Here is a 447,809-nt window from a genome sequence, read left to right on the forward strand (position 1 = left end):
AGGACCTCCTCGAGCTCGCCCGCCTCGACGAGACCAAGCCGCTCGCGCTCTCCCCCGTCGACCTGATGCCGCTCGCCCGCGACGCGGCGATGGACGCGATGGCCTCCTGGCCGGACCGCGACTTCGGCGTCGAGACCCGCGACGACACCCCCGTCGAGACCCCCGCGCTCGAGATGGACGAGCCGTCCGGCACGGCGACGCAGACCATGGAGGTCCCCGCCGCCGGCCTCACCGGACCGATCGCCGCGGCCGGTGCGCGTCTGGCGCGCTTCCGCCGCCGCCCGCGCCGTGTGCCGGCCGAGGATCTCGCCGCCGGCACCGCGCCCGCGCCCGAGCAGGTCGGCGTCCCGGCGCTCGTGATGGCGGAGGAGAACAAGATCCGCCAGGTGCTCACCAACCTGATCGGCAACGCCGTCCGCTACACGCCCGAGGACACTCCGATCGAGGTCGGCGTCGCCGTCGACCGCGCCCGGCGCCTCGCGTTCCTCGAGGTCATCGACCACGGCGAGGGGATCCCGCCGCAGATCCGGGAGAAGATCTTCCAGCGCTTCTGGCGCGCCGACACCTCGCGCACCCGCGAGACCGGCGGCAGCGGCCTGGGGCTGGCGATCGTCTCCTCCATCGTCGCCGCGCACAAGGGCCGCGTCGACGTCGTCGAGACCCCGGGCGGCGGGGCCACCTTCCGCGTCGCGCTGCCTCTCCTCACCGTCGACCCGAACGGCGAATCCTCCCCAGCTTCGGTCTGACGGCCCACGCGGCCGCCGCAACGGGCCGTAGGTTCTCTCGCACGCGCCGACCGGCGCGGACGAAGCGAGAGGACCTGCAGTGACCCACTTCCAGACCGACATCGACGCGATCAGCACCGCGAGCGGATCGATGCACGGCTACGCGGACCGCATCCGCGCCGAGGTCGCCGGCCTCCTCGGCCTGCTGACCAGCCTCGAGGGCTCGTGGACGGGACAGGCGTCGACCGCCTTCCAGGGGGTGGTCGGCCTCTGGCGGACCACCCAGGGACAGGTCGACGAGGGCCTGGAGTCGATCGCGCTCGCGCTCGGCACCGCGGGCCAGCAGTACGCCGAGACCGAGGAGGCCAACGCGCGGCTGTTCGCCTTCTGACCCGGCCGGCGACGATCCCGGCCCGCCGGCGGGCCACGGCCGGGATCGTCCTCAGGTCGCCTGCGAGAGGCTCGCCGATGCCACCGGTGCCACGTCGTCGCCGGCATCGCCCCGGAAACGCCGAAGGCGGCTCCCCCGGAGGGGAACCGCCTTCTGCGTCGTGCGGGTCGGACTAGAAGTCCATGCCACCCGTGGGGTCTCCGCCTGCGGCGACGGGGTTCCGCTCGGGCTTGTCGGCGACGACGGCCTCCGTGGTGAGGAACAGACCGGCGATCGAGGCGGCGTTCTGCAGAGCGGAGCGCGTGACCTTGACCGGGTCGATGATGCCGGCGGCGATCAGGTCGACGTACTCGCCGGTTGCGGCGTTGAGGCCCCAACCGGTCTGCAGCTCGCGGACCTTGGCGGCGACGACACCGGGCTCGAGGCCCGCGTTCAGCGCGATCTGCTTGAGCGGGGCGTCGATGGCGACGCGGACGATGTTCGCTCCGGTCGCCTCGTCTCCGACGAGCTCGAGCTTCTCGAAGGCCAGCTTGCCGGCCTGGATGAGGGCGACGCCACCACCGGCGACGATGCCCTCCTCGACGGCGGCCTTCGCGTTGCGAACGGCGTCCTCGATGCGGTGCTTGCGCTCCTTGAGCTCGACCTCGGTCGCGGCTCCGGCCTTGATGACCGCGACACCACCGGCGAGCTTCGCGAGGCGCTCCTGGAGCTTCTCGCGGTCGTAGTCGCTGTCGGTGTTCTCGATCTCGCCGCGGATCTGCGCGACGCGGCCGGCGATGGCCTCGGCGTCGCCGGCACCCTCGACGATCGTGGTCTCGTCCTTGGTGATGACGACCTTGCGGGCCGAGCCGAGCAGGTCGAGGGTGACGTTCTCGAGCTTGAGGCCGACCTCCTCGGAGATGACCTGGCCGCCGGTGAGGATCGCGATGTCCTGGAGCTGCGCCTTGCGACGGTCGCCGAAGCCGGGGGCCTTGACGGCGACCGACTTGAAGATGCCGCGGATCTTGTTGACGACCAGGGTCGCCAGCGCCTCGCCGTCGACGTCCTCGGCGATGATCAGCAGCTGCTTGCCCGCCTGGATCACCTTGTCGACGACGGGGAGGAGGTCCTTGATGTTCGAGACCTTGGAGTTGACGATCAGGATGTACGGGTCCTCGAACACGGCCTCCTGGCGGTCGGGGTCCGTGACGAAGTACTGCGACAGGTAGCCCTTGTCGAAGCGCATGCCCTCGGTCAGCTCGAGCTCGGTGCCGAAGGTGTTCGACTCCTCGACGGTGACGACGCCCTCCTTGCCGACCTTGTCGATCGCCTCGGCGATGATCGCGCCGATCTCGGGGTCCGCGGCGGAGATGGAGGCCGTGGCCGCGATCTCCTCCTTGGTCTCGATCGCCTTCGCGCCGGCGACGAGCTCGGCGGTGACGGCCTTGACGGCCTTCTCGATGCCCTTCTTCAGGCTGATCGGGTCGGCGCCGGCTGCGACGTTGCGCAGGCCCTCGCGGACGAGCGCCTGGGCGAGGACGGTCGCGGTGGTGGTTCCGTCGCCGGCGACGTCGTCGGTCTTCTTGGCGACCTCCTTGACGAGCTCGGCGCCGATCTTCTCGTACGGCTCGTCGAGCTCGATCTCCTTGGCGATCGAGACGCCGTCGTTCGTGATGGTGGGGGCGCCCCACTTCTTCTCGAGCACGACGTTGCGGCCGCGCGGGCCGAGGGTCACCTTGACCGCATCGGCCAGGGTGTTGAGTCCACGCTCGAGGCCGCGGCGGGCTTCTTCGTCAAAAGCAATGATCTTGGCCATGTGTGTTCTTCGTCCCTCCCGGACGTCAGGGGAATTCCGTCGTTGGCACTCGACTGGAGCGAGTGCCAACAGCGATTCTGGCACTCACCCGGGAGGAGTGCAAGTGACGCCGGCGCCTGGCGCAACGCGAGGAGCCGCCGCCCGCACGAGGCGGACGACGGCTCCAGGCAGGGCGGGGGCCTCAGACCACGCGCACCGATTCGGCCTGCGGGCCCTTGGACCCGGTGCCGACCTCGAACGCGACGTGCTGGCCCTCTTCGAGGACCTTGTATCCCGACATGTCGATGGCGGAGTAGTGGACGAACACGTCCTGTCCGCCGCCGTCGACCGTGATGAAGCCGTAGCCCTTCTCAGAGTTGAACCACTTGACGGTTCCGTTCGCCATCTCTCACTCCCAAAGTGCTGTGCTGCCTGCGACACGAGCGATGCGCAGGTGCCTGATTCGGAAGCATAAGCCAGCGTTTCGGCCCGGAATGGGGCGGAAAGCGCCCGTGGGAAAGAGTTGTCCGGGATTCAACATGAATTAAACGTGCCGGAAACAGAACACCCCCGGCGGGCGGCTCGGCGGCCGCGTTCCGGGGGTGCTCGCGAGGCTGCGGCTACGGCGCCGGGTAGTCCGAGCCGAGCACGACGACGACCGCGCCCGTCTCGACGAAGTCGGCGGTCAGGACGGTCGTCCCGACCCCGAGCGACTGGACGACGCCGAGCGCCGCACCCTCGAGAGCCGCGTCGGTGTAGTAGACGGTGGTGGCCGTCTCGTCCTCGGTGTTCGCGTTCGCGACCGTGGGCACGCTCCAGCCCGCTGCGGCCAGCGCGTCCCCGGCGTTCGCGGCGAGACCCTCCGTCGCCGTCCCGTTCAGGACCGCGAGCGCGAGGCTCGGGTCGACCGTCGGCGTCACCGCCGGAGTCGCCTCCGTCTCGGCGATCCCGGTGGGAGCGGTGAAGACGTCGTTGAACTGCACCCGGTTGTCGATCACGAGCAGTCCGATGAAGCCGAGCAGCACGATCACTCCGGTGGCGAGCGCCGCCCAGGCCAGGGAGACGGCCCGGGCGTGCGGAGCGGGCGGCCGACGGTGGGCGCCGACGCGTCCCTCGGTGGCCGGGATCTCGTCGAAGCGGTCCTTCGGAGCGGTGGTGGTCATCGTCGGTACGGCCGGCCTTCCGTTCGTGGGCCCGAGCAGCTCGTCTACTCGGGGCGCCCGAGGCGGCGCGCGGCGCGAGCGCCGGCGCGCCCGTCGCGGATGCGCTGCAGCCGCTTGACGAGCATCGGGTCGTGCGCGAGGGCGGCCGGTGAGGCCAGCACCGCGCTGAGCACCTGATAGTAGCGGGCGACCGAGAGGCCGAACCGCTCGCGGATCGCGTCGTCCTTGTCCCCGGAGCGGGCCGTCCACTCGCCCTCGAACTCGAGGACGCGGCGGTCCCGCTCGGACAGGCCGGCGCCCGTCGTGCGCTCGAAGTCCGTGGTGCCGCTCATCCCTCCACAGTAGGCAGGGCCGCGCCCGGGGCCCGTGAGGCGCTCCGGTGCATGCCGATGTGGGCGATGCCCGCCTCGTCGAACTCGTCGCCGAACGCCTCGAAGCCCGACCGCGCGTACAGACCGGCGACGTACGTCTGCGCGTGGAGGAGGAGCGGCTCGTCCCCGTGCCGGTCGACCACGGCGCGGACGAGGCGATGGGCGAGCCCCTCGCCCCGGCGGTCGGCGCGGGTCACCACCCGCCCGACGACCCGATGGGCGTCGCGGTGCTCGGGCTGCTGGTCCCAGAGCGTGCGGAGATAGGCGGCGACGCCGCGCTCGTCCGCGATCCACCAGTGCCGCGTCGTCGGCTCCAGGTCGCGGCCGTCGAGCTCCTCGTCGTCGACCCGCTGCTCGCGGAGGAAGACGTCGGTCCGCAGCCGCGCGACGCCGTAGACCTCCTCGGTCGTGAGTTCGCTCCACGCCTTCGAGATCACGGAATTCAGCTGCACGGCGGAGAGTTTACGAGAGCAGAGGGGAGGATCCTCCCCCGTACACTGACCAGGATTCCTAGGGAGACCCATGTCGTCGTATTCCGTCAACAAGACCGACGCCGAGTGGCGCGAGGAGCTCGACCGCGAGCAGTACTCCGTGCTGCGGCAGGCCGCCACCGAGCGCCCGTGGACCGGCGAGCTGCTCGACGAGCACCGCGAGGGGCTCTACACCTGTGCGGCGTGCCACGCCGAGCTGTTCAAGAGCGGCACCAAGTTCGACTCCGGCTGCGGCTGGCCGAGCTTCTACGAGTCCATCCGCCCCGACGCGGTGGAGCTCATCGAGGACAGCACCCTCGGCATGGTCCGCACCGAGGTCCGCTGCGCCAACTGCGGCTCGCACCTGGGCCACGTCTTCCCCGACGGCTTCGGCACGCCGACCGGAGACCGGTACTGCATGAACTCGATCGCGATGAACTTCACGACCGAGGGCGAGTGACCGTGTCCGCGACTCCCGTGCTCGAGGCCGTCCTGGCCCGACGCTCCCGCTCGAAGGTGACCGCGGAGGCGCCGGGGCACGAGGAGATCGCGGCGTACGTCTCGGCCGCCTCGCGGCTCGCGGACCACAGCTCGCTCCGGCCCTGGCGGGTCATCGAGATCCGCGGGGCGGCGCGCGACCGCGTCGGGCGCAGCTTCGCGGCCGCGTCCGGAGAGAAGAAGGACGCGCGCAAGCACGTCGAGAAGACGCACCGCGCCTCCCTCCTCCTCGCGGTCGTCGTCAGCGTGAAGAAGTCCAAGGTGCCGGCCTGGGAGCAGGAGGCCGTCGCCTCGGGCGTCGCGCACCTGCTCAGCCTGCTGCTCGACGAGGCGGGCTGGGGCGTCTTCTGGCGCACCGGCTCGTACACGCGGGCGAAGGCGGTGCGGAAGGCGCACCGCCTCGAGAAGGGCGAGGAGCTCCTCGGCTGGCTCTACGTCGGCCGGCCCGACGGCAAGATCGGCGGGCCGAAGCGGCCGACGCCGGCCGAGCGGCATCTGAGCATCCTCGAGCCGTGATCCCCCTGCGCGGGCCGGAGCCGGAGCGGCTCCCGGCCCCGCGATAGGGTGGCCCGGTGCGGCGACGCACCTGCCGACGTGGCGCAATTGGTAGCGCACCCGACTTGTAATCGGGCGGTTACGGGTTCAAGTCCCGTCGTCGGCTCAAATTGCCCGATCAGACGGCCTTTTTGAGGACTGACTCTTCACTGACCGGCTCTCCAGTCACGAATAAGTCAGTTACATCCTGAGACAGTGCGTTGCTCAGTGCAGCTTCCATTGCCTTCGCGACCTCATCGAGCCGGTCCGGGAACAGGTGGGCGTACGTACTCAGCGTCTCCTTGACGTCGGCGTGACCGAGCATCCGCGCGACCACCAGCACGTCGGCTCCTGACTGGATCGCCAGGGACGCGCACGTGTGTCGGAGGGAGTGAGGGGTCAGCCCCTTCCCATCGAGTCCAGCGACGACGACGGCCTTGGAGAACACCCGGGGTCGCCAGTTGTGAGGGTCGAGTCGAGAGCCGCCCTTGGAGAGGAAGACGAACTCCTCCGACCCCCTCCCCTTCGTCAGTGCCTCTAGCTGACTCACCAGCGAGGAGGTGAGCGGTACCTCTCTTACGGACCCGTGCTTCGCCTCACCGATGATCCGGGTCCCGTCCCGGTCGATGGTGACCGTCGTCGCCAGCCGCGCCCTCTTCTTCGTATAGAGCAGATCACCGACCCGGAGTGCAGACGCCTCACCGATGCGGGCGCCGGTGAAAGCCAGGAAGTTGATGAGAACCCGGTCGTCAGGGTGACCGGCGACCTCCTCGGCGGCGTCGGCCAGACGCGCAACCTCCGAAAAGGTCAGCAGCTTCCCAAGGTGATCAGTCTTAGTCGCCCTCGGTAGCTCGACGCCTTCGGTAAGGAGGACCGCAATCCACCCCGACGTCTTCGCATAGCGCATCGTCGCCCGGAAGGGGTTCCAGACGGCGGCCACGGTGGACGGTGCCAGCGGCATCGGCTTCATGTTCTCCACGACCGGCGCCGTACCCGCACGGAGTGCGCTGACCCAGCCACGAGCTGACTCGAAACCCTTTGGTGTTCACGTACACACCCGCATGGCGTCCACGGTGGGTGACAGCTTCGTCCTAATGTCGCTTGCTGACTTCTCAAAGATCGCAGCGATTGTAGAAGGTGTTGGAAAGTGATAGCGCGTCTGCCCGGTGGAGCCCGCTCCTGGACCGTGCCTGAGGGCTCACAGGAGTACTACGACGAGGAGCGGGCCCGCCTCTATGTGTTGGAGCCGGATCAGACGGTGAGAAGTTTCTCTTCTAGGGTCGAGTTCGCCGTACCGGCTGAGGTAGCTGATGATATTCGACAACAGCACTTTGGTTTCGTGGCACTTGCCGCGGAGACGGTACAGCCGGTGACACCCGCAGCAGCGCCGTTAGCAGCGCCGTACGAAATATTGAGCAAACCCGAGTATTTTAGGAAGCATCATCTAAGAGTATTGTTCTTCGGCAGCTACGAAAGAGCGATCCCATCCGGGAGCCGGTTTAAGATCACCCCTCGGGGCGTGGCCGTCGTGACGCCTCTCAACAGGGTTGGTCTGTACGGTCCTCAGGGCAGGGTGCCGCTCACTGTGGGAGAGGAAGCTCTCCTGAAAGCTTCGGTGCCGCAGAGGATCAGGAGCCTATAGCCGGTGCTGCCGTGTGCTCCGCCCTACCCATTTTATTGTGGGCTAATGGCCTCTAACCTCAGGGCGGAGCACTCGGGGGTACCGGACCCTAGGCGGTCCAGTCCGTTTTGGCCTTCGGGCAGGACCGCCACCCCTGTTCTCAGAAACCATGGTTTCGTGAAAAGTTTTTGACGGAGCCGCCGACGACCTCGGACACCCCCGACAGGGTTCTCAGAACTCGATTCCGAAACCTCGCGTCGGGTGCGGGTCAAAGCTTGTTCTGAGAGACGGGTTTTGATAATCTGAGGCCATGGGATCAGTCATCGGGTACGCAAGAGTCAGCACATCGGACCAGAACGCGCAGATGCAGGTTGACGCGCTCGAAGCAGCGGGAGCGACGCGCATTTATGTCGATCAGGGCGTCAGCGGCATGAAGGCCAGCCGACCTGAGCTTGACCTCGCACTGGACCGATTGAAGAAGGGTGACGTACTCCTCGTATGGCGGCTGGACCGTCTCGGGCGCGGCACTGTGAACACCCTGACCCTGATCGATTCACTCATCGCAAAGGGGGTGGGGTTCCGCTCGATCACTGAGGGACTCGACTCGACTACGCCGACAGGGAAGGCAATGCTCGGCATGGTCAGCATCTTCGCTGAGTTGGAGCGAGAGACGATCCGTGAGCGGACCTCGGCAGGACTGGCGGCAGCGAAGGCGCAGGGTCGCACCGGTGGCCGTCCTCGCGCACTCGATAACAAGAAGATCAAGCTTGCTCAGCACATGTACGACAGCGGCGAACACACGAAATCTGAGATTGCGTCCACTCTGGGCGTCGGCGTAGCCACCGTCTACCGCTACTTGGGAGCCGCTAAGAAGTAGCTGCATCCCGGGGTGTCGCACCAGTGGTCCGACTAAAAGCCCCGGTCAGAGCCCATTTACACCTCCGTCTCAGTTCCAGCCCAATAAATAGGTGACATAGGCGACGAACAAGGCACCGACGATGCCCGCGGCCCATCCAAGTGAACCCTTCCACCAGACCTTTTTCTCCGTAACTAGGGTTTGAGGAGTACTAGGAGCGGTTTCAGGTGCGGCTTGTATCGGACCGATAACCGCTGGCGTTGCCAGTCCGGTATCTAGATTAGCTCGACCGGTTTTAATTTTCTCCACTAGTGAGCGAACTATCTCAGCAGCGCCTTGTACCTGAATCCTATTAGTGCCAGAAATATTTACGTCGAAGTTTGATACTGTTTTCACCGTTGGCCAATAGTTTATCGAGGCGTAAAGGTCGAACTTGTCTTTCGGTGCAAAGACACTTACGGAATAGTTGGAGGGTTCAAGATCGTGCTCGTGAACGGCGTCTCTAATCTCGGAAAGTGTCTTCCTTGTTAGATTGGCAGAGTCTCCGGAAAGCTTAATTCCATTATCTTTACTTGATCCGACAAGGCTCTCGAATTCCTTGGTTAATCTGTTTCTCAGATATTCGAGAGCAGCCAATCCGTCAATCTGCGGATCGAGGGACTCTTCAACTTTGGCACCGAAGCGGTCGTCACTCACGGGTTGGGCTCCACTCTCGATCCGGGCTCACCTTTGAAAGTTACAGCACCACGGTCCCGCCTCCAACTTGGGGAACGTCCCCGCCGCTCGTCATCCCCGCCCGATGCTAGTGCTGCCCTGCCGGACGGCTGCGGACGACAATGGCTACGACGACTTCGATGCGGTCGCCGGATAGGGAAACCAGCTTCGCGTCACGCTCAAAGCGTGCGATCCAGCCGCCGTCCGGCCTTCGGTTCAGGTAGCCAACTCGGTTCATGAGTGGAAAGCGGGCTCCGTCTTGCTCTGCTACGCCGTCAGTGTCAGGAGCAGTGTTGTGCATGACCCACTGGAAAGTTGAGAGCCTCTCAACGTAGACGAAGCGGTCGCCCGCAAGTTCAAGCACGAAGGCGGGCAGGGCGTGAAGGTCGTCCGGTGCATCTACGAAGCCGTCGTCGGCGTTGAGCTTGACCCTCACGCGACACCATCTAGCACCCGGATTGCTTCATCAAAGGTACGCACCTGGCGACCGAGCCCCCTACCCACCGTGACAGGCGAAAAGCTGTAAAAGGTGCTCGCGTCGGCCGCGTCGATGAGCCCCATTGACCGCATCGGGCCACCCCCCTGCACTGAAACGTCGTAGTACCGGCCGCGAGCGATCCGGCGCCCCTCGTAAGTTGAGTCGGCGTAGGCGCTCACGTACACGATGCTGCCGCCCACGTCGAGCGTAACGGTGCCCTGCCGGTCTACCTCGCGTGGAGACATACCCTCATTCTGCCCTACACATCCGACAGCGAGAAGGCAGCTCGTCGCAGCCCTTTGCTGGAACCGTTTTGAATAACTAATACATGGGGTTGGCATTCAAGTCCGACTGTCGGACCTCAATATCCGGATAGTATATAGAAGTCACATCTCTAATGACTTTCGCCTCCCACTCCGGGGCGTCAGGCGATACGAAGACTGCTTCAATGAGTTCGAGTACGTCGACCGGCTCTCGCAGGCTCGCGGGCGGATTGTCGATATTGACTATTTGCCCGGTCACTGGGTCCAATTCTTGTTCCGCACCGGGAAACCAAGCAGCAATGAGCCGATATTCACGTTCGTATGAAAAGCTTTCACGCTTGTACACCAGGGGAATAAATATAATATCGCCAGGTATATGCAACGCTGAGTAGTCGGCGTATTGCACTACTGCGGCAGCGAGTACGGCGGACGGTTCCCCGCGCAGGGCCGATTTGAGCCTTCCAGCCGTAGTGCGGATTGCCACGCCCTTACCTGCGGCGCCGTAGAGTCTCCACATCGCATACGACTCACCCAAACCCCTGTACCAACAGTTTAGGTAGAAATGCTCTCGAACGAATCTCGCCCACCGCTCTGCTGATGAGCCTAGAGGAACATTATGCTCTGCAAAAAGTTCTGCACGCAAGCTTATATTAATAGCGCCATTTGAGCCTTCCCAGGGGTCTTCCATCTTGTCGGCCCTTGCAAAATACAATTCGCCCGTCTGCAGCAGGTCCAGATAACGGAATAGATCAACATATCGCCAGAGAACTACGTCGTCCTCTAGGTCATCAATGTCAGGTCGGTTCTCGAACCTCACGCCAGTCGTCCCGGCGTCACTCCAGCAAGACGGTTGTTAATGCTTAAGTTGTCAACTTCACTCATGCGCTAATCTTAGCGGGCTTAAAACCCCAGATCAGCCTATTTTTCGCTTTTGTGAGTTTAGAGCATTCTTCGGTTCGGCCGTTCCGCAACGCAGTCAAGTGTCATTGAGAGAATCACATCTTGTCAGCGGCTTCGTCGACCTGCTGTCACCGCGAATCGAGAAGGAGCCGCTGTCACCGCGAATCGAGAAGGAGCCGCTGCGCCCGCGATCGCCAGTAAGTAACCTTGGTGGGTAGTGCCTCCGCTTGAAGTCCGCCTACTCTGACAGAAAGCTTTCTCTCGCCAAAGGTTAGTACGTCCACAGCGCTTCCGGTTACCACCACTTCCGTCGACAGGTCGACGTCGGCGTCGTTGGGCCCAACGTAGCTGAAAACAATTCTTGCGGACTGCTCAGAGACGCCAGCCTCTCTTAATTCCATCCATTCTGCCACCGAGTGCACAATGAGCACGCTCACCTTCTTCTCGCCGAGAGCGGGCAAACTTAGATGTTTCGGCATCCAGTTACTGAGCGGACCAAAATCGTCTGAGAGGTTTGCATGACCTTCATTGACTGCGTGGGAACAGCGAAGTGTGACCGCAGGACCGTAGTTGGTGAGGGTCAGGCAGACAACCTTTGCAAGTAGGAAATGGTTATCCTGCGGCGACTCAATGGGGAAAAAATCAGCTATCGCCCACGCCTGAGGCGCGAAGGGCTGTGAGGTTCGAATCTTTGCAAGAGGCACTCCCCCGGTGTCGATGAGAGTACGCATATCAACACCAGCGACCACAACCTCGTAACGAGGAGCGCGGGCGTCGAGCCGTACCCTCACACTCTCGTCTAGAGCCCTCTGAGCCACCGTGACGGCTGCTAACGATGCTCTCGCGGAGTCCTTCGTGTGCTTTGACTGGATGGCGATGATGACCGCGCTCGCAGCCGTCACGGCGGCGACCAAGAGAGTCGCCCCGAACGTCCAGTAGTCGAGCCAGTCGTTCACTACGTCTACGTCGAGAGCCATGCGGCAACTGTAGAAGACACCTGCGGTCCGCCTGCGGCGAGCGCCGCCTCAGTCACGATTCAGTCAGTTGCACTCTGAAACGGAGTGACCTCCTCCGTGGTCGAGGCATGGCCAACGGCGGCCTGAAACCGAGTCTGATCTGCCTATTTCTTGTTTCGAGGATCACACAACGTTTCGCGAAACGACGGTCTGCAGAACGGGCGGTTACGGGTTCAAGTCCCGTCGTCGGCTCCGAGGCGGCCTCGCGAGTGATCGATCCGCCGTTCACTCGGCGGCGGCACTGCTGCGCCGAGGCGGCAGTCCGGCGTACGGAAGGCCGCGCAGCCTCCGCGTGATCGGCCGCTCGACGAAGCGGTGGATCAGGATCGCGGCGACGAGCGCGACGGCGATGGTGCCCGCGACGGAGAGCACTTCCGAGCGCAGGCCCACGACCGCCAGGGCGGCGGGCACGGCCGGCCCGACCAGGGGGTGGAAGAGGTACAGGCTGTAGGAGGCCTCACCCAGGGCGAGCAGCGGACGCCGGACGACGCGATCCGCGCCACGTCGCAGCGCCAGTCGCCGGACGAGCGGCTCGGCGAGGACCACCGCGACGAACGCGGCGGTGACGACCCCCTTCCGGAAGAGCGCGTCGCGCTGCCAGGAGATCCCCTCCGGGGTGAGGGCCGCGACGACGGTCACGGCGGCGGCGAGAGCCAGCGCGACGAGAAGGCCGCGACGCGCACGCGGGAGCCCGGTGATCCTCCCGACAGCCATGCCGATCGCGAAGTACAGGACGATCGGGTCGAAGTAGACCGCCCAGGTCGGCCAGTCCTCGCCGGGGCGGAGGACATGGCCCGACGCGACGACGAGCACGACCGCCGACGCGAACACGAGGACGTTCCGCCGCAGGAGCAGCCCGAGGGCGAAGACCGCGTAGAAGGCCGCCTCGAAGGTGAGGGTCCACCCGACGCCGAGGAGCGGCTCCACCGCGCCGTCGGGGTTCCGGGTGGGCAGGAAGAGGTACGACGCGACTCCTGACCACGGGGTGAGGGCGGCGTGCAGCACGGCGCCGGGCAGCAGGAGGATCGACGCGATCTTGAGGGTGGTGGCGATCCAGTACAGCGGGACGATCCGGACCACGCGGCGGACGGCGAAGTACCGCCAGCCGCCCTTCACCTCGAAGGGACCGGCGGTGACCGTCGTGACGAAGCCGGAGACGACGAAGAAGACGTCGACCCCCGCGCCGCCCCCGTCCCAGACGGCGATCGAGTCGTCGAGCCGCTCCTGCGCGTAGAAGGTGGCGTGCGTGACGACGACGAGGACGGCCGCGACGAAGCGCAGGGCCTGGACGCTCTCGAAGATCGGCGTCCGGGCGATCGTCGGCGCGACGATCGGTGGCGTGGTCATGGAGGCCCCCCGGTGAGATCGGGTGAGCCTACCCAGGACCGCGGAGGGCCGATGCGGAGGCGCGGAATCGCCTGTCGCGCGATCGCCCGAGGTCCTCGGCGGCGCTCCCTCCGGCGGCGACGGTGATCCGGTCGCCGGCTCCGCACGACGAAGGGCCCCGGTCTCCCGGGGCCCTTCGCGTGTTCCGTCCCGTCTCAGCAGGCTCGCGGTCTAGCCCGCGGCGGGCGTCGGGGTCGGCGTGGCCGACGAGTAGGTGTCGGCGGCGGCCGAGAGCACGAACGAGCTGAAGGCGTCGGCGTCGGTGAGCGAGCCGGTGTAGGCCTCGCCGTTGACGAGGACCGTCGGGGTGCCGGAGACCGAGGCGACCTCGGTGCCGGGCAGCGGGCCGGAGGTCGCGCGCTCGGTGGCCGCCCGCACCCAGCTCACGAAGGACTGGTCGTCGATGCAGGTGTTCACGGCGGCGGTGTCCTCGACGCCCGCGTCCGCGGCGGCCTGCTTGAGCTCGTCGTCCGAGAGTCCGTCGGTGCCCTCGGCCGGCTGCTCGGCGAAGAGAGCGGCGTTGAAGTCGAAGAAGGAGTCCGGCGACCGGTCGGCGACGCACGCTGCGGCGTTGGCCGCGCGCTCCGAGTACTTGGTGCCGTTGGAGCGGGTGGTGAGGATCGCGATCGGGTGGATCTCGACGGTCGCGGCGCCGCTGGTGACCCACTCCTTGATCTGGTCGCCGTTGGTCTGCTCGAACTGGCCGCAGTAGGGGCAGAGGTAGTCGAGGTAGACGCGGATGTCGACGGTGCCCGTGGAGGTGTCGAGCACGCTCGGGGTGGGGCTGCCGTCCGCCGGGATCGCCGGGGTGGTCGAGGCGACCAGGCCCTCGGTGACGAGGACGCCGTCGCTCGCCATGTTGGCGGGACCGGGGCCGGCCGGGCGGATGCTCGAGGTGACGGCGAAGACGACGACCGCGACGATGGCGATCACCACGATCGCGAGACCGCCCTGCAGGGCGAAGCGGCTGACGCGATCGCGGCGCTTCTGCTGCTCGCGGAGTCGGCGGGCCTTCTCTCGCGCGGCCTCTCGACGCTGGTTCTTCGAGAGACGGTCGTTGGCTCCGCCGATGGTCATGACAAGAACGCTCCGAATGAGAGAGGAAGAAGTGCCGCCGGGCTGCGACTCGCCGGAATCCTACGCGCGAGCCCTGGGAAACCTCCAAACGACGGATACCGGGGGTCCCGCCGGGCGCGATCGGGCATCGACTCCCCTCCCTCGCGCCGCGTGGCATACTGTGACGGTTGGTCGGAGTCGCCCACGCGACGACGACCGTCACTTCCATTCACTCGGATCGTCCGGCACGTACCTGCCGGTGAAGGAGCAAGAACAATGGCGTCCGTAACCTATGACAACGCGTCCCGCGTCTACCCCGGGGCCACGCGTGCCTCGGTCGACAAGCTGAACCTCGAGGTCGGAGACGGCGAGTTCCTCGTCCTCGTCGGCCCCTCGGGCTGCGGCAAGTCCACCTCCCTGCGCATGCTCGCCGGCCTCGAAGAGGTCAACGAGGGCCGCATCCTGATCGGCGACCGCAACGTCACGGACGTTCCGCCGAAGGACCGCGACATCGCGATGGTGTTCCAGAACTACGCGCTCTACCCGCACATGTCGGTCGCCGAGAACATGGGCTTCGCGCTCAAGATCGCCGGCATCAACAAGGACGAGCGCGCCGCGCGGGTCCTCGAGGCCGCGAAGATGCTCGACCTCGAGCCCTACCTCAACCGCAAGCCGAAGGCCCTCTCGGGTGGCCAGCGTCAGCGCGTCGCGATGGGTCGCGCCATCGTCCGCAAGCCGCAGGTGTTCCTCATGGACGAGCCGCTGTCGAACCTCGACGCCAAGCTCCGCGTCCAGACCCGCACGCAGATCGGCACGCTGCAGCGCCGCCTGGGCATCACCACGGTCTACGTCACGCACGACCAGACCGAGGCGCTCACCATGGGCGACCGCATCGCGGTCCTCAAGGACGGACTGCTCCAGCAGGTCGGCACGCCCCGCGACCTCTACGAGAACCCGAACAACGTCTTCGTGGCCGGCTTCATCGGCTCGCCCGCGATGAACCTGTTCCACGCGGACGTCACCGACGGCGGCGTCAAGTTCGGCGACACGGTCCTCCCGATCGCCCGCGAGGCGCTCGCGAAGACCACCCAGAAGGTCGTCACGCTCGGCGTGCGCCCCGAGGACGTCACCGTCTCGACCCAGCCCGGCGGCCTGCCCATCGAGGTCGACCTGATCGAGGAGCTCGGCTCGGACGGCTACCTCTACGGCCACACCGAGGTCGAGGGTCGCCGCACCGACATCGTCGCGCGCGTCGACGGCCGCGTGCACCCGACCGCGGGCGACCGCGTCTACGTGACCGCGAACCACCGCGTGCACATCTTCGACGGCGAGTCGGGACTGCGCCTCTCCTAGGCTCCGCCCCCGCGCACACGCTGCCGCCGTCTCCTCCGAGGCGGCGGCAGCGTTCGTCCGGGCCCCTCCACCGTCCGATCCACGACACGAACGGCGCGCCATGTCCGGCTCCCTGAACATCACCTCGGCCACGGTCGATCCGGCCCTCCTCGATCTGCCGTGGAACCTGCGGCTTAACGACTGGCCCGACGAGTACATCGCCGCGCTGCCCAAGGGCATCTCGCGGCACACGGTCCGCTTCGCCCACCTCTCCGGCCACGTCGTCGCGGTCAAAGAGACGACCGCGGAGATGTCGCGCCGCGAGTACGAGATGCTCAAGACGCTGCAGCGCCTCGACGTCCCCTGCGTCGTGCCGGGCGCCGTCATCACGAACCGCAGCGACGACGAGGGCGACGAGCTGCCGGCCGTGCTGGTCACCCGGCACCTCAAGTTCTCGCTCCCCTACCGCGCGCTGTTCTCGCAGACGCTGCGCCCCGACACCGCCACGCGGCTCGTCGACGCGCTCGCGCTGCTGCTGGTGCGCCTGCACGTGATCGGCTTCTTCTGGGGCGACGTCTCGCTCTCGAACACGCTGTTCCGGCGCGATGCCGGGGCGTTCGCGGCGTACCTCGTCGACGCCGAGACGGGGCAGCTCTACTCGGGCGGGCTCTCGAACGGCCAGCGCGAGAACGACCTCGAGATCGCCCGCGTCAACATCGCCGGTGAGCTGCTCGACCTCGAGGCGGGCGGACGCGTCGACGACGACCTCGATCCGATCACGGTCTCGGACGGCATCGTCGCCGCCTACCGCAGCCTCTGGAAGGAGCTGACCGGAGCGGAGTCGTTCTCGACCTCCGAGCGCTGGCGGATCAACGACCGGGTGAACCGGCTCAACGAGCTCGGCTTCGACATCGAGGAGCTCGCGATCAAGACCGACGAGTCGGGCTCGACCGTGCGGATCCAGCCCAAGGTCGTCGACGCGGGTCACCACCAGCGCCGGCTGCTGCGGCTCACCGGACTGGACGCGCAGGAGAACCAGGCGCGCCGACTGCTGAACGACCTCGACTCCTACACGGCCACCTACGACAAGCAGGGGCTCGACGAGGAGATGGTCGCGCACGAGTGGCTCGCGCAGGTGTTCGAGCCGGTCATCCGGTCGATCCCGCGCGATCTGAAGGGGCGCCTGGAGCCGGCGGAGATGTTCCACCAGCTGCTCGAGCACCGCTGGTTCATGTCGCAGCAGCAGGCGCGCGACGTGCCGCTGGCGGAGGCCGTCACCGCCTACGTGAACGACATCCTGCGGCACCGCCGCGACGAGGCGACGGTCATCGCCCCGCCGACCGAGGCGATCACCCTGCCGAACCTCGTGATCGACGGCGCCGGCGACGCCGAGCTGACCGACGAGGACGCCGACGTCGACTGGACGAAGAACGTCTGACCCCGGCACCCCGAAGGGCTCGTGCGGATCCCGGATCCGGCACGAGCCCTTCGTCGTCCGCGGCGCGTGCCGACGCGGATCTCGATACGCCCGCTCCGCGGCCTACTCGATCAGCATGCTCACCCGCCCGCCGCAGGCGGCGCCCGCACACTCGCGAGCTCGCCGCAGGCGGCGCCCCCTCTGCTGCCGCTCGCCGCAGGCGGCCCCCCTTCATGCTGGTCGAGTAGCCGCGCAGCGGCGTATCGAGACCCACCATCACCAGCAGCCCAGCCCGCAGACCACACTCCGTGCGCCGTCGGATCTCGATACGCCCGCTCCGCGGCCTACTCGATCAACATGAAGCGCCTCGGGCCGGCGGTGGCCGATCAGCATGCGCCCCCGCTCGCCGTAGGCGGCGCCCCCTCCGCCGTCGCTCGCCGAAGGCGGCGCCCCCCGCCCCTCCCCCGGCGTCAGCGCGGGTGCCGGCGCGGTGAGCTGCAAGGCGGAGGAGGAAGCGATACCGGCGGTATCGCGCCCGACGACAACGCCGCAGATCGCCGTGCCGGCGCCCGCGCCGCTCGTGCTACTCGGAGGCGGCGCGGAGTTTGGAGATCTCGTAGAGCGCGACCGACGCCGCGATCCCCGCGTTGAGCGACTCGGTCGCCGCGCTGATCGGGATCGAGACGACGGCGTCGCACTGCTCGGTGACGAGGCGGGACAGGCCCTTGCCCTCGCTGCCGACGACGACGAGGAGCGGCCGGTCGGCGAGCTCGAGGCCCGGCAGCATGGTGTCGCCGTCGCCGTCGAGGCCGATGACGAAGACGCCGTCGCGCTTGTAGTCCTTGATCATCGCGGTGAGGTTGGACGCCATCGCGACCGGCACGCGCGCGGCGGCGCCGGCCGAGGTCTTCCAGGCCGCCGAGTTCAGGCCGACCGAGCGGCGCTGCGGGACGATGACGCCCTGCCCGCCGAAGGCCGCCACGGAGCGGATGATCGCACCGAGGTTGCGCGGGTCGGTGATGCCGTCGAGCGCGACGAACAGCGGGACGACCCCGCGGGAGACGCTGCGCTCGAGCAGGTCGCTCGGGTGCGCGTACTCGTACGGCGGCACCTTGAGCACGAGGCCCTGGTGCACCGAGTCCGGGCCGGCGAGCCGGTCGAGCTCGGGGCGCATGACCTCGAGCACCGGGAGGCCGCGCGCGGTGGCGAGCTTGAGCGCCTCCTTGACCCGGTCGTCCATCTCGATGCGGGTCGCGAGGTAGAGGGTGGTCGCGGGGATCTTGGCGCGGAGCACCTCGAGGACCGAGTTGCGGCCGGTGACCATCTCGGACTCGTCGCCGCTCTTGGGCTTCCGCGCCGGAGCCGGACGGCCCTGACCGCGGGCCGCGCCGGTCAGCGCCGCTCCGGGCCGGCCCTTGCCACCAGCGGCGACGAAGCGCTCGCGCGCCGCCTTCGCCTTGCCTGCGGGGTGGTACGGCCGGTCCTCGGCCTTGGGCGTGGGCTTCTTGCCCTCGAGGGCCTGACGGCCCTGACCGCCGGAACCGACGGCCTTGCCCCTGCTCTTCTTTCGGACCGCTCCTGGGCGGCCGGCTTTATTCGCCATCGAGACTCCAATGCGCACCCGTCTGGGTGTCTTCGATCGTGATTCCCGCAGCAGCGAGATCGGTTCGGATGCGGTCGGCGGCCGCCCAGTCGCGCTGCTCGCGCGCGGTCTGGCGCTCGGCGACCAAGCGGTCGACGAGCACGGTGAGGGCCCGGTAGGTGGGCTCGTCGTCGGAGCGCGCCCACTCGGGGGCCTCCGGGTCGATGCCGAGGACCGACGCCATGGCGAGCACCTGCGTGCGCAGCGCGGACACCGTGCCGAGGTCCTCCGCGTCGAGCGCGGCGTTGCCGGCCCGCACGGTCTCGTGCAGGACGCCGATGGCCTGCGGGACCGAGAGGTCGTCGTCCATCGCCTCGGCGAACTCGTCCGGCACGACCGGCGTGCCCACCGCGGCGAAGCGGGTGCCCTCGAGGCGCCGGCGCGAGCGGTCGAGGAAGCCCTCGATCCGCTCGAGCGCCGCCTCGGCCTCCTCGAGCGCGCCGTCGTGGAACTCGAGCGTCGAGCGGTAGTGCGCCGAGCCGAGGTAGTAGCGGACGACCAGCGGGCGGGCGGAGTCGAGGAGCTCGGAGGCGAAGACGGAGTTGCCGAGCGACTTGCTCATCTTCTGACCGGTCACCGACACGAGGCCGTTGTGCAACCAGTAGCTGGCGAAGGCGTGGCCCGCGGCGCTCGACTGGGCGAGCTCGTTCTCGTGGTGCGGGAAGCGCAGGTCGAGCCCGCCGCCGTGGATGTCGAACTGCGTGCCGAGGTACTTCGTCGACATGGCGGAGCACTCGATGTGCCAGCCGGGCCGGCCCCTCCCCCAGGGCGAGGCCCAGGAGGCCGATTCGGGCTCCTCCGGCTTCATGCCCTTCCACAGGGCGAAGTCGTGCGGGTCGCGCTTGCCGCGCGGGTCGGCGTCGGTCGCCGCCTCCATGCTCTCGAGGCGCTGGTGGGTGAGCGCGCCGTAGTCGGGCCAGGAGCGGGTGTCGAAGTAGACGTCGCCGGAGTCGTCGGGAGCGGGGTAGGCGTGACCCAGCTCGATCAGGCGCTGCACGAGCGCGACCATCTCGGCGATGCTCGCCGTGGCGCGCGGCTCGTAGGTGGGGGCGAGGATGCCGAGCGCGGAGTACGCGGCCGTGAACTCGAGCTCGACGCGGTAGGCGAGGGCCCACCACTGCTCGGAGGGCTCGCCCTCGCCGGCGGCGCGACGCGCCTGCTCGGCGATCGCCAGGATCTTGTCGTCGATGTCGGTGACGTTGCGCACGAGGGTCACCCGGTAGCCGCGGTAGGCGAGCCAGCGGCGCAGCTGGTCGTAGACCAGGGCGGAGCGCAGGTGCCCGATGTGCGGCGACGACTGCACCGTGGGTCCGCAGACGTACATCCCGACCTCGTTCTCGCGGAGGGGGACGAAATCGACGAGGGCCTGGGCCTTCGAGTCATGCAGTCGCAGAGTCACGCCGCGAGTTTACCGGGCGGGGCGGTCGCGGCCGGGCGGCGGGCCAGCGCGGTGGATCAGCGCCGGGATCCGGGGGTGGGGAGGACGAGTGCAGTGGCGGTCGCCGCGACCCCCTCGCCGCGGCCGGTGAAGCCGAGCGCGTCGGAGGTGGTGGCCGCGACGCTGACCGGGGCGCCGAGGAGGGCGGAGAGCAGCTGCTGCGCCTCCTCCCGCCGCGGGGAGAACTTCGGGCGGTTGCCGATCAGCTGGACCGAGACGTTGCCGATGGTGAAGCCGGCCGCCTCGACGAGCTCGCGGGTCGCCCGGAGGAAGACCTCGCCGTGCGCGTCCTGGAAGCGAGGGTCGTCGGTGCCGAAGCGGGAGCCGATGTCGCCGAGGTTCGCCGCGGCGAGCAGGGCGTCGCAGATCGCGTGCGCGACCGGGTCGCCGTCGCTGTGCCCGGACAGCCCGCGCTCCCCGGGCCAGTGCAGACCGGCGACCCAGAGCGGCGAGGCGTCGTCGAAGGCGTGCACGTCGGTGCCGATGCCGACCCGCGGCACCGCGGCCGACGGCGCCGGCGCGAGCAGCTGCTCCGCCCGGGCGAGGTCCCAGGGCGTGGTGATCTTGAAGGCGAGCGGGTCGCCGGGGACGACGACGGAGCCGCGGCCGTGCGCGGCGAGCAGGGCCGCATCGTCGGTGAACTCCCGGCCGGCGGCGGCGTAGGCCTCGTCGAGAAGGTGCCGGGGGAAGCCCTGCGGCGTCTGCACGGCGGCGAGCTGCGAGCGGTCGACGGTGTCGAGGATCGCCGCGTCGGCGTCGATGAGCTTGATGGTGTCGGTGACTGGCAGGCCGGGGATGGCGCCGCCGCCGGTGGAGCGGACGGCGGCGAGCACGCGCTCGAACTGCGCGACGGGCGTGAGGGCCCGCGCGGCGTCGTGCACGAGGACGGTCTCGACGCCGGGGAGCAGGAGCGCCAGGCCGCGGGCGACGGAGTCCTGCCGGGTGGCTCCGCCGGCGGTGACGAGGACTTCGACGGCGGGCCCTGAGGCGCGGCGGCAGAGCTCGACGGTCGCGTCGACGAGCGGCTCCGGTGCGACGACGACGACCTGCACCGGCTCGGCGAGAGTGAGGACGGTGCGGAGGCTGCGCTCGAGGATGGTGACACCCGCGCACTCGACGTAGGCCTTCGGGAGCTCGCGCCCAAGGCGGGTGCCGCTGCCGGCGGCGACGATGACCACGGCCGCGCTCGGCGTCGATCCGGTGACGGTGTTCAACGGGACGTCCTTTCGCCGCCGGTCACAGTAGCAGCGGCGGGGCGGAGGGGGCAGCCCGGCCGGGACGCGAGCGCGGCTGCGCTATTCTGTGTGCGGCTCCTGCACCTCGAATCCGCCCTGCCCGGGGTGGGCGGAGCCGATGATCTGGAGGAACCCGTGAAGGCGCGTCTCGCTGCATCCGTCGTTCTCGCGGTCGGCGTCGCGTTCGCCACCGCAGGCTGCAACCTCGTCGCCCCGCAGGCGACCCGGGCGATCTACGACCCGAGCGACGGCGTGGGTGCGACGGTCGGCGACGTGTCGATCCGCAACGCGATGATCATCTCCGAGGACGGCGAGGTCGGCACGCTCGTCGTCTCGCTGGTCAACGACACCGACGAGACGGTCAGCGTCGAGGTGCAGTACGAGGCGAGCACCGGCCGGACGAGCGACACGGTGGACGCGGTCCCCGGTCGCACGGAGGTCCGCCCGGACAGCACCGAGTCGGTGACGATGGAGGGTCTCGACACCCTTCCCGGCAGCCTGTTCCCCGTCTACTTCCAGTACGGCTCGGAGGAGGGCAAGGAGCTCCTCGTCCCGATCCTGACGAACGCCCTCGAGGCCTACGCGACGCTGACCCCGGTCCCGTCGGCCACCCCGACCCTCACGCCCACGCCGGACCCGGCGCAGACCGCGCTGCCGACCCCGACCGTGCAGCCCGGCGTCGACGCCCCGGCGGAGTAGCACCCGTTCCTCACGAAGGGCCGTCCACCTCGGTGGGCGGCCCTTCGTCGTTCAGTCGGTCGGGTCTCGATACGCCCCTGCGGGGCTACTCGACCAGCATGTGCCGCCGAACCCGCTCGTCGCGCAGCGACGGCTCTGTCGCAGACCGCTCGTCGCGCAGCGACGGCCCCACCGACCGCTCGTCGCACAGCGACGGCCCCACCGACTGCTCGTCGCACAGCGAAAGCCCGACCAGCACCTGCACGTCTGCAGACGGCGGCTCGCTGCCCCCTCCTTCAGAAGTGGATCGCGGGGCCTGGTGGGGGTGGCTGCAAGGCGGAGGAGGGCGCGATACCGGCGGTATCGCAACCGACGACAACGCCGCAGACGCCCCCGCCAGGCCCCGCGATCAGGCGTCGAAGCGGTAGCCGAGGCCGCGGACGGTCACCAGGAGCACCGGCTCCTTCGGCGTCTTCTCGATCTTGGAGCGGATGCGCTTGACGTGGACGTCGAGGGTCTTGGTGTCGCCGAAGTAGTCGCTGCCCCAGACGCGGTCGATCAGCTGGCCGCGGGTGAGGACGCGGCCGGCGTTGCGGAGGAGCATCTCGAGCAGCTCGAATTCCTTGAGCGGCATCGGGGTCTCGACGCCGTCGACCTCGACGGTGTGGCGCTCGATGTCCATGCGGACGGGGCCGGCGACGACGATGCGCTCCTCCCCCGGGTCCTCGGTGCGGCGGCGGAGGACGGCGCGGATGCGTGCGAGCAGCTCGCGGGTCGAGTACGGCTTGGTGACGTAGTCGTCGGCGCCGAGCTCGAGCCCGACGACGATGTCCACCTCGGAGTCCTTCGCGGTGACCATGATGATGGGGATCGCGGAGCGGGTGCGGATCTCGCGGCACACCTCGGTGCCGGGCATGCCGGGGAGCATCAGGTCGAGCAGGATCAGGTCGTACTCGCCGTCGTCGAAGGCGGAGACGGCGCGCAGGCCGTCCTCGGCGACGGTGACGTCGTAGCCCTCTCGTTCGAGCAGGTAGCTGAGCGGCTCGCTGAGGGCGCTCTCGTCCTCGACGAGCAGGATGCTGGTCACGCGGTGTCTCCTATCGGGGCGGCGGACGCGAAGGGCGTCCTGGCCGGGTCTACTTCGGGGAGTCGGATGGTGAAGGTGCTGCCGCGGCCGGGCTTGGACCAGACGCGGACGTCGCCGCCGTGGTTCTGCACGGCGTGCTTGACGATGCTGAGGCCGAGCCCGGTGCCGCCGGTGTGGCGGGAGCGGGCCTGGTCGACGCGGTAGAAGCGCTCGAACACGCGGTCGAGGTCCTCCTCCGGGATGCCGATGCCCTGGTCGGTGACGGCGATCTCGACGACGCCGCCGGTGGAGCGGACGCCGATGCCGACGCGGGAGCCGGGCGGCGAGTACTGGATGGCGTTGGCGAGCAGGTTGTGCAGCGCCGAGACCAGCATCTTCTCCTGGCCGGCGACGTACGCCTTCTTCATCCCGCCCTTGACGAGGGTCACGTCGTGCGACTCCGCCATCACGTGGGTGGTCTCGAGCGCCGCGACCACGATGTCGTCGACGCGGACGACCTCGGCGGAGCCGGCGACGTCGGCCGACTGCAGGCGGGAGAGCTCGATGATCTCGCGGGTGATCTTCGCGAGGCGGTGCGACTCCTGGGTGAGGCGGTGCGCGAAGCGGCGCACCTGCTTCGGGTCGTCGGCGGCGGAGTCGAGGGCCTCGGCGAGGAGGCCGACCGCGCCGATCGGGGTCTTCAGCTCGTGCGAGATGTTGGCGACGAAGTCGCGGCGGACGGCCTCGAGGCGGCGAGCCTCGGTGTGATCCTCGGCGAGGACGAGCACGAAGCGGGAGCCCAGGCGCGTGGCGTGCACGACCAGGGTGACCGCCGCATCCGAGAGCGGACTCGTCGCGAGCTCCAGGTCCTGCTCGATGTCGTCGCCGAAGCGGCGCACCCGGTCGACGATCGCGACCAGGTCGGGGTGGAGCAGGGTGTCCTGCGAGACGAGGCCGAGCGAGATCGCGCGGGCGGAGGCCTTGAGCACGTTGTGGGAGGGGTCCGTCACGAAGGCGGGCGCTCCGACGGCGTCGATGATCGCGCCGATCCCCTCGGGCAGGCCGACGGCGACGACCTCGGCGGCGATCCGCCCCTGGCGTGCGGCGAGCGTCACGACGCTCGTCAGGACGACGCCGATGGAGATGCCGAGAACGAGCGACAGCACGACGATCAGGCCCGTTTCCACGCTCCCAGGCTATCCATCCACCGCCCGTCTCCCTACCGGATGCCCGGCGACGGGGTGCGGGTCGAGTACTGTTCAAACGCTCGGCACCGTTCGTTAACCTGCCGTGGTCATCATGGCTGCGCCTGCGCCGACCTGGTGCAGTCGCAGCGTCGTGCGCGGCGTGGAACGGCACCGTCCTCCGTGCGTGCCGCAGAGAGGGACGAGAAGAAGATGCGCGAAGTTTTCCAGCAGGAGCTGGCCGAAGTCCAGGACCGGCTCGTCGAGATCTCCGGACTCGTCGAGATCGCGATCGAGAAGGCGACCCAGGCGTTCAACCACTCCGACGTCTCCCTCGCCGAGGAGGTCATCGCCAGCGACGCCCGCATCGACGAGCTGGCCATCAGCCTCGACGAGCTGGCGATCGACATCCTCGCCCGCCAGGGCCCCGTCGCCCGCGACCTACGGACCGTCGTGTCCGCACTGCGGATCAGCGCCTCGCTCGAGCGGATGGGCGACATCGCCGAGCACATCGCCCAGCTCTCCCGCTACCGCTTCCCTGACAAGGTCGTGCCGAAGACGCTCCGCCCGACGTTCGTCGAGATGGGCCGCCTCGACGTGGTCGTCGCGCACAAGCTCACCGAGCTGCTGCGCACGCAGGACCCCCGCCTCGCCGAGGAGATCCGCGACGAGGACGACAAGATCGACGAGCTGCACGTCAGCGTCTTCGACAAGGTCCTCAGCGAGGCGTGGAAGGGCCAGGCCGCCGACACCGTCGACGCCACCCTCGCCAGCCGCTACCACGAGCGGTTCGCCGACCACGCGGTGTCCATCGCGAAGAAGGTCCAGTACCTCATCTCAGGCGACTGGGGCTGAGCTTGTTTGTCGATGTCGCGCGGAGCGCGATATCGACCGCGGTCGGCAGACCGCGTGGGCGCGTTCCGCGGAGCGGGGTGCGAACGGTCAGGGCGAATCGCTGGCACGCGATTCGCCCGTTCGCCTTGCGAGGGGCGGGTGGTCTCGACTCTCAGCGCCCGGGCGTCGGTGAGCGAGTGCCTCCGTTCATGCTGATCGAGTCGCGCCGGCGTGCGAGGGGCGCGTTCCGCGACCTGGCTCGTCCATGCTTATCGAGTAGCGCGCGCAGCGTGCGTATCGAGATCCGCCGTCGTACGGACGCGGGGTCTCGATACGCCGCGTGCCGCGGCTACTCGACCAGCAGGGAAGGGGCGCGGTCCGCGGCCTTGTTCTGCACAACATGGGGGGCGCGTTACGCGACCTCGCTCTCGCGTCCACGCTGATCGAGTCGTGCCGCCATGCAACGGGCGCGTTCCGCGACCTGGCTCATTCATGGTGATCGAGTAGCGCGCGCAGCGTGCGTATCGAGATCCGCCGTCGTAGGGGGGGCGGGTGCGGACGCGGACGGCCCGCGGGAGTGGGGACTCCGGCGGGCCGTGCGGGGGTGCGCGGGGCGGGCTACTTCTTGGCGCCCTGGGCGGCGACGGCGGCGGCGCCGGCGGCGGCGGCCTCGGGGTCGAGGTAGCGGGCCTCGCCGATCGGCTCGAAGTTCTCGTCGAGGGTGTAGACGAGGGGGATGCCGGTCGGGATGTTGAGCTCGGCGATGTCGGAGTCCGAGATGCCGTCGAGGGTCTTCACCAGCGCCCGCAGCGAGTTGCCGTGCGCGGTGATCATGACGGTCTTGCCCGAGGCGAGATCCGGCTTGATGTCCGACTCCCAGTACGGGAGCATCCGCTCGATGACCAGCTTGAGCGACTCGGTGCGGGGCAGGTCGTCGCCGAGGTCGGCGTAGCGCTCGTCGTGCGCCTGCGAGTACTGGTCCTCGTCGTCGATGGGGGGCGGCGGCACGTCGAACGAGCGGCGCCAGGTCATGAACTGCTCGGGACCGTACTCGGCGAGGGTCTGCGCCTTGTCCTTGCCCTGCAGCGCGCCGTAGTGGCGCTCGTTCAGGCGCCAGGAGCGCTTCACGTCGATCCACAGGCGGTCGGCCTTCTCGAGCGCGATGTTCGCGGTCTGGATCGCGCGGGTCTGGCGCGAGGTGTAGACGACGTCGGGGTGCAGCCCCGCCTCGGTCAGCAGCTCGCCGGCGCGGGTCGCCTCCGCGACGCCCTGCTCGGTGAGCCGCACGTCGACCCAGCCGGTGAACAGATTCTTCTGGTTCCACTCGCTGTTGCCGTGGCGCACGAGGATGAGGGTGTAGGTCTCGGACATGCGTCCAGTTTAGAGGCGGCCCCTCCGCCCCCGGATACGCTGGAGACCATGCCGATCGGAGCCGTCACCCGCGGCACGACGGGCACGAACCGCCTCCGCCGGGTCGACCGCCGGCTGGCCGAGCTGCCGGTGCTGCGCACGACCGCGGAGCCGATCGTGGTCGACCTCGGCTTCGGTGCGAGCGCCGTCACGACCCTCGAGCTGCACCGCCGCCTGGTCCGCACGGTACCCGGCGTCGACGTGGTCGGCTTCGAGATCGAGCCGGCCCGCGTCGAGACGGCGCAACGGCAGCTCGATCGCGTCCGCGAGGGCGGGACCGCCTTCCCCGCCGACGCCCGGGTGCGCTTCGAGCGCGGCGGCTTCGAGGTCCCCCTGCCCGGGCGGCAGCGGGCGAGCGTGATCCGCGCCTTCAACGTCCTCCGGCAGTACGACGAGTCGGCGGTCGCGGAGGCGTGGCGGACGATGACCGACCGGCTGACCCCGGGCGGCGTCCTGGTGGAGGGGACCTGCGACGAGATCGGCCGGATCTGCACCTGGATCGAGATCGGACGCGAGGGTCCCCGCTCCCTCACCCTGTCGCTCCGGCTCGGCGCCGTGCCCTCGCCGATGATCGCGGCCGAGCGGCTGCCGAAGGCGCTGATCCACCGCAACGTCGCGGGCGAGCCGGTGCACGCGTTCCTGCTGGCGCTCGAGCGCGCCTGGCTGCACGCCGCCCCGCTCGCCGTCTACGGGCCGACGCAGCGCTGGATCGCCGCCGCCGAGTCGCTGCGGGGCGAGTGGCCGATCCTCGGCGGACCGCGACGGTGGCGGCTGGGCGAGGTGACCGTCGCCTGGGACGCGGTGGCCCCGCTCGACGCGACCCCGTCACTGTGAGCATTCTCATATTCAGGACCGCTACCCTCGTGCCCCATGGACGACCCTCCCCCTGAACCCTCGGGCACTGCACCCTCGGGCACTGACCCTTCGCCCGCCGCACCGACCTCGACCCTGATCGGCGGTGCTGCGGGTGCCTGAATGGCTCGGCATCGTCATCGGCCTCCTCCTCACCGTCGGCACCGGTCTCTTCGTCGCCTCCGAGTTCGCGCTGGTCAACCTCGACCGCAACGAGCTCGAGGAGCGCCGCGCCCGCGGTGAGAAGCGCCTCGATCCGACGATCTCCGCCCTGCGGATCACCTCCACCCACCTCTCCGGCGCGCAGCTGGGCATCACGCTCACCACGCTGCTCACCGGCTACACCTTCGAGCCCGCGATCAGCTCGCTGCTGGACGGCCCGCTGCGCTCCGTCGGCGTCCCGGCCGAGATCGTGCCGGGCATCGGCACGGTCGTCGGCGTCGTGCTGGCGACCGTCTTCTCGATGGTGATCGGCGAGCTGGTCCCCAAGAACTTCGCGCTGGCGCTGCCGCTGAAGACCGCGCAGGTCGTCGTGCCGTTCCAGATCCTCTTCACCACGGTCTTCAAGCCGGTGATCCTGCTCTTCAACAACACGGCCAACGCCCTGATCCGCGCGATGGGCATCGAGCCCAAGGAGGAGCTCTCGGGCGCCCGCAGCGCCGACGAGCTCGGCTCGCTCGTGCGCCGCTCGGTGCTCGAGGGCACCCTCGACCGCGACCACGCCGACCTGCTGCACCGCACGCTCCGCTTCTCGAGCCGCAGCGTCGCCGACGTGATGACGCCGCGGGTCCGGATGGCCTCCGTCACGCTGCAGAGCACCGCGGAGGACGTCGTCCGGCTGGCGAACCGCACCGGCTTCTCGCGCTTCCCCGTGCTCGGCCGCGACTCCGACGACGTCCGCGGCGTCCTGCACGTGAAGCACGCCTTCGCGCTCGAACCGGAGCGCCGTGCATCCGTGACCGCCGAGTCGCTGATGATCGCGCCGATGCGCGTCCCCGAGACCGCCCGCGCCGACGCCCTGCTCGCTCCCCTGCGCGGCAGCGGCCTCGCGATCGCGGTCGTCGTCGACGAGTACGGCGGGACCGCGGGCGTCGTCACGCTCGAGGACCTGGTCGAGGAGATCGTCGGCGAGCTGGAGGACGAGCACGACCGCACCCGCGCGGGCGTCATCCGCTCGGGTCGCTCGGCGACCTTCGGCGGCGAGCTGCGCCCGGACGAGGTCGCGGAGCGCCTCGGTGCCGTCGTGCCCGAGGGCGAGGACTACGACACGGTCGCGGGGTTCCTCGCCTCGACCCTGGGACGGGTGCCCGAGCTCGGCGACGAGGTCGCCGTGGCCGGCGGCGTGCTGCGGGTCGACCGCGTCGCCGCCCACCGCGTCGACCGCGTCCGCTTCACCCCGGCCGCCGGCGCAGACGCTGCTGACGGGGGCGATGCCCCCGGCGTCGCCGCACTCCGAGCCGAGGGAGCCGTCCATGAGTGAGTACCTGCCCGGGATCGCCTGGCTGGTGGTCCTGCTGGTGGTCAATGCCTTCTTCGTCGGCGCCGAGTTCGCCGTGATCTCGGCCCGCCGCTCGCAGATCGAGCCGAGAGCCGACGCGGGCAGCCGCGCGGCGAAGACCACGCTCTGGGCGATGGAGCACGCCACGCTGATGCTCGCGACGAGCCAGCTGGGCATCACCGTCTGCTCGCTGGTGATCCTCAACGTCTCCGAACCGGCGATCCACCACCTGCTCGAGATCCCGCTGGGCTTCACGGCGCTGTCCGCGGAGGCGATCGGCGTGATCGCGTTCGTCGCCGCGCTGCTCCTGGTGACCTTCCTGCACGTCGTGTTCGGCGAGATGGTGCCGAAGAACCTCGCGTTCTCGGTGCCGACGCGCGCCGCGCTGCTGCTCGCTCCGCCGCTCGTGCTCGTCTCGCGCCTGGTGAAGCCGCTGATCTGGTCGCTGAACGCGGTCGCGAACGGCATCCTCCGCCTGGTGCGGGTGGAGCCGAAGGACGAGGCGACGAGCGCCTTCACGCTCGACGAGGTCGCGGCGATCGTCCGCCAGTCGACCCGCGAGGGCGTGCTGGTCGACGCCTCCGGCACCGTCACCGCGGCCTTCGAGTTCACGACCAAGCGGGTCGTCGACGTCGCGGTCCCGCTCGAGCGGATCGTGCTTCTGCCCGCGGCGGCGACACCCGCGGACGTGCGCCGCGCGGTCGCCGAGCACGGCTACTCCCGCTACCTGCTGGCGGACGCCGAGGGCCTGCCCGGCGGCTACCTGCACCTCAAGGACGTCTCCGACCTCGACGCGACGGACGCTCCGGTGCCCGCCAAGCGGATCCGCCGCCTCGCCGCGGTCTCGGCCGGCGACGAGCTGGAGGACGCGCTCGCCGCGCTCCGCCGCACCGGCGCGCACCTCGCGCGCGTAGTCGACCCGGAGGGCGCCACCACCGGCGTCCTCTTCCTCGAGGACATCATCGAGGAGCTCGTCGGCGAGGTGCAGGACGCGACCAACGCGTGACCGTCGGCGGAGTGGCCGGTCAGGCGAGCTCGGGCAGCGCGGCTCTCGCCTCGGCCGAGCTCGCCCCGGTCGCCGTCAGCAGGTCGACGACCAGCGGCCGGAGGATGACCAGGAGCGTCTTCTCGGCCAGCCGCGCCTCGGGGAGAAGCATCTGCGGGTCGAGGGTCGTCGCGAGCAGCACGAGGTCCTGACGGGCGAGCGCGAGCACCGCGGGCTCGGTGACGGCCCGGCCGAGCAGGGCGACGCCCGTCCCGAAGCGCAGCACGACATCGGCGAGGTCGGGCCGCGGGACGGCGTCGCCGACCAGGAAGTCGGTGCGGCGCGCGACGATCCGGAGGTTGCGGGTCGCGAGGTCGAGCGCGGCGAGCATGGTGCGCTGCCGCTCCAGCTCGGCGCGGTGACGCCGGACGAACGGCGAGATCCGCGCGACGCCGATCGCCGAGTCGAGCGCGGCCGTCCAGCCGTCGATCACGGGCTGCGTTCCGCGGACGCGCTCGAGCGCCCTCGCGGAGGCGGTGGGGTCGCCCCGGCGGAGCGCGTCGGCGAGCGCGTCGATCGTCTCGGCGAGCGCCGCCACCAGCCGCCGCGCCTCGGCCCGCGCCGCCCGCAGCGGGTTGCGCGGCACGATCGCCGTGCAGAGCAGCGCGGCGAGACCGCCGACGAGACCGTCGAGGCTCCGCGTGAAGACGCCGCCGTCGGGCGCGGGCAGGATCATCACCAGCATCGCCTGGGTGCCGGCCGCGACCGCGAAGCCGGGCGACGGCGAGAGCGCCCGCCCCAGCGTGAAGACGATCGCGAGCACCACGGCGAGCTGCCAGACGCCGGTGCCCCAGAGCAGCAGCAGCAGCTCGCTCGCGGTGATGCCGATCAGCATGCCGATCGCGGTCTCGGCGACCTGCTTCGGCCGGGTGTCGCGCGCGATGCCGAGGCTCGAGATGGTCGCCGTCAGCGACAGCACCGGGGCCGGGTGGCCGAAGGCGAAGCGCGAGACGGAGTACGCGAGGATCGCCGCGAGGACGATCTGCAGCACCGCGGGCAGCGACGCCGCCGCGCGCGCGACGCCCCGGCCGGGCCGGAGGTCGTCGAGGCGGACGAGAGCGCGGATCCGCTCGGCCGCCCGATCCCGCCGAGCGGGTCCTGCGGCCACCACGGCGTGGCCTACCTGGTCGCTGCCCCGAGCCGGGGCAGGCGGGGCACGCCCGCCTCCGCACCGGCACCGGGCGGGACGACGACCTCCTGCGCGGCCGAGACGAGGATCTCGCCGGCGAGCACGGTGAGCTCGAGGTCGACCGGGACCGAGCGCTTCACCACGGCGAGGGCGATGGGGCCCTCCTCGTAGTGCCAGGCGCTCGCGGTGACGGTGCCGACCTCGACCGGCTCGCCGCCCTTGAGCGCGGTGACGACGTCGCCGTGCCCGGGCAGGGCGGAGTCCGAGCCGTCGAGCTGCAGCAGCACGAGGCGGCGCGGCGGGTGGCCGAGGTTGTGCACCTTCGCGACCGTCTCCTGCCCGCGGTAGCAGCCCTTGGCCAGGTGCACGGAGGAGCGGAGCAGGTCGAGCTCGTGCGGGATCGACCGGTCGTCGACCTCGGTCGCGTGCCGCGGGCGCCAGGCGGCGATGCGGAGCGCCTCGAGGGCGTCGGAGCCGGCCAGGGTGACGCCGGCGACGCGCGCCCGGGCGGCGAGCTGCTCGAGCGCCGCGCGCGGGACCAGGGTCTCGCGGGCGGTCCAGCCGGCCGCCGGGTGGACCGGGGCGAGGGCGTACTGCCAGCCGCCGGGCTGCACCTGCGCCCACGGGTCGAGCCAGCTGATGCCGGACTCCCCCGCGAGCTCGAGGGCCAGCGCGGTGGCGGGGCCGTCGCCGAGGGTCGCGAGCGTCGCGAACTCGACGGTGCGGTCGGCGATCTCGACGCGGAGCATGAAGCGCATCCGGTCGAGCCAGGCCGCGAGCCCCGGCGTCTCGTCGCGGTCGAGGAGGAGCCAGGCGGTCTCGCCGTCGTCGACGACGCGGATGAGGTGCTCGATCCGGCCGGACGGATCCAGCAGCAGGGTCTCGGCCGAGTCGCCGGGGGCGAGGCGGGCGAGCGCCTGGCTGGTCAGCGAGTCGAGCCAGGTGAGGCGGTCGGGGCCGGTGACGGTGACGACGCCGCGACCCGAGAGGTCGACGATCGCGGTGCCCGCGGCGAGCGCCCGCTGCTCGCGGAACGGCTCGCCGTAGTGCGCGGCGACGCCGGGCTCGGCCGCACTCGTGCCGACGACGGCGCCGGAGACCGAGAGGAGCGGGGAGATCGGAACGGGCACGGAGGACGCGGCCTCAGTCGACACGGGCGAGCCTTCCGGAGGAGTGGGTGCGGAGCCCCTGGCCGAGCGCGGCGATGTCCCACGCCCAGAGCAGGTGGTCGTCGACGAGGCCGTAGAGGCGGGTGGCGGCCGCGTAGTCCTTCGCGGCGGCGGTGCGCATGACCGCGTCGGTCGCGAGGTCGATCCGCGGGCCCTTGACCTGGCCGAGGTAGAGCTCGCTGACGCCGTCGGGGTGCACGAGAGCGACCTCGATGTCGAAGCCGCCCGCGCCGTTGCGCAGCGTCTCGACCGACTCGGCGTCGGGGAAGGCGGGGGCACCGCGACCCGGCAGCATCGCGGGGCCCGCGTCGGCGTCGGTGAGCGGGCGGCTGAGCCGCCAGTAGCCCATCTCGCTCACGAGGGGCCGGTGGCCGACCTCGCTGTCGTCCTCGAGCAGCCAGGTGTACGAGCTGTAGTTGAGGTAGGGCAGGCCGTCGTAGCTGAAGCTCACGCGGTGGCCGAACTCGGCCTGCACGGAGTCGTCGCCGACGGCGTAGTCGATGACACCCGATCCCTCCCAGACGCCGAGCAGCCAGGAGAGCGGGACGAGTTCGGGAGGGAGGCCCGAGGGGAGGGAGATCAAACCTGCTCCGGCGGCGGCTAGCGCTGGCCGCGGTAGAGCTTGTAGACGACCACGCCGGAGACCCACGCGATCGCGAGGGAGGCGAGCCCGAGCAGTCCGAGGTAGAAGAGTTCGAGGGCGAGAAGCATGGCTCCATCCTATCCGGCGGCACCGACGCGGAGGAGGGCTGTCAGAGCGAGGTGAGGGCGGCGATCCCGCTGGCGACGGCGACGACGACCATCGCGCCGACCACGCTCGTCATCGTCCGCACCAGGTAGCCGCTCGCCTTCGCGACGGCGAGCTGCACGGCGAAGGTCGCGAGGACGCAGCCGCCGAAGGTCAGCGCCAGCCAGAGCTGCTGCGAGGCGGACGGGGCGAGCACGAGGGTGACGACGGAGCCGGCCAGCGCGAGCGCCCAGACCACTCCCACTCCCGCGCGATCCCTGCCCATCCCCCAATTGTGCCCCAGGGAATCGGGCTTCCCGACCCGCCGCTAGTATTGCCGGAGACCATTACTGGAGGATCCGTGGCGCAGTTGTTGATACTGACCTCAGCCGGTGGCTCCGAGGTCCTCCCCGCGCTGGGTCTGCTCAGCCACAAGACCCGGCAGATCCCTGCGGAGCCGGCGCACCTCGTGAACGCACCGAGCTGCGATCTCATCTTCGTCGACGCCCGGCAGGACCTGGCGAGTGCGAAGTCGCTCTGCAAGATCCTGACCACCACCGGCATCAACGTCCCGCTGATCCTGATCCTCACCGAGGGCGGGCTCACCGCCGTCTCGGCCGACTGGGGCGTGAACGACGTCATCCTCGACTCCGCCGGCCCCGCCGAGGTCGACGCGCGCATCCGCCTGGTGATCGGCCGGCTCGCGCAGGAGCAGTCGACGTCGCGGATCCAGGCGTCCGGCGTCGTGATCGACGAGGCGAGCTACTCGGCGAAGGTGCACGGGCGTCCGCTCGACCTCACCTTCAAGGAGTTCGAGCTGCTGCGCTTCTTCGCGACCCACCCGTCGCGCGTCTTCACCCGCGAGCAGCTGCTCAGCGAGGTCTGGGGCTACGACTACTTCGGCGGCACCCGCACGGTCGACGTGCACGTGCGGCGCCTGCGCGCCAAGCTCGGCGATCTCGAATCGCTCATCGGCACGGTGCGCAACGTCGGCTACCGCTTCAACGTGTACGAAGAGGACAATGAACGAGTCGCTCAATCTCTCGGTTGAGAACCTGGCCGATCCCGCCGTCGCCGCGGGGCTCGAGCACCTGATCGGCCGGGCCGCCTGGTTCGACGGCCGGCCCCCGTTCAGCGATCAGACCCTGATCGACGCGCGGGCCGGCTCGCGCACACTCCTCGTCGGCCTGCGCGCCGACGTCGTGGTCGCGGCCGCGGTGCTCGGTCAGGGCGAGCTCGAGTTCGTCGTCGATCCGGAGTGGCGCGGCGTCGGCTTCGGCCGCGCCGTCCTCGACCAGGTGCTCGCCAGCGGGCGCACCGGACTGCTCGCCTGGGCGCACGGCGACCACCCGGCGGCCCGGGCCCTCGCCGCGTCCCACGACTTCGCGCCGGTGCGCACGCTGCTGCACCTCGCGCTGGATCCGCTCGTCGCCCCGCCCGTGCGCGTCGCCGACGGCTTCTCGCTGTCGGACGCGCGCGACCTCGATCCGGCCGAGTGGGTCGCCCTCAACGCCCGCGTCTTCGCCGCGCATCCCGAGCAGGGGCGGATCACCGAGGACGACCTGGCCGCGCGCCGGGCCGAGCCCTGGTACCAGGACGAGGACTTCCTGCTGCTCCGCGACGCCCAGGGCGCGCTGGTCGGCTACGACTGGCTGAAGATCGAGCCGGAGTCGACCACGGGCGAGATCTACGTGCTCGGCGTGGCCCCCGAGACGGCCGGCCACGGCCTCGGCCGCACGCTCCTCGGCGCGGGACTCGCCCGGATGCTCGAGCGCGGCTGCACCGTCGCCGATCTCTACGTCGAGGCCGAGAACCGCTCCGCCGTGGCGCTGTACCGCTCGCTCGGTTTCACCGACGCCGCCGTCGACGTGCAGTACCTGCACCGCCGCCCCGCGGTGCGCTGAGCGGCGCGCCGACTCCGAGGCTCCTCCCCAGGCCGGCTTCACCCGGCATTCACCACGGGCGGCGCGGGCGCGTCCGGCGCGGTGCCAGGATGGTCGCATGGACGGCGACAACCTGATTCTCGAAGACGGCCTGAGCGACGAGCTCGACGACGACTTCGACGAGGAGGAGGAGGGTCACTCCGACCCCCTGCTCCCGGACGACCGCTATCTCGACCGCGAGCTGAGCTGGCTGGCGTTCAACCAGCGCGTGCTCGAGCTGGCCGAGGACCCGCTGGTGCCCGCCCTCGAGCGGGCCAACTTCCTCGCGATCTTCTCGTCCAACCTCGACGAGTTCTTCATGGTCCGCGTCGCCGGGCTGAAGCGCCGCATCCTCACCGGTCTCGCGCTGCCCACCAACATCGGCCGCGTGCCGGTCGACGTGCTGACCGACATCTCCGAGAAGGCGCACCTGCTGCAGCAGCGGCACTCGCGCGCCTTCAAGGAGCTCGTCGAGCCGGCCCTGCGGGACGCCGGCATCGACATCGTCCGCTGGAGCGAGCTCAGCGACGCCGAGCGCGAGGTGCTCGACGACTACTTCTCGGCGCAGGTCTTCCCCGTGCTGATGCCGCTCGCCGTCGACCCGGCGCACCCCTTCCCCTACATCTCCGGGCTCTCGCTCAACCTGTCCGTCCGGGTGCGGAACCCGAAGACCCAGAAGACCGAGTTCGCCCGACTCAAGGTGCCGCAGATGCTGCCGCGGTTCGTGCGGATCGCCGGTGTCGCCGCTCCGGGCGAGCCGATGCGCTTCATCTCGCTCGAGGACCTGATCGCGAACCAACTCGACGACCTCTTCCCGGGCATGGAGATCCTCGACCACCACGTCTTCCGGGTCACCCGCAACGAGGACGTCGAGGTCGACGAGGACGAGACCGAGAACCTGATCAAGGCGCTCGAGAAGGAGCTGCTCCGCCGTCGGTTCGGCCCGCCCATCCGCCTCGAGGTGACCGACGACATGGACGACGAGACCCTCGGGCTCCTCGTCCGCGAGCTCGACATCACCACGCAGGAGGTCTACAAGCTCCCCGCTCCGCTCGACCTCGGCGGCCTGTTCAGCCTGCAGAAGATCGACCGGCCGGACCTCAAGTACCCCAACCACGTCCCGACGACGGCCGTGCAGCTCTCGCCGAGCGAGCCGAACCAGCGCCAGGACATCTTCAAGGCGGTCTCCCGCGGCGACGTGCTGCTGCACCACCCCTACGAGTCCTTCGCGACGAGCGTCCAGGCGTTCCTCGAGCAGGCGGCGGCCGACCCGGACGTGCTGGCGATCAAGCAGACGCTGTACCGCACCTCGGGCGACTCCCCCATCGTCGAGGCCCTCATCGACGCGGCGGAGTCCGGCAAGCAGGTCCTCGCGCTCGTCGAGATCAAGGCGCGCTTCGACGAGAAGGCCAACATCTCCTGGGCCCGCAAGCTCGAGAAGGCCGGCGTGCACGTGGTCTACGGCCTGGTCGGGCTGAAGACCCACTGCAAGCTCGCGCTGGTCATCCGCCAGGAGAAGGGCGGGGTGCTGCGGCACTACTCCCACATCGGCACCGGCAACTACAACCCGAAGACCTCGCGCATCTACGAGGACCTCGGCCTGCTGACCGCCGACCCCGAGGTCGGCAAGGACCTGACCCGCCTCTTCAACGAGCTCTCGGGCTACGCGATCGAGAAGAAGTTCAAGCGCCTGCTGGTCGCGCCGCGCCACCTCCGCAAGGGCCTGCTCAAGCGCATCGCCGCCGAGACCGAGAACGCCCGCGCCGGCCGCCCCTCGGGCATCCGCATCAAGATGAACTCGATCGTGGACGAGTCCGTGATCGACGCGCTCTACCGCGCGAGCCAGGCCGGCGTGCCCGTCGACGTCTGGGTCCGCGGCATCTGCGGGCTGAAGCCCGGGCAGGAGGGACTCTCGGAGAACATCCGCGTCCGCTCCGTCCTCGGCCGCTACCTCGAGCACTCGCGCATCTTCAGCTTCGTCAACGGCGGCGAGCCCGAGGTCTTCATCGGCAGCGCGGACATGATGCACCGCAACCTCGACCGCCGCGTCGAGGCCCTCGTGCGCATCGTCGAGCCGGCGCACCTCAGCGAGATCGCCGACATGTTCGACCGCGCGATGGACGAGAAGACCGCGTCCTGGTGGCTCGGCCCGGACGGGATCTGGACGCGGCACCACATCGACGAGGACGGCGCTCCCCTCTCCGATCTGCAGAACCGGCTGATGGCGCACATCACGCATCGCAAGCGCACGGCGACGCGGACCGGCTCCCGAGCCTCCACCCGCTGACGCCGTGACGGGGACCGTCTACGCCGCCGGCGCCGTCTGCTGGCGGATCATCGAGGGGCGACTGCACGTCCTGGTGATCCACCGGCCGCACCGCAAGGACGTCAGCCTGCCCAAGGGCAAGGTCGATCCCGGCGAGTCGCTGCCCGAGACCGCGGTGCGCGAGATCCGAGAGGAGACCGGCTTCGCGGTCGCCCTCGGGGTGCCGCTCGGCACGGTGCAGTACGCGCTCCCGAACGGCCGCCCGAAGACCGTGCACTACTGGGCGGCCCGGGTGACCGAGAAGGCGGTGCTCGCCTCCGACTTCGTGCCGAACCGCGAGGTCGAGGCGCTCGAGTGGGTCACGATCAAGCGCGCCCGCAGCTACCTGACCTACCCGCACGACATCGAGATCGTCGACGAGTTCGCCCGGATCGTCGCGCGCGGCACCCACGACACCTTCGCCGTCGTGGTGCTGCGGCACGCCAAGGCGGTGCCCGCGTCCTCCTGGGACGGGCGCGACTCCACCCGGCGTCTCAACCGCCGCGGCGACGAGGAGGCGGCCGCCGCGAGCCGCGCCGTCGCCGCCTGGCGGCCCCGTCGGCTCGTGACGAGCACGGCGAAGCGCTGCCGTGCCACGATCGCTCCGCTCTCCACGCTGCTGAAGCGGCCCGTCCGCCTTTCGGAGGACCTCAGCCAGGACGCGCACGAGCACGGCAGCGCCGATGTCCGCGCCGTCGTCGGCAAGCGGGTCCGCGCGCGCAAGAGCGCGGTGCTCTGCAGCCACGGTCCGGTGATCCCCGAGATCCTGCGCGAGCTGGCTCTGGCCACCGCGACCCCGATCGGCCCGTACCTCGACGAGGCCTCGGACCTTCCGACGGGCGGCTTCGCCGTGGTGCACCTCTCGGTCGAGCACCCGGGCTCCGGGATCGTCGCCATCGAGACGCACGCACCGCTCGAGTGAGACCTCGCGCGAGACTCGACTGACCCCGCGCGCGGGACGCGGACCTGCCGCGCGAATACTGCTCCTCCGCGCTCCGCGGCGCCCGGGGCCGGCCCGTCGTTCACCGCGCGTTCACCGAGCGGACGGGGCCAGGACACGACCCCTCCGTACTCTCGCTGGCGGGCCGCACCAAGCCCGTCCATCCCCCCTGCTTTCCTACCCGAAAGGGATACTTGTGCGTTTCTCGCGTCTCGGCCAGGCGGCCGTCATCGCCGCCGTCGCAGCCATCACGCTGACCTCCTGTGCTGCCAACGAAGGAGGCGCCGCCGCGGGCGAGTCCTCCGGCTCGGCCAGCACCCTCGAGGGCACCCTCAACGGCATCGGCGCCTCCTCGCAGGGCTCCGCCCAGGAGGCCTGGGTCTCCGCCTTCCAGCAGGCGAACACCGGCGTCACCGTGAACTACTCCCCCGACGGCTCCGGCGCGGGCCGTGAGGCCTTCATCGCCGGCGGCGCCGACTTCGCCGGCTCCGACCGCGCGCTCAAGCTCGAGGAGCTCGACGGCTCCTTCGGCAAGTGCGTCGAGGGCACCTCCGCCATCGACGTGCCGGCCTACATCTCGCCGATCGCGATCGTCTTCAACGTGGAGGGTGTCGACGAGCTCAACCTCGACGCCGCCACCATCGCGGGCATCTTCAAGGGCACCATCACCACCTGGAACGCCCCCGAGATCGCCGCGCTGAACCCCGACGCGACGCTCCCGTCCTCGAACATCACCGCCGTGCACCGCTCGGACGACTCGGGCACCACCGAGAACTTCGCCGCGTACCTCAACGCGACCGCGCCCACCGTGTGGGACGCCGAGCCCGACGGAGTCTGGCCCTACCAGGGCGGCGAGGCGGCCCAGGGCACCTCGGGCGTCATCGACACCGTCACCAACGGCCAGAACACCATCGGCTACGCCGACGCCTCGCGCGCCGGTGACCTCGGCACCGCCAAGGTCAAGGTCGGCGACGACTTCGTCGAGTACTCGCCCGAGGCCGCTGCCGCGATCGTCGACGCGTCGCCCGAGGCGACCGACCGTCCCGAGAACGACATCGTCTACGAGATCGACTACGCCTCCGAGGAGGCCGGCGTCTACCCGGTCGTCCTGGTGAGCTACCTCATCGCCTGCCAGGAGTACCAGGACGCGGCGACGGGCGAGCTCGTCAAGGCGTACCTCGGCTACGTGACCAGCGAGGCCGGACAGGAGGAGGCCGCCACCTCCGCCGGCGCCGCACCGCTCTCGTCCGAGCTGTCGGCCCAGGTCGCCACCGCGATCGAGTCGATCAAGTAATCTCCCCCTCGTGACGCGGCCCCGGACCTCCACCGGTCCGGGGCCGCGTCACGGCTCGGCCTCCTCCCCCACACCGAACGCAGGGACACCCACATGACCACCGCAGAGCGGCCCGTCGGCGCCATCAAGGCGAAGCAGCGGCCCGCAGACCGGATCTTCTCCGGAACGGCAGTCGCCTCCGGCGCGCTGATCCTCGTCATCCTCGCCGCCGTCGCCCTCTTCCTGGTCGTCCAGTCGATCCCGGCCCTCACGGCCTCCCCGGACACGATCTCCGGCGGCGCGGGCTTCTGGTCCTACGTCGGCCCGCTGGTGTTCGGCACCGTCTACGCCGCCGGACTCGCGATGGTGATCGCCGTCCCCATCGCGATCGGGATCGCCCTCTTCATCTCGCACTACGCCCCGCGCAAGCTCGCGCAGGGCCTCGGCTACGTGATCGACCTGCTGGCCGCCGTGCCGTCGGTCGTCTTCGGCCTCTGGGGCATCACCGTCCTGGCCCCCTTCGTCCAGCCGTTCTACGCGTTCCTCACGGACGCCTTCGGCTGGTTCCCGCTCTTCAACGGCCCCGTCTCCGGCACCGGCCGCACGATCCTCACCGTCGCCCTCGTGCTCGCGGTCATGATCCTGCCGATCGTCACCGCCATCTCGCGCGAGGTCTTCCTGCAGACGCCGACGCTGCACGAGGAGGCGGCGCTCGCCCTGGGTGCGACCCGCTGGGAGATGGTCCGCGTCGCGGTCCTGCCCTTCGGCCGCCCCGGCATCATCTCCGCGTCGATGCTCGGCCTCGGCCGCGCGCTCGGCGAGACGATGGCGGTCGCCATCGTGCTCTCGCCCTCGTTCGTCGTGAACTTCGCGCTGCTGCAGTCGACGAACTCGAACACCGTCGCCGCGAACATCGCGCTGAGCTTCCCCGAGGCCTACGGCCTCAAGATCAACGAGCTCGTCGCCTCCGGCCTGATGCTCTTCGTCATCACGCTGCTGGTCAACATGCTCGCCCGCTACATCATCAACCGCCGCAAGGCCTTCTCGGGAGCGAACTGATGGTCACGATGACTCCGCCCCGCCAGCGCCGCGTCGAGGACGCGGTCCCTGCGCCGGTCAACACGCTCACCAGCGGCCAGCTGCCCAAGTGGGCGCCCGTCGCCCTCCTGGTCGGCAGCCTCGCCGTGATGGCGCTCGTCTACGCCCTCCTCGCCGTCACCGGCACCACCCAGGGCTTCGACGTCGTCGGCACCGTCTTCTTCGGCGCCGTGCTCTACACGGTCGCCGTCTTCGTCCTCGCCCGCCTCGTCGAGGGCCCCCGCCGTGCCACGGACCGGGTCGTCACCACCCTGGTCACCGCCGCGTTCGTCGTGGCGCTGATCCCGCTGATCTCGCTGATGTACACGGCGGTCACCGCCGGCGCCGCACGCTTCGATCTCACCTTCTTCACCTCGTCGATGCGCAACGTCGTCGGCGAGGGCGGCGGCGCCCTGCACGCCATCATGGGCACGCTGATCATCACGGCACTGGCCGCGGTCATCTCGATCCCGATCGGTCTGATGACGGCGATCTACCTGGTCGAGTACGGCCGGGGCGCTCTCGCCCGCGGCATCACCTTCTTCGTCGACGTGATGACCGGCATCCCCTCGATCGTCGCCGGCCTCTTCGCCTACGCCCTGCTGGTGCTGCTCTTCGGCGACGGCATCCGGATGGGCTTCGGCGGCGCGATCGCGCTGTCGGTGCTGATGATCCCGGTCGTCGTGCGCTCCACCGAGGAGATGCTGCGCCTGGTCCCGAACGAGCTGCGCGAGGCGTCCTTCGCCCTCGGCGTGCCCAAGTGGCTCACCGTCGTGAAGATCGTCCTGCCGACCTCGATCGCCGGCATCGTCACGGGCGTCATGCTCTCGATCGCCCGCGTCATCGGCGAGACCGCTCCGCTGCTCATCGTCGCCGGGTTCACCCAGTCGATGAACTACAACCCCTTCGACGACCGGATGATGACCCTCCCGGTCTACGTGTTCCGCCAGTACGCCGACCAGGGTGCGGACGCCGCCGCCTACATCGATCGGGCCTGGACCGGCGCGCTGGTCCTCATCCTGATCGTCATGCTCCTCAATCTGCTCGCTCGCCTGGTCGCGCGCATCTTCGCCCCCAAGCTCGGCCGCTAACCCTAAGGATCTCCGTTGTCCAAGCGCATCGAAGTCAACGACCTCAACGTCTACTACAGCAAGTTCCTCGCGGTCGAGGGAGTCGGTCTCACCATCGAGCCCCGCACGGTCACGGCGTTCATCGGGCCCTCCGGCTGCGGCAAGTCGACCTTCCTCCGCACGCTCAACCGCATGCACGAGGTCATCCCCGGCGCGTACGTGGACGGCGAGGTGCTGATCGACGGCAACAACCTCTACGGCCCGGGTGTCGACCCGGTGCTCGTCCGCCGCCAGGTGGGCATGGTCTTCCAGCGCCCCAACCCGTTCCCGACGATGTCCATCCGCGACAACGTCCTGGCCGGGGTGAAGCTCAACAACCGCCGCATCTCGAAGTCCGACGCGGACGACCTCGTCGAGAAGTCGCTCCAGGGCGCGAACCTCTGGAACGAGGTCAAGGACCGGCTCGAGAAGCCCGGCTCCGGCCTCTCCGGCGGCCAGCAGCAGCGCCTGTGCATCGCCCGCGCCATCGCCGTCTCCCCCGACGTGCTGCTGATGGACGAGCCCTGCTCGGCCCTCGACCCGATCTCGACCCTCGCGATCGAGGACCTGATCGAGGAGCTCAAGAACGAGTACACGATCGTGATCGTGACCCACAACATGCAGCAGGCCTCGCGCGTGTCGGACCGCACCGCGTTCTTCAACATCGCGGGCACCGGCAAGCCCGGCAAGCTCATCGAGTACGACGACACCGCCACGATCTTCTCGCGGCCGTCCGTCCAGGCGACCGAGGACTACGTCTCGGGCCGCTTCGGTTGAGCCGCCGGCCGCACACGGAAGAGCCGCACTCCCTCGGGGGTGCGGCTCTTCCGCTGTCCGGGGCCAGTGCGGTCCGCCGGCAGCGGCCGACTCCGTGCCGGGAATGCAGAAGAGCCGCACCCCTTCGCGGGGTGCGGCTCTCGTGCGCTCGGTGCTGTCGCGGCGTCAGGCGGTCGCGATGGCGAGGATCGGGTCCGTGGTCGGCGCCTCGGAGCCGCCCGCGTCCTCGACGGTCACGGCGACGACGGCGCCCTCGGCGAGCGTCCCCTCGAGCGGAGCGACCGTGCGGCCGTCACCGCCGTCGAAGGTGCCGGCCGAGACCGGTCCGGACGAGCCGATGTACCAGAGCTCGTAGGTCTTGTCGTCGGGCAGGGGGGCGAGGTCGTCGACGACGAGCGCCGAGCGGCCGAGCGAGGCCGACCAGACGAGCGTCGCGGTCTCGCCGGTGGCGACGGCGCCGGCCGTCTCCTGCACGTCGGGAGCGCTGCGGATCTGCTCGAGGGCGGTCAGCTGCTGGCTCTGGCTCGTGTCGGGGGTGAGCAGGGGCGGGAGGGCCACTCCCCCGACGACGATGACGGCCGCAGCGGCGGCCGCGGAGAGATACACGGCGGGGCGGGTGAACCAGCGGCCGCGGGCCCGGGCCTCGGCGCCGTGGCGGCCGGAGGACGTCGTGGCGGCGGACGGTCCGGCGGCGGTCGGCGATGGCTCGACGGCGTGCAGGGTCGGCGCGGCCGCACGGTCGTCGGCGGCCTCCTCGGCCGGAGCATCGGCGGCGTCATCCCGCGGGAGCTGAGGGGTGCTGGCGATCAGCGCCATCAGGTCGGCCTTCAGGGCCGGCGAGGGCGCGACCTGCGGCGCCTCGGCGGCGAGCGCCTCGGCCACGGCGGAGAAGGCGTCGGCCTCGCCGCGTGCCTCCGGATTCTCGTCCAGGAATCTCTCGTACCGGGCGCTCTCGTCCGGGGTGAGGATGCCGAGTGCGTGTCCTGCTGCGAGTTCGCGCGGGTCTTCGGGGAGTTGCACGTCGTTCACAGGGCCACCCCCATCTCTTCTCTCAGTCGTATCATCCCGTCGCGCAGGCGCGTTTTTATGGTACCGACGGGGCAGTTCAGGATCCCGGCGATCTCGCTGTGCGAGTAGCCGCCGTAGTACGCGAGCTGCAGCGCTTGCCGCTGGAGCTCGGTCAGGCGCCCCAGTGCGGCGGTGACCTTCTCGTGCTCGAGGGACACCTCCGCCTGCTCGGCGACCTGGTCGTAGTCGCGACCGAGGTCGCGGATTCCTATGCGGACGTCCCGATCACGGCCCGCTTGGGCCGCGCGAACCCGATCGATGGCCCTGCGGTGTGCCATCGTGAGGATCCAGGTCGTCGCACTTCCCTTATTCGGAGCGAACCGTCCAGCGGTTTGCCAGATCTCGAGGAAGACCTCCTGGGCCACCTCCTCGGACTGCGCCCGGTCGACGAGCACCCGCGTGATCAGGCCGAGGACGCGCGAGGCGACGAGGTCGTAGAGCTGCGAGAACGCGGCCTGCTCACCCGCGGCGATGCGCTCGAGGAGTGCGCCGAGGTCGGGTGCGGTGCCCTCGGCGGTGGTGTCGTCGCTCATGCGCCCTGCCCTGCTCGCGCCCGGGACTTCAGATTCCGGGTCATCCAGAAGGCTGTCACGGCGAGTCCCGCGATCAGGACCGACACTTCGAGCGGAAGCGTGAGGAATCGGACGTCGATCGCGAGTCCGCCGACCTCGATCAGCGCCGGCGCGGCCATCCGCGGGGCCAGCCAGAGGGCGATGACCGCCATCAGCGCGGCGGTCAGGCCGGCATAGCTGCGCGGGCGGATCAGGACCCAGAGGCCGGCGGCGATGTCGAGGACGGCGAGCGTGCGCATCAGCGCCCCCTGCGAGAAGACGACGCCGTTGCCGAGGAGGGCCCCGACCTCGTCGTCGACGCTCGCGGCGGAGAGGAGGAGGAGAGCGGCGATGACGAGGAGGGCGAGACCGGCCCACCACCGCGCGCCGATCCGGAGCGCCCTGCGGTTCTTCATTCCGGATGTCGCCTGTCTGTCGGGGACTCTGCCGGGAGGGGAGGACTGGAGCCTCCGACCGCCCGCCACTGGGCCCTCGCCCGACCCTTCGGGATCCGCTGCCGGATGCTGTCGAGTGGAGAAGGGGCCGGACCGCAGAAACGCCTCTCGGCGCGAGGCCGCTCGAAGCGGCTATAAGTGGAGCCCGGGGTTACTGCGATCCGGCCACGACCAGTGTACCGGCTGTCCCCCGGGGGCCCGCGAGGGCCGTTCGCGGAGCGAGAACGCGGGGTGCCGCTGCGCGGAGGGATCGGGTAGCGGTCCCGGTCCTACTCCAGCGAGTCGCTCCGCCAGAGGCGCGCGCAGCTCACCAGTTCGGCCGCGGTGGTCGAGAGCCGCAGGGCGCGGGTGGTCAGCTGGCTCGCGCGCGGTCCGTCGATGAGCTCGACGTCGTCGGCCACCGAGGCGGCACCGGAGGCGCTCACGCGGCAGAAGGCGGCGGCCCGGTCGAGGGCGACGGCGAAGTCGCCGTCGAACACGCCGCGGAGGATGCGGTCGGCCAGCTCGGTGATCTCGGCCGGTCCGGTCGGCGTGACCGCGCCGGCGACGACCGGGTCGATGGTCGCCGAGAGCTCGACGCCGCGCTGGTAGAGGTAGCTCGTGCTCTCCGGGTCCTGCCGGATCACGAGCCGCAGCAGGTAGATGCGCCAGAGGGCGCCGGGCAGGCTGGACGGGCTCGATCGGGCCCAGAGCTCGGCGAGCGCGTCGATGCCGTTGTGGTCGGTGTACTCGACCAGCCGGTCGATGACCACCGGGTCCGGGTCCTCGCGCACGCGGCTGAGCAGCGCGATCGCCGTCTCGTGCGCGACCCGGCTGATCTGCGCCGGGTCCTCCCCGCCCTGGAACGCCTCGAAGACGCGGGAGGGGAACTTGGTCGGCTTGTGGAAGCCGTCTGTCATGGGGCCGCCTTCCGCGGTCGGGCGGGGCGCGCGGACGCGTCCTGCTTCGTGGGGGTTCGAGGAGGGTAACGCCTGCGCCTGTGCGGGTATGCCCGACGCCGGTCCGGGCGCGCGGGAGCGCTACCCTGGATGCCGCGGGCCTCTAGCTCAGTTGGCAGAGCAGCGGACTTTTAATCCGCGGGTCGTCGGTTCGAGCCCGACGGGGCCCACTTCTCCGCTTCCTCCCTACGTCGTCCACGCCGCGCAGCCGTTCGCCGGACAGCACTCGGTGGCGATGGTCGGGGTCGGATCCGCGGTGGGGATCCGCGTGGCGGTCACGACGGCCGGCCGAGTTCCCGTCGTCCTGCGTCAGAGCTTCGTCATGAGAACCGACAGAAGTGCCGATCCGATCAGCCGTGAACGAGCGCGCCACCGCGATATGCCGCGGCGACGACCTTGTAGTCGCTTCGCACTGAAGCGGCGGTGACAGCGCCGAGGCCCGTCAGGTAGCGGACATGGACACTCGCCATGTGCAGGCGGCGATACTGAGCCGCGACGCCGGGGTACAGCAGGGCGACGATGTCGTTCACGCCCAACGCGCGATCACCGCCGCCGATGTAGCCCTTGTGCCGGATCGCGAAGCGGTCCTCCATGACGAGGCGAGGGCTCACCGCCGCCACCTTCGAAGCGGAGTCGAAGACCGGATCGGCGATCAGCGCCCCCTTCACGAGGTGGTAAGCGGAGTAGAAGTAAGCGACCGCGAATCACTCATCGTGCAGTGCGTCGAAAGTCTCGGCCGAATTCTTGAAGTCGGCAGCCCGGGCGGCGCACGCACTGACGTCCTTCAGCGCCGGAGTTCCACTCACGCGTAGCTGAACTGTCGTTGAAGACCGTGCGCAACGCTCGCATCGTCGATGTCGACGAACGAGAAGGACATGACCACGTCGTCCAGGAACACCTGCTCGACCTCCAGCATCGAGCGGATGATCTCGAGCTGGGACTCGCCGGAGTCGTCGACCAGCGTGATGCTCACTTCACAGGTCTGGTCGACCGGATTGACGACGACACTGAGACGACGGAGGTTCTCCTTGCCCAGAGAACTGAGCGTGAACTGGCCGATCGACTCGGTGAGAGTCTCCAGATCGTCGATGCTCGCCACGATCACCTTTCGGATACGGCAGGACCCTGGGGCCGGTGGCCTCCGAGGCGGTGCCGGGGTGGTGAGGATCGATTATCCCCAGGCCCCGTTCGGAGTGCAATCGCGGGGCTGTCGTTGGCGGGGGACGCGGCAGCCTCGACTCGGCGCGTCGCCGGCGGATCGGCCCGTCGGTTATCCACCGTCGGCGCGTTCGACAGCGTGATGCCTCGTACACCGAGGTGCAGGAAGAGAGGTCTGCGCGTCCCCTCCGACCGGGACGGTCCCGGGGCGTCACTCATGCCGACTCGAGCTGCGCGATGAAGGCGGCGTGGTGGTGCGCGGAGCCTGCGTCCACCTCGGCTCGTCCATCGCTCACTCGTGGCAGAGGGACCAGGCGGAATCGGGGTACTCGCGCTCCTCGCCGTCCTCGAAGGAGACCAGGCGCCAGACGCCGTCGTGGTGCTCGAGGAGGCGGCCGCGGACGATCTCGGACTGCCAGCCGTCCACGGTGCGGAACCAGCGGACCAGGCGGACGGTGGTGCTCTGGTGGGGCTGGAGGCGGTGGGTCATCGGGTGTGTCCTGTCGGGGCGGGGTGGTGGGATGCGTCGGGTGGCGCTGCTCGGGCGGTGGGGGTCTCGATACGCCGCCGCGGGCGGCTACTCGACCAGCATGCAGAGGGCGGTGGATGCAGCTGCTCGGCGGGCGGTGGGTCTCGATACGCCGCCGGAGGCGGCTACTCGACCAGCATGGAGAGGGAGCCGGCGCCGAGTGCTCAGGCCGCAGGGGCGGGGCGACCGGCGGAAGGGGACACCGCCGGCCGCCCCTGCGGGTCAGCGGGTCGGGTCGTCGGCCCAGAAGCAGACCATCGTCATGGTCGAACGGTAGAACAGCGTCTTCGCGTCGACCTTGTCGACCGCGCGACCGGGATCGTCGAGGTACTCCTCTCCGGCCGAATCGACGCCCGGCGGCAGACAGGCGTCCTGGGCCACATAGCGGGTCGGCTTCTTCGGGGCGTACCAGTCCCCGCCGTCGCCCTGCTCGGTGCCGGGGATGAACGACGGGATCCTCGTGTAGGAGCAGACCAGCGTCAGCGAGGCGCCGGTGCGGACGAAGCGGTAGCTGGTCGTCGAGAGGCTGATGTCGGGCGAGCCCGCGAGGAGGGCGCCGTAGTAGCAGGAGCCGTTCGACGAGACGTCGGTCGAGGCGTAGCCGTCGAGGTTGGCCCCGGCGTTGTGGTCGGCGAGGGCGGGGGTGGCGGCGGCGCCCACGAGGGCGACGGAGGCGGCGAGCGCGAGCAGAGTGGAGCGGAAGGACGGCATGACGGTCTCCTCATCGAGACGGCGTCGGCGCTGAGCGTCGGCAGGGAACGGTCGCTCGTCGTGCGAGCGGACGGCGGGGCCTGGTCGGCGGGGCGACGATGCTGTCGCGCGCGCGGCTCCGCGGGCGTCCGGCGGACCGGATGACCCGAACTCTAGACCGCTGCGAGCGCGCTGTCTGCCCCCTGCGAGGTCACGCAGAGCGCGGAGCCGACTCCGTCAGCAGAGACGCCCGGCGCGGAGCCTGCGGGACCGGCGGCGCAGCGTGCGATCACTCGGCCCGAAGCTGTCGGATTCGAGCAGGAGCCTCAGCGAGAGCGAGACCTGGCGGGCGAGACGCGGGTCGATCCCCTCGGGGATGCGCACCGCGTCGATGAGATCGAGAGCCGTCTGCGTGGTCCGGGAGATCGCCATGCCCGCGACCCTAGAGACAGTGCCCGGTGCGGCACGGCCCCGACACGGGGGCGCCCGACGAAAGAGTTGCTCAGCCGTCGTGCGCCCGGGTGCCGGTGGTGCGGGAGGCTACTTGCTGCCGTCGCCGCGGCCGGTCGCGGACTGCAGGCGGTCGATGTGCTCGGACGCCTCCGCCTTCGTGATGTCGGCCGGGAGGGTCTCGCCCGCCTCGCGGGCGAGGGTGTCGAGGTAGCTGCGCTGCGGGCCGGTCATCGGCTCGTCGCCGGTGACCCAGTCGGACGGGTCCTTGCTGGCGCTGGTGTCGCTGCCGTCATCGGCACGGGCGCCGAGGACGTCGCCCTCGGTCTTGACGTCGGGATCGGTGGTGTTGGGGATGTCGTCGCTCATGCTGCGACCGTACGCCCGACCACCGACACCGGCGAGGGCTTGCGGAGCGGGCCGGAGCGACCCGTTCCGTCCGCGCCGCGCCGGCCGGGCCCGGGCGTCAGGAGCCGAGGAGCGCGTGCGCGACCGTGAAGATGACGAGTCCGGCGAGCGAGCCGACGACGGTGCCGTTGATCCGGATGAACTGCAGGTCCTTGCCGACCTGCAGCTCGAGCTTCTCGGAGGTCTCCTGCGGGTCCCAGCGGCCGATCGTCTCGCCGATGATGCTGGCGATGTCGCCCCGGTAGCGGTCGACGAGGTTCGCCGCGACGGTGCCGATCCAGGTGTCGACGGTCGAGGCGAGCGCCTGATCGGTCGAGAGCCGGCGGCCGAGGTCGACGACGATCGACTCGATGCTCGCGCGGAGCGGGCTCGCCGGGTCGTCCATCGCGCCGAGCAGGGAGGCCTTCGTGGTCTCCCAGGCGTCGCCGGCCAGCTCGCGCACCCGCGGGCTGTCGAAGGCGCGGTTCTTGATCTCCTCGACCCGCGCGATGAGGTCCGGGTCGCTGCCGAGGTCCTTCGCGAGCGTGGCCAGGTAGCCGTCCACCGCGATCCGGAACGGGTGGCCCTGGTCGTCGCGGACGGTCTGCACGAGGACGAGCGCCTCGCGGTAGAGCCGCTCGTCGACCGCACGGCTGACCGCTGAGGGCAGCCAGCTGGGGAGCCGGCCGCTGACCATCCGGGTGAAGCTCTCGGGGTTCGCGATCAGCCAGGCCTCGGCCTGCTCGACCAGCGTGTCGACGAGCCGGCGGTGGTGCCCCGCCTCGACGACGCTGCCGACGAGCGAGCCGAGCGGCGGGCCCCACTGCGGGTCGAGCAGGTGGCGCCGGGCGAGCGCCTCGATCACGCGCTGCACGTCGGAGTCGTCGAGCAGTGCGATCGCGGAGCGGACCGCCGCGGCGCTCTCGCCGCCGACCCGGTGCGCGTTCTCGGGCTCGGCGAGCCAGAGCCCGGCGCGGCGGGCGATGCCGAAGGAGTCGAGCTTCTCGCGGACGATCGCGCCCCGGAGGAAGTTCTCCTCGACGAACTGGGCGAGGCTCGCGCCGATCTCGTCCTTCTTGGTCGGGATGATCGCCGTGTGCGGGATCGGCAGCCCCAGCGGTCGCCGGAACAGCGCCGTCACCGCGAACCAGTCGGCGAGGGCGCCGACCATGCCGCCCTCGCTCGCGGCGCGCACCCACTGCAGCCACGGGTAGCGGTCCTGGAGCGCGAACGAGACGGCGAACACGATCGCCATCAGCACCAGCAGACCGGTGGCGAGCCGCTTCATCGCGACGAGTGCCGCGCGCTTCGCCTCGTCGTCGCGGCCCGCGGAGGTTCCGGCCATGGCGGCGCTGACGGCGCTCGTGCTGCTCGTCGTCATGACGAGGCGGGGAATCCCTCGTGGCGGATGCCCCAGGCGACGCTCCACTCCTCGCCCGGCTCGAGCCAGCGCAGGCCCTGACCGGAGTTGAGCGCCTCGGCGGGCGCGGTCATCGGCTCGACCGCGATGGCGGTCTTGACGTCGTCGCCGTCCGGGAAGATCCGCGTGATGAAGACCTGGATGAAGTTGTGCGAGGCGTCGGCCCAGAGGAGCACACGGCGGCCGTCGGCGGCGCGGAGGCCGTGGACGCTCTCGCCGTCGACGATCGTGACGTCGGCCCAGGCGTCGTCGAGCTCGAGCTCGCCGATCCGGCGGCCGCGGCGGAGGTCCCAGTCGGTGCCGTCGACCGGGCTCTGACCGGTGGGGTTCAGCCGCTCGTCGACCTCGATGTGCACGGCCGCGTCGACCGTGATCTCGAGCTCGTCGGTCGGGACGTCGCCGATGGCGAGGAAGGGGTGCGTGCCGATCGCGACCGGCGCCTCGTCGGCGCCGACGTTGACGACGCGGTGCACGACCTTCAGGCCGTCGGCCTGCAGCTCGTAGCGGACCGTGGTCTCGAGGTGGAACGGCCAGCCGCTCTGCGGGACGACGGGGGCGGCGAGCTCCACGAAGGACGGGCCCTGCTCGACGACGCGGTAGGAGGCGCTGCGCAGCAGGCCGTGGATCGCGTTGTGGTACTTGGGCTCGGTGATGTCGAGCTGCTGGGTCCGGCCGGCGTGGTGCCAGCGGCCGTCCTTGACCCGGTTGGGCCAGGGCATCAGGACGATGCCCGAGCCGAACGGCGGGACGACGGTCTCGGGGTATCCGGCGGTGATCTCGACGCCGTCGACGGAGAGGTGTCGCAGCCCTGCGGCCACCTCCGTGACGACGGCGTGCAGGGTGCGTCCCTCGGCGGTGAGGTCGAGGGCGAACTGGCGCCCGGTTGCGGGGGCGGGAGTGAAGTCGGCCATTCCTGAATCCTACGGACCGGCACCGTCGCCGGCGCGCGGACCGGGCTGCGCCGGGCCGCAGCGGGTCACGGCGAGGCCGGCCGTCTCCAACCGCTCGACGGCGGCGCCGCCCGCGGCGGCGCCCGTGAGCAGGCGATCGAACTCCTCGGTGCCGGCGACCCGGCCCAGATCGACGACGCCGAGCTTGCTCGAGTCGGCGACCACCACGCGGCGGGCGGCGGCGTGCAGCATCCGTCGCTTGAGCGTCGCCTCGGGGAGGTTGACGTTGGTCACGCCCGCCTCGGGATGCACTCCGGTGCAGCCGATGAAGACGACGTCGGCGCGGAGCCGCTCGAGCACCTCGGAGGCCAGCGGCTCGACGAGCGAGTGCTGCAGCGGGCGCAGGGTGCCGCCGGTGACGACGACGGTGAAGCGCGGGATGGCGGGCTCGAGCGCGAGGGCGAGGGTGAGGCCGTTGGTGATGACGGTGACGTCGCGGAGGTCGTCCCGCGCGACGAGCGCGTGGGCGATCGCGAGCGTCGTGGTGCCGACGTCGAGGATCACGCTCTCCCCCGAGGCGACGGAGGCGGCGGCCTCGCGGCCGATCGCGGCCTTCTCGTCGGAGGCGGACGCCAGGCCCTCCTCGAAGGAGCGCTCCCCCGAGCGCTCGCCGGTCGGCACGGCTCCCCCTCTGACGCGCTGCACGGCGCCCTCGCCGGCGAGACGGTCGAGGTCCGAGCGGACGGTGACGACGGAGACGCCGAGGCGGCCTGAGAGGTCGGCGACCGAGACGAAGCCGAGCCGGTCGGCGAGCAGCCGCATCTCGAGGCGGCGCTCGAGCGCCGAGCGGCTCTCCTGCTCCCCGTCCGCTCTCATCGCCCCATCGTGTCTCGCGCGCCAGGGACTTGTCAAAGAGAAACCGATCTTTCCTTTCCGAAGGCCGCGGTCTATCGTGGACGCTGCCATGAACGAAGCGATCCCCCTCTCCGCCGGCGTCGTCAAGCGCCCGCACGTCCTCGCCGACGGCCGCGACCTCATCTACTTCGATGACGCGGACACGTCCCTTCCTCCCGAGCGCTCGGCCGATGCCCGCGAGCTCGATCCCCGTCCCGCGACCGCGCGCATGCGCCAGGACGTCCTCACCGGCGAGTGGGTGTCGATCGCCGCCTCCCGGCAGAACCGCGTCTTCCTGCCGCCGGCCGAGCTCGATCCGCTGGCCCCGGCCTCGCCGACCAACCCGTCGGAGGTGCCGAGCGTCTACGACGTCGCCGTCTTCGAGAACCGGTCGCCGTCGTTCGGGCCGCTGCTCGAGGACGAGGAGGCGCCCGCCTCGCTCGAGGACCTGCGCACCCTCGGCCTCGGCCGGACGCTGACGAGCGTCGGCCGCTGCGAGGTCGTCTGCTTCAGCCCCGAGCACGAGGGCTCGTTCGCGACCCTCTCCGCCTCGCGGGCCCGCACGGTCGTGGAGGCGTGGGCCGACCGCGTCGCCGCGCTGTCGGCGCTGCCCGGCGTGCAGCAGGTCTTCCCGTTCGAGAACCGCGGAGAGGCCATCGGCGTCACCCTGCACCACCCGCACGGCCAGATCTACTCCTACCCGTACGTCACCCCGCGCACGACGCGGCTGCTCGCCTCGCTCGACGCCTACGGCCCCGGGATGTTCGCCGACATCCTCGCCTTCGAGCAGGCCGGCGAGCGCGTGCTCGTCCGCGGCGAGCACTGGACCGCCTTCGTGCCGTTCGCCGCGCGCTGGCCCATCGAGGTGCACGTGCTGCCGCACCGCCACGTCGCCGACATCAGCGAGACGACGCCCGAGGAGCGCGACGAGCTCGCCGTGGTCTACCAGCGGCTCCTGCGCGGGATCGACGCGCTCTACGACTCGCCCACCCCCTACATCTCCGCCTGGCACCAGGCACCGGTGCACGAGCGACGCGACGAGGTGCGGCTCATGCTGCAGATCACCTCGCCGCGCCGCGCCGCCACCAAGCTCAAGTACCTGGCCGGCAGCGAGGCGGCGATGGGCGCCTGGATCGGCGACATCGCTCCCGAGACGAGCGCGGCCGCCCTGCGCGAGGCGATCGCGCGCGCCGACGCCGCGACCCTGGCCGCCGAGACGGCCGCGAACCCCGACGCGTCGCTCCCCGCCGCCGACACCACCCCCGAGGAGAACCCCCGATGACCACCTCCGCCTCCCTCGCCGCCGTCGCCGAGCGCGCCGCGCAGGACTTCGAGCGGGCCTACGGCCACCCGGCCGCCGGCGTCTGGGCCGGACCCGGCCGGGTCAACCTGATCGGCGAGCACACCGACTACAACGACGGCTTCGTGTTCCCGTTCGCGATCGACCGCGCCACCGCGATGGCGGTCGCGCCGCGGCAGGACCGGATCGTCCGGATCTCGAGCGCCTTCTCGCCCGAGCACGTCGAGATCTCGCTGGACGACCTCGGGCCGGACGCGCTCGACGGCTGGTCCGCCTATCCGCTCGGCGTCGTCTGGGCGCTCACCGAGTACGGCGTCGACCTCGACACGCGCTCGGGCTTCGACGCCTTCGTCGACTCCGACGTGCCGGTGGGCGCCGGGCTCTCCAGCTCGGCCGCGCTGATGTGCGCGATGGCCGTCGCGCTGAACGAGCTCTGGGAGCTCGGCCTCGACCGGGCGACGCTCGCCCGCGTGGGCCGCCGCGCCGAGAACGTGGCCGTCGGCGCTCCGACCGGGATCATGGACGAGTCCGCCTCGCTGTTCGGCGAGCGCGACGCGGCCGTCTTCCTCGACTGCCGGAGCCTGGACACCGAGGTCGTGCCCCTCGGCTTCGAGGAGGCCGGGCTGGTGCTCCTCGTCATCGACACCCGGGTCGAGCACGCGCACGCCACCGGCGGCTACGCCGAGCGCCGCGCGTCCTGCGAGCTCGGCGCGTCGACGCTGGGCGTGGAGTCGCTGCGCGAGCTGTCGGTCGACGATCTGCCCCGCGCCCAGGAGCTCCTCGACGACGTGACCTACCGCCGCGTGAAGCACGTGGTGACGGAGGACGCCCGCGTCCTCACCACCGTCCGCACCCTCCGCGAGCAGGGGCCGCGCGCGATCGGCGAGCTCCTCGACGCCGGCCACGTCTCGCTCCGCGACGACTTCGAGATCTCGATCCCCGAGCTCGACACCGCGGTCGAGGCCTCCCGGGGCGCCGGCGCGATCGGCGCGCGGATGACGGGCGGCGGCTTCGGCGGCTCCGCCATCGCGCTCACCCCCGTCGAGAAGGAGGAGGAGGTCCGCGCGGCGGTCCTCGCCGCCTTCGCCGAGAAGGGCTTCCGCACGCCCGAGCTCTTCCTCGTGACGGCGGCCGACGGAGCGGGCCGCGCCCGCTGACCCTCGGATCGCCTTGGAAGAGACGCCCGCAGACATGCTGATCGAGTAGCCCGCGCAGCGGGCGTATCGAGATCCACCACCCTCAGAACGCGAGTCTGCAGACCCGCCCTGCTGAGGACGGTGGGTCTCGATACGCCCCTGCGGGGCTACTCGACCAGCATGAAAGGGGCGCGGCGCGTCCTTTCCCTCACCACCGAGACGCGAAGCGGCTTCGCCGCTCGATCCGCGGGGCCGGAGGGCTACGCGGGCGGGACGACCGGGCGCAGCGCGCCTCCGGTGACGCGGACGAGCTCGGCGGCGGTCGTCGGGTAGACGGTGTGCGCATGGCCGGCGGCCGCCCACACGGTGTCGTACTCGGCCAGGGCGGTGTCGACGACGGTGCGCAGCGAGGCGGGGTGACCGACCGGCGCGACTCCCCCGATGGTCTGGCCCGTCGCCGCCTTGACGGCCGAGGCCGAGGCGCGGGTGATCGTCCCGCCGAGCTCGGCGCCCAGCCACTCGGTGTCGACGCGGTGCGCGCCGCTGGTGAGCACCAGCAGCGGCGACCCGTCGAGGAGGAAGATCAGCGAGTTCGCGATCTGTCCGACCTCGATGCCGAGGGCGGCCGCGGCGAGCGCCGCCGTCGACGCCGCCTCGTCGAGCCAGCGGACCGGCGGCCGCACTCCGTGCACCTCGAGATCGGCCAGGACGCGGTCGACCGCGGGGTGGCTGCGCTCGCTCATGCGAACGACCGTAGCCGACCCCGCGGCCGGTGGAACCTCTACTTCGTGAGCGTCGCGATGTCGATGACGAAGCGGTAGCGCACGTCCGAGGCGAGCACGCGCTCGTAGGCCTCGTTGATCTGCGACGCCGAGACGACCTCGACCTCGCTCGCGATGCCCTTCTCAGCGCAGAAGTCGAGCATCTCCTGGGTCTCGCGGATGCCGCCGATACCCGAGCCCGCGAAGGAGCGGCGGGCGCCGAACAGCGTGAACACGTGCAGCGGCAGGGCCTCGGCCGGAGCGCCGACGTTCACCATCGTGCCGTTGCGGCGCAGGAGGCCGAGGTAGGCGTCCAGGTCGAGCGGTGCGCTGACCGTGTTGATGATGATGTCGAAGGTGTTCGCGAGCGTCGAGAACGTCTCCTCGTCCTTCGTCGCGTAGTAGTGGTCGGCGCCGAGACGCAGGCCGTCCTCCTTCTTGCTCAGCGACTGCGAGAGCACCGTGACCTCGGCGCCCATCGCGTGCGCGAACTTGACGGCCATGTGGCCGAGTCCGCCGAGGCCGACGACGGCGACCCGCTTGCCGGGGCCCGCCTCCCAGTGCGAGAGGGGCGAGTAGGTCGTGATGCCGGCGCAGAGCAGCGGCGCGGCGGCCTCGTAGGGGATCGACTCCGGGACGCGGAGCACGAAGTCCTCGACGACCACGACGTGGGTGGAGTAGCCGCCCTGGGTCACGGTGCCGTCGCGGTCGACGGAGGCGTAGGTGCCGGTGTTGCCCTTCAGGCAGTACTGCTCCTCGCCGGCGAGGCAGTTCTCGCACTCGCGGCAGGAGTTGACCATGCAGCCGACGCCGACGCGGTCGCCGACCTTGTGCTTGGACACCTCGGAGCCGACCTCGGCGACGACGCCGACGATCTCGTGGCCGACGGTGAGCGGGTACTGGACGGGTCCCCACTCGCCGCGGACGGTGTGGATGTCGGAGTGGCAGATGCCCGAGTAGGCGATCTCGATGAGGACGTCGTGCGCTCCGACGTCGCGGCGCTCGATCGTGGTGGGGACGAGCGGCTCGGTGGCGGAGGGTGCGGCGTAGGCGTTGACGGTCAGCATGGGTTCTCCTTCGTGGGGGCGCGCTCGAGCGGTGGTCCGGAGGGGGTGGGAACGCGAGCGCGTCTGCCTACGCTAGCGAGCCCCGGCTGGACGCCGCCCGTAGGCTCGGAGGATGCGGAGGACGATCGACCTGAACGCCGACCTCGGTGAGGGCTTCGGCGTGTGGTCGCTCGGCGACGACGACGCGATGCTCCGGATCGTCACGAGCGCCAACGTCGCCTGCGGTTTCCACGCCGGTGACCCCTCGATCATGCTCGCCACCTGCCGCACCGCCGCCGAGCGCGGCGTGGCGATCGGCGCCCACGTCGCCTACCGCGACCTCGCCGGCTTCGGCCGCCGCGACCTGCCCGTCGACCCGGCCGAGCTGCACGCCGACGTCGTCTACCAGCTCGGCGCCCTGCAGGCGGTCGCGCGGGCCGCCGGCACGGAGGTGCGCTACGTGAAGCCGCACGGCGCCCTCTACAACCGCATCGTCCACGACGAGCAGCAGGCGGAGGCGGTGGTCGGCGCGATCCGAGATGCGGCCCCCGGACTCCCCCTCCTCGGGCTCGCCTCCTCCGCCGTCGAGCGCGCCGCGGCGAGCGCCGGCCTGCCGTTCCTGCGCGAGGCCTTCGTCGACCGCGGCTACCGCGCCGACGGCTCACTGGTGCCCCGCGGCGAACCGGGGGATCTCCTGACAGACCCGGCGGCCGTCGCCGCCCGCGCCGTCCGCATGGTCCTCGAGGGGAGAGTGACCGCGGCCTCCGGCGAGGACCTGCGCCTCGCCGTCGACTCCCTCTGCGTGCACGGCGACACCCCGGGCGCCGTCGCGATGGCGGAGGCCGTGCGCGCCGCACTCGCGGAGGCGGGCGTCGCCCTGGCGAGCGCCGCGCCGTGATCCCGGTGCGCCTGCTGCCCTCGGGCGACCGTGCCGTCCTGGCCGAGGTCGACGGCCTCGACGAGGCGCTCGCGCTGGCAGCGGCGCTCGACCGATTCCGCCCCGCCGGCGTCCTCGACCTGGTCCCCGCCGCGCAGACCGTCCTCGTCGTGCTGGACAGCGCACTGCCGGTTGCCGAGGCGTCCCGCTGGATCACGCGGACGGCGTCCGCCACGGACCCCGCCGGCCCGGCCGCGATCGGCCGACGGCACGAGATCACCGTCCGCTACGACGGCGCCGACCTCGCCGAGACGGCGAGCGCCCTCGGCTGGAGTACCGCCGAGCTGATCCACCGCCACACGACGACCCCGTGGCGCGCGGCCTTCGGCGGCTTCGCCCCCGGCTTCGCCTATCTCGTCGCGCTCGCCCCCTGGCCGGAGGTGGCCCGCCGTGCCGAGCCGCGCACCGGCGTCCCCGCCGGAGCGGTCGCTCTCGCAGCCGGCTACTCCGGCGTCTACCCGCGCGCCTCCCCCGGCGGCTGGCAGCTGATCGGCTCGACCGACACCGTCCTCTGGGACACCGAGCGCCTGCCGCCCGCCCTGCTCGCCCCCGGCGACGAAGTCCGCTTCCTGGCGCTGCCGTGAGCCTACGCATCCTCGACCCCGGCCCGCTCGCCCTCGTCGAGGACGAAGGCCGCCCCGGCCACGCCGCCGTCGGCGTCGGCCCCTCCGGCGCGATGGACCGCGGCGCCCTCCGCCTCGCGAACCGCCTGCTCGGCAACGCCCGGGACGCGGCCGCCCTCGAACTGCTCGGCGCCGGCTTCACCGCCCGCTTCGAGACCGCCGCCTGGATCAGCCTCACCGGCGCCGCCGGAGCCGCGACCCTCGACGGCGCAGCCCTCGCCCGAGTCCTGCCGACACTCGCGCCCGCGGGTTCGATCCTGCGACTCGGCCCCCTGACGGCGGGCCTGCGCCGCACCCTCGGCATCCGCGGCGGCATCGACGCGCCACCCGTCCTCGGCTCCCGCTCCCGCGACACCCTCTCCGCCCTCGGTCCGGCCCCCCTCCGCCCCGGCGACCTGCTCGCCGTCGGCTCCCCCGCCGGCGAGGTCCTCCACCCCGACTGGTGGCCCTTCGACCCACCGCAGGACCCGGTCCTGCGCATCCACCCCGGCCCCCGCCTCGACCTCCTGCCCCCCGGCACGTGGCAGCGCCTCCTCACCGGCCCCTGGCACCTGAGCCCCTCCGCCGACCGCATCGGCCTCCGCCTCGCCGGCACCCCCCTCCCCACAGGCGACACCCCCGAGCTCCCCAGCGAGGGCCTCGTCCACGGCTCGATCCAGCTCCCGCCCTCAGGCCTCCCCGTCCTCTTCGGCCCCGACCATCCCACAACGGGCGGCTACCCCGTCCTCGCCGTCGTCACTTCGCCCTCCCTCGACACCCTGGCCCACCTGACCCCCGGCGACGAGGTCCACTTCCACTCCTGACCCCCGAGGTCCGCCCACACCTCTGGTCCCTTCAACCCGGACTCCGCACCGCGCCGCCCGCAGGGCGCGCCCCCTCTGCCGTCCGTCGCCCCTCCCACCGTCAGAACGCCAGCAGCAAGGAGCCCCGACGACTCACGAGCGAAGAGCCCGCTCCGCCGCCCCCACCACGTTGTGGATCAGCATCGCCCGCGTCATCGGCCCGACTCCGCCCGGCACCGGCGACAGCCACCCCGCGACCTCGGCCACCCCGGGAGCGACGTCGCCCGTCAGCTTCGCCTTCCCCGTCTCCGGATTCTCGACCCGCGTGATCCCCACATCGAGCACCGCCGCCCCCGGCTTCACCCAGTCCGCCGCGATCAGCCCCGGAACGCCCACGGCCGCGACCACGATGTCCGCCCGCCGCACCTCCGCAGCGAGATCCGTGGTCCGCGAGTGCGTCAGCGTCACCGTCGCATCGAGCCCCTTGCGCGTCAGCAGCAGCCCGAGCGGCCGCCCGACCGTGAGACCGCGCCCGACGACGACGACGTGCTTCCCCGAGATCGGGATCTCGTAGCGCTTCAGCATCTCGACGATGCCGTTCGGCGTGCAGGGCAGCGGGCTGTCGAGCTCGCCCTCGACCCCCAGCACCAGTCGGCCGAGATTCGTCGGGTGCAGCCCGTCGGCGTCCTTGTCCGGATCCATCAGCTCGAGCATCGCGTTCTCGTCGATGCCCTTCGGCAGCGGCAGCTGGATGATGTAGCCGGTCACCGAGTCCGACTCGTTGAGCTGCCGGATCGCCGCGCGGATGTCCTCGGCCGACGCCGTGGCCGGCAGATCGACGCGGATCGACTCGATCCCCACCTCCGCGCAGTCGCGGTGCTTGCCCGCGACGTAGGAGCGCGAGGCCGGGTCGTCGCCGACCAGCAGCGTGCCGAGCCCGGGCACGACGCCCTTCTCGCGCAGCACCGCCACGCGCTCGGCGATCTCCGCCTTGACCGTCGCGGCGGTCGCGACGCCGTCGAGTACCTGTGCCGTCATCGTGGAACTCCTCGTTCGTCGGCGCTCCCGCGCCTGTCGTGCAGTAGCGCTCGGCCGGGTCCGGAGGCGCGCTCGGCGCTCCCGACCCCGCCGAGCGCGGTGACGCCCGGAAGGGGCGGTGCGGCCTACAGCCCCGGGTAGAGCGGGAAGTCGTCCGTGAGCCCCTTGACCCGGGCGCGCAGCGCCTCGAGGTCGGCCGAGGGCTTGAGCGCCTCCGCGATCACGTCGGCCACGACAGTGAACTCGGCGTCGCCGAAGCCGCGGGTCGCGAGCGCCGGCGTGCCGATCCGCAGGCCCGAGGTGACCATCGGCGGGCGCGGGTCGAACGGCACCGCGTTGCGGTTGACCGTGATGCCGACCTCGTGCAGGCGGTCCTCCGCCTGCTTGCCGTCGAGCGGGGAGTTCCGGAGGTCGGCGAGCACGAGGTGCACGTCGGTGCCGCCGGTGAGCACGTCGATGCCCTCCGCCTTCGAGTCGGCGGCCGTCAGGCGCTCGGCGAGGATCTGCGCGCCGCGGATGGTCCGCGCCTGGCGGTCGGCGAACTCCTGCTCCCCAGCGAGCTTGAACGCGGTGGCCTTGGCGGCGATGACGTGCATGAGCGGCCCGCCCTGCTGGCCCGGGAAGACGGCGGAGTTGAGCTTCTTGGCGTACTCCTGCTTCGCGAGGATGAGACCGGAGCGCGGGCCCGCGAGAGTCTTGTGCACGGTCGTGGTCACCACGTCGGCGTGCGGGACGGGCGAGGGGTGCAGGCCCGCGGCGACGAGTCCGGCGAAGTGGGCCATGTCGACCCAGAGCTTGGCGCCGACCTCGTCGGCGATCGCGCGGAACGCCTCGAAGTCGAGGTGGCGCGGGTAGGCCGACCAGCCGGCGATGAGGACCTGCGGGCGGACCTCGAGGGCCTTCTCGCGGACCGCGTCCATGTCGATGCGGAAGGTCTGCGGGTCGACTCCGTACGCCGTGGCGTTGTAGAGCTTGCCCGAGAAGTTGAGCTTCATCCCGTGGGTGAGGTGACCGCCGTGCGCGAGCTCGAGGCCGAGGATGGTGTCGCCGGGCTGGACGAGGGCGGCGAGCGCCGCCGCGTTGGCCGTTGCGCCGGAGTGCGGCTGCACGTTCGCGAACTCGGCGCCGAAGAGGGCCTTCGCGCGGTCGATCGCGAGCTGCTCGGCGACGTCGACGTACTCGCAGCCGCCGTAGTAGCGGCGGCCGGGGTAGCCCTCGGCGTACTTGTTGGTGAGGACCGAGCCCTGCGACTCGAGGATCGCGCGCGGCACGAAGTTCTCGCTCGCGATCATCTCGAGGTAGCCGCGCTGGCGGTCGAGCTCCTGCTGCAGGACGGCGGCGATCTCGGGATCGACGACGGAGACGGGCTCGTTGAACGAGGCCGAGACACCGGTGCTGGCGGTGCTCGAGGCGGGAGAAGAGGACACGGGCGCTCCTTGGCTGCGAAACGGATGGCGTCCGCGAGGCGACGAGGCACGCTCGGGCACGCAGAACAACGGTATCCGTTCCGGCCCAGGCGAGCGGCAGGAAAAGTGTCCGGAAGAGGTCTCCGGAGAGGGTGCCGCTCCCTGATGGTCACCCATCCGAACGCCAGTCGCGACGCGGCCAGTGTAGCAACGGACGGCCGATATCCTGAGCGGATGCAGACCGACTCCGCCGCGCCCGCTTCCGACCGCACCGCCGCCGCTGCGGCGATCGGCGGCTCCGACGGCGGTCCGGGCAACCACTGGACGCTCACCTTCGCCTGCCCCGACCTGCCCGGCATCGTGCACGCGGTCTCGGGAGCGGTGGTCCAGGCCCGCGGCAACATCACCGAGAGCCAGCAGTTCTCCAGCGCCGACACCGGGCGGTTCTTCATGCGCCTGCAGGTGCAGTCGCCCGTCACCCGCGACGAGTTCGAGCGGGCGCTGCTCCCGGTCACCGAGCACTACGGCATGACCTGGCGGCTCGACGTCGTCGGCCGCCCGCTGCGCACGCTCCTGCTCGCCTCGACCGCGGGGCACTGCGTGAACGACCTGCTCTTCCGCCAGCGCGCCGGGCAGCTCGCCATCGACGTCCCGCTGATCCTGTCCAACCACGGCACACTCGAGGACCTGGCCGGCTTCTACGGGGTGCCGTTCGAGTCGCGCGCCGTCACCTCGCCCGAGACCAAGCGCGCCTTCGAGGAGCGCGTCGTCGAGGTCGTCGAGGAGCACGACGTCGAGCTCGTCGTCCTCGCTCGCTACATGCAGATCCTCTCCCCCGAGCTCTGCGCGCGCCTGGCCGGCCGCGCGATCAACATCCACCACTCCTTCCTGCCCGGCTTCAAGGGCGCGAACCCCTACAAGCAGGCGCACGCCCGCGGGGTGAAGCTGATCGGCGCGACCGCGCACTTCGTGACGAGCGACCTCGACGAGGGCCCGATCATCGAGCAGAACGTGGTGCGGGTGGATCACTCGCACTCCCCCGCGCAGCTGGTGGCGATCGGGCAGGACGAGGAGAGCCGAACGCTCACCCAGGCCGTGAAGTGGTTCGCGGAGGACCGCGTGCTCCTGGACGGCGCCCGCACCATCATCTTCCACTGACCCCGCGCCGCTCCCGCCCGCGGCGTCGAGTCGCCCGGAACGGCTGCTCGGCGGGCGGGAGAACGAGCCCTCTCGGGCGAGTCACCGCGGGCGGATACGATGGTCCGCGTGAATCGAGCGACAGCGGGCAGAGCACGGACCGATCCGAAGGTCGGGCCGAACGACGTGCTGCGCCTCGTCCTCGAGCTGTTCGCGTTCGTCAGCCTCGGGCTGTGGGGCTTCCTGTCCTTCGACCTGCCGTGGAGCATCGTCTTCGGCGTCGGCGCCCCGGTGCTGGCGATCCTGCTCTGGGCGCTGTTCCTCTCGCCCCGCGCGGTGCTCGCGATCGACGTCTACGGCCGCTCGCTGATCGAGCTGCTGATCATGGGCGCCGCCGCCCTCGCCTGGCTCGACCTCGGCCAGCCGATCGTCGCGATCGTCTTCGGCGTCGTCGCCGTGGTGTCCGGCGTGATCTCCGGACGCCGCTCGCTGAGCTGACGGCGCGGAGCGAGCCGGCCCTGCTGATCGAGCGGCCCGCGCAGCGGGCGCCCCTTGCTGATCGCGGAGCCCGCGGAGCGGGCACCTCATGCTGATCGAGTAGCCCGCGCAGCGGGCGTATCGAGATCCACCACCGTCAGAACCCGAGCCTGCAGACCACCCTGCTGGCAACGGAGGGTCTCGATACGCCCCTCCGGGGCTACTCGACCAGCATGCAGGGGCGCTGCGGCTCAGCAGACGACGGCGTCCCACCCTGCTGATCGAGTAGCCCGCGCAGCGGGCGTATCGAGATCCCGGTGCGACGAGCGACGGCCGCCCCGCCGCCCCCGGAGGGGCGAGCGGGACGGCCGTGGCGACGGGTGGCGGAGGCTACTCCGCCGCGCCCGCCTCACGCTGCGCGAGCGCGCGGCGACGCAGACCCGTCAGCACGGCTCCGGCGCCGATCAGCGCCAGGGCGCCGGCTCCCAGCAGTCCGCCGCCGAAACCGGTGGACGGCAGGCCGCCCGAGCCGTGGCCGGGCGCGCCCGGTCCGGCGGTGGGCGTCGAGGTCGGCGCGGGAGGCGCGGTCGGTCCGGCAGTCGGCGTTCCGGTCGGAGCCGGCGTCGCCGTCGGTCCCGCCGTCGGCGTCGCGGTCGGCTCGGCCGTCGGTCCGGCGGTCGGCGTCCCGGTCGGAGCCGGCGTCGCCGCCTCCGTCACGTCCACGCTGACCAGGGTCGCGAGACCCGAGTCGGCGTAGGCGATGCTGCCGAGGTACTGCGCCGGGCCGGCGAGGCCGGTCCACGAGACGGAGTAGCTCGTCGGCTGGCCCAGGACGGCGTCGACGGTCTCGGGCGCGGTGCTCAGCGAGCCCACGCCACCCTCCGCCGCGATGAGGAAGGTCCGGAGGTCGAAGGTCGCCTCCGGCTCCGCGCCCACCGCGTAGATGTCCGCCGAGAGCAGGTAGCTGCCGGCCTCGGGGGCGGCCAGGTCGACCCGCTCGTCGGCCGAGCCCGTCGCGCTGGCCGCCACGGCGACCGGCTTCCCGTCGACGATCCGCGAGACCGTCAGGTCGAGGTCGGCGGTGTCGTCGAGCGAGTCGAGGTCGAACCGGGCGAACTCGGTGCCCTCGGGGACGGTGACGGTCGTCTCGAACGTCTCGCCCTCGGGCAACGTGCCGGTGTGGCCGTCGGCCGCGGTCGCGTCCTCGGCGAGCACGCCCACCGCGAGACCGCTCGGCGTCAGCGGCAGGGCGCCGTCGATGCCGGGGACGATCTCGACGCTCGTCGAGCCGGTCGAACCGGAGCCCGACACCTCGTACGGCGCGTCGAGCAGGACGGGGCGCACGGCCACGGGGCTGCGCACCTCGTGCTCGGCGCTCGACCAGGTGAGGTAGCCGGTCGCGAACTCGGCGAGCTCGGCGTCCGTCCTCGTGAAGGTCACCGTGTACTCGGCGGTCTGGCCCGCCCCCGTGAAGGAGAGCGTCGACGGCGAGACGACGGCGTCGACTCCCGGGATGTCGAGGGCGGCGGTGTAGCTGCCGGCCTCGGTCGAGGTCACCGTGCGGGTGACCGTCTGGGTCCCGGCCAGGGCGCCGATCGCGATCGAGGCCTGGTTGAGGTCGGACGGGTCGATCGCCTCGACCGCCTCGAGCTCGGGGTCGGCGAAGACGTAGCCGGCGCCCTTGAGGAACGCGATCCAGTCGCTCGTGCCGCTCTCGTAGAGCAGTCCGGGGTCGAGGAACGCGGTCGGGTCGACGTGCCCGGCGCCCTGCGCGAAGACGTCCTCGGACGCGGCGCCCGACTGGTCGACGCTGTCGTAGGAGGTCGTCATCATCGCCGACTTGACCGCGGACGGCGAGGCGTTCGGGGTCGTGCCGAGGATGAGGGCGGCGAGGCCCGCGATGTGCGGGGAGGACATCGACGTGCCGGACTCGAACGCGAAGGCGGGGTCGTCGCCCTCGGCGTTGAAGCTGTCGGCGAGGATCGCGACGCCGGGCGCCGTGAGGTCGGGCTTGAGCACGTCCGTGCCGTCCGCCTCGGCGGGACCGCGCGAGGAGAAGCCCGCGACCTGCGGCACCGGGATGTCGGTGCCGGTCGAGTTGCCCTCGGTCAGCGTGGCCGTCGCACCGGCGGTGCCGGCGTACGCGGTGATCGCGTCGTAGGCCTGCGAGTCGATCTGGATGCTCGGGACCGAGTGGTCGTCCACGTGCAGCGCGTTCGGGAACGGGTTCAGCAGCAGCATGCCGATGCCCCCGGCCCGCTCGACCTCGGCCGACTTGGAGACGCGCGCGGTGACGCCCGCGGTGCAGGCGACGATCGTCCCGGCGACCTTCGCCGCGTCGAGCGAGCCCGGCGCGCAGATGTCGGGGTCCTCGGTCCCGGCGACGACCACGTCGGCGCTGTTCACGAGCGGACCGGTGACGTCGTCGTGCACGCTGATCGATCCGCCCACGAAGGCCTGGCCGTCACCGAGGGTGGCGGTGGCGGTGTAGGTCGGGATCGAGGAGGCGGCGACCGTGGTGTACCAGGGCGAGGCGTGGTCGAGGGTCGAGACGCCGGGGCCGGAGTTGCCGGCCGAGGCGGCCACGAAGACACCCGCGGCCGCGGCGTTCAGGAACGCCTCGTCGTAGGGGGTCAGCGTCGAGACGGCGGAACCGCCGCCGATCGAGAAGTTGATCACGTCGACGCCGTCGGCGACCGCCGCGTTGATCGCGGCCAGAATGCCGCTGCCGGAGCAGTAGTCGTCGTCGTCGGTGCCGTTCACGTCGCCGTTCCAGCAGACCTTGTAGGCGGCGACCTTCGCGGCGGGCGCGACACCCGAGATGGTGCCGTAGTCGTAGCCGTCCACCGACGCCTCGACGCCGGCGTTGCCGGCCGCCGTGCTCGCGGTGTGCGAGCCGTGGCCGTCCGCGTCGCGCGGGGAGCGGTACTCGGGGTTGTCCGTCGAGCCGGCCTTCTCGTTCGCGCCGAGGAACCAGCGCGCGCCGATCAGCTTCTGGTTGCACTCGCCGCCGTCCCACTGCTCGGACGCGGCGAGGCCGGGCGAGCAGGAGCCGACGAAGGTGGTGCCGTCGGACTTGGCGTAGCTGACGGTCGTGCCGTCGGTGTAGGGAGCGGCACCCGCGGAGGTCGCGAGCGGAGCACCCGCGAACGACGGGTTCTCGGGCGCGATGCCGGAGTCGATGACTCCGACGACGATGCCCTCGCCCGCCTTCTCGACACCGCCGACGGTGTCCCAGACTCCGCCGTCGCCGTCCAGGCCGAGGAAGCTCGTGGACGACTCCTGACCGGTGTCGGGGACGGGGATGCCCGCGGCGGGGGCAGCGGCAGTGGGGGCCGGAGCGGTCGATGCGGCGGCCCGGTCGAGCTTCAGATCCTCGACCTCGCGCACCTGCGCGACGTCCTTGCGGCCGGCGAGCGTGCTCGCCTGCGCGCCCGTGAGCGAGGCGGAGAAGCCGTTCAGGGCGACCGTGTAGTGGTAGCCGATTGCGGCGTCGACGGCGGCGGCGACATCGTCCTGCCGCTGCTCGAGGTGCGCGGAGTAGTCCTCGACCGGAGCCGAGCGGGCCTGCAGCTGAGCGCCGGCGTCCGGAGCGGTCCGGGCGAAGCGGGCGTCGGTGCCCTCGTAGGTCGCGGCGGACGGCTCGACGAGCGTGACGACGTACTCGCCGTCGTCGAAGGTCTGGAGCGAGGAGAGTCCGCCGACGAGGGCGGCCCCGCCGACGAGAGGGGCGGCCGAGGCACCCGAGACGGCGAAGGCGCCGGAGGCGGCGATGCCGAGGGCGGCGAGGCCGGCGAGGATGCGCTTCTCAGCGCGGCGGACGGGTGGACGGTGGGACAAGTGGAGCGGCAAACGATGTCCTTTACTCACAGTTGCTGAGAACCGGATCGGTTCTCGCACAGAGTCGACCCTACGAACTGGATCGCCCGGCTCTGTTACGAACAGGTAACGAAGTCCTCTTTCGGGGGACAGCGGCGTCCGATTCGCGGGGATCCGCCTGCCCCCATTTCGGGGACGCGAGCCCAGCGGTCCTACGCTGGCGGGATGCGCACTCCGAACCCCGACGCCGCCGTCGGCGTCCTGCTCCCCCGCGATCTCCCCGCCGCCCAGGTCCTGCCCTACGCCCGGCGCGCCGAGGAGCTCGGCTTCGACGAGCTGTGGGTCGTGGAGGACCTCGGCTTCCGCGGCGGGATCGCCCAGGCCGCGGCCGTGCTCGCCGCGACCGAGCGGATCGTCGTCGGCATCGGCATCCTGCCGGCCGCCGTCCGCACCGCCGCCTTCACCGCGATGGAGCTCGGCACCCTCGCCGAGCTCTTCCCCGACCGTGTCCACGCGGGCATCGGTCACGGCATGCCGGTCTGGATGCGCGGACTCGGGGTCTGGCCGAAGAGCCCGCTGACCCTCCTCTCCGAGCAGTTCGACGCGATCCGCGCACTGCTCGCCGGCGAGGAGGTGACCCGCGACGGGCGCTACGTGCACGTCGACGGCCTGCGGCTCGAATCGCCGCCGCAGAGCGTGCCGCCGCTGCTGGCCGGGGTGCGCGGGCCGCGCTCGCTCGAGCTGGCCGGGCGCATCGCCGACGGCGCGATCCTCGCCGAGCCGGTCGCTCCGGAGTACCTCGCCCGCGCCCGCGAGCAGATGGGCACACCCGGTCGCGTCGTGGCGTACAACGTGGCCGCCGTCTCGGACGACGCCGCAGAGGTCCGCGCCGCCGTGCGCCCCGGACTGGAGTGGATCGGCGAGCCGGACTGGGCGCCGCACATCGAGCCGCTGCCCTTCGCCGAGGAGTTCGCGCAGCTGCGCGCCCGGAGCGCCGACCGCGCCGCCTTCGTCCGCGATCTGCCGGACGGGTGGGTCGACCGCCTCGCCGTGGTGGGGACGCCGGAGACCGCCCGCGCCCGGATCGACGAGCTGCACGCGGCCGGAGCGGCCAGCACGGTGCTCATGCCGGTCGGCGACGACCCCCGGGCGGCGATGGAGCAGCTGGCGCGAATGCTCTGACGGCGGTACCGACCGCCACCGCGGCTCCGGCACGCGGAAACGGCTCCGGCTCGCGGAATCCGAGGATTCCCGCGAGCCGGAGCCGTTCGTGCGAGCCCGAGGTCGGGCCGAAGGGCGGAGGTCAGCCCGCCATGCGCGCCTTGAGGTTCTCGTCGAGCGTCGCGAGGAACTCCTCGGTCGTCTGCCAGGCCTGGTCGGGGCCGACGAGGAGCGCGAGGTCCTTCGTCATGCTGCCGGACTCGACCGTCTTGATGACGACGTCCTCGAGGGTCAGCGAGAAGTCGATGAGCTCCTGGTTGCCGTCGAGCTTGCCGCGGTGCGCGAGGCCGCGCGTCCAGGCGTAGATCGAGGCGATCGGGTTCGTCGAGGTGGGCTTGCCGGCCTGGTGCTGGCGGTAGTGGCGCGTGACGGTGCCGTGCGCCGCCTCCGCCTCGACGACGCTGCCGTCGGGGGTGGAGAGGACCGAGGTCATCAGGCCGAGCGAGCCGAAGCCCTGCGCGACGGTGTCGGACTGGACGTCGCCGTCGTAGTTCTTGCAGGCCCAGACGTAGCCGCCCTCCCACTTCATGGCCGAGGCGACCATGTCGTCGATGAGGCGGTGCTCGTAGGTGAGGCCGGCGGCCTCGAAGCGCTCCTTGAACTCGGTCTCGAAGATCTCCTCGAAGATGTCCTTGAACCGGCCGTCGTAGGCCTTGAGGATCGTGTTCTTCGTGGAGAGGTAGACCGGGTAGTTGCGGGTCAGGCCGTAGTTGAGCGAGGAGCGCGCGAAGTCGCGGATCGACGAGTCCTGGTTGTACTGGACCTGCGCGATGCCGTCGTCGGGGGCCTTGTAGACCTCGAACTTCATCGGCTCGGAGCCGTCGTCGGGCGTGAACTCGACGGTGAGCGTGCCCTTGCCCTTGAAGACGAAGTCGGTGGCGCGGTACTGGTCGCCGAAGGCGTGGCGGCCGATGATGATCGGCTTGTTCCAGCCGGGCACCAGGCGCGGGATGTTCGAGATGATGATCGGCTCGCGGAAGATGACGCCGCCGAGGATGTTGCGGATGGTGCCGTTGGGCGACTTCCACATCTTCTTCAGGCCGAACTCCTCGACGCGCGCCTCGTCGGGCGTGATGGTCGCGCACTTGACGCCGACGCCGTGCTTCTGGATGGCGTGGGCGGCGTCGATCGTGACCTGGTCGTCGGTCTGGTCGCGGTACTCCATGCCGAGGTCGTAGTACTCGAGGTTCACGTCGAGGTACGGGTGGATCAGGGTGTTTTTGATCTTCTGCCAGATGATCCGCGTCATCTCGTCGCCGTCGAGCTCGACGACCGTTCCTTCAACCTTGATCTTCGACATTGCACTCCCAGGGTCTCGTTGCACCGCCCCGCTGCTGCGAGGGACGGGTGGCTCCGCGGCCGCTCCAGACGGCCTCGACCAGCCTACCCGAGGCCCGAAGTATCTCGATGTCGAGACAGTTCTGCGCAGGGCCGACTCTCGCACCCTGCGGAACGCGTCGGTCGTCCGAGAGGAGGATGACCGCCGTCCGGCCGGGCCGCTAGATTGGGCGGCATGAGTGACCTCCGCCTGGAAGAGCTGTCGGCCGCGAACATCTCCGCCGTGAACGGGCTGAGCCTCAAACCGGGTCAGGAGCAGTTCGTCGCTCCCGAGTCCTACTCCGCGGCCGCCGCCGTGATCGACCCCGGCGCCGCCTGGCAGCGGGCGATCCTCGACGGCGACGAGCTGGTCGGCTTCATCCACGCGCACTTCGACCCGCAGGCGCCCGAGGAGTTCCGCAGCTGCATCTGGCGGATCAACATCGACGCGGCCAAGCAGGGCCGCGGCGTCGGCACCTTCGCCGTTCGCGCCGCCGCCGAGGAGGCGCGTGCCCGCGGCTTCGACACCCTCACCGTGATCTGGGAGTCGGGCGCCGACGGTCCCGAGCAGTTCTTCCGCTGGATCGGCTTCGAGGTCATCGGCGAGACGCCGTACGGCGAGAACATCGGGGCGCTGAAGCTCTGAGCGCACGTCCCGAGGACGGACCGGCGGACCCCGCCGACTTCGTCTCCGCGGTCCTCGCCGTCGTCGACGCGATCCCGCCGGGCCGCGTGATGGCCTACGGCGAGATCGCCGCGGTGCTCGGCACCCGCGCCGCGCGCGCCGTCGGCACCGTGCTCGCGCGCTACGGCTCCGACGTCGCCTGGTGGCGGGTCGTCCGCTCCGGCGGCGCTCCCGCTGCGGGACACGAGGAGCGCGCCCGCGAGCACTACGCGCGCGAGGGCACCCCGCTCGTCACGACGCCGAGCGGCTACCGGGTGGACGTCGGCGCCGCGCGCTGGACGCCCTGACCGCGGCGGCGGGCCCTCCGGCTCAGACCAGGGAGTCCCGCCAGGCCGCGTGCAGCGTCGCGAAGCGGCCGTCGCCCGCGATCAGCGCCTCCGGCGTCCCGTCCTCGACGATGCGGCCGTGCTCCATCACGAGCACCCGGTCGGCGATCGCGACCGTCGACAGCCGGTGCGCGATGATCACCGCGGTCCGGTCGGCGAGCAGCGTCTGCAGACCGAGCTGCACCAACCGCTCGCTCGGGATGTCGAGCGAGGAGGTCGCCTCGTCGAGGATCAGCACCGCCGGGTCCGCCAGGAAGGCGCGCGCGAACGAGATCAGCTGGCGCTGCCCCGCCGAGACGCGCCCGCCGCGCTTGTTCACGTCCGTGTCGTAGCCGTCCGGCAGCGCCTGGATGAACGCGTGCGCGCCGACCGCCTTCGCCGCGTCGACGATCTCGTCGTAGGAGGCCGAGGGCCGGCCGATCGCGATGTTGTCGGCGACCGAGCCGGAGAAGAGGTACGCCTCCTGGGTCACCATCACGATCGCGCGGCGCAGGTCCTTCGGGTGCAGCTGCCGGAGGTCGACGCCGTCCAGCGTCACCACGCCGTCGGTCGGGTCGTAGAACCGCGAGATGAGCTTCGCCAGCGTCGACTTGCCCGCGCCGGTCGAGCCGACCAGCGCGATGGTCTGACCGGCGGGGATCCGCAGGTCGAAGCGCGGCAGGACCTCGCGGTCGGTCGTGTAGGCGAAGCGGACGCCCTCGAAGCCGAGGGCTCCGCGCGCCTCGCGCAGATCGACGGGGTGCGCCGGGTCGGGCACGCTCTGCTCCTCCGCCAGGACGCCCGAGATCTTCTCGAGCGCGGCCGCGGCGGACTGGTAGGAGTTGTAGAACATCGCCATCTCCTGCACCGGCGCGAAGAACCGCCGGGTGTAGAGCAGCACGCCGAGCAGGGCGCCGATCTCGAGACCGCCGTCGAGCACCCGCATCCCGCCGAAGAAGAGCACGGCCGCCATCGTGACGTTGCCGATCAGCACCAGGCCGGGGTCGAAGGTGCCGAAGACGCCGAAGACCTTCTTGTAGGCGACGCGGTAGCGCTCGACGACGACGCCGAACGCCGACTCGTTGCGCTCCTGGGTGCGGAACGTCTGCACGGCGCGGATGCCCGTCATCGTCTCGACGAACTGCACGATCAGGCGGGACGACGCGACTCGGGTGCCGCGGAAGAGCGACTGCGAGCGCTTCTGGAACCAGCGGGTCAGGATCGCGAGCGGCACGAGGGCGCAGGCGAGCACGAGGCCGCTGACGCCGTCGAGCGAGACCAGCGCGATGGCGACGAAGCCCATGTAGAGGGCGCCCTGCACCAGCTGGTTGATGCCGGAGTCGAGCAGCTCGCGGATCGAGTCGAGGTCGCTGGTCTGCCGCGAGATGATCCGGCCGGAGGTGTAGTTCTCGTGGAACTCGAGGCTCAGCTTCTGGGTGTGCAGGAAGACGCGCTTGCGCAGGTCGATCAGGATCGCCTGGCTCACCCGCGCCGAGAGCACGGTGTACCAGGCGACCAGCACGGCGCCGACAACGCCCGTCAGGACGTAGGCGATGACGGTGAGGACGAGCGGGGTCCCGTCGCCGTCGAGGATCGCCGGCAGTCCGTTGTCGATGCCCAGCGCGATCAGCGCCGGCCCGGCGACCTGCGCGGCGGTCGAGATCACCACGACGACGGCCGTCAGCACCAGCCGCAGCCGCAGCGGGCGCAGCAGCGACCCCAGCAGTGCGAGCGAGCGCCGACGCAGGGCGGCGGACTCCGCGCGGGTGAGGTCGTCGCGCTCCTCGGTGGATCCGAGAGTGCTCATGATCGGGTCTCCAGCTCGGTGGTGTCGGTGTCGATGCCGGTGTCGGTGCGCGGGCGGGAGCCGACGCGCTCGGTGCCGCGCGGGCGGGCGAGCTCGTCCTCCTCGAGGCTCGAGATGACGAAGCGGTAGTGCGGGCTGCGGGCGAGCAGCTCGGTGTGGGTGCCGACCGCTGTGACGCGGCCCTCCTCGAGGAGGGCGACGCGGTCGGCGAGCGCGACCGTCGACGGGCGGTGGGCGACGATGAGCGCGGTGGTGTCGCCGAGCACGCGGCGCAGGCCCTTCTCGACCCGGGCCTCGGTGTCGACGTCGAGGGCCGACAGCGGGTCGTCGAGGACGAGGACGGCGGGCCGTGCGGCGATCGCGCGGGCGAGCGCGAGCCGCTGGCGCTGGCCGCCGGAGAGGCTCATCCCCTCCTCGCCGACGGTGGTGTCGAGGCCGTTGGGCAGGGAATGCACGAAGTCGGCCTGCGCGATCTCGAGCGCCTCGAGCAGCTCCGCCTCGGAGGCGTCCGGGCGGCCGAGGAGCACGTTCTCGCGCACCGAGGTGGAGAAGAGCGTCGCGTCCTCGAAGGCCATGCCGACGTGCGAGCGCAGCTCGTCGCGGCGGAGGTGCCGCACGTCGACGCCGTCGATCTCGATCGCGCCGCCGGTCACGTCGTAGAGGCGCGGCAGCAGCGCGGTGAGCGTCGTCTTGCCGGAGCCGGTCAGGCCGACGAGCGCCATCGTCTCGCCGGGCTCGACCTCGAGGTCGACGCCGTCGAGGAGGTCGGCGAAGCGCTCGGGCGCGTCCTGGTAGCGGAAGTGCACGTCGCGGAACCGCACGCGGCCGAGCGGCCGGGCGATCGTCTCGGGCGACTCCGGATCGGTGATCGTGTTGCGGCTGTCCATCACCTCGAAGTAGCGGTCGACGGCGGTGCGGGCGTCGAACGTCATCGAGAGCAGGAAGCCGATCGACTCCACCGGCCAGCGCAGCACGGTCGCGGTGGCGAAGAAGGCGAACAGCTCGCCGACGCTGAGCTGCCCGTCGGCGGCCAGCCAGACGCCGGCGAGGAGGCAGAGCGCGAAGGCGATATCGGGGATGAGCAGCAGGACCACCCAGATTCCCGCGATGGCCTTCGCCTTCTCCACCTCGGTGCCGCGCAGCTTCTCCGCCTGATCGGCGAAGCCCGCGAGCGCGTGCTGGTGGCGGCCGAAGGCCTTGAGGACGCGGATGCCGTGCACCGACTGCTCGACCGTGGTGGCGAGGTCGCCCGCCTGGTCCTGGCTGCGGCGCGCGATGCTGGAGTAGCGCTTCTCGAAGGCGAAGCCGTAGATCCAGACCGGGATCGAGCAGGCCACGAACAGCGCGCCGAGGATCGGGTTCCAGTAGACGAGCACGCCGAAGCCGACGACGATCGTCAGCGCGTTGACCACCAGCAGCACGAAGCCGAAGGCGATCCAGCGGCGGATGAGGCTGAGGTCGCTCATGGCGCGCGAGAGCAGCTGCCCGCTCTGCCAGCGGTCGTGGAACGAGACGGGCAGGTCCTGGAGCTGGCGGTAGAGCGCGGTGCGCATCCGCGCCTCGACCCGCGTGCTCGGGGTGAGCACCATCCGGCGGCGCAGGGCGATCGCGGCGGCCTCGAGCACGCCGAGCAGGAGCACGACGACGACCGGGCCGATCAGCGGGCCGAGGTCGCCGGAGCCGGCGGCGGTCGCCCCGTCGCCGAGCGGACCGTCGACCAGCTGCTGCAGCACGATCGGGATCGCGAGCGAGACGAGGCTCGCCACGAGCGCGATCGCGATGCCGCCGACCAGGCGCGGGAGCGCGTCGCCGACGAACGGGACCAGGCGCAGCAGGGTCCGGAGCGTGTTCGGGCGCTTCGGAGCGGCAGGCGGAGTGGGGTGTGCGAGCACGGTGCGGAGCTTTCGCGACGGAGGACGGAGCCCTCCGGGTGCGGGAGCACTCGTGGGGCGGGGACGCCGTCGGCCCGGTGCGGGCTCTGGGCAGCCTTGAAGGCTATACCCGGTCGGGCGACGGCGTCCACCGCTCGGAGCTCGCGGTGGCGGATCGTCGGGATAGCCCTGTTCTCCGCGCGGACCCGTACGGGAAGTCTCCGGCGAGCGGCCCCCGCGCGGCTCAGCGCACCCGCACCGACAGGCAGGTGACGCAGCCCTCGAGCTTCTCGAACTCCGAGATGTCGACGGTGACGACGCGGTAGCCGAGGTCGCGGAGCAGGGCCGCACTCCGGGGCGCCGAGGCCGCCATCAGCAGCGTGTCCGGGGCGAGCACGACCACGTGCGCGCCGCCCTCCTCCGGCATCGGCAGGAAGGAGGGGAAGAGCCGCGGCTCGTCGACGACGCTCTCCCAGCCGATCACGGTGCCGTCGGGCAGGGCGGTGACGGCGCTCTTCAGGTGCAGCGCACGGGTGAGCGGGACCGCGACGACCGACAGGCCGAGCGGGCGGAGCAGGGCCCGCAGCTGCGCGACGCCCTCGGCGTTGGTGCGGCCGCCGCGGCCGACGTAGACCGTGGAGCCGACGCGGAGCACGTCGCCGCCCTCCAGGGTGCCGGGCGCCTCGATCCGGTGCACGACCAGGTCGAGGGCGCGGGCCGCCTCCTCCGCCCCGTCGACCTCGCCGCGGCGCGACTCGGCGCCCGGGCGGGTGAGGACGGCGTGCCCGTCGACGACGAGCAGCGCGTCCTCGAGGAAGACCGAGTCGGGCAGCTCGGGCGCCGTCGCGACCTGGACGGTCTCCCAGCCGGCCTCCTCGAGTGCGTCGACGTACTCCTCCCACTGCTGCAGCGCCTTCACCCGGTCGACGGGGACGCGCTCGAGGTGGGTGAGCTCGCCGGCGTCGAGGTCGTCCGCGGGCTGCCGGATGAGGGCGATGCGGCGCTCCGGGCGGGCGGTGGCGGCTGTCGTGGCGCGGGCGGCCGCCGAGGCGATGGCGATGCGGTGGCCGAGGGTCGCGGCGGCGGTCACGAAGGCGAGCAGGAAGACGAGGTTCAGCCCGCCGAAGGTCTGCACGATGGAGAACCAGACCGCGCCGGTGATCGGGTCGCCCGTCGCGCTGGCCTGCACGAGGGTGCCGAAGACGGCGCCGACGAGTCCTGCGACGAGTCCGGCGATCGCGGCCGTCCACGCGCGGGCGAGCAGCCCGGCCGCGGCGAGCACGAGCACCACCACGAAGGCGAGCACGCTCGAGAGCAGGAAGTAGGCGTTGACCTGCGGGATCGACGTCGGCGCCAACTGGTTGCCGATGAAGAAGGCGAGGAGGTTGGCGAGGTGGGCCGCGATCGCCGTGGCCGCCGCGGCGGCGAGCGCCGTCAGCAGGCGCCGCCCCACGGTCGGGGCGTTCGCGGTGGTCGGGGCGGTGGGCGCGCGGAGCGTCGAGTCGGAGGGCACGCGCAGACCTTACGCGCCCGCACCCCTGCCGCCCCTGGCCGGACCCTCGCAGCCGTCTGAGAGCCGGGCCCCCGGCCGCGCCGCGCCCGCTCCCCCGCCACTCCCCCCGCCACTCCCCCACCACCGCCCGCCACTCCTCAAAAGTTGCGGTACTCGCGCGCCACTACCGCAACTTCCCGCGAGTGGAGCACCCGGCCCGCGCTCGCCGCCCGCCGACTCCGCACAAGTTGCGGTACTCGCGCCCCACTACCGCAACTTCTGAAGAATGGCGGCGCGGCGCCGGGCTCGCTCCACGAGTACGCAGAAGTCGAGAGCGGAGCGGGCCCACCACACCCGGAGCCCACCGACTCCGCAAATGTTGCGGTAGTCGCGCGCCACTACCGCAACTTTTGGAGAGCGAAGCGGGCCCACCGCACCCGGAGCCCACCGACTCCTCAGATGTTGCGGTAGTCGCGTGCCACTACCGCAACTTTTGAAGCGTGGCGGCGCGCCGCCGGGCTCGCTCCACGAGTACGCAGAAGTCGAGAGCGGAGCGGGCCCACCACACCCGGAGCCCACCGACTCCGCAAATGTTGCGGTAGTCGCGCGCCACTACCGCAACTCTTGGAGAGCGAAGCGGGCCCACCGCACCCGGAGCCCACCGACTCCGCGAATGTTGCGGTAGTCGCGTGCCACTACCGCAACTTCTGAGGAGTGGAGTGAGCAGACCCCGACTCCCGAAAGGGAGAGGCCGCGTGCGGGGATCGCGTGCCAAGCGATTCCCGCGGCGGCCGACGCGACCCGCTCTGCGGAACGCACCACCCCAGGAGGCCGACCGCGCCACGCCGCGCGAGGAGCGGCGTGGAAGACAGCGCCGGGAGAGGCCGCGTGCGGGGATCGCGTGCCAAGCGATTCCCGCGGCGGCCGACGCGACCCGCCCTGCGGAACGCACCACCCCGAGAAGCCGACCGCGCCACGCCGCGCAGGGAGCGGCGTGGAAAAGAGCGCCCACTGAGCGCCTGCGGCGCTCAGTGGAAGAAGTGCCGCTCCCCCGTCGTGTACATGGTGACGCCGGCGCGCTTCGCGGCCTCGATGACCTCGGGGTCGCGGACCGAGCCGCCGGGCTGGACGACGGCCTTCACGCCGGCGGTGAGGAGCACCTCCAGGCCGTCGGCGAAGGGGAAGAACGCGTCGGAGGCGGCGACGGAGCCGGGGGCGCGGTCGCCGGCGCGGGAGACGGCGAGGTGGCAGGAGTCGACGCGGTTGACCTGGCCCATGCCGACGCCGACGGAGGCGCCACCCTTGGCGAGCAGGATCGCGTTCGACTTGACGGCGCGGCAGGCCTTCCAGGCGAACTCGAGGTCGAGCAGGGTGTCGGCGTCGGCGGGCTCGCCGGCGACCAGCTCCCAGCCGGAGCTGACCTCGCCGGGGCCGCCGATGAAGCGGTCGGGCTGCTGCAGGAGGATGCCGCCGGAGATCTGCTTGAACTCGGTCTCGACGGGGGCGTAGAAGTCGGGCAGCTGCAGCAGGCGCAGGTTCTTCTTGGTCTTCAGCACCTCGAGCGCCTCCGGCTCGAAGCCGGGGGCGACGAGGACCTCGGTGAAGATCTCCTTCACCGTCTCGGCCATCGCGAGGGTGACGGTCCGGTTCGCCGCGATGACGCCGCCGAAGGCCGACACCGGGTCGCACTCGTGGGCGCGGCGGTGCGCGGACGCGATCGGGTCGATCGCCTTCGCGCCGGCGATGGCGATGCCGCACGGGTTGGCGTGCTTGATGATCGCGACGGCCGGGAGGACGAAGTCGTACGCCGCGCGGACGGCCGCGTCGGCGTCGACGAAGTTGTTGTACGACATCTCCTTGCCGTGCAGCTGGCGCGCCTGGGCGATGCCGGTGCCGTCGGGCGAGACGTAGAGCGCGGCCTTCTGGTGCGAGTTCTCGCCGTAGCGGAGCACCTGCTGCCGGGTGCCGCGGATCTCGACCGAGCCGGGGAACTCGGACTCGCCGCCCGCCTCCTGCCCGGCGAACCAGGCGGCGACGGCGGAGTCGTACGAGGCGGTGTGCGCGAAGGCGCGCGCGGCGAGCGTGCGGCGGGCGGCGAGGGTCGTGCCGCCGGTGCCGAGCGCGGCGACGATGCCGGAGTAGTCGGCCGGGTCGACGACGATCGCCACGTTCGCGTGGTTCTTCGCCGAGGCGCGGACGAGGGCGGGACCGCCGATGTCGATGTTCTCGACCACGGTCGCCGCGTCGGCGCCGCCGGCGACGGTCTCGCGGAACGGGTAGAGGTTCACCACGACGAGCTCGAACGGCGCGATCTCGAGCTGCTCGAGCTGCTCGCGGTGCGAGGCGAGGCGGACGTCGGCGAGGATGCCCGCGTGCACGCCGGGGTGCAGGGTCTTCACCCGGCCGTCGAGCGACTCCGGAAAGCCGGTCACCGCCGAGACGTCGGTCACGGCGTGGCCCGCGTCGCGGATGGTCGCGGCGGTCGAGCCGGTGGAGACCAGCTCGACGCCGGCGCCGGCCAGCGCTGCGGCGAGCTCGAGCAGCCCGGTCTTGTCGCTGACCGAGATCAGCGCCCGGCGGACGGGGACGACGTCGCGGTCGTCGTAGCTGCTGGGGTCGTGTGCGGTGATGCTCATGCGCGGGCGAGCTCCTCGAGATCGACGGTTCCGTTTGCGATGTCGAGCACCGTCTGCACCAGCAGGCGACGCTCGATGGTCTTGATGCGCTCGTGCAGCGCGTGCTCGCTCTCGCCGGGGAGCACAGCGAGGCTCTCCTGGGCGATGACCGGGCCGGTGTCGACGCCGGTATCGATGACGTGCACCGTCACTCCCGTCTCGGTGGCGCCGGCGGCGAGGGCGTCGCGGACGGCGTGCGCGCCGGGGAAGAGCGGCAGCAGCGCGGGATGCGTGTTGATCATCCGCGGGCTGAGCGCGTCCACGACGACGGGCGGGAGGATCCGCATGAAGCCGGCGCAGACGACGAGGTCGGGCTGCCAGCCCTGGATCTGCTCGAGCAGCTCCGCGCCCCAGGCGTCGCGGGAGGCGAAGGCGCCCGGCGTGACGGTGAAGGAGGGGACGTCGTGCGCCTCGGCGTGCCGGAGGCCGTCGGCGTCGGTGTCGCTGCCGACCGCCACGACGCGGGCGGGGAAGCGGTCGTCGCGCGTCGCCTCGAGCAGCGCGCGGAGATTGGAGCCACCGCCGGAGATGAGGACGACCAACTTCAGCACTGCGCAAGTCTAGGGGGACGCCTCCGCGGCGACCACCGGCGATCGGGCCCGGCGCTCAGCCGCGGCGGATGCGGCCGGCCGCCAGCCCGAGCCCCGCGGCGAGCGCCAGCTCCAGCGCCGCGAACGCGCCGACGAGCAGCGGGTCCGGACCGACCTGCACGAGGCGACCCGGCCCGGCCGCCCCCGCCGAGAACCAGGCGAGCAGCCCGAGCAGCAGACCGCCGACCACGCCGATGCCGCCCGCCGCGGCCGCACCCCACCGCAACAGCGACCGGCCGTCGAGACCGTCGACCACCTCCGCGCGCAGCCGCCAGCCGGCGAGGAAGCCCGCCAGGAGCGGCACGAGCAGACCGAGGAAGGCGAAGGCGAGCTCGCCCTGCGGCAGCGCGGCGAGCACCGGGATCGAGGGGATCGGGCCGAGGAGGGTCCCGGCCGGTGCGACGGACGAGCCGGCGCCGAGGGCGAAGCCCGGCCCGATCAGCCAGCTCGCCGCCCAGATCACCAGGTTCGGGAGGATCGCCAGCTGCCCGAGCGTCAGGGCGAGGCCGCCGAGCGCCTCGCCGCCGAGTCCCTCGTAGAGCGCGACGACGGCGGCGTAGTCGGCGACCAGCAGCACCGCGACGAGCACGCCGGCGACGCCGATCACGCCGGCCGCCGCGAGGGTCCCGCCGCGCAGCGAAGCGAGGACGAGCGGCGCGGCCGGCTCGGGGAGGCGGTGCAGCGTCCGGTCGGCGAAGTCGCCGATCGGGTCGCGCTCCCCGCTCCTGGCCGAGTGGGTCGCCGCTCCGATCACCACGCCGAGCGCGAAGACGAGCGGCGGGAGCAGCGTGCCCTGCACGACGTCGATCCGTGCGACGTCGGTGGTCGCGCCGAGGGTCACCAGCAGCGCGACGAGGAGGTAGGTGGCGATCGCCGAGCCGATCCCGAGCAGCCGGTAGGGCGACTCCTGCGCGCGGCGGCCCGTGCGGGCGCCGAGCAGGATCGCGAGGAGCGCGAACGCGAGCGGGGCGAGGGTGATCGCGAACGGCTGCCCGCCGTCCGGCAGCCCGAGCGCCAGCGGGGAGTCCGGGGCGAAGGCGGCCTGCAGATCCGCGCCGTGTCCGAGCAGCCAGGCGTCGGCGGCGACGCGCCAGAAGACGCTCCAGTCGACCGCCGTGTCGTACTGGACGGCCCAGAGGATCGTCAGCGGCACGAGCGGGATCGCGAGGCCGATCAGCGCCGAGAGCGCGGCGTCGAAGGCGGCGAGGAGTGCGACGGTGATCCGGTTCATGAGCCTGTCGAGCCTATCGGCGGCCCGGCCCGCGACCACTCAGCGACGCCCCGGACGAGCGGCGCCCGACCCCGGTCGGAAGCACTGCGGATGACGTCGGGTCTCGATACGCCCCGTTGGGGCTACTCGACCAGCATGCACACCGCCGGACCATGCTGATCGGCGAGCACGAGGGGGCCGATCATGCTCATCGACCGACGCGAGGCGGCTCGGTCGAGCTGATCGATCAGCATGGGACGGGCCGATCATGCTGATCGAGTAGCCCGCGAGCGGGCGTATCGAGATCCACCAGCGTCAGACGAGAAGTCTGCAGACCCGCCGTGCCGAGGACGGCGGGTCTCGATACGCCCCTCCGGGGCTACTCGACCAGCATGGGAAGAGCCCCGTCGCGTAGATCGATCAGCACGGGCAGGGCCCGATCATGCCGAACGACCGGCATGCATGCACGCCGCCGGATCATGCTGATCGAGTAGCCCGCGCAGCGGGCGTATCGAGATCCACTGGCGTGACAAGCGGAGCCGTCCCCTAGGGTCGAGCCGTGACGACGACCGGCCCCCGCAGCGAGCGCGGACTCGACCGACTGGTGAACTTCACCGACGCGACGGTCGCCATCGCGATCACGTTCCTCGTGCTCCCCCTCGTCGACGTCGTCGAGGAGGGCGGCGCGACCGATCTCGGCGCGCTGCTCGCCGGCCACTACGGCACGCTGTCGGCGTTCTTCATCACCTTCGCCGTGATCGGGCGGCTGTGGCTGGTGCACCACGCGGTCTTCGAGGGCGTGGCCCGCAACTCCCCCGCCCTGGTCGCCGTGAACTTCGTCTGGCTCGCGGCGATCGTGCTGCTGCCGTTCGCGGCGAATCTGCTGTCCAACGTCTTCACCACCGACCCGACCGTGTTCGCGCTCTACATCGGCACCATGATCGTCGCGAGCACCACGACCCTGGCGATGCAGCTGATCCTGCGCCGCGACCCCACCCTCCTCGTACCCGGCACGGACCCGCTCCGCTCGCTCTCCCGCTCGCTGATCGTGATCGCCCTGCTGGCCGTCGCGCTCGTGCTCGCCGTCACCGTCCCGAGCGTCAACATGTTCGCGCTCCTGCTGCTGCTGCTCTCCGGCCCGATCGAGCGCCTGGCGCACCGCGGTCACCCGCCGGAGCGGCACCGCCCCACCCGCACGGAGCGGGGCCTCGACCGCCTGGTGAACTTCTCCGATGCGACCGTGGCCATCGCGATCACGATCCTGGTGCTGCCACTGGTCGAGCTCGCCCCCGAGATCGGTCGAGACGGCGGCGGCGTGGGCGAGGTCCTCGGCCGGCACCTCGACTCGGTGCTCGCCTTCGCGCTCTCCTTCACGCTGATCGCGGTGTTCTGGATGCCGCACCACCGGGTCTTCGAGCTGGCCGGCGACTACGACGCGGGGCTGGTCTGGCTCGATCTGCTCTGGCTGGTCGCGATCGCGTTCTTCCCGTTCTCGACGAGTGCCATCGCCCTGCTGCCCGACTCCCGCGCGACGATCGGCCTCTACATCGGCACCATGGTCGTGGTCAGCGGCGCGCTGCTGCTGATCGAGCTGCGGCTGCGGCGCCGGCCGCACCTGCTGAGAGAGGGCGCCGGGCCGGTGCGGCTGGCCCCCGCCGTCATCCCGTTCGCGCTGCTCGTCCTGGCCCTCGCGCTCGCGCTGCTCGTGCCCTCCGTCGGGCTCTGGTGGCTGCTGCTGCTGATCGCGCAGCGCCCGCTCTCGCTGCTCCTGCTCCGTCGGGCCTAGGCGGCGGGCGTCCAGCCCAGCCGCGGCGCGATCTCCGCGGCGACCGTCTGCAGGATCCGCCGGTGAGACGCGACCCCGCCGACCGCGGGCAGCGTGATCGTGAGCGAGTCCGCCTCCGCCAGCGCGGGATCGGCCGCGAGCGACGCGACGATCTCGTCGACCGTGCCGAGGTGCAGCGGGCTGAACCGCATGGGTGCCGCGATGATCGAGCGGTCGGCGGTGCGCGGCCGGCCGTCGTCGTCCATCCGCGCGAGGTAGCCCTCGACGAAGGGGCGGTGCGCCTCCTCGTCGGCGGGGCCGGTGAGCGGCACCACGATGCGCCCGGCCGTGACCCGCGAGGTGCGTCCGGGGTGGGCCGCGGCGAAGGCCTCGCGGTAGGCGCGGATCTGCGCGGCCTGCTGCTCGGCGAACGGCAGCCCGGTCTCCTCCGTGTTCAGCGTCGAGACCTGGAGGTGCATGCCCTGCTCGCCGGCGCGCACGGCGGAGGACGTCGTACCGGCGCCGTACCAGAGCCGGTCGGCGAGCCCGGGCGCGTGCGGCTGCTGCACGAGCGGATCGCCGACCGGCACCGACATCAGCGCGGACTCCGCGATGCCGAGCACCGAGCCCGAGAGCGCGTCGCGCAGGCGCTCGATCCGCTCCTGCGCCTCGGCGCGGAACTCGCGGTCGGCCTGGCCGAAGACGCCGTCGAAGACCGAGGCGAGGTGCGCGAAGCCGCTGCTCACGCCGAGGTCGAGCCGGCCGCCGGAGAGCAGGTCGACGGTCGCCGCGTCCTCCGCGAGCCGGACGGGCGACTCGTAGCGCGCGCCGATCACGGCGCTGCCCAGGCGCAGGCGCCGGGTGCGCTGCGAGGCGGCGGCGAAGAAGGTCATCGGCGAGGCGAGGAAGCGCTCGAAGTGCCGCACGCGTACCCAGCCGGTGTCGTAGCCGAGCTCCTCCGCGAGCTCGAACAGGGCGAGGCCGTCCTCGAGGCTGCGCGCCGCGTCGCCCGCCTGCTCGGGACCCTCCGGGTACGGCACGAAGGTGAGGAAGTCGAGTCCGAGGCGGCGGGTCACGGCACGACGCTACCGCGCCGGAGACGGCGGAACGGACGGGGCCGACCGCGCGAGGCGGCCGATCCCGTCCGTCCAGGACGTGCGGTGCGCTACAGCGCCGCGTAGACCTCGCGGAGCAGGTCGGCCGTCTCGGAGGGCGTCTTGCCCACGCGGACACCGGCGGCCTCGAGTGCCTCCTTCTTCGCCTGCGCGGTGCCCGCGGAGCCGGAGACGATGGCGCCGGCGTGGCCCATGGTCTTGCCCTCGGGAGCCGTGAAGCCCGCGACGTAGCCGACGACCGGCTTCGTGACGTTCGCCTTGATGAAGTCGGCCGCGCGCTCCTCGGCGTCGCCGCCGATCTCGCCGATCATCACGATCGCCTTGGTCTCGGGGTCGGCCTCGAACGCCGCGAGGGCGTCGATGTGCGTGGTGCCGATGATCGGGTCGCCGCCGATGCCGATGGCGGTCGAGAAGCCCAGATCGCGCAGCTCGTACATCATCTGGTAGGTCAGCGTGCCCGACTTCGAGACGAGGCCGATCGGGCCCTTGCCGGTGATCGTCGCGGGGGTGATGCCCACGAGCGACTCGCCCGGCGTGATGATGCCGGGGCAGTTCGGTCCGATGATCCGGGTCTTGTTGCCCTTCTCCTGCGCGTAGGCCCAGAACTCGGCCGAGTCCTGCACCGGGATGCCCTCGGTGATGACGACGAGGAGGCCGATCTCGGCGTCGATCGCCTCGATGACGGCGTCCTTCGAGAAGGCGGGCGGGACGAACGCGATCGAGACGTCGGCGCCGGTGGCCTCGATGGCCTCCTTGACGGTGCCGAAGACGGGCAGCTCGACGTCGCCGTGGGTGACGGTCGTGCCGGCCTTGCGGGCGTTGACACCGCCGACGACGTTCGTGCCGGCCTTGAGCATCAGCGCGGTGTGCTTGGTGCCCTCGCCGCCGGTGATGCCCTGGACGATGACCTTGGAGTCCTTGTTGAGGAAGATCGACATGCTTGTTCTCTGATTCCTTGAGTCGAGGGGGTCGTTACGCGGCGGCGAGTGCGGCGGCCTTGTCGGCGCCCTCGTCCATCGTCGCGGCCAGGGTGATGAGCGGGTTGGCGGCGGCCTCGAGGATCGCGCGGCCCTCCTCCACCTTGTTGCCGTCGAGGCGCACGACGAGCGGCTTGGTCGCCGAGTCGCCGAGGATCTCGAGGGCCTGCAGGATGCCGTTCGCGACCGCGTCGCAGGCGGTGATGCCGCCGAAGACGTTGACGAAGACGCTCTTGACCTGCTCGTCGCCGAGGATCACGTCGAGGCCGTTCGCCATCACCTGGGCGGAGGCTCCGCCGCCGATGTCGAGGAAGTTGGCCGGCTTCACGCCGTTGTGCTTCTCGCCGGCGTAGGCGACGACGTCGAGCGTGGACATGACCAGCCCCGCGCCGTTGCCGATGATGCCGACCTCGCCGTCGAGCTTCACGTAGTTGAGGTCGTTCTCCTTGGCCTTGGCCTCGAGCGGGTCGGCCGCGTCCTTGTCCTCGAGCGCGGCGTGCTCGGGGTGGCGGAAGCCGGCGTTCTCGTCGAGCGAGACCTTGCCGTCGAGCGCGACGATGTCGCCCTCCTCGGTGAGCACGAGCGGGTTGACCTCGACGAGCGTCGCGTCCTCGCCGGTGTAGACGTCGTAGAGCTTCACGAGCACGGGGGCGACCTTGGCGATCAGCTCCTCCGGGAACTTCGCCGCGCGGGCGATCTCCTCGGCCTTGGCCCGGTCGATGCCCTGGCCGGGGACGACCTCGACGCGCGCGAGCGCCTCGGGGCGCTCGACGGCGAGCTGCTCGATCTCCATGCCGCCCTCGTAGGAGGTGAGCGAGAGGTAGGAGCGGTTGGCCCGGTCGAGCAGCACCGAGAAGTAGAACTCGCGGTCGATGCGGGCACCGCCGGCGACCATGACGCGCTTGACGACGTGGCCCTTGATGTCCAGGCCGAGGATCGACTTCGCCGCCTCGAACGCGTCGTCCGCGGTCTTCGCGACCTTCACGCCGCCCGCCTTGCCGCGGCCGCCGATCTTGACCTGCGCCTTAACGACGGTGACGCCGCCCAGCTTCTCCGCCGCGGCGCGCACCTCCTCCGGCGTGTCGGCGACGATGCCGGGGAGCACGGGCACGCCGTACTTCTCGAACAGATCACGGGCCTGGTATTCGAAGAGATCCACGCTGCATTCCCATTCCGCGCCGAGCGCGCTTGCGTTCCGAGTCCGAGGTCGGCCCACGGCGCCGTCGCGATCCGTGCTGTCCGGATCCGCGCTGCTCGTCCGCTGCGCGCTGTCCGGAGTCTCGGCACGGTTCTGTGTCGGCACTCTTCCTGGGCCGCGCCAACTCTACTCCGGACCCCGCGAGGCGTTCCTGTGCCGCCGGGCGCGCAGCGGCGGAGTGTGGAGAGCCGCCCGGATCGCGGAGTGTGGAGGAACGCCCGCGCCGCGTACCGTGGAGGGATGCCCCTGCGCGCGCCCGTCCACCGCGACGTCTTCCGCGAGGGCGTCTTCCTCGTCGCGGGAGCGAGGGCCATCCTCCTGCAGATCGCGCACCCCGCGGTCGGCGCCGGCGTCGCCGAGCACTCCGATTTCGTGCACCGCGCCCTCGGCCGGCTCTTCGGCACCCTCTCCTACCTCTACGCGCTGCAGTTCGGCTCCGAGGACGACGTCCGCACCGTCCAGCGCCGGGTCAATCGCGCGCACGCTCCGGTCCGCGGTCCCGGCTACACCGCGTTCGATCCGGAGCTGCAGCGCTGGGTCGCCGCCACCATCACCCAGTCGATGCTGCAGCTCCACGAGGGCGCCTGGGGCCCGCTCGGCCGCGCGGAGGCGGACGAGATCGTGCACCGCTCCCGTGTGGTCGGCACCGCGCTGCAGATGCCCGAGGAGCTCTGGCCCGACTCCCGCGCGGCGTTCGACGCCTACTGGGAGCGGGAGCTCGCGCGGCTCGAGGTCACGCCCGCCGCGCGCCGGGTCGCCCACGACCTGCTCGACGGCGGCATCGCGGCCTGGTGGCTGCGCCCGGTCGGCCCCTACCTCCGGCTGATGACGGCGGGACTGCTGCCGCCGGAGCTCCGCGCGCCGTTCGGCTTCCGCTGGAGCGCCCGGCAGCAGAGGCGGTTCGACCGGGCGCTCGCCTGCACCTTCGCCGTCTACCGCGTCCTGCCGACCGCGGTGCGCACGGCGCCGAGCCGGTTCTTCCTGGCCCGGGTGCGCGCGGAGTCCGACCGGCGGCTCAGAAGCCGGGCGTGATCGTCCAGCCGGCGTAGGCGGCCAGCTCGAGACCGAGCGCCTGCGCCGCGGCGCGCGCCTCGTCCTGCCCGCGCTCGTCGCGGACGTCGACGCTGATCGGCACGCTGTCGCCGAAGCCCGCGACCGAGACCCGCGCGCTGGTCGGCCCGCTGTAGAGCGGGACGTGCGCGTCCGCCGTGCGCGCGCCGACCACCCGCGAGCCGGTCGCCTCGGCGATGACCGCCAGCGCGAACGGCGCCGTCGCGATCGTCTCGGTGTAGAGCGTCGCCTCGCCGCGCATGAGCGCCTCCTCCGTCGTCGCCTCGACTGTACGGGCGGCCGTTCCGCACCGCAGGCCCTTGCCCCCCGCCGCCGTCCGCCCCCGGCCGCACGCTGAGCATCCGGTGCGCAGTGCTTGAACGGCGCCTCCGCCGGATCTACCGTGAAGCACCCGGCGAACGCGCCGTGGCGGTCAACGACGACTGGAGCCCCGATGAGCATCACCGAACCGCGCACGACCGAGGCACCCGCCGCACCCCCGCCCCCGGCCGGGTTCGGCAGCGTCTCGGTCGCGGCGATCCTGGCGGAGGCGGCCCGCCGCACGCCGACGACGATCGCGGTCCGGGTCGGCCCGCAGGCGATCGACTACGGCACCCTCTGGGAGCAGACCCGGGCCTACGCCGGCGCTCTCCGCGCGCAGGGGATCGGGCCCGGCGACCGGGTCGCGCTGCTGATCCCGAACGTCCCCGACTTCCCGCGCGGCTACTTCGCCGTCCTCGCCCTCGGGGCCGTCGTGGTGCCGGTCCACGCGCTGCTCAAGCACGACGAGATCGCCTACGTGCTGCGCGACTCCGGAGCGACCGCGCTGATCTGCGCCGCCCCGCTGCTGGCCGAGGGCGCGGCAGGAGCCGCCCTGGCCGACGTCCCCGTGCTGAGCGTGCTGGTGCCCGACGGCACCGAGAGCCCCTTCCCCCGCCTCGAGGACCTGGCCGCCGAGGCGATCCCGATCGACACCTACGTGCCGCGCTCGCCGTTCGACACCGCGACGATCCTCTACACCAGCGGCACCACCGGCCGGCCCAAGGGCGCCGAGGGCACGCACTTCGCGATCGTCTCGCAGTCCGACGTGCTGCTGATGAACACCTTCGACCTGCACCAGGGCGACGTCGTGCTCGGCGCGCTGCCGCTCTTCCACACCTTCGGCCAGGTCTGCGCGATGAACACGGCGTTCCGCACCGCGGCGACCGTGGTGCTCGTGCCGAAGTTCGACGGCGACGCGGCGCTCGAGGCGATGATCGCGCACGAGTGCACCGTGTTCGAGGGCGTCCCGACGATGTACGTCGCGCTGCTCGACGCCGCCACCCGCCGCGAGGACCGCCCGCCGCTGCGCTACGCCGTCTCCGGCGGAGCGGCCCTGCCCGTCGCCGTGATCGAGCGCTTCCGCGAGGTGTTCGGCGTCGAGATCTACGAGGGCTACGGCCTGACCGAGACCTCGCCCGTCGCCACCTTCAACCACGTCGGCGTCCCGCCGCGGGCCGGCACCGTCGGCACGCCGATCTGGGGCGTGGACGTCGAGGTCGCCCGCGCCGAGGTCGTCGACCGGATCGAGCTGCTCCCCCGGGGCGAGCTGGGCGAGATCGTGGTCCGCGGCCACAACCTGATGAAGGGCTACCTCGGCAACCCCGAGGCCTCCGCCGCGGCGGTCGTCGACGGCTGGTTCCGCACCGGCGACCTCGGCACGAAGGACGACGAGGACTACATCCGCATCCTCGACCGCACCAAGGACATGATCATCCGCAACGGCTACAACGTGTACCCGCGCGAGGTCGAGGAGGTCCTGATCGGGCACTCCGCCGTGGCCAACGCCGCCGTCTTCGGTGTCCCCGACGAGAAGCACGGCCAGGAGATCATGGCCGCCGTCGTGCTGCTGCCCTCGGCGACCGCGACCGCGGAGGAGCTGATCGCCTACGCGAACGAGCACCTCGCCGCCTTCAAGTTCCCCCGCCGCATCGAGCTCGTCGACGCTCTCCCCCTCGGCCCGAGCGGCAAGATCCTGAAGCGCGAGCTCGTCGCCCAGTACTCCTGACCCCTGCCCGAGTCCCACCTCTCTCCGCGAGATGCCACTTGTGCACGCCTTTCACGGCGTGTCGCGTACACAAGTGGCATCTCGCGGGGGCGGGCATCCTTCGGATGCCGCCTTATTCGGGGGACACGGAGGAAGGGTCACGTGGGGCATGCTGAGGCGTCCCGCCGCGCCACCAGGAAGAACCGCCATGAGCCCCCGCCACCCGCACCTCCCGCCCGACCTGCCGGGTCGCGCCCGCCGCAACGCCCTGTCCGCCGATCGGCGGTCCCCCGTCCGCCGGCGGACGGCCGCTCTGCCCGCCCTCCTCCGGTCCGCGGGTCGCCCGCAGGACAGCGTTCCCGCCGGCCCCGTCTCCGCGGACCACAGCGCCTCCGGGCGCCGCCCGTTGCGGGCGGGATCGCTGCGGCTCACCCGCCTCCGCCTCACGCCACTGCAGTGGGTGGTCGGTGGCATCACCGCCTTCCTCGCCCTCGTCGCCTGGCTGACGGGCGGGCCCTGGTCGGCGCTGATCATGGTCGCTCTCGTCGTGCTGATCACGGCCGCCTACGGCGTGCTCCTACGCAGGCCGACCTGGCTCGGACTGGCGCGCCGCCGCCGCGCCTCGGCGATGACGGGGGCCGCCGCGATGCTCGTGCTCGTTCTGAGCACGTCGGCGTTCGGAGCCACGTCCGCGCCGGCACCGGCCGACGAGCAGGCCGTCGCGTCCGGAACCGGGAGCCCGGCGTCCTTCGCCGCCGCTCCGACCCGCCCCGCCGCCCCGACTCCCACTCGGACGGCGACCCCGACTCCCACCCCGACCCCGACCCCGACCGTCGTGACCACGACCGAGACGATCACCGAGACGGTCCCGATCGCCCGCTCCTCGCGCACCGAGGACGACCCGAGCGCCGCCCAGGGCACGAGCACCGTCGTCGCCGGCGTCGACGGCGTGCTCACCCGCACCTTCGAGATCGTGAAGCACGACGGCGCCGAGGTCTCCCGCGCACAGCTGTCCGAGGCGGTCACCACGCCCGCCGTCGACGACGTGACCCGCGTCGGCACGCTGGTCCCGGCTCCGGCCCCCGCTCCCGAGCCGGCCGACGCCGGCTGCCACCCCAGCTACGCCGGCGAGTGCGTCCCCATCGCCTCCGACGGCGACTGCGCCGCGGGCTCCGGCAACGGCCCGGTCTACATCCAGGGCCCGGTCACGGTCGTCGGCCCCGACGAGTACGACCTCGACCGCGACGGCGACGGCATCGCCTGCGACGCGTAACCCCCTCCCCCGCCGCGAGATGCCACTTGTGCACGCGACACGCCGTGAAAGGCGTGCACAAGTGGGATCTCGCGGCAGGGGTCAGCTCAGGAGGGTCCAGACGAGCGAGGCGAGCACGGCGCCGACCCCGGCGCCCGCGATCACCTGGGCCGGAGTGTGCGCGCCGAGGCGCACGCGCGACCAGCCGGTCCAGAGCGCGATCGGCACGGTGACGAGCAGCGACCACGGGCCGTAGGCGATCAGCACCACCACCGCACAGGTCGCGACGACCGCGGCGTGCCCCGACAGCTTCCAGCCGAGGTTGACGATCCCGATCACTGCGAGCACCGCCACCGTGACGACGCCGAAGGTCGTCACCGCGGCGGGCGCGCCGAGCGCCGCCAGCAGCACGAGCCCGATCACGATCGAGACCAGCGCGAGCCCGATCGGCAGGGCCCGCTCGCGGCGGTCCGGCACGTGGTGATCCCCGCGGATCCGCCCCGCGCGCATCAGCAGCCGCACGACGAGGTACGGCAGCACGCCCACGAACAGCGCGGCGAGCGCTCCCCACGCCACCCCGAGCAGCGGCGGATCCGCCACCCGCGCGCCCACGATCAGCGGCACGACCATCGCGAGCACCGGCGGCGCGAACGCCTCCGTCGCCACCCGCGCCGCGAGCGGCCCGCGCCCGTTCACGGCGCCGGCCGCCGCGCTCCTCAACAGCTCAGATCTTCTCGATCGGCGCGACCTTGATCAGCAGCTTCTTGGCGCCGACCTGGTCGAAGAGCACGTGCGCGACCCGCTTGCTGCCCTCGCCGGTGACCGCGTTCACGCGGCCCTCGCCGAAGTCGGTGTGCCGGATGCGGTCGCCCGCGATCAGCTCGAGGTCGCCGTTGTCGCGCACCATCCCGGTGATCCGGTTGGGGAACTCGCCCTTCGCCTTCGGCGCTGCGGCGAGCGCCTGGCGGAACTCGGTGTTCGACTTCGAGCGGCCGAACCCGGGCCGCTGCGCGTTGAGCGCCCGCGGCTGGGTGCCGCCTCGGGAGGTCGCCGCCCCCGGCGACTGGCGCCACTCGATCAGCTCGGCCGGGATCTCCTGGAGGAACCTGCTGGGCATCGCGACCGAGGTCTCGCCGTACTGCGCGCGGGTCATCGCCAGCGAGAGGTAGAGCCGCTTCCGCGCGCGGGTGATGCCCACGTAGAACAGGCGCCGCTCCTCCGCCGGGCCGCCCGGCTCGTTCGCCGAGATGCGGTGCGGGAGCAGGTCCTCCTCGATCCCGGTGAGGAACACCGCGTCGTACTCGAGCCCCTTCGCGGTGTGCAGGGTCATCAGCGACACGGTCCCGGAGTCGTCGTCCAGATCGTCGGCCGCGGCGACCAGCGACACCTCGGTGAGGAAGTCGACCAGACCGCCGTCGGGGTTGTTGCGGGCGAACTCCTTCGTCACGGCGATCAGCTCGTCGACGTTCTCGGCGCGCGCCTCGTCCTGCGGGTCGCGGCTGGCGCGGAGCATGTCGATGTACCCGCTGCGGGAGAGCAGCGCCGACAGCACCTCGTGCACCTTCGCCTCGCCCTCGGGCCGCGCCGGGTCGAGCATCAGGGCGCACTCGTCGAGCAGCGTCGCGAGATCGACGATCGCCTTCGTCACCTTCGGGCCCATGCCGAGCGACCCGGCGTTCCGCATCGCCTCGCGCAGCGTCACCGCGTTGGTGTCCGCGAAGGACTGCAGCTGCGCCTCGGTCGCCGGGCCGATGCCGCGCTTGGGCGTGTTCATGATCCGGCGCAGCGCCAGCACGTCCGCCGGGTTCGCGACCGTGATCAGGTAGGCGAGCGCGTCCTTGATCTCGGCGCGCTCGTAGAACTTGGTGCCGCCGAGGATCCGGTAGGGCAGCGCCGAGCGGATGAAGATCTCCTCCAGCGCGCGGGTCTGCGCGTTGGTCCGGTAGAACACGGCGATCTCGTCGTAGCCGGTTCCCGCCGCGTGGATCCGGGCGATCTCGTCGACGACGAACTGCGCCTCGTCGTGGCCGGAGTACCCGGTGTAGCCGATGATCTTCTCGCCCTCGCCGCTGGCCGACCAGAGGTTCTTCGCGCGGCGGTCGAAGTTGTTCGAGATCACCGCGTTCGCGGCCGAGAGGATGTTCTGGGTCGAGCGGTAGTTCTGCTCGAGCAGGATCACCCGGCAGCCGGGGAAGTCGCGCTCGAACTCGACGATGTTGCGGATGTCCGCCCCGCGGAACGCGTAGATCGACTGGTCGGAGTCGCCCACGACGGTGAGCGAGGCGCCGGGGATCGAGCCGTCGGCCGTCACCGGGCCGCGGTAGGGGCGGTCGAAGGCGGCCGCCGCGATCGTCGCGGGCGGCACGGCCCGGGTCAGCTCGTGGATCAGCGAGTACTGCGCGTGGTTCGTGTCCTGGTATTCGTCGACCATCACGTGCCGGAAGCGGCGCTGGTACTTCGCCGCGACATGCGGGAACGCGCGGAAGAGGTAGACCGTCTGCGCGATCAGGTCGTCGAAGTCGAAGGCGTTCGCGCTCTCGAGCGCGCGCGAGTAGGCGCGGAAGACCTGGAGGAACATCTCCTCGTTCGGATCGCTCATGTTCGCGGTCCGCGCGTAGGAGTCGACGTCGGCGAGCTCGTTCTTGAGCTTCGAGATCTTCGCCGAGGCGCTCGCGACCGTGATGCCGAGCGAGTCGGCCTCGAGGTCCTTCACGATCCGCTTGAGCAGCGCGCGCTGGTCGCCCGAGTCGTAGATGGTGAACGACGAGGTCATCCCGAAGTTCTCGGCCTCGCGGCGCAGGATCCGCACGCAGGCGGAGTGGAACGTCGAGATCCACATCCCCTCGGCGGCCTGGCCGACGATCTTCTCGACGCGCTCGCGCATCTCGGCGGCGGCCTTGTTGGTGAAGGTGATCGCGAGGATCTGGCTGGGCCAGGCCTCCCCGCTGCCGAGCAGGCTCGCGATGCGCCGCGTCAGCACGCTGGTCTTGCCCGAGCCGGCACCCGCGACGATGAGCAGCGCGTCGCCGCGGTACTCGACCGCCTCGCGCTGCTGCGGGTTGAGTCCCGCCACGAGGCGCTCGTGCTCGGGGTCGGTGCGCGCGGAGTCGCCGGAGGGCCCGCCGGGCGCGCCGACGATGACCGGGGTGGCGCGGGAATCGCTCGGATCGAAGAGGAGGCTCATGTCCCTCCGAGTGTAGATCGCGCCTCCGACACCCGCCGCGGGACGCCGCGCGGTCGGGTCCCGATCAGGCCGCGCGCTGACGCCGCACGGGCGCGGTGAGCGGCCCGCCGATGTCCAGCCCGCGCCACGCCAGCGCGAAGCCGACCACCGCGACCGTGGAGGTCGCCACCGCGAGCACCTGCAGCAGCGCGAACGCGGTGAGGTCCTTCGTGTCGTCCGGGTAGTACTGGATGCCCTGCACGGCGAGCGCCCCGAGCGTCAGCACGAGCACGACCGAGCAGACCAGCAGCACCCGCAGCACCGCCCGGCGCGGCGGCTTCCGCGGCGCCCGGCCCACCTGCGCGCGCGTCGACAGCCAGGCGCAGGCGAGAGACGCGGAGGCGAGCCCGACCAGATCGGCGCCCAGCACGTCGCTCGCGCGGTGCCAGGAGGCGGCCATCGTCAGATTCCCGACCAGCACCACCACGGCGCCGCCGACCACGAGCACGACCGTGCGCCCGCGCCTCGGGACGACCATCGCCAGCGCGAAGACCACCGACACCGCCGCCGCCGTGTGGCCGCTCGGGAAGCTGCCGCCGGTGTACCAGGAGTCGGTCTCGACGAGCAGCGGCCGCTCCAGCACGACGTTCTTCAGCAGCTGCGTCAGCCCCGCCGTGACCACGATCGAGCCGACGGAGGCGAGCGCCAGCGCCGGGCGCCGGCGGATCAGCGCGATCGCCGCGACCAGCAGCGCGCCGCCGATCATCGACACCGGGGTGACGTCGGCGAGCGCTCCTGCCGCCGTGCCGGTGGCGCGGCCGAAGACGAGGTCGGCGCCGCGCAGCCCGGAGTTCTCGGCCGCCTGGCCCTGCGGAGTCAGCACGGCCAGCCCGTAGACGACGGCGACGCCGAGAGCGGCGAGCACGGCGAACACGATCCACCGGCGGGTGATGCGGGCGCGGGTCTTCACGGTCGGGCTCCTCTCGGCGCAGGCGGGGTCGGGAACGGGCGGACGGCGGTGCCGGGAGTCGGGCACGTGGGCCCGATGATGCCAGCGGAGGCTCCCCGTTCCCTCCGCACGCGCCGGAGCACGCGCCGGGCACGCGCCGGAGTGCCCGCCGGCGGGTCAGCCGGCGCGGCCCCTCGCCTCGTCCTCGGCGGCGCGCGCCTCGATCGCCAGGTCCGGCTGGTCCGCGAAGACCCCGTCGATCCCGGTGCGCAGGATCGCGCGGAACTCGTCCTGCCAGGCGCCGTACGCCTCCGGCTCCTTGCCGATCCGGTGCACCTTCTCGAGGAAGCGGTTCTCGGCGCGCAGCGTCCAGGTGTACACCTGCAGGCCGACGGCGTGCGCCTCGGCCACCAGAGCGTTCGTCCCGGTGGCGCGCCCCGCGCCGTCCCGCGAGAACAGCATGCTCTTGTCGACGCTGATGCCGTCGACCGTCCCCGCGAGCCCGCGCAGGCCCGCAGGAGTGACGAAGTCGGCGTAGGGAGTGGCCCGCGAGCCGTGCGCGGCGACGAGATCCGGCGGAGTCCCGCGCGACTCGATCAGATAGATCCGCTTCGCCCCCACCCCGCGGACCGCGAGGCGCTCCAGGACGGTCTTCTCGAAGCTCTCGATCGTCAGCCTCGGATCGGTCCGCGCCCAGCCCGCCGCGGCCAGCTCCTGCTCGAGCAGCACGTCCAGCGGCAGGCCGAGGGCGTCGAAAGACGTCGCGTGCTTGATCTCGGCCACGAGCCCCGGCGGTGCTTGCGGCGCGTCCTCCGCCGCCCGGTCGAGCAGCGCGAGCAGCTCGCTGAAACGGAGGATCGGGAACTGGCCGTCGAAGGTGGCACTGGAGGCGCGGACGGCCGGCAGCCGCTCCCGCGCCCGCAGGGTCGACAGCTCGGCCCAGGTGAAGTCCTCGATGAACCAGCCGGTGATGTCCTTGCCGTCGACGCGCTTCGTCGTGCGACGCTGCGCGAACTCGGGGCGACGTTCCACGTCAGTGGTGCCGGAAATCTCGTTCTCGTGCCGGAGCACGAGCACGCCGTCGCGCGAGGCGACGAGATCCGGCTCGACGGCGTCGGCGCCGAGTGCGATCGCCAGCTCGTAGGCTGATCTGGTGTGCTCCGGGCGGTAGCCGCTGGCCCCGCGGTGACCGATGACGAGCGGGACGGGGCGGGTCGGCATGCGGCGATCCTACGGGCGACGGCAGGCGACTCCGGGCGGAACCGGGGCTCCCGCGAAGGGAATAGCCAGACTCTGAGAGATGTTCTCAGATACTGTGGGCGTACCGCTGGTGGTCCCGAGAGGGCAGCCGGTGGATCCCGCATTCACAGCGACTCAGCTCCGCGAGTCCCGACGGGCCTTTCCGTCACCGTCGAGCGCACCTGAGAGAAGAGGAACCATGGCAAGCAACAACCCGGCGTTCGGTCGTCCGGAGTTCAGCAACCGGGGCTACGCCGGCCGCGTGCAGGACGTCCCGGACGTGTCGCCCGGCACGCTCGACCAGATGTACAACCGTCCGGCCGCGGGCTCGGCCGACACCAACCGGATGACCGTCGAGGACACCCTCGCGAAGACGGCTCTCGCCTTCGTCGTGCTCCTCGCGGGTGCCGCGGTGGGCTGGTTCGTCCCCGGCCTGATGCTGCCGGCCGTGCTCGTCGCACTGGTCCTCGGCATCGTCAACGCCTTCAAGAAGGTGCCGTCGCCCGGCCTCATCCTCGGCTACGCCGCCTTCCAGGGCATCGCGGTCGGCGGGATCTCCAAGTTCTTCGAGAGCGCCTACGAGGGCGCGGTCGTCCAGGCCCTGCTCGCGACCGTCGTCGTGATCGGCGTCACCCTGGCGCTGTTCATGAACGGCAAGATCCGCACCTCGCCGAAGCTGAACAAGATCTTCTTCATCGGCATGATCAGCTACGCGGTCTTCTCGCTCGTCAACCTCGGCCTCGGCTTGTTCGGCGTCGGCGGCGGCTTCGGTCTCCGCACCGGCTTCATCGGCATCGTGATCGGCCTCATCGCCATCGCGCTCGCCACCTACTCCCTCGTGATGGACTTCGAGTTCATCCAGCAGGGCGTCCGCAACGGCGCCCCGCGCATCTACGGCTGGACGGGCGCCTACGGCATCCTCGTCACCGTCGTCTGGATGTACCTCGAGCTGCTGCGACTGATCTCGATCTTCCGCCAGTAGTCCTCTCCACCCCGCTCCGGAGCGATCCGGAGCGGCCCGACGGGCGCTCGACCACTCCGGTCGGGCGCCCGTCGTCGTTCCGCGGCTGAGCCGACGCCCCTGCTCGCCCGCTCCTGACACGATGGAGGAATGATGGCCGCCCCTTCGTCCCGCATCGTCGGACTCGACGTCGCCCGCGGTCTCGCCGTGCTCGGGATGTTCGCCGCGCACCTCGCCCCCGTCGAGCGCGAGGCGGCCTGGGACGGCCGCAGCGCCGTCCTCTTCGCGGTGCTCGCCGGCGTCTCGATCGGCCTGATGTCCGGCGGCGCCCGGCGCTCGACCCGCCCGTTCCTCGACACCGCGTCGATCCTCCTGCGCGGCCTCTACCTCCTGGTGATCGGGGTGGGACTCAACCTGCTCGGCACCCCGATCGCGGTGATCCTGCCGCACTACGGCCTGATGTTCGTCGTCGCGGCCCTGCTGATGTTCCTGCCGCGAGCGGTGCTCGCCGTCCTCGCCGCCGTCTTCGCCGTCGGCGGCCCCCTGCTCGTCGACCGGATCGTCACCGCCGGGAACGACTGGATCGCGACGCTCTCCCCCGAGGACGCCCTGCTCGCGCGCATGCCGCTGACCTGGCTGACGCAGTACTACCCCGTGCCCTCCTGGCTCGCCTACGTGATGCTGGGCCTGCTGATCGCCCGCTGCGACATCCGCTCGGCCACGACGCAGCGCTGGCTCGTGATCGGCGGCGCGGTCGCCGCGGTGCTCGGCTACGGCCTCGGCCTCGCCCTCGGCGGGCCGGAGAGCGTCGAGGCGCACTCGAGCACGACCGCGGAGATCCTCGGCGCCGGCGGCATCGCGGCCGTCGCGATCGGGTCGCTCACCGCGCTCGCCGCGCGCCTCGCCGTCGTCCGCGCGGTCACCGCGCCGCTCGCCGCGGTGGGGGCGATGCCGCTGACGGTCTACTCCGTGCAGCTCGTCGCGCTGGCGGTCTACCTGATCCCCTACGAGCCCTTCGACTTCGCCGCGTGGCAGAGCTGGACGCTGCTCGCGTCCTTCACCGTCGTCGCGGTGTTCGGCGCCCTGCTCTGGCGCCGCTTCGTCGGCCAAGGGCCGCTGGAGTGGCTGGTCGCGCGGGCCTCGCTCCGGCCGCGCACCCGGGCCGCCCGGCCGGTGCTCGGCTAGGGTGATCCGATGATCACGCGACGCGAAGCCGCTCAGCGCCTCGACATCTCCGTCGAGATGGCGACGCGGCACGGGCTGCCCACCCGCCTCTCCGAGGAGGAGCTCGTCGCCCTGGAGCAGGATCCGCCGGCCTGGCTCGCCCAGTCGCGCGAGAACCGCACGGGCAAGCGCCCGGTCTGGGTGACCCTGGACTGCGCGATCTGCGGCCGCTCCGAGTCGGCCCGCCCGAAGAAGTGGTGGCCCGAGTTCAGCTTCCTCGTCTGCGAGGACCACTCCCCCGACGAGTGGCCGCACCACCCCGAGGGCCACCGCCGCGACGAGTACGACGGCATCGGCACCCGCTTCGTCGGCGTCCTCGACACCCCCGTCTGACCCGCCCCGGAAACGCGGAACGGGCCCCCCGGAGGAGGCCCGTTCACCTGAACGACGCGGGTGTCCGCGCGGTCAGCTGCAAGGCGGAGAAGGAAGCGATACCAGCGGTATCGCGCCCGACGACAACGCCGCAGATGGCCGTGCGGACGCCCGCGTCACTCCCATTCGATAGTGCCCGGCGGCTTCGAGGTCACGTCGAGCACCACGCGGTTCACGCCGCTCACCTCGTTGGTGATGCGGTTGGAGATGCGGGCGAGAAGGTCGTACGGAAGCCGCGTCCAGTCGGCCGTCATCGCGTCCTCGGAGGAGACGGGGCGCAGCACGATCGGGTGGCCGTAGGTGCGGCCGTCACCCTGCACGCCGACCGAGCGGACGTCGGCGAGCAACACGACCGGGCACTGCCAGATCTCGCTGTCGAGGCCCGCCGCGGTGAGCTCGGCTCGGACGATGGCGTCCGCCTCCTGGAGCAGGTCGAGCCGCTCCTGGGTGACCTCGCCGACAATGCGGATGCCGAGGCCGGGGCCGGGGAACGGCTGACGGCCGACGATGACCTCGGGCAGCCCGAGCTCGCGGCCGATCGCGCGGACCTCGTCCTTGAAGAGGGTGCGCAGCGGCTCGACGAGCGCGAACTGCAGGTCCTCGGGGAGGCCGCCGACGTTGTGGTGCGACTTGATGTTCGCGGTGCCGGTGCCGCCGCCCGACTCGACGACGTCGGGGTAGAGCGTGCCCTGCACGAGGAAGTCGATCGACGTGCCCTCGCCCTGCGCCTCGAGCACGAGCGCCTCGGCGGCGCCCTCGAAGGTGCGGATGAACTCGCGGCCGATGATCTTGCGCTTCTGCTCGGGGTCGCTGACGCCGGCGAGCGCGTCGAGGAACTGCTCGCGCGCGTCGACCGTCACCAGGCGCACACCCGTGGCGGCGACGTAGTCCTCCTCGACCTGGCGGCGCTCGTCCTTGCGCAGCAGGCCGTGGTCGACGAAGACGCAGACCAGCTGGTCGCCGACGGCGCGGTGCACGATCGCCGCGGCGACGGCGGAGTCGACGCCGCCGGACAGGCCGCAGATGACGCGACCGGTGCCGACCTGCTCGCGGATCAGCGCGACCTGGTCGTCGATGACGTTGGAGGAGTTCCAGTCGGCGGGGATGCCGGCGGCGCGGTGCAGGAAGTTCTCGATGACGGCCTGGCCGTGCGCGGAGTGCTTGACCTCGGGGTGCCACTGCACGCCGTAGAGGCGGCGCGCGTCGCTGCCGAACGCGGCGACGGCGGTCGAGCCGGTCGAGGCGAGGACGTCGAAGCCCTCGGGAGCCTTCGAGACCTGGTCGCCGTGGCTCATCCAGACCGTCTGGTCGACGGGCTGGTCGCCGAGGAGCACGCCGCCCTCGGCGGAGACGGACGCGTCGGTCGCGCCGTACTCGCGCAGGCCCGTGTTCGCGACCTCGCCGCCGAGCGTCTTCGCCATCACCTGGAAGCCGTAGCAGATGCCCAGCACGGGGATGCCGAGATCGAAGATGGCGGGGTCGAGCTGCGGCGCCCCCTCCTCGTAGACGCTGGAGGGACCACCGGAGAGGATGATGCCGACGGGCGACTTGGCGGCGATCTCGGCGGCCGTCGTGTTCGACGGGACGATCTCGGAGTACACGTTCGCCTCGCGGACGCGCCGCGCGATCAGCTGGGCGTACTGGGCGCCGAAGTCGACGACGAGCACGGGCTGGGCGGCGAGGTGCGGCTGCGTGCCGGACTGCTCACTGATGGGGGGCCTCCACGGAGTCGGACGGGGTCTTCGGATCGAGACCGGCGGTGCGCCGCTCGAGGTACTGCTCGACCTCACGGGCGATGCGGGTCTCGACGAAGAAGGACAGGGTGGGCACGACTCCGCCGAGCGCGATGAGGATGAACCGCGAGAACGGCCAGCGCATCAGGCTCCACAGGCGGAAGTCGGCGAAGAGGTAGACGACGTAGAACCAGCCGTGCGCGATCAGGATGCCGGTCGACAGGTTCGCGCCCGTCCCGCTCGACTTCCACTCACCGCCCGGCACCTCGTACATCGGGGCGAAGTGCGCGATCCCCTGCTGCCCGAAGACGAACAGCTCGAGGTGGAACACGTACTTCAGCAGCATCTCGGCGCAGAGCAGCAGGAGCATCACACCGGTGATGATCGAGGTCACCCGGTAGAAGCGCAGCGCGCTCCGGATCGCAGGGAACTGCGCGGGCTTGGGCTCGAGGGGCATGGGGTCCAGTTTACGGGGCGGAGGCGGGGACCGGGCTCTGCGCGAGCTCCGCGGCCTCGAGGGCCTCCTCGGTCTCGCGCTCCCAGGCGTCGCGGACGAGGCGGAACCACAGGTAGAGCGCGAAGCCGGCGAAGACGACCCACTCGATCGCGTAGAAGACGTTGAGCCAGTTCAGCGAGACGTCGGTGACGCGAGCGGGCGAGTCGATCGCCTCGAGCCCCGCCACGGGCTGATCGAGGACGACGTAGCCCTGGTAGACGTCCAGCGGTGGGTCGGTCCAGCGGTTGATCAGCGCGGGGATCGACAGCGCGGTGAGGGTCATCGGATCGGTGCCCTCGGCGGGCACCTCGGCCGCCTCGTTCGCGACCAGGCGGCCCGTGAAGCCGGTCGGAGCCGCCTCCGCGCCGTCGTTCAGGCGCTCGGCGACGCTCCGCGCCTGCTCCTCATCCGCGGTCCAGCCGTAGGCGACCACGAGGTCGGCGTCCGCGGTGCGGGTGCGCGCGATGACCCACCAGCCGGGCTGCTCGCCGTTCAGGCGCCCGCCCAGGATCTCGGCGCCGCCCGGGACGAGCTCGGAGGTCTCCTCCACGCGCTGGCCGTCGGCGGTCGCCGTGATCGGGCGCGAGGGGGCGGCCACCTCGTCGAGCGGCAGCACGGTCTCGGAGATCCCGGAGTCGGGGGCCGCGGCCTCGACCGCGCGACCGACCTGCCACTGGCCGAGGGCCGCGAAGAGCCCGGCGATGACCAGGGCCAGGACCAGGGCCGCGAGCCAGCGCGGGCGCCGCGCGACCTGCCAGACCGTGCTCTGCGGCGGGGCGCTCTGCGTCATGCGTTCCTCGTTCGGGGGGCGGATCCGCTCGGCGGCGGCGGACCGACGAATCCTAACGAACCAGGGTGGGAGGACCCTCGGATCGCTCCCTGACCGACGTCGTGCGGGTCGAGCACCGCCGAAGCGGCGGCGGCCCTCTCCATGCTGGTCGACCAGCCCCGCAGGGGCGTCTCTCATGCTGGTCGAGCAGCCCCGCAGGGGCGTCTTCCATGCTGGTCGAGTAGCCCCGCAGGGGCGTATCGAGACCCGCCGTCACCAGCAGGGCGGGTCTGCAGACTCGTCCTTCTGACTGCGTGGATCTCGATACGCCCGCTCCGCGGGCTACTCGATCAGCATGGGACATCCCCTCGTTCACGGTGACTCCGCGAAGGAGACCGAAGCCGGCGGATCAGTAGTCGGGCTCGCGCGGGCGCCGCGGACGGTCGGAGTCGATCCCGTCGGACTGCTGCATCGCCTGGTCGATCAGGGCCTGCCGCATCGGATCCGGGAACTCGTCGTCCAGTTCGTCGGGCTCGACCGGGCGGCGCGGACGCGGTGCCGGCTCGACGACAGGCGCCTCCGGGACATCGCCCTGCGGGCGCTCGTCGGACGCCTCCTCCGCCATCGCCGCCTCGACGAGGGCGAAGTCCTCCTCCGCCATCGCGCTGCGGGTGGCCGCCTTCGGCCGGTGCCGCCGGCGCGAGAGAAACAGCCCGATGCTCTCCGACCGCGACGCCAGGATCGGGCCGACGATCGCCATGATCAGGACGTAGAGGCCGGCGAACGGCTGGATCCGCTCGTCGAGCCCCGCCGAGAGCGAGAGCGTCGCGAGGATCAGCGCGAACTCGCCGCGGTTGTGCAGGATGAACGCCGCATTCAGCCCGGCGCGCGGTCCGAGCTTGTTCAGCCAGGCGACGAACTGCCCGGCGCCGAGGTTGAGCACGATCGTCATCACGGCGGCGGCGATCACCGGCAGCACCACGTCGGGGAACGCACCGGGGTCGAGGCCGAGGCCGAAGTTGACGAAGAAGAAGGCGCCGAACACGTCGCGCAGCGGGATCGCGATCCGCTCGACCCGCGCGCGGAACCGGGTGGCACCGATCACCAGACCGATCAGGAACGCGCCGATCGCGTCGGTCACGCCGAGCACCTCGCCGATCCCGCCGAAGAGGATCGCGAGACCGAAGAAGAGGATCGTGAACAGCTCGTCGTCCCGGGTGCGGAAGAACCGCGAGACCACCCGGCCACCCCAGCGCGCGATCGCGAACATCACCACCAGGAACGCGAACGCGATGACCAGCTTGAGCACGACCGGCCACGGCTCCGTCTCGCCGGAGAGCACGACCGACACGATCGCCAGGTAGACCGCGATGAAGATGTCCTCGACCACTGTCACGCCGAGGATCATCGGCGTCTCCGGGTTGGCGAGGCGCTTGAGCTCGATCAGCAGCTTCGTCACGATCGCGCTCGAGCTCGTCGCCGTGATGCCCGCGATGATCAGCGCCTCGCGGCTGCCCCAGCCCAGCACGAAGCCGAAGGCGAGCCCGGCCGCCATGTTGACGGCGATGTAGGAGCCGCCGGAGAGGATCAGCCGCCCCGCGTTGCCGTAGAACTCGTCCTGGTCGAACTCCAGGCCGAGGTTGAACAGCAGCAGGATCAGCCCGAAGACCGCCGTCAGCTCGATGTAGGACGACTCGAAGTCGAGCGGGAAGAGGTGGAAGTTCGGGCTCGCGAGCAAACCGACGACCATGTAGATCGGGATGGCCGGGAGGCCGATCGTGCGCCCCAGCCGCCCGAGGACGTAGGCGACGACGAACAGGATGCCGAGGACGATGAGGTCTTCGCCGTGGTGCATCCTCAGACTCCGGGCGGCGTCTCGGGAGCCTTGGCGAAGACGCCGGAGCGGAAGAAGGCGAAGGCCTTGGCGACCTTCTCGGGGCTGCCGGCGACGACGAGAGTGTCGCCCGGGAACACCCGGAAGTCGGGGGCGGGCGCGGGGTTGGCCGCATCGCCGCGGACGACGGCCACGACCGTCAGGCCGACGATGCCGCGGTCGGCGGGCTTGCCGAGCTGCTGGCCCGCGATGTGGTCGTCGTAGTCGACGGTGAACCAGTCGATCGAGAGCCCGGGGATCTGATCGAGCGCGGTGAGCGACTCGGTGATCTGGGTGCCGCCGAGCAGCTCGGCGAGGGTGTGCGCCTCGTCGTCGCTGAGGCGGAGCGAGACCTTCGCGCCGTCCTGGTCGCCCTCGGCGAAGGTGATCAGGTCGCTGTGACCCGAGCGGTGCGCGATGACGCCGACCTTGCCGCCGTCGGCGGTCAGGAAGGTGTGCAGGACACCGACTCCGGGCAGCTTGACCCTGCGGACCTCGACCATGCGTGCTCCATCCGCGCCTCGCAGCGCTCCGACCTCGGGATTCCTCCCAGTTTAGGCGGCCCCCGCCCACCCCCGTCCGCCGTTCGCCCACGGAGGACCCGGCGGCCGGTCACCGCCGCCGAGGCGTCCTCCAACGGTCGAGACGTCCAGCCACAGCAGGACGCCTCGACCGCAGCGGGACGCCTCGCTGTCCACAGGGCGTCGCGCGCCGTCCACAGGTCGGGGGAGGGGTCGGCCGACGAGAGCCCTCGAGGTGGGAGGGTTCCGGGATGACACGGGTGGAGCTGTTCCGGGGCGGGGCCTGCGGGAGGTCGGCGGAGTTCGTCCGCCTCCGTCGCGGGGTGCACGTGCGCGCGGCGGAGTGGGCGAGCGCCTCCGTCGACGCGCGCCACCGCGCCCGCATCGACGCGGTCGCCGCGACGTGGGGCCGTCCCGTCTTCGTCCGTGAGTCCGCCGCCGCTGTCTGGGGCCTCCCCCTGGTCGAGCCGCTCGACGAGACCGTGCACGTCGCCGCGTCGCCGGCGGTCGGCGGCCGATCGCGCAACCGCGTCGCGGAGCACCGAGGCGCGGCCTCCGATTCAGCGCTGGTCGTCGACGGGCTGACGGTCTCCGATCTCGCGCAGACCGTGCTCGACCTCTGCCGCTTCTCGTCCTTCCGGCGCGCCGTCACCGCGGCGGACCACGCCCTACGGATGCGCGGCAGCCACGGCGAGCACCTTCTCGAGCTGGAGGAGCTGAGGGAGCGCCTCGCCGTCCTTCCCGGTGGGGCCCGCGGCCGTGCGGCGGCGGCGCGGGTGATCGACTTCGCCGACGAGCGCGCCGAGTCGCCGCTGGAATCGATCAGCCGGGTCGCGATGCATCAGGCGGGGCTCCCCCGCCCTGTCCTCCAGCGGCCCTTCCACGACGACGAGGGCCTGATCGGCCCGGTCGACTTCTTCTTCGAGGACGCCGACGTCATCGGCGAGGCCGATGGGGCACACAAGTACACGGACCCGCGGTTCCTCCGCGGGCGCAGCCCCGAGCAGGCGCTGCTGGACGAGAAGCGACGGGAGGACCGCCTCCGCGCTCTCGTCAGCGGCGTCGTCCGCTGGCGCTGGCAGGACGCTTACGCCGCGCGCCCGATGCTCGCCGCCCTTGCGCACGCCGGAGTCCGCCCCACCGAGACGGCCTCGAACGGTCGAAGCGTCCAGCTGCTGCAGGACGTCTCGACCGTTCGGGGACGCCTCGGACGGTCGGACGGCTAGCTGGGCTGGTACGGGGCGACGACGACCTCGACGCGCTGGAACTCCTTGAGGTCGGAGTAGCCGGTGGTCGCCATCGAGCGGCGCAGGGCGCCGATCAGGTTGGCGGTGCCGTTCGCGTCGGTCGCCGGGCCGTAGAGGACCTGCTCGAGCGTGCCGACGGTGCCGACCTGGACGCGGCGGCCGCGCGGGAGCTGCTGGTGGTGCGCCTCGGCGCCCCAGTGCCAGCCGCCGCCGGGAGCGTCGGTCGCGCGGGCGAGCGCGGAGCCGAGCATCACGGCGTCCGCGCCGACCGCGACGGCCTTCACGATGTCGCCGGAGGTGCCGAGGCCGCCGTCCGCGATCACGTGCACGTAGCGTCCGCCGGACTCGTCGAGGTAGTCGCGGCGAGCGCCGGCGACGTCGGCGACCGCGGTGGCCATCGGCGCCTGGATGCCCAGCGTCGCGCGGGTGGTCGAGGCGGCGCCGCCGCCGAAGCCGACGAGGACGCCCGCGGCGCCCGTGCGCATCAGGTGCAGGGCGGCCGTGTACGTCGAGGCCCCGCCGACGATGACCGGCACGTCGAGCTCGTAGATGAACTTCTTCAGGTTGAGCGGCTCGGTGTCCCGCGAGACGTGCTCCGCGGACACCGTCGTCCCGCGGATGACGAAGACGTCGACCCCCGCGTCGACGACCGTCTGGTACAGCTCGGCGGTGCGCTGCGGCGACAGCGCGCCCGCGACCGTGACGCCGGCCGCGCGGATCTCCGCGAGCCGCGCCGTCACCAGCTCCGGCTTCACCGGCTCCGAGTAGATCTCCTGCATGCGCTGCGTCGCGCGCTCCGCCGGCAGCTCCCGGATCTCCGCGAGCAGCGGCTCCGGGTCCTCGTAGCGCGTCCACAGCCCCTCGAGGTCGAGGACGCCCAGCGCCCCCAGCCGGCCCAGCGTGATCGCCGTCGCCGGCGAGACCACCGAGTCCATCGGCGCCGCGAGGATCGGAGTCGCGAACTGGTACGCGTCGATCGACCACTTCACCGACACCACCTCCGGATCGCGGGTCCGGCGGCTCGGGACCACCGCGATGTCGTCGAAGGCGTACGCGCGGCGAGCGCGCTTGGCGCGCCCGATCTCGATCTCCATATGGCCGAGTTTACTGTGGCTCCATCCTCGCTCCGCGCCTCGCTCCGCTCAGCACTCCGCTCGTCTATCGCCCGCAGTCGGCTCGAGCAGGTGGTCGCGTCCCACAGAGCGTCCTCCGTCCGCGCACGCCGATCCGCTGGCACGCGGATCGCCGGATAGCGCTCCCTCCCTGCTGCCGCACGTGCCTGGCTGGGCAGTCGCGGCGGGCGCAGCCCGCTCGCGCTGCCGCCAGCAGGCGCAGTCGCGGCGGCGCGCCAGCGCCGCTCGCGCTGCGACTCTCGGTCTCCCCCAGGTCCGCGTGCCCCGAGTGGGAGGCGTCGGGTCGTGAGGGCGGCCCCTCCGGCGTGGTGGGCGTATGGGCCGAAGGCCCATCGGGCAGAGGGGCCGCCCTCACGACCCGACGCCGACCCCCACCCAGAGACGCAGCAGAATCAACGCCGGTAGTTCGGTGCCTCCACCACCATCTGCACATCATGCGGATGCGACTCCTTCAGCCCCGCCGCCGTGATCCGCACGAACTTCCCCCGCTGCTTCAGCTCCGCGATCGTCCGCGCCCCCACGTAGAACATCGACTGCCGCAGCCCGCCCGCCAGCTGGTACGCCACGTTCGCGAGTGGCCCGCGGTACGGCACCTGGCCCTCGATCCCCTCGGCGATCAGCTTGTCGTCGGTGGGCACGTCGGACTGGAAGTAGCGGTCCTTCGAGTAGGAGGTGCGCTCGCCGCGGGTCTGCAGCGCGCCGAGCGAGCCCATGCCGCGGTAGGTCTTGAACTGCTTGCCGTTCTGGAAGACGAGGTCTCCCGGGCTCTCCTCGCAGCCGGCGAGGAGCGAGCCGAGCATGACGGTGTCGGCGCCGGCGACGAGGGCCTTGGCGATGTCGCCGGAGTACTGCAGGCCGCCGTCGGCGATCACGGGGACGCCCGACTCGCGGGCGGCGAGGGACGCCTCGTAGACGGCGGTCACCTGCGGCACGCCGACGCCGGCGACGACGCGGGTGGTGCAGATGGAGCCGGGGCCGACTCCGACCTTGATGGCGTCGGCACCGGCGTCCACGAGCGCCTGCGCGCCGGAGCGGGTGGCGACGTTGCCGCCGATGACGTCGACGCCGGCGAACGCGGGGTCGGACTTCAGGCGGCGGATGATCTCGAGCACCCCGGCGGAGTCGCCGTTCGCGGTGTCGACGACGAGCACGTCGACGCCGGCGTCCAGGAGTGCGGTCGCGCGCTGCCAGGCGTCGCCGAAGAAGCCGATGGCGGCGCCGACGCGCAGGCGTCCCTCCTCGTCCTTCGTCGCGTTGGGGTACTGCTCGGACTTGTCGAAGTCCTTGACGGTGATGAGCCCGGCGAGCTTGCCCTGCGCATCGACGAGGGGCAGCTTCTCGATCTTGTGCTGCGCGAAGAGCGCGATGACCTCGCTGTCGGGAATGCCGACGCGACCGGTGATGAGGCCGGTGCTGGTCATCACGTCGCGGACGAGGGTGGACGCCTTCTCGAACGGCGAGACGAAGCGCATGTCGCGGTTCGTGATGATGCCGACGAGGACACCGCTCCCGTCGACGACCGGCAGGCCGCTGATCCGGTACTGGCCGCAGAGCTCGTCGACCTGGGCGACGGTCGCGTCCGGTGTCGTGGTCACGGGGTTGGACACCATGCCCGACTCGCTGCGCTTGACGCGGTCGACCTGATCGGCCTGATCCGCGATGGAGAGGTTGCGGTGCAGCACGCCGAGCCCGCCCTGGCGGGCCATGGCGATGGCCATCCGCGACTCGGTGACGGTGTCCATCGCCGCGGAGAGCAGCGGCGTCGCGACCGTGATGCGCTTGGTGAGCCGGGAGGCCGTGTCGGCCTCGCTCGGGATGACGTCGGTGTGCCCGGGAAGGAGCATGACGTCGTCGTAGGTGAGTCCGAGGAATCCGAAGGGATCCGGCTGGTCCATCAATGCCCCTTATGAGGTCGAGCGGGTGGCCCGGAGGTGGAGGTGGCGCATCCGGTCACGGGTGTCCCGGATGCTCAATCTTAAGCGCGCGGACGCGCCCGGTATTCCTGCCCGGCCGCCCCTCGGATCTGCACCGGATGTGCATCGGACGCGCTCGCGACCCTTGCGGGGGACACGGGAGCGCTCTCCGCCCCGCATAATGTCGTCACGCAGTAGTGCAGGTGGGGAAACACCGCCGACACATGCGGAACGTATGGTCAACCAACGTTGTTTGACGACGGCGATCCGGGCGTGCCCGAGGACCCCATCCGTCTGTGCACCCTGACGAGAGGTAGACGTCTTGCTCACAGCCAGCCGTTCGACGCGCCACAAGCGCGCGACGACCCTGCATCCGACGGACCGGGAGGCCCCCCGTGCCTAGGAGGCTCCCCACACTGCGCACGCTCCGCGACGGCATCGTCGCGCTCGGTCTGCTCGCCGCGACCCTGACCGGGGTCGCCGCCGCCGCGCCCGCCGCGACGGCCGAGACCACGGCCGACCAGTCGATCATCGCCTGGGTCCGCGTGCAGGGCACGAACGAGAACCTCGTGGGCGTGACCGTCGAGCTCGGCGGCGACGCCACCGCGACCCTCACCACGGGCGACGACGGCCGCGCCGTCTTCCCGCTCGAGGAGGCCGGCACGTTCAGCGTGACGGTCGACGAGGAGACGCTGCCCGCCGACAAGGGCTACCCCGCAGCGGGGCAGAACCCGAAGCAGGTGACGATCGTCTCCTCGCAGAACCAGATCGTGAACTTCATCGTCTCGACCGCGAACCCGATCGGCACGGGCGCGAGCGCTCCGGTGCCGACCGACTCCGCCGCCCCGACGAGCCCCGCCACCGAGGGCACCACGGGCAACGACGCGACGAACCCCGACGGGACCTCGAACGCGGTGAACCAGCCGGTCTCCGCCGACACCTTCTGGATCATCTTCTGGCCCAAGGTCGTCACCGGCCTGATCTTCGGACTGCTGATCGCCCTCGCGGCGATCGGCGCCTCGCTGATCTACGGCGTCACCGGGCTGAACAACTTCGCCCACGGCGAGCTGGTGACCTTCGGCGCGCTGATGGCCTACCTCTTCTCCGGCGTCTTCGGTCTGCCGGCGCTGCTCGCCATCCCCATCGCGGTGGTCCTCGGCGGGGCGTTCGGCTTCGCGCAGGACGGTCTGCTCTGGAAGCCGCTGCGCAAGAAGAACATCCAGCTGATCCCGCTGATGATCGTGACCATCGGCCTGTCGCTCGCGCTGCGCTACACGTTCGTCTTCTTCTTCGGCGCGGACCGCCTTTCGCTGCCCAACAGCACGGCGCCGTTCTTCACGGTCCCGGCGCTCGGCATCAGCCTGAAGTTCACCGACCTGGTCGGCGCGGCCGTCGGCATCGTCTGCATCGTCGGCGTGGCCCTGCTGCTCACGAAGACCAAGATCGGCAAGGCGATGCGCGCGGTGTCCGACAACCGGGCCCTCGCCTCCGCCTCCGGCATCAACGTCGAGCGCGTCATCCGCGTGGTCTGGGTGCTTTCCGGAGCCCTCGCCGCGCTGGCCGGCGTCTACATCGGCTACTACCAGTCGCTGCGCTGGGACACCGGAGCGTCGATCCTGCTGCTCATCTTCGCGGCGATCACGCTCGGCGGACTCGGCTCCGCCTACGGAGCGCTGGTCGGCTCGCTCATCATCGGCCTGATGATGAACATCTCGACGATCTGGATCCCGGAGAACCTCAAGTACGTGGCTCCGCTGGTCCTGATGATCGTCATCCTGCTGGTCAGACCGCAGGGCATCCTCGGTCGCAAGGAACGGATCGGCTGACACCATGAACCTCAACTTCATCTGGCTGGCGATCGGGCAGATCGTCGATCCCACCGTCGCCGCCTACGCGCTCGCGACGATCGGCCTGGTCATCCACTTCGGATTCACCGGCCTCCTCAACTTCGGCCAGGCCGGCTTCATGGCGGTGGGCGGCTACGCCTTCGCCATCACCTCGGTCAAGTTCGAATGGCCCGTCTGGGGCTCCCTGCTCGCGACGATCGTCGCGGCGACCCTCTTCGCCCTCATCCTCGGCATCCCGACGCTGAGACTGCGGGCGGACTACCTCTCGATCGTCACCATCGCGGCGGCCGAGATCGTCCGGCTCTCGGTCAAGACACCCGAGTTCTCGGCGGTCACCGGCGGCTCCGAGGGCATCAACGGCGCGGCGAAGGCGTTCAACGACCTCAATCCGCTCCCGGAGGGGCGCTGGGGCATCGGCATCCTCACCTACACCCAGGACCAGTGGTGGGTCCGCATCGTCGGCTGGAGCCTCGTGCTCCTGGCCTGCCTGCTGGTCTTCCTGCTGATGCGCAGCCCCTGGGGCCGCGTCATCAAGGGCATCCGCGAGGACGAGGACGCCGTGCGCTCGCTCGGCAAGAACGTCTTCTCCTACAAGATCCAGGCGCTGATCCTCGGTGGCGTGCTGGGCGGCCTGGCCGGAGCGCTGTTCATCCTGCCGCGCTCGCTGCAGCCCGACAACTACGGCACCCAGCTGACGTTCTTCCTCTACACGATCATGCTGCTGGGCGGCGCCGCGACGGTCTTCGGACCGGTCGTCGGCTCGATCATCTTCTGGGTCGTGCTCGGTCTGACCGACGGTCTGCTCACGCTCGGGATCGACACCGGGGTCCTCAACAACGACCTCATCAAGCTCACCACCGTGCAGACCGGACCGATCCGGTTCATCGTGGTGGGTGTGGCCCTCATGCTCCTGGTGATCTTCAGACCCCAGGGCATCTTCGGCAAGAAGAAGGATCTGCACTTTGCCTAAAACGCCGGTCTCGGACATCACCGAGCAGGAAATCGTCCCCGGGGTCGTCAAGAAGGACCCCATCCTCGTCGCCGACGGCGTCAGCCGCCGCTTCGGCGGCCTGACCGCGGTCGACGTCGCCCACGTCGAGATCCCGCGCGGCTCGATCACGGCCCTGATCGGCCCGAACGGCGCCGGCAAGACCACGTTCTTCAACCTGCTGACGGGCTTCGACAAGCCCAACACCGGGCGCTGGAACTTCAAGGGCAAGAACCTCGCGAACGTCCCCGCCTACAAGGTGTCGCGGATGGGCATGGTGCGCACGTTCCAGCTCACCAAGGCCCTCGGCGGCATGACGGTGCTCGAGAACATGCTCCTCGGCGCCAAGGGCCAGAAGGGCGAGAACATCCTCACCTCGCTCATCCGGCCGCTGTGGTCGAAGGAGGAGGAGACGATCGAGACCCGGGCCATCCGGCTGCTCGAGAAGTTCAAGCTCGACACCAAGAAGGACGACTACGCGTCGAGCCTCTCGGGCGGTCAGAAGAAGCTGCTCGAGATGGCGCGCGCCCTGATGTCGGAGCCCGAGCTGGTCATGCTCGACGAGCCGATGGCGGGCGTGAACCCGGCACTGACGCAGTCGCTGCTGGGCCACATCGTCAACCTGAAGGACGAGGGCATGACCGTCCTCTTCGTCGAGCACGACATGCACATGGTCAACACGATCGCCGACTGGGTGATCGTGATGGCCGAGGGCAAGGTCGTCGCCGAGGGCCCGCCCTCGACCGTGATGAACGACCCCGCGGTCATCGACGCCTACCTCGGCGCGCACCACGACACCGACCTCGGCACGATCGAGGGCCAGCTCGAGGTCGCGGAGGAGATGGACTCGGACCTGGTCCGCGAGGACGTCGAGAAGCGGGCGGAGGCGGCCGGCGTGGACGTGCACCACGCGCACGCCGACCACGTCGCCGAGCCGACCACCGCCGAGTCGACCGCCGACGCACCCGCCTCCTCCCCCGCGACGGCCGCCCCCGCGGACGGCGCCCCGACGAGCATCGCGCCGACCACGGACGCGCCCGCCGTCGACTTCGGAAAGGACGAGAAGTGACCCAGAACACGCTCGAGACGCACGACCTCCACGCGGGGTACGTGCCGGGAGTCAACATCCTGAACGGGTCGAACGTCTATGTGAAGAAGGGCGAGCTCGTCGGCATCATCGGCCCCAACGGCGCGGGGAAGTCCACGCTGCTGAAGGCGATGTTCGGGCTGGTGAACATCCGCCAGGGCACCGTCCTGCTCAACGGCGAGGACATCACCGGCTTCAAGGCCGACAAGCTGGTCTCGAAGGGCGTGGGATTCGTCCCGCAGAACAACAACGTCTTCCCGTCGCTCACCATCGAGGAGAACCTCGAGATGGGCATGTACCAGAAGCCGAAGCGGTTCAAGGAGCGCCTCGAGTTCGTCACGGAGCTCTTCCCCGAGCTGACGAAGCGCCTCAAGCAGCGCTCCGGCTCGCTCTCGGGCGGCGAGCGCCAGATGGTCGCGATGTCGCGGGCCTTGATGATGGACCCGTCGATGCTGCTGCTGGACGAGCCGAGCGCCGGCCTCTCGCCGATGCGCCAGGACGAGACGTTCGTGAACGTCCAGCGGATCAACCGTGCCGGTGTCTCGATCATGATCGTCGAGCAGAACGCCCGTCGCGCCCTGCAGATCTGCGACCGCGGCTACGTGCTCGACCAGGGCCGCGACGCCTACGAGGGCCCCGGCCGCGAGCTGATGAACGACCCGAAGGTGATCGAGCTCTACCTCGGCACGCTCGCGACGACCAACGAGGTCACCACGAGCACGCCCACCGTCGGCGGCTGAGTCCGCCGCACCCTCCGGGGCCCGTCGTCCGCCGCTCCGGTGGCGGCGGGCCCCGTCGTCGTCCAGGAGGAGGACCGGATGCGCCGCACCGCCGCCCTGCTCGTCGTCGCGGTCGCGGCGGGGCTCCTCGCCGGCTGCGCGCCCGGCCCCGTCTCCGAGCTGCCGGAGGGCGTCTCCGTGGGAGTGCAGCAGAACCGCGACGACTACGGGCCTCGCCGGATCGAGGTCCTGGTGACGAACTCCTCAGCCGAGCCGTTGGACGTCTGGGAGGCGCGGCTCGACTCCCCCGCCTTCACCGAGGCCGCCGCGACCGACGGCCCGACCACGGTGCGACCGGGGACGACGACCGCGCTCCGGCTGCTGCTCGCCCCGCCCGACTGCACAGACGCCGGCTCCGACGCCCACGTGCGCCTCGCCTTCACGCAGGGCGAGGTCTCCGGGACCGCGGTGATCGCGCCGGACGATCCGCTCGGCAGCCTGCCGCGCATCCACGCCGAGGACTGCCTCGCGCAGCGGGTGGCGGAGGTCGTCTCGATCGTGCCCGGAGACGCCGTTACGGTCGCTCAGGAGGGCGGGAGACCCGTCGCGCACCTCGGACTGACCCTGACGCCCACGGGGGCGGACGGCGGCGTCTCGATCGCGTCCGTCGGGCGCACGATCCTGCTCCGGCCGGCCTCCGGTGAGGACAGCTGGCCCGTCGCCGTGCGCGTCGACTCCGGTGCCGCGGCGACCCGCGTCGACCTCGCGATCGTGCCGAACAACTGCAACACCCACACCGTGTCGGAGGACAAGCGCGGGACGTTCTTCCCGGTCGCGGTGACCCTCGACGACGGCACGTCGGGCGTCGTCGCGGTGGGTGTCTCCGATGCCGTCCGCGGCGCGATCTACCGCTTCATCGCCGAGGACTCCTGCCACTGGGAGTGACCGGGGAGACGACGGGGACACCGAGTCTCTCTCTCCGACTGCGTCCCCCTTCCAAGGGCCAGGGCAGCGGGAGTCTTGCCGTAATTTTGGTGACAAGAAACGTCGGCGCCAACGGCCCGGCCGCCGTCCTCCCCACCTGATCAGGGGCGGATCCGGCCCCCTCGGCACCGACTCCTTCCCCCTTCCGCGGCCCCCTCCGGCGCCGCGGTCCTCGCCTTCGAAGGAGCCGACCATGAAGAGCTACACCCCCGCGCCCGTCGCCCTCGGCGCGACCTTCGGCACCGGCGCGATCGGCGACTACGAGCGCTGGTCCGTCGTCGGCGTCTACGCGCAGGTCGTGATCGCCGAGACCACCGGCGGCAAGCGCCGCAACTACAGCCGCTCGTTCGTCACCTACCGCCTGGCCCAGGAGGCCGAGCTGCTGCGCGCCTCCTAGGCCGCCCCGAGCACTCGTCGAGCGCGCGTCCCCTCGGGGGCGCGCGCTCGACGCGTCGTACGGCGATTCCTCCTCGACCGACGCCCCTCCGGCCATGCTGGTCGAGTAGCCGCGCAGCGGCGTATCGAGACCCACCGTCCCCAGCACGGCAGGTCTGCCGATCCGACTTCTGACGGTGGTGGATCTCGATACGCCCTCTGCGAGGGCTACTCGATCAGCATGAGTCGAGCGGCCCCATCATGCTGGTCGAGTAGCCGCGCAGCGGCGTATCGAGACCCACCCGTCGGTCCTGCAGCACCGAGCGCCGCGTCCATGCCGGTCAGCAGCCGCGCAACGGCCTCCCGGGCACGACGAAGGGGCCCGGTCGGATGACCGGGCCCCTTCGCGCGTCACGGCCGGAGCCGCGAGCGGAGTGCTAGTTCAGCGAGCCGTCGACGGTCTCCTCGAACGAGGTGACGTTGCCGGGGCCGTACTTGTAGATCGAGACGGACGCCTCGGTCGGGTCGCCGTTCTCGTCCCACGAGATCGGGCCGGAGAGGCCGTCGTAGTCGATGTCCTCGCCGTCGGCGAGCATCGTGGCGCAGTCGGCGAACGTGGTGCACTTCGTGCCGTCGGTCGAGACCGCCTGCAGGTTGTCGCGGATGGTCGCACCGTCGGTCGCGCCGCCCGCGAGCGCTGCGAGAGCAGCGAGCACCGTGGCGTCGTACGACTCGGGGGCGTAGCTGAACACCGTCAGCGCGTCGTTCCCCTGCTCCTCGACGAGAGCCTGGAGGTTCGACTGGAACTCGTCGGACGCCTGGACACCGGGGTTGGTGAACTGCGCGCCGTCGATGTCGACGTTCGTGTCCGCATCGGTGATGACGCCGTAGTTGCCGTCCGTGCCGTAGAGGTTCGCGAAGTCGAAGCCCTTGGCCGCGAGCTGCTCCGCGATCGTGGTGATCTCGTCGAACGAGATGACGACGAGCGCGTCCGGGTTCGGGGCGAGCAGCGAGGTCAGCGCCGAGTTGAAGTCGGTCGAGGCCGGCTCGAAGATCTCCTCGGCCGCGACGGTCGCGCCGCCCGCCTCCAGGGTCTCCTTGATGTTCGACTCGAGGCCGGTGCCGTAGGCGTCGTTCAGGTACAGGATCGAGACGTTGGTCTTGCCGTCGCCGAGGATCTTGTTGCCGAGGATGCGGCCCTGGAGCACGTCCGAGGGAGCGGTGCGCCAGTAGTAGCCGTCGTCGTCGTAGGTCGTGAAGTCCGGCGAGGTGTTGGCCGGCGAGATCTGGACGACGCCCGCCTGGGTCACCTGGTCGATGAACGTCTTCGAGACGCCCGAGGAGGCCGCACCGATGATGACGCTCGCGCCGTCGGCGATGAGCGAGGTCGCGGACTGCGTCGCGATGTCCGTCGTGGTGTCGCCGGAGTCCTTCTGCTCGACATCGATGGTGAGGCCGGCAGCGGCGTCGTTGATGTCCTTGACCGCGAGGTCGACGCCCGCGATCTCGGGCGGGCCGAGGACGGCCAGGGTGCCCGTCTGCGGGAGGATCGTGCCGATCTTGAGGGACAGGCCGCCGGACTCGCCGCCGTCGGTGCCCGCGTCTCCGCCGCCGCCGCTGGCGCAACCGGCGAGGACGAGAGCGCTGGCGCCCAGGAAGGCGACGCCGCCGAGGGTCGCCCGGAGGGATCGCGTACGGGCCGTCCCGGCCTTCGCGTGAACGCGCATGTTTCTCCTTGAGAGGTTCTGTCGTGGGAGCGGCGCCGGTGGCAACCGCTCGGCCAACCTAACCTTCGGAGAAGCCGTGAACAATACGGGGGTGTTTCAGATGCGTTTCGCGACCTGATCGTTACTTTTCGTCGTGGGAGCGCTCTGCGGCGACGCGATCCGCAGGTCGGGCCGGCGCGCGACGCCTGCGGCGCTCGGCCGAGACGAGGTCGACTGAGAAGATCGCCAGGGCCGCCCAGACGAGTGCGAACCCGATCCAGCGCTCCGGCGGCATGTCCTCGCGCAGGACGAACGCACCGACGACGAACTGCAGCACCGGCGTCAGGTACTGGATGAAGCCGACGATCGAGAGCGGGAGGCGCCGCGCCGCACCCGCGAAGAGCAGCAGCGGGACCGCGGTGACGATGCCGGCCGAGGCGAGGATGAGCGCGTGCCCCGTCCCCTCCGTGCCGAGGGTCAGCCCAACCAGCGAGCCGACCACGGTCAGCTGGACGATCGCGAGCGGGGCGAGCCAGAGCGTCTCGAGCGTGAGGCCGCTCACCGCGTCCATCCGGCCGCCGACGCGGCTCTTCACCAGGCCGTAGAGGCCGAAGGAGAAGGCGAGCGCCAGCGAGACCCAGGGGAACGACCCGTAGCCGACGGCGATGACGAGGACGGCGACGGCGCTGATCCCCATCGCGACCCACTGCGCGGGACGCAGCCGCTCCCGCAGCACGATCACGCCGAGCAGCACCGTGACGAGCGGGTTCATGAAGTAGCCGAGGGCCGCCTCGATCACGTGGCCCGTGGTCGTCGCGATGACGTAGACCTGCCAGTTGATGTAGATCAGCACGCCGGCGATCGCCATCACACCGAGCAGCCTCGGCTCGCGGAACAGGCCGGCGAAGCCGCGCCAGCTGCGGGTCACCGTCAGCAGGAGCAGGCAGAAGACGAGCGAGAACAGCACCCGCAGCGCGACGATCTCGAACGGGGAGGCGGGCGCCATCGCGAGGAAGTAGAGCGGCATCGCGCCCCAGAGCAGGTACGCCGAGAAGCCGAACCACAGGCCGGTCGACGACAGCGCGCCACCGGCGCCCTTCACCGGGAGCGCCTCGACGCCCTCGCCGGCCGCGGCGTCGCTCGTCGTGGGCGACGCGGAGTCGGCGGGGAGGCGGGAGGCGGGCACCCGACCGATGCTACGCAGGACGCGGACCCGCCGACCGCCCGGAACGGTCACCGGACGTCAGGATCAGGCCACCGGTCGCGAAGAGGACCGGGCGCACGACGAAGGGCCGGCGACTCCCACCGCCGGGCCCACCGCGCTGGACGACGAAGGGCCCGGCGACTCGCGTCGCCGGGCCCTTCAGGATCCGTCTCTAGCGGACGACGACCGCGAGGACGTCGCGAGCGGAGAGGACCAGGAGGTCGTCTCCACCGAACTTGACCTCGGTTCCGCCGTACTTGGAGTAGATGACCTTGTCACCGACGGCCACGTCGAGCGGGACGCGGTTGCCGTTGTCGTCGATGCGGCCGGGGCCGACGGCGACGACTTCGCCCTCCTGGGGCTTCTCCTTGGCGGTGTCGGGGATGACGAGACCGGAAGCAGTGACCTGCTCGGCCTCGACCTGCTTGATGACGATGCGATCTTCGAGCGGCTTGATGGACACCGACACGGTTGACCTCTTTCTTGACGACGACGGGGGCGGAGCGCCGCCGTTGGCAGACACGCTCCGAGAGTGCTAGCTCCACTGTAGAGGCTCCGCTGGCACTCGTGCAATCAGAGTGCCAGGCAGGCGCGCCGTGACGGTCGGAGGCGGTGGCCTAGCATGGCCGGATGCAACGCGCCGAGCTGGTCGAGCTCCTCTCCCCCGAGGGCCTCCGGCTCCTCGACTCGCTCGACGGCTACCGGGCGGACGACCTGGTGCGCGCCGTCGCGACGCTCCGCTCCGCCGGCCACTCCCCCGGCCTGGTGTCCGCCGTGCTGACCCAGGCGCGGCTGCGGGCGAAGGCGACCGGGAAGTTCGGCGAGTTCGCCCGGTCGATGCTCTTCACCGACGCCGGGCTCGAGCAGGCCACCCGGCTCCGGGTCGCGGCACTGCACGCCGGCCGCTACTCCTCGGCCGGCCTGACCCGCATCGCCGACCTCGGCAGCGGCATCGGCGGCGACGCTCTGGCGATGGCGGCCATCGACCTCGAGGTCACGGCCGTCGACGCGGACGAGATCACTGCCACCCTCGCCAGCTTCAACCTCGCCCCGTTCCCCTCGGCGCAGGCCGTGCACGGCGACGCCGAGGCGTTCGACCTGGACGGCTTCGACGCCGTCTACCTCGATCCGGCCCGCCGCACCGCCGGCCACCGCGAGACCCGCCGCCTCGACGACCCCGACGACTACTCGCCGTCGCTCGACTTCGCCTTCGGGCTGGGGGAGGAGCGGCCCGTCGGCGTGAAGCTCGGGCCGGGCTTCGACCGCGAGCGGATCCCCGCCGACGCGGAGGCGCAGTGGGTCTCCGTCGACGGCGAGCTCGTCGAGATGGGGCTCTGGTTCGGTGCGCTGGCGCGGCCGGGTGTCCGGCGCTCCGCGCTCCTGCTCGGGGCGACGGGCGCCGTCGAACTCACCGCGCCGGCCGACAGCGAGGACGAGGAGGTGGGCGACCTCGGCGCCTTCGTCCACGAGCCGGACGGGTCGGCCATCCGCGCGCGCCTGCTCGGCGAGCTGGCCCGCACCAGCGGGTCGCGCATGCTGTCGCCGGGCATCGCCTACCTCACGGGCGACGAGCCGGCCGTCTCGCCGTTCCTGCGCAGCTTCCGCGTGCTCGCGGAGCTGCCGCTGGACGAGCGCACCCTCGCTCGCGAGCTGCGCGCTCGCGGCATCGGAGTGCTGGAGATCAAGAAGCGCGGCGTCGACGTCGATCCCGCGCGCTTCCGCAAGAAGCTCGGCCTCGCGGGGCGGGGCAGCGCCGTCCTGATCCTCACGAGGATCCAGGGGCGCCACCGGGCCCTGCTGTCCGAGCGCGTCTCCTGAGACCGACCGCCTGCGCCTAGAGGCCGCCGGGGGAGCTCGCCGCGTTCAGCGCGAGAACGAGGAGCACGATGGTGACGGCCAAGTAGATCAGCGAGATCACGACGCCGGCGATGCCGGTGATGATCGCGGTCAGCGCGAGTCCGCGGGCACCCGGCTCGCGGCGGCGCCCGAGGAAGCCGAGCACGATCGCGGGCGCCGACAGGATGAAGCCGAAGCCCCAGCCGAAGATCGAGATCACCAGGCCCACGATGCCGAGGATCATGCCGGTGAGGCTCAGCGTCTTGGGCACCGTCGTGGGCGCCGGGACGTAGGCGTACTGCGGCGGCGCGGCGGTCGGGGCCGACGGGAGCGGTGTCCCGTAGGCGGGCGGCGCAGAGTCGCGAGCGCCCTGGCCGGGGGCCGCCGGGGTGCCACCGGTGTACGCGGGCGGGGCCGGGGGCGCCGGAGTTCCGCCGAAGTAGACGGGCGGGGCCGGGGGCGTCGGCGGCACGGGAGGAGCAGGGGGGACGGGAGGGCCCTGTCGGTCGTCGGACCCGGGCCGGCTGCTGTCGCTCATGCCTCGAAGTCTAGAACGCGGCCGCCGACCGGCTCAGGCCGGGAGGTAGCCGTCCGTCCTGAGTCCTGTGACGAAGGCCGAGTAGACCAGGGCGCCGACGAGCAGCAGCACGAGCGCGAGGTAGCCGAGGAGGAAGCCGGCGATCGCGAGGCCGCGGCCGCGCTGCCCCGAGCGTCGCGCCTGCGCGAAGCCGACGTGCCCGAGGACGATCGCGGCGGGAGCGAGACCGAGGATGCCGCAGATCAGGGCGGCGACGGCGAGGCCGTTCAGTGGCGGGCGCGGCGCGGGGGCGCCGGGGCGGCCATCACCGTCTGCGTAGCCGTCCGGCGGGACGGCGGAGCCGGATTCCCCGGTTCCCGCCGCCTCCGGCCGCTCCGTCGGGGGCGCGGACTCCGGCGACGGCGGGACGGAGGGCGGCGCGTACCGCGGCGGCGGTGCCGCCGATCCCGCTGCCGGATCGCCGGTGGTGTCGTCGTTCACGTCGCCCTCCTCGAGCACGTCACGTCCCGCCCTGTGGGGCGCGGGACGCTGTCGATCAGTAGTCCGTCGTCGTGCTCGCCAGGCCCGCGATCGAGAACAGGGCGACGACGGAGATGATGGTGACGATGATGGCGACGAAGCCGATCACGACGGCGGCGATGGCGAGGCCGCGACCGCGCTCGCCGGTCCGCTTGATCTGCGACAGAGCGATGAAGCCGAGGACGATGCCGACGATCGAGACGAAGAACGAGGCGATGAAGCCGATGATCGCCAGGATGTTGTAGCGGTCGGACGCGGGCGTGTACGGAGTGGTCATGGCGGATCCCCCTTGATCAGGAACGAGTGAGTGCGCTCAGCGTGGCAGCGCCGTCGGTGGGCTGTCAAAACCCTGGGCGGCGCTTGTGACCCGGTGCGACGCTGCAGTAAGACGCCTATCGGACCTGGATCTCGGTGACGGGCAGGGTGGAGTCGGCGCCGAAGGAGAGGCTCGACGGAGCGTGCCCGGCCTCGATCAGCTGGGCGCCGAGGGCCGCGATCATCGCGCCGTTGTCGGTGCAGAGCGAGAGTGCAGGGATCCGCAGCGTGACGCCCGCGGCCGCGCAGCGCTCCTCGGCCAGCTCGCGGACACGGGCGTTGGCGACCACTCCCCCGCCCAGCAGCAGCCGCGGCACCCCGCGGTCGACGCAGGCCGCGATCGCCTTGGTCAGCAGGACGTCGGCGACGGCCTCGCGGAAGCTCGCGGCGACGTCGGCGACCGGCACCTCCTCGCCCGCGTCCTGGCGCTTCTCGACCCAGCGGGCGACCGCGGTCTTCAGCCCCGAGAACGAGAAGTCGTAGCGGTGCTTCTCCTTGTCCTTCGGCAGCGTGAGGCCGCGGGGGAAGCGGATCGCCCGTGGATCGCCGTCGGCCGCGACCCGGTCGATCTGCGGGCCGCCGGGATAGGGCAGGCCGAGCACGCGGGCGACCTTGTCGAACGCCTCGCCGGCCGCGTCGTCGATCGTCTCGCCGAGCAGCTCGACGTCCGAGACGAGATCGCGCACGTGCAGGAGCGAGGTGTGCCCGCCCGAGACGAGCAGCGCGATGGTGGGCACCTCGACCGGGCTGCCGGCGCCGCCGTCGGCGCGCAGGACGTCGGCGCCGACGTGCCCGACGAGGTGGTTCACCGCGTAGAGCGGCTTCCCCAGCGAGACCGCGAGCGCCTTCGCCGCGCCGACGCCGACCATCAGCGCGCCCGAGAGCCCGGGGCCGCTGGTGACCGCGATCGCGTCCAGCTCCTGCAGCGAGACGCCGGCCTCGGCGAGCGCCGTGCGCAGCGTCGGCTCGAGCGCCTCGAGGTGCGCGCGGGCGGCGACCTCGGGCACGACGCCGCCGTAGCGGGCGTGCTCCTCCATCGACGAGGCGATGGTGTTGGCGAGCAGCGTCGTGCCGCGGACGATGCCGATCCCGGTCTCGTCGCAGCTGGTCTCGATGCCGAGGACGAGCGGACCGGCGGTCATGACGACTCCTGTCGAGGGGCGGGGACCGGCACGCGCATCACGAGCGCGTCGACGTCGTCCGGCTGGTAGTAGGCGGGGCGGACCCCGATCTCCTCGAAGCCCTCCGAGCGGTAGAGCGACTGGGCGGCCGGATTGTCGGCGCGGACCTCGAGGAAGACCTCGCGGGCGCCGCGCTCGGCGGCGGTGGCGACGAGAGCGCGCAGGAGGCTCCGGCCGAGCCCCGTGCGGCGGGCGGAGGCGAGCACCGCGAGGGTCTGCACGTCGCCCTCGTGCGCGCCGACCGGGCAGAGCAGCCCGGCGTAGCCGACCAGCTCGCCCGCGTCCTCGGCGACGAGGTAGCGGGTGTGCCGGCTGCGGATCTCCTCGAGCATCATGGTGCGCGACCACGCGTCGCTGGTGAACTCCGACTCCTCGATCGCCATGATCGCGTCCAGGTCGTCGACGGTGGCGTCGCGCAGCTCGGCGCTCACGCCGTGACCCGCTTCGGACCGGCCGAGAGCGTGACGTCGGGCGAGCGGAGGTAGAGCGGCTCGTCCGCGGCGGGAGCGCGGCCGGCGGCGCGGGTCAGCGCGGCCACGACGCCGAGCTCCGCCGCGGACACCGTCTCGGCCTCGAGGCGGGGCAGTTCGGGGAAGGGCAGCGCGGGCGGCTTGTCGAGGCCGGGCCCGCCGGTACGGACGGGGAGGCCCTGCTCGTCCAGGCCGGCGTAGGCGCTCCAGTAGAGCTCGCGGCGGCGCGCGTCAGTGACGACGAGGAACCCGTCGGCGCGGCCGTGGCGCAGCGCGCCGAGCGCGACCGCGTCGTGCGAGACGACCGGGAGGGTGGGCACGTCGCGGCCGAACGCGAAGGCGCGGGCCGCGGCGATGCCGACCCGGAGGCCGGTGAAGGGGCCGGGGCCCATGCCGACGGCGACGGCCTCGATCGCGTCGGGGCCGATGCCTGCCGCCTCGAGGGACTCCTGGATCAGCCGGCCGACGACCTCGGCGTGCCGCATGGTGTCGGTCTCGGTGCGCTCGGCGCGGACCTCGCCGTCGATGCCGACGACGGCGACGGAGGTACCGGAGGAGGTGTCGATCGCGAGCAGCACCCTGACAGGGTACCCGCGGCCGGCGGGGCACCGGCCGCGGAGCCTGCGGCGCCACTCGCCTGCTGGTCGAGCAGCCGTGCACCACCCTGCTGACACGGGGGATCTCGATACGCCCTCTCCGAGGGCTACTCGATCAGCATGCGGACCATGCTGGTCGAGTAGCCGCGCAGCGGCGTATCGAGACCCACCCACCGGACGACGGTGGATCTCGATACGCCCTCTCCGAGGGCTGCTCGATCAGCAGGCGGACCATGCTGGTCGAGTAGCCGCGCAGCGGCGTATCGAGACCCGCCGCGAGCAGAGCGCTCAGCGCCAGCCCGTGCCGCGGAAGCGCACGGTGCGCGGCTCGATCGGCTCCTCGCCGTCCTCGGCGTCGGAGCCGCCGGTCGGGCGTTCGAGGACGACGTCGAGCCACGACTCCGCGACGCCGTCGAGCAGCCCGGCGCCCCACTCCACCACGACGACCGAGTGCTCGAGATCGAGGTCGAGGTCGTCCAGCTCCACGGCCGAGCCGACGCGGTAGGCGTCCACGTGCACCAGCGGCGGCCCGCCGTGCAGCGGAGGATGCGTCCGCGCGATCACGAAGGTGGGGCTGGTCACCGGCCCGCGCACCCCCAGCCCGTCGCCCAGGCCGCGGGTGAAGGTCGTCTTGCCCGCGCCGAGCGGCCCGGTCAGCACCAGCAGGTCGCCGGCGCGCAGCACCCGGCCGAGGGAGCGGCCGAGCTCCTCCATCGCCTCCGGGTCGTCGATCTCGACCGTGCGGTCGGCGAACCAGCCGCGCTCAGGCACGGGCGCCTCCCGCAGGGCCGCCGACCGTCCTGCGCGGGACGCGGTGCCCGATCCGGGTGACCAGCTCGTAGTTGATCGTCCCGCACCAGCGCGCCCACTCGTCGACCGAGGGGACGCCGGTGGTCGGATCGCCCCAGAGCGTCACCGGGTCGCCGACCGCGACGGGAGCGTCCCCGACGTCGACGACGAACTGGTCCATCGCCACCCGCCCCGCGATGCGGTGGCGGCGCCCGCCGATCGACACCTCGGCGACACCGGAGGCGGCACGCGGGATCCCGTCGGCGTAGCCGAACGGCACCAGCGCGAGAGTCGTCTCCCCGGCGGCACGGTAGGCGTAGTCGTAGCTGACCCCGGTCCCCGCGGACACCCGGCGCACTCCGGCCACCCGCCCCTGCACAGTCATCGCCGGCACCAGGCCGAGCCCGAGGGAGGTCTCGTCGTCGAACGGCGACAGCCCGTAGACGCCGATGCCGGTGCGCACCTGGTCCAGGCGCGCCTCCGGCAGGCGGAGCGCGGCGGCCGTCGCGGCGAGGTGCACCAGCGGCGCGGGCGTCCCGTGCGTGCGCAGCACCTCCTCGGCACGGCGCAGGAGGGCGAGCTGCGCGAGGTCCTCCTCGCGCGAGGTGTTCGAGAGGTGCGAGAACAGACCGGTGAGCTGCAGCGAGCCGCGCGCCGCGTGGCGGACGAGGGACTGCGCGAGCGGCACCCACTCCGCCTCCGCGGCGCCGTTCCGGCTGAGACCGGTGTCGACCTTGAGCTGCACCGCCCCGCGCACCCCGCGGTCCTCGGCGGCCTGCGCCAGCCGGTCGAGCTGCGCCACCGAGGAGACGGCCACCTCGATCCCGTGCTCGAGGGCGGTGTCGAAGTCCTGCTCGGGGTCGTGCAGCCAGCAGAGCACCGGCGCCAGGATCCCCGCCTCGCGGAGCGCGACCGCCTCCTCGAGGTCGGCGGTCCCGAGCGCGTCCGCCCCGCCGGCGAGCGCCGCCTGCGCGACCGGGAGTGCGCCGTGCCCGTAGGCGTTCGCCTTGACGACCGCCATCAGCCGGGGTGCGGCCGTCAGCTCCCGGAGCCGCGCCGTGTTCGCCGCGACGGCGTCGAGATCGATCAGCGCCTCGCGGAAGGCGACCGGCGCGATCACGACTCGGCCACCACGAACGCGCAGGCCACGCCGGCGTCATGGCTCATCGAGAGGTGCACGCGGGCGATCCCGCGCGACTCGGCCGCCGCGAGGGCCGCGCCGTGCAGGGCGAAGGAGGGGTTCCCGTGCTCGTCGCGCTCGACGACCATGTCGTGCCAGCGGGCACCGGCCGAGTCGCCGAGCGCCTTGATCAGCGCCTCCTTCGCCGCGAACCGGCCGGCCAGCGAGGCGATCGGCAGGTCGCGTTCGCTCTCGGCGAACAGCCGGTCGCGGAGCCGGGGCGTGCGGGAGATCGCCCGCTCGAAGCGCGCGAGATCCACCACGTCCACGCCGATCCCGACGATCACGGCAGGGTCACTCGACCGTGACCGACTTGGCGAGGTTCCGCGGCTGGTCGACGTCGAGGCCCTTCGCCGAGGCGAGCTCCATCGCGAACATCTGCAGCGGCGTCACGGCGAGCAGCGGCTCGAACAGCGGGTCGGCCAGCGGGATCGGCACGACCTCGTCGGCGATCTGGATCGCGGCCGCGTCGCCCTGCTCGGCGATCGCGATCACCCGGGCGCCGCGCGCCTTGATCTCCTGGATGTTCGAGATCACCTTGCGCTGCAGCTCGTAGGACTCGCTCGGGCTCGGCACGATCACGAAGACGACCTGACCCGGCTCGATCAGCGCGATCGGCCCGTGCTTCAGCTCGCCCGCGGCGAAGCCCTCGGCGTGGATGTAGGCGAGCTCCTTGAGCTTGAGCGCGCCCTCGAGCGCCACCGGGTAGCCGACGTGGCGGCCCAGGAAGAGCACCGCGCGGGTGTCCGCCATCCAGCCGGCGAGCTGGGCGATCGCCTCCGAGGCGTCGAGCACGCGCGAGAGCTTCTCGGGGATCGCCGCGAGCTGCGCGGCCTGCGAGGCGATCAGCTCGGGCGTGGCTGCGCCGCGCACCGCGGCCAGGTGCAGGCCGAAGAGGTAGAGCGCCGCGATCTGCGCGACGAACGCCTTGGTCGAGGCGACCGCGACCTCCGGGCCGGCGTGGGTGTAGAGCACGGCGTCGGACTCGCGCGGGATCGTCGCGCCCTGGGTGTTGCAGACGGAGAGCGTCTTGGCGCCCTTCTCCCGGGCGTACTTCACGGCCATCAGCGTGTCCATGGTCTCGCCGGACTGGCTGATCGAGACGACCAGGGTGCGCGGGGTCAGCACCGGGTCGCGGTAGCGGAACTCGTGACTCAGCTCGACCTCGACGGGCACGCGCGCCCACTTCTCGATCGCGTACTTGGCGACCATGCCGGAGTAGGCGGCGGTGCCGCAGGCGATCACGGTGATCCGGTCGATGTCGGTGAGGGTCGCGTCGAGAGAGGCGAGCTCGGGCAGCACGACCACGCCGTCCTGGATGCGGCCGAGCAGCGTCTTGGCGACGGCCTCCGGGCCCTCGCTGATCTCCTTGGCCATGAAGCTCGACCAGCCGCCCTTCTCGGAGGCGGAGGCGTCCCAGGCGATCTCGAACGGCTCGGTCTCGACGGCGTTGCCGAAGAAGTCGGTGACGGTGACCGCGTCGGGCGTGATCGTGACGATCTGGTCCTGGCCGATCGCGACCGCGCGGCGGGTGAACTCGACGAAGGCGGCGACATCGGAGCCGAGGAAGTTCTCGCCGTCGCCGAGGCCGATCACGAGCGGCGAGTTGCGGCGCGCGCCGACGACGACACCGGGCTGGTCCTGGTGCAGGGCGAGCAGCGTGAAGGCGCCCTCGAGGCGCGCGACGACGGCCTGGAACGCGAGCACCAGATCGCCGGTGCGGCGGTGCTCCCGCGCGATCAGGTGCGCGGCGACCTCGGTGTCGGTCTCGCTCTCGAAGACCGCGCCCTCGGCGAGCAGCTCCTCCTTGAGGGGCTGGAAGTTCTCGATGATGCCGTTGTGGATGACGGCGAGGCGCCCGTCGTCCGCGAGGTGCGGGTGCGCGTTGCGGTCGGTCGGGCCGCCGTGTGTCGCCCAGCGGGTGTGCCCGATGCCGGTGGTGCCCTGCGCGATCGGGTGCGCCTCGAGGTCGTCGACGAGGACGCTGAGCTTGCCCGAGCGCTTGCGGCTGTCGATCCGGCCGTCCGCGTCGATCACGGCCACACCGGCGGAGTCGTACCCGCGGTACTCCAGTCGCTTCAGTCCCCCGAGCAGCACGGCCAGGCTGTCGCGCGCGCCGACGTATCCAACGATTCCACACATGCGCTCGATCCTAATCGCGCGCGGGGGCGCTCCCGCGGCGACGGGGCCGGACCGCGGCGGCCGCTAGGATCGTGCAGATGTCCTCGTCAGCTCGCGAACCCGGGCGCGAGGCGCACCCCTCCCCGTTCGTCGAGATCGTCCGCTCCGACTGGGCCGAGCTCGCCCGCAGCACCGAGCTGCCGCTGAGCGAGACCGAGGTCGTGCAGCTGCGGGGGCTGGGCGACCGGCTGAGCCTCACCGAGGTCGCCGAGGTCTACCTGCCGCTGTCGCGGCTGCTCACCCTCTACGCCGGCGGCGCGCGCCAGCTGCACCGCGCGACGAGCACCTTCCTCGGCGAGCGCGCGCAGCCCACCCCGTTCGTGATCGGCGTGGCCGGCTCGGTCGCGGTCGGCAAGTCGACCATCGCCCGCCTGCTCCGCGAGCTCCTCGCCCGCTGGGACGACACCCCCCGCGTCGAGCTGGTGACGACCGACGGCTTCCTCCTGCCCAACCGCGAGCTGGAGCGGCGCGGGCTGATGAGCCGCAAGGGCTTCCCGGAGTCGTACGACCGCCGGGCGCTGCTGCGCTTCGTCTCGGAGGTGAAGGGCGGCGCCGCCGAGGTGCGCGCGCCGTTCTACTCGCACCTCTCCTACGACATCGTGCACGACGCGGAGATCGTGGTCCGCCGACCCGACGTGCTGATCGTCGAGGGCCTGAACGTGCTGCAGCCGCCCGCGCCCGGGCACGGTCTCGCCGTCAGCGACCTGTTCGACTTCACGGTCTACGTCGACGCCCGCACGAGCGACATCGCGCGCTGGTACGAGGAGCGCTTCCTCGCCCTGCAGCAGGGCGCCTTCGCCAGCCCGACCTCGTACTTCCACCGCTACGCCTCGCTGACTCCCGACGAGGCGCGCGCGCAGGCCCGCAGCATCTGGTCCTCGATCAACGAGCCGAACCTGCTGCAGAACGTGCGGCCGACCCGCTCCCGCGCGAGCCTCGTCCTGCGCAAGCAGGCCGACCACACCGTCTCCTCGGTGCTCCTCCGCAAGATCTGAGCGCGCGATCGCCGACGGCTCACGTACTGACGACGGCGGGTCTCGATACGCGCCTCCGGCGCTACTCGACCAGCATGGAAGGCGCAGACCTGCACCCGGTGCGCGGCGCAAGCATGTTGATCGAGTAGCCCGCACAGCGGGCGTATCGAGATCCGCCGTCCTGACGACGGCGGGTCTCGAGACGCGCCTCCGGCGCTACTCGACCAGCATGGGGCGGGCAGGCTGCGCCATGCCGTGCCTCCGGCCCCGGTCGACTCGCGCACAGCGCGCGGCGGAAGCATGCTGATCGAGTAGCCCGCGCAGCGGGCGTATCGAGATCCCCGAGCCGGCGGCTCGGCCCGCTAGGACGCGACGCGAAGCTGCTCGAGCACGACCGCGGCGAGGGACTCCGCCAGCCGGTCGGCGGTCTCCTTCGTGGAGGCCTCGACCATGACGCGGACCATCGGCTCGGTGCCGGAGGGCCGCAGCAGGACGCGCCCGCCGGTGCCCAGCTCGGCCTCGGCCTCGGCGATGGCCGCCGCGATCACGGTGTCGTCGTGCACGCCCTCGCGGTCGACCCCGCGCACGTTGACGAGCGTCTGCGGGAACACCCGCATCACCGAGGCCAGCTCGGCGAGGGTCTTCCCCGTGCGCGCCATCTCGGCCGCGAGCTGCAGACCCGTGAGGACGCCGTCGCCGGTCGTCGCGAAGCGGCTCATGATGACGTGGCCGGACTGCTCGCCGCCGAGCGAGTAGCCGCCGTCGTTCATCGCCTCGAGCACGTAGCGGTCGCCCACACCGGTCTCGATCACGCGGATGCCGGCGTCGGCCATCGCGGTCTTGAGGCCGAGGTTGCTCATCACCGTGGCGACGAGCACGTTGTCGCGCAGGACGCCGCGTCGCGCCATGGAGGTCGCGAGGATCGCCATGATCTGGTCGCCGTCGACGACGCGCCCCTCGGCGTCGACCGCGAGGCAGCGGTCCGCATCGCCGTCGTGCGCGATGCCGATGTCGGCGCCCGCCTCGCGGACGGCCTCGGCGACGTGGTCGAGGTGGGTCGAGCCCACGCCGTCGTTGATGTTGATGCCGTCCGGATCGTTGCCGATCACCGTGACGGTCGCGCCGGCGTCGGTGAACACCTCGGGCGAGATCCCTGCGGCGGCGCCGTGCGCGCAGTCGATGACCACGTGCAGTCCGTCCAGGCGGGTGCTGTCGAGCGAGCCGAGCAGGTGGAGGACGTAGCGGTCCTCGGCGTCGGCGAAGCGGCGGATCCGGCCCACGTCGGGGCCGAGCGGCGTGAGCGGCGGGACGCCGAGAGCCGCCTCGATGCGGTTCTCGAGCTCGTCCGGGAGCTTGCGGCCACCGGCCGCGAAGAACTTGATGCCGTTGTCGGCGGCGGGGTTGTGCGACGCCGAGATCATCACGCCGAAGTCGGCGCTCTCGTCGGCGATGAGGTAGGCGGCGGCGGGCGTCGGGATCACTCCCGCGTCGAGCACGTCGACGCCGGCGCTCGCGAGGCCGGCCGCGACGGCGGCACCGATGAACTGTCCCGAGATCCGAGGATCGCGGGCCAGGACGGCGAGGGGCCGACGGCCTTCCGCCCGGGCGGCCGCACCGAGTACACGGGCGGCCGCCTGAGCGAGGCCGAGGGCCAGGTCGGCCGTGACATCGCGATTCGCGAGGCCACGGACGCCATCTGTTCCGAACAGGCGCGGCATGGTGCCAGTCCCCTTCTGAAGCTGCTGATCGACGGCCGCAGGGGCCGCAGCGACTAGCGCTTCGAGAACTGGGACGCCTTGCGGGCCTTCTTGAGACCGGCCTTCTTGCGCTCGATGACGCGAGCGTCGCGGGTGAGGAAGCCGGCCTTCTTGAGGATGGCGCGGTTGTTCTCGCGGTCGATCTCGTTCAGCGCACGGGCGATCGCGAGGCGGAGCGCACCGGCCTGGCCGGAGGGGCCGCCGCCGGTGATCTTCGCGACGACGTCGTACGAGCCGAGGAGGTCGAGGACCTTGAACGGGTCGTTGATCAGCTGCTGGTGCAGCTTGTTCGGGAAGTACTCCGCGAACTCGCGAGCGTTCACGGTCAGGCTTCCGGAGCCCGGGACCAGGCGCACGCGGGCGATGGCCTGCTTGCGACGGCCCACGGCTGCGCCGGAGACGTTGAGGACGGCGCGGGGCGTCGTGGACGCCTCGGTGGCCGGGCTTTCGGTGGAGTAGCTCTCGGGAGCCACGTCGATCTGGTCTGCGATCTTCGCCACGGTGTAGGTGATCCTTTGTCTTCGAAGTCTGGGGTGTCGGGGAGGGCCGGAGCCTACTGGGCGACCTGGGTGAAGGCGTACGCCTTGGGCTGCTGAGCCGCGTGAGGGTGCTCGGTGCCCGTGTAGACCTTCAGCTTGCGCAGCTGCGCACGACCGAGGGAGTTCTTGGGGAGCATTCCGCGGATGGCCTTCTCGACGGCGCGGATCGGGTTCTTCTCGAGGAGCTCGGCGTACGTGGTGGCCGTGAGGCCGCCCGGGTAGCCGGAGTGGCGGTACGCCTTCTTCTGGAGGAGCTTCTGGCCGGTGAGGGCCACCTTCTCGGCGTTGACGATGATGACGAAGTCGCCCATGTCCATGTGCGGCGCGAACGTCGGCTTGTGCTTGCCGCGCAGGAGCGCAGCGGCGTGGGTGGCCAGACGGCCGAGCACGACGTCGGACGCGTCGATGACGATCCAGTCGTGCTGGACGTCAGCCGGCTTCGGAGAAAAAGTGCGAGTCACGTGAGTGCTGCTTTCTGATCGGAGTGAGGAGTTCGTGAATCCCGCTCCGTGGCCGTTCGACCCGCGAGGGGGCCGAACCGATCCGGTGGAGGGCTCAACTTCGGGTGCCGGCACGCGGCCGAGAACACCAAGGGACGACGCTACAGCAATCCGACCCGGAGCGGAAGCTCGCCGGTCGCCGCTCCCGTCCTCCGGAGGGTGGCGGGGCTCAGGAGGGCTCCTGCCCCAGCGCGGTGAGGACGTCGGTCGCCAGCTCCTCGAGCGGCCCCTGTGCACCGACGTACGAGCGGAGGGAGAGCAGCCGGTCCCCCGCCAGCACCACGACCGTCGCGGCCGGGTCGGCCGCCGGATCGCCGGCGCGGAAGAAGGCGGCGTCGCCGAGTCCGCTCGGTTGCACGGGTGCTGCCGACTCCTGGGCGGTGAACTCGGCGGTCCCCGCGCCGGTCGCCGACTGCAGCACCAGCGCCGCCGGGTTCCCCGCCATCGCCCAGGTGCAGCCGGAGCCCTGCTCGGAGGGCGTCACGAAGCCCTCGGGCAGCTCGAGGACGGCCTCGATCGTCTCGACCGGCAGCACCGCCGCGCAGTCGAGGACCTCGATGCTCGAGGCGGCGGACGGCGACGGAGCGGTCGCGGTCGGCTCCGCGGTGGGCGCGGTGCTCGGCGCGGCCGACTCGACGGCGGCCTGCGGCGCCTCGTCCGGCACATCGATCGTGGACGACGACGAGCAGCTCGCGAGCAGCAGTGCCGCCGGCAGGACGAGCGCGGTGGCGAGAGCGGCCGTGCGACGGTCCCTGCGCATCATGCGTCGTCCTCCCCCTCGCCGACCCCCGCCGGCAGTGTCCGCTTCACCCGGGTCAGCACGGCCCGCTCGGCCAGTTCGGAGTCCTCAGGGTAATCGACCTCGCGCAGGACGAGACCGCGGGCCGGCATGACCGCGAAGGCGTTGGTGCGCCGCGCCGCGTCGCGCAGCAGCGGGAGCTCGCCCGCGTCGAGCTTGCCGATCCCCACGGCCACGCAGGAGCCGACGAGCGCCCGCACCATGCTGTGGCAGAAGGCGTCGGCGCGCAGGTGGGCGTGCAGCACGCCGTCCTCGTCCCGCTCCCAGGTGAAGTCGAGCAGGCTCCGGATGGTGGTGGCCCCGACGCGCGCCCGGCAGAACGACGCGTAGTCGTGCAGGCCGAGCAGCGACTCCGCGGCACCCGCCATCAGGCTCTCGTCGACCGCCTCGTTGATCCAGGTGGTGTAGGCGCGGTCGAGAGGGCGGCGGAGCGAGGACCGGTCGGCGAGCCGGTACTCGTAGCGCCGCCAGCGGGCCGAGAAGCGCGCGTCGAAGCCCTCGGGCGCCCGCGACACCCGGTGCACCGACAGGTCGGAGTACTGGCCCAGGATCCCCTGCAGCTTGCGCTGGAGCACGACCTCGGGCTCGACCTTCTCGGTGCCGGCCCGCGGGCGGCCGTTCAGGCGCGACCACTGCTCGGGAGTGAGGTCCAGGTGCGCCACCTGCGCGCTCGCGTGCACTCCGGCGTCGGTCCGGCCCGCGACGGTGACGACCGTGCGCTCCTCGGACCGCAGCAGGAGCCCGAGCGCGTCCTCGAGGACCCCCTGGACCGTGCGGAGACCGGGCTGCAGGGCCCAGCCGGCGAAGTGGGTGCCGTCGTAGGCCAGATCGAGGCGGACACGGCGGAGCACTCGACGAGTCTAGATCGTCCGCCGCGGCCGCCCGGAGCGGTCGGACGAGCCGGATCAGCCCGCCGAGAGCCGCACGCCGAGCGAGTCGAGGACGGCGACCGCCCAGTCCGCGAGCGCGTCCTGGTCCCCGACGAACGACTCGACGTGGAGCTCGTAGCCGCCCGCCAGCACCGCGAGCTCGGACGGCGTCGTCGGCGAGCCCTCGAGCCGGTAGGCCGCCTCCCCCAGCGGAGCGGGGACCGCGCCGACGGCCTCGCCCGCGCCCGTGAAGGTCTCGGCCAGGCGAGCGGGACCGACGGTGACGAGGACCGCGGACGGGTTGCCGGCGATCGCGTACGAGCAGGCGTCCTCCGTCTGCAGCAGCACGGCCGTCCCCGCGGGCAGCCCCACGGCGCTCTCCACGGCAGCGGCCGGGAGCGCGGCCGAGCAGTCCAGCTCGGGCGCCGCCGGGGTGTCGGTCGCGGCGGTCGCCGTCGGCACCGCCTCGGGCGCCGCGACCGAGGTCGGAGCGGCGGTGCCCGCCGACTCCGGCACGTCGAGGACCGCGGGCGAGGAGCAACCGGCCAGCAGGACCGTCGCGGCGATCAGGAGCAGCGGGTGGTGCGGACGCACGGGGCACCTCCTGCCGGGCGGCGGCGAGGCGGACGCCGGGAGCCGGTCGCGCCCCGCCCTGCCGCTGAGACGATTCCGCCATCGTAAGCGACGTTCCGCGCCACCGAGCACGACGCGAACCGCCGCCGGGGACGACGAGAGCCCCCCGTCCCCGAAGGGGCGGAGGGCTCTCGAGACGTGCGCGGGACTACTTGGTCTCGGCGGTCGTCTCGACCGGGGCGTCCTCGACGGGCGCGTCCTGGACGGTCGCGTCGGCCTCGGTCGTCTCGGCGACGGGCGCCTCCTCGACGGTGGCGTCCTCGACGACGGTCTCGTCCTCGACCGGAGCCGAGACGGGAGCGGCGCCGGTGCGCGACTTCTTGACCTTCGGCGTCACGGGCTCGAGGACGAGCTCGATGACGGCCATGGGCGCGTTGTCGCCCTTGCGGGGACCGATCTTCGTGATGCGGGTGTAGCCGCCCTCACGCTCGGCGACGAGCGGCGCGATCTCGGTGAAGAGCTCGTGCACGACGCTCTTGTCGCCGATGGTCGCGAGGACGCGGCGGCGAGCGTGCAGGTCGCCGCGCTTCGCGAACGTCACCAGACGCTCGGCGAGGGGACGCAGGCGCTTGGCCTTGGTCTCGGTCGTCTTGATGCTCTTGTGCGTGAACAGGGCCGCGGCCAGGTTCGCGAGCAGCAGACGCTCGTGTGCGGGACCGCCTCCGAGGCGGGGGCCCTTCGTGGGCTTGGGCATGTCTTTACTCCAGTACTAAAGGGGTGTCAGAAGGTCGAACGCCGGAGCGGGAGACCTAGATGCTCTCGTCGTCGTAGCTGTAGAAGTGGGCGCCGTCGAACCCGGGGACCGAGTCCTTCAGCGACAGGCCCAGCTCCGTCAGCTTCTCCTTGACCTCATCCACCGACTTCTGACCGAAGTTGCGGATGTTCATGAGCTGCGTCTCCGAGAGGGCGACGAGCTCGTTGACGTTGTTGATGCCCTCGCGCTTGAGGCAGTTGTAGCTGCGCACCGAGAGGTCGAGGTCCTCGATGGGCATGGACAGCTCGGTCGAGAGGACGGCGTCGACCGGCGCGGGGCCGATCTCGATGCCCTCGGCCGCGTTGTTCAGCTCGCGGGCGAGTCCGAACAGCTCGGTCAGCGTGCGACCGGCCGACGCGATGGCGTCGCGCGGCGTGATGGCCGGCTTCGACTCGACGTCGACGACCAGGCGGTCGAAGTCGGTGCGCTCGCCGGCACGGGTGGCCTCGACGCGATAGGTGACCTTGAGCACGGGCGAGTAGATCGAGTCGACCGGGATCTGGCCGGCCTCGGAGAACTCGCTGCGGTTCTGGGTCGCCGAGACGTAGCCGCGGCCGCGCTCGATGGTGAGCTCGAGCTCGAACTTCGCCTTGTCGTTCAGGGTCGCGATGACGAGGTCCGGGTTGTGGATCTCGACACCGGCCGGAGCCGAGATGTCGGCGGCGGTGACCTGGCCGGCGCCCTGCTTGCGCAGGTAGGCGGTGATCGGCTCGTCGTGCTCGGAGGAGACGACGAGTCCCTTGATGTTCAGGATGATCTCGGTGACGTCCTCGCGGACGCCCGGGACGGTCGTGAACTCGTGCAGGACTCCGTCGATCCGGATGCTGGTGACAGCGGCGCCGGGGATGGAGGACAGCAGGGTGCGACGCAGCGAGTTGCCGAGCGTGTAGCCGAAGCCGGGCTCGAGGGGCTCGATGACGAAGCGGGAACGGAACTCCGAGATGTTCTCCTCGGTGAGCGTCGGACGCTGTGCGATAAGCACTGTTGATTCCTTTCGATCACGTGTCCGCTATATGACACGTGCGTTTGCGAGTCTGAAGTTGTGAAAGAAATGCGCGATCCGCCGGCCGGCCTCACGCCGCGCTGAAGAGCGCTTCGCTCGGCCGGCCGACGGCTGCGAGTGCTGCGTTAGACGCGACGGCGCTTCGGCGGGCGGCAGCCGTTGTGCGCCTGCGGGGTGACGTCGTTGATCGAGCCGACCTCGAGGCCTGCGGCCTGGAGCGAGCGGATCGCGGTCTCGCGACCCGAGCCCGGGCCCTTCACGAAGACGTCGACCTTCTTCATGCCGTGCTCCTGCGCCTGACGCGCGGCCGACTCGGCAGCGAGCTGGGCGGCGAACGGCGTCGACTTGCGCGAGCCCTTGAAGCCGACTCCACCGGACGAGGCCCAGCTGATGACGGCCCCGGCGGGGTCGGTGATCGACACGATGGTGTTGTTGAACGTCGACTTGATGTGGGCCTGGCCCACAGCGATGTTCTTCTTCTCCTTGCGGCGCGGCTTGCGCGCGGCCGACTTGGGGGTAGCCACTTGTTATCTCCTCTAGGTCCGTGTCGCCCGCGTTACTTGCGGCCGGCCTTCTTCTTGCCGGCGACGGTGCGCTTCGGGCCCTTGCGGGTGCGAGCGTTCGTCTTGGTGCGCTGTCCACGGACCGGGAGGCCGCGACGGTGGCGGATGCCCTCGTAGGACCCGATCTCGACCTTGCGGCGGATGTCGGCGGCGACCTCGCGGCGGAGGTCTCCCTCCACCTTGTAGTTGCCCTCGATGTAGTCGCGGAGCGCGACGAGCTGGTCGTCGGTGAGGTCCTTGACGCGGATGTTGCCGTCGATCCCCGTGTCGCTCAGCGTCTTCAGCGCGCTGGTGCGGCCGACTCCGTAGATGTAGGTCAGTGCGACCTCCACGCGCTTCTCGCGCGGGATGTCTACTCCTGCCAGACGTGCCATGGTGGCTTCTCCTGTGAGTGAGTGGAGGTGTGAAGCAACGTCGGTGCCTCGGCCTCCGACCGAAGGTGTCCTCGCCGTTCACCCCGGGAGACCCGGGGCGCTGCGCGATTTCTGACGTTGCGGGGTGGTGTGTTGCCGTGCTGCTGGGCGGTTTCCCGCCCGCGCTCCTCGCAGGAGCGCCGGGAGTCCCGGAGGACTAGCCCTGGCGCTGCTTGTGGCGGGGGTTGCTGCTGCAGATGACCATCACGTTGCCGTGGCGGCGGATGATCTTGCAGTGGTCGCAGATGCGCTTGACGCTGGGGTTGACCTTCATTGTTCTGTTCCTTGTTTTCGCTGGCGTCGTGCTCCCGGCGGATGCCGGGGCCGTTCCTTACAGGACACGCACGTCGCGAACTGAGCGGAGCGAACGTCTACTTGTAGCGGTAGACGATCCGGCCGCGGGTCAGGTCGTAGGGGCTGAGCTCCACGATCACGCGGTCCTCGGGGAGGATGCGGATGTAGTGCTGACGCATCTTGCCCGAGATGTGGGCGAGAACCTTGTGTCCGTTGGTGAGCTCCACGCGGAACATCGCGTTGGGGAGCGCCTCGACAACCGCACCTTCGATTTCGATGACACCGTCTTTTTTGGCCATAGCCTCACTGTCGTTCGGAAGTAGTGTGTGTACTGGTCGTGCGAATGCTTCCGCGACGATCCTCCCCCGGGCGGAGCCCGGAAGGCGGTGCGCGGGCGTGCCGGAGCACGCGCAAACACCAAGGGTCGATACTACGCGAATCCCCGCCTCTCCGCCAGCCCGGGCGTGTCGCCACCGGCCGGGGCGCTGCGCGCCGCGGGCGGCGGGCACGACGGCCTCCGCCTAGGCTCTCCCACGTCGAAGGGACCGCGGATGGCGCGCACGGAGAAGACGACGGACGGCACCACGGCGAGGGGCCGGCGGAGCTGGTACTCGCATCCGCTGGTGACCGTGCTCGTCGCGATCGTCGTCATCGCCCTCGTGCAGACCTTCTTCGTGAAGGTGTACACCGTGCCGACCGGCTCGATGGAGAACACCCTGCAGGGCGGCGGCTTCTTCGGCGACCGCATCCTGGTCGACCGCACCGCGGCACTGTCGGGCGAGCCCGAGTCGGAGCAGATCGTCGTCTTCTCCCGAGACGCCCGCTGGGGCGCGACCGACGCGGTGGGGAACCCGCTCTCCGAGGCGGTGAAGTACTTCGGCGACGTCACGAGCATCGGCCCGTCGCACGAGGAGTTCCTCGTGAAGCGCGTGATCGCCACCGGCGGCCAGACGGTCTCCTGCTGCGACGCCGAGGGGCACGTGCTCGTCGACGGGCAGCCGCTCGAGGGCGACTACGTCTTCGAGGACTTCCCGTTCACCCCCGGCACGCAGGACTGCGACTCGCAGCCCGCCTCGACCCGCTGCTTCCAGGAGTACACGGTGCCGGAGGACACGCTCTTCGTCCTCGGCGACCACCGCTCGAACTCCAACGACTCGCTCGGCGACTGCCGCGGCGCGCCGGGCCCGATCGACTCCTGCGTGAAGACGGTGCCGATCGAGCGGGTGGTCGGGCGCGTCTTCGCCGTGGCCTGGCCGCTGACCCGCTGGCGCCTGTTCTAGCCCGACCCGCTCCGGCCCGATCCGCACCGGGAACGGCGGAGGGGCGGGGCCGGATGCCGGAGCACCCGATCCCGCCCCTTCGGACGGAGACTCGCGAGGGTCAGCCGCGGACGACCCCGACCACCTGCGCGTACAGCGGGTGGTCCGAGCCGAGTCCGGTCACCTCGGTGACGAACTCCTCCGGCGACAGCGCCGCCAGCTTCTCCTTCAGCTCGACGCTCTGCGGGTCCTCCGGCACGTCGAAGCGGAGGGCCGCTCCGATCGCCGTGAGCAGACCGCTCGGCACGTGGCCGAGCTCGGCGAGCTCCGCCGCCGGGCCGATGAAGCGCTCGTGGCGCGAGAGCTTGCGCAGCGGCTGGCGCCCGACCCGATCGACCGTGTCGGTCAGGAACGGGTTGCCGAAGCGCTTCAGCGTCTTCTGGAGGTAGGCCTCCTGCTCCTCGTCGCTGAAGCCGTGCTTCTCGACGATGAGCGTCTTGGTGTCCTCGAGCGCGGCCTTCACCGCGTCGTGCACCTCGGGCAGCGCGAGCGCGTCCGACAGCTTGTGCGCGCCGGCCGCGAAGCCGACGTACGCCGCCGTCGCGTGACCGGTGTTCACCGTGAAGAGCTTGCGCTCGATGAACGGCTCGAGGTCGTCGACCCAGGTCGCACCGGGGATCTCGGGCTCGGAGCCCTCGAACGGCGTGCGGTCGACGACCCACTCGAAGAAGCTCTCGACCGTGACGTCGAGGCCCTGGCCGGCGTCCTGGTTCGGCACGATCCGGTCGACCGCCGTGTCGGCGAAGACCGCGCGGGTGCGCAGGCGCTCCCACTCGTCCGCGCCGAGGCTCGCGGCGACCTCGGTCTGCAGCAGCCGGGTCGCGTTGATCGCGTTCTCGCAGGCCATCACGGCCAGGCGGGGCGCCGACTCCGCTCGGGCCGCGAGGCCCTTCGCGATGACCGGGGCGACGAAGCGCAGGATGTTCGGGCCCACCGCGGTGGTGACGACGTCGGCGGCGGCGATCTCGCGGACGAGGGCCTCCTCGTCGCTCGCCGAGTTGATCGCGCGGAAGCCGTCGACGACGTGGGTGGCGGACGACTCCCCCACCTCGTGCACCTCGTAGCTGTCGGCGGCGGCGAGCTGGTCGATCAGCGCCGCGTTGACGTCGGCGAAGACGAGCTCGTAGCCGGCACCGTGCAGGATCAGCCCGACGAAGCCGCGGCCGATGTTGCCGGCGCCGAAGTGGACGGCGGTGGGCATCAGGAGTTGACCTCGCCCAGCAGCGCGTAGAGCGCCTGCGCGTCGGGGGCGTCGAGGAGCTTCTGCACCTCGTCCTCCTCGGAGAAGATGATCGCGATCTTGGAGAGGATCTCGAGGTGCTCGTTGTTCACTCCGGCGATGCCGACGACGAAGCGGACCTCGTTGCCGTCCCAGTCGATCGGCTGCGCGTAGCGGACGAAGGACAGCGCCGACGATCGGATCTCGTCCTTCGCGTCGTTCGTGCCGTGCGGGATGGCGAGCAGGTTGCCCATGTAGGTGGAGACGGTCGCCTCGCGGGCGAGCATCGCCTCGTGGTAGGCGGGCGTGACGGCGCCGACGCCGACCAGCATGTCGGCGGCCTCCTTGATGGCGGTCTCCTTCGACGTGGCGGTGCCGGAGGCGTTGATCTGTCCGATGGTGAGCACATCGCTCATGGCGTGCGTCCTTTCCGTGGGTGGTGAACGAATGAGGGAACCCGCAGGGGCGAGCGGAGCGTCTCCGCCACGTCGCACCCTACGGGTTCCCTCAGGGGTGTTCCCGACTACTTGCCGTGCTGCTCCGCGACGAGCGAGACGACCTCGTCGTACTTGGGGCTGTTCATGAAGTTGTCGACGGAGACGTGGATCGCGCCCGGCGTGCGCTGGCGCGCCCGCTCGGTCAGCTCGGCCTGGGTGATGACCAGGTCGACGTCGTCCTCGAGGGCCGCGATCGCCTTGTTGGTGACCGTGACGTCCTCGAAGCCCGCCTTCTTCATCTTGTTGCGCAGGACGGAGGCGCCCATGGCGGACGATCCCATTCCGGCGTCGCAGGCGAAGACGATGTTGCGCACCTGCGTGGCGGTGGCGGTCGCCGAGGCGCCGTCCTGGTTCGACGCGCCGCTCGCGTTGAGGAGCGAGCCGACGGCGCTCTCCTTGCCCTTGTTCGACGAGTTGGCGGCGACGGCGGCGGCGAGCTTGTCGTCACCGGCCTCCATGGCGTCGAGGTCGCGCTTGCGGCTGCCGCGGATGATGAACGACGCGACGACGAACGACACGGCCATCGAGAGCAGGACCGAGAGGATCACGCCGAGGTAGCTGTCGCGCGAGGTCTGCAGGAGCACCGCGATGATCGATCCCGGGGACGCCGGGGCGACGAGACCGGAGTCGAACGCGACGTTGGTCGCGACGCCGGTCATGCCGCCGAGGATGACGGCCGCGACGAGCGCGGGCTTCATCAGCACGTAGGGGAAGTAGATCTCGTGGATGCCGCCGACGAAGTGGATCAGCGCGGCGCCGGGAGCGGAGCCGCGGGCGATGCCCACACCGAAGATCGCGAAGGCGAGCAGCACGCCCATGCCGGGGCCGGGGTTGGCCTCGAGCAGGAACAGGTACGACTTGCCCTGCTCCTGCGCCATGACGGTGCCGAGCGGGGTGAGGACGCCCTGGTTGATGGCGTTGTTGAGGAACAGGATCTTCGCCGGCTCGATGAAGATCGAGGTCAGCGGCAGCAGGCCCGCGTTCACCAGGAGGTCGACGCCGTCGCCGAGGATCTTGGTGAGGAACGAGATGATCGGGGCGATTCCGAAGAACGCGCCGAGCGAGAGCAGCATGCCGAGGATTCCGGCGGAGAAGTTGTTGACCAGCATCTCGAAGCCGGGCTTGATCTTGCCGTCCCAGATCGAGTCGACCTTCTTCATCAGCCACGCGGCCAGCGGGCCGATGATCATGGCGCCGAGGAACATCGGGATGGTGGCGCCGACGATGACGCCCATGGTGGCGATCGAGGCGACCACGCCACCGCGCTGGCCGTAGACCATGCGGCCACCGGTGTTCGCGATGAGCAGCGGCAGCAGGTAGGTGATCATCGGGGCGACGAGACCGACGTACTGCTGGAAGGTCGCGCCGTCCTCACCGGCGGCGAGCTGGGTGCGGGCACCCTCCCAGCCGATCTGGGCCGCGTCGCCGAAGCCGCCGAGGATGCCGTTGGGCAGCCAGCCCGCGGCGATGAAGAGCGAGGTGATGAGACCCCACGCGATGAAGGCCGCGATGTTCGGCATGACCATCCCCGAGAGGAAGGTGCCGAATCGCTGGACGTGGACGCGCGTACCTCCGCGCGTCGACGTCGCTGACGTCGTTGTCATGTGGTGTGTTCTCCGATTCTGAGGGTGGGAGATCCGGTCGCTCCTGAGGCGGGCCGGGCTCCCGCGGGGCGGGACGAGACGGGGTGGTGCAGGGGTGGTGCGGGGTGGTGCTGCGGAGGATCGTGCGCATGCGGGCCGCGCGATCCCCGGGATCAGGAGGCGGCGATCGCCTCGGTGACGGCGGACCGGGCGTCCGCCGCGCTGTCGGCCGCGAGGGCGAGCTCGGCGTAGCGCTTCGCGTCCTCGAGGGTGTGCTCGGCCAGCTCGGCGCGGACGTCGGCCAGAGCCGACGGCGACATCGAGAGGGTCGTCGCGCCGAGGCCCACGAGGACCACGGCGAGCAGCGGATCCGCGGCGGCCTCGCCGCAGATGCCGACGGGCTTGCCCAGTGCGGCGCCCGCGCGGCCTACCTCGCCGACGAGGCGGAGGACGGCGGGGTGCCACGGGTCCTGGAACGCCGACACGGTGCCGAGCATCCGGTCGGCGGCGAGGGTGTACTGGGTCAGGTCGTTGGTGCCGATGGAGGCGAAGTCGGCGACTCCGAGGATCCGGTCGGCGAGCAGGGCGGAGGAGGGGACCTCCACCATCACGCCGGCGGTGCGGATCCCGAGCTCCTTGGCCATGGAGGTGAAGTAGCGGGTCTCGTCGACCGTCGCGACCATCGGCGCCATGACCCAGAGGTCGGCATCGGTCGCGGAGTCGGCCTGGGCGAGCGCGGTGAGCTGGTCGCGGAGGATCTGCTCGCTCGCGCGCAGGGCGCGGAGACCGCGGAGGCCGAGCGCCGGGTTCTCCTCGTGGTTGTCGTTCAGGAAGGCGAGCGGCTTGTCGGCGCCGGCGTCGAGCGCCCGCACCACGACCTTGCGGCCGGGGAAGGCGGCGAGGAGACGGGTGTACTGCTCGGCCTGCTCGGCGACCGAGGGCGCCTCCTTCGCGTCGAGGAAGAGGAACTCGGTGCGGAACAGGCCCACGCCCTCCGCGCCGAGCTCGACGGCGTTCGCGGCGCCGTCGGCGGAGCCGAGGTTCGCCAGCAGCGGCACGGCGTGACCGTCGGCGAGGGCGCCGGGAACGACGGGGGCGGCGAGCATCTCGGCGCGCTCCGCGATCGAGGACTTCGCGTCGCCGATCTCGACGTCGGACGGGTTCACCGTCACGACGCCGGAGGAGGCGTCGAGGATGACGAGCTGGCCGTCGCGCAGGTCGAGCGCGCCGGTGGTGCCGACGATGGCGGTGATCGACTTCTCGCGGGCGAGGATCGCCGTGTGCGAGGTCGGGCCGCCGTCGCTCGTGATCAGGCCGAGGACCTTCTCGAGGTCGAGCAGCGCGGTGTCGGCCGGGGCGAGGTCGCGGGCGACGAGCACGAAGGGCTCGTCCGACTCCGGGACGCCGGGCGCCGGGACGCCGCGCAGGTGCGCCACGACCCGCTGCGAGACGTCGTCCAGGTCGGTCGCCCGCTCGGCCATGTAGCCGCCCATCGCGACCAGCAGGTCGCGGAAGCCGGCGAACGCCTCGTGCACCGCGCGCTCAGCGGTCTTGCCGGTCGCGAGCCGCGCCTTCACGTCGTCCGCGAGCGAGGGGTCCTCCGCCATCAGCGCCTGCGCGTCGAGCACGTCCTTCGCCGAGCCGCCGGCGCGCTCACCGCGGTGGCGGATGGTCGCGGCGGTCGCCGACAGCGAGGCGACGGCGCGCTCCTCCTCCTGGGCGACGGAGCGGGTGCTGGCGGTGTCCTCGGGCTCGGGGAGCGGATCGGGCATGCGCAGGACCGGCCCGAGGGCCAGGCCGCGGCCGACACCGGTGCCCTGGAGCTTCGCGGAGGCGTAGGCGGTCGAAGGAGTGGACAGCGTCATGAGATCTCGGTTCCTGTGTGCGTCTCGGCGGTGAGAGGGCGGTGGGGGCGAGGGGTCTTAGGCGTCGTGGTCGGTGCTGAGGAACTCCGCGAGCTCGTCGAGGATCGCCTGCTCGTTGTCGCCCTCGACCGAGAGGGTCAGCGAGTCGCCGTGCTCGATGCCGAGCGAAATGATCCCGAGGATCGAGGCCGCGTTCACTGCGGTGCCCTCGCCCTTCTTCACGAGGACCTTCTGACCCGACTTCGCCGCGGCCTGGCTGAAGAGCGAGGCGGGGCGGGCGTGGAGGCCCTTCGACGATGCAACCTGCACGGTGCGCTCGACCATGAACGTTTCTCCTTGATCCTGCAGTCGGAACTGCGTCAGTGGTTCCCGGCGCCGGGCGCGAGGCCCGGGGCGGGAGGTGGGGCGTCCCCGTCCGATCCTGCGACGACCGCGCGAGCGGCGAAGAGGACGGGCAGGGTGTCGAGCACGGCATCGGCACCGTGCGCCCCGAAGACGTCGTGCGGGAGGAGGGCTGCCGCGGCGCCGACGTGCACCGCGCGCTGGCGGAGCTCGTCGAACTGCGGCTCGAGGTGCGGCCCGACCAGGAGGACGTCCGCCTGGGGCAGAGCGTCCGCGAGACCGGGAAGGGTCTCGGATCGGAACACGGCATCGATGCCGCGCTGCTTCGCGCCCGCTCGCAGCCGGTGGGCCAGGAACGTGCTCGACGCGCCTGCACCGCAGACGATCAGGATCGTGCGCACCTCGTTCGCCTCCTCGCGTCCGGGTCTTGCCTCATCCAAGCATCTCGGCGGCTGTGCGTCCGCCCCCCGCAGACAATCTTCCGCGGGGGCGGAAGAGCGCTCCCGGCGGCTTCGGCGCGGGTCCGACCCCGCCGACCCGGAGATGGTTGACTGGAAGACCGATGCCTGACAACCGCGAACGACTGCTGGAGTACCTCTCCCGCGCAGACGGCTGGGTGACCGCGCACGAGCTGGCCGACCGGCTCGGGGTCACCACCCGGAGCGTCCGCAGCTACGTGACGGCGGTGAAGGCCCAGGCGGCTCCGCTCGAGCCCGTGGAGTCGTCGGCCAACGGCTACCGGCTCGCCCGCGACGCGTACACGGCGTTCCTCGAGACCCGGCTGCTCCGCGACGTCGAGCCGGACACCCCGCGCGACCGGCTGTACAGCATCGTCCGGCGCCTCGTCGACTCCGACGACGGGCTCGACGTCGCCGCGCTCGCCGAGACGCTCTCCGTCAGCGAGTCGACGATCGACGCCGATCTGCGCCGGGTGAAGGCGCTGGCGGACGAGGCCGGCCTGGCGCTCGTGCGCCGCGGCCCGGCGGTGCGGCTCGAGGGCAGCGAGGAGGCGCGGCGCCGGCTGATCTCGCGGATGTTCCGCGACGAGAGCGCGCAGGGCGTCTTCACGCTCGACGACGTGCAGCGCGAGTTCGCCTCCCCCGGCCTCGGCGCGTTCAAGACCGAGCTGCTCGCCGAGCTCGAGACCCGCGGCTACTACATCAACGACTACGGCGTGAACAGCGTGCTGCTGCACATCGCGATCGCCGTAGACCGCGTCTCGCGGGGCATCGGCGACCCGTCCGGCTCGCGCCCCTCCCCCGCCGTCCACGGCGAGCTCGCCGCGCTGCTCGCCGAGCTCGTCGAGCGCCACTTCGCCACGCGCCTCACCGACGCGGAGCTGGCTCAGCTGGCGATCCTGATGACCACGCGGGTGGCGACGCCGGGGCAGAACGAGCCGGTCGCGACCGTCGTCGAGAACTACCTCGACCCCGAGGACGTCGCGGTGGTCCGCGAGCTCGTCGCCGACGTGAACGACGCCTACCTGGTCGATCTGGACGACGAGGGCTTCATCGTCCGCCTCGCGCTGCACGTGCGGAACCTCGTCGCGCGGGCGGCGGAGGGCGGCTACTCGCGGAACCCGCTCACGCGCTCGATCAAGACCAGCTTCCCGATGACCTACGAGATCGCGGTGTTCCTCGCGAGCGGGCTGCAGCGGCTCCGCGGCATCACGGTCAACGAGGACGAGATCGCGTACATCGCCCTGCACGTCGGCTCGTTCCTCGAGCGGGTGTCCCGGCGCGAGGAGCGGCTCTCCTGCGTCATCGTCTGCCCGAACTACTACGACCTCGCGCACATGCTGCGGCTCCGGGTCGAGCGCTCGCTCGGCACCGAGGTGGAGGTCCGCTCGCTGATCACGCGGAGCGACGTCGACTGGGACCGCCTCACTGCGGACCTGGTGATCACGACGATCGACGAGCGGCCCGCGTCCGAGGACGTCGTCGTGGTGCAGCCGTTCCTCACCGACCACGACGTGGACGCCGTTCGCCGCGCGATCGCGCGCGTGCGCCGGCACCGCCGCCGCGCGCGGATCAAGGACGAGCTGCTGCAGTTCTTCGACGAGTCGCTCTTCTTCCGCAACGTGCACGCCCGGGACGAACCGGCGATGATCCGGCTTCTCGGCGAGCGGATGATCGCCGGCGGCATCATCGACGACGACTACGTCGACGGGGCGATCGAGCGCGAGCGGATGAGCTCCACCGCGTTCACCGACAACCTCGCCGTCCCGCACGCCATGGCGATGAGCGCGCGCCGGACCGCGATCGCCATCGTCGTCAACGACGTGCCGATGGCCTGGGGCGAGCAGCGCGTGAACGTGATCGCGATGATCGCCTTCGCCTCGGCCGGGCGCAGCAGCTTCCAGTCCGTCTTTGACCAGTTCGTCGAGGTCTTCGCGGACCGCGCCGAGGTGCAGCGCCTGATCCGCCGCTCCACGGACTTCGGCGGCTTCATCGAGGAGCTCGTCCGCGTCATCGACAGCTGACGCGGGTCTCGATACGCCGCTCCGCGGCTACTCGACCAGCATGGAGCGGCCGCGCTGCCCGTGAGCAGCGCACTCCCGCGCCCATGCTGACCAGCCCGCGCGCCCATGCTGATCGAGTAGCCCGCGCAGCGGGCGTATCGAGATCCCGCACCGTCAGACGTCGAGTCTGCAGTCCCGCCCTGCTGACGACGGCGGGTCTCGATACGCCCCTGCGGGGCTACTCGACCAGCATGGAGCGGCCGCGCCGCCCGTGAGCAGCGCACTCCCGCGCCCATGCTGATCAGCCCGCGCGCCCATGTTGATCGAGTAGCCCGCGCAGCGGGCGTATCGAGATCCGCCACCGCCAGAACGCCGGGTCTCGATGCGCCCCTGCACGGTGTGCAGCGCCCGATCCGCCGCTCCACGGAACCCGATCTGCGCGTGCCCCTGTCCCTGGCCCAGGTGGGCGGTCAGACTCGGCAGGGGGCGCCCCCGATCGCTGCGACGAAGGAGCATCCCATGTCTGTCGATCCCGAGCTCTACCGTTCGGCGCTGGACCGATCGTCCGCCGCCGCGATGCGCTGGATCGAGTCCCTTCCTGGTCGGCCGATACCGCCGTCCAGGACCGTCGACCAGATGGCGGAGACGTTCGGCGGGCCGTGGCAGGAGAGCCCGCTCGAGCCCGCCGCCGTGGTGGAGGAGCTCGCGACGCTCGCCGAGCCCGGACTGATGGCGATGCCCTCCGGGCGCTTCTTCGGCTGGGTGATCGGCGGCACCCTGCCCGCCGCGCTCGGCGCGGACTGGCTGGTCAGCGCCTGGGATCAGAACGCTGCCATGCGCTACGCCTCACCGGCGACGGCCGCCGTCGAGCAGGTCGCCGGCGAGTGGCTGCTCACGGCGCTCGGGCTTCCGGTGAAGGCGGACGTCGGCTTCACCACCGGGGCGACGACGGCGAACTTCGTCGGGCTGGCCGCCGCCCGTGCCTTCGCACTGGATCGGGTCGGCTGGGACGTGAACGCCCACGGCCTGCAGGGAGCACCGCGGCTCACCGTGCTCGCCGGAGCGGAGCGGCACACCTCCGTCGATCTCGCCCTGCGCTACCTGGGGCTCGGGGCACCCGCTGTCGTCGACACCGACGACCAGGGCCGCCTCCTCGTCGACGCCCTCCACCTCGCGCTGGAGCGCGCGGACGGCCCCGTGATCGTCTGCCTCCAGGCGGGGAACCTGCACTCCGGCGCCTTCGATCCGATGGCCGACGCGATCGCGGTCGCGCACGAGCACGGCGCATGGGTGCACGTCGACGGCGCCTTCGGTCTGTGGGCGGGAGCCAGCCCCGCGCTCCGCCCGCTCCTGCGCGGGATCGAGACGGCGGACTCCTGGGCGACGGACGCGCACAAGACGCTCAACGTCCCGTACGACTGCGGAGTCGCCGTCGTGGCGCGGAGCGGGGCCGCCGGCGCGGCACTGGGGACCCGGACGGCCTACCTGATCCGCGCCGACGGCGACGAGCCCGACCCCATGGACCTGACACCGGAGATGTCCCGCCGAGCACGCGGCGTCCCGGTGTGGGCGGCTCTGCGCCAGCTGGGCCGGACCGGCCTCGTCTCCCTGGTCGACGGACTGGCCGCCACAGCGCGGGATCTGGCGGATCGGCTCTCGGAGATCCCGGGTGTCACCGTGCTGAACGAGGTCGTCTTCACCCAGGTCTGCCTGGCCTTCGAGTCCGACGAACGGACCCGGGAGGTGACCCGCCGGCTCATCGAGGACGGGACCGTCTGGATGTCGGGCTCCCACTGGCGGGGGCGGGACGTGCTGCGGATCTCGGTGAGCAACTGGTCGACCGATGCCGCCGACGTCGCCACGAGCGTCGCCGCCGTCCGCGCGGCGGCGGGCGCTCCCCCGGTGTGACCTCGCCGAGGCGCGGCGGGACACCGGAGCGTCTCAGGCGATCGGGGTCGGCACGATCCCGTACTGCGCCAGGCCCGCGGCCCCGCCGTCGGCGAGCGTCGTCACCCAGATGCCGTCGCGGTGCACCGCGACGGAGTGCTCCCAGTGCGCGGACATGCTGCCGTCGACGGTGGCGACCGTCCAGTCGTCCTCGCGCACGACGGTCTCGGCGCTGCCGGCCGTGACCATGGGCTCGATGGCGACGACGAGGCCGGGCTTCACCTCCGGGCCGCGCTGGCGCACCCGGTAGTTGAAGACCGGCGGCGCCTCGTGCATCGTGCGGCCGATGCCGTGGCCGATGTAGTCGGTGAGGATGCCGTAGACGCGGCCCGACGCCTCGGCCTCGTCCTCGATGTACTCCTCGATCGCCGCGCCCACCTCGTTGAGGTGCCGGGCCGACGCGAGAGCCGCGATGCCGCGCCAGAGCGAGCCCTCGGTGACGCGGGACAGCGCCTCGCGGCGCACGACCTCGTCGGGTCGCTCGTCGTCGGGCAGCACGAGCGTCATCGCGGAGTCGCCGTTCCAGCCGTCGATCTCGGCGCCGCTGTCGATCGAGACGATGTCTCCGGGCTCGAGCACGCGCCCGCCGGGGATGCCGTGCACGACCTCCTCGTTCACCGAGGCGCAGATCGTGTGCCGGTAGCCCGGCACGAGCTGGAAGTTCGAGTGCCCGCCGAGCGCGACGATCGCGGCCTCCGCGATCGCGTCGAGCTCGAGCGTGCTGATACCGGGGCGGATGGCAGCGCGCACGGCGTCGAGGGAGGCGGCGGTCGCCAGCCCCGGCGCGATCATTGATCGCAGCTGGGCCGGCGTCTTGTAGAGGGAGGAGCGCAGCGCCACGGGTCAGGCGGCCGGCGAATCGCCCACGAGGCGACCGACGCGGTGGCCCTCGAGCGCGACGACGATGCGCTCGGTGACCTCGTCGACCGGGCCGAGTCCGTCGACCACGATCACGAGACCGCGGGCGGCGTAGATGTCGATCAGCGGCGCGGTCTGCTCCTCGTAGAGAGCGAGCCGGTGCCGGATGACCTCCTCGGTGTCGTCGCTGCGACCCTGCTCCGCGGAGCGCTTGAGCAGGCGGGCGACGACCTCGTCGGGGTCGGCCGTCAGCTGCACGACCGCGTCGAGCCGGTTGCCGTCGGCCGCGACGATGCGGTCGAGCTCGTCGACCTGCTCCGTGGTGCGCGGGTAGCCGTCGAGGAGGAAGCCGGTGGAGACGTCCGCCTCCTGCAGCCGGTCGTGCACGATCGCGTTGGTCAGCTCGTCGGGCACGTAACGGCCGGCGTCGAGGTAGGACTTGGCCTGGAGGCCGAGCTCGGTCTCGTTGGCGACATTCGCGCGGAAGATGTCTCCGGTCGAGATCGCGGGGACCTTCAGGACCTCGCTGAGCCGAGCGGCCTGAGTCCCCTTGCCGGCGCCCGGAGGGCCGATCAGCAGCAGACGGAAGCCGACCGGGGTCGAGGTCATCGGAGGAGCCCTTCGTAGTGGCGCTGCTGCAGCTGGGAGTCGATCTGCTTCACCGTCTCGAGTCCGACTCCGACGATGATCAGGATGGACGTGCCGCCGAACGGGAAGTTCTGGTTCGCGCCGACGAGCGCCAGCGCCACGAGGGGCACGAGCGCGATCAGACCGAGGTAGACCGAGCCGGGCAGCGTCACGCGGGTCAGGACGTAGTTCAGGTACTCGGCGGTCGGGCGACCGGCGCGGATGCCGGGGATGAAGCCGCCGTAGCGCTTCATGTTGTCGGCGACCTCGTCCGGGTTGAAGGTGATCGCCACGTAGAAGTAGGTGAAGCCGACGATCAGCAGGAAGTACAGCGCCATGTAGAGCGGGTGATCGCCCTTGGTGAGGTAGTTCGTGATCCAGGTCACCCAGAAGGGCGCCTCCTGGCCGGCTGCGGGCTGGTTGAACTGCGCGATGAGCGCGGGCAGGTACAACAGCGACGAGGCGAAGATGACGGGCACGACGCCGGCCATGTTGACCTTGATCGGGATGTAGGTGTTGTTGCCGCCGTACGTTCTGCGCCCGACCATCCGCTTGGCGTACTGCACCGGGATCCGCCGCTGCGACTGCTCGACGAAGACGACCGCGACGACGAGCACGAGCCCGACCGCGAGGACGAGGAGGAAGGTCTCGAAGCCGCGCGACTGCGCGATCGACCAGAGCGAGGTGGGGAACTGGGCGGCGATCGAGGTGAAGATCAGGAGCGACATGCCGTTGCCGATGCCGCGCTCGGTGATGAGCTCGCCCATCCACATGATGATGCCGGTGCCCGCGGTCATGGTGATGACCATGAGCAGGATGGAGTACCACTCGTCGGTGATGATGAGCGCCGAGCACTCCGGGACACCGGAGTTGCCGAACAGCGCGCCCGAGCGGGCGACGGTGATGAGGGTGGTCGACTGCAGGACGCCCAGCGCGATCGTGAGATAGCGGGTGTACTGCGTCAGACGGCCCTGGCCCGACTGGCCCTCCTTGTAGAGGGTCTCGAAGTGCGGGATGACCACGCGCAGCAGCTGCACGATGATCGACGCCGTGATGTACGGCATGATGCCGAGCGCGAAGATCGACAGCTGGAGCAGGGCTCCACCGCTGAAGAGGTTCACGAGCTCGTACAGACCGGAGGTGCCCTGGTTGCCGGCGAGGCAGGCCTGGACGGCCTCGAAGTCGACGAACGGAGCAGGGATGAAGGATCCCAGCCGGAAGATCGCCACGATCGCGAGGGTGAAGCCGATCTTGCGGCGGAGGTCGGGGGTGCGGAAGATCCGCGCTACGGCGCCAAACATCTACCTAGGGTCTCCTGCTCAGTTCTGGGTGCGGGATACAGGTCGAGCTTGCCGCGCGCTCCCCGTGGGGAGTCGACGCGACAAGCTCGACCGACAAGCTGCTGGTGCTACTTGATGGATCCGCCCGCGGCGACGATCTTCTGCTCGGCAGAGCTGGAGACCTTGTCGACCGCGACGTTCAGCGTAACCGCAATGTCCCCGTCGCCGAGAACCTTCACCTTCTCGTTCTTGCGAACGGCACCCTTCGCGACCAGGTCGCTGATGGTGACGTCGCCGCCCTGAGGGTAGAGCTCCGCGAGAGCGGACAGGTTCACGACCTGGTACTCGACGCGGAACGGGTTCTTGAAGCCGCGGAGCTTCGGGGTGCGCATGTGCAGCGGCATCTGCCCACCCTCGAAGCCGACGCGCACCTGGTAGCGGGCCTTGGTGCCCTTGGTGCCGCGACCGGCGGTCTTTCCCTTGGATCCCTCACCGCGACCGACGCGAGTCTTCGCCTTCTTGGCGCCGACTGCGGGACGGAGGTGGTGGACCTTGAGCACGCGCTCCTTGGTCGAGGCCTGCTCGGGAGTCGTGGACTCCGCGACGGCCTGGTTCTTCTCAGCCATTAGTCAATCTCCTCGACCTTCACCAGGTGGGCGACGGTCTTCACGTATCCGCGGTTCTGAGAGTTGTCCTCGCGGACGACGCTCTGACCGATCTTCCTGAGGCCGAGCGAGCGCAGCGTGTCGCGCTGGTACTGCTTCTCGCTGACCTTCGACTTGATCTGGGTCACCTTGAGCTGGGCCATCAGGCACCTGCCTTCGACTTGGACGCGGCGGCGAGAGCGTCGGCCTCGGCACGGACGAGCCGGGGCGGCGCGACCTGGTCGAAGTCGAGCCCGCGACGAGCGGCGACGGCGCGCGGCTCCTCGAGCTGCTGCAGGGCCGTCACCGTCGCGTGGACGATGTTGATGGTGTTCGACGAGCCGAGCGACTTGCTCAGGACGTCGTGGATGCCGGCGCACTCGAGCACGGCGCGGACGGGACCGCCGGCGATGACACCGGTACCCGACGACGCGGGACGCAGGAGGACGACTCCGGCAGCGGCCTCACCCTGGACGGGGTGCGGGATGGTCGAGCCGACGCGCGGGACGCGGAAGAAGTTCTTCTTCGCCTCCTCGACGCCCTTGGAGATGGCGGTGGGGACCTCGCGGGCCTTGCCGTAGCCGACTCCGACGAGTCCGTTGCCGTCGCCGACGACGACGAGCGCGGTGAAGCTGAAGCGACGACCGCCCTTGACGACCTTCGACACGCGGTTGATGGTCACGACGCGCTCGAGGAACTGGCTCTTCTCGGAGTCGCGGCCACCGCGGTCGCGGCCACCCTGGTTGCGGTCACGGCCGCCACGACGGGGCTCGCGGGCCTCCTGCTGGGGCTGCGTGGACGCAGCGGTCTCGACGGGGGCCTCCGACACGGCGGCGACCTCGGGTTCCTTGCTCTCTGCGGCGGTCACAGGTTGAGCCCTGCCTCTCGTGCTCCATCGGCGATCGCGGCGACGCGACCGGCGTACTTGTTGCCTCCGCGGTCGAAGACGACCGCCTCGACTCCTGCGGTCTTCGCGCGCTCGGCGAGAAGCTCGCCGACCCGGCGGGCCTTGGCGGTCTTGTCACCGTCGAACACGCGGAGGTCGGCCTCGAGGGTCGACGCGGACACAAGGGTGCGGCCCTGCGCGTCGTCGACGATCTGCACGAAGACGTGACGGGCCGATCGGTTGACGACGAGACGGGGACGCTCGGCGGTGCCGACGACCTTCTTGCGCAGACGGTCGTGGCGACGACCGCGCGCAGCGGACTTGCTCTTTCCTCTGGTTCCGAGTCCCATGATCACTTACCGCTCTTTCCGGCCTTGCGGCGAACGACCTCGCCGGCGTAGCGCACGCCCTTGCCCTTGTAGGGCTCAGGCTTGCGGATCTTACGAATGTTGGCGGCCACTTCACCGACGGCCTGCTTGGAGATGCCGTGCACGGTGACCTTGTTGTTGCCCTCGACCGTGAACGAGATGCCCGCGGGAGGGGTGACGACGACCGGGTGCGAGAAGCCGAGGGCGAACTCGATGTCCGAGCCCTTCACCAGCACGCGGTAACCGGTTCCGACGACCTCGAGGCCCTTGGAGTAGCCCTGCGTGACACCGATGATGTCGTTCGCGATGAGCGTCCGGGTGAGGCCGTGCAGCGAGCGCGACTCGCGCTCGTCGTCGGGGCGGGAGACCAGGACCTGGCCGCCTTCGACGGCGACCTGGATGGGGCTGGCGACCGGGACGGTCAGCTCGCCCTTGGGGCCCTTGACGGTGACGAGGGATCCGGCGACGGAGACGTCGACGCCCGCCGGGATCTCGATGGGGAGTCTTCCGATTCGCGACATGGGGTTACCACACGTAGGCGAGGATCTCCCCACCCACGCCCTTCTTCTCGGCCTGACGGTCGGTCAGCAGACCGCTCGACGTGGACAGGATGGCGACGCCGAGGCCACCGAGAACGGTGGGGATCTCGGTCGACTTCGCGTAGACGCGCAGGCCCGGCTTCGAGACTCGCTTGATGCCGGCGATGGAGCGCTCGCGGTTCGGTCCGTACTTGAGGGAGATGGAGAGCGTCGTGCCGACGCGCGCCTCCTCGACCTTCCAGTCGGAGATGTAGCCCTCGCGCTTGAGGATCTCGGCGATGTTCGCCTTGAGCTTCGAGCCGGGGAGGGCGATGGAGTCGTGGTGCGCGGAGTTCGCGTTGCGGATTCTGGTCAGCAGATCTGCGACCGGATCAGTCATGGTCATGGCTGATGGTGCCTTTCTCGCCTGGTTTCGGCACCCTTTACAAGAGTGACGACCTGTGGTGTGGGACGGCGCCGACGACGTCGACGCCCATGCGGCCGCGCGAGCGCAGGCCAACGAGCCATGGTACACGGCTGGAGGCCGGCGGTCGAGGGCCGACGGCCGATCCTTCCGGAGGAGGACCGGAGCTCTTGGTGCGCACCCGGACGGCGGAACGGCCGGGTGCACAGCGAGGCCGGAGAGCGGGTGATCCGCCCTCCGGCCTCGGGGGTCGTGCTACGCGTTGTCCGCCGACTTGAACGGGAAGCCGAGCTGCTTGAGCAGCGCGCGACCCTCGTCGTCGGTCTTCGCGGTGGTGACCACGGTCACGTCGAAGCCGCGGACGCGGTCGATGCGGTCCTGGTCGATCTCGTGGAAGATCGACTGCTCCGTGATGCCGAAGGTGTAGTTGCCGTTGCCGTCGAACTGGCGGTCCGAGAGACCGCGGAAGTCGCGGATGCGCGGCAGCGCCACCGAGAGCAGGCGGTCCAGGAACTCCCACGCGCGGTCACCGCGGAGGGTGACGTGCGCGCCGATGGCCTGGCCCTCGCGCAGCTTGAACTGCGCGATGGACTTGCGGGCCTTCGTGACCTGGGGCTTCTGGCCCGTGATCGCCGTGAGGTCCTTGATGGCGCCGTCGATGATCTTGCCGTCGCGGGCAGCCTCGCCGACTCCGGTGTTCACGACGACCTTGACCAGTCCGGGGACCTGGTGGACGTTCGAGAAGCCGAACTGCTCCTTGAGAGCGGGGATGATGTCGGCCTGGTACTTGGCCTTGAGCCGCGGCTGAACCTTCGCAGCCACTGCGGTGGTGTCAGTCATTACAGTTCCTCACCCGACGCCTTCGCGTAGCGCACGCGAACCGTCTTGGTCACGCCGTCCTTGGTGACGGCCACGTTGCGGTGGCCGACCCGGGTCGGCTTCTTGGTCTTCGGGTCGACGACCGCGACGTTCGAGATGTGGAGGGGGGCCTCGATGGTCTCGATGCCGCCCTCCTTCGAGCCGCGCTGCGACTGGCCGACGCGGTTGTGCTTCTTGACGAAGTTCACACCCTCGACGACGACGCGGTTCTTCTCGACCAGGACCTCGAGAACCTTGCCCTGCTTGCCGCGGTCTCCGCCGCGGGCCTGGGTCGCGCCCGAGATGACCTGCACGAGGTCACCCTTCTTGATCTTGGCCATGACTAGATAACCTCCGGTGCCAGCGAGACGATCTTCATGAACTTCTTGTCGCGGAGCTCGCGACCGACCGGACCGAAGATGCGGGTGCCGCGGGGGTCCCCGTCGTTCTTCAGGATCACGGCGGCGTTCTCGTCGAACTTGATGTACGAGCCGTCGGGACGACGGGTCTGCTTGATGGTGCGGACGATGACGGCCTTGACCACATCGCCCTTCTTGACGTTTCCGCCGGGGATCGCGTCCTTGACGGTCGCGACGATGACGTCACCGAGGCCGGCGTAGCGGCGGCCGGAGCCACCGAGCACGCGGATGGTGAGGAGCATCTTGGCGCCGGTGTTGTCGGCGACCTTGACTCGGGATTCTTGCTGAAGCATGTGTCTCTCCTGCTAACTCAAGCGGGCCGAGGCCTACTTGGCCTTCTCGAGGATCTCGACCAGGCGCCAGCGCTTGGTGGCGCTGAGGGGACGGGTCTCGCTGATGACGACGGAGTCGCCGATGCCGGCGGAGTTCAGCTCGTCGTGGACCTTGACCTTGGACGTGCGGCGGATGACCTTGCCGTACAGCGGGTGCTTCACCCGGTCCTCGACCTCGACGACGATGGTCTTGTCCATCTTGTCGCTGGTCACGTAGCCGCGACGGGTCTTGCGGTAACCGCGAGCGCCCGCCTCCTTGATGTCGTGGGCGGCCGACTCGTGGCCGGCGCTGTCAGTGACGGTTGCCATTACTTGGCCTCCTCGTTCGACTCGGTCGCCTCGACCTCGGCCTTGGCGGCCTTCTTGGTCTTCGGCTTCTTCTCCGCCTTGGCCGGGGCCTCGACGGGTGCGGGGGTGGCGCGGATGCCCAGCTCGCGCTCACGGATGACCGTGTAGATGCGGGCGATGTCGCGCTTGACGGCACGCAGGCGGCCGTTGGTGTCCAGCTGGCCGGTGGCCGACTGGAAGCGGAGGTTGAACAGCTCCTCCTTGGCCTTCTTCAGCTCCGTGACGAGACGCTCGTCCTCGAAGGTGTCGAGCTCGGTGGGAACGAGCTCCTTGGATCCGATCGCCATTATGCGTCTCCCTCCTCGCGCTTGATGATGCGTGCCTTGAGGGGCAGCTTGTGGATGGCACGGGTCATGGCCTCACGAGCGAGCTGCTCGTCGACGCCGGCGACCTCGAAGAGGACGCGACCCGGCTTGACGTTCGCGACCCACCACTCCGGCGAGCCCTTTCCGGAACCCATGCGGGTCTCGGCGGGCTTCTTGGTCAGCGGGCGGTCGGGGTAGATGTTGATCCACACCTTTCCGCCGCGCTTGATGTGGCGCGTCATGGCGATACGAGCGGACTCGATCTGACGGTTGGTCACGTAGGCCGGGGTGAGGGCCTGGATGCCGTACTCACCGAACGACACCTTGGTGCCACCGGTGGCCTGGCCGGAACGGCCCGGGTGGTGCTGCTTGCGGTGCTTGACTCGACGCGGAATCAACATGGTTATGCCTCAACTCCTGCTGCGACGGGCGCCTCGCTCTGCTGGCGGGGGGCGCGACGCGGACGGTCGCTGCGCTCGGGGCGCGACGACTTGTTGTTCGCCTGCTCCCGTGCGAGCTCCTTGTTGGTGATGTCGCCCTTGTAGATCCAGACCTTCACGCCGATGCGGCCGAAGGTGGTCTTCGCCTCGTAGAAGCCGTAGTCGATGTTCGCGCGGAGGGTGTGCAGCGGCACGCGTCCCTCGCGGTAGAACTCCGAGCGGCTCATCTCGGCGCCGCCGAGGCGGCCGGAGACCTGGATGCGGACGCCCTTGGCGCCGGCGCGCTGCGCGCCCTGCAGACCCTTGCGCATGGCGCGGCGGAAGGCCACGCGGGCGGAGAGCTGCTCGGCGATGCCCTGCGCGACCAGCTGAGCCTCGGCCTCGGGGTTCTTCACCTCGAGGATGTTCAGCTGGATCTGCTTGGCGGTGAGCTTCTCGAGGTCGGCGCGGATGCGCTCGGCCTCGGCGCCGCGGCGACCGATCACGATGCCCGGGCGGGCGGTGTGGATGTCGACGCGGACGCGGTCACGGGTGCGCTCGATCTCGATGCGGGCGACGCCCGCACGGTCGAGCTGCGTGGCGAGGAGCCGGCGGATCTTGACGTCCTCAGCGAGGAAGTCGCTGTACCGCTGGCCCTTCTTGGTGCTGTCGGAGAACCAGCGCGACACGTGGTCGGTGGTGATTCCCAGACGGAAACCGTAGGGGTTTACTTTCTGACCCATTACTTGGTCCCCTCCTCAGGAGTGGCCAGCACGACGGTGATGTGGCTGGTGCGCTTGTTGATGCGGAAGGCACGACCCTGAGCACGGGGCTGGAATCGCTTGAGGGTGGTTCCCTCATCGACGAAGGCGCGGGACACGAACAGGTCCTGGTCGTCGAGGTACTCGTTCGAGGCATCGGCCTTGACGCGAGCGTTGGCCATCGCCGAGGCGACGAGCTTGTAGACGGGCTCGGACGCACCCTGCGGGGCGAACTTGAGGATGGCCAGGGCCTCCTCCGCCTGCTTCCCGCGGATCAGGTTCACGACACGGCGAGCCTTCTGGGGGGTGACGCGGATGTGTCGCACGCGTGCGATCGACTCCACCATTTCTCTCCTCCTTCTCGTCGCCGCGTCAGCGGCGACGGCCCTTCTTGTCGTCCTTCTCGTGACCGCGGAAGGTCCGAGTGGGGGCGAACTCGCCGAGCTTGTGGCCGACCATGGTCTCGGTCACGAACACGGGGATGTGCTTGCGTCCGTCGTGGACCGCGATGGTGTGACCCAGCATCGCCGGGATGATCATCGAACGGCGCGACCAGGTCTTGATGACGTTCTTGTTGCCGGCTTCGTTGGCCGTGAACACCTTGCGGAGCAGGTGGTCGTCAACGAAGGGGCCCTTCTTGAGACTGCGAGGCATCTTCTACAACTCCTACTTGCGCTTCTTACCGGCGGTGCGGCGGCGAACGATGAGCTTGTCGCTCTCCTTGTTGGGGCGACGGGTGCGTCCCTCGGACTGGCCCCAGGGGCTGACCGGGTGGCGTCCACCGGAGGTCTTGCCCTCTCCACCACCGTGGGGGTGGTCGACCGGGTTCATCGCGACACCGCGGACGGTCGGGCGGACGCCCTTCCAGCGCATGCGGCCGGCCTTGCCCCAGTTGATGTTCGACTGCTCGGCGTTGCCGACCTCGCCGATCGTGGCGCGGCAGCGCGCGTCGACGTTGCGGATCTCGCCCGACGGCAGACGGAGCTGCGCGTAGGGGCCGTCCTTGGCGACGAGGCGGACCGAGGTGCCGGCCGAGCGGGCGAGCTTGGCGCCGCCGCCCGGCTTGATCTCGATGGCGTGGATGACCGTACCGGTCGGGATGTTGCGCAGCGGCAGGTTGTTGCCGGGCTTGATGTCGGCACCCGAGCCCGACTCCACGACGTCGCCCTGCGAGAGCTTGTTCGGAGCCAGGATGTAGCGCTTGGTGCCGTCCACGAAGTGGAGCAGCGCGATGCGCGCCGTGCGGTTGGGGTCGTACTCGATGTGAGCGACCTTGGCGTTGATGCCGTCCTTGTCGTTGCGACGGAAGTCGATCAGACGGTACTGGCGCTTGTGGCCACCACCGATGTGACGCGTCGTGATGCGGCCGGAGTTGTTGCGGCCACCGGTCTTGGACAGCGGGCGAAGGAGCGACTTCTCGGGCGTCGATCGGGTGATCTCGGCGAAGTCGGCAACGCTGGAGCCGCGGCGACCGGGGGTCGTGGGCTTGTACTTACGAATAGCCATTGTCTGTTTCCTCTACGCTTCTTCGGCTCAGCCGACGCTCGTGAAGATGTCGATGGTGCCGGACTTCAGCGTGACGATCGCGCGCTTCGTGTCCTTGCGCTTGCCGGCTCCGAACTTCGTGCGGCGGGTCTTGCCCTGACGGTTCAGCGTGTTGATGGACGCGACCTGGACACCGAAGATCTTCTCGATCGCGAGCTTGATCTCGGTCTTGTTGGAGCGCGGGTCGACGACGAAGGTGTACTTGCCCTCGTCGATCAGGCCGTAGGACTTCTCGGACACCACCGGGGAGATGATGACGTCGCGGGGGTCCTTGTTGAACGCGGCGGACTGGCTCATGCGTTCACCTCTTCCTTCTTGGCGCCGGACTTCGAGGCGACGAACGCGTCGAGTGCGGCCTTCGTGAAGACGATGTCGTCGGAGACGAGCACGTCGTACGCGTTGAGCTGGTCGGACGGCAGGATGTGCACGAAGGGCACGTTGCGCAGCGAGAGCTCGGCGACGAAGTCGTCGCGCTCGAGGACCACGAGGACGTTGCGCGACACCGAGAGGGCGTCGAGCAGGACGAGGACGTCCTTCGTCTTCGGGGTGTCGCCGAGGGCGAGGGACTCGACCACGTGGATGCGGGCACCGCGAGCGCGGTCCGAGAGAGCGCCGAGCAGGGCCGCGGCGATCATCTTCTTGGGGGTGCGCTGCGCGTAGCTGCGGGGGGTGGGCCCGTGGACCACGCCACCACCGGTCATGTGCGGGGCGCGGATCGAGCCCTGACGAGCGCGACCGGTTCCCTTCTGCTTGAACGGCTTGCGGCCGGCTCCCGAGACCTCGCCACGGTTCTTCGTGGAGTGGGTGCCCTGGCGCGCCGCGGCGAGCTGCGCCACGACGACCTGGTGGATCAGGGGGATGTTGGTCTGGACGTCGAAGAGCTCGGCGGGGAGCTCGAACGCGCCCGACTTGTTGCCCTGGACGTCGATGATGTCGACAGAGGTAGCCATGGAACTACGCTCCCTTCACGGCGTTGCGAACGAACACGAGGCGACCGCGCGCACCGGGGACGGCGCCCTTGACGAGCAGCAGACCCTTCTCGGCGTCGACGGAGTGCACCTTGAGGTTGAGCACGGTGACGCGCTCGCCACCCATGCGACCGGCCATGCGCATGCCCTTGAAGACACGGCTGGGGGTCGAGGAGGCGCCGATGGAGCCGGGCTTGCGGTGGTTGCGGTGCGAACCGTGCGAAGCCGAGACGCCCTTGAAGTTGTGACGCTTCATGACACCGGCGAAGCCCTTGCCCTTGGAGGTGCCGACGACGTCGACCTTGGTGCCGGCTTCGAAGACGGCGTCCACGGTCAGCTCCTGGCCGGCCGAGTAGTCGGCGGCGTCGGAGGTGCGGACCTCGGTGAGGTGGCGGCGGGGGGTGACGCCCGCGGCGTCGAAGTGACCGGCAGCGGGCTTGTTCACCTTGCGCGGGTCGATCGCACCGGCGGCGAGCTGGACGGCGGTGTAGCCGTCCTTCTCCTCCGTGCGGACCTGGGTCACGACGTTGGGGCTGATCTCGATGACCGTGACGGGGACGAGCTTGTTGTTCTCGTCCCAGACCTGGGTCATTCCGAGCTTGGTGCCGAGGAGGCCCTTGCTGGTCTTCAGCGTGGGGGAAACAGTGACAGACATGGTGGCACTCCTCCTTAGAGCTTGATCTCGATGTTGACGTCGGCCGGGAGGTCGAGGCGCATCAGCGAGTCGACGGCCTTGGGCGTCGGGTCGATGATGTCGATGAGGCGCTTGTGGGTGCGCATCTCGAAGTGCTCGCGGCTGTCCTTGTACTTGTGGGGAGAACGGATCACGCAGACCACGTTCTTCTCGGTCGGAAGCGGCACGGGGCCGACGACCGTTGCACCGGCACGGGTCACCGTGTCGACGATCTTGCGCGCCGACGTGTCGATGACCTCGTGGTCGTACGACTTCAGTCGGATGCGGATCTTCTGTCCCGCCATGTGTGATCTCTCACTCTCTTGTTGTTGCGTCGTACGCCACTCCCCCGGCCGGAGCCGGACTCGTGTCGCATAGGACGCGCTCGCGAAGGAACATCCGGAGAACCGGAGGAGTCCACCAGTGTTCTTCTGTCAAAAGCACCGCGCTCCAGGCGCTCTGAGAGCCGTGCAGAACGCACGACGCACGGAGAGCCCGTTGAGTTGTCGGTTGTTGTCGTTCTGCTACCCGCCGCCTCGACGCCGCACTCGCGGGGCCGCCCTCTCGGGTCGAGCCGCTGGGGCGCCGTCTCGGCACTGCCTGGCAGTGTTCCATCCCCTCGCAGCACGCTGCGCGGACGGAAATTTTGAACTAGAAGAGTCTCTCACGGATCCCGCACCCGTGCAACCCGGGCGTGTCGCGCTTCCGGGCTCCACGGGCGGCGGCGTCCACCCGCGGAATCCCGGGCGTCGAGGAGCCCGGGCGACGCCCGCGGCTCACTCGAAGAGCAGGGCGCGCAGCGTCGTCTCGGCGGACTCCGGACGGGCCGGATCGATCGTCTCGCCCGCCCGGAAGTGGTCGAGCACCCGGGGGTCGACGTAGCTCGCGCGGGCGACGGTCGGCGTGTTCCCGAGGACCTCCGACGCGTCCTTCATCGCCTGCGAGATCGCTTTCGTGCGCAGGCGCTGGGTCGGCTGCGGCCCCGTCCTCGCCAGGCTCAGCGCCGCGGCGACGGTGCCGTGCAGGGTGCGGAAGTCCTTCGCCGTGAAGTCGTCCCCGGCGCGCTCGCGCACGTAGTCGTTGATGTCGCCGGCCGAGACGGGGCGCCACTGCCGGCCGTCCTTCCACGCGAGGAGCCGCGCGTTCGGACCGCGGCGCTTCAGCGCCCGGACCACGCGGGCGAGATCGTGGTCGAGGATCTCGCTCGTCCAGGCCTGGTGGCTCTTGCCGGGGAAGGCGAGCGCCACGCGGTCGCCGTGCGTCGTGGCGTGCGAGCAGAGCAGCGTGGTCAGGCCGATGCTGCCGTGCTCCTTCGCGTACTGCTCGCTGCCGACCCGGAGCGAGCCGGTGTCGAGCATCCGGAACCCGGTCGCGAGGGCGCGCTCGCGGGTCGGCCCGTCCTCGCGGAGGGCGACGGTGACCCGCCGTCGTGCGGCGGGCAGCGCCTCCGCGAGCCGGAGCGCGCGATCGAACTTGATCCGGTCCTTCTGCTCGCGCCAGGTGGGGTGGTAGATGTACTGCCGTCGGCCCGCGCCGTCGACGCCCGTCGCCTGGATGTGCCCGTTGGGATACGGAGCGATCCAGACCTCCTGCCACGCCGGCGGGATGCCGAGGTGGTCGAAGCGGTCGCGCAGCTCGGGGTCGGTGACCGTCGCGCCTCGGGGGTCGCGGTAGCTGAAGCCGGTGCCGGAACGGACCCGGGTGTAGCCGCGTCCGCTCGAATCGGTCCTGCGGAGTCGTTGCGTGAGCGAATCAGCCATCGACCCGACGATAGGGCGGGGGCTCCGGCACCGTCAGCGGGTTGACGGACGCCCCCGGCCCTGCGCTACTCGTTGCCGAGGCGCTTGTCGGCCTGGCGCTTGAGGTCCTCGATGCGGTCGTCGTACTTGCCCTTGGTGAGGCGGCTGGCGATGTCGCCGGTCTTCTCCAGAACCTGGTCGGAGACTCCCTCCGCCTTCTCGCTGCGGAGCGTGTCCTGGACCTTCTTGCTGTTGAACAGCTCGCCGGCCTGTCGTCCGAGCTTGCCGAGATCCACCATGGTTCCTCCTTCATCGGTGCGGGCGAGGGCCGCGCGCGCCCCAGTGTGGCGACACCGCCTGGATGATCGGTGCAGGACCCGCCGGGCGATCAGCGCACGAGCGCGAGGACGCGGGCCGCCGCCTCGGCGAGGGCGCGTCCGTAGGAGGGACCGTGGCCGGCGGCGTGCACCGCGAGCGGGTGGAGCTGGTGCAGCGGCACGCGCGTCGCCGCTCCCACGCGCAGCGCATGGATCTCCTCGTAGCCCGCGAGCACGTCGTCGAGATGCGGGAGCCCGAACAGCGCGAGCATGGCGAGGTCGGTCTCGCGGTGGCCGCCGTGCGCGGCCGGGTCGATGAGGACCGCGCCCTCGTCCGACCACAGCACGTTGCCGTTCCAGAGGTCGCCGTGCAGGCGAGCGGGGGTGTCGTCGTCATCGAACGCGCCCGCCGCGACGAGCTCGAGCGCGCTCTCGACGGTGCGGGCGTCGGCGGAGGTCAGGTTCCCCGCCTCGACGGCCGGGCGGAGGAAGGGCCGCACGCGCTGCTCGGCGTAGAACCGGCCCCAGGACTCCTCCGGGGCGCACGGCATCGACCGGCGTCCGATGTAGGCGAAACCGGACCAGCCGGCCGGCGCCGCACCGAAGGCCGCGGCCCCGGTGTCGTGCGTGCACGCGAGGGCGCTCCCGAACCGGCGGGCGGCATCGCGGGTCGGGCGGGCGGGACGGATCTCCTCGAGTTCGATCCGGCCGGGCTCGACCGTCCGCACCTCGACGCAGCGCGCTCCCCCGGCCCGCTCCGCCTCGCCCAGCCAGCGCAGTCCCGCCGCCTCCCACTCGAAGAACTGCGCGGGGGCGGAGGGGTTCGACTTGACGAAGGGCATGCCCTCCACGCTAGTCAGCTCCCGGCACTGCGCTCAGGAGGACCGGACCGCGGCGGGAACGACGAGAGGGGCCGCCCGCCGAAGCGGACGACCCCTCTCGAGAGATCAGTAGGAGAACCTACTTGACGATCTTGGTGACCGTTCCGGCACCCACGGTGCGGCCACCCTCACGGATGGCGAAGCCGAGGCCCTCCTCCATGGCGATCGGCTGGATCAGCGCGACCGTCATGTCGGTGGTGTCGCCGGGCATGACCATCTCGGTGCCCTCGGGCAGCGTGATGACGCCGGTGACGTCGGTGGTGCGGAAGTAGAACTGCGGGCGGTAGTTCCCGTAGAACGGGTTGTGACGCCCACCCTCGTCCTTGGACAGGATGTACGCGGTGCCCTCGAAGTCGGTGTGCGGCGTGACCGAACCCGGCTTGACGACGACCTGGCCGCGCTCGACGTCCTCGCGCTTGGTGCCGCGGAGGAGCAGACCGCAGTTCTCGCCGGCCCAGGCCTCGTCGAGCTGCTTGTGGAACATCTCGATGCCGGTGACCGTGGTCTTCTGCGTCGGGCGGATGCCGACGATCTCGACCTCGGAGTTCAGCGAGAGGGTGCCGCGCTCGGCGCGACCGGTGACGACGGTTCCACGACCGGTGATCGTGAAGACGTCCTCGATCGGCATGAGGAACGGCTTGTCCTTGTCGCGGATCGGGTCCGGGACGGAGGCGTCGACGGCGTCCATGAGGTCGAGGATGGACTGGGTCCACGCCTCGTCGCCCTCGAGGGCCTTGAGGCCGGAGACGCGGACCACGGGGGCGTCGTCGCCGGGGAAGCCCTGCGAGGACAGCAGCTCGCGGACCTCGAGCTCGACGAGCTCGAGGATCTCCTCGTCGTCCACCATGTCGGCCTTGTTCAGGGCGACGAGGAGGTACGGCACGCCGACCTGCTTGGCGAGGAGGACGTGCTCACGGGTCTGAGCCATCGGGCCGTCGGTGGCGGCGACCACGAGGATCGCGCCGTCCATCTGAGCCGCGCCGGTGATCATGTTCTTGATGTAGTCGGCGTGACCGGGGGCGTCGACGTGCGCGTAGTGGCGCTTCGGCGTCTCGTACTCGACGTGCGAGATGTTGATCGTGATGCCGCGCTGGCGCTCCTCGGGAGCGGAGTCGATCGACGCGAAGTCACGCTGGACGTTGGTCGCGGACGGGTACTTGTCCGCCAGAACCTTCGAGATCGCCGCGGTGAGCGTGGTCTTTCCGTGGTCGACGTGACCGATGGTTCCGATGTTGACGTGCGGCTTGGTCCGCTCGAACTTGGCCTTAGCCACTGTGGGTCCTCCTCAGGACTTAGGTGCAAGCATCCGCATCCGACGCCGCACGGGGCGGCACGAGGACAGGAGGACTTGCGGGGGTTTTGTGTACATATGTTACCGGCAGTGGTCGCGCGGGCCATCCGATGAGGATCCGAGGCGCGCAGAACGCGACAGCAAACCCGCACGACACTACCAGGCCCGCCGCGGTTCCGCAGAACCGCGGCGGGGTGGGGACGGTGCTACTCGCCCTTGTTCTTCTGGACGATCTCCTCGGCCACGGCCTTGGGGACCTCGGCGTAGGTCTCGAACGTCATCGAGTAGACCGCGCGGCCCGAGGTCTTCGAGCGCAGGTCGCCGATGTAGCCGAACATCTCGGACAGCGGGACGTTGGCCTTGATGACCTTGACGCCCGCGGCGTCCTCCATCGACTGGATCATCCCGCGACGCGAGTTGAGGTCGCCGATGACGTCGCCCATGTACTCCTCGGGCGTGCGGACCTCGACGGCCATCAGCGGCTCGAGGAGGACCGGCTGCGCCTTGCGCGAGGCCTCCTTGAACGCGATGGAGCCGGCGATCTTGAACGCCATCTCCGAGGAGTCGACGTCGTGCGCCGCGCCGTCAGTCAGGGTCGCCTTGATGCCCACCATGGGGTAGCCGGCGAGGACGCCGACCAGCATGGCGTCGCGGATGCCCGCGTCGACCGAGGGGATGTACTCGCGGGGGACGCGACCACCGGTCACGCCGTTGACGAACTCGTAGGTCTTGTCGGCCTCGACCTCCATCGGCTCGATCGAGATCTGGACCTTCGCGAACTGACCCGAGCCACCGGTCTGCTTCTTGTGGGTGTAGTCGTACTTCTCGACCGTGCGGCGGATCGTCTCGCGGTAGGCCACCTGCGGCTTGCCGACGTTGGCCTCGACGTTGAACTCGCGCTTCATGCGGTCCACCAGGATGTCGAGGTGCAGCTCGCCCATTCCCTTGATGACCGTCTGACCGGTCTCCTGGTTCTGCTCGGTGCGGAAGGTGGGGTCCTCCTCCGCGAGCTTCTGGATCGCGGTGCCGAGCTTCTCCTGGTCGGCCTTCGTCTTGGGCTCGATGGCGACCTCGATGACGGGCTCCGGGAAGGTCATCGACTCGAGCACGACCTGCGCGGTCGGGTCGCTCAGGGTGTCACCGGTGGTGGTGTCCTTGAGGCCGATGACGGCGTAGATGTGGCCGGCGGTGACCGAGTCGACCGGGTTCTCCTTGTTGGAGTGCATCTGGAAGATCTTGCCGATGCGCTCCTTCTTGCCCTTGGTCGAGTTGATGACCTGGGCGCCGGAGTCGAGCTTGCCCGAGTAGACGCGGACGTAGGTGAGGCGACCGAAGAACGGGTGCACCGCGACCTTGAACGCGAGCGCCGAGAAGGGCTCGGTCGAGTCCGCGTGGCGCATGATGACCTTCTCCTCGTCGCGGACGTCGTGCGCCTCGATGGCGGGGACGTCGAGCGGGGAGGGGAGGTAGTCGACGACCGCGTCGAGCATCGGCTGCACGCCGCGGTTCTTGAACGCGGAGCCGCAGAGCACGGGGTAGATGTCCGAGTTCACGGTCAGCTTGCGGATGGCGCCCTTGATCTCGGCGACCGTGAGCTCCTCACCGCCGAAGTACTTCTCGAGCAGCTCGTCGGAGGTCTCCGCGACGGTCTCGAGCAGCTTCTCGCGGTACTCGGCGGCCTTGTCGGCCAGGTCCGCGGGGATCTCCTCGATCTCATACTTCGCGCCCAGCGCGACGTCACCCTTCGAGTCGCCGCGCCACGTGAGCGCGCGCATCTCGACCAGGTCGACGACGCCCTCGAAGCTGGACTCCGCGCCGATGGGCAGCTGGATGACCAGCGGCTTGGCGCCGAGGCGGTTGATGATCGTGTCGACGGTGAAGTAGAAGTCGGCGCCGAGCTTGTCCATCTTGTTGACGAAGCAGATGCGCGGGACGTCGTACTTGTCGGCCTGACGCCAGACGGTCTCGGACTGGGGCTCGACGCCCTCCTTGCCGTCGAAGACGGCGACGGCGCCGTCGAGGACGCGCAGCGAGCGCTCGACCTCGACCGTGAAGTCGACGTGACCGGGGGTGTCGATGATGTTGATCTGGTTCTTGTTCCAGAAGCACGTGGTCGCGGCCGACGTGATCGTGATGCCGCGCTCCTGCTCCTGCGCCATCCAGTCCATCGTGGCGGCGCCGTCGTGGACCTCACCGATCTTGTGCGTGATACCCGTGTAGAACAGGATGCGCTCGGTGGTGGTGGTCTTGCCGGCATCGATGTGGGCCATGATGCCGATGTTGCGAACCTTGTTCAGGTCGGTGAGCACATCTTGTGCCACGGAGTTCCTCCGATAGGTGATGGAGCCAGCGCAACGGGTTCATGGCCGATCGGCTGGGATCGTGATGGTGGCGGTCGCCCGTCCACGCCGGATCCGAGGATCCGCCGCCGGGTCCGGGACCGCGGCGCACGCGCTGAGGCGCGCGCCGCGGGACCGGGGGTCGCGCTCGCCGAGGGCGGGCGCGGGGTGCGCTACCAGCGGTAGTGCGCGAAGGCCTTGTTCGACTCGGCCATCTTGTGGGTGTCCTCGCGACGCTTGACAGCGGCGCCCAGACCGTTCGACGCGTCGAGGATCTCGTTCATGAGACGCTCGGTCATCGTCTTCTCGCGACGGGCCTTCGCGTAGCTGGTGAGCCAGCGGAGGGCGAGGGTGTTGGCGCGGTGCGGCTTGACCTCGACGGGGACCTGGTAGGTCGAGCCGCCGACGCGGCGGCTGCGGACCTCGAGGGTCGGACGGACGTTGTCGAGCGCCTTCTTGAGCGTGACGACGGCGTCCTGGCCGTTCTTGGTCGAGACCCCCTCGAGCGCGCCGTAGACGATGCGCTCGGCGAGGCCCTTCTTGCCGTCCAGGAGGATCTTGTTCACGAGCTGGCTGACGACCGGGGCGCCGTAGACGGGGTCTGCGACGACGGGGCGCTTAGGAGCGGGTCCCTTACGAGGCATTACTTCTTCTCCATCTTCGCGCCGTAACGGCTGCGAGCCTGCTTGCGGTTCTTGACGGCCTGGGTGTCCAGGGCGCCGCGAACGATCTTGTAGCGGACACCGGGGAGGTCCTTCACACGACCGCCGCGGACGAGCACCATCGAGTGCTCCTGGAGGTTGTGGCCCTCACCGGGGATGTAGGCCGTGACCTCGGTGCCGTTGGAGAGCTTCACGCGGGCCACCTTGCGGAGGGCCGAGTTCGGCTTCTTGGGCGTGGTCGTGTAGACGCGCGTGCAGACGCCGCGCTGCTGGGGGTTGGCCTTCAGGGCGGGCGCCTTGGTCTTGGTGACCTTCGGCGTGCGTCCCTTTCGGACCAACTGCTGAATCGTTGGCACTGATTTGCTCCTTGAATGCTGCACGGTGACAGCGGATCGATGGTCGACATTCGGCCTGCCCGTCTCCGAGACGGCCGAGTTCATCTGGACCCGACTCCCTCTGGGCACCGGCGAGCGGGACCTGGAGGAGGAGGGGTATGCCGTGGGGGCCGCCCGATCGGACGAACCCGCGGGTCCTCGCGGACCCGGTGGAGCGAAGCGCGGCACTGCGCCGACCCGGAGGCACGACACGAGCGCACGACAAAGCGCACACCCGAAGAATATTACGGGGAGTGACGGGGCCGGTCAACCGAACGCCGTTCGCCCTGGGAGAGAACGGCGCCTCGGAGCCTCACTCGCGCTCGTCGCCCTCCCAGCCCCAGTGCGGGGTGCCCCCGCCGGCGTCGCGGCGGGCGAGCATCGCGAGGAAGAGGATCTGCACCCCGGCCGCGAGCACGCCGGCGGCGATCGCGAAGGGCGTGCCCGCGTGGTCGAGGACGAAGCGGAGGATCGCGCCCGGCTCCCCCAGCCCGAGGCCGTAGATCGCGCCGCCGACCAGCAGGAAGAGCGCGTAGACGACGACGCCGGTCAGCAGCGACGGGGCGAGGAGGCGGGTGACGCCGGGCCGGGCGGCGAGCGTGATCATCGAGACGAGGACGGCGACGACGCACACCGCGACGACGACCGGGCCCAGGATCGGGCCGGCGTCGCGCTCGGGGACGACGTCCTGGTCCAGGAGCAGGCTGAGCACGCCGAAGGCGCAGACCACGAGGGCGAGGTAGAGGAAGGACGCGAAGGCGGCGAGGGCGATGCCGTAGCCGAGCCCGGCGCCGCGGCCCTGCTCCCCCGGGCCGGCGGCCGTCACGACTGCGCGGCGGCGTCGCGCTCGGCGTTGCGGCGCTTCACTCCGCGGGCCCGGCCGGCGATGAGGCTCCCGCCCCAGACGCTGACCTCGCGGGCCAGCACGGCGGCCGCGGCGACGGCGATCAGCGTCGCGGGGTCGCGGAGGAAGTCGACCACGGCGGCGCGGTCCTGCGGCACGGCGAAGCCGCCGACTGCGGACCAGGCGCCGACCACGGCCGCCGCACCGGCGAGCAGGGCGACGAAGAAGCCGCCGAGGACGTAGGCCCACCAGCCGGCGCGGTTGACCGCGAGGACGATCAGGGCGAGGCCGACGAAGAAGGCGACGACCGGCAGGAGGAACACGGCGGTCGGTCCCTGCTCGAGCGCGACGGTCACGGGGTCGCCCTCGACGGCGTCGATCAGCAGGCGGGTCGCGGTGAGGGCGACGAGGTACAGGGCGGCGAAGACCGCGGTGGTGAGCAGGGCGATCGCGAGGCCGGCGAGGCGGTTGCCCTTCCGGCGGGCGGGCTCGGGCTCCGGCTCGACCGAGCCGAGCGGGGACGTGGACGCGGAGGCGGGCTGCTGCTCCTGCACCGCGGTCGCTCCGGTCGCGGGGCGTCGGCCGCCCGGCTCCGGCTCGGGCCAGACGTACTCCCGGGTCGGCTCGGTGCCGTCGCCGGTCGTCGGCATCCGCGTGGTCTCGGCTTCGCTGTTCCCCGTCACTCCGACAGCTTAGGCACGGGTCCGCGCGGGATGAGCGACCGCCGCGCCCTCCCCGGGACGGGGGACGCCTCCGCCCGACGGCGCGCTACTCGAGCGGGTGCAGCAGGCGGTGCAGGAACTGCTGCGTGCGCGGCTCCTGCGGGTCGCGGAGGATCCGCGCGGGGGCGCCGCGCTCGACGACGACGCCGTCGGCCATGAAGACGACCTCGGAGGCCACCTGCCGGGCGAACTCGAGTTCGTGCGTGACGACGAGCATCGTCCAGCCCTCGCTCGCCAGCTCGCGCATCAGCGAGAGGACGTCGCCGACCAGCTCGGGGTCGAGCGCCGAGGTCGGCTCGTCGAAGAGCAGGAGGTCGGGGCGGAGCGCCAGCGCCCGGACGATGCCGACGCGCTGCTGCTGCCCGCCGGACAGCTCGAAGGGATAGGCGCCGCCGCGGCCGCCGAGACCGACGCGCTCGAGCAGCGCCTCCGCCTCCGGGACCACCTCGGACGCCGGGCGGCGCTGGACGCGCAACGGGCCCTCCGTCACGTTCTGCAGGACCGTGAGGTGCGGGAAGAGGTTGAAGTGCTGGAACACCATTGCGGAGCGGTCGCGCAGCGCCGTGAGGGCCCGCTTGCCGACCGTGCCGCCGAAGTCGAGCACGGAGCCGTCGGCGAGCTCGAGGACTCCGCCGTCGGGCACCTCGAGGCTGTTCAGCGAGCGCAGCACGGTGGTCTTGCCCGAGCCGGACGGGCCGATCAGCGCGATGACCTCGCCGCGCCGGATCTCGAGGTCGATGCCGCGCAGGACCTCGACGCCGCCGAAGGACTTCCGCAGCCCGGTCGCGCGCAGGACGGGCCGGGCGTCGTCGGTGGGCCGGGCATCGGAGGAGGCGTCAACGGGCGACATAGCGGTCCAATCGCTTCTCGAGGAGGCTCTGGCCGCTGGAGAGGACGAGGCAGATGAGCCAGTAGATGAGGGCGGCCTCGAGATAGAGCAGCATGAACTCGCTCGAGGCGGTGGCGATCTTCTGCGCCTGGCGGAAGAGCTCGGTCACCAGGATCAGCGAGGCGAGCGAGGTGTCCTTGACCAGCGAGATGAAGGTGTTGGAGAGCGGCGGCACCGAGACGCGGGCGGCCTGCGGCAGGATGATCCGCCGCAGCGCGAGTCCGCGGCCCATGCCGATGGTGTGCGCCGCCTCCCACTGGCCCTTCGGCACGCTGAGGATCGCGGCACGGATGACCTCGGCAGCGTAGCCGCCGACGTTCAGGGCGAAGGCGATGATCGCGCTCGGCCACGGGTCGATCTTCACGCCCAGGCTCGGCAGGCCGTAGAAGATCACGAACAGCTGCACCAGGAGCGGCGTGCCCCGGATGACGGAGATGTACGCGCGCGCGATCCAGGACAGGATCTTCACCCGCGACAGGCGCATCAGCGCGACGGCCAGCGCGAGCGCCAGACCGAGCACGAAGCTCGACAGCGCGAGCGGGATGGTGCCGACGATGCCGCCCGACAGGATCGGCCAGAACGACCTGACGAAGAGTTCCATTGTCTTCTCCCGCCTGGGCGGGAGAAGACCGCGGTCGGCTTGTCGAGGTGGATGCGTGGGTGGAGCGTGTCCAGTCCGCTTCCGAGAAATGCTGGCACGCATGCGGTGCTGCTGTGTCTTCTTCCGCTGATGCGGAAAAAGACCGCGGTCGGCTTTTCGAGGTGGATGCGCGGGTGGAGCGTGTCGCGTCCGCTTCCGAGAAATGCTGGCACGCATTTCTCGGGACCGCTCGGCCTTGCGAAGCGGGGGTGTCGGCCGAATCATGCTGGTCGAGTAGCCCCGCAGGGGCGTATCGAGACCCGACGTGGCCGAGGGGGTGGTCTGCGGACTCGCGTCTCGGTGACGGTGGATCTCGATACGCCCGCTGCGCGGGCTACTCGATCAGCATGCTGCAGGCGGCCGCCGTGAGCGGAGCCGCGGGCGTCCTTCGTGCTGGTCGAGCAGCAACCCACGGGCGTAGCGAGACCCGCCGCCGGAGCTGCTCCTACTGGGAGACGTCGGCTCCGAAGTAGCGCTCGGAGATGGACGCGAGGGTGCCGTCGGCGCGCAGCTCGTCGAGGGCGCCGTCGACCGCGGCGACGAGGTCGTCCGAGCCCTTCGGGAAGGTGAAGGCGCTCGAGGAGCTGTCGTCGGTCGTGACGGCGACCTTGAGGCCCGCGGCCTGGTCGGGGTAGGTCGTCGACCAGTCCAGCCAGGTGAGGCGGTCGTTGATGGTCGCGTCCACACGGCCCTGCTCGACGAGGGCGACGGCCTGGGCCCAGCCCTCGACGCCCTCGACGGTCGCGCCGCTGTCCTGCGCGAGGGTGTACCAGTTGCTCGAGAGCGACTGCGCGGTGGTCTTGCCCGAGAGCGAGTCGAGCGAGGTGATGGCGGTGTCCGCGGTCGGCACGACGACGACGCCGGGGCTCACCGAGTACGGCTCGGAGAAGTCGTACTTCGCGCTGCGCTCGTCGTTGATCGAGACCTGGTTGGCGATGACGTCGAAGCGGCCGCCGTCGAGACCCGCGAACATCGCGTCCCACTGGGTCTCCTCGAACTCCGGCTCGACGCCCAGCTTCTCGGCGACGGCGGTGATGACCTCGACGTCGTAGCCGGTGAGGTCGCCGGTGCCGCCGTCGGCGTGGAACGAGAAGGGCGAGTAGGTGCCCTCGGTGCCGATGGTCAGCTTCCCGGACTCCTCGACCTCGGCGAGCGTGAGCCCGGACGCGGTGGAGGCGGTGCTGTCGTCGCTGGAGCCGGAGACCACGTCGTCGGTGGAGGCGGGGGCGCAGCCGGCGAGGACGAGGGCGGCGGCCGCCGCGGTCGTGCCGAGCAGGACGCGCAGCGAGGTGCGGGCGGGGAGGAGCGTCACGGTGTCTTTCCTTCGGTGCATCGCGGAGTCTCACGACCGGATCGCGGCCGGAGCCGCGCACGGTTCGGTGGGGTGGGGAGGAGCGGACGGCGATCGATCGCACGCGTCCGACCCTCCACCCAACCAGGGAGAGGGGGACCGCTATTCCCGGATGTCCCCGTGTGACGCCGGACGGACGCTGAGAGACGCGAGGAACGACTCCGCTCCGGCGACCTCGTCGGCCGTCAGACCGGCCGCCGCCTCGGGCACGATCAGGTGGAAGGGCGTCTCCTGCTCGCGCGCCCAGTCGACGGCGTCGCCGCGGAGGTTGTCGTCGATCCAGACGACCGCGTCGATCGCCACCCGCTCCCGGGCCTGCTCGAGCCAGACCGCGACGGGCTGCAGCTTGCCGGTCTGCCCGGGGAAGCGCGGATCGCGCGGGAGTCCGCCGCCGAAGACGATCGCCTCGGTCCCGGCCGGCAGCCCGAGGTCGTCGGCGAGGACGGAGGTCAGCTTCGGCGGCCAGGTGGTCGCCCAGACGATCGTGCCGACGGCGGCGAGCCGGCGGACGAGCTCCTCGCGCTCGGGCTCGAGCATCAGCCGGTGACTTCCCGCTGCGCGATCGCTCGAGACGGACGGATTCAGGACGCCGTCGACGTCGAGCAGGATGAGGGCGGCCATGGCTGCAACCGTAGCCGCGGCCGGGGCCCGGCGCGAGGCTCGGCCGCGCGCTAGCGTGAGCGGATGCCGCCCTCGGTCCACCTCCCCGACGGCGCACGGGTCTCGCTCGAGCCCGACGCGATCCGCGAGGGATCGCTCGTCCTCCACATCAACGGCTCCGAGCAGTCGCTGATCGATCTCCGCGCTCCCGAGGAGCTCGGCCTGGAGTACCTCGCCCGGCTCGGCGGCGTCGTCGACGCACTCGGACCGGCCGGAGCCCCCGTCGCGGTCCTCCACCTCGGCGCGGGGGCGCTGGCGCTCGCGCGCCACGTCGCCGCCACCCGGCCGGGCTCCGAGCAGACGGTCGTCGAGCGGTCGGCGGGTCTGGTCGAGTTCATCGTCCGGCACGCGCCGCTGCCCCCAGGGACCCGGCTGCGCAGCATCACCGCGGACGCCGCCGGCCCCCTCGCCGTGCCGCCGGCCGACCTCGTCGTGCTCGACGTCTACGACGGCGACGAGATCCCCGAGCCCTTCTACCGGGCCGAGGTGCTCGCCCGCCTCGCCGGCCTGGTCGGCGGGAGCGGACTGCTGGCGGTCAACGTGGCCGACGACGCCGACCACCGCCGGCTGCGCCGCCTGCGGCAGGGGCTGCGGGACGTGCTGCCGGTCACCGCCGCGGTCGGCCCGCAGTCGTTCGCCGAGGGGCGCGGCAGCGGCAACGCGATCCTGCTCGCCTCACGAGGCGATGCTGCCTCGCACACCGCCGCCCGACTCCTGCAGACCGGACCGCACCCGGTCGCCGCTGTTGCGGAGGGCGACGTCGTGCCCGTCGAGGTGCCGGTAGAAGTCGACTCGTGATTCCAGGGAGATGCCCGCCTCGAGGAACTTCGCCTTGATGCGCTTGATGTAGGTCCGCACGGTGTGCTCCGCGATCCGCATGTCGAGGGCGACATCCTTCACCGCCACGCCGGAGCCGTAGGAGCGCATCACGCGGCTCTCCTGGCGGCTGAGCACCGGCCTGCGCTGCTCTCCGGCGGCGAGGAAGCGGTGCCGTGCCGCCTCGGAGATCCAGGAGCGGCCGGAGGCGACCGACACCACGGCCGCGACGAGCTCGCCCGGCTCGTCGCCCTTCCAGACGAACGCGGTGCGCTCGAGGCGGAGCACGGCGCGCACGGCCTCGAGCGAGTCCGAGGCGGACAGCACCACCAGACCGCGGTGGCTCGCGCTGAGGGCCGCGAGCGTGCTCGCGAGCGCCTCGGGCGCGACCCGGTCGAGGTCGAGCACGGCGATCGTCTCCGCCGTCGCGGCGTCGGTGCCGGCCGTGTGGACGTGAGGAAGGACCTCCGCGAGGAGGGCCAGGAGCGCGGCGCGCTCGATCGTGAGGCCGCCGACGACCGTCACGGAATACTGCTCGAATTCAGGCATGGAGACCCCTTGCGAGGGCGGTCGGGTCCGTCCTCGCTCGAACGGTAGCGAAAGGGGAACCGGCCGGGTGACGGTCGGGACATTCCGTCTCATACCGGGTGCCGCAGGGGCGACCGCGGCGTATGATCCGCCGCGCGCTCACGGGCCAGGAGGGCTAGTCTCCGAGGCGATGAACGACGCCGACGAGACCACGACCCGCTCGATCCGGATCCCCGCCGACCAGGTGCGGGCCCGGATGCTCGCCGCCGCCCGCGAGATCATCGCGGTCAACGGCCTCACCGTCGGCTTCGCCCACCTGCCGATGGAGGAGTACATCCGGCAGGCGGCTGTGCCGCGGAGCTCGGTCTACCGGATCTGGAGCACGCGGGAGGAGTTCGTCGCCGACCTGATCGGCGAGATCTTCGTCGCGGACCGCTTCGCCGACGGCGCCGCCCCCGACGCGTCGCGGGCGATGACCGAGGTCTACGAGCGCTCCGCCGCGCATCTCAGCACGGCGGCCGGCCGCCGGGAGGTGGCCTGGGAGATGATCCGCATCGGCGCGAACTCGAGCGTCGAGACCCTGCGCGCCTCGGTCGACTGGTCCTCCTACAACGCGCTGCTGGCCTGCACCTTCTCGATGGAGGAGGGACCGGCGCGGGACGCGGTCCGCGCGACGGCCCTGCGGCTGGAGACCATGCTGACCCAGCGGATGCGGGACTACTACCAGGACGTCCTCGATCGCTTCCGCTCCTCGCTCAAGCCCGGCTTCACGACCCTGCAGCTCGCGCACCTGACCGCGATCGTGACCGACGGCCTCGTGCACCGCGGGCGACTGCTCGACGACGAGCTCGACGCCGTGATCGAGGCCCCCGGACTGGACGGCGAGCCGGTCGAGTGGACCCTCACCGCCTGGACCATCCGCTCGATCGTGGACGGCATGCTCGTGCCGGTCGCTCAGGACGACCCGCCCGCCGGCGGCTAGCGCCGGACGGCTTCCCCGGCCGGCTCGTCCGCGGACTGCACCGGCTCGGCCGGCGCGGTCTCCTCCTGCGCCGCACCGGCCGGCGCGGGCTCGCAGAACCCGTCGATCAGCATCAGCGCTCCCGCCACGACGAGCGATGGTGAGCCGGGGCGGCCGGGATCGATCGGACCGGTCACCAGCTCGGGAGCGGCGATCCTGGCGATGCAGAGCCCCTCGATGAACGAGGAGATGGCGGAGGCGAGCACGGCGTACTCCTCGTCGCGCCCCGAGCGCAGGCGCAGGCCCGCCTCGGCGAGGGTGTGCCGGTAGTACTTCGCCATGTTCTCGATGAAGTGCACCTGGCGGGAGTGCAGCGCCTCGCTGATCGCCGCGCGAGCCGACTCCGAGTGCGAGTCGACCGCGCCGATCAGGGCGACGAAGTTGCGCCAGTGCTGCGAGGCGAAGACGTTGTCGTAGTTGGCCTCGATCGCGACGGTGAGCGAGGCGACGAGGATCTCGCGCATCTGCTCGGCCGTCGGCTGCTCGGCGAGGCGGCGGTGCAGGTAGGAGTCCCCCGCGGTGAGCGAGGTGGGATCGAGCCGGGCCGTCAGGATCCGCTCGGGGATCGCCGCGACCAGCTCGTCGTAGAACGCCTGGCGGGTGGGCCAGATCCGGTAGACGGTGCTGCGCGGCACTCCCGCCGAGCGGATGACGTCCTCGAGCGGCAGGTGCGAGACGCCGACGCGCAGGCCCTCCGCCCGGACGACGGTGAGGGCCGCGTCGAGGAGCCTGGTCCTGACCTGCTCGCGGCTGAGTCGGCCCGGACGAGGCGGGGGCTCGGGCGGGGTGTCGTTGCTCATCGTGCCTCCGGAGGCGGGTGAGCGGGGCGCTTTCGGGTCCCCGGTGAACCCGAGCGTAGACGATCGCCGACAGTCGTCGCGCACATCGGCTACTCGGGAGGTCACACACGAGTCCGGGCCCGCGGGGACGGGCGCGGCTCGCGCTCGGCTCGGAAGCCGCGCGAGCCGCGCTGCCTGTCCCCCAGGCGGCCGCCCCATCGGCCGATTCGACCGTATGCGGTCGGTCATGCCGGCGTCAAAACTCCGGACATCATGTCTCGCCGATCAGCGGCGGAACGGACGACGGGGCTCGTCCGCCGGCGGGAGGAGGCGCTGCCCCGCCCGGGCGTCATCGCTGCGCGGCAGGCCGAGCTCACCGGCCACGGCACCGGCGACCTCCGCCTCGGCGTGCCCGGCCAGCTCGACGTTGCGCATCAGCTTGGCGTGATGGCACGGGCTCGCGTCGATCGCGACCACCATCGCGGAGAACCGCAGCGCATCGCCCAGCCGCGCCATCGGGCTCAGCTCCGCCAGCACGGACGGGACGTCGGGCATCGACAGCATCGTGTAGTAGCAGGTCGAGACGACGTACTCGTCGACACCGGACTCGGCCGACGGCGGCGCCACGATGATGTCGCCGAGCGAGACCGAGCCCGTGCTCGACCCGAGGACGGACGCGATCGTGACCCGGATGTCCCCGGCGAGCGACACGACGCGCACGCTCGCCGGCCACGGCGGCAGCGCCGCCAGCTCGGTGGAGCCGGTGCGCATCGCGATCCCGGCCTGCGAGGACAGCGCGTCGATCATCGGCATCCCCGTGCACTCCCCCGCGTTGGCCGCATCCTCGGAGGCGGCCTCGCCGCAGGAGGCGAGCAGCGCGGAGATGCCCAGCCGCGACTGCGGCTCGAGCCCGCCGACCACGGCGGGGCTGACCGTCCCCGTCGAGTCGATGATCTGCCCGAGGCGGAGGGCCAGGTCGGAGCCCGTGTTCGGCGTGCCGAAGGTGACGACCCCGCGCACCATCGACTCCACGGGCACGCCGTCGACGCTCTGGCTGAGCGCCTGCCGTGCGGCGAGGCCGCCCATCGAGTGCGCCACGACGACGGCCCGGTGGCCGGTCGCCGCCGTGAGGCAGGCGATCGACGCGGCGAGGGCGTCGGCGATCCCGGGGTCGGTCACCCAGCGGGCCGCGAGGTCGCGGTAGTCGAAGGTGTAGACGACGGCACCCTCGGTGTCCTGGAACGCGCCGATCAGGGAGCGCTGCGAGGTGGTGACGGGCTGGTCGACACCGTTCGTGGCGATCAGGTCGACCAGGTGCGAGAAGGCGCCCGTGCGCGTCTCGTCGTGCGTCGCGGTGCCGAGCCAGCCGTGCAGCACCAGGACCGGCACGAGAGACGCGGCCGGAGTCGTCGTCACGTCGTCCCCGTCGAGCACGGGTGCGAGCTCGGCGATCCCGCAACTCGCGGGCGGAGCGGCCGTGACGGCCGCCACCGCACTGCCGCCGGGGACGACGACGGCACCGACCGCCACGAGAAGGGCGGACAGCACGACGATCAGGACTCTCATCCGCACGTTTCCTCACCGCCGCGACCCCTGCTGAGCGGGTTCAGGGGATCGACCGGACGAACGTCCCCGAAGTCAATCACCCCGACGCCCCCGTTCGGGCTCTCTGTCGGGAATGGACGGACCCCCAGTCAGGGTGAGGGTGCCCTCACCTGGCGCGCGGACGACGAAGGGCCCCGCCGGTCTCCCGGCGGGGCCCTTCGTCAGTCAGACCGTGCTCAGCTGTAGTTGCCGGGCTCGTAGCCGTCGCTCGAGAACGAGTCGAAGTCGACGAACGAGAGGTCCGCGTCGCTGAACGCGGCGTCGTCGGCGAAGATGCGGTTGGGGTACCGCTCGGCCTTCGCCTCCTCCGTCGCCTCGACCGACACGTTCCGGTAGCGGGGCAGACCCGTTCCGGCCGGGATCAGCTTTCCGATGATCACGTTCTCCTTGAGGCCCATCAGCGGGTCGCGCTTGCCCTCCATGGCCGCCTGCGTCAGGACGCGGGTGGTCTCCTGGAAGGACGCGGCCGACAGCCACGACTCGGTCGCGAGCGAGGCCTTGGTGATGCCCATGACCTCCTGGCGGGCGGACGCGGTCCGCTTGCCCTCGGTCAGAGCCGCACGGTTGACCTCGCTGTACCGCGAGCGGTCGACGAGCTCACCCGGCAGCAGGTCGGTGTCGCCGTGGTCGACGACGGTGACCTTGCGGAGCATCTGCCGGACGATGACCTCGATGTGCTTGTCGTGGATCGGAACACCCTGCGAGCGGTAGACGCCCTGGACGCCACCGACGAGGTGCTTCTGGACCTCGCGGACGCCCAGCACGCGCAGGACCTCCTTGGGGTCGACCGTTCCCACGTGCAGCTGCTGACCGAGCACGACCGACTGGCCGTCCTCGACGAGGAGCTGCGAGCGCTTGAGCACCGGGTAGATGACCGCCTCGTCGCCGTTGTCCGGCTGGAGGATGACCCGTCGGGCCCGGTCGGTGTCCTCGATCGTGATGCGACCGGCGGCCTCCGCGATCGGCGACGCACCCTTGGGGGTGCGGGCCTCGAAGAGCTCCTGCACGCGGGGCAGACCCTGCGTGATGTCGTCGGCCGAGGCCGATCCACCGGTGTGGAAGGTGCGCATCGTGAGCTGCGTGCCGGGCTCGCCGATCGACTGGGCCGCGATGATGCCGACGGCCTCTCCGATGTCGACGAGCTTGCCGGTGGCGAGCGAGCGGCCGTAGCAGGCCGCGCAGACGCCGACGGCCGACTCGCAGGTCAGGACCGAGCGCACCTTGATGTGACGCACCTCGGCACCGACGAGCTTCTCGATGAGCACGTCGCCGACGTCCTCGCCGGCCTCGGCGACGACCTCGCCGGCCTCGTTCGTCGCCGCGGTGGCGAGCGAGCGGGCGTAGACGGAGTTCTCGACGTTCGAGTCCTGGATCCAGGCGCCGGTGGCGTCCTGGAGCATGATCGGCAGGTCGAGGCCCTTGGTCGTGCCGCAGTCGTCCTCGCGGATGATGACGTCCTGCGAGACGTCGACGAGTCGACGCGTCAGGTAGCCCGAGTCCGCGGTGCGGAGCGCGGTGTCGGCCAGACCCTTGCGGGCACCGTGCGTGGCGATGAAGTACTCGGCGACCGACAGTCCCTCGCGGTACGAGGAGATGATCGGACGGGCGATGATCTCGCCCTTCGGGTTGTTCACCAGACCGCGCATGCCGGCGATGTTGCGCACCTGCAGCCAGTTACCACGGGCACCGGAGGTGACCATGCGGTTGATCGTGTTGTCGATCGGGAAGTTCGCGCGCATCGCCTTGGCGACCTCGTCGGTCGCCTCGGTCCAGATCTTCACGAGCTCCTGGCGGCGCTCCGCCTGAGTGGTCAGACCCTTGTCGTACTCGGACTCGACCTTGGCCGCCTTCTTCTCGTAGCCCGCGATGATGACGGGCTTCGAGGGCGGGGTGAGGATGTCCGAGAGGGCGACGGTGACACCGGACCGGGTGGCCCAGTAGAAGCCGGCGTCCTTGATGCGGTCGAGCGAGGCGGCGACCTCCACCTTCGGGTAGCGCTCCGCGAGGTCGTTGACGATCCCGGAGATGGTCGTCTTGTCGGCGACCTGCTCGAAGTAGGGGTAGTCGACCGGCAGCGCCTCGTTGAAGAGGGCGCGGCCGAGCGTCGTGTCGAGGAGGACGGGCGCGGTGACCTTGCCCTTGTCGTCGATCTCGACGCCCTCGGGGGTCTGACCCTGAGCGAAGTACACGTCCGACATGCGGATGCGGACCTTCGAGTTCAGGTGCAGCGAGCCCTGGTCCTTCGCGAGGATCGCCTCCGAGACGGAGGAGAACGCGCGGCCCTCACCGGCGCCACCCTCGCGGATGGTCGTCAGGTGGTGCAGGCCGATGATCATGTCCTGCGTGGGCAGGGTGACCGGACGGCCGTCGGACGGCTTCAGGATGTTGTTCGAGGCGAGCATCAGGATGCGCGCCTCGGCCTGGGCCTCGACCGACAGGGGCAGGTGGACGGCCATCTGGTCGCCGTCGAAGTCCGCGTTGAACGCGGCGCAGACGAGCGGGTGCAACTGGATCGCCTTGCCCTCGACCAGCTGGGGCTCGAAGGCCTGGATGCCGAGTCGGTGCAGGGTGGGCGCGCGGTTGAGCAGGACGGGGCGCTCGCGGATGATCTCCTCGAGCACGTCCCAGACCTGCGGACGCGAGCGCTCGACCATGCGCTTGGCGGCCTTGATGTTCTGCGCGTGCGACAGGTCGATCAGGCGCTTGATGACGAACGGCTTGAACAGCTCGAGCGCCATCTGCTTGGGCAGACCGCACTGGTGCAGCTTGAGCTGCGGTCCGACGATGATGACCGAGCGGCCCGAGTAGTCGACGCGCTTGCCCAGCAGGTTCTGGCGGAAGCGACCCTGCTTGCCCTTGAGCATGTCGCTCAGGGACTTGAGGGCGCGGTTGCCGGTGCCGGTGACGGGACGGCCGCGGCGGCCGTTGTCGAAGAGGGCGTCGACCGCCTCCTGGAGCATGCGCTTCTCGTTGTTCACGATGATCTCGGGGGCACCGAGGTCGAGCAGGCGGCGGAGGCGGTTGTTGCGGTTGATGACGCGGCGGTACAGGTCGTTCAGGTCGGAGGTGGCGAAGCGGCCACCGTCGAGCTGGACCATCGGGCGCAGCTCCGGCGGGATGACCGGGACCACGTCGAGGACCATCGCGGCCGGCGAGTTGCCGGTGGCGAGGAACGAGTTGACGACGCGCAGGCGCTTGATGGCGCGGATCTTCTTCTGACCCTTGCCCTCAGCGATCTGCAGGTGCAGCGTCTCGGCCTCGGCCTGGAGGTCGAACTGCTCGAGGCGCTTCTTGATCGCCTCGGCGCCCATGTACGCCTCGAAGTAGACGCCGTAGCGGTCGACGAGCTCGTTGAAGACGGCGTCCTCGGGCTTGAGGTCGCCGACCTTCAGGGTGCGGAACTGCTCCCACACGCTCTCCAGTCGCGCGATGTCCTCGTCGAAGGACTTGCGGATCTGGCCCATCTCCTTCTCGGCGCCGTCCTTGGTGCGGCGCTTCTGGTCGCTCTTCGCGCCCTCCGCCTCCAGGGCGGCGAGGTCGGTCTCGAGGCGCGCCAGGCGGTCCGCGATGCGGGAGTCGCGCTGGTCCGAGAGGGTCTTGATCTCGAGCCGGAGCTCGTTCTCGAGGCCGGGCATGTCGGCGTGACGGCCGTCGTCGTCCACGTCGATGATCATGTACGCCGCGAAGTAGATGACCTTCTCGAGGTCCTTCGGCGCCATGTCCAGCAGGTATCCGAGGCGCGAGGGGACGCCCTTGAAGTACCAGATGTGGGTGACGGGGGCGGCGAGCTCGATGTGGCCCATCCGCTCGCGGCGGACCGAGGACTTGGTGACCTCGACGCCGCAGCGCTCGCAGACGATGCCCTTGAAGCGGACACGCTTGTACTTGCCGCAGGAGCACTCCCAGTCGCGCGAGGGTCCGAAGATCTGCTCGCCGAACAGACCGTCCTTCTCGGGCTTGAGGGTGCGGTAGTTGATGGTCTCGGGCTTCTTCACTTCACCGTGCGACCAGCGACGGATGTCATCGGCCGTCGCGAGGCCGATGCGCAGCTCGTCAAAAGTTGTTACGTCGAGCAATGTTTTCTCCTTGTCGGAAAACAGGGTGTCTCGTCAGAGACGGGGAGTCGTCAGATGCTGGCGCGGGATCAGATGTCGTCGACGGAGGACGACTCGAACCGGGAGGAGATGTTGATGCCGAGCTCCTCCGCGGCGCGGTAGACCTCGTCATCCGTGTCGCGCAGGCTGACCGCGGTGCCGTCGGCCGAGAGGACCTCGACGTTCAGGCACAGGGACTGCATCTCCTTGATGAGGACCTTGAAGGACTCCGGGATGCCCGGCTCCTGGATGTTCTCACCCTTGACGATGGCCTCGTACACCTTCACGCGGCCGAGGATGTCGTCCGACTTGATGGTGAGGAGCTCCTGCAGCGCGTAGGCGGCGCCGTAGGCCTCGAGGGCCCACACCTCCATCTCGCCGAAGCGCTGACCGCCGAACTGCGCCTTACCACCGAGCGGCTGCTGGGTGATCATCGAGTACGGGCCCGTCGAGCGCGCGTGGATCTTGTCGTCGACGAGGTGGTGCAGCTTCAGGATGTACATGTAGCCGACCGAGACCGGGTCCGGGAAGGGCTCTCCCGAGCGGCCGTCGAACAGCTGCGTCTTGCCGGACGAGCCGATCAGGCGCTCGCCGTCGCGGGTCGGGGTGGTGGAGTCGAGGAGCCCTGCGAGCTCCTCCTCCGCCGCACCGTCGAACACCGGGGTGGCGACCTTGGTGCCGGGAGCGGCCTCACGGGCGTGCTCGGGCAGGCGCTTGGCCCACTCGGGCTTGCCCTCGACCTTCCAGCCCTGCTTCGCGATCCAGCCGAGGTGGATCTCGAGGACCTGGCCGAAGTTCATCCGGCCGGGGACGCCGAGCGGGTTGAGCACGATGTCGACCGGGGTGCCGTCGGCGAGGAACGGCATGTCCTCGACCGGCAGGATCTTCGAGATGACGCCCTTGTTGCCGTGGCGGCCGGCGAGCTTGTCGCCCTCGGTGATCTTGCGCTTCTGGGCGATGTAGACGACCACGCGCTGGTTGACGCCCGAGCCGAGCTCGTCGTCGCCGTCCTGCGCGTCGAACACCTTGACGCCGATGATCGTGCCCTGCTCGCCGTGGGGCACCTTCAGCGACGTGTCGCGGACCTCGCGGCTCTTCTCGTTGAAGATCGCGCGGAGCAGGCGCTCCTCGGCCGAGAGCTCGGTCTCGCCCTTGGGCGTGACCTTGCCGACGAGGATGTCGCCGGGGCGGACCTCGGCGCCGATGCGGATGATGCCGCGCTCGTCCAGGTCGGCCAGGAGCTCCGGGCTGACGTTGGGGAGGTCGCGGGTGATCTCCTCCTTGCCGAGCTTGGTGTCGCGGGCGTCGACCTCGTACTCCTCGATGTGGATCGAGGAGAGGACGTCGTCCTTCACCAGGTTCTGGCTGAGGATGATCGCGTCCTCGAAGTTATGACCTTCCCACGGCATGAACGCGACGAGCAGGTTCTTGCCGAGCGCGAGCTCGCCGTTCTCGGTCGCGGGACCGTCGGCGACGATCTCGCCGACCTCGATGCGCTCACCGGCGGAGACGACCACGCGGTTGTTGTACGAGGTGCCCTGGTTCGAGCGGTCGAACTTGCGCAGGAAGTAGGTCTGCGTGCCGCCCTCGTCCAGCTGGACGGTGACGGAGTCGGCGGAGACCTCCTGGACCACGCCGGCCTTGTCGGCCGTGATGACGTCACCGGCGTCGATGGCCGCGAAGCCCTCCATGCCGGTTCCGACGACGGGCGACTCGCTGCGCAGCAGCGGGACGGCCTGACGCTGCATGTTCGCGCCCATGAGCGCGCGGTTCGCGTCGTCGTGCTCGAGGAACGGGATCAGCGAGGTCGCGACCGAGACCATCTGGCGCGGCGAGACGTCCATGTAGTGCACGCGCTCGGCGTCGACGAGCTCGACCTCTCCGCCCTTGGGGCGGACCAGGACCTTGCCCTCGGCGAAGCGCATGTCGAAGGTGAGGGGGGCGTTCGCCTGGGCGACCAGGTACTCGTCCTCCTCGGACGCGGTGAGGTAGTCGATCTGCGCGGTGACGACGCCGTCGACGACCTTGCGGTACGGGGTCTCGATGAAGCCGAACGAGTTGATGCGCGCGAAGGACGCGAGCGAGCCGATCAGGCCGATGTTCGGGCCTTCCGGGGTCTCGATCGGGCACATGCGGCCGTAGTGCGACGGGTGGACGTCGCGGACCTCGACGCCGGCGCGCTCACGGGAGAGACCGCCGGGGCCGAGCGCCGACAGGCGGCGCTTGTGGGTCAGACCCGCGAGCGGGTTGTTCTGGTCCATGAACTGCGACAGCTGCGAGGTGCCGAAGAACTCCTTGATCGCGGCCACCACGGGGCGGACGTTGATCAGGGTCTGCGGGGTGATCGCCTCGATGTCCTGCGTGGTCATGCGCTCGCGGACGACGCGCTCCATGCGGGACAGACCGGTGCGGACCTGGTTCTGGATGAGCTCGCCGACCGCGCGGATGCGGCGGTTGCCGAAGTGGTCGATGTCGTCCACGTCGAGGCGGAGGTCGACCGCGGCACCGTCGCGCACACCGGGCAGGTTGGTGCGGCCGTCGTGCAGCGCGACCAGGTACTTGATGGTCGCGATGATGTCCTCGACCGTGAGCACGGAGTCGGAGAGCGCCTTGTCGATGCCGAGCTTGCGGTTGATCTTGTACCGGCCGACCTTGGCGAGGTCGTAGCGCTTGCTGTTGAAGTAGAAGTTGTCCAGCAGCGCGCGGGCGGCCTCGGCGGCGACCTGCTCGCCCGGACGGAGCTTGCGGTAGATGTCGCGGAGGGCGTCCTCCTTGGTGAGGATGTTGTCCTTCTCGAGGGTCAGCTCGATCGACTCGTAGCCGGCGAACTGCTCCAGGATCTCCTCGCTCGTGAGGCCGAGGGCCTTGAGGAAGACGGTGACCGACTGCTTGCGCTTGCGGTCGATGCGGACGCCGACCTGGTCGCGCTTGTCGATCTCGAACTCGAGCCAGGCGCCGCGGCTGGGGATGACGCGGGCGGAGTAGATGTCCTTGTCGGACGTCTTCTCCTGCTGGCGCTCGAAGTAGACGCCCGGGCTGCGGACGAGCTGGGACACGACGACACGCTCGGTGCCGTTGATGATGAACGTGCCCTTCTCGGTCATCAGGGGGAAGTCGCCCATGAAGACCGTCTGAGTCTTGATCTCACCCGTGAGGTGGTTCATGAACTCGGCCTCGACGTACAGCGGAGCGGCGTAGGTCTTGCCGCGCTCCTTGCACTCCTCGATCGTGTACTTCTCGGGCTCGAGGTACGGGTTCGTGAAGCTCAGCTGCATCGTCTCGCTGAGGTCCTCGATCGGGGAGATCTCCTCGAAGATCTCGTCGAGTCCGGAGTTGGCGGGGAGATCCTCCCGGCCGACGGCCTTCGCCTCGGCGACGCGGGTCTTCCACGCCTCCGAGCCGACGAGCCAGTCGAAGCTCTCGGTCTGCAGCGCGAGCAGATCCGGAACCGTCAGGGTGTCGCTGATCTTGGCGAACGAGAGACGCGAAGCTCCGCGTCCGTTCTTGGGTGAGGTGGTGGTTGCGTTGGGCGCAGCAGCCAAGGAAGGAACCTCCGTAGACCCTCGCGGGTCTCAATCTGTGGGATGTGTGGAGTGGGCTCCCGCCGGGCGGGCCGACACGTCCTGCTCCCCTGCCGTGACCGCGGTGACGCGGCCGCAGCGACGAAGCGACCGGTTTGACGCGGCCTTCGGGGCGGGGGCTAGAGTGTGGCATCGGCATCCACCATCTGATGCCGGGTTCCGATGGCTGGTCGACCGCAATATGACGACTCGGCACTCGGGAGCGCAAAGTACAACTATAGATGCACTGCGCCACGCCGCGCAAGTGCAGGTGCTTGCGCCAGGCACAAGGCTCGGGTATACGGCCGGGTCGAGGGTCCTCCTCCCCGTCTCCTCCTCGCGTGCGCCGCACGGCACACTGGTCGGATGGCCGAACGCACCGGTCGCCGACGCGGCGACGACTCCGAGCACCCCCGCGCCGTGCTCGCCAGCGGGTTCCTCGCGCAGATCGAGCCCGACCGGCACTCCGCCGACGCGGCGACCCTCGTCGTCGACGGGACCCCGCAGTCGCACGTCGACCTCAGCGACCCGACGCACCTCTCCTTCGAGTACGTGCGGCGGATCGGCCATGCGATCGACCTGCTCGCACCCGAGGGCGAGGCCGTGACGGCGCTGCACCTCGGCGCCGGCGCGCTGACCCTCCCCCGCTACGTCGCCGCGACCCGTCCCGGCTCGCGCCAGCAGGTCGTCGAGATCGAGGCGGCGCTGGTCGACCTCGTCCGGGAGGCTCTCCCGCTGCCCCGCGGGGCGCAGATCCGGATCCGCCAGGGCGACGCCCGCGAGGTGCTCGGCAAGCTGCCGCCGGGGCTGCTCGGCACGGTCGACGTCGTCGTGGTCGACATCTTCTCCGGCGCCAGGACGCCCGCGCACGTCACGAGCGCCGAGTTCTACCGCGAGATCGCGCCGCTGCTCGCGCCCGCCGGGATCGTGGCGGTGAACGTCGCCGACGGCGGGGCGCTCGCCTTCGCCCGCGCCCAGGCCGCCACCCTCGCGGCGGTCTTCGCGCACACGGCGATCATGACCGACACGCAGATGCTGAAGGCGAAGCGCTTCGGCAACGTGGTGATGCTCGCCTCGCCCTCGCCGCTGCCGGTGGACGGGCTGCCGCGCCGCCTCGCCTCCGATCCGGCGCCCGCGAAGCTGGTGCAGGGGCGCGAGCTGGAGAACTTCCTCGGCGGCGCCTCCGTCGTCACCGACGACACCGCCACGCCGTCGCCGCTGCCGGCGCGCAGCATCTTCCAGGTCCGCCGGGGCTGAGGAGCGTCGCCGGGGCTGAGGAGCGCCGGGGGCTGAAGACGGTCGCCGGGGCCGACGACCGTCGCCGGGGCCGAGGGCGGCCGAGTGCGCCCCGGCCGGACGGCCCGGCCCGGTTGCCCGTACAGTGGACGGGGGCCAGCGCCCCCTCCGTCCTCTCGTCGCCGCGTGCGCCGATCCGGATCCGCATCCACGAGGAAGAACCGCCCTGAGCATCATCATCCGCCATGACCCCTCGACGCTCCGCGAGGAGGTCGACGTCGACGCCGCCCAGGAGCGCCTGGAGGAGATCGGCGCCCTGCGCTCCCTCGCCGCGCTCACCGAGAAGGCCGAGCTGCTCCGCCTGCTCGGCCGCCTCGACGAGGCGTGGGACATCGCCACCGAGGCCGTCCGCCGCACCCGCTTCTCCGGTGACCGCGCCGAGCTGCTGAGCGCGCGCGTCCGCCGCGCCCGCCTGATGCAGCTTCGCGACCGCTCCGACGAGGCGCTCTCGGAGCTCACGCTCTGCGTCGAGGAGGCGCGCACCCACGAGTGGCACCTCGAGCACTCGTTCGCACTCAAGCACCGCGGACTCGCCCTCTTCGAGATCGGCGAGTACAGCCAGGCCGCTCGCGACTTCGACGCGGCGACCGCGCTCGGCGAGCGCGTCGGCGTGGAGGAGGAGGAGCTCGAGGTCGCGCGCCTCGGCGTCGCCGCCGCCTCGGAGTTCCAGGACGAGTCGACCCGCGGCCCCCGGGCGGAGGGCGCCGTGCGCGGCCGCCGCCGCGCCGAGGGCGACGAGGCCTGAGCACCGGAGCCGACACGATCGATGGCTGGGCTCGACCAGGTCGCCCGCTGGGCGGACGCACTGCTGCGCGAGCACCTGGACGACTCGTGGAGCTTCGCCTTCGACCACGCCCGCACCCGAGGCGGCGCCTGCCACTGGAAGGACCGGCGCATCACCGTGTCCAGGCACCTCGCCGCCCGGTGGAGCGACGAGGAGGTGCACCAGACGCTCCTGCACGAGGTTGCGCACGCGCTCGCCGGCCCGAAGGCCGGGCACGGGCCCGTGTGGCGCCGGATCTCCGCGGCGATCGGCTACACCGGCGACCGCACGCACAGCAATCCGACCGCGGACGAGCTCGCACCCTGGGTCGGCAGCTGCCCCAGCGGGCACCTCTTCTACCGGCACCGCCGGCCGAGCCGGCCGCTGGCGTGCGGGAAGTGCGCGCGGCGCTTCGAGCCGGCGAACGCGATCGAGTGGCGGCGCCGCGAGGTGCCGGCGCGGCCCGCGGTGAACGAGCGCTCGGCGTGAGCGAGGGCGCACCGCACCGGGTCGTCCGCGGCCGGGTGCCGAGCACCGGGCAGTGGCTGGTCGACGCGGGCGGGCTGCGCTGGTGGTTCGACTCCGGCAGCCTGGCGCTCGACTTCGCCTGCACCGGACCGCTCCGAGGGATCCCCGGCGAGCGCCTCGACTCCGACGAGGCTCTGGCGGCGTGGCTCGCCGAGCGCTTCGACGCGGTCGACGCCGCCGCCCGCGACGCCCGGCTCGACGACGCACTGATGCTCCGCGGTGCGGTCTCGCGGTTGGCGGTGGCGGCCGAGCGGGGTGCGGCGGGCGACCCGGCGGACGTCGACGTCGTCAACCTCTTCGCCGCGATGCCGGACGTCCCTCCGTCGCTCTCCGGCGGCTCGCGGCAGGCCGGCCGCTCGCACGCGGCGGCGCGGCAGGCGCTCTCGACCCTCGCGCGCGAGGCGGTCGACCTGCTCGGCGGCGGCACTCCGGGGCGGCTGCGCCGCTGCGACGCGGAGGACTGCCGGATCCTCTACCTCGACACCTCCCGGGCCGGTTCGCGGCGCTGGTGCTCGATGCAGCGCTGCGGGAACCGGGCGAAGGTCCGCGCGCACCGGCGCCGGAGCGCCGAGCGCGCGGACAGCGCCGAGGACTAGTCGACGACCTTGACGTCCTTCCAGAACGCGAGGTAGCCCGAGAAGTCCTTGCCGACGCGGTCGAACGCGGTCGGGTAGGGCGTCGGGTAGGACCAGGCGCGGTCCTTGAGCATCCCGTCCTCGGACTTCACGTCGTAGTACTGGGCCTCGCCCTTCCACGGGCAGGTGTACTGGGTGCTGCTCGGCACCAGGTAGTCGTTGTTCACGCTCGTGGGCGGGAAGTACCAGTTGCCCTCGATGGAGATGAGGTCGGAGTCGGGGGCGTCGGCGATGACGACGTCGTTGAGGACGGCTTTCATTCGGGCCAGCTTTCCTGTCGCGGAGACGGTCGGCGGAGGCGGTCCTCCGCTCCCGGGGAACGCTACGCCGCTCCGCCCTTACCGGTCGAGCGCGGCCGCACCCCTTGCGGAGACGCTCAGGCGCGGTCCGTCAGCGCGGGGAGCGCAGGACCGTCACGGTGTCGACCGTGTCCACGCGGGCGGCGGCGGAGATCTCCGCCCCGCGGCCGCGCGCGGTGAGCAGGCGACCCGTGGCGGAGGCGGTCAGCAGGTGGACGCAGGCGCGGCGGAGCCCCTCGTAGGAGGCGGAGGCCACGGCGGCGTCGGGCGAGACGTGGTCGATGCCGAGCCCGATCAGGGCGTCGATCAGCGCGCCGGCGGCCAGCTGGTCCTCGACGGCGAAGCGCGGCTCTCCGCTCGGGTCGACCTCGCCGACGGCGACGACGTTGACGCTGGTCCGGCCGCCGTTCTCGTGCTGGCGCTCGAGGATCCAGCGGGCGACGGCGGTGCGGTCGGCGAGCCCGGCGCGGACGACGTGGCCGTCGATCGCGTCGGGGTCGACGGCGTCGTCCGCTCCGCCGGGGAGCGCGTCGACCAGCACGGTGATGTGCGCGGGAGCCAGGGCACGGAGACCGCGGGCTCCCCAGTCGAAGCGGATCTGGTACGCCCCCTGGTCGAGGGCGGCGGCGGCCTGGTCGGCGGCGGTGCGGTCGGAGTCGGGGAGAGCGGCGTTCACGCCTCCACGGTACCGAGCGCTCGCGGTGCCGGCTGCTCGCGGTACCGGGGCCGCAGCGCCTACACGCCCGGGGCTCGGCGCGCACCCGGTTCCCGCTCGGGAGAACCCGGAGGAGGATGGTCCCCGTGAAGGTGATGCTCAAGCACGTGCTCGACACCGACCCCGACTCCGCCTGGCGCGCCCTGCAGAGTCCGGCCGTGTTCCGCGAGGTGATGTCCCCGTTCCTGACCGCCGCGTCCCTGGACGAGGGCGGCTTCCGGCCGACCTGGGGCCTCGGGCCGCACGACGTCGCGATGGACGCCCTCGGGATCGTGCCGATGGGGGCGCAGGAGATCGACCTCTCCTACCGCCGCGTGCCGTCGATGCCCGACGTCCGTGTCCTCCGCGACAACGGCGCTCCGCTCTCCGGCGCGCTGCGGCTGATCACCGCGTGGGACCACCGGATGGCCGTGGCCCCGCTGCCGGACGGGCGGACGCTCTTCCGCGACCGGCTGGAGTTCAGCGCCGGGCTCGCCTCGCCGGCGCTCTGGCCGTCGATGTGGGCGTTCTGGCAGTGGCGCGGGATCCGCATCCGCGCCCTGGCCCCGACCTGGCGCCACGACGTCGGCGCCGATACCCGCCCCCGAGGGGAGGACGCGCCGTGAGCCCCGACGGATCGGCCGAGGAGGCCGTCGAGCTGTCCCGCGCGGACCTGCTGCGCTTCAACTGGCCGTCCGGCGAGGACGACGGCAGCGAGGACGAGGACGCCGTGTCGCCGCGGCGCCGGCTCGCCTCCGCGATCGAGGTGGCGGACTGGCGCCGCCACGTCCAGGCGATGTACGCCGAGGTCCGTCGCCTCTCGAACGTCGACCTGCTGGCCGCGCACGCGTCGTGGATCCGGGCGCGCAACGCGCTGTTCGACCGCCACCCCGCCACTCCGCTGCTACCCGCCGACCGGGCGCACTTCCGCTCGCTGCCGATCGCGCCGTACGACGCGGCCTGGCGGTTCGAGCTCGAGGTCGCCCCGGCCGAGGAGGCCCGGCGGATGGACGTGGAGACGGGGACGGACGGCGTCGTGCCGTTCGAGCTGGTCGGGACCGTCGAGGTCCCCTCTGCAGGGACCCTGGACGTCTGGAAGCTCGGCTCCTACGGTGGCGGGCTCTTCGTGCCCGTCAAGGACGCGCTGGCCGGCACGCCGGGCGGTACCTACGGCGGCGGGCGCTACCTGCTCGACACCGTGAAGGGCGCCGATCTCGGCACCGGAGCGACGCCGTCGACGCTCGTGCTCGACTTCAACTTCGCCTACAACCCCTCCTGCGCGTACGACCCGGCCTGGGCCTGCCCGCTCGCGCAGGCCGGCAACACCCTGCCGGTCGAGGTGCCGGTGGGAGAGCGCTACAAGGGCTGACGGGGCGGCGACATGCTGATCGAGTAGCCCTCGCAGAGGGCGTATCGAGATCCACCGTGCTCAGAAGGCCGGGTCTCGATACGCCGCTCCGCGGCTACTCGACCAGCATGAGTCGCTCACCACCCCTGCATGTCGATCGGCATGAATCGCGACACCCTGCATGTCGATCGGCATGAATCGCGACACCCTGCATGTCGATCGGCATGGATGTCCGCGTCCGCATGCTGATCGAGTAGCCCTCGCAGAGGGCGTATCGAGATCCCGCACACCGATGCTGACCGTTCTCGGAGGCTCCGCCGATAGCCTCCGGGCGGCGCGCTCCGGCGCCGGAAAGCAGGAATCAGCATGCCCCGACCCGTCCTCCTCGTCACCGGAACCTCGACCGGCATCGGCCGCGCGACAGCGATCGAGGCCGCCCGCTCGGGCTGGCAGGTGGTCGCCACGGTCCGCGACGTGGAGCACGCCGACGGACTCCGCGAGGCGATCGGCGGAGCCGGGGTCGAGCTCGACGTGCAGCGGCTCGACGTCACCGACATCGACTCCGTGACCGCCTGCCTCGAGCGGATCCAGGAGGTCCACGGCGGACTCGACGTGCTGGTAAACAACGCCGGCGCGGGCCACGTCGGCATCACCGAGCTCGAGGATCCGGCCGAGCTCCGCCGCGTGATGGAGGTCAACTTCTTCGGCACCGTCGCCGTGACCCGCGCAGCCCTGCCGCTGCTGCGCTCCTCGCGCGGACGCATCGTCACGGTCTCCAGCGTCGGCGGCGCGATCGGTCAGCCGTTCAACGAGGACTACTGCGCGGCGAAGTTCGCGGTCGAGGGCTTCTTCGAGGCGCTCGCGCCGGTCGCCGCGGCCGTCGGCGTGCACGTCTCGCTGATCGAGCCGGGCGCCGTCCGCAGCAGCTTCGTCGAGAACGTCGGCATCGACGCCTCCGCCCTGATGGCCGAGGCCGGCCCCTACGCTGGCGCGCTCGGCGCCTACCTCGACCGCACCGCCTCGGCGTTCTCCTCCAGCCACGCCCAGGAGCCGGCCGACGTCGCCGCGGTGATCCTGCAGACCCTGCGCGACCCGGAGCCGCCCTTCCGGGTGCAGACCTCGGACTGGGCGCGGGACTTCGTGGGCCTGAAGCTGGCCGACCTCGACGGCTCCCGCGTGCAGTCGACCATGCGGGGATGGATCGGCACCCACTAGGGTGGGAGGGTGCGAGCGCGACGACTGCGCTCCCCCGCGTCGTAGAACGCCCATTTTTCGTTGCGGATCCCTCTGGATCCCGACCATCTGGCGCACGTGCATGAGGCCCCCGGCCGCGCGCACCGCTTCGTACGGCGAACGGATGTGACCACCGTCACCTTCGCCCGAACAGCCGATCACCCGCGCCCGGCCATCCGCCTGCGCTGTCAGATCGGCATGATGCCCCGAAAGGCACCATCCATGTCGACCATCCCCACCTTCGCCGCTCTCGGCGTCCCCGCACCCCTCGTGACCGCCCTGACCGCGAACGGCATCACCGAGCCGTTCCCGATCCAGGTGGACACCCTCCCCGACACCCTGAACGGCCGCGACGTGCTCGGCCGCGGCAAGACCGGCTCCGGCAAGACCCTCGCCTTCGCCATTCCCATGGTCGCCCGCCTCGGCGGCGCGCTCGCCGGCGGCCGCCGCCGCCCGGGCCGCCCGCTCGGCCTGATCCTCGCGCCGACCCGCGAGCTCGCCACGCAGATCACCGCGGCCATGCAGCCCCTCGCCGACGCGTACGGCATCGTCACCACCACGATCTTCGGCGGCGTCTCGCAGCAGCGCCAGGTCGCCGCGCTCAAGCAGGGCGTCGACATCGTCGTGGCCTGCCCCGGCCGCCTCGAGGACCTGATGAAGCAGGGCTTCGTCAACCTCGACGCTGTCGAGATCACCGTGCTCGACGAGGCCGACCACATGGCCGACCTGGGCTTCCTGCCCGTCGTCACGCGCATCCTCGACAAGACCCCCCGCGGCGGACAGCGCCTGCTGTTCTCGGCCACGCTCGACAACGGCGTGGACAAGCTGGTGAAGAAGTACCTGCAGAACGAGGTGCTGCACTCGGTCGACGAGGCGAACTCGCCCGTCGCGCTGATGACCCACCACGTCTTCGAGGTCGACGGCCTCGACGCCAAGAACGCCCTCGTGAAGACCCTCGCGTCCGGCACCGGCCGCCGCATCCTCTTCATGCGCACCAAGCACCACGCGAAGAAGCTCGCCAAGCAGCTCACCGGCCAGGGCATCCCCGCCGTCGACCTGCACGGCAACCTCTCGCAGGTCGCCCGCGACCGCAACCTCGCCGCCTTCGGCGCCGGCACCGTCAAGGTGCTCGTCGCCACCGACGTCGCCGCCCGCGGCGTGCACGTCGACGACGTCGAGCTGGTCATCCACGTCGACCCGCCCATGGAGCACAAGGCGTACCTGCACCGCTCGGGCCGCACCGCCCGCGCCGGCAGCGAGGGCGACGTCGTCACCGTCGTGCTGCCCACCCAGCGCGGCGACGTGAAGACCCTGCTGCGCAAGGCCGCCATCCAGGTCACCCCGCAGCTCGTCACCGCCGACTCGGCCGCCGTGTCGAAGCTCGTCGGCGACGTCGCCCCGTACGTCACTCCGACCGCCGTCGTCGAGCCCGTCCGCGGCCAGTCGCAGGGCGGCCGCTCGCAGGGCGCCAACGCGCAGCGCAAGCGCGCCGCACGCACCGACGGCACCACCGCCCCGCGCGGCGGACGCGGCGAGCGCTCGGCCGCTCCCGCCGGTGCCGGCTCCGACCGCCCCCGCCGCGGCACCGGCGGAAGCTCCGACGGCGCCGCTCGCGGCGGACAGCGCGGCGGCCGCGGCCGCTCCGCCGCCCCCGCGACGACCTCGGGCGGCTCGCGCTCGTACTACAGCACCGGCTCGGGCTCCAGCAGCTCCGCCCCGGCCGGCGCCGAGCGCCGCCCTGCGCGTCGCGCTCAGGGCTGAGCCGATTTGCGCGCCGCGTGGCGGCGCGCCGCAGTCGGCAGGCCGGGTGGTCGCGTTCCATGGAGCGTCTCGCCACCGGCTACGGCGATTCGCTTGGCACGCGAATCGCCGCTCCGCCTCGTGAGGGGCGGCTGGTCCGGGGGCGCAGCGTCTGACGACGTGTGCGTGCGCCGACGACTGCACGAAGAGACATGAAGAAGGCCGGGAGTCCTCCCGCGACGGAGTCGCGGGTCGGAATCCCGGCCTTCGTCGTCTCTGGAGGGGAGAGAGGCTCCCTCAGCCGTCAGCGGCGTGCACGAATAAGGCTGGACCGCCCGTTTCGCCCGGAAAAGGACGCGAGAACGCCTTCCAGCCTCAGCTGTGTACAGGTCGCCCGCTTGAGGCGCACCTCTCGTCGGGATGCTCGCGCGAAATCGCGGCCCTACCCGGACCGAGACCTCAGAGATCACAGAACCGCGGAGGGTGCCTGCCCGGTTACGGCGGGTCTCTTAGGAAAGATCACCTAATGCGTATGGGGAAAGTCATGCTGATCGAGTAGCCCGCGCAGCGGGCGTATCGAGATCCCCCACCCTCGGGACGCTGAGTCTGCAGACCCGTCCTGCTGGTGACGGTGGGTCTCGATACGCCCCTGCGGGGCTACTCGACCAGCATGACGCGGCGCAGCCGCGTCCTTTCCCCCGCCACCGAGTCGCGAAGCGGCTTCGCCGCTCGATACGCGCTGCGCGCTACTCGACCAGCGTGTCGCGCGCCGCCCCGCGGCGCACCCGCCGACTCAGTGGAGGCGGATTCCCCGTGCCTGCGAACGCGAAGCCACTCGCCCCGACTCTCGGCGCGAGAGCGCGCTTCGAGCCGCAGGCGGAATTCGCGTGACAGCGAATTCCGCTAGGCGGACGTCGGACGCTCTACGGAACCCGACCACCTGCGAGAGCCGACCGCGGCGCGCCGCCCCGCGGCGCGCGAGAAGGCACGCTGCGCGCCTACCGAAGCTTCCCCACCGATGCGAGTGCGGCGCGCAGCAACGCGCCGCGCCCGCCCTCCATCTCGGCGGAGACGGCGTCGGAGCAGGCCTCGTCGGGGGTCATCCAGGTCAGCTCGAGGGCGTCCTGGCGGGGGTCGCAGGTGCCGGTGACCGGGACGACGTAGGCGAGCGAGACGGCGTGCTGCCGGTCGTCGGTGAAGGGGCCCATGCCGGGCATCGGGAAGTACTCGGCGACGTGGAAGGGCAGCGGGCTGGCCGGCAGCAGCGGGAACGCCATCGGGCCGAGGTCCTTCTCGAGGTGGCGGAAGAGCGCGTCGCGGAGGGTCTCGCCGTACATCACCCGGCCGGAGACGATGGTGCGCGTGATCTGCCCCGAGGCGGTCGCCCGGAGGAGCACCCCGACCTCGGTCACCTGGCCGAGTCCGTCGACGCGCACGGGCACCGCCTCGACGTACAGCAGCGGGAGCCGACGGCGGATCTCGGCGAGTTCATCGTCGGACAGCCACCCGGAGTTGGGATCAGGGGTACGCACGCTCATAGGGCCATTCTTACCCGACGTTCATGTCAGTCCGGTTTCGGCTCGCATCCGGCGGGCTCGGCGATGATGGTCGGATGGGTATCGACGCGAACGCAGTGCTGTGGTCCTCCTCCGCGAAGGACCGGGCCGGGCGGCCCCTCCTGGTGCTCCTGCACGGCTACGGCTCGCACGAGGGCGACCTGTTCTCGCTCGGCGCCTACCTGCCGCTGGAGCCGGTCCTCGCCTCGCTCCGGGCGCCGCTGGCTCTGGACGGCGGCGCGAACGCCTGGTGGCCGCTGCGGGTCCCGCTGGATCCGGATCAGCCGCGCGCGGATCCGGTCGCGGTCGAGGCGGCGGCGCAGGGCGTCCTCGACTGGCTCGACGCGCTCGAGCACGACGGGCCCGTCGGGCTGCTCGGCTTCTCGCAGGGCGCGGCGCTGGCGGTGCAGCTGCTGCGGCGCGCGCCCGGCCGGTTCGCGTTCGCGGTGGCCCTCTCGGGGTTCGTGGTGCCCCTGGCGGACGGCGACACGGCCGACGAGGTGCTGGCCGCCGAGCGTCCGCCGGTGTTCTGGGGCCGGGGCACGCTCGACGCGGTGATCCCGCCGGAGCTGGTCGCCGCGGCCGGGGAGTGGTTCCCGGCGCACACGGCGCTCGACGCGCGGGTCTACGAGGGCGTCGCGCACGGTGTGAGCCAGGCGGAACTCGCCGACATCGGCACCTTCGTGCGGCTGGGCTTCGCCTGACTCCGGCGCCCCAGGACGATCACCGGCCGTCGCGGCCGCTCGTCAAGGGCTCGCCCGCGGGGCGCGCGCACGGCAATGTCGGTGGTGGCAGGGAGGATTCACGCATGCCGCACGTCCTCGATCGCTTCAGCCCCGCCACCCGGGCCTGGTTCGAGGGCGCCTTCCCCGCGCCAACGGCCGCCCAGGAGGGCGCGTGGTCGGCGATCTCGAGCGGAGCGCACGCCCTCGTCGTCGCTCCGACCGGCTCGGGCAAGACGCTGTCGGCGTTCCTCTGGGCGATCGACCGGCTCGTGCAGGGGCCGCCGCCGGAGGATCCGCAGCACCGCACCCGCGTGCTCTACGTCTCGCCGCTGAAGGCGCTCGGCGTCGACGTCGAGCGCAACCTCCGCTCGCCGCTGGTCGGCGTGACGCAGACCGCGCTCCGGTTGAGCGCCGAGGGCATCGGCAGCGCGCCGTCGACGGTGACCGTGGGTGTCCGCTCCGGCGACACCCCCGCGGCCGAGCGCAGGGTGCTGCAGAGGACGCCGCCGGACATCCTGATCACCACCCCCGAGTCGCTCTACCTGATGCTCACCTCGGCCGCGCGGGAGTCGCTGCGCGGCGTCGAGACCGTCATCGTCGACGAGGTGCACGCCGTCGCCTCCACCAAGCGCGGTGCGCACCTCGCAGTCTCGCTCGAGCGGCTCGACGCGCTTCTGCCGAAGCCCGTGCAGCGCATCGGCCTGTCGGCGACGGTCCGCCCGCGCGAGGAGGTCGCGCGCTTCCTGGCCGGCCGCTCCCCCGTCACGATCGTGGCTCCCGTCTCCGAGAAGCAGTGGGACCTCAGCGTCGTCGTCCCCGTCGAGGACATGTCGGAGCTCGGCTCCACCGCCTCGCAGGACGGCTCGACCATGGGCGCCACCGGCCCGCAGAGCGGCTCGATCTGGCCGCACGTCGAGGAGTCGATCGTCGACCGGGTGCTCGCGCACACCTCCTCGATCGTCTTCGCGAACTCGCGGCGACTGGCCGAGCGGCTGACGGCGCGGCTCAACGAGATCTACGCGGAGCGGCGCGAGGCCGAGGCCGAGCGCGCCCGCGAGGCCGGCGAGCCGGTCGCGGTCGGCGCGCTCCTCGGCGAGGCGGTCGGCGCCTCCGCCCGCCGGAGCCCTGCCGCGACCATGGGCGCCGCCGGAGCGACCAGCGGGACCGGCCAGGCCGCTCCCGAGGACGAGCCGCTGCTCGCCCGCGCGCACCACGGCTCGGTCAGCAAGGAGCAGCGCGCGATCATCGAGGACGACCTCAAGTCGGGCCGCCTGCGCTGCGTGGTCGCCACCTCGAGCCTCGAGCTCGGCATCGACATGGGCGCCGTCGACCTCGTCGTGCAGGTCGAGACGCCGCCCTCCGTCGCCAGCGCCCTCCAGCGCGTCGGCCGGGCCGGCCACCAGGTGGGCGAGGTCTCGCGCGGCTCGTTCTACCCCAAGCACCGGGCCGACCTGCTGCACTCCGCCGTCACCACCGAGCGGATGCGCGCCGGCCTGATCGAGGCGATCATGGTGCCGGCCAACCCGCTCGACATCCTCGCCCAGCAGACGGTCGCCGCCACGGCGCTGGAGTCGCTCGACGTCGACGAGTGGTTCGACACCGTCCGCCGCAGCGCCCCTTTCGTCGCCCTGCCGCGCTCGGCCTACGAGGCGACGCTCGACCTGCTCTCCGGCCGCTACCCCTCCGACCAGTTCGCCGAGCTGCGGCCCCGGGTCGTCTGGGACCGCGACGAGAACACCCTCACCGGCCGGCCCGGAGCGCAGCGCCTCGCGGTGACCAGCGGCGGGACGATCCCCGACCGCGGGCTGTTCGGCGTCTTCATGGTCGGCGAGCCCGGCTCGACCGGCAACCGGGTCGGCGAGCTCGACGAGGAGATGGTCTACGAGTCGCGCGTCGGCGACGTCTTCGCCCTCGGTGCGACCAGCTGGCGGATCCAGGAGATCACCTACGACCGCGTGATCGTCACGCCCGCGTTCGGCGAGCCGGGGCGCCTGCCGTTCTGGAAGGGCGACTCGCAGGGCCGGCCGGCCGAGCTCGGCGAGGCGATCGGCGCCTTCACCCGCGAGATCGGCGGCGCGGCCGTCGAGACCGCGCGCGAGCGCTGCACCGCCGCGGGCCTGGACGAGTACGCGACCAACAACCTGCTCTCCTTCCTCGACGAGCAGCGCCTGGCCACCGGCCGCATCCCGGACGACCGCACGCTCGTCCTCGAGCGCTTCCGCGACGAGCTCGGCGACTGGCGGCTCGTCCTGCACTCGCCCTACGGGATGCAGGTGCACTCCCCCTGGGCCCTCGCCATCGGCGCGCGGGTCCGCGAGCGGCACGGGGTCGACGGCGCGGCGATGGCGGGCGACGACGGAATCGTCGTGCGGATCCCCGACACCGAGTCCGAGCCGCCCGGGGCCGAGCTCTTCCTCTTCGACCGCGACGAGCTCGAGCAGCTGGTGACCAGCGAGGTCGGCGGCTCCGCGCTCTTCGCCGCCCGCTTCCGCGAGTGCGCGGCGCGGGCGCTGCTGCTCCCCCGCTACAACCCGGGCAAGCGCTCGCCGCTCTGGCAGCAGCGCCAGCGCGCCGCCCAGCTGCTCGACGTGGCCCGCACCTACCCGACCTTCCCGATCATCCTCGAGACGGTGCGCGAGTGCCTCCAGGACGTCTACGACCTGCCCGCGCTGCTGCGCCTCGCCGCCCGGCTCGACGGCCGCGAGCTGCAGATCCTCGAGGTCGAGACGCCGACGGCGAGCCCGTTCGCCCGCTCGATGCTGTTCGGCTACGTCGCCGCCTTCATGTACGAGGGCGACAGCCCGCTGGCGGAGCGCCGCGCGGCCGCGCTCTCGGTCGACGCGACGCTCCTCGGCGAGCTGCTGGGCCGCGCCGAGCTGCGCGAGCTGCTCGATCCGCTCGTGCTCGCGCAGATCGAGCGCGAGCTGCAGCGGGTCGAGCCGGAGCGGCGGCTGCGCGGGCTCGAGGGCGCGGCGGACCTGCTCCGCCTGCTCGGCCCGCTGACGATCGACGAGCTGGGCGAGCGGCTGGTCGACGAGTCGGTGACGTCGGCCGACGTCGCGAAGGCCGAGCCGATCGCGCGCGAGACGCTCGACGCGATCGTCGCCGAGCTGGTCCGGGCCAAGCGCGTCCTGCCGGTCGGCCTCGCGGGCGAGCAGCGCTACGCCGCGATGGAGGACGCCTCGCGCCTGCGCGACGCCCTCGGCGTCCCCCTGCCCATCGGCGTCCCCGTCGCCTTCATCGACCCGGTGCGCGACCCGCTCGGCGACCTCGTCGCCCGCTACGCCCGCACCCACGGCCCGTTCACCGCCGTCGCCGTCGCCGCGCGGCTCGGTCTCGGCGTCGCGGTCGTCAACGACACCCTCCGCCGGCTCTCGGGCGAGCGGCGCGTCTCTGAGGGCGAGTTCCGCCCGAACGGCACCGGCTCCGAGTGGTGCGACAGCGAGGTGCTGCGGCGCCTGCGCAGCCGCTCGCTCGCCGCGCTGCGGAAGGAGGTCGAGCCGGTCGACGCCGCCGCCTACGGCCGCTTCCTGCCGGCCTGGCAGCACCTCGGCGGCTCGCTGCGCGGCATCGACGGCGTCGCCTCCGTCATCGACCAGCTCGCGGGCGCGCCCATCCCCGCGTCGGCCTGGGAGTCGCTGGTCCTCCCCGCGCGGGTGCGCGACTACTCCCCCGCCATGCTCGACGAGCTGACCGCGACCGGAGAGGTCATCTGGGCCGGCGCCGGCACCCTCCCCGGCAACGACGGCTGGGTGAGCCTGCACCTCGCCGACACCGCCGGCCTCACGCTGCCCGTCCCCGCGGCCGAGGCGGTGCCGCTCGGCGAGCTGCAGCAGGAGATCGTCGGCGTGCTCGGCTCCGGCGGCGGCTACTTCTTCCGCCAGCTCTCCGACGCGGTCGGCTCCACCGACGACAAGACGCTGGTCGAGGCGCTGTGGGAGCTGGTCTGGGCCGGCCTGCTCACGAACGACACGCTCGCTCCGCTGCGCACCCTCGTCGGCTCGACCGGCGGCGCGCACCGGCAGCCGCGCGCTCCCGCCCGCGCCAGGGCGCCGCGCGGCCGGATGACCGCCCGGCCCACGATGGCGACCCGCGTCGGTCCGCCCACCGCGGGCGGCCGCTGGTCGATCGTGCCGCTGGCGGAGTCGGACGCGACGATCCGCGGTCACGCCCTCGGCGAGACGCTGCTCGAGCGCTACGGCATCGTCACCCGCGGCTCGGTCCAGGCGGAGGGGGTGCTCGGCGGCTTCGCGCTCGCCTACAAGGTGCTCAGCGGCTTCGAGCAGCAGGGCCGCGCCCGCCGCGGCTACTTCATCGAGAAGCTCGGCGCCGCGCAGTTCGGCACCGCCGGCAGCGTCGATCGGCTCCGCACCTTCGCGCCGCAGGACGAGGCCCAGCAGCGCGCCCGACCGGTCTTCGCGCTGGCCGCGACCGACCCGGCGAACCCGTTCGGCGCGGCGCTGCCGTGGCCGCAGGGCGAGGGTCACCGGCCGGGACGCAAGGCCGGTGCCCTGGTCGCCGTCGTCGACGGCGAGCTGGCTGTCTACCTCGAGCGCGGCGGGAAGACGGCGCTCACCTTCTCCGCCGACGAGACCGTCCTCGCCGACGCGGCCGGAGCGCTCGCGCAGCTGGTCCGCTCCCGGGGAGTGGAGAAGCTCACCGTCGAGAAGATCGACGGCGTCTTCGCCCTGGGCACGCCGTTCGGCGACGCCCTGACCGCCGCCGGGTTCGTCGCGAACCCGCGCGGACTGAGGCTGCGCGCGTGAGCGCAGGCCGCCACGAGAGGAGCGCCCGTGCCCGAGGGTGACACCGTCTACCGCTCCGCCCACAACCTCGCCGATGCCCTCGACGGGCAGGTGCTGACCCGATGCGACGTCCGGGTGCCGAAGTTCGCGACGGTCGACCTCACCGGCGAGACCATCGACTCCGTCGTCCCGCGCGGCAAGCACCTGCTGATGCGGATCGGCGACGCGCTGATCCACTCCCACCTCAAGATGGAGGGCAGCTGGCACCTGTACTCGCTGACCGGTGACCGGCCGAAGTGGCATCGGCCCGCCTACCAAGCCCGGATCGTCCTCGAGACGGCCGAGTGGCAGGCCGTCGGCTTCGAGCTCGGCCTGCTCGAGATCGTGCCGCGGTCCGCCGAGGAGGACGTGGTCGGCTACCTCGGTCCCGACCTGCTCGGTGCGGACTGGGACGCCGACGAGGCACTCCGTCGCCTCACCGCCGACCCGGAGCGGCCGATCGGCCTGGCGCTGCTCGATCAGCGGATCCTGGCCGGCCTCGGCAACGTCTATCGCGCCGAGCTCTGCTTCCTGCGGGGCGTGCTGCCCACCCGCCCGGTCGGCGAGAGCGGCGACCTGGTGCGCACGATCGCGCTCGCGAAGAAGCTGATCACCGTCAACCGCGAGCGCATCGAGCGCACGACCACCGGCAATCTCCGCCCCGGCCAGCAGCTCTGGGTCTATGGCCGCGACCGCAAGCCGTGCCGGCGCTGCGGCACCGCGATCCGCCGCGGCGAGCTCGGCGACGACGAGCTGCAGCTGCGCGTCACCTACTGGTGCCCGCGCTGCCAGACCTGAGGCCGGGCGCTCCCGCGTCGAGCGGTCGCTACTCCTCGACGGCGGCCGAGCGGTGCCCGGGGATGTGCTTGACGTGCAGTGCGACATCGCCGAGCCGCTCGATCCGATCGACGTGGCGCGCGGCGCTCGCGTCCTCGGCGACGATCCAGCTGCCGACGAGCAGGTAGGGGTCGCGGCCGCCGGCGGTGAGCGGCCCGGTCACGGTGAAGGAGCCGATCGTCGGCGTCGAGAAGGTCACCCGCACCGGCTCACCGTGCGCGAGCCCGTCGACGGAGCGGTCGCCGTCGGCGCCCGCCTCAGGCTCCGGCGCGAGCGCGATGCTCTGGATCTCGGTCCCCGTGTTGAGGAACACGTCGGCGACGACCAGCTCCCCGCCGACCGCCTGCCGGACGACGCCCTCGATGCCGTAGAGCCCGTAGCGCGCCGAGCGGACGAGCACTCGCACCGAGTCGCCGATCGCGACCTCGGCGAGGGCCCCGCGGATCGACGCGACGTCCCGCCGGGCGGGAGCAGCGGACAGGGCCTCGAGGATCGCACTGGACATCCCGCCAGGCTAGCCGGTCGTCCGGGGCCAGGCGCGCTGAGACGAGTCCTGCGGCCCTCGACGATGCAGGCACCGGAGGAGCAGAAGGCGGTCGGCCCGTGGGGAAGCGGGCTCTCGAGGAGTGCGGAGACGGTGGGATTTGAACCCACGGAACCCAATAAAGGGTTCTCCACCTTAGCAGGGTGGTGCACTCGACCGGACTATGCGACGTCTCCTGAGCGCCCGCCAGGCGAACGCACGACGACCACTATAACCGCACCGGGGAGCCGGGCGTGACACCCGGCGCGGCGGCGCTACTGCTCGTCGAGGGTGCGGCCGACGGTGCAGGTCTGCTGGTCGGCGGTCTGGCCGGAGACGTCGCTCGGCAGGGCGACCGCGGTCTCGCCGGGGGCCGGAGTCCCCGGGTCGGTCGTCGCGGCCGGATCGGCGGTCGCCGCCGGATTCGTGGTCGCCGCGGGGTCGGTCGTGGCGGGCGTCGCGCCGTCGGTCGACTCCGAGCCGCCGCCGGTGGTGCCGGTGAGGGCGATCGGCTGGTCCGCGAGGAGCGCGGCGTTCAGCGTCGCCGCCGCCTCCTCGCTCGGGTAGACGCCGTCGCCGTCGATGAAGGTCGGGTACTGCACGAAGACGACGCTGGCGAGGTCGACGTCCTTCACCGCGAGGCCGATCGAGACCAGCGTGTTGACGTTCTCGAGCGAGGTGGAGAGCTGCATGTTCGAGACGGCCGCCTTGCCGAGGCCGTAGAGGGCGACCGGGTTCGACAGCGTCGACGCGTCCTTCACCTTGCGCACCAGCGACGACAGGTAGACCTGCTGGCTGGAGATGCGGGTCAGGTCGCTGCCGTCGCCGACGCCGTGCCGGGTGCGCAGGAAGGCGAGCGCCTCCGCGCCGACCAGCGTGTGCGTGCCGGCGGTGAGGTTCAGGCCGGTGTACTCGTCCTCGATCGGGGTGGCGACGCAGACGTCGACCCCGCCCACCGCGTTCGACATCTCGATCACGCCGTCGAACTGGATCAGGGCGGCGTAGGGGATGTCGAGGCCCGTGAGCTGCTCGACGGTCTGCACGGTGCAGGCGAGGCCGCCGTAGCTCAGCGAGGTGTTGATCTTGGCGGAGCGCAGCGGATCCGAGACGGCACCGGTCGCCGGATCGGTGCAGGACGGGATCGGCACGTACATGTCGCGGGGGAAGCTGATCACCTCGACCGTCGAGTGGTCCTCGGAGATGTGCATCAGCATCGTGACGTCGTTGAGGTTCTCGGAGCGGTCGCCGTACGCGCCCTCCTCGGAGCCCTCGGCGCTGTCGCTGCCCGCGAGCAGGATGTTGACGCCGCCCTCGATCGCGCCGATCTCCGGGATCGCGGAGCCGGCGTCGGTGGAGCCGATGCCGAGGTCGACAGAGGGGCGCGCGCTGCCCGCGATCATCGAGAGCGCGATCACCACGATCGAGAGCGCGCTGAGCACCCCGACGCCGACGCAGGCCGCCAGGACCCGGCCGGCGAAGCGGAGTCCGCTCTGGGGCCGGAGCCGCCCGTGCCGGGCGGCGGTCCTGCGCGAGACGACGGGGTCGGTCATCGGATCCGCCTCCGGCGTCAGCCGAAGAACCCGACCGAGCAGGTCTGCTGATCGGCGGGCTGACCGGTGATCGACTCCGGCAGCTCGATCGGAGTGCCGGCCGCGGGGGTGCCGGGAGCGGCGGTCTCGCCGGGGGTCGCCTCCGCCGTCGCGAGCGGGTCGGTCGTCGCGGGGCCGGCCGCCGGGGCCTCGGTCGCCGCAGGGGCCTCGGGCTCGCCGGTGGTCGTCGCGCCGGCGCCGGTGCCGCCGGTGAGGGCGATCGGCTGGTCCGTCTGCAGGGCGGTGGCCAGCACGTCGCCGGCGGTGCGGTCGGGGACGACGCCGCCCGAGGCGGCGCCGGTCGGGTACTGCGCGAACACGACGTTCGCGATGTCGACGTCCTTCAGCGCCAGGCCCATCTGCACGAGGGTGTTGACGTTGTTGAGCTCGTCCGAGAGCGTCATGTTGCCCAGGGCGGCCTTCGCGAGGCCGTAGAGGGCGACCGGGTTGAGCAGCGTGTCGGCGCTCTTCACCTGGCGGACCAGCGACGAGAGGAAGACCTGCTGGTTGCTGATCCGGGTCAGGTCGCTGCCGTCGCCGATGCCGTGGCGGCTGCGGAGGAACTGCAGCGCGGCCATGCCCTCGAGCGAGTGCACGCCGGGCTCGAGGTAGGTGTTGGTGTACGGGTCGGCGATCTCGGTGGCGACGCAGACGTCGACGCCGCCGATCGCGTTCGACATCTCGATGACCCCGTTGAACTGCACGACCGCGCCGTAGTCGACCCGGACGCCGAGGAGCTCCTCCGCGACGCCGGCGACGCAGCCGAGGCTGACGTCCTTGCCCATCGCCTCGTTGATCTTGGTGTCGTAGCGGGCGGGGATCGTCTCCCCGGTCACCGCGTTCACGCAGGACGGGATGTCGACGAACATGTCGCGGGGGAAGCTGACGACGGTCGCGTTGCTGTGGTCGGCCGAGACGTGCATCAGCATGTTGACGTCGTTGAGGACGCTCGTCTCCTGGTCGGGGTCGCCGTAGGCGTCGCCCTGACCCTGGCGCGAATCGCTGCCCACGACGAGCACGTTGAAGCCGCCCTCGAGGGCGCCGATCTCGGGGACCGAGCCCGCCGTGACTCCCGAGCCGGCCGCGACGGGGTGCAGGCTGACGGACGGCTGCGCGGACTGCACGAGCAGCGTCGCGGCGATGGCGACGATGGAGATCGAGGCGACGACGCCGACTCCGGAGATCGTCGCAGCGGCCTTCACGAGGGTCCGCGGCAGGCTGTGGCGCTTCTGCCGTCCGTGGCGGACGTGGGGTCGCGGCGTGCGCGCCGACTCGTCCGCGGCGGAGTGGTCCGTCGAAGGGCGCGTCGTGCGCATCCGTCTCCCGTTCGTCTGAGGGCTGGGGGCTGGTGGAGCTGGGGGTGTGGAGCTGAGGGCGGGTCCGGGACCCGCGGGCGCGGAGGAGGGGACTCCCACCGCGTCGGGACATAGTACCCAGAGCGCTCCGGAAAGCCATCCGTCACCCGGAATTCGCGCCGGAGGGTCCGGGCGGCCGCGCCGTACGGCCGCCCGCCCCGCGCTCAGCCCTGCTGCTCGACGACGCTGATCGCCCAGACGACCCCGAAGCGGTCGGCGAGCATCCCGAAACCGGCGGACCACGCCGACGCCGCGAGGGGCTCGACGATGTCCGCTCCCTCGACGAGCGCGTCCCAGTGGCCGGTCGCCTCCTCGAGAGTCGCGGCCTGCAGCGCCAGGAAGAAGGGACGGTCGGTGATCGTCGTGCCGTTCTCGCGGCGGATGATCCCCGCCTGCAACTCCGCGTCGCTCGACGGGACGTCGTAGGCCATCACGGTGAAGCCGCCCGCGCCGACGACCTGGCCGTGGACGACGCGATCGGCGTCGGGCAGGCCCGCCGGCATGCCGAAGTCGCCGTAGGTGCGGACGACGGCCTGGCCGCCGAACGCAGCGGCGTAGTACTCGAGGGCGGCGCGAGCCTGGCCGGTGAAGTTGAGGTGGGCGACGACTGCTGCGGTCATGGTGTGCTCCTTCGCTGCGCGGCGGTGGGCCGCGGTTCTCCCCCGCTCCTGCGGGGCTGACATCACGATCTCGGCCGTACCAGTCAGGGAACGTCCGCTTCCTGCGGGATCATCGATCCGTGCCCACCTCCTCCTCGCCCTCCACCTCGAAGCGGCTGCTCGCCCTCCTCTCGCTGCTGCAGTCGCGCCGCGACTGGTCGGCACCTGTGCTGGCGGGGCGGCTCGAGGTGAGCGAGCGGACCGTGCGCCGCGACATCGAGAGGCTGCGCGAGTTGGACTACGTGATCGAGACCACCCGCGGGCCCGACGGCGGCTACCGGCTGGCCGCCGGCTCCGAGCTGCCGCCGCTGCTCTTCGACGACGAGCAGGCGGTCGTGATCGCGCTGGCGCTGCGGACCGCGGGCGCCCTCGGCACCGACCTCGACGAGGCGGCCGAACGGGCACTGCGGACGATCGGCCGGCTGCTGCCGAGCCGCCTCGCGCACCGGATCGACGGGCTCGCGGCGAGCGCCGCCGCGGCGGCCCGCCCCACCGACGCGCGCGCGCACTCCGGGGTGCTGCTGCGGATCGGCGACGCGATCCGCGACGCGCTGACCCTCCGGTTCGACTACGACTCCCCCGCGGGCGCGACGACCGACGACCCCGCGGCGCGCACGACCGAGCCGCACCACCTCCTCCTCGCCGGCGGCCGCTGGTACCTGATCGGCTGGACCCCCGAGCGCGACGACTGGCGCGTCTACCGCGTGGACCGCATCACCCCTCGCAGTCACACCGGAGCCGCGTTCACCCCGCGCACGGTCCCGGGCGGCGATCCCGCCGCCTTCCTCGCCGCCCGGTTCAAGGGCTCCACCGGCGCGGACACCTGGCCGTGCCGGGGCTCGGCGGTTCTCGACGCCGACCCCGCTCAGGTCGCCCCGTACCTCGGCGACGGCACGCTGACCCTCGACCCGGACGGGAGCTGCCGGATCCGTGTCGGCGCCTGGTCCTGGCCGGGCCTCGCCGCGTCGATCGCCCGCTTCGACGCGCCGATCAGCGCCGTCGAGCCTCGCGAGCTGCGCGACGCGTTCGCGGACCTGGCCGCGCGAGCGACGGGCGCCGCGCGGTCGAGTGCCGGCACCCCCTGACCTCGGTCCTGGAACGGCTCAGGTCAGGGCCGCAGCGTCCGCCGCAGGAACCGCACCTGGTCCTCGAGGCTGGCTCGCGAGACCGCGGCGTCCGGCACCAGCTGATCGAACACGTGGTAGGTCCCCGCCCAGAGCCGCAGATCGACGGGCACCCCCTGCTCGAGGAGCCGGGCCCCGAACTGGAGCGCCTCGTCGCGCAACGGGTCGAGCTCGGCGGCGAGGAGGTAGGTCTCGGGCAGCCCGAGCAGCGACTCCCGGCGAGCCGGTGCCGCGTACTCGTCGGCCTCGGCGCCCGCGAGGTAGAGGCGCCACATGACCTCGGCGTTGCGGTTGTCCCAGACGGGAGTGGCGTCGAACTCCCGCATCGACCTGCTGCGGAGCCGGTCGTCGAGCACGGGGAACAGCAGCAGCTGCGCCCGCGGCACCCGCTCGCCCTCGTCCAGGGCGAGCAGGCTCACCCCCGCCGCGAGCGCCCCGCCGGCGCTGACACCGGCGACCGCGATCCGGGCGGGATCGATCCCGAGCTCGGCCGCCCGCTCGGTCATCCAGCCCAGCACCGCCCGGCAGTCGCGGAGGCCGTGCGGATAGGCGTGCTCCGGCGCGAGGCGGTAGTCGACCGAGACGACGAGGCAGCCCGCGTCCCCCGCGTAGCGCAGGCAGCGGGCGTTCTCGGAGAGGGTGTCCCCCGCGACGAAGGCACCGCCGTGCAGGAAGAGCAGGGCCGACCCGACCGACGCCGACGGGCGGTAGAGCCGGAGGCCGATGTCGTGGCCGTCGAGGCGCACCGAGCGCGACTCGATCGCGACCGACCCGCCGAACTCCACCTCGGCGGACGACGGCTGCCTCGTCGACGAGCCCATCAGCCGCCGCGTGCCCTCGACGTCGTTCAGATCGGGCCGGAGCATCAGCTCGGTGGCGGCGGCGAGCTCAGCGTCCACGGCGGCCACCGCCTGCCGCGCCGAGGGCGCTCACGCCTCGTCCGGCTCCGCCTCGGCGATGCGCAGCAGCTGCAGCGCGAGCCACGCGTCGTTGCGCTGCGCGGCGTCGAAGACGTCGATCCCCAGCTTCGCGCCCACGTTCTTCAGCCGGTGCCCCAGCGAGCTGTGGTGCAGCAGGAGCTCCGTCGCCGCCGCGCGGACGTTCGCGTGGCGGCAGTACGCGTCCAGGGCGAGGATCTCGCCGAGACCGACGGGCGTCCGCACCAGGAGCTGCATCCGCTGCACGAGCTCCGAGCCGGCGGCCTCCGCCGGGGAGACCCGGGCGAGGCAGCGCAGCGAGCCGAGCGCGTCGTGCGCGAGTGCGCGCGGACCGAGCGTCGGCGAGCAGAGCCGCAGCGTCCGCAGCGCGGAGAGGTAGGAGTCCCGCGGCGAGAGCGCCGAGGCCGTCGCTCCGACGGCGACGGTCTCGGCACCCTCGGGGAGTGTGGCGGGCCGTGTCCCGGGACCGTGCAGCAGCACCGCGTGCGCCGTCCCGAAGCGGACGGGAGCGGTGCAGCGGTGCTCCGGCCCGCACCACTCCCGCCAGCCGCGCGGATCCGAGAGCGGTCCGCTCGCGCCCCGGGCGAGGACGACGCGCACACGCCAGTCCGGTCGGAAGCCCAGCCGACGGAGCGCCTCCTCCCGGTGCTCCGTGATGGAGGGCAGCGCCTCGATCAGCATCCGCAGCGGCTCGCCGTCGCCCAGCCGGGCCGCGTCGGCCTGCCGGATGAGGATCGTGGCCGCCGTCAGGGACATGCGCTCGAGGATCAGCTGCGCCATGTCCGGGTCGCTGGTCGCGGGAACCACCCAGACCAGGCCGGCGTCCGCGGTGCCCCCGCCGATCCCTGTGCTGATCGCCCCGGTCGGCGGATCGTGCGGCCGCGCGCGCCCGAGGCTGTCGAAGCCGCAGCCGCCGCCCGGCCCGGCGAATCCCGCCTCGGTCCCGATCAGCATCGCCGTCGACCGCACCAGCTCGTCGATCCCGGCCCGGAACTGCTGGAGCTTGTCGAAGAAGCTGACGACGCGCAGCGCGTCCGCGCCGCTCTCGCCACCCTCGGACAACCGCCGGAGAAGACCCTCCATGCGCCACAGCCTCACTCGTCATCGCGTGCTCGCAGCCGATCGATCGCCAGCGCGAGGACCAGCACGGTCCCGGTCGCGATGCCCTGCCAGTAGGACGATACATTCAGGATCACGAGGCCGTTGCTCAGCGTCGCCAGGAAGACGATGCCCAGGGCCGTGCGCGGAATGCTCCCGCGACCGCCGAAGAGCGAGGTCCCGCCGAGCACGACGGCGGCGAAGATGTCGAACTCCGCTCCCTGCCCGTTGTTCGCGGAGCCGGAGCCGAGCCGCCCCGCGAGGAGCACGCCGGCCACCGCCGAGAGCGCCCCGGCGACCACGAACACCTGCATCGCGTGCAGGTTCACCCGCAGCCCCGCGACTCTCGATGCCCGCCCGGAGGAGCCGATGGCGTACGAGCGCAGCCCCCAGGTGGTCGTGCGCATCACGAGCCACGCGACGACGTAGAGGCCGGTCACCAGCACGACGGCGACCGGGAGCGGGCCGATCGAGCCGGTGCCGACCCACAGGAGGAGATCGAAGCCCTCGACGACCGGCGCCGCGATCGACTGGCCGCTGGTCCAGACCTGCGCGGCGCCGCGGACGACCAGCGCCACGGCGAGCGTGGAGATGAAGCCCGGGATCCGGAGGGTCTCGGTCAGCACGCCGTTGACGAGACCCAGCAGCGCCCCGAGCGCGATCGCGCCGACGACCGCGAGGACCGGCGGCAGGCCGGCCTGCAGGAGCGAGACGCAGGTGATTCCGGACGCCGCGATCAGCGCGCCCTGGCTGATGTCGAGCCGACCGGCGATCAGGATGATCGTCGCGCCGATCGCCGCGACGCCGAGCACCGCCGACTGCCGCAGCACGACGAACAGGTTGTCGAGGGTGAAGAAGGTCGTCGAGCTGAGGGCGAAGACGACGATCATCACGGCCAGCGCCACCGGCAGCACGATCGTGGCGATGCGCTCCTGGTCGAGCCCGCGCCGCGGCGGGCGGGCCACGTCGGGTTCGAGAGTGTCGAGGCGGGTCATGACGCTCCTCCTGTGGCTGCGGACATGAGTTCTCCTTCGGTGGCGGTGGTCGCCGGGAGCTCCCGGACGACGGCGCCGTTGCGGACGACGAGGATCCGGTCGCAGGCGGCGCGCAGCTCGGCGATCTCCGAGCTGATGAGCAGGACGGCGACGCCGTGTGCGGTGAGGTCCCAGACGGTGTCGATGAGATCGGCCTTGGCCCGCACGTCGATGCCGTGGGTGGGCTCGTCGAGGACGAGCAGGGTGAGGTCCTCGGCGAGGAGGCGCCCGACGAGGACCTTCTGCTGATTGCCTCCGGAGAGCGAGCGGATGTCGAGGGCGTCGCTCGCCGCCTTGATCCGCAGGCGGGACGTCATCTCGCGGACCAGGGCGGTCACCGCCCGCCGGTCGAAGACGCCCCCTCGGGCGACGTCCCTCGGTGCCCGGACGATCATGTTCCGGCGGACGCTGAGGTGCGGCAGGATCCCCTCGGTGCGGCGGTCCTCGGAGAGGTACGCGACGCCCCGGGCGAAGCCGGCGGCGGCGGAGCGCGGGCGGTAGGGCCGGCCGGCCAGCTGCATCGAGCCGGACTGCAGGGCCTCGAGCCCGGCGATCGATCGGCCGATCGACGACTTCCCGGCGCCGACGAGGCCGAAGACGCCGAGCACCTCGCCGCGCCGGATCGCGAGGTCGACGGGCGGGCGGCCCTTGATCACCAGCGCGCCGCCGACGAAGGCGGGCTCGCCGAGCGAGGGAACCCGATCGCCTCGGACGACGGCGGCGGAGCCGGGCACCATGGCGTCGACCACCTGCGGCAGCACCTCCGTCGTGGCGGCGAACTCGCCCGCGACCCGGCCGTCCCGCAGCACGACGATGCTGTCGCAGAGCTGCACGACCTCGTCGAGCCGGTGCGAGATGAACACCACTCCGACGCCCTCGTCGCTGAGCGAGCGCATCACGCGGAAGAGGCGGGCCGCCTCGAAGGGAGTGAGCGAGGATGTCGGCTCGTCGAGCAGCAGCACGGACCCGGCGCTGCGCAGGGCGCGCGCCGCCGCGACCAGCTGCCGGTCGCCGATCGACACGTCGCGCACCAGCGTGTCGACGTCGTTCTCCAGACCCATCCGGCGCAGCAGAGCACGGGCGGCCTCCCGCATCCGCCGCCGATCGAGCTGCAGCGCGCGCTGGAACGGACGCTCGTCGCCGAGCAACAGGTTCTCGGCGATGGTCAGATCGGGGACGAGATCGAGCTCCTGGCGCACGACGCCGATCCCGTGACGCTGCGCCTCGCGCGGGCTCGAGAAGGAGACGGGCTCGCCGTCCACCCGCAGCTCGCCGGAGTCGGGCGGCAGCTGACCGGTGAGGATGTTGATGAGGGTGGACTTGCCGGCCCCGTTCGCACCGGCGAGGCCGAGGATCCGTCCCGCGTGCACCGAGAGGTCGACGTCGGTGAGGGCCGCGACCCCGCCGAAGGACCTGCTCACGCCGCGGACGGTGAGGATGGGAGTGCCGAGCGACGCCGTCATTCGAGCGAGTCCAGGATCGCCTGGGCGTTCTCCGCCGTCACCAGCTCGGCGGGGACGATCTGCTCGCGCTCGACCTCCGTGCCGGAGGCGAGCTCGAGCACCGTCCGCGCGATGATCTCGCCCTGCTGGACCGGGAAGAGGCCGACAGTGGAGACGACCTCGCCGGAGAGGACGCCCCGGAGGATGCGCGCGTCCTCGCCGCCGGTGACGATCGCCACGTCCTCGCCGGGGGTGCGCCCGGAGGCCTTGACCGCCGAGATCGCGCCCAGAGCGCTGGAGTCGTTGAGCCCCACGATCAGGTCGAGATCGGGGTGCGCCTGCAGCACGGTGGCGGTCTGCGCATTGCCGGTGTCCTCCTGGTACGCCTCGACCTCGCTGACGAGCGTCCACTCCCCCTCGCCGAGCGCCGCGTCGAGCCCCGCGATGACGCCCTCGTGCCGGGCGATCAGCGGTTCGCCGCCCGAGTCCTGGTGCAGGATCGCGACCGTGGGCTTCTCGTCCACGCGGTTCGCCGCGAGCCAGCCGCCGGCGCTCTCACCCTCGAGCTCGCCGAAGGCGCGGTCGTCGAGGTTGAAGACGACATCCGCCTCGGGGATGTCGGTCGCGAGGCCGATCACGAGGACGTCCTGAGCGGTGAGCCGGCGCGCCACCGGGGAGATCGCCTTGGGATCGGTCGGGCAGACGATCACGGCCTTCGCTCCGGCGGCGACCAGGTTCTCGATGCCCGAGACCTGCTCGCCGGACTCGCCGTCGGGGTCGGAGGTGACGACGTCGATGCCGCAGTCGGACAGGACGCCCTCCAGCCCCTTCTCGACCAGCGGGAAGTAGCCGCCCGTGTTGGAGTAGGGCGAGTAGCCGACGCGCGTCAGGCCGACGCCGTCGCACTCGGCGGGCCGCTCGCCCGCCGGCGTCGACGCTGCGCTCTGACAGCCGCTCAGCGGGAGCAGCACGACCGCGGCAGCGGCCAGTGCGACGGCCGTGCGGCGAAGTCTGGTGGTGGGTCCGTGGACATGCATCGTGTCTCCTTCGACAGGACGTGCGGGTGGGGCGACGTCCCGGGAAGGGGCCGGCGCCACCGGTCACTCTGCCGATGCGCCGGGCCGGAGTCATCCGGTCACCGACGCACGTCCTCCCGCCATCTGGCGGATGGCAGCGCCATCACGTCGCGATCGGTCGGGACGGATGACCGAGCGCGGATCCTGGTCACCCGTTCATCGGAGGGTGGAATGCGCCGGTGACCGGCGCAGAGTCGGGTCATCGCCTCGGGGGTCGTCCCGGGCGAGACGCGCACAGAGCGAAGGAGAAGAGACCATGAACGAGAAGCACCTGATGGACGTCCGGGACCTGCCGATGACCGTGTTCGAGGTGGCGGACCAGGGCGGGATCGTCGAGTCGCTCACCGCCGGTCACGGCATGAACGAGCTCGCCGCCTCCAACTGCATCTGCTACATCTGCTGCGGCGGCCCCGACGACTGAACGACGTCGCAGAGCGCGCGCCGGTCGATCCCTCGGCCCGGTCCGCGAGCACGCGTCCCTCCGCGTGCCGACTCAGGCTCCCGTCCCGCGTCAGGCAGGACGGGAGCCTTCTGCCGTCCCCGGCTGCGTCGGAACGATCCACCGACCCTCGGGCGAGACCGTCTCGGCGACCGCCGCCTCGTACTCGTCGTGCCGGTCGTGGACCGGCTGGCCGAACGACCGCTGCAGGACCGTGCCGAGGAGCCGGGCGCAGTCACCGGCCCGACCGACGTCGCCGGCCCCCTCCGGCCGCAGGACGAAGCCGCCGACGACCGCTCCGACGGCCAGCCGACCCGATTCCGATCGCGCATCGCCGATCACGAGGTGGTGCCTGCTGAGCGCACCGAGGTAGCGCGGGTCGGCGAGGCGGGAGACGAGGGAGAGACCGAGTCGGTCCGGGGTCCCGGGCCGGGCACCTCGGGAGCCGAGGACCGCGGTGTCACCGCGGTTGTAGGCGCCCAGCAGCGGCACCGACATGGTCCCGTGATAGAGCATCGCCGCCGTGGTGCCGAACGCGACCAGCTCCGGCCGGCGCAGCAGCGCCGCCCCCAGCTCGGCGTCGATCCGGCCCGCGTCGCGGACGAGGACCGCGTCGAGGAGCTCGTCCTTGCTGCTCCAGTGCAGGTAGAGCGTGCCCTTGCCCACGTGGGCGGCGTCGGCCACGTCCTGCATGCAGACCTTGCGGTAGCCCCAGCGGAGGACGAGATCGCGCATCGCGTCGAGGATGTGCTCACGACGGCGCGGGTCGGCGCGCTCGGGTCGGCGCGGATGAGCGACCTCCGAGCCTCTGCCGAGAGCCCGGTCGGACCGCGTGCCTCCTCCGTTCGCGGGCGAGGAGGTCACGGGAACGGGTGCGGGTCGGGGTTCAGCTCGTCCGGCCGCAGGTCGCGGTCGAGCCGGCCGAGCCGCCGCGGCAGTTCGAGGAGCCGGGGAAGCCCGTCGATCCTGCGGTTGCGATGGCCGAACGTCATCGGCACGGCGCCCGGCACGAGCACCTTCACGCAGGCGAATCCTCCCGCGCGGTGCTCCGGAGTCGTCTGGTCGACGACGAGCACCTCGCCGATCCGCTCGACCACGGCGCGGAGGTCGACCGCGAGGTCGGCGGCGTCCGGGCGCACGCGGTCCGCTCCGCCGACGTCGTCGATGCCGATCGTCGGACCGCCGCGCAGGAACTCGAGGCGGTGGCGGGCGTCCGGATGCGCGTACAGCGCGGAGTGGTCGAGCATCGTCCGCACGGCGAACGGATCGCGGACCATCTCCGCGGCGTGCGCCTCCTCGCCCGGATACCGCCGGAGGAGGTCCGCCAGGATCGGGCCGAGCTCGTTCAAGGCGCTCAGCAGGGCGCGCTCGGGGTCGAGGCCCGCCCCGGCGGTGCAGAGGGCGGCCGGCCCGGAGTCGCCCTGTCGCGTCGCCAGCAGCCAGACCGCCGGGACGCCCCAGTCCGTCGTGACGTCGAAGGCGACCACCTCGTAGCCGGTCGCGGCGGTGATCGCCGCCGCCTGAGCGGGGACGAGCGGATCGCGGCAGCTGCTCAGGTCGATGCCGGCGGGCGCGCTGCGGGTGCACCAGGTGCAGAGGAACGCGTCGCGCTCGACCGTCTCCAGCAGGCCGTGCAGGGCGGCCTCCTCCCAGGAGGAGCCCAGCGCGCAGCCGTTCGAGACCTCGTAGTACGAGACCGGGTCGTCCCCGCGCAGTCGCTGCGAGAAGTAGTACGCGAGCGCCTCCGGCACGAGCCGCGCGCGGCCCTCGGCGAAGGAGTGCGCCCAGACCCACTGGATCGGGACGTCCTCGTCGAACCGCCGGTACCGGAAGGCCGGATCGTCGTAGGACTCGTCCGGATGCCGCCCGAAGACGTCGGGATGCACGGCGTCGGCGGCGAGCTCGCGGAAGCTCCCCCGCACCGCGGACCGGCGACCGCCCGGGGCGACTCCCCCGTAGCGCTCGAGCGCCTCCAGCACCGCGGTGACCTCGGCGGAGCGGTAGTCGCGGCCGCGCCCGTAGCCCGGCTCGACCAGACCGTCCAGGCGCATCGGCATCGGCGCGGCAGCCATGACCAGACCGCCCTCGTCACCGCGGCTCGTGGCGGCGATCGTGCCGCAGAACGGATCGATGTAGAGCGAGCGGAGGCCGTCTGAGTCGCGCACGACGTCGCGGATCCGCGCGCCGAACGGGACGATCTTGGGCTGCGGCGTGAGGACGTGCTGGGCAGCCGCGGCGGTGTCCTCCGGGAGGTCGCCGCAGAGCTCGCAGAGGGGCTCGGGGAGGAAGGCGTGCGACTCCACCTCCAGCGTGTCGAGGCGGACCACCGCGACCCGGCGCTGGGCGCCCGCGTCCCCACTCTCCCGGGCCAGGAGGCGCTCGAGCGCGATCGCCGCGACCTCGGCCGCCAGCTCGTCGAGCGCCTCGGGGCGCCGGCCCTCGAGCCGCTCCGCGTACTCCTCCCGCAGCCGCAGCCGCCAGGGTTCGGCGCCACTCAAGCGCTCCCGCCGGAGCGCCAGGCACCGCGGGCAGCCCGGGATTCCGGGACGCACGAGGGGCCCGATCACGATGCGGTTCACCTCGACGTGCGCGGGGAGCCACGGTACGTCCGCCGCGGGAGGGCCGGGGATCCGCCAGGTGTCGGACGCGCGGACGGTGATGCCGCTCGCCGCGCCGACGCCGCCCAGGGCTCGCTGGAGCAGTCCGTCCTCCGGGCCGGCGTCCGCGGTCTCGTTCGTGGTCCCGCTCCCGGTCACGGCAGGATCACCACCTTGCGGACGACGAGCCCGAGTCTCGCGACGACGGGGTCGTGGTCCAGATCGACGACGACGGCCCGGGGATCGGAGGCGGGAGCCGTCGCCTGGGCGAGCTTCAGCGCCTCCTCCGCCGTCTCGGCGACTCCGAGGCCGCCGGTGGTCGGTGCGGTGTCCGAGCAGCGGAAGACGAGGGAGACCGGCACCCGGACACTCGAGCCGTCGGTGAGGCGGCGGCCCGGGACGGTGAACGCGGCGGGCTCGGCGATCACGCGGCGGACGGCCTCGCGCAGCTCCTCGAGGGTCGCGGTCGGCGCGGCGAGCGCTCGGCCGGCACTGTCGAGCACCCGGCGCGGATCGAGGACCGACTCCGCGCGGACCGCGAGCGCCCGGCGGACGGCGTCGGCCCGCGCCGCTGCGAAATCCGCACCCTCGCCGACGACCTCGGCGTCGCGCCTCGCGACGACGGCGTCGCAGGCGACCAGCGCTCGGGAGTGGTGGCGCGGCACCTGCGGCAGGTCCGCCTCCTCGATCAGGCGGAGGACCCCGAAGTCGGGGTCGACGACGGTCATCGCGCGCTCCTCGAACGGACCGGTCACCTCCGGCTGCCCGGCCTGCCACGGGTGCGGGCTGATCCGGGTGAGCACCGATCCCACCGCGGTCACCGTCCTCGCCCGCCACGGATCCGTGCGACCGGACGCAGCCCGGCGGACCAGCTGGGCGACGGCGAGCCGCACGACGTCCTTGTCGGGCTCGCCCGCCTCGACGACGCGCTCCGCCACGGCCACCAGCACCGGGAGCAGCTCCGACCCGGTGGTCGGGCCGACGACGAGCGCCGCACCCTCGCGCAGCAGCACCGCCCCGCAGGTCCTCTCCGGATGCTCGCGGACCTCGTCGATCAGCCACCGCCCCGCTGTCGGGCCGACGGCGAGCCAGGATTCCGGGAGCTCGCGGCCGCTCAGCGCCACTGCCCGCTCCAGCAGTTCCGTCTCGCCGAGGAAGCGGACGCGACCGGCGACGGGCACCTCGCGGAGCAGGCCGAGGGAGAGCATCGCGCTCCGCACGAGCCGGAGCTGATCCGCCCGGGCGGGATCGAGCGACCGCGCGCGCTCCTCGACGTCGTCCCCGGCGAGGATCCAGGCCGTGATCACGCGCATCCAGCCCGCGATCTCGCCGGTGAGGACGATGTCGCCGGCGGCGGTCATGCCGTAGGTGCGGCCCTCGTGGTCGATCACGCAGGCGCTGGTGTCCACGGTGAGGGTCATTCCGCCACCGCCGGGGTGCTGCGGAGCCTCGAGCCGACGAGGAACTGGCCCACGCTGCACTCGAGGAGGGGGTCGCGGCCGGTCGCCTCGGCGAAGGCGACGGGGTCGTCGGTGCCGAGCGGGCATCCTGCGAGCTCCATCGCGCTGCACGCCCCGGCGAGAGCCTGATGGAGGACACCGGTGTCCTTCATCACGAGCTCGAACGCCATCTGCTCGTACTTCCACAGCACGCGGCCGACCCGGGCCGAGACGACGATCAGGACCTGCGGGGCGGCGTCGATCGCGGCGGCCCGGCTCGCGACGCGGAGCATCCGGCGCACCGCGGGACGGCCGATGCCGCAGACCTCCTCGAGCTCGTGGCGGTGCGCGTCGTAGTGGTAGAAGGACGGATCGAGCCCGGCGCAGCGCGAGACGGCCAGGTACAGCTCGAGCTCGGAGAGCGAGCCGCCGGACGGCCGCGGCGAGCTGACCACCTCCGTCCCGTGGTCGACGCGGGTCCCGCGGACCCGGGCCGTCCGGAACAGGAGCTCCCCGAGCTCGGCGACGTCGATCGGCGCGTCGTCGTCGTGCTCGCGCAGGGACGTCCGGCGCTCGACGACCTCGGCGTACGGCGGGTCGCTCGCGCGCAGGGCGGCGATGTCGACCGGCGGGAGCGCGACCCGGTGCCCGCCGAAGGGGGCGGGGACGGCGCCCTCCGGAGCGAACCCCGCCTTCCCGCCCCACCAGGTGCCGCCGAAGTCTCCCTCCGCTCCGCGGTAGCCCGGCCTGCTGCGATCCCAGAAGAGCAGCTCGTGGGGCGCCCACTGCCGGAAGCGGAACTCCGCGTCCTCCCGGCCGCCGGGCTCCGCGAGGAAGCCGTGCCGGTGGAGCTCTCGGTGCAGGGCCGCGGCGAGCCCGCCGACACCCGAGAGCGCCTCGGCGAGGAGCGACCGACGGTGCAGCACGATCTCGGCACTGGCGAGCGGCGACTCGACGAGCAGGTCCGGGCCGTCCCGGCGGACCACCGCGAACCTCGAGAGGTCGAGGTCGAGGTCGGTGACGGACACGGAAGAGGGTTCCACCGCGGCCCGCAGCGGACGGACGTCGAAGCCGGGACCGTCGTCGTCGCCGAACTCCTGGACGAGCCAGCCGTCCTCGCGCAGTCGCACCGTGACCGGATCGTCGGCGCCGCCCCGGCAGCCGTCGACGAGCTGCCGGAGTCGCTCGTCGACCGCCGCGCCGCCCCCGAGCGTCAAGGACCTGGGCCACGCCAGCACGGTGGTGCCGCTGTCGTCCCGCGTCGCGTACACGCCCGGTCGCAGGCGCTCGGCACGGGGCCCGGGGACGTTCTCGCGCATGACGGCTCCTTCTCCATCGAGAGGCGGGCGGCCCGAAGCTCGGAGATCCGTCTCGGCGGAGTCGACCCGGCTCGATCATCGACAGAACGTCACTTTAGGGTCGGGTCCGACGGCGAGGTCGCTGCGCGCCAGCGACATGCAGCAGGCCCTCCATGCTGATCGAGTAGCCCGCGTAGCGGGCGTATCGAGCGGAGGGGGCGCCTCCGGCGCCAGCGCGGGGCGGGGAAGAGACCGACGTCCTTGGGGTGGTGGGTCTCGATACGCCCCTTCGGGGCTACTCGACCAGCATGAGTGCGGGCGTCTCTTCCAAGTAGATCCACCGACGTCAGGAGGACGAGTCTGCAGACCCACCCTGCTGATGACGGTGGGTCTCGATACGCCCCTGCGGGGCTACTCGACCAGCATGAGGGAACGCCGCCGCGTCCTCCCATCGGAAAGATCACCGTGACGGCGTGAGGACGACCCCATGCTGATCGAGTAGCCCGCGTAGCGGGCGTATCGAGATCCACCCATGCCAGAAGGACGAGTCTGCAGACCCACCCTGCTGATGACGGTGGGTCTCGATACGCCCCTGCGGGGCTACTCGACCAGCATGCACATCCCTGCCGGCTAGTCGACCAGCATGCACATCCCTGCCGGCTGGTCGACCAGCATGCGCATCCCTGCGGGCTCCTCAGCCGGCATGACGGCAGGATCGCGTGCTCGTCCTCGTCACCAGGGGGCGGCTTCGCCGCTCGATCGCAGTGGCGGAGGGCTAGGGATTCGAACCCTAGAGACATCTCTGCCCACCAGTTTTCAAGACTGGCTCCATCGGCCGCTCGGACAGCCCTCCCTGTCTCGCCCCGCGGGGAGAGACAGTCGATGGTAACCGACGGCCGCGCGAGGGCGCGCGGCGACCGCCGCGTCGGGTCAGCGCAGGTCGGCGAGGGCGACGGCGACGCCGTCCTCGTGCACGCCGGGGAGGATCGCGGACGCTACTGCGAGTACCTCCGCGGGCGCCTGACCCATCGCCAGGCCGGCGCCGTGCTCGGCGGCCCAGGTGAGCATCTCGATGTCGTTGCGGCCGTCGCCGAGCGCGACCACGTCGCTCCGCTCGATGCCGAGGCGGTCGCGGACCAGCTCGAGCGCGGTCGACTTGTTGACGCCATGGGGGGCGATGTCCAGCCAGGCGGTCCAGCCGATCGCGTAGCTGACCTGGTGCAGGCCCATCCGCTCGACGAGCTCGGTGAACTCCTCGATGCCGGTGCCGGGTGAGATGACGACGACGCGGGTGGACTGCTTGCCCAGCAGCTCCTCGAAAGGCACGTGCACCGTCTCGGCGCCCATCACCGCTCCGCCGGGGAAGGCCTCGGTGTAGGAGAAGGCGCCGTCGGCGTCCTCGACGGCGTAGTGCGCGTCGGGCAGGTGGCGACGGATGGTCTCCAGGACCTCGGTGGGGTCGAAGGTCTCGACGACGTCGGGGCGGTAGCCGCCCTCGGCCTCGGCGTCGCGGCGCAGGGTGACGGCGCCGTTGCAGCAGATGACGAACTCCGGAGCGATGCCCAGGCGCGCCACGACGGGCAGCGTGGTCGACGGCGAGCGGCCGGTGGCGAGCATGACCTCGTCGCCCTGGGCGACCACTCGCGTGATCGCCTCGACGACCGCGTCGGTGATGGTGCCGTCCTCGTGCATGACGGTGCCGTCGATGTCGAGGGCGATGAGGCGGCGACCCGCGCTCATGCGGTGCGGACCGGCTCGAGGACCTCGAGGCCGCCCAGGTGCGGGCGCAGCGCCTCGGGGACGAGCACCGAGCCGTCGGCCTGCTGGTGCGTCTCGAGCAGGGCGACGATCCAGCGGGTCGTCGCCAGCGTGCCGTTCAGGGTCGCGACGGGCGCCGTCTTGCCGGACTCGGTGCGGTAGCGGGTGTCGAGGCGGCGGGCCTGGAACGTGGTGCAGTTCGAGGTCGACGTCAGCTCGCGGTAGGCGTCCTGAGTGGGCACCCAGGCCTCGACGTCGAACTTGCGCGCGGCGCTCTGGCCGAGGTCGCCCGCGGCGACGTCGATGACGCGGTAGTGCAGGCCGAGGCTCTGCAGCACGCCCTCCTGGTGGGCGAGCAGGCGCGCGTGCTCCGCCTCCGCGTCCTCGGGCAGCGTGTAGACGAACATCTCGAGCTTGTTGAACTGGTGCACCCGGATGATGCCGCGGGTGTCGCGCCCGCCCGAGCCGGCCTCGCGGCGGTAGCAGGTACTCCAGCCGGCGTAGCGCATGGGGCCGCCCGCGAGATCCAGGATCTCGTCGGCGTGGTAGCCGGCGAGCGCCACCTCGCTGGTGCCGGTGAGGTAGAGGTCGTCGTCGCGGAGGCGGTACACCTCGTCGTCGTGCTCGCCGAGGAAGCCGGTGCCGTCCATGATCTCGGGGCGCACGAGCGTCGGGGTGATCAGCGGGGTGAAGCCGGCCTCGAGGGCGCGCTCCAGCCCGAGGTTCATCAGCGCGATCTCGAGGCGGGCGACGAGGCCCTTGAGGAAGTAGAAGCGCGCGCCGCTGACCTTCGCGCCGCGCTGCATGTCGATGCCGTCGAGCAGCTCGGCGATCTCGAGGTGGTCGCGGGGCGCGAAGTCGAAGACCGGGCGCTCGCCGACCGTGCGCACGAGCTCGAACTTGTCCTCGCCGCCGGCGGGCACGCCGTCGATGATCGGGTTGGCCAGCCGCTTCACGAGCGAGCCGAAGCGCTCGTCGGCCTCGGCGGCCTCCTGCTGCGCCTGCTTGGCGGCGGCGGCGAGGCGCTGCGCCTCGGCGACCAGGGCCGCCTTCTCGTCCTTCGGCGCCTTCGCGACGGTCTTGCCGAACGCGTTCTGCTCGGCGCGGAGGCGCTCGGCCTCGGTGATCGCCGCCCGGCGGACGCGGTCGGACTCGAGGGCCTCGTCGACGAGCTCGACGGAGTCGCCGCGCGCCTCCTGCGACCGCTTGAGGACGTCCGGGTGCTCGCGCAGAAGTACGGGATCAATCACCCGAGCAGTTTAGACGGGATGCGAAGCGTGCCTGAGGATCAGCCGAGCAGACCGATCCGAGGAGACCGAGGGCTGCGAATGTCATTCTGCGCCAACGACCCGACGTGCGGCGCCGCGGCACCTCTGCACCCGAAGGCGAGGTCCGCGACTCCTCCGACCTCGCCCCTGAGAGGCCTCGCCATGCCCACCCGCCCCCAGACCGTGCGCCTCGAGCGCACCGGACCCGTCGCGCGCCTGGTGCTCGACCGCCCCGACGCACTCAACGCCCTCGATCTCGACACCGCCCTGCAGCTCGTCCGCGCCCTGATCCAGCTGAACGCCGATCCCGACTGCTCCGTCATCGTCGTCGAGGCCGCCGGTCGAGCCTTCTGCACGGGCGGCGACGTCTCGGCGATCATGGGCGCGGACCGGCCCGAGCACTACCTCCGCGACCTGGCCACGACCGCGGGCGAGGCCTTCCGCCTCCTCGGCGAGAGCCGCGCCGTCGTCGTCTGCGCGATCGACGGCGTCACCGCCGGGGCCGGGATCGCCTTCGCGCTCGCGGCCGACATCGTCGTCGCGACCCCGGCCGCCACCTTCGTCAGCGCCTACGGCGACGTCGGGCTCGTCCCGGACTGCGGAGTGACGGCGACCCTGCCCGCGACGATCGGCCGTCGTCGCGCGCTCGACTTCGTCCTCTCGGGCCGCGCCGTCCGGGCCGCCGAGGCGCTCGAGTGGCAGCTCGTCACCGAGGTCGTCCCGCGCGCCGAGCTCGCGAGCCGCGTCGAGGAGCGCGTCCAGGCGCTCGCCGCGCGCCCGCCGCTCGTGTCCGCCGCGGCCAAGCGCCTCCTGAACAGCGAGCCGCTGGACCTGCGCGAGCGGATCGAGGAGGAGACCGACGCCCTCGTCGAGCTCCTCGCGACCGAGCGCACCCGCGCGCTGCTCGACGCGGAGCACGAGCGGCAGGAGCGCCGCCGGAACCGCGGCAGGATCGCGGCGTGATCGCCGCCTGACCGCGGACGGCGCCCCGACCGGGCCGGCGGCGTCAGGATCGGGCCACGAGGCCGGCCAGATCGCGGATCGACGCCGCGCCCGACTGCCGCAGCAGGACCCGGAACTCGGCGTCGAGCACGCCGAGCAGCGCGGCGACCTCGTCGGCACCGCCGACGGCGAGCGCCCACATCAGCGGCCGCCCGACGAAGACCGCGCGCGCACCCAGCGCGAGCGCGGCGAGCACGTGCCGACCCGAGCGCACTCCGCTGTCGACGTAGACCTCGGCGTCGGTGCCGACGGCGGCGACCACCTCGGCGAGCGCCCCGACCGCGGTGATCGAGCCGTCCATCCGCCGGCCGCCGTGGGTCGAGACGACGACACCGGAGGCGCCCGCGTCGACCGCCCGGCGCGCGTCCTCGCCGCGCAGCACGCCCTTCACCAGCACCGGCAGGCCGGTCCGCGAGCGGAGGCGGCCGATGTCGTCGAGCCCGGGATTCGGCACGGGTCGGCCGAGGACGAGCGAGCGCTCCTGCTCCGTCAGGTTGCCCAGCCGCGCCTTGCCGGGGATCTCCGGCCAGCTCAGCGGCTCGATGCCGGGTCGCTCGCCGCGCAGCACCGGCATCTCGACCGTGAGCATCAGCGCGCGGGCGCCGTTCGCCGCGGCCCGCTCGACGAGGGCGTGGGTCACGTCCCGGTCCGCGAGCAGGTAGACCTGGAACCACCACGGCGCACCCGCGGCGGCGATGCTCGCGAAGGGCAGGGCCGTGTTCGTCGAGACGCCCAGGAGGGTGCCCGCGCGCGCGGCCGCCTCCGCCATCGCGATCTCGCCCCGCGGATCCGCGGCGTTCTGCTGCGCCATCGGCGCGACCAGCACCGGGCCGCGGACCGGCGTGCCGAGGACCGTGGTCGTGGTGTCCTCGTCGAGCTCGCCGTTCAGGGCCGCCGGCCGGAAGCGCACGGCGTCCCACGCGGCGAGGTCGGCGTCGCGCTCGGCCCGCCCGCCCGCGACGGCGCCGTAGTAGTCGGCGACGAACCAGGGCAGCGCCTCGCGCGCGCGCTCCTCCAGCTCGGCGACGAGTCGGCTGGTCGGTGCGCTGTCGCCGGACATGGGCGGCCTCCACTTCGAGGGGCGCCGGGGCAGCGCGGGGACGGGCCGGGGAGGCTCCGCCGCGGCTCGACCCTACCCGGGGTGATCGCCCCTCGCGCCGCGATCACCGGGGCGCTCGGGCGCCGCGTCGGCTACGGTGTTCTCTGCGAAGGGGAGTAGTTCCCACCGTCCGCCGAGCGGACGACGAGGCGCGTCGACATGCTGGTCCGGAGAGTCCCGGACCCGGCGCGCCACCCGGATCCTCGCGGAACCGGGCGAACGAGACCTTCGGTCAGTCGACACGTGTCCTGACCGGTCCTCTCGCGCGGGTCGGCCGGGGTGCCGAACCCAGGAGATCCCATGGCGACCACCGCCCGAGACACCCCTTCCTCCCCCACTCCCGTGCAGATCCGGCGCTGGCGGCGCTACCTCGCCGACGAGCTGGCCGAGGCCGCGAGCTACCGCGATCTCGCCGAGCGCCGCACCGGCGAGGAGCGCGAGATCCTGCTCGCCCTGGCCGCCGCCGAGGGCCGGCACGAGGAGCACTGGCGTGAGCTGCTGGGGCCGGCCGCCGAGCCGCAGCCCCGGCCCGACCTGCGCACGCGCCTCCTCGGCTTCCTGACCCGGCAGTTCGGCTCGGTCTTCGTCCTCGCGCTGATCCAGCGCGCCGAGGCCCGCTCGCCCTACGCCGACGACGACGACGCGACGGAGGCGATGGCCGCCGACGAGCGGATCCACGGCGAGGTCGTCCGCGGGCTCGCCGAGCGCGGCCGCAACCGGCTCTCGGGCACCTTCCGCGCCGCGGTGTTCGGCGCGAACGACGGCCTGGTGTCGAACCTGGCCCTCGTCCTCGGCGTCGGCGCGAGCGGCGTCGGCACCGGGGTCGTCCTCTTCACCGGCATCGCCGGACTGCTCGCGGGCGCGCTCTCGATGGGTGCCGGCGAGTTCGTCTCGGTGCGCTCGCAGCGCGAGCTGCTCTCCGCCTCCTCCCCCGACCTCGACACCAACCACGTCGTGCCCGACCTCGACGTCGACGCCAACGAGCTCTCGCTCGTCTACCGCGCTCGCGGGCTCTCGCAGGAGGACGCGGACGCCCGCGCCGCCCGGGTCTTCGCGGGACTGCGGGGTGGCGCGGCACCGACCTCGCCGATCACCATCGGCGGAGTGAAGGCCGACCCGTCGGTCGACGAGTACGAGTCGATCGGCACCGGCATGGGCGCGGCGCTGTCGAGCTTCTGCTTCTTCGCCTCGGGCGCGATCATTCCGGTGCTGCCCTACCTGCTCGGGATGTCGGGGCCGGCCGCGGTGGTCCTCGCGTCCGTCCTCGTCGGCCTGGCCCTGCTGGCCACCGGCGCGATCGTCGGACTGCTCTCGGGCGCGCCGCCCCTCGCGCGCGCCCTGCGCCAGCTCGGCATCGGCTACGGAGCGGCGCTCCTCACCTACCTGCTCGGGCTGCTGTTCGGCGCGTCGGGGGTGTAGCGGGGTCTGCGCCCGCTTCCGTCGGAAGTGCTGACGACAGCGGGTCTCGATACGCCCCTGCAGGGCTACTCGACCAGCATGACGGCGCGCGACGGACTCGGTTCATGCTGATCGAGTAGCGCGCGCAGCGCGCGTATCGAGATCCACCTCCGCCGGAGGTCTCGCCGTCAGAGGGTCGTCGCCTCGGCCTCGGTCTCGACGTCGTCGGAGGGCGCCTGCTTGGAGGGCCGGGCCCGCCAGCGCAGCGCCGCGACGCCCATGGCGAGCAGCAGCGCGAACGGCAGGCTGCCCAGCAGCGGGATCGAGGCGTAGTAGGTGATCTGACGCTGGATCCACTCCGGTGACGGGGTGTCGGAGTCGCCGTAGTAAGACGCGGGCGGCGAGGAGTAGCCGCTGTAGAGCAGCGCGACGCCCAGCACGCTGCCGGCGAGCCCCGCGAGCAGCAGGGCGAGCAGCCAGGGGTTCCGCCAGAGCGGCGCCGAGGGCTCGACGGCGGCCTCGACGCGGCGGGCGGGCGCCTCCTCCCGGGCGGAGGACGGCTCCGCGACGGGGGCCGCATCGAAGTCGGCATCGGAGGGCAGCCGCGCGGACCGCCCGGCGGGCGCGACGACCTCGGCCGCCCTCCGCGAGCGCCGGCTGTCCGCCGCGGTCGCGACCTCGGCGAGCGCCGGCGGCCGCCTGCGGGCGATCCCCTCCGGCGCCGCTCCGGGGCGGGCGAAGACGCGCTCGTCGCCGCGCACCCGGTCCACTCCCCCGGCGAAACCCCGCTGGAAGGCGGGGTCGTACCGCGGATCGACGCGCTCGCGCTCGGCTCCGCCTCGTTCAGTCATCGTCGACCTCCGGTTCGCTGCCGAGGATCCCGCGCAGCCAGTCGCGGGCCTCGATGAACACCTCGTCGTCGTAGCGTCGCACGTACGAGACCGGACGGCGATCCGCACGCGGATACGAGCCGAGGAAGATCACCCGCGGACTGAAGCGACGAAGGCCCAGCAGGGCGTCGGCGACCCGCTCGTCGTGCACGTGGCCGTCGAGGTCGATGACGAAGCGGTAGCGGCCGAGGGCGTCGCCGATCGGCCGCGACTGGATCATGCTCAGGTTCACTCCGCGGGTCGCGAACTGCTCGAGCATGTCGAGCAGCGCGCCGGGGGCGTCGGAGGGCAGCTCGACGATCAGGCTGGTCTTGTCGGCGCCCGTCGGCTCGGGCAGCACCCGCGAGCGCGAGACGTGCACGAAGCGGGTCACCGCGTTCGGGTTGTCGCCGATCCGCTCCGCGAGCACCTCGACGCCGTGGTGGCGGACGATCCCCGGCGGCGCGATGGCGGCCTGCGCGGGCGAGCCGGCGAGCAGGTCGATCGTGGCCTGCACGTTGCTCGACGCGGGCAGGTGCTCGTGGCTCGGGATCGTGCGGTCGAGCCACTCGCGGCACTGGCCGTAGGCGACCGGGTGGGCGGCGACGATCCGCACGTCCTCGAGCCGCGCGCCCGGGCGGCCGACCAGGATGAACGACACCGGCACGAGGTACTCGCCGACGATCCGCACGCCCGGGATCTTGGCCAGCGCGTCCTGCGCGGCGGTCACCCCGCCCTCGACCGAGTTCTCGATCGCGATCACCGCGCCGTCGCTGCGCCCCGAGACGAGGTCGTCGAGCGCCTCGCCGACGTTGCCGACGCTCCGCCAGACGTGCCCGCGCGCCTCGGGCACCTGCGCGAGCGCCGCCTCCGTGAACGTGCCGGAGGGCCCGAGATAGCTGTACGTGCGGGGGGCGGAGTCGGTGTCGGGGACACCGTCGGAGGCGCGGTCGGGCATGGCGGACAGCCTAGCCAGCGCCTGTCCAGCCGGTATCGCGGCCCCGGCGCGACTGCCACTATGGACCCCATGACCGATCGCGCAGGGAAGCCGGCAGAGGCCTCCGATCTCATCGACGTCGAGGCCCTCGTGAGGGCGTACTACGAGAAGAAGCCGGACGTGTCCGACCCCTTGCAGAAGGTGGTCTTCGGCACCTCCGGGCATCGCGGCTCGTCGTTCGACACCGCCTTCAACGAGGACCACATCGCGGCGGTGACGCAGGCGATCGTCGAGTACCGCACGAACGAGGGCATCACCGGGCCGCTCTTCATCGGCGCCGACACCCACGGCCTCTCGCGACCGGCGCTGACGACCGCGCTCGAGGTGCTGGTCGCCAACGAGGTGCGGGTGCTCGTCGACGAGTTCGACGACTTCGTGCCGACCCCGGCGCTCAGCCACGCGATCCTCCGCTACAACAACGACCCGTCGCACACCGACCGGGCCGACGGCATCGTGGTCACCCCCTCGCACAACCCGCCCCGTGACGGCGGCTTCAAGTACAACCCGCCGCACGGCGGCCCCGCCGACTCCGACGCCACCTCGTGGATCGCGAACCGCGCCAACGAGCTGATCGCCGACGGCAACCGCGACGTGAAGTCGGCCGAGCCGAGCGCCGTCGAGACCTACGACTACCGCACCCACTACGTCGCGGACCTGGCGAACATCATCGACCTCGACGCGATCCGCAAGGCGGGCGTGAAGATCGGCGCCGACCCGCTCGGCGGCGCCTCGGTGCACTACTGGCAGCTCATCGCCGAGATGCACGAGCTCGACCTGACGGTCGTCAACGGCGAGGTCGACCCCGCCTGGGGCTTCATGACGCTCGACTGGGACGAGAAGATCCGGATGGACCCGTCCTCCCCCAGCGCGATGGCCTCGGTCGTCGCCCGCGCCGGCGACTTCGACATCCTCACCGGCAACGACGCGGACGCCGACCGCCACGGCATCGTCACGCCCGACGGCGGCCTGATGAACCCCAACCACTACCTCGCGGTCGCGATCGACTACCTCTACCGCCACCGCTCCGGCTGGCGCGAGGACGCGGCGATCGGCAAGACGCTGGTCTCCTCCTCGATCATCGACCGGGTCGCGGAGTCGCTCGGCCGCCGCCTCTGGGAGGTGCCGGTGGGCTTCAAGTGGTTCGTGCCCGGGCTCGTCGACGGCTCGGTCGGCTTCGGCGGCGAGGAGTCGGCGGGGGCGTCGTTCCTCCGCTTCGACGGGACCGTCTGGACGACCGACAAGGACGGCATCCTGCTGGCGCTGCTCGCCTCGGAGATCGTCGCCGTCACGGGCAAGAGCCCGTCGGCGCTGTACCGCGAGCTGACCGAGCAGTTCGGCGACCCGGTCTACGAGCGCGTCGACGCCGTCGCCACCAAGGCGCAGAAGGCGGCGCTGGGCAAGCTCGACGGCGACGCGATCTCGGCGACGACGCTCGCCGGCGAGGAGATCGTCGCGAAGCTCTCGAAGGCCCCCGGCAACGACGCGGCCGTCGGCGGAGTCAAGGTCGTCACCGAGAACGCGTGGTTCGCCGCGCGCCCCTCCGGCACCGAGGACGTCTACAAGATCTACGCCGAGTCCTTCCGCGGCCTCGACCACCTGCACGAGGTGCAGGCCGAGGCCCGCACCATCGTCGACGCCGCCCTGGGCTCCTAGCCCGCACCGCCGCCGAGTCGCCCGAGAAGGCTCGTTCTCCACCCCGGGAACGAGCCTTCTCGGGCGACTCAGTGGGGCCTGTGGACAACTCCGCTCACGGGAGGGCCAGAGGCGCCACCATGGCGCGGTGAGTGGCGACGAGCCGGACGGCGTCTTCAGGGTGGCGGAGGGGAGCGCCGCGGGGCTGTCGCGGGCGCGGATGCGGTCGGCGGAGTACTCGTCGCCGGCCTACGGAATCAGATCGACGGCTCCGGCCGTCACGCTCGCGGATCGCTGCGCGGCGGTGCTGCACCGGCTCGGCGACCACGTCTTCGTCTGCGGGCCGACCGCGGCGCTGCTCTGGGGTGCGCCGCTCGACCGGCGCTGGGAGCAGCGGGTCGTCCTGGACGTCGCCGTCGTCGCACCGGCTCGGGCGCCACATGCGCGTGGTCTCGCGGGTCGCAGTCTCACCGTCGATCGCGAGGTCGATGTCGTGACCGGGAGGAGGGGTGCTCTCACTACTCCGGGCCGCACCTGGTGCGACCTCGGCGCCGTCCTCGAGCTCGCGGACCTCGTGGCTGTCGGCGACGACCTCCTCCACCGACGTCTCCTCACCGAGGAGTCTCTGCGTGCCGCGCTCGACCGGTATCCGGGTCGACGCGGGATCGCGCGTCTGCGTCGAGCCCTCGTGCTGCTCGATGGGCGGGCCGAGTCCCGACCCGAGTCGCAGGTGCGCGTGGCACTGGTGCTCGCGGGCATCACGGGTCTGGAGGCGAACGTCGAGATCCGTGACGAGGCCGGCGCCTTCCTCGGCCGGGTCGACCTCTGCCTCGCTCGGGCCCGTGTGGTCATCGAGTACCACGGCGACTACCACCGCTCCGAGCCCGGCCAGTGGCGGAGAGACGTCGCCCGCGCCCGCCGCCTCCGCGCGGCCGGTTGGACCGTGATCGAGCTCACCGGCGACGACCTCGCCGACCTCGCCTCCGTCGTCGCCCAGGTGCGCGCGGCGCTGCATCACTGACTCGCCCGAGAAGGCTCGTTCTCGGAGTGAAGAACGAGCCTTCTCGGGCGAGTCGGCGGGTGTCGGCTACCAGCGGGGGTGGACCGTGGGGCGGAAGTGGGTGTCGTAGAGGGCGTTGACGGCCTCCATGAAGGCGGGGCCGAGGGGGGCGGCGTCCGCGGCGGTGGCGTTCGCCTTCGCCTGCTCGACGGAGCGGGCGCCGGGGATGACGGCGGTGACGCCGTCCTGCTGGATGATCCAGGCCAGCGCGGCGGCGGCGGGGGCGAGGCCGTGGTCGGCGGCCAGGCGGGAGAACTCCTGCGCGGCCTCGACGCCGGTGGCGAAGTCGACGCCCGAGAAGGTCTCGCCGACGTCGAAGGCGGAGCCGTCACGGTTGTAGTTGCGGTGGTCGTCGGGCGCGAAGGTCGTCTCGGTCGTGTACCGGCCGCTGAGCAGGCCGGACGCGAGCGGGACGCGCGCCAGGATCCCGACGCCGGCCTCGCGGGCCGCCGGCAGCACCGCGTCGAGCGGCTTGAGGCGGAACGCGTTCAGGATGATCTGCACGCTCGCGACGTTCGGCCGCGCGATGGCGGTGAGCGCCTCCTCCGTGCGCTCGACCGAGACGCCGTAGTGCGCGATCGCGCCCTCGTCGACCAGGGTGTCCAGCGCGTCGAAGACGGCGTCGTCGGAGTAGACGGAGGTCGGCGGGCAGTGCAGCTGCACGAGGTCGAGGGTGTCGACGCCGAGGTTCGAGCGTGAGCGGTCGGTCCAGGCGCGGAAGTTGTCCAGCACGTAGTTCGCGGGGATCTGCTCCACGCGGCGGCCCATCTTCGTGGCGACGAAGACCTGGGCGTCGGGGTGGGCGGCGCGCCAGGCGCCGATCGTCCGCTCGCTGCGGCCGTCGCCGTAGACGTCGGCGGTGTCGAAGAGGGTGACGCCCGCCTCCGCCGCGGCGTCGAGGATGGCGAGGGCGTCGCTCTCCGCGACGTCCCCCCAGTCGGCACCGAGCTGCCAGGTTCCGAGGCCGACGACGGAGACGGGCGCACCGGTGCGGCCGAAGATTCGAGTTTCCATGGCTCCACCGTAGGTGCGGCCGGAGGATGCCAGGAGCCCCTTGCGCGTGCCCTACCGTCGGAGCATGAGCCTCGTCGTCCTCGGAAGCGCCAACCTCGATCACGTCCACCGGGTCGCCCGCATCCCCGCGCCCGGCGAGACGGTCCTCGCCCTCGACTCCCGCACCTTCCCGGGCGGCAAGGGGCTCAACCAGGCGGTCGCCGCCGCCCGCACGGTCGCGGGCAGCGCCTTCGTCACGAGCCTCGGCCGCGACGCCGCGGGCGACGAGCTCGCGGGGCTGCTGGCGGAGGAGCCGCTCGAACTGCACGCCCGCCGAGGCGACGAGCGCACCGGCACCGCGCAGATCACGGTGGACGACGCGGGCGAGAACGCGATCGTCGTCGACTCCGGGGCGAACGCCGCCTTCACCGACCTCACCGGGGAGGAGGAGGCGCTGATCGCCGGCGCCTCGGCGCTCCTGCTGCAGCTCGAGATCCCCGTCCCGACCGTGCTGGCGGCGGCGCGGGCCGGCCGCGCGGCGGGGACGACCACGATCCTCAACGCGGCGCCGATCGGCCCGCTCCCCGAGGAGCTGCTCGCCGAGCTGGACGTGCTGATCGTCAACGAGCACGAGGCGCGCGAGCTCGGCGCCGAGCGCGGCATCGCGGCCGAGGACGACACGGCCCTCGCCGTCGCCCTGACCGCGCTCGTCCCGCTCGTGCTGGTCACCCTCGGCTCCGACGGCGTCGTGGTGGCCGTCCGCGACCGCGAGCCGGTGCGCGCGCCGGCGTTCCGCGTCCCCGTGGTCGACACGACCGGCGCCGGCGACACCTTCTGCGGGGTCTTCGCGGCCCGGCTCGCGAGTGGCGGACAGCGGCTGGACGACCCGGCGGCACTCGTCGAGCTCGTCCGCTGGGCGACCGCCGCCGCGGCGATCTCGGTCACCCGGGCCGGTGCGGCGGTCTCGACGCCGACGGCGGCCGAGACGGAGTCGTTCCTCGCCGAGCACGACGCTTAGGGCGCACGGCGCTGAGGGGCGGCGAGCTGAGGGGCGGCGCGCCCCCGCGTCAGTCGACGGAGGCGATCCGGATCGCGACGCGCGCGCGACGACCGGGGTGCTCGCGCCGGCACCACTCGCGCACCGCGGAGCCGACCGCGCGGGCGACGTCGGGCGCCGAGGACTCCGCGGCGACGCAGACCTCCGCGGACACCGACACCTCGTCACCGAGGACGCGCACGAGCACCGGCTCGGCGAAGGTGCCGCCGGAGACCGCGCCGAGCGGTCCGTCCGCGGCGTCGACCGTGGAGGGCGTCAGCGCGCCCGCGGCGTGCGCGAGGACGTCGCGCACCTGGCCGCGCGCCGGGACGAGCATCGCCACTCCGGCGAGGGCGCGGATCTCAGCGGTGAGCACCGCCGCCGCGCCGGGCGCGGGCTCGCCGGGAGCGACCGCGGGCACCAGCACGATCGGGGCGGAGGGACGCGACTCGGACTCGCTCACGACTCCTCCCCTCCCGGCACGTAGACGTCCTCGACGCGCACGTCGATCGTCGAGACGCGCAGCTCGGTCTGGGTGAGCAGCCGGGAGTGGATCCGCTCGCGCACCTGCTGCGCCGCGTCGGCGATCGGGACGCCCCAGAACACCGAGATCGTCACCTCGACCGCGATGTCGGCGCCGGGATCGGCCACGTCGCCCTGCAGCCGGCAGCGGCCGACGAGGACTCCGGAGACGCTGTCGCCGGCCTCGCGGACGATCCCGCGGACCGCGCCCTCGGTGATGGTCAACTCGACGTCGGGGTCGGTGCTCGCGAGCGGGATGTCGCGGCCGGCGCGGGCCTCGCGCCGCACCTGGGTGAGGATCGAGCCGAACCAGTTCTCGGTGGGCGCGGGGAGGTGCGCGGCGTCGTCGTCGATCAGCGCGCCGGAGAGGGCGCGGACGCGCTCGAGGGCGCGCAGCGTGCGGCGGTGCTCCGGCGACTCCTCGATCGCGGGGTCGTAGGGCAGGCGGTCGCGGTCGAGGTAGTCGCTGAGCTCGTCGATGCCGATCGCGTCGCCGGAGTCGGGATCGGAGTCGCGGTCCGAGTCCGAGTCGGCCTCGGCGGCGGGATCGACCAGTGGCACGCTCAGGGGCAGCACGGAGTCCTCACCGGACTCCGGACGACCGGGCGTCTCGTCCGGGGTCATCGCGCCGGCTCCGTCATCGCGCCGACTCCTTCATCGCAGGCCCTCATCGCCAGTCCTCCATCGCCACGACCAGCGACTCCCGTGCTCGAGCGAGCTTGCCGCGGACGGCGGTGGCGGTGATGCCGAGGTGCTCGGCGATCTCACTGTACGACTCGCCGCCGACCTCGCGGAGCAGCCAGCACTGCCGCTGGGTCTCGGGCAGATCGGCCAGCGCCTGGGCGAGGGCGCGCATCGCGTCGCTCTGCTCGACGGACTCGAACGGACCGGGCTCGCGCGCCGGCGGGTGCTCGACGGCGTCGACGTCGTCGACCGGCTTGCGCTGGCGGAGGAGGTCGACGCTGGACCGGCTGACGATCCTCATCATCCAGCTCCGGACGCTCGCGGGCTCCTTCAGCTGCGGGAGCTGCGCCCAGACCGTGATCAGCGCGTTCTGCACCGCGTCGGAGGCGTCGGCCTGCGAGCCGGTCAGCCGCCAGGCGTAGGCGCGGAGGATCGACTGGTGCCGCTTGACGAGCACCTCGAACGCCCGGACGTCGCCCTCGGCGGAGCGCTCGGCGAGCAGTGCATCGCTCGCCGTCTCCAGACCGGGCATGACGCTCCTCAGCGCTCACCGGCGGGAGCCGGATGGACCATCAGGTGACTGTCAGGAAAAACTCCGAACCGCACCGTGACGAACGCCCCTCGGGCTCCGTCTCACTCATGAAAGCACAGCCCGACGGGAAACCCGCCGGACTCCCCGACCCCGGCCGCGCACCACGAGCGGCCGACGACACGCACAGGAGTCACCATGAGCGACAGCACGCGCACCCCCGCCACCCCCACCGCCCCCCGCGTCGACAAGACGTCGGTCGACACCGTCACCAGCCTCGGCGGCAGCACGGTCTCCGGCACGGCCCAGGGCCGCACCGTCATCGACGACGCAGTGATCGCCAAGGTCGCCGGCATCGCCGCGCGCCAGGTGCCCGGCGTCTTCGCCCTCGGCAACAACGCCGCCCGTGCCTTCGGCGCGATCCGGTCCGCCGTCGGCGGCAACGACCACGCCCAGGGCGTCAGCGTCGAGGTCGGCGAGACCCAGGTCGCCGCCGACGTCACCCTCGTCGTCGAGTACCCGGTGCCGATGCAGTCGGTCGCCGACCAGGTCCGCGCCGCGGTCTCCGAGGCCATCACCGAGCTCGTCGGCATGTCGGTCGCCGAGATCAACGTCGCGATCGTCGACGTGCACATCCCCGGCGAGGACAAGGGCGACACCGAGACCGAGAGCCGCGTCCGATGAGCGACCCTCGCACCCCTGCTCCCGCCTCGACGGGCCGCAGCACCACGCTCGGCCTCGTCGTCGGCGCGATCCTCGCCTTCGCCGCCCTGCTCTTCGGCTTCTGGGGCTTCGTCCTCACCGCCGTCTTCATGGCGCTCGGCGTCCTGATCGCGCGGATGCTCGACGGCTCGCTCGACGTGCGCAGCCTCGTGGACGTGTTCCGCGGCCGCACCACCTCGCGCTAGGAGTCGCCATGACCGCACTCGACCAGCGTCCCGCCGAGCGGACCGCTCCGGCGGAGCCGGGGACCGTCACGATCTCCGTCCGCTCCCTCGAGCGGATGGCGGTCGCGATCGTCCACGAGGAGCTGGGCGTCGAGGTCTCCGCGATCCGCGTCCGGCTGTCGGACGACAGCGGCGGCCTCGCGCTCGCCGTCACCGCCCCCGTCGTGACGGACGGCCTCGGCGCGGCGGAGGGCAGCCTGCTCGACCGCCTCCACCGCGACCGGGCGACCATCGCCTCCCGCATGGGGGCGCTCACCGGCCGCACCGTCAGCCGCGTGGACATCCGCGTGACCGGCACCCGCACCCCGAACCGAACCCCGAGGAGAGTCGCATGAGCCCCGCAGCCACGCCGCGCGATGCGGCCCCGGATGCGCGCTACCGCCGCTACCTGCGGCGCGAGACGCACAGCTCGCGCTCGGCCGCGCAGATCGTCGTGCTCGTGCTGATCGCCCTGATCGCCGCGTACGTCGGAACGGAGGCGGTGCTCGCGATCGTCGGCGCCGCTCCGCTGCTGCTCGCGCCGTCCGCACTCCTCGGAGCAATCGTCGGCGTGACCGACCTCGCCTCCGGAGCGATCATCGGCATCGCCGTCGGCACCGCGGTGCTCGCGCTGATCCTGCTGGTCCTCGCCCTCGCCCCGGGAGCCCGCGCTCGCCACACCGTGGCGGACGACCGGCTCGCCGTGGTCCTCGACGACGGCGTGATCGCCTCCTCCCTCGCCCGCTCGGCCCGCGCGGCCGCCCGCTCGCGACGCGAGGACACCCGCGCCTCGATCGGCCGCCGCACCGCCGTGATCGAGGTGACCCCCTCCTCGGGGATCACCGTCGACCGCGACTCCGTGCAGTCCGCCGTCGACGACGAGCTGAGCCGCATCGCGGCGACGCCCGCCACCCGCGCCACCGTCCGCATCTCCGAGTCCGGGAGGATCTGATGACCACGAGCAACCGGTTCGTGAACCGCCTGATCCTCTTCCTGGTCGGCCTCGTCCTCGCCGCCGTCACCGCCGGCCTGGTCCTGATCGCCGTCTCGCAGCCGGTCCGCGATGCGGTCGCCGACTTCGCGGACGGCCAGGGCGCGGCCCTCGTCTCCCGGATCTCCCCGGAGGACGGCACCGCCTGGAGCGACGCCGCCGTGCTGTGGCCGCTCTACGCGATCGTCGGGATCTGCGTCCTGGGCATCGTCCTCGCGCTCGTCCTGATCCTCGCCCACGGCCGCGGCCGCACGAGCACCGTCCTCACGGACTCGGGCTCGTCGAGCGGCATCGCCGGAGAGGTCGAGATCGCCACCGGCTTCGCCGAGGACGTTCTCGAGAACGCGCTGGCCGGTCGCACCGACCTGCTGGACGTCACCGTCGCGGCCTACCGCCACGGCTCGTCCACGGCGCTCAAGGTCCGGGTCCTGCCCCGCGGCGGGGTCTCGCCCCGCACCGTGGTGGATGCGGTGCACCAGGAGGTCCTCGCCCTCGATCAGCTGCTCGGCGCGCGACTCCCCGTCGTGCTCGAGGTCGCCTCGAGTGCCCGGGCCGGGTTCTCCAAGGAGGACCGGGTCGCCTGACCCGCGAGCGCCCGCGCTCTCCCACCACTTCCTCCGGCGGCCGTCGCCGGAGGACGAACCGAATCGAACGGAAGGAGCCCCTCATGGGTGCTGACGACAAGATCCGCAACGCTGCCGAGAACCTGCTCGGCAAGGCGAAGGAAGCGGCCGGCAAGCTGACCGACAACGAGAAGCTCGAGGCCGAGGGCCAGGCCGACCAGGCCAAGGCCCAGACCAAGAAGGTCGGCGAGGACGTCAAGGACGTCTTCAAGAACTGACGCTTCTCCCGAACGACGAAGAGGCCGCCTGTCGCTGATGCGACGGCGGCCTCTTCTGCGTGTGCCGGGCCTGCTTCGGGGCTTCCGGGCTCCGGGTCAGACGCTCCAGAACATGATGCGCGCGGCCGAGGCCGAGTCGATGCTCTGGTCGAGGTTGTCGGCGGTGTGCGAGGAGTAGAGGATCGTGTCGCCCTTCACGCTCGTGACGACGCCGGTGTGGTCCCAGTCGCCCGAGCCGTCCCAGTCGAACTGCACGACGTCGCCCGGCTTGACCTCCGAGCGCTGCGCGTTCGTGAGGGGCGTCGCCCGCTCCGGGTGCGCCGCCAGGTAGGAGTTGAACGCGGTCGAGGAGGCCCAGGCCGAGCTGTAGCCGCCGGTCCGCGAGTAGCTCCACTCGCCGTCCATCTCCCAGCCGCGCGCGATCAGCGACTGCGAGGTGAAGTTGACGCAGTCGTTGCCGCCGATGACGCCGTACTGCGCGGAGTTGTAGTCGGACCAGTAGGTCTGCAGGTAGTCGAGCTGCGAGGCGAGGCGGCTGGCCTCGAGCGCGGCGGCGGCCTTCGCGGCCTCGATCGCCGGGTCGGGCGTGTAGGCGAAGGTGATCGCGGAGGCGACGACCTTGGTGGTCGCGAGCACGCCGGTCGCGGCCGGGCTGGGCGAGGCGGTCGCGGCGGGGGCGACGAGCTCGGCAGGCTGCGCGTCGGCCGCGGTGGCGGTCGGTGTCGCGGTCGGAGTGGCGGCGGTCGCGTCGGTGCTCGCGTCCGTGCTCGCGTCCGTGCTCGCGTCCGTGGTCGCGGTCAGCGGCTCCCCGGCCGGAGTCGTGGTGTCCACGGCGGGCTGCACCGTCTCGACCGGGGTGCCGTCGACGGTCGCGGCGGCGACCGAGTCGGTGACGGCGTCGAAGGTGATCGGCGCTCCTCCGGCGTCGAAGAAGGCGACGGGGACGACGCCCTCGGTCTCGCCGTCCGCGGGCGGCGCGGTCACGGTGATCTGGTCGGGGTTGTCCACGGTGACGCTTCCCTCGGCGTCGCCGAAGCGGACCGTCGCGACCGAGTCGAGGTTCGAGCCGGCGATGGTGACGCTCGTGCCGCCGGCGACGGTGCCGGAGGTGGTCGAGACGCTGCTGAGCACCACGCGGGCGTCGGCGGTGGTCGCGGGCAGGACGGTGACGGGCGCGGCCGTCGCGGTCGGCACGGCGCTGGCGGCGGTCGCCGACTCGGCGTCGGCCGAGGCGCCGACGGTGAGGCTCACCCCGGTCGCGGCGGCGACGAGGACGAGCCCGCCCGACATCGCCAGCACGAGGTGCCGGCGCGAGGGGCGGAAGAAGGAGGAGCCGCGACGGGCGGGCTCGGTGCGCTGGCGGTGCCCCTCGGCGGCGCGACGGTCGCGGCGGGACGGGAAGCCGTCGCCGCCTGCGGGGTGCAGCGGGGCGGCGGCGGAGAGGCGGATGCCCTCGGCGGCCGGCGCGAGCACGGCGGGGGCGAGGACCACGGGGGCCGGGGCAGCGGGGGCGGGGAGCTCGACGGCGGCAGCGGCCGGCGTGACGACGGGCGGGGTCGCGCGGACGCGGCCCTCGCGCTCGCGCGCCTCTCGGCGGGTCAGCGGCGGTGCGAGCGGAGCGTCGGCGGGGGCGACCTCAGCGGCGGCGGGCACGGTGGAACGGGTGGAACTGTGGGGCACAGGGGAACTCACGGGTCGGTGCGCACGGGGGCGGGGGCGTGCGGAAGATCAGGGGGAAGCGGCCATGTCACCACGCGGGAGTCGGAGACCCATTGGGGTGACCTCCGAAAGCACTCCGAGTAACGGTACGGTAACAACGCCCGTCTGTCACGTCCGCTTCTGATCGCGGCCGTCTCCGCAAGCCCTTGTGCACCGGATTCCGGACACATTCGGATTTTTGAACGGACACGCCTTCAGCCGTCGAGCCGCTCGATCCTCCGAACGGCCGCACACCGCCGATTGTGCAACCACCCCCAGCTGGAGAAGTTCCGGGCGTAGAAGATCCAGATTCCCGGGATGGTCGGCAGACCCTCCTCCGCCAGGCGCGCGTTGATCCGCTGCCCGTCCTTCCCACTGCCGTCGCTCTCGGCGAAGACCGACTGGAGGCGAACGAGCACGTCGGAGGAGAACGGATGTCCGGCGATCGCGGCGTCGATCACCTCCAGCTCGCGCTGCAGCTTCTCCCGCGTGCGAAGGACCCGTCCCCGATGCCGCTCGATCCCGAGCCGGGCGGCACGCCGCCGGTTGTGCAGCCACCACCAGCTCGGCCAGCTCCGCAGGTAGAACAGCCCGAGCCTGTGCAGCTCGGGCAGCCCCTCCTCCGCGAGGCGGGCGCTGACCCGCTCCTCGTCACCTGCGCCTTCGCGGGTGATCGCCTCGATGCGCTTGTACCAGTCCGACGAGAGCACATGCGCTGCGATGGCGGCCTCGGCCGCGTCGAGCCGCCGCTGAAGCCTGTCTTCGGTCGCGCGACGCACCTGGGAGTCCTCCTCTCGATCGAAAGCGAGCAGGGCTCGCTTTCTGTTCGAGCGTAGGCACGCAGGACGGAACCGGAAAGGCGTGGCGCCGGACGCCCGACAGGGCACGCCAGAGGGCGCGAAGGGGTGCTCGCAAGCACGCCGAGCAGCCGTCTGGAGACGCCGCTACGAGACCGTGCCCGGCGCGTAGTCGGGCGCGTCCGGCAGCCCGAACAGGCGCTCGAGCGTGGGGATGCCGGCGTCGTGCAGGTGCTGCGCGAGCTCCACTCCGATGTAGCGGAGGTGGTACGGCTCCGACTCGTAGCCGGTGATCGGCGTGGTGTCCGGCTTGTAGCGGACGAGGAAGCCGAAGCGATGCGCGTTCGCGCCGACCCACTGGCCCTCGGGGGTGTCGCCCCAGCAGATCTCGAGGGCGCAGGTCCCCGAGGAGCCGACGACGTCTACGGCCCAGCCGGTCTGGTGCTCGCTGTGCCCCGGGCGGGCGCTGGTCGCGTCGGCTCCGGCCTGGCCGCGCGAGGACACCCAGCCGGCGTAGACGCTGACCTGGGTGTCGTAGGAGCGGTACGCGCTCTGCACCGCGAGCGTCAGGCCGGCCTCGCTCGATGCCGCTGCGAACATCGGCACCAGCGCGTCCGCGGTCGCCTGGCGCATCGGCTGGCGGTTGACGTACGGGACGTCCGGGTAGACCAGGTCGGCCGGGACGTAGTCCACCGGGTTCAGGGTGCGGAGCTTGTTGACGACCACCCAGATGCTGGCCGGGTCGTCGTTCGAGTGCGCCGAGAGGTCGATCCCGGGCGTCGCGGTCGGCGTCGGCGTGGGCGTCTCGGGCGGAGTCTCGACCGGCACGGCACTTGCGGTGGCCGATGCACTCGGGGTGGCGCTCGGGCCGGCACTCGGAGTCCCGGACGCGGCCGGAGCGTTCGCGCGGCCGGCGCCGAGCGCCACGTTCACGCCGACGGCCGCCACTCCGGCGGCCACGGCGACTCCGCCGATCACCAGTGCTCGGCGCCGGAGGGGGCGCCCCTCCGGGGTCGGGTTCTCGTCCGAGGTCATGCTCCGAGCCTACGCGGGAGCCCGATCTCGCCCCCCTCGAGGGATGTCAAGCACTGAGGGGTGTATCCGTTCAGCAGTGCTCCTCCATGCGGGTGTCGAATATCCTCAAAGGATTCACATAAGCAGACCCCCTAGCTTGAGTGACAGCCTCGGCGACCGCGCGCATCCGCCCCCTCGGATGAGCCGCCCACCGGTCCCGATGACGAGAGGACCCCATGCTGCGCCCCCTGCACGTCCGAGCAGTCCCCCTCCCCGCTCTCGCTCGCGCGATCGAGCTGCCCGACGACGACCTCCCGTCCGCCGAGGTGAGCGGGATCACCCTGACCGCCTCCGACGTCGAGCCGGGCGATCTCTTCGTCGCCCTCGCCGGCGTCAACCGCCACGGCTCCGACTTCGTCGCGGAGGCCGCCGAGCGCGGTGCCGTCGGCGTCCTCACCGATCCGGCCGGCGAGTCCGCCTCGCGCGCGACCGGCCTGCCCGTGCTCGTCGTCGACGACCCGCGCGCCCGCCTCGGCGCCGTCGCCGCCGCCGTCTACGCGACGACCGAGCGCGCTCCCCTGCTGCTCGGCGTCACCGGCACCAACGGCAAGACCTCGACGGTGCACATGCTCGAGGGGATGCTCCGCCAGCTCGGCGTCGTGCCCGGCCTCAGCTCCACCGCCGAGCGCCACATCGGCGACACCTCCGTGACGAGCGGGCTCACCACTCCCGAGGCCACCGAGCTGCACGCCCTCATCGCGCGCATGCAGGAGGCGGGGGTCGGCGCCGCCGCGATCGAGGTCAGCGCGCAGGCGCTCACCCGGCACCGCGTCGACGGCGTCGTGTTCGACGTCGCCGCGTTCACGAACCTCAGCCACGACCACCTCGACGACTACGGCGACATGGACACCTACTTCGCCGAGAAGGCGCAGCTGTTCCAGCCGGACCGGTCGCGCCGCGCGGTCGTCTCGCTCGACTCTCCCGCCGGGCTCCGCCTGGTGAACGAGGCGGGCGTCCCCGTCACGACGATCACCTCTCTCCCCGACGTCGACGCCGACTGGCGGGTGAGCATCCTCGAGCAGGAGTTCGGCCGCACCCACTTCCGCGTGCAGAACCGGGAGAACCGCGCGATCACCACCTCCGTCCCGATCATCGGCGCGCACATGGCGGCCAACGCCGCCCTCGCGATCGTGATGCTGATCGAGGCGGGCCGGCCGATCGGCGAGATCCGCGCGGCCCTGCACCGCGACGGAGGGCTCGACGTCTCCCTCCCCGGCCGCACCGAGCGCGTCTCGGGCGAGCACGGCCCCACGGTCTACGTCGACTTCGGCCACAGCGCCGACGCCTTCACCCGCACGCTCGAGGCGGTGCGCGAGGTCACCTCGGGCCGCGTGATCATGGTCTTCGGCGCCGACGGCGACCGCGACGCCCTCAAGCGGCCCGCGATGGCCGAGGCGGCGGTCTCGGGCAGCGACGTGCTCGTGATCACCGACCACCACCCGCGCTTCGAGGATCCGGCGTCCATCCGCAGCACGCTGATGGCGGCGGCGCGCGCGGCGCGGCCGGACGGCGAGATCCACGAGGTGGACGACCCCAAGCGCGCGATCCGCGTCGCGGTGTCCCTGGCGCAGGAGGGCGACTCGATCCTCTGGGCCGGGCCCGGGCACCAGAACTACCGCGACATCGAGGGCGTGCGGACGCCGTACTCGGCGCGGGCCGAGGCGCGGGCGGCGCTGCGCGAGGCCGGCTGGGCCGAGGCGACCGTCCCGGCGCACAGCTGAGCAGGGGCCGCTCCGGACCCGGATCGACGGTCCAGAACCGCGGATCCGGCGGCCCCCTCTGAGATCCTCCACAGGCTCGCCCGAACCGCTGGAGGAGACTCCGCACGCGGTGTAACTTTGCGCAGCACGCAACGTTTGCGGCGGTCCGCCGTGCCCTGGCAGCGCCCGCCAGACAAGGGGACCACCGTGACCGATTCCGCCCGCCCACCCGCGACCGCCGCCAGCCCGTCGGGCGCGATCATGACGCACCGCCAGATCCTCTTCGTGATCTTCGGCCTGATGGCGGGCATGTTCCTGTCGTCGCTCGACCAGACCATCGTCGGCACCTCGATGCGCACGATCGCCGACGACCTCGACGGCCTCTCGCAGCAGGCCTGGGTCACCACCGCGTACCTGATCGTCTCGACGATCGCGACGCCGATCTACGGCAAGCTCTCCGACATCTTCGGCCGCCGCCCGCTCTACCTGATCGCGATCGTCCTGTTCCTGATCGGCTCGCTCCTGGCCGGCTTCGCGACCTCGATGCTCGGCCTCGCCGGCTTCCGCGCGGTGCAGGGCCTCGGCGCCGGCGGACTGATGTCGCTCGCGCTCACCGTGATGGGCGACATCCTGCCGCCGCGCGAGCGCGCCAAGTACCAGGGCTACTTCCTCGCCGTCTTCGGCATCTCCAGCGTCGTCGGCCCGCTGATCGGCGGCCTCCTCGCAGGCACCCCCGAGATCCTCTTCATCACCGGCTGGCGCTGGGTCTTCCTGATCAACCTGCCGATCGGCGCCGTGGCGCTGTTCATCGTGGTGCGTTTCCTGCACCTGCCCAAGCCCGCCGCCCGCCGCTCCGTCCGGATCGACTGGTGGGGCGCCGCGCTCGTCATCGTCGCCGCCGTCCCGCTCCTGCTCGTCGCCGAGCAGGGCCGCGAGTGGGGCTGGGGCTCGCCGATCGCCTGGGTCTGCTACGTCGTCGGCGTGCTCGGCATCGTCGGCTTCATCGCGGCCGAGCGGATGATGGGCGACGACGCGCTGATCCCGCTCAAGCTCTTCCGCTCGCCGACCTTCTCGATGGCGACCGTGCTGGGCGTGCTCGTCGGCTTCGGCATGTTCGGCGGCATGATGGCGCTCCCGCTCTACCTGCAGCTCGTCAACGGCGCCACGCCGACCGAGTCCGGCTTCCTGATGCTGCCGATGATCCTCGGCCTGATGATCGCCTCGATCGTCTCGGGCCAGATCATCTCGCGCACCGGCCGCTACCGCGCGTTCCCCATCCTCGGCACCTTCCTGATGTCGGCCGCGTTCTTCTACCTGTCCTTCGTCTCGATCGACAAGCCGGTGATCTTCGTGATGGGCGGCATGCTGCTGCTCGGCCTGGGCCTGGGCCAGATGATGCAGACGCTGACCCTCGCCTCGCAGAACTCGGTCGACACGGCGAACATGGGCGTCGCGACCAGCGCCTCGACGTTCTTCCGCCAGATCGGCGGCACGCTGGGCACCGCGGTCATCTTCTCGGTGCTGTTCAGCCGCATCCCGGAGACGATCGCCGCGGCGTTCAAGAACCCGACGATCGCCGCGAACCTGCAGGCCGCCGCCTCGGACCCGACGATCGCGGCCGACCCGGCCAACGCGGGCATCCTCAAGCTGCTGCAGTCGCAGGACACCGCGGCGATCGGCTCCGCGCTCGACGGCGACACCTCGTTCCTGAACACGGCGAACGACGCGCTCTCGGCGCCGTTCCTCACCGGCTTCAACGACGCGACGGTCACGGTCTTCCAGGTCGCGCTCGGCGTGGTGCTGCTCGCCTTCGTGCTCTCCTGGTTCCTGAAGACCCCGCCGCTGCGGGCGAAGTCGGCGATGCAGGAGGCGCACGACCTCGCGAACGAGGACGCCGCGGCCGAGCTGCGCCGCACCGACCCGCAGATGGCCGCCCGCGCCGGCGCCGACCTCGCCGCCGGGAGCATCGAGCCCGACGTGCGGACCGACTCCGTCGCCACGGCGCCCCGGCGCGCGGAGGACGGCGACCGGCGCGGCTGAGCGCGCACTCCGGTCGGCTCCTTCCGACCCCTGACGGCCCGGACGCCTCGGCGTGCCGGGCCGTCGGCGTTCCCGGGGGCGCCCCTCCGCCTCGAGCGCCGTCGAGCCCGCCGACCGCCCTGCCGCCCACCCCGCCAGCGCGGTGAGAGAGCGCTCCACCGGGATGGTCGTAGGATGACGGGACAGCCGCCGAAGGAGTCCGCAGTGACCGTTCCCCCCTCCCCCGCCTCGACCCTGCCGGAGCAGATCGCCCGGGCCGAGCGCCTCGCCGCGCGCGACTGGCCCGCCGGATTCCTCTGGGGCTCCGCCACCGCCGCCGCGCAGATCGAGGGCGCCGGCCACGAGGGCGGCAAGGAGGACAGCATCTGGGACGCCTTCTCGCGCGTCCCCGGTGCCGTCGCGAACGGCGACACCCCCGAGGTCGCCGTCGACCACTACCACCGCATGCCCGCCGACGTGCAGCTGATGAAGCGCCTCGGCCTCGACTCCTACCGCTTCTCGGTCAGCTGGTCGCGGGTGAAGCCCGGCGACCGCGCCGTCAACACCGAGGGGCTCGACTTCTACTCCCGCCTCGTCGACGAGCTGCTCGGCGCGGGCGTCCTGCCCTGGCTGACGCTCTACCACTGGGACCTCCCGCAGGCCCTGGAGGAGACGGGCGGCTGGACGAACCGCGACACCGCCGAGCGCTTCCGGGACTACGCGGAGGCCGTGCACGCGCGCCTGGGCGACCGGGTGGCGCACTGGACCACCTTCAACGAGCCGTTCTGCTCGACGCTGCTCTCCTACGGCGCCGGGATCCACGCGCCGGGCGTGATCTCGCAGCAGGCCGCGCTGGCCTCCGTGCACCACACCCACCTCGCGCACGGCCTCGCCGTCTCGGCCCTGCGCGACCTCGGCGCACAGAACCTCGGCATCACGCTCAACCTCTCCAACGCCGTCCCCGACGACCCGGAGGACGAAGTCGACCTCGATGCCGCGCGCCGCTTCGACGCACTGCAGAACCGCATCTTCCTCGACCCGCTGCTGCTCGGCGAGTATCCCGAGGACCTCCTCGAGGACGTCGCGGGCCTGGGCCTGGACGAGCTGATCCAGGACGGCGACCTGGCGACGATCGCGCAGCCGCTCGACTTCCTCGGTGTGAACCACTACCACGACGACAACGTCTCCGGTCATCCTCTGCCGGCCGACGCCGAGGACTTCGCCCAGGCGACCGAGCGCGAGGTCGGCTCGCCGTGGGTCGGCTCGGAGTCGATCACCTTCCCCTCCCGCGGGCTCCCGCGCACCGCCATGGACTGGGAGGTGCACCCCGACGGGCTGCGCTACCTGCTCACCCGGCTGGGCCTGGAGTACGAGAACCTGCCGCCGCTCTACGTCACCGAGAACGGCGCCGCGTACGACGACGTCGTCGAGGACGGCCGCGTGCACGACGTCGACCGCACGCAGTACGTGCTCGACCACGCCGAGAAGGTCGCCGACGCGATCGACCAGGGCGCCGACGTCCGCGGCTACTTCGTCTGGTCGCTGCTCGACAACTACGAGTGGGCCTGGGGCTACGAGAAGCGCTTCGGCATCGTCCGGGTCGACTACTCCAGCCAGGAGCGGCTGATCAAGGACTCGGGACTCGTCTACTCGCGGCTCCTCGGCGGCGCCGCGGCCGAGGCGCTGGACTAGACCGTGTCCGAGGGCATCAGGGGAGGCGGGCGCTCGCCGACGCTCGAGGCAGTCGCCGCGCGGGCCGGCGTCTCGCGCGCCACCGTCTCGCGGGTGGTCAACAACGCGCCGCAGGTGGCCGCCGAGATCGTCACCGCCGTGCAGAAGGCCATCGCCGAGCTCGACTACGTGCCCAATCGGGCCGCGCGGATGCTCGCCTCCCGCCGCACCCAGTCGATCGCGCTGATCGTGCCGGAGTCGACCGCGCGCGTCTTCGCCGACCCGTTCTTCGCCGCCATCGTGCAGGGCGCCGCGATGCGCCTCGCCGACACCGACTACACGCTCTCGATGCTGATCGCCTCGGAGACCAGCGGCGAGAAGACCCGTCGCTACCTGCTCGGCGGCAACGTCGACGGCGCCCTGGTCGTCTCGCACCACTCCGGCGACCACTCCTACGCAGCGCTCTCGAACTCGCTGCCGATCGTCTTCGGCGGCCGGCCGCTCTCGCCGGACGAGCGCGACTCCTACTTCGTCGACGTCGACAACGCCGACGGGGCCGCCGTCGCGACCGCGCACCTGATCGCGGGCGGCCGCCGCCGCATCGCGACCATCGCCGGCCCGGCCGACATGCCGCCGGGCGTCGACCGCCTGATCGGCTGGCGCAGCGCCCTGACCGACGCGGGGCTCGACGACTCGCTCGTCGAGTGGGGCGACTTCTCGCCCGAGAGCGGGACGGAGGCGATGCGCCGCCTCCTCGAGCGCGACCCCGTGATCGACGGCCTCTTCGCCGCGAATGACCAGATGGCCGTCGGCGCCTACGCCGCGCTGCGCGAGGCCGGCCGCCGCGTCCCCGAAGACGTCGCCGTCGTCGGCTTCGACGACGACATCTTCGCCCGCTCCGCCGTCCCCGCACTGAGCACCGTCCGCCAGGTCCCCGTCGAGCTCGGCGCCCGCATGGCCGAGCTCCTGACCGCCCGCATCGAGGGCGCCGACGTCGAGCACCGCACCCTGATGCCCACCGAGCTGATCGTCCGCGCGAGCTCCTGACCTCGGGCCCTCCCCTCCCCTCCCCTTCGCCACTCTCCAAAAGTTGTCGTACTCGATAGCCGAGTACGACAACTTTCGAGGACCCGGCGGAGTGAGTGAGCTCTCGGTGAAGGCAGGGCGGGTCACGGCCGCCAGCCGTGCGCCATCAGGGCGGCCCGGATCTCGAAGATCGTGCGGGCTCGCTCTCGGCCGAGCCCATCCGCGCGGACCACGACCTGGATCCAACCCGCCAGCTGGAGCGCCAGGGAGCGCTCGCGATCGCGCGCGTACTGCGCATCGCTCGTCTGGTGCTGGCGGCCGTCGTACTCCGCGAGCACCTTCCACCGGCGGAAGACGAGGTCGCCGATCGCGATGAGCCGGCCGCCGACCGTGATCTCGGCGTTGACCTCCGGGGCGGGGAGTCCTGCCTCGCGAACCAGCGATCGGAGTGCCGTCTCCCTGCAGGAGGCGGCCGCGGTCGAGACGAGCCGCAGCACGCTCTCGAGCCGTCTTCGTCCGGGCCCGTGGTACCCGTTCACTCGATCCTGCAGGTCGGAGAGTCCCGCGTACGGACGCGGATCGACCTCGTCCGGGTAGCGAGGCACGAGGAGGAGGTGATCGGCGGCCGCCAGGAGGTCGCGGTCGGGAAGGAGCATCGCGAGCGAGACCCACGTCGACGCCGCATCGGCGACCGGCAGTCCGAGCCTCTTGGACACGGCGACGTTCTGCGGCAGAAGGACGTGCCCGACGACGCCCCGAGTCCGCGGCGGTCGCCGCGGGGAGAACGTTGCGACGTGGATCGGATCGTCCTCCGGCCGCCGGAAGGGAAGCGGCACCGACCAGAGCTCGGCCGCCGTCAGATGCGAGAAGAACTGCCCCGGACGCAGCCGTGGCCGGTAGGCCAGAGCACGTTCGACGTGCGTCACCGGCATGACGCGTGTCCTCACTCCGTGGAACGGGCTGGCCAGTCGCGGCGACCGCAGCTCGCCGTCCGTCGCGCCTTCGCGCAGGGCTGCACGGCGGGTGAACGCTCCGAGATCGATGTCCGTCATGCGCCGATCGTGCTGCACCCGAGCCGACGCCGTGGCTCCGTTCCCTCCGACCGACGGACAACTCCCTCCGACCGTCCCTGTGGAGGACTACCGCCCCCGGCCTCTCCTCAAAAGTTGTCGTACTCGGCGCTCCTCTACGACAACTTCTGGAGAGCGGATCCGCACGCCGACGAGGTGGCCATCACGTCCGCAGAAGTTGTCGTCGCGGGTGCGCGAGTACGACAACTTCTGGAGAGGGGGCGGCGGGGGCGGGGCGTCAGAGGTACAGCGGCTCCGGGTCGTGGGCCGCGAAGCGTCGGCGCATCACGGCGATGGCGTCGGCGTGCTCGTCGACGAGGACGAAGCGGCGGCCGAGGGCGTGGGCGACGGCGCCGGTGGTGCCGGAGCCGGCGAAGAAGTCGAGGACGGCGTCGCCCTCGCGACTGGAGGCCTGGACGATGCGACGGAGCACGCCCTCGGGCTTCTGGGTGGGGTAGCCGGTCTTCTCGCGGCCGGTGGGCGAGACGATGGTGTGCCACCAGACGTCGGTGGGGCGCTTGCCGCGCTCGGCCTTCTCGGGGGTGACGAGGCCGGGCGCCATGTACGGCTCGCGGTCGACGGCGGCGGAGTCGAAGTGGTAGCCGCGCGGGTCCTTGACGTAGACGAGGATCGTGTCGTGCTTGGTCGGCCAGCGCTTGGTGGCCTTGGCGCCGTAGTCGTAGGCCCAGATGATCTCGTTGAGGAAGCACTCGCGGCCGAACAGAGCGTCCAGCAGCACCTTGGCGTAGTGCGCCTCGCGGTAGTCGAGGTGCAGGTAGAGGGTGCCGTCGTCGGCGAGCAGGCGCCAGGCCTCGGCGAGGCGCGGCTCGAGGAAGGACCAGTAGTCGTCGAACCGGTCGTCGTAGCGGAGGAGGTCGCCGCGGATCCGCTCGTAGCTGCGGCCCTTGAAGCCGGAGATGGTGCCGGTCGCCGAGCGGACGGAGGTGGTCGAGGTCCGCACCTGCGCGCGGCCGGTGTTGAACGGCGGATCGAGGTACACGACCGTGAAGGACCCGTCCGCGAGCAGCGGCAGGACCTCGAGGTTCTCGGCATGGATCACCGCGCTCCGGGTCTCCGGGACGCCGTCCGCGATCTGGATCGTCCTGGGCACTCCGCAATGGTGTCACGGGGGCGCCGACCCCTCCGACACGGCGTCGACCCCTCCGACACGCCCCGGGGAGCGCGTGCCCGGGCCGCCGCGGGCCCCGGCGTAGAGTGACGCGATGATCTCCGAGGTGCGCCACGACGAGGACCGGTCCCAGTACACGCTGTGGGTCGACGGCGAGAACGTCGGCCTCGCCGACTACGCGGTCCGCGGCGCGGACGTGGTCTTCCTGCACACCGAGATCGCGCCGGAGCACCGGCACGAGGGCCTCGGCGACCGTCTGGTCGAGGCGGCCCTCGACGACGCGCACGACCGCGGTGCGCACGTCGTCCCGCTCTGCCCGCTCGTCGCCGACTTCATCGCCGAGCACCCGGACTACCAGGAGCTCCTCGCGAGCTGAGCGGAGCGGAGCCGGCGCCGGCGTCCCGGAGGGCGCCCCGCCTCACGGCACCCGGCGCAGCCACTCCGGCGTCGAGTACTTCGACGCCACGAGCTCCTCGGCCTCCGCGTACTCCTCGGCCGTCAGGTCGCCCGGAGTGCCGCCGTGCAGCTGGACGAACGTCGCCTTCATCCGCTCGATGATCTCGGCGCGGCTGAGCCCGGTCTGGCTGCGCAGCGGATCGACGCGCTTGACCGCGGACGCGATGCCCTTGTCGGAGAGCTTCTCGCGCCCGATCCGCAGCACCTGCACCATCTTCTCGGCGTCGATGTCGTAGCTCATGGTCACGTGGTGCAGGACGGCGCCGGAGCCGAGCCGCTTCTGCGCCGCTCCGCCGATCTTGCCGGAGGGCGAGGTGATGTCGTTGAGCGGCTGGTAGACCGCGTCGATGCCGAGCGACTGCAGCGCGCTGACGGCCCACTCGTCGAGGAAGGCGTAGGAGTCGGCGAAGGTGAGGCCCTGCACGAGGTCGCCGGGGACGTAGAGCGAGTAGGTGACGACGCTGCCCGCCTCCATGAACATCGCGCCGCCGCCGGAGATGCGGCGGACGACCTCGACGCCGTACTTCGCCGCGTTGTCGAGGTCGACCTCGTTGCGCAGCGACTGGAAGCTGCCGATCACCACGGCGGGCTGGTCCCACTCCCAGATCCGCAGCGTCGGCTCGCGGCGCCCCTCGCCCACGGCGGCGGTCAGCACCTCGTCGAGCGCGAGGTGCATCGACGGCGAGACGGCCTTCGCGTGCACGATCCGCCAGTCGTAGTCGCGCCAGCTGGTCGCCTTCTGCAGCGAGCGCCGGATCGCGACCGCGACGGCCTCGGGCGTGAAGCCGAGCAGCACCGCGTCGGCCGGCAGCGCCTGCCGGATCGCCGCGGCGATCGTCTTCGCGTCGGTCTCGGCCGGCAGCCCGACCACCGCGCGGTCGATGTCGTCGAGCGCCGTGTCGGGCTCGAGGAAGAAGTCGCCCGCGAGCCGGAAGTCGGCGAACCTCCCGTCGACGACGTCGAGGTCGACGACCACGAGCTTTCCACCGGGGACCTTGTACTCGCCATGCATGACGTCAGCCTAGGCCGGAGGAGCGACGTCCTCCCCGGCGGCGACGAACCGCTGGTCGAGCCAGTCGACCAGGTCGGCCGTGACCTCGACGCGGTTGAGCTCCTGGAACAGCTCGTGCCGCGCCTCCGGGTACACCCGCACGCTGACGTCGGTGTAGCCCGCGCGACGCCGGTACGCCTGCGCCAGCGCCCGCACCGAGCGCTCGCCGCCGAGCGTGTCGTCGGCGCCGACCACGAGCAGCAGCGGCAGCGGGTGCTCGGGCCGTCGGGCGGGCCGGCCGATCAGCCGGAGTGTCTCGCGCAGCCCGATCCGCTTCGCGAGCGGAGTGGTGAAGGTCAGCGGGTCGTCGTGGAAGAGCTGCCAGACCTCCGGGTCGCGCGAGAGCCACTCGAGCCCGAGCCCGCCCGCCACCCGGTGCCGGCGCGCCAGGTCGCCCGCGTTCATGTAGCCGGGCAGCCGGTAGGCCGTGCCGCTGAGGATCAGGGCCGCGTAGTCGGCGGACCGGTGGTCGACGATCCGCTGCGCCATCAGCGAGCCCCAGGAGTGGCCGAGCAGGACGATCGGGACGCCGCAGTTCTCCCCCGCGAGCTCGCGGGTGAGCCGGTTGATCGCCTCCTCCGCCGCGCGCAGGCCGCCCGGGCCGAGCCGGCCGAGCTCGGCGACGTCGCCGCCGTGCTGCTCGAGGCCGGTGCGCCCGTGCCCGCGGTGGTCGTCGGCGGCGACCGCGTAGCCCGCCGCGACCAGCGCCTCGGCGAGCTCGACGTAGCGGCCGGAGTGCTCGCCGACGCCGTGCGCGATCTGCACCACCGCCTTCGGACGGGGATGCGCCCACCAGCGCCAGTGGATCGTCACGCCGTAGGCGTCCTGGAAGGTCCTGTCGACCGCGGTGCCGGGCATGAGACCAGTGTGGCCCTCGGGCCGCGGAGCGCGAAGAAGCGCGCGCGAACTGAGAAGATACTCACGATCCGTCGGACAGCGGTCCCGCCCCCCCGCGGGATCGCTAGCGTTCTAGCGCCGTGCGGAGCCCCCACGTCCGTCCCCATCCCCCATCTCGAGCGAGGCCAGCCCCCACATGACCGTGTCGCCCCTGATCTGGACCCTGACGATCGTCTTCATCGTCCTGCTCCTGCTCTTCGACTTCTTCTTCCACGTGCGCAAGGCGCACGAGCCGACCCTCAAGGAGTCGGCGCTCTGGTCGGCCCTCTACGTCGGCATCGCCGTGCTCTTCGGCGTCGGCGTCCTCGTCTTCGGCGGACCGACCCCCGGCTCCGAGTACTTCGCCGGCTACATCACCGAGAAGGCGCTGTCGGTCGACAACCTCTTCGTCTTCCTCATCATCATGGCGAGCTTCAAGGTGCCGCGCGCCGACCAGCAGAAGGTGCTGCTCTTCGGCATCGTCTTCGCGCTGATCGCCCGCACCGGCTTCATCTTCCTCGGCGCCGCGCTGATCAACTCCTTCGCCTGGATCTTCTACCTCTTCGGCCTGATCCTGCTGCTGACCGCGTTCAACCTGGTCAAGCCGGGCGACGAGCACGCGGGCGACAACGTGATGGTCCGCCTCGCCAAGCGCGTCTTCAAGACGAGCGACCAGTACGACGGCGACAAGTTCTACACGCACATCGACGGCAAGAAGGTCCTCACGCCGATGATCCTGGTGATGGCGGCGATCGGCGGCACCGACATCCTGTTCGCCCTCGACAGCGTCCCCGCGATCTTCGGCCTCACCAGCGACGTCTTCCTGGTCTTCACCGCCACGGCGTTCTCGCTGCTGGGCCTGCGCCAGCTGTACTTCCTCATCGACGGCCTGCTCGACCGCCTCGTCTACCTCAGCTACGGCCTCGCCGCGATCCTCGCCTTCATCGGCGTGAAGCTGATCCTGCACGCGCTGCACGAGAACAACCTGCCGTTCATCAACGGCGGCGAGCACGTCGAGGTCTTCGAGATCGGCACCGGCCTCTCGCTCACCGTGATCATCGGAGTGCTGGCCGTCACGGTCATCGCCTCGCTGCTCAGCCCGAAGGGCCGCCGCATGGCCGCCGAGGCCGCGGAGCGCAAGCGCGTGGCCGCGAAGGCCGGGGCGGACGTCGAAACGGGGCACTGACCCGCACAACGAAGGCTGGGACGCCGATCCGGCGAGGAATCACCCGGATCGTGCGTCCCAGCCTTCGTTGTGCCGCTACTTCGCTCGGTACCTGTGCTCCGGGCGGCCGGTGGTGCCGTAGCTCAGGGTCATCTCCACCAGGCCGCGGCCGGCGAGGCCCGAGAGGTAGCGCTGCGCCGTCGCACGCGAGATGCCCGCCCGCTCCGAGACCTCGAGGGCCGAGAGCTCGGCGCCCGACTCGGACAGCCGCGCCAGCACGAGCTGCTCCGTCGCCGAGCGCGACGGCTGCGTGGCCGCCGCGTCGCCCGAATGCAGGATGCGCAGCGCCCGCTCCACCGCCTCCTGATCGGCGACCCGGTCCTCGCGCAGCACGTTGCGGAAGCGCACGTACGCGTCGAGGCGCTCACCGAGCAGCCGCGCGTCGAACGGCTTGATCAGGTAGCCGAGAGCCCCGGCATGCAGGGCCTTCCGCACCGTCGCGCCGTCCGAGGCGGCGCTCACCACGAACGCGTCCGTCTCCAGCTCGCGCAGCAGCGCGATCCCGCTCTGGTCCGGCAGGTGCACGTCGAGCAGCAGCAGGTCCGGCGCGTGCTCGAGCACCGCCGCCCGCGCCGCCCGGGCGGTGTGCACCGGCGGCAGCGCCCGCAGGCCCTGGCGGGTGTCGACCAGGTCGGCGTGCAGCTGCGCCACCCGGAAGTCGTCGTCGACGACGAGCACGGTGCGCTCCTGCTGATCCGGGGTCATCGGTCCTCCTCCTCGAGCGGCGACTCGTCAGGCAGCTCGTCCTCCGGCGGCAGCACCGCGCCCGGCAGCCGCGCGCAGAGCACCGCCCCGGAGGACTCGCCACCGGCGTCCGCCAGCCACACCTCGCCGCCGCGCCGCGCCGCGACCTCGCGGCAGAGCGGCAGCCCGAAGCCGCGGCCGTGCACGCGATCGTCGTCCTCGTCCACGGCGCCCGGTCCGCGCGCGAAGAGCGACTCCGGATCCGCGACGCCGTCCCCCGAGTCGGCCACGGTCACGAACAGCGTGCCGCCGTCGTCGAGCAGCTCGACCTCGACGAACCGCACGTCCCGGCTCCCCTCGACGGCCGCGCGCACCGCGTTGTCGACGAGATTGCCGACCACCGTCGCGACGTCCTCCGGCTCGATCACCGTCCCGCGCACCAGCGTCTCCTCGCCGAGGGTCAGCAGCACGCCGCGCTCGGCCGCCTCGATCCCCTTCGCACCGACCAGCGCCTGGAGATAGGGCTCCTGCAGCCGGTCGGCGTGCTGCACCGGGTACTTCAGCGGCCCGCGGGTCAGCACCTCGTCGAGGTACTCGCGCGCCGACCCCGTCCGGCCCGCGTCGAGCAGCCCGGCCACCACGTGCAGCCGGTTGGCAAACTCGTGCCGCTGCACCCGCAGCGCGTTGGTCATCGCGCCGACCGCGTCGAGGCGCCGGCTGAGCGCGGCGAGCGCCGTCCGGTCGCGCAGCACCACCACGACGCCGAGATCGCGGTCGCCGCGGGTGACCCGGCGGATGTCGACGTAGACGATGCGCGAGCGCACGACGAAGCCCTCCTCGCCGGCGCTTCGGGCGGGCTCGCTCGAGGCGAGGGCCGCCGAGATCGCGTCGGCGAGCGGCTGCGGCAGCCCGAGGTCGGCGAGCGCTCGGCCGTGCAGCGCGCGCCCGGTGGGATCCTCCGAGCCGAGGATCGCGGCGGCGCGCGCGTTGCAGACGCCGACCCTCCCGTCGCGGTCCAGGGCGAGCACCCCCTCGTCGACCCCGTCGAGCACGGCGGCCTGGTCCTGCACCAGCGCGGTGAGCTCCTCCGGGGCGAGCCCGAGGGTGAGCCGCAGCAGCCGGCGCCGGATGAAGACCGAGGCGACGGCCGCGAGCACCAGCCCGGCGAGCGCCGCCGCGAGCACCCCCAGCAGCGCGGTCGGCAGATCGTCGAAGACGCTGGAGCGGGCGAAGCCGATGCTCACCTCGCCCACCACGCGCGCGCCGTCCGGCCCGTAGACCGGTACCTTCGCCCGCGCGGACTCCCCGAGCGTGCCGGTGCCCCAGGACACCGACTCCCGGCCGGCGAGCGCCTCCTCCGCACTCGTCGAGACCACCTCGCCGAGCCGCTCGGGGTCGGGGTGGGCCAGCCGGATCCCGCGGTCGTCGGTGATCACCACGAAGAGCGCGCCGGTGCGCTCCTCCACGGCCTCGGCGGCGGTCTCCAGCGTCCCGCCCTCCAGCTCGGCGCGCGACGGCACGGCCGGGTCGGCGGAGGACGCGGCGACGGCGTCGCGCACGTCGGCGTCCTCGGCGACGGTGCGGGCGATGGCGAGCGCCGTCTCCTCGGCCTCGCCCTGCAGCTGCTGCACGCTGAGCGCGGTGACGAGGCCCGCGCAGACCAGGACGGCCGCGGTGACGGTCGCGAGCTGCAGCACGAGCACATGGGTCGCGAAGCGCATCGGGCCTCCTCGCCGGGTGCTGATCGAGTCGACCGGACCGGTCGCGCTGCGCAGAATGCGCAGAACCCACACTATGCGCAGATCGCGCGCTAATGAGCGATACCCGGGCCGGGCGGCCGGGGCTGCCTAGTGTGTCCACGACCTGGAGAGCCCGCCGCGGGATCCCGGACGCACGACGACGAAGGAGTCAGCAGTGTTGGTAGTACTCGGATTCACGATGATCCTGGCCTTCATGGCCCTGATCATGACCAAGCGGCTCACGCCCATGGTCGCCCTGATCGTCGTCCCGACGATCTTCGGGCTCTTCGCCGGCGCCGGTCTCGGCATCGGCGACATGGTGCTCGAGGCGATCGGCAGCCTCGCCCCCACCGCCGCCCTGCTGATGTTCGCGATCATGTACTTCGGCATCATGATCGACGTCGGCCTCTTCGACCCGCTGATCCGCTTCATCGTCCGCGCGCTCGGCGACGACCCGGCCAAGGTCGTCCTCGGCACCGCGCTGCTGGCCGGCGCGGTCTCGCTCGACGGCGACGGCTCGACCACCTTCATCGTGACCACGGCCGCGATGCTGCCGATCTACCTCCGCCTCGGGATGAACCCGGTCGTCCTCACCTGCGTCGCCGGCCTCGCCAACGGCACGCTCAACATCGTCCCCTGGGGCGGCCCCACGGTGCGCGCCGCCGCGGCGCTGCAGGTCTCGCCGAGCGAGATCTTCGTGCCGATGCTGCCCTCGCTCGCGGTCGGCCTCGCCGTCACGCTCGTCTTCGCCTGGTTCCTCGGGCTCGGCGAGCGCCGCCGCCTCGGCTCGCTCGCCCTGGCCGAGCCGATGCTCGAGCAGGAGCTCGTCAACGCCGGCCGCGGCTCGTCGGCCCGCTCCGGAGCCCGCACCGGCGGCCTCGCCGCCCTCACCGGCGGCATCCGCACCGTCGCCCGCGAGCGCTTCTCCTTCCTCCGCGGCCCGGAGTCGCTGCGCGGCGCCCAGGTCGCCGTCGCCGCCCGCGTCCAGGCCGACGACGCCGACACCGCGATGGCCGACACGATGCTCGACCCCGAGCGCGAGACGCTCCGCCCGAAGCTGATCTGGGTCAACCTCGTGCTCACCCTCGCCGTGATGACCCTCCTCGTCGCCGACATCCTGCCGCTGCCCTACGTCTTCATGGTCGGCTCCGCGGTCGCGCTGCTGATCAACTTCCCGAAGATGAAGGACCAGGCGTCCGAGATCGTCAAGCACGCGCCGAGCATCGTCGGCGTCGTCTCGATGGTCCTCGCGGCCGGCGTGCTGATCGGCGTCCTCAACGGCACCGGCATGGTCGACGCGATGGCCGAGTGGGTCGTCGACGTGATCCCGCCCGCGCTCGGCCCGTTCCTCGCCGTGATCACGGGCGTGCTGAGCATCCCGATGACGTTCTTCATGTCGAACGACGCGTTCTACTACGGCATCCTCCCGGTGCTCTCCGAGAGCGCCGCGCAGTACGGCATCGACCCGGTCGAGATGGCCCGCGCGTCGATCACCGGCCAGCCCGTCCACCTGCAGAGCCCGCTGGTGCCGGCGATCCTGCTGCTGGTCTCGCTCGCCGCGGTCAACCTCGGCGACCACCACCGCAAGGTCCTCTGGCGCGCGGTGATCGTGTCGCTGGTGATGCTCGCGGTCGGCGTGCTGGTCGGCGCGATCCCGTTCGGCTGATCCGGGGACCTGGCGTCAGCCCAGCAGCGGCGCCAGGTTCTCCGTCCACACGTCGAAGCCGAGCTTCACGATCAGCGCCCCGACCACCACGAGGAACGCGATCCGGATGAACCGGCTGCCCTTCGCGACCGCCATCCTCGAGCCGAGGTAGGCGCCCGCCACGTTCGCGAGCCCCATGAACAGCCCGAGCACCCAGATCACGTGGCCGCCCGGCACGAAGTACAGCAGCGCACCGAGATTCGTCGCGACGTTGACGATCTTCGCCTTCGCGCTCGCGAGCAGGAAGTCGTAGCCCAGCGCCGTGATCAGCGCGATGATCAGGAACGTCCCCGTCCCCGGCCCGATCAGCCCGTCGTAGAAGCCGATGACGAGCCCGAGCACCCCCGCGGTCACCAGGTGCCGCCGCCCGGCGTGCTTGAGCGCGGTGACGCTGCCCATGGCCGGCCGCGCGATCGTCACCACGGCCACGACGATCAGCGCGACGACGATGATCGGCTTGAACACCGAGGCGGGCAGCAGCCCCGCGAGATTCGCTCCCCCGTAGCTGCCGGCCAGCGCCACCGCCGCCATCGGCAGCGCCGTCCGCAGGTCCGGCCTCGCCCGCCGGTAGAAGGTGATCGCGCTCGTCGTCGTCCCGAAGATCGAGGCGAGCTTGTTGGTCGCGAGCGCCTGCACGGGCGAGATGCCCGGCACGAGCAGCAGGGCGGGGAGTTGGAGCAGGCCGCCGCCGCCCACCACCGCGTCGATCCAGCCCGCGGCGAACGCGGCCAGGATCATCAGCAGGATGACCGGGAGGGCGAGGTCCTCGGTGAACGTCAGCATCGGTCGGAAGCGTACGCGGCCGCCGCCACCCCCTCGACCCGGGCGGCGCGCCACCCTAGGGTCGGCGGCATGCGATTCGGACTCTTCATCCCCCAGGGCTGGCGCCACGACCTCGTCGGCATCGATCCCGCCGACCAGTGGCGCACCATGCGCGACCTCGCCCAGCACGCCGACGCCGGCCCGTGGGAGTCGGTGTGGGTCTACGACCACTTCCACACCGTCCCGGTGGTGACGGAGGAGGCGACCCACGAGGCCTGGACGCTGATGGCCGCGTTCGCCGCCGCCACGTCGCGGGTGCGGCTCGGCCAGATGTGCACCTGCATGAGCTACCGCAACCCCGCGCACCTCGCCAAGATCGCCACCACCGTCGACATCGTCTCCGGCGGCCGCGTCGAGATGGGCATCGGCGGCGGCTGGTACGAGCACGAGTGGCGCGCCTACGGCTACGGCTTCCCGCCGATCGCCGAGCGCCTCGGCCGCCTCGACGAGGGCGTCCAGATCATGCGGCAGGCCTGGACCGAGGGCGTCTCGACCCTCGACGGCCGGTACTACCAGGTGGACGGCGCGGTGAACCGCCCGCTCCCCCTGCAGGACGGCGGGATCCCGCTGTGGGTGGCCGGCGGCGGCGAGAAGGTGACGCTGCGCATCGCGGCGCAGTACGCGCAGTACACCAACTTCGCGGGCGCTCCCGAGGCGTTCGAGCACAAGAGCGCGGTCCTCCGCGGCCACTGCGAGCGGCTCGGCACCGACTACTCCGCGATCACCCGGAGCTCCAACTACAACGTGATGATCGCCGAGACCGAGGCGGAGGTCGAGAAGGGCCTCCAGCGCCTGGAGCAGCGCGTCACCCCCGCCCTCGGCGCCGAGGCGGCGGCGGCGTTCGTCGCCGAGTACCGCAGCCCCGACGCGCTCGCGGTCGGCACCCCCGCGCAGATCGTCGACCGCCTCGGCGACATGCGCGAGCGCGGCATGGACTACGCGATCACGTACTTCCCCGACGCCGCCTACGACCGCTCCGGCCTCGAGCTCTTCGAGCGCGACGTCGTCCCGCACCTGTCCTGAGGCACTGTCGATCCGTCGCGAACGGCTCCCTCCCTGCGGGTGAGACGACCGTTCCCGACGGATCGGCAGCGCGCCTACGCCTCGCCCGCGCGGTCCGCAAGTCCCTGCGTCAGGGCGGGCCGCCCGCCTACGGTCGAGGCATGGACGCACAGGACATCCGCTGGAACGACGAAGCCCGCGACAAGATCCTCGAGGACTCGGACAGGGTCCTCCGGGAGGCGGTGCTCGACCTCGCGAAGACCAAGGAGGGTGAGCCCTGGGAGGACGTCTTCGCAGAGCTGAACGCACGGCTGAAAGATCAGTTCATCGACTTCGAGCCCGGCCCGGACCTCCGCAAGTACGCCGAGGCCGTCTCCGCGGGGGAGATCGAGTCGTGAGCACCGACGACGACACGGCCGGCCGCACCGAGGACCCGGCGCTCGCCGACGACCTCGCCTCGATCCGCGCCGTCGGCGAGGGCCGCCGCGGCGACGCCGCCGACGAGTCGGACGTCGACCACGGCGACCCGCAGGCCGTCGAGCAGGTCGAGCAGGAGCTCAAGGGCGGCCTCGACCTCGACTGACCGGTCGCAGAACGCAGAAGGCCCGCTCCCCCGTTGAGGGAGCGGGCCTTCTTGCGTTTGCGGGCGACTACGCCGAGAGGCGCTCGTAGTCGGTGTAGCCCTCGGCGCCGCCGCCGTAGACGGTCTCCTGGACGAGCTCGTTCTCGGGGTGCCCGCCCTGCCAGCGCTCGACGAGGTCGGGGTTGGCCATGACGGGGCGGCCCACCGCGACGGCGTCGGCGTGGCCCTCGGTGATCAGTGCGGTCGCCTCCTCGCGGGAGGTCGGGCTGCCGAAGCCGCTGTTGGCGACGAAGACGCCGCCGAAGCGGGTGCGCAGGTCCTGGACCAGCTCGCCGGCGGGCTCGGCGTGCAGGACGCTGAGGTAGGCGAGGCCCAGCGGCGCGAGGCCGTCGACGACCGCCTCGTAGGTGGCGCGCACGTCGGCCTCGTCGGTCTCGACGACGTCCTGGATGTTGTGCGCGGGCGAGAGGCGGATGCCGACGCGGCCGGCGCCGATCTCCTCGGCGACCGCCCGGGTCACCTCGATCACGAACGCGGCGCGGGCGGCGGGGCTTCCGCCGTAGGCGTCGGTGCGGACGTTCGAGACCGGCGAGAGGAACTCGTGCAGCAGGTAGCCGTTGGCTCCGTGCACCTCGACCCCGTCGAAGCCGGCGTCGACGGCGCGGCGGGCACCGGCGACGAACTCGTCGCGGACCGTGGCGAGCTCCTCGGTGGTCAGCGCGTGCGGCACCGGGAACGGCTTCTTCTCGCCGCTCGGGACGCGGACCTCGCCGTCGATGGCGACGGCGCTCGGCGCGACGATGCGGTCGGTGCCGGTGACGTCGGTGTGCGTCACGCGTCCGCCGTTCATGACCTGCATGACGATGCGGCCTCCGGCGGCGTGCACGGCGTCGGCGACGCCCTTCCAGCCCTCGGCCTGCTCGGCGGTGACGATGCCGGGCTGGCCCGGGTACGCCTTCGACTCGGCGCTGGGGAAGACGCCCTCGCTGATGATCAGGCCGAGCGAGGCGCGCTGGGCGTAGTGCTCGGCGATGAGGGCGCCGGGGACGCCCTGCTCGTCGGCCCGCAGGCGCGTCATCGGCGCCATGACGAGGCGGTTCGGCAGGTCGAGGTCGCCGGCGGTGAGGGGGGAGAAGGGATCCACGGATCGCCTTTCGATCGGAGAGCGGGGGGAGGGCGCGTCACCGTTCCCGGGACGCACCCCGGAGGCAACGGCGCCCGCGCCGCGCGCATTCCGCCTCCCGGCGTTCTCCCACCCGCGATGCGCCGGGCGGCCACCGCCCTCAGGTCGAGAGGAGCGTCGCGCGGAACATGCTGGTCGAGTAGCCGCGGAGCGGCGTATCGAGACCCGCCGTCACCGACAGGGCGGTCTGCAGACTCGCCCTCTGACGCTGGTGGATCTACTTGGAAGAGACGCCCGCAGCATGCTGGTCGAGTAGCCCCGCAGGGGCGTATCGAGACCCTCCGTCACCAGCAAGGGCGGGTCTGCAGACTCGTCTGCGGACGACGGTGGATCTACTTGGAAGAGACGCCCGCAGAACATGCTGGTCGAGTAGCCCCGAAGGGGCGTATCGAGACCCACCCACCCCAAGGACGTCGGTCTCTTCCCCGCCCCGCGGTGGCGCCGGAGGCGCCCCCTCCGCTCGATACGCCCGCGGAGCGGGCTACTCGATCAGCAGGTGGACCCCGTTCCGCGACCATCGTCTTTCCCCTCGAGGACAGCCCTCGCTCGGGTGACACCCGGGCTGTCTACACTCGGGAGGCGAACGACGAGGGAGTGCGCGATGCCGAACGAATCATCCCCGACGAGGGCCGCGGTCCGCCGGGGCGCCCGCCGATCGCCGATCGCAGCGCTCCTCGCCGTGCTCGCCGCCGCCGCTCTCGCGCTCGTGCCGGCCGCCACCGCAGCCGCCGAGCCTCCCGCGACGCTCGGCTCCTCCGTCGTCCTCGACTCGGCCGGAGTCCTCAGCTCCGCGGAGATCGGCGACATCGAGGCCGCCTCCGCCCGGCTCTACCAGGACCACAGCGTCCAGCTCTTCGTCGCCTACGTCGACACCTTCACCGGGACCACCGGCGACGAGCGCTGGTCGGACGCGACCGCGGAGCTCAACGGACTCGGCACGAACGACGTCCTCCTCGCCGTGGCGGTCGAGTCCCGGCAGTACCAGGTGTCCGTCGACAACGGCTTCGCCCTCGACGCCGGGCAGGTCTCCGCGCTGGAGACCGACGACATCGAGCCGCAGCTGGTCGACGGCGACTGGGCGGGCGCCGCGGTCGCCGCCGCCCAGGGCATCGGCACCCGCCTCGACGCGCCGAGCGCGGGCCAGGCGCTCGGCTCCGGCCTCCTGGTCGTCCTCGCCGTGCTGGCAGCGCTGGTCGTCGTCGGCGTGATCGTCTGGCTCCTCGTCCGCCGCGCGCGCCGCCGAAAGGCCGCCGAGGCGGTCGAGGCGTCGATCGACGAGCTCGCCACCCGCGCCGGCTCCGCCCTCGTCCACGCCGACGACGCCGTCCGCACCAGCGAGCAGGAGGTCGGCTTCGCGGAGGCGCAGTTCGGCTCGGACGCGACCGGCCCGTTCCGCGAGGCGCTCATGACCGCCAAGCGCCTCCTCGGCGAGGCGTTCGCCCTGCAGCAGCGACTCGACGACGCGGAGCCGGAGACCGACCAGGAGCGCCGCGACGGCTACGGCCGGATCCTCCAGCTCTGCGCCGACGCCGAGCAGGTGCTCGACGAGAAGGCGGAGGCCTTCGAGGAGCTCCGCGCCCTGGAGAAGAACGCTCCGGAGGTGGCCGCCCGCCTGACCGCGCGCACCGCGGAGGTCCGGGCCCGCCTCTCCCCCACCCGGGCCCTGCTCGCCGATCTGTCCACCCGCTACGCCCCCACGGCGATCGACGACGTGGAGGACGACGCCGACCAGGCGGAGGACCGCCTCCGCTTCGCGGCCGACCAGGTGACCGAGGCGCAGGCGGCCCTCACCGCCGGCGACTCGGGCCGCGCCGCCGTGCTCCTGCGCGCCGGCCAGCAGGCGGCCGAGCAGGCCTCGGGCCTCCTCGACGCCGTCGCCACCCGCTCCACCGATCTGCAGGAGGCGGAGCGCACCCTCGCGGGGCGCGTCGCCGAGATCCGCGCCGACGTCGCCCAGGGCCGCGCGATCGTGGCGGCGGGCGACTCCGCCGACGCCGCGAGCGCCCCCCTCGTCGCCAACGTGCAGTCCGCGGTGTCCACGACGGAAGCCGCCCTCGACACCGTCGAGCGGGACGCCACCGCGAGCCCCCGCGACCCGCTCGCGCTCCTGGAGCGATTGACCGCGGCCGACGCCACCATCGACGCCGCGGTCGGCGGCTACCGCGACGCCCAGGCCCAGCGCGAGCGCCAGCGCGCCGCCGTCTCCGCCGAGATCGGCGCCGCTCGCAGCCGTGTCTCCGCCGCCGAGGACTTCATCGCCGCCCGGCGCGGAGCCGTGGGCTCCCAGGCGCGCACCCGCGTCGCCGAGGCCGCCCGCTCGGCGGAGTACGCCGCGCAGATCGCGGCCACCGACCCGGCCGAGGCGCTCGCCTCCGCGCAGCGCGCCTCCGCCCTCGCGCAGCAGGCACTGCAGGCCGCCCGCTCCGACGCGAGCGCCTACTCGGCCCCCGGGATCGGCGGAGGCGGCGGCTACGGCGGCAACACGACCGGCGCCTTCCTCGGCGGCATCCTCGTCGAGTCGCTCCTCGGCGGCGGCGGAGGACGACGCTCCGGCTACCGCTCCGGCGGATTCGGAGGCGGCGGATTCGGGGGCGGAGGCGGCTTCGGCGGCGGCGGCTCCCGTCGCTCCTCCGGCGGCGGTTTCGGCGGCGGTGGCGGCGGCGGCCGACGCGGCGGCGGCGGACGCTTCTGACCATCTCCGCACCACCCGCACGATCCGAAGACCCCGACCACAGACCCCGGGCCCGCATCCGCTCGGCCCCCGCCCGCAAGCACCTCACCCAAGGAGAGACAGCATGGCCCAGAAACAGTCGATCTTCGGCCGCATCGCGCAGCTCGCGAAGGCCAACATCAACGCGCTCCTCGATCAGGCCGAGGACCCGCAGAAGATGCTCGACCAGATGGTGCGCGACTACACCGACAGCATCCGCGACGCCGAGGCCGCCATCGCGCAGACCATCGGCAACCTGCGCCTGCTCGAGGACGACTACCGCGAGGACGTCCAGAACGCCGACGAGTGGGGCGGCAAGGCGCTCGCCGCGAGCCGCAAGGCCGACGAGCTCCGCACCTCCGGCAACGTCGGCGACGCCGACAAGTTCGACGCGCTCGCCAAGGTCGCCCTGACCCGCCAGATCCAGTCAGAGAAGGAGGCGAAGGACGCCGAGCCGACCATCGCCTCGCAGACCGAGGTCGTCGACAAGCTGAAGTCGGGCCTCAACCAGATGCGCGAGAAGCTCAACCAGCTCTCGTCCAAGCGCGACGAGCTGATCGCGCGCTCGAAGACCGTCGAGGCGCAGTCGCAGGTCCAGGACGCGATCAAGAGCATCGACATCATGGACCCGACCAGCGAGGTCAGCCGCTTCGAGCAGAAGATCCGTCGCGAGGAGGCGCGCGTGCGCGGCGCCGAGGAACTCGCCTCCTCGAGCCTGGACGCGCAGTTCGAATCGCTCGAGGACCTCGGCGAGATGACCGAGGTCGAGGCGCGCCTGGCCGCGCTCAAGTCGGGCCGCCCGCAGGACTCGATCGGCTCCTGACCGCGCGGGGAGCTCCGGGCCGATGATCCCCTGGTCGGCCCGGAGATCTCCTCATCGCATGCCCCTGTCGGCATGCCTCTCGAAGACTGGCAATCGCCCTGATGCGGGGCCGCGCGGCACCCCATAGTGTTGACCTCGGTCGCCCCGGAACCCGGTTGGCCGCAGCCTCGTCCGGCCCCTACCGACGCGGTGAACACCATGAGCGGACCCGGACCTCCCGGGGATCGCTCACCGAGCGGCCGTCGACGAGGACGGCCACCCCGAACGAGCGAGGCGCCGATGAGCACCCCCACCGCACTGTCCGACGGAAACACCCCCTCCGCCCCCCGGGTCGAGGCCACCCCCCGGGTCCAGGCCTCCCCCCGCGTGATCCGCACCCGCCCCCGCGGCGAGGGCAACACCAACCCCACGACGGAGTACTCCGGTCTCCTGAGCACCGTGCGCGACGCCGGGCTCCTCCGCCGCCGCCGCGGCTTCTACTACATCCTCTTCTCCGTGCTGACGCTCGCCCTCGGCGGCATCGTCACCGGCTTCGTCCTGCTGGGCGACTCCTGGTTCCAGCTGCTGCTCGCGGCGGCCCTGGGCATCGTGCTCACCCAGTTCGCCTTCCTCGCCCACGAGGCCTCGCACCGTCAGGTGTTCGAGTCCGGCAAGGCCAACGACGTCGCCGGGCGCACGCTCGCGAACCTCGTCGTCGGCATCAGCTACTCCTGGTGGATGAACAAGCACAGCCGCCACCACGCCAACCCGAACGTGCTCGGCAAGGACCCGGACATCGTCCGCGACGTCGTGTCGTTCACCCCGGAGGACGCGGCCCGCTCGCGCGGCGCCTACGCCTGGCTCACCCGCCGCCAGGGCTACGCCTTCTTCCCGCTCCTGCTGCTCGAGGGCATCAACCTGCACCTGCACGGCTTCCGCACCGTGTTCGGCAAGGGCAAGGTCGACAAGCGCTGGGTCGAGATCTCGATGCTCGTCGCCCGCGTCGGCCTCTACCTCGCCGTCGTCTTCTGGGCGCTGCCGCTCGGGATGGCCTTCGCCTTCGTCGGCGTGCAGATGGGCGTCTTCGGCCTCTACATGGGCGCCTCGTTCGCCCCGAACCACAAGGGCATGCCGATCCTGCCGAAGGAGGCGCGCGTCGACTTCCTGCGCCGCCAGGTCCTCACCTCGCGCAGCATCCGCGGCAACTGGTTCAACGACTACTTCATGGGCGGCCTGAACTACCAGGTCGAGCACCACCTCTTCCCGAACATGCCCCGCCCCGCCCTGCGCGAGGCCCAGGTCATCGCCAAGGAGTACTGCGCGACCCACCAGATCCCCTACACCGAGACCTCGCTCCTCGAGTCGTACGGCATCGTCGTCCGCTATCTCAACCGCGTGGGCCTCTCGGCCGGCGGCGACCCGTTCGACTGCCCCGCCGCCGGCGCCTACGGGCGCTGAGCCCCAGAGGGCACGCCCCGAGCCCCGGGGCACGACGAAGGCCCTCCCCTCCGATCCGGAGCGGGAGGGCCTTCGTCGTTCAGCGGGTCAGTTCGCGGAGCAGAGGATGAGCGTGCTCGACACGTTCGCCGCGGTCTTCGAGCCGGTGCCCGTGTAGCCGGCGGGCAGGGTCGAGACGGCGTTGAGCCCGAACGCGACCGAGATCGAGAGCGTCGTGCGGAACGTGATGGTCGCCCCGGCCGGCAGAGCCGCCGTCAGGGTGATCTGCCGAGACGTGCTGCTCAGCACGGCGACGTCCGCCGTTCCCCCCGAGACCGAGAAGACGCCGATGTTCGCGACGCCGGAGCCGACGACGGTGACGATCGTGCCGATCGGAAGCGGCTCCGTCGGTCCGGCGGTCAGCGTGAAGCCGGGGCCGATGACGCCCAGGACGCCGCAGGTGCCCCGGAGGACGTAGGCGCCGAGGTCGACGTTCGACGCCGCGGCGGACGGGGTGGCGACGGCCACGGCGACGACCGGCACGGTCCACGCGGCGGCGGCGGTGACGGAGCGGCGGGTGACCATGCGGTCGGAGTCGGAGCGGGGCGAGGAGTGGTGGGTCACGGGCGTGGCCTTCCGGTCGAGGAGCGCGGGATGCGGCGCCACACCGGCGACGGTGACGGGTGGTCCGGCTCGATCGTCGCGAGACGCCCGGTCGGGCGCCAGCGCGCGGAGCCTGTCCCCCGTCAGTGGGAGGGAGCCCGAACGCAAGGGGTTCCCGGCGGGTCGGCGGCGTCCTAGCGTTGCCCCATGAGCAGCTCCGAGAACGACATCGAACAGACCTCCGTCGACCCCGCGGAGACCTCCGGCACCGCCGGCACCGGCAACGCCGCAGGACTCGACGAGGTGGGCAGCCCGTCCCCCGACGGACCCGACGGCGTCGACGCCGCGGGCGAGGAGCAGAACCCGCCCCTGCCCGACTGGGGACCCACCGACGGCGTGCACGGCACCGACGCGGAGACCGCCGACGGCACCGACGCCTCCGGCACCGCCGGGCACTGAGCGCCACCCTTCCAGGGCCCTCGCGCCTCCCCTCCGGCACTGCGCCGGCCGGGAAGCGCGGGGGCCCTCCGCCGTCCCTCCGTGTTCGCCGGAACGTCGCCGGAGGCCCTGCTCGACGGCCCTACACTGGCGCAATGCAGCCGAACGAACGCGCCCTCCGGGTGATCTCCTACAACCTCCGGGAGCACCGCGCGCACGGCGAGATCGCCCCCCTCGCCGCCCGTCACGACGTCGACGTCCTCTGCCTCCAGGAGTGCGACACCACGAAGCTCCCCCAGGAGCTCGGCGATCTGCGGCTCGCCTCGGTGACCGCGCGCAACCGCCTCGGCCTCGCCGTCTACTACTCGCACGCCCGCTTCGAGCTGCTCGGCAGCGCCGCCTTCGAGCTCAGCAAGTCGATGCACGACCGCGTGATGTCCCCCGCTCATGAGCGGCTGCTCGCCGTCCGGCTCGAGGACCGCGAGGGCGGATCGATCGCCGTCTCCTCCTTCCACGCCGCCCCGCTCTCGGCCGGCAACGCGCTGCGCCGCAAGCAGATCGGCGAGGCGCTGGACCGTCTCCGCGAGTACGCCCCGGAGACCCCGTCGCTGATGGTCGGCGACTACAACTACCCCTGGTTCTTCCGCGGGCTCGACCGCAGGATGACGCAGAACGGCTACCTGGTGTCGCGGAGCGATTCTCCGACCTACGCGCGCTACCGCTACTTCAGCGGCCACTTCGACTTCGCGATCAGCGACGCCGTCCGCATCGAGCGGGTCTCGACCCTGCCGCAGGGCGTCTCCGACCACCTCCCTGTGCTGGTCGACGCCCACTACGACGTGCGCGCGGCATGACCGGTCGGGCTCCCCGGGGCTGCCTCGGTAAACTCGTCGAGTGACGACCCTGATCCTCGCCCGGCACGGAGAGACCGTCTGGCACGCCGAGAACCGCTACGCGGGCTCCTCCGACATCGCGCTGACCCCGCTCGGCCAGGACCAGGCGGCGACGCTCGCCTCCTGGGCCGTCGACGCCGAGCTCGACGCGGTGTACTCCTCCACCCTCGTCCGCGCCGTGCGGACCGCGGTGCCCGCCGCCCGGGCCGCCCACCTCGAGGTGCAGCTCGACCCCGCGCTCGTCGAGGTCGACTTCGGCCAGGGCGAAGGGCTGACCAACGCCGAGATGGAGAAGCGCTTCCCCGACGAGTACCGCGCCTGGGTGGCCGCTCCCGCCATCCAGCCGATGCCCGGGGGCGAGTCGGGGCTCGACGCCGTCGCCCGCGCCAACACGGCGCTCGCCCGCATCCACCGCGAGCACCCCGACGGACGCGTGCTCGTCGTCGCGCACGGCACCCTCATCCGCCTGCTGCTCTGCGCCTACCTCGGCATAAACCCCGAGACCTACCGGCACACCTTCCCCTCGGTCGACAACGTCTCGCTGACGACCCTGCTCTGGGACGAGACCGGGGTCGGCCTGCTCGGCTACAACGTCCCGCCCGTGCAGAAGCAGCGGCGCTCGAGCTGAACGCCGTTCCGCCCGCCCGGGTGAGCGCGGGGTCGATCGGACTCGTGCTCGGCTCGATCGCGAGCGTGCAGCTCGGCGCGTCCTTCGCCGTCCTGCTCTTCCCCGCCGCCGGCCCGATCGGCACGGTGACGCTGCGCCTGGTCTTCTCGGCGCTGGTGCTGCTGATCGTCTGCCGACCGCGGATCCGCGGCTACTCGCGCTCGGACTGGGCGACCGTCGGCGCGTACGGCCTCGCCCTCGGTGGGATGAACGCCTGCTACTACGAGGCGATCGCCCGGATCCCGCAGGGAGCGGCAGTGACGCTCGAGGTGCTCGGTCCGCTGGTGCTGTCGGTGATCGCCGGGCGGAGTCTCGTCAGCCTGCTCTGGGCGGCCCTCGCCCTCGGCGGCGTCGTCGTGCTCTCGCAGGGCGGCTTCTCCTCGCTCGACCCCGTCGGCGTCGCGTTCGCGCTCGGCGCCGCCGCGCTGTGGGCCACCTACATCGTCTTCGCCGGGCGCACCGGCGGGCGCTTCCCGCGGCTGGACGGGCTGGCACTCGCACTGACCGCCGGAGCGATCGTCTCGCTGCCGTTCGGCATCGCCACGGCCGGGCCCGCGCTCGTGCTGCCGCCGGTGCTGCTGCTCGGGCTCGCGGTCGCCGTGCTGTCCTCGGCGCTGCCGTACGGGCTGGAGCTGCTCGCGCTGAGACGGCTGCGCTCGTCGACCTTCTCGATCCTGATGGCGCTGGCGCCCGGCGCCGCGGCGCTCTCGGGGTTCCTGGTGCTGGGCCAGCGGCTGACCGTCGTCGAGGCGCTCGGCATCGCCCTGGTCGTCGCGGCGAGCGTCGGCGCGGTGCGCACCGCCCGTCGGACCTGAGGCGCCGGGTCCGTCGCGGAACGACGGACGTCGGAGGCCAGGCCGGGGGCGCGGGAGCCGCCCTTTCGGGTCGGGCGGCCGATCGGACCAGGTCACCGTACGCGAGTTGTCCCCGGCCTGGTCTTCCTCCGACCGTACTGAGCGCCGCCCGGCCCGCCTAGCTGTCGCAGACGGCGCGGCCACAACGGGGGTCACTGCAGGTGCCGGCGCGCCGGCGCCGGGTCTCGATACGCCCGCTGCGCGGGCTGCTCGACCAGCACGATCCTTCATGGCTGCCCTCGAACATGCTGGTCGAGTAGCCCCGAAGGGGCGTATCGAGACCCACCGTCGCCAGCACGGCGGGTCTGCAGACTCGCGTTCTGACAGTGGTGGATCTCGATACGCCCGCTGCGCGGGCTACTCGATCAACATGGATCTTTTGTTAGGCTAACTATGTGACTTCCGCCGACATCGATCTCCCCGCCCTCGCCGGCGAGACGCGCGTCGCGGTCGGCCGGCTCGGCCGCCGCCTGCGCCAGGAGAAGGCGGAGCACGAGCTGAGCGACGCGCAGTTCGGCGTCCTCGCCCTCCTGCACCGCGAGGGCCCGCGCACCCTCGGCGAGCTCGCCGAGGCGGAGCGCGTCCGGCCGCCGTCGATGACCCGCACCGTCGGCTGCCTCGCCGACGACGGACTCGTGGAGCGCCTCCCCGACCCGACCGACGGCCGCGTCACCCGCATCCGCGCGACCGCGCGCGGCTCCGAGCTGGTCCTCGACGTCCGGCGCAGCCGTGACGCCTGGCTCATCGCCCGCCTCCGCGAGCTCGATCCCGCCCAGCGCCGGCTGCTGCACGACGCCGCCGCGCTCCTTCGCGAGGTGGCCGACCGATGAGCGCGATGTTCCGCTCCCTCGCGGTCCCCAACTACCGGATCTGGTTCGCCGGTGCGATGGTCTCCAACATCGGCACCTGGATGCAGCGCACGGCCCAGGACTGGATCGTCATCAACGATCTGACCGACCACGACGCGACCGCGCTCGGCGTGACCATGGCGCTGCAGTTCGGTCCGCAGCTGCTGATGGTGCCCTTCTCCGGCTTCATCGCCGACCGCTTCGACCGCCGGAAGCTCCTGATGGCGACGCAGGCCGCGATGGCCGTCCTCGGCCTCGCGCTCGGCCTGATCGTCGTGACCGGGATCGTCCAGCTCTGGATGGTCTACGTCTTCGCGCTGCTCCTGGGCTTCGCCGCCGCGATCGACGCGCCGGTCCGCCAGACCTTCGTCTCGGCCCTCGTCGAGGAGCGCGACCTCTCCAACGCCGTTTCGCTCAACTCGGCCTCCTTCAACTCCGCGCGGATGATCGGCCCGGCCCTCGCGGGCGTGCTGATCGCGGCCGTCGGCTCCGGCTGGGTCTTCCTTCTCAACGCCGCGAGCTTCGTCGCCGTGCTCGTCTCGCTGCGCTTCCTGCACCGGGAGCAGCTGCGCTCCGCCCCCCGCGCGACCCGCGGACCGGGCGCCCTGCTCGAGGGCTTCCGCTACGTGTCGCGGCGGCCGGACATCCTCGTGGTGCTCTCGATCGTCTTCCTGATCGGCACCTTCGGCCTCAACTTCCCGATCTTCGCCTCGACGATGGCGACGGTCGAGTTCGACATGGGCGCGAGCGAGTTCGGCCTGCTCTCCTCCGCCATCGCCGTCGGCTCGGTCGTCGGCGCCCTGCTCTCCGCCCGGCGCGACCGCCCCCGGTTGCGCCTGATCGTGGGCGCGGCCGCGGCCTTCGGTATCGCCCTCGCCCTCGCCGGCCTCATGCCGACCGTCTGGGCCTTCGCGCTCCTGCTGCCCTTCGTCGGCATCGCCGCGCAGACGCTGATGACCTCGGCGAACGGCTACGTGCAGCTCTCCACCACCCCGGAGATGCGCGGTCGAGTGATGGCGCTCTACATGGCCATCTTCATGGGCGGCACCCCGATCGGCGCCCCGCTGATCGGCTGGGTCGCCAACGCCTACGGCCCGCGCTGGGCGATGCTGGTCGGCGCCGCCTCCGGCGCTCTGGCCGCCGGCGTCGGCCTCGGCTGGTACCTGCGCACCCGCCGCCGCGCCCGTGCCGGCGAGCCCGCCGCCCAGGAGGAGGTCGCCCTCGTGACGACCCCCGCCCTCACGCCTCGCGCGTGATCTCCGAGCGACCCAGCTCCTCCACGGAGTGCGGATCGCGCTTACGAACTCCTGCGCTGGGCGGCGCGCTCCGCCGCTTCCTTGATCAGCCGGTACTGCTCCGGCGAAACGGAGTCCCCTATCCGGCGAGCATTGTCCCTTCCAGCGAGCGGTCGTACGGCCGAGAACGCTGCCGCACCATGGATATCAAGGTGGGATCTGTTGTGAAGGTGAAGTTTCGACTCTCTGGTGAATGCGCGCCGGAGTGGTTGCGACAGGATTCTCGGAACCCACTCGTTCCGATCCACCTCCGTCACTAGTAGCTGGCGCTCGATACCACGAGTGACCGATGCCGCCACCCAGTCGGCGAATTGGATGTTCGCGCTGAGCAGACTGTCCACGTGCATCGGTGGCTCCACGATTCTTCTCATCTCCGCATGATCGCCGGCGCGCCCCAGTATGTGGCTGTACATGCGAGGAAGCCGCTTCGCTCGATCCTTCTCGTTGATCTGGTCGATCATCACGAGGAGTTGCTCGTTCTTCCGCTCAGCGAAGGTGCAGAGGCGATTCAGTGCCTCCCTCATCGCAAGGGCCTCTCGCTCGTCCTTGTCGAGCCGGGTCTGCTTAGGAGTGCCGATCGGTTTCTCGTCGGCGTAGTAGAACAGCGTGCCGCCGAGCTTCTCCCGCAGAATCCGCACCAGACCGGCGAAGACGCGGATCTGATCGGGGTAGTGCTGTGCGGTGAAGGAGTGGAAGATCACGGACCCCTTCTTCTCCCATCGCCCCGGATGCTCCGCGTCAGCGATCTCCGGCGCGAAGATGATTCGCTTCTCCCGATCGAACAGCTGACCGAAGCGGCGGGCGTTCCGATCAGGCACGACGAAGCCGGCATATCCGAAGGCCGGACTCGTACGAAAACGCGCGTCTGCCTTCGACACGAACGCGCCGGTCTCGCCTATCTCATCGATGTACGCCAAAAGCATGCGACCATCCTGGCGTTAACGCAGAAGCCCACGCACATGGCGTGGGCTTCTCGAATTGGCGCTCCGAGGAACTCTTTCATCCCCTGCTACCGGCCGCAACGATACCACCCGTCTGTGACGTTTGCCATCACATCGCGCGAACGTCAGTTCATGCAGGCCGTTCTGGCGCGAATCACGTCATCCGTGCACGCGGCACTCGTCGGAGGGCGAGCTGAGCCGAGTCGCGCCGCAGGCGATCACGACGCAGAACATCGCCGCCCTCACGCCTCGCGCGTGATCTCCACCCGGACGAACAGCTTCGAGGAGTGCGGCCCGGCGTAGACGCCGCGGAGCGGGGCGATGTCGTTGTAGTCGCGGCCGCGGCCGACGATCACGTGCCGGTCGCCGATGTCGATCAGGTTGGTCGGGTCGTAGCCGCGCCAGGCGCCGCCGCAGAACCACTCGACCCAGGCGTGCGACTCGCCGACGACGGTCTCGCCGATCGCCGCGTTCGGCTTGGGGTGCAGGTAGCCGGAGACGTAGCGCGCCGGGATGCCGGTCGAGCGCAGCGCGCCCAGGACGATGTGGGTGATGTCCTGGCAGACGCCCTCGCGGGCGGTCCACGACTCGGTCGCCGTCGAGTGCACGCCGGTGACGCCCTGGCGGTAGGTCATCTCGCGGCCGATCGTCTCGGCGATCGACAGGGCCGCGTCGCACGGGCCCTCCGCCGCGTCGGCCAGCCGGCGGGCCAGCTCGACGAGGTCCTCGGGCGGAGCGGTGCGGTTGGTCTGCTTGAGCTGCTCCACGTACTCGGTGAGCGTCTCGACCTGGTCCGCGAGCTGCTCCCAGCCGACCGGGTGGTCGGGGTGCGCCTTCGGGCGGATCTCGACGAGCGAGGTCGCGGTGAGCGAGAGCTCCTGGTGCGGGTCGAGCACGTCGAAGGACGAGACCCGGGTGCCCCAGTAGTCGGTGTAGGTGTGCGCCGAGGTGACCGGGCGGATGACCAGGTTGGACGAGAGCACCAGCTGCCCGTCCGAGGACGCCGGGAGCATCCTCGCCTCGTTGTAGGACGCGACGACGTCGCCCCGGTAGGTGAACCCTGTCGTGTGCGTGATGCGCAGCCTGCTCACAGCGCCTCCCCGATCCAGCTCGGCATGACGTTGGTGGGGAAGTAGCGCTGGCGGATCGCCTCGGAGGCCGACGAGGTCGCCTCCTGCACGCTGTCCATGTGCCGCGGGAGGTCCTCGAGGATCTCGGCGATCGGCCGGTACTCCAGCTCGCTGCGGATCTGGCCGAGCACCCGCTGGGCGTCGCCGGTGTGGCCGACGCGGCCGGTGCGCGGCTCGATGTCGCGCATGCACATCTCGGCGCGCGAGACCGAGAAGAGGATCGAGCGCGGGAAGAGGCGGTCGAGCAGGAGGAACTCCGCCGCGTTGCGCGCGCTCGGCACGCCGCGGTAGGTGCGGAGGTACGCCTCGTACGCCCCGCAGGAGCGCAGGATCGTCGTCCAGGACGGGCCGCTCGCCTCGGTCAGCGACCGGGTCGCCAGCAGCCGGGCCGTCATGTCGGCGCGCTCGATCGAGCGGCCGAGCGTGAAGAACTGCCAGGCCTCGTCGCGCGAGGTGGCCGACTCGATGATGCCGACGGCGAGCGCCGAGCGCTCGCGCACCCAGCCGAAGAACTCCGACACCCGCTCCCCCGTGACCCGGCGGGGCATCCGGGTGCGCGTGGTGTTGAGGCACTCCCACAGCTCGGTCGAGACGATCTCCCGCGCGCGCCGGGCGTTCTCGCGGGCGGCGCCGAGCGAGTAGGCGATGGAGGCGGGGTTCGTGCGGTCGATCGCGAGGATGGTCAGCACATCGGCGCGGGTGACCTCCGCCATGTCGTCGGGGGCGGTGGAGCCCATCACCGACAGCAGGGAGCGGCAGGCGGTGTCCTCGTCGATCCACGGGTCCTCGAGCAGGAGCTGCAGGTGGACGTCGAGGATGCGGGCGGTGCCGTCGGACCGCTCGATGTAGCGGCCGATCCAGAACAGCGACTCGGCGATCCGGGAGAGCATCAGGCGTCCTCCCCCGCGGCGAGCGTCTGCTGCTGCTGCTGCTGGTCCTGGTCGTGGTTGGCCGCGTCCTGCGGCGACTGGTCGGGCGTGTGGTTCAGCGGGTAGACGATCGGGATCGAGCTGGTCACCGCGGCCTGGTCCTCGACGAGTCCGGAGATGTCGTGGGCGTCCGGCTCGGTGAGCGGCGCGCCCTCCAGGCCGACGACCCAGGTGTCCTTCGAGCCGCCGCCCTGCGACGAGTTGACGACCAGCTGGCCCTCGGGCAGCGCCACGCGGGTGAGACCGCCGGGCAGGACCCAGATGTCCTTGCCGTCGTTGACCGCGAAGGGGCGGAGATCCGCGTGCCGCGCCCGCATCCCGTCGTCGACCAGGGTCGGGATGGTCGAGAGCTGCACCACCGGCTGGGCGATCCAGCCGCGCGGGTCGGCCTGGAGCCGCGAGCGCAGCTCGGCCAGCTCCTTCGCCGAGGCGGCCGGCCCGACCACGAGGCCCTTGCCGCCGGAGCCGTCGACCGGCTTCACGACGAGCTCGTCGAGGCGGTCGAGCACCTCCTCGAGCGCACCCGGATCCTCCAGGCGCCAGGTGTCGACGTTCTTGATCACCGGCTCCTCCGAGAGGTAGTAGCGGATCAGGTCGGGCAGGTAGGTGTAGACGAGCTTGTCGTCGGCGACGCCGTTGCCGACCGCGTTCGCGATCGTGACGTTGCCCAGGCGGGCCGCGAGCATCAGACCGGGCGAGCCGAGCATCGAGTCGGCGCGGAACTGCAGCGGATCGAGGAACTCGTCGTCGACGCGGCGGTAGATCACGTCCACGCGGGTGGGCCCGGAGGTGGTGCGCATGAACACCTTGCCGCCGGTGCAGAAGAGGTCGCGGCCCTCGACCAGCTCGACGCCCATCAGGCGCGCGAGCAGGGTGTGCTCGAAGTAGGCCGAGTTGTAGACGCCGGGGGTGAGCACGACGACGGTGGGGTCGTCGACGCCCTCGGGGGCGGAGGCGCGCAGGGCCTGGAGGAGCCGGTTGGGGTAGTCGCCGACCGGCCGCACGCGCATCGAGACGAACAGCTCGGGCAGCGTCTGGGCCATCACCCGGCGGTTCGAGATGACGTAGGAGACGCCGGAGGGCACGCGGACGTTGTCCTCGAGGACCCGCCAGTCACCGACCTCGTCGCGGATCAGGTCGATGCCGGACACCTGGATCCGCACGCCGTTGGCCGGCTCGATCCCGGCGGCCTGGCGGTGGAAGTGGCTGGAGCTGGAGAGCAGTGCGGCGGGGATCACGCCGTCCTTCACCGCGTTCTGCGGGCCGTAGACGTCGGCGAGGAAGGCCTCGAGCGCGCGGACGCGCTGCTTGATGCCGCTCTGCACCTCGTTCCACTCGGCGCTCTCGATCACGCGCGGGACGGCGTCGAGCGGGAAGGGCCGCTCCTCGCCCGCGAAGTCGAACGTCACGCCCTGCGCGAGGTAGGAGGAGGCGAGCGCATCGGTGCGACCGCGCAGCTCCTCCTGCGTCATCCGCGCGAGCGAGGAGTAGATGTCGCGGTACGAGTCGCGGACGCCGGCGGGGCCGCTCGTCGCCGCGACATCGGCGAACATCTCGTCCCAGGGTGAGGCGCCCGTGCGGGGCCGCTCGACCTTCTGGGACCCGTATCCGTCGAAGAGGTCACCCATGGCACGACTCTAGTGCGGGGCAGATTGCGGGGATGTTTCGGGCGGCCGGAGGGCGAGGAGGCCCCCGGTCACTCGAGGGTGAGGGCCTGCGAGATCCGGTCGGCGTCGAAGGCGCGGGCCATCCTCCGCCGCTCCCCGTCGGGGAGGCCGAGCTCGAGGGCGACCCCCTCCCAGGCCTGAACCTGCGCGGCGGTCTCCCGCACGATCCGCGCGGCGTCGGGGCGGGTGAGCCGGTAGGCGTCGGCCGTGGCCAGGAGCTCACCGAGGTCGCGGTGGCGGGGGTCGTCGCGGTCGCTGATCGGCCGCGAGTGCACGACTCCGGTGCTCGTGCTCGCGTTCACGTCGAACAGCGGGGCGAGACGCCAGCCTCCGTCCTGCCGGAGGAAGCCGTGGTTGCGCCAGTGGTCGTCGACGTTGTTCACGAGGACCGTCAGGGCGATCCGGGTGAACAGCTCCCGCAGATCCGCGCGCGGATCGGCGCTGAGGTCCGCCAGCACGTCCGAGAACTGCTCGTAGGAGTAGCGGCCGAGGTCGTTCGCACCGATCCCCAGTGCCGAAGCAGCGGACAGGTAGGCGCGACGACCGCCCGCGGCGGTGCGGTCGAACCGGTCGAGCAGCAGCACGCTCTTCTCCGCCGAGGCGCGCAGCAGCGTCCACGTAGGAGTCCGGAGACCGATCCGCTCGGCCAGGACGAGCACGACCGCCTCCCAGCGCTCGACGTCGAGCCCCTCGTCCTTCGAGTGCGGGAGCTTCGCGAGAGCGAGGCGGCCGTCGGCGCGGAGGACGTTCGCCTTCGGTCGAGCCCCGCCCGGCGACGTCGCGATCCCGGAGAGGTAGGCGACGTCCTCCTCGGAGGCGTCGTCCGCCTCGTAGCGCGCCGCCACGCGGAGGATCCGCTCGATCTCGTGGACGTTCGCCACCCCGGTGTCCGAGGAGGACCACTCCTCCGCGCCGGGCAGCCGGAAGCGGAGCGCGCCCATCCGGCCGGCGTCGGAGACGCCCAGCAGGTGGTCCCACGAGCCCTGCAGCGCGGGGGCACTCGGATCCCGTTTTCGGCGAGTGGCGTGGTTCGCCTCGATCAGGCGCCGGCCCCACTCGTCCGGGGACGCGTCCTCGAACGCGCCGGGGAGCGCGTGCGACTCGGGCGTCCAGATCCTGCCGCTGACGAGGGGCAGATCGGGCGAGATCGCGAAGGCGTCGGGTGAGGACAGGTAGTCGGCGTCGTACTGGAAGGACGACGAGGCGAGGACGCGCCCCGCGAACGACGGGTGGAGGGTGCCGACCCGCACGAGTCCCCGCGACTCGTCGTCGAGGTGGACCTCGACCGGCCCGGCGGTCACAGCGAGCCGCCGGCGCCGAGGATCGCGTCGATGCGGGCCCGGGCCGTCTCGCTGCGGTAGGGATCGGTCGCCTGGACGAGGGAGTCCGCGATGCCGAGCGCCCCGAGGACCGCGACGACGGAGTCGAGGCGGGCCGAGCCGTCCCCCGCCTCCAAGCGGCGCAGCGTCTCGCGGGTGACGCCCGCCCGCTCGGCGAGCGAGGACGCGGTCATCCCGTTCACGGCTCGCCAGCGCCGGATGTTGGCGCCGATCTCGGCCAGCTGAAGGGAGCGGCGAGGCGACCGTCGTGCGACCATGCGAAGACTCCTGAACTCTGTGAGTTACAGACTAGCTCTGGCTGGCACCTCTACCGTTCAAAAAGCCTCCCGCTCCCCTATGGCTGAATCCGCGGGAATATCCCCGGCCGCACGTGGTTGGATGAGGATGTACATGCAAATGCATGGATCAGGTCTCGCCAGGACGGGGCCACGGAGAGTAAGGAGCGCCCGATGCAGTTCGGCATCTTCACGGTCAGCGACATCACGACCGACCCCACGACCGGCCGCACCCCGACCGAGTCCGAGAAGATCGCGGCCACCCTCGCGATCGCCCAGAAGGCGGAGGAGATCGGCCTCGACGTCTTCGCGCTCGGCGAGCACCACAACCCGCCCTTCTGGTCCTCCTCCCCCACGACGACCCTCGCCTACATCGCCGCGAAGACCGAGCGGCTCCAGCTCAGCACCGCGATGGCCCTGATCACCACGAACGACCCGGTGAAGCTCGCCGAGGACTACGCGATGCTCCAGCACCTCGCCGGCGGCCGGGTCGACCTGATGCTCGGCCGCGGCAACACCGGCCCGGTCTACCCGTGGTTCGGCAAGGACATCCGCCGCGGCATCGAGCTCACCATCGAGAACTACGACCTGCTGCACCGCCTGTGGACCGAGGACTTCGTCGACTGGGAGGGCCAGTTCCGCACGCCCCTCCAGGGCTTCCAGTCGACGCCGCGCCCGCTCGATGGCGTCGCCCCGTTCGTCTGGCACGGCTCGATCCGCTCGCCGCAGATCGCCGAGCAGGCCGCGTACTACGGCGACGGCTTCTTCGCGAACCACATCTTCTGGCCCGCCTCGCACACCGCGAAGATGGTGCAGCTCTACCGCTCGCGCTTCGAGCACTACGGCCACGGCAGCGCCGACCAGGCGATCGTCGGACTCGGCGGCCAGATCTTCCTCGCGAAGAACTCGCAGGACGCGGTCTCGCAGTTCCGCCCCTACTTCGACAACGCCCCGGTCTACGGCCACGGCCCCTCTCTCGAGGACTTCACCGAGCAGACCCCGCTCACCGTCGGCTCGCCGCAGGAGATCATCGACCGCACCCTCGGCTTCCGCGAGTACGTCGGCGACTACCAGCGCCAGCTGTTCCTGATGGACCACGCCGGCCTGCCGCTGAAGACCGTCCTCGAGCAGATGGACATGCTCGGCGAGATCCTGCCCGCCCTGCGCGCCGGATTCGCCGAGGGCCGCCCGGCGCACGTGCCGGACGCGCCCACCCACTCCTCGCTCGTCGCCGCCCGCGCCGAGCAGCCCGCCCCCGTCAGCCCCGTCCCCGTCAGCGCCTAGGAGGCCCCGCCCATGGACACCCGCAGGATCACCGTCCTCTCGGCCGGCCTCAGCACGCCGTCCTCCACCCGCCTGCTCGCCGACCGCCTGGCCGACGCGGCCGAGGCCTCGCTCACCGAGCAGGGCTTCGCCGTCGAGCGCAGCGTCGTCGAGCTGCGCGACCTCGCGCACGACGTGACGAACAACCTGCTCACCGGCTTCGCCAGCCCGGCGCTGCAGACCGCGCTCGACGCGGTGGCCGGCGCGGACGGCTTGATCGCCGTGACGCCGATCTTCACCACCAGCTACAGCGGGCTCTTCAAGTCGTTCGTCGACGTGCTCGACACCGAGGCGCTGCGCGGGCTGCCCGTGCTGCTCGCGGCGACCGGCGGCTCTCCCCGCCACTCGCTCGCCGTCGACTATGCGATGCGCCCGCTCTTCACCTACCTGCACGCCGCTCCCCTGTCGACGACGGTCTTCGCCGCGACCGAGGACTGGGGCGGAGCGACCGAGGACGGCCGTGCGCTGCCCTCACGGATCGAGCGGGCGGGCCGCGAGCTCGCGACCGAGGCGGCGCGCACCTCCCGCGCCCCCGCGGACCCGTGGGCGCTCGACGGCTCGTTCGAGGGGATGCTCGGCCGCCGGAGCTGAGCACCGCTTCTCTCACAGGAGCGCGGATCCGTCCAGTAGCGGCGCACGCCGATGCCCGCAGCTAGCCTCCCCTCGGAGGGCCCGCCGGTGGCCCCCGAGGGGAGGCCATGATGGCTCTGGACACGACGTCGCTGGGCAGGGGCGCCTTCGATCGGGTGACGCTGGATCGGCGTCGCTTCCTCAGCGCCCTGGGCGTCGCCGCCTCGGTCCCCGTGCTGGCCGGCTGCGGCTTCGCACCAGCGCGCCCCGCGGCGAGCGCCGACAGCGGCACGCTGACCTTCACGACCTGGGGCACGGACGCCGAGCTGGCCGGCTTCCAGCGCGCGATCGACCGCTTCCAGGAGGCGAACCCCGGCTCGACCGTGGCGCTGAACTCGGTGCCGTACGAGCAGATGTTCACCAACATCGACGCGCAGCTGCAGGCGGGCAATCCGCCGGACGTCTTCCGCGTGCCGTACTACACCTTCGGCAGCTACGCCGGCCGCGACCAGCTGCTCGACCTCACCCCGCACCTGGAGGCGGACGTCGCCGAGCGCTTCACCGATCCGGCCTGGGCCGCGGTGCAGAGCAATGGCAGCCCGTTCGGCGTGCCGCACCACACGGACACCTCGCTGATCCTCTACAACACGGAGGCGCTCGCCACCGCGGGCATCACCGACTTCCCGGCCTCGCCGGAGGAGGCCTGGACCTGGGAGGAGTTCACCGAGGTCGGCCGGATGCTGCGCGCCTCGCTCCCCGCCGAGCGCTACCCCTTCGCCTACAACTGGCAGGGCAACGGCGTCACCCGCTGGCTGAGCCTGCTCTTCCAGGCCGACGGCCGCTTCCTCACCGAGGACCTCTCCGCTCCCGCCATCGACTCGGATGCGGGTCGCGCGGCGATCGACTTCAGCCGCAGCTTCTTCACCGACGGCCTGGTGCCGCCGAGCAGCTCGATCCAGGCGACGACCTACGCGAGCGACCTCTGGTACTCGCAGACGACCGCGATGACCTTCGGCGGGGCGTTCCTCATCCCGGACGCGGAGTCGACGCTCGACTTCGAGTGGGGCGCGACCTACTCGCCGCGGAACGTGCGCGGCGGCGGCGACTTCGGCGGCAACGCCCTCGTCGCGACCAAGGCGACCGCGAACCCCGAGCTCGCGGCGGCGTTCCTCGCCTTCGTGACCGAGGAGGAGTCGATGCGCGACTTCTGCGCCGGCGCCTCGCTGCTGCCCACCCGCCGCGACCTGACCGAGTCGGGCATCGAGTTCGAGGTGCGCCCGGAGCTCGCCGAGGTCTTCCTCGGCCAGGCGGGCACCGTTCAGGCGGAGGACGCGGCGCAGGTCGCCTCGCCGGACATGGCGGCGATCATCGCGGTGCTGAAGGACCAGCTCGAGCAGGCGTTCGTCGGCGGCCAGAGCACCGAGGACACGATCGCGAAGCTCACCTCCGGCATCGCCACCGCCGTGCAGTGAGCGGCAGGATCCGGTGACCCGCACCCTCCCCGCGCCCGAGGAGGTGACGGCGCGACCGCGCCGCGCCTCCCGGGCGCCCGCTGCCCGCGAGACCCTCGCCGCCTACGGGTTCCTCGCGCCGAACCTGCTGATGCTGGCGCTGTTCGTCTTCGTCCCGCTGGTCGGCGCGTTCCTGCTCAGCTTCCAGCGCACCAACGGCTTCGGCGACGGCGTCTTCATCGGCCTGGACAACTACGGCCGGCTGCTCAGCGACCCGCTGTTCTGGCGCTCGACCCTCAACACCGCGCTGTTCACGCTGATCGTCACGCCGCTGTCGATGGCGCTCGGGCTGGGCGCCGCGGTGCTGCTGAACTCGGTGCTGCCGGCCCGGCCCGTCTTCCGCTCGATCCTGATCCTGCCGATGGCGGTCTCAGGCGTCGCGACGGCGCTGATGGGCGTGCTGATCTTCGACGAGAACAGCGGAGTGCTCGACGGCCTGCTGCAGACGATCGGACTGCCGCGCATCGCCTGGCAGTCCGGCGGCGCAGCGGCCTTCGCCTCCGTGATCCTGGTGACGCTCTGGTGGCGGACCGGCTTCAACATGCTGATCTACCTTGCGGGGCTGCAGGGCGTGAACCCTGCGCTCTACGAGGCGGCGCGGCTCGACGGCGCGAACGGCTGGCAGCAGTTCCGGCACGTGACGGTGCCGCTGGTCGGCCCATCGACGTTCTTCCTGCTGATCCTCAACGTCATCTACTCGTTCCAGGTCTTCGACATCGTCTTCGTCCTCACCGGCGGCGGGCCGCAGAACGCGACCTCGGTGCTGGTGACCTACGCCTACGACACCGGCTTCGTCACCCGCGATCAGGGCTACGCGGCGGCGATCGGCATCGTCCTGCTGATCCTGACGATGATCTTCACCGCCGTGCAGTGGCGGACGAACCGCTCGAGGGACCTCGTCGAATGAACCGCGTCTCCCACTCGACGACCGCGCTCCGGCTCGTCCTGGCGATCCTCGTCTCGCTCGTCATCCTCTTCCCCCTCTACTGGATGCTCGTCGTCGCGTTCTCCTCGCGCGCCGAACTGCTCGGCGGCACGCTGCGGCTGTGGCCGCGCGAGTTCACGCTGGCCAACTTCGAGCGCGTCTTCGACTCGTTCCCGGTCGCGACCTGGTTCGGCAACTCGCTCGCGATCAGCCTCACCACCGCACTGATCACCGTGGCGATCAACCTGCTCGGCGGCTACGCCTTCGCGCAGCTGCGCTTCCGCGGTTCCGGCGTGCTCTTCCTGCTGGCGCTGTCGACGCTGACGCTGCCCGTGCAGGTGATCATGGTGTCGCTCTTCCGGCTCGTGACCGATCTCGGCCTCTACGGCAGCTACTGGGCGGTGATCCTGCCGACCGCGGCCTCGGCCTTCGGGCTCTTCCTGGCGCGCCAGTTCATCCTCGCCATCCCGCGCGATCTGATCGAGGCGGCCCGGATCGACGGGGCCGGTCACTTCCGCGTCTTCACCCGGATCGTGCTCCCGCTCTCGAAGCCGCTGATCGCCGTGCTGTTCTTCATGTCGCTCCTCGGCTCCTGGAACGACTTCGCCTGGCCGCTGATCGCCCTCAAGGAGAACGTCCTCTTCACCCTCCCGATCGGGCTGCTCTACCTGCAGGGGCAGTTCGGCAGCGACTACGGCGGAACGATGGCCTTCGCGCTGGTGAACGTGCTGCCCATGGTCGTGCTGTTCCTGATCTTCCAGCGCTACTTCGTGCAGGGCTTCTCCCGCAGCGGACTGCGCTGAGCACGGACGCTCGGGGGCGGATCGACTGCTTCTATCACGGCCGTATGTCAATCCCGGCTATTGCGCTCCCCGTTGTCGCGGCACCGCGGTACCGTCTACCCAGGCGCTCGTCCGGAGCGCCGCGGAGCACATCGCTCCAGCAGAAGGCGGGGTCGTCGTGAGCACCATCGCCGCCAATGCCGCCCAGCAGCGGGTCGCCGGTCGCTACTACCTGATCGAGCGCATCGGCTCCGGCGGGATGGGCTCGGTGTACCGCGCTCGCGACGAGACCGTGCAGCGCGAAGTGGCCGTGAAGGTCTTCCGCGCCGAGGCCTCCAACCCCGAGGACGTCGCCCGCCAGGAGCGCGAGGTGCGGATGCTGAGCTCCTTCGCGCACCCCGGGATCGTCAACCTCTTCGACGCCGGACTGCACAACTTCGGCGGTGAGGTGCGCCGCTACGTCGTGATGGAGCTGGTCGCCGACCCGACCCTCGAGGCGCGGCTCGAGCCGGGCCCGATGGCGCCGGACGAGGTCGCCGCGATCGGCACGCAGCTCGCCGAGGCGCTCGCCTACCTGCACGAGCGCGGCGTCGTCCACCGCGACGTGAAGCCCGCGAACATCCTGGTCAGCGAGGTCGCCTCCAGCGGCTACACCCGCACCGCCAAGCTCACCGACTTCGGCGTCGCGCACTTCATGGACGGCTCGCGCCTCACCAGCGACGGCATCGTGATCGGCACCGCCAGCTTCGTCAGCCCCGAGCAGGTCGCCGGCGAGCCGATCAGCGGTGCCAGCGACGTCTTCTCGCTCGGCCTCGTGCTGCTGGAGGCGATCACCGGGCACCGCGAGTACTCCGGCACCGTCCTCGAGGCGGCGATCGCGCGCCTCAACCGCTCCCCCGTCGTCCCGGCGACGCTGCCCGCGCCCTGGCGCGCGCTGCTCACCTCGATGACCGAGCGCGACCCGGCGAAGCGGCCCACCGCCGACCAGGTCGCCCACCGGCTGCGCGCGGGGATGACCGCGTCCTCTGCCGGCGAGGCCGCCTCTGCTCCTGACGGCAGCCGCGTGCGCCTGCGCCGCGCCGTCATCATCGGCTCGAGCGTCGTCGGCGTCGGCGCCGTCGCCGCCCTCTCCTGGATGCTCGGACTCCTCGCCGGCCGCTGAGCCGACAGCCCGCTCGTCGAGCGGCCGCGCAGCGGCCGCCTTTCATCTTGGTCGAGCAGCCGCGCAACGGCCGCCTCTCATGGTGGTCGAGTAGCCGCGTAGCGGCGTATCGAGACCCATGCGCCCCGAGCACGCAAGCCCACCCACCGTGCGCGAGAGAGACGATCTCGAGGCGCCTGGCCCACGGGCCGCGCTGAGCGCCAACGAGCACGCTGGAGACGACACGACCTTGTGAGTCGACGAAGCCTCACGTACCGTGACGTCCCGTCGGGCCCTGCGAGCCCGATGACTGCAGGGTCACGATTCGATCAACGGAGATAGAACATGAAGAAGAAGTACGGGGCGATTCTCGCCTCAGGGTCGGTCACCGCGGCACTCGCCTTCGCAGGCGCGCCAACCGCGGCGGCCTTCCAGGTCTACGAGGACGCCGACTTCCGCGGCTACGTCTACCAGGCGACATGGGGTCAGAAGGACGGCCTCGGCTCAGTCAATCGGAAGGCGTCTTCGTTGAAGACGCCGGAACGAAAGACCTTCTACGAGAACCGCGGGTATGAGGGGCGTTCGATCCGTCTGCAGGGAGATGTGTCAGCCCTGTCGAGTCTCACGTCAGGCCTGAACTGGCTGGAGACCTGGAACGACCGGATCCAGAGCTACGACTGATGAGCGGTCGACGACGGCGCCCCGGCGGACGAATCCTCCGGGGCGCCCTGGGCGCCTTCGCCTCTCTAGCAGTTCTGAGTGGCTGCACTGCCGGTGGAGTCGAACCCGATGACTCGGCGCACGCCTACCTGGACTCGGTCAGCGGGGAGATCGTCATGCCGCTGAACGAGTACGCCTTCTACGGGCGGCACGCCGACGAGCAGGTCTTCGATACGGCGGCGGAAGCCGTGGTCGGAGAGTGCATGAAGAAGAAGGGCTTCACCTCCTCCGTCGCTCGCACTCCGGCCGACCCGACGACCGACCTCGACGACCGGACCTTCGGGATGTGGCACGAGCTGCGCGCGGCGCGCTACGGATTCGGCTCCGCGGACTCCCCACTGGACGTCGCGCTGGAGCAGGCACGCGCGGTCGGCGGGATGCACTGGGCCGGGGCACGCGACGCCTGCTACGAAGACGACGACTCCGTGAGGACGGCGATGGCTACCGTCAACCCGCGGCAGGACGAGTACTTGAACAGTCTCGCCTCCCGCCTGGAGAGCGAGGCGCTGACGAGAGCGCAGAAGGACGAACGCTGGCAGCGCGCCCGCGAGCCGTGGGAGCAGTGCCTGAAGGACGCCGGGCTCACCCCCGAGTCCGGGGAGCACTACCGCTCGAAGCAGGCGAACGCCCTGCCGGAGACGGACGGACGGGGCAGCAGCGAGGAAGGGATCCGCCTCGCCTCGATCGAGGCCCGGTGCAACACCGAGAGCCGGCTGACCCAGACGCTCGCCGACCTCGAAGCGGCGTATCAGCAGCCGCTGATCGACGCGAATCAGGCGGCGTTGAACGAGGAGAAGGAGCGCAAGCAGCAGCTCCTCGAGGCCGCACGCGCGTACATCGCCGCGCATGGGTGACGGCGGGGGTGCAGTGCCGAGCAGCACGCGGCTCCGGCGCATCGAGCACCCCCTGCGGGCGGTCGTCGCGGCCCTGGTCCTGCTCGGCTCGATCACGGCCTCCTTCCTGACCGGGCTCCTGGTGCAGGCTCCGGACCACGGACCCGGGGAGCAGGTGCGGCAGACGATCCGGGTCACCGCGCCGGTGGAGAGACGAGTCGTCGACTCCCGCACGGCGTTCGCGGGCAGCGTCGTCGCCGGGAGCGAGCAGACGCTCAGCACGATCCCCTCGGGAGTCCCGGCCGTCGTCACCAGACGGACCGTCGACGTCGGCGACGTGGTCCGACCGGGGAGCCTCGTCGGCGCCGTCTCGGGCCGCCCCGTCTTCGCCGTGCCAGGCCCGCTGGCGCTCTACCGCGATCTGCGCACCGAGGACGAGGGCGACGACGTCTCCTCCCTCCAGCGCGCGCTCCGCGAGACCGGGGCGGACGTCGAGGTGACGGGCTGGGTGGACTGGCGGACCACCGCCGCCGTGACGGAGCTGTTCGTCGACAACGGCTTCCCCGCGCCGACCGCCCCCTCCCCCGAGACGATGGAGTCGTCGCCGACCGATCCTGACCCGTCGGAGCCCATCTCCTCCCCGGCGCCCGAAATACAGCAGCCCCGCGTCGTCCGGCCCCCGGGTCCGCTCATCCCCTTCGCGAGCTTCGTCGCGCTGGCGTCGGCCGAGGCGACGGTCACCGGCGCTCTCCCGCTCGGCGCGACGGTCACGAGCGAGGCGCCGCTGGTCACGGTCCGCACCTCTCCGAACACCGTCTCGTTCCGGGCCGACGCGGTGAGCGCTGCGACGCTGACCGACGGGCAGGAGGTGAGCGTGCAGGCCGACACCCGGCAGCTCGCGGGCACGATCACGGCGATCGGGGAGTTCGTCGAGGCCTCGGACGGCAAGGCACCGGGCCGGGACGTCACGGTCACCTCGGCCGATCCCGCCTTCGCCGGCCTCTCGCCGGGACTGAGCGTCACCGTCCTTCCGGAGGCCGAGCACGAGGAGTCCCTCGCGGTGCCGACGGTCGCCCTCCGGCAGGACGCCGAGGGGACCTTCGTCCTCGTGCCGGCCGACGCCGAGGCAGGAGCAGAGCACCCGGAGCCCCGGCGCGTGCCCGTCACCGTCGACTACTCGGGGAACGGCTGGACCGCGATCGCCGGCGACGTCCTCGCACCCGGGAGCGAGGTGATCCTGCAGTGACCGTCGGCACGCCTCCCGCGCCGGCCGCCCTCGAGCTGACCGGGATCACCCGGATCTTCGGCGCCGACCCCGCGACCGGCATCCGGGACATCGGCATCACCGTGCGGCAGGGGGAGTTCGTCGCGATCGTCGGTCCGTCGGGCTCGGGGAAGAGCACGCTGCTGAACGTCCTCGGCCTGCTCGACACTCCGACGGCGGGCAGCTACCGCGTCTTCGGGACGGAGGTCGCCTCCCTGCACGAGCGCGAGCGCGACCGACTCAGGTCCCGGGTCTTCGGATTCGTCTTCCAGCAGTCGTTCGTCCTCGGGGACGTCTCCGCGCTGCACAACGCGGCGCTCGGACTCCGCACGCAGCGCGTCCCGCTCGCGGAGCGCGGCACGCGGGCGCTGGACGCCCTCGCCCGGCTCGGCGTGGAGGCGAGGGCACACGCCGCCGGACGGGTCCTCTCCGGCGGTGAGCAGCAGCGTCTCGCCCTCGCGCGCGCCATCGCCACCCGGCCGCGGATCGTCCTCGCCGACGAGCCGACCGGCAATCTCGACCGGGCCAACGGGTCGGCGGTGCTCGACTCCCTTCGCGACCTCCACGCCGGCGGAGTCACCGTCGTGCTGATCACCCACGACGAGACGATCGCGGCGGCCGCGGATCGCACGATCCGCATCGTCGACGGCACCGTCGAACCGTCGACGGCGACTTCGCCGCGAGCAGGAGCGCAGAGAGCCGCCGCGGAGGAGGGTGCCGAGGAGGAGGGTGCCGAGGAGGCGGATCCGTCGCGCGGGAGTCCTCACCGCTGGATCACGGCGCTCGCCGACGACCTCGGCGACGCCGTCGACGTCGTCACCACCCGACTGGCGCGCACCCTGTTCCTGCTGCTCGCCTTCGCGCTGGGGATCGGCGGTCTGGTCGCCTCGATCGGGGTCAGCGAGAGCGCCTCCGGCAGCGTCGCGGACCGACTGAGCGCGGCCGCCCTCGACGAGGTGCGCGTCTCGGTCCCCGGCGGCACGGGACTCCTGCGCGACGACGACCGTCGCCTCTCCGAGTGGATCGCTTCGGCGTCGTCTCTACCGCGGGTCGCCGGAGTCGGCTCCGCGTCCGTGGCGTCGGGAGGCTCCGCCTCGATCCAGCGCCTCTCGCCCTCCGAGCCGGAGAGGGGTTCGCCGCTGAGGCTGATGTCGGCGTCCTCGGAGTACCTGCGGCTCACGGGCGCATCGCCCGTGGGTCCGGACACCTTCGGACTCCTCGACGACCGGGCGCTGCGCGGGATCGCGATCGTCGGCCATGACGCGGCGGCGACGCTCGAGCTCCCACCTCCGGGCCCCGGCTGCCGGCTCTGGGTGAACGGCCGCACGGTCGACGTCGTCGGCGTCCTCGACGCCGGGCCTCGGCAGGCCGACCTCACCGACTCGGTGATCGTGTCGTCCGATGTCCTCCAGGGCTCGGCGGACGTGACGACGGCGCTCCTGATCCGCACCGAGCCCGGGTACCCCGCCGCCGTCGCGGAGGCGGTCCCCCTTCGGCTCGATCCCGCGAACCCCGGGCGGTTCGGCGTCGAGACCGTCGCCGACCTCCGCGATCTCCGGACGGGCATCGGCAGCGACCTCGGCGCCCTGATCGCACTGATCTCCCTCATCCTGCTCGTCCTCGCCACCATCAGTGCCGCGACGACCCTGCACCTCTCCGTGCAGGCCAGGGCACACGAGATCGCACTACGCCGGGCCGTCGGCGCCAGCAGGACCGCGGTCGGACGCCTCTTCCTCGCCGAGGGCCTCCTCATCGGCCTGCTCGGCGGAGCGGTGGGCGTGGCCGTCGCGAGTGCCTCGACGCTCCTCATCGCCGGGCTCCAGGGCTGGACTCCGGTCCTCGAACCCTGGCTGCCGGCGGCGGGACTCGGCGTCGGACTCCTGACGGGACTCGCCGCGTCGACGATCCCCGCCTGGACGGCGAGCCGCCAGGACCCGGCGCTCGCGCTGCGCGCCCGGTGACACCTGCTGGTCGAGCAGGCGCGCAGCGGCGTATCGAGACCCGCGCACTCCGGAACGCGAGGCCGGCGGCTGAGCTCTCGGTGACGGCGGATCTCGATACGCCCGCTCCGCGGGCTACTCGATCAGCATGAAGGGGCTGCACACACCGAGGACGGCTGCGCGGACGGCGGCGTGCGCTCCCCTCATGCTGGTCGAGTAGCCGCGCAGCGGCGTATCGAGACCCATCCCCTCCAGAACCCAGGCCCGACGGCTCAGCTCTCGGGGACGGTGGATCTCGATACGCCCGCTCCGCGGGCTACTCGATCAGCATGCAAGCGGCCGGTCAGGCCTCGCCCGGGAGGGCCTTGCGGAGGACGATGCGGGTCCAGGCGCCGACGTAGACGCGGTCGCCCTCCTCGATCTCGCGGCGCTGGCCGGTGGGGATCGGGGTCTGCGGGAGCGGGGCGCCGGCCGCGGCGAGGTAGGTGCCGTTGGCCGACTGCAGGTCCTCGACCCACCAGCGGTAGCCGTCGGTGTTGAGCTGGCAGTGGCGGCGGGAGACGCCGGAGTCGGTGCCGCAGTCGATCTGCGGCGAGATGCCGCGCGAGGCGGACGGCCGGCCGACGAGCAGCGAGCGCTCGCGGAGCACGACGATCGTCGGCGGGCCGGCGGAGGGCATCGGGTCCTCGGCGCGCTGCTCGGCGTACCAGTCGGGGTCGACCCAGATCTCGGCGATCCAGGGGTCGTCCTCCTCCGGGGCCGCGGGCACGGCGGGCGCGGCCGTCGGCGTGCTCCCGGTGACCTCGCTGATCACCTCGGTGGCGGGCGCGGCGGGCGGCGCGGTGGCGACGGGCACGTCGAACCCCGCCTCCTCCTCCCGAACGAGCGCGGGCGGGGCACTGGGCGCGGTCGGTGCGGGCGCCTCGCCCAGGTGAGCGGCAGGGTCGCCGGCCGGCGTGGCGGAGCCGCCGACCTCGCCGGGCGCGCGGACGGCGCCGGACTCGGTGAACGGGTCGGCCTCGGGCAGCGAGCCGGTGGTGAAGTCGTAGCCGCAGTTCTCGCAGAACAGCGCGCCCGCCTCGTTGGGGTACGAGCAGTTCGGGCAGACGGCGGGACCGGTCGGGATCGCCGTGGTCGGGTCGGCGGCGCGGGGCGCGGGGGCGGACGGCGCGGCGGGCGCGATCGGCGCACCGCAGACGTCGCAGTAGTCGCCGGACTCGGAGGTGTGCCCCTCGGGGCAGCGGTAGCTCACTTGCGCACCCGGGTGGTCTTCGTCGACGCGGTGTCGAGCGCCATCTCGTCCAGGCGGGCGACACCGCGCTTCAGCCGCACCGTCCCCTCGTTTGGGTTGTCGATCTCGACGACCTTGCGCAGCTTCGCGGTCGCCTCGTCGTTGCCGGTGGCGGCGGCGAGCTGCACGGCGCGGCCGAGCTTGACGGTCGCGGTGGCGTCGTCGCCGACCGCCTTCGCGGCGAGGCCGTCCTGGATGGCCGAGGCGAGCTCGGTCTGGCCGGTGTAGTGCGCGACGGCCGGGTCGATCCGGGCGGTGAGCGCGGAGTCGTCGGTCCAGCGGGCCTTCACCAGCGCGGAGGCGACGACCTCGTCGCGGACGCTGAGCTGCACGCGGGCGGCGAGCTGCTCGGCGCCGACCGGCTTCGAGGCGACGCGGACGGCCACGTGGTACTCGCGCGACTCGTCGCCCCAGGCGCCGGTCGGGTAGCTGCCGGTCAGCGGGTTCACCGAGGTGCGGCGCGAGCTGAGGTCCTCGAGGTTCGGCGCGACCTGGCGGACGAAGAGGAGCTGCGACCCCTGCGGGGTCCACACGCGCAGCTCGCCGTCGGCGACACCGCGGCCCATCGACGCCTGGATCAGCTGCTCGAAGTCGGCGGCCATGTCGGCCGGGTTCGCGATCAGGCCCACGGTGCCGAGCAGCGCGCTGGCGATGGTGCGCGCCTCCTCGACGACCCAGCGGGAGCCGACGCCGCGGACGTCGCACTGGAAGACGCCGCCGGCCGCGCGGATCGCCGCGTCGAGCTGCATCCGCGACTCGTGCTCGTTCTTGCCGTCGGTGAGCAGGATCGCGTGCCGCTGCTTCGCCTCGGGGACGCTGGAGAAGAGCTGACGCGCGAGGGTCAGCCAGGTTCCCATCGCGGTGCCGCCGTCGGCCTGGAGGAAGCCGATGGCCTCCTTCGCGGCGGCGCGGGCGCCCGGCTCCATCCGCACCATCGACACCGAGGCGTTGGGGTACGGGAAGGCGCGGTCGGCGCGCTCGGAGCCGGCGACGACGGCGAAGAAGGTGCCGTCGAGGATCTGGTCGACCGCCACGGCGGCGGCGCGCTTGGCCGCGGTCATGTTCTCACCGGTCATCGACCCCGAGCAGTCGACGATGATGATCTCGGCGGCCGCTCCGTCGCTGCCGGCCGCGCCGGTGGCCGAGGCGGTCACCGTCACGATCGCGTGCACATCCGTCGCGCCGTCCGAGAGGAACTCGTTCTGAAAGACACTCGCGCTGAACTCCGCCATTCGGCCAGTTTATTGTGCTGCCTGGCCGCGACGGCCCTCCTCCTCGCCGGATGCGCAGCAACCGTCGGGCAGCCGGCCCCTCCCCCGGCCGGCGCGGGCTTCGACTACCAGCTCGGCGGGAGCTACCCGCCGGCCGACGGCGTCGAGCTCGTCGTCCGCGATCGCGAGGCCGCGCCCGCGCCGGGCGTGTACTCGGTCTGCTACGTCAACGCCTTCCAGACGCAGCCCGGCGAGGAGGCGGAGTGGGCGGCGCGCCCCGAGCTGCTGCTGCGGGACGTGGACGGGGAGCCGGTCACCGACCCGGACTGGCCGGACGAGACGCTCCTCGACGTGTCGACGGCGGCGAAGCGGGAGGCGCTGATCGGCGTGGTCGGGCCGTGGCTCGAGGGCTGCGCCGAGAGCGGCTTCGACGCCGTCGAGGCCGACAACCTCGACTCCGCCACCCGCTCGGAGGGGCTGCTCACGGACTCCGACACCGCCGCCTTCGCGCGGGACCTCGTCGAGGCGGCGCACCGGGCCGGGCTCGCGATCGGGCAGAAGAACGCGGCCGAGCGCGCGGAGGAGATGCGCGGGCTCGGCTTCGACTTCGCGATCACGGAGGAGTGCGAGGTGTTCACGGAGTGCGACGCCTACACCGACGTCTACGGCGAGCGGGTCTACGAGGTGGAGTACACGGACGTCGACGACGCGGACGAGGTCTTCGCGCGGGCGTGCGCGCGCGGCGACGGGATCGGCGTGCTGCTGCGCGACCGCGACCTGCTGACGCCGGAGGACGACGGGTACGTCTCGGAGCGGTGCTGAAGGCATCCATGCTGATCGAGTAGCCCGCGAAGCGCGGCGTATCGAGATCCATCACCGTCAGAACACGAGTCTGCAGACCCGCCCTGCTGGCGACGGTGGGTCTCGATACGCCCCTCCGGGGCTACTCGACCAGCATGATCGCGCTCAGCCGCGCGTGCCCGAGGTCCGTCAACCCCGATGCCGCACGGCCCTCCGCCTGACAGGCTGGGCGCCGTGCCTCCCTGGTCCCTCGCGCTGCTCAGCGGCGCCATCGGCGGAGCGACCCTCCTCGTCGGAGCGGCGCTCGCCTGGTTCGTCCGCGTCCCGCCCAAGCTGACCGCGGCGATCTCCGCGTTCGGCGCCGGGGTGCTCATCTCGGCGCTCGCCTACGAGCTGGTGCAGGAGGCGGCCGACGACGGCGGACTCCTGCCGACGATCCTCGGCACGCTCGCCGGAGCCGTGGTCTTCGTCGGAGCGGACGCACTGCTCACCCGGGCCGGCGCCGGGAATCGCAAGAGCGCGAAGGGTTCCGGCTCGGCGGGTGGTGGCACCGCGATCGCTGCGGGCGCGCTGATCGACGGAATCCCCGAGTCGATCGTGCTCGGCCTCTCGGTGGCGCAGGGCGGCGCGGGAGCGGCGATCAGCGTGCCGATCGTGGCGGCGGTCGCGATCTCGAACCTGCCCGAGGGCCTCTCCTCCACGGTCGGCATGAAGGCCGACGGCCGCTCCGCGCGCTACGTCTTCACCGTCTGGGGCGGCATCGCCGCGCTCTCCGCGATCGCCGCGCTCGTCGGCTTCCTCGTCTTCGCGAGCGCGCCGGGAGCGGTCGTGGCGTTCGTGACGACGGTCGCGGCCGGCGCGATCCTCGCGATGATCTCGAACACGATGATCCCGGAGGCGTTCGACCGGGACGATGTGCTGACCGGGCTGTACGCGGTCCTCGGGTTCATCACGGCGTTCGCGCTGCACTCCGTTTCCTAGGACGCCGCGGGGCGGCGTCCGGCGGTCGGCAGTGCGCGGAGTGCGTTTCGCAGAGCCCCGGTGCGTGCGCCGACGGGAATCCGCTGGGACGCGGATTCCCGGATACGGCTCAGAAGGGGCCGGTTGGTTCGGCGACGGATCGCAGCATGCTGGTCGAGTAGCCACGGAGCGGCGTATCGAGACCCGGCGTCGTCAGCAGGGGTGGCCTGCACACCCGGCTTCTGAGGGCGTGGATCTCGATACGCCCGCGCCGCGGGCTACTCGATCAACATGTCCAGCCGACGCTCTTGATCAGCACGACCACAGCATGCTGGTCGAGTAGCCGCGGAGCGGCGTATCGAGACCCGGCGGCGTCAGCAGGGGTGGACTGCAGACCCGGCTTCTGACGGCGTGGATCTCGATACGCCCGCGCCGCGGGCTACTCGATCAACATGTCGAGCCGACGCTCTTGATCAGCACGGCCACAGCATGCTGGTCGAGTAGCCGCGGAGCGGCGTATCGAGACCCGGCGGCGTCAGCCGCTGAAGGACGTCAGGGCGTCGTCGAGGATCGCGAGGCCGCGGGCGACCTCGGCGGGGGTGACCACGGCGGGCGGGACGACGTGGATGCGGTTGTCGGCGGTGAAGGGCAGGAGGCCCCGGGAGAGCAGGTCGGCCTTCAGGCGGCCGACGGCGGCGGCCGGCAGCGGCTCGCGGGTGCCGCGGTCGGTCACGAGCTCGAGCGCCCAGAAGACGCCGGAGCCGCGGACCTCGCCGATCACGTCGTGCTTCGCCTCGAGGGCGGCCAGGCCGGGGGCGAGGTGCTCGGAGCCGATGGTCTTCGCGTTGTCGACGATGCCCTCCTCCGCCATGGCCTCGAGGGTCGCGACGACGCTCGCAGCGGCGAGCGGGTGACCGGAGTAGGTCAGCCCGCCGGGGAAGACGCGCTCGTCGAAGTGGTGCGCGATCGGGTCGTCGATGAGGACGCCTCCGATCGGCACGTAGCCGGAGTTGACGCCCTTGGCGAAGGTGATCAGGTCGGGCCGGACGTCGAAGGCGTCGAACGCGAACCACTCGCCGGTGCGGCCGAAGCCGGCCATCACCTCGTCGAGGATCAGCAGGATGCCGTAGCGGTCGGCGAGCGCCCGCACGCCGGCGAGGTAGCCGGGCGGCGGCGTGAGGATGCCGGCCGTGCCGGGGATCGTCTCGAGCAGCAGCGCCGCGATCGACTCGGGGCCCTCGGCCTGCACGACGCGCTCGAGGTGGTGCAGCGCGCGCTCGCACTCCTGCTCGGGCGTCTCGGCCCAGAACTCGGAGCGGTAGAGGTAGGGGCCGAAGGCGTGCACGTGACCGCGCGCGTACTCGTTCGGGATGCGGCGCCAGTCGCCGGTGGAGACGATCGCGGCGCCGGTGTTGCCGTGGTACGAGCGGTAGAAGGAGACGATCTTGTCGCGGCCGGTGTAGAGCCGTGCCATCCGGATCGCGTTCTCGTTGGCGTCCGCGCCGCCGTTGGTGAAGAAGACCTTCTCGAAGCCCTCGGGCGCGCGCTCGGTGATCAGGCGCGCCGCCTCCGCCCGGGTCTCGTTCGCGAAGGCCGGGCCGACGGTGGTGAGGACCGCCGCCTGCGCTTGGATCGCGGCGACGACCTTGGGGTGCTGGTAGCCGATGTTGACGTTGACGAGCTGGCTGGAGAAGTCGAGGTAGCGGGTGCCGTCGACGTCCCAGACCTCGGCGCCGAGGCCGCCGGCGATCGGCAGCGGGTTGAGCGCGCCCTGCGCGGACCAGGAGTGGAAGACCCGCGAGCGGTCGGCGGCGGTGACGGAGGCGTTGGTGCTGCCGGTGGGAGTCGTGTCCGAGGGTGTCGTGTCCGAGAGCGTCATGCCTCCATCGTGCCGCGCGGCGACCCGTCGCGGGCGCCCCGCTTTGTCGAAGCATCCGCCCTACGATGGACAGAACGTCGAATCTCGAGGGAGCCGCCTGTGCCCGCGACCGTCCGCGATCTGCTCGCCGAGCCGGCCTTCAGCCTGCACGTCCTCGCGGGCGTGCACGACGAGGCGGCACTCGACGCTCCGCTGGTCTGGGCGCACTCCTCCGACCTCGTCGATCCGACGCCGTGGCTCGAGTCCGGGCAGCTGCTGCTCACCGACGGGGTGCACTTCGAGCAGGCTCCCGGGACGCAGGGCGCCGACTTCTCCGAGGCGTACGTCGCGCGCCTGCGCGGCCGCGGCATCCGGGCGCTGGGCTTCGCGACCGGCATCGTGCACGACGAGGTGCCCGCCCTCCTCGTGGCGGCGTGCGCTCGGCAGGGGCTGCCGCTGCTCGAGGTCGCCGACCTCACGCCGTTCATGGGGATCATCCGCTTCGTCGCGGACGTCATCTCGCGCGAGCAGCGCGAGCGCCTGGAGTGGTCGCTGGAGGCGCAGCGCCGAGTCGCGCGGGCGGCCCTCCGCCCCGACGGCCTCGCGGCGATCCTCTCGGAGCTCGAGCGCCAGCTGGACTGCTGGGTCGCGCTCTACGACGCGGTCGGGCAGCGGGTGCACCTGCCGACGCGGCTCGACGTGCCGGAGGCGGCGGAGCGCTCGGTCGCGGCGGCCGTGCGCCAGGCGCTCGCGCGGGGCAGCCGCGCGGGGCTCCGGCTCGACGATGGGGGCGGCGTCACCCTGCAGACGCTCGGGCAGCGCGACCACCTGCGCGGGGTGCTCGCGGTCGGCACCGGCACTCCCCTGGATCCGGCCGGCAACGACCTGGTCGCCAGCGTGATCGGGCTCGCGAGCATCGCGCTGGAGCAGCGGCGCGCCCTCGACACCTCGCGGCGGCAGCTGCGCTCGGGGCTGCTCGAGCTGCTGGCCGCCGGCGCCTTCGACGTCGCGGCCCGCACGGCGCGGCAGCTCTGGGGGACGCTGCCCGCCGAGCCGGTCCGGGTGAGCGTGCTGAGCGAGCCGGTGCGCGGCGACTCGCTGCTCGACGAGCTGGAGGTGTTCGCTGAGGAGAACGGGGCGCGGCTGTTCTTCGCCGAGCGCGACGGCGCGCTCGTGGTGATCACGGGCGCCGAGGATCTGGAGCTGATCGCGGGAGTGCTCGAGCGGCACGGTGCGCAGGCAGGGGCCTCGGCGCCGATCGCCTGGGCCGAATTGGACCGAGGGCTGGTGGAGGCGCGGCGCGCGGCCGACCGGGCGACGGCGGAGCATCCGCTGCTCCGCTTCGAGGACGTGTCGGCGCAGGGGATGCGCGGCCTGCTCACCGCGGCCGGCGCCGAGCCGCTCGCGCGGCGGCTGCTCGCGCCGCTGCTCACCCCCGAGGGCGGCGTGCTGCTCGAGAGCGCCCGCGTCTGGCTCCGCTGCAACGGCGCCTGGGAGCCGGCCGCCCGCGAGCTCGGCGTGCACCGGCACACGCTGCGCAACCGCGTCACGGCGGTCGAGCGTGCGCTGGGCGTGGACCTGGACGACGTGGATGCGCGGACGGAGCTGTGGCTGGCGCTGAGCCTGCTGTGAGGGCGGAGCGGTGTCCACCGTGCCTGCGGTGGGCGGGTCTCGATACGCCGCTGCGCGGCTACTCGACCAGCATGCAACGGCAGCCGCTCGGCAGGCAGGCCGGCCGGCGAACGGGCCGGCCGGCGCCTCATGCTGATCGAGTAGGACGCGGAGCGGCCGTATCGAGATCAACCCCTCCTGGTGGCATACCTCAGTTTTGAGGGAAGCCCAGGTTGATGCCGCCGTGCGACGGGTCGAGCCAGCGTGACGTGATCGCCTTCTGCTGGGTGAAGAACCGCACGCCCTCCGCGCCGTGGGCCTTCGTGTCGCCGAAGAGCGACGACTTCCAGCCGCCGAAGGAGAACGTCGCGACCGGCACGGGGATCGGCACGTTGATGCCGATCATCCCGACCTCGACCTCGTTCTGGAAGCGGCGGGCCGCCCCGCCGTCGTTGGTGAAGATCGCGGTCCCGTTGCCGAAGGCGCCGTTGTTGATCAGCGCGACGCCCTCCTCGTAGGACTGCACGCGGACGATGGAGAGGACCGGTCCGAAGATCTCCTCGGTGTAGGCCTTCGAGGTGATCGGGACGTCGTCGAGCAGCGTCGGGCCGAGCCAGAAGCCGTTCTCGTCGCCGTCGACCTCGATGCCGCGGCCGTCGACGACGACCTTCGCGCCGTCCTCCTCCGCGATCGCGATGTAGGAGGCGACCTTGTCGCGGTGCGCCTCGGTGACCAGCGGGCCCATGTCGCAGCCGCGGCGCCCGTCGCCGATGCGCAGGGTCGCTGCCCGCTCCTGGATCTTCGCGATCAGCTCGTCGGCGACGGGCTCGACAGCCACGACGACCGAGATCGCCATGCAGCGCTCTCCCGCGGAGCCGAAGCCCGCGTTGATCGCGGAGTCCGCGACGAGGTCGAGATCCGCGTCGGGGAGCACCAGCATGTGGTTCTTCGCCCCGCCCAGCGCCTGGACGCGCTTGCCGTTGCGGGTGCCGGTCTCGTAGACGTACTGCGCGATCGGGGTGGAGCCGACGAAGGAGATCGACTTCACGTCGGGGTGCTCGAGGAGCCCGTCGACCGCGACCTTGTCGCCGTTCAGGACGGTGAAGACGCCGTCGGGGAGACCGGCCTCCTTCCAGAGCGCGCCGAGCCAGATCGCCGACGACGGGTCCTTCTCGGACGGCTTCACGACCACGGTGTTGCCGGCGGCGATCGCGATGGGGAAGAACCACATCGGCACCATCGCGGGGAAGTTGAACGGGCTGATGATGCCCACGACTCCGAGCGGCTGCTTGATGGAGTACACGTCGACGCCGGTGGAGACCTGCTCCGAGTACTCGCCCTTGAGGTGGTGCGCGAGGCCGGTCGCGAACTCGACGACCTCCTGGCCGCGGGTGATCTCGCCCATCGCATCGGAGAGGACCTTGCCGTGCTCCGAGGTGATGATCTCGGCGAGCTCGCCCTTCTTCGCCTCGAGCAGCTCGCGGAACTTGAACACGATCTGCTGGCGCTTGGCGAGCGAGGTGTCGCGCCAGGCGGGGAACGCGGCCTTGGCGGAGGCGACGGCCGCATCGATCTCGGCGGCGTCGGCCAGCGCGACCTCCTTGGTCGCGACGCCGAGCGCCGGGTCGTACACGGGCGCGGTGCGGCCGGACGACGAGGGCGAGGGGGCGCCGTCGATCCAGTGGCCGACGGTGGACAGCGAGGTGGCGGGCGACTCGGCGATGCTCATGGGGTCGAGGGTAGGCGGCGACGGCGCCGACGCGGGGGGCGGATGTGTCCAGGCACCGGGAGGTCGGATGGACGGAGCGGCACCACGGCTGGATCTCGATACGGCCGCTCCGCGGCCTACTCGATCAGCATGAAAGGGGGCGGCGCTGCCTCCGTCATCCCCAGGATGCGCGCACATGCTGGTCGAGTAGCCGCGCAGCGGCGTATCGAGACCCGGCCCTCTGCAGAACGGTGGATCTCGATACGGCCGCTGCGCGGCCTACTCGATCAACATGGGGCGCCGCAGGCGCGGCCTACTCGATCAGCAGGGAAGGGGGCGGCGCAGCCGCCGCCGCCGGCGCGAAGCGCGCCAGGGCCGCCGTGATGTTGTCCTGGCCGCCGCGCTCGTTGGCCCAGGCGACGAGCGCCTCCGCCAGCGCGACCGGATCGTCGCCGACGCGGGCGACGGCGTCGTGCAGCACGGCCGCGAGGTCGTCGGCGGGCGAGGCGTAGTTCCAGAGGCCGTCGGAGCAGACGAGCACCCAGCCCGGCTCGTCGAGCACGGTGGAGGCGAGGGTCGGCGACTCGTCGTGCGCGTCGGCGCCCAGCCACTTGGTGATCGCGTGCGCGTCGGGCGCGGACTCGGCCTCGGCGCGGGGCAAGCCCGAGGCGATCTGCTCCTGCGCCCAGGAGTCGTCGACGGTGAGCTGCCGCGCGGACCCCGCGTCGGGGATCCAGTAGCTGCGGCTGTCGCCGACGTTGCCGGTGACCAGGAGCGCGCCGTCGAGGATCGCCGCGGTGAAGGTGCAGGAGGGCGGGTTGTCGCGCTTCTCGGGCACCGCGGCGTCGATCGCTCCGGAGGCGCGCGCGACCGCCATCTGCAGCAGCGCGCCCCAGCGCTCGGCGCCGTGCACCTCGCCGCCGACCTCGCTGCGCAGCGCGCTCAGCGCGGCGCGGGCCGCGGCGAGGGAGGCGGCGTCGGAGTCGGGGGTCGAGGAGACGCCGTCGCAGACCACCAGCAGCGCGGTCCGCAGCCCGCCGTCCTCGCCGGCGGTCGCGCCGATCGCCATCGCGTCCTCGTTGGCGGCGTGCCGGATCCCGCGGTCGCAGACGCCGCCGACCAGCGGGTGCGGCGCCTCCGCCCAGTGCTCGCGCTCGGTCGGCGCGCGCTGACCGCACTGCTCGCAGTAGCCGTCGTCGGCGATCGCTCCCCCGCAGTGCAGGCAGGCCGTCCGCCCCTCCGAGCCGGCGGTGGGCGGCGCGGCCGCCGCGGCTGGAACGATCAGCGTCGTCCCGCAGGCCTCGCAGAAGGCGTCGCCGGTCGAGACCGGCTCGCCGCAGTTCGGGCAGGGCGTGGACAGCGCGGGGCTCGCGTCGCTCACGTCAGCGTCCAGCGGCGCACGGCGTTCGCCCGGTCGACGAGGCGCAGGCGCTCCTGCTTCTCGCGGGTGGCGGCCGCGAGCGAGCGGTAGGAGGTCTCGAGACCGTCGCGGAGGGCGGGCTCGGTGGCGTCGATCCCGCCGATCGTCGCGCCCTCGGCGGGCCCGTCGCGCCGGACCAGCTCGAGCGCCGACTCCAGCACCCCCGTCGTCAGCTCGAGCCGGGTGCGCGCGTCGATCGCCACCGTGTCGACGCTGGCGAGCGCCGCGGAGAGCGCCGGAAGTCCGCGCCCGGAGCCGGCCAGCAGCTCGGCGCGGCGGCGGCGCGCGTCGACGTAGGAGGAGCGGGTCGGCGTGACGATGTCGAGCGCGTCGAGCGCGCCGTCGAGGTCGGCCCGGTGCTGCCGGACCCGGGCGAGGCCGAAGGCGGCCGGCGCGGTGTAGTTCGCGTCGGCGCGGGCGCAGATCACGTAGAGCGACTCCGCCACCTCGGGCTCGCCGCTCGACTCGCAGGCGGCAGCGAGCGCGAGCTTGGGCGCGAGTTCGCCCGGCACCTGGCCGTAGACGGTGTTGAACGAGGCGCGGGCGCCGATGTCGTCGTGGCGGGCGAGCTGGGCCAGCCCGCTCATCCAGACCGCGCGCCACTCCCACGGGTCCTCGGTGAGGATCTCGCCGGTCGCGCGGGCGACGTCCTCCCAGCGCTCGGCCTCGATCGCCGCGCGGGCGCGGGCGAGCCGCACCTCGACGGTGACGGTCGGCGCGAGTGCGAGCGCGCGCAGCCGGACGATCGGGTCGGCGACGTTGACGCCCGCGAGCCAGGCGCGCGCCGCATCCGACTCGTCGGTCTTGAGCACGGGCAGCGCGTCCCAGGGCAGCGGCCGGTCGACCACGTCGGCGACGGGCGCCTCGAACAGCGCCGACTCGGTCGAGTGCAGCGCGGGGTGCCCCGGTCCGCGGTCGGTCGCGACGACCTCGCGCAGCACGCCGAGCAGCTGCCCGCGCATCTCGTCGACGGTCGCGAACCGGTCCTGCGGGTCGGGCGCGCAGGCCTTCGCGACCAGGCGGTAGAACGAGTCGTACTTCTGGAACAGCGGCGTCTCGGACACCGGCGGCAGCGAGGCGACGTAGGTCGTCTGGTTGCCGCGGAAGTCGAGGACGAGCGAGGCGATGGTCCGCCCGATCGTGTAGACGTCGGAGGCGATCGACGGCCCCAGCTCGGGCACCTCGGGCGCCTGGTAGCCGACGGTGCCGTAGATCGCCGACTCCTCGTCGTCGGCCCGGCGCACCCCGCCGAGGTCGATCAGCTTGACCTGGTCGCCGACCTGGATCATGTTGTCCGGCTTGAAGTCGCAGTAGAGCAGTCCGTGGTCGTGCAGGTAGGCGAAGGCGGGCATCACCTCGAGCACGAAGGCGAGCGCCTGGTCCACCGGCAGCGGGTCCGCGGACCCGCCGTTCGCGTCGCGGCGCTCCTTCAGGATCTGCTTGAGGCTGGGCCCGCCGACGTACTCCATCACGATGTAGCCGGCGCCCTCGTGCAGGACGAAGTTGTAGATCTCGACGATGAGCGGGTGCTCGACCTCGGCGAGGTACTGCCGCTCGGTGACCGCCGCGGCGTAGGCGTCCGGGTCGCCGGAGTTGAGCAGGCCCTTGAGCACGACCCAGCGGCCGGAGACGTTGCGGTCGCGGGCGAGGTAGATCCAGCCGAGCCCGCCGTAGGCGAGGCAGCCGACGACCTCGTACTGGCCGCCGACGACGTCGCCCTTCGCGAGCTGCGGTGTGAAGCTGAACGGGGTGCGGCAGTTGGGGCAGAAGCCCTCGGTGCGGCCGGCCTTGCCGTCGCGGCCTCGGCCGACCGCGGTGCCGCAGTTCGAGCAGAAGCGCTTGCGCTCGGGGAGCACCGCCTCCTTCATCAGCGCGGCCATCGGATCGGCGGCGGGACGGGAGGGGACGGTCGTCAGTCCGGCGCCGAGCCGCGGGCCGCGCAGGCGGGTCGAAGTGGTGCCGACGCGGCGGGTGGTCTTCGAGCCGGTCTGCGCGGTGCGGGCCGAGCCGAGCGCGGCGGTCGCCAGGCGGGCGGAGGAGGTGCGGCCGCTGCGGGCGGTCGCCGCCTCCTCGGTGCTGGATCCGACCGGGGCCTGCGCGTTCGGCGCGCCCTCGGCGAAGCCGGTGCCGAAGGCGGCGGAGGCGGTGGCCGGCGCGGGGCCGGCCGCGGGAGCGGGGCGGCGCGCGGTGGGAGCGGACACCGCGACGGCCGGCGCCTCCGCCGGCAGCCCGCAGACGTTGCAGTAGCCGTCCTCGATGACGCCGGTGCAGCCCGGGGTCGAGGTGCAGGGGTCGCCGTTCATGAGCTGGCCTTCCGGTGGTGCGAGGGAGACGGGGCGGTGGGCAGGTCGCGGGTGACCACGTCGTACTGCTCCACCAGGTGGCGGGCGAGCGGCACCGAGCAGGGCACCGCGTCGAGCGCGGCGCGGACCTCGGCGTCGGCCGCGACTCCGACGGGCGACGCGGCCCGGCCGTTGGCGGCGGCGCGCTCGCGCAGGGCCCGCAGCCGGAAGCCGAGGGCGGCCCGCTCGCGCAGCGGCGAGGTGTAGGCGGCCTCGACGGCGTCGAACGCCCGGCCGACGGCGGTGAGGCGGGCCAGGTGCGCGTCGAGCGCCTCTCGACCGCTCGGCGGCTCGCCGAGGCGCGAGACGTCAGGCACGGCGAGGCGGGGCGGATCCGCGATCTCGCGGCGGCAGCGGGCGACCAGCTCGCGCAGCGGCGCCTCGCGCAGCTCGGCGGCGGCGGCCAGCTCGCGGGCGCGGACCCGGTCGTGCTCGAGGCCGCGGCGCTCGGAGGCGGCGATGATCAGGTCGCGCTCGAGCCGGGCGGAGTCGCTCTCCAGCTGGCCGAGCGGACCGGAGACGTCGGCGCCGCGGCCGGCCTTCTCGGCGAGGGCGTCGAGTCGCGAGCGGAGCACCGCGACGCGCTGGGCGGCGGCTTGATCGACGGTGCCGCGCGCATCGCGGGTGAGGTCGCGGCAGCGCTCGATCTCGGCGCGCACCCCGACGATCCGGCCGGCGACGTCGGTGCCGCTCGGGTCGAGCTCCAGGCGCGACTTCAGCTGGCCGATCACGGCGTCGCAGAGCCGGACGGCCTCGACGAGCGAGACGGCGGCGCTGCCGCCCGAGCCGGAGGAGTCGAGGCGCCCCCAGATCAGCTGCGACATCCGCTCGCGCGCGACGGCGTCCACGCGGCCGGAGTCCCAGACGAGCTCGAGCTCGGCGAGACGACGGGTGACGGACTCGCGCAGCGACTGCGCGAGGACGACGTCGGCGGTGTAGCTGTCGGCCTGCGGCGAGGCGAGCGCGGCGGCGTCGAGCCGCGAGAGCTCGCGGGTCGTCCGCTCCAGCCAGCGGCCGAGCTGCGCGAGGTAGTCGAAGAGCTCGCGCTGCGGGATCGCCTCGCCCAGGCGCCCCGGAGCGACGGGCGTCCCCTCCGAGACACCCGCCCCCGAGACTCCCTGCGCGCTCGTCCCGGCCGCCATCAGCGCCCGTACACGGCGGCGGGCGGCGAGGCCGCGCCGAGCTCGCCGAGCCAGCGCTCGTAGATGCTCTGCCAGCGGCCGTCCGCGCGGATGCTCTCCAGCGCGGCGTTGACGAAGCGCACGTAGTCGGTGTCGCCGGCGGGCATCCCGAGGCCGTACGGCTCCTCGCTGAGCGGGTCGCCGATCACCTTGGCGTAGGGATCCTGCGCGACGAAGCCCGCGAGGATCGTGTCGTCGCCCGCGATCGCGTCGACGGATCCCTCCTGGAACTGCGCGAGGCACTGGGTGTGCGTGTCGGCGGCGACCGCCTCCACATCGGGGTAGTCGCTCTCGAGCCGGCTGAGCGTGGTGGTGCTCCGCGGCGCACAGACCTTCTGCCCGGCGAGCTCGGCGATGCTCGCCGCCGTGTTGCTCTCGGAGACGAGCACCTTGAGCCCCGCGGCGTAGTACTCGGAGGAGAAGGCGATGCTGTCCCAGCGGTCGCAGGTCATCGTGAGCGTCCGCGCGACCAGGTCGACCTGCGGAGTCGCGGCGTCGCCGCTGAGGGCGGGCAGACGCTGGGCCGAGGTGATCACGACGAACTCGATCGCGTCGGGGTTCCCGAGGATCGCGCGGGCGATCTCGCGGGCGATGTCGATGTCGAAGCCCTCGATCGCGCCGGTCAGCGGGTTCCGCGAGCTCATCAGCAGGGTGTCGGCCGAGACGCCGACGCGCAGCTGCCCGTTTTCCCGGATCGCCGCGAGCCGGGTGCTGTCGGTGACGCCGGTCGGCGCGTAGGACGTGACGGCCGACGGCGAGCACTCCGCGGTCGCGGGAGCGGCGCTGGACGACGCGGACGCCGTGGGGGTCGGCGTGGTCGCCTCGGTGATGGCACCGAGGTCGTCGGCGCCGGTGGTGCAGCCGGAGACGGCGAGCACGGTGCCGAGCAGGAGCGCGACGGCGCCCGTGCGCAGGGTGCTGAGGCGGGTCATCGGTACTCCTCCAGTCGCTGCGAGACGCCGCGCCAGGCGAGCAGGGCGCCCACCAGGCCGGCGGCGAGCAGGATCCAGGAGGCGATCGAGGCGGTCGTGCTCCCGTCGTCGAGCTCGGTGCGGGTCGCGTCCGCGTCGTCCACGATCGCCGTGCGCGCGTCGTTCGCGAAAGCGGTGAAGGCGGCGTTGGCGGTGCCGTCTCCGGTGGCGGTGGCGAGCCTCACCGCCTCGTCCCAGTTCCCGCCGTCGTCCTGCTCGCGGATCGCCCCGTGCAGGTCCAGCCACGCGTTCAGCTCCGTCAGCAATGCCCCGTCGACGATGCCGTCCTCGACACCGGCCTGCAGCCGGTCCCCCGCATCCTTCGCCGCCGCCTGGAACTCCGTCTCGAGCGCCGCTCCGGAGCCGCGCTTGATCAGCGTGAAGCTCTCCAGCGACTTCGCGTCGCTCGCCGCGGTGAGCGCCTGCGAGACGACGAGCGTCGCCTGGTACGGATCGGCGCGCACCGCCGCCGCGCGCCCGCCGATCGACCCGAGCAGGATCGTGCCGCCGATCCCGACCAGCAGCAGCAGTCCGGTGGCGGTCGCGAGCGGCCGGTTGAGATAGCGGTGCGTCCTGCGCGCCAGCCAGACCTGCGCCGCGACGAGCAGGAGCAGCATCGCCAGCGAGCCGATCAGCAGCAGGACGCTGAACCGCACGGTGTCGTAGGCCGCCGCGACGCGGTCGGCGCCGCGGGTGACGAGACCGTTGAGATCGGCGAGGATCCCCTCCTCACCGGTCAGCTGCGAGGACGCCTGGTCGAGGTACGCCGAGCCGACGGGGAAGCCCTGCCGGTTGTTGGCGCGGGCCTGCTCGATCAGTCCGCTGTAGGTGGTCAGCTTGGTGGCGACCTTCGCGAGGGTCCCGGCGTCGTCGGGGTGCGTCGCGGCGAGCTCGGCGATCCGCGAGGACGCGCCGGCGAGGTTGTCGACGTAGGTCTGCCGCTGCTCCGCGGGCTCGAGACCGCCGACCAGGAAGGTGTTCGCCGCGATCGCGTTGGCGTCGACGAGCAGGTTCCGCACGTCCTGCACACCGACGAGCTGCGCCGCCTGCTGACGCGCCTCCTCAGCGGCACGCGCCTGCAGCGATGCGGCCTGCTGGGCGAAGACGCCGAACAGCACGGCGGCCAGCGCGGTGAGCACGAGCAGCAGCCGCAGGGTGCGCGGAGTGGTCGAGGTAGCGCGGGAGAGCAGGTTCGGCCGCCGAGCGGCAGGCGCAGCCTGCGCGGGTGCGGGCGGAGCCGGCGGCGCGGCAGTGGCGATGCTCATGCGATCTCCTCGGTCGATGCGTCGGTCTCGGACTGCAGGTTCGGCAGCTCCGCCTCCGGCAGCTCCGCCTCCACCACGTCCTCCGCCTCCAGGGTCCGCAGCTCGTCGAGCGTCGGCTCCTCGGTGTCGCGCAGGCGCCAGGCGTGGCGCGCGATGGCCGCGTCGAGCACGTTGCGCACCCAGCGCCCGTTGCCGAACGCCTCGGTGCGCTCCTGCGCCGCGGCGACGTCGGCGAAGGCGGCGACCGCCTCCTCCGTCGGCGTGAAGTCGGCGGCGGCGGCGAGCCGCGCGAAGATCGCGGACAGCTCCTCGTCGCTGTAGTCCGCGAAGTCGATGGTGGTGGAGAAGCGGCTCGCGAGCCCGGGGTTGGTGTCGAGGAAGCCCTGCATCGGCCCGGAGTAGCCCGCGACGATGACGACCAGGTCGCCGCGGTGGTCCTCCATGTCCTTGACCAGGGTGGTCACCGCCTCCGCCCCGTACTGGTCGAGGGCGAGCGCGTAGGCCTCGTCGATGAACAGCACGCCGCCGCGGGCCGAGGCGATCACCTCGGCCGTCTTCATCGAGGTCTGGCCGAGGTAGCCGGCCACCAGCTCCGAGCGGTCGACCTCGACGAGCACGCCCTTGGAGAGGATGCCGAGCGAGCGGTAGATCCGCGAGACGAGCCGGGCGACGGTGGTCTTGCCGGTGCCGGGATTGCCGGTGAAGACGAGGTGCCGGGTGAGCGTCGGCGTGGTCAGCCCCGCAGCCTGGCGCAGGGTGTCGATCCGGAGCAGCTGGGTCTGCCGCTTGATCTCGCTCTTCACCCGGTCGAGGCCGATCAGCGCGTCGAGCTCGGCGAGCAGGTCCTCGATCGCCTCGGGCGGCTCGAGCGGCTCGGGCTCGGCTTCCGGCGCGGGAGAGGCGGGCGGCGCGGCGGCGACCGGTCCCGGCTCGTCCTGCGGCCCGTCGTGCTCGCTCCGCCGCAGCCGCGCGAGGATCTCGTCGACCCCGGGGACTCCGGCGGGAAGGTCGCGCGGAGCGGCGGGTGCCGACGTCGAAGGAGTCGGCACCGCCCCCAGCTGCGCCGCCGCCGTCGCCGACGCCGCCGCGATCCCGCCGATCCCCGGCTCCCCCAGCGCACTCGCCGCGGACACGACCTCGGTCAGCGCCCGCGCGTACGCCCCTGCCTGCTCCGACCGCGCCGCGACCAGCCCGGCGAGCAGATCCGTCGGCGAGCTGCGCCAGCGACGCGCGCTCGACGCCGCGGTGAAGAACGCCTCGAGGCCGCCGGTGGTCCCGGTCTCCGCGAGCCAGTCCTGCCCGGCCCCGGTGATCGACTCCGCGACCGCTGCCGCGAGCCGACCGCCCTCGGCGCGCACGGCGGCGCCGTCGAGCCCGGCCGCGGATCCGACCAGGACGAGCGCGTCGAGCGACGCCGCGAGCGCGCTCACGAGGCGCTCGGCGGGGTCAGCGAGCCGGGAGTGGTCGGCGTGGACGACGCAGGCGGCGCGTCGAGCCCGCTCGACAGCGACGACTCCGTGAACTTCTCGGCGAGGAACTGCCCGTGCGCGATCAGCGCCGAGGCGTCCTGCCGCGAAACGGCGTCCGAGATCCGGTCGAGGGTGCCCCCGAGCAGGTCGAGCTGGTCGCAGAGGATCATCAGCGAGGTCTTCCCCTTGTAGACGGCGCGGCGGTCGGCGAAGTCGCGCGGCAGGCGCAGGTAGCCCTCGACCGCCTCGGGCAGGTAGCTGGTGGCGGTGGCGACGACGGTGTGGCCCTGCCGGCTCATCCCGCCGAGGCGGTCCAGGCGCGGCACCATCTCGCGCACCGTCTCGTCGACCCGGCGGATGCGGGCCGCGACGATCGCCGGGACCTTCCCCGCCGTCTCCGCCGCGACCCGGTCGAGCGCCGCGAGGATGTCGTCGCTGGACGGCACGCGCGGGAGTGCGGGCGCGGTCTCCTCCGGCACCGGGTCGGTGCCGCCGAACAGGCGGGAGAGCCAGCCCATCGGCTAGCGGCCGAGATCGAGCGAGGAGGCCGCGTCGATGTCGGAGTTGCTGCGGCGGGCACGCTCGACGTACTCGCCGGCCTTCGCGGTCTCGACCTGGAGCACACCGACGGTCTGCGCCATGCTGTCGAGCGCCTTGATCTTGAAGTCCGAGATCGAGTCCATGGTCTGGTAGATGTTCGCGAACGCGGCCTGCAGCTGCGGGAGCCCGACCGTCGCCGACGCCGCCTGCGACTGGATGCTCGCGGACTGCTCGGCGAGCATCCGCGACGTCGCCTCGATCATGTTCGAGGTCGTCGTGTTGAGCGCGGTGATCTGGTCGAGCACGAGGCGCTGGTTGGCGAGCGCCTGCGCGACGATGACCGCGGTGCGCAGCGCCGAGACGGTCGTCGTGGTCGCTCGGTCGACGCCCTTGATCAGCTCGACGTTGTTCTTGATCACGACGTCGATCGCGAGATAGCCCTGGATCGAGACGGCCAGCTGGGTCAGCAGGTCCTGGTGCTTCTGCCGCGCGTAGAAGAGGACGTCCTCGCGCAGCGCTCGGGCGCGGTCCGGGTCGGTCGCGTCGAGCTCGGCGATCTTCGCCGACAGCTTCACGTCGAGGCGCTCGGCGACGTAGATGTACTCGTTGAGGCGCGTCATCGTGTCCCAGAGGTTCTGCTTCTCCAGGTTCAGCGCCGCGTTGTCCTTCCGCAGCTCGTCCTGGCCGTCGTAGAGCGCCTGGATGATGGCGTTGAGGTGCGACTGCGCGCTCTCGTAGCGGCGGAAGTAGTCGGTGATCTTGTTGCCGAAGGGGATGAACCCGAGGATCTTCTTCTGGATGTTGTCCTCGGAGGGATCGAGGTCCTCGACCGTGCGCCGGAGCTCCAGCAGCGTCTTGCCGATGGTCGAGCCCTCGGACAGGCCGCCCTCCTGCAGCGCCCGGACGGGCGTCTTGAGCAGGCGGTTCGAGGAGTCGGCCGCCGAGCGGATGTCGGCGTCGCCCATCGTGCGGATGTCGTTGGCCTTCGCCGCGAACTCGGGGCTGCGCGCCTCCGCGGACATCAGCGACGCGAGGTAGCCGTCGACCTTCGCCTCGAGCCCCGGCAGCGCCTGCTCGGGGACCTTCGGCGCGATCGACGGCGCCGAGGTGGTCGCGACGGCGGCGACGGGCTCGGGCGGCGTGAGCGAGAGGGCGTTCTGGGGCGGCTGCAGGGCCTCGGTCATCGGGGATCCTCACCGTAACGGGCGCGCACCGTGACCGGCGCTCGGCGCCGACTGGACGAACGTGCCGCAAGCATATCGCCGGGGAGTGAGGAGTCCCTCAGACTCCCGCAGGCCGCCGGCGCAGGGTCGCGACCGCCACGCCGCCCAGCGCGATCGCGCCGCCGATCAGCGCGGCGGCCGGCGGGGTCTCGGCGAGCAGGAGCCAGGACAGCAGCACCACGACGGCCGGGACCGCGTAGGTGGTGGCCGCCGTGCGCCCGGCGCTGGAGCGCGAGAGCACGTAGCCCCAGGTGGTGAAGGCGACGGCCGTCGGGAAGACGCCGAGGTAGACGACGGCGGCGATCGAGGAGGCGGGCGCGGCCTGCAGAGAGGCGAGCAGCTCCGGAGCGAACGGCAGGCAGGCGACGGTCGCGGCCAGGCAGCCGACCCAGGTCATGGTCATCGCGTCGACGTGCCCGAGCAGGCGCTTCTGCAGCGTCGCGGCGCCGCCGTAGAGCACCGCGGCAGCGAGGCCGAGGACGACGCCGATCACGTCGAACTGCCCGGAGGACGTCGAGAACGCGATCACCGCGACTCCGGCGAGCGCCACCGCCATGCCGCCGAGCAGGCGCCGCGGGAAGCCCTCGCCGAGCAGGAGGCCTGCGAGCACCGCGGTGATCATCGGCGCGATGTTGACCAGGAGCGCCGCGGTGCCGGCGTCGACGTGCCGCTCGGCCGCGTTGAGCGCGAGGTTGTAGACGCCGAACCAGGCGACACCCCAGACGAGCACGAGCAGGAGGATCCGGCCGCGCGGGACCCGGCTGCGCTCCGGCCGCGCGCCGTGGCGGCGTGCCGTGATCACGAGGCGGACGACCGTCAGGGCGATCGAGCCGACGACGATCCGGCCGAGGGTCAGCGCGCCGGGGCCGAAGTCGTCCGCGGCGAAGCGGATCCCGACGAAGGCCGAGGCCCAGAGCAGGACCGTCACGGCGATCGCCGACCAGAGCAGAACGGTGTCGCGGCTGCTCGGGGCGGTGGTGGCGGAGGGCGCGGTGCTGGTCATGGACCCATCGTGGCGGGGCGGCGGGCGTCAGCACCAGTCCACGGTTCTACCGGATCGTGCAGTGCGGCTTCATCGTCGCTAGTGTCGGTGCATGCTCGACGTCCAGCGTCTCCGCGTCCTCCGCGCCGTCGTCGCGGCCGGCTCGATCGTCGGCGCCGCGTCGTCGCTCGGCTACACGCCGTCGGCGATCAGCCAGCACCTCGCCGCGCTGCAGCGCGAGACCGGGCTGACCCTGCTCGAGAGGGTCGGGCGAGGCGTCCGGCCGACCGCGGCGGGCCGCACCCTCGCCGAGCAGGCCGACCGGGTGCTCGAGCGGCTCGGCGAGGCGGAGGCGGTCGTCGCCGACCTGCGCGCGGGGCGGGCCGGCCGGCTCTCGATGACCTACTTCGCCTCCGTCGGCAGCGCCTGGATGCCCGAGGTGGCGCGGCGGCTGATCGCCGGCTTCCCGCAGCTGGCGCTCGATCTGCGCCTGGGCGAGGAGGTGGCGGAGGACCCGGCCGAGCGGCCCGACGTGCAGCTGCTGGTCGCCGAGCCGGGCGGGTCGGCCGACTCCCCCGGGTTCGTGGCGCACCACCTCATCGACGACCCGTATCTCGCCGTGCTGAGCCGCTCGCATCCGCTCGCCGAGCGCGCCGAGATCGAGCTGGCCGAGATCGCGGGCGACCGCTGGATCGACAACGACCTGCCGACCGGCTGGTGTCGCCGGACCCTCGTCGACGCGTGCGCGGCGGCGAGCTTCACGCCCCGCTTCCACGTGCAGGCGAACGACCACGTCACGGCGGTCGCCTTCGTCGCCGCGGGGATGGGGCTGACGGTGCTGCCGGCGCTGGCCGCGCAGGCGCTCCCGCCGGGGCTCGTCGCGGTGCCGCTCGTGCGGCCGCGCCCGCTGCGATCGATCCACGCGGTGGTGCGCGGATCGGTGGCGTCGTCCGCGCCGGTGCGGGTCGCGGTCTCGGCGCTCGTGGAGCTCGCCGGAGCCGGCTCCGGGCGGTGAATCGCGCCGCGGATGCCGCGGGGCGCGCCGATACGGCGCCGGACAGGCCGGTTCGCAGCAGCGGGGAGCACGATGGCCGCGTGACCTCCGTCGAATCCGTGACCCGCTCCGCGCCCGCGCTCGGCGGGCCGCGCATCCTCCGCCAGCGCTGGACCGAGGCCGCCTTCCTGCACTGGCGCGTCGACCCGGCGCTGGTCGCCCCGCACCTGCCGCCCGGCGTGCGCCCGGACGAGCACGACGGCGCGTCGTGGGTCGGCCTCATCCCGTTCCGGCTGTCGCGGACGGCGTTCCTCGGCGGGCCGCGCGTGCCATGGCTGGGGACCTTCCCCGAGGTGAACGTGCGGCTCTACTCGATCGACCGGCACGGGCGCCGCGGAGTCGTCTTCGTCTCGCTCGAGGCGTCCCACCTGCTGCCCGTGCTGGTCGCGCAGGCCGTCTTCGGCCTGCCCTACCGCTGGGCGCGGATGGGGATCGAGCACCGCCACGGCGCGGTGATCTACACGACCGAGCGGATCGGCGCCCCCGCGGCGCGCTCGCGGATCGTGGTGCGGCCGACCCCCGGCACCGACGCGTCCGAGGACCCGCTCGCCGGCTTCCTGACCTCGCGCTGGGCCTACCACGAGCGCCACCTTGGCTCCACCTGGTACGGCCGCAACCTGCACCGGCCGTGGCCGCTGCAGCGCGCGGAGCTGCTCGCGCTCGACGACGGGCTGCTCGAGGTCGCGGGCTTCCCGGGGCTGGCGACGCGGGCGCCGGACTCGGTGCTGTACTCGCCGGGCGTGGAGACGGTGTTCACGGTGCCGCGAAGGGTGTGACACTAGCGGTCCCCAAAAGGGGGTGGCGAATCGCACGATCATCGGTGAGCATTCACCGGGACAGAGCCTTTCCGCCTCGACGAGGAGACCCGTGGAATTCACCGAACGACTGATCGCCCTTGCGACGAAGGTCACGCAGCAGCGCGACATCATCCAGACCGAGGAGGCGACGAAGAACGCCTTCGTCATGCCTTTCATCTCCACGATCCTCGGCTATGACGTCTTCAACCCGCTCGAGGTCGTCCCCGAATTCATCGCCGATGTCGGCGTGAAAAAGGGCGAGAAGATCGACTACGCGATCGTGCACAACGGCGATGTCCAGATGCTCGTCGAGTGCAAGAAGTCGAGTGAGCCGCTCAAGATCGAGCACGCCTCGCAGCTCTTCCGGTACTTCGCGGTGACCAACGCCCGGATCGCGATCCTCACCAACGGTGAGCAGTACCACTTCTACACGGACCTCGACGCTCCGAACCGGATGGACGCCAAGCCCTTCCTCGTCCTGGATCTGACCGACATCGACGAGACGCTGATCCCGGAGCTGGTGAAGCTGACGAAGGAGGTCTTCGACCTCGACTCGATCATCAGCGCGGCCGGCGAACTCAAGTACATCGGCCAGCTGAAGCGCGAGCTGGCTGCTCAGTTCGCCTCTCCCTCGGACGAGTGGGTGAAGTTCTTCACGACGCGCGTCTACGAGGGCGGTGCTTACACGCAGAAGGTGCGGGAGCAGTTCACGGCACTGGTGACGAAGGCCTCGAAGCAGTTCCTCAACGAACAGGTGAATGAGCGGTTGAAGACGGCGTTGGGAGCCCCGAACTTCCCGCGGACGGAGATGATCGCCGCCGAGCAGGCGGTGACCAGCCAGGCCGTCGTCGAGGAGGAGCTCGAGGATCAGAGCGACATCGAGACCACGCTCGAGGAGCTCGAGGGCTATCAGATCGTGAAGGCCATCGCCTGCAGCGAGGTCAAGGTGAGCAGAATCGCCTCCCGCGATGCGAAGTCGTACTTCGCGATCATCATCGACGACAACAACCGCAAGCCCGTCGCGCGGCTGCACTTCAACCGCAAGCAGAAGCACCTCGGGACGTTCGATCAGGAGAAGACCGAGACGCGGCACGCGATCTCGACGCTGGACGAGATCTACGAGTACGCGAACACCATCCGGGAGACGGTGCGCGCATACGCCTAGCCGGAGCACTCGGCGAACCGGTCGCTCCTCCACAGCATCGGTCTCGAGGGGTTCTCCACCGGTCGGGCCTAGTGGCCGGCTGAGTGTCGGTGGTCTGTGGAACCATCCTCGTATGGTTCAGAACGAGGACGGGGCACGGCCCCGCGAGGTGCGCGAGGGCTCGCAGGGGGCGCTCCGGTCGGCGGTCGATGCGGTGTGCGCGGTCGATCCGCTGCGGGCGCGAGCGGAGGCTCAGCGCGCCGAGCTGGTCGAGCGCGCCCGGCTCGCGGCGACGGCCTCGCAGGAGGCGCTCATCGATCCGCTGGTGCGCAGCAGAGCGGAGCGGAGGGAGGCGGCGGAGCGGGCGCTCGTCGCCGAGCTCGCGACCGCACTGCGGATGTCGGAGGCGCACGTCACCGGGTTGATCGAGGAGAGCCGGCTGCTCGTCAACGAGCTCCCGCAGACCCTGGCCGCTCTGCGCGAGGGTCGGATCTCGCCGGAGCACGCGCGGGTGATCCTCCGCGCGGCCGTCGAGCTGCCGCCCGAGGTGCGTGGGCGCCTCGACGAGGAGGCCGCCATGGTCGCGGCCGATCGGACTCCCCCGCAACTGCAGCGACGACTCCGCGCGCTCCGCGAGCGGCTGCATCCCGAGTCGCTTCGCGAGCGCCACCGGCGCTGCGCCGCGCGGCGAGGCGTCTGGCTCGACGGCGACAGCGACGGCATGGCCACCCTGCTCCTGCACCTTTCCGCTCCCCAGGCGCAGGGCGCCTTCGACCGCATCGATCGCGCGGCGCGCTCCCTGCACGAGCTGCCCGGCGAGAAGCGGACGATCGGGCAGCTGCGGGCCGACGTCGGAGCGGCGCTCCTGATCGACGGCGAGACCGACGGCGCCGAGCGACGCTCGACGGGCACCGCCGTTCCGGTCGGGATCCGGCCGCGGGTCGCGGTCACCGTCCCCGTCCTCACGCTCCTCGGCCGCTCCGACGAGCCCGGAACCCTCGAGGGCTACGGGCCGATCGACCCCGAGACCGCTCGTCGGCTCGCGGCCGACGCGCCCTCCTTCACGCGGATCCTCACCCACCCGGAGACCGGCGCGGTGCTCTCCGTGGGACGCACCTCCTACCGGGTGCCTGCCGATCTGCGGCGCTACCTGCTGCACCGTGACGAGACCTGCCGCTTCCCCGGCTGCACGCGGGCGGCCTCCGGCGGCGACGTCGACCACGGCGTCGAGTGGCAGCACGGCGGCCGCACCGACGCCGACAACCTCGCCCACCTCTGCCGCCACCACCACCGGCTCCGGCACACCACCAGCTGGCAGGTCGAGCACCGGCCCGCCGGAGTCCTGCGCTGGACGAGCCCGACCGGCAGGCGGCACGTCACCCGTCCGGCGCATTCCGGGCCGCCGAGAGGCCGCGCGGCGCCGGTCGGGGAACCGGACGCCGTGAAGGACGAGCCACCGCCGTTCTGAGGCCGGGAGGGTGTCGGTGCGAGGATCGGAGGAGATGGAGAACGAGAGCGGGGAGCCCCTGATGACCGCGGCATCGACGTGCCTGATCGAAGTCGTCCGCGAGGGCTGGGCGATGGACTGCTGCGGCGCGCCGTTCGCGGTCGGGGACCGGGTCACCTGGTCGCTTCTCGCCTACCCGGCTCGACCGACGGGTCCGGCTCGCTACGCGGAGGAGCACCATCAGGCCCTGCCTGACGCGCTCCCGGTGACCGGGGTCGTGCGCGGGATCGTCGGCGAGATTGTGCTCGGCAGCATCCCGGCGATCGGCGAGGGTGGCGTCCTCGTGCCGGACCCCTCGAAGCGGAGACTGCAGCGCCTCGCGTCCTGGGACCGCTCCACCGGCGGCGCGACCCTCCGCGTCGCCCTCGAGATCGACGCTCACGCCGAACTCCCGCCGCCGTGGGAGCCGGCGGCTACCGCCCAGGGCGCTCGGACGCCACCGCCCGAGGTCGTCGCCGCTCTGCACGCCCTGCTCGTCCGGATCCACGGCGCCTGGCGCGGGCGGGTGCGCATCCGTTCCGTCGAGCGCGGCAGGAAGGCGAGCATCCTCCCGGTCGCAGCAGGCGCCGGCGAGCTGCACTGGGCGCTCGGACCGGAGAACCTCGTTGTCAGCCTCGGCTACGACCGCGTGATCCTGCCCGGCGACCTCGAGGGCGTCGCCCGGCTCGAGGTCATCGCCGACGAAGTCGCCCGCGGAGTCGTCCGTCAGGACCCGCCGATCACGAGTCAAGGGGTCCTACTGATGCCCGCCCGCAGGCGTAGGGTTCCCACTTCGGCCTGGTGAGAACCGGCTCGCGCGCTCAGCTCCCGCATCCAGCTCCCGCATCCACCAGAGGACGAACCACATGCCCACGACTCCGACCGCCGTGCTCTTCGACATCGACGGCACTCTCGCCGACACCAACTTCCTGCACGTGGAGGCCTGGTCGCGCGCCTTCTGGCAGGCCGACCTCGACGTCCCGACCTGGCGGATCCAGCGGGCGATCGGCGCCGACTCGTCGGAGCTGCTCGACCTGCTCCTCGACGACGACGCCGACGACGAGACGCGGACCCTGGTGAAGGGCCTGCACGCGAAGAACTACGCGGAGGCCTCCGCCCGGATCGCGCTGCTGCCGGGGGCGCAAGCGCTGATCCGAGCGCTCGCCGGGCGGGGCGTCCGCATCGTGCTGGCGACGTCCGCGCCGCAGAACGAGCTGGACGTCCTTCTCGACGTCCTCGACCTCGGCGACACGGTGCATGCCGTGACGAGCGGCGAGGACGTCGAGACCGCGAAGCCGTCGCCCGATCTCATCGGCATCGCCCTCGAGCGGGCCGGCGTCTCGACCGACCGCGCGATCATGATCGGCGACGCGACCTGGGACGTCCTCGCGGCCGAGCGGGCCGGCCTCGCGACGGTCGCGGTGCAGTCCGGCGGCACCGGCGAGCACGAGCTGCGCGAGGCCGGCGCCGTCGCGGTCTACGAGGACGCCGCGGCGATCCTCGCCGATCTCGAGAGCGGGCCGCTGGCGAGCCTCCTGCGCTGACCCCGGGAGGAGAGCAGGAGGCCCACCCCGCCGGTCAGCTCTGTGGACGCCTCCGGAGCACGAGCAGCGTGATGCCGATCGCCGCGACGACGGCGACCAGCGCGCCGCCGATCCACAGGACGTCGCCGAGCAGCGCAAGGTCGGACCCGGTGGCCGCCTCGGCCTCGTCCGCGGACGGCGCCGAGGCGTCCGACACCGCGACGGTGCCGTTGCAGTCGGGGACCGACTCCGAACCCTCGGCGAGGGCGACGTCCGCTCCCGGCTGCCAGTCGAAGCCGTACTGGCCCGAGACCGGGTGGCCATCGGTCGAGACGACCTGCCAGGTCACCTCGTAGGCACCGGCCGCGCCCAGCTCGAGCGGCATCGACGCCTCCGGCCCGACGACGCTGACGCAGCCGTCGCCGTAGTAGAGGCCGTCCGGCCCGACGACGCGCAGCGCCGCGGCGGCGCCGTCGTTGCCGAGGACCAGCAGGTCGTCGTTCGTCGTCAGCGCGAGGGTCCCGGGCTGCTCGGTCACCGTCGAGTCGACGGCCGGCGTCGTCGACACGAGGTAGTTGTGGGCACTGGCGGGCGCCGCCACCGCGACCGAGCCGATCAGCCCGATCGCGGCGGCGGCGAGGACGAGCCGTCCGCCCTTCCGGTGAGCGACCGTCACGCGGACGCCTTCGGGCTGCGGCGGCGCGAGGCGAGCCCGAACGCGACGCCGACGGCACCGAGGACGAGCCCGCCGACGCCGAGGACGCGCGCGAGCACGTCGTCGCCCTGGCCTGTGGCGGTGGTGGCGGAGGCGGTCGTCGCGACCGCGTCGTCACCGTCGCCGTCGTCGTCGTGGTGGCCGGCGCCCTCCATGGCGGCGGTCACGGCGACGGTCGGCGCGGGGAGCTCCGGCTCCGCCTCGCCCTCGACGGTCGGCTGGTCCCAGGCGGTCGAGCCGGTCTCGCAGGTCTGCAGCACCGGGAACTCGAGGGTCGAGCCGGCCGCGTCCTCCGGGAGCTGCAGCTGCAGCGAGACGGTGTCGCGGTAGCCGTCCGCGAGCGGGGTCTTGGCGGTGTAGACGACGTCGGAGACGCGCTGGGTCGCGGTGTTGCCGTGCGAGTCGGTCACCGGGTCGGCGATCTCGACCTCGTTCTTCACGACGTCCCAGTTGGGGTTCACGGTCGGGCTGACCGAGTTGATCCCCTCGGGGATGGTGATGCTGAGGCCGGTCGTCGGCGAGCCCTCGCAGCCGTGGGCGAGCGAGAAGGTGACGACCGTGTACGAGCCGGCGGCCGTGCTCGACGCCGCGGCGGTGACGTGCGCGCTCGCGGCCGTGGGGGCGGCCAGTGCGAGGGCGACGGAGCCCGCGGCGACGAGCGCACCACCGCCGACGAGGCGGACGCGGGAGGAGAAGGCGGAGGAGGAAGAGGAGGTGCGGGTGGTGGTCATGATCGTGAGGAGTCCTAGCGGGAGTCGACGCAGCCGCGAGAGGGCGGCACCGAGAAGGGTGAGGACGCAGCGCGGGATCGCGGTGCGCGCGGGCTCACCGGCGGACACGGCCCGCTCGAGCGGGAGGGCGTCAGACGGCGAGCAGGGCGCGCGCGGGCGGGCCGCGGTGCCGCAGGACCCGCAGGACCGCGTCGAGGGCGCGGGGGGCGCTCGGCTCGACGGAGCCGAGGACGGACACCGAGGCGCCGAGCGGTGCCAGCAGCGCCGAGGCCCGGGCGACCAGGCGCACGACGATGCGGAGGACGGCCGTGCCGAGGGTCCAGAAGGCGCGCTCGCCGTGGCGGAGCGCCGCGACGGTGACGACGGCGGCCACGAGGTGGGAGAGGAGCATCAGGGGGGTGTGCGCGGCGTGGCCCGACGCCCCCGCGATCAGCTCGACCGTCCCGCCGCCGTGGAAGTGGCCGCCGGCGGTGGCACCCACGACGCTGACGTCGCCGCCACCGCCGGTCACCAGGAAGAGGGAGTGGTACGCCAGCTGGCTGAGCAGCACCGCGAGCGCGAGGCGCGCGAGCGACAGGGTGCGGCCGGAGAGGAGGACGCAGACGACGGCCGCGAAGGCGGCGGCGAGCGCGAGGATCGCCGGAGAGGGGGCCTCGGCGTCGGCGAGGGTGTGCGAGGCGGCGGCGGTCGCGGTCGCGGCGACGGCGGCGACGACGCCGCGCGCCGTCCGTGCCCCTCGCGTCTGCATCCGCTCGACTCCTGCTGTCCTGTGCCGCGCTGCGTGCGCGGACCGACATCCAGGGTAATCGCCCTGCCTCCGCCGTTATGAACCCGTGACCGGATTGCTCCGATCGATTCCAAACCCCCTCGGGGAGGGCTCCGAAGACTGTTCAACGGCCGCGAAACGGTCCACACACAGTCAGGTCCTCCGCATCTCGTGGGGGCCGTATCACGAAGGAGCATCCCCATGCGATCCACCAAGCGCACCACCCTCGCCGCGTTCGCCCTGCTCGGCACCGCCGCCCTCGGCCTCACCGCCTGCTCGTCCGGCGCCGGCACCACCGACGCCGCCAGCGACACCGCTTCCGAGATGTCGACCCCGATGATGACCGAGTCCGCCACCCCCATGGCGACCATGGACCCGGCCGCCAACCTCGTCGGCTCCGGCTGCGCCGCGTACGCCGAGCAGGTCCCGGACGGCGCCGGCTCGGTCGGCGGAATGGCGCTCGACCCGGTGGCCACCGCCGCGTCGAACAACCCGCTGCTCAAGACCCTGACCGCTGCGGTCTCCGGTCAGCTCAACCCCGACGTCAACCTCGTCGACACCCTCAACAGCGCCGAGTTCACCGTCTTCGCCCCCGTCGACGACGCGTTCGCCAAGCTCGACGCCGCCACCCTCGCCACGCTGGCGACCCCCGAGGGAGCGGCCACGCTCTCCTCGATCCTGACCTACCACGTCGTCCCCGGCCAGATCGCCCCTGACGACATCGACGGCACGCACGCCACCGTCCAGGGCGGCGACGTCACCGTCACCGGTTCCGGCGACGACATCAAGGTGAACGACGCGTCGGTCATCTGCGGCGGCGTCCAGACCGCCAACGCGACCGTGTACCTCATCGACACGGTTCTGACCCCCCCGGCCTCCTAAGCCACAAGCAAGAAACGCCGAAGGGCGGGCACCCACAGGGTGTCCGCCCTTCGGCGTTTCCGGGCTGACTCTCTACTCGCCGGTGCTGATCTCCGCCAGCACCCGGTCGCCCGGGTAGGCCTGGATCATGTCGGCGCGGATCTCGGCGCGCTCGAGCAGCTCCTCCATGCGGTGGCGGCGGTTGCGCGTGATCAGCGTGACGACCGTGCCCTTCTTGCCCGCGCGGCCGGTGCGGCCGGAGCGGTGCAGGTAGGTCTTGTACTCGTCGGGGGCGTCGGCCTGGATGACCAGGTCGATGTCGTCGACGTGGATGCCGCGCGCGGCGACGTCGGTCGCGACGAGGACGTCGACCCGGCCGCTGGTCAGCAGCGCGAGGTTGCGGGTGCGGCGCGACTGGTTGAGGTCGCCGTGCAGGCTGGTCGCCGGGATGTCGGCGTGCTCGAGCTGCTCGGCGAGCTGCTCCGCGAACGCACGGGTGCGGGCGAAGATCAGCGTCTTGCCGGCGCGGGCCGCGAGCTCCTCGATGATCGCGCCCTTGTCGCGGTGCTCGATCAGCAGGACGCGGTGGTCGATGCTCGAGGACGCCTGGTCCTCGCCCGCGACCTCGTGCACGCTCGGCTCGACGAGGAACTCGTCGACGAGCGTCGCGACGCCCTTGTCGAGCGTGGCCGAGAAGAGCAGGCGCTGGCCGCCGCGCTTGGTCTGGCGGAGGATGCGCTGCACCGGCTCGAGGAAGCCGAGGTCGCACATGTGGTCGGCCTCGTCGAGGACGGTCACGGTGATGGTCGAGAGGTCGAGGCGACCCTGCTCGATCAGGTCCTCGAGGCGGCCCGGCGTGGCGATGATGATGTCCACGCCGCGCTGGAGAGCGCCGACCTGCTTGTACTGCGGGACGCCGCCGAAGATCGTGGCGGTGAACAGGCCCACGGAGCGCGCGATCGGCTGGATGGTGCGGTCGATCTGCATCGCCAGCTCGCGGGTCGGCGCGAGGATGAGGGCGCGCGGCGCACGGCCGGGCTTGCGGCCCTTGGCTCCGTCGTTCTCCATCAGGCGCTCGACGACGGGGGCGCCGAACGCGATCGTCTTGCCCGAGCCCGTCTTGCCGCGGCCGAGGACGTCCTTGCCGGCGAGGACCTCGGGGATCGTCGCGGCCTGGATCGGGAACGGCGAGGCCGCGCCCATCTGGGTCAGCTGGCGGACGATGTTCGCGCCGAGGCCGAGGTCGCCGAAGCTGACGCCCTCGACGTCGACGGCGAGCGTCGCGGTCGCCTCGAGGCGCTCGAGCACGACGTCGTCGGCCTGGTGCGAGGCGCGGCCGTCGCGCTTGGGGTAGAAGTCCGAGCCGGAGTCGCGGCGCGGGCCGCGGTCGGTGCGGTCGTAGCCGCCGCGGGCGGGACGCTCGGTGCCGCGGTCGAAGCCGCGCGCCGGGCGCTCGGTCCGGTCGGAGGAGCGCGCGGGGCGGTCGGTGCGGTCGGTGCGGTCGAAGCTGTGGGCCGGGCGGGCGTCGCGGTCGTTCGTGCGGGCGGGGCGCGCATCGCGGTCGAAGGAGCGCGCCGGGCGGTCCGTGCGGTCGAAGCTGCGCGCGGGGCGGTCGGTGCGGTCGTAGGAACGCGCGGGACGGTCGTCGCGGTCGTTCGAGCGGGCCGGACGGGCGTCGCGGTCGAACGAGCGGGCCGGACGGTCCGTGCGATCGAAGCTGCGCGCGGGGCGGTCGCTGCGGTCGTAGGAACGCGCCGGACGGTCGTCGCGGTCGTTCGAGCGGGCCGGACGGTCGGTCCGGTCGTAGGAACGGGCCGGGCGTGCGTCGCGGTCGTTCGAGCGCGCGGGGCGGTCGGTCCGGTCGTAGGAGCGGGCCGGGCGGTCGTCGCGGTCGTAGCTGCGGGCCGGGCGGGACTCTCCGCGGTTCTCTCCCCGCTCCGTCAGCTTGGCGGCGCGCTCCTCGGCGTTCCAGCGCGCCTTCTTGGGCGCGTTCTCGTCGACGGGGCGGTAGCCGCGGTGGCCCTCGCTGCGGGAGCCGGACTTCGGCGCGGCGAAGCGCGGGCGTCCACCGAGCTGGGACTTGCCGCTCGAGGCGCCGAAGCGGTTGGGCTCGAAGTTCTTGGCGGGGCGTCCGCCGGCGGGCTTCTTGTTCTTGGGCATGGCTGCTTCCTGGGTTCAGGTCTTGCGCGAGCAGGCACACGCCGATCGATCACCCTCGTGGGGTGCGAACGGACAGGGCGCTGCGGGAACCCGGGTGAGTCGCTGCTCTGAGACGCTGACCGGGGCCGATTCACACATGTGATTCATCTCGCGACGACTGTCGGAGATCCGGCCCGCTTGACTGACAAACCCATCCGCGCGGCGACGCACGGAGTCAAGAGCCGACCCAGGGAGTTTACACGCGACCCCGGGCGCTGGCTAGGGCAGCGACGGGCGGGCCGCTCAGCTCGACGCGCGCCGCGCCCGGTACGCCGCGACGTTCGCGCGGTTGCCGCAGTTGCCGGTGTCGCAGTAGCGCTTCGAGCGGTTGCGGGAGAAGTCGACGAGCACCGCCTCGCAGTCGTCGGCCGCGCAGATGCGGATGCGGTCGCGCTCGTCGCCGCGGATCACGTCGACGAAGGCCATCGCCGCCTCCACCACGATGCGGGTGGCGAGCGGGCTCTCGTCGCGGGTCGCGTGCAGGTGCCAGCCGAAGATGCCGTGCCGCACCAGCTGCGGGAGCGCGCGGCCGTCCTCGAGCATCCCGTTGACGACGGCGACCAGGTCCTCCTCCGCCCGACTGCGCCAGAGCGAGCGGAGCGGAGCGCGCACGGCCCGGACCGCCTCCAGCTCGGCGGCGCTGTGCTCGCGGCTGCCGGTGTAGCGGTTCTCGAGCAGGAACTCGTCGAGCTGCTCGACGGACGCCATCTCGTCCTCGCCGGACTGCGACAGCTCGGGGAGGGTGTTGACCAGGACGGCGGTCGAGGTGAGGGCCGCTTCCACGTCATAGGCGAAGACCATGTTGACTCCTGACACGTTCGATCAGTACTGTCACGAGCATAACGACTTTGACTCCTGAAAGAGGCTGACGTGACCCTCACCGCACCGCCGCGCCGGCTCGGCTCCGGCCTCGTGCTGGCCCTCGCGGCCGCCGCGGCCTTCGGCCTGGGCGGCCCCTTCGTGAAGCCGCTGCTCGAGGCGGGCTGGAGCCCCTCGGCCGCCGTGCTCTGGCGGGCCGGTGGAGCGGCGCTGATCCTCGCGATCCCGGCCGTGCTGTCGCTGCGCGGACGCTGGCACGTGCTCCGCCGCAACCTCGGCACGGTCGGGCTCTACGGCGTCTTCGCGGTGATCGCCGCGCAGCTCTGCTTCTACAGTGCGATCGAGCACATGTCGGTCGGCGTCGCGCTCCTGATCGAGTACCTCGCTCCGGTGTTCCTCGTCCTCTTCGCCTGGGCGCGCACCCGCCGGCATCCCGGGCGCTTCACTCTCGCCGGCTCGGCGCTGGCACTGGCCGGTCTGGTGCTCGTGCTCGACCTCTCCGGCGAGTCCACCCCGGAGCTGGTCGGCGTCGCCTGGGCGCTGACCGCGTCGCTCGGCCTCTGCGTCTACTACGTGATCGCCGGCCGGATCGACCCGGAGCTCCCGCCGATCGCGCTCACCGCCGGCGCGATGACGGTCGGCGCTGGGCTGCTGCTCGTGCTCGGCGTCACCGGGCTCGTCCCGCTGCGGGCGACCTTCGGCGACGTCGTCTTCGTCGGAAACGAGGTGCCGTGGTACCTGCCCGCGGCGGTCATCCTCGGGATGTCGACGGTGCTCGCCTACCTGCTCGGGATCGAGGGCGGCTCGCGGCTCGGCACCCGGATCGCCTCCTTCGTCGGGCTGACCGAGGTGCTGTTCTCGATCGTCGCCGCCTGGGCCCTGCTCGGCGAGCTGCCGGCGCCGATCCAGTTCGGCGGCGGGGCGCTGATCCTGGTCGGCGTGGTGCTCGTGCGGCTGCAGGCGGAGGCGCCGAGTGAGGTGGCCGAGGAGCGGCAGGAGAGCGAGGACCGGCCTCCGGTCCCGCTGTCCACCCCCTGATCGCGGGGTCGCTCTAGGCGGGCGCCGTCTTCTCCCTTATGCTCGCCTCACCCATGCGCGAGCCCACCCGACCCACGCGACCGATCGCCCTCGTCGCGGCGACCCTGGCACTGCTCGCAGGAGGCCTCGCCGGCTGCTCGAGTGCTCCTGTCTCGCAGCCGATCGCCCAGGCGGCCGGAGTCGCCGCGGTCACCGCCTACGACGACGTCCCCGTCACCGCCGACCTCGTCTACGACGAGGCGACCGGCCAGGCGCTCGACGTCTGCTCGCCGGTCGACGCCGCGGCCGGAGCCGCCCTCCCCGCGGTGCTCGTCGTGCACGGCGGCAGCTGGACCCGCGGCGACAAGGCCGACCCGAACTGGCGCCCGCTCTGCCAGTGGCTCGCCTCCGAGGGCTTCGTCGCCGTCTCGGTGAACTACCGCCTCGCCCCGGCCGACGTCTTCCCCGCGCAGATCGAGGACGTCTCGGCCGCCCTCGACTGGATCCTCGAGCCGGCGCAGACCGAGCGCTTCGGCATCGATCCGTCCCGCGTCGCCGCGTTCGGCGGCTCGGCGGGCGGCAACCTCGTCTCCCTGCTCGGCACCGACGACGCGCTGACCGCCGACGACGCCGGCACCTCGCGCCTCGCCGCGGTCGTCGACCTCAGCGGCCCCGCGGATCTCACGGCGGCGGGCCTCGCCGACGACGACCCGATCGTCGGCGTCGGCGCGGCGGTCCGCGGCTACCTCGACTGCGCCGACCTCGACGACTGCGCGGCCGCCGGTGAGGCCTCGCCGATCACGCACGTCGACGGCTCCGAGCCGCCCTTCCTCATCGCCCACTCGGCCGGCGAGCGCGTCGCGCTGAGCCAGTCGCAGGACTTCGCCGAGGCGCTGGACGCGGCGGGCGCGAGCGTCGACTTCGTCGTCGTGCCCGGCACCCGGCACTCGATCGCGATGCTCGACGACTCGCTCCGCGGCACCGTCATCGACTTCCTGCACGTGCAGCTCGACGCCCCTGCCGTGCAGACGCTCTCGCTCGAGCCCGCCGAGCCGGCGGCGGCGCCCTCGTCGTGAGCACCGGGGTCGTCGTCCGGCTCGAGCGGCCGGGTCCGGCCGAGCTCGCCGGGCTTCTCACCGTCGAGCTTCCGCCGCACGCCCGGCTCCTCGTCGCCCGCGACGGTGCGACGCAGCAGCCGATCGGCGTGCTGGCGCTGACCCCCGGACCCGACGACTTCGCCGAGCTGCTCGCGCTCGAGGTGGCCCCGAAGTCGCGGCGGAGCGGGGTCGCCCGCCGGCTCGTCGCCGCAGCGCTCTCCTACGCGAGCGTGCAGCGGATCCGCACGCTCCGCTTCCGGATCCCGGTCGAGGCGGAGGCGGCCCTCGTCGCCGCCCGGGCGCTCGGCTTCACCGAGATCGACGGCTTCGGCGCGCACGTGGGCGACGACTCGGGCGTCTGCTTCGCGCGCTCGGTCTGAGCGACCGGCGGATCAGAGCGCGCGGGCCAGCGCGGTCGTGGCGGCCGCGACCAGGACCACGACCACCAGTGGGGCGCGCAGGAGGGCCGCCAGCGCGCCGGCCGCGACGCCCAGCGCTCGGGACGCCGGCGCCGGGTCCGCGCCGTCGGCCAGCGCCGAGGTCAGCGCGACCGCGACGAGCAGTACGACCGTGCCGCGATCGAGAAGGCGCTGAGTGGACGGGCCGAGGTCGATCCGGTCGCGCAGCACCGCCCCTCCCCCGCGGAGGGCGAAGCTGCCGACGGCGAGGACGACGATGCCGAGCGTCACCGTCACGAGCGGCGTCCGGTCATCAGCAGACCGCCGAGCGCCAGGACCGGCGCGAGGCCGAGCGGCACCAGCGGGAGGGCGGTGAGCGCGAGCACTCCGCCCGCGATCGCGGCCGCGGCCGCCCGGCCGTCGCGGAGGGCCGGGAGCGCCAGCGCGAGCAGGACGGCGGGGAAGACCGCGTCGAGGCCGAGCACCGACGGATCGGGGACGACCGCACCGAGCAGTGCCCCCGCGAGCGCGCCGAGCGGCCAGGCGGCGAGCACCGCCGCTCCCGAGACCCAGAACAGGGCTCGCCGGCGCTCGACGGTCGCCCCGCCGAGCGCGAGCGCGACCGTCTCGTCGTTGGCCAGGTGCGCGCCGAGGAGCCGGAGCGGTCCGCGCGGGAGGAAGCCGCCGACGGCCATCCCGTAGGGCAGCGCGCGGGCGTTGACGAGGAGCGCGGCGAGCGCCGCCGCGAGCGGAGCGCCTCCCGCTGCCACCACGCCGACGAAGAGGATCTCGGCGGAGGCGCCGAACACCGCGACAGCGAGCAGCAGGATCTGCCAGAGCGGGAAGCCGGCCGCGGTGGCGCCGAGGCCGTAGGAGACGCCGACGACCGCGACGGAGGCGGCGACGAGGAGGACGGCCCGCCGGTCGCGAGGGCCGACTGTTCGGAGCAGCGAACGGGCGGAGCTTAGGATGAACACCACGTCAGAGTGGCGGGCTCGGCTGTCGTTCGTCAAGTCGAACGACCGATCTGGAGAGCGAACGATGTCGGACTCACCCCGCGACCTGGTCGCCTCCGCCCTGCGCCGCGAGCGCGGCCGGCTCGGCCTCAGCATCTCCGAGATCGCCCGCCGCGCCGGCATCGCCAAGTCGACGCTCTCGCAGCTCGAGGCCGGCGAGGGCAACCCGAGCCTCGAGACGCTCTGGGCGCTCGGCGGCGCGCTCGGCGTGCCGTTCTCGCACCTCGTCGAGCCGCCGCGGCGCTCCGTGCAGCTGATCCGCGCCGGGGAGGGGCCGCGCATCGCCTCGGCGACCGCGGACTACGCCGCCACCCTGCTCAGCGCCTGCCCGCCGGGAGCCCGCCGCGACGTGTACCGCATCACCGCCGAGCCCGGAGCGGCTCGGAACTCGGAGCCGCACGCCCGCGGCACCGTGGAGCACCTGATCCTGTCCACCGGACGCGCCCTGGTCGGTCCGGCCGACGACCCGGTCGAGCTCGCGCCCGGCGACTGTCTGTCCTACCCGGGCGACGAGCCGCACGTCTTCGACGCCCTCGAGCCCGGCACGAGCGCGGTGCTGGTGTCGGAGCACGTCTGAGAAGGCGCCGCTCAGTCGAAGGCGCAGGCCGTCTCGTCGGACAGCGCGCGGCTGATCCGCTCGCGGTGCTCGGCGCTCATCGGCGGCAGCGCGTCGGGGGCGAACCAGCCGACCTCGCTCGACTCGTCGTCGGCGACGTGCGCCTCGCCCGAGAGGTAGCGGGCGCGGAGGACGTGGTCGAGGTACTGCGCGCGGTCGCCGTTGGGGTACTTCATCGGCGGCAGGGTGTGCAGCCAGACGACGCGCTCGACCTCGATCTCGACGCCCGCCTCCTCCAGCGCCTCGCGCCGGGCGGTGCCGGCGACCGTCTCGCCGGGGTCGATGATGCCGGTGACCGCGGTCCAGGCGCCGGTGTCCGCGCGGCGGACCAGGAGGACCTGGCGGACCGGCTCCTCGCGGACGATCACCGCGGTGACGCCGGTCAGCCAGAGCAGCTCGGTGCCCACCTGCTCGCGGAGCCGGAGGACGAAGTCGGGGGTCGCCACGACGTCGGGCTACTGCTCCGGGCGGAAGTCGAAGGCGACCACCCCGGCCGTGTCGAGCAGCGGGCCGACGAGGCCCTTGAAGGCGTCGTGCGCCGGATCGAACAGTCCGGGCCCGTCGACCGCGGGGCGGCCGATGTAGTAGTTCAGGTCGCCCTCGGACGCGAAGGTCAGCAGGAAGGCGCGGTCGAAGCCCTCGCCCGCGCCCTCGGTGCTGAGCTGCGGTCCGTTCTCGATCGAGACGATGTACGGGCGGCCGTCGCGGAGGCACTCCTCGCCGAGCGCGAGGAACGCCGCGATCACGCCGTCCACCTCGGCGACGAGCGCCGTCGGGCGGAAGCGGAACAGCACGATGTGTCGAATGATCCCGGGGCGGTGGTCGGCGGCGACGAAGCGCTCGGGGCCGACCTCGGCGATCGCCGCAGCGGCGCGCTCGGGGCCGCTGCGCCAGCGGGAGCCGATCGTCTCGGGTGCTGACGACTGGGTCGCTTCTGCTGTGTCGCTCATGCCGACGCCTCTCCGGCGCGGGCGGCACGCCGCCGCTCACGATACCCCTCGACCAGGTTGTAGACGACCGGCAGCACCACCAGCGTGAGCACCGTCGAGGACACCAGACCGCCGATCACGACGATCGCGAGCGGCTGCGAGATGAAGCCGCCGTGGCCGGTGATCCCGAGCGCCATCGGCAGCAGCGCGAAGATCGTCGCGAGCGCCGTCATCAGGATCGGCCGGAGCCGCCGCTCGGTGCCGTGCAGCAGCGCCTCGCGCACGGGCATCCCCCGCTCGCGGTACTGGTTCACCAGGTCGATCAGCACGATCGCGTTGGTGACCACGATGCCGATCAGCATCAGCACGCCGATCAGCGAGGGCACGCCCAGCGGCACGCCGGTCAGCACCTGCAGCAGGATCGCGCCGGTCGCCGCGAACGGCACCGACACCAGCAGCAGCAGCGGCTGCAGGAGCGAGCGGAACGTCGCGACCATCACGACGTAGACGATCAGGATCGCCACCAGCAGCGCGATCCCGAGCTGCGAGAACGCGTCGCTCTGGTCGGCCGTGACGCCGCCGAGCGAGGCGGAGACGCCGGCCGGCAGCTCCGTGTCGTCGATCGCGCTCTGCACCGCGAGGTTCGCCGAGGCGAGGTCGTCGCCCTCCGGCGTCACCGTGATCGTGGCGGTGCGCTGCCCGCGCTCGGTGGTGATGCTCGCGGGCCCGTCGGTCCGCTCGACGACGGCGAGCGAGGACAGCGGGACCGCGCCGGTGCGCGTCGGGATCTCGAGGGCCGACAGCTCGTCGAGCGTGGCCGGCGGCTGCGCGTCGGCGAGGTAGACGGAGAGGGTGCGGTCGTCGATCACGACGCTGCCCGTCTGCGTCGGCTGCAGCGCCTGGCTGACGAGCGTGCCGACCGCGACCTCGGTGAGTCCGGCGTCGGCGGCGGCGGCGCGGTCGACCCGCACCGCGATGTAGGGCAGCGAGGAGGAGAGGTTGCTCTCGGCCTGGCTGATCCCGTCGGTGCCGCGCAGCGCCGTGAGCAGCGCGTCGTTCGCGCTCTGCAGATCGCTCTGCGAGGCGGTCGAGAGGTCGACCTCGATGTTCGAGGAGGCGCCGAAGCCGGAGGACGCGGCGACGCTGATGTCGTCCGCCTCGGCGATCGAGCCGAGGGCCGTGCGGACGTCGGCCTGCACGGTCTCCTGGTCGGCCGACTCGTCGGTGGTGACGGAGTAGCGGATCGAGGTGCCGCCGCCCCCGCCGCCGAACGCGCTCTGCAGCCCGCCGCTCGCTGAGCCGATCGAGAGCTGCACGGTCTCGACACCGCCGACCTCGAGGATCGCCGCGCTGGCCTGCTGCGCGGTCGCGTCCTGCGCGTCCAGGCTCTGGCCGTCGGGAACGGTCTGGGTGACGGTGAAGGTGTTCTGGCCGCTCGCCCCGAGGAAGTTCGTCTTCATCAGCGGGTAGAGCGCACCGGTGCCGACGAGCACGAGCAGCGCGAGCAGGACGGTCGCGACCGAGTGCTTGAGGGTCCAGGCGATCACGGGGCCGTAGACCCGCTGCAGGCCGGCGGCGCGGCGGGGCGTCGCGCGGGCGCTGTGGCGGGCGTGCTCGGGCTCGGGGGTCACAGTCTCACCGGCCGCGCCGCGCTCCTCGGCGAGGGCCGCCTGCGCCGCCTCGCGCACGCCGGCGCGCTTCGAGGGCCGGAGGAACCAGTAGGCCAGCACCGGCACGATCGTCAGCGCGACGAGCAGCGACGCGAGCAGCGCGATCGACACCGTCAGCGCGAACGGCCGGAACAGCTCGCCGGTCGTGCCGCCGACGAACGAGATCGGCAGGAACACCGCGACCGTGGTGATCGTCGAGGCGGTGATCGCGCCTGCGACCTCGCGCACCGCGACCGCGATCGTCGCCGCGCGCTCCTCCCCCGCGTCGAGGTGCCGCTTGATGTTCTCGATCACGACGATGGAGTCGTCCACCACGCGGCCGATCGCGATCGTCAGGGCGCCGAGGGTGAGGATGTTCAGCGTGTAGCCCGCGGTCTGCAGCCCGATGAAGGTGATCAGCACCGAGGTCGGGATCGAGATCGCCGTGACCAGCGTCGAGCGCACGGAGAGCAGGAACAGCAGGATCACGAGCACCGCGAAGACGAGGCCGAGCGCCCCCTCCTGCGCGAGCGACTCGATCGAGTCCTGGATGTAGGGGGCCTGGTCGAAGACCGAGGTGAAGGTCGCGTTCTCGCCGAGCGACGCCTCCAGGTCCGGGAGCAGCGCGGTGACGCCGGTCGAGACGTCGACGGTGTTCGCCGCGGGGAGCTTGGTGATCGAGAGGGTCAGCGCCGGCTGGCCGTTGACCCGCGAGATCGAGGTGATCGGAGCGTCGGTGACGGCGACGGTGGCGACGGAGCCGAGGGTGGGGGCGGTCGTGGGCGCGGTGGGAGCGAGGGCGGCCGCGGAGGCGCTCGCGGACGGGATCAGCGGCAGCGCCGCGATCGCGTCGGTCGAGTCCAGCTTGACGCCGGACTGCACCGAGAAGGTGCTGCCGTCCTGGGTGATCTCGCCGCCGGCGACCAGCACGCCGTTCTGCTGCAGTGCGGTGCGGATGTCCGCGATCGACAGGCCGGCGGCGGTGAGCGCCGCGTCGTCCGGGGTGATCGTGACGCGCTGGGCGCTCTCGCCGACCAGGGCGACCTCGCGGACGCCGTCGACCTTCTCCAGGTCCGGGATGACGCTCGTCCGGAGCCGGTCGGCGAGCGCCTTCGCGTCGCCGTCGCTGGAGACGGCGAGCTGCAGCACCGGCAGGTCGTCGAACGATCCGGTCACCACCTGCGGGTCGACGCCGTCCGGGAGCGTGCTCTTGATCCGGTTGATCGCCTGCAGGATCTTCTGCTCGGCGGTCGCCAGGTCGGTGCCGTAGACGAAGGAGGCGGAGATCAGCGACGAGTTCGTCGACGAGGTCGCACTGGTCGTCTCGAGCCCCGGCACCCCTTGGATGGCGGTCTCGATCGGCGTCGAGACGTCGTCGTTCACCACCTCCGGAGCGGCGCCCGGGTAGCTCGAGATCACCGCCAGCTGCGGGAAGGAGATCGACGGCGCGAGCTCCTGCTTCAGACCGGTGAGGGCGACGCCGCCGAAGACGGCGATGACGACGGTGACGAGCGCGATGAGCGCCCGGTTCTTCATGCTGAGGACCGCGAGGAGATGCACGCCGTGAGTCTTCCATCAGCTGGCTGAGTATTCGTCCCCCTCCGGGCGGACCTGGAGGATCAGACGACGTCGGCGAGGTAGCCGGTGTCGGCCGCCGGGTGGCGCGCGACCTGGCTCCAGGCGACGGCGAGCGCCTCCACGGCCCGGTCGGTGATCTCCGGTGAGTAGCCGATCGGGATGCGCAGGAAGCGCTCGAAGGCGCCGTCGATCCCGAAGCGCGGGCCGGCGGTGATCAGCAGGCCCGAGGTGCGGGCGGCGAGCGCCAGCTGCGAGCTCGCGGGGCGGCCGAGGCCGACCCAGGTGGAGAGGCCGCCGGAGACCCGCGGCACGCTCCACTCCGGGATCGCGCGGGCGAGCGCCGCCTCGAGGTGGTCGCGGCCGGCGCGCAGCTGCTCGCGGCGCAGCTTCAGCACGCCGTCCATCCGGCCGAGCATGTCGGCGACCAGGAGCTGCTCGACGATCGGGCTGCCGAGGTCGCCGGCCGAGCGCGCGGCGACGAGCTTGCGGATGACGCTCCGCTCGGCGCGGATCCAGCCGATGCGGATGCCGCCCCAGAGCGTCTTGCCGACCGAGCCGATCGAGATCACCGTGCCCTCGGGGCCGTAGGAGGCGAACGGGAGGGGCGACATCCGCCGGTCGATGTCGAGCTCGGCGGTGGTCTCGTCGGCGATGATCAGCGTGCCCTGGCGCGCCGCGGCGGCGATGGCCCGCTCGCGCAGATCGACCGCCATCGAGCGGCCGGTCGGGTTGTGGAAGTCGGGCATCAGGTAGGCGAGGGTCGGGCTCGTGCCGCGGATCGCCGCGATCAGGCCCTCGCCGTCCCAGCCGTCGGCGCCGTCCACGTTGACCGGCACCAGCCGGGCGCCGGCGAGCCGGAGCGCCTCGTAGGCGTGCGGGTAGGTCGGCGCCTCGATCAGGGCGCGGTCGCCGCGGGCCAGCAGGGTGCGGGCGACGAGCGCGATCGCGTGCTGCGCCCCGATCGTCACCATGATCTGGCCGGGCTCCGTGCGGAGGCCGCGGCGGGTGTAGCGCTCGGCGATCGCACGGCGCAGCAGCGGCAGGCCGACGGTGTCGTAGGAGCCGTCCTCGAAGTACTCCGGCGCGAGGCGCGCGGCGCGGGCGTAGGCCTCGGCGAGCTCGGGCACGGCGGGCAGCGCCGCCTTGGTGAAGTCGACGAAGTCCGGGGCGAGGGTCGGCACGGCGTGCACCGCGGCGCCCGGGAGGCGGGTCGCGCTGCCGGAGCCGCGGACGCTGACCAGGTAGCCGCTGTCGCGCAGCTCGCGGTAGGCGGCGGCGACGGTGGTGCGGCTCACGCCGAGCCTCGCCGACAGCTCGCGCTCGGCGGGGAGCCGGCTGTCCGTCGGGATGCGGCCGTCGATGCTGAGCAGGCGGATGCGGTCGGCGAGGGCGAGGTACGCGGGGCGGGTGCCGCGCTGCTCGCGCCAGTCGCCGAGGAGGTTCTGCAGGGCGCGTACGCCGAAGTGGACATCAGCCATGCGTCCAAGATAGCCGGATTGGACCGCGCGGAAAAGGCCACTCCTGCGATGGGATGCTCGACATGACGATCACCGCGCCCCTCGCCGTCCCCGCTCCCCCGGTGAGCCAGTGGCGGCTGCGACCCGTGCCGCGGCTGCTGGTCGGGCTCGTGCTGTACGGCTTCGCCGACGCGATGATGATCCGCGCGTCGATCGGTGTGGACCCGTGGACCGTCTTCGCGATGGGGGTCTCGCGCCAGACCGGACTGGGGATCGGACTGCTCACCAACGTGATCGGACTGCTCGTCCTGCTGCTCTGGATCCCGCTGCGGCAGCGGCCGGGGCTCGGCACCGTGCTGAACGTGCTGGTGGTCGGCACGATGATCGACGTCGGGATCCACCTGCTGCCGGTGCCCGCCGAGTGGTGGGGGAAGGCGCTGCTGTTCGCGGGCGGCCTGCTGCTGCTGGCCGTCGCGAGCGGGATCTACATCGGCGCCCGCCTCGGCCCCGGCCCGCGCGACGGGCTGATGACCGGACTCCATGCGCGCTTCGGCGTGCCGATCTGGGCGGCCCGCGGCGGCGTCGAGCTCACCGTGCTCCTGATCGGCTGGGCTCTCGGCGGCGACGTCGGCCTCGGCACCCTCGCCTTCGCCCTGCTGATCGGCCCGCTCTGCGCGGTGACCCTGCCGCTGCTGGGCGTGCGCAGGCACTGAGCCACACCATGCCGATCGAGTAGACCGCGAAGCGGGCCCCTTTCATGCTGATCGAGTAGCCCGCGCAGCGGGCGTATCGAGATCCACCACCGCGAGCAGGACGAGTCTGCAGACCGCCCTGCTGAGGACGGCCGGTCTCGATACGCCGCTGCGCGGCTACTCGACCAACATGGGACAGCAGACCTCCGCTGAGGGAGGAGCCCGCGCTGCGGGTCCCCCTTCGTGCTGAGCCGCCCGCGGGGCGGGCCCCTTCATGCTGAGCCGCCCGCGCAGCGGGCCCCTTCATGCTGATCGAGTAGCCCGCGAAGCGGGCGTATCGAGATCCACCGTGGTGCAGACGGTGGGTCTCGATACGCCCCTGCGGGGCTACTCGACCAGCATGCGGCGCCGGCTAGCGCTTCGCGCTCAGCTCCGCGCGGGTGCGCTCCGCCTCGTCCGAGTCCTGGATCGAGGCGATGCCCTCGGTGATCGACGTGCCCGAGGCGGGGGCCTCGTGCTCGTCCGCGCCGAGGGTGGCCTCGTCGAAGGGGGCGCGGCCGCCGAGCACCTCGCGGACCTGCACCATGTCGATCTGCTTGGTCCAGGTGCCGACGAGGAGGGTCGCGACCGCGTTGCCGGTGAAGTTGGTGACCGCGCGGGCCTCCGACATGAAGCGGTCGATGCCGACGATGACGCCGACGCCGTTGACCAGGTCGGGGCGGAAGGACTGCAGGCCGCCGGCCAGGGTGGCGAGGCCGGCGCCGGTGACGCCCGCGGCGCCCTTGGAGGCGACCATCATGAAGAGCAGCAGCCCGATCTGCTCCGGGATCGACATCGGAGCGCCGGTCGCCGAGGCGATGAAGAGCGAGGCCATCGTGAGGTAGATCGCGGTGCCGTCGAGGTTGAAGGAGTAGCCGGTCGGGACGGTGATGCCGACGACGGGCTTGGAGACGCCCAGGTGCTCCATCTTCGCGATCAGGCGGGGCAGAGCGGCCTCGGAGGAGGAGGTGCCGACGATGAGCAGGTACTCGCGGGCCAGGTACTTCATCAGCGAGAAGATGCTGACCCCGGTGACCAGGCGCAGCAGCAGGCCGAGGATGACGACCACGAAGATCGCGCAGGTGAGGTAGAAGCCGATCATCAGGGTGGCGAGGGCGACGACCGCGCCCCAGCCGGTCTTGCCGACGACCGCGGCGATCGCGCCGAAGGCGCCGATCGGGGCGACCCAGAGCACCATCGAGAGGATGCGGAAGACGAGGACCTGCAGCTGCTTGATCGCGCCGAGGATCGGCTGGCCCTTGGCGCCCATCTTCTGCAGCGCGAAGCCGACCAGGAGGGCGACGAAGAGCGTCTGCAGGATGCTGCCGTCCACGAGCGAGGAGAACAGCGAGACCGGGATGATCCCGAGGATGAAGTCGCTGGTCGACTCCGCCTTGAGGTCGGTGGTGTCGTAGGTGGCGCTCGAGATGTCGAGGCCCTCACCCGGGTGCAGGATGTTGCCGACGACCAGGCCGATGGCCAGCGCGAAGGTCGACATCACGATGAAGTAGCCGAGCGCGAGACCGCCGACCTTGCCGACCGTCGCGGCCTTGGCGATCGAGCCGATGCCGATCACGATGGTGCAGAAGATGATCGGCGCGATCATCATCTTGATCAGTCCGACGAACGCCTTGCCGACGGGCTCGAGCGTCGCGGCGAACGCGGGGGCGACGAGGCCGACGATCACGCCGGCGACGACCGCGATGATCACGGCGATGTAGAGCCAGTGGTTGCGGTCGATCCGCCGGCGGGTCTTCACGGGGGTGGCCGGGGGGTCGAGCCGGTCGGTCTTCGCCATGAGCGTGTCCTGTCTCTTCATCGAGCTGGGAGGGGGTACGACGATGCTCGACCCCGCGGGCCGCCCGCCGGAGGTTGCGTTCATACTGTTCACGAACGCGCACGGACGAGGAGGTCGGATGCCCGGAACGAGCCCCCGCGGCAGCATCGCCGCCCGGCTGTTCGCCGCCCAGCTGATCTGCATCCTCGTGATCGGCGCGATCGCGGTGCTGGTCCTCGCCTTCGACGCCCGCGGGCGCGCCGGCGACGACGCGGCCGCGCGGAGCCTGGTGGTCGCGCGCACCGTCGCCGACAACCCGTTCGTCCTCGACGCGGCGGAGGGCGCGGACCCGTCGGCCTCGCTCCAGCCTTACGCGGAGGAGATCATGGCCGACACCGGCGTCGACTTCCTCACGATCATGAACCCCGACCGAACCCGCTACACCCACCGCGACCGCGCGCAGATCGGCCTGCCGTTCATCGGCACCATCGCGCCGGCGCTCGAGGGCCGCACCTTCACCGAGACCTACACCGGCACCCTCGGCCCCTCGGTGCGCGCCGTCGCGCCGATCGAGAGCGCCGACGGCACCGTCGTCGCGCTGGTCTCGGCAGGCGTGACGCTGAGCCGGGTGGACGCCTCCTTCCTGCCCCGCCTGCAGGTCGTGGCCGGCGGCGTGCTCGGCGCGGTGGCCCTCGGCGGCATCGGCTCCTGGCTGCTCGCCCGCTACCTCCGCCGGGTCACGGGCGGTCGCGGGCCGGAGCAGATGAGCCAGGTCTTCGCCTACTACGAGTCGGTGCTGCACTCGGTGCGCGAGGGGCTGCTCCTCGTCGACGACCGCGGCCGCCTGGTGCTCGCGAACGACCACGCGCTCGAGCTGCTCGGGCTCGAGGGCGTGTCGATCCCGGTGCCCGTCGACGAGCTCGAGCTCCCCGACGCCCTGCGCGTGGTGCTGCTCGCCGACGAGCCGGTCGCCGACCGCCTGGTCGTGGCGCACGAGCGGATCCTCGTCGTCAACGAGCGGCCGGCCGCCTCCCCCGGCGCGCGACCGCTCGGCACGGTGACGACGCTCCGCGACCGCACCGAGCTGCAGCGGGTCTCCGGCGAGCTGGAGTCGATGCGCACGCTCTCGGACGCGCTGCGCTCGCAGACCCACGAGTTCTCGAACCGCCTGCACACCATCGCCTCGCTGATCGAGCTGGGCCGGCCGGAGGAGGCGCTCGCCTTCGCGGCCGGCGAGCTGAACCTCAGCCAGCGGCTCGCCGACCGGGTGCTCGGCTCGGTGCAGGAGCCGGTGATCGCCGCGCTGCTGCTCGGCAAGGCCGCCCAGGCCCGCGAGCGCGGGGTCGAGCTGCACCTCGAGACGCACCTCGAGCCAGGCGCCCAGGGCTTCGAGCCCGGCGACCTGGTGACCGTGCTCGGCAACCTGATCGACAACGCGCTCGACGCGGCCGCCTCCTCCACCGCCGACCGCGAGCCGTGGGTCGAGGTCTACCTCGGCCTCGCCGAGGCGTCGGGTGCTGAGGTCGCGGAGCTGGTGCTGCAGGTGTCCGACAGCGGGCCCGGCGTCGCGGAGGCCGCCGACGTCTTCGCCCGCGGCTACTCGACGAAGGAGTCGGACGCGTTCGGCCGCGGCATCGGCCTCGCGCTGGTGCAGCAGGTGGTGCAGCGGCTCGGCGGGAGCATCGAGGTGTCGCGGCACGTCGGCGCGGTGTTCACGGTGCAGCTGCCGCTGCGGGACCCGGCCGGGGCGACCCGGTGACCGCCGCGCCGATCCGCGTCCTCGTCGTCGAGGACGAGCCGCTGACCGCGAGCGCGCACGCCGACTACGTCCGGCGCGTCGAGGGCTTCGAGGTCGCCGCGGTCGCCGGCAGCGGGGCGGAGGCGATCCGCGCCCTGCGCGCCGACCCCGCGATCGCGCTGATCCTCCTCGACATGAACCTGCCCGACATGGGCGGCCTCGACCTCTGCCGCGCCGTGCGCACCGCGGGTCTGGACGTCGACGTGATCGCGATCACCGCCGTGCGCGACGCGGCGGTGGTGCGCGCCTCCGTCGCCGCCGGGATCGTGCAGTACCTGATCAAGCCGTTCGTCTTCAGCGTCTTCGCGGCGAAGCTCGCCAGCTACCGCCAGTACCGCGAGCGGATGCACGGCGCCGACGTCGCCAGCCAGCACGAGGTCGACGGCGCCTTCGCGGCGCTGCGGACGTCCAACGCGCCGGGCCTGGCCAAGGGGCTCTCGGCGGAGACGCTCGACGCGGTCACCGCGCTGCTGGGCCCGGTCGGCCTCTCCGCGGGCGAGCTCGCCGCCCGCCTCGACGTCTCGCGGGTCACCGCGCGGCGCTACCTCGAGCACCTCGCCGACTCGGGCGTCGCCGAGCGCGCCCCGCGCTACGGCTCGCCGGGGCGGCCGGAGCTGGAGTACCGCAGGGTCTGAGCGGCGGGCGGCCTACTGCACGTACGACGAGAGGAAATTCCCCAGCCGCTCGATCGCCTCCGAGATGACCCGCTCCTCCGGCAGCGTCACGATGCGCAGGTGATCGGGCGTCGGCCAGTTGAAGCCGGTGCCGGGCACCAGCAGGATGTGCTCCGCGAGCAGCAGGTCGTAGACGAGCCGTCCGTCGTCGCGGATCTCGTGCACCTCCGGATCGAGCCGCGGGAACGCGTAGAGCGCGCCCATCGGCAGCTCGCAGGAGACGCCGGGAATCGCCTGCAGCCCCTTCCACGCGGCGTCGCGCTGACGCCGCAGCCGCCCGCCCGGCGCGATCAGCGCCTCGATCGACTGCACGCCCGAGAGCGCCGCCTGCACCGCGTACTGCCCGGGCACGTTCGGGCAGAGCCGGGTCGAGGCGAGCAGGGTGATCCCCTCGAGGAACCCCGCCGCGTGCTCGCGCGGCCCGGTGATCGCGAGCCAGCCGGAGCGGTAGCCCGCGACGCGGTAGGTCTTGGACAGCCCGTTGAAGGTGAGGCAGAGCTGGTCCGGCGCGAGCGACGCCAGCGGGATGTGCTGGGCGTCGTCGTAGAGGATCCGGTCGTAGATCTCGTCGGCGAGCAGCAGCAGCGAGTGCTCCTCGGCGAGCGCGACGATCCCCTCGAGGACCTCGCGGGTGTAGACGGCGCCGGTGGGGTTGTTCGGGTTGATCACGACGATCGCCTTCGTGCGCGCCGTGATCTTCGAGCGGATGTCCTCGAGGTCGGGCTGCCAGCCGTCGTCCTCCGCGCAGCGGTAGTGCACCGCGGTGCCGCCCGCGAGGCTGGTCATCGCCGTCCAGAGCGGGTAGTCGGGCGCCGGGATCAGCACCTCGTCGCCGTCGTCGAGCAGCGCCTGCAGCGTCATCGTGATCAGCTCGGACACCCCGTTGCCGAGGAACACCCACTCCGGGTCCACCGGCGGGAAGCCGGGGACCTCCTCGTAGCGGTAGGTCACCGCGAGGCGGGCCGAGAGGATCCCGCGGCTGTCGCTGTAGCCGTGCGCGCTGGGCATAGCGGCGATCATGTCGCGCACGATCTGGTGCGGCGCCTCGAAGTCGAAGCCGGCCGGGTTGCCGGTGTTCAGCTTGAGGATCCGGTGCCCCTCGCTCTCCAGCCGCGACGCCTCCACGAGCGCCTTGCCGCGGATCTCGTAGAGGACGTTGCGGAGCTTGGAGGACTGCTCGAGCGGGCGCGGGGGGATCATCCGTCCAGTATTCACCGGGCGACGACCCCGAGCGCCGGTCAGCCCCTCGTGGCGCGCACCGCCGCGGCGATCTCCTCCTCGATCAGGTCGTAGTTGATCGCGGCCGCGACGCGCAGGCCGTCGGCGGCGGCCGCCATCACCTGCGACATCGGCTCGACCAGCGAGCCGGCGGCGAAGACCCGCGGCGCGGTGGTGCGGCCCATCGGGTCGACGGTGAGGTGCCGGGCGGCGCCGGAGGGGTGGTCGACGAGCTCGAGGCCGAGGCCGTCGGGCAGGTTGCCCTGGACGCGCGGACCGACGACCAGCGCGTCGAGCTCGAGCCGGCGGCCGTCGACGACGACGCCGACCAGGCGGTCGTCCTCGACGAGGACCTCGCTGACGGCCCCGTCGATCAGCTCGATGCCGCGGGCAGCGAGGCCCTCGGCCTCCTCTTCCCCGGGCGCGAAGACGCCGTTCGTGAGGATCGACACCCGGTCGCTCAGCTGGCGGAACATCTGCGCCTGGTGGCCCGAGAAGCCGCTGCCGAGCACCGCGATCCGGCGCCCGCGCACCTCGAAGCCGTGGCAGTACGGGCAGTGCAGCACGTCGCGGCCCCAGCGCTCGGCGAGCCCCGGGATCTCCGGCAGGCGGTCGGTGGAGCCGCTGGCGAGCAGCAGGCGGCGGGCGCGGAGCACGGTGCCGTCGGCGAGGGTGGCCGTGACACCGCCGTCGGCGAGGGTGGCCGTGACGCCGCCGTCGGCGCCCGAGGCGCTCACGATCCGACCCGGGACGACGCGCGCGCCGTAGCCCTCGGCCTCGATCCGGGCGAGGCGGGCGAGCTCGACGGGGGCGGTGCCGTCGCGGGTGAGCACGTTGTGGGCGCCGGGCGAGGGCGCGTTGCGGGGCGGCCCGCCGTCGACGACGAGCACGTCGCGGAGGCTGCGGCCGAGGGCGGTGGCGGCGGCGAGGCCGGCGAAGGAGGCGCCGGCGATGAGGACGTCGGGGAGGTCGGAAGGGGTCATGTGTCGAGCATCGGGTGGCGGCTGCAGTCGGTCCAGGATCCGTGCCGTTCCGGCACGACCGCGCGGCCCGCGTGCCAGGATCGGGGCATGCCCGAGCACTCCGAGCACGACACTCCCTCCGACGACGAGATCGTCGCCGCCGTCGGACCGCGCCTCAAGCGCCTCCGCCTGCGCCGCGACCGCACGATCGCCTCGCTCGCCGCCGAGACCGGCATCTCCGCGAGCACGCTCTCGCGTCTGGAGAGCGGCGGCCGGCGCGCCACGCTCGAGCTGCTGCTCCCGATCGCCCGGGCGCTCGGCACGCCCCTCGACGAGCTGGTCGGCGCCGCGCCCGAGGACCCGCGCGTGCACGGCCGGCCGTTCACCCGGCACGGGATGCGGATCCAGCCGCTCAGCCGCGACGCGGGCGCCCTGCAGGCCTTCAAGACCACGATCCCCGCCGGACCGATCCCCGCGCCGGAGCAGCAGCGCACCCACGAGGGCTTCGAGTGGCTCTACGTGCTGAGCGGGCGACTCCGGCTGCGCCTCGGCGAGCACGACATCGTCCTGCCCGCGGGCGAGGCCGCCGAGTTCGACACCCGGGTGCCGCACTGGTTCGGCCGGGCCGACGAGCAGCAGGTCGAGTTCCTCAGCCTGTTCGGTCGCCAGGGCGAGCGGATGCACGTCCGCGCGTCGACGCGGCGCTGAGGGCGCGCCGCTCAGCTCTCGCCGAGCACCTCGCGGACGAAGCCGGCCGTCTTCGTGCGCAGGGTCGCGATCCGCTCGGCCTTGGCCGCCTCGACGTCGAAGCCGACGTAGGCGACCGAGGGCCGGGTGCGGACGTTGGCCGAGCACTGGAAGTCCGCGCAGACCAGCGTGCCGAGGGTGTCACCCGCGCGCCCGGCCGGGCCGGCCTTCTTCGCGCCGAAGAAGACCACGTCGTTGGGCAGCCGGATGTCGCGGCACCACGAGCACTGCGCCCGCGAGCGCGTGTTCGCGTCGGCCTGGCGGAGAACCACGCCCACCAGCCGGTCCTCGAGCGGCACGACGACGTAGGCGCGGCGGCCGATCTTCTTGTCGCGCCAGCCGAGATGGTCGAACGACTCCCAGTCGAGGTCGTCGAAGCCGGCGGGGAGCGAGAGATCCGCGACCTCCTTGCGTGAGGCGTTCACGAAGGAGTCGCGGATCTGCTGGTCGGTGAGGGCGCGCATGTCCTCACCAGCCTAATCAGCCGAGAGGCTCAGCCGAGGTGCGCGACGGCCTCCCGCGGAGCCTGCGCGAGGAACTGCTCCTTCTTGATCCGGATCATCGTGAACGCGATGACCGCGGCGAGCACCAGGCCGACGGCCGCCGCGACGAACACCGCGGAGTAGCCGTCGACGAAGGCGACCGGCGAGGACTGCTCCCCCGCCACTCCCGCGTAGATGGTGGTGAAGACGGAGAGGCCGATCGAGCCGCCGATCTGCATCGCGGCGTTGGCGGTCGCGCCGGCGGCACCGGCGTCGTGGCCGGCGATCCCGGTCAGCGCCACGTTCTGCACCGGCACGAAGATCATCGCCATGCCGACGCCGAGCAGGATCAGGCCGGGCAGCACCTGCACGAGGTAGGAGCCGTCCGCGGTGATGCGGCTCAGGTAGAGCAGGCCGGCGGCCGCGATCAGCGGGCCGACGATCATCAGCAGGCGCGGGCCGACGGTCGGCAGCAGCTTGGTGGCGATGCCCGCGACGATCATGATCGTGACGGTCATCGGCAGATTGGCGAGACCGGCCTCGAGCGGCGCGAGGCCGAGCACGAGCTGCAGGTGCAGCGTCAGGTAGAGGGTCGAGCCGATCATGACGCTGCCGACGATCGCCTGGATCAGGAACGCGCCGCCGCGGATCCGGTCGGTGACGATGCGCAGCGGGAGGAGGGGGTGGTCGGAGCGGGCCTGGATGCGGACGAAGACCGCGAGCAGCAGGACGCCGGCGAGCAGGAAGCCGAGGGTGTCGACGCGGAGCCAGCCCTGCTCGGCGAGCGTGAAGCCGTAGACGAGGCTCGCGAGGCCGAGCGCGACGGTGATCGTGCCGGCGATGTCGAAGCGGTTGCGGCCCTCGGCACGGCTCTCGGTCACCAGCAGCGCGCCGGCGACGACGCCGACCAGCACGACGGGGACGTTGACCAGGAGGCACCAGCGCCAGTCGGCGAACTCGGTGAGCAGACCGCCGAGGACGAGGCCGACCGCGGCACCCGCTCCGGCGACCGCGCCGAAGACGGCGAAGGCGGTGTTGCGCTCGCGCCCGCCGGGGAAGGACACGGTGAGCAGCGCGAGGGCGGCCGGGGCGAGCAGCGCGGCGAAGGCGCCCTGCAGACCGCGGGCGGCGATCAGCTCGGTGCCGGAGGAGGCGACGCCGCCCCAGGCCGAGGCCGCGCCGAAGCCGACCATGCCGATCAGGTAGGTGCGCTTGCGGCCGGTGTAGTCGGCGATGCGGCCGCCGAGCAGGAGGAGGGCGCCGAAGGCGAGCGCGTAGGCGGTGACGACCCACTGGCGCTCGACGTCGGTGAGGCCGAGGTCGGCCTGCGCGGCGGGGAGGGCGATGGTGACGATCGTGCCGTCGAGGACGACGACGAGCTGGGTCATCGCGAGGATCACGAGGACCCACCAGCGGCGGGAGGAGGAGGGCGCGGGCATTGCTGAGCCTTTCGAAGCGGAGGGAGCGGGACCGGCGGGTCCGGATCCGAGCCGCGGCAGTGAGGCTAGACCACCCCAACTGGTTGGTTGGGCATCGACGAGTGTACAGTTCGAGCGCCGAGGAGGTAAGCGTGGCTGCGAAAGATCTCGAGACGGATGCGGTGGTCCCCGCCCGCGAGCGCATCCTCCGCGCCGCGACGGCCGAGTTCGCCGAGCACGGCTTCGCCGGCGCCCGCGTCGACCGGGTCGCCGCCTCCGCGGGCCTCAACAAGGAGCGGCTCTACGCCTACTTCGGCGGCAAGCGCGGCCTGTTCGTCGCCACGATCGTCGAGGCACTGCAGGCCCTCGACGAGACGCTGCTCGCCGAGGCGGCCGATCTGCCGGACCTCGCCGGCCGGATGTTCGACCACGTCTGGGACCGCCCCGAGTTCCTCCGCCTGCTCACCTGGGCGCGACTGGAGGGCGGCGGCGTCTGGGAGGAGGCGGGCGAGCGCCTCGGCAGCCGCCCCGCCCCGGAGGCCCGCGTGCTCGAGTGGCAGCGGGCCGGGATCGTCGACGCGAGCTGGTCGGCGGAGGACCTCTTCATCGCCCTGCTCGGGCTCTGCGAGATCTGGCACCTGACGCCGTTCGCCCTGCGCGGCGACGGCGGCACCCGCGAGCGCCGCCGCGCCTTCGTCGTGCACGTGGCGACCCTGGTGGGGTCGCCCGCCGACGGGCCGACTGCGGTCAGTCCGCCGTCGTGAGCCGCTCGAGGTAGCCGGCGAAGGCGAGCAGGTCGGCCTCGGGCCAGCTGCTCAGCGCCTCCTGCATCCGCTGGCGCTGCTGACCGCCCAGGTCGCCCATCCGCTCGCGGCCGTGCTCGGTGAGCGTGAGGAAGCGGGCGCGGCCGTCGGCCGGGTCCGGGGCGGTCCCGACCAGCTCGAGCGCGCAGAGCTGGCGGATCTGCCGGCTGATCACACTGCGGTCGACTCCGAGCCGCTCGGCCGCGACGCTGGAGTGCACGGGACCGCAGCGCTCCAGCATCCGGAGCAGCCGCAGCCCGAACGGCGGCAGCCCCGGGTCGATGCTCGCCGCCGCGTCGCGCACGGCCGTCCGGACCTGCACGGCGAGCGCGGTGATCTGCTCCTCGACCTGGAGCAGCGCGCTCGCCGTCGAGGCGGTCGGCACGGCCGGTGCGGCGGGCATCAGGGGCGCTCGGCCACGTCGATCGCGCCGGTGGTTGTTGCGGCCGTCGCGGCGTGCCGGGCGTGGGCGACGGGCGCGGCGTGGCGGCCGTGCACCTCGTCGTCCGCGTGCACGGCGTCGTCGCTTCGAGTGGTCTGACCCACCGGGCGCAGGGCGGCCTGGCCGTCCGAGGCCGCGATCAGCGCGTCCTCCGCGCCGGCGACGACGCCCGAGGGCTCCGACTTGCGCTGCACGGCGTTCATCGTCCCGAGCGGCGCGTTCGGCAGCAGCAGGACCGCGATCAGCGTGATGACCGCGAGCGGGATGCTGTAGAGGAAGACGTCGCCGACGCCGATGCCGTAGGCGCTCTCGACCACGACGCGCACGGCGTCCGGGAGCGTGTTGACCTGCGGGATCGTGCCGCTGCCGAGCGCCTGGGCGGCGATCGCCTGGTCGGCCGGCGCGAGGCCGGCGATGCCGGTCTTGATGTGGTCGGCGATCACCGTGCCGAGCATCGAGCCCAGCACCGAGACGCCCACGGTGCCGCCGAGGCTGCGGAAGAAGGTGACCGCGCTGGTCGCGACGCCGAGGTTCTTGACGTCGATCGAGTTCTGCACGACGAGCACCAGGTTCTGCATCAGCATGCCCAGGCCCGCGCCGAGGATCGCCATGAAGACGCCCACCAGGACGAGGTTCGTGTCGTAGCGGAGCGTGCTGAGGAGGAAGGTACCGACCACGGCGAGCACGCCGCCGGTGACCATGATCGCCTTCCACTTGCCGGTGCGCGAGATGATCCCGCCGAAGATGGTGGACGCGATCAGCAGTCCGGCCATCATCGGGATCGTCAGCAGACCGGACTGGGTCGGCGTGGCACCGCGCGAGAGCTGCATGTACTGCGCGAGGAACACCGCGACGCCGAACATCGAGACGCCGACCGAGATGCTCGCCACGACGGCGAGGCTGAAGGTGCGGTTCTTGAACATCCCCATCGGGATGATCGGCTCGGCGACGGTGAGCTCGGTGATCACCGCGGCGACCAGCAGCACGACGGAGCCGCCGACCATGACCGCGGTCTCCCAGGAGGCCCAGTCGAAGTTCTTGCCGGCCAGCGACACCCAGATCAGCAGCAGCGAGACGCCGCCGGCGATGAGGACCGCGCCGAGGTAGTCGATCTTGACCGTGCGCTTGGGATGCGCGGGGAGGCGCAGCGTCACCTGGAGCAGGATGATCGCGACGATCGCGACGGGCAGCGCGATGAAGAAGTTCCAGCGCCAGCCGAACGCGTCGGTGACGACGCCGCCGAGCAGCGGTCCGCCGACGGTGCCGATGGCCATCACGCCGCCGAAGAGGCCGGCGTACTTGCCGCGCTCACGCGGGCTGATGATGTCGGCCATGATGATCTGGCTCAGCGCGGCGAGTCCACCGGCGCCGAGGCCCTGGAAGACGCGGAACACGATCAGCATGTTCGTGTCCTGCGAGAAGCCGGCCGCGGCCGAGCCGATCACGAAGATCGCGAGCGCGAGCTGGATGAGCAGCTTGCGGTTGAAGAGGTCGGCGAACTTGCCCCAGAGCGGGGTGGAGACGGTGGTCGCGAGCAGCGTCGCGGTGACGACCCAGGTGTAGGCGTTCTGGTCGCCCTCGAGGTCGGAGATGATCAGCGGCAGCGAGGTCGACACGACCGTGCCCGCGAGGATCGAGACGAACATGCCCAGCAGCAGTCCGCTGAGGGATTCGAGCACCTGGCGGTGCGACATGGCCCCGTCGGGGCCGGTGGGGGTGGTGCGCTCTTCTCGAGTGCGCGTGCGCTCTGCGCGGGACATACGGCTCCTTGTTCACGGTGCGGCACCGGTGGCGATGCGGCGGTACTAGTTGACGGCGGTCAACTATTGACCGAGTGCAACTATATAGCCGAGCGAGGTGTTTTGGCCAGTGCTGTGCCGAGGCGCTTCCGTGAGGCTGTCAGCGGGCGATGCCGCGCCGTCGGAGGAGCACGATCGCCGCTGACACCGCGGCCGCGAGTGCGACGAGGAGCGCGATGCCGAGCGGCGAGCCGGCGGCGGCGCCGATCACCGCCCAGAGCACGGCGAAGCCGACCGTCGCGTAGATCAGCGCCCAGGCCGCGCAGCCCGGCAGCATCGCGAGGAGGTGGACGCCGAAGCGCATCCGCGCCGCCCCGGCTGCCGCGTTGATCATGGTCTGGAGCCCCACGGTGAGGAAGCTCACGGTGACCGCGGGCGCCCCGTAGCGCGCGAGCAGTGCCGACGCGCGCTTCAGCGCCGGCGACTCCAGCCACCGCCCCCAGCGCCGCGAGGCCGCCCCGGTCACGACCGCCCGCGCGAGCCAGTACGTCGCCTGCGCCCGCACCAGCACGATGAGGAACAGCGCCCCCAGCAGCTCCACGAACCCCAGCTCGTCCAGGAAGGCGGGCATGTGGCGCCTCCCTCTCCTCGCTCGGCAGAAGGCAGGCTACCCTTCCCTCCCCCGCGCCTCCTGCCGGCCGAGCAGCGCGCAGCGCGTCTCGGTGGTGAGGAAGAGGACCCGGCCGCGCCGCGAGCATGCTGGTCGAGTAGCCCCGCAGGGGCGTATCGAGACCCGCCGTCACCAGCAGGACGGGCCTGCAGACTCAGCGTCCTGACGGTGGGGGATCTCGATACGCCCGCTCCGCGGGCTACTCGATCAGCATGACTTTCCCCATACGAATTAGGTGATCTTTCCTAGGAGACCCGCCGTCCTCAGCAGCGCGGGTCTGCAGACTCGTCCTTCTGACGCTCGTGGATCTCGATACGCCCGCTCCGCGGGCTACTCGATCAGCACGGAGCGCTGAACCTCTCCCGAGGTGCCCCCTTCATGCTGGTCGAGCAGCCGCCCTGCATGCTGGTCGAGTAGCCGCCTTGGCGGCGTATCGAGACCCACCATCACCGGACATCCGGCAGCGAGCCTCCTCCACAACCCCCGATCCGACCGCACTTTCCCCGAGCCACTCGCAACCGCGCACTGGTGTCGGTGGTCCCTGATTCAATACTCGTATGACGGATTTCGGATCGACGGAAGAGGTGCTCGCGCACCTGCGCGCACTCAGCGACCGCGCCGCCACGAACGCCCGCGCTGCCGCTCAGCGACGCCTCACCGAGGCCGAAGACCTCTACGATTTCCACCGCACCGCCCTCGCCCACCCGAACGCATTCGCGCGAGGTGCGACCCGCAGCGAGACCCGTGACCTCGTCGAGCGCTCGATCCGCGCCGAACTCGCCGTCGCGGAGGGCCTGCCGGAGCAGATGATCGCCCGCCGTCTCGAGAACGCGCAGCTGCTGATGGAGCACCTCCCGCTCACCCGCGCCCTCCTCGCGCAGGCGCGCCTGCACTGGGAGGAAGGAGAGGCGATCTGCGCGACCGCGAGCTCCCTGCCCGAGGGGTCCCGCGCCGGGCTGGACGAGCGCGTCGCGGAGGCAGCGCCGGCGATGACGCTCACGCAACTGCGCCGCGCCCTGCGCCGGTGGCGGGAGGAGCTGCACCAGGAATCTCTCGCGCAGCGGCACGCCCGCGCGCGAGCGGATCGCGCCGTGTGGGTGACTCCGGATGTGGACGGGATGGCGACGCTGTGCGTGTACGGGCCAGCGCCTGCGGTGATGGGCGCGTACGAGCGTGCCGACCGGATGGCCCGTTCTCTGCGCGATGCCGGGGATGTGCGCACGCTCTCGCAGCTGCGCGCCGACGTCGCCGTGGATCTGCTCTGCGACGGCGACGTCTTCGGCACGACCCCCGACCCGGAAGATCGGCCGGACCCGTCGTACGTTCCGGGGGTGCGCGCCGAGGTACGGCTGACACTCGCCGCGTCCACGGCCGTCGATCTCGATGACGAGCCCGCTGAGCTGGACGGGTACGGCCCCGTCCCCGCCGAAGTGGCGCGGGAGCTGATCCGGACTGCGGCGTCGTTCACTCGCGTGCTCACTGAACGGGACACCGGTGCTGTCGTGTCCGTCGGTCGGACCCAGCGTCTTCCACCGTCGCGGATGCGCCTGCATCTGCAGCTGCGGGATCAGACCTGCCGCTTCGCCGGCTGCCTGCGCACCGCGGCGCGCAGTGAGGCGGATCACACGATCGAGTGGCGCAACGGCGGCGAGACCTCGCTCGAGAACCTGGTCAGCCTCTGCACCAGCCACCACCACCTCCGGCACGGCGACCGGTGGACGTATACGAAGGGCGACGGCGGGGCGATCGTGTGGACGACGCCGACCGGGCGGCGCGTCGGCAACCGGCCACCCCCGCTGCCGGGGCGGCCGCCGGACCCGCCCCGGCGACCGTGCTTCGTCGACGAACCGCCGCCGTTCTGACGGTGGTGGATCTCGATACGCCCGCTCCGCGGGCTACTCGATCAGCATGCAACGCCGGTACCTCAGGAGGCGTCCCTTCCTGACCACCGCGGATCCACTCGGAAGAGACATGCGCCTGCATGCTGGTCGAGCAGCCCCGCAGGGGCGTATCGAGACCCGGCGTCATCAGCAGGGCAGGTCTGCAGACTCGTCCTGCTGACGCTGGCGGATCTACTTGGAAGAGACGCCCGTGGACCTGCTGGTCGAGTAGCGCGCAGCGCGTATCGAGACCCCCGCGATCAGGCACAGACCCGCCGGGATCGCGCGGGTGCCCGGCGCGGCTCCGACCCCGCCCCTAGGCTCGACGCATGGACAACATCGATCGGAAGATCCTCGATCTGCTGCGCCAGAACGCCCGGGCGGGCTACGGCGACATCGGCGGTGTCGTGGGGCTGTCCGCGTCGGCCGTGAAGCGCCGCGTCGACCGGCTGGTGGCCGACGGCGTCATCCGCGGCTTCACGATCAAGGTCGACCCCGCCGTCGACGGCATGGCGACCGAGGCCTACGTCGAGCTGTTCTGCCGCGGCACCGTCGCGCCCGACGAGCTGCGCCGCATCCTCTCGGCCGTCCCCGAGGTCGTCGACGCCGGCACGGTCACCGGCTCGGCCGACGCCATCGTGCACATCCGCTCGCGCGACATCCCGAGCCTCGAGCTCGCCCTCGAGAAGGTCCGCATCGCGCCGAACGTCGACCACACCCGCTCCGCGATCGTGCTCTCCCGCCTGATCCAGCGCGGCGAGGCGTAGCGGGCGCACTCCTGCCTCAGTGCGATCGGCCCGCGACCACGTCGGCGAGACTCGCGAGCGGTGACGTCGTCGCCCGGCCCCGCGCCTCGGCCGCGTCGGCCAGGCCGTAGGCGCGGTAGAGCGAGGTGACGGCGAGCCAGCGCAGCGGTTCCGGCTCCCACGGCCGCACCCGGTGACCCACCCACGGCAGCTCGGTGAGCGGCGTGCTCTCGCCGAGCACGAGGTCGCGCAGCGTGCGCCCGGCGAGATTGGTCGCCGTGACCCCGGTGCCGACGAAGCCGCCCGCCCAGCCCAGGCCCGTGGCGCGGTCGAGTCCGACGGTCGCGTGCCAGTCGCGGGGCACGCCGAGCACGCCCGACCAGACGTGCTCGATGCCGACGCCGCGCAGCACCGGGAAGAACCGCTCGAGGATCTCGCGCAGCCGGCCGACCGTGCGCGGGTCGGTCGCCCCGTCGCGGTCGATCCGGGAGCCGAAGCGATAGGGCACGCCCCGCCCGCCGATCGCGATCCGGTCGTCGGCCGTGCGCTGCGCGTACATGTAGGCGTGCGCCGCGTCGCCGAGCGTCTCGCGGCCCGCCCAGCCGATCTCGTCCCAGACCTCGGGGCCGAGCTGCTCGGTCGCGATCAGCGACGAGTTCATCGGCAGCCACTCCCGGTGGTGCCCGGCGAGCGCGGCGGTGAAGCCCTCGGTCGCGCGCAGCACGATCGGTGCGCGGACGACCCCGCGGGCCGTGACTGCCGCACCGGGCCGGATCTCGTCGACCCGCGTGTCCTCGAAGATCCGCACGCCGAGCGCCTCGACGACGCGGGCGAGTCCGGCGGCGAGCTTCGCCGGGTGCAGCCGCGCGCAGTGCGGGTGCCAGAGACCGGCCGAGGCGCCGTCGACCGCGATCCGCGCCGCGGTCTCCCGCGCGTCGAGCAGCTCGACGTCGGTGTGCGCGCGGGAGCGGGCCGCCGCCGCGGTGGCCAGGAGCCGGGCCCGCTGCGCCTCGCCGCGCGCCACCTGGAATTCGCCGCCCTTGACGACGTCCGCGTCGATCCCCTCGGCCGCGGCGACCGCGATCACCTCGTCGACCGTCTGATTCATTGCGAGCTGGAAGCGATCGACCGCCTCGGCCCCGTGCGAGCGGGCGTAGGAGGCGACGCCGCCGGTGATCTCGTTCGTCAGCCAGCCGCCGTTGCGGCCCGAGGCGCCGAAGCCGGCGAAGCGCTGCTCGAGGATCGCGATCCGCAGCGACGGGTCGGCCTTCGCGAGCGAGTACGCCGTCCACAGGCCGGTGTAGCCGGCGCCGACGATGCAGACGTCGACGTCGAGCGGACCGGGAAGCGCCGGACGGGGCGTGGAACGACCGAGGGAGGCCCACCAGAACGACACGTCGCCGTTGATCACAGTGGGGCTCCCTCGGTCGGCGCGGGGCGCTCGGCGGGTCAGAGTCCCGCGGACGGGAACGTCTGCATCATCTCCGAGAACAGGGTGGCGGTCCAGCCGATCGCGATGATGAAGGACACCACCACGACGCCGAGGAAGATCCACAGCGGGAGCAGGCCGCCGCCGGTCACGCGCTTCACGACGACGCTGCGCCCGATCACGTAGACGTAGGGAGCGGCGAGGAACGCCCAGGCCCAGTGGAACGGGCGCTGCACGCCGGCCTTCTTCAGCTGCCGGTAGTCGAGGAACGCGAAGACGACCTCGGCCGCGTAGATCAGGAAGCCGACGACCTGCACGGCGCCGAGGCCGACGAGGTAGGCGGTCGACATGCCCATCGTGGCGCGCGGGCCGTAGGTCGAGGAGACGGCCGATGCGGCGATCGCGTCCGGCGGGAGCAGGAAGATCGACAGCGCGGACAGCAGCGGCAGCAGCACGACCACCCAGATCCACGGGGTGCTGGTGACGATGCTCGAGTCGCGCGGCTGCGGCGCCGGGCGGCCGGCGTACGCGGGCTGCTGGCCGGGCTGCTGGCCGTACTGCTGCGGGTACTGCTGGCTGTACTCCTGCGGGGGCTGCTGGCCGTACGGGGGCTGCTGGCCGTACTGGGGCTGCTGGCTGTACTGCGGCTGCTGCGCGGACGGCTGCTGCGACGTCTGCTCGCCGTACCGAGGCTGCTGCGGGATCTCGCGCTCGGGAGCGGACTGCCCGGACGCGGCCTGGCCGTAGCTCGTCGCCTGGCCGCTCGAGGTCTCGCCGTAGGCGGGGCCCGGCACGGGCGGGACGATCGGCGGCTGCGGCGCGGCGGGAGGCTGCGGCGCGCTCTGCGCGGCGGGCGGGGTCGGGGCGGCGGGAGCCGCGGCAGGGGCGTCGCGCAGCGAGTCCGTCCAGCCCTGGCCGTCCCACCAGCGCTGACGCGGCGATCCGGCGGGGTCCGGGTACCAGCCCGCGCGCGGACCCGAGGACGTGCCCCGCTCCTGCTCGCCGTTCCGGTCGTCGCCGCCGTGCTCGTTGCCGCCCTGGTCGTCCGTCATCGCGTCCTCCGCTCCCCTTCGGGCGCTCTGCCCGCCATCAGAGACGAGCGTATCGCCGCGATCCCCGGCCGCACCTGGGCGCGGCCTTGCCGCGAGCTCTCCCGCGCCTGAGCGGACGCCGTGCGCGGGCCTCCGCCAGGATGGAGGGATGCCGCACACTCTCCGCGCCCGCGCCCTGCTCTTCGACATGGACGGCACCCTCGTCGACTCGACCGCGATCGTCGAGACGATCTGGCGCTCCTTCGCCGAGCGCTTCGAGCTCGACCCCGACATGGTCCTGGGCGCCGTGCACGGGGTCCGCGCGGAGGACAGCGTGCGCCGCTTCGCCCCGGCGGGCAGCGACGTGGCCGGCATCGTCGGCGAGTTGAACGCCTACGAGCTCGAGCACACGGAGGGCACCGTCGAGATCCCCGGCGCCGTCGCCTTCCTCGCGGCACTCCCCGCCCACCGCGTCGCTCTGGTCACCTCGGCCAGCCCGGCGCTGGCCGCCGGCCGCCTCGCCGCGGCGGGCGTCCCCTCCCCCGCGGCCGTCGTCACCGCCGACGACGTCGTGCACGGCAAGCCCGCCCCCGACGGCTACCTCGCCGCCGCCGGCCTCCTCGGCGTCGACCCGGCCGACGCGATCGTCTTCGAGGACGCCGAGGCCGGGATCCTCGCCGGCCTCGCCGCCGGCATGCGCGTCATCGTCGTCGGAGCGCACGAGTCCGAGACCACCCGCGGTCTCCCGCGGATCCCGCACTACTCCGACGCGAGCGTCGAGGTCGACGGCGACGAGGTCGTGCTCACCCTGGCCTGACGCACTCAGTACCGGATCGCGTCGATCACCTTCACCCGCACCGCGACGATCGCCGGCACGAGCCCGGCGAGCGCGCCCACGAGTGTCGCCGCCCCGAGCCCCAGCAGCGCCGCCTCGACCGGGAACGGCGGGATGTCGCTGATCCCGTTCTCCTGGACGAACGCGACGGTCCACGGATTCGTCACCAGGATCACCGCGATCGTCACGCCGACCACTCCCGCGACGACCGTCGCGACGACGCTCTCCATCATGATCGAGAAGAAGATCCGCCCCGAGGAGGCGCCGAAGCTGCGCCGGATGCCGATCTCGCGGATCCGCTGCCGCACGGTGACCAGGGCGATGTTCAGCAGCCCGAGCGCGCCGAGCGCCAGCACCAGGCCGGCGACACCGCCGATCACCCAGGTCAGCACCGCGAACGGGTCGGAGTCGTAGCTGAGGTAGTCCTGGCGGTAGACGTCGGCCTCGAAGCCCGGGCCGAGCGCCGCGGAGACGTCGCGCTTGACGGCCTCGATCAGCGGGTCGGCGAGCTCCAGCGGCACCCACATCTCGTAGTTCGGGAGCTGCGCACCGCCGAACGCGGGATCGGCCTCGGGCGCGATCGCCGAGTAGGCGTCGACGAGCATCATCGCGCTCGGAGAGGTGTCGTACTGGTTCGACGGTGTCACCCCGATCACGACCGCGGTCGTGTCGTGCTCCCCGCCGAGGAGCGTCGCCGTCGGGTGCGTGCGCAGATCCGGGCGCCCGAGGCGGTCCCAGAAGACCTCGTTGATCACGAGCGCGGGAGCGAGGCGCCGCTCGTCGCCCTCGGCGAACCAGGCGCCGCTCGCCAGCTCCACCCGGTGCATCTCGGCGTACGGCTGGTCGACGGCGGTGATCCCCACGTCGACCGCGCCGTCCGTGAACTGGACGCGGGTGCCGCCGTACGTCGTGCGGCTGGCGTAGTCGATGCGGTAGCGCTCGAGGACCTTCTCCCAGGCGTCCTGCATCACGACCGGGTCGACGACGCCCTCGGGGCCGGTCGTGTAGGCGCTGAGGTAGAGGCTGGCGGGCCGGCCGCTGCTGCGCTCCGACACCTCGATGTTCGCCTGGCGCGCGATCCCGCCCGCGGCGACGACGCCGGTGAGGGCGGCGACGGCCACCGCCACGCCGATCAGCGAGAGCAGCACCCGGCCGCGGTGGATCCGCAGCTCGGTCCACGCCTCCACGATCGCGCCGACGACGCCGGTGAGGCCGCCCATCAGTGCCGCCCCGAGCTGCTCGAGGGAGCGGCGGTCGCAGCTGTCGCGGCACTGAGCCGCCCGTGGTCGAGCCGGTAGTGCCGCTCGGCTCGCGCCGCGATGGCCGGGTCGTGGGTGATCGTGACCAGGGCCGAGCCGGACTCCTGGGCGATCTCGTCGAGCAGGCTCATCACGCTCTCCCCGGTGTCGGTGTCGAGGGCGCCGGTCGGCTCGTCGGCGAGGATCAGCCGCGGCCGGCGCACCAGGGCGCGCGCGATCGCGATCCGCTGCTGCTCGCCGCCGGACATCCGGCCGGGCATCGAGTCGACCCGGTGCCCGAGCCCGACCCGCTCCAGCATCTCGGCGGCCAGCGCCGCGCGGCGCCAGAACTCGCTGCCGGTGGCATAGAGCAGCGGCGTCATCACGTTCTCGCGGGCCGTGCGGCCCTCGAGCAGATTGAACTGCTGGAAGATGAAGCCGATGCTGCCGCCGCGGATCCGCGCGCGGGCCCGCGAGGAGAGCGTCTCGGTGGGCTTCCCCTCGAGCAGCATCCGCCCCTCGGTCGGCTCGTCGATCAGGCCGAGGATGTTCAGGAGCGTCGACTTGCCGGAGCCGCTGCGCCCGACGACCGAGACGTGGTCGCCCTCGCCGACCTCGAGATCCACGCCGTCGAGGATGGTCAGCGGAGGTGCGTCGGGCAGGGGGACGACCTTGCGGATCCCCTCGAGCCGCAGGATCGTGCGCTTCCCGTCCGTCACGAGCTCGTCCGTCACGAGCAGTAGACCGAGCCGTCGGCGTTCTGCACGCAGTTCCCCTCGAGCTGCTCGCCCTCGCCGGCGGCGGCGCCGGGGACGAACTGCAGGATCTCGGCGCCCTCGTCCACGCCGCCGGTGACCTCGATGCTGATCCCGTCGGTGAGGCCGAGGGTCACGGGGACCTCCTCGGTCGAGCCGTCCTCGGCGAGGCGGTAGACGACGCCCGACTCCGCGGTGCCCTCGACCGCGGTGGTCGGCACGACGAGCACGTTCTCGGCGAGGCCGCCCGCGAGGGTGACGGTGGCGGCGAGGCCGGGGAACACGGTCACCTCGCCCGGGACCTGGCAGCGGAAGCTGGTGCCGGAGCCGCCGGTCGTACCCGTGCCACCGGTCTCGCCCGTCGGCGTCTCGCCCTCACCGGCGAGCGGCGTGGTGATGGTGAGCCCGGTGCAGGTGAAGGCGGCGGGGCCTCCGGTGACCGCGATCTGCGCCTCGGTGGGGCGGTTCTGGATCCGGTACAGCTGCTCGGCGTCGATCGAGCCGGTGACGGCGTAGGTCGGCGGGGCGACCTGGCCGGTGACCTCGCCGACCGCGACGGCCTGGTCGTGGATGACGCCGAGGGCGCTGAGCACGCCGGCCGCCGGCGCGTAGACGCGCTCGAAGCGGACGGAGGGCGGCGGCTGGGTGACGGTGACGAGTCCGTCGGCGCCGGTGGTCTCGACCGGCTCGCGCACGGTCTCGACGCGGATGTCGTAGATCAGGTCACCGGAGGCGACGGTGGCGCCCTGGGTGATGTAGACGTCGTCGACGGTGCCGACGGCGGTCGCCTTGACCGGCACTGCCGGGTCGGCGGCGACCGTGCCCTGCAGCGTGAGGTCGTTGGTGACGGTGCCGCGGCCGACCACGACGGTCGGCTCGGTCAGCTCACCGGTGGGGACGGTCGGATCGGCCTCGGCGGACCCGTCCGGGAAGAACGCGATCTTGACCAGCGCGACCGCGACGGCGCCGATGACCACCAGCCAGAGGATCGGGAACACCCATCGTCGAACCGCACCCATGTCTGTCCCCCGACTCCGGCGCTCGTGCGCCCTGCGGCACTCCCCCGTGGCGCGCCGATCGGCAGCCTATCGACCGCGCGGCGGACCGCGCGTCAGCCGCTGTGACTACTCCGGGGGCGGACGCCCCGCCCCTCCGCCGTCGTGCTGAAGGAGCCCGCCCAGCGGCACTCGTGCTGATCGAGTAGCGCGCCCAGCGGCACTCATGCTGATCGAGTAGCCCGCGCAGCGTGCGTATCGAGATCCACGCCCCCCAGAACTCGAGTCTGCAGACCCGCCCCGCTGAGGACGGCGGGTCTCGATACGCCCCTCCGGGGCTACTCGACCAGCATGCAGGGACTGGCGAATGGACAGGAAAGGGGGTCCGGCACATCTGCGGGAACCCGTCCGGGTCCACTCGCCCGCACCCGCGCTCTCGACTGGACGCGGGCAGGGCTCTGCCCGGGGCACGAAGCCCATCGCGCGTCCACTCGCAGAACCACGCTGATCGAGTAGCCCGCGCAGCGGGCGTATCGAGATCCACCAGCGTCAGAAGTCGAGTCTGCAGCCCGCTCTGCTGAGGACGGCGGGTCTCGATACGCCCCTGCGGGGCTACTCGACCAGCATGTCCTCCCGCACGTCAGGATCATGCTGATCGGTCAGCCCGCGCAGCGGCACTCATGCTGATCGAGTAGCCCGCGCAGCGGGCGTATCGAGATCCACCGGCCTCAGGCGCCGAGCTTCGCGACGACCGCGGCGACTCGGCGCGCGCGCGTCTCGGCGGCCTTCGCGCCCTCGACGGCGGTGACGTGGGCCTTCCGCGCGCTCGGCGAGAGGGCGTCGAAAGCAGCAGTGGCCCCGGCCGCGTCGAGCGCGGCGGCGAGGTCCTCCGGCACGGCGACCGTGCGCGGGGCGGTGTCGAGCACGAGGTCGACCTCGATCGCGTCCCCGCCGGCCAGACCGGTCGCGGCGCGCTTGTCGGACGAGAAGGAGATCAGCGCGCGGCCGCCCATCGCACCGACGGTACCCCGGAAGGCGTAGCCGTTGACGACGACGCTCACCGCCGGCCGCTTGCCGCCGCCGAGGGCGTCGAGCACCTCGGGCGGCACCTCGATGCCGGTGTTGTTGCCGATCTGGAAGAGCGTCGTCGTGTAGCGCACGGGACGAGGATGGCACGCGGCGGGGAGGCCCGCCAGGGGCTCAGCAGTCGCGGTCGGCCGGGTCGTCGCGGTCCTGCTGCCCGGGATCGCCGAGGGCGGAGCGGACGGCGTCGACGGTCATCCGGCCCTCGGGATCGAGGCGGGTCAGCATCCGCGTCATGATGTCGGCGAGCTGCGGGATCTGCTCCGCGTCGAGCGGGTCGATGACGTCGGCGAGCACCGTCGCGACGTGACCCGGGGCCGTGTCGACGATCTTCTGCAGGCCGGCGTCGGTCAGCACGGCGTTCGTCGCGCGCCCGTCGGTGGGGCACGGCCGGCGCTCGAGATAGCCGCGGGCGACGAGCCGGGTGACGACGTGCGAGAGCCGCGGGAGCGTGGCGTTCGTGCGGGCGGCGAGCGTCGTCATGCGCAGGGCCCGCTCGGGCGCCTCCGAGAGCATCGCGAGGGTCATGTACTCGAAGTGCGTCAGCCCCGCGTCGCGCTGCAGCTGGGTGTCGAGCGCACCGGGCAGCAGCTCGACCACCGCGACGAACCGCAGCCACGCGGACAGCTGCTCCTGCGTGAGCCAGCGTGTGCCCGCCGCATCCGTCCCCTCAGCGTCCATCCCTCCACCCTACCGCTTTGTTGCCGCGACAAGTAAGCAGGGCGACAGGACCATGTGACGTGCAGCCTCCGAATCCCCTTTCACTCACGAGGCGACCCGCGGATTCGCGTGCCAGCGAATCCACGAAGCCGAACGCACCCCGCTCCCTGGAACGCGCCCCCCTCGCGAGCCGACCGCGCCGAGCCGCACAGGGGGCGGCTCGGAAAACATCACAGCACGTCGTCGGACAGGTCGATCGGCGCTCCGAAGCGGTGGTTCGTGATCGAGATCGACTGCTCGCGGAGGAAGGGCAGCAGCTCCACGCGGCCGGCCGGAGTGACGGGGTCGGCGTAGATCGCGACGTCCGGCGAGCCGCCGAGCGCCTCGGCGAGCGCCGTCGCCAGCGGCACCCGCGAGCCGTCCGCGCGCACGAGCGGGACGGGCTTGCCGGTGCTGCCGCGGGTCATCCCGCTGACCACGTCGGTGAAGGAGCGGGTGGAGTCGCGGGCGACCTGCAGCGCCTCGGCGGAGGCGTCCGGGCCGAGGGAGGGCGCGGTGCCGCCCTGCGGTCCGCCGAAGGCGTCCACCCGGTCCGAGACGATGTCGCCGACGATGCGGATGCGCGACGCGGTGATCCGGCCGGCCGCGGCACGGGCGAGCCACTGCGCGTCCGACTCGACGACCACCTTCGGCGCCAGGCCGGCCATCTCGAGCAGCTCGTCGCCGGCGAGCATCCCGGCGACCTTGGGCGGCAGCGGGATCGACGTCGACACGTCCAGGCGCGCCCGCACGAGCAGTGCGGCGGCGATGACGCGGAGGAGCTCGCCGAGGTCGCCGCCGTCGGCGAGGCGCACGGCGACCGGCACGCGGAGGTAGCGGAACAGGTTGCGCTCGACGCCGACCTTCGAGATGTCGGTGACGACGCCGAACTCGGTCGCCCAGGCGAGCTGGTCCGAGAGCGCCGAGCGGCGCAGCAGGTCGAACTGCTCGAACTGGAGCGAGGACTGCGCGGCCTCGATGAACTGCCGGGCGCGGTCGTCGAGGCCCCGGAGGTGCAGGGTCGTCGACGGGCGGGCCGGCGAGGGCTTCCACGAGCCGAGGCCGACCAGGTGGTTCGGGCCGCCGGCCTTCGCCCCGCCGCCGACCGACGAGCGCTTCCAGCCGCCGAAGGGCTGACGGCGCACGATCGCCCCGGTGATGCCGCGGTTCACGTAGAGGTTGCCGGCCTCGACCGAGTCGAGCCACAGGGCGAGCTCGTCCGAGTGCAGCGAGTGCAGCCCGGCGGTGAGGCCGTAGTCGGTGGCGTTCTGCAGGCGGATCGCGTCCTCGAGGGTCGCGGCGTGCATGATTCCCAGCACCGGGCCGAAGAACTCGGTGAGGTGGGCGTAGCTGTCCTCGGTCACGCCCTCGCGCACGCCCGGCGACCACAGCCGCCCGGTGTCGTCGAGGCGCTTCGGCTCGACGAGCCAGGACTCCCCCGCACCGAGGGTGGTCAGCGCGTGCGCGAGCTTGCCGGTCGGCTTCTCGATCAGCGGCCCCATCGCGGCGGCCGGGTCGCTCGGCCAGCCGACCCGGAGGGAGGTCACGGCGTCGACCAGCTGCGCGCGGAACCGCTTCGAGCGGGCGACCGAGCCGACGAGGATCACGAGCGAGGCGGCCGAGCACTTCTGACCGGCGTGCCCGAAGGCGCTTCGCACGATGTCGGCGACGGCGAGGTCGTAGTCCGCGTGCGGGGTGACGACGATCGCGTTCTTGCCGCTGGTCTCGGCGAGCAGCGGCAGGTCGGGTCGCCAGGAGCGGAAGAGCTTCGCGGTCTCGTAGGAGCCGGTGAGCAGCACCCGGTCGACCAGCGGATCGGTGATCAGGGCGCGGCCGAGCGTCTCCTCGTCGAGGTCGACGAGGGCGACGAGGTCCTGCGGGATCCCCGCGTCCCAGAGCGCCTCGACGAGCACCGCGGCCGAGCGGCGGGCCTGCGGCGCCGGCTTGACGACGACTCCGGAGCCCGCGGCGAGCGCCGCGAGGATCGACCCGGCCGGGATCGCGACGGGGAAGTTCCACGGCGGCGCGACCACGGTCACCCGCTCGGGCACGAAGGTGGCGCCGCCGACGGCGTCCAGCTCGCGGGCGCGGGTGGCGTAGTAGTGGGCGAAGTCGATCGCCTCGGACACCTCGGGGTCGGCCTCGGCGACCGTCTTGCCGGTCTCCGAGGCCATCACCTCGATCAGCCGGTCGCGGTTGGCGGCGAGCGCGAGGCCCGCCCGGTCGAGGATCGCGGCGCGGTCGTAGCCGAGGCGCTCGCCCCAGCGCTCCGCTCGGAGGGCGACGCGGCGCAGCAGCTCCTGCAGCTCGCCGGCGTCGGTGATGCGGGCGCGGTCGGCCGCGAAAGTGCCGATGGTCGATGTCTCGATGCGGTCGGTGATCAGCCGTGCCCATCGGCGGTTGCCCGGCAGCGCCGGGTCGGTGTCGGGCTCGTTGCGGAACGCGCTGGTCGCCGCCGTCGCGCCGGAGCCGCGGCGCAGCCCCAGCACCGCCTCGGTGAGGCCCTCGGCGGCCGGGTCCTGCACGCGGGCGCCCGCGCCGGCGTGCTCCCGCACCAGGCGCACGCCGGAGCCCGACGCCCACTCGCGCAGGCGGTCCTGGGTGCGGTTCGGGGTCGGCACCGTGTCGTCGAGCGCCTCGAGCGACGCGCGGAACCGGCCGAGCTCGCGCTGCAGCACGCTCTCGTCCTCCAGCTCGAAGACGGCCGAGAGGAAGTTCTCGGGGCTGGAGTTCTCCTCCAGGCGGCGGATCAGGTACGAGATCGCGACGTCGAACTCGTGCGGGTGCACGACCGGCGTGTAGAGCAGGAGCCGGCCCACGTCCTCGCGGACGGCGCGCGCCTGCCCGGTCGCCATCCCGAGCAGCATCTCGAAGTCGACCGCGTCGGCGACGCCGCGCTCGTTCGCGGTGATCCACGCCCAGGCGATGTCGAAGAGGTTGTGGCCGGCCACGCCGATCCGGACCGCGTCCGTGCGCTCGGGGCGCAGCGCGTAGTCCAGCAGCCGCTTGTAGTTGGTGTCGGCCTCGGCCTTGCTGCCGACCGTCGCGAGCGGCCAGTCGTGGATCGCCGCGTCCACCCGCTCCATCGCGAGGTTCGCGCCCTTGACGACGCGGACCTTGATCGGCGCCCCGCCGAGCCGCCGGCGCTCGGTCGCCCACTCCGTCAGCGACATCAGCACGCCGAGGGCGTCGGGCAGGTAGGCCTGCAGCACGATGCCGGCCTCGAGCTGCTGCATCCCCGGCTGCTCGAGGAGCCGGCGGAACACCGCGACCGTGAGATCGAGGTCCCTGTACTCCTCCATGTCGAGGTTGATGAACTTCGGCTCCGGGCTCGCCGCGGCCAGCTGGTAGAGCGGAGTGAGCCGCTCCACGACGCGATCGACGGCCTCGTCGAACGCCCACATCGAGAGCTGGCTGGCGATGCTCGAGACCTTGATGCTCACGTAGTCGACATCGGGGCGCTCGAGGAGCCGCACGGTGCCCGCGAGCCGCCGGTCGGCCTCGCGCTCGCCGAGCACGGCCTCGCCGAGCAGGTTGAGGTTGAGGCGGTCGCCGCCCTCGCGCAGCCGGCGGATCGCCGAGCCGAGCCGGGCGTCCGAGGCGTCCACGACGAGGTGGCCGACCATCCGGCGCAGCACCTGGCGCGCCGCCGGGACGACGATCCACGGCAGCACCGGGCCGACGGCGCCGCCTGTCGCGACCGCGGCGCGCAGGTAGGAGGGGAGGAACGCCGGGGTCTTCGCGGTCAGCGCCGCGAGGTTCTCGGCCGCGACCACCGGGTCCTCCGGGCGGGCGACCCCGTCGACGAAGCCGACCGTGAAGTCGAGGCCGTTCGGATCCTGCAGCACGCCGGCGAGGCGCTGCGCCGCCGGGTCGACCGGGAAAGCGCGGCTGCGCACCAGCCAGCGGCGCACCAGCGCCTCGACGCGGGCGAGGACCGGTCCCTCGGCGTCGAACTCGGGCTTCTGCCGGGGCAGCCGCAGCGCCACGCCGGTCTGGTACTGGCCGGTGTCGCTCAGGGCGTGCCGGTCGATCTTCTCGTCGCGCGCGTCGCTCGTCTCGTCCTGCTCCGGGTCGTTCCCGGGCACGGCTGAGGGCGTCGACTTCTCCATCCCCCGAGGCTATGCCCGAGGCGGCGCGACGGCGGGTCGTGTCGCCCCGTCTGTGGACACTCGACAGGGAACTGCGGCTGTGGACGACACCCGTGCAGGGGCGATGGACGCGAGCCCGGCGGAGGAGCACCATGGGGCGCACCCGACAGTCCCGCTCCCGATCGGAGACCCCGATGGATCCGCTGCCCATCCCCCGCGCCGCGATGATACCCGCGCAGGCGCTGATCGACAGCTCCGCCTCCTACGACGGCGAGGCGACCGGCACCGTCAACCGGGCGGTGCTCGAGCGCGCGCTCAGCCCGATCGAGAACGGCGTGCTGGACGAGGACGGCGTCGTCGTGCCCACCTCCTCCGACGTCGCGGGCGCCGCGGTCATCTGCCTCACCTGGCTCACCGGCCGCCTCGTCGAGTCGAGCGGCCGCTCCAGCGAGGAGATCCTCTTCTCCCTGCGCGAGTTCGTCACCGAGGCGCTGCGCAGCGACGAGGGCTGACGCCAGACTGGGGACCATGGCCCGACGCGACAGGCACCGCCCCCGAGACGTCTCCGAGCGCAGCGGCATCGCGCCCGGCCCGCTGCGCTCCGACACCCCCGCCGCGGTCGATCCCTCGGTGGACGTCGTGATCGTCGGTGCCGGTCACAACGGCCTGGTCGCGGCGGCCTACCTCGCGCAGGCCGGACTCGACGTCCTCGTCCTCGAGCGCGGTGCGCGCGCGGGCGGTGCGACCGTCTCGGAGTACCCGTTCCGCGGCGTCGAGGCGCGGCTCAGCCGCTACTCCTACCTCGTCAGCCTCCTGCCCCCGTCGATCCTCGCCGATCTGCGGGTCGACGTGCCGCTCGTGCGGCGGCGCTACTCCTCCTACACGCCCGATCCCGCCGACCCGAGTCGCGGCCTGCTCGTCGACACCGGCGACGCGGCCGCGACCGCCGCCTCCTTCGCGCGGATGGGCACGCCGGAGGACGCCGAGACGTTCGCCGACTTCTCCCGGCACACCTCCCGGCTGGCGCGAGCGCTCTGGCCGACGCTCACCCAGCCGCTGCTGCGCCGCGAGGAGGCGCGGCGGCTGGTCGGCGAGGACGCGATCTGGCGAGCGATGATCGAGCGGCCGATCAGCGAGGTGATCGAGCGGAACATCGCCGGCGACACGGCGCGCGGCGTCCTGCTCACCGACGCGCTGATCGGCACCTTCGCCGGCGCCGCAGAGGCCGACCTCGCGCAGAACCGCTGCCTGCTCTACCACGTGATCGGCGGCGGCACCGGCGACTGGGACGTACCGGTGGGCGGGATGGGCAGCGTCTCGGGAGCGCTGGAGCGCGCGGCCCGGAACGCCGGCGCGCGGATCCTGACCGGCGCCGAGGTGACGAGCGTCGACCCCTCGGGCGACGTCGTCTACCGTCGCGGACCGCGGACCCGCCGCGTGCGGGCGCGGTTCGTGCTCTCGAACGTCGCCCCGTTCGTCCTCGACCGGCTGCTGGGCGGCGGCGAGGACGCCGTGCGCCCGGGAGTCCCGCGTCCGGAGGGCGCCCAGGTGAAGGTCAACCTGGTGCTGCGCCGCCTGCCGCGCCTCCGCGACGAGAGCGTCGCCCCGGAGGCGGCCTTCGGCGGCACCTTCCACGTCAACGAGGGCTATCGGCAGCTCGACGACGCCCACCGCGCGGCCGAGCAGGGGCGCGTCCCCTCGCCGATCCCCTGCGAGATCTACTGCCACTCGCTGACCGACCCGACGATCCTCTCGCCGGAGCTCGCCGCGAGCGGCGCGCACACTCTGACCGTCTTCGCCCTGCACGTCCCCGACCGGCTGCTGACCGGCGACGACGCCCCGACGCGGGAGCAGCTCGAGACCGCGATCCTCGACTCGATCGACTCCGTGCTCGCCGAGCCGATCCGCGAGCTGCTGCTCCTGGACGCCGACGGGAACCCCTGCGTCGAGACGCGCACGACCCGCGACCTGGAGGAGAGCCTCGGCCTGCCCGGCGGCCACATCTTCCACGGGCCGCTCTCCTGGCCGTTCGCGGAGGACGACGAGCCGCTGGACACCCCGGCTCAGCGCTGGGGAGTCGCCACCGAGCACCCGCGGGTGCTGCTCTGCGGCGCCGGCGCGCGACGGGGCGGCGGGGTCTCCGGGATCGGCGGCCACAACGCGGCGATGGCGGTGCTGGAGGCGCTCGGCGCCTGACGACCCGGCCGCCGTCAGTGGAAGCGGTGGTCCTGGATCGTCATCCGCGGGCCGTGCCGCGGCTTGCGCGCGCCGCTCGTGCCGATCAGGCGGATGATCCGCTGCCGGTGACCGCGCCACGGCTCGAGCAGCTCGAGCATCCCGTCGTCGTCGACGCCCAGGCGCCCGGTCAGCGCGAAGCCGACCGCGGCGGCCAGGTGGTAGTCGCCCACGCTCACCGCGTCCGGGTCGCCGTGGGCGCGCATCATCACCTCCGAGGCCGTCCACGGCCCGATGCCGGGCACCGACTGCAGCCGTGCGGCCACGACCTCGCCGCCACGGCCGAGGGCCAGCGTGCGCTCGAGCCCCTTCGCCACCAGCGCCGCCGTGAGCACGGTGCGCGAGCGCCGCGGGTCGACGCCCGCCCGGTGCCAGTCCCAGGACGGCACCCGGCGCCACTGCTCGGCCGACGGCGCCACGTGCAGCGCCACCGGCCCGGGAGCCGGCTCGCCGTGCAGTCGGACCAGCGCCCGGTAGGCCCGCCACGCCTCCGTGCTGGTGACCTTCTGCTCCAGGATCGAGGGCGCCAGCATCTCGAAGACGAGGTTCGCCCGGGTCAGCCGCAGCCCGGCCGAGCGGCGCAGAACCTCGGCCAGCGGGCCGTGCGAGGACAGGTCGAGCGCGCTCCAGTCGTCGCCGTGGCCGAGCAGCTCGGGCACGTGGTCGATCAGCCACTCGGCGCCCTCGCCCCAGGCGCGCGCGTGCACGGCGCCGTCGGCCGCCTGGCGCAGATGGAGCGTCCCGGGCCCGAGCGGCGTGCGGAAGGCGCGCCAGAATCCGGTCGCGTCGATCAGCATCGTGGGGTCACCCGAGCCGCGCAGCAGCGTGCGGAGGGTGAGCGCGAGGCTCACCGGCACGGCCGGCGCGTAGACCGTGGCCAGGAACGGCACGGGAGCGGGGAGGGCGGTCGACACGCTGCGATGGTAGCCGCGCCCGCCGACACCCGCCGGGACCGGGTGATCCGCGCCTGATAAGGGCTCCCGCAGAACCCCCATCCACGACGTGTTCGGAGCGGCGGACCGCCCGGATTGGTTCAACCCGGAAGAACACATGCGCAATCTGAATCCCCCGATTCCGCTAGGCAGCGCCCCGATCCCGGGCGTAGTTTCGCGCTGTCGCGGCACAGTCCGTCAGCCCGGCCAACCGCCTATCACTGGAGATGCGCACATGTTCGACACCACATTCATCCGCAACGCGATCGTCAGGAGCTCGGAGACGGCTCTCGACCGTCGCCGCTTCTTCGAGGCCACCGGCGTCGCCGGACTCGGCATCGGAGCGGCGGCCCTGGCCTCCGCCCCCGCCGCCTCGGCCGAAGAGGTCGCCGCTGAGGGCCCCGGCGACGCCGCCGTCCTCAACTTCGCGCTCAACCTCGAGTACCTCGAGGCCGAGTTCTACCTCCGCGCCGTCACCGGCCAGGGCCTGGCCGGCAGCGACACCACCGGCACCGGCTCGCTCGGCGGCGTCACCGGCGGCCGTGCCGTCCCGTTCAAGACCCCGTGGCTGAAGTCCTTCGCCCGCGAGGTCGCCAACGACGAGAAGGCGCACGTCAAGTTCCTCCGCGGCCAGCTCGGCGCCGCCGCCGTCTCCCGCCCGACGATCAACCTCACGGCCAGCTTCAACGCCGCGGCCGAAGCGGCCGGTCTCATCCCCAAGGGCGGCTCGTTCGACCCGTTCCTCAACGAGCAGAACTTCCTGCTCGGCGCCTTCGTCTTCGAGGACGTCGGAGTCACCGCCTACAAGGGCGCTGCCCCCCTCATCCAGTCGAAGCTCTACCTGGAGGCGGCCGCCGGCATCCTCGCGGTGGAGGCGTACCACGCCGGTGCCATCCGCTCGGCGATCTACGGCGCCGGACTCGACGTGCAGGCGGGCAAGCTGTCCGACGCCCGCGACAGCCTCGACGGTCCCACGGACCTCGACCAGGGTGTCAAGGTCGGCGGCGCGGCCAACATCCAGCCCACCGACGCCAACGGCATCGCGTTCAGCCGCAGCCCCGGCCAGGTCCTCAACATCGTGTACCTGAACCCCGGCCCGGTCGTCAAGGGCGGGTTCTTCCCCGACGGCGTCAACGGTGTGGTGAACACCGCCTCCAACGGCGGCGTCTGACCCCACGACGATGAAGGGCCCTTCCTCGAGGCGGCGAGGAGGGGCCCTTCGTCGTTCCCGCTCGGAGGCACCCGCGAGCGGACCTGCCCGAACGGGTGCCTCGAGCGCTCCCCCGCGTCCTCTACTCTGAGCGGGTGAAGATCGGGATCCTGACCTCCGGGGGCGACTGCCCCGGGCTGAACGCCGTCATCCGCGGTGCCGTGTACAAGGGCATCAAGGTGTACGACCAAGAATTCGTGGGCTTCCGCAACGGGTGGCGCGGAGTGGTCGACGGCGACCTCCTCCCCCTCGGGCGGCCCGAGATCCAGGGCATCGCCAAGCAGGGCGGCACGATCCTCGGCACGAGCCGGACGAACCCCTTCGAGGGCGACAACGGCGGCCCCGAGAAGATCGCCGAGATGATGGACCGCAACGGCATCGACTCGATCATCGCGATCGGCGGCGAGGGCACCCTGGCCGCGGCGAAGCGCCTCACCGACGCCGGCCTCAAGATCGTCGGCGTCCCGAAGACCATCGACAACGACCTCGGCGCGACCGACTACACCTTCGGCTTCGACACCGCCGTCGGCATCGCCACCGACGCGATGGACCGCCTGCGCACCACCGGCGACTCGCACGGCCGCTGCATGGTCGCCGAGGTCATGGGCCGCCACGTCGGCTGGATCGCGCTGCACTCGGGCATGGCGGCCGGCGCGCACGTCATCCTCATCCCCGAGAAGAAGACCTCGATCGAGCAGATCGTCGAATGGGTGCAGAGCGCCCAGGACCGCGGCCGCGCCCCGCTCGTCGTCGTCGCCGAGGGCTTCTCGCTCGACTCGATGGACGACGCGCACTCCGAGCGCGGCCTCGACGCCTTCGGCCGCCCGCGCTTGGGCGGCATCGGCGAGATGCTCGCCCCGATGATCGAGGACCGCACCGGCATCGAGACCCGCGCCACCACCCTCGGCCACATCCAGCGCGGCGGCACCCCCAGCGCCTTCGACCGCGTTCTCGCCACCCGCCTCGGCATGGCCGCCGCCGACTCCGTCGTCGCCGAGCATTGGGGCCGCATGGTCGCCCTCCGCGGCACCGACATCTACCACGTCGACTTCGCCGAGGCCCTCGGCACCCTGAAGACGGTGCCCGACTCCCGCTACGAGGAGGCGCGCACCCTCTTCGGGTAGCGCGGGATCTCGATACGCCCGCTCCGCGGGCTACTCGATCAGCAAGCAAGCATGCTGGTCGAGTAGCCGCGGAGCGGCGTATCGAGACCCGCCGTCGTCAGCCCTTCGCGCCGTCCGGCGTCGCCGTCGCCACCAGCACCGCGCGCGCGAGCGTGTGGAAGTGCACGTTGAAGCCGAGGATCGCCGGGGTCGACTCCGGGTCGAGCTCGAGCTCCTCGACGTCGAGGGCGTGCACGACGAAGAAGTAGCGGTGCTCGCGGTCCGGCGGCGCCGCTCCGATGAACTGGCGCAGCCGCATCTCGTTCGGCAGCGTCTGCGCGCCCGCGGGCAGCAGCTCGAATCCGGCCGCCCCGGCGCCGGTCGGCAGCTCGGTGGTGTCGGCGGGCAGGTTGTAGACCGCCCAGTGCCAGAAGCCCGAGCCGGTCGGCGCGTCGGGGTCGAACACGGTCACCGCGAAGCTCTTGGTCTCGGCGGGCGCTCCCGACCAGCGCAGCTGCGGCGAGACGTCCTCGCCGCCCGAGCCCTCGCCGTAGTGGCGGGGGGCCAGCGCGGCGCCGTCGCTGATGTCGTCGCTCTCGAGGGTGAAGGTCGGCACCTCGCCGAGGCGGGCGTAGGGGTCGTAGTTCCAGTCGGACATCCGGTTCTCCGTTCGGGCGCGGCAGTCGCGCGCCTCCCCTCCAGCCTAGGAACCGGCGGCCGCAGGTCGAGGGCTTGCGGCGCTCACGCCGCGGCACTCAGGAACCGAGGTAGCGCCCCGGCCGGTGGTTGAAGGCGAGCACGAGGTTCAGCACCACGACGCCCGCGGCCGAGATCAGCACGTTCAGCGGCGGCACCACGAGCAGCGCCGCGACGACCACGCAGGCGTCGAGCGCCATCATCACGTAGCCCGCCCGCCAGCCGAGCCGCTCCTGCGCGAGGAGGGCCAGGATGCTGAAGCCGCCGAGGCTCGAGCCGTGCCGGAACAGGATCAGCAGGCCGATGCCCGCGAGCACGTCCCCGGTGAGCACCCCGTAGACCGGGTCGATCCGGATCGTGCCGAACGCGAGCGGGTGCAGCCCGGCGAGCACCGACACCAGCACGATCGAGGACATCGTCCGGAGGGTGAAACGCCAGCCCTTCTTCCAGAGCGAGAGCGCCAGGAACGGCAGGTTGACGACGACCAGGATCACACCGAACGGGATCGGCGCGACGTAGCCCAGCAGCAGCGCGAGCCCCGCGGTCCCGCCGGTCACCGCCTCGCTCGAGCGGAGCAGGAACAGGCCCAGCGACACGACGAACGCCCCCGTCACGAGCCCGAAGACGTCCTCGAAGCGGCTGTGCGGCACAGGGAGAGGGGCGTCGGTCACCGGGAGATGCTGTCACACCCGCGTTGCCGGAGCGTTTCGTCCGCCCCGGTCCCGCCCTCGTAGGATGACCCGGTGCTGCCGAAGATCCTGCTGTTCTACCGCTTCGTGCCGCTCGCCGACCCCGAATCCGTCCGGCTGTGGCAGCGCGAGCTCGCCGAGCACCTCGGCCTGCGCGGCCGGGTCCTGCTCTCGAAGGACGGCGTCAACGGCACTCTCGGCGGCGAGATGGGCGCGCTCAAGCGCTGGGTCCGCCGCACCCGCGAGCACTCCGCCTTCCGCGGTCTCGAGGTGAAGTGGAGCGACGGCACGGGCCTGGACGACGAGGGCCGCAGCGTCGACTTCCCCGGCCTCTCGGTGAAGGTGCGCGAGGAGATCGTGTCGTTCGGCGCGCCCGAGGAGCTGCGGGTGGACGAGTCCGGCGTCGTCGGCACCGGCACCCGGCTCGCCCCCGACGAGCTCGACGCCCTGGTGGCCGAGCGCGAGGACGTGGTGTTCTTCGACGGCCGCAACGCCTTCGAGGCCGAGATCGGCCGCTTCGACGGCGCAGTCGTCCCGGGAGTGGCGAGCACCCGCGAGTTCGTCGAGCAGCTCGACTCCGGCGCCTACGACCACCTCAAGGGCCGGCCGGTCGTCACCTACTGCACCGGCGGCATCCGCTGCGAGGTGCTCTCGAGCCTGATGCTCGCCCGCGGCTTCGGCGAGGTGTACCAGCTCGACGGCGGCGTCGTCCGCTACCAGGAGGCCCGTCGCGACACGGGGCTCTGGCGCGGGGCGCTCTACGTCTTCGACGGCCGCGGCTCGCTGACCTTCTCGCCCGACGCGGAGGTGCTCGGCCGCTGCACCGTCTGCGCCGAGCCGACCAGCCGGATGCGCAACTGCACCGATCCCGCCTGCCGCGCGCAGCTCGTCGTCTGCGAGGGCTGCGGCGGCGCGGAGTGCGCGGCGCACCGCGCCGACTCCCGGGCGGGGTCTACGGTCGAGGGATGAGCATCGAAGCGCGCGGCCGCACCCTCGTCGACCTCCACACCGCCCCCGAGCTGCTGAGCGTGGTGAACGTCTGGGACGTGATCTCGGCCACCACGATCACCGCCCTTCCCGAGACCCGGGCGCTCGCGACCGCGAGCCACTCGATCGCCGCGACCTTCGGCTACGAGGACGGCGAGCGGATCCCGCTCGACCTGCACCTGAGCATGATCGAGCGGATCGTCGCCGCGGTCGACGTCCCCGTCTCCGCCGACCTCGAGGCCGGCTACGGCGACGCCGGCGAGACGATCCGCCGCGCCATCGAGGTCGGCGTCGTCGGCGCCAACCTCGAGGACCAGGCGAAGCCGCTCGCCGAGGCGCTGCGCTCGGTGGAGAAGGCGGTCGCCGCGGCCGAGGAGGAGGCCGTGCCCTTCGCCCTGAACGCCCGCACCGACGTCTTCCTCCGCGCGGGCGACCGCGACCGCGGCGAGGTGCTGGCCGACGCGATCGAGCGCGGACGCGCCTACCTCGACGCCGGAGCGACCTGCTTCTTCGTCCCGGGCCTGCTGCAGGACGCCGAGCTCGAGGCGCTCGTCGCCGCGCTCGGCCGTCAGCGGGTCAGCGTGATCGGCGTCCCCGGCTCGCAGTCGCCCGCGCGCCTCGAGGAGCTCGGCCTCGCCCGCGTCTCCTACGGCCCGTGGACGCAGCGCGTCGCGCTGACCGCCCTGCAGGACACGGCGACCGCCCTCTACGCCGGTGGCGCGCTGCCCGAGGGCACCCGTCCGCTGAACTGACGCCGCGCTCGGGCGCGCCTCGCGCGCTCGGGCGTAGCGTGGGCTCATGTTCCGAGCCGTCGTCGTCGAGCAGCAGTCCTCCTCCGACACCGAGACCCCGAATCGCGCACGACTGACCGAGCGGGACGACCCCGACCGGTCGCACGGCGATGTGACCCTCGCCGTCGAGTACTCGAGCGTGAACTACAAGGACGCCCTCGCCCTCGCCGGGCGACCGGGGGTGGTGCGCCGCACCCCGCTGATCGCGGGCATCGACGTCGTCGGCACGGTCGAGTACGCCGACGGGGCCGCGGCCGAGCGCTTCGACTCCGGCGACCGGGTCGTGCTCAACGGCGCCGGCCTCGGCGAGCGCTTCGACGGCGGACTCACCGAGCGGGCGCGGGTCGACTCCGCCTCGCTGCTGCGCATCCCCGGCGCGATCTCCTCCGCCCGGGCCGGCGCGATCGGCACCGCGGGCTTCACCGCGATGCTCGCCGTCCTCGCGCTCGAGCGCCACGGCGTGCGACCGGGCGACGGACCGGTGCTGGTCACCGGCGCTTCGGGCGGCGTCGGCTCGATCGCCGTAGCGGTGCTGTCCGCGCTCGGCCACGAGGTCGTCGCCGCGACCGGCCGCGCGGACGAGCACGGCGACCTCCTCCGCCGCCTCGGCGCGACGGAGGTCCTCGACCGGGCCGAGCTGTCCGAGAAGGGCAAGCCGCTGCAGTCCGAGCGCTGGGCAGGCGCGGTCGACTCGGCCGGCTCGCACACCCTGGCCAACGCCCTCGCGCAGACCCGCTGGGGCGGCACTGTGGCCGCCTGCGGCCTCGCGCAGGGCGGCGACCTGCCCGCGACGGTGATGCCGTTCATCCTGCGCGGCGTGACGCTCGCGGGCATCAACTCGGTGGAGGCGCCGCGGAAGCTCCGCGAGGAGGCCTGGCGCCGGCTCGCGCACGACCTCGACCTGGAGCTGCTCGACGGGCTGACCTCGACGGTGCCTCTGGAGGGCTCGCTGGACGCCGCGGCCGACCTGCTCGCCGGGCGCGCGCACGGGCGCACGCTGGTCGACGTCCGGGGCTGACGCTCCTACTCGGCGGCCTCGGTCGCACCGCTGGGCTCGGCGGAGGCGTGGCCGACGGAGGAGTCGGGGCGCGGCTTCGCGGCGGGCTTCTTCGGGGTGGGCTTCTTCGCTGCGGGCTTCTCGGCGGCGGGCTTCTTGGTGGCGGGCTCCTCGGCCGCAGGCGCCTCGGTGCCGGGCTTCTCGGCGATCGGCTTCTCGGGCGCCGGCTTCTTCGCGGGCGCCTTCTTCGCCGCGGGCTTCTTCGCGGCGGGCTCCTTCTCGGCCGGCTTCTCCTCCGCGGGCGTCGTCTCCGCCTGCTTCGTCTCCTCCGCCTGCGCCGCGGCCAGGCGCTCGGCGGCCTGCTCGGCGACGGCGGGCACGACGACGAGGTCGTCCGTCTCGATCACCGGGATCGCGGAGGTCGCGGTGCCCAGCTGCAGCGCCGCGATCAGCTCCGGCGCGTGCTTCGTGCTGACGATCAGGCGCGAGTACTCCTCGCCGACCAGATCGATCACGACCGCCGCGGCCGTGCGCTTGATCAGCAGGAAGTCCTTGCCGCCGTGGAACTTCCAGGTCCCCGCCGCGATCGTGAGCGGCACCGCGGTCCCCGGCGCCCGGATCCCGCGCACCCAGATCCACGGATCCTCGGTGACGGTCGCCGAGCGGATGCTGGCGCGCTCGACGACGACGTCGCCGCGGTGCAGGGCGAGCAGCCGTTCGGCACGGGTCAGGCGGAGTTCGAGGCGGTCGGGGAGCACGGTCACGACGGGCATGCCCCTAGTCTGCCCCGACCGTCGCACTCGGCGCCCGGGGGTCGCAGTGGCAGCATGGAGGGATGGCGAGGGATCCGGACGAGCAGCGCCTCCTCGACGCGCGCCTCGCCGAGCGGCAGGCCGAGGCTCGACGCGAGGCGGCGGCACTCGACGAGTCCCTCCGCGAGCTCCTCCTCGACCGCGCCGACGGCACCGCCGACGACGAGCACGATCCGGAGGGCACTCCGCTCTCCGCCGAGTGGTCGCGGATGGCCGGGGTGCGCGACGCCCTCGCCCGCACCGAGCGCGACCTCGCCGCCGCCCGCGCGCGCCTGGCCGCCGGCGACTACGGCGACTGCGCCCGCTGCGGCCTCCCGATCGGCGCCGCCCGCCTCGAGGCCCGCCCCACCGCCGACCTCTGCATCGCCTGCGCCCGCGCCGCCGAGTCCCGCCGCCGCTGACACTCCCGCGACGCCGATCGGAGTCGGCGCCTGCGCAGTGCGGTCTCTGAGGACGGATCACCTGTCGGTCTGAGCTCATCCCTGCTGATCGAGTAGCCCGCGCAGCGGGCGTATCGAGATCCGCCGCCGTCAGAAGCCGAGTCTGCAGACCCGCCCTGCTGAGGACGGTGGGTCTCGATACGCCCCTTCGGGGCTACTCGACCAGCATGAAAGCGGGGTCCCGTCCAAGGAGAAGGACTTGGAAGTGCACGCGCGCCTACTCCTCGTCCGGTGCCGACCGGCGCCGCCCGCCTCGAGGCCCGCCCCACCGCCGACCTTTGCATCGCCTGCGCCCGCGCCGCCGAGTCCCGCCGCCGCTGACGGCCCTGTCCGCGCTCTCACCTGAAGGCCCCCACAGGCCGAGACGTGCAGAAACCCGGGTGCTCCTGCGAGAGTTCACATGCGGTCGTACCCCCGATGGGTGGTCCCGCTCCCCCTCCCCCCTTCTCCCGCCTCTCGAAAGGCCTCCTCCGCATGACCGAGACGTCGTCCGACCGCGTGACCGGCGCCCCTCCGGCCCCCGACCGGCGCGCCTGGCGCTCCCTCGTGGTCCTCCTGGCGGGCATGTTCATCGCCCTGCTCGACACCACCATCGTCAACGTCGCGCTGCCGACGATCCGCACGACTCTGGACGCCTCCGAGTCCACACTCTCCTGGATCATCTCGGGCTACGCACTCGCGTTCGGCCTCGCGCTGATCCCGGCCGGCCGCCTCGGCGACCGCTTCGGGCACAAGTGGGTCTTCGTCAGCGGCGTCGCACTGTTCACCGTCGCGAGCTTCGCCTGCGGCCTGGCGGCCGACGACGTCCAGCTCGTCATCGCGCGCGTCGTGCAGGGCCTCGCGGGCGGAATCTTCGTCCCCGCGGTCAACGCCTACATCCAGATCCTCTTCCGCGGCCCCGCCCGCGGCAAGGCGTTCGCCGTGATGGGCGCCGTCCTCGGCGTCTCGTCGGCGCTGGGCCCGATCATCGGCGGCCTGATCATCCAGGCCTTCGGCGACGAGAACGGCTGGCGCCTGGTCTTCTGGGTCAACCTGCCGATCGGCGTCGCGACCCTGATCGCCGCCGCGATGCTGCTGCCGACCCGCCGCGAGCTCGGCGCCGCGGACCGCGCCCCGAGCGGCGGCGTCGACTGGCTCGGCCTGATCCTGGTCTCGGGCGGCCTCGTCGCCCTGCTCGTGCCGCTGATCCAGGGCGAGGACGAGGGCTGGCCGCTCTGGACCTTCCTCTCGATCGCCGGCGGCGTCATCCTCCTCGCCGCGTTCGGCGCCTGGGAGGTCGCGTACACCCGCCGCGGCCGCGCGCCGCTCGTGCCGCCGACCCTGTTCCGCCACCCCGCCTTCACCGGCGGCGTGATCCTGGCGCTGGTCTACTTCGCGGCCTTCACGAGCATCTTCTTCACCATCTCGCTGCTCTGGCAGTCCGGCCTCGGCCACACCGCGCTGGAGTCGGGCCTGGTCTCGATCCCGTTCGCGATCGGCAGCATCGTCAGCTCCTCGCAGAGCAACCGCCTCACCGCGAAGCTCGGCCGCAACGTCCTCGTGCTCGGCAGCGGACTGCTCGCCGTCGGCCTGATCTGGGTGTGGCTGGTGCTGCTGACCGCGACGCCGGACTCGATCACCAACTGGCAGCTGCTCGCGCCGCTGTTCATCGCGGGCGTCGGCAACGGCTTCTTCATCGCGCCGAACGTGCAGTTCATCGTCTCGACGGTCGACCCGCAGGACGCGGGCGCGGCGAGCGGTGTCATCTCGGCGATCCAGCGGATCGGCTCCGCGGTCGGCATCGCCGCGATCGGCAGCATCCTCTTCGGCGGCCTGGTGATCACCGGTCCGGACACCGTCGCCTCGGGCTTCCTCGACGCCGCGGCCCCGGCCATGCTGGTCAGCGCGCTGATGGCGATCGCGGCCTTCGCACTGGTCTTCGTCCTGCCGAAGTCGGTGTCGCGCCGGGGCTGACCCCGGCACGACCGTCTACTCCTGCGGGCGCGCTGCCGCCGCGGCCTTCGCGGCGGCCGGCAGCGCGTCGACGATCCGGCCGATCGCCGCATCGTCGTGCGCGGCCGAGACGAACCACGCCTCGAACACCGACGGCGGCAGCGAGACGCCCGCGTCGAGCATCGCGTGGAAGAAAGCCGGGTAGCGGAACGACTCCTGGGCCTGGACCTGCGCGTAGTCGCGGACCGGTCCGCCGATGTCGGTGAACATGAAGCTGAAGAGGCTGCCCGCGCTCTGCACCGTGTGCACGACGCCCTCGGCCGAGAGCGCGGCGGAGACCTCGCGCTGCAGCGTCAGGGACGTGCTGTCGAGCGCGGCGTAGACGGCGTCGTCGGCGAGCTGCAGGGTGCGGATGCCCGCGGCCACGGCGACCGGATTCCCCGAAAGAGTGCCCGCCTGATACACCGGCCCGAGCGGGGCCAGGTGGTCCATCACGTCCGCGCGGCCGCCGAGCGCCGCGACCGGCATGCCGCCGCCGATGACCTTGCCGAAGGTGTAGAGGTCGGCGACGTAGGGCGCCTCGGCACCATCGGCACCGGCGCCGGCGTTCTCGAGCCCCCACCAGCCGCCGGCGCTGACGCGGAAGCCGGTCAGCACCTCGTCCATGATCAGCAGCGAGCCGTTGGCGTGCACGAGCTCGGCGAGCGCCGCATTGAAGCCCGGCGCGGGCGGGACGACCCCCATGTTCGCAGCGGCCGCCTCGGTGATCACGGCGGCGATCTCGGAGCCGCGCTCGGCGAGGACGGCGCGCACTGCGTCGAGGTCGTTGTAGGGCAGCACGATCGTCTGCGCCGCGGTGGCCGCGGTGACGCCGGCCGAGGCGGGCAGGGCGAGCGTCGCGAGGCCGGAGCCGGCGTCGGCGAGCAGGCCGTCGGAGTGGCCGTGGTAGTGACCGGAGAACTTGATCAGCAGGTCGCGGCCGGTGACCCCGCGGGCCAGGCGGATCGCGGTCATCGTCGCCTCGGTGCCCGTGGACACCAGGCGGAGCTTCTCGACCGGCGAGACCCCGCCGGCCGTGATCCGCGCCTCCACCAGCTCGGCCAGCTCGGTCTCGGCCGGGGTGGACGCGCCGAAGGAGAGACCGCGCGCCGCCGCCTCCTGCACCGCGGCGACGACCTCGGGGTGCGCGTGGCCGAGCACGGCCGGGCCCCAGGAGCAGACGAGGTCGACGTACTCGCGGCCGTCCGCGTCGGTGATGTACGGGCCGGTCGCCGACACCATGAACCTCGGGGTGCCGCCGACCGAGCGGAAGGCCCTGACCGGCGAGTTGACGCCTCCGGGGATCGCGTGCCGGGCACGCTCGTACAGGGTGTCGTTCGCGGTGGGAGTCACCCGACCACGATACGGCGCGGACCCTTCACGGAGGATGTGCCTACTTCAGCAGATCGTTCGCGAGCTCGACCGCCCAGTAGGTGAGCACGGCGTCGGCCCCGGCGCGGACGATGCCGGTGACCGACTCCACGATCGCGGCCTCGCGGTGGATCCAGCCGTTCGCGGCGGCGGCCTCGATCATCGCGTACTCGCCGGACACCTGGTAAGCCCAGACCGGCACGTCCGAGATCGCGGCGACGTCGGAGAGCACGTCGAGGTAGGACATCGCGGGCTTCACCATCACGACGTCCGCGCCCTCGGCGAGGTCGAGCGTCGCCTCGCGCAGCCCTTCGCGGCGGTTCGCCGGGTCCTGCTGGTAGGTGCGGCGGTCGCCCTCGAGGGTGGACTGGACGGCCTCGCGGAAGGGGCCGTAGAAGCTGGAGGCGTACTTCGCGGAGTAGGCGAGGATCGCGGTGTCGAGGTGCCCGGCGCCGTCGAGGGCCGCGCGGATCGCCCCGACCTGGCCGTCCATCATCCCGGACAGCCCGAGCAGGTGCGAGCCGGCCTCGGCCTGCGCGAGCGCCATCTGCTCGTAGCGGAGCAGCGTCGCGTCGTTGTCGACCCGGCCGCGCTCGTCGAGCACGCCGCAGTGGCCGTGATCGGTGAACTCGTCGAGGCACAGGTCGGTCTGCACGACGAGCGCGTCGCCGACCTCCTCGACGACGACCCGCGTGGCGGCGTTGAGCACGCCGTCCGGATCGGTGGCTCCGGAGCCCACCGCGTCGCGCGTGGTCGGCACGCCGAAGAGCATGACGCCGCCGAGCCCGGCCTCGGCCGCCTCGGTCACCGCCCGCCGCACGCTGTCGAGCGACTGGTGCGACACCCCCGGCATCGAGCCGATCGGCTGAGGTTCCGTGATCCCCTCGGCGACGAAGAGCGGGAGGACGAGCTGGGCGGGGTGGACGCGCGTCTCCCGCACGAGCCGGCGCAGGGCCGGGGTCGTGCGGAGGCGCCGCGGGCGGATCGCGGTCATGCCTCCAGCCTAGGCCGGGCTCGCGTCGCGCCCCCTGACCGCGGAACATCGACTCCTCCCCAGGATCGTCTCGTGGTCCTTCCTGCACAGATCACCGACGAGCGCCCGCACCGAGGCGGCGTTCCGCCACCGTCGACTCCATGAACGGAGTCGACTCTCTCCTCGCCTCGAGCGGCGGATTCGCTCCCGCGAGCGCCTTTCGCGCCGCCGGCGTAGACCGGTCTGCGGTCGAGCGCGCTCTGTCGACGGGCGAGATCGTCCGCGTGCGGCGCGGCTGGTACGCGATGGCCGGAGCGCCCGAGGCCGAACTCGCCGCCGTGCGCGCGGGCGGAGTCCTCACGTGCGTCTCTCTCCTGCACGCTCTCGGGCTCTGGACCACCGAGCGACCGGGCCTGCACATCGCGCTCGGCGACTCCTTCGTCCATTCCCTGCGTCCGGGGGCGGTCGGACACTGGCGGCGATGGCCAGGTCAGGGTCGGCGCTCGTTCTCTCAGGACGGGATCGGTGCCGCGATCCTGAATCTCATCACCTGCATCGGTGAGGACGACGCCGTCGTCACGATCGACTCGGCTCTCAACCTGGGCCTGCTCGCCGAGGACGACCTGCCGACGCTCCGCGCGCTCGCTCCGGCGGGGAAGCGGGAGGTCTTCGCCCGTGTCGACGGCCGCAGTCAGTCCGGCCTCGAGACGAAGACCCGCCTGAGCATGCGCCGCCGCAACGTGCCGGTCCGCCCGCAGGTCTTCATCCCGCATGTCGGCCGGGTGGACGAGGTGATCGGCGAGCGGATGATCCTCGAGACCGACGGCTACCGCTACCACTCCAGCATCGAGCAGTTCCACGAGGACCGGCGGCGCGACCTCGAGCTCGCTCGCCAGGAGTACCTCTGCATCCGGCTCGACAACCACCAGATCATGGACGACTGGCCTCGCACCGAAGCAGCCCTCTTCGAGATGATCCGCCGGAACGAGCACATGTGGACTGCTGCGCAGCGCAGGCGCCGGGCACTCGAAACCCTGTGAGCGTCCACCTCGACGAGGGACGGCCGCACAACATCAGCTGAGAAGGGGGTCCCTCCTCTGTCAGCGGAGGCCCACCCGTCTCAGCTGATGTTGTGCGCGAAGAGCGGAGGTCAGCGGGGCGCGCGCTCCGCGGCGACGCCGGCGACGGCCTCGATGAGGGAGGAGGCGGAGCGCTCGTCGGCGACGACGTCGACGCGCAGGCCGAAGGCGCGCGCGTCCTTGGCGGTCTGCGGGCCGATGGCGGCGACGAGGGTCGACTCGGGCACCGGGCCGAGCTGCTTCTGCACCTGCTCGGCCACGCTCCCCGAGGTGATCAGGATGGCGTGGACGGCGCCGCTCGCGACGTCGGCGACGACGCGGTCCTCCACCTGCACGCCGACGGTGCGGTAAGCGACCACCGAGCGCACGTCGTGGCCGATGCGCTTGAGGCCCTCGGTCAGCAGCGGCTTGGCGATCTCGGAGCGCAGCGTCAGCACGCGGAGCGGGTGCTGCCCACCGGTCGCCTGCTCCCACTCGGCGAGCAGGCCCTTCGCGGAGTTGTCCTCGGAGGGCACGAGGTCGACGGAGTAGCCGGCCGCCACGAGCGCCGCGGCCGTGGTCTCGCCGACGGCGGCGACCTTCGTGCCCGCGGGCACGGTCGTGCGCAGGAGCGACAGCACGTCGACCGTGGTCGCGCTCGTCACCGTCATCCAGTCGAAGGCACCGGCCTCGAGGTCGGCCAGAGCCTGCTCCAGCGCCGGGAAGTCGTCGGTCGGCGCGAAGTTGATCATCGGGGCGACGACGGGCGACGCGCCCTTCGCACGGAGGGCACCGGCGACGCCGTCTCCCCACGGACCTCCGCGGGGGACGAGGACACGCCAGCCCTGCAACGGCTTCTCCCACTGGGAGTAGGCGGCGGGCACGATCACGAAGGGGCTCCCAGAGGTGCGAGTTGGGCGGCACCCGCACCGAGAAGCGCGTCAGCGAGCAGAGAGCCGCAACGGAACGCGGCTTCGACGACGGGCAGTTCGCGACCACCATACTGCGAAACCGCCAGGTGTCGAGGTCCGTCGACCGAACCGTTATCGACCGGCTCCGCCACCTCCCGAGAGAGGGACGCCGAGCCGTCGACCGCGAAGACCACGCCACGGGCCACGACGCGGTCGCCGTCGACCGCCGCGGTCGCGCCGATCGGCGCCGCGCAGCCCGCCTCGAGCACGGCCAGCAGCGCGCGCTCGGCAGTGATCGCCGCACGGGTGGCCGTGTGCTCGACGGCCGCGAGCGCCGCTCGCAGCTCGTCGGAGGGCTCCTCGTCGCGGACCTCGATCGCCAATGCACCCTGACCGGGCGCGTGCGGCGAGACGCCGAAGTCGAGGACCTCGGTGACCGCGTCGGTCCGCCCGAGCCGCCGCAGCCCCGACAGGGCGAGCACGATCGCGTCCAGCGGCGCCGAGCTGCCGGCCGTCACGCGGCCGAGCCGGGTGTCGATGTTCCCGCGGATGTCGACGATCTCGAGGTCGGGACGCGCGGCGAGCAGCGCGGCCCTCCGCCGGGGCGACCCCGTGCCGACCCGCGCACCGCGGGGCAGCGTCGCGAGGGTCGCCCCGTCGCGGGCGCAGAGCGCGTCGCGCGGATCCTCGCGCTCGGGCACCGCGCCGAGGACGAGGCCCTCGACCGGTGCCGTCGGCAGGTCCTTCAGCGAGTGCACGATCGCGTCGCAGCGGCCGGCCAGCAGCGCGTCGCGCAGCGCGCTCACGAAGACCCCGGTGCCGCCGAGGGACGCGAGCGAGCCGCGCATCCGGTCGCCGTCGGACTCGATGCGCACCAGCTCGACCGGCACGCCGGCGGCCCGCGCCATCAGGTCCGCCGTCATCCGGGTCTGCGCCACCGCGAGCGCGCTCGCGCGGGTGCCGACTCGGATGCTCACGACTGAGCGCTTCCCGTCACGGTGCGATCCCCGCGAGCGCCGGCTTGAAGCCCGCGCGCACGTTCTCGCAGCAGCCGGGGCGGCAGACGTCGTACCAGGGGCCGAGCGCCGTCATCGACGGACGGTCCTCGACCGGCGTGCCGTTGACCCGCTCCAGGACGAGGTCGACGAGTCCGGAGACGTAGACCGGGTCGGTGCCCGGTGTCGCGACGCGGACGGCGACGAGGCCGTGCTCCTCGGAGGTCTCGAGCGCCTCGTTGTCGAGGTCCCACATGACCTCCATGTGGTCCGAGACGAAGCCGAGCGGCACGATCACGAGCGCCTTGCGGCCCTTGGCGGGCAGCTCGGCGATCGCGTCGTTGATGTCGGGCTCGAGCCAGGGCTGCGTGGGCGGCCCGGAGCGCGACTGGTAGACGAGCTGCCACGGCACGTCCTCCGCGCCGGCGGCCGCCATCACGACCTCCGCGACGGCGAGGTGCTGCGCCTCGTAGGCGCCGCCGTCGCCGAAGTGGTGCACGTCGACGACGGTGCCGTCCTCGTGCCGCTCGTGCGGGCCGCTGCGCGCGGCGTCGGTGGAGGGGATCGAGTGCGTCGCGAAGAGCACCTCGACCTCGGTGGTCGCGTCGAGCCCGGGCAGGCGCGAGCGCAGCTCGTCGAGCCCGTCGTGGACGGCCTTCACGAACGGCATCACGAAGCCGGGGTGGTCGAAGAACTGGCGGACCTTGTCGATCCGCAGCTCGCCCTCGAGGCCGGTCGCGTCGAGCGCGGCCGCGAAGTCCTCGCGGTACTGCCGGCAGGAGGAGAAGGACGAGTAGGCGCTGGTCGCGATGGCGATCAGGTTCGAGAAGCCGCGCTCCTTCGCCTCCGTCACCGCCTCGCTCATGTAGGGCGCCCAGTTGCGGTTGCCCCAGAGCACCGGGAGGTCGATACCGCGGTTCGCGAGCTCGGCCTCCAGGGCGGCCTTGAGCGCGCGGTTCTGGGCGTTGATCGGGCTGACGCCGCCGAAGTGGCGGTAGTGGTGGGCGACCTCCTCGAGGCGCTCCTCCGGGATGCCGCGGCCGCGGGTGACGTTGCGCAGGAACGGGATGACGTCGTCCTGCCCCTCGGGCCCGCCGAAGCCGGCGAGCAGGATCGCGTCGTAGGCGACCGGCTCGGTGACGTGCTCGGGGCCGGACGCCGCGGCGGGCGTCGCGCCGCGGACGAGGACGCCGTCGGTCACCTCGGGGACCGGCTCGGCGAAGTCGCGCGCCTCGGGGGCGGGGACCGTGTTGCTCATCGGAGGACCTCGGCGATCTGGTCGGCCTCGATGCGCCGACCGGTGTAGAAGGGGACTTCCTCGCGCACGTGGCGGCGGGCCTCGGTGGCCCGCAGATCGCGCATGAGGTCGACCAGGTTGACGAGCTCCTCGTCCTCGAGCGCGAGGATCCACTCGTAGTCGCCGAGCGAGAACGAGGCGACCGTGTTGGTCAGCACGGAGCGGAAGCGCGAGCCCTGACGGCCGTGCTGGGCGAGCATGGTGCGGCGCTCCTCCTCGGGGAGGATGTACCACTCGTAGGAGCGGACGAACGGGTAGACCGTCAGCCAGCGGGCCGGCGCCTTGCCGCGCATGTAGGCGGGGAGGTGGTTCGCGCTGAACTCGGCGTCGCGGTGCACGCCCATCGCGTTCCAGGTGGGCAGCAGCGCGCAGAGCAGCTCGGTGCGGCGCAGCTCGCGGTAGGCGCGCTGCAGCTCCTCGGGCGCGGCTCCGGTGAGCCAGAGCATGATGTCGGCGTCAGCGCGCAGGGCCGAGACGTCGTAGGTGCCGCGCACCGTGACGCCCTCGCCCGCGAGCCGCGCGACGGTGTCCTCGTAGCCGGCGGCCGCCTGGGCGGCCTCGTCGGCGGAGAGGGTGAACGGGCGTGCGGGATCCCTGCGGAGAACCGCCCAGAGCGTGTATCCCAGGGCCTGATCGGAGTGATCCTGATCGGCGGGGGGCTGCGGCGCCGGAGCGGCGCTCGTGTCGGGGGCGGACTGAACGGGACCCGCCGTGTCGGCGGTCTGATCGGTCATTGATCCATCATCCCTCCGCTCGTGCGGATGCACAAAAGCGGGAGGGGCTCTGGCGCCGAGGGGTCCGGAGCGCTAGCGATCCGGACCCCTCGGCGCAGGAGGTGAGGCGGGTGGGGTCAGTCCTCGACGACCGCGCGGACGATGCCCCAGACGACGAGGCCCACCGCGGCGGCCGCACCGGCGGCCCCGGCGATCAGCGCCTCGGGGTGGTGCTTGCGCACGACGGACACCTTGCGCTCGAGCGTCCGCTGCACGTTCCGCACCTTGCGCGGGACGTTCACCTTGTACTCGATCGCGTCGAGCGTCGCGGCGAGCTCGGTGCGCGCACGCTCGATGTCGGCCTTCAGCTGGCTCGGCTGGAGCTCCGCCGGGTCGACGAAGCGGGGCGTGGTGCTGGATACAGCGCGATCAGTGGTCATAGCTGCCGACTCCCTTGAACGCCTGGACGTCCTTCTTGATGCTCTCGATCGAGTCCTGCGGAACGGGCGGGACGGCCTTCTTGATCGACTTCACGCCGACCAGGATCAGCACGACCGCCACGAGCAGGAAGAACACGGTCACGATCAGCGCCGACAGCCAGGCGGGGAGCCAGGAGGCGATGCCGATGATCGCGAAGGTGACGAGGGTCGCCCACGCGGTGAGGAGGAAGAAGGCCGCGACCGCGAACAGCGCGACCGCGAGTCCGGCGCTCTTCGCCTTGCCGGACAGCTCGTTCTTGAGGGACGCGATCTCGGCCTTCACGAGCTCGATCACGAGACCGGGGAGGTCGCTGACCAGCTCGCCCAGCGACCGGGCGTTCTTCGGATTGCGTTCGTTCACCACGGGGGCTCCTCGGAGGGTGGTCGTGCCGGGCCTCGGCCGAACGGACGGCCCGGAGGGATGAGGACTACGCCTTGCTGGTGGAGGACGACGACGTCGATCCTCCGGAGCCGGCCGCGGCGGCGGCCTCGTCGACCTTCGACGCGGCCGAGCGGGCCGCGGCGGTCGCCTCGGCCGGGGAGGCGCCCTGCGCCTTCTTGCCGCCGGAGACGGCCTTCACCACGACGTTCCGGACCAGCTCGTAGGCCTTGTCCGAGACGGTGCTGAGCTGCGTCTTGGCGGCTCCGCCGACGGCGCCCGCGACGTCCTGCACGGGCTGCGTCTGCCAGAACTTGTTCGCCGCCGAGGCGATCTGCTCGTACCGCTTGCGACCGGCACGCGCTCCCAGCACGTAGCCGGCTGCGGCTCCTGCCACGAAAAGAATCTTGCCCTTCACGCCTACTCCTCGTCCTGGGCCGCTCTCGCGGCTCGTTCACGCGGTCGATGACCACTCGTGTCGGGGCACGCCGCAGTCATGCGGGAGCCTCCGACCCAGAGTAGCCGTCGCCGTCATATTCTTCGCGCGGTATGCCGACGCCTTGACGCACCAGTCGGCGCCGGATAAGAGCGGCGGTCTCGGCGGCGTGCGGGAGCACGGAGGCCAGCCCGGTCCCCGCGAGCCAGGTGCCGGTCACGGCGATCCCGTCGACCGGGGCGAGCGCCTCGCGGAACGCCTCCAGGTGCGCGCGCCGGCCGAGTGCCGCGGCCGGGCGGACGTTCGCCCAGCGCACCCGAGCGGAGTCGACGAGGCTCGCGGGGTCGAGCTCGATCCCGAGCAGGATCGACGCGTCGCGCAGGGCGGTCGCGGCCGCCTCGACGTCGCTCGCACCCTCGAGCGGCGGGTGCTCGCCCGGGCGCCCGTAGGAGAGGCGGAGGACGTGCCGGCCCGCGGGCAGACCGGCCGCCAGCCAGGCCCACTTCGCGGTCGCGTGGGTGAGCGCCTTCGCCGTGACGTCCCGGGCGGTCGGCGCGACGAGCACTCCGGAGCCGCGGGGTGCGGCGTCGAGGCGGGGGTCGTCGACGACGAGGGTGACCAGCTCGACGGAGTCGTGCAGCACCTCCGCCGCCTCGTCGCGCACCGCGGGCACGATCCCGGCGAGCAGCTCGCGCGCGTCGCGCTCCGGGGTCGAGACGATGACCGACCGCGCGGTGAGCACGGCGCCGTCGTCGAGGGTGAGCAGGAACGGCTCGCCGTCGCCCTCGAGCCGGGCCACGGCGGTGCCTGTGCGGATCTCGCCCGAGAGGTAGTCGATCCGCTCGACGAGCGCCGCGACCAGGCGGTGCATGCCGCCGTCGATCCCGCGGACGGCCACGCCCGCGGGCAGGTTCGCGCGGAGGGCTGCGACGGCCCCCGCGAGCGAGCCGGCCCGGGTGATCGCCCCGTTCAGCCCGGGCGCCGCCGCGTCGACGTCGATGTCCTCGGGGCGGCTGGAGTAGACGCCCGAGACGACGGGAGCGACGAGGTCGTCGAGGACCCGCTGTCCCATCCGGGTGCGCACGAGCTCGGCGAGGGAGTGGGCGCGGCCGATCCGCAGCACCGGCATGACGGCGTCGAGCCAAGCGCGCGCGGCGCCCCGGCGGCCGATGGCGCGGACGACGTCGGGCGCGAGCGGGGTGCCGGGGATGCCGAGGATGCCGGCGCGCGGCGAGGGGACGGAGCGGCCGCCCGCGAGGTGCAGCCACGATCCGCCGGTGCGCGGCTCGACGATCGACTCGGCGAGCGGCCGGCCGTCGAGGGTGAGCGCGGCGAGCGCCTTCTCGACGTGACCGCCGCGGGTGGCGAAGCTCTCGGCGCCGGCGTCCAGCACGGCTCCGGCGATCTCGAGCGGCGCGACCGAGCCGCCGACCGCGTCGCCCGCCTCGAGCACCACCACGCGCAGGCCGATCCGCAGGCACTCGGCGGCGGCGGCGAGTCCCGCCACTCCCCCGCCGACGACCGCGACGTCGTAGTCGGCGGCGGCCTCGCTGCCGTGCCCCTCGGTGCTGTTCCCCTCGGTCATGGCCGCCAGGCGTGCACGTGCGCGACCAGGCGCGTCAGCACGTCGGGGTCGGTCTCGGGCGGCACGCCGTGGCCGAGGTTGAGCACGTGCGCGGGAGCGCTGGTGCCGCGGCGGAGGACGTCGTCGACGTGCGCGGCCAGCACCTCCCACGGGGCGGAGAGCAGCGCCGGGTCGACGTTGCCCTGCACCGGGACGAAGCCGCCGAGCCGGTGGTTCGCCTCGTCGAGCGGGATCCGGTAGTCGACGCCGACGACGTCCGCGCCGATGCCGTGCATCGCGCCGAGCAGCTCGCCGGTGCCGACGCCGAAGTGCACGATCGGCACGTTGCGGCGGATCTCGCCGTGGTCGTAGGCCAGGTCGCGCACGTGGGTGAGCGCGCTCGAGGAGGCGGGGGCGACGTGCGCCGAGTAGTCGGCGAGCGAGAGGGCGCCCGCCCAGGAGTCGAAGAGCTGCGCGGCGCTCGCGCCGGCCTGCACCTGCGCGCGGAGGAAGCGGCCGGTCACCTCGGCGGTCCACTCCATCAACCGGGCCCAGGCCTCGGGGTCGGCGTGCATCAGGGTGCGGGCGCGGATGTGGTCCTTGGACGGCCCGCCCTCGACGAGGTAGGCCGCGAGGGTGAAGGGGGCGCCGGCGAAGCCGATCAGCGGGGTGTCGCCCGCGCCGATCTCCCGCAGACCCTCGACCGTGCGGCGCACGCCCTCGCGGATCGGCTCGAGCGTCTCGTCGAGCAGCGCCGGGTCGAGCGCGACCAGCTCGTCGACGTCGGCGGCGGTGCGCACCGCCTTCTCCAGCACCGGTCCGCGCCCGGGGACGATGTCCACCGCGACGCCCGCGAGGCGCAGCGGGATGACGATGTCGCTGAAGAAGATCGCCGCGTCCACGCCGTGCCGGCGGATCGGCTGCAGGGTGATCTCGCTCGCGAGCGCCGGGTCGAGGCAGGCGTCGAGCATCTGGGTGTCCGTGCGCAGCGCCCGGTACTCGGGCAGGCTGCGACCGGCCTGGCGCATGAACCAGACGGGCGTCGACTCCGGCCGGTCGGAGCGGTAGGCCCGCAGCAGAGCGGAGTCGGCCGTGCGCCCGGAGGCGAGCGGGTGCAGCGGATCGAGCAGGCCGGCGATGGGGGAGGTCACCGCGGCATTATTCCAGGCCCCGCTGATCCGAGCGCATCCGTGCAGTCTTCCCGGAGACCGCGGCAGACCTCCGGACGCCGCGGGTAGACTGCCCTGGTGCTTCTGTGTCTGACGGCGTCGCACAAGAACGCCAGCTTCGATCTCCTCGAGAAGCTCTCCGTCGACTCCTCCGCCGTCGCGGCCGCCCTCTCGGACGGCATCGACTTCGTCTCGGGGGCCGTGGTCGTCGCGACCTGCAACCGCTTCGAGGCCTACCTCGACATCGACGAGCCGCTCACCGCCGCGCAGGCCGTGACCGTCGAGGCCGCCACCGCCGCGGTGAGCGCCGCGACCGGCGTCGAGCAGGAGGAGCTGCGCAGCTCGGTCACGGTCGTCTCGGGCGACCGCGTCGCCGAGCACCTCTTCGCCGTCTCCAGCGGGCTCGAGTCCGTCGTCGTCGGCGAGGGCGAGATCGCCGGCCAGGTCCGCCGCTCGCTCGAGGAGGCCCGCCGCCTCGGCACCACCTCCTCCGAGCTCGAGCGCCTCTTCCAGCGCGCCTCGCAGACCTCGCGCGGGATCAAGAACCGCACCGGCCTCGGCAGCGCCGGCCGCTCGATCGTCCGCCTCGCCCTCGACCTCGCCTCCAGCCGCATCACCGACTGGCGCGCCGCCCGGGTGCTGCTGATCGGCACCGGCAGCTACGCCCGCGCGACCGTCGCGGCACTGCGCGACCGCGGCGTCCTCGAGATCGCCGTGCACTCCCCCTCCGGCCGCGCCGAGGGCTTCGCGACCCGACGCGCGCTCCGTCCGATCGACGGCGCCGACCTGGCGACCGAGGCCGTGTCCGCCGACGTGGTCATCACCTGCACCACCACCCAGGAGCCCGTCCTCGATGCGGCGATCCTCGCGGAGGGACGCCTGCGCGGCTTCTCCCGCGAGCGCCAGCTGGTGATCGACCTCGGCCTCCCCCGCAACGTCGCCGCCGACGTCACCACCGTGACCGGCGTCGAGCTGCTCGACCTCGAGACGATCAGCCTGCACGCCCCGCTCGACGTGCTCGACGCGTCGACGCAGGCGCGCGCCCTGGTCGACAAGGCGGTCCGCAAGTTCTCCGACGTCGCCGACGAGAAGAGCCTCACCCCCGCCGTGGTCGCCCTCCGCGCCCACGTCTTCGACGCGCTCGACGCCGAGATCGAGCGCGCCCGCTCCCGAGGCGACGAGGACGGCCGCACCGAGCAGGCGCTGCGGCACCTGGCCGGCGTGCTGCTGCACACCCCGAGCGTCCGCGCGCGCGACTACGCCCGCGCCGGCGAGCAGGAGGCGTACCTCACCGGCCTCGAGGCGCTCTTCGGCATCGAGGTGCCGGCCGAGCGCACCGTGGCCCGCCCGCTCGAGGCCGGCGGCGAGTCCGCGGCCTCAGCGTGACGCCGCTCCGGCTCCCGTTCGACGCGGAGCCGATCGAGACGGAGCGGCTCGTGCTGCGTCCGCTCTCTCCGGACGACGCCGAGGACCACGCCCGCTACCAGGGCGATGCGGAGGCGGTGCGCTACCTCCGCTGGCCCGTGCGGACGCCCGAGGAGTCGCGGGCGCACCTCGCTGTCCGGCTGCCGTCCGACCGGCTCACCGCCGACGGCGACGTCGTCGTGCTCGCGATCGTGCCGCGCTCGGGGCCGTTCGCCGGCCGCGTCGTCGGCGACCTGACCTTGATCGCGACCTCCGTCGAGCAGGCGGGCGTCGAGATCGGCTGGATCCTGCACCCGGAGGCGCAGGGGCAGGGCTTCGCGACCGAGGCCGCCCGCGCCCTGATCGACCTGTCGTTCGACCGCCTCGGCGCGCACCGCGTCGTCGCGCAGCTCGACGCGCGCAACACCGCCTCCGCCCGGCTCTGCGAGCGTCTCGGCCTGCGCCTCGAGGCGCACCACCTCGACGACGAGTACTGCAAGGGCGAGTGGACCTCGACCCTCGTCTACGCCCTGCTCGCCCGCGAGCGCGACATGATCCTTCGCTGATCGAGTAGCCCGCGAAGCGGGCGTATCGAGATCCACCACCGTCAGAACCTGAGTGTGCAGACCCGCCCTGCTGACGACGGTGGGTCTCGATACGGCACTGCGGGCCTACTCGACCAGCATGATTCGCTGGCTGCTCTTCCCACGGAGGGCTGGCCCTTCATGCTGATCGAGTAGCCCTCGCAGAGGGCGTATCGAGATCCACCCACCGAACGACGGCGGGTCTCGAGACGCCCCCGCGGGGCTGCGAGATCCGGGAGGGGTCAGGCGCCGCGCAGGCCCGTGAAGAGGTGCGTCTCCAGCTGGTCGAGCGGGATGCGCTCCTGCTTCATCGTGTCGCGGTCGCGGACCGTCACGGCGTCGTCCTCGAGCGAGTCGAAGTCGATGGTCACGCAGTAGGGCGTGCCGATCTCGTCCTGGCGGCGGTAGCGGCGGCCGATCGCGCCGGAGTCGTCGAAGTCGACGTTCCAGAGCGCGCGGAGCCGGTCGGCGACCTGGCGGGCGAGCGGCGAGAGCGCCTCGTTGCGCGAGAGCGGCAGCACCGCGACCTTCACCGGCGCGAGGCGCGGGTCGAGGTGCAGCACGGTGCGCGTCTCGACCTTGCCCTTGGCGTTCGGCGGCAGCTCCTGCTCCTCGTAGGCGTCGACGAGGAACGCCATCAGCGCGCGGGTCAGGCCGAAGGACGGCTCGATCACGAAGGGCACGAACCGCTCGTTCTTCGTCTGGTCGAAGAAGGAGAGGTCCTTGCCGGAGTGCTCCATGTGCGTCTTGAGGTCGAAGTCGGTGCGGTTCGCGACCCCCATCAGCTCGCCCCACTCGCCCGAGGCGAAGCTGAAGCGGTACTCGATGTCGACGGTGCGCTTGGAGTAGTGGGAGAGCTTGTCCTTCGGGTGCTCGAACTGGCGGATGTTCTCCGGCGAGATCCCGAGGTCGACGAACCAGTCCCAGGCGAGCTGCATCCAGGTCTCCTGCCACTCCTCGTCCGTGCCGGGCTCGACGAAGAACTCGAGCTCCATCTGCTCGAACTCGCGGGTGCGGAAGATGAAGTTGCCGGGGGTGATCTCGTTGCGGAACGCCTTGCCGATCTGGCCGATGCCGAACGGCGGCTTCTTCCGCGCGCTCTGCAGCACGTTGGCGAAGTTGGTGAAGATGCCCTGCGCGGTCTCGGGGCGGAGGTAGTGCAGCCCGGACTCGTCGTCGACGACGCCGAGGTAGGTCTTCATCAGGCCGGAGAACTGCTTGATCTCGGTCCACTGGCCGATCTTGTCGGGGTGCTCCGGGTCCGGGATGTCGGCGAGGCCGTTCTCGGGCGCGTGCCCGTTGACCTCCTCGTACTTCTCGAAGAGGTGGTCGGCGCGGTAGCGCTTGTGCGTGATCAGCGACTCGGTCAGCGGGTCGGAGAAGACGCCGACGTGCCCGGAGGCGCTCCAGATCGCGGTCGGCAGAATCACGGCCGAGTCGAGGCCGACGACGTCGCCGCGGCCCTGCACGAACGCCTTCCACCACTGGCGCTTGATGTTCTCCTTGAGCTCGACGCCGAGGGGGCCGTAGTCCCAGGCGGAGCGGGTGCCGCCGTAGATCTCGCCCGAGGGGAAGACGAACCCCCGGTGCTGGGCGAGGGTGACGACCTTGTCGAGGGTGGTGGGTTCTGCCACGGGGAGCTCCTAGCTGTTCGGGCGCACGGGGCCCTGGCGCGCGCCGGCTGCGCGCGTCCTTCTGGTGTGCGTCCATGGTAGCCGCGGGCCCGGTGGCCGACCGCGGGCGGGGTGGGTCCGCGGGCATGATGGCGGGATGAGCAGCCTCCCTCCCCTCGTCGTCTCCGCGGTCGCCGTCCTGCGCGAGCGCCGCGTGCTGATGGTGACGGCGCGCGGGCGCGACGTCGTCTACCTCCCCGGCGGCAAGGTCGACCCGGGCGAGACGAGCGCCGAGGCGGCGGCGCGCGAGACGGAGGAGGAGCTCGGCACCGCGCCGACGGCGCTGCGCGAGCTCTTCACCGTCCGCACGCAGGCGCACGGCGAGCCGGAGGGCCGCGAGGTGCACATGACCGTCTTCGCCGCGGAGCTCTCCGAGGAGCCGCGCGCCAGCGGTGAGATCGACGCGCTGCACTGGATCACCGGTGCCGACGCGCACCGCTGCCCGCCCGCCGGGGTCGACACGCTCGCCCGGCTGCGCGCCCTGGACCTCATCGACTGAGCGGGGCCTCGTCGACTCGACTCGTCGACCGGCGCCGCGTGCGGGCGGGACCGCGCAGGCGGCTAGCCTCGTGGCGTGGAGACGAGACGACGCGCCAGAGACCAGACGAACGGAGGCGACGTTCCGCGCCTGGAAGCGGTGCGGCTGGAGGCCGCGGTGCCGATCCTGAGGATCTTCTCCGTCGCGAAGGCGGGCGAGTTCTACGTCGACTACCTCGGCTTCACCGTCGACTGGGAGCACCGCGCCGCCCGCGACGCGCCGCTCTACCTGCAGGTCTCGCGGTCCGGCCTGCGGCTGCACCTGAGCGAGCACCACCGCGACGGGAGCCCCGGATCCGCGGTGCACGTGGCCCTGCGCGGGGTGCGCGAGCTGCACGCCGAGCTCGACTCGAAGGAGTACCCGTACCTGAACCCGCGGATCACGCGGTCGCCGTTCGGCTTCGCGCTCGATCTGATCGATCCGTTCGGCAACCAGCTGCGCTTCGCCGAGGCCGCACCGGACGCCGCTAACGGCTGAGCGTCCGCTGGTCAACCGTTCACCGCCTGTCCATCGCTCTCGGATGCAGGTCGCCTAACGTGGTCGGGATGGTGACTCGGGGGACGACGCGACGACCGGACGAGGTCCGGACGCAGAACGGGCGCGTGCGCGCGCCGCTGCTGTCCACGGCCGCACCCCTCGTGGTCGGGCTGATCGGCTCGCTCGCGATCCTCGCCGGCTCGCTCTCCGTCGGCTATCTGCCGACCGACTCGCCGATCCGCGCCTGGCCGCTGATCGCGGCCCTCCGCGCCTCCACCGGCGCGACCGAGCTCGGCGTCGTCGCCGTGGTCGGCGGCGGGATCCTGCTGCTCGTCGCCTGGCTGCGCCTGCGCGCGGTCGCGCTCGACGACCGCCCCGGATCGGTCCGCGCGATCCTCGTCGCCGCGCTCGCCTGGACCGCTCCGCTGCTGCTCGCGGTGCCGCTGTTCAGCCGCGACATGTTCTCCTACGTCGCGCAGGGCCGTCTGATGTCGGCCGGGGTGAACCCCTACTCGAGCGGCGTGGCCACCCTGCCCGGCTGGTACGCGCTCGGCGTCGATCCGCGCTGGGCCGACACTCCCACGCCCTACGGGCCGCTCTACCTGCTCGCGGAGCAGACCGCCGTGCACGTCGCCGGCTGGACCTTCCCCGAGCTCTCGATCGCGATGCTCCGCGCGCTCTCCGTCGCCGGAGTCGCGGTCAGCGCCGTCTACGCGCTCCGGCTCGCGCGGCTGCGCGGCCTGTCGGTCCCGCTGACCGCGTGGACCCTCGTCGCCAATCCGCTGACCCTCGTCCTCTTCGTCGTCGCCGGGCACAACGACTCGGTGATGATCGCGCTGATCCTCGCCTCGCTCTACTACGGCCACACCGACCGCCGGGTCGCGGCGGTGCTGCTGATGGGCGCCGCGATCGCGGTCAAGCCGGTCGCCGTCATCGCGCTGCCGGTGCTCGCGCTGCTCTGGCTCCGGCACGACGCGAGTCTGCGCGAGCGGATCCGGGCCTGGGCCTGGAGCGGAGCGGGCGCGCTCGCTGTCGTCGTCGCGATCGGCCTCGCCGCGGGAGTGGGCGTCGGGTGGATCGGCGCGATGATCGTCCCCGGCTCGATCCTGCACTGGTACGCGCCGATGTCCGCGGTCACCGTCGTGGTCTCGACCGCGGTGCAGATGACCGGCCACGATCCGGCGGCCGCGATCGCCGTGGTGAAGATGCTCGCCCTCCTCGGCGCCGGCGTGATCGCCGGGGCGCTGATGCTGTCGCGGCGGGCCATCGATCCGCTCGCCCGCCTGACCGGCGCGCTGCTGGCCTTCGTCACCGCGTCGACCGCGATCCACCCCTGGTACGCGCTCTGGATCCTGCCGATCGCCGCGCTCTCGCGCCCCTGGCGGAGCACCCACCGGCACCTGGCGGTCTACGCCACGGTCTTCCTGATGTGCGTCACGCTCGCCGAGCCGGTCGACGGCGGAGGCGGCGCGGTCGACCAGATCCCGGTCCGCGTCGCGACCATCGCCGCGATCGTCGTGATCGGCGTCTACGTGCTGGTGGGCTACTCCGACGAGGAGGACGTCGATGCGCGCCGTCTCGTCGGCGCCGTGCCCTTCGGCACCGAGATCCTGCAGCGCCTCAGCGGTGGCCGCCTCGGCACCCCGGCGGCGCTGCGCGTCCCGGCCCGCAAGTAGAGCCGGCCTCGCCTTCCCCTGCTGGTCGAGTAGCCCCGCGAAGGCGTATCGAGACCCGCCGTCACCAGCAGGGCGGGTCTGCCGACTCGGCGTCTGACGGTGGTGGATCTCGATACGCCCGCTCCGCGGGCTATTCGATCAGCATGCAGGTCATGCTGGTCGAGTAGCCCCGCAGGGGCGTATCGAGACCCACCACCACCAGCAGAGCGGGTCTGCAGACTCGCGTTCGGAGGGTGGTGGATCTCGATACACCCGCTCCGCGGGCTACTCGATCAGCATGCAGGTCATGCTGGTCGAGTAGCCCCGCAGGGGCGTATCGAGACCCACCACCACCAGCAGAGCGGGTCTGCAGACTCGCGTTCGGAGGGTGGTGGATCTCGATACACCCGCTCCGCGGGCTACTCGATCAGCATGTGGACGCGCCCGCGCGAGCAGGGCGGTGTCTCCTAGAGGGACAGCTCGCGCCGCGCTCCTTCATGCTGGTCGAGTAGCCCCGCAGGGGCGTATCGAGACCCGCCGTGCTCAGCCGGGCAGGTCAGGCGCCGTCGGGCTTTCTCGCGCGGCGCTCGAGGGCCGCCTGCGCCGCGGCGGCCGCGGTGTCCTTCCCGGTGCGCCCGAGGACGCCCGAGAGCGAGGAGAGCCAGTCGGAGTCGTCGTGCCGGTCGGCGACGGCGTCCGCGAACAGCGGCAGCTCGCTCCGGGTGGCGTGGATCGCGTAGTCCTCACGGCTGTACTCCGGAGTCTCGTCATCCGGTGTCGCGGCGTCGTCGTCGCGGTCGTCCTGAGTCATGGCGCCCTCTCCGCGGCCCGGTCCGTTCCGGGCACTCCGTCAGGCTAGCCGTGCTCAGGGGGTGGCGTCGCCCCCGTCGCCACCGCGCGGCAGCGGACGCCAGACGACGAGCTCGGTCCGCCGCTGAGCGCGCGTGCCGTGCCGGAGCGTGACGACGTCGCCCTCGAGGCCCGCGGCGAAGACCCGGCGGCCCGGGCGGTTGAGCAGCTCGTCGGCCAGCGCGGACTCGAGCTCGCGCACCCGCTGCGACAGCGAGAGCACCTGGTTCTCGAGCTGGAGGATGCGGGCGATGCCCTCGAGCGAGACGCCCTCGGAGGAGAGCCGGGCGACCTCGCGCAGCTGCACGACGTCGCGCATCGAGTACCGCCGCGACTTGCCGGCCGTGCGCGTGGGGCGCACCAGGCCGAGCCGGTCGTACTGGCGCAGCGTCTGCGGGTGCATGCCGGCCAGGTCGGCGGCGACCGCGATCGCGAACACCGGGGTGCTCTCGTCCACGTCTCCTCCTCTCCGGCCGGACCGCACGGCCCGGACCGCTAGTAGCGGGCCTTCTCCAGGATGTCGTCGCGCGGGTTGTCCGACGGCTCGGCGGCCGCGTAGGCCTCGAGCGCGTCGCGCGCCGCGCCGGACAGGTGGTCGGGCACCGCGACCTGGATCTCGGCGAGCAGGTCGCCCGTGCCCTTGCCAGTCGCGACCCCGCGGCCCTTTACGCGCAGCACGCGGCCGCTCGGGGTGCCGGGGGCGACGCGCAGCTTGACCGGGTCGCCGCCGAGGGTCGGCACCTCGATCGTCGCGCCGAAGACGGCCTCGACGAAGGTGACGGGGACGGTGACGCGCAGGTTCAGTCCGTCGCGCTCGAAGACGGGGTGCTTGCGCACGGCGACGGTGAGCACGAGGTCGCCGGGCTCGCCGCCGTCGGGGCTCGGGCGGCCCTTGCCGCGGACGCGGATCTTCTGCTGGTCGGCGACGCCGGCGGGGATCCGGACGGAGAGCGCGCGGCCCTCGCCGGTCTGCAGCTGCACGGTGTCGCCCTGGGTGGCGGTGCGGAAGTCGATGGTGGTGCTGGCGGTGACGTCGGCGCCCTTCTGCGGGCCGCCGAAGCCGCGGTAGCCGCCGCTGGGCTGGCCGAAGCGGCCGCCGCCCGCGCTGCCGAACATGCCGCCGAGGATGTCCTCGAAGCCGGCGGGCGGACCCTGCTGGGTGCTGTACGAGGTGCGGCCGCCGCCGCCCTGGTTGAAGACGTTGCCGAACACGTCGTCGAAGCCGCCGGGCTGGCCGCCGGCGGTGAAGCGGGCGCCGGAGCCCATCGCGCGGATCTGGTCGTACTCCTTGCGGTGCTCGGCGTCGGAGAGGACGGTGTACGCCTCGCTGATCTCCTTGAAACGCGCCTCGGCCTTCGCGTCCCCCGGGTTGGAGTCGGGGTGGAACTGCCGAGCGAGCTTGCGGTAGGTCTTCTTGAGGTCCGCCGCGGAGACGTCCTTCGAGACACCGAGGACCTTGTAGAAGTCCTTGTCGAACCAATCCTGGCTGGCCATGCGCCTCTTCCTGTGTCGTGATGCGACTGTCGTCGTGCGGTGCCGCTCAGCGCCCGGCAGGGGCCGCCCGTGATCGGGACGGCCCCTGCTCGGGAGCGGAGGCTCCGCGGTGCTGCGGGAGGTGGGTCAGTCGGCGGGGACCGCGACGACCACCTTGGCGGCGCGCAGCAGCGATCCGCCGAGGTAGTAGCCCGACTCGACGACGTCCGCGACCGTGGAGGTCTCGGCGCCGGGAGTGGGCTGCTGGAAGATCGCCTCGTGGATGTTCGGGTCGAACAGATCGCCCACGGCGCCCGTCTTCACCAGCCCGAGCTTCTCGATGCCGCCGCGCAGCTTCTGCGCGATGGCGGTGAAGGGACCGCCCTCGGCGAGATCGCCGTGCTTCTCGGCGCGGTCGATGTCGTCGAGCACGGGGAGGATGACCTTCACCGCGTCGCCGATCGCCCGCTCCTTGTCGACCTGGCGGTTCGACTCGGTGCGCTTGCGGTAGTTCGCGTACTCCGCGGTGACCCGCTGGAGGTCGGCGAGGTGCTCGGCCGCGAGCGTCTCGGCGTCGGACTGACCGGAGAGGAACGAGAGGTCGGCGTCGGAGAGCGTCGTCTCGACGTCGGGACCCTCAGCCTCGATCAGGCCCTCGGTGTCCTGGGCGGACTCGGCCGCCTCGGCACCGCTGGTCTCGGAGACGCCGGCCGGCTCGTCCTCGGGCACGCCGTTGTCCGGCTCCTGGTTGTGCTTCCCCATCGCTACTTCGTGTCCTTCGGCTCGTCCTCGTCGATGACCTCGGCGTCGACGATGTCCTCGTCGTCCTTCTTCTCGTCCTCGGCCGGCGCGTCCTGCGGAGCGCTCTGCGCGGCCTGGTCCTGCGAGTAGATGGCCTGGCCGATCTTGGTCTGCGAGGCGTTGAGGGCGTCGAACGCGGTCTTGACGGCCGCGTCGTCGTCGCCGGCGAGCGCGGTCTTCAGCGCGTCGACGTCGCCCTGGACCTCGGTCTTGACGTCCTCGGGCAGCTTGTCCTCGTTCTCCTTGATCAGCTTGTCGATCGAGTAGGCGAGGGTCTCGGCGTTGTTGCGGACCTCGGCGGCCTCGCGGCGGGCCTTGTCCTCGGAGGCGTGCTCCTCGGCCTCGCGCACCATGCGGTCGATGTCGTCCTTGGGCAGCGACGAGCCGCCGGTGATCGTCATCGACTGCTCCTTGCCGGTGCCCTTGTCCTTGGCGGACACGTGCACGATGCCGTTGGCGTCGATGTCGAAGGTGACCTCGACCTGAGGGATGCCGCGCGGCGCCGGCGCGATGCCGGTCAGCTCGAAGGTGCCCAGGTTCTTGTTGTCACGGGTGAACTCGCGCTCGCCCTGGAACACCTGGATCGCGACGGACGGCTGGTTGTCGTCGGCCGTGGTGAAGGTCTCGGACCGCTTGGTCGGGATGGCCGTGTTGCGCTCGATGAGCTTGGTCATGATCCCTCCCTTGGTCTCGATGCCGAGCGAGAGCGGGGTGACGTCGATGAGCAGGACGTCCTTGCGCTCGCCCTTGAGGACGCCGGCCTGCAGGGCGGCGCCGACGGCGACGACCTCGTCCGGGTTGACGCCCTTGTTGGGCTCCTTGCCGCCGGTGAGCTTCTTGACGAGCTCGGCCACGGCGGGCATGCGGGTCGAGCCGCCGACGAGGACGACGTGCGCGATGTCGTCGACCTTGACACCGGCCTCCGCGATGACGTCGGTGAACGGCTTGCGGGTGCGCTCGATCAGGTCGTTCGTGAGCTCCTCGAACTTGGCGCGGGTGAGCGTCTCGTCGAGGTTCGCGGGGCCGTTCTCGGTGAGCGAGAGGTAGGGCAGCTGGATGCTGGTCGAGGTACTCGAGGAGAGCTCCTTCTTGGCCTGCTCCGCCGCCTCCTTGAGGCGCTGGCGCGCGATCTTGTCCTTCGAGACGTCGACGCCGGTCGAGTCCTTGAAGCGCTTGACCAGGTAGTCGACGACGCGCTGGTCCCAGTCGTCGCCGCCGAGGCGGTTGTCGCCCGAGGTCGCGCGGACCTGGATGGTGGAGAAGTCGTCGTCCTTGCCCACCTCGAGGAGGGAGACGTCGAAGGTGCCGCCACCGAGGTCGAAGACGAGGATGAGCTCGTCCTCCTTGCCCTTGTCGAGGCCGTAGGCGAGCGCCGCGGCGGTCGGCTCGTTGATGATGCGGAGCACGTTGAGGCCGGCGATCTCGCCGGCGTCCTTCGTGGCCTGACGCTCGGCGTCGTTGAAGTAGGCCGGGACGGTGATGACCGCGTCGGTCACCTTCTCGCCCAGGTACTGCTCGGCGTCGCGCTTAAGCTTGCCGAGGATGCGCGCCGAGATCTCCTGCGGCGTGTACTTCTTCTCCTCGACGGCGAACGTCCAGTCGGTGCCCATGTGGCGCTTGACGGAGGCGAGGGTGCGGTCGACGTTCGTCACGGCCTGGCGCTTGGCGGTCTCGCCGACGAGCACCTCGCCGTCCTTGGTGAACGCGACGACGGACGGGGTGGTGCGGAAGCCCTCGGCGTTGGCGATGACGGTGGGCTCGCCACCTTCGAGGACGGCCACGACCGAGTTGGTGGTTCCCAGGTCGATGCCTACGGCACGGGACATATGCGTGTTTCTCCTTCGCGAGCGGCCGTCGGGCCGCCCCTCACTGGTGGATCTTCTGCGGGAAAGTCGTCTGCGGGGAGTTGAGTCCCGCAGGCTCAAGTTTACGCATCGGCTGCGGGGAGTCAAGTCGAGGACGGCAGACCTGAGTCGACCCGGCTCAACTCTCAGGCTGCGGAAAGCGCCACGCTACCCGCCGGTCTCCCGGGCCCCCTACGGTGAGTGCATGACCGCGAGCGCCAGCATCCGCCCCCGCACCGGCCGCTGGCCCGTCCTCGCCTGGGGGCTGTGGGACTGGGGCAGCGCCGCCTTCAACGCCGTCGTCACGACGTTCGTCTTCACCGTCTACCTCACCACCGACGGCCTCTTCGGCACGCCGAGCGGCGTCTCGGCGGCGCTCGGCTGGACCCTCGCGGGTGCCGGAGTGGTCGTCGCGCTGATCGCCCCCGTCACCGGGCGCCGCGCCGACCTGGGCGGGCGCCGGCGCCGCTGGCTCGGCCTGCACTCCGCGGTGGTCGTCGTCTGCATCCTGCTGATGTTCTTCGTCCGCCCCGACCCGGCCTTCCTCTGGCTCGGGCTGGGGCTCCTCGCCGTCGGCACGGTCTTCTTCGAATTCGCGAGCGTCAACTACAACGCGATGCTCAGCCAGGTCTCCTCCCGGGCGAGCGTCGGGCGCGTGTCGGGCTTCGGCTGGGGCATGGGCTACGTCGGCGGCATCGCGCTGCTGCTCGTCCTCTACTTCGGCTTCATCTCCCCCGGGGTCGGGCTCTTCGGCGTCACCGGCGAGGACGGCCTGGACGTCCGCGTCTCGATCCTGCTCGCCGGGATCTGGTTCGCGGTCTTCGCGCTGCCGGTGCTGTTCGCGGTGCCGGAGCTCCCGGGGCAGGCCGGCGGCGTCGAGCGGGTGAGCGTGGTCGAGTCCTACCGCGCGCTCTTCCGCCAGATCGGGGCGCTCCGCCGCGAGAGCCCGACCACGCTCGCCTTCCTGCTCGCGAGCGCCGTCTTCCGCGACGGGCTGACCGGCGTCTTCACCTTCGGCGGCGTCCTCGCGCAGGGCACCTTCGGCTTCACCCCGGGCCAGGTCATCCTCTTCGCGATCGCGGCGAACATCGTCGCCGGAGTCGCCACCATCGCGGTCGGCGCGCTCGACGACCGGCTCGGCCCCAAGTCCGTCATCGTCGCCTCGCTGATCGGGCTGATCGTCTGCGGCGGCGCCGTCTTCGTCCTGCACGACGCCGGCCCGACCGCGTTCTGGGTCTTCGGCCTGCTGCTCTGCCTCTTCGTCGGCCCCGCGCAGTCGGCGAGCCGCAGCTACCTCTCCCGCCTGATCCCGGAGGGCCGCGAGGGCGAGATCTTCGGCCTCTACGCCACGACCGGTCGCGCGGCGTCGTTCCTCGCGCCCGCCGCCTTCGCCGCCGCGGTCTCGATCGCCGCGGGGGTCTCCGGCGACGCCGACGTGCAGTACTGGGGCATCCTCGGGCTCGTCGTGGTGCTGGCCGCGGGTCTCGCCCTGCTGCTGCCGGTCAAGACGCCGGCGGCCGCGGCCGCGCAGCGCGACTGATCAGGCCGGCTTCGATCAGGTCGTACGCCTCGATCAGGTCGCGAGCCAGAACACGATCAGCAGCAGCGTCACCAGGAACCCGGTGAGGAAGTTCAGCGCGAGGAACCGCTTCCAGCCGGCGTTCGCGCGCTCGGCCTGCTCGTCGGTCAGCGAGCGGTACGGCCAGATGCTCACCGCGTACGGGATCGCCAGCAGCGCGGCGAGGGTCCCCGGCCAGGGCAGCAGCAGCAGCAGCAGGCCGCTCGCGACATAGGCGGCGATCGCGAACCGCGTGGTCGCCTTCGCGCCGATGACGGTCGCGATCGAGCCGATGCCGCCGGCCCGGTCGGCCAGGATGTCCTGCACCGCCCCGAAGGCGTGGCTCGCGATCCCCCAGAGGAAGAACGCGATCAGCAGGGCCCAGAGACCCGGGGTCAGCACGGTGCCCGCGAGCGCGATGCCGTAGACCGCGGGGCTGACGAAGTGCGTCGCCGAGGTGAGCGAGTCGACGAACGGCCGCTCCTTGAAGCGCAGCCCGGGCGCGCTGTACGCGATGACGGCGAAAACGCTGATCGCCAGCACCAGCCAGGACAGCGGCGAGCCGAGCAGCACGAGCGCGATCAGGAACGGGACGTTCGTCGCCACCGCCGCGATCAGCGTCGCGCGGTGCTCGCTCCGATCGAGGACCGCGCCCTCGACCCCGCCCTTGCGCGGGTTCCGCAGGTCGGACTCGTAGTCGAAGACGTCGTTGATCCCGTACATCGCGAGGTTGTAGGGGATCAGGAAGTAGAGGGTGCCGAGCACGAAGGCGAGGTCGATCTCGCGGGTGGTCAGCAGGTAGGCCGCGGCGAACGGGTACGCGGTGTTGACCCAGCTCAGCGGGCGGCTCGAGACGAACAGCGCGCGCAGCCGGTTCATGCGGCGCTCCGGCGGCGGGCGGGCAGGAGGGTCCACAGCGCGGGCAGGGCCAGCGCGGCCGCGATCGCGTAGGCGAAGTCCTCGATCGGCGCGACGCCGATCCGGATCCCCGAGATGAGGTCGTCGTCGTAGGCGACGAGCAGCCCGACGCCGATCATGATGTTGTCGAAGACGGCGGTCGTCACGAGCAGCACCGCGAGGGTGCCGAGCAGGGCGGGCAGCCGGAGCCGGCCGCGCCGGAAGGCCACCACGAGCAGCACGGCCACGACCGCGAGGAAGACCGCGTTCAGGAGCAGGTAGGTCACGCGCGGGCCTCCGCTCGCTTCGTCAGGAAGCCGTGGACGTCCATCGTCAGGTAGCAGAGCAGCGTGAGGAAGAGGACCTCCTCAATCGGCAGCTCCGGCGCGATCTGCAGCCCGGTCATGTACGGGGTCTCGCCGCGGAAGAAGACGCCGAGGCCGATCCCGGCGAGATCCCAGAGCAGGAAGAACAGCACGCCGGCCGGCAGCACGATCGCCGCGCGGCGGGCGTCCGCCCAGAAGAACAGGCCGAAGCGCCTGTCGAGCACGACCATCCCGGTGATCGAGACGACGAGCGCGAGCAGATAGAGGACCCCCACGCGCTACTCCCCCGCGGCGACGGGCTGGGCGACGACGGGCGCCACGCTCGGCGCGACGGGAGCCGACGGGGCGTCGCGCACCGGCAGCGGCTCCGTCGACACGTCGCCGCGGACGCGCTTGAGCATCACCTCGGCGCTGATCACGCACATCGGCAGGCCGATGCCCGGGATCGTCGAGCTGCCCGCGAAGAGCAGCCCGTCCACGTGCGCGCTGGCGTTGCCGGAGCGGAAGAACGCGCTCTGCGAGAGGATGTGCGCCGGCCCGAGCATCGAGCCGCGCCAGGCCCCGAGGTCGCTCTCGAAGTCGGCCGGGCCGATGGTGCGCCGGACGACGATCCGCTCGGCGAGGTCCTCGGCGCCGGTCCAGGTCGCGATCTGGCGGATCGCCGCGTCGGCGATCGCCTCGACCCGCGCGTCGCCGGCCCCGTCGATCCCGCCGTGGCCGATCGAGGTGTCGGCCGGGATCGGCACGAGGACGAAGATGTTCTCGTGCCCCTCGGGAGCGACGTCGGGGTCGGTCGCGCTCGGGCGGCAGACGTAGATCGAGGCGGGATCCGGGACGGAGGGGTTCTCGCCGAAGATCCGGCCGAAGTTCTCGCGCCAGTCGCTCGTGAACAGCAGCGTGTGGTGCTCGAGCTGCGGCAGCGCGCCGCGGACGCCGAGGAGCACCAGCACGGCGCTCGGGCCGGGCTCGCGGTTCTCCCAGTACTCGGGCGGGTAGCTGCGCAGCTCGTCGGGCAGCAGCGACTGCTCGGTGGTGAACAGGTCGGAGGCGTTGACGACGAGCTCGGCGGGGAGCTGTCGCGTGCCGTCCGGGCCCTCGTACTCGACGCCGACGACCTCGGCGCCGCGCCGGCTGCCGCGCGGCGCGCGCGCCGTGAGGACGCGGGTCGCGGGCGAGGAGGTGCGGACGGTGACGCCGGCCTCCTCCGCCACCTCGGCGACGGCCGCGATCAGTCGGGTGAAGCCGCCCATCGGGTAGAGCACGCCGTCGGCCAGGTCGAGGTGGCTCATCAGGTGGTACATGCTCGGCGCCGCGAACGGCGAGGAGCCGAGGAAGACCGCCGGGTAGCCGAGGATCTGCCGCAGCCGGTTGTCGGTCACCGCGGTCGCCGCGAACGTGTCGAGCGGGGTGAGCAGGAGGCGGCCGAGCCGGCCGGTGCGGCGGAGCACGTCGCCGCGCAGCAGCGGCAGGAACGACGCGAAGCTCGTGTAGAGGAAGCGGCGCTTGGCCACCTCGTAGGTGTCGCGCGCCGACTCGAGGTAGACCCGCATCCGGGCGCCGGCGCCGGGCTCGATGCTCTCGAACAGGGCGAGGTTCGACTCGAGGTCGGCGAGCACGTCGATCGGCTCGGCGACGCCCTGGCTGTAGACCCGGTAGCCCGGGTCGAGGCGCTTCAGGTCGAGGCGCTCGGCGGCGCTCGTCCCCATCAGGCGGAAGAAGTGGTCGAACACCTCGGGCATCAGGTACCAGGAGGGACCGGTGTCGAAGCGGAAGCCGTCGCGCTCCCAGGAGCCGGCGCGGCCGCCGACGACCTCGCGCTGCTCGAGCAGCGTGACGTCCCAGCCGTCGCGGGCGAGCAGGCCGGCGGAGGCGAGACCGCCGATGCCGCCGCCGATCACGACGGCGCGGTGCGGACCGCTGGCCGAGCGGGAGGCGCGGGCCGGGCCGGTACCCAGGCGCGGGCCGATCGTCGAGACGGCGGCCCGGGCGGCGAGCGCCGCCTTCGTCGCGGTCGGCACGCTGACCCGGGCACGCAGGAGCTCCTCGGCGGGAGTGGCGCGGATCCGGTCGGCGAGCGCGGCGAAGAGGGAGTGCGCGAGCAGCACGGCGCGGCGGCTCGAGCGCGGCAGCTCGGGCACGATCGCACCGGCGGCCGCGAGGTCGTCGTCGAGGTCGGCGAGGAGGGCCGCCTTGTCGGTCTCGGAGAACGCCCGGGGGTCGACGCCGGGGAAGTAGCTGCGGCCGAGGCCGTCGACGTCGGCGGCGAGGTCGCGGAGGAAGTTGACCTTCTGGAACGCGGAGCCCAGGCGCCGGGCGCCCGCGACGAGGCGCTCGCGCGCGGCGGGCGAGACCAGGCCGGCGTCCGGCGCGGCGAGGAAGACGTGCAGGCACATCAGCCCGACGACCTCGGCGGAGCCGTAGACGTAGCTCTCGAACGACTCGGGAGTGTGCACCGTCTCGCGGAGGTCCGCGCGCATCGAGGCGAAGAACGGTGCGGTGAGCTCGGTGCCGAAGCCGGTCGCCCGCGCGGTGCGGGCGAAGGCGTGGATCACGAGGTTCGCGCTGTAGCCGCTCGCGAGCGCGCGCTCGGTCTCGGCCTCGAAGGCGTCGAGCGACTCCTCGACGGCGGCGCGGTCGAGGTGCGCCTCCTCGGCGACCCCGTCCACGATCTCGTCGGCGACGCGCACCAGCGCGTAGACGTCCTCGACACGCTCGCGCACGCCGGCGCCGAGCAGGCGGGTCGCCAGGCCGAAGGAGGTGGAGTAGCGCCGGATCACCTGCGCGGACGCCTCGTGGGCGACGCGGTCGTACAGTTCGCTCTGCCGGCTCATCGTGCCACCGTACGGCGCGAGCGGGCGGCGACCGGCATCGGGGCCGCGATCCGCGCGTGGCGGGCCGCGGCGGGGCCGGCGGTCATCGGGTGCGCCCGAGGACGCTCGAGACGAGCGGCCGCATCTCGGTGCGGAACGCCTCCGTCACCGCGGGCGTGTGCAGCGCGTCCCAGGCGCGGTTGGCGAAGTCGCTCGCGAGCGCCTCCGCGTAGCCGCGCGAGCCGCACTCCTCGAGGATGCAGCGCACCCGCTCCGCCGTGTCGGGGTCGAGGTGCTCGTCGCCGATCAGCCCCTCGATCTCGCGCCAGCGGTCGGTCCCCGCGGCGTGCGCGATGAGCACGGTGCGCTTGCCCTCGCGGAGATCGCCCAGCGTGGTCTTGCCGGTCTGGCCCTCCGAGCCGAAGACGCCGAGGAGGTCGTCGACGATCTGGTACGCGATGCCGATCCCGCGGCCGAACTCGCCGAGGGCCTCGACCGCCGCGTCGTCGGCACCGGCCAGGATCGCGCCGGCCTGCAGCGGCGCCTCGAACGAGTAGACCGCCGTCTTCAGGCGCTCCATCTCGAGCACCTCGTCGACGGAGGGCATGCCGGGCATCAGCGAGAAGTCGACGTCGGCCAGCTCGCCCGCGGCGGAGGCGAAGACGGCCTCGTCGAGCAGGGTGAGCAGCCGGGCGCGGACGCCGTCGGAGGCGCCGACGCCCTCGACCAGGCGGTGCGCGCCGGTGAGGGCGAGGTCGCCCGCGATGACGGCGACGGAGGTGCCGCGGTGCTCGGCGATCGGGATCGACAACCCGGCGGTCGTCGCCTCGTCGCGGTAGCTGCCGGAGACGTTCGGGCCGCCGCGTCGAACGAAGTCGCGGTCGATCACGTCGTCGTGCACGATCAGCGCCGTGTGCAGCAGCTCGAAGGCCGCGCCGAGGTGGGCGGACGCCTCCGGGTCCTGGCCGCCGTGCGCCTCGTAGGCCGAGATCACCATCAGCGGGCGGAAGCGCTTGCCGCCGCGGGTGTTCGCCTCGATGGTCTGCCAGAGGGTGAGGTACCGGGGTCCGAGCCGCGTCGCCCGCGAGCGCGCGAGCGAGAAGAACCGGTCGAGGACAGCATCGACGTGCTCCTGCCGCCTTCGGGAGAGAACCACGGGGTCGCGCGTATCCACGGGGTCGAGGCTAACAAACTCGCTTCTCTAGCAATAAGCCGGCTGAGTTCCGGCGTCGTGCTTGACTTACGGTCATGACTTCGGAAGGAATCGCCGTGCGCACCGACGAGCTCGAGCAGCTGGATCTCCTCGAGGAGGTGGTCCTGCTCGACGAGTCCGGGACCGCCGTCGGCGTGGCCGACAAGGCGACCGTGCACGACACGGCGACCCCCCTGCACCTGGCCTTCTCCTGCCACGTCTTCGCCCCCGACGGCGCGCTGCTGGTCACCCGCCGCGCGCTGGGCAAGCGCACCTGGCCCGGCGTGTGGACCAACTCGTTCTGCGGGCACCCCGCTCCCGGCGAGCGGATCGAGGACGCGGTCGTGCGCCGCGCCGAGCGCGAGCTCGGTGCCCGGCTCGAGTCGCTCGAGCTGGCGCTGCCGGACTTCCGCTACCGCGCGGTGGACGCCTCCGGGATCGTCGAGAACGAGATCTGCCCCGTCTACACCGCGACCGTCTCGAGCCGCGACGCCCTGAGCCCGCGCGCCGACGAGGTTATGGACGTCGAGTGGGTCGACCCCGAGGCGACCCTCGCCGCCGTGCGCGCGACCCCCTGGGCCTTCTCCCCGTGGCTCGTCCTGCAGCTCCCCCGCCTCCTCGGCTGACGGGCTGACGCCTCCCGCGAGATGCCACTTGTGCACACGACACGCCGTGGAAAGCGTGCACAAGTGGCATCTCGCGGAGGGGGTCAGTCGCCGTAGACGTCGGTGCGGTGGAAGTTGAGGGACGAGCGCGAGGCGGTGGGGCCGCGCTGGCCCTGGTAACGCGAGAGGTAGGCGGCCGAGCCGTAGGGCTGCTCGGCGGGCGAGCTCAGGCGGAAGAAGCACATCTGGCCGATCTTCATCCCGGGCCAGAGCATGATCGGCAGCGTCGCGACGTTGCTCAGCTCGAGCGTGACGTGACCGGTGAAGCCCGGATCGATGAAGCCCGCCGTCGAGTGGGTCAGCAGTCCCAGCCGCCCCAGCGAGCTCTTCCCCTCGAGCCGCGCGGCGATGTCGTCGGGGAGCGAGACCTCCTCGTAGGTCGAGCCGAGCACGAACTCGCCGGGGTGCAGGATGAACGCCTCGCCCGCCGGGGTCTCGACCAGGCGCGTCAGCTCGGGCTGGTCCTCGGCCGGGTCGATGTAGGGGTAGCGGTGGTTGTCGAACAGCCGGAAGAAGCGGTCGAGCCGCACGTCGACCGACGAGGGCTGGATCATCGCCGCGTCGTGCGGCGAGAGCCCGACGCGGCCGGAGGAGAGTTCGAGCTTGATGTCGCGATCGGAGAGCAGCACGAGGCGAGCTTAGGGCGCGGGGCTTGCTACCATGGGGCGGTGCGCCCGAGCGGCGCCGCGCGAGTGTAGTTCAATGGTAGAACTTCTGCTTCCCAAGCAGATGGCGCGGGTTCGATTCCCGTCACTCGCTCCGACTCCCCTCCCTCTCCTGCTGCTCCGCCTCCGCGAACAGCCCGAGGATCTCCGCCGCGATGACCGCGTGGCCGCGCCCGTTCGGGTGGTTCGCCTGCGCCATGAGCCCGGCCAGGGGCTCGCCGCGCCCGTGCCGGCCGAGGAAGACGCGGAACGGGTCCGCCAGCAGCACGCCGTCGCGCTCCGCGAGACCGCGGATCTGCTCGGCGTGCCGGACCAGGTCGTCGTCGGGATCGATCGGGTCGGCGGTCAGGTCCGGCGAGGGCGTGACCAGCACCGGGACGACGCCCGCCTCGAGCACCCGGTCGATCATCGACTCCCAGGCGCGGCGCGCCCGGTCGAGACCGATCGACCGGTCATTCAGCGCGTAGTCGATCAGCACGACATCGGGTCGATGGCCGAGGACGTCGCTCATCCGGTCGGCGCCCGACTCGGAGTGCTCACCGCCGATCGCCGTGACGATCGCGTTGATCACGGCGTGCGGGTGACGCTCGGCGAGCCGGCCGGCGACGACGTGCGGGTAGGACGCGCGCCGGTCGATCAGGGGCGTCACGCCGTAGCCCGCGGGAACGCTGTGGCCGTGGAAGACGAGGTTCACCGCCCGGTTCTCCGGCCAGGTCCGCTCCAGCTCGGCGATCACCCGCGCGAGGTCGGCCACGGGCCTCGGCCTAGCGCGTCCGGGGCGGCGCGGTGCTCGCCCGGACGATCAGCGAGGTCGGCACCAGCTCGACGACGGGCTCGTCACTGACCCCGTTCGCCAGCTGCTCGAGCAGCAGCTCGACGCACTTCACTCCGACCGCCCGGTAGTCCTGCCGGATCGTCGTCAGCGGCGGCGAGAAGTCCTGCGCCTCCGGGATGTCGTTGAAGCCCACCACGCTGACGTCCTCGGGGATCCGCAGCCCGTGCTCCGCGAACGCGCGGTAGACGCCCAGCGCGGCCTCGTCGCTGGAGACGAGCACCGCCGTGCAGTCCCCGCTCTCGGCCAGGGCGGCGCCGTGCAGGTACCCGCCGTCGGAGCGCCAGTTGCTGTAGCGGGCGGGCGGCACGGGCGCGCCGGCCTCGACGAGCGCCTCCCGCCAGGCCGCCTCGCGGCGCTCGGACGCGAAGGAGCCGCGGGGTCCGGCGATGTGGTGCACCGTGCGGTGCCCGAGCTCGAGCAGGTGCTGCACGGCGGCGCGCACGCCGCCCGCCTGATCGGCGTCGACTACAGGCCCGTGCGCTCCGGCGGCCGCATTGACGAGCACGCGGGGGATCTCGGGGAGGGTCAGCTGCGCCGTGTCGCGCAGGTAGGTCTCGACGACGACGATGAGGCCGTCCACCGCCAGCTCGCCGAACCGGGTGAAGGCGCCGTTGAGCCCGGTCTGGCTGGGCGCGGAGACCGGGACGAGCGTGATGGCGTAGCCGGCCTCGGCCGCCGCCGAGGCGATCGAGTCCACGGTCCGCATCATGCCGAGGGTGTCCAGGCTGAAGACGGCGACGCCGAGGGTGCGGAACGATCCGCTCTTCAGCGCGCGCGCGGCACTGTTGGGCCGGTAGCCGAGGGTGCGCATCGCCTCCAGGACAACCTGCCGCGTCGCCGGCACCACGTTGGTCTGACCGTTCGCGACGCGGGAGGCGGTGACGGGCGCGACGCCCGCGAGGCGCGCCACGTCGGCCAGCGAAGGGCGGCGCGGAACGTCGGTCATGTCCCCATAGTGGCTTCTCTTGCGCCGCAGCTCGGCCAGGAACTCGTCGAGGAAGTCGGGCGGAGGAATCGGGTCGTGGACGTCGTCTGCGGACATGAAGGGATGGTAAGGCAACCATCTCCGCGCTCCGTTCCGTAGGATCGACGGCGGCCTCCCCCTTCCGGGACGGCGCCACGACCGACCGGAGGACGACGATGTCTCACAGGAGCCCCTCTCGCGCCGGGGCGGCACTCGCCGTCTCCGCCCTCACTGTCGCGCTCGGCGGCTGCGCCGTCGGCGCGCCACCCGAGGACGACTCCCTGCTCGTCTGGAGCTGGGACGCGCAGCTGCCGGAGGTCGCCGAGCTCTACGAGGCGGAGCATCCCGGGGTCGAGATCGAGGTGGTGGACGTCGGCACGGGCGACGAGCAGTACACCGCCCTGCAGAACGTGATCGCGGCCGGATCGGGCGTCCCGGACGTCGCCTTCCTCGACGCCACCGCCCTCCCCCAGTTCGCCCTGTCCGGCGCTCTGGCCGACCTCGGACCGCTCGGCGCGGACGCGCTCTCCGAGGAGTTCGCTCCCGGCCCGTGGGCGGCGTCCCAGGTCGACGGGACCGTCTACGGGCTGCCATGGGCCTCCGGGCCGATGGTGCTGTTCTACAACCAGGCCCTCTTCGAGCGGCTCGGCGTGCCGGCGCCCACCACCTGGACGGAGTACGCGAGCGCCGCCGAGCAGCTGCATGCGGCGGATCCGGAGGTCTACATCCTCAACGACGTCGGCAACGCCGGACTCGCCACGAGCCTGATCCAGCAGGCCGGTGGCCGGCCGTTCTCGGCGAGCGGCTCCGAGATCGCGATCGATCTCGCCGACCCCGGCACCGCGAGGTACGCGGAGAACTGGCAGCGGCTCCTCGACGGCGGCCTGCTCGCGCCGGTCGCCGACTGGAGCGACGAGTGGCGGAGGATGCTCGCGGCGGACCGGATCGCGACGCTGCCGGCCGGCAGCTGGATGGCGTCCGCCCTGACCCAGAGCGCCCCCGACTCCGCCGGCGAGTGGCGCGTGGCGCCGCTGCCGCAGTGGGAGCCGGGCGAGAGCGTGGCCGCCGAGCACGGCGGCGGCGGCTTCTCGGTGCTCGAGAGCAGCGGCAGCAAGGAGCTCGCCGTCGACTTCCTCACCTTCGCCACCGCGGGCGACGGCGTCGACGTCCTCCGGGACTCCGGGCTGTGGCCGGCCCATCGCGCGGCGACCGAGGCGCCCGGGTTCCTCGACGAGCCGGATGCGTACTTCGGTGGGCAGGCGGTCCGCCGGGAGTACGCCGCCGCCTCGGAGAACGCCCCCGACGACGTCCGGTTCCTGCCCTACCAGGTCTACGCCGCCGGGGTCTTCAACGACTCCGTCGGCGCCGCCTACACCGGCGAGACGACCCTGCAGGAGGGGCTGCTCGACTGGGAGGCGGAGCTGGAGGAGTACGGCGCGGAGCAGGGCTTCACCGTCGGGAGGTGAGCCGGCGCGGCGACACGCCGCGCGGATCGGCGCGAACCCGCGGATCCGGGTGCCGGACGGTGCAGGGTGGAGAGGTGAGCGAGCTCGTGCAGATCCCGTCTCCGGGCATCGCCCTCGAGTACGGGCACCCCGGCCGACCGGTCGTCGTGATCCTGCACGACGTGTTCGGCCGGCTGCCCTGGCTGGAGCCGTTCGCCGAGGCCGTCTCGAAGCACGGCTACCACGTGGTCGTCCCCGACCTCTACGACGGCTGGGCGACGCTCGCTCCGGAGGACGCGCGCGACCTCGCCGCCATGGCCGCGCAGGACCGCGCACTCGCCTCCGTCGCCGACGCCGTGCGCACCGGGACGGCCGCCGGCGCGGCGCGCACCGCCGTCATCGGCTTCGGCTTCGGCGGGCGGCTGGCGCTGCTCGTCGCCGCGACCGGACTCGTCGACGCGGTCGTCGCCTACTACGCCACCCTCGGCCGGGAGGAGCACGCGCTGGTCCCCTGCCCGACCCTGCTGCACTACGCGCAGAGCGACGAGTGGCCCGAGGGCGACGACCCGGAGTCGTTCGTCGGCCGGCTGAAGGAGGCGGGCACACCCGTCACCGCGCACACCTACCCGGACACCGGGCGGCACTTCGCGAACGCCACCCTGCGGGAGTCGGTGAGCCCGGCCGCCGCGGCCCTCGCCTACGCGCGGACCCTGTCGTTCCTCAACCCGCAGCTGATCGACTGCTGACCCCGGGCCGGGCGGTCAGCCCGGACCCAGCGCTCAGCCCTCGACGTCGTGCAGGTGGTGCTGCACGTCGTGCAGGTAGTACTTCGCGATCGTCTCGACGGTGAAGGAGGCGCCGTCGCTGCGGCGTCCCGGGCGCTGCCACTGCCGCCCGGTGACGCCCTCGAAGACGTCGCTGATGCGGGCCGCCTCCTCGACGAGCTCGCGGCCGACGACCGCGGGGTCCTGCTGGTCGTAGCGCTCCTCCGTGGCCGCCACGTCCTGGTCCCAGTTGGGGAAGAGCGGGTCGTCGCCCTTGAGCATCAGGCCGAGGCGCAGCCGGTAGATGCGGTGCACGTCGCGCACGTGCGCGGCGTACTCCAGCGGCGACCAGGTCTCGTCGTCGGGGCGGCCCGCGGCGTCGTCGCGCTCGAGGACGTAGGGCCAGGCGGCGGCGTTCTGGCGGATCAGCGCGGGGACGGCGTCGGACTCCACGAGCGAGGCGTCGAAGCCGCACTCGAGGCAGGGGCGCTCGAGCACCCAGGTCCAGTCCTTGGTATCGGGTGTGATGGGCATGGGACCAGGGTAGGACGGCTCAGCAGCGGGGCTGCGCGCCCTGGACCGCGCCGCGCTCGCCGTCGAAGGTCCACGGCAGCTGCGGCAGGCCGGTGGCGCCGGTGGCCGCGCCCTGCTCGACCGCGATCGCCGCGAGGCCGCGGGCGGTCGAGGCGGCGAAGCCCTCGCCGGCGGTCGAGCTGTTGAACGCGACCGCGACCGTGAGCCCCGACTCCGGATCGGAGTAGGCGGCGGTGAGGAAGCCGGGCGCGATGCCCGAGAAGCCGCGCAGCGGTCCGGCCTCGTGCCCGCCCAGACCGGCGAGCAGCCACTCGGCGCGCCCCTGGCCCTGCGGGACGGGATCGGCCCACATCGCGTCCCCCGCGGGCTCGGCCGCGAGCCCCTGCGCGAGGCGGCGCAGGTCGTCGAGGTCGGTGACCGCCCCGCCGGCCGCGCCGAGCGAGGAGGACGACGCCGCGGACAGGTCGCGGCGGACCTCGCACTGGACGGCGCCCGAGCGCGGATCGAGGGCGGCGGAGAAGCCGAGCATCGCCGGGGCGGGCAGCTCGAGCTCCGAGTCGCCCGGGAGGCGGGTGCTGCTCAGCCCGTAGCGGGGCACGACGTACTCGTCGTAGAGCGACTGCATGCTGCGCCCGGTGGCCTGCGTCGCCACCACGCCGGCGAGGAGCGGCCCGGTCGAGGACTCGGACCAGGAGGCGCCCGGCTCGGCGATCGGCGCGCTCACCTGCGCGGCCGAGATCAGCTCGAGGGTGGGCCACTCGCGAGCGGGGTTCTGCACCACGGTCGGCCAGAGGATCGAGCGGAAGTCGGCGAGGCCGGAGGTGTGCGAGCAGAGCTGCCGGAGGGTCATCCCCTCGATGCCGGGGAGGGAGGTGAGCACGTCGCCCACGTCGGCGTCGAGGTCGAGGGCCCCCTTCTCCGCGAGCGCGACGACGACGTCGCAGGTCATCGCCTCCGTGCCGCCGGTGCCGAGCCGCACGTGCGTCTCGGTGGTCACCGGGGTGGCCTCGGCGTCACCGATCGAGCCGACCGCCGTCTCCCAGCCGCCGGCCCAGGGCGACCAGACGCCGGCGACGGCGCCGGTCGCTCCCGCGGCGCCCTGCGCCTCGACGAGGAATCCGGACAGGGCGACGGCCAGGGCGTCGGGCACGGGACCGGGCGGCGCGTCGGGGACGACGGAGTCGGTGCCTCCGGTGCAGCCGGTGAGGGCGAGGAGCAGGGCGGGCACGACGAGAGCTCCGACCCGGGTCGGCCTGCGGCCACCGATCATGCCGTTCGACTCCCCCCGAAGACGCCTGCTGGAACTCCTCCACTGTACGGGCGCGGTCTCGCGCAGCACGGGGCGGGGGCCGTGCGCGCGGGCTTCGTGTCCCGACCGTGACCCGCGACCACGCGGATCAGAATCCGGCCACCCCTTTTCCAAACCGTCTGAGCGGCTGCTACGAAGAAGGGACAAGCGACGCGGAGGCGTTGCCCGGAAGGAGAAGAGGAATCATGCGCACATCACCGAATCGACTGCTCGCCACGCTCTTCGGCGCGGTCTACGTCGTCGTCGGACTGCTCGGCTTCGTCGTCACCGGCGGCGTCCAGTTCCTCGCCACCGAGGGCGGACTGCTGCTCGGGATCTTCGAGGTCAATCCGCTGCACAACATCGCGCACCTGCTGATCGGCGGGGCGCTGCTGATCGCCGGTCTCTCCACCACGTCGGCGGCCAAGACGGTCAACACGACGGTCGGCGCGGTCTACCTCGCCCTCGGCGTCGTCGGCTTCTTCCTGGTCAACACTGCGCTGAACGTGCTCGCGCTGAACACGGCCGACCACTTCCTGCACCTCGCCAGCGCGCTCGTCCTCCTCGGAGTCGGGCTCACCGCCGACAAGGGCGCCCGGGCGCGCACCGCGACCGCCTGACCCGGAGCGGATCCGTCCGCTCCCCCACAGACTCCGTCCGCCGCGGGCCCGCCGTTTTCCGCGGCGGACGGACCGAACGGCCCCGGACGACACGATGCGGTGTGTCGATCCGGGGCCTCTTCCCCTTCCTCAGAGGCCCCTCTGAAGTCCGCACCACGATCGGAGACCTGGAATGAGCACCGTCGCCCGCGGCAACGCCGCCTTCGCAGGACTCGGCGCCGGTCTCGTGCACCTCTCCCTCGCCGCCGGGCAGCTCGATGCGGCGACCCTGCCGATCGCGGCCCTGGGCGTCGCCGAGCTGATCTGGGGCGTCGTCGTGCTCGCCCGCGGTCGGATCGTCGTCCCGCGGATCGCGCTCGCCGTCACCGGGATCACCGTCGCCGGCTTCGTCCTCGCGATCGCCGCCGGTCTGCTGCGCGATCCCCTGCCGGCCCTCGCGGCGGGCGCGCTGCAGCTCGTCGCGGCCGCCGTCGTCGCCGCGACCCTGCGCTCGCAGCGCACCGTCGAGCGCCCCGTGTCCGCCCCGCGCGCCGTGCTCGGCCTCTTCGCGGGCGCGCTGCTCGTCTCCGCCCTCGCGACACCGGCCCTCTCCGCGTCGTCCGAGGGCACGCACGACATGGGCGGCATGATGACGACGGTCACCGACGGCGGGCACTCGCACTGAGACCCGCCCTGGCGACCACGGTGCCTTCGAGCTAAGGTAAGGGCAACCTAAGACGCCGAAGGAGGCCGCCGTGCCGAACGTCTCGAACGTCATCCCGTTCTCGCAGGCCCTCCGCACGCGCCTGGGCCAGTCCGGCGCCGACGACGAGGTCTCGGCCTTCATGACCGCGCTGATGACGGGGTCCGGCAGCCGGGACGACTACGTCGCGATGATCGCGCAGCACTACTTCGTCTACGAGGCGCTCGAGGCCGTCGCCGAGGAGATGGCGGGCGATCCGGTCGCCGCGCCCTTCATCTCGCCCAAGCTCACCCGCCTCCCGGCGATCGCCGCGGACCTGCGCTTCCTGGTCGGCGAGGACTGGCGCTCGAGGATCAGCCCGCTCCCCTCGACCGCGGCCTACGTGCAGCGGATCCGCACCGTCGCGCGCGGCTGGAGCGGCGGCTTCGTCGCGCACCACTACACGCGCTACCTCGGCGACCTGTCCGGCTGCGCGATCGTCCGGACCCTGCTGCAGCGGCGCTTCGGCTTCGAGACCAACGGCGTGGGCTTCTACCTCTACGGCGAGATCGCGACGCCGTCCGCCTTCCGCGCGGTCTACCGCGAGCAGCTCGACGCCGCCGGCTGGGACGACGACGAGCGCGACCGCGTGATCGCCGAGGTGGCGGAGGCGTACCGGCTCACCACCGAGCTCTTCCGCGACCTCGCCCGCTCGCGCGCCGCGGCCTGAGGTCTCGCCGGACGGGTCGCCCGACCGGTCACGAGGAGGCGGAGCCCGCCTCGGCGACCGCGGCCGGCTCGGCCCGGCGCTCGGACATGAAGCGCAGCACGTCCTTGTCGACGATGATGTCGCTCGGCCGCAGCGGACGGGTGAGGTAGAGCCCCTCGAGGCTCGTGATGCGGCTGAGCGCGACGTAGGTCTGACCGGGCGCGAACGCGCGCGACCCGAGGTCGACCACGGCGGCGTCGTAGGTCTTGCCCTGCGACTTGTGGATCGTGACCGCCCAGGCCAGGCGCAGCGGGAACTGCGCGAACTCGGCGACGATCTCGCGGGTCAGCTTCTTGGTCGCGGCGGAGTAGGAGTAGCGGTAGCGCTCCCAGGTGGCGGGCTCGACCTCGTGCACCTCGCCGTCCACCTCGACCCAGACCGTGCCGGCGACCTTCGTGACGCGGCCGATGGTGCCGTTGACCCAGCGCTGCTCGGCGTCGTTGCGCAGGAACATCACGTGCGCGCCGATCTTGAGCTCGAGGTTCTGATCGGCCGGGTAGGCGCGACCGCCGAAGTCGCCGCTGATCTCGGCCGAGGCGGTCTTCACCGGGCCCTTGAGGCGCGCCAGGGCAGTCTGGTTGATCCGGTTGACGGTGTCGTTGCGGGTCGCGAGGGTGATCGCGTCGTTCCCGGGCGGCGTGCGCGCGCCGGCGGCGTTCAGGACGTCGGCGATCTCCTTGGTCACCATGCCGAAGCGCACCGCGTTGAGCATCCACTTGAAGCGCTCGTCGCTCTGACGGTGGATCTTCCCGAGCTCGATGATCCGCAGCGGCGCCTCCTGCCAGACCAGCGCGTCGAAGAACCAGAGCGAGCGGTAGCGATCGGCGAAGTAGGCGCGCTCCTCCGGGTCGCCCGGGACGGGGGCGAGCTGGAACGGGTCGCCGAAGAGGACGACCTGGACGCCGCCGAACGGCTCCGAGCGGCGCTGACGGGCCTGGCGGAGGCTGCGGTCGATGCCGTCGAGGAGATCGGCGTTGACCATCGAGATCTCGTCGATGACGAGGGTGTCGATGGTGTTGAGGAGCTTGCGCAGCTCGGGCGGCTGATCGAGGTCCGAGTCGGCGATGACGCCGATCGGGAGCCGGAAGAGCGAGTGGATGGTCTGCCCGCCGACGTTGAGGGCGGCGACTCCGGTCGGCGCGCAGATGACGATCTGCTTGTCGGTGTTCCAGCTCAGGTGGTTGAGCAGGGTCGACTTGCCGGTGCCGGCGCGGCCCGTGACGAAGAGGTGCTCGCGGGTGTTCTCGATCAGGTCGAACACCCGCTGCTGCTCATCGGAGAGGGTCGGCTGGGTCACCGCTCCACTGTACCCAGCCGACCCGCGCACCCCGTCGTCGGGCGGTCAGACGTCGCGGACGCGGGTGACCGTCAGGGCGGGGACCCAGACCGCGAGGACCCAGGCGGCGCTGGCGAGCAGGGCCGAGGTCGTGCCGATCTGCTCCACGCCGGAGCCCTCGCTCGGGACGCTCGACAGCGCCAGCCCGAGGTTCGAGAGCAGGTACGGGCTGACGTCGGCGATCCACTGGGCCTGCAGCAGCCCGCCGGCGATGGTGGCGAGCAGCGGCAGCACGAAGAGCACGCCGACCGAGACGCCGATCGCGGCGGCCGTGCTGCGCAGCAGCGCCGCGACACCGACCGAGAACGCGCCGATGACCGCCAGCGAGAGTCCCCCGCCGAGCAGGCTGCCGAGCACCCCGTCGTCGAGCAGTGACGCCTGAGCGCCCTTCCCCGCGAGCATCGCGGCGATGACCGCGAAGGAGCCCACGCAGGTGAGCACCCCCACCGCGAAGGACGCCGCGGCCACGACCCCTCCGCGGGCGACGAGCGACGGGATCCGGCGCGGCACGGCGGTGTAGGTCGAGCGGATCATCCCGGTCGAGTACTCGCCACCGAGCGACAGGGCGCCGAGGACGGCGATGACCAGGCCGACGAACTGCAGGTGCAGGGTCGAGCCGCCCGCGACGAACGCGGAGACGGAGCCCGCCTCCGGCGGCACGACGACGGCGCCGAGGGCCAGCGCCAGTGCGAGCGCGAGGAGGACCGAGACGACGACCGACCACCAGGTCGAGCGGACGGTGGCGAGCTTGAGCAGCTCGGAGAGGACGACGCCGTCCAGCCGCAGCCGGACGGGCGGAGCGGAGGCGCGGGCGGGGCCCTGGGCGGTGGCGGTCATCGGGAGGCTCCTTCGAGGGGCGGGGTTCCGAGGGGCGGGGTTCCGAGGGGCGGGGTTCCGAGGGGCGGGGTTCCGAGGGGCTGGGCGGCGGAGTACTCGACGGAGTCGGCGGTCATCGCGACGTACGCCTCCTCGAGCGAGCGGGTCAGGGCGGTGAGCGCGTGCAGGACGACCCCCGACTCGGCGGCGAGAGCGCCGATCGCCGGGGCCTCGAGGCCCTCGACCTCGAGCCCGCCCGCGACGACGGCGACCGCCGCGCCGCGGACGGCGAGGAGCTCCGCGAAGCGCACCGAGTCCGGGCTCTCGATCCGCACGCGCGGGCGCGCCTCCGCGAGGAAGTCGTCCAGGGGCGCATCGGCGAGGATCCGGCCCCGGCCGAGGACGATGATGTGGTCGGCGGTCTGCGCCATCTCGCTCATCAGGTGCGAGGAGAGCAGCACGCAGCAGCCCTCCGCCGCCTTGGCGCGGACGAAGTCGCGGACCCAGCGGACGCCCTCCGGGTCGAGGCCGTTGACCGGCTCGTCGAGCAGGAGGGTCCGCGGGTCGCCGAGCAGCGCGGTCGCGATGCCCACCCGCTGGCCCATGCCGAGCGAGAAGCCGCCGACGCGCTTGCGGGCGACGCTCGCGAGACCGACGACCTCGATCACCTCCTCCACTCGGGAGCGCGGGAGGCGGTGGGTCGCGGCGATCACGCGCAGGTGGTCGCGGAGCGACCGGCCCCGGTGCGTCGCCTTCGCGTCGAGCAGGGCGCCGACCTCGGCGAGCGGTGCCGCGTGCTCGCGATAGGGGCGGCCGTTCACCAGCACCGAGCCGGCGGAGGGCCGGTCCAGGCCGACGATCATCCGCATCGTCGTCGACTTGCCGGCGCCGTTCGGCCCCAGGAATCCGGTGACCCTCCCCGGCGCCACGGTGAAGTCGATCCCGTCGACGGCGGTCTTCGCTCCGTACCTCTTGGTCAGGCCTCGTGCCTCGATCATGCGTTCCCCTTCTCGCAGCGCACCGCCTCGAGCCCGCAGGGAGCGGGCGAGGTCAGGGCGGCAGCGGACAGCCTAGGAAGGGCCCGCGGAGCCCGCTCGGGGCTGTCGCGGGACGTCCGGCCGGACGGGGAGGGCTCGGTTCAGCCGCGCTTCTGCAGGGCCGCGAGGCGGTCGTTGTAGGCGGTGAGCTCGGCCTCGCCGGTGCGGTCGGCCTGGCGGTCGAGCCGCTTGGAGTCGCGCGCGTCGGAGCGGCTCCACATCACCGCGACGATGATCGCGAGCGCGAGCGTCGGGATCTCGCCGATGCTCCAGGCGATGCCGCCGGCCGCCTGCTGGTCGACGAGGGCGTCCGTGCCCCAGCCCATCGCGCCGTACCAGTCGGCGAGGAGGAGCCCCTCCCCCGTCATCAGCGCCAGGCCGAAGAAGGCGTGGAACGCCATGGTGCCCAGCAGCAGCAGCAGGCGCATCGGGTAGGGCACCCGGTGCACGCTCGGGTCGACGCCGATCAGGACGCTCACGAAGAGGTAGCCCGTGATCAGGAAGTGCACGATCATCCACTCGTGGCCGATGTGGTCGGTCGTCGCCCAGCGGAACAGCGGGGAGTAGTAGAAGCCCCAGAGCGAGCCGACGAACAGCAGCGCCGCGACGATCGGGTGCGAGATCGCGGTCGCGAAGCGCGAGTGCACGGCGAGCAGGACCCACTCGCGGCCGCCGCGGGAGCCGTCCGTGCGCCGGGCCGCGGCGCGCGCGATCAGCGTCACCGGCGCGGCCGGCACGAGCAGCACCGGCACCGCCATGGTGAGGACCATGTGCGCGAGCATGTGCGCGCTGAACAGGTACTTCTCGTAGGCGTTGACGCCGCCGTTGGTGATGTACGCCAGCAGCAGCATGCCCGCGATCCAGAGCACGGTGCGGTGCACGGGCCAGCGGTCGCCGCGGCGGTGCAGGCGCACGACGCCGGCGACGTAGAAGGCGATGCCGAAGCCGCAGACCAGCAGCCAGACGAGGTCGACGTTCCAGAGGGTGAGGAAGTTCAGGGCGGACGGCGCCGGCGGCAGGGGCTCGCCGGTGAGCAGCTCCGCGGGGGTCGGGTTCGTCAGCTCCGTCGCGGCGACCTGGTCGACCGGCGTCGCGGTGCGGGCGAGGGCGGCGGCGACGCCGGAGGCGATGCCCATGAAGGCGACCTCCGCGGCGACGAGCCACCAGAAGCTGCGACCGCCCGCTCCGCCGGCGCTGCGCATCCGCGCGATCAGGAACCGGCGCTGGACGAGCCCGAAGACCCCGAGCGCGGTCAGGGCCGCGACCTTGACCAGCACGAGGACCCCGTAGCCGGTGAGCAGGTTGCCGAGGGTGGCGAGCCGCAGCTCGGCGCTGATGTAGCCCGAGGCGGCGACGACGATGAAGCTGACGAGGGCGAGGCTCGAGTAGCGCCCGATCACGGGCAGCAGGCGCGCGCCGCCGAGCAGCGGCCGGAGCACGATGATCGTGACGAGACCGCCGAGCCAGATCGCGGCGAAGACCAGGTGCAGGCCGAGGGCGGTGACCGCGGCGTCGTGGCCGCTCGCTCCGGCCGCGTGGCCCTGCTGCGCCATCGGCAGCAGCGTCAGGAGCGCGATCGCCGTGACGAAGACGAGCGCGGTCTGGTTGCGCACCGCGAAGCAGAGGACGGTGACGACGGCGGCGAGGAGCGTGGTGATCAGCCAGGCCTGGCCGACCGGGATGCTGCCGATGAAGTAGCTGAGCTTGGTGCCGAAGTCGCGGTCGAAGCTCAGCGGCGTCTGGGTGACGTTGAGGAAGGTGAAGAAGCCGGTCAGCGCGGAAGCGGCGGCGAAGAACGCGGCGCTCGCGGCGGCCACGTCGAGGGCGATCGTGTACTCGGTGCGCGGCTCCGCGTCGGTGGGGGCGCCCTTCCGGGCAGCGACGGCGCGCGGGCTCAGCGCGAACAGCGTGAGGACGAGGGCGCCGATCATGCCGGCGGCGCCGAGGTTGACCGCGAGCTTGGCGACCGGGAGGCCTAAGCGGACGACGGGCCCCGGGTCGTTCAGGAGCGGTGCGGCCGAACCGCCGCCGAAGGCGAGCGCCGCCAGGAGCGCGACGAGCGCGGCGACCACGAGCAGGAGCGCCGGGCCCGCGATCCGGACGGTTCGATTCACCCGGCAAGCCTACGTTCTCGCGGCTGAGGGGCGGCAGGACGACGAAGACCCCGGCGGAGGGCCGGGGTCTTCGTGTGGAACTGCTGCGCCGTGGCGACGCGGGCCGTGACTACTTGGCAGCGGCCTTGAGCTTGGTGCCGGCCGAGACCTTGACCGAGTGGCCGGCCGCGATCTGGATGGTCTCGCCGGTCTGCGGGTTGCGGCCGGTGCGCGCGGCGCGGGACGTGCGCTCGACGGCGATCCAGCCGGGGATGGTGACCTTCACGTCGTTGGAGACGGAGTCGGCGAGGGTCGAGAAGAGCGAGTCGAGGACGCCGTTGACGGCGGCCTGGCTCTGGCCGGAGTCGGCGGCGATCTTCGCGACGAGCTCGGTGCGGTTGAGCGACTTGTCAGCCATTGGAGTGTCCTCCCAGGACGTTCGCGCTGTTGAGAACAGCTGGTGGTTGTGTGTCGTCCGCCGGCCGGGGACGGACCCCGTCGACCGGTCGGACCGTCCGTAACCTACCAGCCCGATCCCGGATCGGCGGCGATTCGCGCGGCGGAATCCGCGGAATCACGCCGATCGGCAGCCCGCGGGGGCTCCGGGAGCGGCTGGGAGCCGGTGTCAGGGGCCGTCGCTACACTCGCCGACGGCGTGCACCCGAGCCCGCCGGGAGAGGCGGCCGCGGTGGCGGAGACGACGACGGACGGCTGGATCTCGACGGCGATCTGGTGGCAGATCCACCCGCTCGCGTTCCTGGGGGCCGAGGCGACCTCGGCCGACGGACCGCAGCCCGGCGACGAGCCGCAGCACCGCCTCCGCCGGTTGCTGCCCTGGCTCGACGACCTGCTGGCACTGGGCTGCAACGGCCTGCTGCTCGGGCCGGTCTTCGCCTCGATGACCCACGGCTACGACACGGTCGACCACTTCCGCGTCGATCCGCGGCTGGGCGACGAGCGCGACCTCGACGAGCTGATCGCGGCCTGCCGCGAGCGCGGCATCCGCCTGGTCTTCGACGGCGTCTTCAACCACGTCGGCCGCGAGCACCCGTGGTGGCGCGAGGCCGTCGCGGCGGGCGAGGGCTCCCCCGCCGCCGCGCGCTTCCGGCGGACGGGCGCGGCGCGCGAGGTCGACGGCCTGCCGGTCGACGTCTTCGAGGGGCACGAGGCGCTCGTCGAGCTCGACACCGCGAACCCCGAGGTGGCGGCGCACGTCTCCGCGGTGATGGGCCACTGGCTCGAGCGCGGGATCGACGGCTGGCGCCTCGACGCCGCCTACGCGGTGGACCCCTCCTCCTGGCGCGCCGCGATCGATCCGGTGCGCGAGCGCTTCCCCGAGGCGTGGTTCGTCGGCGAGGTCATCCACGGCGACTACGCCGGCTATGTGCGGGAGTCCGGGCTCGACTCGGTCACCCAGTACGAGCTGTGGAAGTCGGTGCGCAGCTCGATCGAGGAGGGCAACCTCTTCGAGCTGGACTGGACGCTGCAGCGGCACGCCGAGTTCCTCGAGACGTTCGTGCCGCTGACCTTCGTCGGCAACCACGACGTGACCCGGCTCGCCAGCGCGATCACCGACCCGCGCCACCACGGGCACGCGGTCGCGATCCTCGGCTTCGTCGGCGGCGTGCCGAGCATCTACTCCGGCGACGAGCGCGGCCTCGAGGGCGTGAAGGAGGAGCGGGCCGGCGGCGACGACGCGATCCGTCCCGAGTTCCCGGCCGATCCGAGCGAGTGGCCGCGGAACGACGCCTACCGCGTGCACCAGGAGGTCATCGCGTTCCGCCGCCGGCACCCGTGGCTCGTCGCCGCGCGGACCACGAGCGTCGACCTGTCGAACACCGCCGTGCTGCTGGTGGCCGAGGGGCCGAGCGGCGAGAGCGCGCGGCTCGCGCTGAACCTCGGCGAAGAGGCCGCGAGCGTCCGCGGCGTGCGCGTCGAGGCGCACTCCTGGCTGCTGCTCGACTGAGCGGGTGATCGGGGAGCCCGTGATCTACGCTCGGGTCAGCGGCGGGAGCGCACTGCCCCGGCCGCTCGAGACGGACGAGGAGCGACCATGCCAGACGGGTCACGGTCACAGCACGACGACGTGCGGCGGATCGAGCACGGGCCGGAGGCCGGCGCCGAGCCGACCGGCCTCGAGGCGGCGCTGGCCGCGCCGGTCGACCCGCTCACCGATCCCGGGCCGGGCGAGCGCAGCGGGCTCTCGAGCCGGATCGCCGAGGAGCTGCTCGACGGCAGCACCGAGATGATCGGCGGTGACGCGGCTCCCGCGCCGGGGCGCGCCGTGGAGATCGACGACCCGGCGCGCGCCGTCGGCGACGACCCGGCGCACCCGATCCACGGGACGCTCCGCCAGGAGTTCGAGACGCGCTGATCGGCGGGTCTCGATACGCCCCTGCGGGGCTACTCGACCAGCATGAAGGGACCCTGCGGGGCTACTCGACCAGCATGAAGGGACCCTGCGGGGCTACTCGACCAGCATGAAGGGACCCTGCGGGTCTACTCGACCAGCATGAGGGGCCCCTGCGGGGCTGCTCGACCAGCATGAAGGGGGCGCCGCTCGAGACGCGCTGCTCAGCGATCCACGCTGATCGAGTAGCCCGCGGAGCGGGCGTATCGAGATCCACCAGCACCAGAAGGACGAGTCTGCAGACCCGCCGTGCTGGGGACGGTGGGTCTCGATACGCCCTTGCGGGGCTACTCGACCAACATGAAGGGGGTGCCGCCGCGTCCTCTTGCTCACCGCCAGGACGTGCTGGTCAGGGGGCGCCGAGGGCCTCGGTGAGGAAGTGCAGGAGCTCGCGCAGCAGCGTCTCCTTCGAGTCGGCGCGGCGGTACTCGTGGCCCTCGCCGTCGAGCTGCAGGAAGCGGACCGGGCGGCCGAGCTCCTCGAGCGCCGCGACGATCTGCCGGGCCTCGCCGAGCGGCACGTTGGTGTCGAGCTCGCCGTGCACGACGAGCAGCGGCACATCGATGGCGGCGGCGGCGTTCAGCGGCGACAGCTCCTCCAGCAGCTCCGCGTCGTGCTCGGGGTGGCCGTACTTGGTCATGGCGGCCGAGGCGATCCAGGGCTCGGTATCGCGGTAGAAGGTCTGCAGGTGCGACATGCCGCAGATGTCGACGCCGGCGGCGAAGACGCCGGGCGAGAAGGCCAGCGACGCGAGGGTGAGGTAGCCGCCGTAGGAGCGGCCGGTGACGGCGATCCGCGCCGGGTCGGCGAACCCGGCGTCGACGAGGTGCGCGGCGGCGGCGAGGACGTCGTCGAAGGCGCCGCGGCGCTTCTCGACGTCGTCGGCGTGCACGAAGTCGCGGCCGAAGCCGGACGAGCCGCGCACGTTCGGCGCGAAGACGGTGATCCCCGCGGCGGCGACCGCCTGGTGCTGCGCCGAGAAGGTGGGGCGCTCCTGCGACTCGGGGCCGCCGTGCAGGCTGAGCATCGCCGCGCCCGGCCCGGTCGACCCGGGCGCGCGGTACAGCCAGCCGGAGAGCGCGAGGCCGTCGCGGCCCGCGAAGCGCTCGAGCGTCGGCACGATCAGCGGCGGCGCCGCCAGCTCCGGCACCGCGGTGATCCGGGACCACTCGTGGGTCGCGGTGTCGAGCCGCCACAGCTCGCGCGGGCGCTCCGGGCCCTCCACGCCGAGGATCACGGCACCGCCGTCGCGGGAGAGCACCGGCGTCGTCGCCACCAGCCCCGGGAGCCCCGCGACCGGGACCCGCTCGCCCGTGGTGGTGTCGAGCAGCTCGATCTCGCTGGAGCCGGCGACGTTCCAGACCAGCATCAGCATCCGGCCGGCGTCGTCGGCGTCCAGGCCCTCGAGCTCGGCGTCGTCGCGGGCGGCGAGGCGGCGGATCCGGCCGCGCCAGCCGTCCGGGCCGAGCGGCATCGCGACCAGCTGGCGCCGCGGCAGGTCGACGTCGGTCGCGAGGTAGGCGACCATCGGGCTCTCGGTGTCGTGCAGCGGCGAGGGGCGCAGCAGCGCGACGTCCGTGGATCCGGTGCCCGAGTCGGGCAGCAGGGCGTGGTTCTCGTTCGTCAGCCGGTCGACGACCACGCAGTACTGCTGGCCGCGCTGGCCGTCGCGGATCACGACGAGGCGCTCCTCGACCGAGAGGTCGAGCACCGAGATGAGGTCGCCGTCGACGAGCGGCTTCCGCTCCCCCGTCACCGGGTCGACGAGGAACGAGCGGGTCGGCTGCTCCGGCTCGGCCGACGGGATCGTGACGACGACGTGGTGGCCGCTGCGCGTCCACGGTCCGAGCTCGGCGTGCGCGTCGCGGGAGCCGGCGATGCGGCGGGCGTCGGAGCCGTCGGGGCGGACCACCCAGACCTGCGTGCGCACGCCGCCGTCGGTGGCGACGAGGCAGGCCAGCCAGGCGGAGTCGGCGGACCAGGAGACCTCGAGCACCGGGTCCTCGGTGAGGGCGATGCGGCGCGCCTCGGGCGGCTCCGCGCCGACGACGACGTCCTGCACCCAGACCTCCGGTGCTCCGCCGCGATCGCTGAGGAAGGCGACGCGGGCGGCGTCCGGGGTCATCGTCGGACCCCAGCTGCCCCAGGCGTGCACGAGCCCGAGCGCGAGCTCCTCGGCGGCGGCCGGCGGGTGTGCGAGCGACGGGGCGGCGAGAGGAGACGTCATGCCTCCATCCTCCGGCACCGCTCAGCCGACGCCGTGCTCCTGGAGCCACATCTCGAGCAGGGCGAGCTGCCAGAGCTCGTTCGAGCCCAGGCGGGTGCGGGTCGCGTTCGGGTCGGCCAGGAGCGCGTCCACTGTCGCGGGATCGAAGATCCCCCGGCGCCGCGCGGCCGGGTCGGTCAGCGCCGCCCGCACCCGCTCGAGGTAGGGCCCCTCGAGCTGGCGGATCGCGGGCACCGGGAAGGAGCCCTTGGTGCGGTCGATCACCTCGTCCGGCACGATGCCGCGCACGGCGCGCTTGAGGATCCCCTTGCCGCCGTCGGCGAGCTTGAGCTCCGGCGGGATCGTGCCGACCAGCTCGACGAACTCGTGGTCGAGGAACGGCACCCGCGCCTCCAGACCCCAGGCCATGGTCATGTTGTCGACCCGCTTCACCGGGTCGTCGACGAGCATGACCGCGGTGTCGTTGCGCAGCGCCGCGTCCACGGCGGTGTCGGCGCCGGGGCGGGCGAAGCGCTCGGCGAGGAAGGCGGTGGCGGCGTCGGGGTCCCCGCGCCAGGCGGGCGCCAGCAGCGCCTGCAGCGCGGCGAAGGGGCGATCGACGAAGACGTCCGCGTAGGCCTCGACGGCGCGCTCGCGCGGCACCCGCGCCAGCGGCGGGTACCAGTCGTAGCCGCCGAGCACCTCGTCGGCGCCCTGGCCCGACTGCACGACCTTCACGTGCTGCGAGACGTCCTCGCTGAGCAGGTGGAAGGCGACGGCGTCGTGCGAGACCATCGGCTCGCTCATCGCGCCGACCGCGGCGTCGATCCCGGGCAGCAGCCGCGCGGAGTCGATCGGGAGACGGTGGTGGTCGGTGCCGAAGCGCTCGGCGACCAGGGTCGAGTACTCGAACTCGTCGCCCGACTCGCCGCCCGCCGCGTCGAAGCCGATCGAGAAGGTCTGCAGCCCGGTCTGGCCCGCCTCGGCGAGCAGCGCCACGATCAGGCTGGAGTCGATGCCGCCGGAGAGCAGCACGCCGACCGGCACGTCCGCGACCATCCGGCGCGAGACGGCGGTGCGGAACGACGCGAGCAGCGCCTCCTGCCAGTCGCGCTCGCTCCAGTCGGCACGGTCGGGATCGCGGGCGAAGACCGGCTCCCAGTAGACGCGCTCGCGGCTGCTGCCGTCGGGCTCGATCACGCGCACGGTCGCCGGCGGCAGCTTGGTGATGCCGGCGAGGATCGTGCGCGGCGCGGGCACGACCGAGTGGAAGCTCAGGTAGAGCATCAGCGCCGTGCGGTCGATCGAGGTGTCCACGCCGCCGGCCGCGAGCAGCGACTGGACCGTCGAGGCGAAGCGGATCCGCTCGCGGGTCTCGTCGAGGTAGAGCGGCTTGATGCCGAGGCGGTCGCGCGCCAGCACCACGCGCCCGGACTCGCGCTCGACGATCGCGAAGGCGAACATCCCGAGGAGGTGATCGACGCAGTCCTCGCCCCACTGGGCGTAGGCCTTGCCGATCACCTCCGTGTCGGAGTGGGAGAAGAAGCGGTGCCCCTTCGCCTCCAGCTCGGCCCGCAGCTGCCGATGGTTGTAGATGCAGCCGTTGAAGACGATCGTCAGGCCGAGCGCGGCGTCGACCATCGGCTGCGCGCCGGCCGCCGAGAGGTCGATGATCGCCAGCCGCCGGTGCCCGAGCGCCACGCGGCCCGCCGCCCAGAGGCCGTCGCCGTCCGGGCCGCGGTGCACGAGGCAGCCGGTCATCCGGTCGACGGCAGCGACGTCGGCGCGCGCGCCGTCGAACCGGATCTCGCCCGCGATGCCGCACATCTCAGCCTCCGACGATCCAGGTGTCCTTCGCGCCACCGCCGCGCGAGGAGTTGACGATCATGCTGCCCTCGGCCGCGACGCGGGTGAGCGCGAGGTCGGCGAGGCGGACGTCGCCGGGTCCGGTGCCGGTGACGAAGACGAAGGCGCGGAGGTCGACGTGCCGCGGCTGCAGGTCGGTGCCCGAGAAGGCGGGGAGCGAGGAGAGGCGGACGACCTCCTGGGCGACCCAGGCGCCCGGGTCCGCCGCTATCTCGGCGCGCCGCTCGGCGACGCGCGCCGCGGGGGACGACGGGCCGATCATCACTCCCCGGCCGCCGTAGCCGTCGACCGGCTTGGTGACCAGCTCGCCGACCCGCTCGAGCACGATCCGGCGCTCGGCCTCGTCCTCGGGGCGGTAGGTCGGCACCGACTCGAGCAGCGGGCGCTCGTCGAGGTAGTAGCCGATCAGCTCGGGGACCGCGCAGTAGAGGGCCTTGTCGTCCGCGACGCCGTTGCCGGGCGCGTTCGCCAGGTACACGTCGCCGGCCGCCGCGACCTCGAGGATCTCGCGGCCGATCGCCCGGTCGCCCGCGACGAGGTCGGCGAGCTCGACGTCGAGCCGCAGGTAGAGCGCGTCGACGACCGTGCCGCCGGCCAGCACGCGGCCGCCCTCGACCGCGAGGTCGGCCGCCTCGAGCAGCAGGAGCCCGGCGCCCTCGGCGAGGCGGCGGTGCTCGAACCAGGCCGAGCTGGTCGCCCCGCTGGAGAGCAGGCCGAGCACGGGGTCGGCACCCTTCGCGCCGTGCGCGAGCGTGGCGCGCAGTCCGGCGAGCGCCGTCGACGCGTCGAGGAGGCCCGCGGGCCGCGGCAGGTCGGGCAGCACGTCGTCGAGCAGCGCGCGGATGCCCAGCGCGTAGGCCAGGCCGCTGGGGTTGCGGAGGTTGTCCTCCAGCACCCGCCAGCCGCCGAACTCGTTGCGGACCAGGTCGAAGCCCATCACGGCGCCGCGCACGGTGCCGGCGGGCAGCCTCGCGGCGTCCTCGCTCCAGCCCGGCGCACCGCGCAGGTCGCGGACCACGCCGGCCCGCACCGCCCGGCCCTCGCCGTAGACGTCCTGCAGGAAGCACTCGAGGGCGCGGGCGCGCTGCTCGAGCCCGGCGGCGAGCTCGCTCCACTCGTGGGCCTGGAGCACCCGCGGGACGAGGTCGACCGGGAACGGCCGGTCCTCCTCGCCCACGCGGAAGGTGAGCCCGGCCTGCTCGACGAGCCGGTCGCGCGACTCGTGCAGGGTCTCGAGCCGCTCGGGGCCGAGGCCGCGGAAGTGCTCGAGGATCGGCTGGTAGGCGCTCCTGGCGCGGCCGCCGGTGGCCACGGCCTCGTCGCCGGCGCGCACGCGGTAGGAGCGCAGGCTCGGGGCGGGCAGGATCGGTCCGCTCGCGGGGCCGTGCGTCTCGGCGACGACGGCGTCGACCACGGCGTCCAGGGTCCCGCGCTCGGCGAGGACGGCGCGCTGGCGGTCGGCGGAGTTGCCGCGCGCGATCAGCGCCTCGGCGAGCGCGCGCACCTGCTCCAGGTCGCCGAGCTCGTCCAGCGCGGGCTGGAGGCGGGCGATCAGGCTGCGCAGCGCCTCGGCGGCGGGGACCGGCCGGGGGTGCTCGGTGTGGTCGAGCAGCGGACCGGAGAGACCGCCGCGGGCGGCCTGCCAGGTGGCGGCGCGCTGGATCGGCGGCGGGGTGTGCCGGAACGGGCGGCCCGCCTCGATGTCGAGCTCGGCGCTGCGGACCAGGCCGCGGAAGAGCCCGGCGATCAGCACCGCGTCGTCGACGATCGGCATCGCGTCGCAGACCCGCAGCTCGAGGGTCGGCGCGTGGGAGGAGGGCCGGACGTCGAAGTAGGCCATCTTCGAGTCGGCGATGACGCCGGTGGCGATCAGGTCGTCGAGCAGGCGGTCGTACTCGGCCGCGGACTCCAGCGGTCCGGTCGCGCCGGCGCTGGGCCAGCGCTGCCAGATGATCGTGCGGATGCTGGCGTAGCCGGTGTCCTGGCCGTTCCAGTAGGGGCTGCTCGCGCTGGCGGAGAGCAGGACCGGCAGGTCGCGCGCGATCCGCTGCGCGATCTGCACGGCGAGCTCGCGGTCGGAGACGCCGACGTGGATCTGGGTGCCGCAGATCAGCTGCTCGTCCACGAGCATCCGGTACTGCTCCTGCATGCGGCCGTAGCGGCCGGTGCTGGTGAGCTCGAAGTCGGTCTGCTCGGAGCGGGGCGCGGTGCCGACGGCGGCGATGCCGATGCCGTCGGGCGCCGCGGCGTCGATGACCGCGCGCCGGAGCGAGATCAGCTGCTCCCGCAGCCCGTCGAGGGAGTCGACCACCGCGGTGTTCGTCTCGACCGTGGTCCGCTGCAGCTCGGCCGAGAAGCTCTCCTTCGGCAGCCGGGCGAGCACCTGGGGGGCGTGGGGGGAGAGCTGCCTCGACTCGAGATCGATGAGGTGGAGCTCCTCCTCCGCACCGAGGGTCAGTTCTGCGCGCATGCGCTCACCGTACGACCCTCATGTTTCGGGCGGCTACCGGGTCGCCCGCGAGCGGCGCGGAGGACGGTGGATCAGCGGGCGGTGCGCGCCCGGATCTCGAGGTCGATCTGGGAGGCGTCGAGGGCGGCGAGCACCGAGGCGAGCACGTCGGCGTCGAAGGTGCCGTTGTCGCGGGCGTCGAGGAGGTCGGCGCGCTGGGCCGCGATCACGGCCAGCCGGTGGCGCTGGGCCTGGAGGAACGCCTCGGTCCTCGGGGCGTCCGGGGCGGGCGGCGGCTCCTGGACGGCCTCGGCGCTGGTCCGCAGGAGGGCGAAGACGCGGGTGCGCTCCTCCTCCCGGGCCTTCTCCTCGGCCGCCTCGTCGACGTCCGGCGCGATCGCCCGCAGCAGCGGCCCGACCGTGCCGCCCTGCAGCAGCAGCGACAGCGCGGCCACCGCGAAGGCGATCAGCACGAGGACCGAGCGCTGCGGGGTGTCCTCGGGCAGCGTCTGCGCGGCGGCGACCGTGACGGCGCCGCGCATCCCGGCCCAGACCACGGCGGTGCCCTCGCGCCAGCCGAGCGGCGCGCGGACGAAGTACTCCATGTCGGCGAGCATGCGGGTCAGCCGGGTGCCGAAGCGCTCGAGGTCGCGGGCGGTCGGCGTCCGGCGCCCGCGGCTGATCCGCTTCAGGCTCTCCTCTCGGCCCTCCTCGGTGCCCATCTGCTCCTGCAGGCCCTCGACGCGCGGGCGCATCCGCTCGCGGAGCCGGCCGCGGCTCTTCAGCACGCCGAGCAGCGGGGCGACATAGGCCGCGCGCACCAGCACCGTCAGCAGGAGCGCGCCCGCTGCGATCAGCACGGCCGGGCCGACGCCGGCGTGGTCCTCCTCGACGCTGGTCACGATCGCCCGGACCTGCAGGCCCATCGTGAGGAAGACCGCGCCCTCGAGCACCAGCTCGATCGTGCGCCAGTTCTGCGAGTCGGACAGGCGGTTCTGCGGGGAGAGCTCGCGCGGCGCCCGGATCCCCGTGACGACGCCGGCGACGACGGCGGCGACCAGGCCCGAGGCGCCGAGGAGCTCGGCCGGGACGGAGGCGAGGAAGGGCACGGTGAAGGACAGGATCGTGTTGACCGTCGGATCCTTCACCCGGCGGCGCACGGCGAGGTTCAGCCAGCCGACGAGACCGCCGACGACCGCGGCGATCAGCACGGAGTAGCCGAACGAGCCGAGCGCACCCCAGAAGGAGAAGCTCGCCGCGGCGGCCGCGATGGCCGTCCGCAGCAGCACCAGGGCCGTCGCGTCGTTGAGCAGGCTCTCGCCGTCGAGCATCGCGACCACCCGCCGCGAGACGGAGGTGCCCTTGACGATCGAGGTCGCCACCGCGTCCGTGGGGCTGACGATCGCGCCGAGGGCCACGCCCCAGGCGAAGCCGAGATCGGGCAGGACCAGCAGGAAGAACAGGCCGAGCACCAGCGAGGTGCCGACGACCAGCAGGACCGAGAGGCCGCTGATCGCGCCGAACTCGCGGCGGAAGTTCATCGCCGGCATCGACACGGCGGACGAGTAGAGCAGCGGCGGGAGGACCCCGGCGAGGATCCACTCCGGCTCGATCTCGATCGCACCGACCACGGGGAGGAAACTCGCGGCAACGCCGATCGCGACCAGGACCAGCGGCGAGGCGACGCCCAGGCGCGGGCCGACGACGGCGGCGGCGGCGATCACGACCAGCGCGAGGACCAGCACCACCAGGAGCGCGGTCATCCGCGTCCGGCGGTGTCGGGGGCCGGGCCGATCGCGCCGCGGCGGACGTCCTCGAAGAAACCGGGCCGGAGCACCCGCTTCTCGATCTCGAACCAGCCGCTGGACCAGCCGTCGCCGAGGGGGTGCGCGGGGTCCAGCAGCACGTGGCCCGGGGTGGCACCGCGGCCGAGGGCGGCGGCGATCGACCGGTCGGGGTCGTAGAGCGCGTGCTCGACGAGCGGCGCGAACACCTCGTGCTCGGCGAAGTCGGCGGGCGCGCCGAGGAAGACGGGCATCAGCTCCTCGCCCTCGCGCAGGCCGTTCGGCCACCAGCGGAAGCGCTCGACCAGCTCGTGGCAGGAGATGCAGGACGGCGAGAAGAAGACCAGGTGCGTGGGCGGATCGGCCCACTCGGCGAGGGCGATCGGCTCGCCGGCGGCGGTGAGGAAGGCGAGGTCGTCGGAGTCGGCCGGGGTGGGTGCGGCGGCGGGCGCTGGTGCACGCGCGGCCAGCCGGTCGCGGACGGGGACGAGCGCGACAGCGAGCAGCACGGCGAGCAGGGCCGGGATCCCCGGGACGAGCAGCTCCGCCGGCGCGGTGGCCCCGACGAGCCCGGCGAGCGCGAGTGCGAGCAGGACGGCGTTCCGCGCGACCGTGCGGCCGGTCATCCGCGCGTCGCCGAGGCCGCCGAAGCACTCGCACTCGACCGGCTCGGGGGCGCGGACCGCGCGGATCGCGACGGCGAGGAAGACCACGTCGACCGCGACCGCGCCGAGCAGCGCGCCGCGGTGCAGCGGCGACGGGGCGAGCAGGATCGCCAGGCCGAGCGCGATCTCGACGACGGGGAAGGCGCGGGCGAAGAGCGGGCCCGCGGAGAGACGGGCGGGCAGACCGAGCGCGGCGAGGCTGGCGCGGAACCGCTCCGTCCGCCCGAGCTTCAGCACGCCGCTGACGACGAGGACGGCTCCGGCGGCCGCGCCCGCGACCGCGAGCAGGACCTCGAGCGCTGATGCGAGCATCCGTGTCCCTCCCGCACCCGGCGGTGCCCCCGCAGAGCACGCTACCGGGCGGGCGGCGCCGTCAGGAGTCGGAGCGGATCACGAGTCGACGCCTGTCACGAGTCGAAGCCCAGCCCGAGCGCGTCGAGGGTCCGCAGCAGCGGGTTCCGCCGGCCGCCGTCGTGGTCGGCGCGGTCGAGCGACCAGCGCGTCGCCTGGATGCCCGCCGTCGCGAACGGCTCGGGCGGGAACGGCAGCGGGCGCTTGCGCACCATCTCCAGCTCGGTCCGCTCGGTCGGCTCGCCGGCGAGGAGGTCGAGGAGCACGTCGGCCGCGAAGGCGGTCGTGCCGACACCGAGCCCCGTGTAGCCCGCGGCGTAGGCGACGCGGCCGGCGAGCGCGGTGCCGTAGAAGGCGGCGAAGCGGGTGCTGGTGTCGATCACTCCGGCCCAGCGGTGGCTGAAGCGCAGGCCCTCGAGCTGCGGGAAGGTGGTCAGGAAGTGCGCGGCGAGCGCGCGATCGGTCTCCGGGCGCTCCTCGTAGGCGGAGCGGATCCGGCCGCCCGGGTGGTAGACGGCGTCGTAACCGCCCCAGAGGATCCGGTCGTCGGCGGTGCGGCGGTAGTAGTGGAACTGGTTGGCGACGTCGCTGAGGCCCTCGCGCCCGGTCCAGCCGATCGAGGCCAGCTGGTCGGCGTCGAGCGGCTCGGTCATCAGGACGTGGTCGTAGACCGGGACGGTCATCAGGCGGGTGCGGGCGAGGAGCGAGGGGAAGGCGCTGGTGCCGAGGATCGCCTGGGACGCCGCCACGGAGCCGTGCGCGGTGCGGACGAGCACGCCGGCGCCGTCGCGCTCGAGGCCGAGCACGCGGCTGTCCTCGTGGATCTCGACGCCGAGCTCCTCGGCCACCCGCGCGAGCTCGCGGACGAGCTTGCCGGGGTGCACCAGGGCGCACTGCTCGGCGGGGGCGGCGAGGCCGGCCAGGAAGGTCGGCGAGTCGACCAGGGCACGCACCTCGGCGGTGTCGAGGAAGCGGCCGCCCGCGACGCCGTCGCCGTCCGCGAGCGGGCCGACCTGGTACTCCTCCACCGCCACCGCGAGCGAGCCGGTGCGCTCGAAGTCGCAGTCCATGCCGTAGCGGGCGACGGTCGCCTGGATGTCGTCGAGGTTCCGCACACCCAGCTCCTCGAGCCGGGCGGCCTCGGCGGGCCAGCGCGCGAGGCCGTTCTCGCGGCCGTGGGTGAGGCTCGACTCGACGAAGCCGCCGTTGCGACCGGAAGCGGCCCAGCCGAGCGAGCGGGCCTCGAGCAGCACCACCCGGCGGCCGGGGTCGCGCTCCTTCGCGCGCAGGGCGCTCCACAGGCCGGTGTAGCCGCCGCCGACGACCACGAGGTCGGCTCGGACGGCGCCGGCGAGGGCGGGGCGCGGCGCGTCGGGGTCCTCGAGCCAGAACACACCGCGTCGGGTGCCGGCCAGGGCGGCGTCGACGACGGCGGAGTCGGGGGCGGATCGTTCGAAAACCGTGCTCGTGAGGGCCATAGTGCCTCCATTACGTCAGTTCTGCGTTCACTTCGCAACCGGATCCGTCGTTCCGGCGCATCGCTCCCGGGCAGGTCGTCCGCCGCGGTCGTACACTGCGAGGGAAATCGGAGGGGACATGCGAGCACGCCGACCGCGCGACGGGGGACGCGACGCAGCGGCGACCCCTCCGGCCGCGACTCCCCCGGACCCCGCGGCCGACGAGCCGCACGACGTCTCTCCCGGCATGCGGATCGCCGCGGCCTGGGGCTGGCGGGTGCTGGCCGTCGCCGCGCTGCTCTGGCTGGTCGTGAAGCTCGTCGCGCTGGTGCCGGTCGTCGTGGTGCCGGTGCTGATCGCGCTCCTGGTCACGGCGCTGCTCACACCGCTCCGCGATCGGCTCGAGCGCTGGCGGCTGCCGCGGCCGCTCGCGGTGCTGGTCTCGATCCTTGCGCTCCTGCTCGCGCTGGTCGGGCTGGTCGGACTCGTCGTCGTGCAGTCGCGGGCCGGCTTCGGCGGCGTCGGGCAACGGGCACTCGACGCGGTCGACGACGTGGAGGCGTGGCTGCAGGGCCCGCCGCTCGGCTTCAGCGACGTGCAGCTCGGCGACTGGGCGCAGACGGCGATCGACTGGGCCGACACCCAGGCGTCGACCATCGCCTCCGGAGCCCTCGCCGTCGGCTCGCAGGTCGCCGAGGTCTTCGCCGGCACGCTGCTCACGCTGTTCTCGCTGATCTTCCTGCTGCTGGACGGCCGGCGGATCTGGACCTGGTTCCTCCGCCTGATGCCGCGCGCCGCGCGACTGCCGCTCGACACCGGGGCTGCTGCCGGTTGGCGGACGCTCAGTCAGTTCGTCCGGGCGCAGCTGGGGGTCGCCGGGATCAACGCCGTCGGCATCGGAATCGGCGCGCTCGCGCTGCAGCTGCCCCTGGTCGTGCCGATCGCGATCGTGGTGTTCCTCGGCTCCTTCGTGCCGTTCCTCGGCGCGATCGTGACGGGGGCGCTCGCCGCGGTCGTCGCGCTGCTGTTCAGCGGACCGGTGGCCGCGCTGGTGATGATCGGCGTGGTCGTCGTCGTGCACCTGCTCGAGGGGCACGTGCTGCAGCCGCTGATCCTCGGCTCGGCGGTCAAGGTGCATCCGCTGGCCGTCGTGCTGGGCGTCGCGACCGGGCTCGAGGTGGCGGGGCTGGCCGGCGCGCTGTTCGCGGTGCCGGTGATCGCGACGCTGAACTCGGCGATCACGGCGATGCGGCACGATCCGGAGCGGCTCGACTCCGTGCCTCGCGATCCGGGGCGCTCCGCGTGAGCCGGCACCCCTTCGACCCGGCGGGGATCCCCGGGTCGGTGGTCCTGCCCGCGCTCGCCTGCCCGGTCTGCGGGGCGGGGCTGACGCCCGACGCGCTGCCGCGGCCGACCCTGCTGCGCTGCCCTCTGGGGCACAGCGCCGACCTGGCGCGGCAGGGCTACGTCTCGCTGCTGCGCGGCCGGCACGCGACCTCGGGCGACACTGCGGCGATGGTGCAGGCGCGCGAGGAGCTGCTGGGCTCCGGGCACTACCGGCCGATCCAGGACGCAGTCGCCGCAGCGGTGCCGGCGGACGCGCGACTGGTCGTCGACCTCGGCTGCGGGACCGGCGCGTACCTCGCGGCGGCGCTCGAGGCGCGGCCGGAGGCGAGCGGGCTGGGGCTCGACCTGTCGGCGGCGGCGGCGCGGCGGGCGGCGCGGGCGCATCCGCGCGCCGCGATCGCGACGGCGGACCTGTGGCAGCCGCTGCCGCTCGCCGACGGGTGCGCCGACGCGCTGCTGACGGTGTTCGCGCCCCGGAACGCGCCGGAGATGCAGCGGGTGCTGCGGACAGGCGGGGTCGCGATCGTGGTGACGCCGCGCGAGCGGCACCTCGGCGAGATCCGGCCGGTGTTCGGGATGCTCGGGATCGACGCCGGGAAGGCGGAGCGGCTCGACGAGCAGCTGCAGGGCTTCCAGCGGGTGGCGCGCGAGGAGCTGGATTACGCGGTCGCCATGACGCCCGGGGAGCTGCGCGCCGAGGTGCTGATGGGGCCGAGCGCCCACCACGTCGATGCGGCGGCGGTCGACGCGCTGCTGGCGGGACGCTCGGCGACGACTGCGGTCACCGTCGCGGTGACGGTGTCGGTGTACCGCGCGGCGTAGGCGGAGGTCGGGACGGTCGCTTCCGGGGCGTTCCGACGACGGTGGATCCACTGGGAAGAGACGCCCCTGCACATGCTGGTCGAGTAGCCCCGCAGGGGCGAATCGAGACCCACCGTCATCGGCAAGGCTGGTCTGCAGACTCGTCCTTCTGACGCGGGTGGGTCTCGATACGCGCGCTGCGCGCGCTACTCGACCAGCAAGGATGTCGCCGCTCCTCCGCCGACGGAGCAGCCGCGTCGGGCGACTCTTCCATGCTGGTCGAGTAGCCCGGAGGGCGTATCGAGACCCACCCTCGCCGAGACATCCGGAAGCGAGCCTCCTCCCCAGCGCCCGATCCGACAGCACTGTCCCCGATCGGCCCCTGCCCCCGCTCCGATGTCGGTGGTCCCTGATTCAATACGCGTATGTCAGAAGATGAGAATGCGGCAGCACTCGCGGAGGTGCGCGACTGCTTCGACGACTCCGCCGCAGCCGAGCGCGCCGCCTCCCCGACGCGCCTGAGGGCGGCCGAACGGATGCACCGCGGCTACCGGATCGCGCTCACCGTCCCCGAGGCGTTCGCCCGCGGCACGACCCGCAGCGAGACCCGCGACCTCGTCGAGCGCTCCCTCCGCGCCGAGCTGGCGGTGGCGTTCGGCCTCTCTGAGCGGGACGTCTCCCGCCGTCTCGAGACCGCGCAGATGCTGATGGAGCACCTTCCCCTCACCCGTGCGCTGCTCCGCGACGGCCGGATCCTGTGGGAGACGGGCGAGGCGATCTGCAAGACCGCGAGCAGCCTCCCCGAGACCTCCCGCTCCGCACTCGACGAGCGCGCCGCCGACGCCGCACTCACGATGACGACGACACAGCTGCGCCGCGCCCTCAGCCGCTGGCGCGAGGAGCTGCACGAGCAGCCCCTCGCCGAGCGGCACGCGCGCGCGAAGGAGGACCGCGCGGTGTGGGTCACCCCGGACGTCGATGGGATGGCGACGCTGTGCATGCTCGCTCCCGCACCGGCCGTGACGGGCGCCTATGACCGGCTCCGCCGCATCGCCCGCACTCTCCGCGACGAAGGCGATCCGCGCACCCTGCAGCAGCTGAGCGCGGACGCGGCGATCGACCTGCTCTGCGACGGGGACATCGCCGGCACGACACCGAATGCCGAGCACCGGCCCGACCCGACCTTCGTCCCCGGCGTCCGTGCGGAGGTCCGCCTCACCCTCGCCGCGTCCACGGCCGTCGGCCTCGACGACGCTCCTGCGGACCTCGACGGCTACGGACCGGTTCCCGCGGACGTCGCCCGCGAGCTCATCCGAACGGGAGCCTCCTTCACGCGGGTGCTCACCGATCCGGACACCGGCGCCGTCACCTCCGTCGGCCGCACCTGGCGCGTGCCACCACCGCAGATGCGCCTCCACCTCCAGCTCCGGGACCAGACCTGCCGGTTCCCCGGCTGCACCCGCACCGCATCGACGGCCGAGGCCGACCACAGTCTCGAGTGGCGCAACGGCGGCGAGACGTCCCTCGAGAACCTCGTCAGCCTCTGCACGTCCCACCACCACGTCCGGCACGGAGAGCAGTGGAGCTACAAGCGGATCGACGACCACGGGACGCTCGAGTGGACGAGCCCGACCGGCCGGCGGATCAGCAACCGCCCGCCACCCCTGCCCGGGCGGCCGCCCGACCCGCCACCGGGACCTCGCTTCGACGATGCTCCCGTGCCGTTCTGACGGTGGTGGATCTCGATACGCCCGCTCCGCGGGCTACTCGATCAGCATGCAAGGCCCGCTGCGCGGGCTACTCGATCAGCATGCAGTGGGTGCAGCGCGTGCAGCGCGTCGACATGCATCGCCCCATGCTGGTCGAGTAGCGCGCAGCGCGTATCGAGACCCTGCCCCTGCGGACGGTGGATCTACTGGGAAGAGCCGCCCGCAGGCATGCTGGTCGAGTAGCCCCGCAGGGGCGTATCGAGACCCACCACCGCATGGACGTCGGCCTCGTCCCCGCCCGGCGCCGGCGCCAAGGCGTCCCCCTCCGCTCGATCGGCAGCGGGTCAGTAGCTCTCGCGGCGGCGCTCCTGGTCGACGACGGCGGCGCGGTCGGAGAGGGCGCGGAGGCCCGCGAGGGGCTGCGCCATCCGGTGGTTGCCGCGGAGGACGGGCTCGGTGCGGTCGAGGAAGGCCCAGTAGCCGGCGGTGACGGGGCAGGCGTTCTCGCCCAGGCGCACCTTCGGGTTGAAGCGGCAGCCGCCGCAGTAGTCCGACATCTTGTTGATGTAGGCGCCGCCGGAGGAGTACGGCTTGGTCGCGACGACGCCGCCGTCCGCGTGCTGGGACATGCCGATCACGTTCGCGGGCATCACCCACTCCGTGCCGTCGACGAAGACGTCGACGAACCAGTCGTTGAGCTCGGCCGGGTCCCAGCCGCGCTGCAGGCCCCAGTTGCCGAGCACCATCAGCCGCTGGATGTGGTGCGCCCAGCCGTGCCGGCGCACGTCGTCGAGGGTCTCGTGCAGGCAGTTCGCCTCGATGCCGGCCGGATCGAGGTCGAGCAGCTGCTGCGGCAGCGGGGCCTTCGCGCCGAGCGCGTTGCTGCGCTCGCGGTAGTCCGGCCCGAGGTGCCAGTAGAGGTGCCAGACGTAGTCGCGCCAGCCGAGGATCTGCCGGACGAAGCCCTCGACGCTCGCGAGCGGGGCGCCACCCGAGGCGTGCTCGGCCGCGGCGGCGTCGATCACGGCCCGCGGATCGAGCAGACCGAGGTTGAGCGGAGCGCTCAGCAGCGAGTGCGCCATCGTCCAGTCGCCGGAGAGCATCGCGTCCTCGTAGGTGCCGAAGTCGCCCAGGCGGGACGAGACGAAGTCGGCGAGCGCCGCCTCCGCCTCCGCGGGGGTCGCCGCGAACCGGCGCGGGCCGTCCTCGCCGACGAGCCGGATCGCGCCCTCGCGCTCCCAGCGGGCGAGATCGGCGCGCACCTCCTCGTCGATGTCGTCCTCCTCCGGCCACCACGGATCGGGCAGCCCCAGGCGCGAGGCGCCCTTGGGCGGCGGGTTGCGGTTGTCGTGGTCGTAGTTCCAGCGGCCGCCCTCCGGCTGGTCGCCGCGCATCAGCACGCCGGTGCGCTCGCGGCTCCAGCGGTAGAAGTCCTCGAGCAGGAGGCGCTTGCCGGACTTCGCCAGCGCCCACTCGCGGAAGTCCTCCTCCTCCGTGACGAAGCCGCGGCTGGGCAGGACGCTCATGCCGAGCCGGCGGGCGAGGCGGCGGCCACCCCGGGTCGGCGGGTCGATCACCTCGAGATCGTCGCGGCCCGCGAGCCCCTCGGCGAAGGTCTCGGCGCGGACGTACTCGACGCGGTCGCCGAGCTCGCGGCCGCGGTGGCGCAGCGCCGAGAGCAGCAGCTGCGCCTTCGCGCGGTGCATCGGCCGCCGCCCGAACGCCGAGCGGGCCTCGACGAGCAGCATCGGGCCGCCGTCGTCGAAGAGGGGGCCGAGCTGGCCGATGACGCCCCAGCGGGTCCGTGCAGTCCGTGCAGTCATGCTCGGAGGCTAGGCGGCGGTGGGGACATCGCGACAGGAGTTGCGCTCGGCGCCCGGAGCATCGGGGTGCGCAGGTGTCAAGGTGCGCGGATGTGCAGCCGCGACACCTTGCACCGGCGGACGCGGTGCAGGATCGTCGACTGCATCCACCCGACGCGATGAGGCGAGGAGCCCCGCCATGGCACACGACGACGAGTTCGAGACCACCACGACCACCGAGAGCGGCGGCACGACCGAGGAGACGACCCGACGCGGCCGCCACCTCGCGGACGGCGACGCGGGCGGCGCCGGCACCGACGGACACAGCACCGACACCTCGGACGAGGGCGAGTACACCGAGACCGACGGCGTCTCGCACACCGACGGCGAGGAGGAGGGCAGCTACGTCGACACCTCCTCGCACCAGGAGTCGACCACCGAGAAGGGCAGCTACGTCGACACCGAGGGCTCCGGGCCCGACTCCGTCGGCGAGGGCGAGTACACCGACCGCGACGAGTAGGCGGCGCGGGAGCGGGCCGGCCGTCAGTCCTGAACGGTCGCCCGCTCCGCCGCGACGAACGCGGCGATCGCATCGGCGCCCGGATGGTCGTCGGCGCTGATCGTCACGACCGCGTCGTCGGCGAAGACGAGCAGCTGCCCGTAGGCGCCGTGCAGGCGCCAGCAGGCGCCCGGGCCGTCCCAGCCGGCGAGGGCGTAGCGCTGGTAGCCCGGGCCGGTGCCCGCGGCGACCCACGCGGAGTGCATCAGGTCGCTCCACTCGGGAGCCAGGAGCCGCTCGCCGCGCCAGACCCCGCGATCGCGGATCAGGCGCCCGATCCGGGCCGTCTCCTCCGTGCGAAGCGCCAGCCCGCTGCCCGCAACGATGCGGCCGTTCGGGCAGCGCTGCCACTCCGCCCCCTCGATGGCGAGCGGCCGCAGGAGCCTGCGGTCGACGTAGTCGCCCACGTCGCCGACCCGCGTCTCCAGGAGTCGCATCGCGGTGTAGCTGCTGGCGTTGGAGTACTGGAAGACGGGTCCGCGGGAGGGGCGGCGCAGGAATTCGACCGCGAGGTCGGGCCAGTCGGTCATCAGCGTGGGCGACCAGGGCAGGTCGATGCCGCTGGTCATGCTGAGGAGCCGGCGCAGCGTGAGGTCGGCGACTCCCTCGCCGAGATCCGCGGGGACGTCCGCGGCCAGCGGTCCCAGCGGCTCGTCGAGCGAGATCAGACCCTCGTCGACGGCCAGCCCGGCGGCCAGCACGCAGACGCCCTTGGCGACGGAGTGGACGTCCTCGCGGACGTCCGGCGTCCAGCGGTGCTCGGCCGTGTCGTCGCCGATCAGCACGTGCAGGCCGTGCGCGCCGAAGCCGACGGCGTCGATGTGCTCGACGAGACGGTCGCGGAAGGCCTGCGCTGCTGTGGGGGCCTGCGCTGCTGTCGGGTTCTGCGCTGCTGTCGGATTCTGCGCTGCTGTCACCGGGACAGTCTGCCCCGGCGCGGGCGCTTCCTAAGATCGTGGGCATGGACGAGGACAGCGCACGGGGCACCTGGCGGCGCGAGCCGAGCACCGTCGTCGTCGCCGACACCGGAGCGCCCTCGCGCATCGCCGAGCCGTTCGCGATCGCGGCGGGCAGCGTCCTGCTGGAGGCGCCGCACGAGTTCGCGCCGCACCGGCACGCGCTGCACGAGCTGGTCTGGGTCCGCGGCGGCACCATGACGGTCCGGCTGGAGCACCGGATCCTGACCGTGCCGGACGGCTTCGGCGTCTGGATCCCGGCCGGGACGGAGCACGCGGGGCGGACGACCGCGCGGACCGCCCTCTGCGACGCGCTGTTCGATCCGGAGCGGTCGCCGGTGCCGATCACGGCGCCGGTCCTCGTCGAGGTGACGCCGGTGCTCGCCGCGCTGCTCACCCGGCTCGCGCGGACCGACCTCGAGGCGGCGGCGCGGCTGCGGGCGGAGGCGGTGGTCTTCGACGTGATCGCGCCGTCGAGCGAGCAGTACTCCGTCACGGTCCCGCAGGGCGAGCGCCTCGCGCCCCTGGTCGCGGCCCTCCTCGACGACCCGACCGACCGGCGGACCCTCGCCGACTGGGCCGGGCACCTCGGCGTCGGCGAGCGGACCCTGTCCCGGGTCCTCCGTGCGCAGACCGGGCTGTCCTTCCTGCAGTGGCGGCAGGCGCTGCGTGCGCACCGAGCGCTGGCGCTCCTCGCCGAGGGGCGGAGCGTGCAGGACGTCTCGGAGCTGATGGGCCACACGCACCCGAGCACGTTCATCGCGGCGTTCAAGCGGGTGATGGGGACCACTCCGGGTGCGTTCGCGCAGGACCAGCGCGCCGCGGCGGCATCGGCCGCGGGCTGAGGCCGGGCGTCCGACCGCGTCGGGTCTCGATACGCCCCTCCGGGGCTACTCGACCAGCATGCGGCGGGCGTCTCTTCCAGGAGATCCACCCCTGTCCGAGCTGCCGCTCCGAGCGGCGCCGTCCCGTGCCTCGGAGAGGTGGCCCCAGTGGCCGGAACGCTCTATCGGGTGTCCTCGGCAGTCGATTGCGGACGGTCCGGCCGCCGCCTAGCCTCAGGAAGGTAAGCCAACCCTTACTCAGCGGATCCCCTCCCGCTTCCCCCTCCAACGAAGGAATCCGCCAGTCCCCATGCCTCACTCCCCCGAGCCGGCGCGCGCGCCCTCGCGCCTCGCCGGCACCGAGCTCGTGCTCGGCTTCGGCCGGCGCACCGTCGTCGACGGCGTCTCGGTGGAGCTCGAGCCCGGCCGGGTGACGGCGCTCGTCGGGCCGAACGGCTCGGGCAAGTCGACGCTGCTGCGGGCCCTGGCACGGCTGCACGCCCCGAGCGGCGGAGTAGTCACCCTCGACGGCGATCGCCCCGCGAGCGCGCTGAGCAGCCGCGACTTCGCCCGCGAGGTGACCCTCTTCGCACAGAGCCGCACCGCGCCGCAGGGGCTCAGCGTCCGTGAGGTCGTCGCCTTCGGCCGTCATCCGCACCGCCGGGCCTTCGCCGGTCCGTCGCCGGCGGATCGCGACGCGGTCGAGCGGGCGATGGCCACCACCGGCGTGCTGTCGATGGCGGAGCGGGCGGCCGGCGAGCTCAGCGGCGGCGAGCTGCAGCGGGTCTGGCTCGCGTCCTGTCTCGCCCAGCAGACCGGCGTGGTGCTGCTGGACGAGCCGACCAACCACCTCGACCTCCGCTACCAGGTGGAGACGCTCGATCTGATCCGCGATCTCGCCGAGGTGCACGGAGCCGCGGTCGGCGTCGTCCTGCACGACCTCGATCACGCGGCGCGCGTCGCCGACCGCCTGCTGCTGCTCAGCGACGGGCGGATCCTCGCCGAGGGCGACCCCGTCGCCGTGCTCACCGCCGAGCACATCGAGGCGGCCTACGGCCTGCGGGTCGAGGTCGCCGTGGACGAGCGGACCGGACACCTGCGCATCGACCCCGTCAGCCGGCACGGCGTCTCCCAGCGCAACGTCTCCCAGCGCAGCGTCTCTCAGCACACCGTCCGCCTGCACGACCAGACCCCTGCCCGTTCCCGAGAGGACACCGAAGAATGACCCGCGCCCCCCTCCTCACCGCGGCCCTCGCCGCGACCGCCGCCGGCGTGCTCCTGCTGACCGGCTGCGGCACCACCGCCGTCGAGACCGCCGACGCCGCCGGCACCGTCGACTCCGCCGAGTGCGCCGCCGACGACACGCAGACCGCCACCGGCGCCGTCTCGCTCACCGACAGCCTCGGCCGCACGGTCGAGCTCGACGCGCCCGCCGAGCGGATCGTCGTGCTGGAGTGGCAGCAGACCGAGGACCTGCTCACCCTCTGCGTCGCCCCGGTCGGCGCCGCCTCGACCGAGGACTACACCACCTACGTCAGCGCCGAGACCCTGCCCGCGAGCACCGCGGACGTGGGCGAGCGCGGCGAGCCGGACCTCGACACCCTCTACGGGCTCGACCCCGACCTGATCGTCATCGAGGCCTACAGCGCGGACGACGACCTGCTCGCCCAGCTCGAGGAGCGCGACGTGCCCGTGCTCGCCACCATCGGCGCGGACGCGAGCGGCCAGATCGACAACATGAAGGAGGTGTTCTCTCTCCTCGGCGAGGCCACCGGGCGGACCGAGCGCGCCGACGCGGTGCTCGCCGAGTTCGACCAGCACCTGGCCGACGCCAAGACCGAGGTCGCCGAGGCCGCCCTCGCGACGCCGGAGTTCGTCTTCTTCGACGGCTGGATCGAGAGCGGCAACGTCGTCATCCGCCCCTACGGGAAGGGCGCGCTGTTCACCGAGCTCGGCGAGGAGCTCGGCCTCGAGGGCGCCTGGACCGACGAGATCAACGACTCCTACGGCAGCGGCGGCGTCGACCCCGCCTACGGTCTCGCGCAGACCGACATCGAGGGACTGACCGCGGTCGGCGAGGCGAACCTGATCTACTCCAACGACGGCACCCCCGACAGCTACGTGACCGAGCTCGCCAAGAGCCCGGTCTGGGCCGCGCTCCCCGCGGTGCAGCAGGGCCGCGCGTTCGAGTTCCCGCCCGGCGTCTGGGGCGCCGGCGGACCGAAGTCCGGCGAGCAGGCCATCGACGCCTTCGTGGACGTCATCGTCGGCGAGTGACCACGACGCCGGCCGCCGACGAGCGCCGTTCCGACCCGCGCCGCGCCGACCCGCGCCGCGCCGACCCGCGCCGCGCCGACCCGCGCCGTGCGGACGTCCGGACGGCGCTCGTCGGCGTCGGCGTGCTCGCGGCCCTCGCGGTCATGGTCGTGCTCGTCGGCCTCTGGCACCTGACCCAGGGCACCTCGGGCATCGGCGCGAACGGGCTGCTGCGCGCCCTGCTCGGCGAGGAGGTGTCGGTCGGCGGAGTCTCGGCCGCCGACATCTTCGCCGGCTCGCGGCTGCCACGCCTGTCCGCGGGCATCGCCGTCGGGATCGCGCTCGGGGCGGCAGGCGCGCTGCTGCAGTCGATCTCGCGCAACGCGCTCGCCTCGCCGGACACGCTCGCGGTGACCGCGGGCGCCTACTTCGCCCTGACCGCGGTGGCCGCCTTCTCGGTGTCCGTGCCGCTCTGGGCGTCCAGCGGAGTCGCCTTCCTCGGCGGGCTCGCGGCCGCGGCCGTCGTGCTCGCGCTCACCGGGCGCGCCGCGGGGACCTCGAGCACCCGGCTGATCCTGGCCGGCTCGGCCATCGCGATGGCGCTCGACTCCGGCACGGCGATGCTGCTGATCCTCTTCCGGGAGAACACCACCGGGCTGTTCGCCTGGGGCAGCGGCTCGCTCGGGCAGCTCAACATCGACGCGTCCGCGCGCGCCGCGCCGCTGATCGTCGTCGTCCTCGGGCTGGCCCTGCTGCTCTCGCGCCGCCTCGACGTGCTCGGGCTCGGCGAGGACGGCGCCGCGACCCTCGGCGTCCCGGTCCGCTCGACCCGCGCGCTGGCCGTGCTCTGCGCGGTGCTGCTCACCAGCACCTCGGTCACCCTGGCCGGGCCGATCGCCTTCGTCGGGCTCGGCGCCCCCGTTCTCACCCGGCTGCTGGCGGCACGGGTGCCGGCGCTGCGCCGGCACGTCTTCCTGGTGCCCGCGTCGGGGCTGATCGGCGCCGCGCTGATCGTGCTCGCCGACGCGCTGCTGCGCGCGATCCTCAGCCCGGAGGGAGCCACGGCGATCCCGACGGGCATCCCGACCGCGGTGCTCGGCGGGGTGGTCATCGTGGTGCTCGCCCTGCGGATGCGCGACGCCGGCTCCGCGCGGACGGCGCGGGCGGTGCGCTCCTCGCTGCGGACGGTCCGGCGCTTCCGGATCGTGCTCGCGGTGCTCGTCGTCCTGCTCGCCGGCACGATCGTGCTCGGGCTGCTCGCGGGCAGTCTGCAGCTGCGCCTGGGCGACGTCGCCCTCTGGCTGCAGAGCGCGGCACCGGATCTCGTCGCCCGCGCCCTCGACGAGCGGGCGCCGCGCATCGCCGCGGCCGTGCTCGCCGGCGCGGCGCTCGCGCTCGCGGGCACCGCCGTGCAGGGCACCGTCCGCAATCCGCTGGCCGAGCCGGGACTGCTGGGCATCACCGCCGGCGCCGGTCTCGGGGCCGTGATCGTCGTCACCACCGGGCTCGGCGGCGGCGGGCGCCCCGTGCTGATCGCGATGGCGGTCGCCGCCGGGCTGGCGACCTTCGGGGTGATCGCCCTGCTCGCCTGGCGCGGCGGCCTGCAGCCCGACCGCTTCGTGCTCGTCGGCATCGGCGCGGGCTACGCCCTGAGCGCGGTGACCGCCTTCCTGCTGCTGAGCTCCGACCCGTGGCAGACCCCGCGGATCCTCACCTGGCTCTCCGGCACGACCTACGGCCGCTCGCTGCCCGACGTGCTGCCGGTCGCGATCGGGATCCTCGTGCTGCTGCCGCTGCTCCTCGGCCTGCGCCGCCGCCTCGACCTGCTGGCCATCGACGAGGACACCCCGCGGATCCTCGGCATCCGGCCCGAGCGCACCCGGCTGGGCGTGCTCGCGCTGGCCGCCGTGCTCGCCTCGCTGGCGGTCGTCGCCGTCGGCACGGTCGGCTTCGTCGGGCTGGTCGCGCCGCACCTGGCCCGGACGCTGGTCGGCGCGCGGCACGGCCGCATCGTCCCGGTCGCGATGCTGCTCGGCGGCCTGCTCGTGCTCGTCGCCGACACCCTCGGCCGCACGCTGATCGCGCCGTCGCAGCTGCCGGCCGGGCTGATGATCGCGCTGGTCGGCGCGCCCTACTTCGTCTGGCTGCTCCGCCGCACCCGCGACTGAGCGATCACCCGGTAGGCGGCGCCGACGGCGAGCACCGTGACGCCGCCCGCGATCGAGGCGGGCGGGAGGGTCGCCACGAGGAGGAGGCAGCCGGCGACGCCGACGACCGCCAGCGGGCGTGGAGAGCGGCGGTGCTGGGCGTCCTGGGTCAGCGCCGCGACGTTCGCGACCAGGTAGTAGAGCAGCACGCCGAACGAGGAGAAGCCGATCGCCGAGCGCAGGTCGGCGACGAGCACCAGGAGGACGACGATCAGGCCGACGGCGATCTCGGCGCGGCGCGGGACGCTGCGGACCGGGTCGATCACGGCGAGCGCCCGCGGCAGATCGCCGTTCCGCGCCATCGCCAGGCTCGTGCGGCCGATGCCCGCAATCAGCGCGAGCAGCGCGCCGAGGCTCGCCGCCGCCGCGCCCACGCGGATCGGCACCGCGGTCCACGGCCAGGCGGCGGCCGCGTCGACGAGGGGCTGCGTCGAGGCGGCGAGCCGCTCGGGTCCGAGCGCCGCGAGCAGCCCGGCGCCGACGACGGTGTAGAGCAGGACCGCGAGCACGAGGGCGCCGAGGATCGCGCGCGGGATGGTGCGGGCGGGGTCGCGCACCTCCTCCCCCATCGTCGCGAGGCGGGCGTAGCCGGCGAAGGCGAAGAACAGCAGGCCGGCCGACTGCAGCACGCCGTAGGCGTCGAAGGGGCGGTCGGTCGCGGAGACGACTGCCGGCCCGGACGCGGCCGCCGCGGCCAGCGCGACGATGAGCACCACGAGGACGATCGAGAGCAGGATCCGGGTCGCGAGGGCCGTGCGGGTCACCCCGAGCACGTTCACCGCGACGAGCGCCACGACCGCGGCGACCGCGACCGGCCGCTCCCAGCCCGCGGGAGCGGCGTAGGCGGCGACGGTCAGCGCCATCGCCGCGCAGCTCGCCGTCTTGCCGACGACGAAGCTCCAGCCGGCCAGGAAGCCGGGCCACTCGCCGAGCCGCTCCCGGCCGTAGAGGTAGGCGCCGCCGGAGCGCGGGTACTGCGCGGCCAGCTGCGCCGTGGAGGAGGCGTTCGCCCAGGCGACCAGCGCGGCGAGCGCCAGGCCGAGCAGCAGCCAGGGCCCGGCCGCCGCCGCGGCGGGAGCGAAGGCGGAGAAGAGCCCGGCGCCGAGCATCGAGCCGAGCCCGATGACGACGGCGTCGCGGAAGCCCAGGCGGCGGGCGAGGGAGGCGTCGGCGGTCACCGGACCGTCTTAGCGCACGCGGGGAACGCCCGGGTTAACCTGGGCGTCCGTGCCGAGACCGGGAGGCCCCCATCCGCATCCTCATCGTCGACGACGAGATCAACCTGCTCGGCGCGCTCGAGGCGGGCCTCCAGGGCGAGGGCTTCGCGGTCGACACCGCGACGAACGGCACCGACGCGCTCTGGCTCGCGCAGGAGGCGGAGTACGCGGCGATCGTGCTCGACCTGATGCTCCCCGACATCAGCGGCTTCCGCGTCTGCGAGCGCCTGCGCGCCGCGGAGGACTGGACGCCGATCCTGATGCTCACCGCGAAGGACGGCGACCTCGACCAGGTCGAGGCGCTCGACACCGGCGCGGACGACTACCTGACCAAGCCGTTCTCCTTCCCGGTGCTCGTGGCGCGGCTGCGGGCGCTGATCCGCCGCGGCGCCGCCGAGCGGCCGACGGTGCTGACCGTCGGCGACCTCGTGCTCGATCCGGCCGCCCGCTGGGTGGAGCGCGGCGGGGTCACGATCCCGCTGACGGCCCGCGAGTTCAGCGTGCTGGAGTACCTCGTCTCGCGCGCGGGCGACGTCGTCCCCAAGCGCGACATCCTCGGCGCCGTCTGGGACTTCGACTTCGACGGCGATCCCAACATCGTCGAGGTCTACATCCGGACGCTCCGCAACAAGATCGACCGGCCGTTCGGCCGCGAGACGATCCGCACCCAGCGCGGCGCGGGCTACTCGGTGCTGCCGTGACGGGCGCACCGAGCCGGCCGCGGCGCTCCCTGCGCTCCCGGATCACGCTCGCGGCGACCGCCGTGGTCGCCCTCGCGGCGGTGCTCGGCGCGGCCGGCTTCCTGCTGGTGCTCTCCTCCGTGCTCGCGGGCAGCGCCGCGACGGCCGCCGAGACCGAGGCGGAGCGGGTCGCCACGCTGGTCGAGCGCGGCGGCGCGGACGCGGTGCGGGCCTCGGAGGGCGTGGTCCAGCTGATCGTCGGCGGGCGCGTGGTCGCCGCGGGCGAGGACGCGGACGACCTGCCCGCGCTGGCGACCGAGGAGCGCGACGAGCCGTTCACGACCACGCCGGCGGACGAGGATCCGCTGGTCGTCGCGACGCAAGAACTCGACGACGGCTCGCTCGTCGTCGTGGGCGTGCCCGACGAGGGCCGAGCGGAGGCGCTCGCGACGACCGCGGGCCTGCTCGCGGTGGCCGTCCCGCTGCTGGTCGCGTTCGTCGCGATCGTCTGCTGGATCGTCGTCGGACGCGCCCTCCGCCCGGTGGACCGGATGCGCGCGGAGGCGGACGCCGTCACCGCCGCGGCGCTCGACCGCCGCGTCGCGGAGCCCGGCTCGGGCGACGAGATCGACAGGCTCGCGCAGACGCTCAACCGGATGCTCGGCCGGCTCGAGGACGGCCAGGAGCGGCAGCGCCGGTTCGTCTCGGACGCCTCGCACGAGCTTCGCTCGCCGGTCGCGGCCCTGCGGCAGAGCGCGGAGGTCGCGCTCGCGCACCCCGACCGGCTCGACGCGGCGCGGCTGGCGACGACGGTCGCCGAGGAGTCGGTGCGGATGGGCGGCCTGATCGAGGGCCTGCTGCTGCTGGCGCGCGCCGACGAGGCGCGGCTGGCGGTGCTCGCGGCCCCGGTCGACCTCGACGACCTGGCGCTGCGCGAGGTGCGGCGGCTGCGCGACTCCGGGATCGCCGTGGACGCCTCGGGGGTCTCGCCGGTGCAGGCGGTGGCGGACGAGGCGCTGCTCGGGCGGGCGCTGCGGAACCTCGTCGACAACGCGGTGCGGCACCGCGCCTCGCGACTGGCGATCGCGACCCGCGGCGAGGGCGCGACGGCGGTGCTCGTCGTCGACGACGACGGCCCGGGCATCCCGCCGGCCGAGCGCGAGCGGGTGCTCGAGCGCTTCGTCCGGCTGGACGAGGGGCGCGCCCGCGACGCCGGCGGCTCGGGGCTCGGGCTCGCGATCGTCGCCGAGATCGCGGCGGCGCACGGCGGGAGCGTCGCGATCGAGGAGTCGCCGTGGGGCGGCGCGCGGCTGACGCTGCGGGTGCCGCTGGGCTGACCGCTCGCGGCGGCGGCCACTTCAGGCTGGCTTCAGCGGCGCCGCGGGACAGTGGCTCCGGCGTCGATCAGCGGCGCCGGAGACGGAGCGGATCATGCAGAAGAAGACCAGGATCATCGTCGGAGTCGTGGGCGCGATCGTGCTCGTCGGGGCCGGCACGGGCATCGCCTTCGCCGCGACCGACGGCTTCGAGCGCTCGGACGCGCTGACCGGAGCGGACCTCGACCGCGCGAGCGAGGTCGCGATCGCCGAGATCGGCGGCGGGACCGTCACCTCGGCCGAGCGCGACGACGACGGCACGCCGGGCTACGAGCTCGAGCTGCGCGGCGACGACGGCCTCGAGTACGACGTGCGCCTCGACGACTCCTTCGGCGTGCTGATCGTCGACCCCGACGACGACGCTGTGCGCGGCGGCGACGGCACGGGCGGCAGCATGGACGGCGGCACGACCGGCGCCACCGACGACAGCAGCACCGGCGGCACCGCGGCCGTCGACCCCGACGACCTCGTCGGCGACGAGCTGGCCCGCGCGAGCGAGGCCGCGATCGCGGCGGTCGGCGGCGGGACCGTCACCGAGGCCGAGCGCAGCGACGACGCCGACCACGCCTTCGACGTCGAGGTCACCCGCGCCGACGGCACCGACGTGGACGTCGACCTCGACGCGTCCTACGCGGTCGTCCGCACGGAGGAGTAGGACCCGCGAGCGGACGGGCGGCTAGCTCTTCCCCGGGCCGTTCCCGTTGCCGGGGTTCTGGCCGCTCTCGGGGCTGCGGCCGTCGCCGTTCCCGCCGCCGTTCCCGCCGGAGTTCCCCGGGCCCTCGACCGGCTCCTCGACCGGCGCCTGCGTCGCGGGGGCCTGCACGGCCGGAGCACCGACCGCGGGTGTCGTCGCGGCGGGCGCGGGCGACTCCTCCTCGGGCGGCTCGGTCGGCTCGACGGGCTCGGTCGGCTCGGTCTCCTCGGGGCTCGGCGCCGGCTCCTCCTCGGGAGTCTCCACCGGCGCCGGCGTCTCCTCCTCCGGGGTCTCCTCGGCCGGCGGCTCCTCCTCGACGGGAGTGGTCTCCTCCGGCTCGGGCGCGGTCGACTCCTCGGGCGCGGGCACCGCGTCGATCAGCGCGGCGAGGTCGGCGCGCACGAGATCCGCCTGGGTCCGGATCGCGGTCGCCCGCTCGGCCTGCACGGTGCCGCCGGCGATCGCCGCATCGAGCGTCGCCTGGAGCGCGTCGAGCTCGGTCAGCGCACCCGCCCAGTCGTCGGCCGATGCCTTCTCGGCGACCGCCACGACCGCGTCGTCGAGGGCCTGCGCGGTGCCGTCGTCGATCGACGGATCCGCGGCGGAGCAGCCCGACAGCACGAGGACGGCGGCGAGCACCGCACCCCCGGCCCGTAGGCGAAGGCCCTGTCGAATCAGGCCCTGTCGACTCAGCCCCCTCATGAGCGGATGCTCTCGCGCAGCTGACGCAGGTGCTCTCCGAGCTCCCCGTCGACGGCGGGCAGCGGCGACTGCGGACCGTCGAACAGGACGATCACGAGGCCGACCGCGACGGCGACCAGCGCGAGCACCACGACGATCAGCCACGGGCTCGGCCCGCTGCGTCGGCGGGCGACGGCCGCGGGCGGAGTAACCGGAGCGCTCGGCGCGACCCGGGTCGTCGTCGCCGTGGCGGGCGCCGTCCCCGGCAGCAGCTCGGTCGCGCCCACGGGCAGCACCGAGGTCGCGTCCAGCAGCTCGGTCGCGGCGGCGGTCGGGGTGAAGCGCTCGGTCGCGGGCATCCGCTCGGTCGGCGGCGGTCCGGCCGGCTCCCGCCCGGGCACGTCGGGGACGACGATGGCCGTCGGCGGTCCGTCGCGGCGCGGGTCGATCAGCGCGCGCGCCGACTCCGCGACCTCGATCGCCGTGGGCCGCTCGGCCGGCTCGCGCCGCGTCATCGCGTTCAGCAGCGCCGACCAGCCGCCGCCGAGCGAGTCCGACACCTCGGGGTCGCGCAGCAGCCGGGCGAGGGTGACCTCGATCGCCGACCCGGTGAAGGGGCGCCGACCGGTCAGCGACTCGAGCAGCACCAGGCCGAGGGAGTAGACGTCGCTCGCCGAGGTCAGCACGTGCCCGTTCGCCTGCTCGGGGCTGAGGTAGGCGGCGGTGCCGATCAGCGTGCCCGGCGAGGTGATGCGGGTGGCGTCGATCAGGTAGGCGATGCCGAAGTCGGCGAGCTTGGGCCGGAACTCGCGGCTGGTCAGCGGGCTCGGCACGAGCAGCACGTTCGAGGGCTTCACGTCGCGGTGCACGACTCCGGCCGCGTGCACGGTGTGCAGGGCCTCGCCGAGATCGGCGGCCATCGACGCGACGTCGTTGGGCGCGACGGGCCCGGTGGCGAGGCGCTCCGCGAGGCTCGGCCCCTCGGCGAGCTCCATCACCATGTAGGCCTGGCCGCCGGTGTCGTCGCCGCCGTCGTCGGCGTCGTAGAGGGTGACCAGCGCGGGGTGGTTGAGGGCCGCGAGCAGCCGGATCTCGGACGACTTGCGCTGCAGGTCCTGCGCGTCGTCGATGCCCGGCGCGAACATCTTCAGCGCCACCGAGCGGCCGAGGATCTCGTCGCGCGCCCGGTAGACCGTGGCCATCCCGCCCCGGCCGATCAGCTCCTCGATCGTGTAGCGGCGCCCGATCGTCGTGCCGACGACGCGGTTCTCGCCCGTTCGGTGGGATGACACGGTTCCTCCTCGGGCGGATGCTGCGGCAACGCCGCGCCCCCCGGTGCGACCGTCTCCCCAGGGTAGTACGTCCGTCTTCCGAGCCGCAGGGCTCGACTCGGGGCCGCGGAGCTGTCAAGCGGGTGCCCGCCGGTGGGCCCGCGCGTAGCGTGGCTGGTCCCGACGAAAGGCAGAGGCACATGGACGAGCACGACCAGGGATCGACGATCGGCGCGACGGACGGCGCGGCTCCGGCCACAGCGAACGAGAGCGAGACGATCGAGAAGGACCGCGCCGAGTCCCCCGGCAGCGAGCGCGAGACCGAGGTCCGCCAGAACCAGGACCCCACCACCAGCCGGACGGAGGTCTCCGGCTCGGCCGAGGTCGTCTCCGTCCCCGGCACCGGCGGCGCGGACGACGTCGGCACCGTCGAGGTCGACCCCGACGAGGTCAGCCTGAACGGCAAGCCGTTCCCGGGCCACGCCGGAACCAAGTAGCGCTCCGCGCGTCGCAGAGGACGCGCGGCGCCCGGCCATGCTGGTCGAGTAGCCCCGCAGGGGCGTATCGAGACCTGCCGTCACCGGAAGGGCGGTCTGCGGACTCGTCTTCAGACGCGAGTGGATCTCGATACGCCCGCTTCGCGGGCTACTCGATCAGCATGGGCCGCTCCGCGAGCTACTCGATCAGCATGGGCCGCGCCGCGGTCGCAGACCGCGTCCTACGCGACCGGGTCGAGCAGGCCCGGGTCGTGGCGGTCGACCGTCCGCGCGTTGTTGACGCGGCGGTCGACCGGGTAGGCCGTGATGGTCGACGCGACCGCCACCGACGCGCGGTCGAGGGTCGCGAGCATCTCCTCGCTCGAGGCGAGCGGCTCCGGGCTCAGCCAGGCGTCACGGACGACCGGGGTGAGGAAGACGGGCATCCGGTCGTGCACCTCGCCGGAGGCGTCCCGCGCCTCGCGGGTGATGATCGTGAACGAGATCCGCCACTCGTCGCCCTCCTTGCGCGCCGCGTAGAGGCCCGCCGCGGCGAGGATCGGCTCCTCGCCGTGCAGGAACCACGGCTGCTTGCCGTCGGCGCGCGCCTCCCACTCGTAGTAGCCGCGCATCGGCACGATCGCGCGCTGCTTGGCGAAGGCCCCGCGGAACAGCCCGTTCGAGGCGACCGTCTCGAGCCGCGCGTTGATCGGCGACGGCCCCTTCCCCTTCGCCCACGAAGGCCGGAAGCCCCACGAGGCGAGCTCGATCTCGCGCTCCAGCGCCTCCTCGTGCCGGTGCTCGCGCACGATCGGCGCGGCATCGGTCGGCGCGACGCTGAAGTCGGGCGCCCAGTCGGCCGCCCGGCCGCCCGCCGCCACGAACTCGGCGATCAGGGCGTCGGTCTCGGAATCCATCGCGAAGCGTCCGCACATGCGGGCGACACTACGCCGGACCACCGACGGCGGCGAGGACGGGATCGCGCCGGCCGCGCCGGATCGTCGCGACCGCGAGTCCCGCGACCATCACCGCGCCGCCGATCAGCACGCCGACCGACGGCACCTCGCCCAGCAGCACCCACGCCGAGAGCACGCCGACCACCGGCACGAGCAGCGTGAACGGCACGACCGACGCGGCCGGGTAGCGGGCCAGCAGCGAGTTCCAGATGCCGTAGCCGATCAGCGACGCGAAGACCGCCGTGTAGAGGGTGCTGAGCACCGCCGCGAGCGAGAGCCCCTGGAGCGCGTCCGCGATGGCGGGCCCGCCGTCGACGAGCAGCGAGAGCAGCAGCGCCGGGATCGGCACGACCAGCGCCGACCAGACCACCAGCGACAGCCCCGAGGCGCCCTTCGCCCGCCGGGTCAGCACGTTGCCGATCGCCCAGGACAGCGCGCCGCCGAGGCAGACCACGAACGGCAGCCACGGCGCGACGGCCCCGTGCGAGAGGGCGACGATCACGAGCCCCGCGACGCCGACGACCAGGCCGACGCTCTGCCGCCGCGTCGGCCGCTCCTTCAGCAGCACGGCCGCGATCAGCACCGTCAGCACGATCTGCGCCTGCACCACCAGCGAGGCGAGCCCCGCGGGCATCCCCAGCGCGAGCGCCAGGTAGAGCAGCGCGAACTGGCCCAGGCTCATGAAGGCGCCGATCGTCGCGGCCGTCCGCAGCGGCGCCTTCGGCCGCGGCACGAAGAACACGGCCGGCACGGCGACCACCGTGAACCGCATCGCCAGGAACAGCAGCGGCGGCACGTCCGCGAGCCCCACGTCGATCACGACGAAGTTCAGCCCCCAGAGCAGCACGACGAGGAGGGCGAGGAGGCTGTGCCGGCGGGTCATGCCCCCAGACAAGCGCGGATGACCCGGCAGCACCAGCGCCGGTCCGCACCGCCGACCCGGTAGCGTCGCTGCATGGTCGGAAGCGCTGCAGGCATCGCGAGCCCCCGCATGATCGAGAGCCCCGCATGATCGAGCCGTCCGCCCTCCGCGCCCTGATCGCCGTCCGCGACTGCGGCACCGTCGCCGCCGCGGCCGACGCGCTCGGCTACACCCCGTCCGCCGTCTCGCAGCAGCTCAAGCGCCTCGAGCGCCAGTCCGGCGGCGCCGTCGCCGAGCGCTCCGGGCGCGGGGTGCTGCTCACCGCGCACGGCCGCACCCTCGCTGAGCGCGGCGAGCGCCTCCTCGCCGAGCTGGAGGCCCTCGGCCACCTCGGCACGGTCCCCGCGAAGGAGGTGACAGGAACTCTGCGGGTCGTCGCGTTCTCGACCGCGATGCGCGGCCTGCTCGTCCCCGCCCTGGCCCTCCTCCGCGAGCGGGCGCCCCGGCTGCGGCTCACCCTGGACGAGCTCGACCCGTGGGAGGCGTCCCGGCGCCTCGAGCGCGGCGCCGCCGACCTGGCGATCCTGCACGACTGGCCGGGCCTGGCCCTCGACCTCCCGCCGGACACGATCGAGTCCGAGACCCTGCTCGAGGACCGCGCCGACGTCCTCCTGAACCGCGCGCACCCGCTCGCCGGCAGCGCCGAGATCGCGCCGAGCCGCCTCGCGGACGACACCTGGGTGAGCATCCCGGTCGGCGCGATCTGCCACGCCTGGCTGCTGCGCACCTTCGCCGGCACCGGCCGGCAACCCGACATCGCCTACTACGACGAGGACTTCAGCACCCACATCGCCCTGGTCGAGGCGGGCGCCGCGGTCGCGCTGGTCCCGAGGCTGGGCCGCGAGCCGCTCCCGGAGGCGGTGGTCGCCGTCCCCGCGATCGACCCGGTGTCGACGCGAGTCGTCAGCGCCGCCTGGCGCCGCTCGAGCCGCGGGAACCCCGCGCGGGCGGTCGTCCTCGAGGCGCTGCGCGCCGTGTCCTGAGGAGCACCGGCCGGCGAGTGTCAGCCGCCGACGACGCGGCTCTTCGCCGACCAGAAGCGCATCAGCGCGCCGGCCGCGATCGAGCCCGCGGCCCCGGCGGCGAGGTCGCCCAGGGTGTCCTCGTAGCCGACGAAGATCGACGAGTCGACGAAGCGGTGCCCGGCCCACTCGCCCCACTCCCAGACCACGCCCATCGAGAGGCCGAAGCACGCGCTGAGCACGATCGCCGGCGCGAGCGGGCCGCGGTCGCCCGCGATCGCCGGCACCACTCCCGCGTGGGCGGCGACGATGTAGGCGACGGCCGCGACCAGCCCGTTCAGCACGAAGTGCACGACGAGGTCCCACGACGCCCACGCCTGGTAGAGCCCGAGCACGCTGCTCCAGGAGGCGATCAGCAGCGCCAGCCCGAACGCGGCGTCCAGCGCCGGCCGGATGCCGAGGAACCGCGGCAGCACGAGGCCGATCGAGGCGAGCGCGAGCACGGCGACGTCGACCAGGTCCCAGCCGAGCACCGCCGCGACGATGCTCACGGCGCCGAGCGCACGGACGGCGTCGGCGAACCACTCGCCGCGGGTGCGCGGCGGCTCGAGGAACGTCGCGATCAGGACGGACGGGGTCACGGCGCGCGGGTTCACGGCGGGCGGAGTCACGCTGCTCCGGCTCACGGGTTCGTGAAGCGGAGCACG

General features: G+C 72.2%; 434 protein-coding genes and 5 tRNA genes (2 of these 439 only partly in view). 167 read left to right on the top strand and 272 right to left on the bottom strand.

The window, feature by feature from the left end; translation table 11 throughout:
• Positions 1-746: the final stretch of a cell wall metabolism sensor histidine kinase WalK gene (locus HQQ86_RS04115; protein WP_173286681.1), read on the top strand. It extends 907 nt beyond the left edge of the window; 746 of the gene's 1,653 nt are visible here — the last part of the coding sequence; its start codon lies beyond the left edge, outside the window; it ends in the stop codon at positions 744-746.
• 79 nt (positions 747-825) lie between these two features.
• Positions 826-1,116: a WXG100 family type VII secretion target gene (locus tag HQQ86_RS04120; RefSeq protein ID WP_173286683.1), complete on the top strand. Its 291-nt coding sequence runs from the start codon at positions 826-828 to the stop codon at positions 1,114-1,116.
• A gap of 172 nt (positions 1,117-1,288) precedes the next feature.
• Here HQQ86_RS04120 and groL read toward each other — a convergent pair whose 3' ends face one another.
• The 5 genes from groL to HQQ86_RS04145 form a co-directional block, all read right to left on the bottom strand.
• Entirely contained in the window at positions 1,289-2,911 is a 1,623-nt protein-coding gene (gene groL / locus HQQ86_RS04125) for a chaperonin GroEL (RefSeq protein ID WP_123702372.1), read from the bottom strand.
• Between the two features lie 181 nt (positions 2,912-3,092).
• Complete coding sequence (locus HQQ86_RS04130) at positions 3,093-3,296, bottom strand: cold-shock protein (protein WP_123445168.1); 204 nt, start codon at positions 3,294-3,296, stop codon at positions 3,093-3,095.
• A gap of 214 nt (positions 3,297-3,510) precedes the next feature.
• Positions 3,511-4,053: a LytR C-terminal domain-containing protein gene (locus HQQ86_RS04135; protein WP_173286686.1), complete on the bottom strand. Its 543-nt coding sequence runs from the start codon at positions 4,051-4,053 to the stop codon at positions 3,511-3,513.
• Between the two features lie 44 nt (positions 4,054-4,097).
• A complete protein-coding gene (locus tag HQQ86_RS04140; RefSeq protein ID WP_173286688.1) occupies positions 4,098-4,385 on the bottom strand; it encodes a DUF3263 domain-containing protein in 288 nt (95 codons plus the stop codon).
• Positions 4,382-4,876, bottom strand: a complete 495-nt coding sequence (locus HQQ86_RS04145) for a GNAT family N-acetyltransferase (RefSeq protein WP_367948542.1) — start codon at positions 4,874-4,876, stop codon at positions 4,382-4,384. Before HQQ86_RS04145 ends, HQQ86_RS04140 begins: the two co-directional genes overlap by 4 nt.
• A 70-nt stretch (positions 4,877-4,946) precedes the next feature.
• Between HQQ86_RS04145 and msrB the strand changes: the two genes are divergently transcribed.
• From msrB to HQQ86_RS04160, 3 genes are all read left to right on the top strand, one after another.
• Complete coding sequence (msrB, locus tag HQQ86_RS04150; RefSeq protein ID WP_173286690.1) at positions 4,947-5,354, top strand: peptide-methionine (R)-S-oxide reductase MsrB; 408 nt, start codon at positions 4,947-4,949, stop codon at positions 5,352-5,354.
• Positions 5,351-5,908, top strand: a complete 558-nt coding sequence (locus HQQ86_RS04155; RefSeq protein WP_173286692.1) for a nitroreductase family protein — start codon at positions 5,351-5,353, stop codon at positions 5,906-5,908. Before msrB ends, HQQ86_RS04155 begins: the two co-directional genes overlap by 4 nt.
• Positions 5,909-5,980: 72 nt before the next feature.
• Positions 5,981-6,053: transfer RNA gene (locus tag HQQ86_RS04160), tRNA-Thr, on the top strand.
• A 12-nt stretch (positions 6,054-6,065) separates the two neighbouring features.
• Here HQQ86_RS04160 and HQQ86_RS04165 read toward each other — a convergent pair.
• A complete protein-coding gene (locus tag HQQ86_RS04165; RefSeq protein ID WP_254071893.1) occupies positions 6,066-6,896 on the bottom strand; it encodes a site-specific integrase in 831 nt (276 codons plus the stop codon).
• A 216-nt stretch (positions 6,897-7,112) separates the two neighbouring features.
• Here HQQ86_RS04165 and HQQ86_RS04170 point away from each other — a divergent pair, with 216 nt between their 5' ends.
• Both HQQ86_RS04170 and HQQ86_RS04175 read left to right on the top strand, forming a co-directional pair.
• On the top strand, positions 7,113-7,568 hold the full coding sequence (locus tag HQQ86_RS04170) for a hypothetical protein (protein ID WP_173286696.1): 456 nt from the start codon (positions 7,113-7,115) through the stop codon (positions 7,566-7,568).
• Between the two features lie 289 nt (positions 7,569-7,857).
• A complete protein-coding gene (locus HQQ86_RS04175) occupies positions 7,858-8,424 on the top strand; it encodes a recombinase family protein (RefSeq protein WP_173286698.1) in 567 nt (188 codons plus the stop codon).
• Positions 8,425-8,493: 69 nt separating this feature from the next.
• Here HQQ86_RS04175 and HQQ86_RS04180 read toward each other — a convergent pair whose 3' ends face one another.
• From HQQ86_RS04180 to HQQ86_RS04210, 7 genes are all read right to left on the bottom strand, one after another.
• Positions 8,494-9,099 (bottom strand): hypothetical protein, encoded by a 606-nt coding sequence (locus HQQ86_RS04180; RefSeq protein WP_173286700.1) that lies wholly within the window; start codon positions 9,097-9,099, stop codon positions 8,494-8,496.
• Positions 9,100-9,205: 106 nt separating this feature from the next.
• Complete coding sequence (locus HQQ86_RS04185) at positions 9,206-9,553, bottom strand: hypothetical protein (RefSeq protein WP_173286702.1); 348 nt, start codon at positions 9,551-9,553, stop codon at positions 9,206-9,208.
• Positions 9,550-9,840, bottom strand: a complete 291-nt coding sequence (locus HQQ86_RS04190; protein WP_173286704.1) for a hypothetical protein — start codon at positions 9,838-9,840, stop codon at positions 9,550-9,552. The genes HQQ86_RS04185 and HQQ86_RS04190 overlap by 4 nt, the downstream gene beginning before the upstream one ends.
• A 76-nt stretch (positions 9,841-9,916) precedes the next feature.
• Positions 9,917-10,675: a DUF2971 domain-containing protein gene (locus tag HQQ86_RS04195; protein ID WP_173286706.1), complete on the bottom strand. Its 759-nt coding sequence runs from the start codon at positions 10,673-10,675 to the stop codon at positions 9,917-9,919.
• Positions 10,676-10,913: 238 nt separating this feature from the next.
• The gene (locus HQQ86_RS04200; protein WP_173286708.1) at positions 10,914-11,735 is read right to left on the bottom strand and encodes a hypothetical protein; all 822 of its coding nucleotides are present in this window, start codon (positions 11,733-11,735) and stop codon (positions 10,914-10,916) included.
• 264 nt (positions 11,736-11,999) lie between these two features.
• Complete coding sequence (locus HQQ86_RS04205) at positions 12,000-13,121, bottom strand: acyltransferase (protein WP_173286710.1); 1,122 nt, start codon at positions 13,119-13,121, stop codon at positions 12,000-12,002.
• 210 nt (positions 13,122-13,331) lie between these two features.
• Positions 13,332-14,237, bottom strand: coding sequence for a thioredoxin domain-containing protein (locus HQQ86_RS04210; RefSeq protein WP_173286712.1), 906 nt, complete (start codon positions 14,235-14,237; stop codon positions 13,332-13,334).
• A gap of 255 nt (positions 14,238-14,492) precedes the next feature.
• Here HQQ86_RS04210 and HQQ86_RS04215 point away from each other — a divergent pair, with 255 nt between their 5' ends.
• Together HQQ86_RS04215 and HQQ86_RS04220 are read left to right on the top strand one after the other, a co-directional pair.
• Complete coding sequence (locus tag HQQ86_RS04215) at positions 14,493-15,569, top strand: ABC transporter ATP-binding protein (protein ID WP_123702257.1); 1,077 nt, start codon at positions 14,493-14,495, stop codon at positions 15,567-15,569.
• 100 nt (positions 15,570-15,669) lie between these two features.
• Positions 15,670-16,986 carry a DUF4032 domain-containing protein gene (locus HQQ86_RS04220; protein ID WP_173286714.1) on the top strand — a complete coding sequence of 439 codons (1,317 nt, stop codon included), beginning with the start codon at positions 15,670-15,672 and terminating at the stop codon, positions 16,984-16,986.
• Between the two features lie 562 nt (positions 16,987-17,548).
• On the opposite strand, the gene rlmB is transcribed toward HQQ86_RS04220, so the two are convergent.
• The 3 genes from rlmB to ispD are packed head-to-tail and all read right to left on the bottom strand — an operon-like array spanning position 17,549 to position 21,259.
• Positions 17,549-18,568, bottom strand: a complete 1,020-nt coding sequence (gene rlmB, locus HQQ86_RS04225) for a 23S rRNA (guanosine(2251)-2'-O)-methyltransferase RlmB (RefSeq protein ID WP_173286716.1) — start codon at positions 18,566-18,568, stop codon at positions 17,549-17,551.
• Entirely contained in the window at positions 18,558-20,006 is a 1,449-nt protein-coding gene (gene cysS, locus HQQ86_RS04230) for a cysteine--tRNA ligase (protein WP_173286718.1), read from the bottom strand. Before cysS ends, rlmB begins: the two co-directional genes overlap by 11 nt.
• Positions 20,007-20,062: 56 nt before the next feature.
• Positions 20,063-21,259 carry a 2-C-methyl-D-erythritol 4-phosphate cytidylyltransferase gene (ispD, locus tag HQQ86_RS04235; RefSeq protein WP_173286720.1) on the bottom strand — a complete coding sequence of 399 codons (1,197 nt, stop codon included), beginning with the start codon at positions 21,257-21,259 and terminating at the stop codon, positions 20,063-20,065.
• A 156-nt stretch (positions 21,260-21,415) separates the two neighbouring features.
• On the opposite strand from ispD, the gene HQQ86_RS04240 reads away from it, so the two are divergent.
• Positions 21,416-21,979 (top strand): hypothetical protein, encoded by a 564-nt coding sequence (locus HQQ86_RS04240; protein ID WP_173286722.1) that lies wholly within the window; start codon positions 21,416-21,418, stop codon positions 21,977-21,979.
• Positions 21,980-22,064: 85 nt separating this feature from the next.
• Here HQQ86_RS04240 and HQQ86_RS04245 read toward each other — a convergent pair whose 3' ends face one another.
• The 3 genes from HQQ86_RS04245 to HQQ86_RS04255 all read right to left on the bottom strand — a co-directional run bounded on the left by HQQ86_RS04245 (position 22,065) and on the right by HQQ86_RS04255 (position 24,211).
• The gene (locus HQQ86_RS04245; RefSeq protein WP_173286724.1) at positions 22,065-22,223 is read right to left on the bottom strand and encodes a hypothetical protein; all 159 of its coding nucleotides are present in this window, start codon (positions 22,221-22,223) and stop codon (positions 22,065-22,067) included.
• Positions 22,224-22,367: 144 nt separating this feature from the next.
• Positions 22,368-23,045: a response regulator transcription factor gene (locus tag HQQ86_RS04250; protein ID WP_173286726.1), complete on the bottom strand. Its 678-nt coding sequence runs from the start codon at positions 23,043-23,045 to the stop codon at positions 22,368-22,370.
• The gene (locus HQQ86_RS04255) at positions 23,042-24,211 is read right to left on the bottom strand and encodes an ATP-binding protein (RefSeq protein WP_173286728.1); all 1,170 of its coding nucleotides are present in this window, start codon (positions 24,209-24,211) and stop codon (positions 23,042-23,044) included. The genes HQQ86_RS04250 and HQQ86_RS04255 overlap by 4 nt, the downstream gene beginning before the upstream one ends.
• 210 nt (positions 24,212-24,421) lie before the next feature.
• Between HQQ86_RS04255 and phoU the strand changes: the two genes are divergently transcribed.
• Positions 24,422-25,063, top strand: a complete 642-nt coding sequence (gene phoU / locus HQQ86_RS04260; protein WP_160087790.1) for a phosphate signaling complex protein PhoU — start codon at positions 24,422-24,424, stop codon at positions 25,061-25,063.
• 597 nt (positions 25,064-25,660) lie between these two features.
• Here phoU and HQQ86_RS04265 read toward each other — a convergent pair.
• Positions 25,661-26,413 carry a phosphoglyceromutase gene (locus HQQ86_RS04265; protein ID WP_159985709.1) on the bottom strand — a complete coding sequence of 251 codons (753 nt, stop codon included), beginning with the start codon at positions 26,411-26,413 and terminating at the stop codon, positions 25,661-25,663.
• 48 nt (positions 26,414-26,461) lie between these two features.
• Between HQQ86_RS04265 and HQQ86_RS04270 the strand changes: the two genes are divergently transcribed.
• The 3 genes from HQQ86_RS04270 (at position 26,462) to HQQ86_RS04280 (ending at position 29,808) form a co-directional block, all read left to right on the top strand.
• Positions 26,462-27,286 (top strand): class I SAM-dependent methyltransferase, encoded by an 825-nt coding sequence (locus HQQ86_RS04270; RefSeq protein ID WP_173286730.1) that lies wholly within the window; start codon positions 26,462-26,464, stop codon positions 27,284-27,286.
• A gap of 133 nt (positions 27,287-27,419) precedes the next feature.
• On the top strand, positions 27,420-28,784 hold the full coding sequence (locus HQQ86_RS04275) for a hemolysin family protein (RefSeq protein WP_173286732.1): 1,365 nt from the start codon (positions 27,420-27,422) through the stop codon (positions 28,782-28,784).
• The gene (locus HQQ86_RS04280; protein WP_173286734.1) at positions 28,777-29,808 is read left to right on the top strand and encodes a hemolysin family protein; all 1,032 of its coding nucleotides are present in this window, start codon (positions 28,777-28,779) and stop codon (positions 29,806-29,808) included. Before HQQ86_RS04275 ends, HQQ86_RS04280 begins: the two co-directional genes overlap by 8 nt.
• A gap of 19 nt (positions 29,809-29,827) precedes the next feature.
• Here HQQ86_RS04280 and HQQ86_RS04285 read toward each other — a convergent pair whose 3' ends face one another.
• From HQQ86_RS04285 to HQQ86_RS04300, 4 genes are all read right to left on the bottom strand, one after another.
• Positions 29,828-30,958 (bottom strand): FUSC family protein, encoded by a 1,131-nt coding sequence (locus HQQ86_RS04285; protein WP_173286736.1) that lies wholly within the window; start codon positions 30,956-30,958, stop codon positions 29,828-29,830.
• An 8-nt stretch (positions 30,959-30,966) separates the two neighbouring features.
• On the bottom strand, positions 30,967-32,094 hold the full coding sequence (locus HQQ86_RS04290; protein WP_173287507.1) for a folate-binding protein YgfZ: 1,128 nt from the start codon (positions 32,092-32,094) through the stop codon (positions 30,967-30,969).
• 25 nt (positions 32,095-32,119) lie between these two features.
• Complete coding sequence (locus HQQ86_RS04295; RefSeq protein WP_173286738.1) at positions 32,120-32,728, bottom strand: FABP family protein; 609 nt, start codon at positions 32,726-32,728, stop codon at positions 32,120-32,122.
• Positions 32,729-32,897: 169 nt separating this feature from the next.
• Positions 32,898-33,158: a hypothetical protein gene (locus HQQ86_RS04300; RefSeq protein WP_173286740.1), complete on the bottom strand. Its 261-nt coding sequence runs from the start codon at positions 33,156-33,158 to the stop codon at positions 32,898-32,900.
• Between the two features lie 75 nt (positions 33,159-33,233).
• Between HQQ86_RS04300 and HQQ86_RS04305 the strand changes: the two genes are divergently transcribed.
• The 8 genes from HQQ86_RS04305 to pstB all read left to right on the top strand — a co-directional run bounded on the left by HQQ86_RS04305 (position 33,234) and on the right by pstB (position 42,275).
• Positions 33,234-33,923: a winged helix-turn-helix domain-containing protein gene (locus HQQ86_RS04305; protein WP_123445147.1), complete on the top strand. Its 690-nt coding sequence runs from the start codon at positions 33,234-33,236 to the stop codon at positions 33,921-33,923.
• On the top strand, positions 33,895-34,776 hold the full coding sequence (gene mshD / locus HQQ86_RS04310) for a mycothiol synthase (protein WP_173286742.1): 882 nt from the start codon (positions 33,895-33,897) through the stop codon (positions 34,774-34,776). Before HQQ86_RS04305 ends, mshD begins: the two co-directional genes overlap by 29 nt.
• Before the next feature lie 97 nt (positions 34,777-34,873).
• Positions 34,874-37,081, top strand: coding sequence for an RNA degradosome polyphosphate kinase (locus HQQ86_RS04315; RefSeq protein ID WP_173286744.1), 2,208 nt, complete (start codon positions 34,874-34,876; stop codon positions 37,079-37,081).
• 4 nt (positions 37,082-37,085) lie between these two features.
• Entirely contained in the window at positions 37,086-38,021 is a 936-nt protein-coding gene (locus HQQ86_RS04320) for an NUDIX hydrolase (protein WP_173286747.1), read from the top strand.
• Between the two features lie 214 nt (positions 38,022-38,235).
• Positions 38,236-39,333 carry a phosphate ABC transporter substrate-binding protein PstS gene (locus HQQ86_RS04325; RefSeq protein ID WP_173286749.1) on the top strand — a complete coding sequence of 366 codons (1,098 nt, stop codon included), beginning with the start codon at positions 38,236-38,238 and terminating at the stop codon, positions 39,331-39,333.
• 93 nt (positions 39,334-39,426) lie between these two features.
• Complete coding sequence (pstC, locus tag HQQ86_RS04330) at positions 39,427-40,371, top strand: phosphate ABC transporter permease subunit PstC (protein WP_173286751.1); 945 nt, start codon at positions 39,427-39,429, stop codon at positions 40,369-40,371.
• Positions 40,372-40,379: 8 nt separating this feature from the next.
• Positions 40,380-41,480 carry a phosphate ABC transporter permease PstA gene (gene pstA, locus HQQ86_RS04335; protein ID WP_173286753.1) on the top strand — a complete coding sequence of 367 codons (1,101 nt, stop codon included), beginning with the start codon at positions 40,380-40,382 and terminating at the stop codon, positions 41,478-41,480.
• A gap of 15 nt (positions 41,481-41,495) precedes the next feature.
• Positions 41,496-42,275 carry a phosphate ABC transporter ATP-binding protein PstB gene (gene pstB / locus HQQ86_RS04340; protein WP_132435969.1) on the top strand — a complete coding sequence of 260 codons (780 nt, stop codon included), beginning with the start codon at positions 41,496-41,498 and terminating at the stop codon, positions 42,273-42,275.
• A gap of 165 nt (positions 42,276-42,440) precedes the next feature.
• Here pstB and HQQ86_RS04345 read toward each other — a convergent pair whose 3' ends face one another.
• From HQQ86_RS04345 to HQQ86_RS04360, 4 genes are all read right to left on the bottom strand, one after another.
• Positions 42,441-43,295 carry an anti-sigma factor gene (locus HQQ86_RS04345; RefSeq protein ID WP_173286755.1) on the bottom strand — a complete coding sequence of 285 codons (855 nt, stop codon included), beginning with the start codon at positions 43,293-43,295 and terminating at the stop codon, positions 42,441-42,443.
• Between the two features lie 5 nt (positions 43,296-43,300).
• Positions 43,301-43,876, bottom strand: coding sequence for an ECF RNA polymerase sigma factor SigK (sigK, locus tag HQQ86_RS04350; RefSeq protein WP_173286757.1), 576 nt, complete (start codon positions 43,874-43,876; stop codon positions 43,301-43,303).
• Positions 43,873-44,310 carry a hypothetical protein gene (locus HQQ86_RS04355; protein ID WP_173286759.1) on the bottom strand — a complete coding sequence of 146 codons (438 nt, stop codon included), beginning with the start codon at positions 44,308-44,310 and terminating at the stop codon, positions 43,873-43,875. Before HQQ86_RS04355 ends, sigK begins: the two co-directional genes overlap by 4 nt.
• Before the next feature lie 308 nt (positions 44,311-44,618).
• The gene (locus tag HQQ86_RS04360) at positions 44,619-45,248 is read right to left on the bottom strand and encodes a DNA-directed RNA polymerase subunit beta (RefSeq protein WP_173286761.1); all 630 of its coding nucleotides are present in this window, start codon (positions 45,246-45,248) and stop codon (positions 44,619-44,621) included.
• A gap of 136 nt (positions 45,249-45,384) precedes the next feature.
• Here HQQ86_RS04360 and HQQ86_RS04365 point away from each other — a divergent pair.
• Positions 45,385-45,457 (top strand) — tRNA-Lys (locus tag HQQ86_RS04365).
• Between the two features lie 180 nt (positions 45,458-45,637).
• Here HQQ86_RS04365 and HQQ86_RS04370 read toward each other — a convergent pair.
• The 9 genes from HQQ86_RS04370 to HQQ86_RS04410 all read right to left on the bottom strand — a co-directional run bounded on the left by HQQ86_RS04370 (position 45,638) and on the right by HQQ86_RS04410 (position 51,687).
• The gene (locus tag HQQ86_RS04370; RefSeq protein WP_173286763.1) at positions 45,638-45,955 is read right to left on the bottom strand and encodes a hypothetical protein; all 318 of its coding nucleotides are present in this window, start codon (positions 45,953-45,955) and stop codon (positions 45,638-45,640) included.
• 134 nt (positions 45,956-46,089) lie between these two features.
• Positions 46,090-46,386 carry a hypothetical protein gene (locus HQQ86_RS04375; protein ID WP_173286765.1) on the bottom strand — a complete coding sequence of 99 codons (297 nt, stop codon included), beginning with the start codon at positions 46,384-46,386 and terminating at the stop codon, positions 46,090-46,092.
• A gap of 351 nt (positions 46,387-46,737) precedes the next feature.
• On the bottom strand, positions 46,738-46,935 hold the full coding sequence (locus tag HQQ86_RS04380) for a hypothetical protein (RefSeq protein WP_173286767.1): 198 nt from the start codon (positions 46,933-46,935) through the stop codon (positions 46,738-46,740).
• A 261-nt stretch (positions 46,936-47,196) separates the two neighbouring features.
• Complete coding sequence (locus HQQ86_RS04385) at positions 47,197-47,685, bottom strand: hypothetical protein (RefSeq protein ID WP_173286769.1); 489 nt, start codon at positions 47,683-47,685, stop codon at positions 47,197-47,199.
• A gap of 216 nt (positions 47,686-47,901) precedes the next feature.
• Entirely contained in the window at positions 47,902-48,096 is a 195-nt protein-coding gene (locus HQQ86_RS04390; protein ID WP_173286771.1) for a hypothetical protein, read from the bottom strand.
• A 108-nt stretch (positions 48,097-48,204) separates the two neighbouring features.
• Entirely contained in the window at positions 48,205-48,483 is a 279-nt protein-coding gene (locus HQQ86_RS04395; protein ID WP_123445134.1) for a DUF3072 domain-containing protein, read from the bottom strand.
• Positions 48,484-48,580: 97 nt separating this feature from the next.
• Positions 48,581-49,882 carry a DUF445 domain-containing protein gene (locus HQQ86_RS04400; RefSeq protein ID WP_254071779.1) on the bottom strand — a complete coding sequence of 434 codons (1,302 nt, stop codon included), beginning with the start codon at positions 49,880-49,882 and terminating at the stop codon, positions 48,581-48,583.
• Positions 49,879-50,832: an aldose 1-epimerase family protein gene (locus tag HQQ86_RS04405; RefSeq protein WP_173286773.1), complete on the bottom strand. Its 954-nt coding sequence runs from the start codon at positions 50,830-50,832 to the stop codon at positions 49,879-49,881. Before HQQ86_RS04405 ends, HQQ86_RS04400 begins: the two co-directional genes overlap by 4 nt.
• 9 nt (positions 50,833-50,841) lie before the next feature.
• The gene (locus HQQ86_RS04410) at positions 50,842-51,687 is read right to left on the bottom strand and encodes a DeoR/GlpR family DNA-binding transcription regulator (RefSeq protein WP_173286775.1); all 846 of its coding nucleotides are present in this window, start codon (positions 51,685-51,687) and stop codon (positions 50,842-50,844) included.
• An 88-nt stretch (positions 51,688-51,775) separates the two neighbouring features.
• Here HQQ86_RS04410 and galT point away from each other — a divergent pair, with 88 nt between their 5' ends.
• Together galT and galK are read left to right on the top strand one after the other, a co-directional pair.
• Positions 51,776-52,987: a galactose-1-phosphate uridylyltransferase gene (gene galT / locus HQQ86_RS04415; protein WP_173286777.1), complete on the top strand. Its 1,212-nt coding sequence runs from the start codon at positions 51,776-51,778 to the stop codon at positions 52,985-52,987.
• On the top strand, positions 52,984-54,162 hold the full coding sequence (gene galK, locus HQQ86_RS04420) for a galactokinase (RefSeq protein ID WP_173286779.1): 1,179 nt from the start codon (positions 52,984-52,986) through the stop codon (positions 54,160-54,162). Before galT ends, galK begins: the two co-directional genes overlap by 4 nt.
• Before the next feature lie 239 nt (positions 54,163-54,401).
• Here galK and HQQ86_RS04425 read toward each other — a convergent pair whose 3' ends face one another.
• Together HQQ86_RS04425 and HQQ86_RS04430 are read right to left on the bottom strand one after the other, a co-directional pair.
• Positions 54,402-54,884 carry a YbaK/EbsC family protein gene (locus HQQ86_RS04425; RefSeq protein WP_173286781.1) on the bottom strand — a complete coding sequence of 161 codons (483 nt, stop codon included), beginning with the start codon at positions 54,882-54,884 and terminating at the stop codon, positions 54,402-54,404.
• Positions 54,885-54,922: 38 nt separating this feature from the next.
• Positions 54,923-55,969: an NAD(P)-dependent alcohol dehydrogenase gene (locus HQQ86_RS04430; protein ID WP_173286783.1), complete on the bottom strand. Its 1,047-nt coding sequence runs from the start codon at positions 55,967-55,969 to the stop codon at positions 54,923-54,925.
• A gap of 112 nt (positions 55,970-56,081) precedes the next feature.
• On the opposite strand from HQQ86_RS04430, the gene HQQ86_RS04435 reads away from it, so the two are divergent.
• The 3 genes from HQQ86_RS04435 to HQQ86_RS04445 are packed head-to-tail and all read left to right on the top strand — an operon-like array spanning position 56,082 to position 58,311.
• A complete protein-coding gene (locus tag HQQ86_RS04435) occupies positions 56,082-56,846 on the top strand; it encodes a LamB/YcsF family protein (RefSeq protein ID WP_173286785.1) in 765 nt (254 codons plus the stop codon).
• Positions 56,843-57,469, top strand: a complete 627-nt coding sequence (locus tag HQQ86_RS04440) for an allophanate hydrolase subunit 1 (protein ID WP_367948543.1) — start codon at positions 56,843-56,845, stop codon at positions 57,467-57,469. Before HQQ86_RS04435 ends, HQQ86_RS04440 begins: the two co-directional genes overlap by 4 nt.
• Complete coding sequence (locus HQQ86_RS04445; protein ID WP_367948544.1) at positions 57,466-58,311, top strand: biotin-dependent carboxyltransferase family protein; 846 nt, start codon at positions 57,466-57,468, stop codon at positions 58,309-58,311. The genes HQQ86_RS04440 and HQQ86_RS04445 overlap by 4 nt, the downstream gene beginning before the upstream one ends.
• A 132-nt stretch (positions 58,312-58,443) precedes the next feature.
• On the opposite strand, the gene HQQ86_RS04450 is transcribed toward HQQ86_RS04445, so the two are convergent.
• Positions 58,444-59,328: a bifunctional methylenetetrahydrofolate dehydrogenase/methenyltetrahydrofolate cyclohydrolase gene (locus HQQ86_RS04450; protein WP_173286787.1), complete on the bottom strand. Its 885-nt coding sequence runs from the start codon at positions 59,326-59,328 to the stop codon at positions 58,444-58,446.
• Positions 59,329-59,453: 125 nt separating this feature from the next.
• Positions 59,454-60,755 (bottom strand): serine hydroxymethyltransferase, encoded by a 1,302-nt coding sequence (gene glyA / locus HQQ86_RS04455; RefSeq protein WP_167306143.1) that lies wholly within the window; start codon positions 60,753-60,755, stop codon positions 59,454-59,456.
• Between the two features lie 213 nt (positions 60,756-60,968).
• Between glyA and purU the strand changes: the two genes are divergently transcribed.
• Positions 60,969-61,892 carry a formyltetrahydrofolate deformylase gene (gene purU, locus HQQ86_RS04460; protein ID WP_173286789.1) on the top strand — a complete coding sequence of 308 codons (924 nt, stop codon included), beginning with the start codon at positions 60,969-60,971 and terminating at the stop codon, positions 61,890-61,892.
• Positions 61,893-62,000: 108 nt separating this feature from the next.
• Positions 62,001-62,369, top strand: a complete 369-nt coding sequence (locus tag HQQ86_RS04465) for a YrdB family protein (protein WP_367948545.1) — start codon at positions 62,001-62,003, stop codon at positions 62,367-62,369.
• Positions 62,370-62,738: 369 nt separating this feature from the next.
• Here the strand turns inward: HQQ86_RS04465 and HQQ86_RS04470 are convergent, their stop codons facing one another.
• Entirely contained in the window at positions 62,739-66,200 is a 3,462-nt protein-coding gene (locus HQQ86_RS04470) for a S8 family serine peptidase (protein WP_173286793.1), read from the bottom strand.
• 192 nt (positions 66,201-66,392) lie between these two features.
• On the opposite strand from HQQ86_RS04470, the gene HQQ86_RS04475 reads away from it, so the two are divergent.
• Positions 66,393-67,349, top strand: coding sequence for an LLM class flavin-dependent oxidoreductase (locus HQQ86_RS04475; protein ID WP_173286795.1), 957 nt, complete (start codon positions 66,393-66,395; stop codon positions 67,347-67,349).
• Between the two features lie 121 nt (positions 67,350-67,470).
• Here the strand turns inward: HQQ86_RS04475 and HQQ86_RS04480 are convergent, their stop codons facing one another.
• Complete coding sequence (locus tag HQQ86_RS04480) at positions 67,471-68,688, bottom strand: NADP-dependent isocitrate dehydrogenase (protein WP_173286797.1); 1,218 nt, start codon at positions 68,686-68,688, stop codon at positions 67,471-67,473.
• A gap of 213 nt (positions 68,689-68,901) precedes the next feature.
• Between HQQ86_RS04480 and HQQ86_RS04485 the strand changes: the two genes are divergently transcribed.
• A complete protein-coding gene (locus HQQ86_RS04485; protein WP_173286799.1) occupies positions 68,902-69,351 on the top strand; it encodes a GNAT family N-acetyltransferase in 450 nt (149 codons plus the stop codon).
• Positions 69,348-69,677 (top strand): MGMT family protein, encoded by a 330-nt coding sequence (locus HQQ86_RS04490; RefSeq protein ID WP_173287511.1) that lies wholly within the window; start codon positions 69,348-69,350, stop codon positions 69,675-69,677. Before HQQ86_RS04485 ends, HQQ86_RS04490 begins: the two co-directional genes overlap by 4 nt.
• Before the next feature lie 22 nt (positions 69,678-69,699).
• On the opposite strand, the gene HQQ86_RS04495 is transcribed toward HQQ86_RS04490, so the two are convergent.
• The 6 genes from HQQ86_RS04495 to HQQ86_RS04520 form a co-directional block, all read right to left on the bottom strand.
• Entirely contained in the window at positions 69,700-71,502 is a 1,803-nt protein-coding gene (locus HQQ86_RS04495; protein WP_173286801.1) for an ABC transporter ATP-binding protein, read from the bottom strand.
• The gene (locus HQQ86_RS04500; RefSeq protein WP_173286803.1) at positions 71,499-73,394 is read right to left on the bottom strand and encodes an ABC transporter ATP-binding protein; all 1,896 of its coding nucleotides are present in this window, start codon (positions 73,392-73,394) and stop codon (positions 71,499-71,501) included. The genes HQQ86_RS04495 and HQQ86_RS04500 overlap by 4 nt, the downstream gene beginning before the upstream one ends.
• A 223-nt stretch (positions 73,395-73,617) precedes the next feature.
• Positions 73,618-74,886: a dimethylargininase gene (gene ddaH / locus HQQ86_RS21655; protein WP_367948546.1), complete on the bottom strand. Its 1,269-nt coding sequence runs from the start codon at positions 74,884-74,886 to the stop codon at positions 73,618-73,620.
• Between the two features lie 1,007 nt (positions 74,887-75,893).
• Positions 75,894-77,501, bottom strand: a complete 1,608-nt coding sequence (gene purH, locus HQQ86_RS04510) for a bifunctional phosphoribosylaminoimidazolecarboxamide formyltransferase/IMP cyclohydrolase (RefSeq protein ID WP_173286805.1) — start codon at positions 77,499-77,501, stop codon at positions 75,894-75,896.
• Positions 77,498-78,091 (bottom strand): phosphoribosylglycinamide formyltransferase, encoded by a 594-nt coding sequence (purN, locus tag HQQ86_RS04515; protein WP_173286807.1) that lies wholly within the window; start codon positions 78,089-78,091, stop codon positions 77,498-77,500. The genes purH and purN overlap by 4 nt, the downstream gene beginning before the upstream one ends.
• Before the next feature lie 55 nt (positions 78,092-78,146).
• Positions 78,147-79,361 carry a DUF6350 family protein gene (locus HQQ86_RS04520; RefSeq protein WP_173286809.1) on the bottom strand — a complete coding sequence of 405 codons (1,215 nt, stop codon included), beginning with the start codon at positions 79,359-79,361 and terminating at the stop codon, positions 78,147-78,149.
• A 538-nt stretch (positions 79,362-79,899) separates the two neighbouring features.
• On the opposite strand from HQQ86_RS04520, the gene HQQ86_RS04525 reads away from it, so the two are divergent.
• Entirely contained in the window at positions 79,900-81,126 is a 1,227-nt protein-coding gene (locus tag HQQ86_RS04525) for a TMEM175 family protein (protein ID WP_173286811.1), read from the top strand.
• Here HQQ86_RS04525 and HQQ86_RS04530 read toward each other — a convergent pair.
• The 3 genes from HQQ86_RS04530 to sucC all read right to left on the bottom strand — a co-directional run bounded on the left by HQQ86_RS04530 (position 81,123) and on the right by sucC (position 84,356).
• Complete coding sequence (locus HQQ86_RS04530; protein WP_173286813.1) at positions 81,123-82,181, bottom strand: LLM class flavin-dependent oxidoreductase; 1,059 nt, start codon at positions 82,179-82,181, stop codon at positions 81,123-81,125. The two genes, HQQ86_RS04525 and HQQ86_RS04530, sit on opposite strands and share 4 nt — an antisense overlap.
• Positions 82,182-82,270: 89 nt before the next feature.
• On the bottom strand, positions 82,271-83,158 hold the full coding sequence (gene sucD / locus HQQ86_RS04535) for a succinate--CoA ligase subunit alpha (RefSeq protein ID WP_123445113.1): 888 nt from the start codon (positions 83,156-83,158) through the stop codon (positions 82,271-82,273).
• Positions 83,159-83,192: 34 nt separating this feature from the next.
• Positions 83,193-84,356 carry an ADP-forming succinate--CoA ligase subunit beta gene (gene sucC, locus HQQ86_RS04540; protein ID WP_173286815.1) on the bottom strand — a complete coding sequence of 388 codons (1,164 nt, stop codon included), beginning with the start codon at positions 84,354-84,356 and terminating at the stop codon, positions 83,193-83,195.
• 279 nt (positions 84,357-84,635) lie between these two features.
• On the opposite strand from sucC, the gene HQQ86_RS04545 reads away from it, so the two are divergent.
• Positions 84,636-85,427 (top strand): oxygenase MpaB family protein, encoded by a 792-nt coding sequence (locus tag HQQ86_RS04545; protein WP_173286817.1) that lies wholly within the window; start codon positions 84,636-84,638, stop codon positions 85,425-85,427.
• Here HQQ86_RS04545 and HQQ86_RS04550 read toward each other — a convergent pair.
• Positions 85,411-85,707 (bottom strand): hypothetical protein, encoded by a 297-nt coding sequence (locus HQQ86_RS04550; RefSeq protein ID WP_173286819.1) that lies wholly within the window; start codon positions 85,705-85,707, stop codon positions 85,411-85,413. The two genes, HQQ86_RS04545 and HQQ86_RS04550, sit on opposite strands and share 17 nt — an antisense overlap.
• 192 nt (positions 85,708-85,899) lie before the next feature.
• Between HQQ86_RS04550 and HQQ86_RS04555 the strand changes: the two genes are divergently transcribed.
• Positions 85,900-87,492: a long-chain fatty acid--CoA ligase gene (locus tag HQQ86_RS04555; RefSeq protein WP_173286821.1), complete on the top strand. Its 1,593-nt coding sequence runs from the start codon at positions 85,900-85,902 to the stop codon at positions 87,490-87,492.
• Between the two features lie 187 nt (positions 87,493-87,679).
• Positions 87,680-88,744 carry a G5 domain-containing protein gene (locus tag HQQ86_RS21145; protein WP_254071781.1) on the top strand — a complete coding sequence of 355 codons (1,065 nt, stop codon included), beginning with the start codon at positions 87,680-87,682 and terminating at the stop codon, positions 88,742-88,744.
• An 81-nt stretch (positions 88,745-88,825) separates the two neighbouring features.
• Here the strand turns inward: HQQ86_RS21145 and HQQ86_RS04565 are convergent, their stop codons facing one another.
• The 4 genes from HQQ86_RS04565 to HQQ86_RS04580 form a co-directional block, all read right to left on the bottom strand.
• A complete protein-coding gene (locus HQQ86_RS04565) occupies positions 88,826-89,443 on the bottom strand; it encodes a phosphatase PAP2 family protein (RefSeq protein WP_173286824.1) in 618 nt (205 codons plus the stop codon).
• Positions 89,444-89,447: 4 nt separating this feature from the next.
• The gene (locus HQQ86_RS04570; RefSeq protein WP_173286826.1) at positions 89,448-91,907 is read right to left on the bottom strand and encodes an ATP-dependent helicase; all 2,460 of its coding nucleotides are present in this window, start codon (positions 91,905-91,907) and stop codon (positions 89,448-89,450) included.
• Between the two features lie 64 nt (positions 91,908-91,971).
• Positions 91,972-92,856 carry a phosphatase PAP2 family protein gene (locus HQQ86_RS04575; protein ID WP_173286828.1) on the bottom strand — a complete coding sequence of 295 codons (885 nt, stop codon included), beginning with the start codon at positions 92,854-92,856 and terminating at the stop codon, positions 91,972-91,974.
• Between the two features lie 156 nt (positions 92,857-93,012).
• Positions 93,013-94,056, bottom strand: a complete 1,044-nt coding sequence (locus HQQ86_RS04580) for a glycerophosphodiester phosphodiesterase family protein (RefSeq protein WP_173286830.1) — start codon at positions 94,054-94,056, stop codon at positions 93,013-93,015.
• 217 nt (positions 94,057-94,273) lie between these two features.
• Between HQQ86_RS04580 and HQQ86_RS04585 the strand changes: the two genes are divergently transcribed.
• The 3 genes from HQQ86_RS04585 to HQQ86_RS04595 all read left to right on the top strand — a co-directional run bounded on the left by HQQ86_RS04585 (position 94,274) and on the right by HQQ86_RS04595 (position 96,592).
• Positions 94,274-95,056 carry a Bax inhibitor-1/YccA family protein gene (locus HQQ86_RS04585; RefSeq protein ID WP_173286832.1) on the top strand — a complete coding sequence of 261 codons (783 nt, stop codon included), beginning with the start codon at positions 94,274-94,276 and terminating at the stop codon, positions 95,054-95,056.
• A gap of 132 nt (positions 95,057-95,188) precedes the next feature.
• Complete coding sequence (locus tag HQQ86_RS04590) at positions 95,189-96,220, top strand: DUF418 domain-containing protein (protein WP_173286834.1); 1,032 nt, start codon at positions 95,189-95,191, stop codon at positions 96,218-96,220.
• 9 nt (positions 96,221-96,229) lie between these two features.
• Positions 96,230-96,592: a DUF5997 family protein gene (locus tag HQQ86_RS04595; protein ID WP_173286836.1), complete on the top strand. Its 363-nt coding sequence runs from the start codon at positions 96,230-96,232 to the stop codon at positions 96,590-96,592.
• Between the two features lie 155 nt (positions 96,593-96,747).
• Here HQQ86_RS04595 and guaA read toward each other — a convergent pair whose 3' ends face one another.
• The 5 genes from guaA to HQQ86_RS04620 form a co-directional block, all read right to left on the bottom strand.
• Positions 96,748-98,343, bottom strand: a complete 1,596-nt coding sequence (guaA, locus tag HQQ86_RS04600; protein WP_173287514.1) for a glutamine-hydrolyzing GMP synthase — start codon at positions 98,341-98,343, stop codon at positions 96,748-96,750.
• On the bottom strand, positions 98,336-98,821 hold the full coding sequence (locus HQQ86_RS04605) for a DUF3817 domain-containing protein (protein ID WP_159985765.1): 486 nt from the start codon (positions 98,819-98,821) through the stop codon (positions 98,336-98,338). The genes guaA and HQQ86_RS04605 overlap by 8 nt, the downstream gene beginning before the upstream one ends.
• A 10-nt stretch (positions 98,822-98,831) precedes the next feature.
• Entirely contained in the window at positions 98,832-99,650 is an 819-nt protein-coding gene (locus HQQ86_RS04610) for an SURF1 family protein (protein ID WP_173286838.1), read from the bottom strand.
• Between the two features lie 388 nt (positions 99,651-100,038).
• Positions 100,039-101,484, bottom strand: coding sequence for a cation:proton antiporter (locus tag HQQ86_RS04615; protein WP_173286840.1), 1,446 nt, complete (start codon positions 101,482-101,484; stop codon positions 100,039-100,041).
• Positions 101,485-101,486: 2 nt separating this feature from the next.
• Positions 101,487-102,005 (bottom strand): cation:proton antiporter regulatory subunit, encoded by a 519-nt coding sequence (locus tag HQQ86_RS04620; RefSeq protein WP_085475074.1) that lies wholly within the window; start codon positions 102,003-102,005, stop codon positions 101,487-101,489.
• Between the two features lie 269 nt (positions 102,006-102,274).
• Here HQQ86_RS04620 and HQQ86_RS04625 point away from each other — a divergent pair, with 269 nt between their 5' ends.
• The gene (locus HQQ86_RS04625; RefSeq protein WP_173286842.1) at positions 102,275-103,249 is read left to right on the top strand and encodes a hypothetical protein; all 975 of its coding nucleotides are present in this window, start codon (positions 102,275-102,277) and stop codon (positions 103,247-103,249) included.
• Here the strand turns inward: HQQ86_RS04625 and HQQ86_RS04630 are convergent.
• Positions 103,246-104,364, bottom strand: a complete 1,119-nt coding sequence (locus tag HQQ86_RS04630) for a GuaB3 family IMP dehydrogenase-related protein (RefSeq protein WP_173286844.1) — start codon at positions 104,362-104,364, stop codon at positions 103,246-103,248. The genes HQQ86_RS04625 and HQQ86_RS04630 overlap by 4 nt on opposite strands.
• A gap of 431 nt (positions 104,365-104,795) precedes the next feature.
• On the bottom strand, positions 104,796-106,298 hold the full coding sequence (gene guaB, locus HQQ86_RS04635) for an IMP dehydrogenase (RefSeq protein WP_160087678.1): 1,503 nt from the start codon (positions 106,296-106,298) through the stop codon (positions 104,796-104,798).
• 413 nt (positions 106,299-106,711) lie between these two features.
• Here guaB and HQQ86_RS04640 point away from each other — a divergent pair, with 413 nt between their 5' ends.
• From HQQ86_RS04640 to HQQ86_RS04665, 6 genes are all read left to right on the top strand, one after another.
• The gene (locus HQQ86_RS04640; protein ID WP_367948547.1) at positions 106,712-108,142 is read left to right on the top strand and encodes a branched-chain amino acid ABC transporter permease; all 1,431 of its coding nucleotides are present in this window, start codon (positions 106,712-106,714) and stop codon (positions 108,140-108,142) included.
• Between the two features lie 4 nt (positions 108,143-108,146).
• The gene (locus HQQ86_RS04645) at positions 108,147-109,133 is read left to right on the top strand and encodes a branched-chain amino acid ABC transporter permease (RefSeq protein ID WP_173286846.1); all 987 of its coding nucleotides are present in this window, start codon (positions 108,147-108,149) and stop codon (positions 109,131-109,133) included.
• Positions 109,126-110,220 (top strand): ABC transporter ATP-binding protein, encoded by a 1,095-nt coding sequence (locus HQQ86_RS04650; protein WP_173286848.1) that lies wholly within the window; start codon positions 109,126-109,128, stop codon positions 110,218-110,220. The genes HQQ86_RS04645 and HQQ86_RS04650 overlap by 8 nt, the downstream gene beginning before the upstream one ends.
• A complete protein-coding gene (locus tag HQQ86_RS04655) occupies positions 110,217-110,978 on the top strand; it encodes an ABC transporter ATP-binding protein (protein WP_160087671.1) in 762 nt (253 codons plus the stop codon). Before HQQ86_RS04650 ends, HQQ86_RS04655 begins: the two co-directional genes overlap by 4 nt.
• A gap of 78 nt (positions 110,979-111,056) precedes the next feature.
• A complete protein-coding gene (locus tag HQQ86_RS04660) occupies positions 111,057-111,902 on the top strand; it encodes a hypothetical protein (RefSeq protein ID WP_173286850.1) in 846 nt (281 codons plus the stop codon).
• A 232-nt stretch (positions 111,903-112,134) separates the two neighbouring features.
• Positions 112,135-112,338: a hypothetical protein gene (locus tag HQQ86_RS04665; RefSeq protein WP_123445088.1), complete on the top strand. Its 204-nt coding sequence runs from the start codon at positions 112,135-112,137 to the stop codon at positions 112,336-112,338.
• A 415-nt stretch (positions 112,339-112,753) separates the two neighbouring features.
• Here HQQ86_RS04665 and HQQ86_RS04670 read toward each other — a convergent pair whose 3' ends face one another.
• The 3 genes from HQQ86_RS04670 to groES form a co-directional block, all read right to left on the bottom strand.
• Entirely contained in the window at positions 112,754-114,043 is a 1,290-nt protein-coding gene (locus tag HQQ86_RS04670) for an ABC transporter substrate-binding protein (RefSeq protein WP_173286852.1), read from the bottom strand.
• 121 nt (positions 114,044-114,164) lie between these two features.
• A complete protein-coding gene (gene rarD / locus HQQ86_RS04675; RefSeq protein ID WP_367948582.1) occupies positions 114,165-115,124 on the bottom strand; it encodes an EamA family transporter RarD in 960 nt (319 codons plus the stop codon).
• Positions 115,125-115,398: 274 nt separating this feature from the next.
• Complete coding sequence (gene groES, locus HQQ86_RS04680) at positions 115,399-115,695, bottom strand: co-chaperone GroES (RefSeq protein WP_068251574.1); 297 nt, start codon at positions 115,693-115,695, stop codon at positions 115,399-115,401.
• Between the two features lie 161 nt (positions 115,696-115,856).
• On the opposite strand from groES, the gene HQQ86_RS04685 reads away from it, so the two are divergent.
• Positions 115,857-117,044, top strand: a complete 1,188-nt coding sequence (locus HQQ86_RS04685) for a class I SAM-dependent methyltransferase (RefSeq protein ID WP_173286854.1) — start codon at positions 115,857-115,859, stop codon at positions 117,042-117,044.
• Positions 117,045-117,060: 16 nt separating this feature from the next.
• Here the strand turns inward: HQQ86_RS04685 and HQQ86_RS04690 are convergent, their stop codons facing one another.
• The 10 genes from HQQ86_RS04690 to glmS form a co-directional block, all read right to left on the bottom strand.
• Positions 117,061-117,600 (bottom strand): DUF4190 domain-containing protein, encoded by a 540-nt coding sequence (locus tag HQQ86_RS04690; RefSeq protein WP_173286856.1) that lies wholly within the window; start codon positions 117,598-117,600, stop codon positions 117,061-117,063.
• A 33-nt stretch (positions 117,601-117,633) separates the two neighbouring features.
• Positions 117,634-118,080, bottom strand: coding sequence for a DUF4190 domain-containing protein (locus HQQ86_RS21950; RefSeq protein WP_216844925.1), 447 nt, complete (start codon positions 118,078-118,080; stop codon positions 117,634-117,636).
• Positions 118,081-118,135: 55 nt separating this feature from the next.
• Positions 118,136-118,396: a DUF4190 domain-containing protein gene (locus HQQ86_RS04700; RefSeq protein ID WP_160087659.1), complete on the bottom strand. Its 261-nt coding sequence runs from the start codon at positions 118,394-118,396 to the stop codon at positions 118,136-118,138.
• Between the two features lie 115 nt (positions 118,397-118,511).
• The gene (gene tsaD, locus HQQ86_RS04705) at positions 118,512-119,576 is read right to left on the bottom strand and encodes a tRNA (adenosine(37)-N6)-threonylcarbamoyltransferase complex transferase subunit TsaD (protein ID WP_173286858.1); all 1,065 of its coding nucleotides are present in this window, start codon (positions 119,574-119,576) and stop codon (positions 118,512-118,514) included.
• On the bottom strand, positions 119,573-120,046 hold the full coding sequence (gene rimI, locus HQQ86_RS04710; protein ID WP_173286860.1) for a ribosomal protein S18-alanine N-acetyltransferase: 474 nt from the start codon (positions 120,044-120,046) through the stop codon (positions 119,573-119,575). Before rimI ends, tsaD begins: the two co-directional genes overlap by 4 nt.
• On the bottom strand, positions 120,043-120,663 hold the full coding sequence (gene tsaB, locus HQQ86_RS04715; RefSeq protein WP_173286862.1) for a tRNA (adenosine(37)-N6)-threonylcarbamoyltransferase complex dimerization subunit type 1 TsaB: 621 nt from the start codon (positions 120,661-120,663) through the stop codon (positions 120,043-120,045). The genes rimI and tsaB overlap by 4 nt, the downstream gene beginning before the upstream one ends.
• A 306-nt stretch (positions 120,664-120,969) precedes the next feature.
• On the bottom strand, positions 120,970-121,395 hold the full coding sequence (tsaE, locus tag HQQ86_RS04720) for a tRNA (adenosine(37)-N6)-threonylcarbamoyltransferase complex ATPase subunit type 1 TsaE (protein WP_173287518.1): 426 nt from the start codon (positions 121,393-121,395) through the stop codon (positions 120,970-120,972).
• Positions 121,396-121,444: 49 nt separating this feature from the next.
• Positions 121,445-122,590 (bottom strand): alanine racemase, encoded by a 1,146-nt coding sequence (gene alr / locus HQQ86_RS04725; protein ID WP_173286864.1) that lies wholly within the window; start codon positions 122,588-122,590, stop codon positions 121,445-121,447.
• Positions 122,587-122,937, bottom strand: a complete 351-nt coding sequence (locus HQQ86_RS04730; RefSeq protein ID WP_173286866.1) for a holo-ACP synthase — start codon at positions 122,935-122,937, stop codon at positions 122,587-122,589. Before HQQ86_RS04730 ends, alr begins: the two co-directional genes overlap by 4 nt.
• A 7-nt stretch (positions 122,938-122,944) precedes the next feature.
• The gene (gene glmS / locus HQQ86_RS04735) at positions 122,945-124,792 is read right to left on the bottom strand and encodes a glutamine--fructose-6-phosphate transaminase (isomerizing) (protein WP_173286868.1); all 1,848 of its coding nucleotides are present in this window, start codon (positions 124,790-124,792) and stop codon (positions 122,945-122,947) included.
• Positions 124,793-124,869: 77 nt separating this feature from the next.
• Between glmS and coaA the strand changes: the two genes are divergently transcribed.
• Positions 124,870-125,826: a type I pantothenate kinase gene (coaA, locus tag HQQ86_RS04740; protein WP_173286870.1), complete on the top strand. Its 957-nt coding sequence runs from the start codon at positions 124,870-124,872 to the stop codon at positions 125,824-125,826.
• 341 nt (positions 125,827-126,167) lie between these two features.
• Here coaA and glmM read toward each other — a convergent pair whose 3' ends face one another.
• From glmM to infA, 12 genes are all read right to left on the bottom strand, one after another.
• Positions 126,168-127,523 carry a phosphoglucosamine mutase gene (gene glmM, locus HQQ86_RS04745; protein ID WP_173286872.1) on the bottom strand — a complete coding sequence of 452 codons (1,356 nt, stop codon included), beginning with the start codon at positions 127,521-127,523 and terminating at the stop codon, positions 126,168-126,170.
• A 53-nt stretch (positions 127,524-127,576) separates the two neighbouring features.
• Positions 127,577-128,062, bottom strand: a complete 486-nt coding sequence (gene rpsI / locus HQQ86_RS04750) for a 30S ribosomal protein S9 (RefSeq protein ID WP_159985790.1) — start codon at positions 128,060-128,062, stop codon at positions 127,577-127,579.
• A gap of 53 nt (positions 128,063-128,115) precedes the next feature.
• On the bottom strand, positions 128,116-128,562 hold the full coding sequence (gene rplM / locus HQQ86_RS04755) for a 50S ribosomal protein L13 (RefSeq protein WP_123445074.1): 447 nt from the start codon (positions 128,560-128,562) through the stop codon (positions 128,116-128,118).
• Positions 128,563-128,770: 208 nt separating this feature from the next.
• Entirely contained in the window at positions 128,771-129,361 is a 591-nt protein-coding gene (locus HQQ86_RS04760; protein ID WP_173286874.1) for a hypothetical protein, read from the bottom strand.
• The gene (locus HQQ86_RS04765) at positions 129,361-130,251 is read right to left on the bottom strand and encodes a tRNA pseudouridine synthase A (RefSeq protein WP_173286876.1); all 891 of its coding nucleotides are present in this window, start codon (positions 130,249-130,251) and stop codon (positions 129,361-129,363) included. Before HQQ86_RS04765 ends, HQQ86_RS04760 begins: the two co-directional genes overlap by 1 nt.
• Before the next feature lie 54 nt (positions 130,252-130,305).
• Positions 130,306-130,863, bottom strand: a complete 558-nt coding sequence (locus HQQ86_RS04770; RefSeq protein WP_173286878.1) for a hypothetical protein — start codon at positions 130,861-130,863, stop codon at positions 130,306-130,308.
• Between the two features lie 187 nt (positions 130,864-131,050).
• Positions 131,051-131,596 (bottom strand): 50S ribosomal protein L17, encoded by a 546-nt coding sequence (gene rplQ, locus HQQ86_RS04775; RefSeq protein ID WP_173286880.1) that lies wholly within the window; start codon positions 131,594-131,596, stop codon positions 131,051-131,053.
• 55 nt (positions 131,597-131,651) lie between these two features.
• Complete coding sequence (locus HQQ86_RS04780) at positions 131,652-132,638, bottom strand: DNA-directed RNA polymerase subunit alpha (RefSeq protein ID WP_123445069.1); 987 nt, start codon at positions 132,636-132,638, stop codon at positions 131,652-131,654.
• A gap of 146 nt (positions 132,639-132,784) precedes the next feature.
• The gene (gene rpsK / locus HQQ86_RS04785; RefSeq protein WP_056037257.1) at positions 132,785-133,183 is read right to left on the bottom strand and encodes a 30S ribosomal protein S11; all 399 of its coding nucleotides are present in this window, start codon (positions 133,181-133,183) and stop codon (positions 132,785-132,787) included.
• A gap of 32 nt (positions 133,184-133,215) precedes the next feature.
• Positions 133,216-133,596: a 30S ribosomal protein S13 gene (gene rpsM, locus HQQ86_RS04790; RefSeq protein ID WP_056037260.1), complete on the bottom strand. Its 381-nt coding sequence runs from the start codon at positions 133,594-133,596 to the stop codon at positions 133,216-133,218.
• 196 nt (positions 133,597-133,792) lie between these two features.
• Positions 133,793-133,909 carry a 50S ribosomal protein L36 gene (gene rpmJ, locus HQQ86_RS04795; RefSeq protein ID WP_055787164.1) on the bottom strand — a complete coding sequence of 39 codons (117 nt, stop codon included), beginning with the start codon at positions 133,907-133,909 and terminating at the stop codon, positions 133,793-133,795.
• 97 nt (positions 133,910-134,006) lie between these two features.
• Complete coding sequence (gene infA, locus HQQ86_RS04800; protein ID WP_022883252.1) at positions 134,007-134,228, bottom strand: translation initiation factor IF-1; 222 nt, start codon at positions 134,226-134,228, stop codon at positions 134,007-134,009.
• Positions 134,229-134,480: 252 nt separating this feature from the next.
• Here infA and lepB point away from each other — a divergent pair, with 252 nt between their 5' ends.
• Positions 134,481-135,209 (top strand): signal peptidase I, encoded by a 729-nt coding sequence (gene lepB / locus HQQ86_RS04805; protein WP_173286882.1) that lies wholly within the window; start codon positions 134,481-134,483, stop codon positions 135,207-135,209.
• Between the two features lie 100 nt (positions 135,210-135,309).
• On the opposite strand, the gene HQQ86_RS04810 is transcribed toward lepB, so the two are convergent.
• The 6 genes from HQQ86_RS04810 to HQQ86_RS04835 form a co-directional block, all read right to left on the bottom strand.
• Positions 135,310-136,449 carry a mannitol-1-phosphate 5-dehydrogenase gene (locus HQQ86_RS04810; protein WP_173286884.1) on the bottom strand — a complete coding sequence of 380 codons (1,140 nt, stop codon included), beginning with the start codon at positions 136,447-136,449 and terminating at the stop codon, positions 135,310-135,312.
• Positions 136,449-136,883 (bottom strand): PTS sugar transporter subunit IIA, encoded by a 435-nt coding sequence (locus tag HQQ86_RS04815; protein WP_160087637.1) that lies wholly within the window; start codon positions 136,881-136,883, stop codon positions 136,449-136,451. Before HQQ86_RS04815 ends, HQQ86_RS04810 begins: the two co-directional genes overlap by 1 nt.
• 107 nt (positions 136,884-136,990) lie before the next feature.
• Entirely contained in the window at positions 136,991-138,568 is a 1,578-nt protein-coding gene (locus HQQ86_RS04820; RefSeq protein WP_173286886.1) for a PTS mannitol transporter subunit IICB, read from the bottom strand.
• A gap of 152 nt (positions 138,569-138,720) precedes the next feature.
• Positions 138,721-140,412: a phosphoenolpyruvate--protein phosphotransferase gene (gene ptsP / locus HQQ86_RS04825; RefSeq protein WP_173286888.1), complete on the bottom strand. Its 1,692-nt coding sequence runs from the start codon at positions 140,410-140,412 to the stop codon at positions 138,721-138,723.
• Between the two features lie 57 nt (positions 140,413-140,469).
• Positions 140,470-140,736, bottom strand: a complete 267-nt coding sequence (locus HQQ86_RS04830; RefSeq protein ID WP_123702116.1) for an HPr family phosphocarrier protein — start codon at positions 140,734-140,736, stop codon at positions 140,470-140,472.
• 35 nt (positions 140,737-140,771) lie between these two features.
• Positions 140,772-141,155 (bottom strand): PTS sugar transporter subunit IIB, encoded by a 384-nt coding sequence (locus tag HQQ86_RS04835; protein ID WP_159423403.1) that lies wholly within the window; start codon positions 141,153-141,155, stop codon positions 140,772-140,774.
• A 161-nt stretch (positions 141,156-141,316) separates the two neighbouring features.
• Between HQQ86_RS04835 and HQQ86_RS04840 the strand changes: the two genes are divergently transcribed.
• Together HQQ86_RS04840 and HQQ86_RS04845 are read left to right on the top strand one after the other, a co-directional pair.
• Positions 141,317-143,236 carry a BglG family transcription antiterminator gene (locus tag HQQ86_RS04840; protein ID WP_173286890.1) on the top strand — a complete coding sequence of 640 codons (1,920 nt, stop codon included), beginning with the start codon at positions 141,317-141,319 and terminating at the stop codon, positions 143,234-143,236.
• A gap of 498 nt (positions 143,237-143,734) precedes the next feature.
• Positions 143,735-145,123 (top strand): pyridoxal-dependent decarboxylase, encoded by a 1,389-nt coding sequence (locus HQQ86_RS04845; RefSeq protein WP_173286892.1) that lies wholly within the window; start codon positions 143,735-143,737, stop codon positions 145,121-145,123.
• A 33-nt stretch (positions 145,124-145,156) separates the two neighbouring features.
• Here HQQ86_RS04845 and map read toward each other — a convergent pair whose 3' ends face one another.
• The 37 genes from map to HQQ86_RS05030 form a co-directional block, all read right to left on the bottom strand.
• Positions 145,157-146,002: a type I methionyl aminopeptidase gene (gene map / locus HQQ86_RS04850; protein ID WP_173286894.1), complete on the bottom strand. Its 846-nt coding sequence runs from the start codon at positions 146,000-146,002 to the stop codon at positions 145,157-145,159.
• A gap of 3 nt (positions 146,003-146,005) precedes the next feature.
• A complete protein-coding gene (locus HQQ86_RS04855; RefSeq protein WP_123445057.1) occupies positions 146,006-146,629 on the bottom strand; it encodes an adenylate kinase in 624 nt (207 codons plus the stop codon).
• Complete coding sequence (gene secY, locus HQQ86_RS04860; RefSeq protein ID WP_123445056.1) at positions 146,626-147,948, bottom strand: preprotein translocase subunit SecY; 1,323 nt, start codon at positions 147,946-147,948, stop codon at positions 146,626-146,628. The genes HQQ86_RS04855 and secY overlap by 4 nt, the downstream gene beginning before the upstream one ends.
• 107 nt (positions 147,949-148,055) lie before the next feature.
• Complete coding sequence (gene rplO / locus HQQ86_RS04865) at positions 148,056-148,553, bottom strand: 50S ribosomal protein L15 (RefSeq protein ID WP_173286896.1); 498 nt, start codon at positions 148,551-148,553, stop codon at positions 148,056-148,058.
• Positions 148,553-148,735: a 50S ribosomal protein L30 gene (gene rpmD, locus HQQ86_RS04870; RefSeq protein WP_173232138.1), complete on the bottom strand. Its 183-nt coding sequence runs from the start codon at positions 148,733-148,735 to the stop codon at positions 148,553-148,555. Before rpmD ends, rplO begins: the two co-directional genes overlap by 1 nt.
• Positions 148,735-149,400 carry a 30S ribosomal protein S5 gene (gene rpsE, locus HQQ86_RS04875; protein WP_173287519.1) on the bottom strand — a complete coding sequence of 222 codons (666 nt, stop codon included), beginning with the start codon at positions 149,398-149,400 and terminating at the stop codon, positions 148,735-148,737. The genes rpmD and rpsE overlap by 1 nt, the downstream gene beginning before the upstream one ends.
• A gap of 35 nt (positions 149,401-149,435) precedes the next feature.
• On the bottom strand, positions 149,436-149,807 hold the full coding sequence (gene rplR, locus HQQ86_RS04880) for a 50S ribosomal protein L18 (RefSeq protein ID WP_173286898.1): 372 nt from the start codon (positions 149,805-149,807) through the stop codon (positions 149,436-149,438).
• A gap of 2 nt (positions 149,808-149,809) precedes the next feature.
• Positions 149,810-150,346 (bottom strand): 50S ribosomal protein L6, encoded by a 537-nt coding sequence (rplF, locus tag HQQ86_RS04885; RefSeq protein WP_123445052.1) that lies wholly within the window; start codon positions 150,344-150,346, stop codon positions 149,810-149,812.
• Between the two features lie 4 nt (positions 150,347-150,350).
• Positions 150,351-150,749, bottom strand: coding sequence for a 30S ribosomal protein S8 (gene rpsH / locus HQQ86_RS04890; protein WP_123445051.1), 399 nt, complete (start codon positions 150,747-150,749; stop codon positions 150,351-150,353).
• Between the two features lie 273 nt (positions 150,750-151,022).
• Positions 151,023-151,607: a 50S ribosomal protein L5 gene (gene rplE, locus HQQ86_RS04895; protein ID WP_160087626.1), complete on the bottom strand. Its 585-nt coding sequence runs from the start codon at positions 151,605-151,607 to the stop codon at positions 151,023-151,025.
• On the bottom strand, positions 151,607-151,966 hold the full coding sequence (gene rplX / locus HQQ86_RS04900; RefSeq protein WP_123445049.1) for a 50S ribosomal protein L24: 360 nt from the start codon (positions 151,964-151,966) through the stop codon (positions 151,607-151,609). The genes rplE and rplX overlap by 1 nt, the downstream gene beginning before the upstream one ends.
• Positions 151,967-151,968: 2 nt before the next feature.
• A complete protein-coding gene (gene rplN / locus HQQ86_RS04905) occupies positions 151,969-152,337 on the bottom strand; it encodes a 50S ribosomal protein L14 (protein WP_123445048.1) in 369 nt (122 codons plus the stop codon).
• A 33-nt stretch (positions 152,338-152,370) separates the two neighbouring features.
• Positions 152,371-152,685: a 30S ribosomal protein S17 gene (gene rpsQ / locus HQQ86_RS04910; protein ID WP_123445047.1), complete on the bottom strand. Its 315-nt coding sequence runs from the start codon at positions 152,683-152,685 to the stop codon at positions 152,371-152,373.
• Positions 152,685-153,011: a 50S ribosomal protein L29 gene (rpmC, locus tag HQQ86_RS04915; RefSeq protein ID WP_056037322.1), complete on the bottom strand. Its 327-nt coding sequence runs from the start codon at positions 153,009-153,011 to the stop codon at positions 152,685-152,687. Before rpmC ends, rpsQ begins: the two co-directional genes overlap by 1 nt.
• A complete protein-coding gene (rplP, locus tag HQQ86_RS04920; RefSeq protein WP_123445045.1) occupies positions 153,011-153,430 on the bottom strand; it encodes a 50S ribosomal protein L16 in 420 nt (139 codons plus the stop codon). Before rplP ends, rpmC begins: the two co-directional genes overlap by 1 nt.
• A 2-nt stretch (positions 153,431-153,432) precedes the next feature.
• Positions 153,433-154,191 carry a 30S ribosomal protein S3 gene (gene rpsC, locus HQQ86_RS04925; protein WP_173286900.1) on the bottom strand — a complete coding sequence of 253 codons (759 nt, stop codon included), beginning with the start codon at positions 154,189-154,191 and terminating at the stop codon, positions 153,433-153,435.
• The gene (rplV, locus tag HQQ86_RS04930; protein ID WP_123445044.1) at positions 154,191-154,556 is read right to left on the bottom strand and encodes a 50S ribosomal protein L22; all 366 of its coding nucleotides are present in this window, start codon (positions 154,554-154,556) and stop codon (positions 154,191-154,193) included. Before rplV ends, rpsC begins: the two co-directional genes overlap by 1 nt.
• Before the next feature lie 25 nt (positions 154,557-154,581).
• Positions 154,582-154,863 carry a 30S ribosomal protein S19 gene (gene rpsS, locus HQQ86_RS04935; RefSeq protein ID WP_055787078.1) on the bottom strand — a complete coding sequence of 94 codons (282 nt, stop codon included), beginning with the start codon at positions 154,861-154,863 and terminating at the stop codon, positions 154,582-154,584.
• Positions 154,864-154,875: 12 nt separating this feature from the next.
• Complete coding sequence (rplB, locus tag HQQ86_RS04940) at positions 154,876-155,715, bottom strand: 50S ribosomal protein L2 (protein ID WP_123445043.1); 840 nt, start codon at positions 155,713-155,715, stop codon at positions 154,876-154,878.
• A gap of 27 nt (positions 155,716-155,742) precedes the next feature.
• Positions 155,743-156,051, bottom strand: coding sequence for a 50S ribosomal protein L23 (rplW, locus tag HQQ86_RS04945; protein ID WP_160087624.1), 309 nt, complete (start codon positions 156,049-156,051; stop codon positions 155,743-155,745).
• Positions 156,048-156,704, bottom strand: coding sequence for a 50S ribosomal protein L4 (rplD, locus tag HQQ86_RS04950; RefSeq protein WP_160087622.1), 657 nt, complete (start codon positions 156,702-156,704; stop codon positions 156,048-156,050). The genes rplW and rplD overlap by 4 nt, the downstream gene beginning before the upstream one ends.
• Positions 156,705-156,708: 4 nt before the next feature.
• On the bottom strand, positions 156,709-157,377 hold the full coding sequence (gene rplC, locus HQQ86_RS04955; protein WP_104224566.1) for a 50S ribosomal protein L3: 669 nt from the start codon (positions 157,375-157,377) through the stop codon (positions 156,709-156,711).
• 14 nt (positions 157,378-157,391) lie between these two features.
• Complete coding sequence (gene rpsJ / locus HQQ86_RS04960) at positions 157,392-157,700, bottom strand: 30S ribosomal protein S10 (protein ID WP_005050520.1); 309 nt, start codon at positions 157,698-157,700, stop codon at positions 157,392-157,394.
• A gap of 471 nt (positions 157,701-158,171) precedes the next feature.
• A complete protein-coding gene (locus HQQ86_RS04965) occupies positions 158,172-159,155 on the bottom strand; it encodes a DNA topoisomerase IB (protein WP_173286902.1) in 984 nt (327 codons plus the stop codon).
• A 65-nt stretch (positions 159,156-159,220) separates the two neighbouring features.
• Positions 159,221-159,433 (bottom strand): Rv0909 family putative TA system antitoxin, encoded by a 213-nt coding sequence (locus HQQ86_RS04970; protein ID WP_133960597.1) that lies wholly within the window; start codon positions 159,431-159,433, stop codon positions 159,221-159,223.
• 89 nt (positions 159,434-159,522) lie between these two features.
• On the bottom strand, positions 159,523-160,311 hold the full coding sequence (locus tag HQQ86_RS04975) for a fructosamine kinase family protein (RefSeq protein WP_301952275.1): 789 nt from the start codon (positions 160,309-160,311) through the stop codon (positions 159,523-159,525).
• 100 nt (positions 160,312-160,411) lie between these two features.
• Complete coding sequence (gene tuf / locus HQQ86_RS04980; RefSeq protein WP_123445037.1) at positions 160,412-161,605, bottom strand: elongation factor Tu; 1,194 nt, start codon at positions 161,603-161,605, stop codon at positions 160,412-160,414.
• 224 nt (positions 161,606-161,829) lie between these two features.
• Positions 161,830-163,944 (bottom strand): elongation factor G, encoded by a 2,115-nt coding sequence (gene fusA / locus HQQ86_RS04985; protein ID WP_123445036.1) that lies wholly within the window; start codon positions 163,942-163,944, stop codon positions 161,830-161,832.
• A gap of 191 nt (positions 163,945-164,135) precedes the next feature.
• Complete coding sequence (rpsG, locus tag HQQ86_RS04990; protein ID WP_056037355.1) at positions 164,136-164,606, bottom strand: 30S ribosomal protein S7; 471 nt, start codon at positions 164,604-164,606, stop codon at positions 164,136-164,138.
• Positions 164,606-164,980: a 30S ribosomal protein S12 gene (rpsL, locus tag HQQ86_RS04995; protein ID WP_011186743.1), complete on the bottom strand. Its 375-nt coding sequence runs from the start codon at positions 164,978-164,980 to the stop codon at positions 164,606-164,608. Before rpsL ends, rpsG begins: the two co-directional genes overlap by 1 nt.
• Before the next feature lie 331 nt (positions 164,981-165,311).
• Positions 165,312-165,824: a DUF6121 family protein gene (locus tag HQQ86_RS05000; protein ID WP_173286906.1), complete on the bottom strand. Its 513-nt coding sequence runs from the start codon at positions 165,822-165,824 to the stop codon at positions 165,312-165,314.
• Complete coding sequence (locus tag HQQ86_RS05005) at positions 165,821-166,525, bottom strand: hypothetical protein (RefSeq protein ID WP_173286908.1); 705 nt, start codon at positions 166,523-166,525, stop codon at positions 165,821-165,823. The genes HQQ86_RS05000 and HQQ86_RS05005 overlap by 4 nt, the downstream gene beginning before the upstream one ends.
• Before the next feature lie 85 nt (positions 166,526-166,610).
• Positions 166,611-167,414, bottom strand: a complete 804-nt coding sequence (locus HQQ86_RS05010) for an amino acid ABC transporter ATP-binding protein (RefSeq protein WP_173286910.1) — start codon at positions 167,412-167,414, stop codon at positions 166,611-166,613.
• Positions 167,401-168,054 carry an amino acid ABC transporter permease gene (locus HQQ86_RS05015; protein WP_173286912.1) on the bottom strand — a complete coding sequence of 218 codons (654 nt, stop codon included), beginning with the start codon at positions 168,052-168,054 and terminating at the stop codon, positions 167,401-167,403. The genes HQQ86_RS05010 and HQQ86_RS05015 overlap by 14 nt, the downstream gene beginning before the upstream one ends.
• 484 nt (positions 168,055-168,538) lie before the next feature.
• Entirely contained in the window at positions 168,539-169,405 is an 867-nt protein-coding gene (locus tag HQQ86_RS05020; protein ID WP_367948548.1) for an amino acid ABC transporter substrate-binding protein, read from the bottom strand.
• 141 nt (positions 169,406-169,546) lie between these two features.
• Entirely contained in the window at positions 169,547-170,065 is a 519-nt protein-coding gene (locus HQQ86_RS05025; RefSeq protein ID WP_173286916.1) for an HAD domain-containing protein, read from the bottom strand.
• A 714-nt stretch (positions 170,066-170,779) separates the two neighbouring features.
• Positions 170,780-171,469, bottom strand: coding sequence for a LuxR C-terminal-related transcriptional regulator (locus tag HQQ86_RS05030; RefSeq protein WP_173286918.1), 690 nt, complete (start codon positions 171,467-171,469; stop codon positions 170,780-170,782).
• A 169-nt stretch (positions 171,470-171,638) separates the two neighbouring features.
• Between HQQ86_RS05030 and HQQ86_RS05035 the strand changes: the two genes are divergently transcribed.
• Positions 171,639-172,430, top strand: a complete 792-nt coding sequence (locus HQQ86_RS05035) for a TetR/AcrR family transcriptional regulator (protein ID WP_173286920.1) — start codon at positions 171,639-171,641, stop codon at positions 172,428-172,430.
• Here the strand turns inward: HQQ86_RS05035 and HQQ86_RS05040 are convergent.
• The 4 genes from HQQ86_RS05040 to rpoB all read right to left on the bottom strand — a co-directional run bounded on the left by HQQ86_RS05040 (position 172,427) and on the right by rpoB (position 182,489).
• The gene (locus tag HQQ86_RS05040) at positions 172,427-173,269 is read right to left on the bottom strand and encodes a TetR/AcrR family transcriptional regulator (RefSeq protein ID WP_173286922.1); all 843 of its coding nucleotides are present in this window, start codon (positions 173,267-173,269) and stop codon (positions 172,427-172,429) included. The two genes, HQQ86_RS05035 and HQQ86_RS05040, sit on opposite strands and share 4 nt — an antisense overlap.
• 264 nt (positions 173,270-173,533) lie before the next feature.
• Positions 173,534-174,814: a triacylglycerol lipase gene (locus HQQ86_RS05045; protein ID WP_173286924.1), complete on the bottom strand. Its 1,281-nt coding sequence runs from the start codon at positions 174,812-174,814 to the stop codon at positions 173,534-173,536.
• Between the two features lie 215 nt (positions 174,815-175,029).
• On the bottom strand, positions 175,030-178,929 hold the full coding sequence (locus HQQ86_RS05050; protein ID WP_123445025.1) for a DNA-directed RNA polymerase subunit beta': 3,900 nt from the start codon (positions 178,927-178,929) through the stop codon (positions 175,030-175,032).
• Positions 178,930-178,997: 68 nt separating this feature from the next.
• Positions 178,998-182,489 (bottom strand): DNA-directed RNA polymerase subunit beta, encoded by a 3,492-nt coding sequence (rpoB, locus tag HQQ86_RS05055; protein ID WP_173286926.1) that lies wholly within the window; start codon positions 182,487-182,489, stop codon positions 178,998-179,000.
• Positions 182,490-182,873: 384 nt separating this feature from the next.
• Here rpoB and HQQ86_RS05060 point away from each other — a divergent pair, with 384 nt between their 5' ends.
• From HQQ86_RS05060 to HQQ86_RS05075, 4 genes are all read left to right on the top strand, one after another.
• Positions 182,874-183,764, top strand: a complete 891-nt coding sequence (locus tag HQQ86_RS05060; RefSeq protein WP_173286928.1) for a spermidine synthase — start codon at positions 182,874-182,876, stop codon at positions 183,762-183,764.
• Between the two features lie 124 nt (positions 183,765-183,888).
• Positions 183,889-184,548, top strand: a complete 660-nt coding sequence (locus HQQ86_RS05065) for a hypothetical protein (protein WP_216844926.1) — start codon at positions 183,889-183,891, stop codon at positions 184,546-184,548.
• A gap of 21 nt (positions 184,549-184,569) precedes the next feature.
• A complete protein-coding gene (locus HQQ86_RS05070) occupies positions 184,570-185,055 on the top strand; it encodes a SprT-like domain-containing protein (RefSeq protein ID WP_173286930.1) in 486 nt (161 codons plus the stop codon).
• Positions 185,052-185,690, top strand: coding sequence for a CGNR zinc finger domain-containing protein (locus tag HQQ86_RS05075; RefSeq protein ID WP_367948549.1), 639 nt, complete (start codon positions 185,052-185,054; stop codon positions 185,688-185,690). Before HQQ86_RS05070 ends, HQQ86_RS05075 begins: the two co-directional genes overlap by 4 nt.
• Here HQQ86_RS05075 and HQQ86_RS05080 read toward each other — a convergent pair.
• A complete protein-coding gene (locus tag HQQ86_RS05080) occupies positions 185,687-185,989 on the bottom strand; it encodes a DUF427 domain-containing protein (RefSeq protein WP_173286932.1) in 303 nt (100 codons plus the stop codon). The two genes, HQQ86_RS05075 and HQQ86_RS05080, sit on opposite strands and share 4 nt — an antisense overlap.
• 130 nt (positions 185,990-186,119) lie before the next feature.
• Positions 186,120-186,704, bottom strand: a complete 585-nt coding sequence (locus tag HQQ86_RS05085) for a 2-phosphosulfolactate phosphatase (protein WP_173286934.1) — start codon at positions 186,702-186,704, stop codon at positions 186,120-186,122.
• A gap of 134 nt (positions 186,705-186,838) precedes the next feature.
• Here HQQ86_RS05085 and HQQ86_RS05090 point away from each other — a divergent pair, with 134 nt between their 5' ends.
• The 4 genes from HQQ86_RS05090 to HQQ86_RS05105 all read left to right on the top strand — a co-directional run bounded on the left by HQQ86_RS05090 (position 186,839) and on the right by HQQ86_RS05105 (position 191,064).
• Positions 186,839-187,348: a hypothetical protein gene (locus HQQ86_RS05090; protein ID WP_254071910.1), complete on the top strand. Its 510-nt coding sequence runs from the start codon at positions 186,839-186,841 to the stop codon at positions 187,346-187,348.
• 170 nt (positions 187,349-187,518) lie between these two features.
• A complete protein-coding gene (locus HQQ86_RS05095) occupies positions 187,519-188,091 on the top strand; it encodes a DUF1684 domain-containing protein (protein ID WP_123445360.1) in 573 nt (190 codons plus the stop codon).
• Between the two features lie 345 nt (positions 188,092-188,436).
• On the top strand, positions 188,437-189,285 hold the full coding sequence (locus tag HQQ86_RS05100) for an SDR family oxidoreductase (RefSeq protein ID WP_173286938.1): 849 nt from the start codon (positions 188,437-188,439) through the stop codon (positions 189,283-189,285).
• A 240-nt stretch (positions 189,286-189,525) separates the two neighbouring features.
• Positions 189,526-191,064: a DEAD/DEAH box helicase gene (locus HQQ86_RS05105; protein ID WP_173286940.1), complete on the top strand. Its 1,539-nt coding sequence runs from the start codon at positions 189,526-189,528 to the stop codon at positions 191,062-191,064.
• 977 nt (positions 191,065-192,041) lie between these two features.
• Here HQQ86_RS05105 and HQQ86_RS05110 read toward each other — a convergent pair.
• On the bottom strand, positions 192,042-192,581 hold the full coding sequence (locus HQQ86_RS05110) for an NUDIX hydrolase family protein (RefSeq protein WP_123445016.1): 540 nt from the start codon (positions 192,579-192,581) through the stop codon (positions 192,042-192,044).
• A gap of 74 nt (positions 192,582-192,655) precedes the next feature.
• Between HQQ86_RS05110 and HQQ86_RS05115 the strand changes: the two genes are divergently transcribed.
• The 3 genes from HQQ86_RS05115 to HQQ86_RS05125 all read left to right on the top strand — a co-directional run bounded on the left by HQQ86_RS05115 (position 192,656) and on the right by HQQ86_RS05125 (position 198,906).
• A complete protein-coding gene (locus HQQ86_RS05115) occupies positions 192,656-193,303 on the top strand; it encodes an alpha/beta hydrolase (protein ID WP_173286942.1) in 648 nt (215 codons plus the stop codon).
• 104 nt (positions 193,304-193,407) lie between these two features.
• Positions 193,408-198,090: an ATP-dependent helicase gene (locus HQQ86_RS05120; protein ID WP_173286944.1), complete on the top strand. Its 4,683-nt coding sequence runs from the start codon at positions 193,408-193,410 to the stop codon at positions 198,088-198,090.
• A 27-nt stretch (positions 198,091-198,117) separates the two neighbouring features.
• The gene (locus HQQ86_RS05125) at positions 198,118-198,906 is read left to right on the top strand and encodes an Fpg/Nei family DNA glycosylase (RefSeq protein WP_173286946.1); all 789 of its coding nucleotides are present in this window, start codon (positions 198,118-198,120) and stop codon (positions 198,904-198,906) included.
• 28 nt (positions 198,907-198,934) lie between these two features.
• Here HQQ86_RS05125 and HQQ86_RS05130 read toward each other — a convergent pair whose 3' ends face one another.
• From HQQ86_RS05130 to HQQ86_RS05150, 5 genes are all read right to left on the bottom strand, one after another.
• Positions 198,935-199,450 (bottom strand): hypothetical protein, encoded by a 516-nt coding sequence (locus HQQ86_RS05130; protein WP_173286948.1) that lies wholly within the window; start codon positions 199,448-199,450, stop codon positions 198,935-198,937.
• A 124-nt stretch (positions 199,451-199,574) separates the two neighbouring features.
• Positions 199,575-199,665 (bottom strand) — tRNA-Ser (locus HQQ86_RS05135).
• Between the two features lie 78 nt (positions 199,666-199,743).
• Positions 199,744-201,018 (bottom strand): LCP family protein, encoded by a 1,275-nt coding sequence (locus tag HQQ86_RS05140; RefSeq protein WP_173286950.1) that lies wholly within the window; start codon positions 201,016-201,018, stop codon positions 199,744-199,746.
• 17 nt (positions 201,019-201,035) lie between these two features.
• A complete protein-coding gene (locus HQQ86_RS05145) occupies positions 201,036-202,373 on the bottom strand; it encodes an LCP family protein (RefSeq protein WP_173286952.1) in 1,338 nt (445 codons plus the stop codon).
• 203 nt (positions 202,374-202,576) lie between these two features.
• Positions 202,577-203,032 (bottom strand): VOC family protein, encoded by a 456-nt coding sequence (locus HQQ86_RS05150; RefSeq protein ID WP_173286954.1) that lies wholly within the window; start codon positions 203,030-203,032, stop codon positions 202,577-202,579.
• Between the two features lie 119 nt (positions 203,033-203,151).
• Between HQQ86_RS05150 and HQQ86_RS05155 the strand changes: the two genes are divergently transcribed.
• Positions 203,152-204,156, top strand: coding sequence for a WYL domain-containing protein (locus HQQ86_RS05155; protein ID WP_173286956.1), 1,005 nt, complete (start codon positions 203,152-203,154; stop codon positions 204,154-204,156).
• Between the two features lie 23 nt (positions 204,157-204,179).
• Here the strand turns inward: HQQ86_RS05155 and HQQ86_RS05160 are convergent, their stop codons facing one another.
• From HQQ86_RS05160 to HQQ86_RS05180, 5 genes are read right to left on the bottom strand one after another with little or no spacing between them, the layout of a single operon-like run.
• Entirely contained in the window at positions 204,180-205,094 is a 915-nt protein-coding gene (locus tag HQQ86_RS05160; RefSeq protein ID WP_173286958.1) for an alpha/beta hydrolase, read from the bottom strand.
• Between the two features lie 30 nt (positions 205,095-205,124).
• Positions 205,125-206,216 carry a helix-turn-helix domain-containing protein gene (locus tag HQQ86_RS05165; protein WP_173286960.1) on the bottom strand — a complete coding sequence of 364 codons (1,092 nt, stop codon included), beginning with the start codon at positions 206,214-206,216 and terminating at the stop codon, positions 205,125-205,127.
• Between the two features lie 11 nt (positions 206,217-206,227).
• Positions 206,228-207,226 carry an ABC transporter permease gene (locus HQQ86_RS05170; RefSeq protein ID WP_173286962.1) on the bottom strand — a complete coding sequence of 333 codons (999 nt, stop codon included), beginning with the start codon at positions 207,224-207,226 and terminating at the stop codon, positions 206,228-206,230.
• On the bottom strand, positions 207,223-208,686 hold the full coding sequence (locus tag HQQ86_RS05175; protein ID WP_173286964.1) for a sugar ABC transporter ATP-binding protein: 1,464 nt from the start codon (positions 208,684-208,686) through the stop codon (positions 207,223-207,225). The genes HQQ86_RS05170 and HQQ86_RS05175 overlap by 4 nt, the downstream gene beginning before the upstream one ends.
• 38 nt (positions 208,687-208,724) lie before the next feature.
• Positions 208,725-209,744: a sugar ABC transporter substrate-binding protein gene (locus HQQ86_RS05180; protein WP_173286966.1), complete on the bottom strand. Its 1,020-nt coding sequence runs from the start codon at positions 209,742-209,744 to the stop codon at positions 208,725-208,727.
• A gap of 295 nt (positions 209,745-210,039) precedes the next feature.
• Between HQQ86_RS05180 and HQQ86_RS05185 the strand changes: the two genes are divergently transcribed.
• Positions 210,040-210,204, top strand: a complete 165-nt coding sequence (locus HQQ86_RS05185) for a thiomuracin/GE37468 family thiazolyl RiPP peptide (protein WP_254071784.1) — start codon at positions 210,040-210,042, stop codon at positions 210,202-210,204.
• A gap of 90 nt (positions 210,205-210,294) precedes the next feature.
• Here the strand turns inward: HQQ86_RS05185 and HQQ86_RS05190 are convergent, their stop codons facing one another.
• The 7 genes from HQQ86_RS05190 to serS all read right to left on the bottom strand — a co-directional run bounded on the left by HQQ86_RS05190 (position 210,295) and on the right by serS (position 218,564).
• A complete protein-coding gene (locus tag HQQ86_RS05190) occupies positions 210,295-210,957 on the bottom strand; it encodes a TetR/AcrR family transcriptional regulator (RefSeq protein ID WP_173286968.1) in 663 nt (220 codons plus the stop codon).
• Positions 210,958-211,082: 125 nt separating this feature from the next.
• The gene (locus HQQ86_RS05195) at positions 211,083-212,978 is read right to left on the bottom strand and encodes a TOMM precursor leader peptide-binding protein (RefSeq protein ID WP_173286970.1); all 1,896 of its coding nucleotides are present in this window, start codon (positions 212,976-212,978) and stop codon (positions 211,083-211,085) included.
• Positions 212,975-214,240 (bottom strand): hypothetical protein, encoded by a 1,266-nt coding sequence (locus tag HQQ86_RS05200; RefSeq protein WP_173286972.1) that lies wholly within the window; start codon positions 214,238-214,240, stop codon positions 212,975-212,977. Before HQQ86_RS05200 ends, HQQ86_RS05195 begins: the two co-directional genes overlap by 4 nt.
• Entirely contained in the window at positions 214,237-215,577 is a 1,341-nt protein-coding gene (locus HQQ86_RS05205) for a SagB family peptide dehydrogenase (RefSeq protein ID WP_173286973.1), read from the bottom strand. The genes HQQ86_RS05200 and HQQ86_RS05205 overlap by 4 nt, the downstream gene beginning before the upstream one ends.
• Positions 215,578-216,321: 744 nt before the next feature.
• Positions 216,322-216,409: transfer RNA gene (locus HQQ86_RS05210), tRNA-Ser, on the bottom strand.
• 77 nt (positions 216,410-216,486) lie between these two features.
• The gene (locus tag HQQ86_RS05215) at positions 216,487-217,296 is read right to left on the bottom strand and encodes an HAD family hydrolase (protein ID WP_173286975.1); all 810 of its coding nucleotides are present in this window, start codon (positions 217,294-217,296) and stop codon (positions 216,487-216,489) included.
• Positions 217,293-218,564, bottom strand: coding sequence for a serine--tRNA ligase (gene serS / locus HQQ86_RS05220; protein ID WP_173286977.1), 1,272 nt, complete (start codon positions 218,562-218,564; stop codon positions 217,293-217,295). The genes HQQ86_RS05215 and serS overlap by 4 nt, the downstream gene beginning before the upstream one ends.
• 180 nt (positions 218,565-218,744) lie before the next feature.
• Here serS and HQQ86_RS05225 point away from each other — a divergent pair, with 180 nt between their 5' ends.
• Positions 218,745-219,545, top strand: a complete 801-nt coding sequence (locus HQQ86_RS05225) for an enoyl-CoA hydratase/isomerase family protein (protein ID WP_173286979.1) — start codon at positions 218,745-218,747, stop codon at positions 219,543-219,545.
• A 43-nt stretch (positions 219,546-219,588) separates the two neighbouring features.
• Here the strand turns inward: HQQ86_RS05225 and HQQ86_RS05230 are convergent, their stop codons facing one another.
• Positions 219,589-220,644, bottom strand: a complete 1,056-nt coding sequence (locus HQQ86_RS05230) for an alpha-hydroxy-acid oxidizing protein (protein WP_173286981.1) — start codon at positions 220,642-220,644, stop codon at positions 219,589-219,591.
• Between the two features lie 339 nt (positions 220,645-220,983).
• Here HQQ86_RS05230 and HQQ86_RS05235 point away from each other — a divergent pair, with 339 nt between their 5' ends.
• The gene (locus HQQ86_RS05235) at positions 220,984-222,102 is read left to right on the top strand and encodes a VIT1/CCC1 family protein (protein WP_173286983.1); all 1,119 of its coding nucleotides are present in this window, start codon (positions 220,984-220,986) and stop codon (positions 222,100-222,102) included.
• Positions 222,103-222,269: 167 nt separating this feature from the next.
• Here HQQ86_RS05235 and HQQ86_RS05240 read toward each other — a convergent pair whose 3' ends face one another.
• Complete coding sequence (locus tag HQQ86_RS05240) at positions 222,270-222,932, bottom strand: hypothetical protein (RefSeq protein WP_173286986.1); 663 nt, start codon at positions 222,930-222,932, stop codon at positions 222,270-222,272.
• Entirely contained in the window at positions 222,925-223,908 is a 984-nt protein-coding gene (pheA, locus tag HQQ86_RS05245) for a prephenate dehydratase (protein ID WP_173286988.1), read from the bottom strand. Before pheA ends, HQQ86_RS05240 begins: the two co-directional genes overlap by 8 nt.
• A gap of 69 nt (positions 223,909-223,977) precedes the next feature.
• Here pheA and pgm point away from each other — a divergent pair, with 69 nt between their 5' ends.
• Both pgm and HQQ86_RS05255 read left to right on the top strand, forming a co-directional pair.
• Complete coding sequence (gene pgm, locus HQQ86_RS05250; RefSeq protein ID WP_173286990.1) at positions 223,978-225,600, top strand: phosphoglucomutase (alpha-D-glucose-1,6-bisphosphate-dependent); 1,623 nt, start codon at positions 223,978-223,980, stop codon at positions 225,598-225,600.
• A 127-nt stretch (positions 225,601-225,727) separates the two neighbouring features.
• A complete protein-coding gene (locus HQQ86_RS05255) occupies positions 225,728-226,600 on the top strand; it encodes a DUF559 domain-containing protein (protein WP_173286992.1) in 873 nt (290 codons plus the stop codon).
• A 66-nt stretch (positions 226,601-226,666) separates the two neighbouring features.
• On the opposite strand, the gene HQQ86_RS05260 is transcribed toward HQQ86_RS05255, so the two are convergent.
• A complete protein-coding gene (locus HQQ86_RS05260) occupies positions 226,667-227,653 on the bottom strand; it encodes an aldo/keto reductase (protein ID WP_173286993.1) in 987 nt (328 codons plus the stop codon).
• 64 nt (positions 227,654-227,717) lie between these two features.
• On the opposite strand from HQQ86_RS05260, the gene HQQ86_RS05265 reads away from it, so the two are divergent.
• Positions 227,718-228,650, top strand: coding sequence for a ribokinase (locus tag HQQ86_RS05265; protein ID WP_173286995.1), 933 nt, complete (start codon positions 227,718-227,720; stop codon positions 228,648-228,650).
• 49 nt (positions 228,651-228,699) lie between these two features.
• Here HQQ86_RS05265 and HQQ86_RS05270 read toward each other — a convergent pair whose 3' ends face one another.
• Genes HQQ86_RS05270 through HQQ86_RS05280 form a run of 3 tightly spaced genes read right to left on the bottom strand, consistent with a single transcriptional unit; the run spans position 228,700 to position 230,406 of the window.
• Positions 228,700-229,131, bottom strand: a complete 432-nt coding sequence (locus HQQ86_RS05270) for a hypothetical protein (RefSeq protein WP_173286997.1) — start codon at positions 229,129-229,131, stop codon at positions 228,700-228,702.
• Complete coding sequence (locus HQQ86_RS05275; protein ID WP_173286999.1) at positions 229,128-229,814, bottom strand: Asp23/Gls24 family envelope stress response protein; 687 nt, start codon at positions 229,812-229,814, stop codon at positions 229,128-229,130. The genes HQQ86_RS05270 and HQQ86_RS05275 overlap by 4 nt, the downstream gene beginning before the upstream one ends.
• A 43-nt stretch (positions 229,815-229,857) precedes the next feature.
• A complete protein-coding gene (locus HQQ86_RS05280; RefSeq protein ID WP_173287001.1) occupies positions 229,858-230,406 on the bottom strand; it encodes an RNA polymerase sigma factor in 549 nt (182 codons plus the stop codon).
• A 195-nt stretch (positions 230,407-230,601) separates the two neighbouring features.
• Here HQQ86_RS05280 and HQQ86_RS05285 point away from each other — a divergent pair, with 195 nt between their 5' ends.
• The 6 genes from HQQ86_RS05285 (at position 230,602) to HQQ86_RS05310 (ending at position 233,161) form a co-directional block, all read left to right on the top strand.
• The gene (locus tag HQQ86_RS05285) at positions 230,602-231,087 is read left to right on the top strand and encodes an Asp23/Gls24 family envelope stress response protein (protein WP_173287003.1); all 486 of its coding nucleotides are present in this window, start codon (positions 230,602-230,604) and stop codon (positions 231,085-231,087) included.
• Positions 231,084-231,311, top strand: coding sequence for a DUF2273 domain-containing protein (locus tag HQQ86_RS05290; protein ID WP_173287005.1), 228 nt, complete (start codon positions 231,084-231,086; stop codon positions 231,309-231,311). The genes HQQ86_RS05285 and HQQ86_RS05290 overlap by 4 nt, the downstream gene beginning before the upstream one ends.
• 8 nt (positions 231,312-231,319) lie before the next feature.
• The gene (locus HQQ86_RS05295; RefSeq protein ID WP_173287007.1) at positions 231,320-231,685 is read left to right on the top strand and encodes a hypothetical protein; all 366 of its coding nucleotides are present in this window, start codon (positions 231,320-231,322) and stop codon (positions 231,683-231,685) included.
• A complete protein-coding gene (locus HQQ86_RS05300; RefSeq protein ID WP_173287009.1) occupies positions 231,682-232,281 on the top strand; it encodes a hypothetical protein in 600 nt (199 codons plus the stop codon). The genes HQQ86_RS05295 and HQQ86_RS05300 overlap by 4 nt, the downstream gene beginning before the upstream one ends.
• Entirely contained in the window at positions 232,281-232,904 is a 624-nt protein-coding gene (locus tag HQQ86_RS05305) for a hypothetical protein (protein WP_173287011.1), read from the top strand. The genes HQQ86_RS05300 and HQQ86_RS05305 overlap by 1 nt, the downstream gene beginning before the upstream one ends.
• An 83-nt stretch (positions 232,905-232,987) precedes the next feature.
• A complete protein-coding gene (locus HQQ86_RS05310; protein ID WP_173287013.1) occupies positions 232,988-233,161 on the top strand; it encodes a CsbD family protein in 174 nt (57 codons plus the stop codon).
• 96 nt (positions 233,162-233,257) lie between these two features.
• On the opposite strand, the gene HQQ86_RS05315 is transcribed toward HQQ86_RS05310, so the two are convergent.
• The 3 genes from HQQ86_RS05315 to HQQ86_RS05325 form a co-directional block, all read right to left on the bottom strand.
• Positions 233,258-234,814 (bottom strand): amidase domain-containing protein, encoded by a 1,557-nt coding sequence (locus HQQ86_RS05315; RefSeq protein ID WP_173287015.1) that lies wholly within the window; start codon positions 234,812-234,814, stop codon positions 233,258-233,260.
• A gap of 260 nt (positions 234,815-235,074) precedes the next feature.
• Positions 235,075-235,638, bottom strand: a complete 564-nt coding sequence (locus HQQ86_RS20885; protein ID WP_216844928.1) for a hypothetical protein — start codon at positions 235,636-235,638, stop codon at positions 235,075-235,077.
• A 165-nt stretch (positions 235,639-235,803) separates the two neighbouring features.
• On the bottom strand, positions 235,804-236,691 hold the full coding sequence (locus HQQ86_RS05325; protein ID WP_216844929.1) for a M15 family metallopeptidase: 888 nt from the start codon (positions 236,689-236,691) through the stop codon (positions 235,804-235,806).
• Between the two features lie 215 nt (positions 236,692-236,906).
• Here HQQ86_RS05325 and HQQ86_RS05330 point away from each other — a divergent pair, with 215 nt between their 5' ends.
• The 4 genes from HQQ86_RS05330 to HQQ86_RS05345 all read left to right on the top strand — a co-directional run bounded on the left by HQQ86_RS05330 (position 236,907) and on the right by HQQ86_RS05345 (position 243,167).
• Positions 236,907-238,451, top strand: coding sequence for a Mur ligase family protein (locus tag HQQ86_RS05330; protein ID WP_173287017.1), 1,545 nt, complete (start codon positions 236,907-236,909; stop codon positions 238,449-238,451).
• Positions 238,452-238,691: 240 nt separating this feature from the next.
• Complete coding sequence (locus HQQ86_RS05335) at positions 238,692-240,470, top strand: MDR family MFS transporter (RefSeq protein ID WP_173287522.1); 1,779 nt, start codon at positions 238,692-238,694, stop codon at positions 240,468-240,470.
• Between the two features lie 246 nt (positions 240,471-240,716).
• Positions 240,717-242,141, top strand: coding sequence for a GH1 family beta-glucosidase (locus HQQ86_RS05340; protein ID WP_367948583.1), 1,425 nt, complete (start codon positions 240,717-240,719; stop codon positions 242,139-242,141).
• Positions 242,142-242,144: 3 nt separating this feature from the next.
• Positions 242,145-243,167: a LacI family DNA-binding transcriptional regulator gene (locus HQQ86_RS05345; protein WP_173287021.1), complete on the top strand. Its 1,023-nt coding sequence runs from the start codon at positions 242,145-242,147 to the stop codon at positions 243,165-243,167.
• Positions 243,168-243,289: 122 nt separating this feature from the next.
• On the opposite strand, the gene HQQ86_RS05350 is transcribed toward HQQ86_RS05345, so the two are convergent.
• Complete coding sequence (locus HQQ86_RS05350; protein ID WP_173287022.1) at positions 243,290-244,198, bottom strand: hypothetical protein; 909 nt, start codon at positions 244,196-244,198, stop codon at positions 243,290-243,292.
• Positions 244,199-244,454: 256 nt separating this feature from the next.
• Positions 244,455-245,327: a site-specific DNA-methyltransferase gene (locus tag HQQ86_RS05355; protein WP_123444978.1), complete on the bottom strand. Its 873-nt coding sequence runs from the start codon at positions 245,325-245,327 to the stop codon at positions 244,455-244,457.
• A gap of 112 nt (positions 245,328-245,439) precedes the next feature.
• Between HQQ86_RS05355 and HQQ86_RS05360 the strand changes: the two genes are divergently transcribed.
• Complete coding sequence (locus HQQ86_RS05360; protein WP_173287024.1) at positions 245,440-245,721, top strand: GNAT family N-acetyltransferase; 282 nt, start codon at positions 245,440-245,442, stop codon at positions 245,719-245,721.
• A gap of 42 nt (positions 245,722-245,763) precedes the next feature.
• Here HQQ86_RS05360 and HQQ86_RS05365 read toward each other — a convergent pair whose 3' ends face one another.
• Both HQQ86_RS05365 and HQQ86_RS05370 read right to left on the bottom strand, forming a co-directional pair.
• Complete coding sequence (locus tag HQQ86_RS05365) at positions 245,764-246,813, bottom strand: biotin/lipoate A/B protein ligase family protein (protein ID WP_173287026.1); 1,050 nt, start codon at positions 246,811-246,813, stop codon at positions 245,764-245,766.
• Positions 246,814-246,822: 9 nt separating this feature from the next.
• The gene (locus HQQ86_RS05370) at positions 246,823-247,710 is read right to left on the bottom strand and encodes an alpha/beta fold hydrolase (protein WP_173287028.1); all 888 of its coding nucleotides are present in this window, start codon (positions 247,708-247,710) and stop codon (positions 246,823-246,825) included.
• A gap of 175 nt (positions 247,711-247,885) precedes the next feature.
• Here HQQ86_RS05370 and HQQ86_RS05375 point away from each other — a divergent pair, with 175 nt between their 5' ends.
• Positions 247,886-248,914, top strand: a complete 1,029-nt coding sequence (locus HQQ86_RS05375; protein ID WP_173287031.1) for a TerC family protein — start codon at positions 247,886-247,888, stop codon at positions 248,912-248,914.
• Between the two features lie 75 nt (positions 248,915-248,989).
• On the opposite strand, the gene HQQ86_RS05380 is transcribed toward HQQ86_RS05375, so the two are convergent.
• Positions 248,990-249,658 (bottom strand): response regulator, encoded by a 669-nt coding sequence (locus HQQ86_RS05380; RefSeq protein ID WP_173287033.1) that lies wholly within the window; start codon positions 249,656-249,658, stop codon positions 248,990-248,992.
• Positions 249,655-251,358 (bottom strand): sensor histidine kinase, encoded by a 1,704-nt coding sequence (locus HQQ86_RS05385; protein WP_173287035.1) that lies wholly within the window; start codon positions 251,356-251,358, stop codon positions 249,655-249,657. The genes HQQ86_RS05380 and HQQ86_RS05385 overlap by 4 nt, the downstream gene beginning before the upstream one ends.
• A 217-nt stretch (positions 251,359-251,575) precedes the next feature.
• On the opposite strand from HQQ86_RS05385, the gene HQQ86_RS05390 reads away from it, so the two are divergent.
• The gene (locus HQQ86_RS05390) at positions 251,576-253,042 is read left to right on the top strand and encodes a CitMHS family transporter (protein ID WP_173287037.1); all 1,467 of its coding nucleotides are present in this window, start codon (positions 251,576-251,578) and stop codon (positions 253,040-253,042) included.
• 15 nt (positions 253,043-253,057) lie between these two features.
• On the opposite strand, the gene HQQ86_RS05395 is transcribed toward HQQ86_RS05390, so the two are convergent.
• Positions 253,058-253,864, bottom strand: coding sequence for a TSUP family transporter (locus tag HQQ86_RS05395; RefSeq protein ID WP_173287039.1), 807 nt, complete (start codon positions 253,862-253,864; stop codon positions 253,058-253,060).
• Positions 253,865-253,933: 69 nt separating this feature from the next.
• Between HQQ86_RS05395 and HQQ86_RS05400 the strand changes: the two genes are divergently transcribed.
• The 3 genes from HQQ86_RS05400 to HQQ86_RS05410 all read left to right on the top strand — a co-directional run bounded on the left by HQQ86_RS05400 (position 253,934) and on the right by HQQ86_RS05410 (position 255,488).
• Positions 253,934-254,926 carry an LLM class F420-dependent oxidoreductase gene (locus tag HQQ86_RS05400; protein ID WP_173287041.1) on the top strand — a complete coding sequence of 331 codons (993 nt, stop codon included), beginning with the start codon at positions 253,934-253,936 and terminating at the stop codon, positions 254,924-254,926.
• Between the two features lie 140 nt (positions 254,927-255,066).
• Positions 255,067-255,303, top strand: coding sequence for a hypothetical protein (locus HQQ86_RS05405; protein ID WP_173287043.1), 237 nt, complete (start codon positions 255,067-255,069; stop codon positions 255,301-255,303).
• Positions 255,300-255,488, top strand: a complete 189-nt coding sequence (locus HQQ86_RS05410) for a hypothetical protein (RefSeq protein WP_173287045.1) — start codon at positions 255,300-255,302, stop codon at positions 255,486-255,488. Before HQQ86_RS05405 ends, HQQ86_RS05410 begins: the two co-directional genes overlap by 4 nt.
• Before the next feature lie 67 nt (positions 255,489-255,555).
• Here the strand turns inward: HQQ86_RS05410 and HQQ86_RS05415 are convergent, their stop codons facing one another.
• The gene (locus tag HQQ86_RS05415; RefSeq protein ID WP_173287047.1) at positions 255,556-256,632 is read right to left on the bottom strand and encodes an alkene reductase; all 1,077 of its coding nucleotides are present in this window, start codon (positions 256,630-256,632) and stop codon (positions 255,556-255,558) included.
• Between the two features lie 640 nt (positions 256,633-257,272).
• On the opposite strand from HQQ86_RS05415, the gene HQQ86_RS05420 reads away from it, so the two are divergent.
• From HQQ86_RS05420 to HQQ86_RS05430, 3 genes are all read left to right on the top strand, one after another.
• Positions 257,273-259,363, top strand: a complete 2,091-nt coding sequence (locus HQQ86_RS05420) for a TPM domain-containing protein (RefSeq protein ID WP_173287049.1) — start codon at positions 257,273-257,275, stop codon at positions 259,361-259,363.
• A 103-nt stretch (positions 259,364-259,466) separates the two neighbouring features.
• Positions 259,467-260,204 carry a PspA/IM30 family protein gene (locus HQQ86_RS05425; protein ID WP_173287051.1) on the top strand — a complete coding sequence of 246 codons (738 nt, stop codon included), beginning with the start codon at positions 259,467-259,469 and terminating at the stop codon, positions 260,202-260,204.
• 279 nt (positions 260,205-260,483) lie between these two features.
• On the top strand, positions 260,484-261,641 hold the full coding sequence (locus tag HQQ86_RS05430; protein ID WP_173287053.1) for an acyl-CoA desaturase: 1,158 nt from the start codon (positions 260,484-260,486) through the stop codon (positions 261,639-261,641).
• Positions 261,642-261,728: 87 nt separating this feature from the next.
• On the opposite strand, the gene HQQ86_RS05435 is transcribed toward HQQ86_RS05430, so the two are convergent.
• The gene (locus HQQ86_RS05435; RefSeq protein WP_173287055.1) at positions 261,729-262,286 is read right to left on the bottom strand and encodes a hypothetical protein; all 558 of its coding nucleotides are present in this window, start codon (positions 262,284-262,286) and stop codon (positions 261,729-261,731) included.
• Between the two features lie 144 nt (positions 262,287-262,430).
• Between HQQ86_RS05435 and HQQ86_RS05440 the strand changes: the two genes are divergently transcribed.
• The 6 genes from HQQ86_RS05440 (at position 262,431) to HQQ86_RS05465 (ending at position 267,179) form a co-directional block, all read left to right on the top strand.
• Positions 262,431-262,682, top strand: coding sequence for a hypothetical protein (locus HQQ86_RS05440; RefSeq protein WP_173287057.1), 252 nt, complete (start codon positions 262,431-262,433; stop codon positions 262,680-262,682).
• A gap of 134 nt (positions 262,683-262,816) precedes the next feature.
• Positions 262,817-263,515, top strand: coding sequence for an endonuclease/exonuclease/phosphatase family protein (locus tag HQQ86_RS05445; protein WP_173287059.1), 699 nt, complete (start codon positions 262,817-262,819; stop codon positions 263,513-263,515).
• Positions 263,516-263,555: 40 nt separating this feature from the next.
• Positions 263,556-264,182: a histidine phosphatase family protein gene (locus tag HQQ86_RS05450; RefSeq protein ID WP_160087451.1), complete on the top strand. Its 627-nt coding sequence runs from the start codon at positions 263,556-263,558 to the stop codon at positions 264,180-264,182.
• A 20-nt stretch (positions 264,183-264,202) separates the two neighbouring features.
• Positions 264,203-265,036 (top strand): DMT family transporter, encoded by an 834-nt coding sequence (locus HQQ86_RS05455; RefSeq protein ID WP_367948550.1) that lies wholly within the window; start codon positions 264,203-264,205, stop codon positions 265,034-265,036.
• 434 nt (positions 265,037-265,470) lie between these two features.
• The gene (locus tag HQQ86_RS05460; protein ID WP_367948551.1) at positions 265,471-265,905 is read left to right on the top strand and encodes a MarR family winged helix-turn-helix transcriptional regulator; all 435 of its coding nucleotides are present in this window, start codon (positions 265,471-265,473) and stop codon (positions 265,903-265,905) included.
• A complete protein-coding gene (locus HQQ86_RS05465; protein ID WP_173287061.1) occupies positions 265,902-267,179 on the top strand; it encodes an MFS transporter in 1,278 nt (425 codons plus the stop codon). The genes HQQ86_RS05460 and HQQ86_RS05465 overlap by 4 nt, the downstream gene beginning before the upstream one ends.
• A 41-nt stretch (positions 267,180-267,220) precedes the next feature.
• On the opposite strand, the gene HQQ86_RS05470 is transcribed toward HQQ86_RS05465, so the two are convergent.
• From HQQ86_RS05470 to HQQ86_RS05495, 6 genes are all read right to left on the bottom strand, one after another.
• Positions 267,221-268,141: a DUF3800 domain-containing protein gene (locus HQQ86_RS05470; RefSeq protein ID WP_173287063.1), complete on the bottom strand. Its 921-nt coding sequence runs from the start codon at positions 268,139-268,141 to the stop codon at positions 267,221-267,223.
• A gap of 260 nt (positions 268,142-268,401) precedes the next feature.
• Complete coding sequence (locus HQQ86_RS05475; RefSeq protein WP_123734958.1) at positions 268,402-269,250, bottom strand: transglutaminase family protein; 849 nt, start codon at positions 269,248-269,250, stop codon at positions 268,402-268,404.
• Positions 269,247-270,179, bottom strand: a complete 933-nt coding sequence (locus tag HQQ86_RS05480) for an alpha-E domain-containing protein (RefSeq protein WP_173232240.1) — start codon at positions 270,177-270,179, stop codon at positions 269,247-269,249. Before HQQ86_RS05480 ends, HQQ86_RS05475 begins: the two co-directional genes overlap by 4 nt.
• Positions 270,179-271,846 carry a circularly permuted type 2 ATP-grasp protein gene (locus HQQ86_RS05485; RefSeq protein WP_173287065.1) on the bottom strand — a complete coding sequence of 556 codons (1,668 nt, stop codon included), beginning with the start codon at positions 271,844-271,846 and terminating at the stop codon, positions 270,179-270,181. The genes HQQ86_RS05480 and HQQ86_RS05485 overlap by 1 nt, the downstream gene beginning before the upstream one ends.
• Before the next feature lie 68 nt (positions 271,847-271,914).
• On the bottom strand, positions 271,915-273,186 hold the full coding sequence (locus tag HQQ86_RS05490) for a type II toxin-antitoxin system HipA family toxin (RefSeq protein ID WP_173287066.1): 1,272 nt from the start codon (positions 273,184-273,186) through the stop codon (positions 271,915-271,917).
• Positions 273,183-273,482 (bottom strand): helix-turn-helix domain-containing protein, encoded by a 300-nt coding sequence (locus tag HQQ86_RS05495; protein ID WP_123444948.1) that lies wholly within the window; start codon positions 273,480-273,482, stop codon positions 273,183-273,185. Before HQQ86_RS05495 ends, HQQ86_RS05490 begins: the two co-directional genes overlap by 4 nt.
• Before the next feature lie 192 nt (positions 273,483-273,674).
• On the opposite strand from HQQ86_RS05495, the gene HQQ86_RS05500 reads away from it, so the two are divergent.
• The 10 genes from HQQ86_RS05500 (at position 273,675) to HQQ86_RS05545 (ending at position 284,530) form a co-directional block, all read left to right on the top strand.
• Positions 273,675-274,784 carry an LLM class flavin-dependent oxidoreductase gene (locus HQQ86_RS05500; RefSeq protein WP_173287068.1) on the top strand — a complete coding sequence of 370 codons (1,110 nt, stop codon included), beginning with the start codon at positions 273,675-273,677 and terminating at the stop codon, positions 274,782-274,784.
• Between the two features lie 12 nt (positions 274,785-274,796).
• Positions 274,797-275,414 (top strand): FMN reductase, encoded by a 618-nt coding sequence (locus HQQ86_RS05505; protein ID WP_173287070.1) that lies wholly within the window; start codon positions 274,797-274,799, stop codon positions 275,412-275,414.
• Positions 275,415-275,521: 107 nt separating this feature from the next.
• Positions 275,522-276,865: a sugar ABC transporter substrate-binding protein gene (locus tag HQQ86_RS05510; protein ID WP_254071785.1), complete on the top strand. Its 1,344-nt coding sequence runs from the start codon at positions 275,522-275,524 to the stop codon at positions 276,863-276,865.
• Positions 276,866-276,878: 13 nt separating this feature from the next.
• On the top strand, positions 276,879-277,811 hold the full coding sequence (locus tag HQQ86_RS05515) for a carbohydrate ABC transporter permease (RefSeq protein WP_367948552.1): 933 nt from the start codon (positions 276,879-276,881) through the stop codon (positions 277,809-277,811).
• A complete protein-coding gene (locus tag HQQ86_RS05520) occupies positions 277,808-278,632 on the top strand; it encodes a carbohydrate ABC transporter permease (RefSeq protein ID WP_173287072.1) in 825 nt (274 codons plus the stop codon). Before HQQ86_RS05515 ends, HQQ86_RS05520 begins: the two co-directional genes overlap by 4 nt.
• A 157-nt stretch (positions 278,633-278,789) precedes the next feature.
• Positions 278,790-279,773 (top strand): serine/threonine-protein kinase, encoded by a 984-nt coding sequence (locus tag HQQ86_RS05525; RefSeq protein WP_173287074.1) that lies wholly within the window; start codon positions 278,790-278,792, stop codon positions 279,771-279,773.
• Positions 279,774-280,097: 324 nt separating this feature from the next.
• Positions 280,098-280,433, top strand: a complete 336-nt coding sequence (locus HQQ86_RS05530; RefSeq protein WP_173287076.1) for a hypothetical protein — start codon at positions 280,098-280,100, stop codon at positions 280,431-280,433.
• Positions 280,434-280,588: 155 nt separating this feature from the next.
• Positions 280,589-281,326, top strand: coding sequence for a hypothetical protein (locus HQQ86_RS05535; protein ID WP_173287078.1), 738 nt, complete (start codon positions 280,589-280,591; stop codon positions 281,324-281,326).
• A 13-nt stretch (positions 281,327-281,339) separates the two neighbouring features.
• Entirely contained in the window at positions 281,340-282,551 is a 1,212-nt protein-coding gene (locus HQQ86_RS05540; protein WP_173287080.1) for a hypothetical protein, read from the top strand.
• Positions 282,548-284,530 (top strand): ATP-binding cassette domain-containing protein, encoded by a 1,983-nt coding sequence (locus HQQ86_RS05545; protein WP_173287082.1) that lies wholly within the window; start codon positions 282,548-282,550, stop codon positions 284,528-284,530. Before HQQ86_RS05540 ends, HQQ86_RS05545 begins: the two co-directional genes overlap by 4 nt.
• A 322-nt stretch (positions 284,531-284,852) precedes the next feature.
• On the opposite strand, the gene HQQ86_RS21955 is transcribed toward HQQ86_RS05545, so the two are convergent.
• Complete coding sequence (locus HQQ86_RS21955) at positions 284,853-285,761, bottom strand: FHA domain-containing protein (protein WP_173287084.1); 909 nt, start codon at positions 285,759-285,761, stop codon at positions 284,853-284,855.
• Entirely contained in the window at positions 285,758-287,032 is a 1,275-nt protein-coding gene (locus tag HQQ86_RS05555; protein WP_173287086.1) for a VWA domain-containing protein, read from the bottom strand. Before HQQ86_RS05555 ends, HQQ86_RS21955 begins: the two co-directional genes overlap by 4 nt.
• A gap of 12 nt (positions 287,033-287,044) precedes the next feature.
• On the opposite strand from HQQ86_RS05555, the gene HQQ86_RS05560 reads away from it, so the two are divergent.
• Positions 287,045-287,833 (top strand): endo alpha-1,4 polygalactosaminidase, encoded by a 789-nt coding sequence (locus HQQ86_RS05560; RefSeq protein WP_173287088.1) that lies wholly within the window; start codon positions 287,045-287,047, stop codon positions 287,831-287,833.
• Positions 287,834-288,046: 213 nt separating this feature from the next.
• On the top strand, positions 288,047-288,793 hold the full coding sequence (locus HQQ86_RS05565) for a ZIP family zinc transporter (RefSeq protein WP_173287090.1): 747 nt from the start codon (positions 288,047-288,049) through the stop codon (positions 288,791-288,793).
• A gap of 514 nt (positions 288,794-289,307) precedes the next feature.
• Here HQQ86_RS05565 and HQQ86_RS05570 read toward each other — a convergent pair.
• Entirely contained in the window at positions 289,308-290,651 is a 1,344-nt protein-coding gene (locus HQQ86_RS05570) for an aspartate aminotransferase family protein (RefSeq protein ID WP_173287092.1), read from the bottom strand.
• 99 nt (positions 290,652-290,750) lie between these two features.
• On the opposite strand from HQQ86_RS05570, the gene HQQ86_RS05575 reads away from it, so the two are divergent.
• On the top strand, positions 290,751-292,262 hold the full coding sequence (locus HQQ86_RS05575) for a PucR family transcriptional regulator (RefSeq protein WP_173287094.1): 1,512 nt from the start codon (positions 290,751-290,753) through the stop codon (positions 292,260-292,262).
• Between the two features lie 190 nt (positions 292,263-292,452).
• Here the strand turns inward: HQQ86_RS05575 and HQQ86_RS05580 are convergent, their stop codons facing one another.
• The 10 genes from HQQ86_RS05580 to HQQ86_RS05625 form a co-directional block, all read right to left on the bottom strand.
• Positions 292,453-293,970, bottom strand: a complete 1,518-nt coding sequence (locus tag HQQ86_RS05580) for a CoA-acylating methylmalonate-semialdehyde dehydrogenase (protein WP_301952250.1) — start codon at positions 293,968-293,970, stop codon at positions 292,453-292,455.
• 292 nt (positions 293,971-294,262) lie between these two features.
• Positions 294,263-295,330, bottom strand: coding sequence for a PP2C family serine/threonine-protein phosphatase (locus tag HQQ86_RS05585; RefSeq protein WP_173287096.1), 1,068 nt, complete (start codon positions 295,328-295,330; stop codon positions 294,263-294,265).
• On the bottom strand, positions 295,327-297,672 hold the full coding sequence (locus HQQ86_RS05590; RefSeq protein WP_173287098.1) for a serine/threonine-protein kinase: 2,346 nt from the start codon (positions 297,670-297,672) through the stop codon (positions 295,327-295,329). The genes HQQ86_RS05585 and HQQ86_RS05590 overlap by 4 nt, the downstream gene beginning before the upstream one ends.
• The gene (locus tag HQQ86_RS05595) at positions 297,669-298,853 is read right to left on the bottom strand and encodes a hypothetical protein (protein ID WP_173287100.1); all 1,185 of its coding nucleotides are present in this window, start codon (positions 298,851-298,853) and stop codon (positions 297,669-297,671) included. The genes HQQ86_RS05590 and HQQ86_RS05595 overlap by 4 nt, the downstream gene beginning before the upstream one ends.
• A complete protein-coding gene (locus tag HQQ86_RS05600; protein WP_173287102.1) occupies positions 298,853-299,824 on the bottom strand; it encodes a glutamate ABC transporter substrate-binding protein in 972 nt (323 codons plus the stop codon). Before HQQ86_RS05600 ends, HQQ86_RS05595 begins: the two co-directional genes overlap by 1 nt.
• Positions 299,821-301,128, bottom strand: coding sequence for a hypothetical protein (locus HQQ86_RS05605; protein ID WP_173287104.1), 1,308 nt, complete (start codon positions 301,126-301,128; stop codon positions 299,821-299,823). The genes HQQ86_RS05600 and HQQ86_RS05605 overlap by 4 nt, the downstream gene beginning before the upstream one ends.
• Positions 301,125-302,558: an AAA family ATPase gene (locus HQQ86_RS05610; RefSeq protein ID WP_173287106.1), complete on the bottom strand. Its 1,434-nt coding sequence runs from the start codon at positions 302,556-302,558 to the stop codon at positions 301,125-301,127. Before HQQ86_RS05610 ends, HQQ86_RS05605 begins: the two co-directional genes overlap by 4 nt.
• Positions 302,555-303,115 (bottom strand): hypothetical protein, encoded by a 561-nt coding sequence (locus tag HQQ86_RS20890; RefSeq protein ID WP_173250690.1) that lies wholly within the window; start codon positions 303,113-303,115, stop codon positions 302,555-302,557. Before HQQ86_RS20890 ends, HQQ86_RS05610 begins: the two co-directional genes overlap by 4 nt.
• Before the next feature lie 3 nt (positions 303,116-303,118).
• Positions 303,119-304,321: a toxic anion resistance protein gene (locus HQQ86_RS05620; RefSeq protein ID WP_123444926.1), complete on the bottom strand. Its 1,203-nt coding sequence runs from the start codon at positions 304,319-304,321 to the stop codon at positions 303,119-303,121.
• Between the two features lie 97 nt (positions 304,322-304,418).
• Positions 304,419-305,363: a DMT family transporter gene (locus HQQ86_RS05625; RefSeq protein ID WP_173287108.1), complete on the bottom strand. Its 945-nt coding sequence runs from the start codon at positions 305,361-305,363 to the stop codon at positions 304,419-304,421.
• A gap of 91 nt (positions 305,364-305,454) precedes the next feature.
• On the opposite strand from HQQ86_RS05625, the gene HQQ86_RS05630 reads away from it, so the two are divergent.
• The 6 genes from HQQ86_RS05630 (at position 305,455) to HQQ86_RS05655 (ending at position 311,367) form a co-directional block, all read left to right on the top strand.
• Positions 305,455-306,357 (top strand): LysR family transcriptional regulator, encoded by a 903-nt coding sequence (locus HQQ86_RS05630; RefSeq protein WP_173287111.1) that lies wholly within the window; start codon positions 305,455-305,457, stop codon positions 306,355-306,357.
• Positions 306,358-306,437: 80 nt separating this feature from the next.
• Positions 306,438-307,172 carry a YqjF family protein gene (locus tag HQQ86_RS05635; RefSeq protein WP_367948553.1) on the top strand — a complete coding sequence of 245 codons (735 nt, stop codon included), beginning with the start codon at positions 306,438-306,440 and terminating at the stop codon, positions 307,170-307,172.
• Between the two features lie 91 nt (positions 307,173-307,263).
• Positions 307,264-308,358 carry a type I restriction endonuclease gene (locus HQQ86_RS05640; protein WP_173287113.1) on the top strand — a complete coding sequence of 365 codons (1,095 nt, stop codon included), beginning with the start codon at positions 307,264-307,266 and terminating at the stop codon, positions 308,356-308,358.
• Between the two features lie 112 nt (positions 308,359-308,470).
• Positions 308,471-309,805, top strand: coding sequence for an HNH endonuclease signature motif containing protein (locus HQQ86_RS05645; protein ID WP_173287115.1), 1,335 nt, complete (start codon positions 308,471-308,473; stop codon positions 309,803-309,805).
• Between the two features lie 34 nt (positions 309,806-309,839).
• The gene (locus HQQ86_RS05650; protein ID WP_173287117.1) at positions 309,840-310,628 is read left to right on the top strand and encodes a DUF6578 domain-containing protein; all 789 of its coding nucleotides are present in this window, start codon (positions 309,840-309,842) and stop codon (positions 310,626-310,628) included.
• Between the two features lie 61 nt (positions 310,629-310,689).
• A complete protein-coding gene (locus tag HQQ86_RS05655) occupies positions 310,690-311,367 on the top strand; it encodes an HAD family hydrolase (RefSeq protein ID WP_173287119.1) in 678 nt (225 codons plus the stop codon).
• Between the two features lie 34 nt (positions 311,368-311,401).
• Here the strand turns inward: HQQ86_RS05655 and HQQ86_RS05660 are convergent, their stop codons facing one another.
• The 3 genes from HQQ86_RS05660 to HQQ86_RS05670 all read right to left on the bottom strand — a co-directional run bounded on the left by HQQ86_RS05660 (position 311,402) and on the right by HQQ86_RS05670 (position 313,540).
• The gene (locus HQQ86_RS05660) at positions 311,402-312,022 is read right to left on the bottom strand and encodes a copper resistance CopC family protein (RefSeq protein ID WP_173287121.1); all 621 of its coding nucleotides are present in this window, start codon (positions 312,020-312,022) and stop codon (positions 311,402-311,404) included.
• On the bottom strand, positions 312,019-312,792 hold the full coding sequence (locus HQQ86_RS05665) for a YcnI family protein (protein WP_173287123.1): 774 nt from the start codon (positions 312,790-312,792) through the stop codon (positions 312,019-312,021). The genes HQQ86_RS05660 and HQQ86_RS05665 overlap by 4 nt, the downstream gene beginning before the upstream one ends.
• Before the next feature lie 130 nt (positions 312,793-312,922).
• Positions 312,923-313,540, bottom strand: coding sequence for a hypothetical protein (locus HQQ86_RS05670; protein WP_173287125.1), 618 nt, complete (start codon positions 313,538-313,540; stop codon positions 312,923-312,925).
• 219 nt (positions 313,541-313,759) lie between these two features.
• On the opposite strand from HQQ86_RS05670, the gene HQQ86_RS05675 reads away from it, so the two are divergent.
• On the top strand, positions 313,760-314,440 hold the full coding sequence (locus HQQ86_RS05675; protein ID WP_173287127.1) for a fasciclin domain-containing protein: 681 nt from the start codon (positions 313,760-313,762) through the stop codon (positions 314,438-314,440).
• A 72-nt stretch (positions 314,441-314,512) separates the two neighbouring features.
• Here the strand turns inward: HQQ86_RS05675 and HQQ86_RS05680 are convergent, their stop codons facing one another.
• A complete protein-coding gene (locus tag HQQ86_RS05680) occupies positions 314,513-316,579 on the bottom strand; it encodes a DEAD/DEAH box helicase (RefSeq protein ID WP_173287128.1) in 2,067 nt (688 codons plus the stop codon).
• Between the two features lie 282 nt (positions 316,580-316,861).
• Positions 316,862-317,419, bottom strand: coding sequence for a CGNR zinc finger domain-containing protein (locus tag HQQ86_RS05685; RefSeq protein ID WP_173287129.1), 558 nt, complete (start codon positions 317,417-317,419; stop codon positions 316,862-316,864).
• A 69-nt stretch (positions 317,420-317,488) separates the two neighbouring features.
• Between HQQ86_RS05685 and HQQ86_RS05690 the strand changes: the two genes are divergently transcribed.
• Genes HQQ86_RS05690 through HQQ86_RS05700 form a run of 3 tightly spaced genes read left to right on the top strand, consistent with a single transcriptional unit; the run spans position 317,489 to position 319,931 of the window.
• Entirely contained in the window at positions 317,489-318,475 is a 987-nt protein-coding gene (locus HQQ86_RS05690; RefSeq protein WP_173287130.1) for a DMT family transporter, read from the top strand.
• Between the two features lie 53 nt (positions 318,476-318,528).
• Entirely contained in the window at positions 318,529-319,530 is a 1,002-nt protein-coding gene (locus HQQ86_RS05695; protein WP_173287131.1) for an alpha/beta hydrolase, read from the top strand.
• The gene (locus tag HQQ86_RS05700) at positions 319,527-319,931 is read left to right on the top strand and encodes a GNAT family N-acetyltransferase (RefSeq protein ID WP_173287132.1); all 405 of its coding nucleotides are present in this window, start codon (positions 319,527-319,529) and stop codon (positions 319,929-319,931) included. The genes HQQ86_RS05695 and HQQ86_RS05700 overlap by 4 nt, the downstream gene beginning before the upstream one ends.
• Positions 319,932-319,943: 12 nt before the next feature.
• Here HQQ86_RS05700 and HQQ86_RS05705 read toward each other — a convergent pair whose 3' ends face one another.
• Entirely contained in the window at positions 319,944-320,246 is a 303-nt protein-coding gene (locus HQQ86_RS05705; protein WP_173287133.1) for an AzlD domain-containing protein, read from the bottom strand.
• Complete coding sequence (locus HQQ86_RS05710; protein ID WP_367948554.1) at positions 320,243-320,926, bottom strand: AzlC family ABC transporter permease; 684 nt, start codon at positions 320,924-320,926, stop codon at positions 320,243-320,245. Before HQQ86_RS05710 ends, HQQ86_RS05705 begins: the two co-directional genes overlap by 4 nt.
• Before the next feature lie 64 nt (positions 320,927-320,990).
• Between HQQ86_RS05710 and HQQ86_RS05715 the strand changes: the two genes are divergently transcribed.
• On the top strand, positions 320,991-321,542 hold the full coding sequence (locus HQQ86_RS05715; RefSeq protein WP_173287134.1) for a helix-turn-helix domain-containing protein: 552 nt from the start codon (positions 320,991-320,993) through the stop codon (positions 321,540-321,542).
• Positions 321,543-321,553: 11 nt separating this feature from the next.
• Here the strand turns inward: HQQ86_RS05715 and HQQ86_RS05720 are convergent, their stop codons facing one another.
• From HQQ86_RS05720 to HQQ86_RS05735, 4 genes are read right to left on the bottom strand one after another with little or no spacing between them, the layout of a single operon-like run.
• Entirely contained in the window at positions 321,554-322,027 is a 474-nt protein-coding gene (locus HQQ86_RS05720; RefSeq protein ID WP_173287135.1) for an NUDIX domain-containing protein, read from the bottom strand.
• Positions 322,028-322,036: 9 nt separating this feature from the next.
• The gene (locus HQQ86_RS05725) at positions 322,037-322,531 is read right to left on the bottom strand and encodes a Dabb family protein (protein ID WP_173287136.1); all 495 of its coding nucleotides are present in this window, start codon (positions 322,529-322,531) and stop codon (positions 322,037-322,039) included.
• The gene (locus tag HQQ86_RS05730) at positions 322,528-325,719 is read right to left on the bottom strand and encodes an efflux RND transporter permease subunit (protein WP_173287137.1); all 3,192 of its coding nucleotides are present in this window, start codon (positions 325,717-325,719) and stop codon (positions 322,528-322,530) included. Before HQQ86_RS05730 ends, HQQ86_RS05725 begins: the two co-directional genes overlap by 4 nt.
• Before the next feature lie 59 nt (positions 325,720-325,778).
• Entirely contained in the window at positions 325,779-327,215 is a 1,437-nt protein-coding gene (locus HQQ86_RS05735; protein WP_173287138.1) for a PLP-dependent aminotransferase family protein, read from the bottom strand.
• A 173-nt stretch (positions 327,216-327,388) separates the two neighbouring features.
• Here HQQ86_RS05735 and HQQ86_RS05740 point away from each other — a divergent pair, with 173 nt between their 5' ends.
• Positions 327,389-327,907: a YitT family protein gene (locus HQQ86_RS05740; RefSeq protein WP_173287530.1), complete on the top strand. Its 519-nt coding sequence runs from the start codon at positions 327,389-327,391 to the stop codon at positions 327,905-327,907.
• Positions 327,908-328,298: 391 nt separating this feature from the next.
• On the opposite strand, the gene HQQ86_RS05745 is transcribed toward HQQ86_RS05740, so the two are convergent.
• A complete protein-coding gene (locus HQQ86_RS05745) occupies positions 328,299-329,723 on the bottom strand; it encodes a cation:dicarboxylase symporter family transporter (RefSeq protein WP_173287139.1) in 1,425 nt (474 codons plus the stop codon).
• A 118-nt stretch (positions 329,724-329,841) separates the two neighbouring features.
• Here HQQ86_RS05745 and HQQ86_RS05750 point away from each other — a divergent pair, with 118 nt between their 5' ends.
• Both HQQ86_RS05750 and HQQ86_RS05755 read left to right on the top strand, forming a co-directional pair.
• Entirely contained in the window at positions 329,842-331,461 is a 1,620-nt protein-coding gene (locus HQQ86_RS05750; RefSeq protein ID WP_173287140.1) for a sensor histidine kinase, read from the top strand.
• Positions 331,458-332,135 (top strand): response regulator, encoded by a 678-nt coding sequence (locus tag HQQ86_RS05755; protein WP_173287141.1) that lies wholly within the window; start codon positions 331,458-331,460, stop codon positions 332,133-332,135. The genes HQQ86_RS05750 and HQQ86_RS05755 overlap by 4 nt, the downstream gene beginning before the upstream one ends.
• Before the next feature lie 12 nt (positions 332,136-332,147).
• On the opposite strand, the gene HQQ86_RS05760 is transcribed toward HQQ86_RS05755, so the two are convergent.
• Both HQQ86_RS05760 and HQQ86_RS05765 read right to left on the bottom strand, forming a co-directional pair.
• Complete coding sequence (locus HQQ86_RS05760) at positions 332,148-333,374, bottom strand: pyridoxal phosphate-dependent aminotransferase (RefSeq protein WP_173287142.1); 1,227 nt, start codon at positions 333,372-333,374, stop codon at positions 332,148-332,150.
• A gap of 38 nt (positions 333,375-333,412) precedes the next feature.
• Positions 333,413-334,375: an NAD(P)/FAD-dependent oxidoreductase gene (locus HQQ86_RS05765; RefSeq protein WP_173287143.1), complete on the bottom strand. Its 963-nt coding sequence runs from the start codon at positions 334,373-334,375 to the stop codon at positions 333,413-333,415.
• An 87-nt stretch (positions 334,376-334,462) separates the two neighbouring features.
• On the opposite strand from HQQ86_RS05765, the gene HQQ86_RS05770 reads away from it, so the two are divergent.
• Positions 334,463-335,062 (top strand): helix-turn-helix domain-containing protein, encoded by a 600-nt coding sequence (locus HQQ86_RS05770; RefSeq protein WP_123444900.1) that lies wholly within the window; start codon positions 334,463-334,465, stop codon positions 335,060-335,062.
• A gap of 11 nt (positions 335,063-335,073) precedes the next feature.
• Here the strand turns inward: HQQ86_RS05770 and HQQ86_RS05775 are convergent, their stop codons facing one another.
• Both HQQ86_RS05775 and HQQ86_RS05780 read right to left on the bottom strand, forming a co-directional pair.
• Positions 335,074-335,565, bottom strand: coding sequence for an FBP domain-containing protein (locus HQQ86_RS05775; protein ID WP_173287144.1), 492 nt, complete (start codon positions 335,563-335,565; stop codon positions 335,074-335,076).
• A gap of 29 nt (positions 335,566-335,594) precedes the next feature.
• Entirely contained in the window at positions 335,595-337,022 is a 1,428-nt protein-coding gene (locus HQQ86_RS05780) for an MFS transporter (protein WP_173287145.1), read from the bottom strand.
• Positions 337,023-337,153: 131 nt separating this feature from the next.
• On the opposite strand from HQQ86_RS05780, the gene HQQ86_RS05785 reads away from it, so the two are divergent.
• The gene (locus tag HQQ86_RS05785) at positions 337,154-337,765 is read left to right on the top strand and encodes a TetR family transcriptional regulator (protein ID WP_173287146.1); all 612 of its coding nucleotides are present in this window, start codon (positions 337,154-337,156) and stop codon (positions 337,763-337,765) included.
• Here HQQ86_RS05785 and HQQ86_RS05790 read toward each other — a convergent pair.
• From HQQ86_RS05790 to HQQ86_RS05800, 3 genes are all read right to left on the bottom strand, one after another.
• Positions 337,749-338,207: a MarR family winged helix-turn-helix transcriptional regulator gene (locus HQQ86_RS05790; RefSeq protein ID WP_173287147.1), complete on the bottom strand. Its 459-nt coding sequence runs from the start codon at positions 338,205-338,207 to the stop codon at positions 337,749-337,751. The genes HQQ86_RS05785 and HQQ86_RS05790 overlap by 17 nt on opposite strands.
• Positions 338,207-339,940, bottom strand: coding sequence for an MDR family MFS transporter (locus tag HQQ86_RS05795; RefSeq protein ID WP_173287531.1), 1,734 nt, complete (start codon positions 339,938-339,940; stop codon positions 338,207-338,209). The genes HQQ86_RS05790 and HQQ86_RS05795 overlap by 1 nt, the downstream gene beginning before the upstream one ends.
• A 205-nt stretch (positions 339,941-340,145) precedes the next feature.
• Positions 340,146-340,616, bottom strand: coding sequence for a DedA family protein (locus HQQ86_RS05800; RefSeq protein ID WP_173287148.1), 471 nt, complete (start codon positions 340,614-340,616; stop codon positions 340,146-340,148).
• Positions 340,617-341,212: 596 nt separating this feature from the next.
• Here HQQ86_RS05800 and HQQ86_RS05805 point away from each other — a divergent pair.
• Together HQQ86_RS05805 and HQQ86_RS05810 are read left to right on the top strand one after the other, a co-directional pair.
• Complete coding sequence (locus HQQ86_RS05805) at positions 341,213-342,517, top strand: HNH endonuclease signature motif containing protein (protein ID WP_173287149.1); 1,305 nt, start codon at positions 341,213-341,215, stop codon at positions 342,515-342,517.
• A gap of 347 nt (positions 342,518-342,864) precedes the next feature.
• Positions 342,865-343,302 (top strand): Lrp/AsnC family transcriptional regulator, encoded by a 438-nt coding sequence (locus tag HQQ86_RS05810; RefSeq protein WP_055786568.1) that lies wholly within the window; start codon positions 342,865-342,867, stop codon positions 343,300-343,302.
• 16 nt (positions 343,303-343,318) lie between these two features.
• Here the strand turns inward: HQQ86_RS05810 and HQQ86_RS05815 are convergent, their stop codons facing one another.
• Positions 343,319-344,692, bottom strand: coding sequence for an FAD-dependent oxidoreductase (locus HQQ86_RS05815; protein WP_173287532.1), 1,374 nt, complete (start codon positions 344,690-344,692; stop codon positions 343,319-343,321).
• Between the two features lie 38 nt (positions 344,693-344,730).
• Positions 344,731-345,762 (bottom strand): DUF2510 domain-containing protein, encoded by a 1,032-nt coding sequence (locus tag HQQ86_RS21170; protein WP_173287150.1) that lies wholly within the window; start codon positions 345,760-345,762, stop codon positions 344,731-344,733.
• Positions 345,763-345,910: 148 nt separating this feature from the next.
• On the opposite strand from HQQ86_RS21170, the gene HQQ86_RS05825 reads away from it, so the two are divergent.
• Entirely contained in the window at positions 345,911-346,558 is a 648-nt protein-coding gene (locus HQQ86_RS05825) for an HAD-IA family hydrolase (RefSeq protein ID WP_173287151.1), read from the top strand.
• A gap of 5 nt (positions 346,559-346,563) precedes the next feature.
• Here HQQ86_RS05825 and HQQ86_RS05830 read toward each other — a convergent pair whose 3' ends face one another.
• From HQQ86_RS05830 to HQQ86_RS05855, 6 genes are all read right to left on the bottom strand, one after another.
• Complete coding sequence (locus HQQ86_RS05830) at positions 346,564-347,796, bottom strand: ABC transporter permease (protein ID WP_173287152.1); 1,233 nt, start codon at positions 347,794-347,796, stop codon at positions 346,564-346,566.
• Positions 347,796-348,533 (bottom strand): ABC transporter ATP-binding protein, encoded by a 738-nt coding sequence (locus HQQ86_RS05835; protein WP_173287533.1) that lies wholly within the window; start codon positions 348,531-348,533, stop codon positions 347,796-347,798. The genes HQQ86_RS05830 and HQQ86_RS05835 overlap by 1 nt, the downstream gene beginning before the upstream one ends.
• A gap of 11 nt (positions 348,534-348,544) precedes the next feature.
• Positions 348,545-349,567: an efflux RND transporter periplasmic adaptor subunit gene (locus HQQ86_RS05840; RefSeq protein WP_173287153.1), complete on the bottom strand. Its 1,023-nt coding sequence runs from the start codon at positions 349,565-349,567 to the stop codon at positions 348,545-348,547.
• Between the two features lie 725 nt (positions 349,568-350,292).
• A complete protein-coding gene (locus tag HQQ86_RS05845) occupies positions 350,293-350,724 on the bottom strand; it encodes a DUF1905 domain-containing protein (protein ID WP_173287154.1) in 432 nt (143 codons plus the stop codon).
• Between the two features lie 40 nt (positions 350,725-350,764).
• Positions 350,765-351,328 carry a MarR family winged helix-turn-helix transcriptional regulator gene (locus tag HQQ86_RS05850; RefSeq protein ID WP_173287155.1) on the bottom strand — a complete coding sequence of 188 codons (564 nt, stop codon included), beginning with the start codon at positions 351,326-351,328 and terminating at the stop codon, positions 350,765-350,767.
• Positions 351,329-351,537: 209 nt separating this feature from the next.
• Complete coding sequence (locus tag HQQ86_RS05855) at positions 351,538-355,458, bottom strand: bifunctional proline dehydrogenase/L-glutamate gamma-semialdehyde dehydrogenase (protein ID WP_173287156.1); 3,921 nt, start codon at positions 355,456-355,458, stop codon at positions 351,538-351,540.
• 173 nt (positions 355,459-355,631) lie between these two features.
• Here HQQ86_RS05855 and HQQ86_RS05860 point away from each other — a divergent pair, with 173 nt between their 5' ends.
• The gene (locus HQQ86_RS05860; RefSeq protein WP_173287157.1) at positions 355,632-355,949 is read left to right on the top strand and encodes a hypothetical protein; all 318 of its coding nucleotides are present in this window, start codon (positions 355,632-355,634) and stop codon (positions 355,947-355,949) included.
• 16 nt (positions 355,950-355,965) lie between these two features.
• A complete protein-coding gene (locus HQQ86_RS05865; protein ID WP_173287158.1) occupies positions 355,966-357,633 on the top strand; it encodes an NAD(P)/FAD-dependent oxidoreductase in 1,668 nt (555 codons plus the stop codon).
• 14 nt (positions 357,634-357,647) lie between these two features.
• Here HQQ86_RS05865 and HQQ86_RS05870 read toward each other — a convergent pair whose 3' ends face one another.
• Positions 357,648-358,586 carry a DNA-3-methyladenine glycosylase gene (locus HQQ86_RS05870; protein WP_367948555.1) on the bottom strand — a complete coding sequence of 313 codons (939 nt, stop codon included), beginning with the start codon at positions 358,584-358,586 and terminating at the stop codon, positions 357,648-357,650.
• Positions 358,587-358,839: 253 nt separating this feature from the next.
• Between HQQ86_RS05870 and HQQ86_RS05875 the strand changes: the two genes are divergently transcribed.
• Together HQQ86_RS05875 and HQQ86_RS05880 are read left to right on the top strand one after the other, a co-directional pair.
• Complete coding sequence (locus HQQ86_RS05875) at positions 358,840-359,775, top strand: ferritin-like domain-containing protein (protein WP_173287159.1); 936 nt, start codon at positions 358,840-358,842, stop codon at positions 359,773-359,775.
• A 134-nt stretch (positions 359,776-359,909) separates the two neighbouring features.
• Positions 359,910-360,938 (top strand): 6-phosphofructokinase, encoded by a 1,029-nt coding sequence (locus HQQ86_RS05880; RefSeq protein WP_123701816.1) that lies wholly within the window; start codon positions 359,910-359,912, stop codon positions 360,936-360,938.
• Positions 360,939-361,035: 97 nt separating this feature from the next.
• Here the strand turns inward: HQQ86_RS05880 and HQQ86_RS05885 are convergent, their stop codons facing one another.
• Positions 361,036-361,575, bottom strand: coding sequence for a YbhB/YbcL family Raf kinase inhibitor-like protein (locus HQQ86_RS05885; protein ID WP_159423505.1), 540 nt, complete (start codon positions 361,573-361,575; stop codon positions 361,036-361,038).
• Between the two features lie 97 nt (positions 361,576-361,672).
• Complete coding sequence (locus HQQ86_RS05890) at positions 361,673-362,284, bottom strand: YitT family protein (protein WP_173287160.1); 612 nt, start codon at positions 362,282-362,284, stop codon at positions 361,673-361,675.
• 72 nt (positions 362,285-362,356) lie between these two features.
• Between HQQ86_RS05890 and HQQ86_RS05895 the strand changes: the two genes are divergently transcribed.
• From HQQ86_RS05895 to HQQ86_RS05905, 3 genes are read left to right on the top strand one after another with little or no spacing between them, the layout of a single operon-like run.
• Positions 362,357-363,271: a rhodanese-related sulfurtransferase gene (locus HQQ86_RS05895; protein WP_367948556.1), complete on the top strand. Its 915-nt coding sequence runs from the start codon at positions 362,357-362,359 to the stop codon at positions 363,269-363,271.
• Entirely contained in the window at positions 363,268-364,041 is a 774-nt protein-coding gene (locus tag HQQ86_RS05900) for an isocitrate lyase/phosphoenolpyruvate mutase family protein (RefSeq protein ID WP_173287161.1), read from the top strand. The genes HQQ86_RS05895 and HQQ86_RS05900 overlap by 4 nt, the downstream gene beginning before the upstream one ends.
• Positions 364,042-364,087: 46 nt before the next feature.
• The gene (locus HQQ86_RS05905; RefSeq protein WP_173287162.1) at positions 364,088-365,098 is read left to right on the top strand and encodes an MDR family oxidoreductase; all 1,011 of its coding nucleotides are present in this window, start codon (positions 364,088-364,090) and stop codon (positions 365,096-365,098) included.
• A gap of 5 nt (positions 365,099-365,103) precedes the next feature.
• Here the strand turns inward: HQQ86_RS05905 and HQQ86_RS21175 are convergent, their stop codons facing one another.
• Positions 365,104-365,850, bottom strand: a complete 747-nt coding sequence (locus HQQ86_RS21175) for a hypothetical protein (RefSeq protein ID WP_254071787.1) — start codon at positions 365,848-365,850, stop codon at positions 365,104-365,106.
• 62 nt (positions 365,851-365,912) lie between these two features.
• Between HQQ86_RS21175 and HQQ86_RS21670 the strand changes: the two genes are divergently transcribed.
• The 3 genes from HQQ86_RS21670 (at position 365,913) to HQQ86_RS05925 (ending at position 368,282) form a co-directional block, all read left to right on the top strand.
• Positions 365,913-366,290, top strand: a complete 378-nt coding sequence (locus tag HQQ86_RS21670) for a TraR/DksA C4-type zinc finger protein (protein ID WP_173287163.1) — start codon at positions 365,913-365,915, stop codon at positions 366,288-366,290.
• Between the two features lie 270 nt (positions 366,291-366,560).
• On the top strand, positions 366,561-366,650 hold the full coding sequence (locus HQQ86_RS21960) for a TraR/DksA C4-type zinc finger protein (protein ID WP_173287164.1): 90 nt from the start codon (positions 366,561-366,563) through the stop codon (positions 366,648-366,650).
• Between the two features lie 153 nt (positions 366,651-366,803).
• On the top strand, positions 366,804-368,282 hold the full coding sequence (locus HQQ86_RS05925) for an MFS transporter (RefSeq protein WP_173287165.1): 1,479 nt from the start codon (positions 366,804-366,806) through the stop codon (positions 368,280-368,282).
• A 15-nt stretch (positions 368,283-368,297) separates the two neighbouring features.
• Here the strand turns inward: HQQ86_RS05925 and hemL are convergent, their stop codons facing one another.
• Positions 368,298-369,653, bottom strand: coding sequence for a glutamate-1-semialdehyde 2,1-aminomutase (hemL, locus tag HQQ86_RS05930; RefSeq protein WP_173287166.1), 1,356 nt, complete (start codon positions 369,651-369,653; stop codon positions 368,298-368,300).
• 40 nt (positions 369,654-369,693) lie between these two features.
• Complete coding sequence (gene hemB / locus HQQ86_RS05935) at positions 369,694-370,665, bottom strand: porphobilinogen synthase (RefSeq protein ID WP_173287167.1); 972 nt, start codon at positions 370,663-370,665, stop codon at positions 369,694-369,696.
• Positions 370,666-370,805: 140 nt separating this feature from the next.
• On the opposite strand from hemB, the gene HQQ86_RS05940 reads away from it, so the two are divergent.
• A complete protein-coding gene (locus HQQ86_RS05940; RefSeq protein WP_173287168.1) occupies positions 370,806-371,684 on the top strand; it encodes a type IV toxin-antitoxin system AbiEi family antitoxin domain-containing protein in 879 nt (292 codons plus the stop codon).
• 110 nt (positions 371,685-371,794) lie between these two features.
• Here the strand turns inward: HQQ86_RS05940 and HQQ86_RS05945 are convergent, their stop codons facing one another.
• The 9 genes from HQQ86_RS05945 to hemE form a co-directional block, all read right to left on the bottom strand.
• Positions 371,795-372,589, bottom strand: coding sequence for a uroporphyrinogen-III synthase (locus HQQ86_RS05945; protein WP_132435642.1), 795 nt, complete (start codon positions 372,587-372,589; stop codon positions 371,795-371,797).
• Complete coding sequence (hemC, locus tag HQQ86_RS05950) at positions 372,589-373,590, bottom strand: hydroxymethylbilane synthase (RefSeq protein WP_173287169.1); 1,002 nt, start codon at positions 373,588-373,590, stop codon at positions 372,589-372,591. The genes HQQ86_RS05945 and hemC overlap by 1 nt, the downstream gene beginning before the upstream one ends.
• A 16-nt stretch (positions 373,591-373,606) precedes the next feature.
• Complete coding sequence (locus HQQ86_RS05955; protein WP_173287170.1) at positions 373,607-374,866, bottom strand: ferrochelatase; 1,260 nt, start codon at positions 374,864-374,866, stop codon at positions 373,607-373,609.
• Positions 374,863-375,639 (bottom strand): hydrogen peroxide-dependent heme synthase, encoded by a 777-nt coding sequence (gene hemQ, locus HQQ86_RS05960; RefSeq protein WP_173287171.1) that lies wholly within the window; start codon positions 375,637-375,639, stop codon positions 374,863-374,865. The genes HQQ86_RS05955 and hemQ overlap by 4 nt, the downstream gene beginning before the upstream one ends.
• 116 nt (positions 375,640-375,755) lie before the next feature.
• Positions 375,756-376,058 carry a DUF3618 domain-containing protein gene (locus tag HQQ86_RS05965; protein ID WP_123444872.1) on the bottom strand — a complete coding sequence of 101 codons (303 nt, stop codon included), beginning with the start codon at positions 376,056-376,058 and terminating at the stop codon, positions 375,756-375,758.
• Positions 376,048-376,461 carry a phage holin family protein gene (locus tag HQQ86_RS05970; RefSeq protein ID WP_123444871.1) on the bottom strand — a complete coding sequence of 138 codons (414 nt, stop codon included), beginning with the start codon at positions 376,459-376,461 and terminating at the stop codon, positions 376,048-376,050. The genes HQQ86_RS05965 and HQQ86_RS05970 overlap by 11 nt, the downstream gene beginning before the upstream one ends.
• A gap of 64 nt (positions 376,462-376,525) precedes the next feature.
• Positions 376,526-376,894, bottom strand: coding sequence for a hypothetical protein (locus HQQ86_RS05975; RefSeq protein WP_216844932.1), 369 nt, complete (start codon positions 376,892-376,894; stop codon positions 376,526-376,528).
• 76 nt (positions 376,895-376,970) lie between these two features.
• Positions 376,971-378,497, bottom strand: coding sequence for an NAD(P)/FAD-dependent oxidoreductase (locus tag HQQ86_RS05980; protein WP_173287172.1), 1,527 nt, complete (start codon positions 378,495-378,497; stop codon positions 376,971-376,973).
• Complete coding sequence (hemE, locus tag HQQ86_RS05985; protein WP_367948557.1) at positions 378,494-379,627, bottom strand: uroporphyrinogen decarboxylase; 1,134 nt, start codon at positions 379,625-379,627, stop codon at positions 378,494-378,496. The genes HQQ86_RS05980 and hemE overlap by 4 nt, the downstream gene beginning before the upstream one ends.
• A 96-nt stretch (positions 379,628-379,723) precedes the next feature.
• Between hemE and HQQ86_RS05990 the strand changes: the two genes are divergently transcribed.
• Positions 379,724-381,031: a glutamyl-tRNA reductase gene (locus HQQ86_RS05990; RefSeq protein ID WP_173287173.1), complete on the top strand. Its 1,308-nt coding sequence runs from the start codon at positions 379,724-379,726 to the stop codon at positions 381,029-381,031.
• Positions 381,028-381,615 carry a GNAT family N-acetyltransferase gene (locus HQQ86_RS05995; protein WP_367948558.1) on the top strand — a complete coding sequence of 196 codons (588 nt, stop codon included), beginning with the start codon at positions 381,028-381,030 and terminating at the stop codon, positions 381,613-381,615. Before HQQ86_RS05990 ends, HQQ86_RS05995 begins: the two co-directional genes overlap by 4 nt.
• Before the next feature lie 260 nt (positions 381,616-381,875).
• Here HQQ86_RS05995 and HQQ86_RS06000 read toward each other — a convergent pair whose 3' ends face one another.
• Positions 381,876-383,267, bottom strand: a complete 1,392-nt coding sequence (locus tag HQQ86_RS06000) for a glycine--tRNA ligase (RefSeq protein WP_173287174.1) — start codon at positions 383,265-383,267, stop codon at positions 381,876-381,878.
• A gap of 136 nt (positions 383,268-383,403) precedes the next feature.
• Between HQQ86_RS06000 and HQQ86_RS06005 the strand changes: the two genes are divergently transcribed.
• From HQQ86_RS06005 to mptB, 3 genes are all read left to right on the top strand, one after another.
• Complete coding sequence (locus HQQ86_RS06005) at positions 383,404-383,805, top strand: NUDIX domain-containing protein (protein ID WP_173287175.1); 402 nt, start codon at positions 383,404-383,406, stop codon at positions 383,803-383,805.
• Positions 383,806-383,880: 75 nt separating this feature from the next.
• A complete protein-coding gene (locus HQQ86_RS06010; protein WP_216844933.1) occupies positions 383,881-384,321 on the top strand; it encodes a glyoxalase superfamily protein in 441 nt (146 codons plus the stop codon).
• A gap of 68 nt (positions 384,322-384,389) precedes the next feature.
• Entirely contained in the window at positions 384,390-385,997 is a 1,608-nt protein-coding gene (mptB, locus tag HQQ86_RS06015; RefSeq protein ID WP_173287176.1) for a polyprenol phosphomannose-dependent alpha 1,6 mannosyltransferase MptB, read from the top strand.
• A 535-nt stretch (positions 385,998-386,532) separates the two neighbouring features.
• Here the strand turns inward: mptB and HQQ86_RS06020 are convergent.
• The 5 genes from HQQ86_RS06020 to dnaK form a co-directional block, all read right to left on the bottom strand.
• On the bottom strand, positions 386,533-386,787 hold the full coding sequence (locus HQQ86_RS06020) for a hypothetical protein (RefSeq protein ID WP_173287177.1): 255 nt from the start codon (positions 386,785-386,787) through the stop codon (positions 386,533-386,535).
• A gap of 54 nt (positions 386,788-386,841) precedes the next feature.
• Positions 386,842-387,282: a MerR family transcriptional regulator gene (locus HQQ86_RS06025; RefSeq protein WP_173287178.1), complete on the bottom strand. Its 441-nt coding sequence runs from the start codon at positions 387,280-387,282 to the stop codon at positions 386,842-386,844.
• 38 nt (positions 387,283-387,320) lie between these two features.
• Complete coding sequence (locus HQQ86_RS06030; RefSeq protein ID WP_173287179.1) at positions 387,321-388,319, bottom strand: DnaJ C-terminal domain-containing protein; 999 nt, start codon at positions 388,317-388,319, stop codon at positions 387,321-387,323.
• 126 nt (positions 388,320-388,445) lie between these two features.
• On the bottom strand, positions 388,446-389,060 hold the full coding sequence (locus HQQ86_RS06035; protein WP_173287180.1) for a nucleotide exchange factor GrpE: 615 nt from the start codon (positions 389,058-389,060) through the stop codon (positions 388,446-388,448).
• A 2-nt stretch (positions 389,061-389,062) separates the two neighbouring features.
• Positions 389,063-390,925 (bottom strand): molecular chaperone DnaK, encoded by a 1,863-nt coding sequence (gene dnaK, locus HQQ86_RS06040; protein ID WP_160087287.1) that lies wholly within the window; start codon positions 390,923-390,925, stop codon positions 389,063-389,065.
• A gap of 223 nt (positions 390,926-391,148) precedes the next feature.
• On the opposite strand from dnaK, the gene HQQ86_RS06045 reads away from it, so the two are divergent.
• On the top strand, positions 391,149-392,483 hold the full coding sequence (locus tag HQQ86_RS06045) for an MFS transporter (protein ID WP_173287181.1): 1,335 nt from the start codon (positions 391,149-391,151) through the stop codon (positions 392,481-392,483).
• Between the two features lie 33 nt (positions 392,484-392,516).
• On the opposite strand, the gene HQQ86_RS06050 is transcribed toward HQQ86_RS06045, so the two are convergent.
• From HQQ86_RS06050 to HQQ86_RS06070, 5 genes are all read right to left on the bottom strand, one after another.
• Positions 392,517-393,380 (bottom strand): prenyltransferase, encoded by an 864-nt coding sequence (locus HQQ86_RS06050; protein WP_173287182.1) that lies wholly within the window; start codon positions 393,378-393,380, stop codon positions 392,517-392,519.
• Entirely contained in the window at positions 393,377-393,685 is a 309-nt protein-coding gene (locus HQQ86_RS06055; protein ID WP_173287183.1) for a lycopene cyclase domain-containing protein, read from the bottom strand. The genes HQQ86_RS06050 and HQQ86_RS06055 overlap by 4 nt, the downstream gene beginning before the upstream one ends.
• Positions 393,682-393,999 carry a lycopene cyclase domain-containing protein gene (locus HQQ86_RS06060; RefSeq protein WP_173287184.1) on the bottom strand — a complete coding sequence of 106 codons (318 nt, stop codon included), beginning with the start codon at positions 393,997-393,999 and terminating at the stop codon, positions 393,682-393,684. The genes HQQ86_RS06055 and HQQ86_RS06060 overlap by 4 nt, the downstream gene beginning before the upstream one ends.
• A 3-nt stretch (positions 394,000-394,002) precedes the next feature.
• The gene (gene crtI, locus HQQ86_RS06065; protein ID WP_173287185.1) at positions 394,003-396,555 is read right to left on the bottom strand and encodes a phytoene desaturase family protein; all 2,553 of its coding nucleotides are present in this window, start codon (positions 396,553-396,555) and stop codon (positions 394,003-394,005) included.
• An 82-nt stretch (positions 396,556-396,637) separates the two neighbouring features.
• The gene (locus HQQ86_RS06070) at positions 396,638-397,708 is read right to left on the bottom strand and encodes a polyprenyl synthetase family protein (RefSeq protein WP_367948559.1); all 1,071 of its coding nucleotides are present in this window, start codon (positions 397,706-397,708) and stop codon (positions 396,638-396,640) included.
• A gap of 74 nt (positions 397,709-397,782) precedes the next feature.
• On the opposite strand from HQQ86_RS06070, the gene idi reads away from it, so the two are divergent.
• A complete protein-coding gene (gene idi / locus HQQ86_RS06075; RefSeq protein WP_173287186.1) occupies positions 397,783-398,352 on the top strand; it encodes an isopentenyl-diphosphate Delta-isomerase in 570 nt (189 codons plus the stop codon).
• An 83-nt stretch (positions 398,353-398,435) separates the two neighbouring features.
• Here idi and dcd read toward each other — a convergent pair whose 3' ends face one another.
• Positions 398,436-399,020, bottom strand: coding sequence for a dCTP deaminase (gene dcd / locus HQQ86_RS06080; RefSeq protein ID WP_173287187.1), 585 nt, complete (start codon positions 399,018-399,020; stop codon positions 398,436-398,438).
• A gap of 59 nt (positions 399,021-399,079) precedes the next feature.
• On the opposite strand from dcd, the gene HQQ86_RS06085 reads away from it, so the two are divergent.
• Positions 399,080-399,150 (top strand) — tRNA-Gly (locus HQQ86_RS06085).
• Here HQQ86_RS06085 and HQQ86_RS06090 read toward each other — a convergent pair.
• Together HQQ86_RS06090 and HQQ86_RS06095 are read right to left on the bottom strand one after the other, a co-directional pair.
• Entirely contained in the window at positions 399,142-399,810 is a 669-nt protein-coding gene (locus HQQ86_RS06090) for an SGNH/GDSL hydrolase family protein (protein ID WP_173287188.1), read from the bottom strand. The two genes, HQQ86_RS06085 and HQQ86_RS06090, sit on opposite strands and share 9 nt — an antisense overlap.
• Before the next feature lie 10 nt (positions 399,811-399,820).
• Complete coding sequence (locus HQQ86_RS06095; protein WP_254071788.1) at positions 399,821-400,933, bottom strand: LacI family DNA-binding transcriptional regulator; 1,113 nt, start codon at positions 400,931-400,933, stop codon at positions 399,821-399,823.
• 98 nt (positions 400,934-401,031) lie between these two features.
• On the opposite strand from HQQ86_RS06095, the gene HQQ86_RS06100 reads away from it, so the two are divergent.
• Together HQQ86_RS06100 and HQQ86_RS06105 are read left to right on the top strand one after the other, a co-directional pair.
• Positions 401,032-402,321, top strand: a complete 1,290-nt coding sequence (locus HQQ86_RS06100) for an ABC transporter substrate-binding protein (RefSeq protein WP_173287189.1) — start codon at positions 401,032-401,034, stop codon at positions 402,319-402,321.
• Between the two features lie 74 nt (positions 402,322-402,395).
• A complete protein-coding gene (locus tag HQQ86_RS06105; RefSeq protein WP_173287190.1) occupies positions 402,396-403,046 on the top strand; it encodes a dienelactone hydrolase family protein in 651 nt (216 codons plus the stop codon).
• A gap of 33 nt (positions 403,047-403,079) precedes the next feature.
• On the opposite strand, the gene HQQ86_RS06110 is transcribed toward HQQ86_RS06105, so the two are convergent.
• Both HQQ86_RS06110 and HQQ86_RS06115 read right to left on the bottom strand, forming a co-directional pair.
• Positions 403,080-403,598 carry a DinB family protein gene (locus tag HQQ86_RS06110; RefSeq protein ID WP_173287191.1) on the bottom strand — a complete coding sequence of 173 codons (519 nt, stop codon included), beginning with the start codon at positions 403,596-403,598 and terminating at the stop codon, positions 403,080-403,082.
• Positions 403,599-403,617: 19 nt separating this feature from the next.
• Positions 403,618-404,826, bottom strand: a complete 1,209-nt coding sequence (locus tag HQQ86_RS06115) for a serine hydrolase domain-containing protein (RefSeq protein ID WP_173287192.1) — start codon at positions 404,824-404,826, stop codon at positions 403,618-403,620.
• Between the two features lie 266 nt (positions 404,827-405,092).
• Between HQQ86_RS06115 and HQQ86_RS06120 the strand changes: the two genes are divergently transcribed.
• The 3 genes from HQQ86_RS06120 (at position 405,093) to HQQ86_RS06130 (ending at position 406,897) form a co-directional block, all read left to right on the top strand.
• Positions 405,093-405,506, top strand: coding sequence for a DUF4383 domain-containing protein (locus HQQ86_RS06120; protein ID WP_173287193.1), 414 nt, complete (start codon positions 405,093-405,095; stop codon positions 405,504-405,506).
• 172 nt (positions 405,507-405,678) lie between these two features.
• Positions 405,679-406,170, top strand: a complete 492-nt coding sequence (locus tag HQQ86_RS06125) for a hypothetical protein (protein ID WP_173287194.1) — start codon at positions 405,679-405,681, stop codon at positions 406,168-406,170.
• A 70-nt stretch (positions 406,171-406,240) separates the two neighbouring features.
• Positions 406,241-406,897 (top strand): biliverdin-producing heme oxygenase, encoded by a 657-nt coding sequence (locus HQQ86_RS06130; protein WP_173287195.1) that lies wholly within the window; start codon positions 406,241-406,243, stop codon positions 406,895-406,897.
• Between the two features lie 28 nt (positions 406,898-406,925).
• Here the strand turns inward: HQQ86_RS06130 and HQQ86_RS06135 are convergent, their stop codons facing one another.
• The 5 genes from HQQ86_RS06135 to HQQ86_RS06155 all read right to left on the bottom strand — a co-directional run bounded on the left by HQQ86_RS06135 (position 406,926) and on the right by HQQ86_RS06155 (position 412,636).
• Complete coding sequence (locus HQQ86_RS06135; RefSeq protein WP_173287196.1) at positions 406,926-408,233, bottom strand: PIF1 family ATP-dependent DNA helicase; 1,308 nt, start codon at positions 408,231-408,233, stop codon at positions 406,926-406,928.
• A 45-nt stretch (positions 408,234-408,278) separates the two neighbouring features.
• Entirely contained in the window at positions 408,279-409,109 is an 831-nt protein-coding gene (locus HQQ86_RS06140) for a hypothetical protein (RefSeq protein ID WP_173287197.1), read from the bottom strand.
• Positions 409,106-410,086, bottom strand: coding sequence for an ABC transporter ATP-binding protein (locus HQQ86_RS06145; RefSeq protein ID WP_173287198.1), 981 nt, complete (start codon positions 410,084-410,086; stop codon positions 409,106-409,108). The genes HQQ86_RS06140 and HQQ86_RS06145 overlap by 4 nt, the downstream gene beginning before the upstream one ends.
• Positions 410,087-410,226: 140 nt before the next feature.
• Complete coding sequence (locus HQQ86_RS06150; RefSeq protein ID WP_367948560.1) at positions 410,227-412,239, bottom strand: cytochrome c oxidase assembly protein; 2,013 nt, start codon at positions 412,237-412,239, stop codon at positions 410,227-410,229.
• Positions 412,240-412,348: 109 nt separating this feature from the next.
• Positions 412,349-412,636, bottom strand: a complete 288-nt coding sequence (locus HQQ86_RS06155; protein WP_055786347.1) for an HU family DNA-binding protein — start codon at positions 412,634-412,636, stop codon at positions 412,349-412,351.
• A 237-nt stretch (positions 412,637-412,873) separates the two neighbouring features.
• Between HQQ86_RS06155 and HQQ86_RS06160 the strand changes: the two genes are divergently transcribed.
• Complete coding sequence (locus tag HQQ86_RS06160) at positions 412,874-414,184, top strand: alpha-amylase family protein (RefSeq protein WP_367948561.1); 1,311 nt, start codon at positions 412,874-412,876, stop codon at positions 414,182-414,184.
• Positions 414,185-414,271: 87 nt separating this feature from the next.
• Positions 414,272-414,592 (top strand): hypothetical protein, encoded by a 321-nt coding sequence (locus HQQ86_RS06165; RefSeq protein ID WP_173287200.1) that lies wholly within the window; start codon positions 414,272-414,274, stop codon positions 414,590-414,592.
• A gap of 385 nt (positions 414,593-414,977) precedes the next feature.
• Here the strand turns inward: HQQ86_RS06165 and HQQ86_RS06170 are convergent, their stop codons facing one another.
• The 6 genes from HQQ86_RS06170 to HQQ86_RS06195 form a co-directional block, all read right to left on the bottom strand.
• Positions 414,978-416,855 (bottom strand): S9 family peptidase, encoded by a 1,878-nt coding sequence (locus HQQ86_RS06170; RefSeq protein ID WP_173287201.1) that lies wholly within the window; start codon positions 416,853-416,855, stop codon positions 414,978-414,980.
• 21 nt (positions 416,856-416,876) lie between these two features.
• Positions 416,877-418,661: an N-acetylglutaminylglutamine amidotransferase gene (locus tag HQQ86_RS06175; protein ID WP_173287202.1), complete on the bottom strand. Its 1,785-nt coding sequence runs from the start codon at positions 418,659-418,661 to the stop codon at positions 416,877-416,879.
• Between the two features lies 1 nt (position 418,662).
• Positions 418,663-421,170 (bottom strand): carboxylate--amine ligase/circularly permuted type 2 ATP-grasp protein, encoded by a 2,508-nt coding sequence (locus HQQ86_RS06180; protein WP_173287203.1) that lies wholly within the window; start codon positions 421,168-421,170, stop codon positions 418,663-418,665.
• 71 nt (positions 421,171-421,241) lie between these two features.
• Positions 421,242-422,912, bottom strand: coding sequence for a sodium:proton antiporter (locus HQQ86_RS06185; protein WP_173287204.1), 1,671 nt, complete (start codon positions 422,910-422,912; stop codon positions 421,242-421,244).
• Complete coding sequence (locus tag HQQ86_RS06190; RefSeq protein ID WP_173287205.1) at positions 422,909-423,910, bottom strand: MauE/DoxX family redox-associated membrane protein; 1,002 nt, start codon at positions 423,908-423,910, stop codon at positions 422,909-422,911. The genes HQQ86_RS06185 and HQQ86_RS06190 overlap by 4 nt, the downstream gene beginning before the upstream one ends.
• Positions 423,911-424,005: 95 nt before the next feature.
• Complete coding sequence (locus HQQ86_RS06195; protein ID WP_173287206.1) at positions 424,006-425,427, bottom strand: FAD-binding oxidoreductase; 1,422 nt, start codon at positions 425,425-425,427, stop codon at positions 424,006-424,008.
• Positions 425,428-425,545: 118 nt separating this feature from the next.
• On the opposite strand from HQQ86_RS06195, the gene HQQ86_RS06200 reads away from it, so the two are divergent.
• From HQQ86_RS06200 to HQQ86_RS06210, 3 genes are all read left to right on the top strand, one after another.
• Positions 425,546-426,712, top strand: coding sequence for an AI-2E family transporter (locus tag HQQ86_RS06200; RefSeq protein WP_173287207.1), 1,167 nt, complete (start codon positions 425,546-425,548; stop codon positions 426,710-426,712).
• Positions 426,709-427,575: a methyltransferase domain-containing protein gene (locus tag HQQ86_RS06205; protein WP_216844934.1), complete on the top strand. Its 867-nt coding sequence runs from the start codon at positions 426,709-426,711 to the stop codon at positions 427,573-427,575. Before HQQ86_RS06200 ends, HQQ86_RS06205 begins: the two co-directional genes overlap by 4 nt.
• A 404-nt stretch (positions 427,576-427,979) precedes the next feature.
• Positions 427,980-429,284 carry an HNH endonuclease signature motif containing protein gene (locus HQQ86_RS06210; protein WP_173287208.1) on the top strand — a complete coding sequence of 435 codons (1,305 nt, stop codon included), beginning with the start codon at positions 427,980-427,982 and terminating at the stop codon, positions 429,282-429,284.
• 323 nt (positions 429,285-429,607) lie between these two features.
• On the opposite strand, the gene HQQ86_RS06215 is transcribed toward HQQ86_RS06210, so the two are convergent.
• Positions 429,608-431,086, bottom strand: a complete 1,479-nt coding sequence (locus tag HQQ86_RS06215) for a cryptochrome/photolyase family protein (protein ID WP_173287209.1) — start codon at positions 431,084-431,086, stop codon at positions 429,608-429,610.
• A 178-nt stretch (positions 431,087-431,264) separates the two neighbouring features.
• Between HQQ86_RS06215 and HQQ86_RS06220 the strand changes: the two genes are divergently transcribed.
• Complete coding sequence (locus HQQ86_RS06220; protein ID WP_173287210.1) at positions 431,265-431,585, top strand: hypothetical protein; 321 nt, start codon at positions 431,265-431,267, stop codon at positions 431,583-431,585.
• Positions 431,586-431,608: 23 nt separating this feature from the next.
• On the opposite strand, the gene HQQ86_RS06225 is transcribed toward HQQ86_RS06220, so the two are convergent.
• Positions 431,609-432,541 (bottom strand): serine hydrolase, encoded by a 933-nt coding sequence (locus HQQ86_RS06225; RefSeq protein ID WP_173287211.1) that lies wholly within the window; start codon positions 432,539-432,541, stop codon positions 431,609-431,611.
• A gap of 44 nt (positions 432,542-432,585) precedes the next feature.
• On the opposite strand from HQQ86_RS06225, the gene HQQ86_RS06230 reads away from it, so the two are divergent.
• From HQQ86_RS06230 to HQQ86_RS06245, 4 genes are all read left to right on the top strand, one after another.
• Positions 432,586-433,425 (top strand): helix-turn-helix domain-containing protein, encoded by an 840-nt coding sequence (locus HQQ86_RS06230; RefSeq protein WP_173287212.1) that lies wholly within the window; start codon positions 432,586-432,588, stop codon positions 433,423-433,425.
• Positions 433,426-433,714: 289 nt separating this feature from the next.
• Positions 433,715-434,629 carry an ABC transporter ATP-binding protein gene (locus tag HQQ86_RS06235; protein ID WP_173287213.1) on the top strand — a complete coding sequence of 305 codons (915 nt, stop codon included), beginning with the start codon at positions 433,715-433,717 and terminating at the stop codon, positions 434,627-434,629.
• On the top strand, positions 434,626-435,681 hold the full coding sequence (locus HQQ86_RS06240) for an ABC transporter substrate-binding protein (RefSeq protein ID WP_173287214.1): 1,056 nt from the start codon (positions 434,626-434,628) through the stop codon (positions 435,679-435,681). The genes HQQ86_RS06235 and HQQ86_RS06240 overlap by 4 nt, the downstream gene beginning before the upstream one ends.
• Positions 435,678-437,828 (top strand): iron ABC transporter permease, encoded by a 2,151-nt coding sequence (locus tag HQQ86_RS06245; RefSeq protein WP_173287215.1) that lies wholly within the window; start codon positions 435,678-435,680, stop codon positions 437,826-437,828. The genes HQQ86_RS06240 and HQQ86_RS06245 overlap by 4 nt, the downstream gene beginning before the upstream one ends.
• Here HQQ86_RS06245 and HQQ86_RS06250 read toward each other — a convergent pair.
• Positions 437,792-439,045, bottom strand: coding sequence for an APC family permease (locus tag HQQ86_RS06250; protein WP_173287216.1), 1,254 nt, complete (start codon positions 439,043-439,045; stop codon positions 437,792-437,794). The genes HQQ86_RS06245 and HQQ86_RS06250 overlap by 37 nt on opposite strands.
• Positions 439,046-439,116: 71 nt before the next feature.
• Here HQQ86_RS06250 and HQQ86_RS06255 point away from each other — a divergent pair, with 71 nt between their 5' ends.
• The 3 genes from HQQ86_RS06255 to HQQ86_RS06265 all read left to right on the top strand — a co-directional run bounded on the left by HQQ86_RS06255 (position 439,117) and on the right by HQQ86_RS06265 (position 441,795).
• The gene (locus HQQ86_RS06255; protein ID WP_173287543.1) at positions 439,117-439,785 is read left to right on the top strand and encodes a response regulator transcription factor; all 669 of its coding nucleotides are present in this window, start codon (positions 439,117-439,119) and stop codon (positions 439,783-439,785) included.
• The gene (locus HQQ86_RS06260; protein WP_173287217.1) at positions 439,782-441,101 is read left to right on the top strand and encodes an ATP-binding protein; all 1,320 of its coding nucleotides are present in this window, start codon (positions 439,782-439,784) and stop codon (positions 441,099-441,101) included. Before HQQ86_RS06255 ends, HQQ86_RS06260 begins: the two co-directional genes overlap by 4 nt.
• Before the next feature lie 94 nt (positions 441,102-441,195).
• On the top strand, positions 441,196-441,795 hold the full coding sequence (locus HQQ86_RS06265; RefSeq protein WP_173287218.1) for a PepSY domain-containing protein: 600 nt from the start codon (positions 441,196-441,198) through the stop codon (positions 441,793-441,795).
• Between the two features lie 21 nt (positions 441,796-441,816).
• Here the strand turns inward: HQQ86_RS06265 and HQQ86_RS06270 are convergent, their stop codons facing one another.
• Positions 441,817-442,473 carry a hypothetical protein gene (locus HQQ86_RS06270; RefSeq protein ID WP_173287219.1) on the bottom strand — a complete coding sequence of 219 codons (657 nt, stop codon included), beginning with the start codon at positions 442,471-442,473 and terminating at the stop codon, positions 441,817-441,819.
• A 59-nt stretch (positions 442,474-442,532) separates the two neighbouring features.
• Positions 442,533-443,807, bottom strand: a complete 1,275-nt coding sequence (locus HQQ86_RS06275) for a serine/threonine-protein kinase (RefSeq protein ID WP_173287220.1) — start codon at positions 443,805-443,807, stop codon at positions 442,533-442,535.
• Between the two features lie 179 nt (positions 443,808-443,986).
• Here HQQ86_RS06275 and HQQ86_RS06280 point away from each other — a divergent pair, with 179 nt between their 5' ends.
• A complete protein-coding gene (locus HQQ86_RS06280; RefSeq protein ID WP_173287221.1) occupies positions 443,987-444,283 on the top strand; it encodes a hypothetical protein in 297 nt (98 codons plus the stop codon).
• Between the two features lie 221 nt (positions 444,284-444,504).
• On the opposite strand, the gene HQQ86_RS06285 is transcribed toward HQQ86_RS06280, so the two are convergent.
• The gene (locus tag HQQ86_RS06285) at positions 444,505-445,197 is read right to left on the bottom strand and encodes an SOS response-associated peptidase (RefSeq protein WP_173287222.1); all 693 of its coding nucleotides are present in this window, start codon (positions 445,195-445,197) and stop codon (positions 444,505-444,507) included.
• Between the two features lie 10 nt (positions 445,198-445,207).
• Positions 445,208-446,101, bottom strand: coding sequence for an EamA family transporter (locus HQQ86_RS06290; RefSeq protein ID WP_173287223.1), 894 nt, complete (start codon positions 446,099-446,101; stop codon positions 445,208-445,210).
• Positions 446,102-446,226: 125 nt separating this feature from the next.
• Here HQQ86_RS06290 and HQQ86_RS06295 point away from each other — a divergent pair, with 125 nt between their 5' ends.
• A complete protein-coding gene (locus HQQ86_RS06295) occupies positions 446,227-447,123 on the top strand; it encodes a LysR family transcriptional regulator (protein ID WP_173287224.1) in 897 nt (298 codons plus the stop codon).
• Between the two features lie 20 nt (positions 447,124-447,143).
• Here the strand turns inward: HQQ86_RS06295 and HQQ86_RS06300 are convergent, their stop codons facing one another.
• Together HQQ86_RS06300 and HQQ86_RS06305 are read right to left on the bottom strand one after the other, a co-directional pair.
• A complete protein-coding gene (locus HQQ86_RS06300; RefSeq protein ID WP_173287225.1) occupies positions 447,144-447,773 on the bottom strand; it encodes a hypothetical protein in 630 nt (209 codons plus the stop codon).
• A gap of 11 nt (positions 447,774-447,784) precedes the next feature.
• Positions 447,785-447,809, bottom strand: partial view of an endonuclease/exonuclease/phosphatase family protein gene (locus tag HQQ86_RS06305; protein ID WP_173287226.1) — the 3' end only. It continues 806 nt past the right edge of the window; 25 of the gene's 831 nt are visible here — the last part of the coding sequence; its start codon lies beyond the right edge, outside the window; the stop codon is at positions 447,785-447,787.

It is taken from the genome of Rathayibacter sp. VKM Ac-2857, from assembly GCF_013205025.1.
GTDB lineage: Bacteria > Actinomycetota > Actinomycetes > Actinomycetales > Microbacteriaceae > Rathayibacter.

Coding starts and splice junctions, on each gene's coding strand:
- groL (WP_123702372.1), bottom strand. CDS start 2,911: ATGGCCAAGATCATTGCTTTTGACGAAGAAGCCCGCCGCGGCCTCGAG.
- HQQ86_RS04130 (WP_123445168.1), bottom strand. CDS start 3,296: ATGGCGAACGGAACCGTCAAGTGGTTCAACTCTGAGAAGGGCTACGGC.
- HQQ86_RS04135 (WP_173286686.1), bottom strand. CDS start 4,053: ATGACCACCACCGCTCCGAAGGACCGCTTCGACGAGATCCCGGCCACC.
- HQQ86_RS04140 (WP_173286688.1), bottom strand. CDS start 4,385: ATGAGCGGCACCACGGACTTCGAGCGCACGACGGGCGCCGGCCTGTCC.
- msrB (WP_173286690.1), top strand. CDS start 4,947: ATGTCGTCGTATTCCGTCAACAAGACCGACGCCGAGTGGCGCGAGGAG.
- HQQ86_RS04165 (WP_254071893.1), bottom strand. CDS start 6,896: ATGAAGCCGATGCCGCTGGCACCGTCCACCGTGGCCGCCGTCTGGAAC.
- HQQ86_RS04175 (WP_173286698.1), top strand. CDS start 7,858: ATGGGATCAGTCATCGGGTACGCAAGAGTCAGCACATCGGACCAGAAC.
- HQQ86_RS04190 (WP_173286704.1), bottom strand. CDS start 9,840: ATGTCTCCACGCGAGGTAGACCGGCAGGGCACCGTTACGCTCGACGTG.
- HQQ86_RS04200 (WP_173286708.1), bottom strand. CDS start 11,735: ATGGCTCTCGACGTAGACGTAGTGAACGACTGGCTCGACTACTGGACG.
- HQQ86_RS04205 (WP_173286710.1), bottom strand. CDS start 13,121: ATGACCACGCCACCGATCGTCGCGCCGACGATCGCCCGGACGCCGATC.
- HQQ86_RS04210 (WP_173286712.1), bottom strand. CDS start 14,237: ATGACCATCGGCGGAGCCAACGACCGTCTCTCGAAGAACCAGCGTCGA.
- HQQ86_RS04215 (WP_123702257.1), top strand. CDS start 14,493: ATGGCGTCCGTAACCTATGACAACGCGTCCCGCGTCTACCCCGGGGCC.
- HQQ86_RS04220 (WP_173286714.1), top strand. CDS start 15,670: ATGTCCGGCTCCCTGAACATCACCTCGGCCACGGTCGATCCGGCCCTC.
- rlmB (WP_173286716.1), bottom strand. CDS start 18,568: ATGGCGAATAAAGCCGGCCGCCCAGGAGCGGTCCGAAAGAAGAGCAGG.
- phoU (WP_160087790.1), top strand. CDS start 24,422: ATGCGCGAAGTTTTCCAGCAGGAGCTGGCCGAAGTCCAGGACCGGCTC.
- HQQ86_RS04265 (WP_159985709.1), bottom strand. CDS start 26,413: ATGTCCGAGACCTACACCCTCATCCTCGTGCGCCACGGCAACAGCGAG.
- HQQ86_RS04270 (WP_173286730.1), top strand. CDS start 26,462: ATGCCGATCGGAGCCGTCACCCGCGGCACGACGGGCACGAACCGCCTC.
- HQQ86_RS04280 (WP_173286734.1), top strand. CDS start 28,777: ATGAGTGAGTACCTGCCCGGGATCGCCTGGCTGGTGGTCCTGCTGGTG.
- HQQ86_RS04300 (WP_173286740.1), bottom strand. CDS start 33,158: ATGGGCAGGGATCGCGCGGGAGTGGGAGTGGTCTGGGCGCTCGCGCTG.
- mshD (WP_173286742.1), top strand. CDS start 33,895: ATGAACGAGTCGCTCAATCTCTCGGTTGAGAACCTGGCCGATCCCGCC.
- HQQ86_RS04315 (WP_173286744.1), top strand. CDS start 34,874: ATGGACGGCGACAACCTGATTCTCGAAGACGGCCTGAGCGACGAGCTC.
- pstC (WP_173286751.1), top strand. CDS start 39,427: ATGACCACCGCAGAGCGGCCCGTCGGCGCCATCAAGGCGAAGCAGCGG.
- pstA (WP_173286753.1), top strand. CDS start 40,380: ATGACTCCGCCCCGCCAGCGCCGCGTCGAGGACGCGGTCCCTGCGCCG.
- sigK (WP_173286757.1), bottom strand. CDS start 43,876: ATGAGCGACGACACCACCGCCGAGGGCACCGCACCCGACCTCGGCGCA.
- HQQ86_RS04355 (WP_173286759.1), bottom strand. CDS start 44,310: ATGAAGAACCGCAGGGCGCTCCGGATCGGCGCGCGGTGGTGGGCCGGT.
- HQQ86_RS04360 (WP_173286761.1), bottom strand. CDS start 45,248: ATGACAGACGGCTTCCACAAGCCGACCAAGTTCCCCTCCCGCGTCTTC.
- HQQ86_RS04380 (WP_173286767.1), bottom strand. CDS start 46,935: ATGACCCACCGCCTCCAGCCCCACCAGAGCACCACCGTCCGCCTGGTC.
- HQQ86_RS04385 (WP_173286769.1), bottom strand. CDS start 47,685: ATGCCGTCCTTCCGCTCCACTCTGCTCGCGCTCGCCGCCTCCGTCGCC.
- HQQ86_RS04390 (WP_173286771.1), bottom strand. CDS start 48,096: ATGGCGATCTCCCGGACCACGCAGACGGCTCTCGATCTCATCGACGCG.
- HQQ86_RS04395 (WP_123445134.1), bottom strand. CDS start 48,483: ATGAGCGACGACATCCCCAACACCACCGATCCCGACGTCAAGACCGAG.
- HQQ86_RS04400 (WP_254071779.1), bottom strand. CDS start 49,882: ATGACGACGAGCAGCACGAGCGCCGTCAGCGCCGCCATGGCCGGAACC.
- HQQ86_RS04405 (WP_173286773.1), bottom strand. CDS start 50,832: ATGGCCGACTTCACTCCCGCCCCCGCAACCGGGCGCCAGTTCGCCCTC.
- HQQ86_RS04410 (WP_173286775.1), bottom strand. CDS start 51,687: ATGAGAGCGGACGGGGAGCAGGAGAGCCGCTCGGCGCTCGAGCGCCGC.
- galT (WP_173286777.1), top strand. CDS start 51,776: ATGAACGAAGCGATCCCCCTCTCCGCCGGCGTCGTCAAGCGCCCGCAC.
- galK (WP_173286779.1), top strand. CDS start 52,984: ATGACCACCTCCGCCTCCCTCGCCGCCGTCGCCGAGCGCGCCGCGCAG.
- HQQ86_RS04425 (WP_173286781.1), bottom strand. CDS start 54,884: ATGAGCGAGCGCAGCCACCCCGCGGTCGACCGCGTCCTGGCCGATCTC.
- HQQ86_RS04430 (WP_173286783.1), bottom strand. CDS start 55,969: ATGCTGACCGTCAACGCCTACGCCGCACCCTCCGCCACCGAGCCGCTC.
- HQQ86_RS04435 (WP_173286785.1), top strand. CDS start 56,082: ATGCGGAGGACGATCGACCTGAACGCCGACCTCGGTGAGGGCTTCGGC.
- HQQ86_RS04450 (WP_173286787.1), bottom strand. CDS start 59,328: ATGACGGCACAGGTACTCGACGGCGTCGCGACCGCCGCGACGGTCAAG.
- purU (WP_173286789.1), top strand. CDS start 60,969: ATGCAGACCGACTCCGCCGCGCCCGCTTCCGACCGCACCGCCGCCGCT.
- HQQ86_RS04475 (WP_173286795.1), top strand. CDS start 66,393: ATGCGCACTCCGAACCCCGACGCCGCCGTCGGCGTCCTGCTCCCCCGC.
- HQQ86_RS04480 (WP_173286797.1), bottom strand. CDS start 68,688: ATGTCGAAGATCAAGGTTGAAGGAACGGTCGTCGAGCTCGACGGCGAC.
- HQQ86_RS04485 (WP_173286799.1), top strand. CDS start 68,902: ATGAGTGACCTCCGCCTGGAAGAGCTGTCGGCCGCGAACATCTCCGCC.
- HQQ86_RS04495 (WP_173286801.1), bottom strand. CDS start 71,502: ATGAGCACTCTCGGATCCACCGAGGAGCGCGACGACCTCACCCGCGCG.
- purH (WP_173286805.1), bottom strand. CDS start 77,501: ATGAGCATCACCGCACACGACCCCAGCAGCTACGACGACCGCGACGTC.
- HQQ86_RS04520 (WP_173286809.1), bottom strand. CDS start 79,361: ATGAACCGGATCACCGTCGCACTCCTCGCCGCCTTCGACGCCGCGCTC.
- sucD (WP_123445113.1), bottom strand. CDS start 83,158: ATGTCGATCTTCCTCAACAAGGACTCCAAGGTCATCGTCCAGGGCATC.
- HQQ86_RS04545 (WP_173286817.1), top strand. CDS start 84,636: ATGCCCCTGCGCGCGCCCGTCCACCGCGACGTCTTCCGCGAGGGCGTC.
- HQQ86_RS04550 (WP_173286819.1), bottom strand. CDS start 85,707: ATGCGCGGCGAGGCGACGCTCTACACCGAGACGATCGCGACGGCGCCG.
- HQQ86_RS04555 (WP_173286821.1), top strand. CDS start 85,900: ATGAGCATCACCGAACCGCGCACGACCGAGGCACCCGCCGCACCCCCG.
- HQQ86_RS21145 (WP_254071781.1), top strand. CDS start 87,680: ATGAGCCCCCGCCACCCGCACCTCCCGCCCGACCTGCCGGGTCGCGCC.
- HQQ86_RS04570 (WP_173286826.1), bottom strand. CDS start 91,907: ATGAGCCTCCTCTTCGATCCGAGCGATTCCCGCGCCACCCCGGTCATC.
- HQQ86_RS04580 (WP_173286830.1), bottom strand. CDS start 94,056: ATGCCGACCCGCCCCGTCCCGCTCGTCATCGGTCACCGCGGGGCCAGC.
- HQQ86_RS04585 (WP_173286832.1), top strand. CDS start 94,274: ATGGCAAGCAACAACCCGGCGTTCGGTCGTCCGGAGTTCAGCAACCGG.
- HQQ86_RS04590 (WP_173286834.1), top strand. CDS start 95,189: ATGGCCGCCCCTTCGTCCCGCATCGTCGGACTCGACGTCGCCCGCGGT.
- HQQ86_RS04595 (WP_173286836.1), top strand. CDS start 96,230: ATGATCACGCGACGCGAAGCCGCTCAGCGCCTCGACATCTCCGTCGAG.
- HQQ86_RS04605 (WP_159985765.1), bottom strand. CDS start 98,821: ATGCCCCTCGAGCCCAAGCCCGCGCAGTTCCCTGCGATCCGGAGCGCG.
- HQQ86_RS04610 (WP_173286838.1), bottom strand. CDS start 99,650: ATGACGCAGAGCGCCCCGCCGCAGAGCACGGTCTGGCAGGTCGCGCGG.
- HQQ86_RS04615 (WP_173286840.1), bottom strand. CDS start 101,484: ATGCACCACGGCGAAGACCTCATCGTCCTCGGCATCCTGTTCGTCGTC.
- HQQ86_RS04620 (WP_085475074.1), bottom strand. CDS start 102,005: ATGGTCGAGGTCCGCAGGGTCAAGCTGCCCGGAGTCGGTGTCCTGCAC.
- HQQ86_RS04625 (WP_173286842.1), top strand. CDS start 102,275: ATGACACGGGTGGAGCTGTTCCGGGGCGGGGCCTGCGGGAGGTCGGCG.
- HQQ86_RS04630 (WP_173286844.1), bottom strand. CDS start 104,364: ATGGAGATCGAGATCGGGCGCGCCAAGCGCGCTCGCCGCGCGTACGCC.
- guaB (WP_160087678.1), bottom strand. CDS start 106,298: ATGGACCAGCCGGATCCCTTCGGATTCCTCGGACTCACCTACGACGAC.
- HQQ86_RS04645 (WP_173286846.1), top strand. CDS start 108,147: ATGAACCTCAACTTCATCTGGCTGGCGATCGGGCAGATCGTCGATCCC.
- HQQ86_RS04660 (WP_173286850.1), top strand. CDS start 111,057: ATGCGCCGCACCGCCGCCCTGCTCGTCGTCGCGGTCGCGGCGGGGCTC.
- HQQ86_RS04665 (WP_123445088.1), top strand. CDS start 112,135: ATGAAGAGCTACACCCCCGCGCCCGTCGCCCTCGGCGCGACCTTCGGC.
- HQQ86_RS04670 (WP_173286852.1), bottom strand. CDS start 114,043: ATGCGCGTTCACGCGAAGGCCGGGACGGCCCGTACGCGATCCCTCCGG.
- HQQ86_RS04685 (WP_173286854.1), top strand. CDS start 115,857: ATGCAACGCGCCGAGCTGGTCGAGCTCCTCTCCCCCGAGGGCCTCCGG.
- HQQ86_RS04690 (WP_173286856.1), bottom strand. CDS start 117,600: ATGAGCGACAGCAGCCGGCCCGGGTCCGACGACCGACAGGGCCCTCCC.
- HQQ86_RS04700 (WP_160087659.1), bottom strand. CDS start 118,396: ATGACCACTCCGTACACGCCCGCGTCCGACCGCTACAACATCCTGGCG.
- tsaD (WP_173286858.1), bottom strand. CDS start 119,576: ATGACCGCCGGTCCGCTCGTCCTCGGCATCGAGACCAGCTGCGACGAG.
- tsaE (WP_173287518.1), bottom strand. CDS start 121,395: ATGGAGGAGCTCGGCCGCTCCCTCGGCCGGGTGCTGCGCGCCGGCGAC.
- glmS (WP_173286868.1), bottom strand. CDS start 124,792: ATGTGTGGAATCGTTGGATACGTCGGCGCGCGCGACAGCCTGGCCGTG.
- coaA (WP_173286870.1), top strand. CDS start 124,870: ATGTCCTCGTCAGCTCGCGAACCCGGGCGCGAGGCGCACCCCTCCCCG.
- glmM (WP_173286872.1), bottom strand. CDS start 127,523: ATGCCGCGCCTGTTCGGAACAGATGGCGTCCGTGGCCTCGCGAATCGC.
- HQQ86_RS04760 (WP_173286874.1), bottom strand. CDS start 129,361: ATGCGCAGGGACCGTCGCACGGCCGCTCTCGCCACCGCGCTCGTCCTG.
- rplQ (WP_173286880.1), bottom strand. CDS start 131,596: ATGCCCAAGCCCACGAAGGGCCCCCGCCTCGGAGGCGGTCCCGCACAC.
- rpsM (WP_056037260.1), bottom strand. CDS start 133,596: ATGGCACGTCTGGCAGGAGTAGACATCCCGCGCGAGAAGCGCGTGGAG.
- rpmJ (WP_055787164.1), bottom strand. CDS start 133,909: ATGAAGGTCAACCCCAGCGTCAAGCGCATCTGCGACCACTGCAAGATC.
- infA (WP_022883252.1), bottom strand. CDS start 134,228: ATGGCCAAAAAAGACGGTGTCATCGAAATCGAAGGTGCGGTTGTCGAG.
- lepB (WP_173286882.1), top strand. CDS start 134,481: ATGGCGCGCACGGAGAAGACGACGGACGGCACCACGGCGAGGGGCCGG.
- HQQ86_RS04810 (WP_173286884.1), bottom strand. CDS start 136,449: ATGCCCACCGCCGTCCACTTCGGCGCCGGCAACATCGGCCGCGGCTTC.
- HQQ86_RS04815 (WP_160087637.1), bottom strand. CDS start 136,883: ATGAGCGATGTGCTCACCATCGGACAGATCAACGCCTCCGGCACCGCC.
- HQQ86_RS04820 (WP_173286886.1), bottom strand. CDS start 138,568: ATGACAACGACGTCAGCGACGTCGACGCGCGGAGGTACGCGCGTCCAC.
- ptsP (WP_173286888.1), bottom strand. CDS start 140,412: ATGACGCTGTCCACTCCTTCGACCGCCTACGCCTCCGCGAAGCTCCAG.
- HQQ86_RS04830 (WP_123702116.1), bottom strand. CDS start 140,736: ATGGTCGAGCGCACCGTGCAGGTTGCATCGTCGAAGGGCCTCCACGCC.
- HQQ86_RS04840 (WP_173286890.1), top strand. CDS start 141,317: ATGCCTGACAACCGCGAACGACTGCTGGAGTACCTCTCCCGCGCAGAC.
- HQQ86_RS04845 (WP_173286892.1), top strand. CDS start 143,735: ATGTCTGTCGATCCCGAGCTCTACCGTTCGGCGCTGGACCGATCGTCC.
- HQQ86_RS04855 (WP_123445057.1), bottom strand. CDS start 146,629: ATGACCTCGACCCCGGTCGGCTTCCGTCTGCTGCTGATCGGCCCTCCG.
- secY (WP_123445056.1), bottom strand. CDS start 147,948: ATGTTTGGCGCCGTAGCGCGGATCTTCCGCACCCCCGACCTCCGCCGC.
- rplO (WP_173286896.1), bottom strand. CDS start 148,553: ATGGCTGAGAAGAACCAGGCCGTCGCGGAGTCCACGACTCCCGAGCAG.
- rpmD (WP_173232138.1), bottom strand. CDS start 148,735: ATGGCCCAGCTCAAGGTGACCCAGATCAAGTCGAAGGTCAGCGAGAAG.
- rplR (WP_173286898.1), bottom strand. CDS start 149,807: ATGGGACTCGGAACCAGAGGAAAGAGCAAGTCCGCTGCGCGCGGTCGT.
- rplF (WP_123445052.1), bottom strand. CDS start 150,346: ATGTCGCGAATCGGAAGACTCCCCATCGAGATCCCGGCGGGCGTCGAC.
- rpsH (WP_123445051.1), bottom strand. CDS start 150,749: ATGACCATGACTGATCCGGTCGCAGATCTGCTGACCAGAATCCGCAAC.
- rplE (WP_160087626.1), bottom strand. CDS start 151,607: ATGACTGACACCACCGCAGTGGCTGCGAAGGTTCAGCCGCGGCTCAAG.
- rplX (WP_123445049.1), bottom strand. CDS start 151,966: ATGGCCAAGATCAAGAAGGGTGACCTCGTGCAGGTCATCTCGGGCGCG.
- rplN (WP_123445048.1), bottom strand. CDS start 152,337: ATGCTTCAGCAAGAATCCCGAGTCAAGGTCGCCGACAACACCGGCGCC.
- rpsQ (WP_123445047.1), bottom strand. CDS start 152,685: ATGGCAACCGTCACTGACAGCGCCGGCCACGAGTCGGCCGCCCACGAC.
- rpmC (WP_056037322.1), bottom strand. CDS start 153,011: ATGGCGATCGGATCCAAGGAGCTCGTTCCCACCGAGCTCGACACCTTC.
- rplP (WP_123445045.1), bottom strand. CDS start 153,430: ATGTTGATTCCGCGTCGAGTCAAGCACCGCAAGCAGCACCACCCGGGC.
- rpsC (WP_173286900.1), bottom strand. CDS start 154,191: ATGGGTCAGAAAGTAAACCCCTACGGTTTCCGTCTGGGAATCACCACC.
- rplV (WP_123445044.1), bottom strand. CDS start 154,556: ATGGTGGAGTCGATCGCACGCGTGCGACACATCCGCGTCACCCCCCAG.
- rpsS (WP_055787078.1), bottom strand. CDS start 154,863: ATGCCTCGCAGTCTCAAGAAGGGCCCCTTCGTTGACGACCACCTGCTC.
- rplB (WP_123445043.1), bottom strand. CDS start 155,715: ATGGCTATTCGTAAGTACAAGCCCACGACCCCCGGTCGCCGCGGCTCC.
- rplW (WP_160087624.1), bottom strand. CDS start 156,051: ATGAGCCAGTCCGCCGCGTTCAACAAGGACCCCCGCGACGTCATCATC.
- rplD (WP_160087622.1), bottom strand. CDS start 156,704: ATGGCTACCTCTGTCGACATCATCGACGTCCAGGGCAACAAGTCGGGC.
- rplC (WP_104224566.1), bottom strand. CDS start 157,377: ATGTCTGTCACTGTTTCCCCCACGCTGAAGACCAGCAAGGGCCTCCTC.
- rpsJ (WP_005050520.1), bottom strand. CDS start 157,700: ATGGCGGGACAGAAGATCCGCATCCGACTGAAGTCGTACGACCACGAG.
- HQQ86_RS04965 (WP_173286902.1), bottom strand. CDS start 159,155: ATGGCTGATTCGCTCACGCAACGACTCCGCAGGACCGATTCGAGCGGA.
- HQQ86_RS04970 (WP_133960597.1), bottom strand. CDS start 159,433: ATGGTGGATCTCGGCAAGCTCGGACGACAGGCCGGCGAGCTGTTCAAC.
- rpsG (WP_056037355.1), bottom strand. CDS start 164,606: ATGCCTCGTAAGGGACCCGCTCCTAAGCGCCCCGTCGTCGCAGACCCC.
- HQQ86_RS05010 (WP_173286910.1), bottom strand. CDS start 167,414: ATGTCGCCCGTTGACGCCTCCTCCGATGCCCGGCCCACCGACGACGCC.
- HQQ86_RS05015 (WP_173286912.1), bottom strand. CDS start 168,054: ATGGAACTCTTCGTCAGGTCGTTCTGGCCGATCCTGTCGGGCGGCATC.
- HQQ86_RS05025 (WP_173286916.1), bottom strand. CDS start 170,065: ATGGCCGCCCTCATCCTGCTCGACGTCGACGGCGTCCTGAATCCGTCC.
- HQQ86_RS05030 (WP_173286918.1), bottom strand. CDS start 171,469: ATGCCTGAATTCGAGCAGTATTCCGTGACGGTCGTCGGCGGCCTCACG.
- HQQ86_RS05035 (WP_173286920.1), top strand. CDS start 171,639: ATGAACGACGCCGACGAGACCACGACCCGCTCGATCCGGATCCCCGCC.
- HQQ86_RS05040 (WP_173286922.1), bottom strand. CDS start 173,269: ATGAGCAACGACACCCCGCCCGAGCCCCCGCCTCGTCCGGGCCGACTC.
- HQQ86_RS05045 (WP_173286924.1), bottom strand. CDS start 174,814: ATGAGAGTCCTGATCGTCGTGCTGTCCGCCCTTCTCGTGGCGGTCGGT.
- HQQ86_RS05060 (WP_173286928.1), top strand. CDS start 182,874: ATGGCCGAACGCACCGGTCGCCGACGCGGCGACGACTCCGAGCACCCC.
- HQQ86_RS05070 (WP_173286930.1), top strand. CDS start 184,570: ATGGCTGGGCTCGACCAGGTCGCCCGCTGGGCGGACGCACTGCTGCGC.
- HQQ86_RS05080 (WP_173286932.1), bottom strand. CDS start 185,989: ATGAAAGCCGTCCTCAACGACGTCGTCATCGCCGACGCCCCCGACTCC.
- HQQ86_RS05090 (WP_254071910.1), top strand. CDS start 186,839: ATGCTCAAGCACGTGCTCGACACCGACCCCGACTCCGCCTGGCGCGCC.
- HQQ86_RS05095 (WP_123445360.1), top strand. CDS start 187,519: ATGTACGCCGAGGTCCGTCGCCTCTCGAACGTCGACCTGCTGGCCGCG.
- HQQ86_RS05100 (WP_173286938.1), top strand. CDS start 188,437: ATGCCCCGACCCGTCCTCCTCGTCACCGGAACCTCGACCGGCATCGGC.
- HQQ86_RS05105 (WP_173286940.1), top strand. CDS start 189,526: ATGTCGACCATCCCCACCTTCGCCGCTCTCGGCGTCCCCGCACCCCTC.
- HQQ86_RS05110 (WP_123445016.1), bottom strand. CDS start 192,581: ATGAGCGTGCGTACCCCTGATCCCAACTCCGGGTGGCTGTCCGACGAT.
- HQQ86_RS05115 (WP_173286942.1), top strand. CDS start 192,656: ATGGGTATCGACGCGAACGCAGTGCTGTGGTCCTCCTCCGCGAAGGAC.
- HQQ86_RS05120 (WP_173286944.1), top strand. CDS start 193,408: ATGCCGCACGTCCTCGATCGCTTCAGCCCCGCCACCCGGGCCTGGTTC.
- HQQ86_RS05130 (WP_173286948.1), bottom strand. CDS start 199,450: ATGTCCAGTGCGATCCTCGAGGCCCTGTCCGCTGCTCCCGCCCGGCGG.
- HQQ86_RS05140 (WP_173286950.1), bottom strand. CDS start 201,018: ATGACCGACCCCGTCGTCTCGCGCAGGACCGCCGCCCGGCACGGGCGG.
- HQQ86_RS05145 (WP_173286952.1), bottom strand. CDS start 202,373: ATGCGCACGACGCGCCCTTCGACGGACCACTCCGCCGCGGACGAGTCG.
- HQQ86_RS05150 (WP_173286954.1), bottom strand. CDS start 203,032: ATGACCGCAGCAGTCGTCGCCCACCTCAACTTCACCGGCCAGGCTCGC.
- HQQ86_RS05165 (WP_173286960.1), bottom strand. CDS start 206,216: ATGGAGGGTCTTCTCCGGCGGTTGTCCGAGGGTGGCGAGAGCGGCGCG.
- HQQ86_RS05170 (WP_173286962.1), bottom strand. CDS start 207,226: ATGACCCGCCTCGACACTCTCGAACCCGACGTGGCCCGCCCGCCGCGG.
- HQQ86_RS05180 (WP_173286966.1), bottom strand. CDS start 209,744: ATGCATGTCCACGGACCCACCACCAGACTTCGCCGCACGGCCGTCGCA.
- HQQ86_RS05185 (WP_254071784.1), top strand. CDS start 210,040: ATGAACGAGAAGCACCTGATGGACGTCCGGGACCTGCCGATGACCGTG.
- HQQ86_RS05190 (WP_173286968.1), bottom strand. CDS start 210,957: ATGCGCGATCTCGTCCTCCGCTGGGGCTACCGCAAGGTCTGCATGCAG.
- HQQ86_RS05200 (WP_173286972.1), bottom strand. CDS start 214,240: ATGACCCTCACCGTGGACACCAGCGCCTGCGTGATCGACCACGAGGGC.
- HQQ86_RS05205 (WP_173286973.1), bottom strand. CDS start 215,577: ATGCGCGAGAACGTCCCCGGGCCCCGTGCCGAGCGCCTGCGACCGGGC.
- HQQ86_RS05215 (WP_173286975.1), bottom strand. CDS start 217,296: ATGAGCGCGGGTCGCCGCCTCATCGCCCTCGACATCGACGGCACCGTC.
- HQQ86_RS05225 (WP_173286979.1), top strand. CDS start 218,745: ATGCCCACCCGCCCCCAGACCGTGCGCCTCGAGCGCACCGGACCCGTC.
- HQQ86_RS05230 (WP_173286981.1), bottom strand. CDS start 220,644: ATGTCCGGCGACAGCGCACCGACCAGCCGACTCGTCGCCGAGCTGGAG.
- HQQ86_RS05235 (WP_173286983.1), top strand. CDS start 220,984: ATGGCGACCACCGCCCGAGACACCCCTTCCTCCCCCACTCCCGTGCAG.
- HQQ86_RS05240 (WP_173286986.1), bottom strand. CDS start 222,932: ATGACTGAACGAGGCGGAGCCGAGCGCGAGCGCGTCGATCCGCGGTAC.
- pheA (WP_173286988.1), bottom strand. CDS start 223,908: ATGCCCGACCGCGCCTCCGACGGTGTCCCCGACACCGACTCCGCCCCC.
- pgm (WP_173286990.1), top strand. CDS start 223,978: ATGACCGATCGCGCAGGGAAGCCGGCAGAGGCCTCCGATCTCATCGAC.
- HQQ86_RS05260 (WP_173286993.1), bottom strand. CDS start 227,653: ATGGAAACTCGAATCTTCGGCCGCACCGGTGCGCCCGTCTCCGTCGTC.
- HQQ86_RS05265 (WP_173286995.1), top strand. CDS start 227,718: ATGAGCCTCGTCGTCCTCGGAAGCGCCAACCTCGATCACGTCCACCGG.
- HQQ86_RS05275 (WP_173286999.1), bottom strand. CDS start 229,814: ATGACCCCGGACGAGACGCCCGGTCGTCCGGAGTCCGGTGAGGACTCC.
- HQQ86_RS05280 (WP_173287001.1), bottom strand. CDS start 230,406: ATGCCCGGTCTGGAGACGGCGAGCGATGCACTGCTCGCCGAGCGCTCC.
- HQQ86_RS05285 (WP_173287003.1), top strand. CDS start 230,602: ATGAGCGACAGCACGCGCACCCCCGCCACCCCCACCGCCCCCCGCGTC.
- HQQ86_RS05290 (WP_173287005.1), top strand. CDS start 231,084: ATGAGCGACCCTCGCACCCCTGCTCCCGCCTCGACGGGCCGCAGCACC.
- HQQ86_RS05295 (WP_173287007.1), top strand. CDS start 231,320: ATGACCGCACTCGACCAGCGTCCCGCCGAGCGGACCGCTCCGGCGGAG.
- HQQ86_RS05300 (WP_173287009.1), top strand. CDS start 231,682: ATGAGCCCCGCAGCCACGCCGCGCGATGCGGCCCCGGATGCGCGCTAC.
- HQQ86_RS05305 (WP_173287011.1), top strand. CDS start 232,281: ATGACCACGAGCAACCGGTTCGTGAACCGCCTGATCCTCTTCCTGGTC.
- HQQ86_RS05310 (WP_173287013.1), top strand. CDS start 232,988: ATGGGTGCTGACGACAAGATCCGCAACGCTGCCGAGAACCTGCTCGGC.
- HQQ86_RS05325 (WP_216844929.1), bottom strand. CDS start 236,691: ATGACCTCGGACGAGAACCCGACCCCGGAGGGGCGCCCCCTCCGGCGC.
- HQQ86_RS05330 (WP_173287017.1), top strand. CDS start 236,907: ATGCTGCGCCCCCTGCACGTCCGAGCAGTCCCCCTCCCCGCTCTCGCT.
- HQQ86_RS05335 (WP_173287522.1), top strand. CDS start 238,692: ATGACGCACCGCCAGATCCTCTTCGTGATCTTCGGCCTGATGGCGGGC.
- HQQ86_RS05350 (WP_173287022.1), bottom strand. CDS start 244,198: ATGACGGACATCGATCTCGGAGCGTTCACCCGCCGTGCAGCCCTGCGC.
- HQQ86_RS05360 (WP_173287024.1), top strand. CDS start 245,440: ATGATCTCCGAGGTGCGCCACGACGAGGACCGGTCCCAGTACACGCTG.
- HQQ86_RS05365 (WP_173287026.1), bottom strand. CDS start 246,813: ATGCATGGCGAGTACAAGGTCCCCGGTGGAAAGCTCGTGGTCGTCGAC.
- HQQ86_RS05370 (WP_173287028.1), bottom strand. CDS start 247,710: ATGCCCGGCACCGCGGTCGACAGGACCTTCCAGGACGCCTACGGCGTG.
- HQQ86_RS05375 (WP_173287031.1), top strand. CDS start 247,886: ATGACCGTGTCGCCCCTGATCTGGACCCTGACGATCGTCTTCATCGTC.
- HQQ86_RS05380 (WP_173287033.1), bottom strand. CDS start 249,658: ATGACCCCGGATCAGCAGGAGCGCACCGTGCTCGTCGTCGACGACGAC.
- HQQ86_RS05385 (WP_173287035.1), bottom strand. CDS start 251,358: ATGCGCTTCGCGACCCATGTGCTCGTGCTGCAGCTCGCGACCGTCACC.
- HQQ86_RS05390 (WP_173287037.1), top strand. CDS start 251,576: ATGATCCTGGCCTTCATGGCCCTGATCATGACCAAGCGGCTCACGCCC.
- HQQ86_RS05395 (WP_173287039.1), bottom strand. CDS start 253,864: ATGCTGACGTTCACCGAGGACCTCGCCCTCCCGGTCATCCTGCTGATG.
- HQQ86_RS05400 (WP_173287041.1), top strand. CDS start 253,934: ATGCGATTCGGACTCTTCATCCCCCAGGGCTGGCGCCACGACCTCGTC.
- HQQ86_RS05405 (WP_173287043.1), top strand. CDS start 255,067: ATGGACGCACAGGACATCCGCTGGAACGACGAAGCCCGCGACAAGATC.
- HQQ86_RS05420 (WP_173287049.1), top strand. CDS start 257,273: ATGCCGAACGAATCATCCCCGACGAGGGCCGCGGTCCGCCGGGGCGCC.
- HQQ86_RS05425 (WP_173287051.1), top strand. CDS start 259,467: ATGGCCCAGAAACAGTCGATCTTCGGCCGCATCGCGCAGCTCGCGAAG.
- HQQ86_RS05430 (WP_173287053.1), top strand. CDS start 260,484: ATGAGCACCCCCACCGCACTGTCCGACGGAAACACCCCCTCCGCCCCC.
- HQQ86_RS05440 (WP_173287057.1), top strand. CDS start 262,431: ATGAGCAGCTCCGAGAACGACATCGAACAGACCTCCGTCGACCCCGCG.
- HQQ86_RS05445 (WP_173287059.1), top strand. CDS start 262,817: ATGCAGCCGAACGAACGCGCCCTCCGGGTGATCTCCTACAACCTCCGG.
- HQQ86_RS05465 (WP_173287061.1), top strand. CDS start 265,902: ATGAGCGCGATGTTCCGCTCCCTCGCGGTCCCCAACTACCGGATCTGG.
- HQQ86_RS05470 (WP_173287063.1), bottom strand. CDS start 268,141: ATGCTTTTGGCGTACATCGATGAGATAGGCGAGACCGGCGCGTTCGTG.
- HQQ86_RS05480 (WP_173232240.1), bottom strand. CDS start 270,179: ATGCTCTCCCGGATCGCCGAGTCGCTGTTCTGGATCGGCCGCTACATC.
- HQQ86_RS05485 (WP_173287065.1), bottom strand. CDS start 271,846: ATGGGTGACCTCTTCGACGGATACGGGTCCCAGAAGGTCGAGCGGCCC.
- HQQ86_RS05495 (WP_123444948.1), bottom strand. CDS start 273,482: ATGGTCGCACGACGGTCGCCTCGCCGCTCCCTTCAGCTGGCCGAGATC.
- HQQ86_RS05500 (WP_173287068.1), top strand. CDS start 273,675: ATGCAGTTCGGCATCTTCACGGTCAGCGACATCACGACCGACCCCACG.
- HQQ86_RS05505 (WP_173287070.1), top strand. CDS start 274,797: ATGGACACCCGCAGGATCACCGTCCTCTCGGCCGGCCTCAGCACGCCG.
- HQQ86_RS05510 (WP_254071785.1), top strand. CDS start 275,522: ATGATGGCTCTGGACACGACGTCGCTGGGCAGGGGCGCCTTCGATCGG.
- HQQ86_RS05520 (WP_173287072.1), top strand. CDS start 277,808: ATGAACCGCGTCTCCCACTCGACGACCGCGCTCCGGCTCGTCCTGGCG.
- HQQ86_RS05530 (WP_173287076.1), top strand. CDS start 280,098: ATGAAGAAGAAGTACGGGGCGATTCTCGCCTCAGGGTCGGTCACCGCG.
- HQQ86_RS05535 (WP_173287078.1), top strand. CDS start 280,589: ATGCCGCTGAACGAGTACGCCTTCTACGGGCGGCACGCCGACGAGCAG.
- HQQ86_RS05555 (WP_173287086.1), bottom strand. CDS start 287,032: ATGGCGGAGTTCAGCGCGAGTGTCTTTCAGAACGAGTTCCTCTCGGAC.
- HQQ86_RS05570 (WP_173287092.1), bottom strand. CDS start 290,651: ATGACGCTCTCGGACACGACACCCTCGGACACGACTCCCACCGGCAGC.
- HQQ86_RS05580 (WP_301952250.1), bottom strand. CDS start 293,970: ATGAGCATCGCCGAGTCGCCCGCCACCTCGCTGTCCACCGTCGGCCAC.
- HQQ86_RS05590 (WP_173287098.1), bottom strand. CDS start 297,672: ATGAACGGCGACCCCTGCACCTCGACCCCGGGCTGCACCGGCGTCATC.
- HQQ86_RS05595 (WP_173287100.1), bottom strand. CDS start 298,853: ATGGCGGCCGGGACGAGCGCGCAGGGAGTCTCGGGGGCGGGTGTCTCG.
- HQQ86_RS05600 (WP_173287102.1), bottom strand. CDS start 299,824: ATGACCCGCCTCAGCACCCTGCGCACGGGCGCCGTCGCGCTCCTGCTC.
- HQQ86_RS05605 (WP_173287104.1), bottom strand. CDS start 301,128: ATGAGCATCGCCACTGCCGCGCCGCCGGCTCCGCCCGCACCCGCGCAG.
- HQQ86_RS20890 (WP_173250690.1), bottom strand. CDS start 303,115: ATGGGCTGGCTCTCCCGCCTGTTCGGCGGCACCGACCCGGTGCCGGAG.
- HQQ86_RS05620 (WP_123444926.1), bottom strand. CDS start 304,321: ATGACCGAGGCCCTGCAGCCGCCCCAGAACGCCCTCTCGCTCACGCCG.
- HQQ86_RS05625 (WP_173287108.1), bottom strand. CDS start 305,363: ATGACCAGCACCGCGCCCTCCGCCACCACCGCCCCGAGCAGCCGCGAC.
- HQQ86_RS05630 (WP_173287111.1), top strand. CDS start 305,455: ATGCTCGACGTCCAGCGTCTCCGCGTCCTCCGCGCCGTCGTCGCGGCC.
- HQQ86_RS05645 (WP_173287115.1), top strand. CDS start 308,471: ATGGTTCAGAACGAGGACGGGGCACGGCCCCGCGAGGTGCGCGAGGGC.
- HQQ86_RS05650 (WP_173287117.1), top strand. CDS start 309,840: ATGGAGAACGAGAGCGGGGAGCCCCTGATGACCGCGGCATCGACGTGC.
- HQQ86_RS05655 (WP_173287119.1), top strand. CDS start 310,690: ATGCCCACGACTCCGACCGCCGTGCTCTTCGACATCGACGGCACTCTC.
- HQQ86_RS05665 (WP_173287123.1), bottom strand. CDS start 312,792: ATGACCACCACCCGCACCTCCTCTTCCTCCTCCGCCTTCTCCTCCCGC.
- HQQ86_RS05670 (WP_173287125.1), bottom strand. CDS start 313,540: ATGCAGACGCGAGGGGCACGGACGGCGCGCGGCGTCGTCGCCGCCGTC.
- HQQ86_RS05675 (WP_173287127.1), top strand. CDS start 313,760: ATGCGATCCACCAAGCGCACCACCCTCGCCGCGTTCGCCCTGCTCGGC.
- HQQ86_RS05680 (WP_173287128.1), bottom strand. CDS start 316,579: ATGCCCAAGAACAAGAAGCCCGCCGGCGGACGCCCCGCCAAGAACTTC.
- HQQ86_RS05685 (WP_173287129.1), bottom strand. CDS start 317,419: ATGGTCTTCGCCTATGACGTGGAAGCGGCCCTCACCTCGACCGCCGTC.
- HQQ86_RS05695 (WP_173287131.1), top strand. CDS start 318,529: ATGCGCGAGCCCACCCGACCCACGCGACCGATCGCCCTCGTCGCGGCG.
- HQQ86_RS05715 (WP_173287134.1), top strand. CDS start 320,991: ATGTCGGACTCACCCCGCGACCTGGTCGCCTCCGCCCTGCGCCGCGAG.
- HQQ86_RS05725 (WP_173287136.1), bottom strand. CDS start 322,531: ATGAGCGACACAGCAGAAGCGACCCAGTCGTCAGCACCCGAGACGATC.
- HQQ86_RS05735 (WP_173287138.1), bottom strand. CDS start 327,215: ATGGCTGATGTCCACTTCGGCGTACGCGCCCTGCAGAACCTCCTCGGC.
- HQQ86_RS05740 (WP_173287530.1), top strand. CDS start 327,389: ATGATGATCCGCGCGTCGATCGGTGTGGACCCGTGGACCGTCTTCGCG.
- HQQ86_RS05745 (WP_173287139.1), bottom strand. CDS start 329,723: ATGGCGAAGACCGACCGGCTCGACCCCCCGGCCACCCCCGTGAAGACC.
- HQQ86_RS05750 (WP_173287140.1), top strand. CDS start 329,842: ATGCCCGGAACGAGCCCCCGCGGCAGCATCGCCGCCCGGCTGTTCGCC.
- HQQ86_RS05760 (WP_173287142.1), bottom strand. CDS start 333,374: ATGATCCCCCCGCGCCCGCTCGAGCAGTCCTCCAAGCTCCGCAACGTC.
- HQQ86_RS05765 (WP_173287143.1), bottom strand. CDS start 334,375: ATGACCCCTTCCGACCTCCCCGACGTCCTCATCGCCGGCGCCTCCTTC.
- HQQ86_RS05770 (WP_123444900.1), top strand. CDS start 334,463: ATGCCCGAGCACTCCGAGCACGACACTCCCTCCGACGACGAGATCGTC.
- HQQ86_RS05775 (WP_173287144.1), bottom strand. CDS start 335,565: ATGCGCGCCCTCACCGACCAGCAGATCCGCGACTCCTTCGTGAACGCC.
- HQQ86_RS05780 (WP_173287145.1), bottom strand. CDS start 337,022: ATGCCCGCGCCCTCCTCCTCCCGCCGCTGGTGGGTCCTCGTGATCCTC.
- HQQ86_RS05790 (WP_173287147.1), bottom strand. CDS start 338,207: ATGCCCGCCGCACCGGCCGTGCCGACCGCCTCGACGGCGAGCGCGCTG.
- HQQ86_RS05795 (WP_173287531.1), bottom strand. CDS start 339,940: ATGTCGCACCGCCAGGTGCTCGAATCCCTCAGCGGACTGCTGCTGGGC.
- HQQ86_RS05800 (WP_173287148.1), bottom strand. CDS start 340,616: ATGCCCGCCTTCCTGGACGAGCTGGGGTTCGTGGAGCTGCTGGGGGCG.
- HQQ86_RS05805 (WP_173287149.1), top strand. CDS start 341,213: ATGACGGATTTCGGATCGACGGAAGAGGTGCTCGCGCACCTGCGCGCA.
- HQQ86_RS05810 (WP_055786568.1), top strand. CDS start 342,865: ATGGACAACATCGATCGGAAGATCCTCGATCTGCTGCGCCAGAACGCC.
- HQQ86_RS21170 (WP_173287150.1), bottom strand. CDS start 345,762: ATGACGGACGACCAGGGCGGCAACGAGCACGGCGGCGACGACCGGAAC.
- HQQ86_RS05825 (WP_173287151.1), top strand. CDS start 345,911: ATGCCGCACACTCTCCGCGCCCGCGCCCTGCTCTTCGACATGGACGGC.
- HQQ86_RS05830 (WP_173287152.1), bottom strand. CDS start 347,796: ATGGGCGGCCTCACCGGCGTCGTCGGCGCGATCGTGGAGGCGTGGACC.
- HQQ86_RS05850 (WP_173287155.1), bottom strand. CDS start 351,328: ATGGACGCTGAGGGGACGGATGCGGCGGGCACACGCTGGCTCACGCAG.
- HQQ86_RS05855 (WP_173287156.1), bottom strand. CDS start 355,458: ATGGAGAAGTCGACGCCCTCAGCCGTGCCCGGGAACGACCCGGAGCAG.
- HQQ86_RS05860 (WP_173287157.1), top strand. CDS start 355,632: ATGGATCCGCTGCCCATCCCCCGCGCCGCGATGATACCCGCGCAGGCG.
- HQQ86_RS05865 (WP_173287158.1), top strand. CDS start 355,966: ATGGCCCGACGCGACAGGCACCGCCCCCGAGACGTCTCCGAGCGCAGC.
- HQQ86_RS05875 (WP_173287159.1), top strand. CDS start 358,840: ATGTTCGACACCACATTCATCCGCAACGCGATCGTCAGGAGCTCGGAG.
- HQQ86_RS05885 (WP_159423505.1), bottom strand. CDS start 361,575: ATGTCCGACTGGAACTACGACCCCTACGCCCGCCTCGGCGAGGTGCCG.
- HQQ86_RS05900 (WP_173287161.1), top strand. CDS start 363,268: ATGAGCATCGAAGCGCGCGGCCGCACCCTCGTCGACCTCCACACCGCC.
- HQQ86_RS05905 (WP_173287162.1), top strand. CDS start 364,088: ATGTTCCGAGCCGTCGTCGTCGAGCAGCAGTCCTCCTCCGACACCGAG.
- HQQ86_RS21175 (WP_254071787.1), bottom strand. CDS start 365,850: ATGCCCGTCGTGACCGTGCTCCCCGACCGCCTCGAACTCCGCCTGACC.
- HQQ86_RS21670 (WP_173287163.1), top strand. CDS start 365,913: ATGGCGAGGGATCCGGACGAGCAGCGCCTCCTCGACGCGCGCCTCGCC.
- HQQ86_RS05925 (WP_173287165.1), top strand. CDS start 366,804: ATGACCGAGACGTCGTCCGACCGCGTGACCGGCGCCCCTCCGGCCCCC.
- hemB (WP_173287167.1), bottom strand. CDS start 370,665: ATGACCGCGATCCGCCCGCGGCGCCTCCGCACGACCCCGGCCCTGCGC.
- HQQ86_RS05940 (WP_173287168.1), top strand. CDS start 370,806: ATGAACGGAGTCGACTCTCTCCTCGCCTCGAGCGGCGGATTCGCTCCC.
- HQQ86_RS05955 (WP_173287170.1), bottom strand. CDS start 374,866: ATGAGCAACACGGTCCCCGCCCCCGAGGCGCGCGACTTCGCCGAGCCG.
- hemQ (WP_173287171.1), bottom strand. CDS start 375,639: ATGACCGATCAGACCGCCGACACGGCGGGTCCCGTTCAGTCCGCCCCC.
- HQQ86_RS05965 (WP_123444872.1), bottom strand. CDS start 376,058: ATGACCACTGATCGCGCTGTATCCAGCACCACGCCCCGCTTCGTCGAC.
- HQQ86_RS05980 (WP_173287172.1), bottom strand. CDS start 378,497: ATGACCGAGGGGAACAGCACCGAGGGGCACGGCAGCGAGGCCGCCGCC.
- HQQ86_RS06005 (WP_173287175.1), top strand. CDS start 383,404: ATGAGCAGCCTCCCTCCCCTCGTCGTCTCCGCGGTCGCCGTCCTGCGC.
- mptB (WP_173287176.1), top strand. CDS start 384,390: ATGGTGACTCGGGGGACGACGCGACGACCGGACGAGGTCCGGACGCAG.
- HQQ86_RS06020 (WP_173287177.1), bottom strand. CDS start 386,787: ATGACTCAGGACGACCGCGACGACGACGCCGCGACACCGGATGACGAG.
- HQQ86_RS06030 (WP_173287179.1), bottom strand. CDS start 388,319: ATGGCCAGCCAGGATTGGTTCGACAAGGACTTCTACAAGGTCCTCGGT.
- HQQ86_RS06035 (WP_173287180.1), bottom strand. CDS start 389,060: ATGGGGAAGCACAACCAGGAGCCGGACAACGGCGTGCCCGAGGACGAG.
- dnaK (WP_160087287.1), bottom strand. CDS start 390,925: ATGTCCCGTGCCGTAGGCATCGACCTGGGAACCACCAACTCGGTCGTG.
- HQQ86_RS06045 (WP_173287181.1), top strand. CDS start 391,149: ATGACCGCGAGCGCCAGCATCCGCCCCCGCACCGGCCGCTGGCCCGTC.
- HQQ86_RS06050 (WP_173287182.1), bottom strand. CDS start 393,380: ATGAACCGGCTGCGCGCGCTGTTCGTCTCGAGCCGCCCGCTGAGCTGG.
- crtI (WP_173287185.1), bottom strand. CDS start 396,555: ATGAGCCGGCAGAGCGAACTGTACGACCGCGTCGCCCACGAGGCGTCC.
- idi (WP_173287186.1), top strand. CDS start 397,783: ATGACTTCGGAAGGAATCGCCGTGCGCACCGACGAGCTCGAGCAGCTG.
- HQQ86_RS06095 (WP_254071788.1), bottom strand. CDS start 400,933: ATGTCCGCAGACGACGTCCACGACCCGATTCCTCCGCCCGACTTCCTC.
- HQQ86_RS06100 (WP_173287189.1), top strand. CDS start 401,032: ATGTCTCACAGGAGCCCCTCTCGCGCCGGGGCGGCACTCGCCGTCTCC.
- HQQ86_RS06110 (WP_173287191.1), bottom strand. CDS start 403,598: ATGCCCATCACACCCGATACCAAGGACTGGACCTGGGTGCTCGAGCGC.
- HQQ86_RS06120 (WP_173287193.1), top strand. CDS start 405,093: ATGCGCACATCACCGAATCGACTGCTCGCCACGCTCTTCGGCGCGGTC.
- HQQ86_RS06125 (WP_173287194.1), top strand. CDS start 405,679: ATGAGCACCGTCGCCCGCGGCAACGCCGCCTTCGCAGGACTCGGCGCC.
- HQQ86_RS06140 (WP_173287197.1), bottom strand. CDS start 409,109: ATGACCGCCACCGCCCAGGGCCCCGCCCGCGCCTCCGCTCCGCCCGTC.
- HQQ86_RS06145 (WP_173287198.1), bottom strand. CDS start 410,086: ATGATCGAGGCACGAGGCCTGACCAAGAGGTACGGAGCGAAGACCGCC.
- HQQ86_RS06155 (WP_055786347.1), bottom strand. CDS start 412,636: ATGGCTGACAAGTCGCTCAACCGCACCGAGCTCGTCGCGAAGATCGCC.
- HQQ86_RS06165 (WP_173287200.1), top strand. CDS start 414,272: ATGCCAGACGGGTCACGGTCACAGCACGACGACGTGCGGCGGATCGAG.
- HQQ86_RS06170 (WP_173287201.1), bottom strand. CDS start 416,855: ATGACGTCTCCTCTCGCCGCCCCGTCGCTCGCACACCCGCCGGCCGCC.
- HQQ86_RS06175 (WP_173287202.1), bottom strand. CDS start 418,661: ATGTGCGGCATCGCGGGCGAGATCCGGTTCGACGGCGCGCGCGCCGAC.
- HQQ86_RS06180 (WP_173287203.1), bottom strand. CDS start 421,170: ATGCGCGCAGAACTGACCCTCGGTGCGGAGGAGGAGCTCCACCTCATC.
- HQQ86_RS06185 (WP_173287204.1), bottom strand. CDS start 422,912: ATGACCGCGCTCCTGGTGGTGCTGGTCCTCGCGCTGGTCGTGATCGCC.
- HQQ86_RS06190 (WP_173287205.1), bottom strand. CDS start 423,910: ATGCTCGCATCAGCGCTCGAGGTCCTGCTCGCGGTCGCGGGCGCGGCC.
- HQQ86_RS06195 (WP_173287206.1), bottom strand. CDS start 425,427: ATGGCCCTCACGAGCACGGTTTTCGAACGATCCGCCCCCGACTCCGCC.
- HQQ86_RS06200 (WP_173287207.1), top strand. CDS start 425,546: ATGCGAGCACGCCGACCGCGCGACGGGGGACGCGACGCAGCGGCGACC.
- HQQ86_RS06210 (WP_173287208.1), top strand. CDS start 427,980: ATGTCAGAAGATGAGAATGCGGCAGCACTCGCGGAGGTGCGCGACTGC.
- HQQ86_RS06215 (WP_173287209.1), bottom strand. CDS start 431,086: ATGACTGCACGGACTGCACGGACCCGCTGGGGCGTCATCGGCCAGCTC.
- HQQ86_RS06220 (WP_173287210.1), top strand. CDS start 431,265: ATGGCACACGACGACGAGTTCGAGACCACCACGACCACCGAGAGCGGC.
- HQQ86_RS06230 (WP_173287212.1), top strand. CDS start 432,586: ATGGACGAGGACAGCGCACGGGGCACCTGGCGGCGCGAGCCGAGCACC.
- HQQ86_RS06235 (WP_173287213.1), top strand. CDS start 433,715: ATGCCTCACTCCCCCGAGCCGGCGCGCGCGCCCTCGCGCCTCGCCGGC.
- HQQ86_RS06240 (WP_173287214.1), top strand. CDS start 434,626: ATGACCCGCGCCCCCCTCCTCACCGCGGCCCTCGCCGCGACCGCCGCC.
- HQQ86_RS06265 (WP_173287218.1), top strand. CDS start 441,196: ATGCAGAAGAAGACCAGGATCATCGTCGGAGTCGTGGGCGCGATCGTG.
- HQQ86_RS06280 (WP_173287221.1), top strand. CDS start 443,987: ATGGACGAGCACGACCAGGGATCGACGATCGGCGCGACGGACGGCGCG.
- HQQ86_RS06285 (WP_173287222.1), bottom strand. CDS start 445,197: ATGTGCGGACGCTTCGCGATGGATTCCGAGACCGACGCCCTGATCGCC.
- HQQ86_RS06290 (WP_173287223.1), bottom strand. CDS start 446,101: ATGACCCGCCGGCACAGCCTCCTCGCCCTCCTCGTCGTGCTGCTCTGG.
- HQQ86_RS06295 (WP_173287224.1), top strand. CDS start 446,227: ATGATCGAGCCGTCCGCCCTCCGCGCCCTGATCGCCGTCCGCGACTGC.